This is a genomic window from Vibrio sp. F13, assembly GCF_020806305.2.
Lineage (GTDB): Bacteria > Pseudomonadota > Gammaproteobacteria > Enterobacterales > Vibrionaceae > Vibrio > Vibrio crassostreae_C.
Map to the genome: position 1 here is coordinate 2,533,875 of NZ_CP170175.1, position 461,373 is coordinate 2,995,247.

At 44.6% G+C, this 461,373-nt stretch carries 402 protein-coding genes, 9 tRNA genes, 2 pseudogenes, 2 riboswitches and 1 other annotated feature (2 of these 416 running past the window's edge); of the genes and pseudogenes, 235 read left to right on the forward strand and 178 right to left on the reverse strand.

Annotation, left to right across the window (positions count from 1 at the left end; all coding sequences use genetic code 11):
* From bamA to LMH68_RS11830, 13 genes are all read left to right on the forward strand, one after another.
* Nucleotides 1–300 carry the final stretch of an outer membrane protein assembly factor BamA gene (gene bamA / locus LMH68_RS11770; RefSeq protein ID WP_017060735.1) on the forward strand. 2,106 nt of this gene lie to the left of the window's left edge, so the window shows 300 of its 2,406 coding nt (coding positions 2,107–2,406); the start codon falls outside the window, past its left edge; the stop codon is at nucleotides 298–300.
* Between the two features lie 27 nt (nucleotides 301–327).
* Nucleotides 328–828, forward strand: coding sequence for an OmpH family outer membrane protein (locus LMH68_RS11775; protein WP_017063367.1), 501 nt, complete (start codon nucleotides 328–330; stop codon nucleotides 826–828).
* A gap of 5 nt (nucleotides 829–833) precedes the next feature.
* Nucleotides 834–1,865, forward strand: a complete 1,032-nt coding sequence (gene lpxD / locus LMH68_RS11780) for a UDP-3-O-(3-hydroxymyristoyl)glucosamine N-acyltransferase (protein ID WP_017066404.1) — start codon at nucleotides 834–836, stop codon at nucleotides 1,863–1,865.
* Between the two features lie 93 nt (nucleotides 1,866–1,958).
* Nucleotides 1,959–2,411 carry a 3-hydroxyacyl-ACP dehydratase FabZ gene (gene fabZ / locus LMH68_RS11785; RefSeq protein WP_009847408.1) on the forward strand — a complete coding sequence of 151 codons (453 nt, stop codon included), beginning with the start codon at nucleotides 1,959–1,961 and terminating at the stop codon, nucleotides 2,409–2,411.
* Nucleotide 2,412: 1 nt separating this feature from the next.
* The gene (gene lpxA, locus LMH68_RS11790) at nucleotides 2,413–3,201 is read left to right on the forward strand and encodes an acyl-ACP--UDP-N-acetylglucosamine O-acyltransferase (RefSeq protein WP_050644950.1); all 789 of its coding nucleotides are present in this window, start codon (nucleotides 2,413–2,415) and stop codon (nucleotides 3,199–3,201) included.
* Nucleotides 3,202–3,330: 129 nt separating this feature from the next.
* Nucleotides 3,331–4,527 carry a lipid-A-disaccharide synthase gene (gene lpxB, locus LMH68_RS11795; RefSeq protein ID WP_017066406.1) on the forward strand — a complete coding sequence of 399 codons (1,197 nt, stop codon included), beginning with the start codon at nucleotides 3,331–3,333 and terminating at the stop codon, nucleotides 4,525–4,527.
* Between the two features lie 33 nt (nucleotides 4,528–4,560).
* Nucleotides 4,561–5,181 carry a ribonuclease HII gene (gene rnhB / locus LMH68_RS11800; protein WP_017063371.1) on the forward strand — a complete coding sequence of 207 codons (621 nt, stop codon included), beginning with the start codon at nucleotides 4,561–4,563 and terminating at the stop codon, nucleotides 5,179–5,181.
* Between the two features lie 113 nt (nucleotides 5,182–5,294).
* Entirely contained in the window at nucleotides 5,295–8,774 is a 3,480-nt protein-coding gene (dnaE, locus tag LMH68_RS11805) for a DNA polymerase III subunit alpha (RefSeq protein WP_229647149.1), read from the forward strand.
* A gap of 45 nt (nucleotides 8,775–8,819) precedes the next feature.
* Nucleotides 8,820–9,779 (forward strand): acetyl-CoA carboxylase carboxyl transferase subunit alpha, encoded by a 960-nt coding sequence (gene accA / locus LMH68_RS11810; RefSeq protein ID WP_229647148.1) that lies wholly within the window; start codon nucleotides 8,820–8,822, stop codon nucleotides 9,777–9,779.
* A gap of 124 nt (nucleotides 9,780–9,903) precedes the next feature.
* Entirely contained in the window at nucleotides 9,904–11,238 is a 1,335-nt protein-coding gene (tilS, locus tag LMH68_RS11815; RefSeq protein WP_017060730.1) for a tRNA lysidine(34) synthetase TilS, read from the forward strand.
* A gap of 46 nt (nucleotides 11,239–11,284) precedes the next feature.
* Nucleotides 11,285–11,608, forward strand: a complete 324-nt coding sequence (locus LMH68_RS11820; protein WP_170791809.1) for a c-type cytochrome — start codon at nucleotides 11,285–11,287, stop codon at nucleotides 11,606–11,608.
* Nucleotides 11,609–11,738: 130 nt separating this feature from the next.
* Nucleotides 11,739–12,077, forward strand: a complete 339-nt coding sequence (glnB, locus tag LMH68_RS11825; protein ID WP_017063373.1) for a nitrogen regulatory protein P-II — start codon at nucleotides 11,739–11,741, stop codon at nucleotides 12,075–12,077.
* 61 nt (nucleotides 12,078–12,138) lie between these two features.
* Nucleotides 12,139–12,981: an endonuclease/exonuclease/phosphatase family protein gene (locus tag LMH68_RS11830; protein ID WP_017060728.1), complete on the forward strand. Its 843-nt coding sequence runs from the start codon at nucleotides 12,139–12,141 to the stop codon at nucleotides 12,979–12,981.
* 106 nt (nucleotides 12,982–13,087) lie between these two features.
* On the opposite strand, the gene LMH68_RS11835 is transcribed toward LMH68_RS11830, so the two are convergent.
* The 3 genes from LMH68_RS11835 to gloB form a co-directional block, all read right to left on the reverse strand.
* Nucleotides 13,088–13,774: a YIP1 family protein gene (locus LMH68_RS11835; protein WP_017060727.1), complete on the reverse strand. Its 687-nt coding sequence runs from the start codon at nucleotides 13,772–13,774 to the stop codon at nucleotides 13,088–13,090.
* The gene (locus tag LMH68_RS11840) at nucleotides 13,771–15,345 is read right to left on the reverse strand and encodes a LysM peptidoglycan-binding domain-containing protein (RefSeq protein ID WP_017063374.1); all 1,575 of its coding nucleotides are present in this window, start codon (nucleotides 15,343–15,345) and stop codon (nucleotides 13,771–13,773) included. Before LMH68_RS11840 ends, LMH68_RS11835 begins: the two co-directional genes overlap by 4 nt.
* A 70-nt stretch (nucleotides 15,346–15,415) precedes the next feature.
* Nucleotides 15,416–16,174 carry a hydroxyacylglutathione hydrolase gene (gene gloB / locus LMH68_RS11845; RefSeq protein WP_017060725.1) on the reverse strand — a complete coding sequence of 253 codons (759 nt, stop codon included), beginning with the start codon at nucleotides 16,172–16,174 and terminating at the stop codon, nucleotides 15,416–15,418.
* Between the two features lie 53 nt (nucleotides 16,175–16,227).
* On the opposite strand from gloB, the gene LMH68_RS11850 reads away from it, so the two are divergent.
* Nucleotides 16,228–17,010, forward strand: a complete 783-nt coding sequence (locus tag LMH68_RS11850; RefSeq protein ID WP_017060724.1) for a class I SAM-dependent methyltransferase — start codon at nucleotides 16,228–16,230, stop codon at nucleotides 17,008–17,010.
* Nucleotides 17,011–17,108: 98 nt separating this feature from the next.
* On the opposite strand, the gene rnhA is transcribed toward LMH68_RS11850, so the two are convergent.
* Nucleotides 17,109–17,573, reverse strand: a complete 465-nt coding sequence (rnhA, locus tag LMH68_RS11855; protein ID WP_017063376.1) for a ribonuclease HI — start codon at nucleotides 17,571–17,573, stop codon at nucleotides 17,109–17,111.
* 56 nt (nucleotides 17,574–17,629) lie between these two features.
* Between rnhA and dnaQ the strand changes: the two genes are divergently transcribed.
* On the forward strand, nucleotides 17,630–18,397 hold the full coding sequence (gene dnaQ, locus LMH68_RS11860; RefSeq protein WP_017060722.1) for a DNA polymerase III subunit epsilon: 768 nt from the start codon (nucleotides 17,630–17,632) through the stop codon (nucleotides 18,395–18,397).
* 9 nt (nucleotides 18,398–18,406) lie between these two features.
* Complete coding sequence (locus tag LMH68_RS11865) at nucleotides 18,407–19,654, forward strand: TIGR03503 family protein (RefSeq protein WP_065583988.1); 1,248 nt, start codon at nucleotides 18,407–18,409, stop codon at nucleotides 19,652–19,654.
* 128 nt (nucleotides 19,655–19,782) lie between these two features.
* On the opposite strand, the gene fadE is transcribed toward LMH68_RS11865, so the two are convergent.
* Complete coding sequence (fadE, locus tag LMH68_RS11870; RefSeq protein ID WP_029235127.1) at nucleotides 19,783–22,248, reverse strand: acyl-CoA dehydrogenase FadE; 2,466 nt, start codon at nucleotides 22,246–22,248, stop codon at nucleotides 19,783–19,785.
* A gap of 329 nt (nucleotides 22,249–22,577) precedes the next feature.
* Between fadE and lpcA the strand changes: the two genes are divergently transcribed.
* Both lpcA and LMH68_RS11880 read left to right on the forward strand, forming a co-directional pair.
* A complete protein-coding gene (lpcA, locus tag LMH68_RS11875) occupies nucleotides 22,578–23,153 on the forward strand; it encodes a D-sedoheptulose 7-phosphate isomerase (RefSeq protein WP_017063379.1) in 576 nt (191 codons plus the stop codon).
* Between the two features lie 67 nt (nucleotides 23,154–23,220).
* Nucleotides 23,221–24,066, forward strand: coding sequence for a class II glutamine amidotransferase (locus LMH68_RS11880; RefSeq protein ID WP_229647147.1), 846 nt, complete (start codon nucleotides 23,221–23,223; stop codon nucleotides 24,064–24,066).
* A gap of 160 nt (nucleotides 24,067–24,226) precedes the next feature.
* On the opposite strand, the gene purN is transcribed toward LMH68_RS11880, so the two are convergent.
* Together purN and purM are read right to left on the reverse strand one after the other, a co-directional pair.
* Nucleotides 24,227–24,913 carry a phosphoribosylglycinamide formyltransferase gene (gene purN / locus LMH68_RS11885; protein WP_102482471.1) on the reverse strand — a complete coding sequence of 229 codons (687 nt, stop codon included), beginning with the start codon at nucleotides 24,911–24,913 and terminating at the stop codon, nucleotides 24,227–24,229.
* Between the two features lie 120 nt (nucleotides 24,914–25,033).
* Nucleotides 25,034–26,074 carry a phosphoribosylformylglycinamidine cyclo-ligase gene (gene purM / locus LMH68_RS11890; protein ID WP_229647146.1) on the reverse strand — a complete coding sequence of 347 codons (1,041 nt, stop codon included), beginning with the start codon at nucleotides 26,072–26,074 and terminating at the stop codon, nucleotides 25,034–25,036.
* A gap of 169 nt (nucleotides 26,075–26,243) precedes the next feature.
* Here purM and upp point away from each other — a divergent pair, with 169 nt between their 5' ends.
* Entirely contained in the window at nucleotides 26,244–26,870 is a 627-nt protein-coding gene (upp, locus tag LMH68_RS11895) for a uracil phosphoribosyltransferase (protein ID WP_004734318.1), read from the forward strand.
* 149 nt (nucleotides 26,871–27,019) lie between these two features.
* Here the strand turns inward: upp and LMH68_RS11900 are convergent, their stop codons facing one another.
* On the reverse strand, nucleotides 27,020–28,258 hold the full coding sequence (locus LMH68_RS11900; RefSeq protein ID WP_229647145.1) for a uracil-xanthine permease family protein: 1,239 nt from the start codon (nucleotides 28,256–28,258) through the stop codon (nucleotides 27,020–27,022).
* 278 nt (nucleotides 28,259–28,536) lie between these two features.
* On the opposite strand from LMH68_RS11900, the gene LMH68_RS11905 reads away from it, so the two are divergent.
* Complete coding sequence (locus tag LMH68_RS11905) at nucleotides 28,537–29,802, forward strand: DUF2066 domain-containing protein (RefSeq protein ID WP_229647144.1); 1,266 nt, start codon at nucleotides 28,537–28,539, stop codon at nucleotides 29,800–29,802.
* Between the two features lie 119 nt (nucleotides 29,803–29,921).
* Here the strand turns inward: LMH68_RS11905 and LMH68_RS11910 are convergent, their stop codons facing one another.
* The 4 genes from LMH68_RS11910 to LMH68_RS11925 form a co-directional block, all read right to left on the reverse strand.
* On the reverse strand, nucleotides 29,922–30,359 hold the full coding sequence (locus LMH68_RS11910) for a DUF2069 domain-containing protein (protein ID WP_004734315.1): 438 nt from the start codon (nucleotides 30,357–30,359) through the stop codon (nucleotides 29,922–29,924).
* Nucleotides 30,356–30,949 (reverse strand): NAD(P)H:quinone oxidoreductase, encoded by a 594-nt coding sequence (wrbA, locus tag LMH68_RS11915; RefSeq protein ID WP_108110913.1) that lies wholly within the window; start codon nucleotides 30,947–30,949, stop codon nucleotides 30,356–30,358. Before wrbA ends, LMH68_RS11910 begins: the two co-directional genes overlap by 4 nt.
* Nucleotides 30,950–30,955: 6 nt before the next feature.
* Nucleotides 30,956–31,306, reverse strand: a complete 351-nt coding sequence (arsC, locus tag LMH68_RS11920; protein ID WP_017084132.1) for an arsenate reductase (glutaredoxin) — start codon at nucleotides 31,304–31,306, stop codon at nucleotides 30,956–30,958.
* Nucleotides 31,307–31,497: 191 nt separating this feature from the next.
* A complete protein-coding gene (locus tag LMH68_RS11925) occupies nucleotides 31,498–32,952 on the reverse strand; it encodes a tetratricopeptide repeat protein (RefSeq protein WP_229647143.1) in 1,455 nt (484 codons plus the stop codon).
* Between the two features lie 178 nt (nucleotides 32,953–33,130).
* Between LMH68_RS11925 and LMH68_RS11930 the strand changes: the two genes are divergently transcribed.
* Both LMH68_RS11930 and LMH68_RS11935 read left to right on the forward strand, forming a co-directional pair.
* Nucleotides 33,131–33,370, forward strand: coding sequence for a sulfurtransferase TusA family protein (locus LMH68_RS11930; protein ID WP_004734311.1), 240 nt, complete (start codon nucleotides 33,131–33,133; stop codon nucleotides 33,368–33,370).
* Nucleotides 33,363–34,439, forward strand: coding sequence for an AI-2E family transporter (locus LMH68_RS11935; protein ID WP_017084129.1), 1,077 nt, complete (start codon nucleotides 33,363–33,365; stop codon nucleotides 34,437–34,439). The genes LMH68_RS11930 and LMH68_RS11935 overlap by 8 nt, the downstream gene beginning before the upstream one ends.
* A gap of 138 nt (nucleotides 34,440–34,577) precedes the next feature.
* Here the strand turns inward: LMH68_RS11935 and bcp are convergent, their stop codons facing one another.
* Nucleotides 34,578–35,048: a thioredoxin-dependent thiol peroxidase gene (bcp, locus tag LMH68_RS11940; protein WP_017079430.1), complete on the reverse strand. Its 471-nt coding sequence runs from the start codon at nucleotides 35,046–35,048 to the stop codon at nucleotides 34,578–34,580.
* A gap of 12 nt (nucleotides 35,049–35,060) precedes the next feature.
* Entirely contained in the window at nucleotides 35,061–35,603 is a 543-nt protein-coding gene (locus LMH68_RS11945) for a glycine cleavage system protein R (protein WP_017079431.1), read from the reverse strand.
* A gap of 374 nt (nucleotides 35,604–35,977) precedes the next feature.
* Between LMH68_RS11945 and dapA the strand changes: the two genes are divergently transcribed.
* Together dapA and bamC are read left to right on the forward strand one after the other, a co-directional pair.
* Nucleotides 35,978–36,856: a 4-hydroxy-tetrahydrodipicolinate synthase gene (gene dapA / locus LMH68_RS11950; protein WP_017060704.1), complete on the forward strand. Its 879-nt coding sequence runs from the start codon at nucleotides 35,978–35,980 to the stop codon at nucleotides 36,854–36,856.
* A gap of 48 nt (nucleotides 36,857–36,904) precedes the next feature.
* Nucleotides 36,905–37,951, forward strand: coding sequence for an outer membrane protein assembly factor BamC (gene bamC, locus LMH68_RS11955; RefSeq protein WP_017060703.1), 1,047 nt, complete (start codon nucleotides 36,905–36,907; stop codon nucleotides 37,949–37,951).
* 161 nt (nucleotides 37,952–38,112) lie between these two features.
* Here the strand turns inward: bamC and LMH68_RS11960 are convergent, their stop codons facing one another.
* The 4 genes from LMH68_RS11960 to LMH68_RS11975 form a co-directional block, all read right to left on the reverse strand.
* Nucleotides 38,113–38,322 (reverse strand): DUF2897 family protein, encoded by a 210-nt coding sequence (locus LMH68_RS11960; RefSeq protein WP_017060702.1) that lies wholly within the window; start codon nucleotides 38,320–38,322, stop codon nucleotides 38,113–38,115.
* 8 nt (nucleotides 38,323–38,330) lie between these two features.
* On the reverse strand, nucleotides 38,331–39,005 hold the full coding sequence (locus LMH68_RS11965; protein ID WP_017063385.1) for a M15 family metallopeptidase: 675 nt from the start codon (nucleotides 39,003–39,005) through the stop codon (nucleotides 38,331–38,333).
* 45 nt (nucleotides 39,006–39,050) lie between these two features.
* The gene (gene dapE, locus LMH68_RS11970; RefSeq protein WP_229647142.1) at nucleotides 39,051–40,187 is read right to left on the reverse strand and encodes a succinyl-diaminopimelate desuccinylase; all 1,137 of its coding nucleotides are present in this window, start codon (nucleotides 40,185–40,187) and stop codon (nucleotides 39,051–39,053) included.
* 98 nt (nucleotides 40,188–40,285) lie between these two features.
* On the reverse strand, nucleotides 40,286–40,633 hold the full coding sequence (locus tag LMH68_RS11975; RefSeq protein ID WP_017060699.1) for an ArsC family reductase: 348 nt from the start codon (nucleotides 40,631–40,633) through the stop codon (nucleotides 40,286–40,288).
* A gap of 205 nt (nucleotides 40,634–40,838) precedes the next feature.
* On the opposite strand from LMH68_RS11975, the gene LMH68_RS11980 reads away from it, so the two are divergent.
* Complete coding sequence (locus LMH68_RS11980) at nucleotides 40,839–41,126, forward strand: winged helix-turn-helix domain-containing protein (RefSeq protein WP_004734273.1); 288 nt, start codon at nucleotides 40,839–40,841, stop codon at nucleotides 41,124–41,126.
* 91 nt (nucleotides 41,127–41,217) lie between these two features.
* Here the strand turns inward: LMH68_RS11980 and LMH68_RS11985 are convergent, their stop codons facing one another.
* Both LMH68_RS11985 and LMH68_RS11990 read right to left on the reverse strand, forming a co-directional pair.
* Nucleotides 41,218–41,550 carry a DUF4156 domain-containing protein gene (locus tag LMH68_RS11985; protein ID WP_065585044.1) on the reverse strand — a complete coding sequence of 111 codons (333 nt, stop codon included), beginning with the start codon at nucleotides 41,548–41,550 and terminating at the stop codon, nucleotides 41,218–41,220.
* A gap of 12 nt (nucleotides 41,551–41,562) precedes the next feature.
* Nucleotides 41,563–41,907, reverse strand: a complete 345-nt coding sequence (locus LMH68_RS11990) for a DUF2956 domain-containing protein (RefSeq protein WP_229647141.1) — start codon at nucleotides 41,905–41,907, stop codon at nucleotides 41,563–41,565.
* Between the two features lie 109 nt (nucleotides 41,908–42,016).
* On the opposite strand from LMH68_RS11990, the gene LMH68_RS11995 reads away from it, so the two are divergent.
* The 4 genes from LMH68_RS11995 (at nucleotide 42,017) to LMH68_RS12010 (ending at nucleotide 46,153) form a co-directional block, all read left to right on the forward strand.
* Nucleotides 42,017–42,478, forward strand: coding sequence for a DUF2919 domain-containing protein (locus tag LMH68_RS11995; protein ID WP_017060696.1), 462 nt, complete (start codon nucleotides 42,017–42,019; stop codon nucleotides 42,476–42,478).
* A gap of 65 nt (nucleotides 42,479–42,543) precedes the next feature.
* The gene (locus LMH68_RS12000; protein ID WP_229647140.1) at nucleotides 42,544–43,467 is read left to right on the forward strand and encodes a Dyp-type peroxidase; all 924 of its coding nucleotides are present in this window, start codon (nucleotides 42,544–42,546) and stop codon (nucleotides 43,465–43,467) included.
* A 121-nt stretch (nucleotides 43,468–43,588) separates the two neighbouring features.
* Nucleotides 43,589–44,722: a flagellin gene (locus LMH68_RS12005; protein WP_229647139.1), complete on the forward strand. Its 1,134-nt coding sequence runs from the start codon at nucleotides 43,589–43,591 to the stop codon at nucleotides 44,720–44,722.
* A 297-nt stretch (nucleotides 44,723–45,019) separates the two neighbouring features.
* Nucleotides 45,020–46,153, forward strand: coding sequence for a flagellin (locus LMH68_RS12010; protein ID WP_102300543.1), 1,134 nt, complete (start codon nucleotides 45,020–45,022; stop codon nucleotides 46,151–46,153).
* A 485-nt stretch (nucleotides 46,154–46,638) separates the two neighbouring features.
* On the opposite strand, the gene crr is transcribed toward LMH68_RS12010, so the two are convergent.
* From crr to cysZ, 5 genes are all read right to left on the reverse strand, one after another.
* Nucleotides 46,639–47,148, reverse strand: coding sequence for a PTS glucose transporter subunit IIA (crr, locus tag LMH68_RS12015; RefSeq protein WP_004737851.1), 510 nt, complete (start codon nucleotides 47,146–47,148; stop codon nucleotides 46,639–46,641).
* Nucleotides 47,149–47,254: 106 nt separating this feature from the next.
* On the reverse strand, nucleotides 47,255–48,979 hold the full coding sequence (gene ptsI / locus LMH68_RS12020; protein WP_229647138.1) for a phosphoenolpyruvate-protein phosphotransferase PtsI: 1,725 nt from the start codon (nucleotides 48,977–48,979) through the stop codon (nucleotides 47,255–47,257).
* A 136-nt stretch (nucleotides 48,980–49,115) separates the two neighbouring features.
* Nucleotides 49,116–49,373, reverse strand: a complete 258-nt coding sequence (locus LMH68_RS12025; RefSeq protein WP_004734263.1) for an HPr family phosphocarrier protein — start codon at nucleotides 49,371–49,373, stop codon at nucleotides 49,116–49,118.
* A 302-nt stretch (nucleotides 49,374–49,675) separates the two neighbouring features.
* Entirely contained in the window at nucleotides 49,676–50,644 is a 969-nt protein-coding gene (cysK, locus tag LMH68_RS12030; RefSeq protein WP_017061934.1) for a cysteine synthase A, read from the reverse strand.
* Between the two features lie 237 nt (nucleotides 50,645–50,881).
* The gene (gene cysZ, locus LMH68_RS12035; protein ID WP_029235129.1) at nucleotides 50,882–51,640 is read right to left on the reverse strand and encodes a sulfate transporter CysZ; all 759 of its coding nucleotides are present in this window, start codon (nucleotides 51,638–51,640) and stop codon (nucleotides 50,882–50,884) included.
* A 229-nt stretch (nucleotides 51,641–51,869) separates the two neighbouring features.
* On the opposite strand from cysZ, the gene zipA reads away from it, so the two are divergent.
* The 5 genes from zipA (at nucleotide 51,870) to cueR (ending at nucleotide 58,035) form a co-directional block, all read left to right on the forward strand.
* Nucleotides 51,870–52,913 (forward strand): cell division protein ZipA, encoded by a 1,044-nt coding sequence (gene zipA / locus LMH68_RS12040; RefSeq protein WP_017061932.1) that lies wholly within the window; start codon nucleotides 51,870–51,872, stop codon nucleotides 52,911–52,913.
* Between the two features lie 92 nt (nucleotides 52,914–53,005).
* Nucleotides 53,006–55,018 (forward strand): NAD-dependent DNA ligase LigA, encoded by a 2,013-nt coding sequence (gene ligA, locus LMH68_RS12045; protein WP_017063392.1) that lies wholly within the window; start codon nucleotides 53,006–53,008, stop codon nucleotides 55,016–55,018.
* Between the two features lie 525 nt (nucleotides 55,019–55,543).
* Nucleotides 55,544–56,644 carry a porin gene (locus LMH68_RS12050; RefSeq protein WP_102332550.1) on the forward strand — a complete coding sequence of 367 codons (1,101 nt, stop codon included), beginning with the start codon at nucleotides 55,544–55,546 and terminating at the stop codon, nucleotides 56,642–56,644.
* Nucleotides 56,645–56,742: 98 nt separating this feature from the next.
* A complete protein-coding gene (locus tag LMH68_RS12055; protein ID WP_229647137.1) occupies nucleotides 56,743–57,549 on the forward strand; it encodes a DUF2057 family protein in 807 nt (268 codons plus the stop codon).
* 93 nt (nucleotides 57,550–57,642) lie between these two features.
* On the forward strand, nucleotides 57,643–58,035 hold the full coding sequence (cueR, locus tag LMH68_RS12060; protein WP_017061928.1) for a Cu(I)-responsive transcriptional regulator: 393 nt from the start codon (nucleotides 57,643–57,645) through the stop codon (nucleotides 58,033–58,035).
* Between the two features lie 76 nt (nucleotides 58,036–58,111).
* Here the strand turns inward: cueR and LMH68_RS12065 are convergent, their stop codons facing one another.
* The 6 genes from LMH68_RS12065 to LMH68_RS12090 form a co-directional block, all read right to left on the reverse strand.
* Nucleotides 58,112–58,291 carry a hypothetical protein gene (locus LMH68_RS12065; protein WP_017061927.1) on the reverse strand — a complete coding sequence of 60 codons (180 nt, stop codon included), beginning with the start codon at nucleotides 58,289–58,291 and terminating at the stop codon, nucleotides 58,112–58,114.
* 319 nt (nucleotides 58,292–58,610) lie between these two features.
* Nucleotides 58,611–59,060 (reverse strand): NfeD family protein, encoded by a 450-nt coding sequence (locus tag LMH68_RS12070; protein WP_017061926.1) that lies wholly within the window; start codon nucleotides 59,058–59,060, stop codon nucleotides 58,611–58,613.
* A 3-nt stretch (nucleotides 59,061–59,063) separates the two neighbouring features.
* Nucleotides 59,064–59,993 carry an SPFH domain-containing protein gene (locus tag LMH68_RS12075; RefSeq protein WP_017063395.1) on the reverse strand — a complete coding sequence of 310 codons (930 nt, stop codon included), beginning with the start codon at nucleotides 59,991–59,993 and terminating at the stop codon, nucleotides 59,064–59,066.
* Between the two features lie 197 nt (nucleotides 59,994–60,190).
* The gene (locus LMH68_RS12080) at nucleotides 60,191–61,045 is read right to left on the reverse strand and encodes a co-chaperone YbbN (protein WP_229647136.1); all 855 of its coding nucleotides are present in this window, start codon (nucleotides 61,043–61,045) and stop codon (nucleotides 60,191–60,193) included.
* Between the two features lie 396 nt (nucleotides 61,046–61,441).
* Nucleotides 61,442–62,269 (reverse strand): SDR family oxidoreductase, encoded by an 828-nt coding sequence (locus tag LMH68_RS12085; RefSeq protein ID WP_017061923.1) that lies wholly within the window; start codon nucleotides 62,267–62,269, stop codon nucleotides 61,442–61,444.
* Between the two features lie 43 nt (nucleotides 62,270–62,312).
* Nucleotides 62,313–63,227 (reverse strand): TIGR01777 family oxidoreductase, encoded by a 915-nt coding sequence (locus tag LMH68_RS12090; protein WP_229647135.1) that lies wholly within the window; start codon nucleotides 63,225–63,227, stop codon nucleotides 62,313–62,315.
* 289 nt (nucleotides 63,228–63,516) lie between these two features.
* On the opposite strand from LMH68_RS12090, the gene LMH68_RS12095 reads away from it, so the two are divergent.
* From LMH68_RS12095 to yfcE, 5 genes are read left to right on the forward strand one after another with little or no spacing between them, the layout of a single operon-like run.
* The gene (locus tag LMH68_RS12095) at nucleotides 63,517–64,251 is read left to right on the forward strand and encodes a DUF1538 domain-containing protein (protein WP_017072437.1); all 735 of its coding nucleotides are present in this window, start codon (nucleotides 63,517–63,519) and stop codon (nucleotides 64,249–64,251) included.
* A complete protein-coding gene (locus tag LMH68_RS12100) occupies nucleotides 64,248–65,042 on the forward strand; it encodes a DUF1538 domain-containing protein (protein ID WP_017062208.1) in 795 nt (264 codons plus the stop codon). Before LMH68_RS12095 ends, LMH68_RS12100 begins: the two co-directional genes overlap by 4 nt.
* Nucleotides 65,032–65,382: a P-II family nitrogen regulator gene (locus LMH68_RS12105; RefSeq protein ID WP_229647134.1), complete on the forward strand. Its 351-nt coding sequence runs from the start codon at nucleotides 65,032–65,034 to the stop codon at nucleotides 65,380–65,382. Before LMH68_RS12100 ends, LMH68_RS12105 begins: the two co-directional genes overlap by 11 nt.
* A complete protein-coding gene (locus LMH68_RS12110; RefSeq protein WP_017062206.1) occupies nucleotides 65,379–65,786 on the forward strand; it encodes a CBS domain-containing protein in 408 nt (135 codons plus the stop codon). The genes LMH68_RS12105 and LMH68_RS12110 overlap by 4 nt, the downstream gene beginning before the upstream one ends.
* 47 nt (nucleotides 65,787–65,833) lie before the next feature.
* Entirely contained in the window at nucleotides 65,834–66,379 is a 546-nt protein-coding gene (gene yfcE, locus LMH68_RS12115; RefSeq protein WP_017068995.1) for a phosphodiesterase, read from the forward strand.
* Nucleotides 66,380–66,403: 24 nt separating this feature from the next.
* Here the strand turns inward: yfcE and LMH68_RS12120 are convergent, their stop codons facing one another.
* From LMH68_RS12120 to LMH68_RS12130, 3 genes are all read right to left on the reverse strand, one after another.
* Nucleotides 66,404–66,724, reverse strand: a complete 321-nt coding sequence (locus LMH68_RS12120; RefSeq protein WP_017062204.1) for a SelT/SelW/SelH family protein — start codon at nucleotides 66,722–66,724, stop codon at nucleotides 66,404–66,406.
* A gap of 135 nt (nucleotides 66,725–66,859) precedes the next feature.
* Entirely contained in the window at nucleotides 66,860–67,375 is a 516-nt protein-coding gene (locus LMH68_RS12125) for a regulatory protein ToxS (RefSeq protein WP_102332546.1), read from the reverse strand.
* A 1-nt stretch (nucleotide 67,376) separates the two neighbouring features.
* On the reverse strand, nucleotides 67,377–68,288 hold the full coding sequence (locus LMH68_RS12130; RefSeq protein ID WP_102332545.1) for a transcriptional regulator: 912 nt from the start codon (nucleotides 68,286–68,288) through the stop codon (nucleotides 67,377–67,379).
* A gap of 270 nt (nucleotides 68,289–68,558) precedes the next feature.
* On the opposite strand from LMH68_RS12130, the gene htpG reads away from it, so the two are divergent.
* The 3 genes from htpG to hemH all read left to right on the forward strand — a co-directional run bounded on the left by htpG (nucleotide 68,559) and on the right by hemH (nucleotide 72,737).
* Nucleotides 68,559–70,463 carry a molecular chaperone HtpG gene (htpG, locus tag LMH68_RS12135; protein WP_413755152.1) on the forward strand — a complete coding sequence of 635 codons (1,905 nt, stop codon included), beginning with the start codon at nucleotides 68,559–68,561 and terminating at the stop codon, nucleotides 70,461–70,463.
* Nucleotides 70,464–70,852: 389 nt separating this feature from the next.
* Nucleotides 70,853–71,497, forward strand: coding sequence for an adenylate kinase (adk, locus tag LMH68_RS12140; RefSeq protein ID WP_017062200.1), 645 nt, complete (start codon nucleotides 70,853–70,855; stop codon nucleotides 71,495–71,497).
* Between the two features lie 277 nt (nucleotides 71,498–71,774).
* Nucleotides 71,775–72,737 (forward strand): ferrochelatase, encoded by a 963-nt coding sequence (gene hemH, locus LMH68_RS12145; protein WP_017063404.1) that lies wholly within the window; start codon nucleotides 71,775–71,777, stop codon nucleotides 72,735–72,737.
* Between the two features lie 123 nt (nucleotides 72,738–72,860).
* Here hemH and LMH68_RS12150 read toward each other — a convergent pair whose 3' ends face one another.
* Nucleotides 72,861–74,258 carry a peptide MFS transporter gene (locus tag LMH68_RS12150; protein ID WP_017062198.1) on the reverse strand — a complete coding sequence of 466 codons (1,398 nt, stop codon included), beginning with the start codon at nucleotides 74,256–74,258 and terminating at the stop codon, nucleotides 72,861–72,863.
* A gap of 501 nt (nucleotides 74,259–74,759) precedes the next feature.
* Between LMH68_RS12150 and rfaH the strand changes: the two genes are divergently transcribed.
* Nucleotides 74,760–75,266: a transcription/translation regulatory transformer protein RfaH gene (gene rfaH / locus LMH68_RS12155; RefSeq protein WP_229647133.1), complete on the forward strand. Its 507-nt coding sequence runs from the start codon at nucleotides 74,760–74,762 to the stop codon at nucleotides 75,264–75,266.
* Between the two features lie 79 nt (nucleotides 75,267–75,345).
* Here the strand turns inward: rfaH and asnB are convergent, their stop codons facing one another.
* The 4 genes from asnB to nagA all read right to left on the reverse strand — a co-directional run bounded on the left by asnB (nucleotide 75,346) and on the right by nagA (nucleotide 81,275).
* On the reverse strand, nucleotides 75,346–77,016 hold the full coding sequence (gene asnB, locus LMH68_RS12160) for an asparagine synthase B (protein ID WP_017062196.1): 1,671 nt from the start codon (nucleotides 77,014–77,016) through the stop codon (nucleotides 75,346–75,348).
* A gap of 235 nt (nucleotides 77,017–77,251) precedes the next feature.
* On the reverse strand, nucleotides 77,252–78,838 hold the full coding sequence (locus tag LMH68_RS12165; RefSeq protein WP_017062195.1) for a cation:proton antiporter family protein: 1,587 nt from the start codon (nucleotides 78,836–78,838) through the stop codon (nucleotides 77,252–77,254).
* An 83-nt stretch (nucleotides 78,839–78,921) separates the two neighbouring features.
* Complete coding sequence (nagC, locus tag LMH68_RS12170; RefSeq protein WP_017062194.1) at nucleotides 78,922–80,136, reverse strand: DNA-binding transcriptional regulator NagC; 1,215 nt, start codon at nucleotides 80,134–80,136, stop codon at nucleotides 78,922–78,924.
* A 2-nt stretch (nucleotides 80,137–80,138) separates the two neighbouring features.
* Nucleotides 80,139–81,275: an N-acetylglucosamine-6-phosphate deacetylase gene (nagA, locus tag LMH68_RS12175; RefSeq protein WP_017062193.1), complete on the reverse strand. Its 1,137-nt coding sequence runs from the start codon at nucleotides 81,273–81,275 to the stop codon at nucleotides 80,139–80,141.
* 475 nt (nucleotides 81,276–81,750) lie between these two features.
* Between nagA and nagE the strand changes: the two genes are divergently transcribed.
* Complete coding sequence (gene nagE / locus LMH68_RS12180; protein ID WP_032545860.1) at nucleotides 81,751–83,301, forward strand: N-acetylglucosamine-specific PTS transporter subunit IIBC; 1,551 nt, start codon at nucleotides 81,751–81,753, stop codon at nucleotides 83,299–83,301.
* A gap of 299 nt (nucleotides 83,302–83,600) precedes the next feature.
* Nucleotides 83,601–85,268, forward strand: a complete 1,668-nt coding sequence (gene glnS, locus LMH68_RS12185) for a glutamine--tRNA ligase (RefSeq protein ID WP_229647132.1) — start codon at nucleotides 83,601–83,603, stop codon at nucleotides 85,266–85,268.
* Between the two features lie 132 nt (nucleotides 85,269–85,400).
* Here glnS and LMH68_RS12190 read toward each other — a convergent pair whose 3' ends face one another.
* Entirely contained in the window at nucleotides 85,401–86,018 is a 618-nt protein-coding gene (locus LMH68_RS12190; protein ID WP_229647131.1) for a prepilin-type N-terminal cleavage/methylation domain-containing protein, read from the reverse strand.
* 57 nt (nucleotides 86,019–86,075) lie between these two features.
* Complete coding sequence (gene fcrX, locus LMH68_RS12195; RefSeq protein WP_017061956.1) at nucleotides 86,076–86,522, reverse strand: ferric iron uptake transcriptional regulator FcrX; 447 nt, start codon at nucleotides 86,520–86,522, stop codon at nucleotides 86,076–86,078.
* A gap of 207 nt (nucleotides 86,523–86,729) precedes the next feature.
* Between fcrX and LMH68_RS12200 the strand changes: the two genes are divergently transcribed.
* Nucleotides 86,730–87,236 carry a DUF4442 domain-containing protein gene (locus LMH68_RS12200; protein WP_017061955.1) on the forward strand — a complete coding sequence of 169 codons (507 nt, stop codon included), beginning with the start codon at nucleotides 86,730–86,732 and terminating at the stop codon, nucleotides 87,234–87,236.
* 96 nt (nucleotides 87,237–87,332) lie between these two features.
* On the opposite strand, the gene fldA is transcribed toward LMH68_RS12200, so the two are convergent.
* From fldA to LMH68_RS12215, 3 genes are all read right to left on the reverse strand, one after another.
* On the reverse strand, nucleotides 87,333–87,866 hold the full coding sequence (fldA, locus tag LMH68_RS12205) for a flavodoxin FldA (RefSeq protein WP_010436745.1): 534 nt from the start codon (nucleotides 87,864–87,866) through the stop codon (nucleotides 87,333–87,335).
* Between the two features lie 58 nt (nucleotides 87,867–87,924).
* On the reverse strand, nucleotides 87,925–88,143 hold the full coding sequence (locus LMH68_RS12210; RefSeq protein ID WP_004737900.1) for a DUF2788 domain-containing protein: 219 nt from the start codon (nucleotides 88,141–88,143) through the stop codon (nucleotides 87,925–87,927).
* 107 nt (nucleotides 88,144–88,250) lie between these two features.
* Nucleotides 88,251–89,012, reverse strand: a complete 762-nt coding sequence (locus LMH68_RS12215; RefSeq protein WP_017061954.1) for an alpha/beta fold hydrolase — start codon at nucleotides 89,010–89,012, stop codon at nucleotides 88,251–88,253.
* Nucleotides 89,013–89,105: 93 nt separating this feature from the next.
* Between LMH68_RS12215 and seqA the strand changes: the two genes are divergently transcribed.
* Nucleotides 89,106–89,645: a replication initiation negative regulator SeqA gene (gene seqA / locus LMH68_RS12220; protein WP_017061953.1), complete on the forward strand. Its 540-nt coding sequence runs from the start codon at nucleotides 89,106–89,108 to the stop codon at nucleotides 89,643–89,645.
* A gap of 92 nt (nucleotides 89,646–89,737) precedes the next feature.
* Nucleotides 89,738–91,384, forward strand: a complete 1,647-nt coding sequence (gene pgm / locus LMH68_RS12225) for a phosphoglucomutase (alpha-D-glucose-1,6-bisphosphate-dependent) (protein WP_017061952.1) — start codon at nucleotides 89,738–89,740, stop codon at nucleotides 91,382–91,384.
* Between the two features lie 122 nt (nucleotides 91,385–91,506).
* Here pgm and LMH68_RS12230 read toward each other — a convergent pair whose 3' ends face one another.
* Nucleotides 91,507–92,265 carry a DUF1853 family protein gene (locus LMH68_RS12230; protein WP_017061951.1) on the reverse strand — a complete coding sequence of 253 codons (759 nt, stop codon included), beginning with the start codon at nucleotides 92,263–92,265 and terminating at the stop codon, nucleotides 91,507–91,509.
* A 90-nt stretch (nucleotides 92,266–92,355) separates the two neighbouring features.
* Here LMH68_RS12230 and LMH68_RS12235 point away from each other — a divergent pair, with 90 nt between their 5' ends.
* Nucleotides 92,356–93,114, forward strand: a complete 759-nt coding sequence (locus tag LMH68_RS12235; protein WP_229647130.1) for a Nif3-like dinuclear metal center hexameric protein — start codon at nucleotides 92,356–92,358, stop codon at nucleotides 93,112–93,114.
* A gap of 248 nt (nucleotides 93,115–93,362) precedes the next feature.
* On the opposite strand, the gene LMH68_RS12240 is transcribed toward LMH68_RS12235, so the two are convergent.
* Nucleotides 93,363–94,652 (reverse strand): citrate synthase, encoded by a 1,290-nt coding sequence (locus tag LMH68_RS12240; RefSeq protein ID WP_017061949.1) that lies wholly within the window; start codon nucleotides 94,650–94,652, stop codon nucleotides 93,363–93,365.
* A gap of 417 nt (nucleotides 94,653–95,069) precedes the next feature.
* Here LMH68_RS12240 and sdhC point away from each other — a divergent pair, with 417 nt between their 5' ends.
* The 8 genes from sdhC (at nucleotide 95,070) to sucD (ending at nucleotide 104,685) form a co-directional block, all read left to right on the forward strand.
* Nucleotides 95,070–95,462: a succinate dehydrogenase cytochrome b556 subunit gene (sdhC, locus tag LMH68_RS12245; RefSeq protein WP_017061948.1), complete on the forward strand. Its 393-nt coding sequence runs from the start codon at nucleotides 95,070–95,072 to the stop codon at nucleotides 95,460–95,462.
* Nucleotides 95,456–95,803: a succinate dehydrogenase, hydrophobic membrane anchor protein gene (gene sdhD / locus LMH68_RS12250; RefSeq protein WP_010436768.1), complete on the forward strand. Its 348-nt coding sequence runs from the start codon at nucleotides 95,456–95,458 to the stop codon at nucleotides 95,801–95,803. Before sdhC ends, sdhD begins: the two co-directional genes overlap by 7 nt.
* Nucleotides 95,804–97,570 carry a succinate dehydrogenase flavoprotein subunit gene (sdhA, locus tag LMH68_RS12255; protein ID WP_017061947.1) on the forward strand — a complete coding sequence of 589 codons (1,767 nt, stop codon included), beginning with the start codon at nucleotides 95,804–95,806 and terminating at the stop codon, nucleotides 97,568–97,570. It begins immediately after the preceding gene.
* Nucleotides 97,571–97,582: 12 nt separating this feature from the next.
* Nucleotides 97,583–98,296: a succinate dehydrogenase iron-sulfur subunit gene (locus LMH68_RS12260; RefSeq protein WP_010436773.1), complete on the forward strand. Its 714-nt coding sequence runs from the start codon at nucleotides 97,583–97,585 to the stop codon at nucleotides 98,294–98,296.
* 97 nt (nucleotides 98,297–98,393) lie between these two features.
* Nucleotides 98,394–101,210 (forward strand): 2-oxoglutarate dehydrogenase E1 component, encoded by a 2,817-nt coding sequence (sucA, locus tag LMH68_RS12265; RefSeq protein WP_017061946.1) that lies wholly within the window; start codon nucleotides 98,394–98,396, stop codon nucleotides 101,208–101,210.
* 21 nt (nucleotides 101,211–101,231) lie between these two features.
* Nucleotides 101,232–102,440, forward strand: coding sequence for a 2-oxoglutarate dehydrogenase complex dihydrolipoyllysine-residue succinyltransferase (odhB, locus tag LMH68_RS12270; protein WP_017056410.1), 1,209 nt, complete (start codon nucleotides 101,232–101,234; stop codon nucleotides 102,438–102,440).
* 206 nt (nucleotides 102,441–102,646) lie between these two features.
* Nucleotides 102,647–103,813 (forward strand): ADP-forming succinate--CoA ligase subunit beta, encoded by a 1,167-nt coding sequence (gene sucC, locus LMH68_RS12275; RefSeq protein WP_019820479.1) that lies wholly within the window; start codon nucleotides 102,647–102,649, stop codon nucleotides 103,811–103,813.
* The gene (sucD, locus tag LMH68_RS12280) at nucleotides 103,813–104,685 is read left to right on the forward strand and encodes a succinate--CoA ligase subunit alpha (RefSeq protein WP_017061945.1); all 873 of its coding nucleotides are present in this window, start codon (nucleotides 103,813–103,815) and stop codon (nucleotides 104,683–104,685) included. Before sucC ends, sucD begins: the two co-directional genes overlap by 1 nt.
* Nucleotides 104,686–104,799: 114 nt before the next feature.
* Here sucD and znuB read toward each other — a convergent pair whose 3' ends face one another.
* Together znuB and znuC are read right to left on the reverse strand one after the other, a co-directional pair.
* Nucleotides 104,800–105,585, reverse strand: a complete 786-nt coding sequence (znuB, locus tag LMH68_RS12285) for a zinc ABC transporter permease subunit ZnuB (RefSeq protein WP_017061944.1) — start codon at nucleotides 105,583–105,585, stop codon at nucleotides 104,800–104,802.
* Entirely contained in the window at nucleotides 105,585–106,364 is a 780-nt protein-coding gene (gene znuC, locus LMH68_RS12290) for a zinc ABC transporter ATP-binding protein ZnuC (RefSeq protein ID WP_017061943.1), read from the reverse strand. The genes znuB and znuC overlap by 1 nt, the downstream gene beginning before the upstream one ends.
* An 83-nt stretch (nucleotides 106,365–106,447) precedes the next feature.
* Between znuC and znuA the strand changes: the two genes are divergently transcribed.
* The 5 genes from znuA to LMH68_RS12315 all read left to right on the forward strand — a co-directional run bounded on the left by znuA (nucleotide 106,448) and on the right by LMH68_RS12315 (nucleotide 114,343).
* Nucleotides 106,448–107,338 (forward strand): zinc ABC transporter substrate-binding protein ZnuA, encoded by an 891-nt coding sequence (znuA, locus tag LMH68_RS12295; RefSeq protein WP_017067380.1) that lies wholly within the window; start codon nucleotides 106,448–106,450, stop codon nucleotides 107,336–107,338.
* Nucleotides 107,339–107,607: 269 nt separating this feature from the next.
* Nucleotides 107,608–110,970 (forward strand): helix-turn-helix domain-containing protein, encoded by a 3,363-nt coding sequence (locus LMH68_RS12300; protein ID WP_229647167.1) that lies wholly within the window; start codon nucleotides 107,608–107,610, stop codon nucleotides 110,968–110,970.
* Between the two features lie 650 nt (nucleotides 110,971–111,620).
* On the forward strand, nucleotides 111,621–111,842 hold the full coding sequence (locus LMH68_RS12305) for a FeoA family protein (protein WP_004734203.1): 222 nt from the start codon (nucleotides 111,621–111,623) through the stop codon (nucleotides 111,840–111,842).
* Nucleotides 111,843–114,116, forward strand: coding sequence for a Fe(2+) transporter permease subunit FeoB (gene feoB / locus LMH68_RS12310; protein ID WP_229647129.1), 2,274 nt, complete (start codon nucleotides 111,843–111,845; stop codon nucleotides 114,114–114,116).
* Complete coding sequence (locus LMH68_RS12315; protein WP_017061938.1) at nucleotides 114,113–114,343, forward strand: FeoC-like transcriptional regulator; 231 nt, start codon at nucleotides 114,113–114,115, stop codon at nucleotides 114,341–114,343. The genes feoB and LMH68_RS12315 overlap by 4 nt, the downstream gene beginning before the upstream one ends.
* A gap of 132 nt (nucleotides 114,344–114,475) precedes the next feature.
* Here the strand turns inward: LMH68_RS12315 and LMH68_RS12320 are convergent, their stop codons facing one another.
* Together LMH68_RS12320 and argS are read right to left on the reverse strand one after the other, a co-directional pair.
* A complete protein-coding gene (locus LMH68_RS12320) occupies nucleotides 114,476–114,904 on the reverse strand; it encodes an HIT family protein (RefSeq protein ID WP_017061937.1) in 429 nt (142 codons plus the stop codon).
* 468 nt (nucleotides 114,905–115,372) lie between these two features.
* Complete coding sequence (gene argS / locus LMH68_RS12325) at nucleotides 115,373–117,106, reverse strand: arginine--tRNA ligase (protein ID WP_017070297.1); 1,734 nt, start codon at nucleotides 117,104–117,106, stop codon at nucleotides 115,373–115,375.
* Nucleotides 117,107–117,453: 347 nt separating this feature from the next.
* On the opposite strand from argS, the gene LMH68_RS12330 reads away from it, so the two are divergent.
* Nucleotides 117,454–118,050 carry a VOC family protein gene (locus tag LMH68_RS12330; RefSeq protein ID WP_229647128.1) on the forward strand — a complete coding sequence of 199 codons (597 nt, stop codon included), beginning with the start codon at nucleotides 117,454–117,456 and terminating at the stop codon, nucleotides 118,048–118,050.
* 283 nt (nucleotides 118,051–118,333) lie between these two features.
* On the opposite strand, the gene purU is transcribed toward LMH68_RS12330, so the two are convergent.
* Entirely contained in the window at nucleotides 118,334–119,167 is an 834-nt protein-coding gene (gene purU, locus LMH68_RS12335) for a formyltetrahydrofolate deformylase (RefSeq protein WP_029235131.1), read from the reverse strand.
* A gap of 301 nt (nucleotides 119,168–119,468) precedes the next feature.
* On the opposite strand from purU, the gene LMH68_RS12340 reads away from it, so the two are divergent.
* From LMH68_RS12340 to rnd, 8 genes are all read left to right on the forward strand, one after another.
* Nucleotides 119,469–119,669 carry a hypothetical protein gene (locus tag LMH68_RS12340; protein ID WP_017062381.1) on the forward strand — a complete coding sequence of 67 codons (201 nt, stop codon included), beginning with the start codon at nucleotides 119,469–119,471 and terminating at the stop codon, nucleotides 119,667–119,669.
* A gap of 160 nt (nucleotides 119,670–119,829) precedes the next feature.
* The gene (locus tag LMH68_RS12345; RefSeq protein WP_017063417.1) at nucleotides 119,830–121,758 is read left to right on the forward strand and encodes an ATP-dependent DNA helicase; all 1,929 of its coding nucleotides are present in this window, start codon (nucleotides 119,830–119,832) and stop codon (nucleotides 121,756–121,758) included.
* Between the two features lie 59 nt (nucleotides 121,759–121,817).
* Complete coding sequence (gene tsaB / locus LMH68_RS12350) at nucleotides 121,818–122,519, forward strand: tRNA (adenosine(37)-N6)-threonylcarbamoyltransferase complex dimerization subunit type 1 TsaB (protein ID WP_229647127.1); 702 nt, start codon at nucleotides 121,818–121,820, stop codon at nucleotides 122,517–122,519.
* A 72-nt stretch (nucleotides 122,520–122,591) separates the two neighbouring features.
* A complete protein-coding gene (locus LMH68_RS12355; RefSeq protein ID WP_017062378.1) occupies nucleotides 122,592–122,897 on the forward strand; it encodes a hypothetical protein in 306 nt (101 codons plus the stop codon).
* 35 nt (nucleotides 122,898–122,932) lie between these two features.
* On the forward strand, nucleotides 122,933–123,493 hold the full coding sequence (locus LMH68_RS12360) for a Slp family lipoprotein (protein ID WP_017062377.1): 561 nt from the start codon (nucleotides 122,933–122,935) through the stop codon (nucleotides 123,491–123,493).
* Between the two features lie 48 nt (nucleotides 123,494–123,541).
* Nucleotides 123,542–124,468 (forward strand): alpha/beta hydrolase, encoded by a 927-nt coding sequence (locus LMH68_RS12365; protein ID WP_229647166.1) that lies wholly within the window; start codon nucleotides 123,542–123,544, stop codon nucleotides 124,466–124,468.
* 106 nt (nucleotides 124,469–124,574) lie between these two features.
* Nucleotides 124,575–126,269 (forward strand): long-chain-fatty-acid--CoA ligase FadD, encoded by a 1,695-nt coding sequence (gene fadD / locus LMH68_RS12370; RefSeq protein WP_017062375.1) that lies wholly within the window; start codon nucleotides 124,575–124,577, stop codon nucleotides 126,267–126,269.
* A 143-nt stretch (nucleotides 126,270–126,412) separates the two neighbouring features.
* On the forward strand, nucleotides 126,413–127,531 hold the full coding sequence (gene rnd / locus LMH68_RS12375) for a ribonuclease D (RefSeq protein ID WP_017067370.1): 1,119 nt from the start codon (nucleotides 126,413–126,415) through the stop codon (nucleotides 127,529–127,531).
* A gap of 129 nt (nucleotides 127,532–127,660) precedes the next feature.
* Here the strand turns inward: rnd and minE are convergent, their stop codons facing one another.
* From minE to minC, 3 genes are read right to left on the reverse strand one after another with little or no spacing between them, the layout of a single operon-like run.
* A complete protein-coding gene (minE, locus tag LMH68_RS12380; protein WP_010436847.1) occupies nucleotides 127,661–127,924 on the reverse strand; it encodes a cell division topological specificity factor MinE in 264 nt (87 codons plus the stop codon).
* Nucleotides 127,925–127,930: 6 nt separating this feature from the next.
* Nucleotides 127,931–128,743 carry a septum site-determining protein MinD gene (gene minD, locus LMH68_RS12385; RefSeq protein ID WP_009848498.1) on the reverse strand — a complete coding sequence of 271 codons (813 nt, stop codon included), beginning with the start codon at nucleotides 128,741–128,743 and terminating at the stop codon, nucleotides 127,931–127,933.
* A 21-nt stretch (nucleotides 128,744–128,764) separates the two neighbouring features.
* Nucleotides 128,765–129,427 carry a septum site-determining protein MinC gene (minC, locus tag LMH68_RS12390; protein ID WP_017063419.1) on the reverse strand — a complete coding sequence of 221 codons (663 nt, stop codon included), beginning with the start codon at nucleotides 129,425–129,427 and terminating at the stop codon, nucleotides 128,765–128,767.
* Nucleotides 129,428–129,646: 219 nt separating this feature from the next.
* On the opposite strand from minC, the gene LMH68_RS12395 reads away from it, so the two are divergent.
* From LMH68_RS12395 to LMH68_RS12415, 5 genes are all read left to right on the forward strand, one after another.
* Complete coding sequence (locus tag LMH68_RS12395) at nucleotides 129,647–129,937, forward strand: YcgL domain-containing protein (RefSeq protein ID WP_017062372.1); 291 nt, start codon at nucleotides 129,647–129,649, stop codon at nucleotides 129,935–129,937.
* Between the two features lie 30 nt (nucleotides 129,938–129,967).
* Entirely contained in the window at nucleotides 129,968–130,966 is a 999-nt protein-coding gene (locus LMH68_RS12400) for a lytic transglycosylase domain-containing protein (RefSeq protein WP_017062371.1), read from the forward strand.
* A gap of 135 nt (nucleotides 130,967–131,101) precedes the next feature.
* A complete protein-coding gene (locus LMH68_RS12405; protein ID WP_017063421.1) occupies nucleotides 131,102–132,022 on the forward strand; it encodes a LysR family transcriptional regulator in 921 nt (306 codons plus the stop codon).
* Between the two features lie 205 nt (nucleotides 132,023–132,227).
* On the forward strand, nucleotides 132,228–133,427 hold the full coding sequence (locus LMH68_RS12410) for a NupC/NupG family nucleoside CNT transporter (protein ID WP_017070302.1): 1,200 nt from the start codon (nucleotides 132,228–132,230) through the stop codon (nucleotides 133,425–133,427).
* Between the two features lie 164 nt (nucleotides 133,428–133,591).
* Nucleotides 133,592–135,406 (forward strand): cation:proton antiporter, encoded by a 1,815-nt coding sequence (locus tag LMH68_RS12415; RefSeq protein WP_229647126.1) that lies wholly within the window; start codon nucleotides 133,592–133,594, stop codon nucleotides 135,404–135,406.
* Between the two features lie 126 nt (nucleotides 135,407–135,532).
* Here LMH68_RS12415 and folD read toward each other — a convergent pair whose 3' ends face one another.
* Nucleotides 135,533–136,390: a bifunctional methylenetetrahydrofolate dehydrogenase/methenyltetrahydrofolate cyclohydrolase FolD gene (gene folD / locus LMH68_RS12420; RefSeq protein ID WP_017062367.1), complete on the reverse strand. Its 858-nt coding sequence runs from the start codon at nucleotides 136,388–136,390 to the stop codon at nucleotides 135,533–135,535.
* A gap of 211 nt (nucleotides 136,391–136,601) precedes the next feature.
* Between folD and LMH68_RS12425 the strand changes: the two genes are divergently transcribed.
* Nucleotides 136,602–136,678: transfer RNA gene (locus tag LMH68_RS12425), tRNA-Arg, on the forward strand.
* Between the two features lie 269 nt (nucleotides 136,679–136,947).
* Nucleotides 136,948–138,033, forward strand: coding sequence for a chorismate synthase (gene aroC / locus LMH68_RS12430; RefSeq protein ID WP_029235357.1), 1,086 nt, complete (start codon nucleotides 136,948–136,950; stop codon nucleotides 138,031–138,033).
* Nucleotides 138,034–138,184: 151 nt separating this feature from the next.
* Here aroC and LMH68_RS12435 read toward each other — a convergent pair whose 3' ends face one another.
* On the reverse strand, nucleotides 138,185–138,808 hold the full coding sequence (locus tag LMH68_RS12435) for a trimeric intracellular cation channel family protein (protein ID WP_017062358.1): 624 nt from the start codon (nucleotides 138,806–138,808) through the stop codon (nucleotides 138,185–138,187).
* A 298-nt stretch (nucleotides 138,809–139,106) separates the two neighbouring features.
* On the opposite strand from LMH68_RS12435, the gene LMH68_RS12440 reads away from it, so the two are divergent.
* The 3 genes from LMH68_RS12440 (at nucleotide 139,107) to LMH68_RS12450 (ending at nucleotide 140,608) form a co-directional block, all read left to right on the forward strand.
* Nucleotides 139,107–139,637 (forward strand): elongation factor P hydroxylase, encoded by a 531-nt coding sequence (locus LMH68_RS12440; RefSeq protein WP_017063424.1) that lies wholly within the window; start codon nucleotides 139,107–139,109, stop codon nucleotides 139,635–139,637.
* A 9-nt stretch (nucleotides 139,638–139,646) separates the two neighbouring features.
* Complete coding sequence (locus LMH68_RS12445) at nucleotides 139,647–139,910, forward strand: YfcL family protein (protein ID WP_017063425.1); 264 nt, start codon at nucleotides 139,647–139,649, stop codon at nucleotides 139,908–139,910.
* Nucleotides 139,911–140,086: 176 nt separating this feature from the next.
* Nucleotides 140,087–140,608: an NADPH-dependent FMN reductase gene (locus LMH68_RS12450; protein ID WP_017070306.1), complete on the forward strand. Its 522-nt coding sequence runs from the start codon at nucleotides 140,087–140,089 to the stop codon at nucleotides 140,606–140,608.
* A 150-nt stretch (nucleotides 140,609–140,758) separates the two neighbouring features.
* Here the strand turns inward: LMH68_RS12450 and mnmC are convergent, their stop codons facing one another.
* A complete protein-coding gene (gene mnmC / locus LMH68_RS12455; RefSeq protein WP_229647125.1) occupies nucleotides 140,759–142,909 on the reverse strand; it encodes a bifunctional tRNA (5-methylaminomethyl-2-thiouridine)(34)-methyltransferase MnmD/FAD-dependent 5-carboxymethylaminomethyl-2-thiouridine(34) oxidoreductase MnmC in 2,151 nt (716 codons plus the stop codon).
* A 56-nt stretch (nucleotides 142,910–142,965) separates the two neighbouring features.
* Here mnmC and fabB point away from each other — a divergent pair, with 56 nt between their 5' ends.
* The 10 genes from fabB to purF all read left to right on the forward strand — a co-directional run bounded on the left by fabB (nucleotide 142,966) and on the right by purF (nucleotide 157,952).
* Nucleotides 142,966–144,192 (forward strand): beta-ketoacyl-ACP synthase I, encoded by a 1,227-nt coding sequence (fabB, locus tag LMH68_RS12460; RefSeq protein WP_017070308.1) that lies wholly within the window; start codon nucleotides 142,966–142,968, stop codon nucleotides 144,190–144,192.
* A 485-nt stretch (nucleotides 144,193–144,677) separates the two neighbouring features.
* Complete coding sequence (locus tag LMH68_RS12465; protein WP_017062351.1) at nucleotides 144,678–145,811, forward strand: 4-phosphoerythronate dehydrogenase; 1,134 nt, start codon at nucleotides 144,678–144,680, stop codon at nucleotides 145,809–145,811.
* Between the two features lie 12 nt (nucleotides 145,812–145,823).
* A complete protein-coding gene (locus LMH68_RS12470) occupies nucleotides 145,824–146,837 on the forward strand; it encodes an aspartate-semialdehyde dehydrogenase (RefSeq protein WP_017062350.1) in 1,014 nt (337 codons plus the stop codon).
* A gap of 207 nt (nucleotides 146,838–147,044) precedes the next feature.
* Nucleotides 147,045–151,877, forward strand: a complete 4,833-nt coding sequence (locus tag LMH68_RS12475; RefSeq protein ID WP_229647124.1) for a FimV/HubP family polar landmark protein — start codon at nucleotides 147,045–147,047, stop codon at nucleotides 151,875–151,877.
* A gap of 194 nt (nucleotides 151,878–152,071) precedes the next feature.
* On the forward strand, nucleotides 152,072–152,866 hold the full coding sequence (gene truA / locus LMH68_RS12480) for a tRNA pseudouridine(38-40) synthase TruA (RefSeq protein WP_004734161.1): 795 nt from the start codon (nucleotides 152,072–152,074) through the stop codon (nucleotides 152,864–152,866).
* A 176-nt stretch (nucleotides 152,867–153,042) separates the two neighbouring features.
* Complete coding sequence (gene accD, locus LMH68_RS12485) at nucleotides 153,043–153,969, forward strand: acetyl-CoA carboxylase, carboxyltransferase subunit beta (RefSeq protein WP_017062348.1); 927 nt, start codon at nucleotides 153,043–153,045, stop codon at nucleotides 153,967–153,969.
* A 42-nt stretch (nucleotides 153,970–154,011) separates the two neighbouring features.
* The gene (gene folC, locus LMH68_RS12490; RefSeq protein ID WP_017062347.1) at nucleotides 154,012–155,274 is read left to right on the forward strand and encodes a bifunctional tetrahydrofolate synthase/dihydrofolate synthase; all 1,263 of its coding nucleotides are present in this window, start codon (nucleotides 154,012–154,014) and stop codon (nucleotides 155,272–155,274) included.
* Nucleotides 155,275–155,850 (forward strand): SPOR domain-containing protein, encoded by a 576-nt coding sequence (locus LMH68_RS12495; RefSeq protein ID WP_017063432.1) that lies wholly within the window; start codon nucleotides 155,275–155,277, stop codon nucleotides 155,848–155,850.
* A 61-nt stretch (nucleotides 155,851–155,911) separates the two neighbouring features.
* Nucleotides 155,912–156,403, forward strand: a complete 492-nt coding sequence (locus LMH68_RS12500) for a CvpA family protein (RefSeq protein ID WP_009848678.1) — start codon at nucleotides 155,912–155,914, stop codon at nucleotides 156,401–156,403.
* 34 nt (nucleotides 156,404–156,437) lie between these two features.
* Nucleotides 156,438–157,952: an amidophosphoribosyltransferase gene (gene purF / locus LMH68_RS12505; protein ID WP_017062345.1), complete on the forward strand. Its 1,515-nt coding sequence runs from the start codon at nucleotides 156,438–156,440 to the stop codon at nucleotides 157,950–157,952.
* 100 nt (nucleotides 157,953–158,052) lie between these two features.
* Here the strand turns inward: purF and LMH68_RS12510 are convergent, their stop codons facing one another.
* The gene (locus LMH68_RS12510; protein ID WP_017062344.1) at nucleotides 158,053–158,928 is read right to left on the reverse strand and encodes a LysR family transcriptional regulator; all 876 of its coding nucleotides are present in this window, start codon (nucleotides 158,926–158,928) and stop codon (nucleotides 158,053–158,055) included.
* Between the two features lie 228 nt (nucleotides 158,929–159,156).
* Between LMH68_RS12510 and LMH68_RS12515 the strand changes: the two genes are divergently transcribed.
* From LMH68_RS12515 to recR, 7 genes are all read left to right on the forward strand, one after another.
* Nucleotides 159,157–160,260: a response regulator gene (locus tag LMH68_RS12515; protein WP_102320049.1), complete on the forward strand. Its 1,104-nt coding sequence runs from the start codon at nucleotides 159,157–159,159 to the stop codon at nucleotides 160,258–160,260.
* 148 nt (nucleotides 160,261–160,408) lie between these two features.
* A complete protein-coding gene (locus tag LMH68_RS12520; protein WP_017067606.1) occupies nucleotides 160,409–160,546 on the forward strand; it encodes a hypothetical protein in 138 nt (45 codons plus the stop codon).
* 74 nt (nucleotides 160,547–160,620) lie between these two features.
* Nucleotides 160,621–160,992 (forward strand): YbaN family protein, encoded by a 372-nt coding sequence (locus LMH68_RS12525; protein WP_029225617.1) that lies wholly within the window; start codon nucleotides 160,621–160,623, stop codon nucleotides 160,990–160,992.
* Nucleotides 160,993–161,153: 161 nt separating this feature from the next.
* Nucleotides 161,154–161,699, forward strand: a complete 546-nt coding sequence (apt, locus tag LMH68_RS12530) for an adenine phosphoribosyltransferase (protein WP_017062340.1) — start codon at nucleotides 161,154–161,156, stop codon at nucleotides 161,697–161,699.
* Between the two features lie 18 nt (nucleotides 161,700–161,717).
* Nucleotides 161,718–163,946: a DNA polymerase III subunit gamma/tau gene (gene dnaX / locus LMH68_RS12535; protein ID WP_229647123.1), complete on the forward strand. Its 2,229-nt coding sequence runs from the start codon at nucleotides 161,718–161,720 to the stop codon at nucleotides 163,944–163,946.
* Nucleotides 163,947–164,098: 152 nt separating this feature from the next.
* Nucleotides 164,099–164,428: a YbaB/EbfC family nucleoid-associated protein gene (locus LMH68_RS12540; protein WP_017062338.1), complete on the forward strand. Its 330-nt coding sequence runs from the start codon at nucleotides 164,099–164,101 to the stop codon at nucleotides 164,426–164,428.
* A 78-nt stretch (nucleotides 164,429–164,506) separates the two neighbouring features.
* Nucleotides 164,507–165,106, forward strand: coding sequence for a recombination mediator RecR (recR, locus tag LMH68_RS12545; protein ID WP_019823189.1), 600 nt, complete (start codon nucleotides 164,507–164,509; stop codon nucleotides 165,104–165,106).
* Between the two features lie 66 nt (nucleotides 165,107–165,172).
* Here recR and aqpZ read toward each other — a convergent pair whose 3' ends face one another.
* Together aqpZ and LMH68_RS12555 are read right to left on the reverse strand one after the other, a co-directional pair.
* Nucleotides 165,173–165,862 carry an aquaporin Z gene (gene aqpZ / locus LMH68_RS12550; protein WP_229647122.1) on the reverse strand — a complete coding sequence of 230 codons (690 nt, stop codon included), beginning with the start codon at nucleotides 165,860–165,862 and terminating at the stop codon, nucleotides 165,173–165,175.
* A gap of 100 nt (nucleotides 165,863–165,962) precedes the next feature.
* On the reverse strand, nucleotides 165,963–166,211 hold the full coding sequence (locus LMH68_RS12555) for a YkgJ family cysteine cluster protein (RefSeq protein WP_017059389.1): 249 nt from the start codon (nucleotides 166,209–166,211) through the stop codon (nucleotides 165,963–165,965).
* 159 nt (nucleotides 166,212–166,370) lie between these two features.
* Here LMH68_RS12555 and LMH68_RS12560 point away from each other — a divergent pair, with 159 nt between their 5' ends.
* Entirely contained in the window at nucleotides 166,371–166,808 is a 438-nt protein-coding gene (locus LMH68_RS12560) for a YcgN family cysteine cluster protein (RefSeq protein ID WP_229647121.1), read from the forward strand.
* A gap of 105 nt (nucleotides 166,809–166,913) precedes the next feature.
* On the opposite strand, the gene LMH68_RS12565 is transcribed toward LMH68_RS12560, so the two are convergent.
* The 6 genes from LMH68_RS12565 to gap form a co-directional block, all read right to left on the reverse strand.
* Nucleotides 166,914–168,800 (reverse strand): BCCT family transporter, encoded by a 1,887-nt coding sequence (locus LMH68_RS12565; RefSeq protein ID WP_017063436.1) that lies wholly within the window; start codon nucleotides 168,798–168,800, stop codon nucleotides 166,914–166,916.
* 122 nt (nucleotides 168,801–168,922) lie between these two features.
* Nucleotides 168,923–169,276, reverse strand: coding sequence for a hypothetical protein (locus LMH68_RS12570; protein ID WP_017059386.1), 354 nt, complete (start codon nucleotides 169,274–169,276; stop codon nucleotides 168,923–168,925).
* Nucleotides 169,277–169,552: 276 nt separating this feature from the next.
* Nucleotides 169,553–170,506, reverse strand: coding sequence for a ChaN family lipoprotein (locus LMH68_RS12575; protein WP_017059385.1), 954 nt, complete (start codon nucleotides 170,504–170,506; stop codon nucleotides 169,553–169,555).
* A 75-nt stretch (nucleotides 170,507–170,581) separates the two neighbouring features.
* The gene (gene rlmA, locus LMH68_RS12580; protein WP_017067182.1) at nucleotides 170,582–171,397 is read right to left on the reverse strand and encodes a 23S rRNA (guanine(745)-N(1))-methyltransferase; all 816 of its coding nucleotides are present in this window, start codon (nucleotides 171,395–171,397) and stop codon (nucleotides 170,582–170,584) included.
* Nucleotides 171,398–171,508: 111 nt separating this feature from the next.
* On the reverse strand, nucleotides 171,509–172,393 hold the full coding sequence (locus tag LMH68_RS12585; protein WP_229647120.1) for a D-hexose-6-phosphate mutarotase: 885 nt from the start codon (nucleotides 172,391–172,393) through the stop codon (nucleotides 171,509–171,511).
* Nucleotides 172,394–172,635: 242 nt separating this feature from the next.
* Nucleotides 172,636–173,631, reverse strand: coding sequence for a type I glyceraldehyde-3-phosphate dehydrogenase (gene gap / locus LMH68_RS12590; protein ID WP_017059382.1), 996 nt, complete (start codon nucleotides 173,629–173,631; stop codon nucleotides 172,636–172,638).
* Nucleotides 173,632–173,950: 319 nt separating this feature from the next.
* Here gap and msrB point away from each other — a divergent pair, with 319 nt between their 5' ends.
* Nucleotides 173,951–174,388: a peptide-methionine (R)-S-oxide reductase MsrB gene (msrB, locus tag LMH68_RS12595; RefSeq protein WP_080582205.1), complete on the forward strand. Its 438-nt coding sequence runs from the start codon at nucleotides 173,951–173,953 to the stop codon at nucleotides 174,386–174,388.
* Nucleotides 174,389–174,563: 175 nt separating this feature from the next.
* On the opposite strand, the gene LMH68_RS12600 is transcribed toward msrB, so the two are convergent.
* Nucleotides 174,564–175,370 carry a DUF2989 domain-containing protein gene (locus tag LMH68_RS12600; protein WP_017059380.1) on the reverse strand — a complete coding sequence of 269 codons (807 nt, stop codon included), beginning with the start codon at nucleotides 175,368–175,370 and terminating at the stop codon, nucleotides 174,564–174,566.
* A gap of 113 nt (nucleotides 175,371–175,483) precedes the next feature.
* Between LMH68_RS12600 and LMH68_RS12605 the strand changes: the two genes are divergently transcribed.
* The gene (locus LMH68_RS12605; protein WP_010437067.1) at nucleotides 175,484–175,765 is read left to right on the forward strand and encodes a YeaC family protein; all 282 of its coding nucleotides are present in this window, start codon (nucleotides 175,484–175,486) and stop codon (nucleotides 175,763–175,765) included.
* Between the two features lie 143 nt (nucleotides 175,766–175,908).
* Here the strand turns inward: LMH68_RS12605 and ansA are convergent, their stop codons facing one another.
* Together ansA and sppA are read right to left on the reverse strand one after the other, a co-directional pair.
* Nucleotides 175,909–176,925 carry an asparaginase gene (ansA, locus tag LMH68_RS12610; RefSeq protein ID WP_019823767.1) on the reverse strand — a complete coding sequence of 339 codons (1,017 nt, stop codon included), beginning with the start codon at nucleotides 176,923–176,925 and terminating at the stop codon, nucleotides 175,909–175,911.
* Between the two features lie 118 nt (nucleotides 176,926–177,043).
* On the reverse strand, nucleotides 177,044–178,894 hold the full coding sequence (gene sppA / locus LMH68_RS12615) for a signal peptide peptidase SppA (protein ID WP_229647119.1): 1,851 nt from the start codon (nucleotides 178,892–178,894) through the stop codon (nucleotides 177,044–177,046).
* 279 nt (nucleotides 178,895–179,173) lie between these two features.
* Here sppA and LMH68_RS12620 point away from each other — a divergent pair, with 279 nt between their 5' ends.
* From LMH68_RS12620 to LMH68_RS12630, 3 genes are all read left to right on the forward strand, one after another.
* Nucleotides 179,174–181,183, forward strand: coding sequence for an NADPH-dependent 2,4-dienoyl-CoA reductase (locus LMH68_RS12620; protein WP_170967980.1), 2,010 nt, complete (start codon nucleotides 179,174–179,176; stop codon nucleotides 181,181–181,183).
* Nucleotides 181,184–181,390: 207 nt separating this feature from the next.
* A complete protein-coding gene (locus LMH68_RS12625) occupies nucleotides 181,391–181,939 on the forward strand; it encodes an NAD(P)H nitroreductase (protein WP_017059376.1) in 549 nt (182 codons plus the stop codon).
* 115 nt (nucleotides 181,940–182,054) lie between these two features.
* On the forward strand, nucleotides 182,055–184,049 hold the full coding sequence (locus LMH68_RS12630; protein ID WP_229647118.1) for a DNA topoisomerase III: 1,995 nt from the start codon (nucleotides 182,055–182,057) through the stop codon (nucleotides 184,047–184,049).
* An 18-nt stretch (nucleotides 184,050–184,067) separates the two neighbouring features.
* On the opposite strand, the gene LMH68_RS12635 is transcribed toward LMH68_RS12630, so the two are convergent.
* Both LMH68_RS12635 and LMH68_RS12640 read right to left on the reverse strand, forming a co-directional pair.
* Nucleotides 184,068–185,099 (reverse strand): DUF3080 domain-containing protein, encoded by a 1,032-nt coding sequence (locus LMH68_RS12635; RefSeq protein ID WP_229647117.1) that lies wholly within the window; start codon nucleotides 185,097–185,099, stop codon nucleotides 184,068–184,070.
* A complete protein-coding gene (locus tag LMH68_RS12640; protein ID WP_017063446.1) occupies nucleotides 185,077–185,763 on the reverse strand; it encodes an SDR family oxidoreductase in 687 nt (228 codons plus the stop codon). The genes LMH68_RS12635 and LMH68_RS12640 overlap by 23 nt, the downstream gene beginning before the upstream one ends.
* Nucleotides 185,764–186,025: 262 nt before the next feature.
* On the opposite strand from LMH68_RS12640, the gene LMH68_RS12645 reads away from it, so the two are divergent.
* The gene (locus tag LMH68_RS12645) at nucleotides 186,026–186,946 is read left to right on the forward strand and encodes a histone deacetylase (protein WP_136973525.1); all 921 of its coding nucleotides are present in this window, start codon (nucleotides 186,026–186,028) and stop codon (nucleotides 186,944–186,946) included.
* Between the two features lie 192 nt (nucleotides 186,947–187,138).
* On the forward strand, nucleotides 187,139–189,265 hold the full coding sequence (locus tag LMH68_RS12650) for a methyl-accepting chemotaxis protein (RefSeq protein ID WP_229647116.1): 2,127 nt from the start codon (nucleotides 187,139–187,141) through the stop codon (nucleotides 189,263–189,265).
* Nucleotides 189,266–189,340: 75 nt separating this feature from the next.
* On the opposite strand, the gene LMH68_RS12655 is transcribed toward LMH68_RS12650, so the two are convergent.
* The 4 genes from LMH68_RS12655 to LMH68_RS12670 all read right to left on the reverse strand — a co-directional run bounded on the left by LMH68_RS12655 (nucleotide 189,341) and on the right by LMH68_RS12670 (nucleotide 192,142).
* Nucleotides 189,341–189,431 (reverse strand) — tRNA-Ser (locus LMH68_RS12655).
* Between the two features lie 418 nt (nucleotides 189,432–189,849).
* Nucleotides 189,850–189,940: transfer RNA gene (locus LMH68_RS12660), tRNA-Ser, on the reverse strand.
* Nucleotides 189,941–190,077: 137 nt separating this feature from the next.
* Nucleotides 190,078–191,886: a DUF3413 domain-containing protein gene (locus tag LMH68_RS12665; protein ID WP_017065981.1), complete on the reverse strand. Its 1,809-nt coding sequence runs from the start codon at nucleotides 191,884–191,886 to the stop codon at nucleotides 190,078–190,080.
* Nucleotides 191,887–191,914: 28 nt separating this feature from the next.
* A complete protein-coding gene (locus LMH68_RS12670) occupies nucleotides 191,915–192,142 on the reverse strand; it encodes a YejL family protein (protein ID WP_004734063.1) in 228 nt (75 codons plus the stop codon).
* 84 nt (nucleotides 192,143–192,226) lie between these two features.
* On the opposite strand from LMH68_RS12670, the gene yejK reads away from it, so the two are divergent.
* The 3 genes from yejK (at nucleotide 192,227) to LMH68_RS12685 (ending at nucleotide 195,992) form a co-directional block, all read left to right on the forward strand.
* Nucleotides 192,227–193,231, forward strand: coding sequence for a nucleoid-associated protein YejK (gene yejK, locus LMH68_RS12675; RefSeq protein WP_017061190.1), 1,005 nt, complete (start codon nucleotides 192,227–192,229; stop codon nucleotides 193,229–193,231).
* A gap of 105 nt (nucleotides 193,232–193,336) precedes the next feature.
* The gene (locus LMH68_RS12680; protein WP_229647115.1) at nucleotides 193,337–194,737 is read left to right on the forward strand and encodes an Hpt domain-containing protein; all 1,401 of its coding nucleotides are present in this window, start codon (nucleotides 193,337–193,339) and stop codon (nucleotides 194,735–194,737) included.
* A gap of 76 nt (nucleotides 194,738–194,813) precedes the next feature.
* Nucleotides 194,814–195,992, forward strand: coding sequence for a chemotaxis protein (locus LMH68_RS12685; protein WP_229647114.1), 1,179 nt, complete (start codon nucleotides 194,814–194,816; stop codon nucleotides 195,990–195,992).
* Between the two features lie 104 nt (nucleotides 195,993–196,096).
* Here the strand turns inward: LMH68_RS12685 and nhaC are convergent, their stop codons facing one another.
* Nucleotides 196,097–197,533, reverse strand: coding sequence for a Na+/H+ antiporter NhaC (gene nhaC, locus LMH68_RS12690; protein ID WP_017063453.1), 1,437 nt, complete (start codon nucleotides 197,531–197,533; stop codon nucleotides 196,097–196,099).
* Between the two features lie 500 nt (nucleotides 197,534–198,033).
* Between nhaC and asd the strand changes: the two genes are divergently transcribed.
* Together asd and LMH68_RS12700 are read left to right on the forward strand one after the other, a co-directional pair.
* Nucleotides 198,034–199,152 carry an aspartate-semialdehyde dehydrogenase gene (gene asd, locus LMH68_RS12695; RefSeq protein WP_229647113.1) on the forward strand — a complete coding sequence of 373 codons (1,119 nt, stop codon included), beginning with the start codon at nucleotides 198,034–198,036 and terminating at the stop codon, nucleotides 199,150–199,152.
* Nucleotides 199,153–199,272: 120 nt separating this feature from the next.
* On the forward strand, nucleotides 199,273–199,794 hold the full coding sequence (locus LMH68_RS12700) for a prepilin-type N-terminal cleavage/methylation domain-containing protein (RefSeq protein ID WP_229647112.1): 522 nt from the start codon (nucleotides 199,273–199,275) through the stop codon (nucleotides 199,792–199,794).
* A 57-nt stretch (nucleotides 199,795–199,851) separates the two neighbouring features.
* Here LMH68_RS12700 and LMH68_RS12705 read toward each other — a convergent pair whose 3' ends face one another.
* On the reverse strand, nucleotides 199,852–200,697 hold the full coding sequence (locus tag LMH68_RS12705; protein ID WP_050651638.1) for an ion transporter: 846 nt from the start codon (nucleotides 200,695–200,697) through the stop codon (nucleotides 199,852–199,854).
* A 149-nt stretch (nucleotides 200,698–200,846) separates the two neighbouring features.
* Nucleotides 200,847–201,485 carry a YchE family NAAT transporter gene (locus LMH68_RS12710; RefSeq protein ID WP_004734056.1) on the reverse strand — a complete coding sequence of 213 codons (639 nt, stop codon included), beginning with the start codon at nucleotides 201,483–201,485 and terminating at the stop codon, nucleotides 200,847–200,849.
* 638 nt (nucleotides 201,486–202,123) lie between these two features.
* Here LMH68_RS12710 and adhE point away from each other — a divergent pair.
* Entirely contained in the window at nucleotides 202,124–204,829 is a 2,706-nt protein-coding gene (gene adhE, locus LMH68_RS12715) for a bifunctional acetaldehyde-CoA/alcohol dehydrogenase (protein WP_017061183.1), read from the forward strand.
* 186 nt (nucleotides 204,830–205,015) lie between these two features.
* Here adhE and LMH68_RS12720 read toward each other — a convergent pair whose 3' ends face one another.
* The 3 genes from LMH68_RS12720 to sodB all read right to left on the reverse strand — a co-directional run bounded on the left by LMH68_RS12720 (nucleotide 205,016) and on the right by sodB (nucleotide 207,313).
* Nucleotides 205,016–205,699 (reverse strand): SDR family oxidoreductase, encoded by a 684-nt coding sequence (locus LMH68_RS12720; RefSeq protein ID WP_229647111.1) that lies wholly within the window; start codon nucleotides 205,697–205,699, stop codon nucleotides 205,016–205,018.
* A 278-nt stretch (nucleotides 205,700–205,977) separates the two neighbouring features.
* Nucleotides 205,978–206,481 (reverse strand): VC2046/SO_2500 family protein, encoded by a 504-nt coding sequence (locus LMH68_RS12725; RefSeq protein ID WP_261881426.1) that lies wholly within the window; start codon nucleotides 206,479–206,481, stop codon nucleotides 205,978–205,980.
* Between the two features lie 247 nt (nucleotides 206,482–206,728).
* Nucleotides 206,729–207,313, reverse strand: a complete 585-nt coding sequence (sodB, locus tag LMH68_RS12730) for a superoxide dismutase [Fe] (protein WP_004734050.1) — start codon at nucleotides 207,311–207,313, stop codon at nucleotides 206,729–206,731.
* A gap of 269 nt (nucleotides 207,314–207,582) precedes the next feature.
* Between sodB and LMH68_RS12735 the strand changes: the two genes are divergently transcribed.
* Together LMH68_RS12735 and LMH68_RS12740 are read left to right on the forward strand one after the other, a co-directional pair.
* Nucleotides 207,583–207,921 carry a Grx4 family monothiol glutaredoxin gene (locus LMH68_RS12735; RefSeq protein WP_004741702.1) on the forward strand — a complete coding sequence of 113 codons (339 nt, stop codon included), beginning with the start codon at nucleotides 207,583–207,585 and terminating at the stop codon, nucleotides 207,919–207,921.
* Between the two features lie 98 nt (nucleotides 207,922–208,019).
* Nucleotides 208,020–208,649, forward strand: coding sequence for a DsbA family protein (locus LMH68_RS12740; RefSeq protein ID WP_102427881.1), 630 nt, complete (start codon nucleotides 208,020–208,022; stop codon nucleotides 208,647–208,649).
* A 191-nt stretch (nucleotides 208,650–208,840) separates the two neighbouring features.
* On the opposite strand, the gene LMH68_RS12745 is transcribed toward LMH68_RS12740, so the two are convergent.
* Nucleotides 208,841–210,166, reverse strand: coding sequence for a Na+/H+ antiporter family protein (locus tag LMH68_RS12745; RefSeq protein WP_029235135.1), 1,326 nt, complete (start codon nucleotides 210,164–210,166; stop codon nucleotides 208,841–208,843).
* Between the two features lie 64 nt (nucleotides 210,167–210,230).
* Entirely contained in the window at nucleotides 210,231–210,875 is a 645-nt protein-coding gene (gene rnt / locus LMH68_RS12750) for a ribonuclease T (protein ID WP_017061178.1), read from the reverse strand.
* Nucleotides 210,876–211,063: 188 nt separating this feature from the next.
* On the opposite strand from rnt, the gene motY reads away from it, so the two are divergent.
* Nucleotides 211,064–211,945, forward strand: coding sequence for a flagellar protein MotY (motY, locus tag LMH68_RS12755; RefSeq protein ID WP_017063457.1), 882 nt, complete (start codon nucleotides 211,064–211,066; stop codon nucleotides 211,943–211,945).
* Nucleotides 211,946–212,040: 95 nt separating this feature from the next.
* Here motY and LMH68_RS12760 read toward each other — a convergent pair whose 3' ends face one another.
* Nucleotides 212,041–212,475 carry a DUF2753 domain-containing protein gene (locus LMH68_RS12760; RefSeq protein WP_004734047.1) on the reverse strand — a complete coding sequence of 145 codons (435 nt, stop codon included), beginning with the start codon at nucleotides 212,473–212,475 and terminating at the stop codon, nucleotides 212,041–212,043.
* Between the two features lie 200 nt (nucleotides 212,476–212,675).
* A complete protein-coding gene (gene gloA, locus LMH68_RS12765; protein WP_004734046.1) occupies nucleotides 212,676–213,092 on the reverse strand; it encodes a lactoylglutathione lyase in 417 nt (138 codons plus the stop codon).
* Nucleotides 213,093–213,850: 758 nt separating this feature from the next.
* Here gloA and LMH68_RS12770 point away from each other — a divergent pair.
* Entirely contained in the window at nucleotides 213,851–216,604 is a 2,754-nt protein-coding gene (locus tag LMH68_RS12770; protein WP_102321073.1) for a cation-translocating P-type ATPase, read from the forward strand.
* A gap of 180 nt (nucleotides 216,605–216,784) precedes the next feature.
* On the opposite strand, the gene nth is transcribed toward LMH68_RS12770, so the two are convergent.
* The 8 genes from nth to LMH68_RS12810 all read right to left on the reverse strand — a co-directional run bounded on the left by nth (nucleotide 216,785) and on the right by LMH68_RS12810 (nucleotide 224,146).
* Nucleotides 216,785–217,420: an endonuclease III gene (gene nth, locus LMH68_RS12775; protein WP_017061172.1), complete on the reverse strand. Its 636-nt coding sequence runs from the start codon at nucleotides 217,418–217,420 to the stop codon at nucleotides 216,785–216,787.
* A gap of 164 nt (nucleotides 217,421–217,584) precedes the next feature.
* Entirely contained in the window at nucleotides 217,585–218,277 is a 693-nt protein-coding gene (locus tag LMH68_RS12780; protein ID WP_012603531.1) for an electron transport complex subunit E, read from the reverse strand.
* A complete protein-coding gene (gene rsxG, locus LMH68_RS12785; protein WP_017061171.1) occupies nucleotides 218,277–218,906 on the reverse strand; it encodes an electron transport complex subunit RsxG in 630 nt (209 codons plus the stop codon). Before rsxG ends, LMH68_RS12780 begins: the two co-directional genes overlap by 1 nt.
* A 13-nt stretch (nucleotides 218,907–218,919) precedes the next feature.
* Nucleotides 218,920–219,966 (reverse strand): electron transport complex subunit RsxD, encoded by a 1,047-nt coding sequence (gene rsxD, locus LMH68_RS12790; RefSeq protein WP_017063459.1) that lies wholly within the window; start codon nucleotides 219,964–219,966, stop codon nucleotides 218,920–218,922.
* Nucleotides 219,966–222,401, reverse strand: a complete 2,436-nt coding sequence (gene rsxC, locus LMH68_RS12795) for an electron transport complex subunit RsxC (protein ID WP_229647110.1) — start codon at nucleotides 222,399–222,401, stop codon at nucleotides 219,966–219,968. The genes rsxD and rsxC overlap by 1 nt, the downstream gene beginning before the upstream one ends.
* 7 nt (nucleotides 222,402–222,408) lie before the next feature.
* Nucleotides 222,409–223,002: an electron transport complex subunit RsxB gene (gene rsxB, locus LMH68_RS12800; RefSeq protein WP_004734040.1), complete on the reverse strand. Its 594-nt coding sequence runs from the start codon at nucleotides 223,000–223,002 to the stop codon at nucleotides 222,409–222,411.
* A gap of 2 nt (nucleotides 223,003–223,004) precedes the next feature.
* The gene (gene rsxA, locus LMH68_RS12805) at nucleotides 223,005–223,583 is read right to left on the reverse strand and encodes an electron transport complex subunit RsxA (RefSeq protein WP_004734039.1); all 579 of its coding nucleotides are present in this window, start codon (nucleotides 223,581–223,583) and stop codon (nucleotides 223,005–223,007) included.
* A 487-nt stretch (nucleotides 223,584–224,070) separates the two neighbouring features.
* Nucleotides 224,071–224,146 (reverse strand) — tRNA-Asn (locus tag LMH68_RS12810).
* A gap of 509 nt (nucleotides 224,147–224,655) precedes the next feature.
* Between LMH68_RS12810 and uvrB the strand changes: the two genes are divergently transcribed.
* The 3 genes from uvrB (at nucleotide 224,656) to luxU (ending at nucleotide 228,746) form a co-directional block, all read left to right on the forward strand.
* Entirely contained in the window at nucleotides 224,656–226,686 is a 2,031-nt protein-coding gene (gene uvrB, locus LMH68_RS12815; RefSeq protein WP_017062180.1) for an excinuclease ABC subunit UvrB, read from the forward strand.
* A 302-nt stretch (nucleotides 226,687–226,988) separates the two neighbouring features.
* On the forward strand, nucleotides 226,989–228,377 hold the full coding sequence (luxO, locus tag LMH68_RS12820) for a quorum-sensing sigma-54 dependent transcriptional regulator LuxO (RefSeq protein WP_004734031.1): 1,389 nt from the start codon (nucleotides 226,989–226,991) through the stop codon (nucleotides 228,375–228,377).
* Nucleotides 228,378–228,401: 24 nt separating this feature from the next.
* Nucleotides 228,402–228,746, forward strand: coding sequence for a quorum-sensing phosphorelay protein LuxU (gene luxU, locus LMH68_RS12825; protein ID WP_017062179.1), 345 nt, complete (start codon nucleotides 228,402–228,404; stop codon nucleotides 228,744–228,746).
* Nucleotides 228,747–228,820: 74 nt separating this feature from the next.
* On the opposite strand, the gene LMH68_RS12830 is transcribed toward luxU, so the two are convergent.
* The gene (locus tag LMH68_RS12830; protein WP_017062178.1) at nucleotides 228,821–229,708 is read right to left on the reverse strand and encodes a YvcK family protein; all 888 of its coding nucleotides are present in this window, start codon (nucleotides 229,706–229,708) and stop codon (nucleotides 228,821–228,823) included.
* A gap of 194 nt (nucleotides 229,709–229,902) precedes the next feature.
* Nucleotides 229,903–230,055, forward strand: a riboswitch (molybdenum cofactor riboswitch).
* On the opposite strand from LMH68_RS12830, the gene moaA reads away from it, so the two are divergent.
* The 11 genes from moaA (at nucleotide 230,044) to LMH68_RS12885 (ending at nucleotide 240,200) form a co-directional block, all read left to right on the forward strand.
* Entirely contained in the window at nucleotides 230,044–231,033 is a 990-nt protein-coding gene (gene moaA, locus LMH68_RS12835) for a GTP 3',8-cyclase MoaA (protein WP_009848642.1), read from the forward strand. Its footprint overlaps the riboswitch before it by 12 nt.
* 86 nt (nucleotides 231,034–231,119) lie before the next feature.
* Complete coding sequence (gene moaB / locus LMH68_RS12840; protein ID WP_004734027.1) at nucleotides 231,120–231,632, forward strand: molybdenum cofactor biosynthesis protein B; 513 nt, start codon at nucleotides 231,120–231,122, stop codon at nucleotides 231,630–231,632.
* A 12-nt stretch (nucleotides 231,633–231,644) separates the two neighbouring features.
* Nucleotides 231,645–232,124 carry a cyclic pyranopterin monophosphate synthase MoaC gene (gene moaC / locus LMH68_RS12845; RefSeq protein ID WP_004734026.1) on the forward strand — a complete coding sequence of 160 codons (480 nt, stop codon included), beginning with the start codon at nucleotides 231,645–231,647 and terminating at the stop codon, nucleotides 232,122–232,124.
* Nucleotides 232,121–232,366 (forward strand): molybdopterin synthase sulfur carrier subunit, encoded by a 246-nt coding sequence (moaD, locus tag LMH68_RS12850; RefSeq protein WP_004737346.1) that lies wholly within the window; start codon nucleotides 232,121–232,123, stop codon nucleotides 232,364–232,366. The genes moaC and moaD overlap by 4 nt, the downstream gene beginning before the upstream one ends.
* A 2-nt stretch (nucleotides 232,367–232,368) precedes the next feature.
* Nucleotides 232,369–232,824 carry a molybdopterin synthase catalytic subunit MoaE gene (gene moaE / locus LMH68_RS12855; protein ID WP_210445839.1) on the forward strand — a complete coding sequence of 152 codons (456 nt, stop codon included), beginning with the start codon at nucleotides 232,369–232,371 and terminating at the stop codon, nucleotides 232,822–232,824.
* A gap of 650 nt (nucleotides 232,825–233,474) precedes the next feature.
* Complete coding sequence (locus LMH68_RS12860) at nucleotides 233,475–235,106, forward strand: ABC transporter substrate-binding protein (protein ID WP_017062175.1); 1,632 nt, start codon at nucleotides 233,475–233,477, stop codon at nucleotides 235,104–235,106.
* A 114-nt stretch (nucleotides 235,107–235,220) separates the two neighbouring features.
* The gene (gene oppB / locus LMH68_RS12865) at nucleotides 235,221–236,141 is read left to right on the forward strand and encodes an oligopeptide ABC transporter permease OppB (RefSeq protein WP_017062174.1); all 921 of its coding nucleotides are present in this window, start codon (nucleotides 235,221–235,223) and stop codon (nucleotides 236,139–236,141) included.
* 15 nt (nucleotides 236,142–236,156) lie between these two features.
* Nucleotides 236,157–237,059: an oligopeptide ABC transporter permease OppC gene (oppC, locus tag LMH68_RS12870; protein WP_017062173.1), complete on the forward strand. Its 903-nt coding sequence runs from the start codon at nucleotides 236,157–236,159 to the stop codon at nucleotides 237,057–237,059.
* Between the two features lie 42 nt (nucleotides 237,060–237,101).
* The gene (locus LMH68_RS12875) at nucleotides 237,102–238,073 is read left to right on the forward strand and encodes an ABC transporter ATP-binding protein (protein WP_012603544.1); all 972 of its coding nucleotides are present in this window, start codon (nucleotides 237,102–237,104) and stop codon (nucleotides 238,071–238,073) included.
* Nucleotides 238,070–239,056, forward strand: coding sequence for a murein tripeptide/oligopeptide ABC transporter ATP binding protein OppF (oppF, locus tag LMH68_RS12880; RefSeq protein WP_009848634.1), 987 nt, complete (start codon nucleotides 238,070–238,072; stop codon nucleotides 239,054–239,056). Before LMH68_RS12875 ends, oppF begins: the two co-directional genes overlap by 4 nt.
* A gap of 205 nt (nucleotides 239,057–239,261) precedes the next feature.
* Nucleotides 239,262–240,200, forward strand: coding sequence for a glutathione S-transferase family protein (locus tag LMH68_RS12885; RefSeq protein ID WP_136978363.1), 939 nt, complete (start codon nucleotides 239,262–239,264; stop codon nucleotides 240,198–240,200).
* Nucleotides 240,201–240,282: 82 nt separating this feature from the next.
* Here the strand turns inward: LMH68_RS12885 and pta are convergent, their stop codons facing one another.
* Both pta and LMH68_RS12895 read right to left on the reverse strand, forming a co-directional pair.
* Entirely contained in the window at nucleotides 240,283–242,448 is a 2,166-nt protein-coding gene (gene pta / locus LMH68_RS12890) for a phosphate acetyltransferase (RefSeq protein ID WP_017069189.1), read from the reverse strand.
* A gap of 147 nt (nucleotides 242,449–242,595) precedes the next feature.
* The gene (locus LMH68_RS12895; protein ID WP_017062169.1) at nucleotides 242,596–243,792 is read right to left on the reverse strand and encodes an acetate kinase; all 1,197 of its coding nucleotides are present in this window, start codon (nucleotides 243,790–243,792) and stop codon (nucleotides 242,596–242,598) included.
* A gap of 341 nt (nucleotides 243,793–244,133) precedes the next feature.
* On the opposite strand from LMH68_RS12895, the gene yfbV reads away from it, so the two are divergent.
* The 3 genes from yfbV (at nucleotide 244,134) to LMH68_RS12910 (ending at nucleotide 247,572) form a co-directional block, all read left to right on the forward strand.
* Nucleotides 244,134–244,586 carry a terminus macrodomain insulation protein YfbV gene (gene yfbV / locus LMH68_RS12900; protein WP_017062168.1) on the forward strand — a complete coding sequence of 151 codons (453 nt, stop codon included), beginning with the start codon at nucleotides 244,134–244,136 and terminating at the stop codon, nucleotides 244,584–244,586.
* Nucleotides 244,587–244,888: 302 nt separating this feature from the next.
* Nucleotides 244,889–245,854 (forward strand): ABC transporter substrate-binding protein, encoded by a 966-nt coding sequence (locus LMH68_RS12905; protein WP_017062167.1) that lies wholly within the window; start codon nucleotides 244,889–244,891, stop codon nucleotides 245,852–245,854.
* A 251-nt stretch (nucleotides 245,855–246,105) separates the two neighbouring features.
* On the forward strand, nucleotides 246,106–247,572 hold the full coding sequence (locus LMH68_RS12910) for a GGDEF domain-containing protein (RefSeq protein WP_229647109.1): 1,467 nt from the start codon (nucleotides 246,106–246,108) through the stop codon (nucleotides 247,570–247,572).
* 144 nt (nucleotides 247,573–247,716) lie between these two features.
* Here the strand turns inward: LMH68_RS12910 and dusC are convergent, their stop codons facing one another.
* Nucleotides 247,717–248,673 carry a tRNA dihydrouridine(16) synthase DusC gene (dusC, locus tag LMH68_RS12915; protein ID WP_017069187.1) on the reverse strand — a complete coding sequence of 319 codons (957 nt, stop codon included), beginning with the start codon at nucleotides 248,671–248,673 and terminating at the stop codon, nucleotides 247,717–247,719.
* Nucleotides 248,674–248,848: 175 nt separating this feature from the next.
* Between dusC and LMH68_RS12920 the strand changes: the two genes are divergently transcribed.
* On the forward strand, nucleotides 248,849–249,469 hold the full coding sequence (locus LMH68_RS12920; protein WP_017062164.1) for a YecA family protein: 621 nt from the start codon (nucleotides 248,849–248,851) through the stop codon (nucleotides 249,467–249,469).
* Between the two features lie 121 nt (nucleotides 249,470–249,590).
* Here the strand turns inward: LMH68_RS12920 and dsbB are convergent, their stop codons facing one another.
* Nucleotides 249,591–250,106 carry a disulfide bond formation protein DsbB gene (dsbB, locus tag LMH68_RS12925; RefSeq protein ID WP_029235613.1) on the reverse strand — a complete coding sequence of 172 codons (516 nt, stop codon included), beginning with the start codon at nucleotides 250,104–250,106 and terminating at the stop codon, nucleotides 249,591–249,593.
* 147 nt (nucleotides 250,107–250,253) lie between these two features.
* Nucleotides 250,254–251,846 (reverse strand): Na(+)/H(+) antiporter NhaB, encoded by a 1,593-nt coding sequence (nhaB, locus tag LMH68_RS12930; protein ID WP_136973544.1) that lies wholly within the window; start codon nucleotides 251,844–251,846, stop codon nucleotides 250,254–250,256.
* 641 nt (nucleotides 251,847–252,487) lie between these two features.
* Between nhaB and fadR the strand changes: the two genes are divergently transcribed.
* The gene (gene fadR / locus LMH68_RS12935; RefSeq protein WP_017062161.1) at nucleotides 252,488–253,327 is read left to right on the forward strand and encodes a fatty acid metabolism transcriptional regulator FadR; all 840 of its coding nucleotides are present in this window, start codon (nucleotides 252,488–252,490) and stop codon (nucleotides 253,325–253,327) included.
* A 194-nt stretch (nucleotides 253,328–253,521) separates the two neighbouring features.
* Here the strand turns inward: fadR and LMH68_RS12940 are convergent, their stop codons facing one another.
* Together LMH68_RS12940 and metG are read right to left on the reverse strand one after the other, a co-directional pair.
* The gene (locus LMH68_RS12940; RefSeq protein ID WP_010437231.1) at nucleotides 253,522–254,001 is read right to left on the reverse strand and encodes a DUF1456 family protein; all 480 of its coding nucleotides are present in this window, start codon (nucleotides 253,999–254,001) and stop codon (nucleotides 253,522–253,524) included.
* Between the two features lie 221 nt (nucleotides 254,002–254,222).
* Nucleotides 254,223–256,283 carry a methionine--tRNA ligase gene (gene metG / locus LMH68_RS12945; RefSeq protein ID WP_017062160.1) on the reverse strand — a complete coding sequence of 687 codons (2,061 nt, stop codon included), beginning with the start codon at nucleotides 256,281–256,283 and terminating at the stop codon, nucleotides 254,223–254,225.
* Between the two features lie 157 nt (nucleotides 256,284–256,440).
* Here metG and apbC point away from each other — a divergent pair, with 157 nt between their 5' ends.
* The 3 genes from apbC (at nucleotide 256,441) to LMH68_RS12960 (ending at nucleotide 260,680) form a co-directional block, all read left to right on the forward strand.
* Nucleotides 256,441–257,517 carry an iron-sulfur cluster carrier protein ApbC gene (gene apbC, locus LMH68_RS12950; RefSeq protein WP_009848619.1) on the forward strand — a complete coding sequence of 359 codons (1,077 nt, stop codon included), beginning with the start codon at nucleotides 256,441–256,443 and terminating at the stop codon, nucleotides 257,515–257,517.
* Between the two features lie 276 nt (nucleotides 257,518–257,793).
* A complete protein-coding gene (gene udk, locus LMH68_RS12955) occupies nucleotides 257,794–258,435 on the forward strand; it encodes a uridine kinase (RefSeq protein ID WP_004734002.1) in 642 nt (213 codons plus the stop codon).
* Nucleotides 258,436–258,541: 106 nt separating this feature from the next.
* Entirely contained in the window at nucleotides 258,542–260,680 is a 2,139-nt protein-coding gene (locus LMH68_RS12960) for an AsmA family protein (RefSeq protein WP_102427874.1), read from the forward strand.
* 223 nt (nucleotides 260,681–260,903) lie between these two features.
* Here the strand turns inward: LMH68_RS12960 and cobO are convergent, their stop codons facing one another.
* Nucleotides 260,904–261,509, reverse strand: coding sequence for a cob(I)yrinic acid a,c-diamide adenosyltransferase (cobO, locus tag LMH68_RS12965; RefSeq protein ID WP_017062158.1), 606 nt, complete (start codon nucleotides 261,507–261,509; stop codon nucleotides 260,904–260,906).
* Nucleotides 261,510–261,593: 84 nt separating this feature from the next.
* Between cobO and LMH68_RS12970 the strand changes: the two genes are divergently transcribed.
* Nucleotides 261,594–262,043, forward strand: a complete 450-nt coding sequence (locus LMH68_RS12970) for a low molecular weight protein-tyrosine-phosphatase (RefSeq protein WP_017067202.1) — start codon at nucleotides 261,594–261,596, stop codon at nucleotides 262,041–262,043.
* 114 nt (nucleotides 262,044–262,157) lie between these two features.
* Here the strand turns inward: LMH68_RS12970 and LMH68_RS12975 are convergent, their stop codons facing one another.
* Together LMH68_RS12975 and rne are read right to left on the reverse strand one after the other, a co-directional pair.
* A complete protein-coding gene (locus LMH68_RS12975) occupies nucleotides 262,158–263,705 on the reverse strand; it encodes a SulP family inorganic anion transporter (protein ID WP_017063477.1) in 1,548 nt (515 codons plus the stop codon).
* Nucleotides 263,706–263,963: 258 nt separating this feature from the next.
* A complete protein-coding gene (gene rne, locus LMH68_RS12980) occupies nucleotides 263,964–267,032 on the reverse strand; it encodes a ribonuclease E (protein WP_229647108.1) in 3,069 nt (1,022 codons plus the stop codon).
* 618 nt (nucleotides 267,033–267,650) lie between these two features.
* On the opposite strand from rne, the gene rluC reads away from it, so the two are divergent.
* The gene (rluC, locus tag LMH68_RS12985; RefSeq protein ID WP_017054981.1) at nucleotides 267,651–268,595 is read left to right on the forward strand and encodes a 23S rRNA pseudouridine(955/2504/2580) synthase RluC; all 945 of its coding nucleotides are present in this window, start codon (nucleotides 267,651–267,653) and stop codon (nucleotides 268,593–268,595) included.
* 266 nt (nucleotides 268,596–268,861) lie between these two features.
* Here rluC and LMH68_RS12990 read toward each other — a convergent pair whose 3' ends face one another.
* Nucleotides 268,862–269,443 (reverse strand): Maf family protein, encoded by a 582-nt coding sequence (locus tag LMH68_RS12990; protein ID WP_102575575.1) that lies wholly within the window; start codon nucleotides 269,441–269,443, stop codon nucleotides 268,862–268,864.
* A gap of 149 nt (nucleotides 269,444–269,592) precedes the next feature.
* Here LMH68_RS12990 and yceD point away from each other — a divergent pair, with 149 nt between their 5' ends.
* The 15 genes from yceD (at nucleotide 269,593) to LMH68_RS13065 (ending at nucleotide 282,706) form a co-directional block, all read left to right on the forward strand.
* A complete protein-coding gene (yceD, locus tag LMH68_RS12995; protein ID WP_004733994.1) occupies nucleotides 269,593–270,120 on the forward strand; it encodes a 23S rRNA accumulation protein YceD in 528 nt (175 codons plus the stop codon).
* Between the two features lie 44 nt (nucleotides 270,121–270,164).
* Entirely contained in the window at nucleotides 270,165–270,335 is a 171-nt protein-coding gene (gene rpmF / locus LMH68_RS13000) for a 50S ribosomal protein L32 (RefSeq protein WP_004737376.1), read from the forward strand.
* A gap of 9 nt (nucleotides 270,336–270,344) precedes the next feature.
* The gene (plsX, locus tag LMH68_RS13005; RefSeq protein WP_017062152.1) at nucleotides 270,345–271,370 is read left to right on the forward strand and encodes a phosphate acyltransferase PlsX; all 1,026 of its coding nucleotides are present in this window, start codon (nucleotides 270,345–270,347) and stop codon (nucleotides 271,368–271,370) included.
* A gap of 5 nt (nucleotides 271,371–271,375) precedes the next feature.
* Nucleotides 271,376–272,326 carry a beta-ketoacyl-ACP synthase III gene (locus tag LMH68_RS13010; RefSeq protein ID WP_017054985.1) on the forward strand — a complete coding sequence of 317 codons (951 nt, stop codon included), beginning with the start codon at nucleotides 271,376–271,378 and terminating at the stop codon, nucleotides 272,324–272,326.
* An 80-nt stretch (nucleotides 272,327–272,406) separates the two neighbouring features.
* Nucleotides 272,407–273,330, forward strand: coding sequence for an ACP S-malonyltransferase (fabD, locus tag LMH68_RS13015; RefSeq protein WP_017063479.1), 924 nt, complete (start codon nucleotides 272,407–272,409; stop codon nucleotides 273,328–273,330).
* Nucleotides 273,331–273,355: 25 nt separating this feature from the next.
* The gene (gene fabG, locus LMH68_RS13020) at nucleotides 273,356–274,090 is read left to right on the forward strand and encodes a 3-oxoacyl-ACP reductase FabG (protein WP_029235138.1); all 735 of its coding nucleotides are present in this window, start codon (nucleotides 273,356–273,358) and stop codon (nucleotides 274,088–274,090) included.
* A gap of 166 nt (nucleotides 274,091–274,256) precedes the next feature.
* A complete protein-coding gene (gene acpP, locus LMH68_RS13025) occupies nucleotides 274,257–274,490 on the forward strand; it encodes an acyl carrier protein (protein WP_004737381.1) in 234 nt (77 codons plus the stop codon).
* A gap of 93 nt (nucleotides 274,491–274,583) precedes the next feature.
* Entirely contained in the window at nucleotides 274,584–275,828 is a 1,245-nt protein-coding gene (fabF, locus tag LMH68_RS13030) for a beta-ketoacyl-ACP synthase II (RefSeq protein ID WP_010437291.1), read from the forward strand.
* Between the two features lie 104 nt (nucleotides 275,829–275,932).
* Complete coding sequence (pabC, locus tag LMH68_RS13035; protein ID WP_017062150.1) at nucleotides 275,933–276,811, forward strand: aminodeoxychorismate lyase; 879 nt, start codon at nucleotides 275,933–275,935, stop codon at nucleotides 276,809–276,811.
* Nucleotides 276,808–277,824 (forward strand): endolytic transglycosylase MltG, encoded by a 1,017-nt coding sequence (gene mltG / locus LMH68_RS13040; protein WP_017062149.1) that lies wholly within the window; start codon nucleotides 276,808–276,810, stop codon nucleotides 277,822–277,824. The genes pabC and mltG overlap by 4 nt, the downstream gene beginning before the upstream one ends.
* A 10-nt stretch (nucleotides 277,825–277,834) precedes the next feature.
* Nucleotides 277,835–278,467 carry a dTMP kinase gene (gene tmk, locus LMH68_RS13045; RefSeq protein ID WP_017062148.1) on the forward strand — a complete coding sequence of 211 codons (633 nt, stop codon included), beginning with the start codon at nucleotides 277,835–277,837 and terminating at the stop codon, nucleotides 278,465–278,467.
* Nucleotides 278,468–278,473: 6 nt separating this feature from the next.
* Nucleotides 278,474–279,439, forward strand: coding sequence for a DNA polymerase III subunit delta' (locus LMH68_RS13050; RefSeq protein WP_017062147.1), 966 nt, complete (start codon nucleotides 278,474–278,476; stop codon nucleotides 279,437–279,439).
* A complete protein-coding gene (locus LMH68_RS13055; protein WP_017063483.1) occupies nucleotides 279,430–280,197 on the forward strand; it encodes a TatD family hydrolase in 768 nt (255 codons plus the stop codon). The genes LMH68_RS13050 and LMH68_RS13055 overlap by 10 nt, the downstream gene beginning before the upstream one ends.
* A 445-nt stretch (nucleotides 280,198–280,642) precedes the next feature.
* Nucleotides 280,643–282,073 (forward strand): PTS glucose transporter subunit IIBC, encoded by a 1,431-nt coding sequence (gene ptsG, locus LMH68_RS13060; protein ID WP_017062145.1) that lies wholly within the window; start codon nucleotides 280,643–280,645, stop codon nucleotides 282,071–282,073.
* Nucleotides 282,074–282,301: 228 nt separating this feature from the next.
* Entirely contained in the window at nucleotides 282,302–282,706 is a 405-nt protein-coding gene (locus tag LMH68_RS13065; RefSeq protein ID WP_017070535.1) for a hypothetical protein, read from the forward strand.
* Nucleotides 282,707–282,798: 92 nt separating this feature from the next.
* Here LMH68_RS13065 and LMH68_RS13070 read toward each other — a convergent pair whose 3' ends face one another.
* Nucleotides 282,799–283,392, reverse strand: coding sequence for an outer membrane beta-barrel protein (locus tag LMH68_RS13070; RefSeq protein ID WP_017067207.1), 594 nt, complete (start codon nucleotides 283,390–283,392; stop codon nucleotides 282,799–282,801).
* Between the two features lie 145 nt (nucleotides 283,393–283,537).
* Here LMH68_RS13070 and LMH68_RS13075 point away from each other — a divergent pair, with 145 nt between their 5' ends.
* Together LMH68_RS13075 and LMH68_RS13080 are read left to right on the forward strand one after the other, a co-directional pair.
* A complete protein-coding gene (locus LMH68_RS13075) occupies nucleotides 283,538–283,627 on the forward strand; it encodes a YnhF family membrane protein (protein WP_100214626.1) in 90 nt (29 codons plus the stop codon).
* A gap of 41 nt (nucleotides 283,628–283,668) precedes the next feature.
* Nucleotides 283,669–284,883: a patatin family protein gene (locus LMH68_RS13080; protein WP_017063485.1), complete on the forward strand. Its 1,215-nt coding sequence runs from the start codon at nucleotides 283,669–283,671 to the stop codon at nucleotides 284,881–284,883.
* A 159-nt stretch (nucleotides 284,884–285,042) separates the two neighbouring features.
* Here the strand turns inward: LMH68_RS13080 and pyk are convergent, their stop codons facing one another.
* Nucleotides 285,043–286,491, reverse strand: coding sequence for a pyruvate kinase (pyk, locus tag LMH68_RS13085; RefSeq protein ID WP_017062141.1), 1,449 nt, complete (start codon nucleotides 286,489–286,491; stop codon nucleotides 285,043–285,045).
* A 319-nt stretch (nucleotides 286,492–286,810) separates the two neighbouring features.
* On the opposite strand from pyk, the gene LMH68_RS13090 reads away from it, so the two are divergent.
* Both LMH68_RS13090 and LMH68_RS13095 read left to right on the forward strand, forming a co-directional pair.
* A complete protein-coding gene (locus tag LMH68_RS13090; protein WP_017062140.1) occupies nucleotides 286,811–288,028 on the forward strand; it encodes an ROK family protein in 1,218 nt (405 codons plus the stop codon).
* Between the two features lie 168 nt (nucleotides 288,029–288,196).
* Complete coding sequence (locus tag LMH68_RS13095; protein ID WP_017062139.1) at nucleotides 288,197–289,138, forward strand: chemotaxis protein CheV; 942 nt, start codon at nucleotides 288,197–288,199, stop codon at nucleotides 289,136–289,138.
* 333 nt (nucleotides 289,139–289,471) lie between these two features.
* Here the strand turns inward: LMH68_RS13095 and LMH68_RS13100 are convergent, their stop codons facing one another.
* The 4 genes and pseudogenes from LMH68_RS13100 to LMH68_RS13115 form a co-directional block, all read right to left on the reverse strand.
* Nucleotides 289,472–292,564, reverse strand: a complete 3,093-nt coding sequence (locus tag LMH68_RS13100) for an error-prone DNA polymerase (RefSeq protein WP_229647107.1) — start codon at nucleotides 292,562–292,564, stop codon at nucleotides 289,472–289,474.
* A gap of 73 nt (nucleotides 292,565–292,637) precedes the next feature.
* Nucleotides 292,638–294,107 (reverse strand): annotated as a pseudogene (locus tag LMH68_RS13105) (Y-family DNA polymerase).
* A 3-nt stretch (nucleotides 294,108–294,110) separates the two neighbouring features.
* Nucleotides 294,111–294,818 (reverse strand): translesion DNA synthesis-associated protein ImuA, encoded by a 708-nt coding sequence (gene imuA / locus LMH68_RS13110; RefSeq protein WP_017063488.1) that lies wholly within the window; start codon nucleotides 294,816–294,818, stop codon nucleotides 294,111–294,113.
* Between the two features lie 318 nt (nucleotides 294,819–295,136).
* The gene (locus LMH68_RS13115; protein ID WP_017062135.1) at nucleotides 295,137–295,877 is read right to left on the reverse strand and encodes a YciK family oxidoreductase; all 741 of its coding nucleotides are present in this window, start codon (nucleotides 295,875–295,877) and stop codon (nucleotides 295,137–295,139) included.
* A gap of 137 nt (nucleotides 295,878–296,014) precedes the next feature.
* Between LMH68_RS13115 and sohB the strand changes: the two genes are divergently transcribed.
* Nucleotides 296,015–297,082 (forward strand): protease SohB, encoded by a 1,068-nt coding sequence (gene sohB, locus LMH68_RS13120; RefSeq protein WP_065583981.1) that lies wholly within the window; start codon nucleotides 296,015–296,017, stop codon nucleotides 297,080–297,082.
* A gap of 144 nt (nucleotides 297,083–297,226) precedes the next feature.
* Here sohB and LMH68_RS13125 read toward each other — a convergent pair whose 3' ends face one another.
* The 3 genes from LMH68_RS13125 to LMH68_RS13135 all read right to left on the reverse strand — a co-directional run bounded on the left by LMH68_RS13125 (nucleotide 297,227) and on the right by LMH68_RS13135 (nucleotide 302,134).
* Nucleotides 297,227–298,789 (reverse strand): SpoVR family protein, encoded by a 1,563-nt coding sequence (locus LMH68_RS13125; protein WP_050634858.1) that lies wholly within the window; start codon nucleotides 298,787–298,789, stop codon nucleotides 297,227–297,229.
* A gap of 11 nt (nucleotides 298,790–298,800) precedes the next feature.
* Nucleotides 298,801–300,072 (reverse strand): YeaH/YhbH family protein, encoded by a 1,272-nt coding sequence (locus tag LMH68_RS13130; protein ID WP_017062133.1) that lies wholly within the window; start codon nucleotides 300,070–300,072, stop codon nucleotides 298,801–298,803.
* Between the two features lie 127 nt (nucleotides 300,073–300,199).
* Nucleotides 300,200–302,134: a PrkA family serine protein kinase gene (locus LMH68_RS13135; protein ID WP_017062132.1), complete on the reverse strand. Its 1,935-nt coding sequence runs from the start codon at nucleotides 302,132–302,134 to the stop codon at nucleotides 300,200–300,202.
* 379 nt (nucleotides 302,135–302,513) lie between these two features.
* Between LMH68_RS13135 and LMH68_RS13140 the strand changes: the two are divergent.
* Nucleotides 302,514–302,654 (forward strand): annotated as a pseudogene (locus tag LMH68_RS13140) (MipA/OmpV family protein); the annotation flags it as partial.
* Nucleotides 302,655–302,762: 108 nt separating this feature from the next.
* Here LMH68_RS13140 and LMH68_RS13145 read toward each other — a convergent pair.
* The 5 genes from LMH68_RS13145 to LMH68_RS13165 form a co-directional block, all read right to left on the reverse strand.
* Nucleotides 302,763–303,263 carry a YfbU family protein gene (locus tag LMH68_RS13145; RefSeq protein ID WP_017070032.1) on the reverse strand — a complete coding sequence of 167 codons (501 nt, stop codon included), beginning with the start codon at nucleotides 303,261–303,263 and terminating at the stop codon, nucleotides 302,763–302,765.
* Nucleotides 303,264–303,487: 224 nt separating this feature from the next.
* Nucleotides 303,488–304,228 (reverse strand): pyruvate formate lyase 1-activating protein, encoded by a 741-nt coding sequence (gene pflA, locus LMH68_RS13150; protein WP_010437353.1) that lies wholly within the window; start codon nucleotides 304,226–304,228, stop codon nucleotides 303,488–303,490.
* Nucleotides 304,229–304,392: 164 nt separating this feature from the next.
* Nucleotides 304,393–305,394, reverse strand: coding sequence for a lipid A deacylase LpxR family protein (locus tag LMH68_RS13155; RefSeq protein WP_017062129.1), 1,002 nt, complete (start codon nucleotides 305,392–305,394; stop codon nucleotides 304,393–304,395).
* Nucleotides 305,395–305,594: 200 nt separating this feature from the next.
* Nucleotides 305,595–307,871 (reverse strand): formate C-acetyltransferase, encoded by a 2,277-nt coding sequence (pflB, locus tag LMH68_RS13160; RefSeq protein ID WP_017063492.1) that lies wholly within the window; start codon nucleotides 307,869–307,871, stop codon nucleotides 305,595–305,597.
* A 307-nt stretch (nucleotides 307,872–308,178) separates the two neighbouring features.
* Nucleotides 308,179–309,720: a DUF3360 family protein gene (locus tag LMH68_RS13165; RefSeq protein ID WP_008220142.1), complete on the reverse strand. Its 1,542-nt coding sequence runs from the start codon at nucleotides 309,718–309,720 to the stop codon at nucleotides 308,179–308,181.
* An 800-nt stretch (nucleotides 309,721–310,520) separates the two neighbouring features.
* On the opposite strand from LMH68_RS13165, the gene LMH68_RS13170 reads away from it, so the two are divergent.
* The 4 genes from LMH68_RS13170 to LMH68_RS13185 all read left to right on the forward strand — a co-directional run bounded on the left by LMH68_RS13170 (nucleotide 310,521) and on the right by LMH68_RS13185 (nucleotide 313,698).
* Nucleotides 310,521–311,291, forward strand: a complete 771-nt coding sequence (locus LMH68_RS13170) for an ABC transporter ATP-binding protein (RefSeq protein WP_004736532.1) — start codon at nucleotides 310,521–310,523, stop codon at nucleotides 311,289–311,291.
* A 136-nt stretch (nucleotides 311,292–311,427) separates the two neighbouring features.
* The gene (locus LMH68_RS13175; protein ID WP_010437364.1) at nucleotides 311,428–312,198 is read left to right on the forward strand and encodes an ABC transporter substrate-binding protein; all 771 of its coding nucleotides are present in this window, start codon (nucleotides 311,428–311,430) and stop codon (nucleotides 312,196–312,198) included.
* Between the two features lie 79 nt (nucleotides 312,199–312,277).
* On the forward strand, nucleotides 312,278–313,018 hold the full coding sequence (locus tag LMH68_RS13180) for an ABC transporter permease (RefSeq protein WP_017062124.1): 741 nt from the start codon (nucleotides 312,278–312,280) through the stop codon (nucleotides 313,016–313,018).
* Between the two features lie 2 nt (nucleotides 313,019–313,020).
* Nucleotides 313,021–313,698, forward strand: a complete 678-nt coding sequence (locus tag LMH68_RS13185; protein WP_017062123.1) for an ABC transporter permease — start codon at nucleotides 313,021–313,023, stop codon at nucleotides 313,696–313,698.
* Nucleotides 313,699–313,775: 77 nt separating this feature from the next.
* On the opposite strand, the gene xthA is transcribed toward LMH68_RS13185, so the two are convergent.
* The 3 genes from xthA to emrD all read right to left on the reverse strand — a co-directional run bounded on the left by xthA (nucleotide 313,776) and on the right by emrD (nucleotide 318,396).
* Complete coding sequence (xthA, locus tag LMH68_RS13190; protein WP_229647106.1) at nucleotides 313,776–314,582, reverse strand: exodeoxyribonuclease III; 807 nt, start codon at nucleotides 314,580–314,582, stop codon at nucleotides 313,776–313,778.
* A gap of 169 nt (nucleotides 314,583–314,751) precedes the next feature.
* Nucleotides 314,752–316,842, reverse strand: a complete 2,091-nt coding sequence (locus LMH68_RS13195; RefSeq protein ID WP_229647165.1) for a S9 family peptidase — start codon at nucleotides 316,840–316,842, stop codon at nucleotides 314,752–314,754.
* A 348-nt stretch (nucleotides 316,843–317,190) separates the two neighbouring features.
* Nucleotides 317,191–318,396: a multidrug efflux MFS transporter EmrD gene (gene emrD / locus LMH68_RS13200; protein ID WP_017065927.1), complete on the reverse strand. Its 1,206-nt coding sequence runs from the start codon at nucleotides 318,394–318,396 to the stop codon at nucleotides 317,191–317,193.
* 499 nt (nucleotides 318,397–318,895) lie between these two features.
* On the opposite strand from emrD, the gene LMH68_RS13205 reads away from it, so the two are divergent.
* Nucleotides 318,896–321,013: a methyl-accepting chemotaxis protein gene (locus LMH68_RS13205; RefSeq protein ID WP_229647105.1), complete on the forward strand. Its 2,118-nt coding sequence runs from the start codon at nucleotides 318,896–318,898 to the stop codon at nucleotides 321,011–321,013.
* Between the two features lie 73 nt (nucleotides 321,014–321,086).
* Here the strand turns inward: LMH68_RS13205 and LMH68_RS13210 are convergent, their stop codons facing one another.
* The 5 genes from LMH68_RS13210 to dinG all read right to left on the reverse strand — a co-directional run bounded on the left by LMH68_RS13210 (nucleotide 321,087) and on the right by dinG (nucleotide 326,010).
* Nucleotides 321,087–322,259, reverse strand: coding sequence for a cupin domain-containing protein (locus LMH68_RS13210; protein WP_229647104.1), 1,173 nt, complete (start codon nucleotides 322,257–322,259; stop codon nucleotides 321,087–321,089).
* A 36-nt stretch (nucleotides 322,260–322,295) separates the two neighbouring features.
* Entirely contained in the window at nucleotides 322,296–322,466 is a 171-nt protein-coding gene (gene rsmS / locus LMH68_RS13215) for a pleiotropic regulatory protein RsmS (protein ID WP_017055021.1), read from the reverse strand.
* Entirely contained in the window at nucleotides 322,456–323,004 is a 549-nt protein-coding gene (locus tag LMH68_RS13220; protein ID WP_229647103.1) for a primosomal replication protein, read from the reverse strand. The genes rsmS and LMH68_RS13220 overlap by 11 nt, the downstream gene beginning before the upstream one ends.
* A gap of 22 nt (nucleotides 323,005–323,026) precedes the next feature.
* On the reverse strand, nucleotides 323,027–323,806 hold the full coding sequence (locus LMH68_RS13225; protein WP_017062114.1) for a sulfite exporter TauE/SafE family protein: 780 nt from the start codon (nucleotides 323,804–323,806) through the stop codon (nucleotides 323,027–323,029).
* A gap of 128 nt (nucleotides 323,807–323,934) precedes the next feature.
* Nucleotides 323,935–326,010 (reverse strand): ATP-dependent DNA helicase DinG, encoded by a 2,076-nt coding sequence (gene dinG, locus LMH68_RS13230; RefSeq protein WP_229647102.1) that lies wholly within the window; start codon nucleotides 326,008–326,010, stop codon nucleotides 323,935–323,937.
* Between the two features lie 514 nt (nucleotides 326,011–326,524).
* Here dinG and LMH68_RS13235 point away from each other — a divergent pair.
* On the forward strand, nucleotides 326,525–327,544 hold the full coding sequence (locus tag LMH68_RS13235; protein ID WP_102427856.1) for a porin: 1,020 nt from the start codon (nucleotides 326,525–326,527) through the stop codon (nucleotides 327,542–327,544).
* 74 nt (nucleotides 327,545–327,618) lie between these two features.
* A complete protein-coding gene (locus LMH68_RS13240) occupies nucleotides 327,619–328,266 on the forward strand; it encodes a DUF2057 family protein (protein WP_102427855.1) in 648 nt (215 codons plus the stop codon).
* A 58-nt stretch (nucleotides 328,267–328,324) separates the two neighbouring features.
* Here LMH68_RS13240 and LMH68_RS13245 read toward each other — a convergent pair whose 3' ends face one another.
* On the reverse strand, nucleotides 328,325–329,053 hold the full coding sequence (locus tag LMH68_RS13245) for a pseudouridine synthase (protein ID WP_102398104.1): 729 nt from the start codon (nucleotides 329,051–329,053) through the stop codon (nucleotides 328,325–328,327).
* Nucleotides 329,054–329,374: 321 nt separating this feature from the next.
* On the opposite strand from LMH68_RS13245, the gene LMH68_RS13250 reads away from it, so the two are divergent.
* The gene (locus tag LMH68_RS13250; RefSeq protein WP_017067848.1) at nucleotides 329,375–331,600 is read left to right on the forward strand and encodes an NADP-dependent isocitrate dehydrogenase; all 2,226 of its coding nucleotides are present in this window, start codon (nucleotides 329,375–329,377) and stop codon (nucleotides 331,598–331,600) included.
* 327 nt (nucleotides 331,601–331,927) lie between these two features.
* Here LMH68_RS13250 and cspD read toward each other — a convergent pair whose 3' ends face one another.
* Nucleotides 331,928–332,149 carry a cold shock domain-containing protein CspD gene (cspD, locus tag LMH68_RS13255; RefSeq protein WP_009846336.1) on the reverse strand — a complete coding sequence of 74 codons (222 nt, stop codon included), beginning with the start codon at nucleotides 332,147–332,149 and terminating at the stop codon, nucleotides 331,928–331,930.
* A gap of 585 nt (nucleotides 332,150–332,734) precedes the next feature.
* Between cspD and clpS the strand changes: the two genes are divergently transcribed.
* Both clpS and clpA read left to right on the forward strand, forming a co-directional pair.
* Nucleotides 332,735–333,055: an ATP-dependent Clp protease adapter ClpS gene (gene clpS, locus LMH68_RS13260; RefSeq protein WP_004737430.1), complete on the forward strand. Its 321-nt coding sequence runs from the start codon at nucleotides 332,735–332,737 to the stop codon at nucleotides 333,053–333,055.
* A gap of 39 nt (nucleotides 333,056–333,094) precedes the next feature.
* Nucleotides 333,095–335,368, forward strand: coding sequence for an ATP-dependent Clp protease ATP-binding subunit ClpA (clpA, locus tag LMH68_RS13265; protein WP_017062108.1), 2,274 nt, complete (start codon nucleotides 333,095–333,097; stop codon nucleotides 335,366–335,368).
* Between the two features lie 200 nt (nucleotides 335,369–335,568).
* On the opposite strand, the gene infA is transcribed toward clpA, so the two are convergent.
* The 3 genes from infA to aat all read right to left on the reverse strand — a co-directional run bounded on the left by infA (nucleotide 335,569) and on the right by aat (nucleotide 337,277).
* Nucleotides 335,569–335,787 (reverse strand): translation initiation factor IF-1, encoded by a 219-nt coding sequence (infA, locus tag LMH68_RS13270; protein WP_001040192.1) that lies wholly within the window; start codon nucleotides 335,785–335,787, stop codon nucleotides 335,569–335,571.
* Between the two features lie 81 nt (nucleotides 335,788–335,868).
* Nucleotides 335,869–336,567, reverse strand: coding sequence for an arginyltransferase (locus tag LMH68_RS13275; protein WP_017062107.1), 699 nt, complete (start codon nucleotides 336,565–336,567; stop codon nucleotides 335,869–335,871).
* Nucleotides 336,567–337,277, reverse strand: coding sequence for a leucyl/phenylalanyl-tRNA--protein transferase (gene aat, locus LMH68_RS13280; RefSeq protein WP_017063504.1), 711 nt, complete (start codon nucleotides 337,275–337,277; stop codon nucleotides 336,567–336,569). The genes LMH68_RS13275 and aat overlap by 1 nt, the downstream gene beginning before the upstream one ends.
* Before the next feature lie 53 nt (nucleotides 337,278–337,330).
* On the opposite strand from aat, the gene LMH68_RS13285 reads away from it, so the two are divergent.
* Nucleotides 337,331–337,786 (forward strand): glycine zipper 2TM domain-containing protein, encoded by a 456-nt coding sequence (locus LMH68_RS13285; protein ID WP_229647101.1) that lies wholly within the window; start codon nucleotides 337,331–337,333, stop codon nucleotides 337,784–337,786.
* A 162-nt stretch (nucleotides 337,787–337,948) separates the two neighbouring features.
* The gene (gene aroA / locus LMH68_RS13290; protein ID WP_017062105.1) at nucleotides 337,949–339,229 is read left to right on the forward strand and encodes a 3-phosphoshikimate 1-carboxyvinyltransferase; all 1,281 of its coding nucleotides are present in this window, start codon (nucleotides 337,949–337,951) and stop codon (nucleotides 339,227–339,229) included.
* A 61-nt stretch (nucleotides 339,230–339,290) separates the two neighbouring features.
* On the opposite strand, the gene LMH68_RS13295 is transcribed toward aroA, so the two are convergent.
* On the reverse strand, nucleotides 339,291–339,536 hold the full coding sequence (locus LMH68_RS13295; RefSeq protein WP_017062104.1) for a YciN family protein: 246 nt from the start codon (nucleotides 339,534–339,536) through the stop codon (nucleotides 339,291–339,293).
* Nucleotides 339,537–339,975: 439 nt separating this feature from the next.
* Between LMH68_RS13295 and topA the strand changes: the two genes are divergently transcribed.
* From topA to LMH68_RS13315, 4 genes are all read left to right on the forward strand, one after another.
* A complete protein-coding gene (topA, locus tag LMH68_RS13300) occupies nucleotides 339,976–342,606 on the forward strand; it encodes a type I DNA topoisomerase (RefSeq protein ID WP_229647100.1) in 2,631 nt (876 codons plus the stop codon).
* A 525-nt stretch (nucleotides 342,607–343,131) separates the two neighbouring features.
* Nucleotides 343,132–344,361: a glucose-1-phosphate adenylyltransferase gene (gene glgC / locus LMH68_RS13305; protein WP_080582251.1), complete on the forward strand. Its 1,230-nt coding sequence runs from the start codon at nucleotides 343,132–343,134 to the stop codon at nucleotides 344,359–344,361.
* Nucleotides 344,351–345,805 (forward strand): glycogen synthase GlgA, encoded by a 1,455-nt coding sequence (glgA, locus tag LMH68_RS13310; RefSeq protein ID WP_229647099.1) that lies wholly within the window; start codon nucleotides 344,351–344,353, stop codon nucleotides 345,803–345,805. The genes glgC and glgA overlap by 11 nt, the downstream gene beginning before the upstream one ends.
* Nucleotides 345,806–346,090: 285 nt before the next feature.
* Nucleotides 346,091–346,888 carry an alpha/beta fold hydrolase gene (locus LMH68_RS13315; RefSeq protein ID WP_017062100.1) on the forward strand — a complete coding sequence of 266 codons (798 nt, stop codon included), beginning with the start codon at nucleotides 346,091–346,093 and terminating at the stop codon, nucleotides 346,886–346,888.
* 131 nt (nucleotides 346,889–347,019) lie between these two features.
* Here the strand turns inward: LMH68_RS13315 and LMH68_RS13320 are convergent, their stop codons facing one another.
* The 5 genes from LMH68_RS13320 to torD form a co-directional block, all read right to left on the reverse strand.
* Nucleotides 347,020–347,337 (reverse strand): DUF2007 domain-containing protein, encoded by a 318-nt coding sequence (locus tag LMH68_RS13320; RefSeq protein ID WP_017062099.1) that lies wholly within the window; start codon nucleotides 347,335–347,337, stop codon nucleotides 347,020–347,022.
* A 64-nt stretch (nucleotides 347,338–347,401) separates the two neighbouring features.
* Nucleotides 347,402–348,082, reverse strand: coding sequence for a TVP38/TMEM64 family protein (locus LMH68_RS13325; protein WP_017072239.1), 681 nt, complete (start codon nucleotides 348,080–348,082; stop codon nucleotides 347,402–347,404).
* Between the two features lie 134 nt (nucleotides 348,083–348,216).
* Nucleotides 348,217–348,807, reverse strand: a complete 591-nt coding sequence (locus tag LMH68_RS13330) for a TfoX/Sxy family DNA transformation protein (protein ID WP_019820997.1) — start codon at nucleotides 348,805–348,807, stop codon at nucleotides 348,217–348,219.
* Nucleotides 348,808–348,934: 127 nt separating this feature from the next.
* Nucleotides 348,935–349,020: riboswitch (cyclic di-GMP riboswitch) on the reverse strand.
* A gap of 170 nt (nucleotides 349,021–349,190) precedes the next feature.
* A complete protein-coding gene (purR, locus tag LMH68_RS13335; RefSeq protein ID WP_017063507.1) occupies nucleotides 349,191–350,195 on the reverse strand; it encodes an HTH-type transcriptional repressor PurR in 1,005 nt (334 codons plus the stop codon).
* A 316-nt stretch (nucleotides 350,196–350,511) separates the two neighbouring features.
* The gene (torD, locus tag LMH68_RS13340; protein ID WP_017062095.1) at nucleotides 350,512–351,159 is read right to left on the reverse strand and encodes a molecular chaperone TorD; all 648 of its coding nucleotides are present in this window, start codon (nucleotides 351,157–351,159) and stop codon (nucleotides 350,512–350,514) included.
* A gap of 285 nt (nucleotides 351,160–351,444) precedes the next feature.
* On the opposite strand from torD, the gene torR reads away from it, so the two are divergent.
* Nucleotides 351,445–352,158 carry a two-component system response regulator TorR gene (gene torR, locus LMH68_RS13345; RefSeq protein WP_017067841.1) on the forward strand — a complete coding sequence of 238 codons (714 nt, stop codon included), beginning with the start codon at nucleotides 351,445–351,447 and terminating at the stop codon, nucleotides 352,156–352,158.
* A gap of 157 nt (nucleotides 352,159–352,315) precedes the next feature.
* Here the strand turns inward: torR and elyC are convergent, their stop codons facing one another.
* A complete protein-coding gene (elyC, locus tag LMH68_RS13350; protein WP_229647098.1) occupies nucleotides 352,316–353,176 on the reverse strand; it encodes an envelope biogenesis factor ElyC in 861 nt (286 codons plus the stop codon).
* Between the two features lie 115 nt (nucleotides 353,177–353,291).
* Here elyC and cmoM point away from each other — a divergent pair, with 115 nt between their 5' ends.
* The 5 genes from cmoM to fdhF all read left to right on the forward strand — a co-directional run bounded on the left by cmoM (nucleotide 353,292) and on the right by fdhF (nucleotide 365,388).
* Complete coding sequence (gene cmoM, locus LMH68_RS13355) at nucleotides 353,292–354,077, forward strand: tRNA uridine 5-oxyacetic acid(34) methyltransferase CmoM (RefSeq protein WP_229647097.1); 786 nt, start codon at nucleotides 353,292–353,294, stop codon at nucleotides 354,075–354,077.
* A 125-nt stretch (nucleotides 354,078–354,202) separates the two neighbouring features.
* A complete protein-coding gene (mukF, locus tag LMH68_RS13360; protein WP_017055049.1) occupies nucleotides 354,203–355,540 on the forward strand; it encodes a chromosome partition protein MukF in 1,338 nt (445 codons plus the stop codon).
* Complete coding sequence (gene mukE, locus LMH68_RS13365; RefSeq protein WP_102427849.1) at nucleotides 355,521–356,327, forward strand: chromosome partition protein MukE; 807 nt, start codon at nucleotides 355,521–355,523, stop codon at nucleotides 356,325–356,327. The genes mukF and mukE overlap by 20 nt, the downstream gene beginning before the upstream one ends.
* Nucleotides 356,324–360,784: a chromosome partition protein MukB gene (gene mukB, locus LMH68_RS13370; RefSeq protein WP_229647096.1), complete on the forward strand. Its 4,461-nt coding sequence runs from the start codon at nucleotides 356,324–356,326 to the stop codon at nucleotides 360,782–360,784. The genes mukE and mukB overlap by 4 nt, the downstream gene beginning before the upstream one ends.
* A 374-nt stretch (nucleotides 360,785–361,158) precedes the next feature.
* Nucleotides 361,159–365,388: a formate dehydrogenase subunit alpha gene (gene fdhF / locus LMH68_RS13375; RefSeq protein WP_229647095.1), complete on the forward strand. Its 4,230-nt coding sequence runs from the start codon at nucleotides 361,159–361,161 to the stop codon at nucleotides 365,386–365,388.
* Between the two features lie 109 nt (nucleotides 365,389–365,497).
* Here the strand turns inward: fdhF and LMH68_RS13380 are convergent, their stop codons facing one another.
* The 6 genes from LMH68_RS13380 to LMH68_RS13405 form a co-directional block, all read right to left on the reverse strand.
* A complete protein-coding gene (locus LMH68_RS13380; protein ID WP_026084277.1) occupies nucleotides 365,498–366,478 on the reverse strand; it encodes an alpha-L-glutamate ligase-like protein in 981 nt (326 codons plus the stop codon).
* 3 nt (nucleotides 366,479–366,481) lie between these two features.
* The gene (locus LMH68_RS13385; protein ID WP_229647094.1) at nucleotides 366,482–367,987 is read right to left on the reverse strand and encodes an inactive transglutaminase family protein; all 1,506 of its coding nucleotides are present in this window, start codon (nucleotides 367,985–367,987) and stop codon (nucleotides 366,482–366,484) included.
* A 17-nt stretch (nucleotides 367,988–368,004) separates the two neighbouring features.
* Nucleotides 368,005–368,745 carry an ATP-dependent zinc protease gene (locus tag LMH68_RS13390; protein WP_065585129.1) on the reverse strand — a complete coding sequence of 247 codons (741 nt, stop codon included), beginning with the start codon at nucleotides 368,743–368,745 and terminating at the stop codon, nucleotides 368,005–368,007.
* A gap of 288 nt (nucleotides 368,746–369,033) precedes the next feature.
* Complete coding sequence (gene cmoB, locus LMH68_RS13395; RefSeq protein WP_017062084.1) at nucleotides 369,034–370,005, reverse strand: tRNA 5-methoxyuridine(34)/uridine 5-oxyacetic acid(34) synthase CmoB; 972 nt, start codon at nucleotides 370,003–370,005, stop codon at nucleotides 369,034–369,036.
* Between the two features lie 186 nt (nucleotides 370,006–370,191).
* Entirely contained in the window at nucleotides 370,192–370,920 is a 729-nt protein-coding gene (gene cmoA / locus LMH68_RS13400) for a carboxy-S-adenosyl-L-methionine synthase CmoA (protein WP_017062083.1), read from the reverse strand.
* A 139-nt stretch (nucleotides 370,921–371,059) separates the two neighbouring features.
* On the reverse strand, nucleotides 371,060–371,965 hold the full coding sequence (locus tag LMH68_RS13405) for a DUF72 domain-containing protein (RefSeq protein ID WP_029235140.1): 906 nt from the start codon (nucleotides 371,963–371,965) through the stop codon (nucleotides 371,060–371,062).
* A 313-nt stretch (nucleotides 371,966–372,278) separates the two neighbouring features.
* Here LMH68_RS13405 and aspS point away from each other — a divergent pair, with 313 nt between their 5' ends.
* From aspS to LMH68_RS13495, 18 genes are all read left to right on the forward strand, one after another.
* Nucleotides 372,279–374,051, forward strand: coding sequence for an aspartate--tRNA ligase (gene aspS / locus LMH68_RS13410; RefSeq protein WP_017630636.1), 1,773 nt, complete (start codon nucleotides 372,279–372,281; stop codon nucleotides 374,049–374,051).
* Between the two features lie 159 nt (nucleotides 374,052–374,210).
* Nucleotides 374,211–374,732 carry a crossover junction endodeoxyribonuclease RuvC gene (gene ruvC, locus LMH68_RS13415; RefSeq protein WP_008219936.1) on the forward strand — a complete coding sequence of 174 codons (522 nt, stop codon included), beginning with the start codon at nucleotides 374,211–374,213 and terminating at the stop codon, nucleotides 374,730–374,732.
* Between the two features lie 214 nt (nucleotides 374,733–374,946).
* On the forward strand, nucleotides 374,947–376,407 hold the full coding sequence (locus tag LMH68_RS13420) for a methyl-accepting chemotaxis protein (protein WP_229647093.1): 1,461 nt from the start codon (nucleotides 374,947–374,949) through the stop codon (nucleotides 376,405–376,407).
* Nucleotides 376,408–376,499: 92 nt separating this feature from the next.
* Entirely contained in the window at nucleotides 376,500–377,111 is a 612-nt protein-coding gene (gene ruvA, locus LMH68_RS13425; RefSeq protein ID WP_017076435.1) for a Holliday junction branch migration protein RuvA, read from the forward strand.
* 103 nt (nucleotides 377,112–377,214) lie between these two features.
* The gene (gene ruvB, locus LMH68_RS13430; RefSeq protein ID WP_229647092.1) at nucleotides 377,215–378,231 is read left to right on the forward strand and encodes a Holliday junction branch migration DNA helicase RuvB; all 1,017 of its coding nucleotides are present in this window, start codon (nucleotides 377,215–377,217) and stop codon (nucleotides 378,229–378,231) included.
* 552 nt (nucleotides 378,232–378,783) lie between these two features.
* Entirely contained in the window at nucleotides 378,784–380,370 is a 1,587-nt protein-coding gene (gene cydA, locus LMH68_RS13435) for a cytochrome ubiquinol oxidase subunit I (RefSeq protein WP_004736475.1), read from the forward strand.
* 13 nt (nucleotides 380,371–380,383) lie between these two features.
* A complete protein-coding gene (cydB, locus tag LMH68_RS13440) occupies nucleotides 380,384–381,520 on the forward strand; it encodes a cytochrome d ubiquinol oxidase subunit II (protein ID WP_102383406.1) in 1,137 nt (378 codons plus the stop codon).
* 31 nt (nucleotides 381,521–381,551) lie between these two features.
* On the forward strand, nucleotides 381,552–381,659 hold the full coding sequence (cydX, locus tag LMH68_RS13445; RefSeq protein WP_000270284.1) for a cytochrome bd-I oxidase subunit CydX: 108 nt from the start codon (nucleotides 381,552–381,554) through the stop codon (nucleotides 381,657–381,659).
* Nucleotides 381,652–381,954, forward strand: a complete 303-nt coding sequence (gene ybgE / locus LMH68_RS13450) for a cyd operon protein YbgE (protein WP_017055065.1) — start codon at nucleotides 381,652–381,654, stop codon at nucleotides 381,952–381,954. The genes cydX and ybgE overlap by 8 nt, the downstream gene beginning before the upstream one ends.
* A 172-nt stretch (nucleotides 381,955–382,126) precedes the next feature.
* Nucleotides 382,127–382,564, forward strand: a complete 438-nt coding sequence (gene ybgC / locus LMH68_RS13455) for a tol-pal system-associated acyl-CoA thioesterase (protein ID WP_017078182.1) — start codon at nucleotides 382,127–382,129, stop codon at nucleotides 382,562–382,564.
* Nucleotides 382,554–383,237 carry a protein TolQ gene (gene tolQ, locus LMH68_RS13460; protein ID WP_004736480.1) on the forward strand — a complete coding sequence of 228 codons (684 nt, stop codon included), beginning with the start codon at nucleotides 382,554–382,556 and terminating at the stop codon, nucleotides 383,235–383,237. Before ybgC ends, tolQ begins: the two co-directional genes overlap by 11 nt.
* 3 nt (nucleotides 383,238–383,240) lie before the next feature.
* A complete protein-coding gene (gene tolR / locus LMH68_RS13465; RefSeq protein ID WP_004736481.1) occupies nucleotides 383,241–383,684 on the forward strand; it encodes a protein TolR in 444 nt (147 codons plus the stop codon).
* Between the two features lie 13 nt (nucleotides 383,685–383,697).
* Entirely contained in the window at nucleotides 383,698–384,765 is a 1,068-nt protein-coding gene (tolA, locus tag LMH68_RS13470) for a cell envelope integrity protein TolA (protein WP_017062071.1), read from the forward strand.
* A gap of 12 nt (nucleotides 384,766–384,777) precedes the next feature.
* Entirely contained in the window at nucleotides 384,778–386,130 is a 1,353-nt protein-coding gene (tolB, locus tag LMH68_RS13475; protein WP_017062070.1) for a Tol-Pal system beta propeller repeat protein TolB, read from the forward strand.
* Between the two features lie 113 nt (nucleotides 386,131–386,243).
* A complete protein-coding gene (gene pal, locus LMH68_RS13480; protein ID WP_017062069.1) occupies nucleotides 386,244–386,786 on the forward strand; it encodes a peptidoglycan-associated lipoprotein Pal in 543 nt (180 codons plus the stop codon).
* A gap of 33 nt (nucleotides 386,787–386,819) precedes the next feature.
* Nucleotides 386,820–387,602: a tol-pal system protein YbgF gene (gene ybgF / locus LMH68_RS13485; RefSeq protein ID WP_017062068.1), complete on the forward strand. Its 783-nt coding sequence runs from the start codon at nucleotides 386,820–386,822 to the stop codon at nucleotides 387,600–387,602.
* Nucleotides 387,603–387,811: 209 nt separating this feature from the next.
* Entirely contained in the window at nucleotides 387,812–388,873 is a 1,062-nt protein-coding gene (nadA, locus tag LMH68_RS13490; protein ID WP_017062067.1) for a quinolinate synthase NadA, read from the forward strand.
* 175 nt (nucleotides 388,874–389,048) lie between these two features.
* Nucleotides 389,049–390,080: a potassium channel protein gene (locus tag LMH68_RS13495; RefSeq protein ID WP_017063519.1), complete on the forward strand. Its 1,032-nt coding sequence runs from the start codon at nucleotides 389,049–389,051 to the stop codon at nucleotides 390,078–390,080.
* Nucleotides 390,081–390,155: 75 nt separating this feature from the next.
* Here LMH68_RS13495 and LMH68_RS13500 read toward each other — a convergent pair whose 3' ends face one another.
* On the reverse strand, nucleotides 390,156–390,725 hold the full coding sequence (locus LMH68_RS13500) for a UPF0149 family protein (protein ID WP_017062064.1): 570 nt from the start codon (nucleotides 390,723–390,725) through the stop codon (nucleotides 390,156–390,158).
* Between the two features lie 171 nt (nucleotides 390,726–390,896).
* Here LMH68_RS13500 and LMH68_RS13505 point away from each other — a divergent pair, with 171 nt between their 5' ends.
* The 6 genes from LMH68_RS13505 to LMH68_RS13530 all read left to right on the forward strand — a co-directional run bounded on the left by LMH68_RS13505 (nucleotide 390,897) and on the right by LMH68_RS13530 (nucleotide 398,446).
* Entirely contained in the window at nucleotides 390,897–393,350 is a 2,454-nt protein-coding gene (locus LMH68_RS13505; RefSeq protein ID WP_229647091.1) for a hybrid sensor histidine kinase/response regulator, read from the forward strand.
* Nucleotides 393,351–393,598: 248 nt separating this feature from the next.
* A complete protein-coding gene (locus LMH68_RS13510; protein WP_017062062.1) occupies nucleotides 393,599–394,048 on the forward strand; it encodes an L-alanine exporter AlaE in 450 nt (149 codons plus the stop codon).
* Nucleotides 394,049–394,228: 180 nt separating this feature from the next.
* A tRNA-Ser gene (locus LMH68_RS13515) sits at nucleotides 394,229–394,319 on the forward strand.
* Nucleotides 394,320–394,573: 254 nt separating this feature from the next.
* Entirely contained in the window at nucleotides 394,574–395,788 is a 1,215-nt protein-coding gene (gene gltS, locus LMH68_RS13520; RefSeq protein ID WP_229647090.1) for a sodium/glutamate symporter, read from the forward strand.
* 251 nt (nucleotides 395,789–396,039) lie between these two features.
* Entirely contained in the window at nucleotides 396,040–396,966 is a 927-nt protein-coding gene (locus tag LMH68_RS13525) for a LysR family transcriptional regulator (RefSeq protein ID WP_017062039.1), read from the forward strand.
* A 226-nt stretch (nucleotides 396,967–397,192) separates the two neighbouring features.
* Entirely contained in the window at nucleotides 397,193–398,446 is a 1,254-nt protein-coding gene (locus LMH68_RS13530; protein ID WP_229647089.1) for a D-amino acid dehydrogenase, read from the forward strand.
* Between the two features lie 75 nt (nucleotides 398,447–398,521).
* Here the strand turns inward: LMH68_RS13530 and LMH68_RS13535 are convergent, their stop codons facing one another.
* The 4 genes from LMH68_RS13535 to LMH68_RS13550 form a co-directional block, all read right to left on the reverse strand.
* Nucleotides 398,522–399,259, reverse strand: coding sequence for a dienelactone hydrolase family protein (locus tag LMH68_RS13535; RefSeq protein WP_050643811.1), 738 nt, complete (start codon nucleotides 399,257–399,259; stop codon nucleotides 398,522–398,524).
* Nucleotides 399,260–399,484: 225 nt separating this feature from the next.
* Nucleotides 399,485–400,420, reverse strand: a complete 936-nt coding sequence (locus LMH68_RS13540; protein WP_229647088.1) for a pyridoxal-phosphate dependent enzyme — start codon at nucleotides 400,418–400,420, stop codon at nucleotides 399,485–399,487.
* Nucleotides 400,421–400,512: 92 nt separating this feature from the next.
* The gene (locus LMH68_RS13545) at nucleotides 400,513–401,811 is read right to left on the reverse strand and encodes a sensor histidine kinase (protein WP_229647087.1); all 1,299 of its coding nucleotides are present in this window, start codon (nucleotides 401,809–401,811) and stop codon (nucleotides 400,513–400,515) included.
* Nucleotides 401,808–402,485 carry a response regulator transcription factor gene (locus tag LMH68_RS13550; protein WP_065585153.1) on the reverse strand — a complete coding sequence of 226 codons (678 nt, stop codon included), beginning with the start codon at nucleotides 402,483–402,485 and terminating at the stop codon, nucleotides 401,808–401,810. Before LMH68_RS13550 ends, LMH68_RS13545 begins: the two co-directional genes overlap by 4 nt.
* Before the next feature lie 125 nt (nucleotides 402,486–402,610).
* On the opposite strand from LMH68_RS13550, the gene LMH68_RS13555 reads away from it, so the two are divergent.
* From LMH68_RS13555 to LMH68_RS13565, 3 genes are read left to right on the forward strand one after another with little or no spacing between them, the layout of a single operon-like run.
* A complete protein-coding gene (locus tag LMH68_RS13555) occupies nucleotides 402,611–403,630 on the forward strand; it encodes a glycosyltransferase family 2 protein (protein WP_017063526.1) in 1,020 nt (339 codons plus the stop codon).
* Nucleotides 403,627–405,114: an ArnT family glycosyltransferase gene (locus LMH68_RS13560; protein WP_229647086.1), complete on the forward strand. Its 1,488-nt coding sequence runs from the start codon at nucleotides 403,627–403,629 to the stop codon at nucleotides 405,112–405,114. The genes LMH68_RS13555 and LMH68_RS13560 overlap by 4 nt, the downstream gene beginning before the upstream one ends.
* Complete coding sequence (locus LMH68_RS13565; protein ID WP_017062031.1) at nucleotides 405,101–405,565, forward strand: GtrA family protein; 465 nt, start codon at nucleotides 405,101–405,103, stop codon at nucleotides 405,563–405,565. Before LMH68_RS13560 ends, LMH68_RS13565 begins: the two co-directional genes overlap by 14 nt.
* An 85-nt stretch (nucleotides 405,566–405,650) precedes the next feature.
* Here the strand turns inward: LMH68_RS13565 and LMH68_RS13570 are convergent, their stop codons facing one another.
* Nucleotides 405,651–407,948: a YgiQ family radical SAM protein gene (locus LMH68_RS13570; RefSeq protein WP_017067347.1), complete on the reverse strand. Its 2,298-nt coding sequence runs from the start codon at nucleotides 407,946–407,948 to the stop codon at nucleotides 405,651–405,653.
* 330 nt (nucleotides 407,949–408,278) lie between these two features.
* On the opposite strand from LMH68_RS13570, the gene LMH68_RS13575 reads away from it, so the two are divergent.
* Entirely contained in the window at nucleotides 408,279–408,959 is a 681-nt protein-coding gene (locus LMH68_RS13575) for a hypothetical protein (RefSeq protein WP_229647085.1), read from the forward strand.
* Between the two features lie 115 nt (nucleotides 408,960–409,074).
* Nucleotides 409,075–409,275, forward strand: coding sequence for a DUF4250 domain-containing protein (locus tag LMH68_RS13580; RefSeq protein ID WP_010437991.1), 201 nt, complete (start codon nucleotides 409,075–409,077; stop codon nucleotides 409,273–409,275).
* Between the two features lie 138 nt (nucleotides 409,276–409,413).
* Here LMH68_RS13580 and LMH68_RS13585 read toward each other — a convergent pair whose 3' ends face one another.
* Nucleotides 409,414–410,325 carry a LysR substrate-binding domain-containing protein gene (locus tag LMH68_RS13585; protein WP_010437993.1) on the reverse strand — a complete coding sequence of 304 codons (912 nt, stop codon included), beginning with the start codon at nucleotides 410,323–410,325 and terminating at the stop codon, nucleotides 409,414–409,416.
* A gap of 281 nt (nucleotides 410,326–410,606) precedes the next feature.
* Here LMH68_RS13585 and metE point away from each other — a divergent pair, with 281 nt between their 5' ends.
* Nucleotides 410,607–412,961: a 5-methyltetrahydropteroyltriglutamate--homocysteine S-methyltransferase gene (metE, locus tag LMH68_RS13590; protein ID WP_016789268.1), complete on the forward strand. Its 2,355-nt coding sequence runs from the start codon at nucleotides 410,607–410,609 to the stop codon at nucleotides 412,959–412,961.
* A gap of 107 nt (nucleotides 412,962–413,068) precedes the next feature.
* Here the strand turns inward: metE and LMH68_RS13595 are convergent, their stop codons facing one another.
* The 6 genes from LMH68_RS13595 to LMH68_RS13620 all read right to left on the reverse strand — a co-directional run bounded on the left by LMH68_RS13595 (nucleotide 413,069) and on the right by LMH68_RS13620 (nucleotide 416,666).
* Nucleotides 413,069–413,464 carry a GspS/AspS pilotin family protein gene (locus LMH68_RS13595; RefSeq protein WP_010437997.1) on the reverse strand — a complete coding sequence of 132 codons (396 nt, stop codon included), beginning with the start codon at nucleotides 413,462–413,464 and terminating at the stop codon, nucleotides 413,069–413,071.
* A 1-nt stretch (nucleotide 413,465) separates the two neighbouring features.
* Complete coding sequence (locus tag LMH68_RS13600; protein ID WP_010437999.1) at nucleotides 413,466–413,762, reverse strand: YciI family protein; 297 nt, start codon at nucleotides 413,760–413,762, stop codon at nucleotides 413,466–413,468.
* A 195-nt stretch (nucleotides 413,763–413,957) separates the two neighbouring features.
* Complete coding sequence (gene yciA, locus LMH68_RS13605; protein ID WP_010438001.1) at nucleotides 413,958–414,356, reverse strand: acyl-CoA thioester hydrolase YciA; 399 nt, start codon at nucleotides 414,354–414,356, stop codon at nucleotides 413,958–413,960.
* 188 nt (nucleotides 414,357–414,544) lie between these two features.
* Nucleotides 414,545–415,111, reverse strand: a complete 567-nt coding sequence (locus LMH68_RS13610) for a septation protein A (RefSeq protein WP_017061509.1) — start codon at nucleotides 415,109–415,111, stop codon at nucleotides 414,545–414,547.
* Between the two features lie 133 nt (nucleotides 415,112–415,244).
* A complete protein-coding gene (locus tag LMH68_RS13615; RefSeq protein ID WP_017069991.1) occupies nucleotides 415,245–415,493 on the reverse strand; it encodes a hypothetical protein in 249 nt (82 codons plus the stop codon).
* A gap of 285 nt (nucleotides 415,494–415,778) precedes the next feature.
* Entirely contained in the window at nucleotides 415,779–416,666 is an 888-nt protein-coding gene (locus tag LMH68_RS13620; protein ID WP_017063534.1) for a LysR substrate-binding domain-containing protein, read from the reverse strand.
* Nucleotides 416,667–416,847: 181 nt separating this feature from the next.
* Here LMH68_RS13620 and hisC point away from each other — a divergent pair, with 181 nt between their 5' ends.
* The 5 genes from hisC to LMH68_RS13645 all read left to right on the forward strand — a co-directional run bounded on the left by hisC (nucleotide 416,848) and on the right by LMH68_RS13645 (nucleotide 422,211).
* Nucleotides 416,848–417,999, forward strand: coding sequence for a histidinol-phosphate transaminase (hisC, locus tag LMH68_RS13625; RefSeq protein WP_229647084.1), 1,152 nt, complete (start codon nucleotides 416,848–416,850; stop codon nucleotides 417,997–417,999).
* Between the two features lie 10 nt (nucleotides 418,000–418,009).
* Nucleotides 418,010–418,783 carry an ABC transporter substrate-binding protein gene (locus tag LMH68_RS13630; RefSeq protein WP_229647083.1) on the forward strand — a complete coding sequence of 258 codons (774 nt, stop codon included), beginning with the start codon at nucleotides 418,010–418,012 and terminating at the stop codon, nucleotides 418,781–418,783.
* 592 nt (nucleotides 418,784–419,375) lie between these two features.
* Nucleotides 419,376–420,335: a TRAP transporter substrate-binding protein gene (locus LMH68_RS13635; protein WP_017076380.1), complete on the forward strand. Its 960-nt coding sequence runs from the start codon at nucleotides 419,376–419,378 to the stop codon at nucleotides 420,333–420,335.
* 67 nt (nucleotides 420,336–420,402) lie between these two features.
* Nucleotides 420,403–420,882 carry a TRAP transporter small permease gene (locus LMH68_RS13640; RefSeq protein WP_004736522.1) on the forward strand — a complete coding sequence of 160 codons (480 nt, stop codon included), beginning with the start codon at nucleotides 420,403–420,405 and terminating at the stop codon, nucleotides 420,880–420,882.
* A 21-nt stretch (nucleotides 420,883–420,903) separates the two neighbouring features.
* The gene (locus LMH68_RS13645; protein ID WP_010438025.1) at nucleotides 420,904–422,211 is read left to right on the forward strand and encodes a TRAP transporter large permease; all 1,308 of its coding nucleotides are present in this window, start codon (nucleotides 420,904–420,906) and stop codon (nucleotides 422,209–422,211) included.
* A gap of 102 nt (nucleotides 422,212–422,313) precedes the next feature.
* Here the strand turns inward: LMH68_RS13645 and LMH68_RS13650 are convergent, their stop codons facing one another.
* From LMH68_RS13650 to LMH68_RS13685, 8 genes are all read right to left on the reverse strand, one after another.
* On the reverse strand, nucleotides 422,314–423,633 hold the full coding sequence (locus LMH68_RS13650; protein ID WP_321163247.1) for a dicarboxylate/amino acid:cation symporter: 1,320 nt from the start codon (nucleotides 423,631–423,633) through the stop codon (nucleotides 422,314–422,316).
* Between the two features lie 310 nt (nucleotides 423,634–423,943).
* The gene (gene trpA, locus LMH68_RS13655; RefSeq protein WP_229647082.1) at nucleotides 423,944–424,750 is read right to left on the reverse strand and encodes a tryptophan synthase subunit alpha; all 807 of its coding nucleotides are present in this window, start codon (nucleotides 424,748–424,750) and stop codon (nucleotides 423,944–423,946) included.
* Nucleotides 424,750–425,940, reverse strand: coding sequence for a tryptophan synthase subunit beta (gene trpB, locus LMH68_RS13660; RefSeq protein WP_017063541.1), 1,191 nt, complete (start codon nucleotides 425,938–425,940; stop codon nucleotides 424,750–424,752). Before trpB ends, trpA begins: the two co-directional genes overlap by 1 nt.
* 131 nt (nucleotides 425,941–426,071) lie before the next feature.
* Nucleotides 426,072–427,511 carry a bifunctional indole-3-glycerol-phosphate synthase TrpC/phosphoribosylanthranilate isomerase TrpF gene (trpCF, locus tag LMH68_RS13665; protein ID WP_136982011.1) on the reverse strand — a complete coding sequence of 480 codons (1,440 nt, stop codon included), beginning with the start codon at nucleotides 427,509–427,511 and terminating at the stop codon, nucleotides 426,072–426,074.
* Between the two features lie 25 nt (nucleotides 427,512–427,536).
* Nucleotides 427,537–428,532 (reverse strand): anthranilate phosphoribosyltransferase, encoded by a 996-nt coding sequence (trpD, locus tag LMH68_RS13670; RefSeq protein ID WP_229647081.1) that lies wholly within the window; start codon nucleotides 428,530–428,532, stop codon nucleotides 427,537–427,539.
* 9 nt (nucleotides 428,533–428,541) lie between these two features.
* A complete protein-coding gene (locus tag LMH68_RS13675) occupies nucleotides 428,542–429,150 on the reverse strand; it encodes an aminodeoxychorismate/anthranilate synthase component II (protein ID WP_017063544.1) in 609 nt (202 codons plus the stop codon).
* A 2-nt stretch (nucleotides 429,151–429,152) separates the two neighbouring features.
* Complete coding sequence (locus tag LMH68_RS13680) at nucleotides 429,153–430,742, reverse strand: anthranilate synthase component 1 (RefSeq protein WP_017063545.1); 1,590 nt, start codon at nucleotides 430,740–430,742, stop codon at nucleotides 429,153–429,155.
* 125 nt (nucleotides 430,743–430,867) lie between these two features.
* Nucleotides 430,868–430,982, reverse strand: a sequence feature (Trp leader region).
* Nucleotides 430,929–431,054, reverse strand: a complete 126-nt coding sequence (locus tag LMH68_RS13685; protein ID WP_413755236.1) for a Trp operon leader peptide — start codon at nucleotides 431,052–431,054, stop codon at nucleotides 430,929–430,931. Its footprint overlaps the feature before it by 54 nt.
* A 120-nt stretch (nucleotides 431,055–431,174) precedes the next feature.
* Here LMH68_RS13685 and rnm point away from each other — a divergent pair, with 120 nt between their 5' ends.
* The 3 genes from rnm to rluB all read left to right on the forward strand — a co-directional run bounded on the left by rnm (nucleotide 431,175) and on the right by rluB (nucleotide 433,906).
* On the forward strand, nucleotides 431,175–432,029 hold the full coding sequence (rnm, locus tag LMH68_RS13690; RefSeq protein WP_229647080.1) for an RNase RNM: 855 nt from the start codon (nucleotides 431,175–431,177) through the stop codon (nucleotides 432,027–432,029).
* Between the two features lie 62 nt (nucleotides 432,030–432,091).
* Nucleotides 432,092–432,712 (forward strand): L-threonylcarbamoyladenylate synthase, encoded by a 621-nt coding sequence (locus tag LMH68_RS13695; RefSeq protein ID WP_009848751.1) that lies wholly within the window; start codon nucleotides 432,092–432,094, stop codon nucleotides 432,710–432,712.
* 159 nt (nucleotides 432,713–432,871) lie between these two features.
* Complete coding sequence (rluB, locus tag LMH68_RS13700; protein WP_017055112.1) at nucleotides 432,872–433,906, forward strand: 23S rRNA pseudouridine(2605) synthase RluB; 1,035 nt, start codon at nucleotides 432,872–432,874, stop codon at nucleotides 433,904–433,906.
* Nucleotides 433,907–434,099: 193 nt separating this feature from the next.
* Here rluB and LMH68_RS13705 read toward each other — a convergent pair whose 3' ends face one another.
* From LMH68_RS13705 to yeiP, 3 genes are all read right to left on the reverse strand, one after another.
* A complete protein-coding gene (locus LMH68_RS13705) occupies nucleotides 434,100–434,582 on the reverse strand; it encodes an RNA methyltransferase (protein ID WP_017061495.1) in 483 nt (160 codons plus the stop codon).
* Between the two features lie 147 nt (nucleotides 434,583–434,729).
* Nucleotides 434,730–435,059 carry an HI1450 family dsDNA-mimic protein gene (locus LMH68_RS13710; protein WP_004741258.1) on the reverse strand — a complete coding sequence of 110 codons (330 nt, stop codon included), beginning with the start codon at nucleotides 435,057–435,059 and terminating at the stop codon, nucleotides 434,730–434,732.
* A 10-nt stretch (nucleotides 435,060–435,069) separates the two neighbouring features.
* Nucleotides 435,070–435,639 carry an elongation factor P-like protein YeiP gene (gene yeiP / locus LMH68_RS13715; RefSeq protein WP_017055115.1) on the reverse strand — a complete coding sequence of 190 codons (570 nt, stop codon included), beginning with the start codon at nucleotides 435,637–435,639 and terminating at the stop codon, nucleotides 435,070–435,072.
* A gap of 137 nt (nucleotides 435,640–435,776) precedes the next feature.
* On the opposite strand from yeiP, the gene LMH68_RS13720 reads away from it, so the two are divergent.
* Nucleotides 435,777–436,544, forward strand: coding sequence for a hypothetical protein (locus LMH68_RS13720; protein WP_017061494.1), 768 nt, complete (start codon nucleotides 435,777–435,779; stop codon nucleotides 436,542–436,544).
* A 93-nt stretch (nucleotides 436,545–436,637) separates the two neighbouring features.
* Here LMH68_RS13720 and LMH68_RS13725 read toward each other — a convergent pair whose 3' ends face one another.
* Nucleotides 436,638–439,001: a DNA polymerase II gene (locus tag LMH68_RS13725; protein ID WP_229647079.1), complete on the reverse strand. Its 2,364-nt coding sequence runs from the start codon at nucleotides 438,999–439,001 to the stop codon at nucleotides 436,638–436,640.
* A gap of 426 nt (nucleotides 439,002–439,427) precedes the next feature.
* Between LMH68_RS13725 and uvrY the strand changes: the two genes are divergently transcribed.
* From uvrY to nspC, 10 genes are all read left to right on the forward strand, one after another.
* A complete protein-coding gene (gene uvrY, locus LMH68_RS13730; RefSeq protein WP_004729778.1) occupies nucleotides 439,428–440,072 on the forward strand; it encodes a UvrY/SirA/GacA family response regulator transcription factor in 645 nt (214 codons plus the stop codon).
* 15 nt (nucleotides 440,073–440,087) lie between these two features.
* A complete protein-coding gene (gene uvrC, locus LMH68_RS13735; protein ID WP_029235668.1) occupies nucleotides 440,088–441,920 on the forward strand; it encodes an excinuclease ABC subunit UvrC in 1,833 nt (610 codons plus the stop codon).
* Nucleotides 441,921–441,966: 46 nt separating this feature from the next.
* Nucleotides 441,967–442,524 (forward strand): CDP-diacylglycerol--glycerol-3-phosphate 3-phosphatidyltransferase, encoded by a 558-nt coding sequence (gene pgsA / locus LMH68_RS13740; protein ID WP_019821134.1) that lies wholly within the window; start codon nucleotides 441,967–441,969, stop codon nucleotides 442,522–442,524.
* A gap of 266 nt (nucleotides 442,525–442,790) precedes the next feature.
* Nucleotides 442,791–442,864, forward strand: a tRNA-Cys gene (locus LMH68_RS13745).
* A 36-nt stretch (nucleotides 442,865–442,900) separates the two neighbouring features.
* Nucleotides 442,901–442,976 (forward strand) — tRNA-Gly (locus LMH68_RS13750).
* A gap of 80 nt (nucleotides 442,977–443,056) precedes the next feature.
* A tRNA-Leu gene (locus LMH68_RS13755) sits at nucleotides 443,057–443,143 on the forward strand.
* A gap of 32 nt (nucleotides 443,144–443,175) precedes the next feature.
* A tRNA-Gly gene (locus tag LMH68_RS13760) sits at nucleotides 443,176–443,251 on the forward strand.
* Between the two features lie 876 nt (nucleotides 443,252–444,127).
* Nucleotides 444,128–447,067: a pyridoxal phosphate-dependent class III aminotransferase gene (locus LMH68_RS13765; RefSeq protein WP_229647078.1), complete on the forward strand. Its 2,940-nt coding sequence runs from the start codon at nucleotides 444,128–444,130 to the stop codon at nucleotides 447,065–447,067.
* 8 nt (nucleotides 447,068–447,075) lie between these two features.
* Entirely contained in the window at nucleotides 447,076–448,329 is a 1,254-nt protein-coding gene (locus tag LMH68_RS13770) for a carboxynorspermidine synthase (RefSeq protein WP_017061002.1), read from the forward strand.
* 199 nt (nucleotides 448,330–448,528) lie between these two features.
* Nucleotides 448,529–449,668 (forward strand): carboxynorspermidine decarboxylase, encoded by a 1,140-nt coding sequence (gene nspC / locus LMH68_RS13775; protein WP_017063550.1) that lies wholly within the window; start codon nucleotides 448,529–448,531, stop codon nucleotides 449,666–449,668.
* 73 nt (nucleotides 449,669–449,741) lie between these two features.
* Here the strand turns inward: nspC and LMH68_RS13780 are convergent, their stop codons facing one another.
* On the reverse strand, nucleotides 449,742–450,254 hold the full coding sequence (locus tag LMH68_RS13780) for a glycine cleavage system protein R (protein ID WP_017061000.1): 513 nt from the start codon (nucleotides 450,252–450,254) through the stop codon (nucleotides 449,742–449,744).
* A 267-nt stretch (nucleotides 450,255–450,521) separates the two neighbouring features.
* On the reverse strand, nucleotides 450,522–451,430 hold the full coding sequence (locus LMH68_RS13785) for a DUF3943 domain-containing protein (protein ID WP_017069173.1): 909 nt from the start codon (nucleotides 451,428–451,430) through the stop codon (nucleotides 450,522–450,524).
* Between the two features lie 210 nt (nucleotides 451,431–451,640).
* Between LMH68_RS13785 and LMH68_RS13790 the strand changes: the two genes are divergently transcribed.
* Nucleotides 451,641–452,879 carry a CinA family nicotinamide mononucleotide deamidase-related protein gene (locus LMH68_RS13790; protein WP_017069172.1) on the forward strand — a complete coding sequence of 413 codons (1,239 nt, stop codon included), beginning with the start codon at nucleotides 451,641–451,643 and terminating at the stop codon, nucleotides 452,877–452,879.
* A 174-nt stretch (nucleotides 452,880–453,053) separates the two neighbouring features.
* On the opposite strand, the gene LMH68_RS13795 is transcribed toward LMH68_RS13790, so the two are convergent.
* Genes LMH68_RS13795 through LMH68_RS13805 form a run of 3 tightly spaced genes read right to left on the reverse strand, consistent with a single transcriptional unit; the run spans nucleotide 453,054 to nucleotide 456,971 of the window.
* Nucleotides 453,054–453,899, reverse strand: a complete 846-nt coding sequence (locus LMH68_RS13795) for a dimethyl sulfoxide reductase anchor subunit family protein (protein WP_017060997.1) — start codon at nucleotides 453,897–453,899, stop codon at nucleotides 453,054–453,056.
* Between the two features lies 1 nt (nucleotide 453,900).
* Entirely contained in the window at nucleotides 453,901–454,521 is a 621-nt protein-coding gene (locus LMH68_RS13800) for a DMSO/selenate family reductase complex B subunit (protein WP_004733360.1), read from the reverse strand.
* Nucleotides 454,522–454,532: 11 nt separating this feature from the next.
* The gene (locus tag LMH68_RS13805; RefSeq protein ID WP_229647077.1) at nucleotides 454,533–456,971 is read right to left on the reverse strand and encodes a DmsA/YnfE/YnfF family dimethyl sulfoxide reductase; all 2,439 of its coding nucleotides are present in this window, start codon (nucleotides 456,969–456,971) and stop codon (nucleotides 454,533–454,535) included.
* Nucleotides 456,972–457,169: 198 nt separating this feature from the next.
* Here LMH68_RS13805 and LMH68_RS13810 point away from each other — a divergent pair, with 198 nt between their 5' ends.
* Both LMH68_RS13810 and napF read left to right on the forward strand, forming a co-directional pair.
* Nucleotides 457,170–457,736: a molecular chaperone gene (locus LMH68_RS13810; RefSeq protein WP_017060995.1), complete on the forward strand. Its 567-nt coding sequence runs from the start codon at nucleotides 457,170–457,172 to the stop codon at nucleotides 457,734–457,736.
* Nucleotides 457,736–458,251, forward strand: coding sequence for a ferredoxin-type protein NapF (gene napF, locus LMH68_RS13815; RefSeq protein WP_065585169.1), 516 nt, complete (start codon nucleotides 457,736–457,738; stop codon nucleotides 458,249–458,251). The genes LMH68_RS13810 and napF overlap by 1 nt, the downstream gene beginning before the upstream one ends.
* 172 nt (nucleotides 458,252–458,423) lie before the next feature.
* On the opposite strand, the gene yfaE is transcribed toward napF, so the two are convergent.
* The 3 genes from yfaE to nrdA form a co-directional block, all read right to left on the reverse strand.
* Nucleotides 458,424–458,702 carry a class I ribonucleotide reductase maintenance protein YfaE gene (gene yfaE / locus LMH68_RS13820; RefSeq protein WP_010438115.1) on the reverse strand — a complete coding sequence of 93 codons (279 nt, stop codon included), beginning with the start codon at nucleotides 458,700–458,702 and terminating at the stop codon, nucleotides 458,424–458,426.
* Nucleotides 458,702–459,835 (reverse strand): class Ia ribonucleoside-diphosphate reductase subunit beta, encoded by a 1,134-nt coding sequence (nrdB, locus tag LMH68_RS13825; protein ID WP_017063554.1) that lies wholly within the window; start codon nucleotides 459,833–459,835, stop codon nucleotides 458,702–458,704. Before nrdB ends, yfaE begins: the two co-directional genes overlap by 1 nt.
* A 103-nt stretch (nucleotides 459,836–459,938) precedes the next feature.
* Nucleotides 459,939–461,373, reverse strand: partial view of a class 1a ribonucleoside-diphosphate reductase subunit alpha gene (gene nrdA / locus LMH68_RS13830; RefSeq protein ID WP_017060992.1) — the 3' portion only. It continues 848 nt past the right edge of the window; the window shows 1,435 of its 2,283 coding nt (coding positions 849–2,283); its start codon lies off the right edge, out of view — the gene reads right to left on this strand; its stop codon occupies nucleotides 459,939–459,941.

The following is a 461,373-nucleotide window of genomic DNA, read 5'->3' on the forward strand; positions in this document are numbered from 1 at the left end:
GAGTTAATTGTACCAACGCCGTTTGCTTCTGATGAAGCGCGCAGCCAGATTCGAACCAGTGTTTTCTTCGACATGGCAAGTGTATGGGACACAGAGTTCGTAGACCGCGGCGCACCAAATAGTGGCAGCCAGTACTACTACGATTACTCTGACCCAACAAATTACCGTTCATCTTATGGTGCCGCTCTTCAATGGATGTCACCAATGGGCCCACTGGTTTTCTCTCTAGCGAAACCAATTAAAGTTTACGAAGGTGATGATGAAGAGTTCTTCACATTTACCATTGGTAGAACTTTCTAATATTTAAAGGACAATATTTTGAAAAATATGATTAAAGCAGCAGGTTTAGGCCTTGTAGTTCTTAGCTCTTCTTTCTTTGCAACAGCTGCTGAAGCTGCGCAAAAAGTGGGTTATGTAAACACTGCACAAGTATTCCAGGCTCTACCTCAGCGTGAAGTTGTTCTTCAAAAAATGCAGGAAGAGTTCAAAGATAAAGCGGCTGAGCTACAGAGCATTCAAGCTGAAGCGAAAACCAAGATTGAAAAGCTTAAGCGTGATGGCGAGCTACTAGGTCCTGAAGAAGTTGAGAAGCTTCGTATCGAAGTTGGCCAACTAGACAGCAAGTACAAAATCAAAGCTCAAGCATTAGAAAAAGCAAGTCAACGTCGTGAAGCACAAGAGAAGCAGAAGCTGTTCAAAGTGATTCAAGATGCTGTAACTAAAGTTGCAGAGAAAGAAGGCTACGACATGATTGTTGATATTCAAGCTCTACAATACGGTAAGCCTGAATACAACATCTCTGAGCAAGTAATTAAATCACTGAAATAAGTTTTATGAAGAACCTGACTTTAGCCGAATTGGCAACGATTACTGGGGGAGAGCTACACGGAGACGGTACGATTACCGTCTCAGCAGTCGCTCCTATGGATAAAGCGCAAGAAGGTAACATTACGTTCCTTTCTAACGTGAAGTACAGCAAGCACCTAGGTGACTGTAAAGCGTCCGCTATTATGGTTAAAGAGAGTGAGCGCGAATTGTGTAAGACCAACGTTATTGTGGTTAGTGACCCTTACGTTGCTTTTGCTAAGGTTGCTCAAGCGCTTGATACTACTCCTGCACCCGCAGCGGCTATTGCTGATTCTGCTTCAATCTCTAGCGATGCAACTATTGGACAAAATGTGTCTATTGGTGCGAACGCTGTGATTGAGTCTGGTGTAGTACTTAGTGATGATGTGATCATCGGTGCTGGTTGCTTTATTGGTAAAAATGCAAAAATTGGCGCAGGCACTAAGCTGTGGGCTAACGTAAGTGTTTACCATGAAGTTGTGATTGGTGAAGCATGTCTGATCCAATCAAGTACTGTTATTGGCTCTGATGGCTTTGGTTATGCGAACGAGAAAGGCGAATGGGTTAAGATCCCGCAAGTCGGCTCTGTTCGCATTGGTAACCGCGTAGAAATTGGCGCGTGTACTACCATCGACCGCGGCGCATTAGATGACACAATCATCGAAGACAACGTTATCCTAGATAACCAACTCCAGATTGCTCACAATGTTCACATCGGATATGGTTCAGCTCTTGCTGGTGGTACTATCATTGCAGGCAGCACGACGATAGGTAAGTACTGTATTATTGGTGGTGGTTGTGTGATTAATGGTCACATTGAAATCGTTGACGGCGTTACAATCACCGGTATGGGGATGGTAATGCGCAGCATCACTGAGAAAGGCATGTACTCTTCGGGTATTCCTTTACAGCCAAATAAAGACTGGCGTAAAACAGCGACGCGAGTTCATCGTATTGATGAAATGAACAAGCGTTTGAAAACCGTTGAAAAACTTATTGAGAAGAGCGCGGAATCATAATTCCAGCATTTCTAATAAAAGGCTCGCGTACAGCGAGTCTTTTTCGTTTATAATCCTTCTAATTAAATAAAGAATATACATAGGAATACGACTTTGACTACTGAACAGACAACGATGAACATTACTGAAATTCAGGAACTACTACCTCATCGCTACCCATTCTTAATGGTTGATCGTGTGACTAGCTTTGAAAAAGAAAAAACACTGACCGCAATTAAGAATGTTTCTGTTAACGAACCTCAGTTCACAGGCCACTTCCCTCAGCTTCCTGTATTCCCAGGCGTGTTGATCTTAGAAGCAATGGCACAAGCAACAGGCCTTCTAGCATTCAAATCTTTCGGTGCGCCTTCTGGCAACGAGTTGTACTACTTTGCTAGCGTAGATAAAGCTAAATTCCGTAAGCCAGTAGTACCAGGTGACCAACTGGTTATCGAAGTTGAATTCTTAAAAGAACGTCGTGGCATCGCATCGTTTAATGGTGTTGCTAAGGTTGACGGCGTAGTTGTATGTTCAGCTGAACTTAAATGTGCTCGTAGAGAGTTTTAATATGATTCATGAAACAGCGAAAATTCACCCGGCAGCAGTAATCGAAGGTGATGTAACTATCGGTGCTAACGTGACGGTTGGGCCTTTCACTTACATTGCTGGTAATGTGACAATTGGTGACGACACTGAAGTGATGTCGCACGTTGTGATCAAAGGTCACACAACCATTGGTAAAGAAAATCGTATCTTCCCACACGCTGTTATCGGTGAAGAAAACCAAGATAAGAAATACGGCGGCGAAGACACAACAGTTGTAATCGGTGATCGCAACGTAATTCGTGAAGCGGTTCAAATCCATCGTGGTACGGTTCAAGACAAAGCAACCACAGTGATTGGTGATGACAACTTACTTTGTGTTAATGCTCACGTAGCGCACGATGTTATTGTTGGTAACCACACTCACATTGGTAACAACGCTATTCTTGGCGGTCATGTAACGGTTGGCGACTACGCTGGTGTTATGGCACTTTCTGCGATTCACCCATTCTGCTCAATTGGTGCTTACGCATACATTGGTGGTTGTTCTGCAGTTGTTCAAGATGTACTGCCGTACGTGCTTGCACAGGGTAACCACGCGGCTCCATTCGGTCTTAATCTAGTAGGTTTGAAGCGTAACGGATTTGAAAAACCTGAAATTCGTGCACTACAGAAGGCGTACAAAGAGCTATACCGTTCAGGTAAAACACTTGAAGAAGCGAAAGCGGCTTTAGTTGAAATGGCAAAAGAGTTTACTTCGGTAGCGCCTATGCTTGAAATGCTAGAGAACTCTGAGCGCGGTATTATTCGTTAATACTCGATATGGTTATGTACCAATCAATGTGAGTATGGCAATAACTACTTCATCAGAATGGTATAACAAAAAGATCGCTACTCGTTAGGCGGTCTTTTTTGTTTTAGGCAACAAGGGAATTGAAAAACTATGGCACAGCAAGAAGCAGCAACCAATAGCTCGGACTTCGTTTCGAATGAACCATTGCGCGTAGGCATTGTTGTCGGCGAACTGTCTGGCGATACGCTTGGTGAAGGCTTTATCAAAGCGATCAAATCACAATACCCGAATGCAGAGTTCGTTGGCATTGGCGGGCCGAAAATGAAAGCCCTAGGTTGTGAGTCTCTTTTCGAGATGGAAGAGCTGGCCGTTATGGGCTTAGTTGAAGTGCTTGGCCGTTTACCTCGCTTGTTAAAAGTAAAAGCAGAGCTGGTTAAGTATTTCACTCAAAATCCACCCGATGTCTTTGTCGGTATCGACGCGCCCGATTTCAACCTAAGGCTTGAGTTAGACCTTAAGAACGCTGGTATCAAAACGGTGCATTACGTGAGCCCTTCAGTGTGGGCTTGGCGTCCAAAGCGTATCTTTAAAATCGACAAAGCAACCGACTTAGTCTTGGCTTTCTTGCCGTTCGAAAAAGCGTTCTACGATAAATATAACGTTGCCTGTGAGTTTGTTGGTCACACGTTGGCAGACGCGATTCCTTTAGAGCCTAGTAAACAAGATGCTCGAGAGCTGTTAGGTCTTGATCAAGACAAGCAGTGGTTAGCCGTATTACCGGGTAGTCGTGGTGGTGAGATGGGTTTGATTGCTCAGCCATTTATCGAAACTTGCCAACGTATCAAGCAGAAGTATCCGGATATCAATTTTGTTGTTGCGCTCGTTAACGAGCAGCGTAAAAAGCAGTTTACTGAAATCTGGCAATCGACCGCACCTGAGCTTGAATTCACGTTAGTCGAAGATACGGCAACCAACGTGATTACCGCCGCTGATTCTGTGCTCTTGGCTTCAGGTACCGTGGCTCTTGAATGTATGTTGCTTAAACGCCCTATGGTGGTTGGTTACAAAGTAAATAAGCTGACGGGTTACATTGTTAAGAAGTTGGCGATCACTGAGTTTGTGTCACTGCCGAATATTTTGGCTGGTGAAGAGATCGTGAAAGAGCATATTCTTGAAGAGTGCCACCCAGACTTTTTGTTCCCGTCTGTCGATAAAATGCTATCAGCCGATAACAGTGCCTTGATCAAACGCTTTACCGAGATGCATCACTGGATCCGCAAAGACGCAGACAAACAAGCCGCTAACGCAGTATTGAAATTGATTGACCGACCTTTTGTTGAAGCATAAAGCGCTTATTTACAGAACATTAAGAGATTAGTTATGGCAGTAAAAGAAAAAAAAGAGCTTCCTCCATTTGAATACCCGCAAGGTTACCAGCTGTTTGCTGGCGTGGATGAAGTAGGGCGTGGCCCTTTGGTTGGCGACGTGGTGACCGCTGCGGTTATCCTTGATCCAAACAACCCAATCGAAGGCTTGAACGACTCAAAGAAATTGTCTGAGAAAAAGCGTCTTGCGTTACTTCCTGAAATCAAAGAGAAAGCTTTGGCGTGGTCTGTCGGTCGTTGTTCTCCACAAGAAATTGATGAGTTGAATATTCTGCAAGCGACGATGGTTGCTATGCAGCGAGCTATCGCGGGGTTGAGCGTTCAACCTGATATGGCGTTGATAGATGGAAACCGAGTCCCAGAATTGCCGATGGATGGTCTTGCGATTGTGAAGGGGGACTTGCGAGTGGCTGAAATCAGTGCGGCGTCTATTATCGCAAAAGTCGTTCGTGACCAAGAGATGGAAGATCTTGATAAACTTCATCCAGAGTTTGGTTTTGCTAAGCATAAAGGTTACCCGACCAAAGCGCATTTCGAAGCGATTGAAAAACATGGTGTAACCGAGCATTACCGCAAGAGCTTTAAGCCAGTAAAACGTATTCTTGGTATAGATTAGAGCTTTACGTTAACTAGAGCTTAGCATCGAATAAAGTTGCTAACTTGTATTAGAAAAAAATAGAATACACACAGTTGTAATCCTAGGCTCAAACCTAGAACTCAGGAAAAATAATGTCAGATCCAAAATTTGTTCACCTACGCGTACACAGTGACTTTTCGATGGTGGATGGCCTATCCAAGGTGCCACCATTAGTTAAAAAAGTCGCTGAAATGGGTATGCCTGCTCTAGCATTGACCGACTTTACCAACCTGTGTGGTTTAGTGAAGTTTTACGGTACTGCCCATGGGTGTGGGGTTAAACCTATTATTGGTGCTGACTTCTTGATGCAGTCTCCAGAATTCGGTGACGAGTTGACCAAGCTCACCGTTATCGCAACGAACAATAAAGGTTATAACAACCTAACGTTACTCATCTCAAAAGCTTACCTTCGTGGTCATGTTCAACATCAGCCTGTTATTGATAAAGAGTGGCTAATTGAGAATGCAGAAGGCCTGATCATTCTATCGGGCGCCAAAGAAGGTGAGATTGGTAAGGCGTTGCTGAAAGGCAATCGAGAGTTGGTTGCAAGCAGCGTTGAGTTTTACAAAACACATTTCGAAGACCGTTTTTATCTGGAGCTAATTCGTACTGGGCGCCCGGACGAAGAGTCTTATCTGCACTTTGCACTAGAGCTTGCTGAACAAGAAGACCTGCCTGTTGTCGCGACCAACGAAGTGGTTTTCATATCTGAAGACTTGTTTGACGCCCATGAAATCCGAGTGGCGATTCACGATGGCTTTACCATGGTTGATCCACGTCGACCGAAAAACTATAGTCCACAACAGTATCTGCGTAGCGAAGAAGAGATGTGTGAGCTTTTCTCAGACATTCCTGAAGCTCTGGAAAACAGCGTTGAGATCGCTAAGCGTTGTAATGTCACCGTTCGATTGGGCGAATACTTCTTGCCTAACTTCCCGACCGAAGGTTTGGCGATTGAAGACTTCCTGATTAAGAAATCAGAAGAAGGCCTTGAGCGTCGTTTAGCGTTTCTATTCCCTGATGAGAAAATTCGAGCTGAACGCAGGCCTGAATACGATGAGCGACTTAAGATTGAACTTGAAGTTGTCAACAACATGGGGTTCCCGGGTTACTTCTTGATCGTAATGGAGTTCATCCAGTGGTCAAAAGACAACGATGTGCCAGTAGGTCCTGGCCGTGGTTCTGGTGCCGGCTCTCTAGTCGCTTACGCCTTGGATATCACCGATCTCGATCCACTTGAATACGATCTACTTTTCGAACGTTTCTTGAACCCAGAACGTGTATCCATGCCCGATTTCGATATCGACTTCTGTATGGATAAGCGTGACCAAGTTATTGATCACGTGGCTGAAATGTACGGTCGTGATGCCGTTTCTCAGATCATCACCTTTGGTACCATGGCGGCAAAAGCGGTAATCCGCGATGTAGGCCGTGTATTGGGCCACCCGTTTGGTTTCGTCGATCGAATTTCAAAGCTTGTACCGCCAGACCCGGGTATGACGCTAGAGAAAGCATTCCTTGCTGAACCTGCATTGCCAGAGCTTTACGATGGCGATGAAGAAGTTCGTGAGCTGATTGATAAGTGTCGCATCCTTGAAGGTTGTACGCGAAATGCCGGTAAGCACGCAGGTGGTGTTGTTATCTCACCCACCACGATCACCGATTTTGCGCCAATCTATGCCGACGCAGAAGGTAACTTCCCAGTAACGCAGTTCGATAAGAATGACGTTGAAACGGCTGGCTTGGTTAAGTTCGACTTCTTGGGGCTGCGTACCCTGACCATCATCGACTGGGCGTTAGGCCTAGTGAATCCACGTTTGAAGAAAGAGGGGAAAGAACCGGTTCGTATCGAGTCGATTCCTCTTGATGACCAAGCGTCATTTAACCTATTACAAAATTCTGAAACCACCGCGGTATTCCAGCTGGAATCGCGTGGTATGAAAGACCTTATCAAACGTCTACAGCCCGACTGTTTTGAAGATATTATCGCATTGGTAGCCCTGTTCCGTCCGGGTCCTCTGCAATCAGGCATGGTAGATAACTTTATCGACCGTAAACACGGCCGTGAAGCGGTTTCTTACCCTGATGAAACGTGGCAACACGAATCGCTGAAAGAGACGCTAGAACCTACGTACGGCATCATCCTGTATCAAGAGCAGGTAATGCAAATCGCACAGATCCTTGCTGGCTATACGCTTGGTGGAGCGGATATGTTGCGTCGTGCGATGGGTAAGAAAAAGCCAGAAGAGATGGCAAAGCAGCGTGGTACCTTTAAAGAGGGTGCTGAAGCCAATGGTGTTGATGGCGAGCTGGCCATGAAGATCTTTGACTTGGTAGAGAAATTTGCGGGCTACGGCTTTAACAAATCTCACTCCGCAGCATATGCACTGGTTTCTTATCAAACGCTATGGCTGAAAACGCACTACCCAGCGGAATTTATGGCTGCGGTAATGACGGCAGATATGGATAACACCGAGAAGGTTATTGGCCTTGTTGATGAATGTTTCCGTATGAAGCTCAAGCTTTTACCACCAGATATCAACTCGGGTCTGTACCGCTTTAACGTGGATGAAGATGGCGCGATTGTTTATGGCATCGGTGCGATCAAAGGGGTCGGTGAAGGCCCTATTGAAGCGATTATTGAAGCGCGAAATAAAGGTGGTTACTTTAAAGACTTATTCGACTTCTGTGCACGTCTTGATCTGAAGAAGGTTAATAAACGTGTTATCGAAAAGTTGATTCTATCCGGAGCCTTAGATAGATTAGGTCCTCACCGAGCGGCGATGATGGCATCTTTGAAAGATGCGGTGAAGGCAGCGAGTCAACATCACCATGCCGAGTCTTTTGGTCAATCTGATATGTTTGGCGTGTTGACCGACGCTCCGGAAGAGGTTGAACACAAGTATACCCAAGTGCCTAAATGGCCTGAGAAGGTTTGGCTTGAAGGTGAACGTGAAACGCTTGGTTTGTATTTAACGGGTCACCCGGTTAACGCTTACATCAAAGAGTTAGCGAAATACACCAGCTGTCGTTTGAAAGATGCCACGCCAACGCGTCGTGACCAATCACTAACAATTGCCGGTTTGGTGATTGCTGCGAGAGTAATGACGACTAAGCGCGGTACGCGAATCGGTTTGATGACACTTGATGACCGATCGGGCCGAATGGAAGTGATGTTGTTCTCGGATGCGCTCGATCGCTACGCAGAATTGCTCGAAAAAGACAAAATTGTGGTCGTTTCCGGACAGGTCAGCTTTGATGATTTCAATGGCGGGCTTAAAATGTCCGCGCGCGAGGTCATGGACTTAGGAAGCGCCCGTGAGAAATATGCTCGTGGGGTGTCGATATCTATCGACCAATCCCAAATTAACGGTCAATTTTTTGAACGCTTTAGTCAAATCTTAGAACCTTATAGAGCCGGAACGGTCCCAGTCAATGTATACTACCAGCGTGCCGACGCTAGAGCGCGGTTAACATTGGGCACAGAATGGCGCGTGACGCCAAGTGATACATTACTAGACGAATTAAAACAGCTGCTTGGAAATAGCCAAGTAGAACTCGAATTTAACTAAAATTTAGCTTCGCGAATGCGGAGCTGAATCAACAAGGATTCATAGATGAGCCTGAACTTTCTAGAATTTGAAAAGCCTATCGCTGAACTTGAAGCAAAAATCGAAGCGCTACGTGACGTTTCGCGTCACGGTGGTGACACAGCGGTAGATCTAGACAAAGAAATCGAACAACTAGAGAAAAAAAGCTTAGAGCTTAAACAGAAAATCTTTAGTGACTTAGGTGCATGGCAGGTAGCTCAACTTGCTCGTCACCCTCAACGTCCTTACACGCTAGATTACCTAGAGAACGTATTCACTGAGTTTGAAGAGCTAGCGGGTGACCGTGCTTACGCTGACGACAAAGCGATCGTTGGTGGTATGGCTCGTCTAAACGGTCGTCCAGTTATGGTTATTGGTCACCAAAAAGGTCGTGAGACGAAAGAAAAAGTAATCCGTAACTTTGGTATGCCAAAGCCAGAAGGTTACCGTAAGGCGCTTCGCTTAATGGAAACGGCTGAGCGTTTCAACATGCCAATCATTACCTTCATCGATACTGCTGGTGCATACCCAGGTGTTGGTGCAGAAGAGCGTGGTCAATCTGAAGCGATCGCGAAGAACCTAAAGGTAATGGCGGGTCTAACGGTTCCTGTTATCTGTAACGTTGTTGGTGAAGGTGGTTCAGGCGGTGCTCTGGCTATCGGCGTTGGTGACTACGTGAACATGCTTCAGTACTCTACGTACTCAGTTATCTCTCCAGAAGGTTGTGCATCAATCCTATGGCGCGACTCAGACAAAGCTCCACAAGCTGCAGAAGCGATGGGTCTTATTGCTCCTCGCCTAAAAGAGCTTGAGCTGATTGATGAGATCATTCCTGAGCCACTAGGTGGTGCTCACCGGGATCCGATCCAAATGGCTGAGAACATGAAAGCGACACTCGTTAAACAACTAGAAGAGTTAGAGCAGTTTGATAACGAAACGCTGCTTGAGCGTCGTTACCAGCGTCTAATGAGCTACGGCTACTGCTGATAACTTGCCTTAGCGATAAGGCTAGCTATACGAACAAATGATGAAAGGGTTGGACTCAGTGCCAACCCTTTTTTATTATTAAAACATTATCCCTTAAAACACGATCTCTTGGTTTATTAGCCTCATGACACACTTAATTGATACCTTCACATCTGTACTTGATCAAAGCGCGCTTAAGCCTTGTCGGTTGATCGTCGCTTTCAGTGGTGGTGTCGATTCACGAGTGTTGTTGGAGTTGGCTGCCCAATTCGCTAAGTCCCATCACATCGATTGCTGTGCGGTACATGTTCACCACGGCTTAAGCAACAATGCTGATTATTGGGCAGAGCAGTGCAAAACATGGTGTGATGCTTTGTCGGTATCCTTGTTCATTGAACGAGTCTCGCTAGATATTAGCCGTGGAGAAAGCGTTGAAAAGCTGGCTCGAGACGCGCGATACCAAGCCCTTAAAAAGCATATTAGACAAGGTGATGTGTTAGTGACAGGCCAGCACATCGATGACCAAGTCGAGACCTTCTTGTTAGCTCTTAAGCGTGGCAGTGGTCCGAAAGGGCTCTCTTCAATGGCGAAAGTGATGCCATTTTCAGGTGCTCATATCGTTCGCCCACTGCTGTCGGTGACGAGAACGGATATTGAAGTGGCGGCGCGCGATATGGCTTTAACTTGGGTAGAAGATGAGAGTAATCAAGACGTTCGCTTTGACCGTAATTTTATTCGTCATCAAGTCACTCCGACACTGACCGAGCGTTGGCCTAGTTTTCGAGAATCGGTCAGTCGTAGTGCTCAGCTATGTGCAGAGCAAGAGTTACTGTTGGATGAGTTGTTAGAATCTCACTTACAACAAGCTTTGACTGAGAAGCACAGCTTAAGTATTGAGGTATTATCTCAGTACTCTGATTTACTGCGTGCACGCTTATTAAGAATGTGGCTGAGCCGCTGTAATCAACCGATGCCGAGCCAAAAGCAGCTCAAACTTATATGGGATGAGGTGGCATGTGCTCAGGCAGACGCCAACCCTAAGCTGGTGTTGAATGAGGTTGAGGTTAGACGTTTTAATCATCAGCTCCATGTCGTAAAAGAGACCAAAGACTTGTCGAACTGGCAAAGTGATATCTCGATGGAAGAGAGCTTAGTTTTGCCTGACGGTTTAGGGGAACTACACTTAACTTCAGCGGCGAGTGATGGTGTATCTAACCACTGTGATGCGCAACATTTTAGTCTCAACACAACGAGAGGAACACTGCGAGTGATATTTAACCCTGAGGGATTGTCAGCACACCCTGTTGGGCGCGGTCATAGCAGGAAGCTTAAGAAGTTGTTTCAAGAGTACCAAGTACCCAGTTGGTTAAGACGCAGAACGCCGATATTAATGGATGGCGATCGAGTGATCGCTGTTTTAGGCTTATTCGTAGATAAAAACTACGAAGGTCAAGATTGTGAAGCGCTTTGGAGCAAGTAGAAAAAGTTTATGTCACAATTCACCGTCACTTTAATAAAAATAATTAATGGAATATGCAATGAAGAAAATTACACTAGGATTAGTTCTTGGATTTGGACTATTGAGTGGTAACGCTCTGGCGGCTGATGTTGCTGCGGGTCAAGCTAAAGCAGCAATCTGTGCGGCATGTCATGGTGCAGACGGTATCGCAGTGATCCCTGGCTATCCAAACCTTAAAGGTCAAAACGAGCAATACATCGCTTCATCAATTAAGGCCTATAAGAATGGCCAGCGCACCGGCGGTTTGGCCGCTGTAATGCAGGCTCAAGCTTCAATGCTGAGTGATGAAGACATCGCGAATCTAGCCGCTTACTACGCAAGCCTTAAGTAAAACCTTCTCAAAGCGCTGATTAAACAAGATGATAAATTTCGAGCCAGAGCTTTAAAGCTCTGGCTTTTTTCATTGAATGTTTACTATAGCTAACCGATAATGAGCCATTCGCACAGTTTAAGGGATGAACATGAAAAAGATTGAAGCCATTATCAAGCCATTCAAACTTGATGATGTACGTGAAGCACTTGCAGAAGTGGGTATTACGGGTATGACAGTATCTGAAGTTAAAGGCTTTGGACGTCAAAAAGGTCATACTGAGCTATACCGCGGCGCAGAGTACATGGTCGACTTTTTACCTAAAGTGAAACTAGAAATCGTTGTGACCGACGAAGTGGCTGACCAATGTGTTGATACCATCATTGAGACGGCTCAAACAGGTAAAATTGGTGACGGTAAGATCTTCATTACTGAAGTTGAACGTGTGGTACGTATTCGTACTGGCGAAGAAGACGAAGACGCCGTATAAAAAAACTATTACCCTAAAAGGAGCGTTTATCGCTCCTTTTTCATCTCTGGTAGGGTGCTGTATGTTTAAGAAAACCATCATTGTTATCACGTTATTGATAACGCTTGCTGTCGTTAGTTTTCATTTTATCTTCGTGATCCCGAATAAACCCAACCTGATCATTTCCTCTCAAAGTACCAGTAACGACATCTACAGTTGCTACCAAAACTCTGCACCGAAAGCGATTGATGTGTCTGATGGCTTAGACATTACGGTGTGGAATATCTACAAGCAAAACCGAAATAATTGGCAGAGTGAGTTAAATAAGCTGTCGGCAGGTAGCGATTTAGTCTTGCTGCAAGAAGCTAGTATGACAGAAGGACTTCGCCAATGGGTAATGAGCGGACAGTGGGGAAGCACACGTGTTAATGCGTTTGAGGCCTTTGAGCAAAGTGCTGGGGTACTCAACCTAGCAACCCATTTACCGATTGAAGCGTGTGCTTATACTCATGAAGAACCTTGGCTTCAACTGCCTAAATCGGCGCTTTGGTCGCGTTACCAACTAAACAATGGCGAAGAGCTGGCTGTGATTAATATCCACGCTGTGAACTTTACCTTTGGTACGGAAGATTACGAGGCTCAGCTCAAGAGCTTAACTGACAATCTGCAAAAGTATCGTGGGCCGGTTATTTTTGCTGGGGACTTTAATAGCTGGAGTGAAGCTCGCTTTGCTGTATTGAAAGATGCGTTGGAGAAGGTTGGTTTGACGGAAGTTGCCTTTGAGCCAGATAACAGAACTCAGTTCATTACAGGACTGGTGCTCGACCATGTGTTCTATCGAGGGCTAGAGGTAGAAAAAGCAAAAGCGCCCATTACGGACGCTTCTGATCATAACCCTATGCGAGTGACCTTTAAGGCTAAATAGTGATTAGCTATTAGTCATTGGAACTTAACCATTCGCACGGTGGTTACCTTGGGAAATCTAACGGAACAATAGGCTAGAGAGTCTTCGCTAGCCTTATCTCTTCTACTTAAAAGATTAAAATGTAGAGCGCCCAGATTAGGTAGTAGCCAACCCATGGTAAGCCTGAAATCACAAGCGCTTGCCCGCGTTCAAACTCAGTCCACGTTAATACCGCAGCATAACCTAGCACGATGTACCATGGCAGAAGCAGTGGTAATGAGCTAGCAAACTGTGACCAATCATTAGTTAGCGGTAACTTGATCAAGCCATTTAAGCTGTTCAAGTCGGCAGCGTAGTTCATCACATGTCCATGCTTGAGTATCAGGCTTGCGTAGCTTGCTACATCACCTAAAACAGCTGGGAATATAACAACCGATGCCGCTGCAAACCATCGCCAAAAGCTGTGCTGATGTTGGCTTGGCTTGGTTGCTAGGTTAAACCAGAATGCCAATAGAACGATGGTTAATGTTCGGCCAAATACGTCGCTGATGATTTCACTTGCGAGTAAGGTATTGCTGTCAAGTAACGCCAATTGGTCAGGGTTCGTTTGAGCCAGTTGCTGCGAGAGCTCTGCACTTAACCATGCAAAATCTACATTCGAAAAATAAGCACCCCAAAACAAAAATGGGCTGAGCATTAATACGACGTAGGGTTGCCATCCCCAAGCACTTCGTTGATAAAGCGCTAAGAAACAAGCTGTTGGCGAACGGAATATATCCAACAGCATGACGAGTGGGTTACTTGACGGGTTCATACACTTACCTTAGTTACATCAACATACAGCTTCAGTTTTTGTCCTGGCTGTAGGTATTTTTTGTTCTGCAAAGTGTTCCATTTTACAACATCTGTACTTTTTACTTTGAACTTTGATGCAATACCGCTGACTGTGTCACCTGATCTTACGTTATAAAAGATCGTACGGATGATGGCGCCGTCTGAGCCGTTCTTCCAAATGACCAGTTCTTGACCAACTCTAAGCGTGTCGCGTGGTCCCATGCCATTCCACTTAGCCAGTGATTGATGAGAGACCTTATTTGCGCGTGCAATCGTCCATAGGCTGTCACCACTTCTTACAGTATGGCTGAGCTTATATTGACCACGACTCTTCGACTGTGTGCTTGCTAGGCGGTTTGAGGCGCTTAGGGCGTATGTCTTGTCGTCTTTGGTGGATGTTGGGATAAGTAAGTGCTGGCCAATACGAATATTGTTGTTGCTCAAACCGTTTGCAGAGCGGATCACTTTGCTGGTGGTGTTATATTTGCTTGCCAGTACGCTAATGCTGTCACCAGATTGAACCTTGTAACGCACCAACTTCATGCCTTTGCCTTTATTGGCAGCGACTTCTTTGTTGAATTTCTCAACTGAATCTAAAGGAAGTAATAGTTGTTGGTGTTTCTCTGGTGCCGTTGCCCATTGGTTGTAAGCCGGGTTGTAACCTTGAAGTTCTTTGACAGGAATGCCTGCGTAGTTCGCAGCAATGGCTAAATCAAGCTGTTCTTCAGGGTTAACCAGAGTCAGCACTGGCTTATTCGGGATCGCCGGAATATCGATGCCATACTTTTCTTGGTTGGCAATGACATCTGCTAGAGCAAGCAGTTTAGGTACATAGCTGCTGGTCTCTTTTGGTAAGTCCAAAGAGAAAAAGTCGATTGGCTTGCCAAGCTTCTTGTTCTTGCGGATTGCGCTGTTTACTCGACCACCACCACTGTTATAGGCAGCAATCGCATGATTCCAGTCGCCATCGAAACGTCGGTTAAGATCTGAGAGGAAGTCCAATGCGGCGTCGGTAGAGGCGGCAACATCGCGGCGGCCGTCATACCAAAAGTTCTGTTCAAGCCCGTAGTCTTTGCCAGTGCCTGAAATGAATTGCCATAGACCAGCAGCACTGCCATGAGAGTAGGCAAACGCATCGAAAGAGCTTTCTACAACGGGTAGTAGTGCCAATTCTAGTGGTAAGCCTTTTTCTTCAATCTTAGTCGTGATCAGATACAAGAAAGGTTCAGCACGCTTTGATACTGTTTTTAGATGACTCGGGTGCTTGAGATACCAAGTTCGGTAGTAGTCGACCTTCTTTTGGTCTGGCACTTCCATTTCAAGTTGCATCGCAATGCGTTTCCAAACATCTTCTTGTGTTTGTGGAGTAACGACAGGTGCTTCAACTTTTTGATCTTCTTTGGCTGTTGCTTCTGATGAAACGTTCGCTTGAGAAACTTCTTTAGTAGGAGATGTGTTGGTTTGCTCGGAAGCTTGGTCTGGATTCTCTGACTGAGTTAATTGGCAACCAGAAAGTAGTAATACCAAAGCCCAGCTGTACTTAACTCGCATGTTACAGCCTTTTTAATTAACGGCCGATGATAATACTTGCCACCCCCTATGAGTGACAAGTCTGTATTTGTTAAAATTCGTTCTTCCACGCACGTAAAGCGGTGAATACCGATAAAGGATCGGTCTGCTCGGTGCGATTAGACACTGATTTCACTACACTTGGCTCGGTATAGCGCAGGAAGGGGTTCACAAACTTCTCTTGTCTCAAATTTGTGGGGATGGTCGACTTATTTTGAGCGCGAAGTCGGTTCACTTGGTCGCGATATTGCTGCAAATGTTGGTTATCAGGCTCTACGGCTAATGCGAAAGCGATATTGGCTGCAGTGTACTCATGTGCACAATAAACTTCGGTTTCTTGAGGCAGAGCCGTGATCTTATTCAGTGCATCGAACATCTGTTGTGGTGTGCCTTCCATGATTCGGCCACAGCCCGCAGAGAACAACACATCACCACAAAACAGTTTGGCATCGCCCACATAACCAATATGACCCGCAGTATGGCCACTGAGCCCTAGGACGAGGAATACTTCGCCAAACAGTTCTAATTGATCACCATCATCGACCGGATGAGTTAAGGTAGGGATAGGTTCATTCCTTGGACCGACAACATCCACGCCGGGAAATTGTCTAACGAGTTCTGGAACACCACCAATGTGATCGTGGTGGTGGTGTGTAATCAAGATTGCATCTAAAGTTAGCTCATGGTGTGCCAAGTACTCTAATACTGGAGCCGCATCACCAGGGTCGACGACAGCACAACGGCGATCGCTATTTTGAATCAGCCAGATGTAATTGTCGTTAAATGCAGGTATGCTTTTGATATGTAACATTATTGGTTCTCCAGTCACTATTAGTGCGACAGAATAAGTGAGACAGATTATTGATGAAGCCAGCACGTAGCAGAAAGAAGTTTGAACGTCCTTACACTTGGGCGCAATTGCACAATGGGGACTGGTTGAGAGAATCTATTCAAACTCGACTCGATGAGTGGTGCCCAAAGCTATTTGGTTACCATATGCTCAAGCTCGGTGGCCTCAGTAGTGAGATTTCTAGCTGCACATGCAACATTCAACATCAAGTAAACCTAGATATCCAGAACCCATTACATAATGTGATAGCGGATGGCTATAATTTACCCTTTTTGGAGAAAAGCTTTGATGTTGTAGTACTGAGTCATCAGCTAGATTATAGCAATGACCCGCATCGCTTATTGAGAGAAGTCGATCGAGTGATGATGGACGATGGCTATATCATTATCACGGGCTTCAACCCAATCAGTGTCACTGGGCTTGCCAGTTTGATGCCTTGGCGAAAGAACAGCTTGCCTTGGAGTGGGCGTATGTACACGCCAAGTCGAATTAAAGACTGGTTAGGTGTACTTAACTATGAAGTAATTCATTGTGACACCTACGCGCTGTTTCCGATGAGTAAGTATCAAGCGATGTGGACGTGGTTGGAGAACAGCTTAGGTGGTTGTGCATCCTTCGCCGGAAGCCAATACTTTATTGTTGCTCGTAAGCGTACTTACCCGCTAAAACCCATCAAACCACATTGGCACCTTAAGCGACGTTTCTCGCCTGTTGGGGCAAGTTTTAGAACCAATACGCGCCGTACAATGGATTCAGCCAAAGCGTCATATCCGCTAAAAACAGAAAAAGCCGATTAGTTGTCGGCTTTTCATCTATCAATTCGATTGAGAAATTGTCAATTAGTTTAAGAAATTATAAATCGCTTTCTGAAATGTGCGTCTAATTAAAAAGACGATTAGCTTGGTTGATAGCCCGTATCTTCTAGAGTCGGATTCTCCGCTGCATTTCGCGCTAAATCATCACACATTTCGTTTTCTCTGTGTCCGGCGTGTCCTTTTACCCAGCGCCAATCAACGTTATGGCGAGCGGTTTCTTTATCGAGCCTTTGCCACAGATCGGCATTTTTAACCGGTTTCTTGTCGGCTGTTTTCCAGTCACGCTTTTTCCAGTTATGAATCCACTGTGTGATGCCTTGACGCACGTATTGGCTATCTGTGGTCAGAATCACAGAGCAAGGTTCTTTGAGGGTTTGCAGAGCAACGACAGCGGCGAGCATTTCCATACGGTTATTGGTTGTTAGCGTGAAACCTTCTGCTAGCGTCTTCTCGACTTTTTTGTAGCGAAGTACGATGCCATAGCCGCCGGGACCAGGGTTGCCTAAACAAGAACCATCAGTGAAAATTTCAACTTGTTTCGTCATGATTTGATACTATTACCTCAAGCACATTATCGGCATAGTCTGACACAGTTATCCTTATGAATACCAGTAGCACTCCAGAACAAAGCACGAACGAAAAAAACAGTTCGAACGAAAATAAGCGCATTGTTGTACTCGATACCGAAACCACCGGTATGAATACAGAAGGTGGCCCTCACTATATGGGTCACCGCATCGTTGAAATTGGTGCAGTAGAGATCATCAACCGTAGGCTGACCGGGCGTCATTTCCACGTCTACATCAAGCCCGATCGTGCGATTCAAGAAGAGGCGATTGGCGTTCACGGTATTACCGATGAATTCTTGATTGATAAGCCTGAATACCAAGACATTCATAAAGAGTTTCTCGACTTTATCAAAGGTGCGGAGCTGGTGGCTCATAACGCGCCCTTCGATACGGGCTTCATGGACTATGAGTTTGAGAAGCTCAACCCAGCGATAGGTAAAACGGATGACTACTGTAAAGTTACCGATACCTTGGCAATGGCGAAGAAGATATTCCCAGGTAAAAGAAACAACCTAGATATCTTATGTGACCGTTACGGTATCGATAACTCGCACCGCACTCTCCACGGCGCATTGCTCGATGCGGAGATCCTAGCCGACGTCTACTTATTGATGACGGGTGGTCAAACTTCGCTGCAATTTAACGCTGGTCAACAGGAAGGTGAAGCCGAAAGCATACGAAGAGTAGAAAGTGGTCGAAAATCCCTAAAGGTTTTACGAGCTACGGCCGATGAAGTAGAAGCGCATCAAAGTCGTTTAGATCTCGTCGAGAAAAGCGGAAGCTGCCTCTGGCGTCAGTAGGGAGAAAGTATGTTAAGGGTATTGGCTACCGGTTGCTTATTGCTGTTAAGTTTTGGCTTACATGCAGCAACAGAATCCGTTATGAGTTTATTGGACAACCGTTTTCGAGTTGATCCCAGTATTGAACAAGTCACCTTTGTGATTTATCGAGCCGATAACTCTAAACCTGTCGTTTTGGTTCGCCCTGATGGCAAGAAATACTACTCTTGGCGCAATGCTGATAATGTCCGTTGGTACGAAGAATCGTCCATGGACATTATCTCTATCGACAATCCGATGCCCGGCCCTTGGCAAGCGATAGGTAAAGTTTCCCCTAAGAACAATATCAAGCTGCTGTCTCATCTTGTTTTGGATGCTAATGAGTTCCCAGATAAGTTGTATCAAACAGAGCGCATCAAATTTACCGCTCGACTGACTTCTGATGGCAAGCCGCTGGTGCTGCGCGATTTTCTCGATCGCGTGAAGCTTAAGGTTACCTTTACTAAGTTTGTTGAAAACGAAGAGTCTTTGGTGAGAGAAGCGCGCCCGGTGCCGGTTGTGATGGGCGAGTTTGCCGATGATGGCGCTGATCTTGATGAAAAGGCCGGAGATGGTGTGTTCACTGTCTCTTTGCCAATTGATATCGAGCCCGGTAAATACCGAGCGCGTATTACCTCTGGTAATGGCGTGTTCCTGCGAGCGCAAGAGCAAGAAGTCTTGGTTTACCCAACACCGATCACTAGCACCTTCATTCAATCACGAAAAGAGGGTTTACCTCATACTATTGTGGTGTCTGGTGAACAGGGGATGATCGCACCGAGCTCGTTAGCGGTTCATGTTGAGCACAAGGCTTCTGATGAATATGTGATGTACAAGCAGGGGCAAGCTGAAGTCGACGCAATGAAAGTCGCTTTAGAGGTGCCTTATAATGGCGATTTAGGAATTTATAATTGGTCAGGGATGGTTTATGCCACTGATGCTTCAAGTCAGCGCCCGCTGATTTTTCCAATTACCGAGCAGTCGTACAGCGTTGTTGAAGATATCGACTTAGCAGAGTCACGACGTCTTCAAGAAGAAGCTCTTGCTGAACAGAAGCGTATCGCAACAGAGTTGATGATCCTTCAAAAACGTGAAGATGACAGACAGCGCAGTATGATCATTATTGCGGTGGGTAATGTGGTCGCTATTCTATTGGGCTTATTGATTTGGTTTGTGGTTCGTAAGGTCAAGGCGAAGAAAAAAGCGTTACCTGAGATGCAGCTCAAGGCGCCCAAGTAACTCGCTTAGATGATTAGATTGTCTAGAGAGAATAAGCTGCTAGATAAAGCATTGGAATTTGTGGCAACGAAATCATGAACAAAAAAACGGGACTCATAGTAGTCCCGTTTTTGTTTCTTTTTCTGGCCTTAAGCGACGTTATCAATCGATTGGTCTGGGTACTGAGATTTTGCTGCAAGCTCCTCTGGTGAGAAGTCATCCACGTTAATCGTGTACAGTCTATGTTCCTCAGCGCTAATCAGAAGATTTGCTTCGTCTTGCGTTAAGATACCTTTCTCAAGTCCCAACTGAGCAACAAGATCAAGTCGTAAGAAGGCACGTTTTTGATGTGTCTCTTTGCAGACTTTGTCGAACAGAGGTTCAGCTTGAAGAATCACTTCTAGCGCTTTTTCAATCTTACCTACTGGGTTGTATTCCGTCGCTTCTAGGTATTGGCCGCGACCTATACGAGAGCGTGTTTCGCTTGGTGTTTGTAGAATGTGCGCAACTTTGCTATCGAGCTTGTCGTTTGGAGCACGACGGATACGACCAAATGGCATTAGCACAACACGAAGCAGACGACCAATCACAGGGTTAGGGAAGTTCGCTAAGAATTCATCAATCGCCACTTCAGTCTGACGTAAGCTATCTTGCATCCCCCAATGTACTAACGGTAGATCTTCAGCGTGGCTGCCTTCACTTTCAAAGCGCTTCAACGTTGCTGAACCGAGGTAAAGTTGACTTAAGATATCACCCAGTCTTGCTGATAAACGTTCTCTACGCTTCAGTGATCCGCCTAGAACTGCCATTGAAATATCAGACAGTAGCGCTAGGTTTGCACTGTAGCGGTTTAGCTGTTGGTAGTAACGCTGTGTCTGTTTATCTGTTTTATTTGAAGGTGTTGGCGCATCAGAACCACGACCATCGGTTAAACCAAACCACAAGCTGCGGACTAGGTTGCTCATCGTAAAGCTAACGTGCCCTGCTAACGCTGAATCAAACTTATCAAGCGCATCGCTGCTTTCAGAATAAGCCGCTTCCATTTCGTTCAGTACGTAAGGGTGACAGCGAATCGCACCTTGACCATAGATGATCATTGAACGAGTCAGGATGTTTGCGCCTTCAACCGTAATCGCGATAGGCGAGCCTTGGTAGCCACGAGCTAGGAAGTTCGATGGGCCTAAACAAATGCCTTTACCACCGACGATATCCATCGCATCAATGATGCTGCGCTGGCCACGGTGAGTACAGTGGTACTTAACGATTGCAGAGATAACCGAAGGCTTTTCACCAAGGTCGATGCCCGCAACGGTTAGGTTACTTGCAGCGTCCATTACATAAGCGTTACCTGCAAGGCGTGCAAGTGGCTCTTCAACCCCTTCCATGCGGCCAATAGGCTGTTTGAACTGACGGCGGATACGAGCGTAAGCGCCAGTTGCAAGCGCGGCAGACTTGATGCCACCAGTTGAATTTGAAGGCAGTGTGATACCACGACCAACCGACAGGCACTCAACCAGCATACGCCAGCCTTGACCGGCCATTTTCTGACCGCCAATGATGAAATCGATAGGCACGAAGATATCGTCGCCTTGCGTCGGGCCATTTTGGAAAGGTACGTTTAGTGGGAAGTGGCGGTTGCCAATTTCTACGCCTTTTAAATCCGTTGGGATAAGCGCACAAGTGATACCAAGATCTTTTTGATCACCAAGCAGGCCATCCGGGTCACGAAGTTTAAAAGCTAAGCCTAATACCGTCGCGACAGGCGCGAGAGTGATGTAACGCTTGTTCCAAGTTAGGCGCATGCCGAGTACTTCTTCGCCTTGCCAGTCGCCTTTACAAACCACACCGTAATCTGGAATAGAGCCAGCGTCTGAGCCAGCTTCTGGGCTAGTTAGTGCGAAACAAGGGATCTCTTTACCTTCCGCTAGGCGAGGCAGGTAGTGGTTTCTTTGTTCTTCTGTACCGTAGTGTTGTAAAAGCTCACCAGGGCCTAATGAGTTAGGTACGCCAACCGTCGATGACAATACACTAGAAACGCCTGTTAGCTTCTGTAGAACCAAAGATTGAGCGTAAGCTGAGAACTCTAAGCCGCCGTATTTTTTCTTGATGATCATGGCGAAGAATTTATGGTCTTTCAGGTATTGCCATACTTCTGGTGGCAAATCAGCAAGCTCATGAGTGACTTGGTAATCATTGACCATTTCACACACGATATTTACTGGACCATCTAAAAACGCTTGCTCAGCTTCAGAGAGTTTCGGGTCAGCAATGTTCTGAAGTTTCTTCCATTCAGGTTTGCCTTTGAACAGCTCTGCTTCCCACCATACTGTGCCGGCTTCTAGTGCTTCTTTTTCTGTCTGAGACATCGCCGGTAGAACTTTCTTAAATAAAGAGAGTGCTTTTTGGCTGATCAGTGTCTGACGAATGGTCGGTACAGCAAAGATCGCAACGGCTAATAGATAGCAAAGCCAGCCGGTAACAGCCACGCCGCCAAGCAGTGTTAATGCTACCATTGCGCCGGTTAATACAACTAATGCACGTACCAGACTAACTCTATGGTAAAGACAGACGCCTAAGATGGCGGTCATGCCGAGTAGGGAGAGCAATATGTTCATGATCGATTTCCTTTTCAGAGATCACTTATTGTTATTAAGTTTTAGGTAAGAGGTCTAACCAGTCAAGTGTAAACAAAATATTAAATATTTGTAAAACTCCAAGGTGAGTAAAAAGTGATCTCAATAGAGTTAAAATTCTAATTGTGAGAGGTTGGTGGCGAATATTTGGACGGATTTACAACGACAAGTTAATTAAGGTGGCAATCTTTGGGCTTAAGTGTCGACACTATTTCATGTTTGTGGGTAAACTCAGGTAAAAGAGGGAAAAACCCTCAGCTCTCATTTCACGTACCTTAAGTTGCGTAAAAAAAATATAAGAGATAAGCCTTATGTACCAAGACCTAATCAAAAGTGAATTGAACGAAGCTGCTGACGTTCTTAACAAGTTCTTGAGTGATGATCACAACATTGCTCAAATTGAAGCGGCTGCAAAACTGATTGCTGACTCATTCAAACAAGAAGGCAAAGTGCTTTCTTGTGGTAACGGTGGCTCACACTGTGATGCGATGCACTTCGCGGAAGAGCTAACAGGCCGATACCGTGAAAATCGCCCGGGCTACGCTGGCATTGCGATTTCAGACCCTAGCCACTTATCTTGTGTGAGTAATGATTTTGGCTACGACCACGTGTTTTCTCGCTATGTAGAAGCGGTGGGTCGTAAAGGTGATGTGTTGTTCGGTCTGTCGACTTCAGGTAACTCTGCCAATATTCTAAAAGCGATTGAAGCTGCTCAAGCTAAAGGCATGAAGACGATTGCATTGACGGGTAAAGATGGCGGCAAAATGGCGGGTTGTGCTGATATCGAAATCCGAGTACCACACTTTGGTTACGCAGATCGTATCCAAGAGATTCACATTAAGATCATTCATATTGTGATTCAGCTTGTTGAAAAAGAGATGGAATAATAGTTTTACAGACATTTGGAACCCATGTTTGTGGCTCCATTGGTTTTAATAGGGAGTAGATTAAACCATGTGTGAATTGCTCGGTATGAGCGCGAATGTGCCAACTGATATTTGTTTTAGCTTTACTGGTCTTATGCAGCGTGGAGGCAATACTGGCCCGCATCGTGATGGCTGGGGTATTACCTTCTATGAGGGAAAGGGTTTTCGTACATTTAAAGATCCTAACCCTAGCTGTGAATCAAAGATTGCTGAGTTGGTTCAAAACTACCCAATTAAAAGCCAAGCCGTTGTCAGTCATATCCGTCAAGCGAACCGTGGTGGTGTTAATCTAGAGAATACACACCCTTTTACTCGTGAGCTTTGGGGGCGATACTGGACCTTTGCTCACAATGGTCAATTAACGGATTACGACGATCTGATTAGTGGTCGTTTCAGACCGGTTGGCGAGACAGACAGTGAGCTCTCCTTCTGTTGGCTACTCAAACAACTTGAAGAGCGTTTCCCTGAGCCACCTCAAGACATGGAAGGTATGTTTCGCTTTGTCGCTGAGTGTTGTGATCAGCTAAGAGAGAAAGGCGTCTTCAACATGTTACTCAGTGATGGCGAGTACGTGATGACCTACTGTACGAATCATTTGTACTGGATAACAAGACGCGCGCCTTTTGGTAATGCGAGCCTGATTGATGAAGATGTTGAGATAAACTTCCAAGAAGAGACCACGCCAAATGATGTGGTCACTGTGGTAGCAACTCAGCCTCTAACATGCAATGAAGAGTGGTTTAGAATGAAGCCGGGCGAATACGCGTTGTTTCATTTTGGTGAGCTGATCGGCAATAACCACAAAGCATTGGAAGATGTTGCTTATGCACCTAAAAAGGTTGCAAGCCAAGCACCAACTGAGCCATTGAGCTAAACGTTCCGAATAGTATCATTTTTGATCTGAACAAAAGAAAGGCCGCTTACTGAACTGATAAGTCAGTAAGCGGCCTTTTTGTTTTCTGATTTTTAAGGGCTGCTCTTCAGTGATTTACTTTTTATTCCGTGATTTACTATTGCGCGAACAGCTATACAAATTACTCTTCTGCGTAACCGTGATTGCCTAATACTTTACCGTCTAAGACAGCTTGCCCGTTTACCATCGATAAACGACCTTCGGCAAACCATTTACAGACCATAGGGTAAATGCAGTGTTCTTGAGTCAGCACTCGACTTGCTAACATGTCAGCATCATCATCTTCAAATACTGGCACCTTAGCCTGTAAGATCACAGGGCCACCATCGAGTTCTTCGGTAACAAAGTGAACGCTGGTGCCGTGTTCTTTGTCTTGCGCATCAATGGCACGCTGGTGGGTGTGTAGGCCTGGGTACTTAGGTAACAGAGAAGGGTGGATATTGATCATTTTACCCGCGTAATGACGAACAAACTCTGAACTCAGAATACGCATATAGCCCGCGAGTACAATCAGGTCGGGTTGGTAAGCATCGATCTGAACCATCAATTCATGATCAAACTCTTCACGGGAGTTAAATTCTTTTGGATTCACCGAGTGAGCGTCAACACCTGCTGATTTTGCACGCTCTAGACCAAAAGCATCCGCTTTATTTGAGAAAACGGCCTTAACAGAGGCGTCAATCGTGTGGCTGTCACAGGCATCCAAAATGGCTTGCAAGTTACTTCCGCTTCCTGAGACTAAAACGACGATGTTTTTCTTAGAGTGACTGTTATTCATAGAATGGCTGTTCTTCATAGAGTGGGTCATGCGATTGGTTAACTGAAGTATTTACAATGTACCTACATAAACTAAGGTTTTCTGCGGGCTAAATAGCAAAATGAGGACCATAAGGTCCTCATTGATTAACTAAGTAAGTGAGCGTATCACTTATTTGATTTCTACTTGCTCTTCGCCAGCTTCAGAGTTTGCGATCTCACCGATAACCCAAGCGTTTTCGCCTTCAGCTTTCAGTAGTTCAACAGCAGCGTCTGCTTGATCTTTAGGTAGAGCAACAACTAGGCCTACACCACAGTTGAAAGTGCGGTACATTTCAAATGTCTCCACGTTACCTTTCTCTTGTAGCCAGTTGAAGATAGCAGGCCATTCCCAGCTCTTGCCATCAATGACTGCTTTAGTACCTTCAGGAAGTACGCGTGGGATGTTTTCCCAGAAACCACCACCTGTGATGTGCGAGATAGCATGAATGTCATGCTCAGCAATCATCTTAAGTGCCGACTTGATGTAAATCTTAGTAGGTTCTAGTAGGTGCTCACCAATAGTACGACCTTCTAGCTCTTCACTTTTATCAGCACCAGAAACTTCTAGAACTTTACGAATTAAAGAGTAACCGTTTGAGTGTGGACCACTTGAACCAACAGCGATAAGTGCGTCGCCTGCAGCTACTTTAGTGCCATCGATGATGTCAGCTTTTTCTACGACACCAACACAGAAGCCAGCAACATCGTAGTCATCGCCTTCGTACATGCCAGGCATTTCAGCCGTTTCACCACCGATTAGTGCACAGCCAGCTTGAACACAACCTTCAGCGATACCAGAAACAACGTCTGAAGCTGTATCTACATCTAGCTTACCTGTTGCGTAGTAGTCTAGGAAGAATAACGGCTCACCACCTTGAACGATTAAGTCGTTCACACACATTGCCACTAGATCGATACCAATGGTGTCGTGTTTTTTCAGATCCAAAGCAAGGCGAAGTTTAGTACCAACACCATCAGTACCTGAAACAAGTACTGGCTCTTTGTATTTCGTTGGAAGTTCACATAGGGCGCCAAAGCCACCAATACCGCCCATTACTTCAGGGCGACGAGTGCGTTTAACAGCACCTTTGATACGGTCTACTAGTGCATTACCTGCGTCGATATCAACACCAGCGTCTTTGTAGCTTAGAGAAGAAGTATTACCACTCACGGGATAGTCCTCGAACTTAAGTTGGATGTGAAAACGGCGCTATTCTAACAGGGCTTGATTACCAAGAGCAAACGTTTGCGCGGTTTTTTTTATTAGAATAAAGATTCTGAAATAACCCCACAGTTCGTGTATAATCTACAGGTTTGTTTAAATATTGCCGGAGTTGGAAATGAAAGTTGTTGAAGTGAAACACCCGCTAGTAAAACATAAAATTGGCCTGATGCGTGAAGGTGACATTAGCACTAAGCGTTTTCGTGAGCTAGCGACAGAAGTGGGTAGCCTTCTAACATACGAAGCGACATCAGATTTTGAAACTGAGCGTGTGACGATTAACGGTTGGAACGGTCCAGTAGAAGTTGACCAAATTAAAGGTAAAAAAGTAACTGTAGTGCCAATCCTACGTGCTGGTCTAGGCATGATGGACGGCGTTCTTGAGCACATCCCAAGTGCACGTATCAGCGTTGTGGGTATCTACCGTGACGAAGAAACGCTTGAGCCAGTACCATACTTCAACAAGCTTGCATCTAACATCGACGAGCGTATTGCTCTAGTGGTAGATCCAATGCTTGCGACGGGTGGTTCTATGATCGCGACTATCGACCTTATGAAAGAGAAAGGTTGTAAGCACTTTAAGATTCTTGTGCTTGTAGCGGCTCCTGAAGGTATCGCTGCTCTAGAAAAAGCGCACCCAGATGTTGAGCTGTACACGGCTGCAATCGATGAGAAGCTAAACGACAAGGGCTACATTGTTCCTGGTCTTGGCGATGCTGGTGATAAGATCTTCGGTACTAAGTAATTCAGTTTTGGTTTAAGTTAATTTAAAGAGTTTTAAATTTAACTGAACCTGCTTAATTAGCCGTATAAATAAAAGGGAGAGCATTCGATGCTCTCCCTTTTTTGATCTTGTTAGGTTGTGATTCTTTTGAATCTAGCCTTACCGATAAATTAATCGATTTGAGCTTTGTCTACTACGGTGTTATCGCCTAATTCTTCTGGAAGGACTAGGTTAAGTAGGATTGCCACGATACCGCATAAGCTTACGCCCTGTAGGCTAAAGTCGCCGATGCCAAATGCCATGCCGCCAATGCCGAAGACTAACGTAATACCCACAATCACAAGGTTGCGTGATTTGTGTAGGTCTACTTTATTCTGAATTAGAGTATTCAAGCCTACCGTCGCGATAGAACCAAACAGTAGAATCATGATGCCGCCCATCACAGGAACTGGGATCGTTTGCAGAAGAGCACCTAGCTTACCTACTAGAGCCAGAACAATCGCTGTTACTGCTGCCCAAGTCATGATCACTGGGTTGAATGCTTTAGTCAGCATTACAGCACCCGTTACTTCACTGTAGGTTGTATTGGGTGGCGCGCCCAGCATAGAAGCGGCAATCGTTGCCACACCATCACCAGTAATAGTGCGGTGTAAGCCTGGCTTCTTAAGGTAGTCTTTACCGGTTACGTTCGAGATAGCAAGCATGTCGCCCACGTGCTCAACAGCAGGTGCAATTGCCACAAACACCATAAAGAAGATAGCGTTGATGTTGAACTCTGGTGCAGTGAAGTTTGGTAGTGCTAACCAAGCTGCTTGAGCTACGGGAGTAAAATCAACGACACCGTATACCAAGCTCGTTACGTAACCCGCAACAATGCCACCAAAGATAGGCAATAATTTAAGGAAGCCTTTCGAGAACACACTGATGACAATCGTCACTAGCAATGAAATAGACGAGATCCATAACGCGGCGTCTGCATCGATAAGTTGAACCGCACCATCGCCGGTTTTGCCTAGCGCCATGTTTACTGCAACAGGCGCAAGACCTAAGCCGATAACCATGATCACAGGGCCAACCACGACGGGTGGAAGCAGTTTATGGATGAAGGCTACGCCACGCACTTTAATCAACGCGCCCATTAAGACATACACAACACCAGCCGCCATTAGGCCGCCCGTGGTTGCACCGACACCCCAAGTTTGAATACCAAACATGATAGGCGCGATGAATGCAAAAGAAGACGCTAAGAAGATTGGCACTGAACGGCGTGTAATAAGTTGGAATAAAAGGGTGCCGATACCCGCGCCAAAGAGTGCAACGTTGGGATCGAGTCCAGTCAGTAGCGGCACTAATACAAGCGCACCAAAAGCTACAAACAGCATTTGTGCACCTTGCAGAGCATTCTTCATGTTATGTCCTTAAAAATGGTCGTTATATGAAAAGTGAAAAATAAAATTCGCGGGATTCTATCACTTAGCAATCGATTGCCACACCAAATAGATCAAATTTATTTATCTTAGTGATATTTTATATTCGTCAAAGCTCGAAAAATTCAGTTTATAAGTGAGCGATTTATCATGGCCAGGTGATATTTTGTGGTTATTAAACACAGTGGGCGCTATCGACCTTGCCCCTCAATCCATAGTTGCTTATCATCTAGGCACAAGATTTGAATATTAGGATCAGTATGCGCTACATAGCATTGTTGTTGATGGGACTATTAGCCTCTCCGAGTTATGCATTAACTCAAGTAGATATCTTTAGTGCTGAAGTTGCGATTAACGCTGAAAACAAACAGCCAGAACAAGTGGCAAGAAATACCGGCATGGAGCAGGTTTTGATACGTGCGACTGGCCAAACTGATGTCGCTTCGAATGAGACGATTCAAAAGGCGATGCGTAAGAGTTCGCAGTACATGTCTCAAATGAGTTTTGGTGAAAGCAATTACCAATCAACATTGCGCATGCGTTTTAACGGCGCTCAAATCCGTTCGCTACTGACTCAAGCGCAACTGCCGTACTGGCCTGATACTCGCTCAAATATCCTTGTTTGGCTGGTGGAAGAACAGAATTACGACAAGAATATTGTGTGGGAACACTCCAACTCACAATTAGCGGCAGGTTTACAAGCCAACGCAAAAGAGCGCGGTTTGCCTCTAACGCTACCAGTGGGTGATTTTGATGACATTACGGGTATTGCGACCTCTGATCTTTGGGGTAGCTTTGTTACACCGATCAGTAAAGCGAGTCAGCGTTACCCGGTTGATGCTGTTCTGGTGATAAAAGCTCAATCTTCAGGTCTACGTTGGACTCTATACGATCAAAAGCCAAACCAATTGACGAGCGCACCAAAATCGCCAGTCAGTGGTTCGCTATCGGGCAACAGCGCGACGACTTCTAAGAAACTTGTCGACCAAATCAGTAACTACTACGCAGGTAAAAGTGCGGTTACAGTAGCAAGTGAATCATCAGAGTCGATTTTAACGCAATTTATTAGCCTGAATAATGCACAAGACTTTTTCCAATTGGAGAATGCACTTAAGCGTTTAAACTCGGTGGCAAGCTTAGATATTCTGAAAATTCAGAATAACGAAGTAACTTTTCGAATTCACTTATTGTCGACTCAACAAGAGTTTGAGCAAGAAGTGGAAAGCATTCGCCAAGTCGCAAAGGTTGAAGAATCTTATATTGAACCTGAAGTGAGCCCTGAATTTGAAACGCAAGACAACACCATGTCTGTAGGCGATGATTCAGCAGCTGTTACTGATACGACCCTGGACGATGGCGCAGAAGCGACGGCTAACGAAGCTGACCCAAGTGTTCAAGTCATCAAAGGTAGTGAGTTATCAACTGAAGCGGATGCTGAGCTAACGAATACGTCTGGCTCGGAAGTGCTAACAGTTGTTGCGCCAGTACATGCTAAGCCAAGCCTAGTATACGAATGGGTTCGCTAGTGATTGTCTTCTGACATGACCGATTGAAATGAAAAAGCCCTGCAAGAGAAATCTCGCAGGGCTTTTTGTTTGTTGTCACTTTTTTCTATTGATACTAGATCAGGACAACCTAATCCAGGTTACTGCTCGAACTTAGCTTTCTCGGTCTTTTCTACTTCAGAAAGGCGCTTAAGTTTGATGCCTAATTCTTTGGCTCGAAAGCGAGTAAATAAGATATTGCCCGCGAAGCCTAGAGTCGTCAGAAGCAGTTCTACAGCCGCTAATAAGCGCTCGCCACCGTCTACATACAAAATAGTTAATGCGTGTAGGAAGTAGAGCATTAAGACAAAGTTCGCCCAAGCATGCGTATAAGGTTTACCTGCTAGAATGCCCGGTAATGGCAGTAACAGCGGTATAGCCCAAGCGATCGCAAGCGTTACATTACTCAGATGAGGGTGCGGCGAAAGTGTCATCTGCCAAGCAATCACCCAGAATAAAAGCGACAAGTTGCCCGCTAAAGCAAGGTAGCGGAATAGCTTGGTTGTGGGAGACATCGCCTTCTCTGGCATATACATCATTGAGAAATTCCCTTCTGGTTTATTGCGATGCGCGCTAGGCGTTTGCCTAGGTTTTGCGCCAACTCAATTTCATCTTTGCTTAATGAAGCGCTCTCTCCGGTACTACTCGCACCATAGGGTGTGCCACCAGTTTGAGTGGTGTGCAGCGCAGGTTCTGAGTAGGGGATACCCACCACTAACATGCCATGGTGAAGCAGTGGCAACATCATGCTTTGTTGTGTGGTCTCTTGCCCGCCATGCAGTGATGAAGAAGAGGTAAACACGCAACCTGGCTTATCGATCAGATCGCCATTAATCCACAGTGATGTTGTACTGTCCCAAAAGTGCTTCATAGGTCCAGCCATGTTGCCAAACCAAACCGGACTGCCTAGCGCTAAACCATTGCAAGAACGGAGCTCTTGCAGTGTCGCAATTGGATCGGTCGGCTGATAACGCGAATCAGGCTGCTCTTCTGCTGTGTATACGTCGTTCACTGTTCTTAACATGGCTTCGCAGTTCGGGATAGATTCAACCCCTCGTGCAATTTGCCTTGCTAGCGCTCGTGTGTTGCCGTGGCGGCTGTAGTAGAGAACAAGAATGTTGATGCTCATATCGGCTTACAGAATCTCTAGCACTTGCTCTGGTGGACGACCAATCTTTGCTTTGTTGTTCGCAACAACAACAGGGCGTTCAAACAGTTTTGGATTTGTCGCCATTGCTGAGAATAGATCTTCATCGGTAACCGATGCATCGCCAAGATTAGCCTCTTTGTAATCCGCTTCTTTGGTGCGCATCATTTCGCGAACACTGTCAAAACCAAGCTGCGTGAAAAGCACTTTAAGTTGCTCGATAGTTAAAGGCGTATCTAGGTATTTGATAACTTCTGGCTGTACGCCGTTTGTTTCAAGCAGTTCTAGAGTTTGACGGCTCTTTGAGCAGCGTGGGTTATGATAAATCACGACGGACATGGTTCTTCCTCATTATTATTTTTGATTTAATTGTTCAGTTGAAGCAATTGTTCAGTTGAAGCAATTGTTCAGTTGAAGCAATTGTTAAGTTGAAGCAATTGTTAAGTTGAAGCCACTTGAGTGGCTTCTTTAACTATGTAACGTTGAGCTTTCTTTTTCTTCTGACAACGAACCGCTGCCAATAAATACACTTACTGTAACGACAAGAAGCGTTCACGCTGAATCATTAGTTGATCAATTCGGGCGTCGTAACGTGCTTGTTTTAGGCTGCCGAGCTCTGCGATTTGACTAGCCTGCGTATAGTACTGAATCGCTTTGTTCCAGTTGGCTTGCAGTGCCAAGATCTCTGCACGAGCAGCCAGCTCTTCGTCGCTATTACCCAGGCTTGTATTTACTTTTGAAAGTAGGTGCCAGCCGTTGGTGTCGTTCGGGTTATCGTGCGTGTAACGTTGCAACACGCGAACGGCTTCCTGTAGGTCTTCATTTTCAATCAGCGCATTGGCGTAGTTAATGGTTAGAACAGGGTTGTTTGGTTGGCGAACCAGTGCTGATTCGAGTTCTTTAATCGCAATCTCAGGCTTTTTCTGTTCAATATGGAGGTCTGAAATGGCATCTAGATAAAACAGGTTGGTTGGATCGCTGTTGATGAGCTTGGTCAGAATCGGCTCAGCTTTATCTAATTTTTTAGAATCTAAGTAAACCAGTGCTTGGCCATACTCTAATGATGGAACCAAGGCTTTAGGTGCTTTCTTCAGCTTACGTTCAAACCAATCTAGAGCAGCATCATTATTAATGCCCGCATAGCGCGCGACAATGCGAGCTCTTGCTAGATGGTAGTCCAGTGATGGGGCCAGTTTTAGTGGCGGATAGCTGCGAGCGCGAACGCGTGAATCGGTGATTCGATCTTCTGGTAATGGGTGAGTCAGCAGCATTGGGGGGGGTGTGCTGGCATAACGGTATTCATCAGCCAAACGACCGAAGAAACGCGGCATCGCATTCACATCGAACCCTGCTTTCGCCAGTGTATTGATACCAAAGCGGTCAGCTTCTTTTTCATTACTACGGGTGTAGTTGATCTGGCTTTGCATGTTACCAGCGGTTGTGGCAGTTAGAGCTGCGATACCTGCTTCAGGTGCTGCAATGGCCAATAATACAGAGGCTGCTAGCGCTGCGATGGTTGCTGGAGAACGACGCGCTTGATCTTCCATACTACGCGCTAAGTGACGTTGGGTAACGTGCGCGATTTCGTGCGCCAATACTGAAGCCAACTCACTTTCAGATTGTGCATGCAGGAACAGACCTGAGTGCAAAGCAACATAACCACCAAAGAATGCAAAGGCGTTGATGTTGCGGTCTCGGATCATAAAGAACTGGAAAGGTGTCTTTACATCGTTCGCGCTTGCGACAAGACGATGGCCAAGCGTATCAATGTACTGGTTGAGAACCGGGTCGTTTACGATAGGCTGGCTGCTTCTGATGATGCGCATGTAGGCATCACCATAGATAAGTTCTTGGTCGATAGTGAGGGTGCCGCCAGCAGCGGTGCCGATATCGGGTAGCTCCAAACTGTTGGTATTCGCCAACGTTGGGGTACTTAATGTAGCTGCGATGCATAAGCAAGCAATTGAGCGAGCGCGTTTAAACATATTAGTCAGTAATACTCCGTTTCTTCTGACAGTAAGACAAGTGCAATGCAAATTGGTTCTTTATCTGATGTAACCTTTGCCGAGTGCGTGCGCTATCATGAAGGAAGATGAATGAATGATGGCGCGTTTTCAAAAACAGATTACAATACGACCCTTATAATAAGCATCGAGCTCAAGAATGACACCTAATATTCTAGATTTACGCCAAGAGCGCTGTCCAATGGCACTATTATTAGCCAAGCGTCACAGTGTAAAGTTAGAAGTAGGGCAATCATTGTCAATTTATGTCTCTGATAACAGCTCAATGAAAGATATTGTTACTTTTTTGTCTAAGCAAGCCTATGACGTCATCACTGAGGTTTGTTCTAATTACTATCATCTCCTCGTCACTAAAAAGGAATTGCAGTCAGATGCTTGAAATGGTCAATCGTTGGTATAAACGACGTTTCTCTGATCCCCATGCTGTCAGTTTGGTTGCCATCATTCTCTTCGGCTTTATTACGATCTACTTCTTTGGTCATCTCATCGCGCCATTGTTGGTGGCTATTGTATTGGCTTATTTACTTGAGTGGCCGGTTACCCAACTCCAAAGACTTGGTGTTCCAAGAACGCCATCGGTGATGCTGGTCATCATGATGTTCTTTAGCCTGATGTTGCTGGCGCTGTTTGGTTTAGTGCCGACCATTTGGGAGCAAGTGGGTAACCTCATCAATGATATTCCAAGTATGTATGGCGGCTTACAGAAGTTCATCGCGACCATTCCTGAGCGTTATCCTGAGTTAGCAAACTTGCAGATCGTTGAATCGATTGTGTCTAATGCGAAAAACAAAGCATTAGGCTTTGGTGAAAGTGTTGTTAAAGGTTCTTTGGCTTCTCTTGTGAGCTTGGCTACGCTTGCGGTTTATTTGATTCTTGTGCCGCTGCTTATCTTCTTCTTACTAAAAGATAAAGAAGAGATGATCAGCATGGCGAGTGGCGTGTTGCCTAAAAACCGTCGTCTAGCGACCAAGGTTTGGGTTGAGATGAACCAACAAATCTCGAACTATATTCGCGGCAAGGTACTTGAGATCTTGATCGTCGGTGGTGTCAGCTACGTGACCTTTGCTATTCTAGATTTACGTTATTCAGCTCTGCTGGCTGTCGCGGTTGGCTTCTCGGTACTGATTCCTTATATCGGTGCGGCAGCTGTGACCGTTCCAGTTGCGATTGTTGGCCTGTTCCAGTGGGGATTAGAGCCTCAGTTCTACTGGCTGTTATTGGCTTACGGTATTATCCAAGCGCTAGATGGCAACGTGCTCGTTCCTGTTCTGTTCTCTGAAGCCGTGAATCTGCACCCAGTCGCGATTATTGTTGCGGTGTTGGTGTTTGGCGGACTGTGGGGATTCTGGGGCGTGTTCTTTGCTATCCCGTTGGCGACGCTAGTTAAGGCGGTTTGGAATGCCTTACCGAGTCATGCTCTCGACGATGACCCTGAGCATCAATCATAATTGAAGATCAATACAGTTGAGTAAGTATTAAAAAGGCCGAATATCTATGATATTCGGCCTTTTTGTATTTGGCTTAGTCAATTGTGAACTTAGATCATCTAGGTATGAAACTAGGTCATCAACTCACTAGAAACAACATTAAGCTTCTGGATTGAAGTAGTCTAGAACCACTTCGTGGTGAGTCTTAGTCTTGAACTTGTTGAAGACGTGTTCAATCTGACCTTCTTCATCAATTAGGAAGCTAATACGGTGCAGACCGTCGTACACTTTGCCCATGAATTTCTTCTCGCCCCAAACGCCAAACTGCTCAGCAACGCTGTGGTCTTCATCTGATAGCAGTGTGAAGTTTAGAGATTTCTTCTCGACGAAATTTGGTAGGCGTTTTACTGGATCAACACTCACACCTAGAACAACCACATTTAGGTCATCAAGCTGTGCTTTGATATCACGCAGACCTTCAGCTTGCACAATACAACCTGGAGTCATTGCTTTTGGGTAAAAATAGAAAAGGACTTTTTTACCTTTGAAGTCACCAAGAGATACGATATTGCCATCTTGATCAGGAAGAGAAAAAGCAGGTGCTGGAACACCAGCCGTTAGCGTATTCATGATATTTCCTTTTTAAAAACTGTTTTTGATAAAGTTGAGCGAGCCTTGTACGGATAGGCTCTGACACAGCGCGTCAAATTCTTCTTGTAGCTGCATCAAATTACATTCTGATTGCACAGAAGCGGTAATAGAGATATGGAATTGGTCGTTATCGAGTTGAACCTTAGATTTATTGATGGTTCGTGCACTTAACGAATCGAGGCCGATGTTTCGGTCTGCGAAGAACTGGGTAAACTGCTCAGTAAGTCCGATTTTATCGTCTGACTCAACGAACACCTCTACTGTGTAAGAGTTCTCAATAACATCATGAGTTGAGGTTCGCTTCATAATCGTAATCAAGTCGTGCTCTTGTCCAAGCAAGGGCAAGGTGGTTTCAACGCGGGTAATGTTGTTTGCCTTTCCAGACAGCAGCATGATAAGCGTAAATTCTTCGCCAAACAGGGCGATACGGCTATCAATAATGTTACAGCCTGATTGGGTGACTAAATGAACCACTTGGTTGCATACACCTGGGCGATCAGTGCCCACAGCTGTGATTACTAGATGTTGAGTCATAAAATCACGTCTCTTTATATTCCATTGATTCATGCATGTTAGCACAGTTAGCTCGTGGAATAAGCGTGCGTGCGGGGCTTTTTATGTGCGACCTTGCTTCGAACATGCAACCAATGATAAGAATATCGAGCGCGTTAAAAAATGAGATAGAGCGATGAGAGCACAGCTTACTTGTTACTGACATCCAGTGATGTGCTATCCGCTAGATTGAGTGCAGGTTACCCAAATTCTAGGTAGAACGCCGTTAGAATTCGTTTTACCTCAAACATACGACAATATTTAATGCAGATGTTGCCGGTAAGCCACTTTAATGTCTTGTGTTTATTGATTGGCTTACAGTAACATGCAAAAAGAATAAATTAAGGGAGATAGACATGTTTTCAGGAAGTATCGTTGCGCTAGTTACGCCATTTAATACAGATGGTGAAGTGGATTTCGACAGCCTTAAAAAGTTAGTTGAGCACCATATTGCTGCAGGTAGTGATGGTCTGGTTGCGGTTGGCACAACAGGTGAGTCTTCAACGCTCACTATTGAAGAGCATGTCAAAGTCGTCAACAAGATCGTTGAATTTGCTGATGGTCGTATTCCCGTTATCGCTGGTACAGGTGCAAATGCAACTCATGAATCTGTTCTATTCAGCCGTTTGTTGAATGGTTCTGGTATTGCTGGTTGCCTGAGCGTAACGCCTTACTACAACAAACCGACTCAAGAAGGTTTGTACCAACACTACAAAGCGATTGCTGAAGTCAGTGACGTTCCACAAATTCTATACAATGTTCCAGGTCGTACTGCGGTAGACTTGTTGCCAGAAACGGTTGCTCGTCTTGCTGAGATCGAAAACATCGTTGCACTGAAAGATGCGACGGGTGATCTCGACAGAATTGCAATTCACCGTGAACTTTGTGGCGAAGACTTTATCTTACTAAGTGGTGATGACTTAACAGGCCTAGAATTTGTTAAGCGTGGTGGCGATGGCGTGATCTCTGTAACGAACAATGTTGCAGCCGCTGATATGGCAACCATGTTCAAGCTAGCAAAAGAAGGTAAGTTTGAAGAAGCGGAAGCGATCAATGAGCGTTTGATGCCTCTACATAAGAATTTGTTCGTTGAGTCTAACCCTATTCCCGTAAAATGGGCGGTTCATAAAATGGGTCTGATTGCTGAAGGTGGCTTACGTCTACCGCTGACTGAACTGTCAGAGCCAGCTCAACCTGTTGTTGCTCAAGCAATGACTGAAGCGTGCATTTACTAAAACGTATGAAGTGATGCCGAAGCGAACCTTCGGCATTTAGGAGTATAAATGAAGTATTCTCACCAGCTAGTGATTGGGTCACTGGCTGTTTTCGTTCTTACAGCATGTTCTGGCAACCCGACTCAACGTCGCCAAGCCAAAGATGATTTCGAATACTTAGAAACACCTGAGTTTTCACAATGGCAATTGCCTGTAGATGCTCAGCCTCAGTTCTACCCAAATTTTGACATCCCAAGCGGTGAATTCAGTGGTGGTACTGGTCGTGAAGTGGATATTCGTCCACCGCAACAGGTTCTTGAACTGATCCCGGGTGCTCGTGCTGAGCGTCAAAACGGTGAAGTGACACTATGGCTTCTTCGCGCAGAAGAGGCAGACCGCGTGTGGCAAACGGCTGTAGATATGCTGGCTCAACGTGGTATTGGTATTCGTGAGCAATCAGAGAATGAGATTGAGACCGATTGGGTAACTTGGGTTTCTGAAGATGAAGACGTAGAGATTGGTAGTCGTTACTCTATCTCTCGCTTCCAAGCAAACAACCGTCATGGCTTCAAGATTAATCTGATTGATTGGCGTGAAGGTACTGAAGAGAAAACAGTAACGGCAACCAATAAAGAGCGTTACAACGCGTTCCTGACCAACCTAGTTATGGCTAAGTACGATGAAAACCTTCGTGCTGAAGCGGCGCTGAAAGCGCAAGAGTTGGTGAAGCGTATTCCAATTTCAATGGGTGCTGACCGTAGTGGTTTCCCTGTGATTATTGCTCGTACGCCATACAATGTATTCTGGCAGCGTCTGCCTAACTTGTTGCCTGAAATGGGCTTTGAGCTTGAAGAACGCAATCAATCTCAGGGTACGGTGAAGGCGAAGTACGCAGCACCAGATGATGAGTTCTGGGAAGAAATTGGCCTACAGCCTATCGACTTAGCGCCAGGCACTTACAACTTCCTATTTGGTGACCTTGGCAACCGTACGTCAATCAACGTAACGGATGCATCAGGTAAGCCAGTAGAAGAAGAGCTGCTTAAGTCTATGGTTCCGGTATTAGCGCATATTGCTGACCAAACCAAAGATGACAAAGAAGCGAAAGCTGAGTAGTCATTCAAGCCGTCACAAGCTGAGTTAAATCAGCCTTGTGATTAGCAAAAGCAAATAAAAAAGAGGACACACTGTGTCCTCTTTTTTATTGTATTCGTTGTCATCAGGCTACATTGGTCAATCAAAATTGGTCAATCAAGCTGATTAGCCAAAGCAAAAGGCTATGCGTCTTTATTGTCTTTGGATTCTTCTTTTTCAGCTTTCTCTTGGTTAAGTTTATCCGAGCGATTGAGCTTATCTAAATCTCGCTCAGTTTTACCACGCCCCGTCAGATCCATATTGGCTGTCTGTTTGAGCGCTGCGATGTTACCCACAACAACGCTAACTACGATGATGATGATAACCCAAGGGTTTGTAAGCCACTCCAACATAAGCGCTCCTAATGACTGATATTCGCTACGAAGCGTGCATAGATCTCGTCTAGCTGCTCCATAATAATCTCATACCCTAATACTGGCTTAGATTGGAGTTGCTTGCCAAGTAAAGTCGGAGATAACTGTGATAAACACGACTCCGATACTTTGCGATGGCTGATATGCCATGGTTCGATCGCCACACCACCCAAATCTTGGCTGTAAGGAAAGAAGAAACCAAATTGTGCAGCATGAACTGATAGCCATTGGTAAAACGATTGCTGGTGGCCAGTAAGGTATTCCCATGGTTCTAATTGCAGATGTATGCCTTCAGGTAAGTGGTTACGAGCAAAGACATCGAAGTCACAACCCCAATGATGACGACTCGCGCCGGGAAGCGCAGACCATCTCAGGATAGCCGATAGCTTTTGTTGTTCGGTCAGTTTTGAAGCATCAAGAGGTTGGCTTTCTGAATCTAATATCGGAGCTTCGCCAGAAAACTTACGGTTCCAAATCAGAGATTGCCTTTCATAGTCGCGAAAGCCACTGGCAATCTCCATTTTAAAACCAGCGAGCTGAGCAGCTTCAATCAAATTATTCAGGTCATTCTTAACCTCACTGTGGACCAAGAAGGTCTTGGTGCCGATCAGGCTAGGCTCTAGATGAGAATCTGATTGTCCGGTAAGCTGCTCTGGTGTCATAACGAGTCTCTCAATAATTGGATGCTATGAATCGCTGATGAAAGACTATTTAGCGAATAGGTTCACTAATGTTCTTTCGTACATGTCAGTTAGCTTTTCTAAATCGGCTACCTTCACGCATTCGTTAACCTTGTGAATCGTTGCATTCACAGGGCCTAGTTCAACCACTTGTCCGCCCATACGTGCAATAAAGCGACCATCAGATGTACCGCCAGTCGTTAGCAGTGCTGGTTTCACATCATTGACGTGACCCACTGCATCAACAATAGCATCAAGCAGTGAACCTGCGTCTGTTAAGAACGGGTCGCCATTGAATGTCCATCTTAGGTCGTATTCGAAATCATACTTGTCGAGTGTCGTTGTGATGCGCTCAACGATGATGTCGTTGCTTAACTCTGTACTAAAGCGTAGGTTAAACTGAACATTAAACTCACCAGGGATCACGTTTGAAGCACCAGTACCCGCACTCACATTTGGAATTTGGAAACTGGTTGGCGGGAAGTAATCATTACCTTTATCCCACTCAGTTGTTGTTAGCTCATTAATAGCAAGCAGAGAGCTGTGTACTGGGTTGTTTGCTAGGTGAGGGTAGGCAACATGACCTTGTGTGCCTTTAATCGTTAGGTCGCCAGTGATAGAGCCACGACGGCCGTTCTTCACGACATCACCCACGAACTCAGTGCTCGATGGTTCACCAACGATACACATATCGATGTTTTCACCGCGCGCCATTAATGCTTCAACAACACGTACAGTACCGTTGATGAAAGGACCTTCCTCATCTGAAGTGATCAGGAAACCAATTGAGCCTGTGTGGTCTGGGTGTTTGGCAATGAACTGCTCGACGGCAACAATCATTGAAGCCAGAGAGCCTTTCATATCAGCAGCGCCACGGCCATGTAGGAAACCGTCTACGATAGTCGGTTCGAATGGCTTAGTGTTCCACTGTTCGATTGGGCCTGCAGGTACCACATCAGTGTGACCAGCAAAAGCAAACAGAGGCGCTTCAGTACCACGACGAGCCCAGAAGTTGGTCGTATCTTCAAATACCATCACTTCGATTTCAAAACCGAGTGCTTTTAAGCGTTCAATCATCAGGTCTTGGCAGCCTGCATCTTCTGGTGTTACCGATTGACGGCTGATTAGGTCTTTTGCCAGAGCCAAAGTTGGGCTATCTGTCATCCTTGAATTCCTTGTTTAAATAAAACGTCTAGTCATTAATTTTTAGGCGCTGATTCACTGATCAACGTCCTGTTGTCTGTCTATGTAAATACAACGATCTAAGCAAAAATAGCCGCGTATTGGTCGGCTTTAAATCCGATGTGAAGCTTACCCTCAACTTTTAAGATTGGGCGCTTGATCATTGCAGGTTGTTCAACAAGCAAAGTCACCGCTTTTTCTTCTGTTAGGGTGTCTTTCTGTTCTTGAGAAAGTTGGCGATAAGTCGTACCACGTTTGTTTAGCACAAGCTCCCAACCTAGCTCAGAGCAGAAGCTTGTTACTAGCTCTTCTGTGATGCCTTGTTTGCGATAATCGTGAAATTCGAACTCGATACCTTCAGCTTCGAGCCATTTCTTTGCTTTTTTAATGGTGTCGCAATTTGGGATACCAAACATGGTGATAGTCATTATTCTTCCTTTGAGTGATTTTATTTCATTGTTATGAGTTGAATCCTATCAGGAAGCAGCAACTCAGACAAAATAGAGTGATGAATATTTCATAGAGTGAAAAAAAAGCGTAAGAAAATGTCACTATTGGAGACTTATTGATCAGCCTCAACATGTTGTCAGCGAAAAAAGAAATAATTGAGCTGCACATATATAGGAGGTGTCAATGGAGTTGAGTCCTGTTTTTGCAAGGCGGCTATATTTAGCATTGTTAGTGGAAAGCCTTGATAGGCCAAATGTGCCTAAACTCATCGAAAAAACGGGGTGGCCTCGTCGTACTATTCAAGATGTACTCAAGGCGTTACCGGGGATCGGTATCGAACTTATGTTTGTTCAAGATGGGCGACGTCATAATGATGGCTATTACCAGTTATCCGACTGGGGGCCATTTGACAGTCAATGGGTTATCCAGCGTAAAGGCGATATAGCAACAAGCCTTGGATTTAGTGCATAAGCCAGCGAAAGCTGGCTTTCTTTTTTTAGAATAGAAATAGTAGGGAGCATCTCGCTAATATGAGTTGTGAGCTACCCCATTACGTTTCTATTTACTTACACAGATAGGCAGTTCCCAGCATAGTCACGGATGTGGAAAAATCTTGGGGAAGTGTGAATATCACGGTATCTGCGCCTAGCTCAATCGTATTCGACTTGAGTTGATTCATGGCGCCTTGAATCAATGTGTCATTTGGGTAAAACAGGTAGTTGTACCAATGGCCTTCGCTGCCTGTGACTTCCCCTTTATACTGACATTTATCGATATTAATCACGCCATGGTAATCCATTTGCACGTTGGCAGCTTCGCTATGAGGCGTTGATGTCGGTGTCGTGCAACCGAGTAACACGCTACTCATAGCCAAAGCGATTAATTCCTTTTTCATACGCTTATCCTGTTATTTCATCAAATAAATCGCGAAGCCTATCCAGCTAGCGAACAATAATAACCACGGCAATTTACTGGCGTGATTTGATGTTGTTTCATTATCCAAGTCGACATTCTGTTCTTGGTCTTGGTTCGCTTGTAGAGTCTGCTTCTCTTTCTGTACGCGCTTTTTAGCTTTATCGGCTTGGCGGCTGCGTTCTTTTTGCTGTTTCTTGTACAGTGCGATGCCTTTCTCGATACCCTGAGCAATCAGTTTAGTTTGTTCTTTGGTTTGAGCTGGCTTTTGAGTCGCTTTGGCTATCTTCAGTGCTTCCTGTTGAGATTCAACAGAGGGCGTATTAGTTTTGTTTTTCATACTGAGTTCGACAATTAAAACGGATTGGCTACTAAGATAACGCAAAGCTAGTTAAGTATGAATGATTTGCGTTAAAGTGTTGGTTTGAAAATAAGTGAAAGTGAGATTTGTGCGGTACTCCATAGAACAATACGACAAGCACGGCTTTTTGAAAGCTCCAATCTTGCTCTGGCTAGGTTGGTTGTTTCTTGCGAAAGCCTTGGTCGTTTTCATTGTTGCAGGCGCAAGCCGAGAATCGGGAACCGATATTCTTGAGATAATCTACCCAGACCATCAGATGTTTTATGTCGGGATCGCGTTGAGTGTGCCTAGTTTGCTGCTGATGTGGTTATTTGGGCTAAGATCGCCAGATAGAAAGCGCCTTAACAAAGTCGTGTCATGGGGACGTTGGGTTACCATGATGGCTATCTTGGCACAGGGCTCCCATACGATTTATTTAATCTATTTGGATAACGGATGGTTCCGTTGGTCAAATGGCATCACCCTATTGTTGCTGCTGTGGTTAGCGCTTTATCTAACCAATAGCCATGCTGCAAGGGATTGCTTTAAAGTGGTTGAGCTCGAAGACTGATTCTCATCAAAACATTTGTCCCATTCACAATTATACTTAGAAGCTAAAACTGGAAGGAATAATCTATGCTTAATGTTTCAAATGAGCAGCCTAACGTTCAAAGTGCTATTTTGCCTGAAGCTGGGCCTTTCGCGCTTTACGTTCAACTTAAAGTGAACGCTAATACTGCTAATGTACTAGCAGAAATTCAAAAGCTTCCGACTCTAATCGACGAACTAAACCAAACTCAGCCTGATGCGAACTTAACGGCATCGGTTGCGTTCTCAAAAGCTTTTTGGGATAGGTTCGAGCAAGCAGCGCCCGCTGATTTGATCGACTTCCCTGTGCTGGGTGAAGGTGATATCACAGCACCGAGCACACTGTCTGACGTTCTGATTCACTGTCATTCAAACCGACATGATCTGCACTTCTTTATCTTGCGTAAATTGCTATCTGAAGTTGCAGCTGATGTTGAAGTGGTTGATGAAACTTATGGTTATCGCTTCCTAGACTCTCGTGACATGACAGACTTTGTTGATGGCACTGAAAACCCGAAAGACGCACAACGTGCTGAAGTCGCTATTGTGCCTGAGGGTGAATTCGCTGGTGGTAGTTATGTAATGGTGCAGCGTTTTGTGCATAACCTGCCAGCTTGGAATCGTTTGAATGTATCGGCACAAGAGAAAGTGATTGGCCGAACTAAACCTGATTCAATTGAGTTAGATGATGTTCCTGCGGCGTCTCACGTTGGCCGTGTGGATATCAAAGAAGAAGGCAAGGGGCTTAAGATTGTTCGCCACAGTCTACCTTACGGTAATGCTACGGGCGACCACGGCTTATTGTTCATTGCTTACTGTAACGTTCGTCATAACTTCGATGCGATGTTAGAGAGCATGTACGGTACAACAGATGGCAAAACAGACCAACTGCTTCGCTTTACCAAAGCAGTGACTGGCGCTTACTACTTTGCACCTTCAACTGACATGTTGAGTGTATTAACGATTAAGTAAATCACCTCATCTGCAGCAAAGAAAGGGAGCCTCAGGGCTCCTTTTTTATTAAAGCTTTATATGAACTGGTCGATATAAGAGCAATCGTGAGTTTTATTCATCTTTTTGTAAGCGAAGGTCTATGGCTATAACTGTTAATACAAATGTCTCAGCGCTGGTGGCCCAGAGAAACCTCTCTAATGCTAACAACATGCTGAACCAATCTTTGGCGCGCTTAGCTTCAGGGAGCCGTATTAATAGTGCAAAAGACGATGCGGCTGGCTTACAGATCTCAAATCGATTAGAAGCACAGATGAGTGGCATTGATGTTGCTGTTCGAAATGCTAACGACGGTATCTCCATTATGCAGACTGCAGAAGGGGCGATGAATGAAACCACTAATATCATGCAGCGCATGCGAGACTTATCCCTACAAGCGAGTAACGGCTCGAATAGTTCATCGGAACGAATCGCTATTCAAGAAGAAGTCACCGCGTTAAATGACGAGCTGAATCGAATTGCCGAAACCACTTCATTCGGTGGTAAAAAACTCCTTAACGGCAGTTTTGGGCACACCTCGTTTCAAATCGGTGGCAGCTCTGGTGAGGCGGTGCAGATAGGTTTGAAAAACATGCGCACCGATGATATCAACATGGGCGGCTTTAGCTATGTTGCCAATGGCATGGCAAATGACTCGTGGGAAGTTAAATCCAACCAGACAGATATGACGATGGCGTTTACCGATCGTTTTGGTCAGCCTCAAGAGATCAACATTAATGCCAAGGCGGGCGATGACATTGAAGAGCTAGCGACTTATATCAATGGTCAAACGGATCTGGTTTCGGCTTCCGTCAATGATGAAGGGCAGCTTCAGATCTATATGTCAGGCGAAGACACGGCAGGCACGATCTCTTTCTCAGGCTCGTTAGCCAGTGAGCTTTCGATGTCAGCGGGCTATTACGAGTCAGTTAATGACATCAATGTAACGGATGTGGGTGGTGCTCAGCGCGCCGTCTCTATTTTGGATACGGCGATGAAGTATGTCGATAGCCATCGCTCTGAATTAGGGGCAATGCAAAACCGCTTTGATCATGCCATTAACAATCTTGAAAACGTTCATGAGAATTTGGCGACATCAAACAGTCGAATCAAAGATACCGACTACGCCAAAGAAACCACTCAAATGCTCAAGCAACAAATACTGCAGCAAGTGAGCACAACGATACTCGCTCAAGCCAAGCAAGCGCCGAATCTAGCTTTAACGTTATTAGGTTAATGAATTACCTACAATCTTATAAAAGCATTTCAGCTTGGCCGGTGCTTTTTGGCGAATAAAAATACAATTTCTCACTCGACTGACTTCCCGGCAACTTTAGCGATTTTCTCATCTTTTTTCGATAATTTTACGACCAGTCACGCTTTCTTCTGTTTTACCGCTATTTCTTTAAATTTGTTGTTTTTTTCCTAAAGGTTTCGCCAATCACGCCGTTATTAAAAGTAACTTAGAGATAACTACTTGGTTTTCCGAGACGTCGGAAACCGCTATACCGGAAAATCAATTGGAGAAGTCACCATGGCAGTGAATGTAAATACAAACGTTTCAGCGATGACAGCGCAACGTTACCTAAACAATGCAAACAGCGCACAACAAACATCAATGGAGCGTCTAGCTTCTGGCTCAAAAATCAACAGCGCAAAAGATGACGCTGCGGGTCTACAAATCTCGAACCGTTTGAACGTTCAAAGTCGTGGCCTTGATGTTGCTGTACGTAACGCGAACGACGGTATCTCAATTGCACAAACTGCTGAAGGTGCAATGAACGAGACGACTAACATCCTGCAACGTATGCGTGATTTGTCTCTACAATCTTCAAACGGCTCAAACTCAAAATCTGAGCGTGTAGCGATTCAAGAAGAAGTAACAGCACTGAACGACGAACTGAACCGTATCGCGGAAACGACGTCTTTTGGTGGTAACAAGCTGCTTAACGGTACTCACGGTACTAAATCATTCCAAATCGGTGCGGATAACGGTGAAGCTGTAATGCTTCAACTGAAAGACATGCGCTCTGATAACGCTCAGATGGGTGGTAAGAGCTACCAAACTGAGAACGCGAAAGACAAAGACTGGAACGTTCAAGCGGGCTCTAACGACCTAAAACTGTCGTTCACTGACAACTTCGGCCAAGCACAAGAAATCGACATCAGCGCAAAAGCGGGTGATGACATCGAAGAGCTAGCGACTTACATCAACGGTCAACAAGATTCTGTTAAAGCGTCTGTTACTGAAGACGGCAAGCTACAAATGTTCACAGGCAACAACAAAGTGAGCGGCGATGTGTCTTTCTCTGGCGGTCTTGCGGGCGAGCTAGGTATTCAAGCAGCTAAAGACGTAACGGTTGATACTATCGACGTAACATCTGTTGGCGGCGCACAAGAGTCTGTAGCAGTAATCGATGCGGCCCTTAAGTATGTAGACAGTCACCGTGCTGAGCTAGGTGCTTTCCAAAACCGTTTCGACCACGCTATCAGCAACTTAGACAACATTAACGAGAACGTTAACGCATCTAAGAGCCGTATTAAAGATACCGACTTCGCGAAAGAAACGACTCAGATGACTAAGTCTCAGATCCTTTCTCAAGCTTCAAGCTCGATTCTTGCTCAAGCGAAGCAAGCACCGAACTCGGCACTTAGCCTACTAGGTTAATCGATTGAAAAGCCACGTTGACCAATAGTGTTGACGTTAGGCTTCCACAAATTAGCTCGTGGTGAGAGATGAGCGCTAAACAGACCCAGCTTCGGCTGGGTTTTTTATTGCCTGAAATTTGGAGAAGAGAGGGGAGTTGTGGTGTTGGTAGTTGATTGGAAAGCGAGATTCCCTATCACGTTCGTGCCTCACTGTAGGGAATGACGGGAGTTGGGTATTGGTGACTCTATAGCTAACTGTATAGAAGAGGTCGGTTTGAGTAACAATCACTCAGGCTTAAACCATAGTGTTTAATCGTCATCCCAGAATCGAACCGAGCGAGATGTCAGGGATCTCTGTTCGTGAGAGGCCCAAAGAAGAAGGGGATTTGTAGTTGTTAGGTATAAGGCCAAAGCGGCTGGTAATCTGGCATTAGAACTATATAGCAGGCACAAAAAACGCCACCCTTAGGTAGCGTTTTAATTAAAGCAGATAAGTAATCGAGATTACTTAGTTACTTTAAGAACTGGAGTTTCGCCAACAGTTACAGAACCAGAAAGCTTGTTCAGCTCTTTGATTTCGTCCATGTTAGAGATAACAACTGGAGTAAGCGTAGATTTTGCTTTCTCTTCTAGAAGCGCTAGGTCGAAAGTGATGATAGTGTCACCAGCTTTAACAGATTGACCTTCTTCAGCTACACGAGTGAAGCCTTCGCCTTTAAGTTCAACAGTATCGATACCGAAGTGAACGAAAAGCTCAACACCGTCGTCAGACTCGATAGAGAATGCGTGGTTAGTTTCGAAGATCTTACCGATAGTACCGTTAACTGGAGCTACCATTTTGTCGCCAGCTGGTTTGATCGCGATGCCGTCACCAACGATTTTTTCAGCGAAAACTACATCTGGCACATCTTCGATGTTTACGATTTCACCAGAAAGAGGTGCGATGATTTCGATTGCACCAGCATCAGCGCTGTCATCAGATACAAGCTTTTTCAGTTTGTCAAACAGACCCATTGTGTCATGCTCCTAACGTTTAGTTTTATTCTGTAGAATATACTATACCAATCTAACAAATTAGACGACTATTTTTAGCCGTCTAACGTTATTAAGCGATTGGCGATTACTGAGTTTTCTCAGCGATGAACTTTTCTACGCAAGCTTCAATTTCAGCAGCTGTTGGTAGAGATAGTGCTTCGTCAGCCATAGCTTTAACTTCAGCGAAGTTAGAGTTACGGATTACTTTCTTAACTTTAGGGATAGAGATACCGCTCATAGAGAACTCATCTAGACCCATACCAAGTAGAAGTAGCGTTGCACGCTCATCACCAGCAAGCTCACCACACATACCAGTCCACTTACCTTCAGCGTGTGATGCGTCGATCACTTGCTTGATTACTGTAAGAACAGCAGGAGACAGTGGGTTGTATAGGTGAGAAATCATTTCGTTACCACGGTCTACCGCAAGAGTGTATTGCGTTAGGTCGTTAGTACCGATAGAGAAGAAAGAAACTTCTTTCGCGAGGTGGTGTGCGATTGCAGCAGCAGCTGGAGTCTCAACCATTACGCCGATTTCGATTTCTTCATCGAAAGCTAGGCCTTCAGCGCGAAGTTCAACTTTGTACTCTTCGATTGCTTTTTTCAGTTCACGGATCTCTTCAACAGAAATGATCATTGGGAACATGATACGTAGTTTACCGTGTGCAGACGCACGTAGGATGCCACGTAGTTGGTCACGTAGGATTTCACGACGATCCAAGCTGATACGTACTGCACGCCAGCCTAGGAAAGGGTTCATCTCTTGTGGAAGGTCCATGTATGGTAGGTCTTTGTCGCCACCGATATCCATAGTACGGATAATCACTGACTCGCCTTCCATTGCTTCTGCTACTTCTTTGTAAGCAACGTATTGCTCTTCTTCAGTAGGAAGCGCGTCACGGTCCATAAATAGGAATTCAGTACGGTACAGACCAACGCCTTCACCGCCGTTACGCAGGATACCGTCACAGTCTTTTACTGTACCGATGTTGCCGCAAACTTCTACACGGTGACCGTCTAGAGTTTCAGCATGCAAATCTTTTAGTTTTGCTAGTTCAGCCGCTTCTGCTTCAAAATCTGCTTTGATTTTCTTAGCTTCTGCTAATTCAACTTCAGAAGGGTTGATGATGATTTTGTTGTTCATCGCGTCTAGCACAAGCATGTCGCCGTTCTTAACTTGCTTAGTGATATCGTTAGTACCAACGATAGCTGGAAGCTCAAGAGAACGTGCCATGATTGAAGTATGAGATGTACGACCGCCGATGTCACAAGCGAAACCAAGAACGTAGTCTAGGTTGATTTGTGCAGTTTCAGATGGCGTTAGGTCGTAAGCTACTAGGATAACTTCTTCACTGATGTCTGATAGAGACACAATGTTGATGCCTAGAGCATTTTTAACGAAACGAGTACCGATATCGCGGATATCAGTTGCACGTTCTTTTAGGTACTCATCATCAAGAGATTCAAGCGCACAAGCTTGCTCTTCGATCACAGTGTGGATCGCGTTGTCTGCGTGCATTTTTTCTTTCTTGATGAGTGCTAAAATCTCTTCTTCTAGCTCTTCATCTTCAAGCAGCATGATGTGGCCTTCAAAGATTGCTTCTTTTTCTTCGCCAAAAGTTTCAAGTGCTTTTTGCTTAACAACTTCAAGCTGTTGAGAAGATTTGTTACGAGCGTCAAAGAAACGCTGTACTTCTGCTTCAACTTGGTCGTCAGAGATAGATTGAGTGTTTAGGACAATTTCATCTTCTTGAAGTAGTAGTGCTTTACCGAAAGCAATACCAGGAGATGCTAGGATGCCTGAAATCATAGCCTTACCTTAGTTGTTCAACTGTAAACGGGAGAGTGTGTGACTTTAAGTCGTCGACTAATGTCGCGCTTATTCCTATCTATTTCGAACAAAGCCACTTTGCTATGCAAAATGGCTTTGAAAGAAGGAGACCGTATTAGTGTAGTTGATCCATAAGAGCAACTAGGTGGTCTACTGCTTGCTGAGCTTGAGGACCTTCAGCTGAAATAGTAACGTTAGTACCTTTTACTAGGCCTAAAGTTTGTAGTTTGAACAGGCTTTTCGCGCTAGCGCTTTTGCCGTTAGAAGTCACTGTGATGTCAGCGTCGAAAGATTTTGCTTCTTTAACGAACTGTGCAGCTGGACGAGTGTGAAGACCGTTTTCTGCTGTGATTTCTACTTGCTTCTCGTACATTTTATATACCCCAATTAATTTATTTTTTGTAAGTTTGTAACCAGATTAGCTTAACTGCTTTAGCCCAAATGCGCTAGAGGCTAGTACGCCATGTTCGTGTTAGAACTTAGACTGGTTATAAATTTTTATCCAGCCATGGTCGTCTTTTGCTGAGTACTCATGACTTTCAGAATTTGTTTATTGCTTCTTTTATTTTGAAGCGAAAAATAAAACAGACCCGATATTACCAAAGGTGGGGCAGGGATCAACAAAAAAGCCCCTAAACGGGGCTTTTTTGGACGAAAAATTGATTTGACCACATATTATTGTTGGTTCTCTTTTTCCGTAAAGATGCCAGCAAATAGGGCTGTGCTTAGGTAACGCTCACCAGAGCTTGGTAGTACAGTAACGATAGTTTTTCCTGCAAATTCAGGTAGTTCGGCGATTCTGTTTGCTGCTACAACTGCCGCGCCAGATGAGATGCCTGCAAGAATACCTTCTTCTTTCATTAGGCGTTGAGCCATCTCAATCGCTTCTTCAGAAGTTACCGATTCAACACGGTCAATAATCTCTAGATCTAGGTTTCCAGGGATGAAACCTGCACCGATACCTTGAATTTTGTGTGGAGCTGGTTTGATTTCTTCACCTGCAAGTGCCTGTGCAATCACTGGAGACTCTGCTGGTTCAACCGCTACTGAAGTGATCGCTTTGCCTTTTTCACCTTTAATGTAACGACTTGTACCTGTGATAGTACCGCCCGTACCAACACCCGCTACAAACACGTCGATTTCGCCGTCTGTTGCTTCCCAAATTTCAGGACCAGTCGTTTGCTCGTGAATTTGTGGGTTGGCTGGGTTGTTGAACTGTTGAAGTAGTAGGTACTTGTCTGGGTCTGAAGCAACAATCTCTTCTGCTTTAGCAATCGCACCGTTCATACCTTTTGGTGCTTCAGTCAGCACTAGGTTTGCGCCAAGCGCTTTAAGCAGCTTACGACGTTCTAGGCTCATTGATTCAGGCATAGTTAGCGTTAGTTTGTAACCGCGTGCTGCTGCTACGAATGCAAGTGCAACACCTGTGTTACCACTGGTAGGTTCAACAAGCTCGATACCTGGCTTAAGCGTACCCGCTTTTTCTGCTTCCCAGATCATGTTTGAACCGATACGACATTTAACACTGAAGCTTGGGTTACGAGCTTCGATCTTAGCTAGGACGTTACCTTTGCTTACTTTGTTAAGGCGGACTAGAGGTGTGTTACCAATCGTTAGGGTGTTGTCTTCGTAGATCTTGCTCATGCGATATTCCTTCATTTAATGACAGAACTAAACGTAGTATATCAATCACTTTACCGTCTAGTGTCTTACGATGTTTATTCAGCTTGAATTTAGATTAAACAAGTTGAAAAAAAGGTAAAAGGATTAAAAAGTTATATCATATAGATATGTAGCAGAATTCACGCCTATCTTTATTGAAATCAGAACTTCAAAAAGATAGGCGAAACTAGGAAGTATAGGCGGGGTAATAGACGAGAATTATAGACGAGAACGCAGAGCTTGGTCTTTAAACTCAGCAACCCACATTGCCGTCGCGCCGCAAACGGCAACGGGCATTACGATCAGGTTTAGAATTGGAATTGTGGTGAACACAGAAACAAGCGCGCCAAAGCTGTAGCTCTTGCCTTGTTTTTGTTTCAAATTGTTTCTCATGTCATCAAATTTGATTTTATGGTTATCGAACGGGTAGTCGGCGTATTGAATCGCTAACATCCATGCTGTGAAAATGAACCATAAAAACGGAGCAACGGTTTGCCCTAGTGCTGGAATTAACAAAAGTAGGAATAAACCGATCGCTTTTGGCAGAATGTAGACAAGCTTGCGCCATTCTCTCGCTAATATACGTGGGGTATCTTTGAGGACATCAAGTAAACCATCGTCATTAACTTTTTTACCGCTCAACAACTCTTCAACTTTTTCCGCGAGTAAACCGTTGAACGGTGCGGCAATGAAGTTAGCGAGCGTGCTAAAGAAATACGAGAATGTGGCCAAGACGGTTAACACAAGTAATGGCCATAAAATGTATGACAACCACGACAAGAAACTTGGCAATGCACCAATCCAACCTTCAATCCAAGTGTTTAGGTTGGAGAAGATATAAAACAAGGCACCACCAACGAGTAACACGTTCGCGATAAGTGGCATTAGTACAAACTTACGAATGCTCGGTGATAAAGCGATTTTTATTCCGAAAATAAAATAGCCAAAGCCGGAGCGGGGAACAGATTCAATAGTCATATTTAAATTAGGTCACATGTGAATTTGGTTAAATAGCAAACATGTCTAGTGTACTCGACCGAAATTAAGAAAAAAAGCGTGGTGAAAATCACACCATGTAAGGAACTAATTGTATTAAGTTGTTCTAAAACAGTGGCTACTTTTGATAGAGTAGTGAGATTAGCCAAATTAACCCAACTTAGTGACAGCGTGTTTATAGCTAGTTGACTAAGAAAGCTGAGAGCGAAAAATGCAGGAATTGCGATTTGTACTCATTATTGTTGGCGCATTAGCTATCGCCGCATTATTGTTCCATGGTCTATGGACGAGTAAAAAAGAAGGGAAAGCAAAGTTTGGAGATAAGCCGCTCGGTAAGCTTGATAACGACAGCTTAGATGAAGCAGAAACTATTCCAAACCGTTCATTCGCCCCAGAAGATGATTTTGAGATAATCCGAAAAGAACGTAAAGAGCCGGATTTTGCTGTTTCACCCTCTGATACTGATCCGCTGATCGACTCAGATCCGCTAACAGCGCCACAAGCGAAAGAAGCTTACGAAGATGATATCGAATTAAATGATCTTCCTTCTTTCAGCGTAGAAGACCCAATTAAGGTTGAAAGTGAACCTGAAGTGATTGAGGAAGAGAAGGACGTTGAGCCTGAAGTTCCAAGCTTTGAGTTGACTGACGAGCAAAAAGAAAACCATGCCGGCTTTAAAGTGCAGTACGGTTCGTTTGAAGAGCCTTCTGAAACAGTTGATGAGCCAGTCGTTCCAAACGAAACGCTTACTCAAAGAGAGCCCGTTGTTGCGAAAGAAGTCGTGACTCCGCAAAGTGCGACTGTTGAAGAAGCAAAACCAGATGAAGAACTTGGTTTAGAAGTGATCGTTCTTAATGTTCACTGTGCTGGAGAGATCCCATTCGTTGGGACTGAACTTTTCCGCAGCATGGAGAACAACGGTTTAACTTATGGTGAGATGTCTATTTACCACTGCTTTGCACAATCTACAGATGCACCAAAGGTTATTTTCAGCGTTGCAAACATGATGCAGCCAGGAACGCTAGAACATGATGATCCTGCTGACTTCACGACTAAAGGTATTTCGTTCTTTATGACGTTGCCTTGTTATGGTCAAGCTGATCAAAACTTCAATGTGATGCTGAGTGCGGCGCAGAAAATTGCTGACGATATGGGCGGAAACGTGTTGGATGAGTCACGCAACTTAATGACACCAAACCGTTTATCTGACTACCGCAAGCAAATCAGAGACTTTATGACGGCATCGAATGCCTAGCCGTATTGTTTAGCCTTGTAAATAATCTATATTTATAGAAAAGGGCTCCTAAGGGAGCCCTTTTTGATATTTCAATCACGATAGAGAATGATATGAAAGAATCGATTCAAGTTACCTTAGAGCAGTTAAGAGAAACTCTGCATTATCACGCCGTTCGTTATTACGTAGAAGATAGCCCTGAGATCCCTGATGTCGAGTACGATCGATTAATGCAGCAATTGCTAAAGATCGAAGAAGAGAACCCGGAACTAGTGACGGTAGATTCTCCGAGCCAACGTGTTGGTGGTCAGCCTCTCGATGGTTTCACTCAAGTGACTCATGAGATCCCAATGCTTTCTCTGGACAATGCTTTCTCTGATGAAGATTTGGATGCGTTCAATAAGCGAATGTCTGATAGAGCGCCAACCGCTAACCTCAAGACTTTCTGTTGTGAACCTAAGCTTGATGGCCTTGCAGTTAGCCTACTCTATGTGAATGGTATTTTAGTTCAGGCTGCGACACGTGGTGACGGTGCGACGGGTGAAAACATCACTGAAAACGTGCGTACGATCAGCTCTATCCCACTTAAGTTACAAGGTGAAGGCTGGCCGCAGCGTATTGAAGTTCGTGGCGAAGTGTTTATGCCAAAAGCGGGTTTCGATAAGTTGAATGAGATGGCGTTGAAGAAAGGCGAGAAAGTATTTGTTAACCCACGTAATGCCGCCGCAGGTAGCCTGCGTCAGCTTGATTCTCGTATTACTGCGAAACGTCCGCTAGCTTTCTACGCATACAGTGTCGGTGTTGTACAAGGCGCTGAGCTATCAAATAGTCACTACCAACGCTTTTTACAGCTTAAAGGTTGGGGCTTACCTATGTGCCCCGAGACTAAGCAACTGAGCTCTCTCGAAGACGTGAAAGCCTATTACCAAGATATTATGACTCGTCGTGATGCTCTGGCTTACGAGATTGATGGCGTTGTTATCAAAGTCGACGATATCGCGGCTCAAGAAGTACTTGGCTTTGTTGCACGAGCGCCACGTTGGGCAATTGCTTATAAGTTCCCAGCTCAAGAAGAGATTACACTGCTCAATGACGTTGAATTTCAGGTGGGCCGTACTGGCGCTATTACGCCGGTTGCTAAACTTGAACCTATCTTCGTTGGTGGCGTGACGGTCAGCAATGCCACTTTACACAATGCCGATGAGATTGCGCGTTTAGGCGTGAAGGTAGGCGACAGCGTTATTATTCGCCGTGCAGGTGACGTTATTCCACAAATAGTGGCTGTTGTACTAGATCGTCGCCCTGAAACGGCTAGAGACATTGTTTTCCCTGATGCTTGCCCAGTATGTAGTTCTGCGGTTGAGCGTGTAGAAGGTGAAGCTGTAGCGCGTTGTACTGGCGGTTTAGTCTGTCAGGCGCAGCGTAAAGAAGCACTTAAACACTTTGTTTCTAGAAAGGCGCTAGACGTTGATGGACTGGGCGTGAAAGTTATTGAGCAGCTTGTGGACCGTGAAATGGTCGAAACACCTGCTGATTTATTTAAGCTAAGTGCTGGCGTGATTACTGTTCTTGACCGAATGGGGCCTAAATCGGCACAGAACGTCGTGAGTGCGTTGAATAAAGCTAAAGACACGACGTTAGCGCGTTTCCTCTATTCACTCGGTATTCGTGAAGTCGGTGAGGCGACAGCGATGAACTTAGCGCAACACTTTAAGACGTTGGAACTGGTTCAAGCAGCTACTCATGAACAATTAGTTGAAGTGTCAGATATTGGTGACATCGTTGCTAGCCATATCACCAGCTTCTTCTCACAAGAGAAAAACAGAGCGGTCGTCGATCAGCTGATAGAGCTAGGTGTGAATTGGCCAATCATCAAAGAAGCTGCCGATGACCAAGAGCTACCATTAGAAGGTAAAGTCGTTGTGTTAACAGGCTCATTGTCGCAATTAGGTCGAAGTGAAGCTAAAGCTGCGTTACAAGCATTAGGTGCGAAAGTGACGGGTAGCGTATCGAAGAAAACGGACATCTTGTTTGCCGGTGAAGCTGCGGGTTCTAAATTAACTAAAGCACAAGATTTAGGTATCGAAATAAGAACAGAAGAAGATCTAATAGCCCTTATTTCGTAAGTAAATACAGATAAAAAAAGCTCAAAGGCACTCCTTTCAAGGGAGTGCCTTTTTTGTTTCTGATATAAAAATGAGGGCTTTTTAATTGTTGAGAATTTTGTTCCTATACGAACTCTAAAATCAGGACAGTGACGCTGCTCAACATTAATGAAATACCATTGTAGTTGTATCAAAAATGCGAGTCATATCTATTTTTACAAAGTGATAATTACCTCAAGTTGTTGAATTTATTGGTATTGATTTTGTTTTGGTGAGGATTTTTCTATTTATCGATCTGGATCACTAAGTACCTATTAAATTTGCACCAACTCATATTTTTTTAGATGAAAATTAAGTTCTCATTGATCTTTTTGAGGGCGAAGTTAGTCTTAATGCCATGGATGCACATGATGTGTATAACCAGAAAGAAAATAGAGAATTCAGAGTTTAGGGTTCTCAAACAAGAAAAGGTATTTCTCTCTACGGCGGCCAACTTTAGGCGGGGAATATTCAAACAGCTATATCCATTTTTAGGAGTTTTATTCCATGGAAAACAAAATTTTCAAACGTACTCTACTAGGTGCATCCGTTGCACTTTTATCGACAGGCGTAATGGCGAAAGAAGTTGGTATCAACTCTGATTTCAACGTTGACGTATACGGTGTTGCAGCTATCTCTCTAGTTAACTACAACACAACTGACAACAACGACTCTAGTACTGGTTACGCTGTAGAGAATGAATCTCGTATCGGCTTCCGTGCTCATAAAGAGATGTTTGATGACGTATTAATCACAATGCAGATTGAATCTGGCTACGTAGATAGCACAGACTGGGGTCATGGCGGCGTTTCAGGCGGTGTGCTTGGTTTCCGTGATACGTTCGTTGGTGCTTCTGGCTCTTGGGGTAACCTGCGTGTGGGTCGTGTTCTTACTCCACTATACGAAATCGTCGACTGGCCATTCTCTAACCCTGGTCTAGGTTCTGTATTCGATTGGGGCGGCATCAACGGTCACTACGATCGTCAATCTAACCAAGTTCGTTACGATTCAGCTAAATTTGGCGGTTTCTCTTTTGCAGCTTCTGTTGGTCGTGACGATAACGACAACGGTGGTGGTGCAGCAACTCGTGACGCAAACTTTGTTGGCGCAAGTGCTAAGTACAGCTTCGAGAAAGTAACATTAATGGGTGCGGTTGAATCTGGTACTCGTGTCGTTGCCGCGTCTGGTGGTGATTGGTCTTTTGATGAAAACGGTAACCCAGAACAGGCTCCTGAAGTAGCTGGTTACGATGATGATACATTCGCATACATTGTTGGTTTCGAAGCTAGCCTACCAGCAGGTTTCGGTTTCGCTGCAGCATATAAAGGCGAAGAGCTAGATAACAGCATCCGCAAAGTAACTCAAGATTCTTACTCTATCATCGGTCAATACTGGAATGGTCCAATCGGTTTCAAACTAGGCTACGCAGCTAACCTTGAGTCTGAAACAAACGGTAAGAAAGACGCTAACTCAGACAGCAACACTATTTCTGGTCAGTTAATGGCTGTTCATAACGGTTTCGTACCTTACCTACGTGTAGCGGGTCGTACTGTTGGTGACGCTGATACAGATATCGTAACTCGCGTTGGTCTTGAATACGGTTTCTAAGCTAGAATCTTTAGCTTAAACAGTTAGATAAAAATTAAAACGCTGGTAAATTTTGTTTGCCAGCGTTTTTCCATAGTGAACATAAGGAATTAGTCATAATGAATAAAGTTAGTGTCGTTGTATTATCATTATTTTTGGGAGCTTGTAGTTCACTCGATTCACAAAGTAATTTTGCAGACTCAGTTGCTGATGTGCAGCCCAAAGGTGGTTACATTAAAGTAACCGGTCAATCTTACGTAGCAGAAAATAGAGCAAATGTAGGCGCAGACATTCTCAAGTCGTCGCTTTACTTTACATACAATAAAGAAGTAACACCAAATACTGCCCCAGAATCTTCAATTACTATGGACGTGAGTTACTTCCAAAGTTACAAAGAGTACGAAACGGTTAGTTTTTTTGGTAAAACGATAGAATTAGAAGATAGACAAGTACCAAGAGAAAGCTGCAGCGAGCACTGTACTAAGACTCAATATATTAAGTTTCCATTAAGTGACGCTGATATTCAGCAAGCAAGACAAAAGAATTTAGAATTTACGCTTGAAGGCCAAAACTCAGTCATGAGCACGACTTTTATCGTACCAAAGGCGTATATCGACACAATTTATAACGGTGCAAATAATCATACAGCTATCGCGGTTGCTCCAGTCGCGGCTGTTCCAGTAGCAGCAGTAGTTGCTGAAGAGCCAAAAGCATCACAAGCACAAGAGATGGTGAATTACTGGTATGGTCAAGCAACCAAAGAAGAGCAATCTGCAGTAACAGATTGGGCATTCAAGAACCGTAAGAACGCTACCCCAACATCACTAGAAGGCTCAAAAGAGATTGAAATGGTTTCATACTGGTTCAATAAGCTAGACAGTGAAGAAAAATCTCAAACTATGATTTGGTTGTTAGAACAAGAGTAAGTTTCTAACGTTACACCCTAGCTATGGTTTTCAGCCGCAGTATTGTATAACAGCAGTACTGCGGTTTTTCATTTTAGGCTTACAGGTAAGATTGTGAATATTGGTGAAGTAGCGAAGCGTGTTGGTACAACAGCGAAATCCATTCGTTTTTACGAAAGTAAAGGCATGATGAGCCCACCGCACCGATCAGAAAATGGTTACAGGCAATATGGCGAGATTCATATCGAACAGTTAGAGTTCGTTTTGAGAGCTAAAATGGTTGGTTTCACTCTCGATGAGTGTAAGTCACTGGTTGAGTTGGCAATGAATCCCAACAGACAAAGCTACGAAGTAAAGAAGAAGGCTACTCAGAAGTTAGATGAAATAGAGTTGAAGCTTGCGGAGTTAAACAAGATGAAGGTGCAGCTACAATCTTGGGTACATGACTGCCCTGGAGATACTTCAACGGAATGTCCTATCTTGAATAATCTATCTGGCCGCAGTTAGGTTATTCCAGTTCTAAATAATCGTCAGGCAGCAATTTCATTACTAGCCTGACTTTAATCACCTATCACAGCACCTATCACAGCACCTTTCCGCCGTAATGTTTACAGATCAACAGTGGTACATGAGTGACTGCGTTACCATCTGAACACTTAACGATAGGCCCCATGTTTCCGTTACCAGGAGACTGACTGCTCGCTAGAGCGCTTCCAAATGACAAGCTGAAAATAGCCGTTAGAATTATTAAAAAATGTCTCATACAAACTCCATTAGGTTTATCTCTAATTGAGATAATTGAAAGTATGGACAAGGAAAAGAAAATTTCAAAAATTGGACGGACTTAACATTTTTAATAATTATAAATAAGCGAGAGTAAGGTTAACTATTCATATATATATTGGGTAAGAAATCTGGCTTTCTTATACCTTTTTAGCTCAATCAAACTTTTTAGCTTTACGAAATAAGAACTTATTTTTTTTTCAATTCAATCTATCGCAATGATAATTCGAATATTATTAAGGTTCAAAAATAGAAAAAGCCTGCATTTATTGAAAATGCAGGCTTCATATAGCTCTTGTTTATAAAGGTTCTATTATTAGAACGATTCCGTCTAAAGCGACAATCTTAATTTCGGTTCCAGATGGAATATCTTGACTGGCCTTTGCTGACCAAGAAGAGTCACCGAACTTAATTCGACAGCTACCTTTCTTTACGTCTTCACTTAAAATAACGGTTTGACCTACCAATTGCTTTTCTCTTTGGTTTAATTCTCGCCCTGCATCCGATTGCTTGTCATTCGAGAGTTGTCTTCTCCACCACAACCAAGTGGTAATAAGAGAGAAGCTAGCAAAGGACAGCCATTGCATCTGCCAACCAATTGGTAATGCTCCTAATAGGGCACCGACCAGCATGGCAGATATGCCTATCCATAAAAAGTAACCAGCGGTTCCAATTAGCTCAAGCGCTAACAATGCTAGACCAAACGCTAACCAATGCCAGTGGTTTACTTGTTCTAGTAATTCGACCATAAGTTAGTCCTTACTACCTTTGTCATTCTTATGTGCAAACATCTCCGCGATACCCGCTACAGAACCCATAAGGCCAGTTGCTTCGAGTGGTAGCATGATGATCTTGCCGTTTTCAGCTTGGCCTATAGATTTCAATGCGTCGGTGTAACCTTGTGCAATGAAGTAATTGACCGCTTGCATGTCACCTTGAGCAATTGCCGTTGATACCATTTCTGTCGCTTTAGCTTCTGCTTCTGCGGCACGCTCACGGGCTTCTGCTTGCAATATTGCCGCTTGCTTCTCACCTTCTGCTTTCAGGATCTCTGATTGCTTGTGGCCTTCTGCTTTCAAGATCTCAGCTTGTCGTACACCTTCTGCTTCTAAGATATCAGCACGTTTATTACGCTCGGCTTTCATCTGGGCATTCATCGCAGCAGTAAGGTCTGCTGGTGGCTGTACGTCTTTAATTTCGATACGGGTGACTTTTACGCCCCAAGGGTTTGTCGCTTCATCAACGATGTTCAGTAGCTTGGTATTGATCATGTCACGCTGACTCAGCATCTCATCCAGTTCCATCGAGCCAAGCACAGTACGGATATTGGTGAGGGTTAAGTTACGGATCGCATGTTCAAGGTCATTCACTTCATAAGCTGCCTTAGGCGCGTCGATAACTTGAACAAAACAAACCGCATCGATAACCACATTTGCATTATCTTTGGAGATGACTTCTTGTGCTGGGATGTCGAGAACACGCTCCATCATGCTGATGCGCTGTCCAACTTTATCAATAAATGGAATGATTAAGTTAAGACCCGGTTTAAGGGTGTGTGTGTATCGCCCGAAGCGTTCAACGGTCCAGTTGTTGCCTTGTGGAACGGTTTTTACGCCAGCGAAGATAAATAACAGTGCGACGGCAGTAAAGACGCCGATAGTAATCAAGGTATCAATAGGCATACAAAATCCTTTGCAAGTTTGAGTTTTTGATAGTTCAGTATTGATACTGGCTCATATTTAAATTCTGAGCAAATTTATAAACGAGAAATGGGCCATAAAATATTGATTTTATGGCCCATTTTACATTCTATTATGCGATAAACTAATTGATTGAATTGTCAATTTTCGATGTTTAATCTACGGCTTTTTAGGTTTAACTAGTAAAGCAGAGAGTACAGTTGTCGACGGTACTTACTGGCAACTGGGTTACCTTGTCCAAGCGCACTCAAGATGTCCATGAACTCTTTCTTCATGTCACCATCGAGAGCATTAAGATCTTTGGCTAGGAAAGACCATAATAGATCCATAGCTTCTTCACTGCGGTTCACTTGGTGATATTGCAATGCTAATTCAGATGCTGTTTTAGCGTCGCTCGGATTTTGCTGAAGAGCTGCTTCTAATGCTTGTATTTCAGGGCTGTCTGCTGCTTGTTTATGAAGTTCAAGCTTTGCAACTAAGCCTTTGTAGTAGTTGTCTTGGTACTCAAGAGGGATAGTTGCTAGCTGAGTTTCAGCAAGGTCAAATTGTTGCGTTTCTAACAAACACTCTGCGATCGCCAGTTTTACTTCACCTTTATTCGTCAGCTCTGCTGGAAGTTGCTGCATTGCTGCTAGTGCCTGTGTGTGCTCGCCAGCTTGCATTTGCTCAAGAGCCTGACGCAAAGCAAGTTCATCTTGGCTAGGAAGGTGTTTGCTGAGCATATCGACAATAGCTTCTATGCTTTGAGGGCCACCGAGCCCATCGACTGGCTGACCATTAACAAACAGTGCAATAGTGGGCAGTGCTTGAACACCAAACTGGCTAGCAATAGCTTGCTCTTGTTCGCAATTGAGCAGGGCTAAGGTGAAGGCACCGTTGTATTGCTGAGTTAAAGTTTGCAGTTCAGGAATGACTTGGGCGCTCTCTTGGCTCATTGGTGCCCAAAAATGGATGAGTACAGGGGTCTGCATCGAATCTTCTAATACTTGACGAAAGTTCTGCTCATTAAGTTCAACAATATGCGGAGATTGCATTTACGTTCCTTGAGGTTTGTTTTGTGGATACGTTGCAAATATGGGGGGATTAGTCGGTAACTTCAAGATCTAACTCGGTTATCTCGGATAAAAAGAACCAAAAATAGAAAAACGCTATGCTTCGATGTTGATATAATTGTTATCTCAACATGGAAGGCATAGCGTTATCATCGAGGTAGTCAGTGAGGCGTTGCGTGAGATACTCAAAACAGAATAAACAACGTAATCGCCAGACCCACACCTACCCAATTAAGGCGGTTTAAAGTCATGAGATTTCCAGAGTAGAACCATCAATTGGGAATAACTGATGGGATAGGATAATCATGACATCTTATTGTTACGGAAAAATTACATCGTTACATTAAAGTTTGCGACTCTGCATTCAAAGTTAGTAATTTATGCAGCTTTTCTCAAAATAGGGTCTAGCAAGCGACTCGGTAGAATCCTTTTCAATACCGCGAACACTTTAGTCGGGGTCGTAACTCGGTATCTTAGCTTGGGTTTGTCGGCGGTGAGAGCATGGAATACCGGCTCAATACAACTTTCTGGAGGCAGGACAAAAGCGTTATTCGATGATTCTTTTTCGAGTCGATCTTTTTGTTGTTGGTAAGCGTCTTGGTGGGCGCTGCCAGAAATGTTGATCCATTTATTGAACGCTTTCAAGGCATTGGTTCTAAATTGAGTCTCAATTGGCCCTGGTTGCAGTAATGAGATCTGTATACCGCTGCCATGCAGTTCTAATCGTAAGGTATCTGTCCAACCCTCAATCGCGAATTTAGAAGCATTATAAGCACCACGATACTTCATGGCTGCAAAACCTAATACGGAACTGTTTTGTACGATTCGACCTTCGCCACGCTCGCGCATGTGCGGAAGGATCTGACAGACGAGATGATGCCAACCAAAGAAGTTGGTTTCGAATTGTTCTCTGAGTCCTTGGGTCGGTAAGTCTTCTAGCGCACCTGCTTGACCGTAAGCACCGTTATTGAATAATCCATACAATCCATTAGGTGCGAGATCAATAGCAAGCTTGGCGCCATGCTCAATACTTTCTTGGTTGGAAAGATCTAATTGAATACAGGTGAGGCCTTCATCTTGAAGGCGTTGAACATCTTGTGGATCACGACAAGATGCAATGACATGAAAACCACGCTTTTGAAGTGCATGAGCACATGTATAGCCAATACCTGTTGAGCAACCGGTAATCAGAATCGACTTGTTCACACTTAATCCTTTATTAGAGTCTCTATCGCTCTAGGGTAAAGAATTAGTCTTGATGTTGTAACAAGTTTTTTAGTGCTGGCTCGATTCTTGAGTAACTAAAGATGAATCCCATCTCAGTGAGTTTCTTCGGCTTGGAGCGAATGCTGTCAAATAGCAAACAAGATGATTCCCCCATGAGAATCGACATTGCCCATTTCGGCGTGAATAAGAAATGCGGTCGGCCTAATTGTTTCGCTAACGTGCTGCTGAACAGTTTGTTGGTCACAGGGTGAGGGGCACACATATTGAATTCCCCTTGAGCGTGGGGGAGTGACAACAGGTGATTGATGGCTCTCACCATATCGAGAATGTGAATCCATGGCATGTACTGCTCACCTGAACCTATTGGACCACCGACGCCGAGTTTATAAGGCAATAGCATCTTCTTGAGTGCGCCGCCATTCTCGCCAAGTACAACCCCTGTTCGCAGTAGTATCACGCGTGTGCTTTCTGATTGTGCTCTCTTGGCTATCTTTTCCCAGTGGGCACAGACTTTATGAGGAAAGCTTTCATCTTCTACTTGCAGTGACTCGTCAAACGGGTGCTGCTGTTGATCGCCATAGTAACCCACTGCTGAACCGCTAATAAAAGCGTGTGGCGGGTTGCTACTGGCATGAATTAATTCGACCAGCTTTTCAGTGATGTGCCAGCGGCTGTTACAGATCCTCTCTTTTTGTTCTGTACTCCAACGCTTATCGGCAATCGGCTCACCCGCGAGGTTGACCACCACATCAAAGTCATTGAGATCACTGAGCTCATCAAGGGATTGAATGTAATGAAGGTTGTTCTGGTTGAGGTGATTTAGGTTTTGCTTCGCATTTTCAGGACTCCGCGTCAGCAATGTCACGTCGTCAGTGTTCCAACTCTTGACCAATTCAGAGCCAATAAATCCAGTACCACCCGTTAACAATATCTTCATACCAATCTCCCTATTAAACATAATTATAGACATGGCTTGTTTTTAGTCGCCAATCAATACGAAAAAATCACTATAACGATCATAAGGTTTCAATCGTGTGATGCCCAAATTACGCCTTTTTCAATTTACAAAGGAGTGAAATTAAATTCATCAAGTCAGGATGTGTACCGTTATCACACTTATGCACTTTACTCGGATATGTTACCAACTGCGTAATATTTGTCACATAAGCAATGATAAGGATTTGCCATGATTATTATTAATTCATAATCAGCGACAAGGAATTGCGATGACGGCGGTGCTTGCTTTGTTTCGATCCATGTTAGGTAGCCTGAGGGATCTATTGCCAATCGTGGCGGTAATCGCTTTCTTCCAGCTTGCTGTCTTACAAGAGCCACTTCCTCATCTTTTATCTATTCTGACTGGCTTAGTGCTCGTCGTTTTTGGACTCACTTTCTTTATCTTTGGCCTTGAAATGGGGTTGTTTCCAATTGGCGAATCGATGGCTCAAGCATTTGCCAGAAAGGGGAGTGTGTTCTGGTTATTGATCTTCGCTTTTTGTTTGGGTTTTGGTACCACCATAGCCGAGCCAGCGTTAACCGCAGTCGCTGCCGAAGCCGCAGAAGTGGCAGCTGAGGGAGGTGTAATCCCCAATACGTTAGATGAAATGGAGCAGTATGCCAATGGCCTGCGCTTTACTGTGGCACTGTCAGTCGGTATCGCTATTTTACTCGGTGTGCTGAGAATCTTAAAAGGTTGGCCAATCCAGTACATGATCATCGGTGGATATATTGGAGTGGTCGTGCTCACTGCATTTGCTCCGGAAAACATCATTGGAATTGCGTATGACTCTGGTGGAGTAACGACATCGACGATCACCGTCCCATTAGTAACTGCGTTAGGGGTGGGTTTAGCCTCGGCAATTAAAGGGCGTAATCCGATGATAGATGGTTTTGGGTTGATCGCGTTTGCTTCGTTGCTGCCGATGATGTTTGTCATGGTGTACGGGATGGTGGTGACATGATCAGTGTTCAACAATTTATCGACACCTTTCTCGGCACTGTGATGGATGTGATCCCGATTGCGATCATCATCTTCGGTTTTCAGTTGGCGGTATTACGAAAGCCAGTCAATAACCTAGCCAAAGTGCTGATCGGTTTCTTCTACGTCATTCTTGGCTTATCACTCTTTTTGATGGGATTGGAACTCGCGTTATTCCCTCTAGGGGAGACGATGGCAATGCAACTCACCGAGCCAAGTTTTTTGACTGAGTTTAAGATCAGTTCTGGTCTTGCTTTGGCTTGGTTTGATTATTACTGGGTCTATCTTTTCGCGTTTTGTATTGGTTTCAGCACCACGATAGCCGAGCCCTCTTTGATTGCTGTAGCGATTAAGGCGAACCAAGTTTCCGGTGGCAGTATCAGCGTCAATGGGCTGAGGATCGCCGTGGCATTGGGCGTTGCTATCGGTATCTCACTGGGCAGCTACCGTATCGTTGCGGGTGACCCGATCCACTACTACATCATTTTTGGTTATGTCGTCGTGGTCATTCAAACCTTTTACGCCCCAAAACTCATTATTCCATTGGCCTACGATTCGGGTGGCGTCACTACATCAACGGTGACAGTCCCTTTAGTGACGGCGCTCGGGCTTGGACTCGCTTCAACCGTACCAGGAAGAAACCCTGTTATTGATGGCTTTGGGTTGATCGCCTTTGCCAGCTTATTTCCCATCATTTCAGTGATGGGCTATGCCCAAATAACACAATGGTTAAACCGTTTACACACCTCTAAGGAGAGCAAAGATGCGCTTTAAACTTATCTTAGCGTTTGTAGAAGAGAGCAAGACCGACAGTGTGCTCGATGCCGCGCGTGATGCGGGCGCGACTGGAGCAACGGTGATTAACAACGCCAGAGGGCAAGGCTTAAACCAAAAAACCACCTTCTTTGGCCTAACGCTAGAGGTACAAAAAGATGTGTTGCTGTTTGTGGTTGAGGAACACTTAGCGAGGCATATTCTTGAAACTATTGGCGAAGTCGGCGAGTTTGACCAGGAGTCAGGACAAGGTATAGCGGTGCAGATCGATATCGAAGACGCAGTCGGGGTTGCGCATCAAGTCGAGACGTTAACAAAGGTTGTGGAGGATGAGCTATGAGTACCAGTGAAAAGATCCGAGTAGGCGATGTCATGGCCAATACGTATGTGATTATCGATGGGCTAACCACGGTGTTAGAAGCGATAGAGATGGCTAAAAAGCACAAAGTGAAGGCAATCATTGTCGATAAACGCCACGAAGATGACGAATACGGTATCGTATTGATGAATGACATTGCCAAGAAAGTACTGGCTAAGAACCGATCTCCAAAGCGAACCAATGTTTATGAGATCATGACCAAGCCAGCGCTAAGCGTGTCTGCTGAGATGAACGTAAAGTATTGCGCTCGCCTGTTTGAACGCTTTGGTATCAGTCGTGCGCCAGTAGTTCGTGATAACAAGATAGTCGGTATGGTTAGTTACAATAATATCGTGATCAATGGTATGGCGAGAGATGACGTGTAGCATTTAGATACGTACAATAGGCTCATAAATTTTATGGAGAAGTACGTGTGAAATTATTTTTTGCTTCAGACCTACACGGTTCGCTGCCAGCAACAGAAAAGGTATTAGAACTCTACCAAGCATCTGGTGCGCAATATTTAGTTCTATTGGGTGACATTCTGAATCATGGACCAAGAAATCCGATTCCAGAAGGATACAACCCGCCGGCGGTTGCAGATAAGTTGAATGCGTTTTCTCAAGAGATCATTGCCGTTCGTGGTAACTGCGATAGCGAAGTGGATCAGATGTTGTTGTCTTTTCCAATGATGATGGATTACTCGTGGGTGCTATTAGAATCAGGCCAGCGTATCTTCCTAACGCATGGCCATTTGTACAACACCAATAAACGCCCTGCGTTGAAGGCGGGCGATATCATTGCACACGGTCATACCCATATTCCTGTCGCCGAATACCAAGATGACATCTTTATCTTTAACCCTAGCTCGGTGACATTCCCACGAGAGGGACACGCGGCAAGCTATGGCATCTATGAAAACAATACCTTCAAAGTCATTAGCCTTGAAGGTGATGTTCTCGTGAGTGGTCAGCTTTAAATCATTGGATCGGCTGTGAAAGGCTTATTTTGAGTCCACGTGGCCGAGATCTCTGTCTGGAGCAATGATGTTTCGTACTCTTTGCTTCAGAACTTTCGCCTCTGGAAAACCGTCATCTGCTTTTCTTTCCCAAATCTGCACACCATTACAAAAGATTTCGAACCTGCCTCCTGTGTCTGGGTGTAAGCTCACTTGTTCAATTTCTTCGCTGAAGGTATGCAGTAGCTCTTGGCATAACCAACTAGAGCGAAGCATCCAATTGCATTGACGGCAATAGTGTATCGCGATTGTGGCTTTTGTTGCTGTCTCTTTCGCTGGCGCCAGATTAGGTTGTTCCGTTTTCATGGTTAATCCTTAAAATGCTACATCCGTAATTTGATACCAACGGCTAACAAAAAAGGGGCTTCATGCCCCTTTTTTCTATTGGTTTACCGTTTCATGGTATTCAGCTATTCATAAACAGTAAATAGCGATCCAATCTTAGTTTGAAAACAATACGGTAGAACCATGATTTAAGCTAGTCAGTAGCAGTGCCTTCGGGTTAACAATATCTATGCGGCGGCTTTGCTCTGCGTCCATCTTAATGACTTGAGTGATCAGCTCTAGCTGTTCTTCTGAAAAGTCTTGGCGCTGAGCCGAGGTCACATCTTTAAACTCCGTTGGCGAAACCAGTAAGTAGTTATCGTTAATATCCCACTGACCTGTTTCTGATATGTTGATCACATTCGCAGGTGCAGTTTGAGTGCTGTACAGCCTAACCACTGACATTCTCAGGTACGTACCATTTGGTAGGTATTTCGCATTCGATGATAGTTCAACTCTACGCAGCGGGCCGATTGCATCAGCTTGCTTGTTGTCGCTAATCAGAGTCACCATTTTCGATTGCCACTCATGCTGAGTGAGCAAGCGCTCTACTTTTGCGTCGCTGCCCCAATATAACCAACCACTTAAGAATGCAGATAGAACCAGTAAAATAATCGATACTTTTAATTTCATGTTACTGACCACCGTTACAAATGTCGTTTACATCCGACTGGTTTGCGTAAATTCTTAGGGTTACATTTTCGCTAGAGTAATCTTGCGGGTGAATGTAGTTGAGGGCAAGGTTGTTGGTTTGTCCACCTGTTGCAATCACCTCAGTCGGTTTCAGCATGCCAGTGTGATTAGTGTTGTAGCGCAATACACACTTCTCTATCGCAGGGAGCCAACTACTGAGATCAGGATGATTGATTGGGGTTTGAATCTTTACACCATCCACTTCAGTCAATGTTCTGAACTCGGATTCTGCGGGGTTAGTAAACGTTAAAACCAGAATTGGCATGATGAAAGCCGCAAGCAATAACGAAAACGCTAACCACTTATTGGTGCCTTTAACCGGGGTAGCAGTTGGTGTTGTTGCTGGTTCCACTTCAACTTTGGTTTCTTGAAACTTTGTAATTGACTCGGGCTCGACAGCTTCAGTCATTGCTTCTTCGGTCATTGTAGGCGTTGCAAACGTTAAGATAGGTTCTACGTCATTTTCTGCAATTTCAGCCGCTGCTGGCTGATCATTTGATGAAAGTGGTGCAGAGCGTTCAACGGTTGCAATAAATTGGTAACCGCGCTTTGGTACTGTTTTTACGAATTCAGGAGATTTAGTCGAGTCTTTGAGCATCTTTCTCAGAGTCGATACGGCTTGCGTTAAGCTTGAGTCATCCACCTCAAAGCCTTGGTCTCGCCAAACATACTCATGCAATTCATTGCGAGTGATAACTTCATTGGGTCTTTCTGACAGCATCAGGAGAATGCGGCTTTCATTGCTACCAAGACGAACGACTTCACCGTCGCTCATTTGATCAACAAGTGAATTGCTGTTTGGGTCGAATACGAACCGCTGTGCGAGAATAAACTTTGTGCCGATATTGCTCATTGAATTCTTCTATTTTTGATTGTTTTGGGTGCGAAATAGACAAATCTCAGGTGAAGTTCCGTTAATTCTTCACCAAATCATGGCTTCTTTTATGTTCTTTTATATTTATCAGACTCAAGGATAATAAAAACAGATCAAAAAAACAGTGTTTTTATGATTTTTGACCTTGAATTTACATTTGTCATCCTCATGTTAATGAACAGAAGAGTGGCATCAAGTGTTACGCCCCTATGATTATTCAACATAAAGTATAGATGTTTTGGAGTAAAAATGAGCGAAACGGCAACGCAAAATAAAGAGACTCGTGGCTTTCAATCTGAAGTAAAACAACTACTTCATCTAATGATTCACTCACTGTATTCAAATAAAGAAATCTTTCTACGTGAGCTGATCTCTAACGCATCTGACGCGGCTGATAAGCTCCGTTTTCAAGCTCTATCGAACGGTGACCTTTACCAAGGTGATGCAGATCTAGGTGTAAAACTTTCTTTCAACGCGGAAGCAAACACGTTAACCATTTCTGATAACGGTATCGGTATGAGCCGCGACAACGTTATTGAGCATTTAGGTACGATTGCTAAGTCAGGCACTGCAGATTTTTTCTCAAAGCTGTCTGAAGACCAAAGCAAAGACTCTCAACTGATTGGTCAATTTGGTGTGGGTTTCTATTCTGCATTCATCGTCGCAGACGCGGTAACGGTTCGCACACGTGCAGCTGGCCTGCCGAACAATGAAGCTGTTCAGTGGCACTCTGCAGGTGAAGGCGATTACACAATCGAAGACATCACTAAAGAGTCTCGTGGTACTGACATCGTTCTGCACATGCGTGAAGACGGTAAAGAGTTCTTAAATGAGTGGCGTCTGCGTGAAGTGATTGGTAAATATTCTGACCACATCGGCATTCCTGTTTCTATCTTCACAGCAGTGAAAGATGACGAAGGTAAAGACACCGAAGAGAAACATTGGGAACAGATCAACAAGGCGCAAGCACTTTGGACTCGTAACAAGTCTGATATCGAGAAAGAAGAGTACCAAGAGTTTTACAAACACGTATCTCACGACTTTGCTGATCCACTAACCTGGAGCCACAACAAGGTTGAAGGTAAGAACGATTACACAAGCCTGCTTTACATCCCAGCGAAAGCACCTTGGGACATGATGAACCGTGACCACAAGAGTGGCTTGAAACTTTACGTGCAGCGTGTATTCATCATGGATGACGCAGAGCAGTTCATGCCATCTTACATGCGTTTCGTTCGTGGCTTGATTGACTCAAACGATCTGCCATTGAACGTGTCTCGTGAAATCCTGCAAGACAACAAGGTAACTCAGTCTCTTCGTGGCGCATGTACCAAGCGTGTACTGACTATGCTTGAGCGCATGGCGAAGAATGACAATGATAAGTACCTAGAGTTTTGGAAAGAGTTCGGCCTAGTATTGAAAGAAGGCCCGGCTGAAGATATGGCGAACAAAGAGAAGATCGCTGGTCTACTTCGTTTCTCGTCAACGGAAGTGGATTCTGCTGAACAAACCATCAGCCTAGAATCTTACGTTGAGCGCATGAAAGAAGGCCAAGATAAGATTTACTACCTGACAGCAGATAGCTACGCTGCCGCTAAGAACAGCCCACACTTGGAGCAGTTCAAAGCTAAAGGTATTGAAGTGGTTCTAATGTACGATCGTATTGATGAGTACGTAATGAACTACCTGACTGACTTCGACGGTAAACAGTTCCAATCGATCACTAAAGCAGGCTTAGACCTAAGCAAGTTTGAAGGTGAAGAAGAGAAAGAGAAGCAAAAAGAGACAGAAGAAGAGTTCAAATCTGTTGTAGAGCGCACTCAATCTTACCTAGGTGGTCGTGTTAAAGAAGTTCGTACGACCTTCAAGCTAGCAACAACACCTGCGGTTGTTGTGACTGACGACTTCGAAATGGGCACGCAAATGGCGAAGCTTCTTGAAGCTGCGGGTCAAGCGGCACCGGAAGTGAAGTACATCTTCGAGATTAACCCTGAGCACGCACTGGTTAAACAGATGGCTGACGAAGCAGACGAGCAAGCGTTTGGTCGTTGGGTTGAGTTGCTACTTGGTCAAGCGATGCTGGCTGAAAAGGGCTCAATGGAAAATCCGTCACAATTCTTGGGTGCAATCAACGAGCTACTAACAAAGCGTTAGTCTTTCGACTTTAGGTTAAGCCAACAATTACAATAAAAAGCTCGCAAATGCGGGCTTTTTTTTATGAACGTCGTTGAAAATTGACCTAACGTGGTCAACGTCACCGTTATCGTCACAACAAATGTTGTCGATGCATTCTTTAGTCGTAAATTCAGCCAAATTGAATATTAATGTGATAGAATGCTCGACCTAATCAGCTGGGGCTAAGAAGCGACTATCTCCAGTTGTATGATTTTTAAACGTTATACCGAAACTTACCGTTTTGCTTCTGTTCACAGTTTTGCTTAGCCTCAATGGTTACTTAACGCTTTCTGTTCATCCTAAAAATGAGCAAGAATGGAGGGATAGTGAGCTTCGGTATAAATCATAATTTTATAAGAGGATTAAACATGCGCATCATTCTTCTAGGTGCTCCTGGCGCGGGTAAAGGTACTCAAGCTAACTTCATCATGAACAAATTTGGTATCCCTCAAATTTCAACTGGTGACATGCTACGTGCTGCTATCAAAGCGGGTACTGAGCTTGGTAAGCAAGCAAAATCAGTAATCGACGCTGGTCAGCTAGTTTCTGATGAAATTATCCTTGGTCTTATCAAAGAGCGTATCGCTCAAGATGACTGTGAGAAAGGTTTCCTACTAGACGGTTTCCCACGCACAATCCCACAAGCTGATGGCCTAAAAGAAATGGGCATCGCTGTTGATTACGTTGTTGAATTTGACGTAGCTGACGATGTGATTGTTGAGCGTATGGCTGGTCGTCGTGCTCACCTTCCTTCTGGTCGTACATACCACACTGTGTACAATCCGCCTAAAGAAGAAGGTAAAGATGACGTAACGGGTGAAGACCTAGTGGTACGTGATGACGACAAAGAAGAAACAGTTCGTGCACGTCTAGGTGTATACCACGATCAAACAGCTCCGCTAATCTCTTACTACGGTAAAGAAGCTGAAGCAGGCAACACTCAGTACCTTAAGTTTGATGGTACTAAGCAAGTTGCTGAAGTTAGTGCAGAACTTGAGAAAGCACTAGCATAATTGGCTAACAGCCAGTTTTAGAATTTGATATATTGGAAGCGACCTTAAGGGTCGCTTTTTTTGTTTCAATTTTTAGTACGATACCAATCTAGATAATTTGATTGCACATGATTCAGAACGGTTCAGACCCGATGGCAGTGGCTAGCAATTGAGAGTGGATGTTGTGTATCTCATATGAAGAGTGATTATTCAGACTTTCATTGAGGCGCAATGATCTTAAACTTATGCAGATTAGTATATTACTTTCCAGAAAATCACATATTGGTCTCAGGTATCTATGGAAAATAATAAAAAGCAGGGTGTTTTACTGGTGAACTTAGGAACTCCAGATTCGGCGACCCCCGCTGGCGTTCGTCGATTTTTGAGTGAATTCTTACACGACAAGCGAGTTGTAAACCTAACGCGTTGGCTTTGGTGTCCTATATTACATGGGGTGATTTTACCGATTCGCTCGCCTAAAGTTGCTAAGCTGTATCAGTCTGTCTGGATGGATGAAGGCTCACCACTGCTTGTGTACTCTCAAAGACAAGCTGAAAAGCTCCAGAAGAAGCTAGAGATGCCTGTTGCACTGGGTATGACCTATGGCAACCCAAGCCTAAAGACTGGTGTTGAGCAACTGATGGAGCAGGGCGTTGAGGACATCATCGTACTGCCTTTATATCCGCAGTACTCTGGTACAACCACAGCGGCGGTTTCTGATGGTTTAACCAAAGCCTTTAAGCAGATGCCAGTTATCCCGAGCTATCGCTTTATTCGCGACTACTACGCGCACCCAAGCTATGCCAAAGCATTGGCTGAAAGCGTCCGCAGTCATTGGGATAAAAATGGCAGAGCCGATCATTTAGTGTGTTCTTTCCACGGTATTCCGAAGCGACTGGCTGATGAAGGCGATATCTACCCTCAGCATTGTGAAGCGACAACAAAGCTGCTTGCGGCAGAGTTAGGTTTGTCAGCGGACGATATCACAATGACATACCAATCGCGATTTGGTCGAGAAGAGTGGTTGAAGCCATACACTGACGAGACACTTGAATCACTGCCGAGTAAAGGCATCAAGAAGATCGACATTATGGCACCTGCCTTTTCGGTTGACTGTTTGGAAACGTTGGAAGAGATTTCAGACCAGTGTAAAGAGACTTTCATTGACGCTGGTGGTTCGGACTTTAGCTACATTATGTGTCTGAACGACAGAGATTCGCACATCGATATGATGGCAGAGTTAGTGGCGCTGTATCGCTAACAGATGCTGAGCCTTGATTATGACTTATCGTTAGCATTAAGGCGCATAATACAAATAACAAAAGGGCTGCTCATTGAGCAGCCCTTTTTGATCAGGATATTTCGTTTTGAAACAGCTTGAGAGTTAAGCCGCAGATGTCTCTGTTGCTTGCTTAGCTTTAGGCTCTGCTTCAAGCGTCATGTTGGTTTCTACGCCGTGCATCCATGACACAAGCTTACCAGCACAAAGCAGCAGTAATATGCCACTCACCGTTGCTGTGATAGCAATACCACTGAAGATTGACATAGCACCAAGCTCACCAACGTGAGAACCAACCAGGCCTGCCACGTAGTTTGCCACCGCATTGAAGCCAAACCATGCACCCATCATCAATGATGCTAGGCGAAGCGGAGCTAACTTAGTGACCAACGACAGGCCAATAGGAGATAGACAAAGCTCACCAAGGGTATGGAAGAAGAAAGCGCCGACTAGCCATAGCATTGATGTTTTCACTGTTAGGTCACCGCCTTGCTCCATTACCGCGCCCATCATGCACACAAAGCCCAGTGCTAAGAAGAACAATGCCATTGCAAACTTCACAGGAGAGTTGGGTTCACGCTTACCCAGTTTCACCCAGAACGCAGCAATGATTGGAGCAAGTGTAATGATGAAGAATGGGTTCAAAGATTGGAACCACGCAGCAGGAACTTCAAAGCCACCAATCATACGGTCAGTATATTGTTGAGTGTAGATGTTCATTAGGCCGCCAGCTTGTTCAAAGCCCGCCCAGAATACAATCACGAACAGACCCATGATAAGAATCACTTTTAGTCTGTCGAACTCTTCTTTGGTCAGTGGCGCTTTTTCTTTAGATTTGTTCAGTGCTTTCGCTCTTGCAGCAGCAGGTACAGAACCGATGTTGCCTAACCAAGACTGAGCCATTGTCACTTGCATGATCAAGCTAATAACCATACCAATACCAGCGGCTAGGAAACCTGCTTTCCAACCGAATGAATCGACAGCAGCACCTGAAATTAAGCCACCAAGCAGCGCACCTAAGTTGATGCCCATGTAGAAAATGGTGAAAGCACCGTCACGGCGGTTATCGCCTTCTTGGTACAGATCGCCAACCATGGTTGAGATGTTCGGCTTAAACATACCGTTACCACTGATTAGCAGTGCTAAACCAAGGTACAGAGCGTTCACTTGGTCTAAACCGATGAAGCCGTTAGGTAGAGCCAGTGTAAATTGGCCAAGTGCCATTAATACACCGCCAATCAGAATTGATTTACGCTGACCTAGGTAGTTATCGGCAATCCAGCCACCAATTAATGGTGTGATGTAGACTAAACCGGTGTAAATACCGTAGAGATCGAGTGCGTCTTTCGTTGACCAACCCAGTCCACCGTTGAGGGTAGTGTCAGTCAAAAATAAGACAAGGATGGCGCGCATCGCATAGTAAGAGAAACGTTCCCATAGCTCTGTGCTAAAAAGTAGAAATAGGCCTCTAGGGTGGCCAAAGATGTTGTGGTTGCTTGGCATAAGTTTTACTAATTTTAGGTATTAAAAGATTTTATGGTCATTCATGTATACACAGTGGGATAAAAGTCTGCAATAGACGTATTTTATGGTTACGACAACTTGGTTTAGCTAAGGTATTGATATTAATCATCTTTACTTTTAATGTTGCCCATTTTAAGTGTGCTGCAAACTAATTTTCCAGATTTGAGCTGGTTGGTTAATAACCTTTATTAAAGTCGTGTTGAATAAAAATCTTTAGATGCATTGCTCTGGTGTATCATTTTGAGTTTAAAGGGAGTGGTGTGCTCATTAGGTGGGGTATACATATGCTTACAACAATGAGTCTTTTGATCTCTAAATGATCTCTGTACAATGCTTAACCACTCCGACACCTATAACTTTTTGTTGATAAATTGGTCTGCTACGCATTATTTTTCGTTAGCAACGATTCATTTTATTAATGGCGATTCAACCGTTTTAGGCATGTGGTAAAATATCTAAAAATATAAAATGGCTAGTTAAATGAAACGTTGGTATTTGCTTTACTGTAAGCGTGGTGATCAAAAACGCGCTCAGCAGCACTTAGAGAATCAGGGGGTAGAGTGCTTTTACCCTCAAATAGAAGTCAAAAAGGTGGTGAGAGGGAAAGAAAAGCAGGTCAAAGAACCGCTGTTTCCGTCTTACATCTTTGTTCGCTTCGATTATGAGCAAGGTCCTAGCTTCACGACCGTTCGTTCAACACGTGGCGTTGTGGACTTTATTAAGTTCGGTTCACTGCCGCACGAGGTCCAAGGAGACTTGGTGTTTGAACTTAAAGAGTTTGAGAAGTGCTGCAGTAACGAAATGGAAGATTGTTGTGTTGAGTTTGAATCCGGGCAGGTAGTCAAGATTCAGAGTGGCCAGTTTGCCGGGGTTGAAGCTATTTTCGATCAGAAAGACGGTGAGGCTCGATCGATTATGCTGGTCAAAATGATCAGCCAAGTCGTTCCAATCAGTATTGAGAACGAAGCACTACAAGCTCGCGCATAACTGTAGTAATAAAAAATAGGCTTAAAACAAAAGGCGCATAATGCGCCTTTTTTAGTCTTTAGGATTTGTTCAAAACGCTCTAAGCGTTGTAAGCATCGTTGTGAACGGCTTGTACTGCACGGCCTGATGGGTCGACACAGTTTTTGAATGACTCATCCCACTCAATCGCTTTCGCTGATGAACAAGCAACTGAAGGACCACCAGGTACACACTCTGCCGCAGATTCTAGAGGGAATAGCTCCTCAAAGATTTCACGGTAAGCATAACCTTCTTTGGTTGTTGGCGTGTTGTAAGGGAAACGGAACTTAGCAGCTTCCATTTGTTGATCCGTTACTTTTGCTTCAGCCGTTGCTTTTAATGTATCAATCCAATCGTAGCCAACACCATCAGAGAACTGCTCTTTTTGACGCCATGCGATTGAATCTGGTAGGTAGTCTTCAAAACACTCACGCAAGATGTGCTTCTCCATCTTACCGTTACCACACATCTTGTCTTCAGGGTTTAGACGCATTGCGACATCGATGAACTCTTTATCCAAGAATGGTACACGGCCTTCAACACCCCATGCCGCTAGCGATTTGTTTGCACGAGCACAGTCGAACATGCTTAGAGCAAGTAGCTTACGTACTGTCTCTTCGTGGAACTCTTTCGCGTTTGGCGCTTTATGGAAGTACAGGTAACCACCAAAGATCTCATCAGCACCTTCGCCAGACAATACCATTTTGATACCCATTGCTTTGATCTTACGAGCAAGCAAGTACATTGGCGTTGATGCACGAATCGTCGTTACATCATAAGTCTCGATGTGGTAGATAACATCACGGATGGCATCTAAGCCTTCCTGAATGGTGTAAGTCATCTCGTGGTGCACAGTACCGATCTTGTCCGCAACTTCACGAGCAGCGATAAGGTCTGGTGCGCCTTCAAGGCCAACAGCGAATGAGTGCAGTTGTGGCCACCAAGCTTCAGATTGCTCATCATCTTCGATACGCATTGCAGCAAAGCGTTTTGCGACGGCTGAAGTAATTGATGAATCAAGGCCGCCAGATAGAAGTACACCGTAAGGAACGTCAGTCATTAGCTGACGTTTAACTGCTGCTTCTAGCGCTTCAGTCAGTTCTTCTTTGCTTGTGCTGTTGCCTTGTACCGCAGCGTACTCGTTCCAATCTCGGATGTAGTAGCGTTGAGGTTCAGCATCTTTCGAAGAGTAGAAGCTACCTGGAGGGAATTCACTGATCGTCTTACATACTTCAACCAATGCTTTCATCTCTGAAGCCACGTAGTAGTTGCCGTGCTCATCGTAACCTTGGTAAAGCGGGATGATACCAATATGGTCGCGGCCCACTAGGTACTCGTCTTTCTCTTCGTCGTATAAAACGAATGCGAAAATACCGTTAAGCTCTTCTAGAAGGTCTGCACCCATCTCTTGGTATAGCGCTAGGATAACTTCACAGTCAGAATCAGTCTGGAACTGGTACTTATCTTCATAGCGTGCACGAAGTTCTTTGTGGTTATAAATTTCACCGTTTACTGCAAGAATGTGCTTTTTGTCTTGACTGTATAGTGGTTGAGCACCACTGTTCAAGCCAACAATAGCAAGACGTTCATGAGCAAGGATTGCTTTTTCACCAGCATAGATACCAGACCAGTCTGGACCACGGTGACGAAGCTTCTTAGACATTTCTAAAGCAATAGGGCGAAGTGCTGCGGCATCACTTTTAATGTCGAGAATGCCAAATACTGAACACATAGAACTTCCTTTTAAATAATTTCCAAATCAACTGCATTCAATTTGCCATTCTGGCTAAAAAAAGCAACCGGATGTGAGCAAAAAAATAATATAAAGGGTGTTCTGTTAGAAATTATCTAATTTTTATGTGCTTTTGGTGTGTGATGTTTAATTGCGGTTGGTTTTTTAAACAAAAACCTCTCAAAATTGCGAAAAATAGGCAGTTTTGAGAGGTTTAGTTGAACACTGTCTAATACTAGATTTTATTGATATTTGGATTTAACTGTTCGCAAACGTGGCGAGCAAAACCACTACCAGCCTCGCTGTAAATGTTAAATGCCGCATCAACGCCATTCTCTTTCAGTGTTTCGAGTTGATCGGGATATTCAGCAATAGCCGCAATTTGGCCTTTAAAGTTACGTGACTTTAATTGTTCTAAAGCGGTTTGATTACCTTGGTGGTGAGGCATTGCCAAAATCACCAGCTTTACGTTTGCTGTATCTAGAATTCGCTCCCAGAAATCTGGGTCAGTCGCGTCGCCAGAAATCACGTTTCTGCCTTGGCTTCTGTGGTTGTGCGCGGCTTCTTCACGCACTTCTACACCTAGGCTGACCTTGCCATAGCGAGTACGTAATTCGTCATAAGCACCGGTACCAATTCGGCCCATACCTAGAATAAGCACTTGGGCACGACCAGGGTCAATTCGCTTATCACGTCGGTGAAGCTTTTCTGACGCATGCTCTTTTAGCCATTTACCTGACTGCTGATAAAGCTTATGACCAGCTCGGTTTAAAGGAGCAGCGATTAGAAAAGACAGTGAAACTGCAATGGCAACGGCAACTAAGATATCACCCGACATCCAACCCATCTTGAAGGCGAGACCACCAACGATGAGGCCAAACTCGCTATAGTTAAACAGTGATAGCGAGGCAAGTAGAGACGTTCGAACACGGAACTTGAAGCGGTTGAGTACCAAGAAGTAGAGAACACCTTTCACTGGCAGCATCAGCAAGAACAAGATTGCGAGCATAAAGCCTTGAATGGTTGGTTGCTCTGACAGACCAATATTCAAGAAGAAACAGACAAGGAAAAGTTCTTTAAGGTTAAACAGCGACTTTGATAATTCTGAGGCTTTTGGGTGACCAGCAAGTAACATACCTAGAACAAGAGCCCCCAAATCTGGTTTCACACCAACCAAATGGAATAAACCAGCACCGACGACTAATGCGAAGAAGATGCCGGAAAGAACCAGCATCTCACCGTGACCAACCCAATCGAGCACTTTGTAGAACAGTGGGCGTAATAAGGGTAGGGCAAACAGAGCAATTGCATACCACTCAGGTATTTTGCCCGTAGAAGCCGTTAAGAATACTACGGCGAAGATATCCTGCATGACCAAGATACCAATCGCTAACGTTCCGTAGGTCGCATTCATTTCGCCTTTCTCTTGCAGAGTCTTAACCGCAAATACAGTACTAGAGAATGAAAGAGCAAAACCGAGCAGAACGATCTGTTCTACCGACATGGCAGCTAGCGATGAAATACCTAAGAACTTAAAGCCAAACAGGGCGACGGCGAAAAACAGAGTGGATAAAAGGTTGTGGATTGTCGCGCCAGCCCAGATCTCTTTAGAGAGTAGGGTTTTGATATCGAGCTTTAAGCCGATAGTAAATAGAAGCAGCGTGACACCAAGGTCAGCTAAAGTAATGATGGTGTCATTGGTTTCAAAGCCAAAGGCAAAAAGCCCAAAGCCTGCAACCAAAAAACCAACTAATGGGGGAAGGTGACACTTTAAAGCAATAAATCCTGCGATAAACGCAGTGGATATTAATATAAGTTCCATAACTTGTTGTTGTAGTTCCCTAGCTTAAAAAAACGGGCCGTGTTTATACAAACACGGCCCGCGGAAAATCAGAATTGTTTTCTCTAGTCTTCGAGAAGCTTCTGCAGTAACACGCCGTTAAGCATGGCGCGCTTAATCATAGCAAAAGCTCCCATCGTAGGATGTTTATCGATCTGTGATGCTACAATAGGCAGGCCGCTATGGAAAGTCGTTAACGACTGATTCTCTACATTGCGCTTAATTGCAGGAAAAACAATCTCTTGTGCCTTGGTAATATCACCAGCAATGATAACTTTTTGAGGGTTAAATAAGTTAATCGTCATCGCGATAGCCTTACCTAACTGGTTTCCTACTCGAACTAAGCTTTGCTTGGCTAGCTCATCACCATTAATCGCGTGGTCACAAACGTCTTGAATCGTAATATGCTCAAGCTCTGTTAAAGAAGACTCATAGCCTTGTTTAATCAGCTTCTGCACGCGTTCAACGATAGCTGGGTTTGCCGCTACTGTTTCAAGACAGCCGAAGTTACCACATTGGCATTGCTCGCCTAGCGGATCAATTTGGATATGACCAATTTCACCCACATTACGGTTATGACCTAGGAAAACCTGACCATTAACGATAATACCTGCACCTGTACCACGGTGAACACTGACCAAAATAGAATCTTGGCTATCTTTACTTGCACCGAAGTAGTGCTCAGCAAGCGCCATTCCACGAACATCGTTACCAACAAAACAAGCAACATGGAATGTATCGCGAATAATGTCGCTTAATGCGAGGTTATCGATGTCGGTATTCGGCATGTACTCAACAACACCGGTCGTTGGGTTAACCAAGCCTGGAAGCGTGACACCAATAGCAATCAGTTGATCGATCTTTGGTTGATGCTCAGCAATGAAAGCTTTGAGGTTATTGACCAAGCCTTGGGTAAGGTCTGATTGGTCTGAATAATTCAGGTCTTGCTGTTGGAAAGCCAATTCACGACCACCAAGGTCATGCAGGCTTATTTGAATGTAGTCTCGACCCAAACGCACAGCAACAGAATGAAAAGGCTCTACTTCTGTGGTTAGGGAGATAGCGCGTCTACCGCCAGTAGACGCTTGCTGCGCAACCTCTTTAATTAGGCCGCGCTCTAAAAGTTGGCGGGTAATTTTTGTAACACTTGCCGGTGCGAGTTGGCTTACATCAGCCACTTGTATACGACTGATAGGTCCCTGTTGGTCTATAAGTCGGTATACCGCCGCACTGTTTAGTTGTTTAACTAAGTCTACGTTACCTATTTGTCCGCCATTCATACTTAATTGTGCTCGTATTGTCCGTTAACAACAGTCGCTTTAACGTTAAAGTCTCGGTCAAATACAGCTAGGTTTGCAACCATGCCTTTTTTGATTCGACCTAGCTTGCTTTCTACACCGATAGCCGTAGCTGGGTATAGCGTAGCCATGCGAAGAGCTTCGTCTAAAGCGATACCAGCGTGCTCAACTGTATTCTGAACTGCTTCAATCATAGTCAGAGCTGAGCCGCCCAGTGTGCCGTTTTCATCAACACACTTACCATCACGGTAATATACTTTCTTACCGACAAAAATAAAGTATTCCATGTCAGCACCTGCAGGAGCTGTGGCATCCGTCACTAATACCAACTTTTCTCCCTTGATTTTATGCGCAATTCTGATGTTTGCGTAATCAACGTGGAAGCCGTCGGCAATAATGCCAGCGTAAACCTCAGGAGTATCGTAAATCGCGCCAACAACGCCAGGCTCACGACCAACCATCGGCGTCATTGCATTGAACAGGTGAGTGGCGAACGTGATACCAGATTCGAAACCTTGACGCGCTTCTGCGTAAGTTGCGTTGGTGTGGCCGATAGAAACGACAACGCCGGCTTTGTGCAGGCGTTCGATGTGTTCAGGGTCGTTAAGCTCTGGAGCCAATGTTACTTTTGCAACAAGGTCACGGTTCTCACAGATAAGCTCAATCATTTCGTTGTCAGATTTACGAATGTGATCGACGCTATGGATGCCTTTTTTCGCAACGTTTAGGTAAGGGCCTTCAAGGTGCAGACCTAAAGATTGGTTTTGGTACTGGTTATGGTATTCACGAGCTGCCGTAATAACCGCACGCATATCTTCGTCTGAAGAGGTGATAAGCGTTGGTAGGAAGCTAGTACAGCCAGATTTCAGGTTTGCTTTGTGCATGATCTGCATGGTTTCTGCAGTGATCTCATCGTTAAGCATTACACCGCCACAACCATTCAGTTGTAGGTCAATGAAACCTGGGCTTAGGTTTGCTCCGTCTAGGTCGCGAAGCTCGATTCCTTCTGGCAATTCAGAGATAGGACAGACTTTTTTGATCAGTTCGTTTTCGATTACAACAGCATGATCGGTTAGAACATCACTACCAGTGTAAATTTTACAGTTACTTAGCGCGTACATAGTCAGCTAATCCTTATTTCGTGAGATCTTTTAAATTCGTTCGTTACCTAAATGCGGACTTAGTTTGCGAGCATCATTTACGTAACGATTTATCTTTTATGGGCAAACGGCTTCAAAATGATAAGCGATTTAAGTTGTTGAAAAACATATGAACAATTGATTTTTATTATACATTTAGGTTCATCAATAATGATTATTCACGGTGCTCTATAAGCCCGGAGTTACCATCTTTTTGCCTAATGATTAGATTTGGATTTTATCCATAAATGTTCATTTTTTTGAATGATAAAATAAGTTTTATGATCTCGCTAGCAAAAACCTCTGGATTTGGTAAAAACTGGTGATTAGGATCACAAATGGTAAGGTTTTAATTTGCGGAGCAAAATTAATTGAATACACTGAATAGGACTAAATTGAGCGACTAAAATAAGTTTCTCAAACGAATTCTAAAAAATCCTATAGGGGGAAACAACTGGTGAATATTCTAGGATATGCGCAGAAGCTTGGTAAGGCGTTAATGCTACCAATCGCAACGCTTCCGATTGCGGCATTGCTGCTACGTCTGGGTCAACCAGACTTACTCGATATCGCATTCATGGCATCTGCTGGTAACGCAATCTTCAGTCAACTACCATTATTGTTTGGTTTGGGTATAGCTATTGGTCTTTCTAAAGACGGTAACGGCGCAGCAGGTCTTGCTGGTGCAGTTGCTTACTTTGTTCTGACAGCAACCGCAACAAACATCGATGCTAGTGTAAATATGTCATTCTTCGGCGGTATCTTTGCAGGTATCATCGCAGGTCACTCTTACAATGCATTCCACGCGACTCGTCTTCCAGAGTGGCTAGCATTCTTCTCTGGCAAACGTCTAGTTCCTATTATGGCTGGTCTATTTGCTCTAGTTGCTGGCGCAATCTTTGGTGTTGTATGGCCTGCTGTTCAATCTGGTCTAGATGCACTTGCTCACGCAGTTTCAACGTCTGGCGCTATCGGTCAATTTGTTTACGGTACTCTTAACCGTGCACTTATCCCAGTAGGTCTACACCATGTACTGAACTCGTACTTCTGGTTCGGTATGGGCTCTTGTCAAGAGATTGTAGTTGCTGCAGAAGGCTTCTCTCAACTTTGTGTTGACCCTGCACTAGCTAAAACTTTAGTTGTTGGTCAAGAGTACACATTTGAATTTGCTAACTCAGTTAACCCAGAAATTGTTGCAACTGTTAAAGAAGTAACTGAAACAGTTAAATCTGGCGACCTACACCGTTTCTTCGGCGGCGATAAAGGCGCTGGCGTATTCATGAACGGTTTCTTCCCAGTAATGATGTTCGGTCTACCAGGTGCTGCACTTGCAATGTACCTAGCTGCTCCTGCTGAAAAACGTAGCCAAGTTGGTGGCGCACTATTCTCAGTTGCATTCTGTTCATTCCTAACAGGTATCACAGAGCCGCTAGAATTCATGTTCGTATTCCTAGCTCCTGCTCTATACGCAATGCACGCTGTATTTACAGGTTTGTCTCTAGTAGTTGCTAACATGTTTGGTACTCTGCACGGTTTCGGTTTCTCTGCTGGTCTTATCGACTTCGTATTGAACTGGGGTCTAGCAACTAAACCATTCGTACTACTACTAATCGGTCTTGGCTTCGGTGCTCTATACTTCTTCACTTTCTCTTTCGCAATCCGCGCTTTCAACTTGAAATCGCCAGGTCGTGAAGATGATGACGAAGCTGTTGCAGCTCCTGCTGGCGAAGCACCAAAGGGCGACCTTGCACGTCAATACCTTAAAGCTCTAGGTGGTCACGACAACCTAACTTCAATCGACGCTTGTATCACTCGTCTACGTCTAACTCTTAAAGACCGCTCTGTTGCAGATGAAGTTGTTCTTAAGAAACTTGGTGCTAAAGGTGTGGTTAAACTAGGTGAAAACAACCTACAGGTTATCCTAGGCCCACTAGCTGAAATCGTAGCTGGCGAAATGAAAGCTATTGGTGCAGGCGAAGACCTATCTGATGTAAAACTTCCACAGTAAGGGAAGTACTTAGTTAAGACGTAAAGTTACTCTTAAGTAAGTGTCAAATTGAAAGCCTCCCACATGGGAGGCTTTTTTGTGCCTGCAGTTTAAGACCAGCGAACACGGTTCGTTCTATTCTTCATCGAATAGCAGAAATAATCGCAATTAACGGACGGTTCTTATTGTGCAAAGGCTAAGAATTGTGGATGATTAGCAACAATGATCTTTCTATCTTTGACTGGCGCTATAAGCGACCGTTTTCTTGGGGACGAAAGATAACTTTCTCTGACAATACTAAATACATAGAGGTGCTATAGATGAGTGAAGCTGAGGCTCGTCCATCGAATTTCATTCGCCAAATTATTGATAAAGATTTAGCGGATGGTACACACAGTAGCGTGCATACTCGTTTCCCGCCGGAGCCAAATGGCTACCTGCACATTGGTCACGCTAAATCTATTTGCTTGAACTTTGGTATTGCTCAGGACTACCAGGGAAAATGTAATCTTCGTTTCGATGATACAAACCCTGAAAAAGAAGACGTTGAATACGTTGAGTCAATTAAGAATGATGTAAGCTGGTTAGGCTTCGAATGGTCTGGTGATATTTGTTACTCATCAAACTACTTCGATACGCTTTATGCTTATGCTGTGGAATTAATTAATAAAGGCTTAGCGTATGTTGACGAGCTAAGTCCTGATCAAATCCGTGAGTACCGTGGCACGCTAAAAGAGCCTGGTAAAGCGAGCCCATACCGTGACCGCAGCCCTGAAGAGAACCTAGCGTTGTTTGAAAAAATGCGTGAAGGTGGCTTTGAAGAAGGTAAAGCGTGTCTACGTGCTAAGATCGACATGAGCTCTTCGTTCATGGTTATGCGCGATCCTGTTATCTACCGTGTTCGTTTTGCTCACCACCATCAAACGGCTGACAAGTGGTGCATTTACCCAATGTACGACTTTACTCACTGTATCTCTGATGCGCTGGAAGGTATTACGCACTCTATCTGTACGCTTGAATTCCAAGATAACCGTCGTTTGTACGATTGGGTTCTAGATAACATCACGATTGACTGCCAACCTCGTCAGTACGAGTTTAGCCGCCTGAATCTTGAATATACAGTGATGTCTAAGCGTAAGCTGAACCAACTTGTGGTTGAAAACCTAGTTCAAGGTTGGGATGACCCACGCATGCCTACTATTTCTGGCCTACGTCGTCGTGGTTTTACTTCAAGCTCGATTCGTGAATTCTGTAAGCGTATTGGTGTAACTAAGCAAGAGAACATGATTGAGTTCGGTTCACTTGAATCTTGCATCCGTGATGATCTGAACGAAAATGCACCTCGTGCAATGGCTGTTCTGGATCCAGTTAAGATCGTTATCGAAAACTACGAAGCAGATACAGTAGAAACGCTAACGGTTGCAAACCACCCGAACAAGCCAGAAATGGGTACTCGTGAAGTTCCATTTACACGCGAAGTTTGGATCGAACGTGACGACTTCCGTGAAGAAGCAAACAAAAAGTACAAGCGTTTGGTTCTAGGTAAAGAAGTTCGCCTGCGTGGTGCTTACGTGATCAAAGCTGAACGTATCGAAAAAGATGCAGAAGGCAACATTACGACTATCTTCTGTTCTTACGACAATGAAACATTGGGTAAGAACCCTGCAGATGGCCGCAAAGTGAAAGGCGTTATCCACTGGGTATCGGCTGATAAAGCACTGCCTGCTGAGATTCGTTTGTACGATCGTCTATTCACAGTGCCAAACCCAGCCGCTGCTGATGACTTCGCTGCAACGCTAAACCCTGAATCACTTGTTACGCTAAATGGTTTTGTTGAACCTAGCTTAGCAGAAGGTGTGGCAGAGCAAGCGTACCAGTTTGAACGTACAGGTTACTTCTGTGTGGATTCGAAAGACTCTAAAGCAGATGCACTAGTCTTCAACCGCACGGTTGGTCTACGTGACACATGGGGTAAAACTGAAGCTTAATGCTTGAGTATTTAGTTTGTTAAAAACGACCCAATAAAAAACCGGCTTAGGGCCGGTTTTTTTGTGTCTTAAATTTGATTACCAAGGTGTTTCTAGTGACCAACTAGCGTTTTAAGCACTAGAGCCAGAGTTTTAGGGATTATTAGGGTCTTGTTGGGTTACTTCACCCGTGCGTGAGTTATACCAGAAAACATAACCTGCATTACCAGGATCGCTGTCGAAATCGACTCCAGTGTAGATGAAGTAGCAAAGCGCGAGTTTGTTTTGAGGACTACCGTCTTTGGCAACAAAACTATGGTTTTGACGGCGGGTAATAAAATCAAAATTGTTGGACTGGTTCGGGTCTGTAGTAGCGGTCAGGTCGGTTGTCATAATGGCATTCCATATTGACACACACCCTTGGTCACCTTGACCTATGTTGTAAGGCTGCCCCATAGGGTTGCCTTTATCGACGCCGAGTGGGTAGCCGACGTCATTTATGTCCAATTGAGCATTGCAGTCTCCGTCTTCCCCAAAACCTGGCATGTCATTCATTTCAGCGTTGCCGCCGCCGCTGACCAGCCATTTACTGTGAGCAAACGTGATCGCAGTTTGAAATTGAGATTGAGCAGCGTCAAACAGAGCGATACGGCCATCGGTTTGAATGTTAAGAAAACGGGGAAGGGCAACAATAGCAAGCACTGCAATAATCACTACAACAACCAACATCTCAATTAAAGTAAAAGCCTTAACTAGCGGGATTCTTTTCATGGATACTTTATGATGCCCTATATAAAAAACGCCGGCCTAAGCCAGCGTTCTGTATTACTACTTCGCTTTATGCGCGTCTGGATTGCCTTTGCAATCTCCGTTAATGCTTTTGCCGTACAAGTACAAACTGTGGTTTGTTAGTTGCACGTTGTAACGCTGAGCAATCTCTTTCTGTCTTTCTTCGATGATGTCATCAGAGAATTCGATCACTTCGCCACAATCTAAACATACAAGGTGGTCGTGGTGGTGCTGTGTAGAAAGTTCAAATACAGACTTGCCGCCTTCGAAGTGGTGACGAGTTACAATGCCAGCGTCATCGAATTGGTTAAGTACTCGATAAACGGTTGCAAGACCGATTTCTTCACCTAGGTCGATCAGCTTCTTATATAAATCTTCAGCACTAATATGTTGGCAGTCTGGCTGTTGTAATACTTCTAAAATTTTGAGCCGTGGAAGGGTCACTTTAAGACCTGCATCTTTTAGCGCTTGATTATTGTCTGACATATACTTTCCTGTTGATGATCTGCAGCAATTAACAGAATTCAATATTAATACCATTATAGTTTAGTCAGGCATAACAATAAACCACGAACTTCAACGGGTTACTTACTGACATCACAATCTGTTTTGTAAATTGGAAGTATCTCACTTATAGTGGAGGTACGACCAGTCAAGGTGACGGTGTTTCTGATATGAACATGGAATGTTGTTATGAATAAGCAACTCGCAAAAATATATAAACCCAACATTGTAAAATTTGCTCTTAATATTTGGCCTCCCTTTTGGGGAGCGGGTATTCGAATAGCCCACATTAGCACTGACTTTAGGGTTGTTAAGACAGTACTTAAGCTACGCTGGTGGAATAAGAACGCCAATCGTACTCAATATGGCGGCAGTATCTTTTCTCTTACCGATCCCGTTTACTCATTGATGTTAATGGGAATTTTAGGTGAACGATATTATGTTTGGGATAAAGAAGCGAGCATTAACTTCATCAAGCCGGGGCAATCGGACTTGTATGCAGATTTTGAGATAAGGCAAGGGCAGCTTGACGATATCTATCGTCAGACGCAACTCGGTGAAAAGTGTTTCCCCGAATTTATTATTCACGTGAAAGATAAGCAGGGTAATGTGGTTTCAGAAATTCAACGCACCCTCTATGTAAGAAAGAAGCCGCAATTTAGAGATGATGATGAAGCATTAGAGGCTGAGTGCTAATTAATAGATTTTAAATAGCAAAAAACCTCCTATAAGGAGGTTTTTTCATATCTACATAATGGTTATTAACTGTAACAATTAACAACCACTAGAGAATTAGTCTTCTAGCTCTGCTAGGCACATCTCTTCGTGGATTTGTTTAACCCAGTTAGATACGCGCTCATCAGTTAGCTCAGGTTGACGGTCTTCATCGATACATAGACCAACGAATTGGCTGTCATCGCCTTCAACTAAACCTTTCGATGCTTCGAATTCGTAGCCTTCAGTTGATGTGTGACCTAGGATAGTACCGCCTTTCGCTTCAACGATGTCACGGATAGTACCCATAGCATCACAGAAGTATTCTGCGTAATCTTCTTGGTCGCCACAACCAAAGATAGCAACAAGCTTAGTTGAGAAATCAATAGCTTCTAGCTCTGGGAAAAAGTCATCCCAATCACATTGTGCTTCGCCGTAGTACCACGTAGGGATACCAAGCAGCAGTAGATCGAAGTTATCGATATCTTCTTTGCTGCTTTTTGCAATGTCTTGAACGTGAACGAGCTGTTTGCTCAATTGCTTTTGAATCATCTTAGCAACAGCTTCAGTGTTACCTGTATCGCTACCAAAGAAGAGACCTACACTTGCCATAGAATCATTACCTTTCATTTTGTCTGTTGTCGGTGTAATAAAGTTCGGAAGAGAATCGTTAGATCCCAGTTCCTTCCCAGCTTAGTTGGATTATCCCTTTGGCGATAAAACCCGCACAGCCAAGGAAAAGTACTAACCATACGATGCGACGACCAAATGGAGGAACATTTCCCTGCTTGAGAACGTCCTTAATTGCCATACCGATTAAAAAGAAAATCGCGGCAAACAGGAGATCTAAACCAACAGATTCGATGATGTTCATGTAGTCGTAAAGCATGGGAACCTTATATACCAATTTTGCTTGGGGCACTATATCACTGTTGTGAGATAAAGTTAATCTGCAGTAATTACACAGCTCTCATTTATCTGCACGAAAAAGCGCAGTTAAGCGATGAATTTTCTAATTGCTCTAAGTACTTCTGCTGGTTTTTCAGCATGCAGCCAGTGACCTGTGTTGGCAATGACATGCGCTTTTGCGTTAGAAAATTGCTGCTGAACGGCTGCTTGATGTTCTGCGGTGAGGTAATCTGAATCCCCACCTTTAATGAGCAAGGTTTTGACCGAGGTTTTCTCGATCGGTTCCCAACCAATAATATGTGGGTAGTTGCTCAATAACGAAGCAACATTGAAGCGCCATTCCATGATGCCTTGCTCTGTTTTGAACAAAGATTTGGTTAAAAACTGGCGAACGCCATCGATCTCGATATGTTTTGCGAGAACCTTGAGTGCATCTGAGCGTGAAGTCGGCTCTTCTTCTATCACGGCTTGCAGGCCTGCGAATACGTTGTCGTGGCGACTCTGAGTGTACGCGACCGGAGCCATATCCAAGACAATCAATTTATGCAGCGCAAGATGTTGTGTCAGTGCCATCGCTACTTTGCCACCCATCGAGTGACCAATCACAGTGACGTCTTCTGACTTAAGATCATGCAGCAGTTGAGCCACGTCTTGTGCCATCGCTTGATAGTTATGAGTGTCACTATGGAAGGATTGACCGTGGTTGCGGAGATCGATACTAAGTACCTGATGATCGGCTTTTAGATCCCTAGCGAGCAAGCCAAGGTTGTCCAGATTACCGAATAATCCATGGATCAAAACAATGGTGTGACCCTCACCTTCAATTTTATAGTTGAGCTGTACTGACATTTTTATCTTATTCATGGTGGGTTTGACGTAGAGTATCCGCGCGGATCTCGCTATAATCCCCCAGAGTTTAAACATTGAGATTGTGAAAAGCGAATGAAAACAATTGAGGTTGATGAGGACCTATACCGTTTTATTGCGGGTCAGACAGAACGTATTGGCGAAAGCGCTTCAGATATTCTGCGCCGCTTGTTACAGGTTGATAGCCAAGGCATGGCTCCGATCGAAGAGATCGTTGAGCCAAAAGGTATCGTTGTTAGCAAAGAGGTAGGCTTTACTCCAGAGAAGTTCGATGGCGTTAAAGAAATGCGCTCACTACTAATATCAGATGAGTTTGCATCACTAAAGAAAGCCATTGATCGTTTCATGCTTGTGTTATCAACACTGCATAAAATCGACCCTTTAAGCTTTTCAGAAGCAACTCAAGTAAAAGGCCGTAAGCGCGTTTACTTTGCAGATAACGAAGCGACGTTGCTAGCAAACGGCAACACGACTAAGCCTAAAGCTATTCCACAAAGTCCTTTTTGGGTTATTACTAATAACAATACAAGCCGAAAAAGACAGATGGTTGAGCAGCTTATGAGCCGCATGAATTTCCAAGCAGAATTGATAGAAAAAGTAACAGGTTCAATTTAACGAAATCTGATTTAAACCTCATAATATCCATGGATAAGAAGATATTATGAGGTTTTTTTGTTTTAAAATTTTATATATAAGGATGTCGAAAAATGGCTATGCACCCTCGTGCTGGGCAGAAAGCTCAGCAGGAAGATCTTCATAATATCCCGGCTTTAGTTGCTAACTATTTCTTACAGCAACCGGATGCTACGAACCCAGATCATAAAGTACTTTTCGGTACTTCAGGTCACCGCGGTACAGCAGACAAATCAACATTTAACGAAAACCACATTCTAGCAATTGCACAAGCGGTTGCTGAAGTTCGTGCCGAGCAAGGTACAACTGGCCCTCTTTTCTTAGGTAAAGATACTCACGCTCTATCTGAGCCTGCGTTCTCTACGGTTATCGAAGTGCTTGTAGCGAACGGTGTTGAAGTTATTATTCAAGAAAACAACGGCTTTACTCCAACACCTGGTATCTCGCACGCGATTCTTACGCACAACCTAGTGAATGACAAAAAAGCCGACGGCATTGTTATCACGCCTTCACATAACCCACCTCAAGACGGCGGTATTAAATACAACCCGACACACGGTGGCCCAGCTGAAGCTGAACTGACTCAAGCGATTGAAGACCGTGCGAACGTGATCATTGCTGAGCAAATGCAAGGTGTTAAGCGTACGCCTATCGCACAGGCTAAACAGTCTGAGCTAGTAAAAGAAGTTGACCTAGTCGCGCCATACGTCGCTGATTTGGTTAACGTCGTGGATATGGAAGCGATCCAGAAAGCAAACATCAAGATTGGTGTTGATCCACTGGGTGGCAGCGGTATTGATTACTGGCGTCAAATTGGTAAAGCGTACAATCTAGATCTTACTCTGGTAAGTGAAGCGGTTGACCCTTCATTCCAATTCATGTCTCTAGATAAAGATGGCGTAGTTCGTATGGACTGTTCTTCTCCATACGCAATGGCAGGCTTACTGGCGCTTAAAGACGAGTACGCTCTAGCATTTGGTAACGACCCAGATTACGATCGCCACGGTATCGTGACACCTAAAGGTTTGATGAATCCAAACCACTTCTTAGCGGTTTGTATTGATTACCTATACCGTAACCGTGAAGGTTGGGGTAAAGACGTTGCTGTTGGTAAGACACTAGTATCAAGTGCATTAATCGATCGCGTAGTTTCTGACTTAGGTCGCGAACTTTGTGAAGTGCCAGTTGGTTTCAAATGGTTCGTTGATGGCTTATACAACGGCCAGTTTGGTTTTGGTGGCGAAGAGAGCGCAGGTGCTTCTTTCCTACGTAAAGACGGTACGCCTTGGTCAACAGATAAAGACGGCCTGATTCTTTGCTTGCTTGCGGCTGAGATCACAGCAGTGACAGGTAAGAACCCACAAGAATACTACGAAGAACTTGCCGCTAAACACGGTGAATCTAAGTACAACCGTATTCAAGCGGTAGCAAATGGTGCACAGAAAGACGTGCTGAAGAAACTATCTCCAGAGATGGTTTCTGCTGAGACGTTGGCTGGTGATGCAATTACTGCACGCTTAACACACGCTCCAGGTAACGGTGCTGCGATTGGTGGCTTGAAAGTGACAACTGAGAACGGCTGGTTTGCTGCGCGTCCATCAGGCACTGAAGACATCTACAAGATCTACTGTGAAAGCTTTAAGGGTGAAGAGCACCTGAAAGCAATCGAAGCAGAAGCTCAAGAGATTGTTAACCAAGTATTTGCAGCCGCTGGCCTATAATCGAATCTCGATTACTAGAGTTGCTAAGTAAATAGAAGAAGGGTTGATGTGAAAGCATCAACCCTTTTTGTTTGTGTTAGTTACGTATAAGCGGGAAAAGGTAACTGAGTTAGCTCAGACGACTAACCGTGTGGCCAACTTTGTGGCATCACAAACCAGAATTGCCCCGACTTTGTTTGCCCATGGACGAAGCGATCACCGAACTCGGTGATCGGCTGACTGCTGAAATCATCCGTCCCTGCTGCCCATTGCTCTTTGGTGAGTGGATACAGTGGTTCACTGATTAAATGAGCCTGATCTTGATAGCACCAAAAGCCGTTTACTTGGCTTGGGTTAATGTCATAGCCCAAGCATTTTGTCGGTATGTTTTGCTCTAAGAAAGGGTTGGTGTATAGACGGCCTTGCATCAGTAAGTGTTTTGAGTCGACATCGATTTCTGGATATTGCTCAACAAAGGCGGCAGAAGAGGACATTTCGAGTTGGTGGCTGAGCATCCTGTCGAGTTTCTTATCCAATTGGTCGTGAGAGTTGGGTCCAAACCATGTTTGTTCGTGGAGCAGATAAAACTTAATCGCCACTTCCCAATGTTCCAGCTTTTGGCTGCTCTCCTCTTTAAGAATAAAGTCGATTGCACCGAGAGTTCTGCCTTCCACATTGATCTGAATCTCGTCGTGCTTTATCGAGTAATTCGGTGAGGCAGCGATCACTTGCTCGCATAGATATTGGTAGAGGAAACCTAATCTAGGATTACCCTCATAAGTATGTGATGAGTCGATGGCATGGTTGCTAGAGAATGCACTGAGATCCGAAACCGGTGGCTTGATTTCTAGTAATGGCGGTGAGTCGATGACCCATTGGTAAAAACGTTGCAGTGCTGTCATCTCTTCCTCATAAACTCATCGTGGGGCTTTCGACATTCTACCCGTAAATTGATATAACGACGTTATTATAAAGGTAAGCTGGAAAGAAAAATGATTAACTTACAATTAGAAAAGCTACTTAACGAAAAACTGCAGCCACAGCAGATTAAAGATTACTGTCCTAATGGTCTTCAAGTTGAAGGCGCGACAGAAGTGAAGCGAATCGTTACTGGTGTAACAGCTTCTCAAGCCTTGATTGATAAAGCGGTAGAACTGAACGCAGACGCTTTGTTGGTTCATCACGGTTTCTTTTGGAAAGGTGAGTCAGAGGCAATTCGTGGCATGAAGGGCAAACGCATTCGCACTCTGATAAAGAATGACATTAACCTTTTGGGTTATCACTTACCTCTCGATATCCACCCTGAACTTGGTAACAACGCCAAACTCGCTGAACTGCTTGATATTGAAGTAGAAGGTGGCTTGGAAGGGCACCCACAATCGGTTGCTATGTTTGGTAGATTAAGAACACCAATGACAGGTACTGAATTCGCAGAAAAAATCGATCAAGCTCTAAATCGTAAACCACTGCATATCGCTCCAGAAAACCAAGACAAAATGATAACGACCGTCGGTTGGTGTACTGGTGGTGGTCAAGACTACATTGAGCTAGCGGCTTCTCAAGGCATTGATGCTTTTATTTCTGGTGAAATTTCTGAGCGCACTACTTACTCAGCACGCGAGCAAGACATTCATTATTTTGCTGCTGGCCACCACGCGACTGAGCGATACGGTGTAAAAGCGTTAGGTGAATGGTTAGCGGAAGAACATGGCTTGGATGTTGAGTTTATTGATATCGATAACCCAGTTTAAGAGCAGATGCGAGATAAGGGGTACGAGTCGAGTGTATGCGTCGTTCTCTAGAATTGAGCAGGTAACCTGTATAGTTTATCTGCTCGCTTAAGGAGATCCCCAACTCATTCGTCCCTCGTTCTTGGGGATGACGATATTATTTTATTCGTTCACTTCGCATTCTTGAGGATGACGGGGTTGAGAGCGTACAAAAGAAAAGGGGTTGATGTTCTCACATCAACCCCTTTTAACATTATGATTTATAGCAACTATTCACGTTCGTGAAGTGCTTTAAAGTCACGTTGTTCTTCACCAGTATATAGCTGACGAGGACGACCGATACGGTTCGTCGGATCGCTGTGCATTTCGTTCCAGTGAGCAATCCAACCGATGGTACGAGACATCGCGAAGATTACTGTAAACATAGATACTGGAATACCGATTGCTTTCAGAATGATACCTGAGTAGAAATCTACGTTCGGGTATAGCTTCTTAGAAACAAAGTACTCATCAGAAAGAGCGATACGCTCAAGTTCCATCGCTACGTCTAGTAGTGGATCTTGGATGTTTAGCTCTTTAAGCACTTCGTGACACGCTTCGCGCATTACTGTTGCACGTGGGTCGTAGTTCTTGTAAACACGGTGACCGAAGCCCATCAAACGGAATGGGTCATCTTTGTCTTTTGCTTTCGCAACGTATTCTTCAATGTTATCTACGCTACCGATCTCTTCAAGCATGCGCAGACAAGCTTCGTTTGCACCGCCGTGAGCTGGGCCCCAAAGTGATGCGATACCTGCTGCGATACACGCAAACGGGTTAGCACCAGATGAACCAGCAAGACGCACTGTAGACGTAGAAGCGTTCTGTTCGTGGTCAGCATGTAGAGTGAAAATCTTATCCATTGCACGAGCAACGATAGGGTTCACTTCATACTCTTCACATGGGTTTGCAAACATCATGTGTAAGAAGTTTTCTGCGTAGCCTAGGTCGTTACGTGGGTAGATAAACGGCTGACCGATTGAATATTTGTAACACATTGCAGCCAGTGTTGGCATTTTTGAAATCAGGCGGTATGCCGCAATTTCACGGTGTGTATCGTTGTTGACATCAAGTGAGTCGTGGTAGAACGCCGCTAGAGCGCCTACAACACCACACATTACAGCCATAGGGTGAGCGTCACGACGGAAGCCGTGGAAGAAACTAGCGATTTGCTCGTGCACCATAGTGTGACGTGTCACGGTAGTCTTGAACTTTTCGTACTCAGCTCGAGATGGGGCTTCACCGTAAAGAAGTATGTAACATACTTCTAAGTAATCAGCGTTATTGGCAAGTTGGTCGATTGGATAACCACGATGTAAAAGAATGCCTTTTCCACCGTCAATAAAAGTGATTTGAGACTCACAGGATGCAGTGGCAAGAAAACCAGGGTCAAAAGTGAAAAAACCATTAGAACCTAGTGTACGAACATCGATCACTGGAGTACCAAGTACACCTTCTGTAATCGGCAGCTCGATTGGCGCTTGACCTTCAATGTGAAGGGTAGCTTTCTTATCCGCCATAACAATCTCCTTTGTTTATTATTTAATCCGTCCAGGATGTTTATGTGCCATTTTTTTACTGGTCTTACGTGGGAAAGTCAATTTTTCTGAAGCTTTGTGTGCACTTGTTAGTGTTTTTTACATTAAATTCGTTAAAAATCTGGTCTGTGTAGCATTATTTGTTACATCAATTGTATTAGAATGTTGCCAGTCGTATAGTGACGCTGAAAAGTTTGGTTAAAACCTTATAAATGCAAGGCTAAGAAGAAATGTGAGGTGTCTTTCTTAATCGAGCAGTTAACAATTATTTTACAATTATCTAAGGCTCAACTTCAGTTATTTGTTAAGTTAATGTTAAATTTTGAAGGTTTACAATCAAATTTTGTCCATAACAATATCATAAGGTTATTTAATGACCATAATGCTCAATGGAGCTGAGTGAGCAAGCCCGTGAAAGAAAGAAAGACAAGACCTGTTAATTTAGATTTACAGACCATCCACTTTCCAATCACAGCAATAGCTTCCATCCTACACCGTGTGTCTGGGGTGATAACTTTTGTCGCGATTGGAATTTTGCTTTGGTTACTATCCATTTCCCTCTCATCCCCAGTAGGCTTTGCCGAAGCTAGCGACATTGTCGATGGTTTCTTCGTGAAGTTTATTCTGTGGGGCATTTTAACCGCTTTGGCTTACCACATTGCTGGTGGTATTCGTCACCTTCTTATGGACCTTGGTCACTTTGAAGAGCTGGAATCTGGCGCGAAGAGCGCTAAGGTTGCATTCGCAGCAACAGCGGTATTGTCTCTACTAGCGGGGATCTTAGTATGGTAAACAACGTTTCTACTTTTGGTCGTAATGGTGTCCACGATTATCTATTGATTCGTGCTACTGCCATCATTATGACGCTTTACACTATCTACCTAGTTAGCTTTTGTGCTTTCTCTGGTGATATCTCTTACGCATCTTGGACGCAATTCTTTGGTGGAACCTTCACTAAAGTCTTCACCATGTTAGCGCTTACTTCTGTTTTGGTTCACGCGTGGATCGGCCTATGGCAAGTACTAACTGACTACATCAAATGCGCAAAACTGCGTGTTGGTCTTCAAGTCGGTGTTGTTGCAGTTCTTCTTGGATATTTCTTCTCTGGTCTGTTTATTTTGTGGGGTGCGTAAGTGACTATTCCTGTTCGTGAGTTTGATGCCGTAGTGATCGGCGCTGGTGGTGCAGGTATGCGTGCCGCACTGCAAATTTCTGAGCAAGGCCTTTCTTGTGCATTGCTTTCTAAAGTTTTCCCTACTCGTTCTCATACGGTTTCAGCGCAAGGCGGCATCACTGTTGCTCTTGGTAACGCGCATGAAGACCATTGGGAACAACATATGTATGACACAGTAAAAGGTTCTGATTACATCGGTGACCAAGACGCTATCGAATACATGTGTAAAAACGGTCCTGAGTCGGTAATCGAACTCGAAAAAATGGGCCTGCCTTTCTCTCGTTTTGAGAACGGTACTATTTACCAGCGTCCTTTCGGTGGTCAATCTAAAAACTTTGGTGGTGAGCAAGCGGCTCGTACCGCAGCTGCAGCCGACCGTACTGGTCACGCACTGCTTCATACGCTTTACCAACAAAACATTAAACACAAAACGACGGTTTTCTCTGAGTGGTATGCACTGGATCTTGTTAAAAACGAAGATGGTGCAATTTTAGGTACTACCGCGCTTTGTATGGAAACGGGCGAGGTTTGCTACTTCAAAGCGAAGGCAACAATCCTTGCGACTGGTGGTGCTGGTCGTATCTACGCATCAACAACCAATGCACACATTAACACTGGTGACGGTGTTGGTATGGCGATTCGTGCTGGCGTTCCTATGCAAGACATCGAAATGTGGCAGTTCCACCCGACGGGTATCGCTGGTGCAGGTGTATTGGTAACGGAAGGTTGTCGTGGTGAAGGTGGTTACCTTCTCAATAAAGACGGCGAACGCTTCATGGAACGTTACGCACCAAACGCTAAAGACTTAGCGGGTCGTGATGTTGTTGCTCGTTCAATGATGGTTGAAATTCGTGAAGGTCGCGGTTGCGATGGCCCTTGGGGTCCACACATCAAGCTTAAGCTTGATCATCTAGGTAAAGAGACACTTGAATCTCGTCTTCCTGGTGTATGTGAACTTTCTCGTACCTTTGCTCACGTTGATCCAGTGAAAGAGCCAATCCCAGTAATCCCTACATGTCACTACATGATGGGTGGTGTTCCAACACAAGTTTCTGGTCAAGCTATTAAGCAAACCGAAGACGGCAACGATGTTGAAATCCAAGGTCTCTTTGCTTGTGGTGAAATCGCATCAGTATCAGTACATGGTGCCAACCGTCTAGGTGGTAACTCACTGCTTGATTTAGTGGTATTTGGTCGTGCGACAGGTCTACACCTAGGTGAGACACTGAAGAAGCAAGACGAAGCGAAACCTGCAACTGAAGCTGACATTGAGCGTTCACTAGAGCGTTACAACCGTTGGGAAAACAGCACAGACGGCGAAGATCCAGCGCAAATCCGTAAAGATCTTCAGCAATGTATGCAGAACAACTTCTCAGTATTCCGTGAAGGCAAAGCAATGGCTGAAGGCCTAGAAGAGCTAAAAGCGATTCGCGAGCGTCTGAAAAATGCACACCTATCTGATAAGTCTACAGAGTTCAACACTCAACGTATCGAGTGTCTAGAGCTTGAAAACTTGATGGAAACGGCATTCGCAACGGCTGTTGCTGCAAATTTCCGTACAGAGAGCCGTGGCGCACACGCTCGATTCGATTTCCCTGACCGTGATGATGAGCAATGGCTATGCCACTCACTTTACAACCCAGAGTCAGAGAGCATGACTAAGCGTGGTGTAAACATGGAACCTATCCATCGTGAAGCGTTCCCACCAAAAGCACGTACGTACTAAGGAGATATGACCATGAAACTGAATTTCTCTTTATATCGTTACAATCCAGATGTCGACCAGAAACCTTATATGAAGGAATACACTCTAGAAGTGGATGAAGGTTCAGACATGATGCTTTTGGATGCGCTTATTCTGTTGAAAGAGCAAGATCCAACAATCTCATTCCGTCGCTCATGCCGTGAAGGTGTATGTGGCTCGGATGGTTTGAACATGAACGGTAAAAATGGCCTAGCGTGTATCACGCCATTGTCTGCGCTTTCGGGCCAAGACAAGATTGTGATTCGCCCACTGCCTGGCTTACCCGTTGTTCGTGACCTGATTGTAGACATGACTCAGTTCTACGATAACTACGAAAAAGTGAAGCCATTCTTAGTGTCTGATGGCAATGTGCCACCGGCTCGTGAAAACTTACAAAGCCCTGATGAGCGTGCTCATTTAGATGGATTGTACGAATGTATCATGTGTGCATGTTGTACAACGTCATGCCCATCATTCTGGTGGAACCCTGACAAATTCATCGGACCAGCAGGCCTGCTTGCAGCGTACCGTTGGCTAATTGATAGCCGAGATACAGCGACAGACGAACGTTTGTCCGATCTTGATGATGCATTTAGCGTTTTTCGTTGCCATGGCATCATGAATTGTGTAAGTGTTTGTCCTAAGGGATTAAATCCGACGAAAGCGATTGGTCACATCAAGACCATGCTAGTGAATCGTTCGGTTTAAGTTATATAAAAATTGCCGCCCTAGAAGTTTTGGGGCGGCCTTTTAATAGCTCGGCATAGACCGCAGCAAACGTGAAAACTACTGGTTAAGGGAAAATATGCACAACGGCGTGATGAAGGCATGGCTCGAGTCTTCACACTTGGCTGGCGCCAATGCAACGTACGTAGAAGAACTCTATGAACTGTATCTAAGTGACCCAGATTCGGTAAGTGACGAATGGAGAAGTGTTTTTGAAGAACTGCCTGTGCAAGCTTCAGAGACAGTGGAACAACCACACTCTCGTGTTCGTGAATACTTCCGTCGACTCGCTCAAGAAACAAAGCATTACAGTGTCCAAGTTAGTGATCCAGATGTCGATGCGAAACAAGTAAAGGTTCTGCAACTTATTAATGCCTATCGATTCCGAGGGCATCAAGCAGCAAATCTAGACCCCCTAGGTTTATGGAAAAGAGCGACAGTTGATGAACTGGACCCTTCTTTCCACACTCTTACCGAAGATGACCTCAATGAGACGTTCAACGTCGGCTCTTACGCCATTGGCCAAGAGACGATGGTGCTTAAAGATCTCTACAAATCTCTAAAGCAAACGTATTGTGGCTCTATTGGTGCTGAATACATGCACATGACAAATACAGAGCAAAAGCGTTGGATCCAACAACGTTTAGAGTCTGTATCTGGTCAACCCTCTTTCAACAAAGAAGAAAAGCAAGCTTTCCTAGAAGAGCTAACTGCTGCTGAAGGTCTTGAGCGCTATCTTGGTGCGAAATTCCCAGGCGCAAAACGCTTCTCGTTGGAAGGTGGTGATGCTCTTATCCCAATGACGAAAGAAATTATTCGTCATGCTGGCGGACAAGGCATGCGTGAAGTTGTTGTTGGTATGGCTCACCGTGGTCGTCTAAACATGTTGGTCAACGTGCTTGGTAAAAAGCCACAAGACCTGTTTGACGAGTTTGCGGGCAAGCACGATGACACGTGGGGTACTGGTGATGTGAAATACCACCAAGGCTTCTCTGCGGACTTCGCAACGCCAGGCGGCAACGTTCACTTAGCACTAGCATTTAACCCATCTCACTTAGAAATCGTAAACCCGGTAGTTATCGGTTCAGTACGTGCACGTCAAGATCGCCTTGGTGATAATGATGGTAGCCGTGTACTTCCAATTACTATCCATGGTGACTCAGCTATCGCTGGTCAGGGTGTAGTACAAGAGACGTTTAACATGTCTCAAGCTCGTGGTTTCTGTGTAGGTGGTACGGTTCGTATCGTTGTAAACAACCAAGTTGGTTTTACAACGTCTAACCCTCGCGATACACGCTCTACGATGTACTGTACCGATATCGCGAAGATGGTTCAGGCTCCGATTTTCCACGTTAACTCTGATGATCCAGAAGCGGTTGCGTTTGTTGCGCGTCTTGCATTGGATTACCGTAATACGTTTAAGCGTGATGTTGTTATTGATTTGGTTTGTTACCGTCGCCACGGTCACAATGAAGCCGATGAGCCGAATGCAACACAGCCTTTGATGTACCAAAAAATCAAGAAGCACCCAACACCACGTAAGCTTTACGCTGACGTGCTAATGGAGCGCGGTGAGTTTGGTATTGATACAGCAACTCAGCTAGTTAACGAATATCGTGATGCACTTGATCACGGTGAAGTTGTGGTTAAAGAGTGGCGTCCAATGGCTCTTCACTCAGTAGACTGGTCTCCTTACCTAGGTCACGACTGGAACATCGAGTGGGATAACAAGATTGATATCGAGCGCCTGAAAGAGCTTGGTACCAAACTTTGTCAATACCCGGACAGCCACAAGCTGCAAAGCCGAGTAAATAAACTGTACAACGATCGTACTGCCATGGTGAATGGTGAGAAACAAGTCGATTGGGGTATGGCTGAAACTCTGGCATACGCAACACTTGTTGACGACGGTAAGCGTATTCGTATCTCAGGCCAAGATTCAGGTCGTGGTACGTTCTTCCACCGTCACTCAGTACTGCACAATCAATCAGATGCAAGCACGTATGTTCCTCTTGCGAACATTCATGATAAACAAGGGCCATTCCAAGTGTTTGACTCTGTGTTATCTGAAGAAGCGGTACTCGCATTTGAGTATGGTTACGCGACAGCAGAGCCAAGCGGTCTAACCCTTTGGGAAGCTCAATTTGGTGACTTCGCAAACGGTGCACAAGTTGTTATCGACCAATTCATTTCATCAGGTGAGCAAAAGTGGGCACGTCTATGTGGTCTAACTATGCTGCTTCCTCACGGTTATGAAGGCCAAGGCCCGGAGCACTCTTCTGCACGTCTTGAGCGTTACCTTCAGTTATGTGCTGAACAAAACATGCAGGTTGTTGTTCCTTCAACACCAGCTCAGGTTTACCACATGATTCGCCGTCAGGTTGTTCGACCAATGCGTCGTCCACTGATTGTAATGTCACCTAAGTCATTGCTTCGTCACCCTCTGTGTACTTCTTCTCTTGAAGATTTGGCAGAAGGCACGTTCCAACCAGCTATCGCAGAAATTGATGACCTGGCGCCTGAGAACGTAAAACGCGTCGTGTTCTGTTCAGGTAAGGTTTACTTTGACCTGCTTGACCAAAGACGTAAGAACGAGCAAGACGATGTCGCTATTGTACGTATTGAGCAACTTTACCCGTTCCCTTATGAGGATGTGAGAGCTGCCATCGCACAATACACAAATGTAGTCGATTACGTTTGGTGTCAAGAAGAGCCACAAAACCAAGGTGCTTGGTACAGTAGCCAACATAATTTCCGAGCTGCTATCCCAGTAGGTGCTGATATTCAATACGCAGGTCGTCCTGCATCAGCATCACCAGCTGTTGGCTATATGTCAGTACACTTGAAACAACAAAAAGCGTTAGTTGACGACGCTTTGACCCTACTTAAGAACTAGAAGTAAAAGGAAAATACGCACATGACAATTGAAATTCTGGTTCCAGATTTACCTGAATCTGTGGCTGATGCAACAGTTGCTACTTGGCACAAAAAACCGGGCGAAGCGGTTGCACGTGATGAAGTCATTGTAGATATCGAAACAGATAAAGTAGTTCTAGAAGTACCGGCTCCTGAAGCGGGTGTTCTGGAAGCTATCATCGAAGAAGAGGGTGCTACGGTACTTTCTAAGCAGCTTCTGGCTAAAATCAAGCCGGGTGCTGTCGCTGGTGAACCAACGAAAGACACCACTGAAGATACAGAAGCATCTCCTGATAAGCGCCATAAAGCTGCGCTAACAGAAGAGAACAACGACGCGCTAAGCCCAGCTGTTCGTCGCCTGCTTGCTGAGCACAACCTACAACCAGCTGACGTTAAAGGCACTGGTGTTGGTGGTCGTATTACTCGTGAAGACATCGACGCACACCTAGCAGCAGCGAAAGCGGCTCCGGCAGCAGCATCTGCACCAGCAGTTGAAGCGCCAGCAGCGGCTCGCAGCCAAAAACGCGTGCCTATGACTCGCCTGCGTAAGACAGTTGCAAACCGTCTTCTAGAAGCGAAAAACAGCACAGCAATGCTGACTACTTTCAACGAAGTGAACATGAAGCCAATCATGGACCTTCGTAAGCAGTACAAAGACCAATTCGAGAAACGTCACGATACGCGTCTTGGCTTCATGTCTTTCTACGTGAAAGCAGTAACAGAAGCACTGAAGCGTTTCCCAGAAGTGAACGCTTCTATTGATGGTACAGATATCGTTTACCACAACTACTTCGACATCAGCATGGCGGTATCTACGCCACGTGGTCTAGTGACTCCAGTACTCAAAGACTGTGACACACTAGGTTTCGCTGATATCGAAAAAGGCATCAAAGAGCTAGCAATCAAAGGTCGTGACGGCAAGCTAACGGTTGATGAACTGATGGGCGGCAACTTCACTATCACAAACGGTGGTGTATTTGGTTCTCTAATGTCTACGCCAATCATCAACCCGCCTCAAGCGGCAATTTTGGGTATGCACAAAATCCAAGACCGTCCAATGGCTGTTGATGGCAAGGTAGAGATTCTACCAATGATGTACCTAGCGCTTTCTTACGACCACCGTCTAATCGATGGCCGTGAATCAGTTGGCTTCCTAGTGACCATCAAAGAGCTTCTAGAAGATCCTGCCCGTCTGCTATTAGACGTTTAGTATCGCTAAAACGTCTAGTTAACCCCGTTAGCTAGACGTAAAAAGTTTCAAAGGCTAGGCTGCTCAACGTCTGGCCTTCAATTGAACTGTAAAGCCATTAGAAAATGGACAGCAGTTGTTTTGAGAAGACCCTACAGACGTAACACAGGAAACTGTGTCGTTATGGAAATAATAATCCCTTAAGGGAAAATAAACGGAATATCAAAATGAATTTGCATGAATACCAAGCCAAACAGCTGTTTGCAGAATTCGGTTTGCCTGTACCAGAAGGTTTCGCATGTGATACTGCACAAGAAGCTTTCGAAGCTGCAGGTCGTATCAGTACAGCCAAGAAAGTCGTTAAGTGTCAAGTACACGCTGGTGGCCGTGGTAAAGCGGGCGGCGTAGAGCTACATGACACCAAAGAAGGCGTTAAAGAGTTTGCACAAAAGTGGCTAGGTAAAAACCTAGTGACTTACCAAACAGACGCTAATGGTCAGCCTGTAACTAAGATCCTAGTTGAAGAAGCATCAAACATTGCTAACGAACTTTACCTAGGTGCTGTTGTTGACCGCGCAACGCGTAAAATTGTATTCATGGCGTCAACTGAAGGCGGTGTGGACATTGAGAAAATCGCTGAAGAAACTCCAGAGTTGATTCACCAATCAGCGATCGATCCTCTAGTAGGCCCTCAAGCTTACCAAGGCCGTGAACTGGCGTTCAAACTTGGTCTAGTTGGCGATCAAATCAAACAGTTCGTTAAGATCTTCATGGGTCTTGGCAAAATGTTCTCTCAGTACGACCTAGCTCTACTAGAAATCAACCCGCTTGTCATTACTGGCGAAGGCAACCTGCTTTGTCTAGACGGCAAGATCAACATCGACTCAAACGCGATGTACCGTCAGCCTAAACTACGTGAAATGCACGATCCATCTCAAGAAGATGAGCGCGAAGCACACGCAGCACAGTGGGAACTGAACTACGTAGCACTAGATGGTAACGTTGGCTGTATGGTTAACGGTGCAGGCCTTGCGATGGGTACGATGGATATCGTAAACCTACACGGCGGCAAGCCAGCAAACTTCCTTGATGTAGGCGGCGGCGCGACAAAAGAACGTGTAGCTGAAGCATTCAAGATCATCCTTTCTGATGACAATGTCAAAGCAGTACTCGTAAACATTTTCGGTGGCATCGTTCGTTGTGACATGATCGCTGAAGGTATTATCGGTGCAGTTAAAGAAGTCGGCGTAACAGTTCCTGTAGTTGTTCGTCTAGAAGGTACAAACGCAGACCTAGGTCGCGAAGTACTTGCTAATTCTGATGTTGATATCATTGCAGCTGAATCTCTAACAGATGCTGCTCAGAAAGTTGTTGCTGCTGCGGAGGCTAAATAATGTCTGTATTAATTAACAAAGACACTAAAGTAATCTGTCAGGGTTTCACTGGCGGTCAAGGTACATTCCACTCAGACCAAGCTATCGCATACGGTACGCAAATGGTTGGTGGTGTTTCACCTGGTAAAGGTGGTCAAACTCACCTAGGCCTTCCAGTATTCAACACAGTACGTGAAGCGGTAGAAGTAACTGGCGCAACAGCAACAGTTATCTACGTACCAGCTCCTTTCTGTAAAGATGCAATCCTAGAAGCGATTGATGCAGGTATCGAACTGATCGTAACGATCACTGAAGGTATCCCTACAACAGATATGATCGACGTTAAAGTGAAGCTAGAAGAAACTGGCGTTCGCATGATCGGTCCTAACTGTCCAGGTCTTATCACTCCAGACGAGTGTAAGATTGGTATCATGCCTGGTCACATCCACAAGAAGGGTAAAGTAGGTATCGTATCTCGCAGCGGTACTCTGACGTATGAAGCAGTTAAGCAAACAACAGATGAAGGCTTTGGTCAGTCTACATGTGTTGGTATCGGTGGTGACCCTATCCCAGGTTCAAACTTCATTGATATCTTGAAACTTTTCCAAGAAGACCCAGAAACTGAAGCAATCGTAATGATTGGTGAAATCGGTGGTACTGCGGAAGAAGAAGCGGCTGATTTCATCAAAGCAAACGTAACTAAGCCAGTTGTATCTTACATCGCTGGTGTTACTGCTCCTCCGGGCAAACGTATGGGCCACGCAGGCGCAATCATCTCTGGCGGTAAAGGTACTGCTGAAGATAAATTCGCAGCACTAGAAGCAGCAGGCGTTAAGACTGTTAAGTCTCTTGCTGACATCGGTAAAGGCCTACGTGAAATCACGGGTTGGTAATCAGCTGGCTTTTATCGATTGAGATAGAAGTTAATTGAAACGATATTAAAAAGGCTTGGTCACTGACCAAGCCTTTTTTTATGTTTTCGAGATACGAGATCGTACTGCTAAGTGCTAAGCTCGACTTCTAACCATTTGAGATAGCATAAACATTGCTGCCGCACTGATAACCACAGACGGGCCAGCAGGCGTATCATAGAACCAAGACAAGCTTAATCCACCGAATACAGCGATAGAGCCAATAATTGATGCAAGGAAGGCCATCTGCTCAGGTGTGCTCGAGAACTTCCTTGCCGTTGCTGCAGGAATAATCAGTAGCGATGTCATGATTAACGCACCAACAAACTTCATACCGACAGCAATCACGATACCGACCAATAGCATCAGAATCAGACGCATTAAATCAATGTTGATGCCATCAACCGCCGCGAGATCTTCGTTAACCGTCGTTGATAGTAGTGGTCGCCAAAAGATAGCAAGTACTAATCCAATCACAGCAGCACCCGCATAGATGAACACTAAATCCGTTGGAGATACTGCCAGCAAGTCACCAAATAGGTAGCTCATTAGGTCAACACGAACGTTATCTAAGAAACTGACAGCAACCAAACCAAGTGATAGCGCACTGTGCGCCAAAATACCGAGTAGGGTATCGGTCGCGACCAGCTTTTGTTTTTGTAAAGTCACTAGCAACACGGCCAGCATCAAACAACAAATCAGCAGCGCGAAATACAAGTTAATGTTGAACAGAAAGCCAAGTGCTAAGCCCATCAAAGAAGCGTGAGCAAGCGTGTCACCAAAGTAAGCCATCTTACGCCACACCACGAATGAACCTAGTGGGCCTGCAATTAGTGCAATACCCAAACCCGCCAAAATAGAGGGAAGAAGAAACTCAAGCATTAGTGGTGTCCGTGTTTATGGTTTGAACATTCATGCACGTCGCCTTCGACAGGCTGGCCTGCGAGATCATGATGGTGATGTTCGTGTTGGTGATGATAAAACGCTAGCGTCTCTTGGGTCGCGGTGCCAAAGAGCGCAATATACGAAGGATGGTGTTTGATGTCTGCAGGTGCGCCTGAGCAACAGATGTGGTGGTGTAAACAGATAACATCGTCTGTTTTTGCCATCACTAAATGCAGATCGTGTGAAACCATAAATACGGCACAACCAAAGCGGTGGCGAATGGTGTCAATCAAGTCATACAGGTCTATTTGCCCTTGAACGTCGACGCCTTGAGCCGGTTCATCGAGAACCAGTAGATCTGGTCTTCTTAGCAATGAACGAGCAATGAGCACACGTTGGTTTTCTCCGCCAGATAGCTGGTGCATGTTACTCTTCTGCAGATGTTCAGCACCAACAAGCTTCAATGCTTCAAGGATCTCTTGCTGACTGAAATTGCCAGTGAGTTTTAGAAAACGCTCTACGTTGAGCGGTAGGGAATCATTGAGCTTTAATTTTTGTGGTACATAGCCAATTTTCAGTTTTTTAGCTTTTGTTATTGTGCCTGAAAATTTGGTCTGTAAACCCAGTACCACTTTTACTAATGTCGACTTTCCTGCACCGTTTGGCCCAATCAGGGTGGTGATTCTGCCGCGCTCTAAATTTAGAGAGATGTTGTCTAGAACTTTTCGACCGTCAAATTCGACGCTCACAGAATCTAGTTGGATTAAGTTATCCATGAATAGAACTCATTTGCAATTCGCTAATGTTATAATGTAACATTTACCTCAAGCCTAAGCTACTTTTCTATTATCGAGGGATTATGTCACGTTCATCTTTTATACTTGCTACTTTGCTTTTAGCGCCAAGTGTCGCAAGTGCCAATACTATTCTAACAAGCTTTAAACCAATTCAAATGATTGTGACAGAATTAACGCAAGGCGTTAGTGAGCCGGATGTGTTGATGAACAGCAATGCTTCGCCGCATGATTATGCGCTTAAGCCATCGGATGTCAAAAAAGTTCATAGTGCCGATATGGTCATCTGGTTCGGCCCTGACCTAGAAGCCTTTCTGACTAAGGTGATTGGTTCAAAAGAAAATGTTATCAAGATCAGTGATATTCCCGGAATCAACTTGCGAGAGTTCGGACACGAAGAGCATGACCACGATGCACATGAAGGGCACCACCACGGTAGCCATGACCCGCATTTTTGGTTAGGTATCGAGCAAGTTGAAGTAGCTGCAAAATACATCTCAGCTAAGTTGATTGAATCTGATCCAGACAACGCAATGGCGTACCAAGAGAATCTCGATTCATTCCTGATTGCATTGAAAGAGAAGCAACAGTCTATTCGAGAGCAACTTGCACCCGTGAAAGACAAAGGTTACTACGTTTTTCATGACGCGTATGGTTACTTTGAGCAAGAGTTTGAGCTAAATAACTTAGGTCACTTTACGGTGAGCCCAGAGCGTAAGCCGGGTGCAAAAAGCCTGATCGCTATTAAGAAAACGATAGTACGTGAAAACGTTCAATGTGTGTTTTCTGAGCCTCAATTCACTCCTGCTGTGATTGAATCAGTGACGCGCGGAAGTAACGCAAAACAAGGTCAGCTTGACCCTATCGGTTCAACAGTTGAAGTGAAGAGTGGAAGCTATTTCGATTTTCTTCAGCAACTTACAGATAGCTATACAAGTTGCTTAGACGAGAAGTAAGTCATAAACGAGTATTCTTTACTCTACTTTGCTCTCGTTAATTTATGAATCATGCCGCTTTTTGCGGCATTTTCGTGACCGCTAAGATAAAACCTCCTAACAAATAACAAACCTCCTTTCTCCTTTTCTAATTTCCGCTAAAATGGAAAGATAATAATAAGCACAAAAAAACTCAGTTTTTGGTTTAGCAACGATAAGACGTTGTGGTACCCAAAATTTCATGTGTTGTTGCTGTTCAGGATTAAGAGTTGTATCGAATTATCTTCAAAATGTTCATGTTAATGAGCATTTCATTTAGCGTTCTAGCGGTAAATACCTCGCCCTCCGTTTTCTATCCTTTGCCCGCTCAAGCGCAAGGGAATTTCCTTGCGGCTAAAAACTTGTATTTAGGTGCCGGAGGTGGGCTCTGGGTTCATGATGTGCATGGAAAAGTACTCTTTTACGATGGTCGAACTCTATTCCCTCGCAAGGGAAGCTTACTGCAATTTTCTTCGGAAAGAGTCGCCTTTCTGAACGATGAGTTTTGGACATTTTTCGACAATGAGGTCTATCGACATAACCCTGGAATTGGCAACGAATTGGCGTTTAGCCTAAGTCCCGGCGCTGAAATAGCGAATATCGGTGCATCAGGCGATTATATTTGGGTTACTGACGGCAGTAATTTCTATACCTACAACACTCAATCTTTAGAATTCAACACCTACTCTCTACTTAAACTGTACCGATACAATAACAGCAGTGACATTGCGATTAACGACGCTGAGTGGGTACTATCAAAGTGGGTGCTAGCGACCAGTTCTGGCGTTTACCTTTCAGAGAATCAAGAGTTTACCCATGTCACCGCATCAGACAAAAACCATATTGAGACGGTTTATTTTTCGAATGCTCGACGTGAGTTAGTGATCGGTACTTTAAATGGTGCTGTGATTGTTGATCTCGCGAACCCAGACAAAGAGACCATCGTTAAAGGGTCGCATGTTCTCTCGTTGGCCGAAACTTCGGACCAGTATTGGATTGGTACAGAGCACGGCCTTATTAGCTACAACTTTATTACGGGACAAATTACTCGATTCGAACAAGCCGCTAGTCAAGACTTCTCGTTACCGGGTGAGAAAATATATTCGTTGATAAACGATCATGCTGGTGGTATGTGGGTTGCGACAAACAACGGTATCCGATACTTCTCACTGTTCAGCAAAACCTTCTCGAGAACACCCCTAACTGGAATGGGCATGCATTCGAGTAGTGTGGTGATCAATAAAGTACTGCCTGTCAGTGACCAGTTATCTTGGGTCGCGTCTTCAATGGGGCTCTACTTGGTTGATTCTGAAAGTGAAGAGAACCCAATTCGTGTTTACTCTAACCCTGTTAATGATTTTGAGATCTTTGGCTCTTCCATTTGGTTGGCGACCGAACAAGGTATCATCAGTCTAAATACGGAAACACTACAACCCGAAGCCCTTGATTTACCAAGGCCAATTGAGGGAGTGCGTGTTGAAAACCTTGCGCTTCAAGCCGATAACGTTCTTTGGATGACCTCTGGGCAAAACCTCTATTCGTTATCTATCGAAACCATGAAACTGACGAGTTATGGCACTGACTGGTTAGTCGACAAGTTCTTGCCTGCGAAGATCACCGCTCTCAATGTAGGCTTGCTAGGTCGCATCTATATAGGAACGGATCATGGCTTCTACTCGTTCATTGATAAACGAATTAGCTTTAGTCGTTCCAGCGAACGGTTTGGCAAAGTCGTCGATATTGAAAAAGCGAAGGATGGAGCGCAGTGGTTTGCGAGCAGTTATGGCGTGTATCGAATCCCGGATGACAGCTCTATTATTCAAGAAATCACTCTTGTTGAAGACAATATTAGCCCCAACTGCCTGATAAGCGATGACAATGGTGTTTGGTTAGGCTCTTCGAAAGGCATCAGTTATTACGGATTGGATGGGCAACTGCATAAACACATAGGTTCGCCATTTGGTTTGATCACCAATGAACTGGCGGCAGGAGCGTGTGCTCTTTTTTACAGTCAAGATAGCCAACCTTCGAGGCTTGTTTTCGGCTCAAAGTATGGTGTAGTCAGCGCGTTATCTAACGAGTTACTGGTATCAACTACACCTCATAGCCGTGCCTTGTTGAGTAAGATAAGTGTCGACCAACAAACGGTATCACTTGGCGGGAAAATGGCAGAGCTGGATGAGATTCCTTATGGTTCATCGATGGGGTTTAAGCTAGGTATCTTACCAGCAACGTTCGCACCTGCGATGGAATACCGACTGAGCGACGATGAACCTTGGAGTGAGTTTGAAGGGGGCTTGTTAACGCTCGATCATCTTCTTCCAGGGGATTACACACTTGAAGTGAAGCCGGTTAAAGACTCCCATTATCGCTTTGTGTCAACCAATCAAAGCTTCTCGATTGCGGAGCCTTGGTATCTGACCAATTGGGCTGCAGCAAGCTCTCTGATATTACTGATTGGCGTTGTGACTATCTTAGTCTTTTGGCGTTCGCGTTATGTCACTTTTGCCAACCGGCACTTAAAAGCGCAAGTTGCACTGAAGACAGACCAATTGAGGCACCAAAGCCGGATATTACTCGCCACTAATCAACAGCTTAAAAAGCAGCTATCCGTGAAGAATGCGCTTGTGTCTCACACTGCCAATGAACTCTCTTCTGAAGTGAATCATATTGCTGCGATGCTCCCGAATTGGAATGACGAGCTCGGGAAGTCGCCGATTCTAACCTTGAAAAATGGCTTAGCTCAATTGAGTAATACGCCTCAAGGAGAAGGGCAAGTTTGTTACGATATAATTTTAATCTTAGAGGTGGTACTCAAAGCTTGGCAGGATGACTTAACCAAAGCCGGTATTGAACTGGATATTAAAGTCGAAACAAAACAACGATATGTCTCGTTGCTGTATTTTAATCTCGATATTATCTTCAATAGCTTGGTTGCGAGCATCATCAAGAGAAACTTTAAGTCGCAGAGTATGGTGGTTCTGGTTGAAGAGGTTAAGGAGCATCTTGTTGTAACCATTCGAGATCATGGGATGCCTTTCCCTAAACTGGCATCAAGCATGGGTGACAATACCGGAAAGTCGACCGACCTTAACATCGAAAAGCTGCCGCTATTGATGAATCAGAGCGGTGGTGAGCTTAATGCCTTTGTTTCGGAGTCTCAAAATAAGGTTCAGCTTTCGTGGCCAATTGAGTATCAAGTACTCGACAATCTTGAAGCCAGCACAATTGAACAGATTGAAACCATTAAGCTTGCCGCCTCAACACCAGAGCAACAAAAACTGACAGCGGAACAAGAGTGGAAGAACAGAGTGTCGCAGCTTGTGAGTGAAAACTACGCTGATGCCGAGTTCAGTACTGCAACTGCCGCTAAGTATTTGTTTATGTCTGAGAGAAGCTTACAGAGACGCTTTAAATCGGCTTACAACAAGACCTTCAAAGAGCACTTGAATGAAGTACGTCTAGAGCATGCGTGTGAGCGCTTACTCGCTGGAGAGAAGATCTCTGATGTGGCGTTTGATTCGGGGTTCAATGACCCTTCCTATTTCAGTCAAAGGTTTAAGCACCACTTTGGCATGTCACCATCTAAGTTTGCTGAAAACAACGAAGAGTAGCACGCAGCGGATACTCAGCTAGAACATAAATAAAGATACTTTAGCCTCGACATTCGTGTTGGGGCTTTTTTATGCTTCTACGAGATACGAGATACGAGATACGAGATACGAGATACGAGATACGAGATACGAGATACGAGATACGAGATACGAGATACGAGATACGAGATAAATGGGGAGTTTAAAAAGGTTGTTGGGATAAAACAAAGGGAAGAAAAAAAATATCGTGGCATAGCCGGGGGGACTATACCACGGGTGCCAACGACACCTTCGCTTGCTGCCGGAGTGATATAGCAAAGCCATATCACCTCTGGAATAAAATTAAAGAGAAGTAGTTTCTCTTCGATGGAGTAACTATACGTCCAGCTACTTATTTTACTTATAAAATTAACGACAGATACCTATGAGAAAACCGACATTGTCTCAAGTGGTTGATAATTAATGATTTGTTTTTGTTTGGGAGGGTTTGTACTAGTGAGGTAGTTCTCGATAGTTGTTGAAAGTAACGTTTTTGACGTAAACGTTTTTAACGAAACTTACGAGTATGTATTTTCGAAAACATTGATTTCACACAATAGAATTGTGGGCATGTATGTGTATCATGGCGTTAATAACAATCTTTCTCATTATCAGTCACGAATTGGGTACTTATGAAACTCTCACAACTAGAGCAAGGAAAGGCGGCTTCTATTGTTGCACTAACAGGTTTAACACCAGACGTAAGGAAGAAACTTATGGTCATGGGTATGTTGCCAAAAACCGAGGTGACGCTTATCCGCCGTGCACCTATGGGTGATCCGCTTCAAGTTGAAGTGAGAGGTGTTTCTATCGCCATTCGTGAAAGCATTGCAGAACAAATCGAGGTTATCTAAATGGATTATCAAGTTCTTACCGTTGGTAACCCGAATAGTGGTAAAACAACACTGTTCAACGCACTGACTGGTGCTAAGCAGCACGTTGGTAACTGGGTTGGTGTCACTGTTGAAAAGAAGACGGGTTTATACTCGCACGCTGGTGATCAGTTTCAACTAACGGATTTACCGGGTATCTACGCACTAGACAGTGGTAATGATGCGAACAGCATCGATGAGTCTATCGCGTCTCGCGCTGTTTTAACTCACCCAGCAGATGTGATCATCAATGTTGTCGACGCTAGCTGTCTAGAACGAAGCTTATATATGACATTACAGCTGCGTGAGTTGGGTCGCCCAATGATCGTTGTGTTGAACAAAATGGATGTATTAAAGCGCGAACGTCAGGTGATTAACCTTAAAGCACTAGAGAAAGAGCTAGGTTGCCCAGTTCTAAGCTTGTCTGCAAACGATAAAGGTCAAGTGGTTCGCTTTAAAGAGCGTCTGCATAAACTGCTTGTTCAAGGTGTGAGCCTTGACCCTATCTCTATTGATTACGATGCCGCGTTAGAAGCTCTTATCCCTTCTGTTGAGTCACAATTTGATGATGCTGACGTATCTCACCGAGCGCTAGCGATTCGTGCTTTAGAAAATGATTACTTGGTATTGAATGGTTTAGCCCCACAAACTCGCACTCAAATTGATAGCGTGCGTCTTGGTGCCGATTTCGATATTGACCTTGCTGTTGCTGACGCTAAATACACTTTCTTACATGACCTTTGTAAACGTGTTCGTCGCAGCGAAGGCAAACTAAGCCGTAACTTTACAGAGAAAGCAGACCAATTCATTTTGAACAAATGGGTCGGTATTCCTTTCTTCTTCGTTATCATGTACCTAATGTTCATGTTCTCTATCAATATCGGTAGTGCGTTTATCGACTTCTTCGATATTGGTGTTGGAGCAATATTAGTTGATGGTGGACACCACTTATTAGATGACCATTTACCAGTTTGGTTAGTCACTGTACTTGCTGATGGTATTGGCGGCGGTATCCAAACGGTTGCGACCTTTATTCCTGTTATCGCAGCGCTTTACCTATTCTTAGCGGTACTAGAAAGCTCAGGCTACATGGCTCGTGCTGCATTTGTACTTGATAAAGTGATGCAGAAGATTGGTTTACCGGGTAAAGCATTTGTCCCACTTGTACTGGGCTTTGGTTGTAACGTGCCTTCAATCATGGCAACTCGTACTCTTGACCAAGAGCGCGAACGTAAACTAGCAGCATCAATGGCGCCGTTTATGTCATGTGGTGCTCGTTTACCGGTATACGCACTGTTCGCGGCGGCGTTCTTCCCAGGTGCAGGACAAAACGTAGTATTCGCTCTGTACATCATGGGTATCGTTGCTTCTGTATTTACGGGTTTGTTCCTGAAAAACACGATCTACCCAGGTAGCAGTGATAGCTTAGTGATGGAAATGCCAGATTACGAATTGCCGACAGTGCAAAACGTAATGTTGAAAACTTGGCAGAAGCTGAAGCGTTTCGTACTTGGTGCAGGTAAAACAATCGTGATGGTTGTGGCTATTCTTAGCTTCCTAAACTCTCTAGGTATGGACGGCAGCTTTGGTAACGAAGATAGCGAAAACTCAGTACTGTCTAGAGCAGCTCAAGTTGTAACACCTGTATTCCAACCAATTGGTATTACTGAAGAGAACTGGCCTGCAACGGTTGGTATCATCACAGGTATTTTCGCTAAAGAAGCCGTTGTTGGTACATTAAATAGCCTATATACAACGCCTTCTGATGAAGAAGCAGCTGAGTTTGACTTAGCAGTAAGCCTGCAAGAAGCGGTAATGACGATCCCTGAAAACCTAGCCGGATTGAGCTACTCAGATCCATTAGGTATTGAAGTTGGCGACTTGTCTGACTCTAATTCTGTAGCAGCTGACCAAGAAGTCGATACCTCTATCTTTGGTAACTTGAAAGACAAGTTTGTATCTGGTCATGCGGCATTCGCTTACTTGATTCTTATCCTGCTTTACACGCCTTGTGTGGCCGCGATGGGTGCTTATGTTCGTGAATTTGGTCAGACGTTTGCACGCTTCATCGCGGTTTGGACGATGGCTCTTGGTTACTTTGGTGCGACTTTCTACTACCAAGCGGCAAACTTTGCTGCGCATCCTGTGACAAGTGCAGTATGGATGGTGGCGATTGCTGGTGGTTTTGTGGTGACGTATCGCGTCTTCAAGAAAGTGGGCAGTAAGCAGAAAGCACTAGAGGTGCAAGTAGTATGATTTTAACTGAACTTCATCAATACATTGATAGCCACGGCGTTGCGGCTCGTAAAGAGCTCGCTGCAAAGTTTGGCATGAGTGAAGATGGCGTCGATGCGATGCTGAGTGTTTGGGTCAAGAAAGGGAAAGTTTCTCGCTTGGTCGATACGAATAAGCATGGTCATACAACGCGTATTCGCTACACCATCAGCAAACAAGATGGTTTGTCGCTTAACGTGATGATGTAGTTCGGTCTTCAGACTCTCGTTGAAAAAGGCGAGATTAGAAAATGACAAAGCCGCTTATCTAAGATGAGCGGCTTTTTGTTATGTGTCTTTTCTGAAGTGTTTTGCTTTAAAGCTCAATGAGATGAATTCGAATTATGCTTTCTTGAAGATAGAGCTCAGTGACAGAACGTTTTGGATACGAGTCAGGATAGCGGCTTGATCTTCTTCACTGCGCTGTTCGCCTTTTGTATTACCCCATACTGGGCCGGGCCAAGCAATGTCGTCTTTGAAGCGTGCAATATGGTGGATGTGCAGTTGTGGCACCATATTACCCAGCGCACCAAGGTTCAATTTGTCTGGTTGGAACGTTGCTTCTAATGCTTGGCTTACCGCCTGAGATTCATGTAGGAACTGCTGTTGCTCTTTCATTGGTAAGTGGTGCAACTCTTTTAGGTTGGCACGTTTTGGTACCAAGATAACCCAAGGCACTGCGTTATCTTTGTGTAGCAGGGCTAAGCTCAGTGGAAATTCGCCGATAAGTGTGGTGTCTTTCGCAAGTTGCGGGTGAAGTTCGAAGCTCATGATCTTTCCAATTAATTGTTTTACATGAGTATAAGGTCGGAGTTTGAATGTGGCTAGGGCTTACGTTCTCAATAAGCAGATTCCCTATCACGTTCGTCCCTCACTGTAGGGAATGATGGTGAGAAGAGGGATAACGATTTGGTGTGGTTTGATGGCGCATCATTGATGTTGTCTTGGATTCACTACACCTATTCTCGTCATCTCCTAGAGCGACGAATGAGCGTAATAGGAGATCTCTTGCTGTGTAGGTTAGCTAATCGCTTAAATAATCGAGTAAACAAACCTCCAGACAAAAAAAAGGTTGACGCTTTCACGTCAACCTTTCTAATTTTCTCGAATCTCGAATCTCGAATCTCGAATCTCGAATCTCGAATCTCGAATCTCGAATCTCGAATCTCGAATCTCGAATCTCGAATCTCGAATCTCGAATCTCGAATCTCGAATCTCGAATCTCGAATCTCGAATCGCTTACATGCGCTCTAGAGTGTCGATACCTAGAAGCGATAGACCTTGCTTGATCGTCTTCGCTGTTAGTGCAGCAAGCTTCAGACGGCTCTGCTTAACAGCTTTGTCTTCAGCAACTAGGATAGGGCAAGCTTCGTAGAAGCTAGAGAATTGACCAGCTAGTTCGAATAGGTAGCTACACATGATGTGTGGTTGACCTTCACGAGCAACAGACTGTACTGCTTCTTCAAACTGTAGAAGTTTCGCGATAAGCGCTTTCTCTTTCTCTTCAGTGATTTTGATTTCACCTTCAAGCGAGTCCATAGAAATGCCAGCTTTAGCAAATACAGAAGCAACACGAGTGTATGCGTACTGCATGTATGGTGCTGTGTTGCCTTCGAATGCAAGCATGTTGTCCCAATCGAACACGTAGTCAGTAGTGCGGTGCTTAGAAAGGTCTGCGTACTTAACCGCTGCCATAGCAACAGTGTTCGCGATCGCTTTCTTCTCGTCTTCTGCTAGTTCTGGGTTCTTAGATTCGATTAGCTGCGCTGCACGAACTTCGGCTTCATCAAGAAGATCAGCAAGACGAACAGTACCGCCTGCACGAGTCTTGAATGGTTTACCGTCTTTACCTAGCATCATGCCGAATGCGTGGTGCTCAAGAGAAACAGATTCTGGGATGTAACCTGCTTTACGAACGATAGTCCAAGCTTGCATTAGGTGCTGGTGTTGACGTGAGTCGATGAAGTAAAGAACGCGGTCTGCGCCTAGTTCTTCAAAACGGTATTTTGCACAAGCAATGTCGGTTGTTGTGTAAAGGAAGCCGCCGTCGCGTTTCTGGATGATAACGCCCATTGGGTCACCATCTTTGTTTTTGTATTCGTCTAGGAATACAACTTGTGCGCCGTCATCTTCTTTAGCAAGACCTTGCTCTTTCAGATCCGCAACAATAGTTGGAAGCATGTGGTTGTACATGCTTTCGCCCATTACGTCATCACGTGTTAGAGACACGTTTAGACGATCGTAGTTGCGTTGGTTTTGAATCATTGTTACGTCAACAAGCTTCTTCCACATCTCTGCGCAGAACTCGTCGCCGCTTTGCAGTTTAACAACGTAGCCACGTGCTTTAACTGCGAACTCTTCGTCTTCATCGTAGAGCTTTTTAGATTCACGGTAGAAGCCTTCAAGGTCAGCAAGTTCCATTGAAACTTCACCAGACTCAGCCTGAACGCGCTCAAGGTTTGCGATAAGCATACCGAATTGAGTACCCCAGTCACCGATGTGGTTAGCGCGGATAACGTTGTGGCCTAGAAATTCTAGAGTACGAACTACTGCATCACCGATGATAGTTGAACGTAGGTGACCAACGTGCATTTCTTTAGCAACGTTTGGCGCAGAGTAATCCGCAACAATTGTTTGTGTTTCTGCTACTGCAACACCAAGGCGAGAGTCAGCCAATGCTGCGTCTGCTTGTTTGGCTAGGAAAGCTTCATCTAGGAAGATGTTTAGGAAACCCGGACCTGCGATTTCAACTTTAGACGCGATACCGTCTAGGTTTAGAACGTCCAATACTTTTTGAGCAAATTCTCGTGGGTTAGTGCCTAGTCGTTTAGCAACGCCCATAACGCCGTTTGCTTGGTAGTCACCAAACTGTGGTTTTGCAGATTGACGAACAGCAGCAGGAGAGCCTGCAGGTGCGCCAGCGGCTTCTAGAGCCTGAGATACTTTGTCATTAATAAGTGCTTGGATATTCACACGCGTTTCCTTCAATTCAAGGATGATAAGAGTGGCCGTTAATTCTTGGTCATTAAATTGGTTAATTATGCTTCTAGTTAACGATTTAATGCCAAAATCAGCAGCAGACTCTGTTTAAGTTCACAGAAATGGCGGTAATCATACCAATTTTGTGCGGTTTCTTATAGGTCGAATTGATAGAAAATTAACATTTCCTGAGTGGTTTTTGACAATCGACTTTTAGCAAGACGCGTTTGCATGTTTAAGGAGCGAAAAGAACATAGTTATTGAGTGTTTTTTGTAAAAGCAACGCTTGTTGCAAAAGGCAAAACTGATAACATGCAGCCATTATTTGGAGAACACAGACAATGATGATGAGCCTGAAGCAAGCTGAACTAGAACCACAACAAATGATCGCCCGCCTTGATACTTTTATGGCAAAAATCGAGAGCCTAGGAAATACATTAGGTTTGGATTTAAGCTTTGCTCAAGCGGATCATATTGCGCTGCGAATCAATGACACTGAGCTAGCGAAATCTGCCCATCAAGCGTGGTCTGAGTACGGCTCTACGATTTCTGAGGCGATGATTAATGGTCGTCCAATTGTGGTGTTGGCTTTCGATGAACCCTTGCAAAGCCTTGGCTGGAAAATTGAATGTTTGGAGCTGCCATATCCAGCAGAAGGTAAGATTTACCCAAGCCAAGATTGGGAACATGTAGAGTTTGTGATTCCTTCTCATGCCCAAACAGCTGATGAGTATCTAGCGGATCTTAAAGAAACTTACCCGCAGTTCGCTGCTAACTTTGAAACGCTGGGTGAGCAAGGCGTTAAGATCAAACTCTCTAGCCCGAAAGGCGAGGGTGAACGTCTGAATAACCCAACGGTTGCATTCAAGCATCAAGGAATTTGCATCAAGCTGCACCCACACTCACTTAAGCGTATTGTCGAATCAGAACAGGCTTAAGAGTTGCTGACAATAGATTCCTGACCTCGCCTAGGCTCGTTGGAATGACGTACACGAGTTCGGGTTTGTGCTTCATAGCGGACTCGTGTGATTAACGTGTGTATAGCCATGACTTTAATCACCCACGAGAGCCGTCATTCCCGATAGCGACGAAGGAGCGTAGTCGGGAATCTCTCAAAGCGAGTCTGATCATCAGATACAAAAAAACGCGCGATGGGTTAACCCATCGCGCGTTTTTTATTGGGTTCTAACTGGAAGTCTTACCGGAAATCGAAGCTCCGACTTACAGAATCACAGTCTTATTGCCGTAAACAAACACATGATCATTGATCACTTTATTTAACGCCTTACTTAATACATTCTTCTCTACGTCACGACCGGCTTGCGCCATGTCTTTCGCGCTGAAGTTGTGATCCACCGGGATAACATCTTGCTTGATGATTGGGCCTTCATCCAAATCATTAGTCACAAAGTGTGCCGTTGCGCCAATGATCTTCACGCCGCGCTCATACGCTTGTTGGTATGGCTTCGCGCCAATAAATGCTGGCAAGAAGCTGTGGTGGATATTGATGATCTTGTGGTGGTATTTTTCAACAAAACCTGGTGTCAGCACTCGCATGTACTTAGCCAAAACAAGGTAATCCGCCTCGTACTGGTCAATCACTTCTAGCATCTTCTTCTCATGTTCTTCACGGTTTAGCCCTTCGTGAGAAACATGGTGGTAAGGGATGTCAAAACGCTCGGTTAGGCTTTGTAGAATGTCGTAGTTACCGACAACGGCCGCAATTTCAACGTCTAAGCTGCCATCGAAGTTCTTCATTAGAATGTCGCCAAGGCAGTGTGCTTCCTTGGTCACGAGTATCACAACACGCTTGCGAGACGAATCAACAAGCTTACGTTTCGTATTTGGTGGCAGGGCTTGATCTAAATCGGCAAGTAAGGTTTCGTCATTGAAATACCCTTCAAGCTCGGTGCGCATAAAGAAGTGGCCACTTGTGTTATCTACGAACTCATTGTTGTGAATAATATTGAGTTGGTGCTTATAACAAATATTGGTGATCTTAGAGATGAGGCCGGGGGCATCAGTACAATGTGTTAGTAAAGTTTTTCTTTCCATTTGCATCTTACTTCCATGAAATGTTGCACTTATTATATGAAATCGGGATTCTTCAAATTTAATGCAGGCCGTCGAACGGTGAACTGAGCCGCAATATCACCGTTATAATTAATCTATTATCAAGTTGGTTTCAACAAATTCTGCTGCTCATTTATCGCTTTGATAAATTGTTTGATATAGAAATATCAGTTTTTAGATAGAAAAACAGGCAGAAGCTTCATTTTTAAAAGTTTTGACCGTAGTACGCATTTGAACTTCAACCGAGGCATTTACGCCTTGGCCAAAAATAGAGGTGATACTTATGGATAAAGAGTTACTAGCCAAAAAACTGTACTGCAAGCGAGTGAATTCATTGGCGAGAGGTACCGAATTAGATGGTCATGTTCTAGATGAAATGTGGGAAAGTAAGACCTCACCAACCGATGCAGCGAAAGCCATACAGCCTGGTGATAACCATTTTGAAGGTGCTCCTTGGCTATCACGTTATCTCAGTCGAAAATAAAAACGATTCTCTAATTCCTACTTCTTCAATTCTTACCTTCAAGGTAACTTAAGCCACGTCAAGCCAAACCAAACACCTCCGGTGCGAAGTCATTCTTGATTCGCGCCGGCTCACTAAACCTGCCATAATTCTCCTTCTCTTTTTCTAAACTTCGTACTCTATGATATCTAAAACGTTTTCTGCTGATGGCGCTCTGGGCAAAGCTATCCCTGGGTTTCAACCAAGACAAGCTCAGTTAGACATGGCTGAAGCGGTTTCACAAGCTATTGAAAATCAAAGCCAGTTGGTTGTTGAGGCTGGAACAGGTACTGGTAAGACGTTTGCTTACCTAGTGCCTGCGCTGCTTAGTGGCAAGAAAACCATCATTAGTACGGGGTCTAAAAACCTTCAAGAACAGCTGTTTCACCGAGATTTACCCTTGATGGTCGATGCGCTTGGCTTTTATGGTCAAGTTGCGTTGCTCAAAGGACGTTCAAACTATTTGTGTTTGGACAGACTCAGCCGCCAAATGATCGAGAGTCATGGTGCTCATACCGATCCAACGCTGCTGGCTCAGTTAGTCAAAGTTCGTAGTTGGTCGTCATCCACTCAAACGGGTGATTTAGGCGATTGTGATGATATCGCTGAAGACAGCCCGGTTATTCCAACCATTACCTCGACCAATGATAATTGCTTGGGTAAAGAGTGCCCAAGCTATACCGATTGCTTTGTGCTTAAAGCGCGTAAAAAAGCGATGGATTCCGATGTGGTGGTCGTAAACCACCACCTTTTCCTAGCTGATTTGGCGATCAAAGAAACCGGATTTGGCGAATTGATACCTGAAGCTGACGTGTTTATTTTCGATGAAGCACATCAACTTCCTGACATCGCCAGCCAGTACTTCGGACAATCGGTTTCCAGTCGACAGATCCAAGAGTTAGCCAAAGACATTGAAATTGCTTACCGAACTGAAGCCAAAGACATGCGTCAGCTACAGAAAGTAGGGGATAGGCTCGTTCAATCGTCAGCCGATCTGCGTATTGTGCTTGGTGATACCGGCTTTCGTGGTAACTGGCGCGAAGCTTTGAAATCCGAGTCGATTGCACGCGAGTTAGTTCGTTTGCAAGATGCTCTGCAACTTGCTGTTGATGTATTGAAGTTAGCACTTGGGCGAAGCCAGCTGTTAGATACCGCTTTCGAACGCGCAAATATGATTAAGTCGCGTATCGAACGTGTGTGCGATGTGTCGATCACTGGCTATTCGTATTGGTATGACACTACACCGCGCCACTTTGCTCTGCATATCACACCGCTTTCTGTCGCCGATAAATTCCACGAACAGATTGAGCTGAAGCCGGGCGCATGGGTGTTTACCTCAGCAACCTTGGCGGTGTCGGATGATTTCGAACACTTTACTTCTCGATTAGGGTTAAAACCGTCGGCACAGTTTTCACTGCCGAGCCCGTTTGATTATCCGAATCAAGCGCGCTTGTGTGTGCCTCGTTATCTTCCAGAACCGAATAGCCCCGGTCTCGCGGATAAGCTAGTAAGAATGCTGACTCCTGTGATTGAGCAAAACCAAGGCCGCTGTTTCTTCTTGTGTACTTCACACAGCATGATGAAAGAGTTGGGGGAGCGATTCCGTGAAACCCTCTCGGTTCCCGTTCTATTGCAAGGTGAGACAAGTAAGCAAAAAACCTTAGCCGAATTCATGGAATTAGGTAACGCATTGCTGGTGGCTACAGGTGCTTTCTGGGAGGGGATAGATGTTAGGGGCGACGCATTAAGCTGTGTTATCATCGATAAATTGCCCTTTACAGCCCCTGATGACCCTTTACTTAAGGCTCGAATCGAGGACTGTAAGCTAAAAGGGGGTGATCCTTTTGCACAAGTACAGTTGCCAGACGCTGTGATTACCTTGAAACAAGGTGTCGGCCGATTGATACGTGACAAGCGCGATAATGGTGCTTTGATTATTTGCGATAACCGATTGGTGACTCGCGATTACGGTGGCATATTTTTGGCGAGTTTACCGCCTATCCCTCGTACACGTGACTTAGGGGTCATTAAAGAATTCTTAGCTAAAGACCATTCAACCGCTGCTGAGTAATTGGCATTGTTGAGTTTAGCCATTATTTTTAGATTAGATAACGAATATTTGAGACACAAATGAGCGCGAAAATTCTTGCAGTAGATACCGCAACTGAAAACTGTTCAGTTGCATTAGTAATTGGTGACCAGGTGTTCGCACGTAGCGAAGAGGCTCCTCGAGACCATACGAAGAAAATTCTACCTATGGTGGATGAAGTACTGAAAGAAGCGAATGTCGCTTTAACCGATATCGATGCTATCGCGTTTGGCCAAGGCCCAGGCAGTTTCACGGGTGTGCGTATTGGTATTGGTATTGCTCAGGGCTTGGCTTTTGGTGCGGATTTACCAATGATTGGTGTCTCTACACTGGCAGCGATGGCGCAAGGCAGCTACCGTAAATTTGGTGAAACTCATGTAGCAATAGCGATTGATGCGCGTATGAGCGAAGTGTACTGGGCTCGTTACAGCCGCGAACAAGATGGTCGTTGGACTGCGGTTGATGCCGAATGTGTAACGCCACCAAGTGAACTGGCTGCGCAGTTAGAAGCAGATTCTGAAATATGGGCGAAAGTCGGTACCGGCTGGGAAGCTTATGCCGAGCATATGGATACACTTGCGATCAACACCAAAGCGTGTGAAGTGCTATTCCCAGAAGCTCAAGATATGGCGTTCCTTGCTCAATTTGCTTACGCAGAAGGTAAAGCGGTTGCAGCAGAAGAATCTGAGCCAGTTTATCTTCGTGACAAAGTGACTTGGAAGAAACTGCCAGGTCGCGAATAATTTTTACAAGGTTCTGATGCAAATTAGGTCTAAATGCGTATTATTTAGATTTGAGAGGGCAGATATTTAGTCATGGTATCAATTAACAACTTACCTCCTTCTTCGATAGGCAGCACGTCTAAGCCGAATCGAATTAAAAAGAAGGAGCAGGCAAAAAAATCTGATGCTAGCACTGCGGTTGGGCAACCGACTAAGGTCGCTAATGCTGTTTCTCACTCTATTCGTCAAGTTAAAGAGTCTGAGCTACACAAGGCTCAAATCCAGTATGATCTTCCAGAAGGCCGAGGACGTAAGGCTATGGAAGAGTATATGGATGTAATGAATCAGGCGAAGAAAGAAGAACTTGCAAAGCTTATCGGTGTCGATATCTACATCTAGAGCTTCTTATTAATGCCTGTTTAAGGACCAGAACCATGTCAAATTATCTCTCTAAATTACGCTTAATAGCCTTTTCTCTTGGTGTCTTGGTACTTGCCGGGTGTTCATCACTTCCTAGCGAGCTTGAAGCAAAATCAGAGCCTGTAATTAGCGATTACCAACAGTGGGTCGACCAACTACCGGATGCGCAAAGTGTTCGATTAGGTGGCGTTATCTCTAAAGTGACCAACTTGAAAGATAAGACTCGAATCGAAGTCGCTAATATGCCGATTTCGAGTAGCGGTAAGCCAGATCTAGACGCAGAGCCAAGCGGACGTTTTGTTGGTTATATTGAAGGGTACGTTGAGCCTCTAAGCTTTGCAGAAGGTCGTCTGATTACTTTGGTTGGTCAGTCAATTGGAAGTGAAGATGGAAAAATAGGGGAATACCCTTACACCTTCCCTGTAATGAAAGTGGACAACCAACGACTGTGGAACATCACTGAGCGTGTTGTTGTTAACGATTTTGCACCAACCTACTACTCGTGCAGAAGTTTACATTGTCGCAGTTTTCAAACGATGCCAAGACAAGGTCGAGTGATACAGGACGTAGAGTAATTAACTTTTTAGACGTTGATTGCGCAAACAGATGGAACTAAGTGTTTGATGATTGAAAAGTCATACTCCCTCGCGAGCGGGACGCTTGCAACACAACAGATTGGCAACTCAAAAACGACCGCAACGACGGTCGTTTTTATTCATGGTTGGCTAGATAATTCTGCAAGTTTCACTCAGGTTATGCCGCAAATAGCCAAGCTTTCTCCAGATACTCACCTCGTTGCTATCGATCTCTTCGGACACGGTTTCTCGTCGCATAAACCGGGCAGTTATTACCCATTTCACGACTATATTGATGATTTGCATCAGTTGGTGACTAAATTATCGCCAAACAGACTGGTACTGGTAGGACATTCACTTGGTGCATTGATCGCAAGTTGCTATAGTGCCGCCTTTCCTGAAAAGGTGTCAGGATTAATTCAAATTGAAGGTCATGGACCTCTTTCAGAAGCTCCCCACGAAACAGTCTCTCGTTTGAGGGATGGGGTACTCAGTCGTCTTCGACAGCGAAGAAAGCCTTCACGTCCTCTGGCAAGTCTTGAGGATGCTATTAAGCTGAGAGCTCACGCCAATCAAATCAAAGCAGAACTCATTGCTCCTATTGTTGAACGAGGAATCGTTGAGCTAAGTAATGTTGATCGGACTGTTGTTACTCAAGCTGCTTTTGATCAAGCGACTGTAGATCAAGGTATTGCCGAGTTCGATAACTCTTGGCAATGGCGATGCGACCCTAACCTAAAATGTGACTCGTTATATCGAATGTCACAAGCGCATGCTGAAGCGATCATGGCGGCTATTGAATGCCCTCAATTAATAGTTTTAGGAAATGATGGATTCCGACATTTGCAGCATAATCGCTACAAATCAGCCCATAGTCCTCTAAATATAGAGACTGTTCCTGGTGGACATCATTGTCATTTAGAGAGCCCAGAGCTAGTTTCAGAGCTAATTCTTGGTGTAGTTAACAAAATTTAAACAAGTGTTTGAGCCTTTTAGTGCTCATGCACTAAAGCTGTGCTGTAATACCGCAATGATAAAAAGCGGCGAAGCAGTCGTCAGCTGATAAACGAGGAGTAACATCGTGGATAAACCTTGGCTTTCACGTTATCCAAGTGACGTACCAGAAACGATCAACCCAGATCAGTACCCATCTCTTGTAGAAATGTTTGAACAGTCGGTACAGAAGTACGCGGACCAACCTGCATTCGAGAACATGGGCTCGATTATGACATTCCGTAAGCTTGAAGAGCGCAGCCGTGCTTTTGCCGCTTACCTACAGAATGACTTGAAACTGAAGAAGGGCGATCGCGTCGCGCTAATGATGCCAAACCTACTGCAATACCCAATTGCACTATTTGGTGTATTGCGTGCAGGTATGATTGCAGTGAACGTCAACCCACTGTACACACCTCGTGAGCTTGAACATCAACTGAACGATTCTGGTGCAAAGGCGATTGTTATCGTATCTAACTTTGCGAGCACGCTAGAGAAAGTCGTTGATAACACGCCGGTTAAACACGTTGTTCTAACTAGCCTAGGGCAAATGCTGCCACGCGCGAAAGGGACAATTGTCGACTTTGTAGTGAAATACGTAAAAGGCATGGTGCCTAAGTATGATCTGCCGGGTGCTATCTCATTCAGAAAAGCGCTGCACAAAGGTCGTCGTCTTCAATATGTGAAACCGTTCATGGCGGGTGATGACATCGCGTTCCTACAGTACACTGGTGGTACAACAGGTGTAGCGAAGGGCGCAATCCTAACGCACCGCAATATGATTGCGAACGTACTTCAAGCGAAAGGGGCTTACGGTCCTGTTCTGCAAGAAGGCCGCGAGTTGGTGGTAACGGCATTACCGCTTTACCACGTATTTGCACTGACGGTGAACTGCTTACTGTTTGTTGAGATGGGTGGTCGTAACCTTCTAATTACTAACCCTCGTGACATTCCTGGCTTTATTAAAGAGCTGCAAAAGGTTCCGTTTACCGCAATTACCGGCGTAAACACCTTGTTTAATGCGCTAGTTAATAACGAAGATTTCCACGAGTTGGATTTCAGTAACCTACGCCTATCTGTTGGCGGCGGCATGGCGGTTCAACGCGCTGTTGCTGAGCAATGGAAGAAAGCGACAGGCATTCACCTATTGGAAGGCTATGGCTTAACTGAGTGTTCACCACTGGTAACGGGTAACCCATACGACCTGAAAGACTACACAGGTGCTATCGGCCTACCAGTACCATCGACAGAAGTTCGTATTGTTGATGATGAAGGTAAGGTTATTGCTAATGACCAAGTAGGCGAGCTACAAGTTCGTGGCCCTCAAGTGATGCAAGGTTACTGGCAGCGCCCTGAAGCGACCAAAGAAGTGATCGATCAAGACGGTTGGTTATCGACAGGTGACATCGTTAAGTTTGATGACGAAGGCTTGTTGTACATCGTTGACCGTAAGAAGGACATGATTCTTGTATCAGGCTTCAACGTCTACCCGAACGAGATTGAAGACGTTGTGGCTCTGCATGGTAAAGTGCTTGAAGTAGCAGCTATCGGTCAACCTCATGAAGTGTCTGGTGAATTGGTTAAGATCTACGTTGTGAAGCGTGACCCTAGCCTGACCAAAGAAGACATTATCGCGCACTGTCGTGAGCACTTAACGGGTTACAAAATCCCTAAATTAGTCGAGTTCAGAGATGATCTTCCAAAGACTAACGTAGGTAAGATCTTACGCCGCGTACTGCGTGAAGAAAACGATGCAGAACTTGCGAAACGCGCTAGCGAATAATTAGCCCGTTTGCGCGAAAGTACTGCACCAAAACCATTGAGGCGCTTAATCTAAGCGAGCGCTGAAAAATGGTGTTAGAATGCCGACAGTTAATGTCGGCATTTTTGTATCCGGCGATCAAATAGAAACCTGTGAGAGTTTTTGTGGATTATCAAATCATTACCCAATTGAAAGACCTTGAGCGAGTTTGCCAACAAGCACGTGAAGCCGATGTCGTTATGCTTGATACGGAGTTCGTTCGTACTAGAACCTATTACCCTCAATTAGGCTTGATTCAGTTATTTGATGGTGAAATGCTGTCACTGATTGACCCTATTGCTCTTGATGACATGACACCGTTCGTTACCTTGTTGAAAGACGCATCAGTATTGAAAGTGCTGCACGCGTGCGGTGAAGATTTGGAAGTGTTCCAGAACGCATTTGGCTGTACACCAACACCAATGGTTGATACACAGATCATGGCGGCTTTCTTAGGTCATGGTTTATCAACGGGCTTTGCTGCTCTGGTTTCAGAGTTTGTCGGTGTCGATCTCGATAAGAGTGAATCTCGCACAGACTGGCTAGCGCGTCCGCTTTCTCAAAAACAATTGGACTACGCAGCAGCAGACGTGCATTACCTAATGCCAATGTACAACAAGCTTCTAGAAAAAGTGATGGAAGCTGGCTGGTGGGAAGCGGCTCAGCAAGAGTCTGATTTACAAGTTGCCAAGCGCATTCGTAAAGTAAACCCAGATACAGCCTACCTTGATATTAAAGGGGCGTGGCAGCTTAAACCTAAGCAATTAGCGATCTTACGACCTCTAGCAACTTGGCGTCTAAAAGAAGCAATCAAGCGCGATTTAGCGCTGAACTTTGTCTTCAAAGAACAAGACCTATGGGCTGTGGCGCGTTTTGCGATGAAAGATCCCAAGCACATGGAGCAAGAGGGTTTTGATTACCGCTCTGTGCGTCGCCATGGTGCGAAGATCAGCTCAATCGTAAAGTTAGCGGAACATACACCAGAAGAAGAGTACCCAGCACCAGTAGAACGTCTAATGGACTTCCCTGGCTACAAGCAACTCTTCAAAGTGCTGAAAGATGAAGTGAAAACAGCATCACAACACAGTGGTTTGGCGACGGAATTCTTGGCATCGAAGAAGCAACTTAACCAAATGTTAAGCTGGGTGTGGAAGCACGATCGTAACCCAGAAAAGCTGCCTGATGTTATGCAAGGCTGGCGTTTAGATGTGGTTGGCGAAAAGCTGAGTAAAGCGATCAAATAACCGCTTGCTGCTTTAAAGCCTAACTTAGTTACAGTTATAAACTGCACATACAAAAAAGAGAGCCTAGGCTCTCTTTTTTATTCAATCAATACAAGCAAGTGTATTACCTGCCAATCTTGTTCAGAAAGATTATCGATCTTCTTCTGGAAGCTTAACATTCAACTCTAACACTGAGATGTCGTCATCTTTGTGTTCAAAAGTCAGATCAACCATTGATGGATCGACCTCAACGTACTTGGCAATACACTTCAAGATGTCTTCTTTTAGTTGCGGCAGGTAAGACGGCGCTGGGTCGTCATGGCTGCGTCGTTCGGCAACAATGATCTGCAAACGTTCTTTGGCTAGGTTTGCGGTTGTCTTTTTCTGTGGTCTAAAAAACTCTAATAATGACATTGTGCATTAGCCCCCGAACAGTCGTTTGAAGATGCCTTTCTTCTGTTCCGTTAAGAAGCGGAAGTCAACTTGGCTACCCAGTAGTCGCTCTACAGTATCATTGTAAGCCATACCTGCGTCGGTTGCTTCGTCAAAGATAACTGGAACACCCTTGTTCGATGCGTTCAGTACCGCTTGGCTCTCTGGAATTACACCCAGTAGAGAGATGTGCAGGATTTCTTCAACGTCTTCAACACTGAGCATCTCACCTTGAGTTACACGTGCTGGGTTGTAGCGAGTCAATAGAAGGTGTGTTTTCACTGGCTCTAAGCCGTCTTCAGAACGACGAGATTTAGAGTCAAGAATACCTAGAATACGGTCTGAATCGCGTACTGAAGAGACTTCTGGGTTGGTGGTTACAATCGCTTCATCAGCGAAGTACAACGCCATAAGAGCGCCTTGTTCGATACCCGCAGGAGAATCACAGATGATGAAATCAAAGCCCATTTCATCCAGTTCATCAAATACACGACGAACACCATCTTTTGTTAGTGCGTCTTTATCACGAGTTTGAGAAGCAGGAAGAATGAACAGGTTCTCTGTGCGCTTGTCTTTGATCATCGCTTGGTTCAGCGTCGCTTCACCATTGATAACATTAACGAAGTCGTACACAACACGACGCTCACAACCCATGATTAAATCTAGGTTACGCAGACCGATATCAAAGTCGATAACTGCGGTTTTCTTTCCTTTTAAAGCCAGACCCGAGGCAATAGCTGCACTGGAGGTCGTTTTGCCTACCCCGCCTTTACCTGACGTTACAACGATAATGCGTGCCATTCTGTTTTCCTTTTATTTCTCTTATATTGCGAGGACATCAACGTGTAATACATCGTTTGCCATACTGAACATGGTTTTCTTCTGCCAGTACTCGCTTTCAATTTGATCGCTGAGCCAGTAATTTCCAGCAATGGAAACCAGCTCGGCTTGTAAGTCATTACAAATTATTTTTGCTTCAGTTTGACCACTTGCACCTGCAATCGCACGGCCGCGTAAAGTGCCATGAATATGGATACTGCCATCGGCAATCACTTCCGCGCCTGCACTCACATGGCTGAGAATCAATAGATCGCCATCTTTCGCATAAACCTGCTGACCAGAACGAATAGGGGTTCTAATCACCTTGATTGGTGCCATCTTCGCTGGAGCTTGAGACGGCGACTTGCTTGCCGTCATCACTGCAAAACCGGCTTCTTTAGCGAGGTTTTGCATGCGCTTATCAGAACAGCCAGCCACACCAACCGGGATCATGCCCGCTTGAGATATACCATTTTTAAGTTGCACAAAATCGATATCGCCCGCGACTTTGCTGATGTTGATAACAACAGGTGCGGCAGCGAAAAACGTAGGTGCTTGGTCTACTTTCTCTTGAAGAAAAGAGACTGCATTTTCGACTTGATCATCGGATAAGTGCAAAACAGATAGCGTAAAGCTGCTACCTTTTAGATCTGGGTTACTAGACATCGAAAAACTACAGGACCTCAATAGCGGATTAGTACAATTTCTTTATCAATAAAATAAAGGGCATTGCCTGAAACTAGGTTTATCATGTTATATTCCCAAACCAAGCACAGCAAGTAATCTTGTTGTCAAATGGACGTTTTGTTCCCAATATTTCCCTAACATAAACTATTGATCTCGCAAGTGAGAGTTTTGTAGTCATAATCAATTAAAAGGTTTGTCATGCTGTGTTCTATATATAAAAGCTCAAAGAAAGAAGGAACATACCTTTATATCCCTAAGAAGGATGATTTTTCACAAGTTCCTGACGCATTGATGCAAATGTTTGGTAAACCTAGTTTTGTAATGGTAATTAAAATGGATGGCCGTAAACTGGCTCAAGTAAACATCGAAAAAGTGAAAGAATCACTGAATACCGATGGTTTCTTTTTACAGGTTCCGCCACCACCAGTTAACGAACTTGAGCTTCATAAAGAGCGTAAAGCTCAACAGAAATCTCAAGACGAAGAGTGATAGCCACCTCAATTCAAGGAGGAGTGATCGTTGAGTAAATTTTCGAAAACCATATTGGCTGTGTCGGCATTACTATTGGGTAATAGCCTGACCATAAGTTCAGTACAAGCTGAAGAACTGAGCTTCGAGCAATATGTAGAAAAACTAAAACAACAAGGCCGTGAAGAAGGCATCTCTGAAGCGATCATTGATGAAGCCTTTGATGGTGTAACGTTTAAGCCAAGAGCGGTAAAAGCCGACAAAAACCAACCTGAGAAAAAACTGACTCTGGATGAATACATTCCACGAGCGGTTCCAGATTGGAAAGTGAAGCAAGCAAGGTCACTCTACAAGGAGCATTACACCGCGTTAAAGCGTATTGGTGATGAATATGGTGTTCAACCAAGATTCATTGTCGCGCTATGGGGCGTTGAGAGTAATTTTGGTAAGTTCACGGGCAATTACAGCGTTATCGACGCCCTAACGACCATGGCTTATGAAGGACGCCGAGAAGCTTTCTTCCGTAGCGAAGCGATGGCGGCATTGAAGATTCTTGATCAAGGCCATATTGCACCAAAAGAGATGAAAGGCTCTTGGGCTGGTGCGATGGGTCAACCTCAGTTTATGCCAAGCTCATTCTTAGCTTACGCCGCTGATGGCAGTGGTGATGGCAAGAAAGACATTTGGGGCACTGAAGAAGACGTATTTGCTTCGGCGGCCAATTATCTCAGCCAATCAGGGTGGGATGACAAATATACTTGGGGTCGTCAGGTTCATGTTCCGTCAACTGTGTCGATCGATTTACAAGGTCGAGACGAAGACAAAGCGAAATACTTAAAAGAGTGGTCTGAACTCGGTATTAAACGCTATGACGATCGCCCACTGCCAACACTTGATGAAGACATTAAAGCTTGGTTAATCATGCCGGATGATGAAACCGGACGTTCGTACCTCATTTATAACAACTACAATGTGTTAATGAAGTGGAATCGTTCTTACTACTTTGCTTTGGCAGTAAGCCACCTAGCCGACAGAATTAAGTTTGATTAACAGACCTAAGTCGCTTTGAATAGCATTTGGCCTATCATAGGCAGAACGAACTAAAGGACTCTTCGGAGTCCTTTTTGATTTTATATTTCAGAGATTTAATAAGGTGATCTTGTGCTAACAGATAGAGCTGCACAGATGGTGATATTCCATGCGCTGATCAAGCACGAAGGCTTTACCAGTGCTGCAAAAAGCTTGAACGTTTCGGTGTCTCATATCAGTAAGCAAGTCGCTTTGCTTGAAGACTCAATCGGCATCAAGTTGGTACAACGAACCACACGAAGCCTCACGCTGACTGAAGCGGGAGACGTGTTCTATCAACATTGTGAGCAGCTGTTTAACACGGTGAAAGCAGCTCAGATGGATATGGATAGCCAGCGCGATGATATCTCTGGAATACTACGCGTCGGTTTGTCGCAGTCATTTGGCACACTCCATATCATTCCGGCGATTGATCAACTCAGACAGCTTTATCCTCAGTTGAGAATCGAGGTCCACTTGTTCGACTATAAGGTGGACATGATTGAAGAGCGCTTGGATCTCTGGATCACCAACAATGAAGATTTGCCTGAAGGTTACATTGCGCAGCGATTAGCCGACAGTCAGTTTGTGGTGGCTGCGTCACCGGATTATCTGATTAAGGCTGGGACGCCACATGTACCTTCCGATTTGATTGACCATAACTGTCTTATCTATCGCAGCCGTGAACGAGATTACACATCGTGGGCGTTTGACAACGGGCAAGAAAACCTCAGCGTCAAAGTCGCGGGCGATTACTCAGTCGATTTGGCTGAGGCAGTACGAGACGCGGCAGTATCAGGGTGGGGCGTTGCTTATTTGGCGACTTACTTAGTGAAAGAAGAGTTTAGAACGGGCAAGCTCATTCAAGTATTGCCAGAGTGGAGAGCCAGTCAGCTGATGCCATTCTATGCCGTTTACCCGAGCCGAAAGAATATGCCGAAGAAGCTTTCGGCAGTGATTGAGTTCATTAAAGATCATATCGGGTCGCCGACGTATTGGGACAAAAACCTCAAAACTTGCGTTGAACTGCATCGCTAACTGTTTCCTAATCTATAAATATAATTTCCATATGGAAAAAGTACGCTTTTTAATCAAAGTTAATTATTAAAATTCAATAACTTAATTATACTCATAGTTAAATCGTGATTACCCCAACATCACATTAACAACCTCAGCTTGCCGCAAACGATTTCCTCTATAGAATGCGTCGCCTTTCCTACCTACAACTTTTAGGTTGACGCACATGGCTTCCCTACTTGGAATTATCACTATTTTAGTTGCCGCTTGGTTACTATCTACGGACAGAAAAAATATTCCACTAAGAACAGTCTCTTTGGCTTTCTTATTACAAATCTCATTCGCGCTGTTGGTTCTGTATGTACCAATGGGTAAAGAAGCGTTGAATGCAGCCACAGGTGCGGTATCTAGCTTGATCAACTACGGTCAAGAGGGGATTAACTTCCTATTTGGTGGCCTAACGAATAACGGATTTGTTTTCGCGATTAACGTTCTAGGCATCATTATCTTTTTCTCTGCACTGATCTCTGGTTTGTACCACATCGGCTTTATGCCAAAGGTGATCAACCTTATCGGTGGCGCACTACAAAAGTTCTTGGGCACAGGTCGTGCGGAGTCACTGTCTGCGACTGCAAACATTTTCGTTGGCATGATTGAAGCTCCATTGGTGGTTAAGCCTTACTTGAAGCACATGACGGATTCACAACTGTTTGCTGTGATGGTGTGTGGTTTGGCTTCTGTCGCTGGTGGTACGCTAGTGGGTTACGCATCGCTTGGCGTTGATCTAAATTACCTGATCGCAGCTGCATTTATGTCTGCACCTGCTGGCCTATTGATGGCTAAGATCTTAGTACCAGGTAGCGCAGATGACGCTCAAGAAAATATTGAGTCTGACGTTGAAATTCCACGAGCAACAAACGTAGTTGAGGCAATGGCAGATGGGGCTATGTCTGGACTTCGTATTGCCGTTGCGGTGGGTGCGACACTACTTGCCTTTATCAGTGTGATTGCAATGCTGAATGGCTTGCTAGGTATTGTTGGCGGCTGGTTTGGCGTAAACCTAAGCTTCGAACTTATCCTAGGTTATGTGTTTGCACCCGTTGCATGGCTGATCGGTGTACCGTGGTCTGAGGCTGTGGTTGCGGGCTCATTGATCGGTAACAAGATTGTCGTGAACGAGTTCGTGGCTTTCATCCAACTAATGGATGCTAAAGAGGCACTAAGTGAGCACTCGCAAGCGATCGTAACTTTCGCTCTATGTGGCTTTGCTAACATCTCTACCATGGCGATTCTTATCGGTGGTTTGGGCAGCTTAGTTCCAGAGCGTCGTTCTTTCATCTCACAATATGGCTTCAAAGCAATTTGTGCAGGTGTGTTTGCTAACTTAATGAGTGCCGCTATTGCTGGTGTTGTACTTTCTCTATAGCTAACGGATCATGACTTTACTCCCCCTATAGTAAAGTGACTGATTAATCACAATAATATTCGGTTAGCGTGAAAAAGAGAGCCTATAGTGTAAGAACGTAGGCTTTCTTATTTCATTGAATAGTTTGTACCACAGGGTGTGGTGCAAACCTTTTAGGGGCACAAATGGATTTGTCGATTACTTCTTCTTTGGCGTTAATTGGACTCTTGTCTTTAGCTTGTCAGCTGCTCGGCTGGCGTTTACGTCTTCCCGCTATTCTTCCTCTCCTTATCGTTGGCCTGTTGTTAGGTCCCGGCATGAATATTCTAAATCCCGATGCCATTTTCGGTGATGTGCTGTTTCCTATGATTTCCTTAGGTGTTGCCATCATCTTGTTTGAAGGAGCATTGACCCTAAATTTCAAAGAAATCAGGGGCCATGGTCGGATGGTGACTCATCTCGTGAGCTTCGGCATGTTGATTACGTGGGCGTGCATTGTTGTTGGTGCTTACTACTTTGTTAACTTCAGTTGGCCACTAGCGGCGTTATTCGGTGCCTTGGTGGTGGTGACAGGGCCGACGGTGATTGTCCCTATGCTTCGCAGCATTCAACCTAAATCTTCTTTAGGCAGTATCTTGCGCTGGGAAGGTATAGTGATTGATCCGATTGGCGCTCTGTTTGCGGTTCTCGTTTACGAGTACATTGTTTCTTCTGCCGACCCTACTGGACACGTTCTGTCAGCTCTGGGCCTAACGCTAGTTATAGGTTTAGGCTTAGGGATCATCGGTGGCCATTTGATTGCCAAGATGCTGAAAGGGCATTGGGTACCGCACTATTTGCGTAATGTGGCTGTGCTGACGTTAATGTTGGCCGCGTTCTCGTTTTCTAATGATTTGAGTGAAGAATCGGGTTTATTAACCGTGACCATCATGGGGATCTGGCTTGCCAACGTGAAGGGCTTGGATATCGAAGACATCATCGAATTCAAAGAAACCCTAACCGTGTTGCTAATCTCAGCGTTGTTTATTCTGTTAGCGAGCAGGCTTGATTCAGGTACTTTTCTTTCGATAGGTTGGGGTGGCGTTGGTCTGTTAGCGGTAGTGATGCTGGTGGCGCGTCCTTTGAGCGTGTGGATCAGCGGGATCGGTACGGATCTTACCTCTGCGGATAAATGGTTTTTGAGCTGGATGGCACCGCGCGGGATCGTTGCAGCCGCTGTTTCTTCTCTGTTTGCAATCAAACTTCAAGAGAAGCAATTAATCGAAGGCGCGGATTTGCTGGTGCCAATGGTGTTCTTGGTCATCATCGGTACGGTTGTGATTCAGAGCCTTACCGCGAGTTGGTGGGCGAGAAGGCTAGGTGTGACTCAAGAGAAGGCACAAGGCGTTATCTTCTTTGGTGCGACTCAGTTTTCACGCCAGTTTGCCAAAGTGTTGGCGACACACAACATCAACAGTGTGCTTGCCGATACCAACTGGGAAAGCATTCGCTTAGCGCGCATGGAAAACTTGAATGTTTATTTTGGTAACCCAGCTTCGAGCCACGCTGAAAATAATCTGGGATTGGATGGAATAGGGCGTGCGATGATCGTGTCGCCTTATCGTCAAACCAACCCGTTAGTTAGCATGCACTATCAAGACGAGTTTGGTGAGAATAAGGTGTTTGAGCTTGAATCCTCAGAGAATAAACATGAAAGGCACCAAGTGAGCCGCGATGGCAATAGAAGTCTGTTTTCGGAAGGGATCACCTATTCTAAGCTTAACTCGTTGATGGCTCAGGGTAGCCAAATTAAAAGTACAGGTTTGACCGAGGCATTTGATTTAAAAGAGTTTAACGCTTTGTATCCTAAAGCCATTCCTCTTGGGGTGATTAATGGCGGTGATTTCCGTTTAATTACACAAGGATCTGAGTTGGAAAAACTCATATCAACGGAGTGTGAGCTTATTAGTTTATTACCGCCTTCTGAACAGACGGAAAAAGTCGAGACTCCAGATAAGTAGCAACGAGCACTTCATCAAAAGCGAGTCACCCCGTTGTAAAAACGAATAGCTAAGTACCAAAGCATCAAAAAAGCCGCAACGTTCATCACGTTGCGGCTTTCTAATTTTATTTATATGCGCTGCGGACTACTTCGAGTGAAATTGCTCGCAAGCGATCATGGTGTTCTCGATTAGGCTCGCAACCGTCATTGGGCCAACACCACCCGGCACAGGTGTGATGAAGCTTGCGCTTTCTTTCGCTACGTCGTATTCAACGTCGCCCACTAGTTTGCCAGATTCTAAACGGTTGATACCAACATCGACCACAACAGCGCCTTTCTTAATCCAAGCGCCAGGAATGAAGTTAGGCTTACCAACGGCAACTACAACAACGTCTGCTTGACGCACGTGACCTTCAAGGTCTTTGGTGAAGCGGTGACATGTTGTCGTTGTACAACCTGCTAGAAGAAGTTCTAGCGTCATTGGGCGACCTACAATGTTTGATGCGCCAACCACAACCGCGTGTTTACCACGTAAGTCGATGTTGTAACGGTCAAGCAGCGTGATGATGCCTTTTGGCGTACAAGAGCGAAGCTTAGGCATGCGCTGAGCCAAACGGCCGACATTGTATGGGTGGAAGCCGTCAACGTCTTTCTCTGGCGTGATACGCTCAAGAACGTGAGTGCTATCAATGCCAGCTGGTAGAGGCAGTTGAACAAGAATACCGTCGATCTCTGGATCGTCGTTCAGTTGGTCTACCAATGTTAACAATTCGTCTTCTGTCGCAGTGGCTGGCAAGTCGTAAGATTTAGATACGAAGCCAACTTCTTCACACGCTTTACGCTTACTTCCAACGTAAACCTGAGAAGCAGGGTCTTCACCCACTAAAACAACCGCTAGGCCCGGAGCGCGTAATCCAGCTTCAGTACGAGCTTTTACACGTGCAGCAACTTCGGAGCGAACCGTTTGAGAAATTAGCTTTCCATCAATATTTTGAGCAGTCATGAATTTCCTTAGTATTGATATTCAAGTTAGTGGCTGATGTTTTTGGCGCATTATTCCAGAAAATCTTTTTGATTACCATCAAGCAAACGTTTGCTTTGGTCTATTTTCCAACACTTATATGTTTGTTGGCCTTTTTTTACCCACTTAGATCAGAATGTTACATAAAGCCGTTGCTTTACTGATTCGAATTCGTATAATTCGTTCCTGTAGCGCGCCCTTAGCTCAGCTGGATAGAGCACCTCCCTTCTAAGGAGGTGGTCGAAGGTTCGAATCCTTCAGGGCGTGCCATTATTTAAAGAAACCCGATAACTCTCCGAGTTGTCGGGTTTTTTGCATTTTACATATCATAAAACACTTCTTTTCAAGCGCGACTCATTTTCTTCTGTTATTCGTTTCATTCGGCTTATGTAATAGAAAGTTAAAATTGTTCGTTTTTTGGGGTTTACATCATTTGGTAATAAAGCCACTATGAATTCACGAAGAATAGACAAGTAAAGCTATTAGCCAGTCGGTTTAGGAATCAAACCTTCTGATTGATGGCTGATTTAGAGGAAGCAATGGCAGGAAACAGTATCGGACAACACTTTCGAGTGACCACATTCGGAGAGAGTCACGGTATCGCACTAGGATGTATCGTAGACGGGTGCCCACCAGGATTAGAAATTACCGAAGAAGATCTGCAGAAAGATCTGGACCGTCGTCGTCCGGGCACTTCTCGCTATACAACGGCTCGTCGTGAAGCGGATGAAGTGAAAATCTTATCAGGTGTATTTGAAGGCCAAACTACGGGTACTTCTATTGGTCTATTGATTGAAAATACAGACCAACGCTCTAAAGACTATTCCGAAATTAAAGACAAGTTCCGCCCTGGCCACGCTGACTATACGTACCATCAAAAGTACGGTGTGCGTGATTACCGAGGTGGTGGTCGTTCTTCAGCTCGTGAAACTGCAATGCGTGTTGCTGCAGGTGCAATTGCGAAGAAATACCTAAAACAAGAATTTGGTGTTGAAATCCAAGCTTACCTTTCTCAAATGGGTGATATCTCAATTGATAAAGTGGATTGGAACGAGATTGAAAACAACGCTTTCTTCTGTCCAGATGCCGACAAAGTACCAGAATTTGATCAACTGATTCGTGACTTGCTAAAAGAAGGCAACTCGATCGGTGCGAAGATTCAAGTGGTTGCGACTAAAGTGCCAGTAGGCCTTGGTGAGCCAATCTTTGATCGTCTAGATGCTGACATCGCGCACGCTCTAATGAGCATTAACGCTGTGAAAGGTGTTGAGATTGGTGATGGCTTTGATGTGGTTAATCAACGCGGTAGTGAACACCGTGACCCATTAACTCCAGAAGGTTTCAGCAGCAATCATGCTGGCGGTATCTTAGGTGGTATCTCTACTGGTCAAGATATTGTGGCAAGCATTGCGCTTAAACCAACATCAAGCATCACTGTACCTGGTGACACAATCACGAAAGATGGTGAAGCAACGCAGCTAATCACGAAAGGTCGTCACGATCCATGTGTTGGCATCCGTGCGGTACCTATTGCAGAAGCAATGCTGGCTATCGTGCTGCTTGACCACTTGCTACGTCATCGTGGTCAAAACTTTGGTGTGACAACTGAAACACCACAAATCTAATTCTGCTTCTTTTTATTTAGAATAGAATTGGTAGAAACAAGAAAGGGTTGCTTCGTAATGAAGTAACCCTTTATTCACATTAGCAGGATTATTCGTCCGGTTAGCGACTATCGTCATTAAAGACAGCTAGCAGCTTAAGGCTCTTAATCCATTAATGCACTGAACTTTCAGGATCAAGCTGGAACGAAGGCAAACTCCATTTGAATCTTACAGCCGCCATGCGCAGCAAGTAACCAACTACAAGCGTCACAATTGTCGCCGTGACGTCGTTGATGCCAAGCTCAAGCAAACCTAGGTACAAACCTGAAGCGACAAGTGCGACAGAGGCATACAGCTCTTCATGTAACACCAATGGTGTTTGACGACAGATAAGGTCACGTAACAAACCACCAAAGACACCTGTCACTAATGCCGATACCATGCAAATCATCGGGTGCAGACCCATGGTCATCGCTACTTTGGTACCAATGATACTGAATACGATTAGGCCTAAGGCATCCAAGCGAATAAACAAACCTTTTAGCTTGATAACCCATTTCGCCAACCCGGTTGTAATAACACCTGCTATACAGGTGATGGCCAGATACTGAGGGTTTTCAACCCAACCTAAAGGGTAATGGCCAAGTAAGATATCGCGTACTGTACCGCCGCCAATTGCCGTTGCGCTCGCAACCAACATTACACCAAACCAATCCATTTTTTGTTTGCCTGCACTGAGAGCGCCGGTCATGGCTTCTGCCGTGATGCCAATGATATACAAAACACTTAGTAGCATTGCTGTAGCTCTATAATTTAGGTCTATAAACTCGAGTCTTATAGGCCTTAGGGATATAAAATGAAGCGCGAGTGTAGTAGTAAAAATGCTTGTTGACGAATGAATATTTGTACCGTGAATGGGCGTTTCAGATTAGCTAAATTAATCATTCACCTTAAAGTGGTGTAATCTGGGAATGGCAATCGATTGTCACTGCAAAGTATAATGGCGAACCCGATGTCATTACGCTTGATAGGGCTTTACCGAGCGCTGAAAAAAAAGCAAAATGCCCCAGTTATTTTTACTTAAATTTGATTTTATGACACACCAATACTCAGACATTATCGATATCTTCAATCAGACCTTTTTTGAAAGCTTTAATACCAAACTAGAGCTAGGGGCTGATGAGCCGATCTATTTGCCTGCTGATGATACTATCCCACACCATCGAATCGTGTTCGCACGTGGCTTTTACGCCTCTGCACTCCATGAGATCGCACACTGGTGCGTTGCTGGGCCTGAGCGTCGTTTACTGGAAGATTTTGGCTATTGGTATGAACCTGACGGTCGAACGGAATCGGTTCAAGCTGAGTTTGAAAAAGTAGAAATTCGCCCACAAGCGTATGAATGGATCATTGCGATGAGCGCAGGCTTTCCTTTTAATGTCAGCTGTGACAATCTACACGGCGATTTTGAGCCAGATCGTTTGGCCTTTATGAATAAAGTACATAGCGAAGTTATGGGTATCTTTGAAGTAGGCTTTCCGCCTCGCGTGAAAATGCTCTCTGAAGCATTACGCAGCTTCTACGATGTAGAACCTTTATGTGCTAGCCAATTTATTGTGAAATAAGAGAATATTATGATTATCGAATTTGAAGAAAAACTACTTGAAGTAATTGATGCTCGCATTGAAAACGCATCAGACGATGAACTGTTTGCTGGTGGTTACTTACGTGGTCATATTTCTCTTTCAGTGGCTTCATGTGAAGAAGAAGGCATTGAAGATGTGGCTGAAGTAAAAGCTCGTATTGAACAGAGCCTAGACGACGCTCGCTCTGAACTAACACCAGCAGACCGCACTATCGTTAATGACCTTTGGGTTGAGCTACAAAACCAAGCTTAATCTCGATGTATTAATACTATCCGCTCAGTCCCTTCCTTTCCCATTTTGCTGAGCGAACTGGTTTATTTGAGACTCGTTCGAAATTTTTGAATGAGTCCGTTCATTTCTTGTGATGGTTACATTTTCTTACTACGTTATTCTAATCCCACTTAACGGAATTACAGAAAGGTCACATCATGAAAGTTATCGCATTTGGCGCAAGCACAAGTTCTACCTCAATCAACAAAACACTAGCAACTTACGCAGCAAACTTGATTGAAGGTGCTGAAGTAAAAGTCCTAGACATCAACGATTACAATGTTCCTATGTTCAGTGAAGACACTGAAAAAGAGATTGGCCAAGCGGAAGGTGCTCAAGCATTCCTACGCGACCTAGCTGAAGCTGATGCGTTTGTTATCTCGTTCGCAGAACACAATGGTCACTACCCAGCTGCGTATAAAAACCTATTTGATTGGGCGACACGCATTGAGCGTTCAGTATTTGGCGAGAAGCCGGCGGTTTACCTAGCGACTTCACCAGGCCCTGGCGGCGCACAAACGGTACTTGGCGCAGCGACAGGTTCTGCACCTTACTTCGGTGGAAACGTGCAAGCGTCAGTTTCAGTACCAAGCTTCTACGATAACTTTGATTTTGAGTCGGGCTCTATCAGCAACGAAGAGATTGCTCTACAGATTAAAGACGCGGTTGCTAAGCTGTAAATACTGCTCCATTTAGAACATCAGTTTAGATCAACACGAATAACAAAAAACCCGAGCGACTTAACTTAGTCACGTAGGGCTTTTTAGCTTTTAACTTATTAGTTTCAGATATTCAGAAATTTCAGATGTTCAAAATAGCTGAACTAGAAACTACGGCTTTGATTTAGAATGCTTGTCAGCAACCCATCCAGCCGTTAATGCCTTACCTTTACGCAGTCTGCGTACCCACATTCGACTTGGGTGAATCGCCTCAAGCACATCAACAGGCAAGGGCAGCGGATCGCCACAGATCTGTGATGCTAATACTTCAGCCAATAATGGTGCAGAGCTCAAACCACGTGAACCCAGTCCGATAAAGCAATAAAGGTTAGGGAAGCTTGTTACCGTTTCTACATCCTCAACCGAGTCACGCTGCGGGTTGAAGTTGTGGAGATCTTGGTACTGCTCCTTAATGGCTTCAAAGTCACCAACGTTTCCGACAAACGAAAGGTGGTCACGGCTTACGCTTCGGATACCTTGGCGCGCTAAGTTGTCACTGGTATCGACATCTTTTGTCCATGCTTGGTCTGGTAGTGACCCATGTAGGCGCTCGCCATTGTGCTGCTGAACCTCAATATCAAATTCTTGGTCGATATTGGTTTTGTCGTAGTTCGCACCAATACAGTGATGACCATTGTTGGGGTTCTGTGGCGTCAAATAGCCATCAAAGCACAACACGGTTTTTAGCTGGCTGAGATTTTCCGTGGTCGGAATATGGCTCACTTGGCCTTTAACCGGAGTCAGTGGTACTGGCTGAGTTTGTTCAAACTGAGTGAACTTGTGTCCGTTTGCGACAACTACTTGGTCGTGCTTAGTTTGAATCTCACCTTGAGGTGCCTCAATCGTCAGTAACCATTGTTTTTCAGCTTCGAGCCACTCAAGTTGCGTTACTTGATGTTGATAGTGTGCGCTCACTTGGTTGCTCTCTTCTAGCTTGCCAATCAAGCCTTGAGTCAGTTGAAGAGGGCTTAACCAACCACCCAGCGGAAAGTAAACACTCTCTTTATCGACGGGTAAGCCAATCTTTTCGTTGGCTTGCTCTGGCGATAAACGCTGAATCAGGTCGGTGTGGAAGTTGCCTTCCAACATGCGGTTGAGCTTTTTAGTGGAGCCTTGATCCCACATCAAGATGTTCACGCCACACCAACTGTGATCAAATTGAATAGACTGAGCCGCTTGATTAATAAATTGACGAGCAAACAGTAATCCCGGGCCAAACACGCGAGACACGTTCGAGGTCGCTTCGCTTAATAGCGGGTAAATCGCACCTTGGTTGTTACCTGAGGCATTGCCCGCAGCTTGTGGATGTTCACAATAAAGGGTGATATTTTTGCCACGACGGCTTAGCGTTTTGGCTAATGCAGCACTGGCGACACCACCACCAATGATCGCAATGTCTTGGGATTCAGTGTGTTGAGCGAGGCCATACCAAGGTTTGATGTTGGTGTGAGCGTGCTTTTCGCCAAGTCGGCCGGCGATCATTTCTCGCTTAGTACCAAAGCCTTTGACCTTTTTCATTTCAAAGCCAGCTTCAATTAAGCCACGGCGAACAAAGCCAGCAGCGGTGAAGGTGGCGCAGCTACAATCTTGCTTAGCGAGCTTAGCCATGCCGTTGAATAGGTTTTGATTCCACATCTCTGGGTTCTTGCTCGGAGCAAAACCGTCTAAGAACCAAGCATCAACCAAACCTTCACGCGGGGTTGGTACGTTGGGCATGCAATCTTTAATATCGCCAAACCACAAATCAAGCGTGATTGCACCGTCGCCCAGCACAATGCGGTGACATTCAGGTAGAGCAATAGGGTAGTGTTCTTGGAGTTGCGTCGCATACTCGGCTAATTCTGGCCACGATTGGTGTGCTTTGATCAGATCCTCTTTATTTAAAGGATATTTTTCAAAACTGATGAAATGTAACTCTTTGGTCATCGCTTGTGGGTTATCTTTAAGAAAAGCATCGAACCATTGCCAAACTGCAAGAAAGTTCAAACCTGTGCCAAAGCCGGTTTCAGCAATCACAAAGCGGCGTTGTTCATGTTCAAGCCAACGCTCTGGAAGGTGGTTTTGCTTTAAAAAGACGTAGCGAGTTTCTTCTAAACCGTTAACATTGGAGAAGTAAACGTCGTCAAATTGGTCTGAAACTGGCGTGCCAGACTCATTCCATTCCAGTTCTGCATTAGTAATTGAAGTCATAAAATCTATCATTTTGTGATTTGAAGCGATATGTTGGTAGGGATTGTACGAATTTCTAGGAAAGCTGACCACTTTTGTTAGGCTTCTTAGTTATCATCTAGCTGAATTTAGAATTATAGGAATGTCACATGAAACGAGTCGTAATCACCGGTATGGGTATTGTTTCAAGTATCGGTAACAACGTCGAAGAAGTTTTAGCATCACTGAAAGAGGGTAAATCTGGTATTACCGCTTCAGAGCAGTTCAAGGAAAATGGCTTGCGCTCTCAAGTATGGGGTAACCTAAAAATGAACCCTGCTGACCATATCGATCGCAAAAAAATGCGCTTTATGGGTGATGCAGCGGCATTCGCTTATCTTTCAATGGAGCAAGCAATTGCTGATTCTGGCTTAACTGAAGATCAAGTATCTAATGACCGCACGGGTATCGTTGCGGGTTCAGGTGGTGCTTCATCTCTAAACCAAGTAAACGCGGTAGACATCATCCGTGAGAAAGGCGTGAAGCGCGTTGGTCCATACATGGTTCCACGTACAATGGCTTCTACGGTTTCTGCTTGTCTAGCAACTCCTTTCAAAATCCGTGGTGTGAACTACTCTATGAGCTCTGCATGTGCGACATCTGCACACTGTATTGGTCACGCAATGGAGCTTATCCAACTTGGTAAGCAAGACGTTGTATTCGCTGGTGGCGGTGAAGAACTGGATTGGTCTCTGACTATGATGTTCGACGCAATGGGCGCACTTTCTACTAAGTACAACGACACGCCAGAGCTGGCTTCTCGTACCTACGATGCAGACCGTGATGGTTTCGTTATCTCTGGTGGCGGCGGCATGTTAGTTATCGAAGAGCTTGAGCACGCTGTTGCTCGTGGCGCAAAAATCTACGGTGAAATCGTAGGCTACGGCGCAACTTCAGATGGCTACGACATGGTTGCTCCTTCTGGTGAAGGTGCGGTTCGTTGTATGAAGATGGCGATGCAAAACGTTGATGGCGTTGATTACGTGAACACTCACGGTACTTCAACTCCAGTTGGCGACGTTAAAGAGCTAGGCGCTATCCAAGAAGTTTTCTCTCAAGGCAATGGCGGTGGCAACAGCCCAGCAATTTCTGCAACTAAAGCGATGACAGGTCACGCTCTAGGTGCTGCTGGCGTACACGAAGCTATTTACTCAACGCTAATGCTAGATAACGGCTTTATCGCTCCAAGCATTAACGTTTCGAACCTAGACGAAGCTGCTGCTGGCCTAGACATCGTAACTGAAGCTCGTGATCAAGAGCTAACTACAGTTATGTCTAACAGTTTTGGTTTCGGCGGTACGAACGCAACGCTAGTAATCAAAAAGTACCAAGCTTAACTTAAGCTTGAGTTACAGAGACAAGGTTAATCGTTAAAGGGTTGCGCTAGTGCCGATTCAACACGCACAGGTCACCCAGTAATAATGACCATCAGAACAAAGTTTTTAGACGCAGGTTGGTAAACGTGTTTTTTGAACATAGTTTTTAAATCTGGGTTTAGAGATTGAAAGGTTTCCAGAGCTTGACCAGTACTGACTTTGGTTAGTACTGGTTGAACAGACGCAAGACTCTGTCTCCTGGAGAGCGAGATAGGATCCTTTTGTTCTGGATGTTTGCCCGATTGTTTATTCAATCGGGCATTTTTCGTTTTAGCCGTTTGATCTTGGGTGTTCACTCTGGTTTCGGTTCTTGTCTGCCAAGGTTAGGTGATTCAGTCCTTTATTTATAATGTATTCCAATTGCTACTCGACACCGTGTGTGGAATTTTGCACAATCATTTCAATTCACATTTAGGTCGATAGACCCCAACAAAAGTACTCGCCAAATGAAAATCTTAATCGACGAAAATATGCCTTACGCTGAAGCGCTTTTTAGCCAGCTAGGGGAAGTGACAATGAAGTCTGGTCGCACATTAACAGCTGACGACCTAGTTGACGTAGACGCATTGATGATTCGCTCTGTTACCAAGGTAAACGAGTCATTGATCAGCAAAGCCAATAAGCTGAAGTTTGTTGGTACTGCGACGGCTGGTATGGACCATGTTGACCAAGAATTGATGAAAGAGCGTGGCATTTTCTTTACTGCGGCGCCTGGCTGTAACAAGGTGGGTGTTGCTGAGTACGCATTCAGTGCGATGATGGTGCTTGCGCAACAGCAAGGCTTTTCTGTTTTTGATAAAACGGTTGGTATTATCGGCTGTGGTCAAGTGGGCAGTTACTTAGCGAAGTGCCTTGAAGGTATTGGTATCAAAGTTCTGCTGAACGACCCTCTAAAACAGCAAGAGGGTGATACTCGCGAATTTACTGAGTTAGAGACTTTGCTTGAACAATCAGACGTTATTACATTACACACGCCAATCACTAAGACGGGTGAGTATCCAACGCATCACTTGATCAGTGAGCAAGTGCTGAACAACTTACGTGCTGATCAAATCCTGATTAATGCAGCTCGCGGTCCTGTGGTTGATAACCAAGCGCTAAAAGCTCGCCTGCAAAAAGCCGATGGTTTCACTGCAGTGCTTGATGTGTTTGAGTTTGAACCTGAAGTCGACTTTGAGCTTCTTCCGTTACTCGCTTTTGCAACGCCTCACGTAGCGGGCTACGGTTTAGAAGGTAAAGCGCGTGGTACCACGATGATCTTCAACAGTTATTGTGAATTTTTAGGTACTGAACAGCGTGCGTATGCAAGCGACTTATTGCCGACAGCGCCTGTACCTCAAATGAAATTAGATAGAGCTTGGGATGAAGCAACACTGCACAATTTGACTCAGTTGATCTATGATGTGCGCAAAGACGACGCCTTATTCCGTCGCAATATCGTTACGCCGGGTTCTTTTGACAAGATGCGTAAAGAATATTGGGACCGCAGAGAGTACAGTGCAGTCGAGTTAACGGGCGATGAATCTTGTAATTTAACGCCGTTATCTAAACTCGGTTTTATGGTAAAGCCAACTTTATAAAAGAGAGAAACAATGAGCCAAGAATTTAATATTGCTATTTTAGGTGCGACTGGTGCGGTTGGTGAAACCATTCTTGAAGTACTTAAAGAGCGTAAATTCCCTGTCGGTGAAATGCACTTACTAGCAAGTGAACGTAGTGAAGGCAAAACTTCCCGTTTTAACGGCAAAACAATACAAGTACAAAACGTAGAAGACTTCGATTGGTCTCAAGTACATATTGCGTTTTTCTCTGCAGGTAGCGAGCTTTCAGAACGTTGGGCTCCAATTGCGGCTGATGAAGGTGTGGTTGTCATCGATAACACATCACGCTTCCGTTACGAATACGATGTTCCTCTGGTTGTTCCTGAAGTGAACCCTGAAGCGATTGCTGAGTTCCGTAACCGTAACATCATCGCGAACCCTAACTGCTCGACTATCCAAATGGTAGTAGCGCTAAAACCAATTCACGATGAAGTGGGCCTTGAGCGTATTAACGTTTCAACTTACCAATCTGTGTCTGGTGCAGGTAAGCCAGGTATCGATGAGCTAGCGGGTCAAACGGCTAAGCTTCTTAACGGTATGCCAGCTGAAAACTCAGCGTTCTCACAACAAATCGCTTTCAACTGTATTCCTCAAATCGATGAATTTACAGAGAATGGCTACACGCGTGAAGAGATGAAGATGGTTTGGGAAACTCAAAAAATCTTTGCTGACTCTTCAATCACAGTGAACCCGACTTGTGTCCGCGTACCAGTATTTTACGGTCACGCAGAATCTCTACACATTGAAACTCGCGCACCAATCGGTGCAGAGCAAGTGGTTCAGCTTCTAGAGAACACAGAAGGTGTTGAAGTATTCCAAGCGCTAGACTTCCCAACTCAAGTTCGTGATGCAGGTGGTAAAGACCACGTAATGGTTGGTCGTATTCGTAACGACATCAGCCATCACAGTGGCGTAAACATGTGGGTTGTCGCTGATAACGTTCGTAAAGGCGCAGCAACAAACGCAGTTCAAATCGCTGAAGTTCTGATTCGCGATTACTTCTAAGCTTTATTGCTTTGATAAAAAAGCCTCACTCTTTAGTGGGGCTTTTTTAATCGATTAAAAATATTGTTAGTCAAATTGTGTGAAATTGCTGCGAATATTGTTGCTGCAACACATTTTTTGTTTTCATCTCTATAGTTTTACGTCATTTATCCGATATATTTAATAGATCATCACTTTTCCGAATTTAAGCACCTAGCTGAGCCTTTTATGTTTCAAATTTTCAAGCCGTGGTTAATGCCTTTTGCCTTTATCATTGCGACTCAGATTTCCGTTGTTCGTGCAGATTCCATTCGAGTTGTAGGGCCTAATGGCCAGATACAATCAGCGCCTACGTTTTCAGAACCACTTCAAAGAGCGCAATCAAATAGCGCTGAGCCTTCACGTTTCTATGGTCCAACTCGCGGCTCAGAAACATTGTGGTCTATTGCCTCAAAGTTACGCCCTGATAACTCCGTTTCAGTCCAACAAACTCTGTTGGCTATTTATCGCTTAAACCCACAAGCGTTTGAAAACCAGAATATCCATAGCCTGCTGCCTGCGAGCAATCTACGCGTGCCTTCTTTAGAGCAAGCACGTGCAAGCTCGACGCAGCAAGCTATCAACATCATGAACTCACATCTTGCTAAGCTTGATGCTCCTGCAAGTAAGCCTGTCGCTTCAAAACCCAAAGCGCCGAGTTCTGATGCAAAAAATGTTACTCCTGCTAAGCAAGTAAGCACTACTGAAACTGCTAAAAAGCCATTGTCTCCAACTCAATCATCTCTAGCTCAATCTGCACCAACCCAAGAGATGAACAAGTTAGAGAAGCAGCTAGAGCTTTCAGAAACTGAACTGCTGTCACTTGAAGAGAAAAATCACCAACTTCGTTTGATGTTATCGAATGTTCAATCGGAAGTGGATGAGCTAAAAACAGAGCTCAGTGATGAAGACCGCATTCGTAGCGAAGTGGAAAAGCTGCTTGATGAAGAGCGCAGAAAGAACGCCGAAATTGAAAAGATGGCACCAAGTGTCATGGACGAACTGTTATCGAGTGGTTGGTTAGTGGCGGCTCTTGCGATTATTCCAGGTCTGCTCATTGGTTTGATCGTTGTGATGCTGTTAGGCCGTCGTTCTAAAAATGATGAGCAACAGCAGACGACTCAAGAACAACCGCTCCAGCCAGAACCAAGTACCGTTGCACCTATTACATTGGGCGACGAGATGGACGACCTTAACGAGCTGTCTTTAGATGATGACTTGTTTGGTACGGAAGATGACGCCAACAAGCTGTTTGACGATCAAGCGCTAGCCGAAGAGGATGATGTCTTTGCTGGTTTAGATGAATCTGATCTCGATTTCAATCTAGATGGTGAAGACGATGACCCATTTGCTAGCATTGGCGAAAACGGTGATTTAGACACCAACTTCGACGATCTAGATTTAGACAGCAGCAACGGCATTAGTGTTAATGGCGAAGAGAAAGCGCTTGGCCTTGAAGAGATGGAACGTGCGCTAGACAAAACAGCGGAAAGCGCCGTCGATACTGATGATGTCGACTTTGATCTTTCTGATGATAACGCAATGTCTGCTGATGACATTGAAGCTTTACTATCTCAAGAGTCTGAAACTGAAGATCTCGGTTCCAACGAGCTAGACCAATCTTTATTAGATGATCTGTTTGCTCTTGATGACGAAGATGACGACAGCTTCGATATTGATGCTCTGATTTCGGAAGAGCAAAGTGATTCGCCTTCTAGCACTGAAACACCAGCAAGCGATGATTTTGACATCGATGCGCTTATCTCTGAGCAACAAAGTGAGACTAAGCCTGTTGATTTGAGCAATGACGATTTTGATATTGATGCTCTAATCTCTGAACAACAGTCCCCTGAGCCAGCTTCACCGACAGCGAATGATGATATTGATGACATCTTTGCCCAAGTTGCTGCTCAGAACGATCAAGCGAATGACCCTTTCAACCTCGATAGCGACGATGAGATTGCCACTAACCTAAACAGTGGTTTGGCGTCTGATGATGATATCGAAAACATTCTGTCTCAGTTCGATAAGCCCATCGTAAATGAAGAACCTCAAGACAGCGTTGATCTGCTTGATGAGCAACTGGCAGGCGATGACGTAGACCTAAGTAACTCGACAGACCTTCTTGATGAGATGCTAGGGGACGATTCGGATGATGAGTCTGAAAGCGAACCTCTTGGCTTTGATTCTCTGTCTGAGCTTGAAGAGCTTTCTGGTTTATCGACCGATGATGACCTCAACATCGCAGAAGACAGCACGGAAACCTTGGATGAATTAATAGGTGACTCTGACGAGGATGATTTCGAACTCGACGCCGAAAGTACCGACTTATTGGATGATTTCCTTGATAGTGAATTGTCAGATGATGAGCTTTTAGCGGATGCATCAAAATCAGAATCTCTAGGCCCATTTGATGACTTACTGACAAGTGGCATTGAAGACGAGCTTGAATCTGAAGATAAGACGTTTGATAAAGAGTTAGACGCAGCCTTTGGTTTGGACAACGCCAATGAGGAGCCTGAAAAGGACTCAGACGTTGAGCTTACTCCGTTAACCTCTGAAGGTGAGCCTGAGCAAGATCCGGACATTAGTGAAACACCACAACCTGAAGTCGTTACTGATGAATCGTTAGATTCTGAAATGACTCAAGAAAGTTCTGACATTAAGCCAGAAAATGATGAAGCCTTTAATCGTGATGGTTTTATCGATGATTTGTTCGGTGTCGCACCGGCAACGGATGCTTTGCTTGATGACTCGCTAGAAACAACAGACGAAGCGTTGATTGATGAGTTAATGACTTCTGATGACAATGATTTGTTGCCAGCAATAGAAGAGCCTGTTGAACCATCAATTGACAATACGGTTGAACCAGAGCAAGCGTCTCTTTTAGACAGCGACGAAGTATCAGCGCAAGAAACCGCATCATCGGTTGAAGATGATGAACTGGATATCGACTCGCTGTTATCTGAGAATTCTGATTTTGACAAACCAGATTTTGAAGAGCGAGTTAAAGAAGAAACCGCACAACAAGAACCAGAGCCGAAAGAAGCCGACGTACAAGAGCAAGCTTCGCCATCGTCTTTGAACGATATCTCTGAAGATGAAGAAGAAACGGTTGAAGACTGGTTAGCTGAAGCCATCGACGATGTAGAGTCGCCAGCGAACATTGACTCTGATTTTGACTTTGAACCGAAAATCCAAGGTAGCGATCAGCTTGAAGATGTCGTTGAATCCTTGCCAGAGCCAGAGCCAGAGCCAGAGCCAGAGCCAGAGCCAGAGCCAGAGCCAGTTCGTGCTGCAAACATGCCAGAGATCATTCCAAATGAATTTGGTGTGCCAGAAGACGATGATTGGCTGATTGAAGATGAGGCGTCTGAACCAGAAGTATTAGCGGAAACTGACGTAACACCAGAGCTAGTGACACCTGTCGCTGAACCGAAAGTTGAAGCTACACCACAAGCGGAAGTAGCAGAACAAGCTGAAGTTCTAGGACAAGAAGGCGAAGAAGAATTCTCGTTTGATGACTTCGAATTGCCAGAGTTTAATGAAGAAGATGCACTAGCGGAAGCTGATGCTGAATCAACACCAGAACCAGTAACGCCAGCTATTGATGCTCAACCAAGTGTTGAGCCTCAAACTGAAGCCCAAGTTATAGCTCAGGCGCAAGACGACGAAGAGTTTTCGTTTGATGATTTCGACTTACCAGAGTTTAGTGAAGAAGACGCACTAGCGGAAGCTGATGCTGAATCAACAACAGAGCCAGCAACGCCTGCTATAGACTCTCAATCAAGTGTTGAATCGCAACCTACCGCTGAGCCTCAGTTAGATGCTGCACCACAAGTTGAAACTGCGAAACCAGAAAGCGAAGAAGAATTCTCGCTTGATGACTTCGAACTACCAGAGTTTGGTGAAGACGTTGCGTTAGCGGAAGTGGTGAGTGAACCAGATGAAGCACAGTTAGAGCAAGACTTAGCGCCTGACACAGAGAAGTTCGAGTTCGATGACCTTGATCTTCCGGAGTACGATGAAGAAAGCGCAAAAGCAGACTCTGTTTTAGATGATATTGAGCAAAGCAATGCCGAGCCGGTGGCGGAAGCCCAAGGCGTAGAGTTCGATGAGTTTGATTTACCGGAATATGGTGAAGATGAAGCCATCTCTGATGCGTTTGCTGAGAAGCCAACACCACTGACTTCTTTCAGCCCACAAGGCGAAGAGCAAGATGCGTTGCATGATCTGTTCTCAAATCCGCAGAGCTATAGTCAGGCTGATGATTTCTCGAATGCTGAAGACTCTGAACCGGCTGGTTTTGCACAGCCAGAACAATCACTGAGCGCGGCTTCAGAGCCAAACTCAACGCCTGCAGCGGTTCAAGACGAGCCACTAGAAGGCTTTGATGACTTTGATGAGACAGCATTAGCTGAGTTGCTTTCTGAAGATGTTCAAGACTCTGTCGACAACATGTTCGATAAGCCATTGGACGCAACTTCGATTGATAGCGCAGGGTTAGATATTGACGCCATGCTTGAAGTCGGCGGCGAAGACTGGAAAGGCTTTAACCTAGCGCCAGAACAACAATCGAGCATGCATAATGATGTGCCTGATGACCAACAAGAGATTTGGGCATCGGCTGAACAGCAAGCTGAACCGAAAATCAAAGAAGAGAATTGGGCTGAACAAGACAATCTAACCGAATCAGGCAACAGTCGTGATAAGCAGTACATGACGATTGATGAGCTAATGGCTCAAGTCGAGCAAGAAGGTGAAGAAGTCATTAATCCAGACGATGAAGAGCTTAAACTGGATGTGGGTCTTAACGAATTCCCTGATGTTATCGGTGATATTGGCAATTATGATGTCGACAGCAATGCAGAAGCTGCGGGTAAGCTTGATTTGGCCAAAATCTACATCGAGATGAGTGACTCGCAAGGGGCAATTAAGCTTCTAGAAGAGGCAATCGTTGACGGCAGCGATGATATTCGTCGAGAGGCAAAAAATCTTATCGATACGTTAAACGGTCGATAAATTTACAAATCAGAAAGGGTAGCGTTGGCTACCCTTTATTTTAAGGCGATACAGAGCGCTATCGTTTCATTTGGTTTTTCAACAGCATCGTCTCGGTCGATGCTGATTGTTTATTGAAGTTTTAGCCCCATCCTATTTGGGCTAGCACTGATTTCCGTATATACTTCTCGCCCATTTTCAAAGAGAACAAGAACATGAAAATTGCTTTAGGTATTGAATATAACGGTACCCACTACTTTGGTTGGCAGCGCCAACGAGACGTGAAAAGTGTCCAAGAAGAATTGGAAAAGGCTCTTTCAGTTGTCGCGAATCACCCTGTAGAAGTTATGTGCGCAGGTCGTACAGATGCCGGTGTTCACGGTACGGGACAAGTCGTTCACTTTGAAACTAATGTCGATCGTAAAATGGTGGCATGGACAATGGGCGCGAATGCCAACATGCCAAAAGATATTGCGGTTCGTTGGGCGACAGAAGTGAATGAGGATTTCCATGCTCGTTTCTCGGCTACTGCCCGCCGTTATCGCTACATTATCTTTAACCATGCACTACGCCCAGGCATTTTGAATTCAGGTGTGAGCCATTATCATGGTCATCTTGATGAGAAAAAAATGCATGAAGCGGGTCAGTACTTACTTGGTGAGAATGACTTCACTTCGTTCAGGGCAACACACTGTCAATCTCGTAGCCCATGGAGAAACATGATTCACTTGAACGTGACTCGTCATGGACACTACATTGTGATCGATATTAAAGCGAATGCGTTTGTTCACCACATGGTGAGGAATATTACGGGTAGCCTTATTGCCGTAGGTAAAGGTGAGCAGAAACCAGAGTGGATCCAGTGGCTTTTAGAAGCTAAAGATCGAAAAGTAGCCGGCGCAACTGCAAAAGCGGAAGGTTTGTATCTGGTGGATGTTGATTATCCTGAACATTTTGAGCTACCACGAGAGCCAATTGGTCCTCTATTTTTACCGGATAATTTGAACTAAATGTGAGACTTAGGTTCAAAAATTATTACGGTTTAGTGCGTAAGATAGTCCCAGAAAATAGGTACAACCAGTTTTTTATCTACAGTCGCTGTTTTATGTGCTTTAATTCCCACGCATAATTCCCAAATTTATTTCTTTCGCAATCAAGCGGAAGAATCGAAACAAAAAGGTCTTCCATGAGTTGGCTTGAAAAGATTTTAGAAAAAAGCAACATCGTAACATCTCGTAAAGCGTCTATCCCTGAGGGTGTTTGGACGAAATGTACTTCTTGTGAGCAGGTTCTGTACCATGCTGAACTAGAGCGTAACCTAGAAGTATGTCCAAAATGTGACCATCACATGCGCATGAAAGCACGTCGTCGTCTGGATACATTCCTAGACAAAGGTGAGCGTGTTGAACTAGGTGCTGATCTTGAGCCACAAGACAAGCTGAAGTTTAAAGACTCTAAGCGTTACAAAGAACGTATCTCTGCTGCTCAAAAGAACAGTGGTGAAACAGACGCATTAGTTGCAATGAAAGGCGAACTATTGGGTTTACCTATCGTAGCGTGTGCTTTTGAATTCTCATTCATGGGCGGCTCAATGGGTTCTGTTGTTGGTGCTCGTTTCGTGAAAGCGGTAGATGCTGCTATCGAGAACAACTGTGGTTTAGTGTGTTTCTCTGCAAGTGGTGGTGCTCGTATGCAAGAGGCATTGATGTCTCTAATGCAAATGGCGAAAACCAGTGCTGCGCTTGAGCGTTTATCTGCGAAAGGCCTACCGTTTGTTTCAGTTATGACTGATCCAACAATGGGTGGTGTTTCTGCAAGTTTGGCAATGCTTGGCGATATCAATATTGGTGAACCAAAAGCACTGATCGGTTTTGCTGGACGTCGTGTAATCGAACAAACGGTACGTGAAGACCTTCCTGAAGGTTTCCAACGCAGTGAGTTCCTACTAGACCACGGTGCTATCGACATGATTGTTGACCGTCGTGAGATGCGTCAGCGCGTTGCAAGCCTTGTTGCTAAAATGACCAACCAGCCTTCACCATTAGTAGTTTCTGTGAACGATTCACCGAATGAAGCTACTTATGAAGTACCAGAAGCGCCAGAAAAAGGGTAAAGTACCTTCTAACAAACCAACTTAATTATGGTTATGAGTTAGATGAGTCAACAACCTATTCCTCAAGCCACATCCTCTTTGGAGATGTGGCTTGATTATTTATCAAACATCCACACAAGCGCTATTGATCTTGGATTAGACCGAGTTCAGGCCGTCGCCTCTAAGGCAAACCTCACCAAACCTGCTCAACATGTTATTACTGTTGCCGGAACCAATGGCAAAGGCTCAACATGTGCACTGATGGAAGCGATTCTATTGGACGCTGGTTACTCAGTTGGTGTCTACAGCTCTCCTCACTTAATTCGCTATAACGAACGTGTTCGTATCAACGGCCAAGATCTATCTGATGAAAAGATGGTTCAGTCTTTCGATTTCATTGAGAAAGAGCGTGGCGAAATCAGCCTGAGTTTTTTCGAATATGGCACTTTAGCGGCGTTACGTGCATTTCAAACTGAAGCGGTTGATGTTGTGCTTTTAGAAGTGGGTTTAGGCGGGCGTTTAGACGCGACCAATATCGTTGAGCATGATGTTTCTGTGATTACTAGTTTGGCTGTCGACCATGTTGACTGGCTAGGTGATGACATCAATGTGATTGGTTTTGAGAAAGCGGGCATTTATCGTAGCGGTAAACCCGCTATCTGTGGTCAACCCAAGCCACCGGCTACGGTTGCAGCGCACGCTGATGACATTAAGGCTGAGTTCTACCAAGTCGGTATTCAATACACTTATGATGTTGACGGTGATACGTGGAACTGGCGCAGTGGTGCATTCCAACTAGAATCGCTACCTATTCCAAGCCTGCCGTTACCTAACGCTGCAACAGCGTTGATGGCATTGGGCACATCAGAGCTTAGTATTAGCGACGTGAACGTGGTTAACGGCATGAAGAATGCGCAGCTTCCTGGGCGTATGCAGCAAATTAGCGAACAACCGGTGATTGTGCTTGATGTAGCACACAACCCGCATTCTGCTGAGTACTTTGCGCAGCAAGTCGCGAAGAAGTATGCAGGCAAAAATTTACACGTTGTAGTCGCCATGCTTCATGACAAAGATATCCCCGCGACATTGGAAGTATTAGCTCCAATAACAACACATTGGTACCCAGCTTCGCTGAACGGCCCACGAGCCGCAACAGCCGCTGAATTGTGTCAAAGCTTACCTGAAGGTGTAGAGCGGTATTCAAACCCTGTTGTAGCGTTTGAAGCGGCTTTAGCTTCTGTTAAAGGTGACGATGTTGTGTTGGTTGTCGGTTCTTTCCATACAGTGGGTGAAGTGTTGGAGCATTGGCAGAAAAAAGGAAACTAAATGGCAAGTAAATTCCAAAGCCGGTTAGTCGGCACCATCATTTTAGTGGCCATTGGCGTGATTGTATTGCCCGATGTACTAGATGGTAAGAAGCTCCACTACAAAGAAGAGTTTGCAAGCATTCCAATTAAGCCTGAGCTTGATAGTAATGTTGAAGTGTTTGAAGTACTCGATCCCGTTGAAGATCAGATAGCGCTACCGGATTCTCCGGTTGAGCAAGTGGTTGAAAGTGGTCGTACTGATAATTCAAACACGCAAACCGCGTCTTCTTCTAATGATAAAGAAGCAGACAAAGTGGCAGTTGTGGTTAAGCCGGTACCTGAAAAAAATGAATACCAAGACAGTGCTTGGATTATTCAATTGATGGCTTTGAAGAATGCTGACAACGCAAAAAACGTTGTTAAGGATCTGCAAAAGCGCGGTTATCAGGCTCACACCAAGCAAGAAAAAACTTTTACGCGAGTAATTATTGGCCCGGATGTCTCTAAATCCAAACTTGAGCGACAAATTAAGGAATTAGAAAAAATTACGGGTTCAAAAGGCCAGTTGCTCAAATTTAAACCGTTAAATCCATAAGAAAACGTTTGCGTCAGCATTTTTTCTGTTAAAATGCGCGCCAACTTAAGATGAAGAATTCATGAATTGGTTAGATTTTGTCATTTTAGGCGTGATCGGCTTCTCTGCCGTGATCAGTTTAGTTCGTGGTTTCGCTAAAGAAGCCTTGTCACTCGTTATTTGGTTTGGAGCATTTTTTATTGCTAGCCAGTACTACGCTAAATTAGCGATGTACTTCACCAATATCGAAGATGAGATGTTTCGAAACGGAACTGCGATAGCAGCATTGTTTGTTGCAACGTTAGTTGTGGGTGCCTTAGTTAACTATGTCATCGGTCAGCTAGTTCAGAAAACAGGCCTGTCAGGTACAGATAGAATCCTCGGTGTCGTCTTTGGTGGCTTACGTGGTGTTTTGATTGTTTCTGCAGTGTTGTTTTTCATGGATGCGTTTACTGCATTCCCAAGTTCTGAGTGGTGGAAGAATTCGCAATTGGTTCCAGAATTTAGTCGAATCATTGCGCCGTTCTTCGAGCATTTACAAGCAACATCTAGTTTCTTATCTGGCGCGCTCTAGCGCCAGTTAATGTCGAAAAATCGAGGATTAGGACATGTGTGGTATTGTTGGAATCGTGGGTTCAACACCTGTAAACCAGTCTATTTATGACGCTTTAACGGTATTGCAGCATCGTGGCCAAGATGCCGCTGGTATTTGTACCATAGAAAGCAATCGTTTCCGTCTGCGTAAGGCGAACGGTTTAGTAAAAGATGTTTTTGAAGCAAAACACATGCAGCGCCTACAAGGTGAAGTTGGTATTGGCCATGTTCGTTATCCTACTGCGGGTAGTTCAAGTGCGTCTGAAGCTCAGCCTTTCTACGTAAACTCTCCTTTTGGCATTACGTTGGCGCACAACGGTAACCTGACGAACGCAAACGAAGTTCGTGAGAAGTTGTTCGAAAAAGACCGTCGTCATGTAAACACAACCTCTGACTCTGAAGTTCTACTGAACGTATTAGCTCATGAGATCGATACTGTTAAAGGTAACGTAACTTCAGATGACGTTTTCCGCGCTGTGGCAAATGTGCATCGTACAATTCGTGGTGCTTACGCCGTAACGGCGATGATCATCGGCCACGGTATGATCGCATTCCGTGACCCACATGGTATTCGTCCATTGTGTCTTGGTAAGCGTGAAGTTCAAGGTAAAACAGAGTACATGGTTGCGTCTGAATCGGTAGCACTCGATGCTGTTGGTTTCGACTTCATGCGCGACGTAGCACCAGGTGAAGCTATCTACGCAACGTTTGACGGTGAGCTTTTCACTAAGCAATGTGCAGACAACCCACAACTAAACCCATGTATCTTTGAGTTTGTATACTTTGCACGCCCAGATTCATTCATCGACAAAATCTCGGTTTACAGCGCACGCGTTGAGATGGGTGAGATGCTTGGTATGCGTATTAAAGAAGAGTACGCAGACTTAGACATTGATGTAGTTATTCCAATCCCTGAAACATCAAACGATATTGCGCTACGAATCGCTCAAGCGATCAATAAGCCATACCGTCAAGGTTTCGTGAAAAACCGCTATGTTGGCCGCACATTCATCATGCCAGGTCAGCAACAACGTAAGAAGTCGGTTCGCCGTAAGCTCAACGCAATTCGCTCTGAGTTTAAAGGTAAGAACGTTCTTCTGGTTGACGATTCTATCGTTCGCGGCACAACATCAGAGCAGATCATTGAGATGGCTCGTGATTCTGGCGCAAATAAGGTCTTCATGGTTTCAGCTGCTCCAGAGGTTCGCTTCCCTAACGTTTACGGCATTGATATGCCGAGCGCGACAGAGTTGATTGCTCATGGTCGTGATAACGAAACGATTTGTAAGCAGATTGGCGCAGACGCCTTGATTTTCCAAACGCTACCAGATCTGATTTCTGCAGTGGGCATGGGCAATCAAGACATCTCTCGTTTTGATACTTCTGTATTTAACGGCGAGTATGTAACGGGCGATATCGACCAAGTGTACCTAGATTTCCTAGACTCTTTGCGTAATGACGACTCAAAGGTTCAGCGTGAGATTCAACAAGATCTTGCTAACTTAGAGTTACACAACGAAGGCGCTTAACTAGCGTTTCGTTAGTCATACAGAGTTTCGCTAGCGATACAGAAAATAAAAAACCAGAGCATCGGCTCTGGTTTTTTGTTTATAGAGAAGGGGATTGACCTTAATGAATGTGGTATGCGATCACAAAATCAATAAACAATCTCACTTTCTCTGGTAGATGGTCTTTGTGGTTATAAAGCATGTAAATATCACGAGGGTTAGCGCTCCAGTCTTCTAAGACTTGCACTAAGCTGCCATCTTCAATGTATTCACGAATCATCACGTCAGGCATCAGGGTGATACCTAGGCCTTCTGAGCACGCTTGTCTTACGACATTAAGCGCATTGGCGTTGAAACGGCCTTTCTCGCTATTCACCACCGTCTCTTCATTCGAATTACTCAGCTGCCACTTAATCAGCGGGTAGCCTTTGAGTAGCGAATGGTTCGCTAGCTCTTCAGCATGGCTTGGAGCTGGGTTCTTCGCTAAGTACTCAGGGCTCGCGATAAGAATATCTTTGACTTCACTGATTTTTCGAGCGATTAGGCTTGAATCACGCTGAGGGCCGACTCGGAAAATTACGTCCCACTCCGTTGGATCCAGCTGATCCGCTTGGTTGTTCATCATCAGCTCAATATTGATATCAGGGTATTGAATCATGAATTCACTGAACATTGGCATCATCATGCGCTTGGTCAGGTTTGAGGGTGCCGTAATACGAATCTTACCGGAAGCGCCTTTGCACACGTCAGTTAACTCTTCTGCAGTAGAAGAGAGACGTTGCAACAGCGGAGAGCATTCATTGAAGAAACGTTCGCCTGCCTCTGTTAAAGAAAGTTTACGCGCGTGTCTATTGAGAAGCCTAAGGTTCAAAGAATCTTCTAAGGCTTGGATGCGTCGTGTGATGGTCGCAACCGGAATCATAGTCTTGCGCGATGTTGCGGTGTAGCTCCCATTTTCAACGACGAGTCGAAAGAGGTTTAAATCATCTAATTTCATAAATCCAGACACATTTGTTTACAATCTCATCTAATTTATACGTAACAGTGAGATCAATGTTTGCGTTACGTCAACTCGTTGCACTATTTACAAGTATTCCAACCCTCGTCACGAATTACCAGCAAAGAGTGCAAATTTGTGTATTTAGCATTTTATTACTAAGTTTTATATTAGTTCTTAGAACAGATAACAATAATAATTCGACTTAGTTTTGTGAGGTTATAGATTATGTACAAAACTCACAGTCAGCCAGTAATGACCTCGGCTCAGGAAGTAATTAACCAAAAATGCGTGATGTTGGTTGATGATGATCCTATTTTTCGCCGTATAACCAGCGCGTACCTAGACAAGGTCGGTTATAAAGTGGTTGAGGCTGAAAATGGACTGGACGCTTTGCAGAAACTTAGAGACTCAGCGCCAGATTTAATTGTGTGTGACTTATCAATGCCAATACTTGATGGCATAGAGCTTGTGGAAGAGATCAGTTTAGAGTACCCGTCACTGCCTATGATCGTTGTGTCTGGCACTGATGATATGTCTGACGTGGCGAAAGCCTTGCGATTTGGTATTAAAGACTTCTTGGCGAAGCCGTTAGAGGATCACCGTCACCTAGGAAGTGCGATTGCGAATACATTGACAGATTCGTTCGATAACATTTCAGACCAACGAGATTTTTCGAGCCAATGGTTCTGTGTGGATGATGGGGGAGAGATCCCTGAAGACCAAGAACTGCATTGGCACCTGAATTACCTTCAAGATAACCCAAGCGCAGCAAAAGACTTACTGCATGCGCTGCTTCCAGAGAAAGATACGCGACAAGGCTCATGGCGTTGCAGTTACCGGTTACTGCAATCAACAGAGATGATGCCACTTGTGTTTGACTATGCGTGGATGATGAACGGGCAGTTTGCTTTTTACCTCGTCGATTCATCGTCGTCTGATAATGGCGGCTCCGCGACAACATTGTTAGTGAGAGCGCTGTTCCACGATTACATAAGAAACAGAAAAGATTTTAATGTTGATCTCAAAGATATTGCTGAAATCTTAGAGAAGGGGATTCGTTGCTCTAAATGCTCCACCCCAGTGAATGCCTTGTTTGGTGTTGCTGACCTTGCCGAGGGAACCATCTCCATTTTGCCTGCGGGTCTAGACGGGCAATGGTCGAATGGTGAATTGAATCAATATATTGCAGCAGGTGAGCGCTTGGGTGAGAACTGCAAGAAGAACTTTATTACGCGGGACCTTCCGATCGAACAGGGCTGCCAACTGTCGTTGAGCCTACTTGGAGCGGCAAGTTTTAGTTTAGACATACACCAAGGGTCTACTGATTAACCCTATATTTCCTCGGTTTTTGTGAATAATTGATTAAGGTATAGTTGCGCAAATGGTGTGGCTATGCCTTTTTTGTTAAATGTCGATTTAGCAAAGCGGGTTTGGTTCGCCGGATACTTACCTTCACTAACAAAAACAAGAAGCAATCATGGCAGATAACAAAGACTTTCAAGACCCGTTTAATGTATTCTACTTTTTAGGATTTTTAGCCGCATTTTTAATGATTCCATTGCTACCAGCAACACTTACGTTGATCCGCGTATTCAATGGTTACGCAACATTCTAGTTAAGCTGTCGTCGCCGATTGGTGATAGCTAACTCAAGGAGGCCACAATTAGCGTTCGAGTTTTAAGCCTCAATATTGCTGGTGGCCTTTGTATATTTCTCGCAGTTCTAGGGATAGTTTTGCCCGTTCTGCCAACCACTCCTTTTCTCCTTCTTGCCAGCGCATGCTTCATGCGAAGCAATCCGAAAGTTCATAAATGGATGCATGAGCACAAAACGCTGGGTCCTTTGCTGAACAATTGGTATCAACACGGTGCCGTCACCAAACAAGTTAAAACGCGTGGCGTATTCTTTATCTTGTTGAGTTTTGCGTTATCCATCTACTTTGCCCCTATCATTTGGGTCAAGGCTTTCCTAATTTGTGTACTTGTTATTCTTCTCACATGGTTTATGCGACTTCCAACCCATGAGTTGGTTGCTGACAGCAAAGAAAATCACTACCATTAAGCCAGTGTGCCTGCTTGTATAGCGGGCGTTTATTATTTCAGCAATCAGAGTTATGACTCTCGTTGCAATGAATACCAATCGTACCTTTCCTTAATTCCGAGCGTTGATGTTTGATTCGTTAACGAGAGTTTGGAAAGCGGCCTAATGAAGTGCATAAGATTATGAACACAGAAAAAATCTCTCTGATCAAAGCAAGCATCAAAAGCATTCCTGATTACCCTAAAGCGGGTATTTTGTTCCGTGACGTAACAAGCTTGATGGAAGATCCAGTAGCTTACAAAGCGACTATCGACCTGCTAGCGGAAACATACAAGGACATGGGCTTTACTAAGATCGTTGGTACTGAAGCTCGTGGTTTCCTATTTGGTGCGCCTTTGGCACTTGAGCTAGGTGTTGGCTTCATTCCTGTTCGTAAGCCGGGCAAGCTGCCTCGTCAAACTGTGGCACAATCTTATGAGCTTGAGTACGGCACCGACACTCTAGAAATCCATACTGATGCTATCGTTGAAGGCGATAAAGTGTTGATGGTTGATGATTTGCTAGCAACGGGCGGTACGATTGAAGCAACAACAAAGTTGATTCGTCAGCTTGGTGGTGTGGTAGAACACGCTGCATTTGTTATTAACCTTCCAGAAATCGGTGGTGACAAGCGCTTACAAGGCTTAGGTCTAGAAGTGTTTAGCATCTGCGAATTCGACGGTCATTAATCCTTTTCGGAATTATTCATGAGCTATCTTGCGTTAGCGCGAAAATGGCGACCAACCAAATTCAAAGAAGTGGTTGGTCAAGCCCATGTTTTAACAGCATTAGAGAATGCCCTTAGCCAGAATAGGTTGCACCACGCATACCTGTTCAGCGGTACACGAGGTGTTGGTAAAACAACCATCGGTCGTTTGTTTGCTAAGGGACTCAACTGTGAAACAGGCATTACCTCAACACCTTGTGGTGAATGTGCAACCTGTAAAGAAATCGATGAAGGTCGCTTTGTTGACCTGCTCGAGATCGATGCGGCATCACGAACTAAGGTAGAAGATACCCGCGAGCTTCTGGACAATGTTCAGTACAAGCCTGCACGTGGTCGCTTCAAGGTTTACCTAATCGATGAAGTTCACATGCTTTCCAGGCACAGCTTTAACGCGCTTCTAAAGACCTTAGAAGAGCCGCCTGAGTATGTGAAATTCTTGCTCGCAACAACGGATCCACAGAAGCTTCCAGTAACGATCTTGTCGCGTTGTTTGCAGTTCCATCTTAAGCCGATCAGCGTTGATAATATTCACGAGCAGCTCGATCATATTCTTGAACAAGAAGATGTGACGTCTGAATCTCGTGCGCTTGGAATGATTGCTCATGCTGCTGATGGCAGTATGCGTGATGCGCTAAGCCTTACAGACCAAGCTATCGCATTGGGTAATGGCAATGTCGTAACAGATACTGTTGCTCACATGCTCGGAACACTGGATACCGACCAAGCTATCCACTTGCTTGAAGCGATTAGCAGTAAGCAGCTACAGCAAGCGATGGCGTGTATCCAAAGCCTTGCTGAGAACGGTGTCGAGTGGGATGGTTTGCTGAATCAGCTTGCGACTCAACTGCATCGTCTTGCGATGTTCCAAGCTTTGCCATCCACACTAGATAAGGCACAGCCTGACGCTGAGAAGCTTGAACTACTGAGCAAAGCGTTTAGCCCACAAGACATTCAACTCTACTACCAGATCGTGTTGAAAGGTCGTGAAGACTTACCATTGTCGCCAACCGCTCGCGTTGGTATTGAGATGGTGGTTTTACGCATGTTGGCATTTAGACCAGCTGAACAAGCGGTTGCTACGGCAATCTCGACTCAGTCGGCAAGCCCAGCGCCAGTTCCAGCAGCTCAAGCTCAGAACGTTGCTCAGTCAGTGAGTCAACCTGCGCCAATGGCAGCTCCGAGACAGCCTCAGATGCAACAACAGGCGCCTCAACAGCAAGCTATGCAGCAGCCACCCGTGCAACAGACTCCGCAGCAGAATGCAGCACAGTATTCAGATTCGCAAGGTTACGCTGAACATTCAGGCAACCAAGGTTATCCTGAGCAGGATTACCCGCATAGCCAGTATGACGCGCCTCCTGCTTATGATGAGCGTCCAAGCTACGGTGCAGAGCAGCCTCAGCAGCAGCAAACGAATTATCAAAACCAGAGTCCGGTTCAACAGCCAAGCGCTGCACCTTCTGCTCCGCAAGAGCAGCCAGCGCGTGCAACTTCGCCTGTGAGTGGTTTACGCCACCAATTACGTTCTCAACGTAGAGGCAGTTCGGCAACAGAAAACAAAGGCTCGGCGCCAAAAAAGGCTAAAGCGACACCAGCTAAAACTTCAGTTCTTGATCGAGTTGCTCAGCAACACGGTGGTTCTGAGCGGGTGTCGCCAGCTTCTTTATCATCCTCTTCGACAGAAAATGTGACCAACGATAATGAACCTTATCGCTGGAAACCGTCTAAACCTGTAGTGAAAGAGGTGAGCAAAGAGCTTACACCTACTCAGATCAAGCGTGCGTTGGAGCATATTAAGACACCAGAAATGGTCGATAAATTGCTTCAAGAGTCGATTGCTCAAGATGAATGGTCAGCCACGATTCAAAAGCTAGAGACAGCCAAGCTTGTTGAACAGTTAGCATTGAACTCAGTGTTTGCTAAAAACGACACATCAATCACTTTAACGTTAAGAGCGAGCCAAGCTCACTTGAATACCGACCGCGCGCAGAGTGAGTTATTGCAGTCTCTCAATACTGTGCTTGGAGAAGAGTGTCATTTGAGTGTTGAAATCGGTGATGGTGGAGAAACGCCGCTAGAATTACGAGAACGACTGTATCAAGGTAAGTTGAAAGACGCGTTTACCGCTTTAGAAAACGATGCCAACGTACAGTTCATTGAAAGACGTTTTGCCGCTGAACTCGACAGAGACAGCGTTCGTCCTATCTAGAACGTTTTCTTGTTTAGTGACCGGCATATCATCCCAGATAAGCAAATCTGAGAACTGAACATCGAGGGGTTGAATCACACTGTTTTAACCCCCATTTAAGCTCGTATAGCTTAATTAATTTTAATAAACCAATTAGACCAGAGAGTATTAACATGTTTGGTAAAGGCGGTATGGGCAACATGATGAAGCAAGCCCAGCAAATGCAAGAGCGCATGCAAAAGCTTCAAGAAGAAATCGCAAATATGGAAGTTACAGGTGAGTCAGGTGCTGGCCTTGTAAAAGTAACGATCACTGGTAGCCACAGCGTTCGCCGTGTTGATATCGATGAAAGCCTAATGGAAGACGATAAAGAGATGCTTGAAGATCTTATCGCTGCTGCTTTCAACGATGCGGCTCGTCGCGTTGAAGAAACTCAAAAAGAGAAAATGGCTAGCGTAACTGGTGGAATGCAACTTCCACCAGGTATGAAGATGCCTTTCTAAGTAACTTATTCTTAAAGGTTAATTCAGGTGGTGGTTTGTGTTGAACAGACTATTACTTGAACATTAGAACGGTTAAATATGCGTACCAGTCATATGCTGGAGCATTTGATGGAGGCCTTACGTTGTCTACCTGGGGTTGGCCCCAAGTCGGCGCAGCGTATGGCCTTTCATTTGTTACAGCGCGATAGAAAAGGCGGCCTACAATTGGCTGAAGCTCTTAGCCAAGCAATGACCGAAATTGGTCACTGTAATGAGTGCCGTACTTTTACTGAAGAAGATACTTGCCACATTTGTACCAATCCTAAACGTCAGGAAAATGGTCAAATCTGTGTAGTAGAGAGCCCTGCAGACATTGCAGCTATCGAAGCAACAGGCCAATATTCAGGTCGTTACTTTGTATTGATGGGTCACCTTTCACCACTTGATGGTATTGGTCCAAGTGACATCGGTCTCGATGTTTTGGACTACCGCCTGCGTCGTGGTGATATCTCGGAAGTAATCCTAGCGACTAACCCAACAGTTGAAGGGGAAGCGACAGCGCACTACATTGCTGAGCTATGTAATGCCCATGAAGTGAACGCTAGCCGTATCGCTCATGGTGTTCCCGTTGGTGGTGAGCTAGAGCTGGTGGATGGCACCACGCTTTCGCACTCCTTACTCGGTCGTCATAAGATCTAAAAAAGCCGCTTGGTGAAGCATCACTAAGCGGCTTTTTCTTTTATTGCTTTAGACGTTTTTCAGCGCTTAATCTGAACCTCTTACCGCTTTGTATATCATCGCGCCAATCACGGCACCAATAATCGGTGCAACCCAGAATAGCCACAATTGCGAAACGGCCCAATCACCGACAAATACAGCCACGGCAGTACTTCGAGCAGGGTTCACTGAGGTGTTGGTTACAGGAATACTGATAAGGTGAATCAAGGTCAAACAGAGACCAATTGCGATCGGTGCGAATCCAGCCGGTGCTTTCGAATCCGTCGCGCCCATAATCACGAATAGGAACACCATGGTCATGACCACTTCACAAACGAGAGCTGCTGTGAGCGAGTAGCCGCCCGGTGAGTGTTCACCATAACCATTTGAAGCAAAGCCAGATGCCGCAGCGTCAAAGCCTGCTTGGCCTGAAGCAATCACAAATAACACACCACCCGCGATAATACCGCCAATGACCTGGGCAATAATGTAAGGTGCGACGTCTTTGGCATCAAAGCGGCCACCGCTCCAAAGACCAATTGTAACAGCAGGGTTGAGATGACAGCCGGATATATGGCCAATAGCAAAAGCCATGGTGAGTACGGTTAAACCAAACGCGAGGGAAACCCCGAGTAAGCCGATACCTACATCGGGAAAAGCAGCGGCTAAGACGGCACTACCACAACCACCTAACACCAACCAAAATGTACCGAATATTTCTGCGATATACCTATTCATAACGATCCTTATTAATCTGTACCAGTATCAACAAGATAGTTTAGATTTCGAAGAATTGTGAAATCTTAGATATATAGGAGGAAGAAAAGGTCAGATAATCTTAGGTAATAGCTTCTAACTCGATCAGGTTATCAAGGGCTTCTTGGTCGGTTTTACCACAAATGACAGGGCAAGCTTTGAATTGGTGACATACCTTCGGGCGTGAAGGTTGACCAAATAATTTGCAGAGATCTTGCTCATTTAATTGGATGCAGCGTACCCCAGCAGGCTTACCATTAGGCATTCCAGGAATAGCAGATGTAATACTTGGAGCGATACAGCATGCTCCACAACCTAGGCGACATTCCATCAAATTAAACTCACTAAATAACAGGGTGCGCGATAGTAGCAAAAAATGATGAGAGTGACAGCTGTTGATTGAATCAAAGAATGAACAATTATTATCCTTGAACTTTTTATGGGCTAGCGGTATAACACGCACCCCAGTAAAAGAGTAAGAAGTAATCCTATGACGAATCCATTTTGGCAAGAAAAGACACTAGAACAGATGACCGAGAATGAGTGGGAATCACTTTGCGACGGTTGTGGTAAGTGCTGCCTACATAAACTAATGGATGAAGATAGCGATGAAGTTTACTACACCAATGTGGCGTGTAGCTGGTTAAACGACAAAACATGTTCGTGTAAAGATTACCCGAACCGCTTCACTTCAGGTGAAGAGTGTTTGAAGCTGACTCGTGACAAGATCGATGAGTTTCACTGGCTACCAGACACTTGTGCTTACCGCCTTTTATCAGAATCTAAGCCGATTCCTGAATGGCACCCGTTGATCACCGGATCAAAAACAGAGATGCATGCAGCAGGTGAAAGCGTTCGTAACAAAGTGGTATACGAAATCGATGTTGTCGATTGGGAAGAACACATCTTGAACCACCCGAACCGCTAGTTAACGAAGACTAGTCAATCACCCGAATAAAAAAAGGCTCACATTTCTGTGAGCCTTTGTCGTATTTAGGAGGGTCCAAATCAATGGACTGTGTCATGGCTAATGTCAAGCAAGCGGTAAGTCTGCAACCACCTGATTGAACGTGATACGAGCATTCTGAGCTTGCTCAGATAACTCGATCTTTTTCGCTTGTGCGGCACTAAGATTACTCTCGGCCTGCTCAAGTGCTTGTTGTAGGTTCTCTGGTAACTCGTGAGTTTCCATTTGTGAACCTTGTTCTAACACATAAGCGCGAATTTCTTTCTTCACTGCGGCAAGTTCTGTGTAAGCAACACGCTCAAGTTCTGCGGCTTCTTGTGCTGCATCTCTTTCTTTCTCAAACTGAGCCAACGCCATACCTTCAGCAGACCAAGGGTCCATGTCTGGCAGTTCTTCGATGTTGATCGTTGGCTCGATATACGCATCTTGATGGCGTAGGTCGAGGTTAGTCGCACGAACCGCTGAAATCATCAGCATCACAGAGATAGCAAGCAGTGGTAAGCCACCAACAATCGCCGCCGTTTGTAGCGTACTTAGACCGCCTAAGAACATTAGAATCGTTGGTAAGAACGACAGAGTAAATGCCCAGAACATACGGTTCCAGCGCATTGGCTCTTCGGTCACGTTATTTTGTACAACAGACGCTAGGATGTATGAGATAGAGTCAAATGTTGTTGCCGTGAAAATGATACACAGCATTGTAAATACAGCGATAACCAGCGTGCTCATTGGCAATTGTGCAAGCATCGAGAAGATAGCTTTGGTTGCGCCTTCCGCATTCAAAATGGCAACGACATCTAGCTCACCAGAAAGCTGCAGTGATAGGCCGTAGTTACCTAAGATCATGAAGAACAGGAAACAACCTAGAGAACCAAAGAAGATCGACCCTGACACCATTTGTTTGATGGTTCTGCCGCGAGAGATACGCGCAACAAACAGACCCATACTCGGTGCAAATACTAGCCACCATGCCCAGTAGAAAATCGTCCAGTCTTGTGGGAAGTGAGTGTTTTCGAATGTACCGTAACCACCAAATGGTTCAGCCCACGTTGCCATCACGAAGAAGTTAGACAGTAGACGACCAATTGAGTCTAAGCCTGTTTCTAACATGAAGATTGTTGGACCCGCGATCAGAACGAAAGCCAGTAGACCCATCGCACCCCAGAAGTTGATGTTACTTAGTATCTTGATGCCTTTTTCCAATCCAGCATAAGATGAGTAAGCAAAAATCGCAGTACACACTAAAAGCACCATCACTTGCGTTAGGTTATTTTTAGGTAGACCAAATAGATGATTTAGACCTTCAGTGATCAGAGGAGCGGCTAAACCTAATGTTGTTGCAGCGCCGCCTAATAGACCGAAAATGAATAGGATATCAACGATCTTTCCTGGTACGCCTTTACTACGGTGTTCACCAAGAACAGGCATTAATGCGCTTGAAATCTTTAGAACAGGTTGTTTACGTACGTAGAAGAAGTAAGCGATAGGAATTGCCGGGATTAGGTAGATAGACCATGCGATTGGTCCCCAGTGGAATAGGCCGTAGGTCGCAGCCCAGCGTACTGCTTCTTCACTGCCAGGTTCTAGTTGGAAAGGCGGTGATTGGTAGTAGTAAGCCCACTCAATACAGCCCCAATACAAGATACTTGCACCGATACCGCCACAAAATAGCATGGCAGCCCATGATGCAGTTTTAAACTCAGGCTCTTCATCAGCTTCGCCCAGTTTAATTTGTCCCATATCACTGAATACTACGTACACCATAAATGCACAGGCTGCGAGACCTAGAGCAAGATACAGGAATCCGAGTTGATCAGTCATGAATGTTTTCGCAACCGCAATCCAGTCTGCGCCCTGTGCAGGGAACAAAATGAGCGGGAAAACTATCGTGAGTAGGAGTGCTATAGCACCAAAAAAGGTTGGCTTATCGATAAGCTCAAAAGTGTTTTTCACGAGTATTATTCCATTAAAATGAGAGCGGAATTATGGAATGAACTCGTTTTTTAGACCTAATCGGGTCTATTGTCGTAACGATAAATCGCTTTTATTCTAGAGAATGCGATAGGTTGGCAAGGCTAAATGAGTGCGAGAAGAATACCGCCTACGGTTGCCGCTGCGGACAGGTATTGCCCCGCTGAATAAGAACCATCATCTTCTTCTTCAATCTTATCTGGGTGATCCATACCCAAGGCACCATGAGCGAATGACTCAACTTTATCGGTAACTGTCGCGTTTTCTGCTTCGACTTTCTTCGCTTCTTTATCAATTTCTTTTAGGGCAGATAAGAGTGCTTTGCCTTCATCAGAAAGCCTAACCGTATTTTGCTCAACCTTAAGCGGTGTAGGCTTTTCAGCTTCGTTAGCTGAACTCTTAGCGTTCATCTGCGAAGGCGAATACAGCTGAGTATTACTCGTTCCTACTGGCGTCATATAGCTCTCCTTACCTATCCTTAAATATAGTATCGGCAGAGGTGTGAAAAACTTGTGCAATTAATCATCGATAGTGATGTTTTTTTATTCGCACATTACATTTTCGTCTGCTTGGTTAAATCGTCTATTTACTAAGCAAGTCTTGTGCCGATAAGAATGTTTGATTTTAGATAGAGTTAGGATGAATGACGGGAACGTGATCAAGTTGTGACGATGGGCTAATTATCTAGGATTAGCCCATCGACTCTTTAGCTTAGAAGAGTGGATCAACAGATCCTACTCACACTCTAGGCTAGCGCTACGTTTTGACAGATGCTTGTATGCCTTCATTCGGTTCTCTTTCTTTACAAAGCGAGCCGGCGGCGAAAGCACTTCAAGCTGATAATCACCGCTATCCGATGAGATCGCTTCAACCGGGCTGATGATGGCGATTTTTAAATCAGGGTTACGACGTAGAATTGATGCCGCCGTCCCTAAACCACCCTCGGTGTGGAACTTGCCAGCCACGTGAATCACTTGTTTATCAGGGTTTGATGCTAGGTAATCCACAATCGACTCAGCCATGGTTTCGTCCCAGGTAACCTGAGCGGCAAACTGCTTTTCTGTTTGCTCTGGCGTACCGTGATGCATAGAAGCCATGAACTTTTCTTTGTAAGGGCTATCGCCAGTATCCACTTCGGCAGCAATCCATTGGCGTTGCTCGGTCGATAATTGGTCTAGGTAAGGCAATCCTTTACGGCCAATACACTGCACGAATGGCTTTGGTGCATTTGCCGCAATAACATCGACGTCGTTGGCTTTTGCGAACTCAACTAACGCGCGGTAATCACTTTCGTAATTTGGCCAAGCTGCCGCTTGAGACATGAGAATTTGTTCGCCAATTTCGCCGTTTAAGTATTGGTCAAGTGTGGCTTGGTGCTCTCGAGTGAACTGTTCCATTGAAAGCGCAATGTTTGATGTTGCGTTGCGGCGCGCTTTTAAGAAGTCGGTTTGGAAGCGGTGAATGGCAGAATGCGTGTGCCATTCGCCAATTAGAACCACATCAGCGTCAATCAGCTGCTCGGGTAATGCATCGAGAGAAAGTGTTTCGCCTTGTGGAGAAGCGAACTGGTAGTCATAGAATGTGGAAACGGATTCCGTTTGAGCCACTTTTTGAGAAGTGTCTTTTGCAGGTTGACTAGCACAAGCCGTGAGAAGAGTAGCTAATCCGATAAGAATAATACGTTGCATGAAATGCCTCCTTGAAGAACACGCATACTAAAGGAGGCAAGATAAGATTTCAATGCAAACGATAATCAATATCAATTAAATTTGTTTGCGGTACACTCGCAGCATAAAGTCAGCTTCACAGTTGAATTGCTCTGCCTCGGTGAGTTGTAGTTTAAACTCTTCACTCGCCTTCCAAGCAAACGGCGTCATCTGTAGCAGGTCGAATGCATCTGACCCCGATAGTTCCATCATATAGTTTAGTTGCTCTTGATGCTCAAGCGTAAAACCTTCGATCACTTCTGGATCTTCATCGTGCAAGCGAACGCCATCATAAATCGCATCGCGCAGCTGATACAGGTGTCGGCTGGCTGGTGTCACGGTGATCACGACGCCATTGTCTTTGATGGTGCGCTGTAACTCTTCAGCCTTACATGGCGCATAAATGCGCAGAATGCCATCTAAGCTATTTTCAGCAAAGGGTAGACGATGACTCGAAGCGACTGAGAAGTCGACCGCTGGGTAGCGTTTAGCGGCATATTTGATAGCAATCTTAGAGATATCTAGACCAAAAGTAGCGCCATTCTTTTCTTGAAGGTTTACCGCAATTTCATTGGTGTAATAACCTTCACCACAACCTATATCTAATAGGCTAGGGGCTGTTTCTGGCAGATAGCTAGCGCATAAACCAACAACGGCTTGGCGCATTGGATCGTAGTGGTTGCCTTCAAGGAAGCGGCGACGAGCCTGCATCATCTCTTTGTTGTCACCTGGATCTTTTGAGCGTTTGTGGTGTGCTGGCATCAAATTGACATAGCCTTCTTTTGCTAGGTCGAACTGATGGTTCTTTTCACATTTAAACGTACGATCGTTTTGAGATAAAGGTTGGTGACACAAAGGGCATTGGTAAGTCATGGAGACCTCTAAAGGAGAATAGACAGCGCAAGTGTAACGAGCTAAAACCAAAAAGTAAAAGAGCGACATAAAGCCGCTCAAAAATCGTTTTTTATAACTGTATTTATACGGTTATTGGGCACTAATCACAGTGAACAGTTGGTGGTTTTCACCCGGCCGGAGTGTTTTACCGGCTTCTAGGCTTGGCGCGTGCAGTGTTGATTCTACGCACATCATAGTTAGGTAACCATCGTCTTGCATGTCGCCCATACTTGCAGCGCCTTCTGCCCACGGGTTCCACAGTACTGCAGAGTTATGACCGTGGTTTTCAACCGTTAGAGTACGATCCAGCTTTTTATCAGCAACAAAGATTTGCGCTTCTGGCTGAGTGTAAACGCGATCAATAGTGTCGGTCAGTACCAGTTCAGATCCACCTTGGCAGATCTTGCCACCTTGCAGGCTATCAATGTACTCAGCACCCATACCAGTGGTGGTTGTGTTGTGGATATCGCCAACGTTTAGGTAAGTGTGTAGTGCACCAGAGAAAGTCCATGGCTGAGAATCAGTGTTCTTCACGTCCAGCGTTACTTTTAGTTGTTCGCCGATCTCAACATTCAAGCGAGCATCAAACTGATGAGGCCATACTGCTAGCGTCTCTTCGCTTGGCTTCAGACCTAAGCTAACAATCACGCCAGCTTCGCTTTCACGGTGTTCAACCAATTGCCATTCACTTGAACGGGCAAAACCATGTGCTGGTGCTGCAATGCGACCAAACCAAGGCCAACATACTGGAATACCACCACGCAGAGCCGTTTTACCATCGAACTTAGCTTGTTGGCTCATCCAAATTAGGTCTTCTTGACCTTGCGGTTGGAATGACACCACATGGCCGCCAAACAGTGAAATCGCTGCGTTTGCTTTATCGTGGATAACGCGAACCAGTTTTACACCTTCGTGTTCAACGATAGTGACGTTGTCAGAAAGTACCGCCAGTGCAGGTAGAGTAGATAAATCCATTACATGATCCTTCTAAGGAAATTGAATTCAAATGCTGACTAGAGTGATGCTTGTGTTTTCATGAGTAACAAGCAGAGTCAGTATTAGAATTGAATTTTGCGTTTGGGCTATCTTGATGAGCTTAGACAGACGCGGTTTAAAAGATAGCAGGCATTAAAAAGGCGACACTAAGGTCGCCTTTTTCAAAGTCTGCTCAAAACAGTCTTCGCTAATGCTTATCTAAAGCGATTTCTAAAAAGAAATTACTTAGAGATGTGAGCGATTAGGTCTAGAACTTTGTTTGAGTAACCGATTTCGTTGTCGTACCAAGATACAACTTTAACGAATTTGTCAGTTAGAGCAACACCAGCTTTAGCATCGAATACTGAAGTTTGAACTTCACCGATGAAATCTTGTGATACTACTTGGTCTTCAGTGTAACCAAGAACGCCAGCCATTTCGCCTTCAGAAGCTTCTTTCATTGCAGCACAAATTTCTTCGTAAGATGCAGCTTCTTTTAGGTTAACTGTTAGGTCAACTACAGATACGTTAGCAGTTGGTACACGGAAAGCCATACCAGTTAGAAGGCCGTTTAGTTCTGGAAGAACAACGCCTACAGCTTTAGCAGCACCAGTTGAAGATGGGATGATGTTTTGAGAAGCACCACGGCCACCGCGCCAGTCTTTAGCAGAAGGGCCATCTACAGTTTTTTGAGTTGCTGTAGTAGCGTGAACTGTAGTCATAAGACCAGACTCAATGCCCCACTTATCGTTAAGTACTTTAGCGATAGGTGCAAGACAGTTAGTAGTACAAGAAGCGTTAGAAACGATGTCTTGACCAGCGTAAGATGCTTGGTTAACGCCCATTACGAACATTGGAGTTGCATCTTTAGAAGGACCAGTAAGAACTACTTTCTTAGCGCCAGCAGTGATGTGCTTACGTGCAGTCTCGTCAGTTAGGAAAAGACCAGTTGCTTCAGCAACTACGTCTACGTCGATAGCATCCCACTTAAGGTCTTCTGGGTTACGCTCAGCTGTAACACGTACAGTTTTACCGTTAACGATTAGGTTACCGCCTTCAACTTCAACAGTACCGTTGAAACGGCCGTGAGTTGAGTCGTACTTAAGCATGTATGCCATGTACTCTACGTCGATTAGATCGTTAATACCTACTACTTCGATGTCTGCACGCTCTTGAGCTGCGCGGAATACGAAACGGCCGATACGGCCAAAACCGTTAATACCTACTTTGATAGTCATTGTAGTTGCTCCACAACTTAATTTCTGATTAAAGATAACTGGTAGTAAAATTACAGAATCCAGTATACATCTGCAATAGATAATCCGACTTAACTTGTTTAATGTCAAAAAAAAGCGACGCTTTTCTTAACAATTGGGTGTAAGTGGTTGAAAATTGACCATTGCAAGTGGCTCTGTACCCTTCCAGTTGGGTAAAATACCCCTAAATGATGATTCACTTATGAGTGTATATGTACAATGTTTCCTGGTGAGAAAGTATGTGCTACAAAACGACTCATATGCAAGCCTTTATAGAAAAAAGTAAATATAATAACTGAGAATGTGGAGAGATATTAACGTGATTCAAAAGGGAGGAAATATGATAAAGCCTGATGAATACTGGCGTGAGCGCCTAACGGACGACGAATTTTCAGTGTGTCGTGAGCGTGGTACTGAAGCCCCATATAGCGGCAAGTTACTGCACAACCATAAGACTGGCGTCTATAGCTGCACATGCTGTGAAAGCCCTTTGTTTCTGTCGGATAACAAATATGACTCTGGGTGTGGTTGGCCAAGCTTTGATGCCCCAGTGAATGATGAAGCAGTACGCTATATAGAAGATCTAAGTCACGGAATGAAGCGTGTAGAGATCCGTTGTACCGCCTGTGATAGCCATTTAGGTCACGTTTTTCCAGATGGCCCGAAGACCACAGGTGAACGGTTCTGTGTTAATTCAGTGTCGTTAATTTTCAACAAAAATGACGAAAGTACGAAATAACTTGTAACTATTGTCTAATCCTTACAGGTCGCATTTGTCGATTTAGGAATGCTGAAACGCCCAAGATTTCAGATTTAACTCTAGTACAAATAAAAACAGCTACTAAAAAGGTAGCTGTTTTTATTTGAAAGCAGGTGAATAACAAGCTTAAGTAAGAACACTATAAATGAAGCGATCAGTAACTCGGGACGATTGAAGGGCTGTAAATTCCATCCTCAATCGCTTCGACGATGTTATCTGCGTCTTTATTTAGCTTCTTATAGGTTGCCTTGTCGAAATGGTACAACACCGTGAGCTCGGCTTCAGAAGCAATCGGCACGTCAAAGTCTTTGGCAACCATTGCCCAAACGTACGCTTTTTCCATATGTCCCAGGCTGTGGTTGATACTGGCCATCGACTTGAAGATTTCAGTGTTGGCTACCGAGCCATTAGAAAGCGTTAGCGCATTATTGAGTAGCTTAAGTGTCTTTATATGATTGCGGGTGGTATAGAAGGTTGCCAAGGCATATTGCATCTCAGCTGTGTTTAACGCTTCAGAGCCTTCTAGTTGTAGGAAACTGCGTCTGGCATTGGTGTCCCCAGTTTGCGACCACAAGAAGTAAAGCGTTTCCGGTGTATCAGATTTCGATAGCTCATCAACAATGCGCTCAGACTCTTCGATACTGTGCATTAAAGAGGTAAAGCGACGCTCTTGCAGCTTAGATTGATCGATCGTTTCGATCTGTGCCGCGAGCTCTAGGCACTTTTTGTAGGCAGTGACTAATTCGAATTCTTTAATTTTGTTGATTTCGGTGGGTTGCTTCTGAACTTCAAATCGATGCCAGATGAGGTCGGTACGTGCGACACGACATTGCCCATCGTTCATGTTCAATTGTTCACACTGAAGACCCGGATTGCTTTGGCACAGTTGATCGGTATTTTTGTTCCCTTCAAGACACCCAACCAGAGTGAAAGGCAATAGGCTAATCGCCAACCATTTCATAATTTTCATATTCCTTCACTTGTGATCAGATGCACTTATTATTGGTCAGGTTCTTGACTCAATTCTGTTACGGGTTATTTTCTGGTGAAAATTGTTAAAACTAAGGCTTTACCATGGATGCAGAACAACTTCTTAGCGCAATGACACCCGAGGTCTACGAACGTTTAACCTACGCAGTTGAAACGGGTAAATGGCCAGAAGGTACGGCGCTCTCAAAAGAACAGCGCGACTCGTGTATGCAAGCGGTTATGTTATACCAATCTAAACATAACTCTGAAGCTCAACATATGACAATTGCAGCTGGTGGTGAGATTAGCTTTAAATCTAAGTCTGAACTAAAGAAACAGTTTAAGTCAGATCAAGAAGACATTGTTAGGGTTAACCCGAATCATTAAGCTTAAATTACAACAAAGGGGTGGCAATGTGCCACCCCTTTTAGTTTAACTCGTTTATTTATAAGCAATAAAACGATTTAGTTCACGTTAAGCCGCCGTTACTTTCATAGAATAACTGGCTTTAACGTGAATCCTTGAACAGGTTATAAGCTCATCTCACCGCGCAATACTTGTTGCATCTGAGCCTTCACTTCTTCGTAGCCTAGGTTTTGGCTTAATAGATAATGCAACTTCGCCAGTGCCGCTTCTGGTGTCATATCGTAACCACTCACCACGCCCGCTTCTGCTAGTGCACAACCTGTCGCGTAACCACCCATGTTGACTTTACCAGCCAAACATTGAGTTAGGTTCACCACAATAACGCCGCGCTCTGAGGCATCTTTCAGGTGCTGAAGCAGTTCTGGGTTTTGTGGTGCGTTACCCACACCGAAAGTAAGCAGAATCATCGCGTTAACAGGTTGTAATAGCGTGTTACGGATAACTTCGTGTGAGATGCCTGGGTACATTGTGATTACGCCGATAGGTTGCGGAGTAATGTTATGAACCTTGAAAGCACCTTCAGGTTGTTCGTTTACTTTTACATTATTGCTAAGTTGGATATTGATACCCGCTTCTAGCAAAGGATTCAGGTTTGGAGACGTAAACGCATTGAAGCCATCTGCGTGTGATTTTGTGCTGCGATTACCACGCATCAACTTGTTGTTGAAGAACAGTGTCACTTCGTTGATTGGGTAGTTTGCTGCAATGTGTAGCGCATTCAGCAGGTTTGCTTGTCCGTCTGAACGAAGCTCTGCTAGTGGGATTTGAGAGCCCGTAACAATCACAGGTTTGCCGAGGTTTTCAAGCATGAAAGACAGTGCAGAGGCAGTGTAAGCCATAGTGTCTGTGCCATGCAGGATAACGAAACCATCGTACTTATCGTAGTTCGCGCGAATGTCATCAGCGATAGTCTGCCAATCAAGTGGCGTCATATCTGAAGAGTCCATTAATGGAGAGTATTCGTGAATGGTGTACTCAGGCATCTCTGGGCGATGGAATTCAGGCATGCCAGCTAGCTGCTTATCCATGAAACCTGCGACAGGAACATAGCCGTGGTCAATAGACTTCTGCATGCCAATTGTGCCGCCGGTGTACGCGATATAGATGTGTTTTCTTTCCATGGCGATTAATACTTAGTGTGATGTAGGGAACAGGGGGGCGATTATAGCGAATTATCATGCAATAAAAAGAGGCACCTCACACAGAGGCACCCCTTAGTTATTGAGTTATTGGCTCAACTTATTGAACTTGGCAATTTAAGCAGAAAGCGTATCGGCCTTGTGGGTCGTTAAAGTTGCCTAACAGCTGGCTATCTTGAGCTAACTGCTGAGTAACAGGCTGTAAACTGCTTGGTATCATCGACTGAATATCAAGGCCTATCGATATCTGAACTTGGTTCATAAATTCTTGAATAAATTGTTCAGTGGCCGAAAGTGGCTCTTCTACCCAGTAGATGTTGTAACTTTCAAGCTCTGCAAGTGAAGCCGCAGCTGCAACCGCATCATCGAAATCACCAATCTCATCGACTAAGCCTTTCTGAATCGCATCTTGACCTGTCCAAACTCGACCTTGAGCAATCTTGTCGACAGAATCGACTTCCAGACCGCGATTTTCTCCAACTAGGCTGATGAATCGGCGATATCCGTTTTCAATGCCCATTTGGAACGCGTCTTTCGCGCCATCGCTAAGTCCAGTTGTAATACCAAGACCAGAGAAAGGTGAGGTGCCAACGCCATCCGTGTAAACACCAATATCATTCAGCCCTTTTTCGAAGGTCGTGATAACACTAAAGATACCAATCGAACCCGTTAGTGTGGTTGGTTGAGCTAGGATCTTATCCGCACCCATCGAGATCCAGTAACCACCCGAAGCAGCAAGGCTCGACATCGACACAACAACCGGTTTACCCGCTTGCTTGATCGCTTCTATTTCATTACGGATAACTTCAGAAGCAAAGGCACTGCCACCTGGGCTATCGACACGAAGTACAACCGCTTTCACTTTATCGTCGTTACGTGCTTGGCGCAGTAGGGCTGCTGTGGTATCGCCGCCAACGGTGCCACGTGGTTGCTTGCCATCCATAATTGCGCCGCTCGCTACAATCACGGCAACGTCGTGTGATTCACTAGTCATGTTTGGAAGCATGGTTGTACGGTATTCGTAGTAACCAAACGCGTTGTAGCTGTCTTGGCCGTCACTGCCGAAAACATCGGCAAGCTCTAGTCGAACTTGCTGGCGTGTCGCTAGCTCATCCACTAAGCCAAGTTTCTCGGCCAGTTTTGCAATGTCACCGTCCACAGACTCAAGTTCTTTCAAGAAGGTGTCCATGCTTGGGTTCAGTGTCTTAGCGTCTATTTGACGGTTGTTGCTGACGTCATCAACGTACGCACCCCATAGTTGGCTTAACCAACGAGAAGCGGACTCTTTCGCTGCGTCTGACATGTCATCACGAATGAAAGGTTCGATAGCTGACTTATAAGTGCCTACACGGAACACGTGCGTGTTGACGTCTAGTTTCTCTAACAACGTTTTGTAGTAAAGCGAGTAAGCGCTATAGCCTTTAAGAAGAACCCCACCATCTGGTGACAGGAATACCTTAGTTGCGTAGCTGGCTAGGTAGTATTGGCTTTGGTTGTAAAAGTCACCCACCGCATAAATCGGTTTGCCTGATGCTTTGAACTCATTCAATGCTTTAGCAATGTAGCGCAGCTTGGTCAGGTTGGTTTCTGGCAGCTCTTTGAGAGCTAAAACGATACCAGTAACCTTGTCATCGTCTTTTGCGTAGCGAATCGTTTCAACGATATCAAACAGGATGTTCTCTTTTGGAAGGTCTTTGCCAAGTAGTGAACCTGTGACCGAATCCATCGGATTGATATAGCGGCTTTGTTCCACAATAGGGCCAGACAGATTAAGCACTAAAGCCGAATCCTGAGGAACCGTCGGTTGAGCCGTATCTGAATGGAAGTACACAAAGTAGATGATGGCGATACTGAGTAAAAAGACTAGGTTAACCAGCGCAAGACGTACAAACGTAATGAGCTTCCAAATCCCTTTAAAGAACATGCCTATAAATTTGAATATTTTTTTCATTCTGTCTCCGCAGTGAGATCACGTCGCTTTAACAAGCCGTAGTACCATTAATCTCAATAATATGAACTGCTTAGTATCCTACGATAATTCCCAAGCTCAAACTACACCAAGAATTGTTAATCGATATATATTCTCATTAAGTGTAGTCAAATTAAGGGCTTCTGAACGATTAATACGTGCAGCATTATGATCGGTGTTACAAAAATGTAAACGGCTGTTTGAACTTTTGGTGATTGAACTATACTGTGGTCAGACCACAAGGATAAAATAATAGAAGTGATGTCTGCCATGTACCCACATTTACTTGAACCACTCGATCTTGGATTTACCCAGTTACGTAACCGTGTATTGATGGGATCAATGCATACAGGTTTAGAAGAAAATAAAGAAGGTCTCCACAAACTCGCCGCGTTTTATGAAGAGCGAGCAAAAGGAGGCGTTGGCCTTATTGTTACCGGTGGTTTCTCTCCTAATTTACGTGGCAGATTAACCCCATTTAGTGCTGAATTCAGTAAAGTAAAGCACGCTAAAGCGCACCAAGTTGTTACCGAAGCCGTCCACAAGCACGGCGGTAAAATTGCGCTTCAATTGTTGCATGCAGGTCGTTATGCGATGCACCCATTTGCGCAAAGTGCGTCTGGCATTAAAGCGCCTATCGCTAAGTTCGCTCCAAGTGAGATGAGCCCTCGTCAGATTAAAAAGACCATTGGTGCCTTTGCCAACAGTGCCGAACTCGCCCAAGTCGCGGGTTACGACGGCATTGAGATTATGGGATCTGAAGGTTACTTGATTAACCAATTCATCTGTAAACGTACCAATATGCGTTACGACGAATGGGGCGGTTCTTATGAGAAGCGCATGCGTTTCCCGCTGGAGATTGTTAAATCGATTCGCGAAGCAGTGGGTGACGACTTCATTATTATTTTCCGACTGTCGATGCTGGATTTGGTTGAGCAAGGCAGCACCTTTGAAGATGTTGTTCTATTGGCTCAAAAGCTGGAAGAAGCAGGCGTGACTATTATCAATACCGGCATCGGTTGGCATGAAGCGCGTGTTCCGACTATCGCGACACAAGTACCACGTGGTGCATTCTCTTGGGTGACGGAAAAAGTGAAACCATACGTGTCGATCCCAGTGGTGACATGTAACCGAATTAATACGCCAGAAGAGGCCGAACGTATTCTTAGCTCTGGGCAGGCTGATATGGTGTCTATGGCGCGTCCATTCTTGGCAGACCCGGATTTTGTTAATAAAGCAGCTCAAGACCAAGCTCAGTTCATCAATACCTGTATCGGTTGTAACCAAGCTTGCCTTGATAACGTGTTTAAAGGTAAACGTGCGAGCTGTTTGGTGAATCCACGCGCTTGTTACGAGACTGAAATTGTTGTTCAGCCAGCGCAAGCGACTAAGACCATTGCGGTTGTCGGCGCAGGCCCAGCCGGTTTAGCCTGTGCAACGACTTTAGCTCAGCGTGGGCATAAGGTTGACTTGATTGAGAAAAATGACCGTATCGGCGGTCAGTTTAGATTGGCAATGCAGATACCGGGCAAAGAAGAGTTCAGAGAAACGATTCGTTATTTTGCTAACCAAATCGATGCATCCGGCGTGAATCTGAAACTGGATACGGAAGCAACGTTTGAGATGTTGTTGAAGTACGATGAAGTGGTGATGGCTGCTGGCGTAGAGCCAAGAAAGCTCGATATTGAGGGCATTGACCAAGAAAACGTGGTCGATTACCAAACCTTGATTCGCGAAAAGACACCAGTAGGCGAAAAGGTCGCGATTGTTGGTGCTGGTGGTATCGGTGTCGATGTGGCAACCATGCTCACCGAGCCGGCGTCACACAGCCTAGATGATTGGCTGCATGAGTGGGGCATCGATAAGAACATGGAACACCCAGGTGGTTTGTATCCTTACCCGGATTCATTCAGCGATAAAACGGTGTGGGTGATGCAGCGTAAAGCGGGTCGTGTTGGTAAAGGTCCGGGCAAAACTACAGGCTGGATTCACAAACGCACACTAGAAAAACGCGGTGTTAATCTACTGGGTGGCGTGAGCTACAACAAGATTGATGACCAAGGTCTGCATATCAGCGTTGGTAAGAAAGAGCAGGTGCTGGATGCTGACTCGGTTATCGTATGTGCAGGTCAGGTGTCAGTTCGTCCATTCGAAGACATGTGGCAAGAGTTTGGTGGCAAACTGCATGTGATAGGCGGCGCCGATTACGCGGGTGAATTGGATGCAGTACGCGCAATTCGTCAAGGTGTTGAGCTAGCGATTAAGTTATAGAATCAGCTATCAAACTGTAATCTTATCAGTAGATATTGTTACTTAATTTGCTGAGTTAGATTTTGAACAAGGCTCCTAAGTCATAGATTTAGGAGCCTTTATTGTTTCTAATCTAGCCTAAATGGACAGCCGTTGAGATTTATTATCGTTTGTATTCTGTGCTAAAGTTCAAGTATACAAATAATAAAGAAATAGTAAGGACTTCAAATGGATGCTTTGGATCTATTGCTCAACAGACGCTCAATCGCAAAACTCTCTGATCCGGCACCTGAAGGTGTGGCGTTAGAAAACATCATCAAAGCAGGGCTGCGTGCTCCAGACCACGGTGCACTAACACCATGGCGCTTTGTTATCGCGCAAGGTTCAGGCCTACAAAAGCTTTCAGACATCTTGGTGCGCGCCGCTGAAGCGGATGACAGCGAAGAAGCGGTTATCGAGAAAGTAAAAAAAGCGCCGTTCCGAGCTCCGATGGTGATTACTGTGATTGCCAAAGTAACTGAGCACGAGAAAGTGCCTGCTATCGAACAACATCTGTCTGCGGGTTGTGCTGCACAGGCGATGCAAATGGCCGCAGTCGCACAAGGTTTCCAAGGCTTTTGGCGCTCAGGTAAATGGATGTTCCACCCAGAAGTACACCAAGCATTTGGCCTAGAAGGCGACGATGAAATTGTTGGCTTCCTATACCTAGGCACTCCAGGCTGTACACCAATGAAAGTGCCAGAGCGCGACTTCTCTAAGTTCGTTGAGTTTTTATAAAGAAAGCTGAAGCTTGAATAGTGGAATGCTAACTGTATAAACAACCAGTTTTTCTTGATTTATTAGAGCCACATTAGATAATGTGGCTCTAATTGTTTGTAGCATCTGGAAAAACATGTCTCGCCTTATTATTGCTGAAAAACCAAGCCTCGGCCGCGCGATCGCCGCTGCACTACCTAATCCACAAAAGAAAGACCAAGGGTTTATCAAATGTGGCAATGGGGATGTGGTGACTTGGTGTATTGGACACTTATTGGAGCAGGTTGAGCCAGATGCTTATGATGATCGTTATAAGAAGTGGAATTTAGCCGATCTTCCTATTCTGCCAGAGCAATGGCAACTAAGACCTCGTAAGACGTCAAGCAAACAGCTCACGGTGATCCGAAAGCTATTGAAGGACGCCACTCAAATTGTTCACGCCGGAGACCCGGATAGAGAAGGGCAGTTGCTGGTTGATGAAGTGATTGATTACTGCAAAGTCTCTAAGGCTAAGAAAGAGTCGATGGACAGGCTACTGATCAGCGACTTGAACTTACCTGCCGTAAAACGTGCACTTTCTCAAATGCGCAGCAACCGTGACTTTATTCCGCTTTCTATTTCCGCATTAGCGCGCTCTAGAGCCGATTGGCTGTATGGCATGAACATGACTCGTGCTTATACCTTACTCGGTCAAAAGGCTGGCTACCAAGGTGTGTTGTCGGTCGGGCGAGTACAAACGCCTGTACTTGGTTTGGTGGTAAGGCGCGATGAAGAGATCGAAAACTTTATTCCGAAAGATTACTTCACTTTGCACGCTTTGATCCCTTATCAAAATCACGGCCAGAGCTTTGATATTCGTGCGCGTTGGAAGCCAAGCGAAGCATGTAAACCATGGCAAGATGAAGAAGGGCGCGTGCTCAATCGAAAGCTGGTTGAGAATGTGGCTAACCGAATTGCGAATCAACCCGCGACGGTGACGGAATCAGAGCAAAAGCAAAGTAAACAAGCTGCGCCACTGCCTTACTCGCTGTCAGCTTTGCAGATTGATGCGTCTAAGCGTTTTGGTATGAGTGCTCAGCAGGTGTTAGACACGTGTCAGTCATTGTACGAGAAACACAAACTCATCACTTACCCACGTTCTGATAGCCGCTATTTGCCTAAAGAGCACTACTCACAGCGAGAGTCGATCGTAGACGCTATCGCTAACAATGCCAAAGAGCTGCAAAGTGGTGCTCAAGGTGCGGATCTTTCTCTTAAATCCAAAGCATGGAACGACAGTAAGGTCGATGCTCACCACGCAATAATTCCAACACCGAAGAAATCATCGGTGAACGGCCTGTCTGCCAACGAGATGAAAATCTATCAGCAAATCGCTCGCCAGTATCTAATGCAGTTCTACCCACCTGCCGTTTTTGCCGATGCTAAGCTGGTCTTTGATATAGCTGGTGGCGTGTTCATTGCGAAAGGACGTCAGCTTATCAACCCCGGCTGGAAGGTGTTGATGGGCAAAACAGACACCGAAGAGAAAGGCGATGGCACGGATACGGTTCCACCGTTGGAGAAAGGAACCGTGTTGACGTGTCGTGAAGGCGTGATTGGTGATAAGAAAACGGAACCACCAAAGCACTTCACGGAAGCGACGTTGCTTCAAGCGATGACAGGTATCGCGCGTTTTGTTGCTAACAAAGACCTCAAAGCCATTTTGAAAGAGACCGATGGCCTTGGTACTGAAGCAACCCGTGCAGGCATTCTAGATACCCTTTTCAAAAGACAACTGCTAACGCGCCAAGGTAAGAGTATTCATAGTAGCCCTGCGGGCAGAGGCTTGATTCATGCTTTACCTGAGGACTCTACCTTCCCAGACATGACGGCACACTGGGAGCACCAGCTGCAAGGCATGGCAGAACGAAATCAAGCTTATCAGCCTTTCATGCAAGCGTTAGAAAGCAAGATTGATGGTTTGATGGGCAAGGTAAAAACCGGCGAAGTTCCTGAGTCTCTACGTCATCTTCCTAAAGTCGAAAGACCAGCTTTTAAACGCCGTAAAGGCGGTGGTGCGAAGAAGTCTTATGCCAAGACAGGTACGTATGCTAAGAAAGGTACTTCCGCTAAGAAGGGCACTAAAAGCTAAGATTTATTGAGGTTAGGATTAACGTCCGACTTTACGGCCACAACGTTTAAACAGCTGCTGCCAATAGTCGACATGGCGACGAGTTGATGCTCGAAAAGCTTGATGTGCATCTTGAATGGGAAAGTAATAACTGTGCAGTTCAGGTTGCGCGTCAAACATTCCTAGTTGCGGGGCTAATTGCTGATAGTAGCCATCCAGCTGCGCCATGTAGGGCTGAACCTTGCCTATGTATTGTTGCTCGAATACATTGTTGAGATAACGAAACTTAGTGGTGTCTCGCTGCTTGCCGCAGATGATGTTGCCATCAAAAGTAGTGAGTTGCTTAGTAATGGTATCTAGCTCTGCCGAAGCACGAGCCAGCGAATAGTATAAATCTCCGAGCGTTGAACTCTTCTCTAGTACTTCTTGAACCTCAGTGGTTTTGCCGGAAACGAGCGATGTGTTTAACGCTTGATTGATGTGTTCTAACGCATCACTGGTTTGTCGTACCTGATCGCCTATATCAGCGCGTAACCACTGACTACCCCGCATTTGTGACTGCATAGCATCGCTGGCATAGATGAGATTCCATTGATGCAGTGGAAACTGTGCGAGTTTCTGTTGCTCAATTTCTCTTAGTAATTCTACGATCTCTGGGTCTAATTCATTACTGGATAAACATTTGCCCACGCCTTCAAGTAGCGCGACTTGATAATCGTAATTACGAAACTCATCCGCGACCTTGCCCAGAACCGAATTTCTTTCTGCAATCAGATTGAACAATCCACACTGACGAAGCTGGTAGCTGTCGATGAGGCCGATAGAGAGTGAGGGCACGTCAAGCAGCAGTTCTCGTTTTCTCGGTAGGCTTTCAAATTCCCATTCCTCTATTATCTCGTCAGCATCTTGTACTCTGGCTATCTTTGTTTGATAGTCGTCGAACAAGTCGCCGGGGCCATCACTGAAACAGCCAGCTAGCATCACTGTTAGACAAAACAGCGTTGAGTGCTTAACTAGGTTTGAGAGATGCCCTGCATTCATCTGTGGATTACCAGTCAATTTCGCTGCCATCGAAATTGAAGAAGTGACCACTCACTTCGGTATTCGCTGACTCGATGACTTCAATCAGGCCGGAAGCTGAAGTGTCGGTGTCGATCAGAGCATTAGGGCCACCCATTTCAGTCTGCACCCAACCTGGATGCAGTGCTAACACCGTAAAGCCATCATCGGTTAAGTCGTTGCTTAGGCTCTTCACCACGGAGTTTAGAGCGGCTTTAGAGGAGCGATAGATGTAACCGCCGCCTGAGGTGTTCTCTGACATACTGCCGACTCTAGAGGATAAACAAGCGACCTTTTTGATATCGCTGTCTTTGAGTAAAGGCAATAGCGTTTCGACAAGCTTTAGTGGAGCGATGGTGTTGACTTCGAATACACGACGCCACTCTTCAACATCGGTATTACCCAGCCCGTAGCCTTTAGGGCCATAGTAGCCAGCGTTGTTGATCAAGATATCAATCGACTTTATTTGCGAAGGGAGTTGGCTTACTGCTTGGTAATCGGTTATCTCTAATTGAATACAGGTAAGGTTGGTGTTGTGGTCTGCGAGTGAGAGCAGTTCTTTTGCTGAATTGTCATCACGATAAGTCGCGTACACCTTGTGATTACTTTCCAAGTATTGTCGAGTCAGGCTTAAGCCAATGCCGCGGTTCGCTCCAGTAATAAAAATAACGCTCATGGTGATTCCTTTTCAGTTCAATTAGTTAAGTTTGATGGCTTAACACGAGAAAATCAACGCTCCACCAACTGGCCATTAGCATTCCTACAAAAATCATTACTGCTGCCGCTGAGCCGCAGATCACCCCAAAGATGAGTATTACGTTTTTCATTATGGTCTCTACTTTATAATTAATAACAATGATAACCATTATCATTAATTAAGGTTGTCGCCAAGTTTGAGGCTGTTATGATTTTGAGAAAGATACGCAATTAGCCTGATTATGATTCCTTTAATTTACCACCCAATCTATTCACAGTTACCTTTACCAGAAGGTCATCGCTACCCAATCAACAAATATCAGTTGTTGCATAGTGCTGTTGAGGCGCTGATGAATAGCGAACCTCGATGGAAGTGCAAGTTTGAAGTGTGCCAACCAACGCCGGTTTCGGTTGAGCAAGTAAAACAGGTACATGATAGCGAATATGTTGATTTGCTCGTGTCTGGTAAGTTACCTGCAGCAAAGATGAGACGTATCGGTTTCCCGTGGAGCGAGCAACTTATCGAAAGAACACTCTACTCAAGTGGTGGAACCTGCTTGGCCGCTGAAATGGCAATAGAGACTGGTTTAGCGATTCATTTGAGTGGTGGTTATCATCATGCGCATCATGATTTTGGAAGTGGCTTTTGTTTGTTGAACGATTTGGTTTTAGCGGCAAAACACGCGCTGACCTTTGAACATATCGATAAAGTGCTGATCGTTGATAGCGACGTTCATCATGGTGATGGCACAGCAACTCTTTGCCAAGACAACGACGACATCATTACTCTGTCGTTCCACTGCGATAAAAACTTCCCTGCACGAAAGCCGCTATCCGATTTAGATGTGCCATTAAGTCGTGAAACAGAAGATGAAGAGTTCCTACGTTGTTTTGAACAAGTCACTAAGTTAGCGATTGCTCACCATCAACCTGATCTGATTATTTATGATGCGGGGATAGATATTCATCAAGACGATGAACTGGGTTATTTGAATGTCTCGACACAAGGGATATTTGAGCGCGACTGTTTCATGATTGAATTAGCGAAATCTGAGTCTATTCCGATGGCTTGCGTAGTCGGTGGCGGGTACCGCACTAAACACCAAGATCTGGTGCCGATTCACATGCAGCTGTTAAAAGCGGCCTATCATGTTCACGGTTAACCTCTCAAATTAGCGGCTGATAGTTCATTGAAATGATGGTGTGAAATAAGCGCCTTTTGCACCATAAAAGACACGCTTGCACCATTGTGACTCATATAAAGTACTTTTTTATTAATTAGTTACGTATTTGTGTGGTTAATTGTGGTCTGTAAATTGCTTGACCCATGTGTCTATAAAAACACAAGGGATAAAATGAACCTGACGGACAAGGAACGTAGTTGGCTTAATTGGTTTGGCGCAACAGGAAAACTGGCTATGCGCAGAGCTTGTTTCCTCAATCGAAGTAGGACGGAGGAGCTTGAACAAGCTTTTGAAAGTATTGCTCACACGCGAGTTCAACTTCTGCATAACTGGGTCAAGAATCAATGGGACTTTTTAGAAGACTCTGCTGTTTATTTGGCAAGTCGAACGGAAGAGCAAGCACAGGGGACGTTATCTAGCCTTCTTAAACGCAGTACGGATTTTTCTGAGTTGGCGATCGTCGATGCTAAGGGGATAGCACAAGCATCGAGTTATCAGGAGCATGTAGGGGTTAACCTTGGAGACAAGAAGGCTTTAGTTGAAGGGGCTTCAAAGCGTTATCTGCATGGGCCGTATATGGATCAGCGCACGTTGAACGTAGGGGCTTCGAGTTCATCGTTTCATGACCAAGTAACGCTGATGTTTTATGTCCCCTTTTCTCGGGATGAAGGGGCGCCGCAATTCCTATGTGGTCGTGTTCCAAATGATGTTATTGGTGACATTATTCAAAGAGAAGCGGGGCATATTTATAGCGAGTCGGGTGATAACTATATCTTTATGGTCGACTCCATTCATGATCCTCATACTCAGCCGGGTGTTGCGCTCTCTCGTTCTCGCTTTGAAGATAATACCTTTTCACACGGCGAGAACTTAAAGCAAGGGGTTCATACTGATTGGGGAACGGTTAAGATCCAGCACCACACCGAATTTGAGATTCGCTTTACAGACCCAGCCACTAATCAGCTTCACCCAGGCGTAAGAGAAACCATTAAAAATGGCAATAACTTGTTTATTGGTTATCCGGGGTATTCTGACTATCGCCACATACCCGTTATTGGCAAAGGTATCACTTTTCAATTGGATGGTTCACCAGATACCTTTGGCATGATGTGTGAGTCCGATTTAGAAGAGGTCTACAGAGACCGAAGTCTAAGTTATACCTTATCTAAGCACTTTATCAGCTGCATGCTACTGCCTCTATTTGTTCCATTACTGTTTGCCAACCTTTATACACTCACACCTTTTATGCAGAGTGGCATTATGTTCGCTTGCGCGTTGCTTTCATTGGGCTTATTCCGTTTAGTTAGCGCCAAACCACTAGCGAAGAAGATTCATGAAATGACCGGGGTAATGCAGACCTTAGCTGAAGGTGATGGCAACTTAAGTCGGAGACTTGATCCCACCACATTCAGTCATAATGAACTTGGCAACTTAGGGCGCTGGACTAACAGTTTTATCGACAATTTAGATAACACGGTGAGTGAGTTGATCCATGCGAGTCACGAAGTTAGAGAGGTTTCGGAATCGATGTTTCGTCGCAGTGTCGTGATGAAGCAAACCAGTGATGATGCATCACAAGCGTTAAGCAATATGCTTCAGTTGAGTCAGTATCAACAGAGCGAAATTACTCATGCGAGTGTCTCAGCAACGCAAATGGACACGGTGATGAAACAAGCCGTCCTGAGCGCAGAGAAGGAGTACAATCAGTCCGTCGAAGGCATGGAGATTGTTCGCAATATCGTAGAAAGCTCGGCGCATAGCGTGAATGAGGTGAATAATGAAATGACTAAGGTGTCTGACATTATAGATATCATTACTGACATTACCGCGCAGACTAACCTTTTGGCCTTGAATGCGGCCATTGAGTCGGCAAGAGCAGGTGAACACGGGAGAGGGTTCTCTGTCGTCGCTTCTGAAGTAAGAACTCTGGCTGACCGAACTTCACAAGCTGCTAACCATATTAGTGACCTAATGAAAGAGCTGCATAGTAAGTCTCGCAGTGCTGTTGAGTCCATGGAGCGAGGTGTCGAGAATGTGAGTAAAGGAAACTTAACAGTCGACTCAAATGCTCGCAGTGAGCAAATTCAATCAGCGGTGAGTGACCTCTTTACCACGATGTCTAACTTAGATGAAAACAGTCAGAAAAATGGACAAACGGCAGATAAAGCCCAACGTTCAATATCTGACTTACAACTGTCTACTAAGCAACTCGCACGTCGAGTGTCCTTGATGGGCAATGCATTGAGCCGTTTAGACCAATTGATTGGGCGTTTTGAAGTGAGCCGAAAGGTGGCGTAGTGGAAAATACGTAAGTTCTTTACGCAAACGCCAGATACAAAAAAGCCGCTGATTTCTCAGCGGCTTTCTTTAAAGTGGTGGAGGGATAGGGATTTGAACCCTAGAACCGCTATTAACGGTTGCCGGTTTTCAAGACCGGTGCTTTCGACCACTCAGCCATCCCTCCAGTGGCGCGTATAATATAAGGGTGGCTTTCGCTTGTAAATACCCTTATTAACTGACTGCTTTTTTTATGAACGCTTTTTGGTATTTTTGTTCTGAATGATTATTTATTGTTCGGTTTATTAAGAAGCCGACAAAATCTAATATTCAATAAGCCAAGTATTCCCAACTTTTGTTATACGTGAAGTGTTTCTGTGCTATTAAAAAAGAAAGTATCTAATTGGCTTGCAGGTAAAGTTATGAGGGGAGTGGCTTAGGCGCATGAACTTTTAGTTTAGAACGGTGAGATTGGAATTTAAAACTAGGTATAAAGTGAATGGGTTTGAAACTGGGACTGTAGAGAGTTTTGTTAGATGAGCTTTATATTTTAAAAAGCTTCAGATGCAAAAAAGCCGCTGATTTCTCAGCGGCTTTCTTTAAAGTGGTGGAGGGATAGGGATTTGAACCCTAGAACCGCTATTAACGGTTGCCGGTTTTCAAGACCGGTGCTTTCGACCACTCAGCCATCCCTCCAGTGGCGTGAATAATATAAGGGGTGGAGGATCTTGTAAACCCTTAATTTTCATAATTTTGTTTTGTTGCTTGTTTTCTAATCATTCACGGCAATAAAAAGGGAAGCCATTGGCTTCCCTTTGCTGTTTGCTGATTATTTAGTCATTTTTTGTGTAGAAACGCTGTAGCTCTGTCAGGCCTTGCATCAACACAGGTAAGCGAGGGCTTACGTTTTTCAGGCGCTTGTAATTTTGGTCGTACAATTTGTAGTTACCAAATTTATCCAACACCGTTGTTTGCTGGTCAGTAACAAGAGCAAGTTCACGAGAGTCGCCCGCGAGAATCCACTTTCTGTTACGTTCATTAAACAGGCTGCGACCACTACTGAAATCTGTTGGGTTCGAAGATACACCCAATAGCTCTTGCATCAGTGTTACTGACACGTCTAGATGACTAGAACGGTGGGTGTATTCAGAAGCAGACTTGCCAGGCCAGCTGATAAACAGTGGTACTTGTAACTGATAACGACTGTAGTTGGAGTTTGCACCCCAGCTGTTGGTTTTGGTTTCGTTAAACTCAGTACCGTGGTTAGAGGTAATGATAACCACCGTGTTATCGGCAAGCTCTAAGCGTTCCAGTTCAGCGTAGATAGTTGCTAGCTGAGCATCGGCCGCTGTCGCCGACTTTTGATAGTCTGCTGCAAAACGCTCTGCTGTCGTTAGCGTAGAGTCCGACTCTGAACTTGAATCGTAGCTGGCGAAGTTATCCAGTGTGGTTAATTCAATAAAGTTAAACCAAGGGCGTTTAGCTTGCGGTGATTGAATCCAGTTAGACCAAGCTTTTATGGCACTCTGGTCATCATAAGTTGCTTGCTCTGGCATCACATCACGGCCTCGGAAGATGATATCCGAGTACAGTGCATCACTAAAGTTGTCGCCACTGAAAGCAGCGAACTTGTAATCGTGATTCTCTAAAACATCGAGCAATACTGCGCTTGACCCCTGAGCTTCAATGCTGCTTGCGTAGCTGCTCGGTAGGCCGTAGAACAAGCCAAAAATACCAAACATATCGTTACTTGAACTGTAGTGGTTGGTGAAGTTGATCGACTGTTGTGCGTAGGCATAGCTGTTTGGCATCGCTGTCGCATTAAGAGCGTCAGAGCGAAGGTTGTTCACACTCACCATCAGGATATTAAGATCATCACTGCGGCGGTTGTATTGAATTTTTTCTAGCGGGTAGCTAACTAGGTTTACATTCTCTTTGTTCGCTTCTAAACGCTCAAGGTACTCTTCACGGTCTAATAGGCCATGTTTTTCCATAAAGCTTTTCGCTGTCATTGGGTAAGACAGTGGGAAGTTCGCTTTCTGGCTAGTAATTGGGTTATAGAAGTACGCATCAGCCCACATGTAGGTCAAGTGGCTGCTGATGAAACACAAGAAGAAGACGGCAGTAATCGGACGGCCAATGTGTTTATGAGACAGTTTACGCTGCTTACGCCAAACCCACTCAGATAGACCGAGTTGCAGCAAGAAGATAAGCGGCATAACAATGAAGAGGTGCTGCAAATCAGACGTGAATGCAGATTCCTCTCCACTGAATAAAACCTCCCACACGACAGGCGTCAGGTGGAGGTTTATATTTTGATACGTTTGGGTATCAATCAGTAGGACAGTTAAACCTATGGTCGCGAAGATAACGGCAACCAAACGTAATAACTTCCTCGACGGAAGAATAAAAGTGAGCGGGAACAGCACTAATAGATAGAGCGCGAACACTAAAAAGCCAAAATGACCAACCCACGATGCAGCCAAATAGAATTGGCCTAGCAAGGTTTCTGGCCAAGCAGATTGAGTAATATAACGAGTACCAATCAACATCGCAGCAATGATGTTGAAAAATGCAAACCAGTGACCCCAACCAACCAGTCGAGATACACGATCGCTATATGAGTTTGCGCTGTCTACCATTTATAATTCTTTTATCCGTCAATCAAATTTAGTGAGACTTTTTATCTTCAAGAGAAGAAATTAAAGCCTCGGCAAATTTTTCAGCAATTCCTTTGCGTTGTGAAGCAGCAACATTCTGATTTAAGACATTGGTTGCGATATTTCCAGCGATCATCAGTGAAAGTTCTGGCGAAGCTTTGTGCTTAGTTAGTACAGCACCTACTTCAGCTAGGATTTTTTCAACTTGATCATCTGTGTATTTAGATATAATCGGCATAAGGACTCTAATAATGATAGTAAAAGCGGCTTATGATAACCTACTATGCACGACAACTGAAACCTGAACGGTAATATTTTCACTATGAGCCTTCACCTTTCCAACGTAATTTTACACCAGCTGAGCAAGAACGATCAGGATGAGCTGATTGTTAACTATCGTGCTGAATCTCTAGAAAACGATGCTTCATCTGAAAGCCTAGTTGCTGAACTTCACCGTGTTTTTAATTCAAAAGCAGGCAAAGGGTTTGGTTCTTTCAAATCTGACAGCGAATTCCAGCAGTGGTTGCATCAACTTCGTGCTGGTGAGACAAACTTTTACGATTTTTCTCAAAAGAGTGCGCAACGTCTAAAAGACGAACTATCAAAGTACCCATTCGCTGACGAAGGTATCTTGGTAATGGCTGAATATCAGTCACTTGCAACAGATTACCTTTTCATTGGTTTATTGCCTTCAAACCAAAGCCTAAAGGTAACTGAAGGGCTTGATATTAGTGCGACTGACTACCTTGATATCTCAAAAATGGATATCGCGGCTCGTCTAGACCTTTCAACTTATGAGACTGATAAAGAGTCAAACCGTTACTTAACTTACATTAAAGGACGTGTTGGCCGTAAAGTCGCGGATTTCTTCTTAGATTTCTTACAAGCTGAAGTTGGTTTGGATGCGAAACAGCAGAACCAAGTACTGATGCAAGCGGTAGAAGACTTCGTTTCTGACTCTAAATTAGAGAAAGAAGAAGCGATCAGCTACAAAAAGCAGGTTGCGGATTACTGTAACGAGCAGCTTAAAGCGGGCGATGAAGTACAAGTTCGTGAACTTTCTGGTGAGTTGCCAGCAAGCACAGATGGCACAAGCTTCTTTGACTATACTAGTGAGCAAGGCTACGAGTTAGAAGACAGCTTCCCAGCCGATCGCGCAACTATGCGTAAACTAACAAAATTTGTTGGTGCTGGTGGCGGTTTGAATGTTAGTTTTGATAGTCTGCTTCTAGGCGAACGTATCTTTTACGATCCGGAGACAGACACGCTAACGATTAAAGGCACTCCACCGAACTTACGTGACCAACTGACTCGCAATAAGTCATAGTCCGAAGTTAACGGATAAAAGCGGCAGCAGGACGTTGTCGCTTATTTTGTGCTTAATCTTTTAGCTACGGTCATGGCTTCAAGTTAACACGCACAAGGAATATAGATGGAACAATCAGTAGCAAAGCCCAAACGCTTTAAAAAACCAGCCACCTTTTTGGTTGTGCTCTTGGCTCTGTGGTTACTTCCTTCATTGGCTCTTCTTAATCTAAGCCGTTCCTACACCAATTCTCTAGCTCAAATCGAAGAGCTCGGTATTCGAGTCAACGAATTGAGGCAATCGCTTTATTTCTCAGAACCGCTTCGAGTCTCTCGTATCAATGATCTCGCACTCGATGCTCAGTTGGTTTATTCGATCCGACTGCAGATTGAATCTGATTTCCAACACGCCTTGTTTCGTCCTGATGTCAACCAACTGTTGTACGTAGCTGATCAGTTCCTAGAAAAGTTCGATGAGTTCATTCCAATAGAAAGCCAAGTTCAAGACATCGTTGATAACATTAAGATCTTGCGTGCTGATAAAGAGCTTTCCCCTCAGCTAAAACCGCTCCTCAACGAATTCGGTGTTGTGGTATTTGAAGCCATGTATTCTGAAAATCAAAGTTCGTCAGCGACTTATCGCGCCTTTGATTCCATTCTAGAAAAATCTTATTCCTTAGAAAACGAAGAACAAGATGCACTCCAACAACTACTGGCTGATGCGTCAGCATTGTTGAGTGATTACGCTCAGCTTAACTATTTGGTTGATAAGATTAAGAAAAACTCAGTAAATGAACAGATCATAAAACTCGAAGCTGAGTTCCATGATCGTCAATTCAACCTATTGTTGGTGATGCTAGGCTTAAGCTTGGTGGCGATGAGCGGGATAGTGTTTTGGGGCGTTAGGTCCACAAAAACGATGAAAGAAGCAGACCAAGAACTCAGCTCTGAACTAGAAATTAATTCAAGTAAGGAAGACGCTTCTTATAGCGATGTTGTTTCCTCAGCAGTGAAACAAGCAGATAGTGACGCTTATGTATCCGAGAACAGGCCAACGCGCCAGTCTTCCGCCTCTCAACCTATGCAGAGCGTTAACGTTACAAGCCAACCCGTTGTACAAGACTCTATTCAGCAAGCCTCTGAGCAGGCACCAGTAGTCGAGAAACACGTTGCCAGTGTCACAGATTCAAAGCCTGCGATTGATATTGAAGACATGTTAGAAACGCTCGATGGTGACGCTGAGTCTGTCGAACTCTTGCTTGGTGTGTTTGTACAAGACCACGCAGGTGACTACGAGAAGTTTAAGTCTTTGCTGACCAAAGATGAAACCACCGCTGCTCGCATTGTACATAGCTTAAAAGGTGTGGCTGGCAGTATTAAAGCGTCTCGATTAGCCATCATTGCCGCAAGTATTGAAATGACAATGAAGCAGTCCAGAGCGATCAGTGAACATGATTTAGCTGAATTAGAGAAGGCCATAAAAGCCTCTGTGGATTCTGCTCATGAATATTTAGACAGTCAGCGTTAACTTTTACAGGATTTTTGACAATACTCTGACGAAGCGCTCATACAATCCGCGCCCTTAGTCTTTGTCAGAGGTTTATATGTTACGAGTTTCGAGTCGAAGTTGGATGGTGTTGGTGCTTAGCATTGTGCTAAGTGGTTGTTCTCTCTTAGAAGTTAAGTTAGATAGTCAAACGACGCCTCTCACTCAACAAGAGTTAAATGCTCGGATCATGACGCGTGAATACGCCAAGATGTTCTTTACACGAGTAGAAGACTCAGCCGATCTCATCGCGCAATCTTACCCTGCTGATGACACCTTACATCAATCTTATGTGTTGCTTTGGAAGATCCATGCAGAGCAGGGTTTACAACAAGCGGCTTACCAAACTTCCCCTATGTCTGCGTTAATTGATTCGTGGGTTTTCACTGCTCAAATGAATCAGTTTTATAGCCAAGGCGATGGCGCGGATCTGTTCGTGACGGATAATGCAGTAGAGACAGCTCGTTTTCTTGATCAAGAAGCCGAGAAGCTGGCAAAGGGTGTATTGAGCTCGAGTGATTTCAAAAACAGCAAAGCGTTCGTTGCGCAGTTTGCTGCTAGCCACCCATTTAAAGACCTCACATTCAGAAGCACACCTGCTTACCGTGAATGGCTAAGTTACCTTGGTAAAGACGAATCGCAAATCGTTCAGAGCTTAGGCACCATGCCAGAAGCCATGAGTGACGCATCTGATCGTTTAAGCCTTATGGCTGACCAGACACCGAAACTGATGTCGTGGAAGGCGGAGCTGGTTGCATTAAATAGCTCACTAACGGGTGAAGACCTATCGATGACGCTGGAAAGCCTTCGTCAAACATCAGAAAGCATGCAAGACTTCATTGAGAACAACCCGGAGTACATGCAAACACTGGCTTCTATTATGTCGACAGAAATGCAGCCTCTACTCAACGATCTTAGCGACAAGACAGACCAAAAATTAGCAATGCTCACTGAAGAGCGTGTGGCATTAGAAAAAATGGTGACACGTGAGAGAGAAGCTCTGGTAGAGATGATTGCGAAAGAGCGCATCGAGATTGCCGGCATTGTGACTTCAGAAAGAGAACTGTTCACGCAAGACCTTGATCGTGTCTCTCAAGAGGTGGTGGTACTGGCGATTGATAAACTGATGGAGTTAATCAAAGGTGTGATTATTTACTTCATCTTGTTTATCTTAGTGGTGTTCTTTGCACCGTTAGGCATCGGTTACTGGTTGGGTAAACGAACCGCCAAGAAATAGATAAATAAGTAAATCAGCAGATCAAAAAAGAGCGCTCTAGGGCGCTCTTTTTGCATTTATCCATTAACGTTTTGAGTTACGTTCGAAAGCGTTAGCTCCTGAACTTAAGCTTGTTGCTTGCTTAACTCGGTCGCTTCTTCAGCTTCAAACGCTGGTGCTGTTGGTTCACACTTATCAACGAACCAACCCATGTAAGATGTCACGATAGTCACGATGATACAGATGAAGCTTAACCACATGAAGGGTGCGTAAGACAGCGTCGCAACACCAAGAATACTCGCCATGTAGATACCGTTATCACTCCAGGGAACCATACCCGACGTTAGCGTGCCACCAAACTCAGCATTACGAGATAGGTTCTTACGCTTGTAGCCTAAACGGTCGTAGTTTTTCGCACAGATTTTTGGCGTAAGGATTAACGATACGTACATTGCAGAACCGAACACGTTACCCATGAAGGCCGTACCAATTGTGCTCGTCGCTAGTGAGCCTGCGCTGTTTACGCGGCGCTCAAACACCTTAGCGATTGTCTCTAGTACGCCCACTTTATCCAGTAAGCCACCGAAACCTAGACCAAATACGATAACCGCAACTGAACCTAGCATTGAAGACATGCCGCCACGGTTAAGAATCGAATCAATAAACTCTACGCCAGATGAGATTGAGAACGGTGCCCAAGCAGTGTTGAATGCCGTTAGGAAGTCGATATCTTGGATCATGACTGCCCAGATAATACCCAGCAGAGAACCAAAACTGATGACCGGGAATGAAGGCATACGGAAAGCCAACAGACCAAGCACGATAAGTACCGGAACGAATGAGTAAGGCGTGATGTAGAACTGAACTTCCATTGCTTTGATTACAGAGTCTACTTGGCTCATGTCAACGTTGCCCGCGTAGTGGAAACCAAACGCAGTAAACATGATGCCTGTAATCACGTAGCTGATTAACGCAACTGGAAGCATGCCCTTGATGTGTTCAACCACTTCAACACCAGACATTGAAGAAGCCAGAATCACTGAATCAGAAAGAGGAGACATCTTGTCACCGAAGTAACAGCCTGACAGCACGGCACCTGCAGTAATCGGTGCTGGAACACCTAGGCCTTGGCCGATACCCATCATCGCGATACCTGCTGTACCCGCAGCACCCCAAGAAGTACCGGTCGCCAATGCAGTTAGAGAACAGATGATCATGGTCGCTAAAAGGAAGATAGAAGGGTGGATAGCTTTCAGACCATAGTAAATGATAGTAGGTACGATCCCGCCTGAGATCCAAGTACCAACAAGAGCGCCAACGGCTAAAAGTATTAAAACCGCGCCTAAGCCATTGGATATTCCTTTGAGTGCTGCTTTTTCTAAGTCTTTGTATTGGTGTCCAAGACGAATACCAAGAACCATGATAATGAACCAGCCAATATACAAGGCAAGTTGAATTGGAAGGTCAAGCTTTGCAGTAAAGGAAAAAGCAAGGGATAGAAATAGTCCTAACGCGATGAATACCTGCAATAGGTTCGGTAGGCGAGTTTTACTCTGCTTCATAAAAGCCTCTTGTGATTTCGAGCATTTATAGTGCTTCGTTATAGTGTGTGGTGCAAAACGGACACTACAGTAATTAGTTTATTATATCGAAAAAATACGCCCAAGTTGTGATATTTGACTGTTAACTCAATCAATTGTGGTTTCATAATCTAAATTTTTGTTACATTCATGATTGTTACATGTTGAAATCTGTCGCACGTTGTTTTCGTTTTGTAAAATAAAACTCTGATTAACCTTGGTTTAAAAGAGGGATTTACTGTTTGTGATGAGCGTCGATTGAATCGACTTTGGCGATGTAAATGTTTGAATTTGACGATAATGGACGCTTAATCAATGAGGTGGAGATGGAATGTCGATACAGAGATAACTGCACGATTCATTACGTTCACTTAAAAGAAACGAAAAAGTTACACTTTTTGACAAAAAGCGCTTGAGTTCTGTTTCTGAAAAACTTATAGATGGGGGAGAGCAATTTTTAATTTATACATGGAGAGTGAGCGATGAGAGTAGGTCTAGTTGGTTGGCGCGGTATGGTTGGTTCTGTACTAATGCAACGTATGGTTGAAGAGAAAGACTTCGACTTGATTGAGCCTGTTTATTACAGCACATCTCAGATTGGTATTCCTGCCCCTGTTCTAGGTGGTAAAGATGCGGGTCCACTTCAAGACGCCTTTGATATTGATAGCCTAAAACAGCTTGATGCTGTGATTACCTGTCAAGGCGGCGATTACACATCAAAAGTATACCCAGCATTGCGTCAAGCAGGTTGGAAAGGTTACTGGATTGATGCGGCTTCTACCTTACGTATGGACGCTGATTCAATCATCACTCTTGATCCTGTTAACTTGGCTCAAATCCAGCAAGGCATTCACAACGGCACCAACACGTTCGTTGGTGGTAACTGTACTGTGAGCTTAATGCTTATGGCTTTGGGTGGCCTTTACGAGAAAGGTATGGTCGAGTGGATGAGTGCCATGACTTACCAAGCGGCTTCTGGTGCAGGTGCTAAGAACATGCGTGAGCTGATCTCACAAATGGGTGTGATCAACGATAGCGTAAGTTCAGAACTAGCAAACCCTTCAAGTTCCATCCTTGATATTGATAAAAAAGTCGCTGATACCATTCGTTCATCTTCATTCCCAACAGACCAATTTGGTGCTCCGCTTGCGGGCTCACTAATCCCTTGGATCGATGTGAAGCGTGAAAACGGTCAGAGTAAAGAAGAGTGGAAAGCAGGTGTTGAAGCGAACAAGATTCTTGGCCTAGATGGTCAGCCAATCCCGATTGATGGTACTTGTGTACGAATCGGTGCAATGCGTTGTCATGCTCAAGCACTAACAATCAAGCTTAAGCAAGACGTGCCAATGGACGAGATCGAAGAGATCATCGCGACGCACAATGATTGGGTTAAAGTGGTTCCTAATGACCGTGACATCACGGCACAGGAGCTAACACCAGCGAAAGTAACAGGCACTATGTCTGTACCAGTAGGACGTCTGCGTAAGATGTCTATGGGTAACGACTTCCTGAACGCGTTCACTGTCGGTGACCAATTACTTTGGGGTGCTGCAGAACCACTACGTCGTACTTTGCGCATTATCCTTGCTGAGAAAGCGTAACTGCCTCATTTTTGAGAATAATTAACGAAGAAGCGCCTTAGGGCGCTTTTTTTGTTTCTGATGACAGAAGCCTGACTTTAAAACCTTACCTTTCGTGCGTCTTAAAGTTGGAGCTAGAAAATGAAAGCAAACCTTAAAGGTTTTACTCTTATCGAGTTGATTGTTGTTATCGTCATTATTGGTGTTTTAGCGGTTGTCGCAGCACCTAGGTTTTTAAACATACAACATGATGCTAGGGCTTCGGTTATGGAAGGATTGGGAGCATCTGTCCATACTGCGGCTGATTTGGCGTTTGAAAAAGCCGCCGTGGAAGGTATGGAAGACCAAGAATCATATTTGATTCCTGAGTATGGGCGAGTGAAGTTTGGTTACCCCGCGGTTGAAAAAGGGGGAATGGAAAACTTTTTAGCGATTGATTCAGGGTTTCATGACCTGAGTACTGAGTGGACATGGGCAGCGCATAATAATGGCTCAGTGAGTGACCCAGACCTGTGGCTGATTACCCGGTCGGAATATTTGTCGGACGTTCTTCCTAATGACTTCAATACCGCTATCGAGAAGACCCAATGCTATGTGAAATACACGGCCGCAATGGAAGCAAATGATGACTACCAAGTGGAAGTTTTCACAGACGGCTGTTAGTTGCTTTAGTTAGATAGTTAAGAAAAAAAAGAGCTCTTAGGAGCTCTTTTTTTGTTTTTATTCTGTTTCGTCGGTGACGACACGCTTGTCTGGGTCTGCCAATTCACTCGCACAGTGTTTGCAATACATGGCATCCGAATCATGGCCTGCTCGGTTGCAGTTCGGGCATTTAACCAACTCTTTGTGTGAGTTCATTTCATTACTGAGTTCTGCGGTAATGATACCCGTTGGGACGGCTAGGATAGAGTAACCCAATAGCATGGTCAGTGATGCTATGGCTTTACCAAGCGCGGTCTGCGGCACCATGTCACCATAACCTACCGTAGTGATAGTCACGATGGCCCAATAGATACTGTGAGGAATACTGGTGAAGCCATTGTCAGGACCTTCAATAACAAAGATCAAGGCGCCAAAGATAACCACCAAGATGCCGACGGTGCTAAAGAAGATCAGTATCTTTCGTCGTGCCATTAATAGTGAGCGCAACAGAATATTGGAATCTTGCAGGTAGCGAACCAGCTTTAGAATTCGGAAGATACGCATCACACGCAGCAGTCTCACCACACCCATAAATGAAGCGCCTGGGAAGATGATTGCTAGGTAGGTCGGAAGAATCGCCAATAGGTCAACGACACCATAAAAACTGGTGGCGTAAGATTTTGGCTTTGGGGAGCAATAGAGCCTTAACAAATACTCAAGAGTGAAGAGTGCAGTGAAGGTGTATTCGATATAACGCAGCTGTTGTGACCATTCGGTCATCACATTAGGGATGGATTCTAAGATCAGAACCAACAGCGAAGCCAAGATTGCAACGATCAGAGTTATATCAAATGCACGTCCGGCTGGCGTGTGAGTACCAAAGATAATGACGTACAAATGATGCTTGAGTGGCTTGCGTGACATAAGGAGAGGTTCGTCTTCTGTTAAATGCATTAACAGTCATTATACAAGCTTCATAATAACGAGGCGAGTGAAAGCCCAATTGCTTTACTCGCCTCATCTATATTTCAATATTGTTGCCCTTTATAGAGCAACCGAAATGTTGTTAAACGTTATGCCAAGCCTGGGAACAGATTACGTAGGCCATTGGCGATGAACTCGATGCCCAATGCGCCAAGAATCAGACCCATGATACGAGTGATCACGTTGATACCCGTTTGACCTAAAAAGCGAACGATAACCGGCGCTGAACGGAACAAAAGCCAAGAGCACGTTGCGAATGCGATGATGCTAATGCCGATGCCGACCGTATCAATAGCAGCAGGGTAGCGAGAACCATAAACAATGGTCGAGCTGATTGCACCTGGGCCTGCCATTAGCGGCATAGCAAGTGGAACAACGCCGATCTGCTCTTTGCTGATGTATTCAGACTTCTCTTGTTTGTTCTGCTTATCTTCACCGAGCTTACCGCTCATCATCGAAAATGCGATGCTCAGTAATAGTAAACCACCTGCAACACGGAATGAGTCCAGCGAGATACTAAACATATCAAGCAGCATTTGCCCCGCAACAAGAGAGACAATGAGGATCACGGCAACAGCAATGTTTGCTTGTAAGGCTGTCCTGTTCCTCTCTTCTGGCGGCATATGAGCAGTAAGAGAAACAAAAACAGGCATGATGCCGATTGGGTTTACGGCAGCAACAAGCCCAAGGAAGAATTGCATAAAAATTGCGAGTTCTAAGCCTTGCATGAGAGCGATCTCCAGTTAGCGTACTTAAGGTTGAAGGGTTGATCTGTGAATAGTTTAGGCGCGTAATGTAAGGGACAAACTCGATTTACGCGAATGAAAAAAACTAACTTGAAATGGGTGATTCTTTTTAGAAAAACTAATTGAATCTCACTTTTGTTTTAAGCCTGTTGCAAGCTAGTTGGTAGTGTTTAATTTTGTAATTTGTTATTGAGTAACTGTTAACCGACGCACGAAATTAATAAAAATTATGTCAGAATCTAGCCCGTACAACGGTATGGATATACTCTCAGTAGCACGAATATAGCTGTATACATGTAATTTAACGGACTAAAAATGAAACTTTTTTACAGTTTATTACGCTATGTAGAAAAAAGTTGTCTGTTTGCTTGTTTTTTTCGCGAACGAAAAGTGTGAGTTTAATCTATATAAATCATGCTCTTAAGTTCATTTTTGCGATTGCCTTACTACTTTCTGGTTAATTCTTTTTGGGTAACTGATCTGGGTCAATTTTTTTCACACAGTGAAATAATATACTCAGCCCTGAAAGCAATTTACTAAGAACGTTGGTGTTTAAGGTTAACGGCAAGCAGCGAGTTTAATAAAAAGTTTTTAATATTTATTATTTTAGGAGATCCACCATGCCTGTAACTAACTTAGCGGAACTTGATGCTCTAGTAGCTCGCGTTAAAGCAGCACAAGAAGAGTTTGCAACATTCTCTCAAGAGAAAGTAGATGCAATCTTCCGCGCAGCTTCTCTTGCTGCTAACCACGCTCGTATTCCACTTGCTCAACAAGCAGTTGCTGAATCTGGAATGGGTATTGTTGAAGATAAGGTTATCAAAAACCACTTTGCATCTGAATTTATCTACAACAAATACAAAGACGAAAAAACATGTGGCATCTTAGAAGAAGATGACAACCTAGGCACAATGACTATCGCTGAGCCTGTAGGTATCATCTGTGGTATCGTTCCAACAACGAACCCAACTTCTACAGCAATCTTCAAATCTCTAATTTCTCTTAAGACACGTAACGGCATCATCTTCTCGCCACACCCACGTGCAAAGAACTCAACTAACGACGCAGCGAAACTAGTTCTAGACGCAGCTGTTGCAGCGGGTGCTCCACGAGACATCATCGGTTGGATTGACCAACCATCTGTAGAGCTTTCTAACGCGCTTATGAAGCACGACGGTATCGCACTTATCCTTGCTACTGGTGGTCCAGGCATGGTTAAAGCAGCATACTCTTCTGGTAAGCCTGCTATCGGTGTTGGTGCTGGTAACGTTCCTGTCGTTATCGATGAAACAGCTGACATCAAACGTGCTGTAGCATCTATCCTTATGTCTAAGACTTTCGATAACGGCGTAGTATGTGCTTCTGAGCAAGCTGCAATCGTAGTTAGCGAAGTATATGACGAAGTTAAAGAGCGTTTCGCTTCTCACAAAGCTCACGTTCTATCTAAAGCTGACGCTGATAAAGTACGTAAAGTTCTGCTTATCGACGGCAACCTAAACGCTAAAATCGTAGGTCAACCTGCTCCAGCAATCGCTGAAATGGCTGGTGTTAAAGTTCCTGCTGATACAAAAGTACTTGTAGGTGAAGGTCTTGGTAAAGTTTCTTACGATGACGAATTCGCTCACGAGAAACTATCTCCAACTCTAGGTCTATTCCGCGCAGATGACTTCGAAGACGCAGTTGCTCAAGCGGTAACTATGGTTGAAATCGGTGGTATCGGTCACACATCTGGTCTTTACACTAACCAAGATACTAACGCAGACCGCATCCGTTACTTCGGTGATAAGATGAAGACTGCTCGTATCCTAATCAACATCCCGACTACTCACGGTGGTATCGGTGACCTGTACAACTTCAACGTTGCACCTTCTCTAACTCTAGGTTGTGGTTCATGGGGTGGTAACTCTATCTCTGAGAACGTAGGTCCTAAGCACCTTATCAACAAGAAAACTGTAGCGAAGCGAGCTGAAAACATGTTGTGGCACAAACTACCTAAGTCTATCTACTTCCGTCGTGGTAGCCTTCCAATCGCAATGAGCGACCTAGAAGGTAAGAAACGCGCATTCCTAGTAACTGACCGTTTCCTATTCAACAACGGTTACGCAGATGACGTAGTTAGCTTGCTTAAAGCACAAGGCATCGAAGTTCAAACTTTCTTCGACGTAGAAGCGGATCCAACGCTATCTGTTGTTGAGAAAGGCGCTGAAGCAATGAAGAGCTTCCAACCTGACGTAATCCTTGCTCTAGGTGGCGGTTCTCCAATGGATGCTGCTAAGATCATGTGGGTTATGTACGAGCACCCAGAAACTCACTTCGAAGAACTAGCAATGCGCTTTATGGACATCCGTAAACGTATCTACAAGTTCCCTAAAATGGGTCAAAAAGCTGAGCTTGTATGTATCACTACAACTTCAGGTACAGGTTCAGAGGTTACTCCATTCGCTGTTGTTACTGACGACAAGACTGGTGCTAAATACCCACTAGCTGATTACGAAATCACGCCAAACATGGCTATCGTTGATGCGAACCTAGTAATGAACATGCCTAAGTCTCTAACAGCGTTCGGTGGTTACGATGCAGTAACTCACGCTCTTGAAGCTTACGTATCTGTTCTAGCGAACGAGTACTCAGACGGTCAAGCTCTTCAAGCTCTTAAGATGCTTAAAGAATACCTACCATCAAGCTACAAAAATGGTGCGGCTGACCCAATAGCTCGTGAGAAAGTACACAACGCAGCAACTATCGCTGGTGTAGCATTTGCGAACGCATTCCTAGGTGTGTGTCACTCAATGGCTCACAAAATTGGTGCTGAGTTCCACCTACCACACGGTCTTGCTAACGCACTACTTATCTCAAACGTTGTACGTTACAACGCGAACGATAACCCAACTAAGCAGACTGCATTCTCTCAGTACGACCGTCCACAAGCACGTCGTCGTTACGCTGAAGTTGCTGACCACCTAGGCCTAAGCCAAGCTGGTGACCGTACAGCTCAGAAGATTGAACGTCTACTGACTTGGTTAGAAGAGCTTAAAGTTGACCTAGACATCCCACTATCTATCCAAGCTGCGGGTGTTAACGAGTCTGACTTCATCGCTAAACTAGACGAGCTAGCTGTTGAAGCGTTCGATGACCAGTGTACAGGTGCTAACCCACGTTACCCTCTAATCACTGAGCTAAAAGAAGTTCTAACAACTTCTTACTTCGGCCAACCATACGTTGAAGGCGAAACTTTCGAAGGTACTACAGTTATCCTTAAGAAAGCAGACCAAAAGCCAGCTGAAGCGAAAGCGCCAAAAGCTAAAAAAGAAAAAGCTAACGCATAATAAGTAAGCATTAGTTTTGAGATAAGTTTTCGCTAGCACGATACTTATCTATCGGGAAAAGATGAAAGCCCCAGTCGAGAGACTGGGGCTTTTTTTATGTTTGGTTCGTTTGTAAAACGGATTGAGAGGCAATAGCTCTGCTACTTAATATGAGCTGAGCCAGTCATGTTCAATTGGAATAGGGAGTTAAACCTCTGCCGCGACAACTCGCCCACTGAAGTAGTCATTCGAGACAATGTATTCGGTTGTTCTGGTCAGCTCGTCTTGCAGCTGCGCCCAGTGACATCGGTTGAGCTTGCCATCGGAGTTATGAACGGCGGGAACAACGCCACCGACTCGAATGCCAAAGGGAGTCAGCTCTTTCGCCCAACTATGGGTAAAGCCAGTGATCATTGAGTTTGCGCTCTCTAAGCCAGACACATCGTAAAAGTCATCATGAGATATCACATTCACAATCACGCCTTCCTTATCTTCCTCTCGCAATCTCTCAGCACTGATTTGCCCAAATGCGAACAGGGTCGATGCCATCGATGAGAGATCATTAATAAAGCTGCTCACAGGCTGATCGCCAATTAGGCTAGGCATTGGGGAGCTTATCCAGTTATTGACCAGCACATCGGGTGTCGTGTTGAAGGTGGTTTGAATAAAATCATATACACTGAGAATCGCTTGGCTGTCATTGCCTTTGAGCGTGTAGTGGTAAACAGAGTCAGAAAACCGGGCACACTGTAGATACGTCGCTTTAAGTGCTTCCGTGTCTTTATCACAAAGGATGACGGTGGCTCCAAGGTTAACAAAGTGGTTCGCAATTGCCCCCCCCAGTCGCGAGCCGGCAGATGTCACCAATATGATTGAGCTTTTTATTTCCATCCCAGTACCTAAACAAATCGTCCATGTCGGATAAGGATGGGTTAAAATTTATACAACGGGTGTGAATTGGTTCAAACTAAGGTGTGCCAATTAATAAGTTTTTATGAACTTAGTGGCACGTCACATTTTGTAGTAACTTCAAGCGGTAACCGACATCAGGTGTTTTTAGGTTGCCTAAGGCTAGTGGTTCATATCATTCGTGTGAATACTTTGAAGTGTGCGAGTTAGTCGAAGAAGAGCTATGGATAGACAGCGAAAAAGGGAAAGGTAGGTGACCGCTATACTTGAGCTTGAATTTGATACTGACGTTGCGCGGTGGTTAGCTCATTGTAGAGCGTGGCATGTGGCAAATCAGGTAAATGCTTGTTTGCGAGTTTGCGTCGGTCATGACCAGAAAGGTTTTGGTAAACCTCTTCGGGTAAGTCGGCTGTATCTTCAGGCATGAAGGCAAGCGCTTCAGGTTTCAAGTAATGGCTGAGTTTGGCGCTGGCAAGGCTAGCTTGATGAAAATGATTAGATTGCTGAGCTGAAATCTCATATGAAGACTGGTTTGAACGCAGTTGTTGAGGTTCTGCTACGCCAAATTGTTTGCGCAGGCGATCTTCATTTGTCTCTGTGATTTCAATGGTGTCAATTGGCGTGCAATCACGGACATCATTAGAAAACATAGATAACAGCAACGCGAAATCTGCACGGCGACCTTGCTCAACCGCTTGGCTGATCCCGATGCCGAACTTCAGTTCGTTGATGATTCCTGCTTTGTCTAAAGTATGTATTTGCATGTCGCCTCTCATTGGATACACCTTTAACGGCATGGAGTCGGCAAACTTTAGTGTTTAATTACAGGCAAATAGAGAATTTATGTAGGGTTGGGAAGAAGGCTATCAATAGTTCGAGAAGTAAGCGCTATTGGCGGGTTTATTACGAAATGTTTAGATTTTGTGGAACACGACAGATACAAAAAAGCTCACGCCGAGGCATGAGCTTTCAATAGATAACTCGCTATAAATAGCGCAGCGTAAGCAATAATTACTTAGCTAGGTTCTCTTCTACGAAAGACCAGTTTACTAGGTTCCAGAATGCAGCCATGTAGTCAGGGCGAACATTGCGGAAATCGATGTAGTAAGCGTGTTCCCATAGGTCAACAGTTAGAAGTGGAGTAACACCTTCTTCTGTTAGAGGAGTAGCAGCGTTAGAAGTGTTAACGATGTCTAGAGAACCGTCAGCTTTCTTAACTAACCAAGTCCAAGAAGAACCGAAGTTGTTGATTGCTGAATCAGTGAATTTCGCTTTGAATTCTTCGAAAGAACCGAATGCAGCGTTGATAGCTTCTGCAACAGCGCCAGTTGGTTCGCCGCCCGCTTTAGGAGCAAGACAGTGCCAGTAGAACGTGTGGTTCCAGATTTGAGCAGCGTTATTGAAAACACCACCAGTAGAAGTCTTAACGATCTCTTCTAGTGTTTTGCCTTCAAACTCAGTACCTGGGATAAGGCCGTTTAGCTTAACAACGTAAGTGTTGTGGTGCTTACCGTGGTGGAAATCTAGCGTTTCTGCTGAGATGTGTGGTTCTAGCGCGTCTTTCGCGTAAGGAAGAGCCGGTAGTTCAAATGCCATTGCTCAATTCTCCATTGATATGAAAGAGTTAACTCTTTCGATTGCTTCCAGTGATATTATTATTCATGGCTCGCTATACTGCCAACCATGGTCAATTTGCTGACTTGCGATATAGTTTAGCAAGTTTTTACTTTATTAAAAGCTTATTTCATTACTTTTGTGTGAATTGTTAGCTTAGCTTGTTAACCGCTTTTTTTATATGGTTTTTATTCTTTTAGTTTGGGGTAGAATAAAGGCAATAAAAGCCGTAATCCATTAACGAGGAAGCAATGGAAACTATCGATAAAATCAAACAGCAAATTGAAGAAAACACTATTCTACTGTACATGAAAGGTTCTCCTAAGCTACCTAGCTGTGGTTTCTCTTCTCAAGCGTCTCAAGCTCTAATGGCATGTGGCGAAAAATTTGCTTACGTAGATATCCTACAAAACCCTGATATCCGTGCAGAGCTTCCTGCTTACGCACAGTGGCCAACTTTCCCACAACTTTGGGTTGAAGGTGAGCTAATCGGTGGTTGTGACATCATTCTTGAGATGTTCCAAAAAGGCGAACTTCAGCCAATCATCAAAGAAGCAGCGGCTAAAGTTGCTGGCGATGACGCTGAATAAGTTCTAGCCTTTGCGCTGAATAGTTAAAATGAGGGGCCTTAATCAGGCTCCTTTTTTGTTTGAATTGATCGAATCATTGACTCGATAAGGAATGAACAATGAACGTAAAACTTCATTATGTGCATGATCCAATGTGCAGCTGGTGTTGGGGTTACAAGCCAACACTTGAGTTATTGAAACAACAATTGCCTGCGAGCATTGAGTTTAACTATGTAGTGGGTGGTTTGGCCCCGGATTCTGATGAGCCAATGTCAGAAGAGATGAAAGGCAAGCTGCAAGCGATTTGGAAGCAGATCGAAGCTAAGTTGGGTACTGAGTTTAACCATGATTTTTGGACAAAGTGCCAACCTGTTCGCAGTACTTACCCTGCGTGCCGTGCCGTGATTGCTGCAGGTTTTCAAGACCACTACGAAGCGATGCTTGAAGCGATTCAACATGCTTACTACCTTCGTGCGATCTTGCCACATAGCCAAGACACACATTTGCAGTTGGCTGAAGAGCTAGGTATGAATGTTCAACAGTTTGAAAATGACCTTTCTAGCAAGTTATTGGAAAGTGAGTTAGATGACCAGCTAGGCTTTAAAGAAGCGATGGGTGTATTTTCTTACCCGACCTTAATGCTTGAAGTGAACGGCATCTTTAGTGAAGTTGAATTGGATTATCATTCAACGGAAGCGACGCTTAAGTCTATTCGCGAAATTTTAGTGAGTAATGCTCCCGCTGCGTAATTCAGCGAGAGTCATCTGTATTCGCAATGATTTCTAAGGCTTACTCATCAGAGTAAGCCTTTTTTGTTTGGTGTCGCTAGTTCAATGAGAGTGAGCGGAAGGAAGAGTAGAATGAATCTCAGAGACAAAAAAGACCGCACGAGGCGGTCTTTATAAAAGTGAGCGTAGGACTGTTTAACTACAGAACCTAATTACAGAACCATGGCTGCAATCCAACCGAATACGATCAGTGGGATGTTGTAGTGCAGGAACGTCGGTACTACGGTTTCCCATACGTGCTCGTGTTGACCATCAGCATTTAGACCAGACGTTGGACCTAATGTTGAGTCAGAAGCCGGAGAGCCCGCATCACCAAGTGCAGCAGCTGTACCTACTAGAGCGATTGTTGCCATTGGCGAGAAGCCAAATGCTGCTGCTAGTGGAACGTAGATAGTTGCAAGGATTGGAATCGTAGAGAACGAAGAACCAATGCCCATAGTAACCAATAGACCAACAATTAGCATAAGTAGTGCTGCTAGAGGCTTGTTGTCGCCGATGCTTGTTGAAAGTGCTTCAACCAGAGATTCAACGCCACCTGTTTGCTTCATAACTGCCGCGAAACCTGCTGCTGCAATCATGATGAAACCGATCATTGCCATCATGTGAACGCCCTTGGTGAAGACATCTTGTGTCTCTTTCCAAGCAATAACGCCACCGAAGGTAAATACCATGAAACCCGCTAGAGCACCGATGATCATAGAGCCAGTCGATAGTTGAACTGTTAGCGCTGCTACGATACCAGCTGCTGCTACTAGGATGTGCTTCTTGTTGATCTCTTTCACTTCTGTTGAAACAACAGTGTGAGAGGTTTCTTTGTATTGGCGAGGCTTACGGTAAGTAAAGAATACTGCAGTAAGGAGACCGAAGATCATGCCTGCTGCTGGTAACAACATTGCCATAGGTACTTGGCTTGCTACAACGTTTTCAAGACCATTGTCGTGAAGGTTTTTAAGCAGGATGTTGTTTAGGAAGATGCCACCAAAACCAATCGGTAACACCATGTAAGGTGTAATCAGACCAAAAGTCAGCACACACGCAACTAGACGACGGTCTAGGTTCATTTTTGCGAATACGCCTAGTAGAGGTGGGATTAAGATTGGGATGAAGGCGATATGTACTGGAATCACGTTTTGCGAAGACATGGTCACTAAGATCAACGACGCAAGCATGCCGTATTTAAGACCAGTCGATGCTGCACTGTTCTCTTTGCCGTGAATGCGTTTGATAACACTTTGAGCAAGGAGATCTGTGATACCAGAACGTGAGATAGCAACAGCGAATGTACCAAGCATAGCGTAGCTAAGTGCAATCGTTGCACCGCCGCCTAACCCACTTTCGAAAGCCGCGACTGCGTCGTTCAAGCTCATACCAGAGGCTACGCCACCGATAATTGCACTGAACGTCAGAGCAACGACTACGTTTACGCGCATCAAAGCTAAAACAAGCATGATGCAAACTGAAATTACAACAGGATTCATATTATTCTCGGGATGTTGTGTTTTTTATGAAGGCAATACGAAAAACGTTTACCGACTCTATTTTTTATTCTTCGTCAACAAGAGGCCAACCACCAAGGGCTTTCCATTTGTTTACAATGCCGCAAAATAACTCTGTGGTTTTTTGCGTATCATACAAAGCAGAGTGTGCTTCTTTGTTGTCAAATTCCATCCCTGCAGTGCGGCAAGCTTTAGCCAAAACGGTTTGACCGTAGGCAAGACCACTAAGAGCTGCAGTGTCAAAAGTAGCAAATGGATGGAAAGGGACGCGTTTAAGCTTACAGCGCTCACTTGCCGCATTAACGAAGTTCAAATCGAATGTAGCGTTGTGAGCAACCATGATTGCACGACTGCAATCTGAAGCTTTTTGTTCTTTTCTCACTAGCTTGTAGATTTCTTTAAGGGCTTCTTGTTCCGACACAGCACCACGTAATGGGCTAAATGGGTCTTTAATTCCGTTAAAGTCTAATGCTGCCTGCTCTATATTTGCGCCTTCAAAAGGCTCAATGTGAAAATGAAGCGTTGATGCAGGGTGCAGATCTCCGTTCTCATCCATTTTTAATGTAATGGCACAGATTTCTAATAATGCATCGGTTTCAGCGTTAAACCCTGCGGTTTCCACGTCGATGACCACTGGAAAATAGCCGCGAAAGCGTTTTTTTAGGGTCAGAGCTTCGTTTTCTACAGTCATGTTAGCCCAAATAAGTGTGATTAAGGCTGCATTATTGCAGATAATAGCAGTGATAAAAACTAGGGAAGGGCAATAAATCTTAAATTACCTAACCCATTGCGGCTTGATAATTGCATATTTAAACGTGAGAGAAAAATGCGGCAATTGGCTGCATTGTTAAACGAATTGCTTAAGAGATACTCCACTTTATGAAGAAACAACTCATAACAGGTTCAATGCTATTTTCGCTACTTGTGTCGTCATCGGTCATGGCACAAGAAAAGCGTTACGGAGCATCTCCTCAACAGTCGACATGGGAGATGGTAGCCAACACGCCACTTGAATGTCGCTTGGTCCACCCAATTCCAAACTTTGGTGATGCTGAGTTCTCATCTCGCGCGAGTAAAAAAATCATTTTGGACTTTGAGCTTAAAATGCGCCGTCCAATGGGTGCGACGCGCAATGTAAGCTTGATCTCTATGCCGCCACCTTGGCGTCCGGGTGAAAGTGCTGATCGTATGACAACCATTAAGTTCTTCCAGCAATTTGACGGCTATGTCGGCGGTCAAACAGCTTGGGGCATCTTGAGTGAGTTGGAGAAAGGGCGTTATCCGACATTCAGCTACCAAGAGTGGCAGAGCCGAGATCAACGTATCGAAGTGTCGTTGTCGTCGGTGTTGTTCCAAGAAAAATACAATGTGTTCAGTGACTGTGTTGCTAACCTGCTGCCTTACAGCTTTGAAGATATCTCTTTCACTATTTTGCATTACGACCGCAACAGCGACCAGCTGAACAAGTCGTCGCGCAAAAGGCTGAGCCAGATTGCCGATTACGTTCGCTATAACCAAGACATCGACCTTGTGCTGGTGGCAACGTACACCGACTCTGTCGACAGCAAAGGGATTAGCCAAAACCTTTCAGAGCGCAGAGCAGAATCGTTAAGAGAGTACTTCAAATCTCTAGGCCTGCCAGAAGATCGTATCCAAGTGCAAGGCTATGGCAAGCGTCGTCCGATTGCGGACAATAACTCGCCAATTGGTAAAGATAAGAACCGACGTGTTGTGATCTCTTTAGGTCGCACACAGGTTTAAGCTAAACAACAGCTTGTTTTGAAATGACAAAGCCCGTCTTGATGACGGGCTTTTTTATGTTTTAAATTTGGAGTCGTTGTTTTAACGGAACTTGTTTAATTCAAGCGGAAGCGGGCGATCATTTCACAGTTGGTCGCGGTATCGATCTTTTCCACCATAGAGGCAATTTTAGGGTTTGGGTGGCGTTTCATGAAATCGATCAGCGCTTTCTTACAGCAACCAATAGAATCGATAAAGCTTGAACATTGAGTATTAGGGCACTGAGGGATCAGTGTGAGTACCTTTTCGGAAGCCAGTTGAAGATACTTGAGCTCGTATTCAGTGTCGCCAGCCCAACGCCAGAATTGAGCAAGATTGTGGCAAGAAATCACCGAGATCAGTAAGCGTTCATCGGCTTGAATATCGGTGCGTTCTGTAATTTCTTCACTTAAGTTCAAAGCCTGCTGATAATGAAGAATACTTCGTACAGGATCGTCGAGCTGCAATGCAGTATCGGCAAGTAACGTGTGTTTTTCCCATTCGCTAATCATTGTATTACCTCACTAATCAATAGGTGGTTAATTTAAATGATAATCATTATCATGTAAAGTTTCATCAATGAGATTGTTAAGAATAATTGGTAAAGAATATCGATTATGGTGAGAGTGATAAAAAAGAAGCGAGCATAGTGCTCGCTTCGTTTTTCATTTCTTCAGGCGTTCAAACCCAACTTCTCAAAGAGGTTAAGGAATTAACCTTCTAGACCTGCGCTTGCTTGTTTGTTCTGAATCAGCTCAATCATGTAGCCGTCAGGGTCTTTTACGAATGCAATGTGAGTAGAACCGCCTTTTACAGGGCCGGCTTCACGAGTCACGTTACCGCCAGCGGCTTTAATCGCGTCACACGTAGTGTAGATATCATCAACACCGATCGCTACGTGACCGAAAGCTGAGCCTAGGTCGTATTCAGTTGTGCCCCAATTGTAAGTTAACTCAATAACAGCACCTTGAGATTCGTCACCAAAGCCAACAAAAGCCAGTGTGTATTCGTACTCTTTATTTTCGTTCTTACGTAATAGCTGCATGCCCATTACATTGGTGTAGAACTCGATAGACTTGTCTAGATCACCCACGCGTAGCATGGTGTGTAAAATACGACCGTTTGACATGATTTGCTCCTAGCTTGTTATTGGTTGTTTCTTTTATAGCACTATATATTAGCAAGCTCATAAGCAACACCAAAGAGATGATGAGTTTGGTCATATTTTCTTATTCTCATCATCTATCTTACTCTCCCCCTCTGCCTTTTTTCTTATTTGTATTACAAGAAATTAAAGAGCGACGGCCTTATTAATTTGTCAGTCACTAGCGCTTAATTCGCAGTTTTGCATAAATAGTAAGTTTGAGTGTTGGTCTTTTTTGTAATGGCCAAGAATGGCCTTGGTTGTTGAATTGTGACTTATATCTCCATCTTGTTGCTGATTTCCTTTCGTTTTTACAATTGGCATCTAACTTTCCATTTTATCAATTTATGATTACGCCAACATCTCCCTGTTTATAGAAAGGTTATTCCGATGTTTTACTTCGTTATTATGGAATTTTCGATAAAATACGCCGATAACCAATGGTTTTTACGAAAGTGCAAAGGGTGTCTATTTTTTGTGCTTATCTTTTTTAAACAATAGTTTGGGCTTGTATTGTTTGTTTGATGTTTGATGTGGTTGTGTTTTCAAAGTAGTTGTCAAGTGTGTATCAAGTGTATCTTTTGCGATCTTTGCTAAATAGACAATCCTTACTATATAGTTTTTCAAGCGCACCAAATCGACTAAATATTCACTTTTGATTTGTGCGATTTTTCTATCACATAAGAATAAGTATTATTTTATTACATTAGACTCGGCGTGAGGCATTGATGTGGAGTACTCAAATGACGAGTAAATGGTTTACACAACAAAGTTCAGATGTTTTAAACGAACTGAACGCAGATCAAACGACAGGTTTATCAACTTCTGAAGCGGATGCACGCTTAGAGAAGCACGGCACTAACGAACTGACTGCACAAGAGTCAGCTTCTGCGTGGGAACTGTATATTCATCAATATAAAAACCCACTGATTTTTATTCTAGCTGTTGGTGCAATCGTTTCTTGGTCTACTGGCCACGCGATTGATGCTATTGCTATTGCAGTGATTATCCTTATCAATACTGGTATCGCGTTCTGGCAAGAATTTAAAGCTCAGAAAGGGATGGAAGCGCTAAAAGAAATGGCAGCTCCAGAAGCCGAAGTGATGCGCGATGGTAAATGGATCAGTGTTCCAGCTAAAACCCTCGTTCCTGGTGACATCATCAAAATTAATACTGGCGATATTCTGCCTGCTGATGTTCGTATTCTTGAGTCAAACCGTCTGACGGTAGATGAGGCTGCACTGACCGGTGAATCTGAGCCAGTGAATAAGCAGTCTGAACGCCTTGAAGATGAGACCCTTGGTCTTGGCGATCAGAAGAACATGGGCTTCATGACAACAATCGTGACTACAGGTACAGGCCTTGCTGTGGTAACAAGCACAGGTATGCAAACTGAAGTTGGTCACATCGCTGATATGATGAACCAAACGGAAGAGACGAAAACACCAATGCAAGAGCGTATGGACACCATCGCACTCGCATTATTGGTTGTTGCTCTTGTGGTTGTTGCTATTGTTTGTGCTATCGGTGTTTACCACGGTATGCCATGGTTAGAAATCCTAACAACAGGTATCTCTTTATCGGTTGCCGCTATTCCTGAAGGTTTACCAACGGTGGTTACTATCGTATTAACGATGGGCTCGACTAAGATGGTTAAGAATAATGCTTTGGCTAAACAGCTAGCAGCAATCGAAACGCTTGGTTCTACAACCGTTATCTGTTCAGATAAAACCGGTACGCTAACACAAAACCAAATGCAGGTGATGAAAGCGTACGATGTGTCTGGTCGTTACTGGGATGTGTCAGGTAAAGGTTTTGATCCTAAGGGTGAATTCATTACCAAAGGTCACAATGTCGAAGCGACAAACAGCCCTGCAATGATGAAAGGTCTTGTTGTTGCAACGCTTTGTAACGATGCTGAATATGTAAATGCTGATGGTAAATGGACGGTTCGTGGCAACCCGACAGAAGGTGCACTAATTGTTGCAGCTGCAAAAGCCGGTCTTAAACAAGATGAAATGCTATCAACGGGTGGCTACTCAATCGTTAAGAAGTTCCCGTTCGATTCTGGTCGTAAGATGGCTTCTGTTATCGTTCGTGACCCACAAGGTAAGCACTTCCTAGCATTGAAAGGTGCGCCAGATGTTGTTCTTGGTAAATCAACCAGCTTCATGGTTGACGGTGGTTTCGTACCAACGGTTGGCTGTGAAGTTTCAGGCAACTTGGCTCTCGATACCGCACCGTCTCAAGAGCTTCATTTAAACTTTGAAGCGGCAATCCAAACCTTTGGTGGTGATGCTCTGCGTACACTTGCCGTTGGTTTCCGTGAATTAAAAGAAGAAGAGCTTGAGTTAGATTTCCCTGAGCTTGAAAAAGACGTCAGCATCCTGGGTATCTATGGCATCATGGATCCACCACGCCCAGAAGTACGCGATGCAGTAAATAGCTGTTATAGCGCTGGTGTTCGTACGGTAATGATTACCGGTGACCACGCAGTCACGGCAGCAGCGATTGCTCGTGAAATCGGAATCATCCGTAGCGAAGACGATCTAGTGGTAACGGGTGCTGAGCTTGACCAAATGGATGACGAGAAGCTGTTGTCTATCTGTTCTCAGGTTGCAGTATTTGCCCGTGTTACTCCAGAGCACAAGCTGCGTATCGTAAAAGCGCAGCAAGAGAACAATGAAGTTGCCTCTATGACCGGTGACGGCGTGAACGATGCGCCAGCACTGCGTCGTGCAGACATTGGTGTTGCGATGGGTATTACAGGTACGTCTGTTGCGAAAGACTCAGGTGACCTTATCCTGTTGGATGACAACTTCAGTACTATCGTGAAGGCGGTACGCCAGGGTCGTCAAATTTTCGATAACCTACGTAAGTTTATCCGCCAAGCACTTACAGCGAACGTGGGTGAGGTTTCGGTAATCCTATTTGCATTCCTACTCATGGGACCAGATGTAGTACTTCCGCTAACTCCACTAATGATTTTATGGGTTAACCTCGTTTCTGATGGTCTACCAGCACTCGCACTCGGTGTTGAGCCAGAAGAGAAAGATCTCATGGAGCGTAAGCCAGGCAAACGTGACCAAGGCTTCTTCTCTAATGGTCTAGGCGCTCGTATCCTAACTCGTGGTCTCGCATTAGGTGGTCTAAGCTTTGTGACATTCTCTTACGCACTCGACGGTGGTTACAGTGCTCAATACGCACAAACCGTTGCGTTTTTAACACTGATCTTTGCTCAACTTTGGAGCTTGTTCGATGCACGTACGTTTACAACGATTTATCGTAAGAATCCGTTCACTAACCACTACCTACTTGGTGCGGTGGCAGTATCGGCTATCTTGTCTTTAAGCGTTGTGTACACAAGCTTCGGTCAGTTGGTATTCAGCACAGAAGCGCTAGAGTTTAATCACTTAATATCGTTAATCTTCATTGCAGCAGTACCAACATTTGTTCTATCTGCTATCAAAGAAGTGACTAAAGTGGAGTTTATCTAAGACAGACTTCTTAGCTAAATAATTGAATCCCGCCATAAAAGGCGGGATTTTTTATGCCTGTTGTCTTGGGAGCGCAGAATTAGAAGTGAAAACTTATGTAGAGGCGGATTCTAGAGAGTGGCAATAAAAAAGCAGCGCTTTAAGCGCTGCCGTATTGATTAATCGTTGTGAACGGAAAGACTAATCTTCGCTCTTTTCTTTGAATTCACAGAGGTCTTCAATGATACAGCTGCCACAGCGTGGTTTACGTGCGACACAGGTGTAACGTCCATGAAGAATGAGCCAATGGTGGACATCCAGTTTGAATTCTTTTGGGATAACTTTAAGTAGTTTTGCTTCGACATCGTCGACGGTTTTACCCATCGCTAGCTTAGTGCGGTTTGATACACGATAGATGTGAGTATCAACGGCAATGGTTGGCCAACCGAATGCGGTATTTAACACTACGTTTGCTGTTTTACGACCGACACCTGGAAGGGCTTCTAATGCAGCGCGATCTTCCGGTACTTCACCATTATGTAGGTCAAGCAGCATACGACACGTTTTGATGGTGTTTTCTGCTTTTGAGTTAAATAGGCCGATGGTCTTGATATACTCTTTTAAGCCATCAACACCTAGGTCGAAAATTGCTTGCGGAGTGTTGGCTAAAGGGTACAGCTTATCCGTCGCCTTGTTCACGCTGACATCGGTTGCTTGTGCAGACAATAGAACGGCAATCAGCAGCTCGAATGGGCTGTTCCAGTTAAGCTCAGTCTCTGGCTTTGGATTGTTTTCTCTTAAACGCTCAAGTATTTCTACTCGTTTTACATTGTTCATAGCGACATTACTTTCAAATAGTTAGGGCATGAAGCTTGGATTGCTTCTGCTTTATCATCGGTTACGCGCTCTTATGAGCGTCATTATTATATGTACTGTTTAGATCTGATTTCCCCCGCTGAGTGGTTGAGCTAACTCAGCGAGGTTTAAGCTAATTTAACTTATTAGGCATTGGTAACGCGAGCGCGTTCAATGACTGGTTTTTCTTGTTTTGGTTGTCTAGATTTTGCTTGGTTATCGATGATATTTTTCAAAGCAATTAAGAAACCAACACCAATGAAGGCACCCGGTGGAAGCAGGGCTAACAAGAAGCTGTTATCAAATTGGAATATCTGGATTCGTAACACCGAAGCCCAGTCACCAAGCAGCAGGTCTGCGCCATCAAATAGGGTCCCGTTACCAATAATCTCACGCATCGCACCTAACACGACCAATACTGATGTCATGCCTAGACCCATCCAGAAACCATCTTGAGCCGCTGGTAGCACTTCATTTTTTGAAGCGAAGGCTTCCGCACGACCAATGATGATGCAGTTGGTTACGATCAGCGGGATGAAGATACCCAAAGAGAGGTAAAGCCCATAGGCGTAAGCGTTCATCAGCAATTGAACACAGGTTACTAGCGAGGCAATGATCATTACGAATACTGGGATACGTACTTCTTTTGGCACATGATTACGAACCAAAGAAACAGAAACGTTTGAGCCGACCAGTACAAGCAAGGTAGCAATGCCTAGCCCAAGTGCGTTAGTGACTGTTGACGATACAGCCAGCAGCGGACATAACCCAAGAAGTTGCACTAGGGCAGGGTTATTGGCCCACATGCCATTTTTGATCAATGTTTTATGGTCACTCATTATTCACCACCACAATTTAGAGGTTGAGCAAGCAATGCTTGGTTGTTTTGGTTAACGTACTGGACCGCTTGTTTGACTGACTTCACGACTGCTCTTGGCGTGATAGTAGCGCCAGTAAACTGGTCAAAATCACCACCGTCTTTACGAACCTTCCAACGGTCTAGATTAGAATCCGTCACTTGCTTACCTGCAAACGAAAGAATCCAATCACTCACACGCAGATCAATCTTATCACCCAAGCCCGGAGTCTCTTGGTGAGAAAGCACGCGAGTACCTAAAATAGTACCGTCAGTTTTCATTCCAACAATGACTTTAATCGCGCCATTGTAGCCGTCTGGTGCAATCGCTTCGATCGCAATCGCGCTTGGCTCACCATTAAGCTTAGCAATGTAAGCCGGCATCGCTTGCTCAGTACCAAGCTCTTCTGCTTGAACCAAAGTACAAGACGAAAACAGCTCGTTGTCGTGCTGATCGTGTGGGATCACTTGGTTAAGAACAGACAGTAACTGAGCCTGTTCTTGTTGTTTGATCTGATCTTTGGTCAGGTAGTGAGTTACCGCGACCAAACCCGTCGAAGCACACGCAAAAATCGCGAGTACAAGGCCGTTTTTCTTAATTGCATTTAGCATGGTATCCGCTCCCTTAGTGACCGTATGTGCGAGGTTTGGTGTAGTAGTCAATCAGTGGAACACACATGTTGGCTAACAATACAGCAAACGCCACGCCATCAGGGAAACCACCCCAACTGCGGATGATAAAGACTAAACCGCCGATCAGAGCGCCAAACACTAAGCGACCTTTGACTGTCGTGGATGCTGAAACTGGGTCGGTTGCAATAAAGAATGCACCAAGCATAGTCGCGCCAGACAGAAGGTGAATGGTTGGAGAAGCGGTTTCACCAGGAGTGAGCACTAAGAACACTAAGCTAAACAGAGTAAGACTGCCGATGAAAGCCACAGGGATATACCATTGAATAACACGTTGCTTAATCAGCACTAAACCGCCGATTAGGTAAGCAAGGTTTACCCACTCCCAGCCTACGCCAGCTAACCAACTAAATTGAGGTTGAGATAGTGCTTCTGAGGCAGTATTGCCTGCCGTTAATGCCGTTTTGAATGCATCAAGCGGCGTCGCCATTGTGGTGCCATCAATGCCAAGGCGTGCTTGTTGCAGAGACAAACCTTCGTTATTGAAGCCAGTAAAGATCATCAAGAATGAGTCAATAAAGCTTGTTGCTTCTGCTGTCAGGCTCGCGGGAGCATTCCAACTGGTCATTTGAACTGGGAATGAAATCAGCAAAACAACGTAAGCGACCATCGCAGGGTTAAATGGGTTCTGCCCTAGGCCGCCGTATAAGTGTTTCGCGATAATAATAGCGAAGAACATACCAATGACGAGGATCCACCACGGAGAGTGTGGGGGAATCGCGACACTCAGTAGCCAAGCGGTTACAACAGCACTGTAATCACGCAGTGCCATTACTGGCGGGCGTTTTCTCAATAGCATGACGGCTGCTTCAAAGGTAACAGCAAGTGCAATAGCAAATACTAACTGGATGAGGGTACCCCATCCAAAGAAGTAGGTTTGAGCTAGTAGACCTGGCAATGCACAAATAGCCACCCATTTCATTAGATCTGGGGTGCTTCTACGGCTATGCGCGTGCGGTGAGCTGGCGATAAAGAAGGCCACTACTCTTTCTCCTCATTGTTCTTTTTATCTAGCTCTTGCTGGGCTTTTTTCGCTTTAGCACGAGCGATAGCTGCAGCAACAGCAGCTTTCTTCGGATCGACCTGTTCAGATTGAGTATCAGTTTCTACTTCAACTACTGGTTCAGATGTTTCTGCTTGCTTAGCTTGCTGTGCTTTTTTTGCTTTAGCACGGGCTATAGCGGCAGCAACGGCGTCTTTCTTAGCATCGCCAGAACTTCCAGCTTCAGTTTCAACTGCAGGTTCAGGAGCTTCGGTTGTTTCTTGTGTCGCTTGCTGTGCTTTCTTAGCCTTAGCGCGAGCGATGGCCGCAGCAACAGCAGCTTTCTTAGGGTCGACTTGCTCCGATTGAGTCTCGGTTTCAACTTCAACCACTGGTTCAGATGTTTCTGCTTGCTTCGCTTGCTGGGCTTTTTTGGCTTTAGCACGAGCGATAGCGGCAGTAACAGCATCTTTCTTGGCATCGCCGGATTTTTCAGCAGGAGCTTCAGCAGCAGATTCAGCTTGTTGAGCTTTCTTGGCTTTAGCACGAGCAATGGCCGCAGCGACAGCATCTTTCTTAGCATCGCCAGAGCTTTCAACAGGAGCATCCGAAGCAGATTCCGCTTGCTGTGCTTTCTTCGCTTTAGCGCGAGCAATCGCAGCAGCAACGGCGTCTTTCTTCGTATCGCCTGAGCTTTCTGCAGGAGTATCGGCTGCTGCTTGTTGTGCCTTGCGCTCTCTCGCTTGACGCTTGCGCTCTTCACGCAGTTTAGACATTTCAGAGTTGTCTGGTTCAGCGCCTTCCGCTTTTTGAGCTGCAGCTTGTTTCGCTTTTGCCTTCGCAATAGCGGCAGCAACCGCAGGTTTCACTGCTGGTTCTTCATTCGGAGCCTGATCCGCAGCGGCTTTTTGTGCTTTAACACGAGCAATCGCAGCAGCAATAGCATCATCACCGCCGGATGTTTTCATATCTTTACGGCGGTTATCTGCGGCTTTTTTAAAGCGGTTTTCACGTTCGGCTTTATCACGCTCCATACGAGCGTTCTTCTCTTCAAAACGAATCTTGGCGCGTTCTGCAGCAGCGGCTTCATCTTTTCGAGTTTTGATTTCAGCTTTTGCTTGGCGATAGTACTGAACAAGAGGGATTTCGCTTGGGCAGACAAATGCACATGCACCACATTCAATACAGTCTTTAATATTTAGCTCTTCACACTTATCCAATTCGTTGGCTTTGGCGTGCCATTGCAGTTGTTGAGGAAGTAGAGACGCAGGGCAAGCTTCAGCACATGCGCTGCAACGGATACATTCCATCTCGTAAGTGCTTGGTGAGATCTCACGACGCGTTGGCGCCAAAATACAGCTCGACGTTTTGGTGATTGGCACATTGGCATGCGGCAAGGTAAAGCCCATCATCGGGCCGCCCAAAATTAAACGCGGCAGTTTTTTATCTGCTTTGTAGCCAAACTCTTCAAGTAACTCATGTACTGGTGTGCCTAATAGCGCCCAAACGTTACGAGGTTGCTTAAAGGTTTTACCGGTTAATGTCACAACGCGGTTAACCACAGGTTCGCCGTCAATTACCGCTCGCTTAATCGAGTAAAGAGAGCCGACGTTCTGAACCAAAACACCAATGTCTGCAGGAATGCCGCCAGCTGGAACCTCTTTGTTGGTGAGGATCTTGATAAGTTGCTTCTCACCACCAGAAGGGTATTTGGTTGGGATAACGCGAATGACGATATCTTTGTCTTTCGCTGCAATCTCAAGTGCTTTTATCGCATCTGGTTTGTTGTCTTCAATGCCGATAACCGTCAGCTTTGGTTGAAGAATGTGTTCAACCACTTCGATGCCTTTTAATACTTCGTCGGCATGTTCTTGAAGCAACTTGTCATCAGAGGTGATGTAAGGTTCACATTCCGCAGCGTTGACGATCAAAATGTCGGTACGACCTAAGCCTGATTGAAGCTTCTTAGCCGTAGGGAAACCTGCGCCGCCCATGCCTGAAATACCAGCTTGGCGAATCACATCAAGCAGTTCGTCAGAAGTCTTTGTCGAAAAATCTTCAACTGGATTTTTTTCAATCCAAGTGTCTAGGCCATCAGGTTTAATAACCACGCATATTTCGCTCAAGCCTGAAGGGTGAGCGGTAGTTCGCGGTTCGATAGCGGTAATCACACCCGATGTTGGTGCGTGTACTGGCAAAGTAAAACCTGTGTCTAAGGCCGTAAGTTGCTGACCTTTTAACACAGTGTCGCCAGCAGCAACCAATAGGTTCCCCGGCTTACCGATGTGCTGTTTCACAGGAAGAACGATTTCTTCTGGAAGCCTTGCATGGACGATATCAGTAGTATTCGACTGTTTCTTGTTTTCAGCAGGGTGCACGCCACCAGGGAAGTTCCAAATAGAGCCCGTGCGAATTTGTTCAATTAAAGAGATCATACTAACCCTATGCTTTAGGCTCTGACGCAGTCGCATCAGTCGCTTGGTTAGTGATATCAGTAACAGGGATGATGTTCATCTGCCATTTCCAATTTTCAGTCGTTGTTGCCACTGGAATCATTTCAATACAGTCAGTAGGGCACGGTGCGACACATAGATCACAACCTGTACATTCATCTTTAATTACTGTGTGCAGTGCCTTGGTGCCACCAACAATGGCGTCAACAGGGCAGGCTTGAATACACTTGGTACAGCCGATACACATATCTTCGTGAATGAAGGCAACGGTTTTTACTTTGTTATCTAAGTCATGAGCGGAGTCTTCAACTTCTACGCCCATTAAATCTGCTAGCTTCTCAATGGTTGCTTGGCCGCCCGGAGGACATTTGTTGATCTTGTCTCCGTTAGCGATCGCCTCTGCGTATGGGCGACAGCCAGGGTAGCCACACTGGCCACATTGAGTTTGCGGTAAAATGGTGTCGATTTGATCGACGATAGGATCAGCTTCAACTTTAAAACGGATAGAAGCAAAGCCCAAAATAGCGCCAAAAACAGCGGCTAAAACGGCTAGCGCAATGATCGCAATTAAAATGGTACTCATGTTTATTTCACCAACCCAGTAAAGCCCATGAATGCCAGAGACATTAGGCCTGCTGTGATCATCGCAATCGATGCGCCTTTGAATGGCATTGGAACATCAGCAACCGCAATACGTTCACGCATTGCAGCAAATAAGATCAATACAAGAGAGAAACCCACCGCTGCGCCGAAACCATAGATGATCGACTGAATGAAGTTGTGGTTTTCATTGATGTTCAGAAGTGCCACACCTAATACCGCACAGTTGGTGGTGATAAGAGGCAGAAAGATACCCAGCAGGCGATAAAGAGTCGGGCTGGTTTTGTGAACGACCATTTCCGTAAATTGAACAACCACCGCGATAACCAAGATGAAACTCATGGTACGCAGGTATTCAATACCCAGAGGGGTAAGGATGTAGGTTTCTACTAGGTATGCAGAGACCGACGCTAACGTTAGAACGAAAGTCGTCGCGAGGCCCATGCCAATCGCAGTCTCCAGTTTCTTGGAGACTCCCATAAATGGACATAGTCCTAAAAACTTCACTAGCACAAAGTTATTGACCAGCACTGTGCCAACCAACAACAAAAGGTATTCGGTCATAATGGATTAATTCTTGAGATTCCGATCCCGATATTATCCTGCTTTGCTCACCTAATAACAACCAAGGATCACTAGGGATTTAGACACTTGGTGAAAAAAACATCAGGTAATCGATTGATTATTAAAGTTACCGTAAGTATAGACGGCCAATTTTTACTTCGTGAGACAAGTTTGTAGGAGTAGTTGAATTGGATCTTTCATAAGATCATTCTTGAATTGAACTCGATTTGCTTCCTACGAATAGGGTCATATTTGTGGCTTTTTGTGCTCAGAACTATCAAAAAGAGGAGTGAAAGAGGCGAGTAAAATACGAGCCCAAAGCACTAAAACGCAAAAAGCCGCATCGAGTGATGCGGCTTCTTTAAATTTGGCCCCCTTGTCGAGACTTGAACGCGGGCGGCTAGGTTTGTGACATTAACTTGGAACAAGTTAGTCGCAGTTATATACGAAAAAAGCCCAATCTTTCGATTGAGCTTTTTTCTGAATTTGGCTCCCCTTGCAAGACTTGAACTTGCGACATACGGATTAACAGTCCGCCGTTCTACCAACTGAACTAAAGGGGAATTGCTTGTTAGCGACGCGAATTCTAATAATAGTCCGAATTTCTGTCAACAAAAAATAGCAGAAAAAAATAATATAAAAAACTTTACTTTCTTGGACGCCTTACCGGATTTAGCCTTTCTTTAGTTATCCACCAAAATTGTGGATAAGTGTGTGTGTGAAACTTTAACAACAATAATTGGGATAAATCTGAGAATATAAAAATCTAAGGTAAGGTAATGTATTTAAAAGATTTGTATCAAAATATCACTATTGTATAACTTTTGGCGATTATAAAACATACAGTAAAACAAGTGCTATTTTTAGATTTTTTGGGGAAAAGTAGTGGATGAAAAATTGAGTGATTTAGCTGAAGAGATCTTGCAAGGGCACGGATAATACCAAGTTCTAAAAGTAAAAGCTATCACTGATATCTAATCTTAAGATGCATTTCTCTAGATAATTGTTGCAACGACACTCCTCCTAGAGTGACAATGACCTGATTAAAAAAACAGTATGGAAATGGCGACCTATGAGTAAACTCTTTGACTTGGTATCGGACTACAGCCCGTCCGGTGATCAGCCGACAGCGATAACCAAATTACTAGACGGATTAGATTCTGGTTTGGCACATCAAACTCTACTAGGGGTAACGGGCTCAGGTAAAACCTTTACCCTTGCCAACGTCATTTCCCAATCTCAAAGACCTGCGATTCTGTTAGCGCCTAACAAGACATTGGCGGCTCAACTTTACGGTGAGATGAAATCTTTCTTTCCAAACAATGCCGTTGAGTATTTCGTTTCTTACTACGATTACTACCAACCTGAAGCCTACGTTCCAACCACGGACACGTTCATCGAGAAAGATGCGTCTGTGAACGCTCATATCGAACAAATGAGGCTTTCGGCAACCAAAGCCTTATTAGAACGAAAAGACGCCATCATTGTGGCTTCTGTGTCGGCTATCTACGGTCTGGGTGATCCTAAGTCTTATTTGAAGATGATGCTTCATTTGAGTCGTGGCGAGGTGATGGATCAGCGAGACATCCTGCGTCGATTGGCTGAGCTGCAATATTCAAGAAACGATGTCGCCTTTGAACGTGGTCAGTTCCGTGTTCGTGGTGAGGTGATTGATATCTTTCCGGCTGAATCTGACCAAGATGCGGTTCGAATTGAGATGTTCGATGACGAAGTGGACTGCATTAGTATTTTTGATCCTCTGACTGGTGCGGTGAAACAAAGAGACTTGCCGCGCTTTACGGTTTATCCAAAAACTCACTATGTAACGCCAAGAGAAAAAATCCTTGAGGCGATTGAGAACATCAAGGACGAACTGCGCGATCGTGCTCAATACTTAAAAGACAACAATAAGCTTTTGGAAGAGCAGCGTATCTCTCAAAGAACTCAGTTTGATATTGAGATGATGACTGAGCTTGGCTTCTGTTCCGGTATCGAAAACTATTCACGATACTTGAGCGGCCGTGCGGAAGGGGAAGCGCCGCCAACGTTATTTGACTACCTGCCTGATGATGGTTTGCTGATCATCGATGAGTCACACGTGACTGTGCCGCAAATTGGTGCGATGTATAAAGGTGACCGTTCTCGTAAAGAAACCTTGGTCGAGTTTGGTTTTAGACTGCCTTCTGCATTGGATAACCGTCCGATGAAATTTGAAGAGTTCGAATCGATCGCGCCACAAACCATTTTTGTGTCGGCCACGCCGGGTAATTATGAGATTGAGAAATCAGATGGTGAGATTGCTGATCAAGTGGTGCGTCCTACTGGTCTGTTAGACCCAATCATCGAAGTAAGACCTGTCGCGACTCAGGTGGATGACTTGCTGTCTGAAATCAGAATCCGTTCAGTGAAAGAAGAGCGCGTATTGGTCACTACGTTGACTAAACGAATGGCAGAAGACTTAACCGAATACCTTAGTGAGCATGGTGTTAAGGTTCGTTACTTGCACTCAGATATCGATACCGTTGAGCGTGTAGAGATCATTCGAGACCTACGTTTGGGCGAGTTCGACGTGTTAGTGGGTATTAACTTACTTCGTGAAGGTTTGGATATGCCGGAAGTATCGCTGGTGGCAATTCTTGATGCTGATAAAGAGGGTTTCTTACGTTCTGAGCGTTCTCTGATTCAAACCATTGGTCGTGCAGCTCGTAACTTGGAAGGTCGAGCTATCTTGTATGGTGACTCGATTACCAAATCAATGAGAAAAGCGATTGATGAAACCGATCGTCGTCGTGAGAAGCAGCAAGCCTACAATGAAGAGCAAGGCATCACGCCGCAAGCGTTGAAACGTAATATCAAAGACATTATGGAGCTGGGTGACCTGACTAAATCCAAACAACAGCGACAGTCTAAACAAGTTCCGTTATCTAAGGTTGCTGAACCTTCTGAAAGTTATGCAGTGCTTACACCACAGCAGCTTGATAAAGAGATCAGCAAGCTAGAAGCTGCGATGTATCAGCATGCTCAGAACCTAGAATTTGAATTGGCAGCACAGAAGCGTGATGAAATTGAGCAGCTAAGAAAGCAGTTTATTACCAACAGCTAATCTCACTTTTCATTCGAAGAATTGTTCCCCTCAATACAAGAATTGAGAGTGTTTCAGACAAAAAAACAGCCAGTAGTAAATGTTCTACTGGCTTACGTTTGTGAACACTCGGTCCACTAACAACGTCAGTTGGCTAGGTGACCCGAAGGTCATTTATACCTTTGCATCGTTCGTGCCAGATAGATAAAACATTGATTGTTTGAAGTAAGTAAAAAAACGCACTACAAATATTGTGGCTAATTTGCATAATGCAAAGCGGAATGCGACTATAATAAGAAATGCAAATTATAAATGGCTAGGATATGCAATCAAAAACGCTAGATAATAAATCGAAGTATTTGTTGATGGTCGAGGATACCGCTTCGGTAGCAGCTTTATATCGCTCGTATCTTACACCGCTCGAAATTGATATCAACATTGTCGGCACTGGCCGCGATGCAATCGAGAGTTTGAATCATCGAATCCCAGACCTTATTTTATTAGATCTACGTCTGCCTGACATGACGGGTATGGACGTGCTATTTGCTGTAAAACAAAAATACCCTGAAGTTCCGGTTATCTTCATGACGGCTCACGGTTCTATCGATACCGCCGTAGAAGCCATGCGTCATGGTTCTCAAGATTTCCTTATCAAGCCGTGTGAAGCCGACCGACTCCGTATTACGGTGAACAACGCGATCCGCAAAGCCACCAAACTTAAAAACAGCTCGGAACACCCGGGAAACCAAAATTACCAAGGTTTTATTGGTAGCAGCCAAACCATGCAGCAGGTTTACCGAACTATCGACTCTGCAGCATCGAGTAAGGCCAGTATTTTCATTACAGGTGAAAGTGGTACCGGTAAAGAGGTGTGTGCAGAAGCTATTCATGCGGCGAGTAAGCGTGGTGACAAGCCTTTCATCGCGATTAACTGTGCGGCTATCCCTAAAGATCTGATTGAAAGTGAGCTATTTGGCCACGTTAAAGGCGCCTTTACCGGTGCTGCAACCGATCGCCAAGGTGCCGCTGAACTCGCTGATGGCGGTACACTATTCCTTGATGAATTGTGCGAAATGGACTTAGAGCTACAAACTAAGCTGCTGCGCTTTATCCAAACCGGTACTTTCCAAAAAGTCGGCTCTTCGAAGATGAAGAGTGTCGACGTTCGTTTTGTGTGTGCGACCAACCGTGACCCTTGGAAAGAAGTACAAGAAGGTCGCTTTAGAGAAGATTTATACTATCGTTTATACGTGATTCCATTGCACTTGCCGCCATTGCGTGAGCGTGGTGAAGATGTCATCGAGATCGCGTATTCTCTGCTAGGCTATATGTCGGTCGAGGAGGGGAAGGCGTTTGTACGTTTTGCTCAGGAAGTACTTGATCGCTTTAATCAATATGAGTGGCCGGGTAACGTTCGTCAGCTACAAAACGTGTTGCGGAACGTGGTGGTTTTGAATAACGGCAAAGAGATTACTCTCAACATGCTTCCACCACCGTTGAACCAACCGATTGAAAACAGTCTGCGATTGAAAGAGAAGCAGAATGAAGACATCACGGTAAAAGATATTTTCCCATTGTGGATCACTGAGAAAACGGCTATCGAGCAGGCCATTAAAGCGTGTGATGGCAACATCCCTCGTGCGGCAGGTTTCTTAGATGTCAGTCCATCGACGATATACCGTAAGTTGCAAACGTGGAATGCGAAGCAGTAATCAACAAACAATAAGAAAATAATAATGACGAAAGTATTAAATCAGCAAAAAGTTGATGAGCTTGCCGGCGAAATAGGCCAAGAGAATGTCCCGGTTTTACTGGAAATCTTTTTAGGTGAGTTGAAAGGCTACTACGAACACCTAGAGATAAATAAAGAGTCGGATACCTCTAAGTACTTGGCTGATATCAGTCATGCGCTTAAGAGCAGCGCAGCAAGCTTTGGTGCGGATTCTTTGTGTAGTTTTGCGATTAGCTTAGACGCAAAAGTGAAGCAAGCGTTGCCTGTAACCGAGATTGATTTTCAAGATATGCAAGACCTCCTGTTATCGACGTACACTGAATATCAGCAGTTGATGACGGACCTTTAAAACAGCGAGTTATTACTGAGATTAAAAAAGGAGCAGCATGCTCCTTTTTTGTTGTTTGTCGCTTGAACCTATGGCTACGCCAACTGGGCTTCAATGGCTTGTTGAAGCTTCACGCGGTCGTGTCGCCAATCTCGGTTTGCCGATGCAAGATCTGTGGTCACACAATTCCATTGTACTTCTAGTTCCGGGTGAGGTTCATTGCCTAACACGATGTCTATTTTCCTTGCCTTACAGGTACGTTCACACCACTCCAATTGCTCTTGAAGCGTCATTTTCCCTGCGGGACCGTGCTCTGGTGAAAGGTTTTCAACGAAGATAACTTTTGCCTTGGTGTTCTCAGAGATTGCTTTGCCAATCTCTGGAAGGAGAAGAGGGGGCATTACACTGGTTAAAAAGCTTCCAGGGCCAAGGACAATGCAGTCTGCTTGCTCAACGGCAGCAACGGCTTCTTTGGTTGCTGGCACTTCTGGAGACAAGTCCATCATGCGCAGCTTTTCCGTCATGTCATCAACGTTGGTTTCGCCGGTAACCCAGCGGCCGTCCATTGATAGAGCCGTGAGGTCTGAAGGATGCTCAGTCATCGGCACGATATTGACATCGACCTTGAGCATATTTCGAATCAGGTTAATTGCTTCCAATGGGCGAACGGAAAGGTTGTCTAACGCCGTCAGCATTAGGTTACCCAAGTTATGACCGTCTAGCTCACCTTGACCACGAAAGCGGTATTCGAACATCATCGAACTGATTGAAGGCTCTGTGATTAATTGGTTGATACAGTTGCGTGTATCTCCCCATGCGATGCCACCTTGGCAATCTCTAATACGTCCGGTGGAACCGCCGTTATCTGTCGTTGCAACAATGCCAGTTGCGTTGTTACCAAAGTCTTTTAATGCAGCTAACATGCGACCTAAGCCATGGCCACCGCCGATTGCTACGACTTTCTTTGAAGAGTAAATATTCATTTATTGTTCTTGTTAGGTTATTACCAACTATAATTTAGGTTAAATGCTTCTCGCTATATACTCAACAAGAGTTATTTTGAGCGTTTGATACGTTTTTTTTGCCGATGTGACCCGTTTTTTACCATCAGAGCTAGATTCACGTACAAATATTAAGTATTTTATTAATCAGCTACTGCGCGTGTGAATATAACGCTCAGTTGCCATAACTCCGAGCTCTCGCATGCTAAGTCGCACAGTGGTATTTGCTGTACCGATACGCATCAAGAGCCAGTGACATGTTGTCACAAGGGCTTAATTGGAAATGATTATGCCTCCCGTGTTTGGAAAGGTGTTCCGTGGCGCAACAATTCGAAGATAGATTCCATCGCAAGTTTTATTACTTGCGCTTGTCGGTTACAGACGTCTGTAACTTTAAATGTACTTACTGCTTGCCAGATGGTTACAAACCGTCAGGGCAAAAAAACTCGTCTTTTTTAAGTGTTCCCGAGATCAAACGCGTTGTTAAAGCGTTTGCAGATTGTGGTACCTCAAAGATCCGCATTACAGGCGGAGAGCCGAGTCTGCGTAAAGACTTTCCTGAAATCATACATACCGTTGCTTCTACTCCAGGCATCGAAAAAGTGGCCACCACAACGAATGGCTACCGCATGGAGAAACAAGTAGGGCAATGGCGTGATGCTGGTTTAACCCATATAAACGTGAGCGTGGATAGTTTAGATTCGCGCATGTTCCATCAGATCACTGGTGAGAATAAGTTTACTGAGGTTATGCGAGGCATTGATAAAGCGTTTGAGGTTGGCTTTGAACAAGTCAAAGTCAACGTCGTATTAATGAAAGACCTCAATAGTCAGGAATTACCAGCCTTCCTTAATTGGATCAAAGACAAACCTATTCAATTACGTTTTATCGAGCTGATGAAAACCGGCGAGATGGACGAGTTGTTCGATAAACATCATGTGTCTGGCGTTGCGATTCGCAACCAGCTTATTGCTAATGGTTGGCTGTTAAAAGTCAAAGCCGTTAACGATGGCCCGGCGCAAGTGTTTGTCCACCCAGACTACAAGGGTGAAATCGGTTTGATCATGCCTTACGAGAAAGACTTTTGTGAGAGTTGTAACCGACTGCGCGTTTCTGCGACCGGTAAACTTCACTTATGTCTGTTTGGCGACCATGGTGTTGAACTGAGAGATCTGATTCAAGAAGATCAACAAGAGCAAGAACTCATTGATCGAATTCAGGCTCAGCTTCAAACCAAGTCCGTTAGCCACTTCTTACACGATGGCAACAGCGGCATGACTCCAAACTTGGCGTCAATCGGCGGTTAACCCGCTACACACTCTAAAGCATTTTATCGCTCAGCTTCTTCAGGCTGGGCGAATTAGTCTAATGAAAAATTTATATAGGTGAACAAATGGGTCACGCAGAAAGCAAATTCCAAGCAGCAAACATCGCAGTACTAACGGTTTCAGATACTCGTACAGAAGAAAACGACACTTCAGGCGGTTACCTAGCAGAGCATGCTAAAGAAGCGGGTCACAACGTGGTTGATAAGCAAATCGTTATTGATGACATGTACAAGATCCGTGCGATCGTATCTAAGTGGATCGCTGATGAAAGCGTACAAGCGATCATGATCACTGGCGGTACGGGCTTCACTTCTCGCGACAGCACGCCTGAAGCGCTTAAGCCACTATTCGACAAAGAAGTAGAAGGCTTTGGTGAGCTATTCCGTCAAGTATCTTACGAAGAGATCGGTACATCGACCATTCAATCTCGTGCGATTGCGGGCTTTGCTAACCACACAGTAATCTTTGCGATGCCAGGCTCTACAGGTGCTTGTCGTACTGGTTGGACTAAGATCATCAAGCAACAGATGGATGCTAGCCACCGTCCTTGCAACTTCATGCCACATCTTTCTGTATAAGGCGGTTTGAGTATGAGCCAATTTACACACATTAACGCGTCTGGCGAAGCAAACATGGTCGATGTATCGGCTAAAGCTGAGACAGTACGCGAAGCGAGAGCGGAAGCATTCGTTCAAATGTCTGCTGAAACGCTAGAGCTGATTGTTTCTGGTAGCCACCATAAAGGTGATGTTTTCGCAACGGCACGTATCGCAGGTATTCAAGCGGCTAAGAAGACGTGGGATCTGATTCCCCTGTGTCACCCTCTGCTATTAACTAAAGTAGAAGTGCAGCTTGAAGCTATCGAGTCTGAAAACAAGGTTCGCATCGAATCTGTTTGTAAGCTTGCGGGTAAGACGGGCGTAGAGATGGAAGCGCTAACGGCTGCTTCTGTGGCTGCGTTAACGATTTACGATATGTGTAAAGCTGTTCAGAAAGACATTGTTATCGAAAACGTGCGCCTGCTAGAGAAGACAGGTGGTAAATCTGGTCACTTTAAGGTGGAGTCATGATTACAGTACTTTTCTTTGCTCAAACTCGTGAACTTGTTGGTGTGGACAGCGTTGAAGTTGATGCACAATTTAAGACGATTGAAGCGATTCGTAGTCATCTTGTGACACAAGAAGGCAAATGGGATATCGCTTTGGAAGAGGGCAAGCTTCTGGCTGCGCTTAACCAATCTATCGTGCCTTTGACGACTGAAGTGAAAGACGGTGATGAAGTTGCTTTCTTCCCACCAGTGACTGGAGGCTAAGCATGGATTCAAGAGTATTAGTGACAGCTGAGGACTTCTCGGTAGGCGACGAATACGACTACTTGGCTCAAGGTACAGCTGCCGGAGCGATTGTGACGTTCGTTGGTAAAGTTCGCGACATGAACCTTGGCGACAATGTGATAGGTTTGTCTCTGGAGCACTACCCGGGTATGACAGAGAAATCACTGAGCGAGATCTGTGATCAAGCTGAGGCACGCTGGCCAATCCAAAAGATGCGAGTGATTCACCGCGTGGGTGACCTAGATATCGGTGACCAGATTGTTTACGTTGGTGTCTCCAGTGCGCATCGTGGCGCTGCCTTCGAAGCGTGTGAGTTTGTTATGGACTTTCTGAAAACCAAAGCGCCGTTTTGGAAAAAAGAACGTACCACTGAAACAACTCGCTGGGTTGATTCTCGCGATTCAGATACAAAAGCTGCGGAGCGTTGGGAGAAATAATTCTCGCAATATGATGTTGCTCCAAAAATTCGCTCTGTTGATTGAGACAGTAAAAAGCCGACGTTGAACGTCGGTTTTTTTGTGCGTGCTACAAAGTCATTTATAAATAAATGGTGTATTAATAAATGGTTAGTCATTCAAGTTGCATATAAATTCGGAGCGTGATTTTGTCTGTCTTGGTGCATTGCTAAATCTGTTTTGGTGCAGTGCTTTATGCTGTTTTGTATAAAGTGATAATCCTCACAAATAGTGGAGTCTATTTAGGGGATATGTGATGTGCAATTAGATTTCATGTGGCATTAATGTTAATTTGCCGTCTGTGTTCTAGCATAAGATGCTAAAAAAAAGTATCAATACAGATACATCAACACTAAAGGCTGTTTTTTAATTAATCCCTATGTGTAACTCACTATTCATTAGGTTTTTATTAGAGATTTACACTGTTACCTTGAGTAATTCGGAGAATTATCCGATTTTTTGCGACTTGTTTATGGCAAATTACTTCAATGGTTGATAGTGTGTGCCTCAATCTTTGTAAGGTTTTAGATTTTTATGCTTAAATTTTGAGCTAAATAAATCTAAATCACTGCCGTTCAGTGAACCAAGCAAAGAAGTCATGGATGCAATACATAAAACTTGGAGTTTATTAAATGTACAAGAATAAAATCACTCAGGCCCTTCTTCTAGGTGCTGGTTTGGCAGTGGCTGCCTCTTCTACTCTTTCTATCGCTGCTGAAGTTCCAGCAGGCACAGAACTGGCAAAAGTTCAGGAACTTGTTCGCGGTAACGGTACTGAAGTTGCAACTATCGACCCACACAAATCTCAAGGTGTACCAGAATCTCACGTAATTCGTGATCTTCTAGAAGGTCTAGTGAACCAAGACGGCGACGGCAACACTATCCCTGGTGTTGCGGAAAGCTGGGAAACGACAGACAACAAAACATTCACTTTCCACCTACGCAAAGACGCAAAATGGTCTAACGGCGATCCTGTAACAGCTCAAGATTTTGTATACAGCTGGCAACGTGCAGTTGATCCTGCAACGGCTTCTCCATACGCTTGGTACATGGAATACACCAAGATGGCGAATGCGAAAGATATCGTAGCGGGTAAGAAAGACAAGAGTGAACTAGGCGTTAAAGCAGTGGATGCAAACACTCTAGTTGTTGAATTAGAAACAGCGGTACCATACTTCGTAATGATGATGGGCCACACAACAATGAAGCCAGTACACCAGGCAACTGTTGAAAAATACGGTGACCAGTGGACTAAGCCAGAGCACTTTGTTGGCAACGGTGCATTCTCTGTTGATAAATGGGTTGTTAACGAGCGTCTAGTACTCAAGCGTAACGAACAGTACTGGGACAACGATAAAACAGTTCTTAACAAAGTAACGTTCCTACCAATCGAAAACCAAGTAGCGGAAATGAACCGTTTCCTATCTGGTGAAATCGATTTCACAAACGAACTTCCAACTGAGCACTTCAAGCGTCTTCAAAAAGAGTACGCAGAAGATGTATCTGTAGCGGGTAACCTATGTACTTACTACTACATCTTCAATACGAAGAAAGCACCATTTGATGATGTTCGTGTTCGTCAAGCAATCTCTTACGCGATCGACCGTGATATCGTAACAGGTGCTATCCTAGCGCAAGGTCAAAAACCTGCGTATTTCCTAACGCCTGAAATCACAGCTGGCTTCGATCCTGAGCTACCTGCTTACGGCAAGATGTCTCAGAAAGAGCGTAACGCAGAAGCGGAACGTCTTCTTGAAGAAGCGGGTTACGGTAAAGACAACCCACTTAAATTCAACCTGCTTTACAACACTTCAGAGAACCACAAGAAGATTGCTGTAGCGCTAGGTTCTATGTGGAAGAAAACACTGGGTCTTTCTGTAACACTTGAGAACCAAGAGTGGAAAACGTACCTATCTTCTAAAGATTCTGGTGACTTCGAAGTAGCACGTGCTGGTTGGTGTGGTGACTACAATGAAGCGTCTTCGTTCCTAACGCTAATGAAGAGTAACAACACTACCGGTGGTGTTCACTACGACAGCGCGGCTTACGACCAGATCATCGATAAAGCACTTAACTCAACTTCAGAAGAAGAGCGTAAAGCACTTTACCTAGAAGCTGAGGCGCTAATGGCAAACGACATGCCAATCGCTCCTATCTACCAATACGTTAAATCTCGTCTACTTAACCCGCATGTTGGTGGTTTCCCAATCAACAACGCGGAAGACAAGATCTTCTCGAAAGACCTATACATCAAAGCTCAATAATAAGCTTCGATTCTAAAAAGTTAATATAACTATAACGATACAGGCACTACATGCGCAGGGCGCGCATGTAGCGTCTTTCTAATTTTAATTGTCACAGACTGAAAGAGTGAGTTTATGCTTAAATTCATTATGAAACGGATATTTGAAGCGATTCCAACCATGTTGGTGTTGATCACTATATCTTTCTTTCTCATGCGTTTCGCACCGGGTAACCCGTTTTCAAGCGAGCGTCCATTACCGCCAGAAGTTATGGCTAACATCGAAGCTAAATACGGCTTAGATAAACCAGTGTTTGAACAATACACCACGTATTTGACAAATATCTTACAAGGTGACTTCGGTCCCTCTTTTAAATACCAAGATTACACAGTAAATGAGCTGATCGCGGTTGCACTTCCAGTATCTGCGAAGGTAGGTTTCGTTGCTTTTATCTTCACATTATTGATGGGGGTAACGGTCGGAACCATTGCCGCCTTGAAGCACAACACCTGGGTCGACTACACCATAATGTCGACCGCCATGCTCGGGGTGGTAATGCCATCTTTCGTGTTGGCACCGGCGCTTATTTACCTTTTCTCCCTGCACTGGAACATATTCCCAGCAGGTGGTTGGCATGGCGGTACATTCATGTACATCGTGCTGCCTGTTATCGCGATGTCTCTTCTTTACGTAGCAACCTTTGCTCGTATTACTCGTGGTAGCATGATTGAAACGCTAAACAGTAACTTTATCCGAACTGCACGTGCAAAAGGTCTAAGCTACCGTTATATCATTCTAAAACATGCACTTAAGCCAGCAATGCTACCTGTTGTTTCTTACATGGGACCTGCGTTCGTAGGTATCATCACAGGTTCAGTTGTTGTTGAAACCATCTTCGGCCTACCAGGTATCGGTAAGCTGTTTGTTAACGCCGCGTTTAACCGTGACTACTCGCTAGTAATGGGTGTAACCATCTTGATTGGTTTCCTATTCATCTTGTTCAACGCAATCGTTGATATTTTGCTAGCGCTTATTGACCCGAAAATTCGCTACTAACAGGGACGCATGGTTATGTTGAAGAAAAAAGAAAATTTAGAAGCGATCGAAAAGTTCTCTGAGAGCTTAGAGATTGAAGGTCGTAGTTTGTGGCAGGACGCGCGCATTCGTTTCATGCGAAACAAAGCTGCGATGGTGAGTCTGTTCATTCTTACGCTTATGGTACTGGCAGTTATCTTCTTACCAATGCTGGCTCAGTACACTTATGATGATACTGACTGGTACGCAATGCACGTTGGTCCGAATGCGGATCACTGGTTTGGTACCGATAGCTTAGGTCGTGATTTGTACGTTCGTACTCTTGTCGGTGGCCGCATCTCATTGATGGTTGGTGTGATGGGTGCCTTCGTAGCGGTACTGATTGGTACGCTTTACGGTGCAGCTTCAGGCTTCATCGGCGGTCGTACTGACCGAGTGATGATGCGTATCCTAGAGATCTTGTACGCAGTGCCATTCATGTTCCTAGTAATCGTACTGGTAACGTTCTTTGGTCGTAACATCGTCCTAATCTTCGTTGCTATTGGTGCGATTGCTTGGCTAGATATGGCGCGTATTGTACGTGGTCAAACGTTGAGCCTACGTAGTAAAGAGTTCATTGAAGCTGCACACGTATGTGGTGTAAGCAAATGGAAGATCATTACACGTCACATCGTACCGAACGTACTGGGTATCGTAGCGGTTTACTCTACGTTGCTTATTCCAAGCATGATCCTTACAGAATCATTCTTATCTTTCCTTGGTCTTGGTGTTCAAGAGCCTATGACAAGCTGGGGCGCATTGCTTCAAGAAGGTTCGCAAACAATGGAAGTTGCAATCTGGCAATTGACATTCCCTGCGGCATTCATGGTAGTTACGCTGTTCTGCTTTAACTACGTAGGTGATGGTCTGCGCGACGCGCTTGATCCAAAAGACAGATAACGAAATAGCAATTAAAAGCTATAAAAGATTAAGGAAGCAATAATGAGCTTATTAGATGTCAAAGATCTGCGCGTCGAATTTACCACACAAGATGGTATCGTAACCGCAGTAAACGACTTGAACTTCTCACTTAACCAAGGCGAAACGCTGGGTATTGTTGGTGAGTCGGGTTCAGGTAAATCACAAACGGTATTTGCACTGATGGGGCTGCTGGCTAAGAACGGCATCATCTCAGGCAGTGCAAAGTTTGAAGGCAATGAAATTCTCAACCTGCCTGAAAAAGCACTGAACAAGGTTCGCGCTGAACAGATCGCGATGATCTTCCAAGATCCAATGACCTCACTGAACCCTTACATGAAAGTAAGTGATCAGCTGATGGAAGTACTTATGCTGCATAAAGGCATGGGTAAAGCAGAAGCGTTTGAAGAATCAGTACGCATGCTTGAAGCGGTGAAAATCCCTGAAGCACGCAAGCGTATCACTATGTACCCGCACGAGTTTTCGGGCGGTATGCGTCAGCGTGTGATGATCGCAATGGCACTGCTGTGTCGTCCTAAATTGCTTATCGCTGATGAACCAACAACGGCACTGGATGTAACCATTCAAGCGCAAATCATGGAATTGCTGAACGAACTAAAAGATGAGTTCAATACAGCAATCATTATGATCACCCATGACTTGGGTGTTGTTGCTGGTTCTTGTGACAAAGTACTTGTGATGTACGCGGGTCGTACAATGGAGTACGGCACGGTTGATGAAATCTTCTACGAGCCAAGCCACCCATACGCGGAAGGCCTGCTTAAAGCGATTCCTCGTTTGGATACCGAAGGTGAAATTCTACCGACGATTCCAGGTAACCCACCTAACTTACTTCGCCTACCAACAGGTTGTCCTTACCAAGACCGTTGTCACCGTGTAATGGACCGTTGTAAGCAAGAAGCACCGATTTTGCAGCCATTTGCTAAAGACCGTCAGCGTGCTTGTTTTTCAGATTGGGAGACTTGGACAAAATGAGTAAAGAATTACTATTAGATATTAAAGACCTGAAAGTTCACTTTAGCATTGCAGCTAAGTCTGCTTGGCCTTGGGCAAAACCATCAAACCTTAAAGCGGTTGATGGGGTTGATGTTCACCTTTACGAAGGCGAAACGCTTGGTGTAGTAGGTGAGTCTGGTTGTGGTAAGTCGACTTTTGCCCGTGCGATTATCGGCTTGGTTGAAGCGACTGAAGGGCAAGTGATGTGGTTAGGTCAAGACCTAACTAAGATGCAGGAAGTGAAGCGTCGTGAGACTCGTAAAGAGATTCAGATGATCTTCCAAGACCCGCTAGCGTCGCTTAACCCACGTATGTCAGTAGGCGATATCATTGCTGAGCCTCTAGAGACTTTCTTCCCTGAACTTTCTAAACAAGAAGTGAAGGACAGAGTTAAAGAGATGATGGCAAAGGTTGGTCTACTACCAAACGTAATCAACCGTTACCCACATGAATTCTCTGGTGGTCAGTGTCAGCGTATTGGTATTGCACGTGCGCTTATCTTGAAACCTAAGATGATCATCTGTGATGAACCGGTTTCTGCACTCGATGTATCTATCCAAGCTCAAGTAGTTAACCTTCTGAAAGAGCTACAGAAAGAACTTGGTTTGTCTTTGGTATTCATCGCGCACGATTTGTCAGTGGTTAAACACATTTCTGACCGTGTCTTGGTGATGTACCTAGGTAACGCGGTAGAGCTTGGTGAATCAGATGCCTTATTCTCTGATCCAAAGCACCCGTACACCAAGGCGTTGATGTCTGCCGTTCCGATTCCAGACCCTCGTCTAGAGCGCAACAAAACGATTCAGATGTTGGAAGGTGATTTACCATCGCCAATCAATCCTCCATCAGGTTGTGTGTTCCGTACACGTTGCCCACAAGCAACAGAGGCGTGTGCGCAAACTAAGCCAACTATCCAAGGCGATGACGTACACGCAGTATCTTGCTTGCACGTGCAAGTCTAGAGCCAATTTAAAACGGTTCAGCCTGTGACAGGCTTAAGCGCGACTAGTTTTTAGAGTCGCGCTTTTTTTGTACTGCAGACCTAGTTCCTATATTTTGCTCAACAGCTTCATCAAATAATTCGAACAACTAAGCCAACTTTTTCTAGTTTTGAAAAAGTTGGCTTTTTTTATACTAGAGAAAAGTTAGCATCACAGAGGTTTGGATATGGGCAAATTAGTTGAAGGTGTTTGGCATGATGTGTGGTACGACACGAAAGAAAGCGGTGGTAAGTTTGTTCGTGAAGATGCGGGCTTTCGTCATTGGGTAGAGAACAAACCGGGCGCGCAGTTTGAGCCGGAAAGCGGCCGTTATCACTTATACGTATCGTTAGCTTGCCCTTGGGCGCACCGAACCCTTATCTTCCGCGAACTGAAAGACCTAACCGATCACATTGACGTGACGGTTGTTTGCCCAGACATGATGAGTGAAGGTTGGCAAATGGGGTTACCTGAACCTCTATTTGGCCATACCCGCATGCACCAAATCTACACTCAAGCCAAGCCTGACTACTCGGGTAGAGTAACGGTACCTGTGCTGTGGGATAAGAAAACCAACACCATTGTGAGTAACGAGTCGTCTGAAATCATTCGCATGTTTAACTCAGAGTTTAACGAGCTAACGGGTAACACCGATGATTACTACCCGTGGGAGTTGTCCAAGAAGATTGATGAGTGGAATGATTATATCTACCCAAACATCAACAACGGCGTATACCGAACCGGCTTTGCGACAACACAAGAAGCCTACGAAGAGGCGTATGAAGCGTTATTTGAAGCGTTAGATAAAGTGGATGCGCATCTTAGTGAGAAACGTTATTTAGCGGGAGAGCAGATTACTGAAGCGGATTGGCGGTTGTTCACGACCTTGGTTCGATTCGATGCTGTGTATGTGGGTCACTTCAAGTGTAACAAGCAACGAATTGCGGATTACAAACATATCCAAGGTTATCTAAAAGAGCTCTATCAAATAGAGGGTATTAAAGAGACGACCGATTTCTATCATATCAAGCGTCACTACTACTACAGCCACACTGGTATCAATCCGACTCAAGTTGTACCCAAAGGACCAGAGCTAGACTTAGAATCACCACATGGTCGAGGCTAGGCTTACCAAGTAGTTCCTTTACTCCAGACATAAAAAAACCCTAGATAAACATCTAGGGTTTTTGCTTTTTACAAAAGAAAAATTAGTTAATTACTTTTTCTTCAGCTTGTGCAGCTTGGTCTGCTTGGATAGCCGTTAGAGCTACTGTGTAAACGATATCGTCTACTAGAGCGCCACGAGACAAGTCATTTACTGGCTTGCGCATACCTTGAAGCATTGGACCGATAGATACTAGATCTGCTGAACGCTGTACAGCTTTGTAAGTCGTGTTACCCGTGTTTAAGTCTGGGAATACGAATACTGTCGCTTTACCTGCAACTGGAGAGTTAGGCGCTTTAGAAGCGGCTACGTTTTCCATGATTGCTGCATCGTACTGTAGAGGACCGTCGATCACTAGATCAGGACGCTTCTCTTGAGCAAGTTTCGTTGCTTCACGTACTTTATCTACGTCTGCACCCTTACCAGATTCACCAGTAGAGTAAGAGATCATAGCAACGCGTGGGTCGATACCGAATGCCGCAGCAGAATCTGCAGATTGGATAGCGATTTCAGCAAGCTGTTCAGCTGTTGGATCTGGGTTGATCGCACAGTCACCGTATACAAGAACTTGATCAGGCAGAAGCATGAAGAAGATCGAAGATACGATAGAAGCATCAGGAGCAGTCTTGATGATCTGGAACGGAGGAACGATAGTGTTCGCTGTAGTGTGAACAGCACCAGAAACTAGGCCGTCAACTTCGCCAGCTTCAAGCATCATAGTACCTAGGAATACTGAATCTTCTAGCTTCTCACGAGCAACAACTTCAGTCATACCTTTAGCGCCACGAAGTTCTACTAGACGAGCTACGTAGTTTTCGCGAACTGATGCAGAATCGATGATCTCAACGCCAGCGCCAAGCTCAACACCTTGCTGCGCTGCAACGCGACGGATTTCTTCAGGGTTACCTAGAAGTACACACGTTGCGATACCGCGCTCAGCACAGATAGCCGCAGCTTTAACTGTACGTGGCTCATCACCTTCAGGAAGAACGATGCGCTTAGCCGCTTTACGAGCAAATTCAGTTAGCTGGTAACGGAATGCTGGTGGGCTTAGACGACGGATGCCTTGAGTACCTTCAGATAGAGAATCAATCCAAGGGCCATCAATGTGGCTTGCAACGTGATCGTTAACGAACTCGATACGCTCTTTATCGTCTGCAGGAACTTCTAGGTTGAAGCTCTGTAGGTTTAGAGATGTCTGCCAAGTGTTACCTTGAGCCTTGAAGATCGGTAGACCTGAAGCGAATGCTGGTGCACAAAGGTTAGCAATGCTTTCTGGAATGTCGTAACCGCCAGTAAGCAGGATTGCGCCAATCTCAACACCGTTTTTCGCAGCAAGAGCCGCAGCAACGATAACGTCAGGACGGTCTGCAGAAGTTACTAGCAGTGAGCCTGGTTTGAAGTGCTCAATCATGTGAGGTAGAGAACGTGCACAGAAAGTGATGCTCTTAATACGACGAGTTGAGATTTCACCTTCGTTAACGATTTCAGCGTTAAGGTGCTTAGCCATATCAACCGCACGAGTTGCGATTAGATCGATGCTCCATGGCACGCAGCCAAGAACACGGATAGGGCTAGAGTTGAAGATTTGCATTACTTCAAGGTTCGCTTGCTGAGCGCTGTCTGCATCATCAAAGATTTCAGATAGGTCAGGGCGAGTACGGCCAGCCTCATCAACAGGAGCGTTAAGCTTGTTGATGATTACGCCTTTGATGTTTTTGTTCTTAGTACCGCCGAAGTTAGAACATGCTACTTCTATACGCTCTTTAAGCTGCGTAGGGTTGTCAGTACCAGGAGTCGCAACGAATACGATCTCCGCGCCAAGTGTTTTTGCGATTTCCGCGTTCACTTGGTTAGCAAATGGGTGCTTACGAGTAGGTACTAGACCTTCGATTAGCGTAACTTCTGCGTCTTTGTTGATCTTGTTGTATTGCTCAACAACAGACTCAAGAAGCTCGTCCATTTTTTCGCTACCGATCAAAGCTTCAGCTTTAGTCATTGCGATTGGCTCACCAATCTTAATGTCGCTGTTTGCGCTGATGATAGTAGACGTTAGATCTGGTTGGTTACCACCGCTGCGAGGCTGAGCGATTGGCTTGTAGAAAGAAACACTTACGCCCTTACGCTCCATAGCGCGAAGAACACCCATGCTAACACTAGTAAGACCAACACCAGCGCTTGTAGGGATAAGCATAATAGTACGTGACATTGACGAACACCTTTGACTATTGGAAATAAAAAAAGCTCAACTGCTATTCCCACCGATATTTAAATTGGGGTAGGAATAGAAGTTGAGCCCCATTTTCTTGATATGAAAAACTGACTAGCTTCGAATGAAGCTAGTCAGGAAAATCAATTAAAGACCTGCTAGTTTCGCAGTGTCTTCAGCAATTACTAGCTCTTCGTTAGTAGAGATAACCATTGCAGGGATACGGCTGTTAGCTGTAGTGATAGTACCTTCGCCGCCGAAACGAGCTTTAAGGTTAGCTTCACCGTCAACTTCGATACCGAAGATGCCTAGGCGGTTAAGAACCATTTCACGGATTGGGCCTGAGTTCTCGCCGATGCCGCCAGTGAAAGTGATTGCGTCTAGACGACCTTCTAGAGTTGCAGTGTAACCAGCTACGTACTTAGCTAGACGGTGACAGAACACGTCCATTGCACGAGTTGCTTCTTCTTTCTCACCGTAGTTGTCTTCAACGAAACGACAGTCAGAAGTCACTTCAGTTAGACCAGCAAGACCAGACTCTTTAGTTAGCATGTTGTTGATTTCTTCAACAGAGTAACCAAGTGCGTCGTGTAGGTGGAAGATGATTGCAGGGTCTAGGTCACCACAACGAGTACCCATTACAAGACCTTCAAGAGGAGTAAGACCCATAGAAGTGTCTACAGATTTACCGTTCTTGATTGCACATACAGAAGCGCCGTTACCTAGGTGACAGTTGATGATGTTAACTTCTTCAACTGGCTTGTTTAGTAGGCCTGCAACTTCACGAGTGATGAATAGGTGAGAAGTACCGTGCATGCCGTAACGACGGATGCCGTGCTCTTTGTACAGGTTGTACGGTAGAGCGTATAGGTAAGACTCAGAAGGCATTGTTTGGTGGAACGCAGTGTCAAAAACAGCAACGTTTTGTAGACCAGGGAAGTTCTGTTGAGCCGCTTCGATACCGATAAGGTGAGCAGGGTTGTGAAGAGGTGCGAAAGTCGCAGCGTCTTGAATACCCTTAAGAACTTCGTCAGTGATAAGTGCAGAAGAAGTGAACTGCTCGCCACCGTGTACGATACGGTGACCGATAGCGCCAAGGTTAGCTTTAAGCTCAGGCTTAGAAGCAAGAATAGTTTCTACCATGAAAGATAGTGCTTCTACGTGAGCTGCGCCCGCGCCTAGTTGTGCTTCATGCTTGCCATCAAGTTTCCACTTCATACGAGCTTCTGGAAGACCTAGACACTCAGCAAGACCAGTTAGGTGCTCTGCACCTGTTTCTGCATCAACAACAGCGAATTTAAGAGAAGAACTACCACAGTTTAAAACTAAAACTAGCTTAGACATTAATGACTACCTGTTTATTTTTCTGATTGAAATCAGTTAAGGATGAAAATTAATCTCAAGAATAGTCGAAGCACATAGGCTTGCGTACTAACCTTGGTCAAAAAAACGTTAATTTCCGTATAAAGTGAAAGCGCTCTTTATCAAAAAGAGGCTTGTGCATTCCTTGCAGAAGTCTTCTCAAAGTTGCTTAAATTGTAAATAAGGGCAACAATGAGATTGAGGTCTGCAAATAATAGCGATATTGTGCAAATATAACAAAAAAATTTGAAAGAATATTATTTTTCGTCAAATTTTTGTGTTTTTAGTTGATGATTTCAACTTTTTTTTAATGGGAGACTCATATGAGCAATAGAGTTGGTTTAGCTAGTAGTTTAAAAGATGGCCAAAAGTACATGGATCTCTGGCCCGTCCGAAAAGAGTTAAACGCGATCTTCCCAGAACAACGCATTATTAAAGCGACCCGTTTTGGCGTGAAAGTGATGCCTGCGATTGCCGCTATCAGTGTTCTTACACAAATGGTCTTTAATAATTACCAAGCGATGCCACAGGCTGTGGTTATGGCTTTGTTTGCGATCAGCTTGCCGCTACAAGGTATGTGGTGGTTGGGCAATCGCTCAAATACACAACTTCCGCCGGCGCTAGTATCGTGGTACCGCGAACTGCATGAAAAGATCACTGAAACGGGTTTTGCGTTAGAGCCTATGAAGCCGCGCCCTCGCTATAAAGAATTGGCAATCATTTTAAATCGTGCCTTTCGTCAGTTAGATAAATCCTCAATGGAGCGTTGGTTCTAAAGAATCCCAGCTCTCCCTCTTGTCTGAGAACAACTATTCATCTTCTATAGCTTGTTCTCAGATTTGCTCCTCTTTTTGTTACCTCGCTTACTTTCCGTTTAGCTTACCTGTCCTTATTCACTTGGTTTCTTACCTTCCTCCGAAGTCAATATAACCTTTCTCACATAACTCGAGCCTTGTTGTATTTTTGTTAAATATCACTTCAAGTTATCAATGGTTACTGGTAATAATGTCAATAGTGATTTTGATGTTGTTCTCTTTGAGCGAGTAATGACGGGTAGAGCTTGATTCAGGGAGCGATAATGAGTTCTGTAAGAAAGGTATTGGCAGCGGTTTTAAGTTGCTTGATGTTGCTATGGACTGGCAATGCAATGGCAAACGTTGCCAAAGTGTCGGTTTCACAAGTTGTTGACCATCCAGATCTGAATGCGACACGTTTAGGGCTTCTTGAAGGATTGAGAGCCAATGGTTATGAACCCGGTAAGAACTTAGAATTCTCCTATGAAATGGCGAATGGTAACCCGGCTCAGGCAGCCAAGATTGCCAGAGAGCTCGTCAGTGAAAATCCACATGTACTTGTTGGTATCGCGACACCGACTTCACAAGCCTTAGTGTCGGCGACTCGCTCGATTCCTATCGTGTTTACCGCGGTTACGGATCCTATCGGCGCTAGGCTCGTTAAACAATTAGAAAAGCCGGGGCGTAATGTCACGGGGCTTTCTGACTTATCTCCGATCACTCAGCATGTGTCATTAATCAAAGAACTGCTCCCTGAAGCTAATTCAATCGGTGTAGTTTACAACCCAGCAGAAGCAAATGCCGTTGCGTTAGTTGGGTTATTGAGAAAGGCAACTCGAGATTTCGGTTATACACTTCACACCGAAAAAGCGCTGACTGTTGACGATGTCGAAGCAAAAGCAGAATCCATTGCTAAGAAGTCCGATGTTATCTATGCCTTGACCGATAATACGGTTGCAAGCGGCATGGAGGGTCTTATCAAAGCGGCTAACCATGCAGATACGCCAGTCGTCGCAGGCGCCACATCTTATGTCGGAAAGGGAGCGATTGCTGGTTTAGGTCTAGATTATTATGATGTTGGGGTTCAGACCGCGGATTATGTCGCAGCCATTTTGGAAGGACAGAAGCCCGGGAAGTTGAGTGTCAAAACTGCGCAGAGCTCTCAGCTGGTGGTCAACCTAGATGCTGCTCGTGAGCTTGGCGTGACAGTGCCTCAATCTGTGATTGAGCGTGCGGTCATTAGCCGGTGAATTGAGTTTGGTGTTAGGTGAGCTAATAGGCCATAAGTCATATTATTAACAGCATTGAAATGGGCTCAGATAACAAACTCACCTGCTCTATATGTTGGCGCTTCTCTATTTTATTCATTTGTAAGCGGTTATTTGACCGTTAGGTGTGTCGTTAATATCAATTTACATTATTTTACGTCGAGCGAATTGCCGATTAATGTAATAATATTAATGGGGAAAATGAAAATAGCTGAACGCTAAGAGCACATTATATGAAAGTAAATAGGCACTTTAGCCTAACCTTTGTTTTCGGGTTTCCCGCTGTGATCGCCGCGATGCTACTTGGCCTAATAGGAAAGAATCATTTTGACGCGGTAGAAAAAGATATCAGTAGTGAGTTTCATCGTATTGAAGATGTGTTCAAAAGAACCACAAAAGTGGCGACAGCCCTAGACTACAGCTTCTCCAACTATTATAAATCAGGAAACCCTCTCTTTCTTGATCACAACAAACATGTTGTGGATGGTCTTTGCCAAATCTGGCCTATTGATGTATTGCTACTTGCCGACGGTAAAACCTCAGACATTCCCTCTGTCGATATCGACTATATGCTAATTGGTCAAGAGTCTCTTTGTTCTGAAAGCAGTGATAGTTATAAGAGCGCGTCAGAAAAAATAGCGTTAGCTCCTATTCTTTCATTTTTATCCCAGCTTGATGAATACCATGCCGGCGTGCACTTTATTGATACGAGCGGCTATGTGATCTCTTCACCTGAAGGTTTTGCCAAAGGGCTGAGCAAAGAGTTACTCTCGACCATAAAGAGTCGTCCTTATTGGCAGAAAACAGCCAACAACCCTGACCAACTCACCCTTTCAGGCCCTGGTTATCGTTTTGATTCCCTTGACCGTATAATCAGTATGACGATCCCTGTATTCCATAAAGGCGTTCACCAAGGGATGCTGTCGGTGGATATTAATGCTGACAAGCTGCTCGCAAACTCGAATGAGCATCTTGCAGGTCGGATCGATATCATTGATACCACTTTAGCGACTCCGGTAGATTCTGCGGCGTTTTATCACGAGATCAAACTGGATGGTGTCTCGTCTCACCATGCGATGTATTACAAATTAGACATCGCGAAAGAGGTTGAGCACTTTTTCGTCTACGAGAAAGACAGCCTTATTGTTGCCATCATTGTGTATCTGTTCTCAGTAACCATCTTCTTCTACGTCAATTCCAATATTGAACGTGGTTACTTCAAAGATCTCGCAGCCAAAGACCCTATGACAGGGTTATTGAATCGTCGTGGCTTAGAAGCGTTCTGGCGCAGTGTAGAGCACGATCAACTGTTTGCATTAACCGTCTTCGATATTGATGATTTTAAGTCAATTAACGACACCTACGGCCACGATAAGGGGGATGATGTGATTCGTTATATGTCGCGTCAGATCAGCAACAGTATTCGAAGCAGTGACGTTGCAGCACGGTTTGGCGGTGAAGAGTTTGTCGTTTATATGAAAGGCGAAGATCGTGAAACTTTGATGAGAACATTAGAGCGAGTGAAGAATGCGATTTGTTCCACTTCAGCCGACATTATTCCAAATGGATTTACGGTGTCTGGCGGTGTCTGCATTGTTGAAACTGAGCAAAGTAAACTTAACTTCGATGAGATATTTAAGTACGCCGATGAAAAGCTGTACGTGGCTAAGACGACGGGTAAAGACCGTCTTGAATTTTAACCACGTTATTGAATCGATGCTTTGTATGAAAATGAAAATGAAAATGAAAATGAAAGAGGGAAGAGCGAACGTGTCTACCAAGCAAAGCTTATTTGCACCGGTAAACACGTTTGTAGCGTTGGGTATTTAACCCTAAACATAATCTTAAACAGGTTGGCGGCGTTCTTCTTGATAACGCTGAAGGCGTTCTACAATCGGTGGCGCCTTTTTGAAAGTACGAATTTCTTTAAACAGTTCGTTCGCTTCAGGGTAGCCTTTACTTAGATAAACAAACCACTGCTTCACTCTATTGGGGTAGTACATGCCTTTGTCCCCTTTAATTTGAAACTCTGAATAGCGCAGCAAAAGTTCAATGACTTTATCCCACGGCATTTTCTGGTGGTTGTGCTTAACGACGTTACCAAGGTTTGGAATATTGAAAGCACCACGGCAGACCATTAATGAATCGACGCCTGTTGCTTCTATGCAATCTTGACCATCTTGATAGTTCCAGATCTCCCCATTAGCAATCAACGGCAGAGATGTTTTTTCTCTTATTTGATTGATGAAGTCCCATTTGATTTCGCTGGCTTTATAGCCGCCAACTTTGGTTCTTGCATGCACGGTGAGTTCGTCAGCTTTGGCTTGTTCGATGGCATCGACGATTTCAAAGCACTCTTCCGGATGCTCCCAACCTAATCGAATCTTTGCGGACACAGGAATGTGTGCCGGTACCGCTTCTCGACAGGCGTTCACCACTTGATAGATGAGCTCTGGCTCTTTTAGCAATGAAGCGCCACCATTACTTTTGTTGACCGCTTTTGCTGGGCAACCAAAATTAAGATCGATCCCTTTCGCGCCTAAGCTAGCAGCTTGAAAAGCATTCTCGGCCATCCAATTTGGGTGTTGCCCTAGAAGTTGGAGATGGATTGGCACACCAGCCATGGTCTGAGAGCCTTGATGTAGCTCAGGGCAAATACGGTGGAACACATGCGGGGGAAGAAGTTGATCTACGACGCGCACAAACTCTGTCACACAGAGATCGTAATCATTAATCTCTGTGAGAATTTCACGCATTAGGTGGTCTAGAACGCCCTCCATAGGGCCAAGTATTACGCGCATGTTGCTTTACCAAAACTGAATGAACCGAAAAATTCGAGGCGTGATTGTACGGTGTGCTTACAGAATTGTCACTATGAGTGTGGTGCATGTCTTAATGATGGTTTCGTCTCTTAATAGCGACATCTTTGGGAGGATGGCGTTATAATATCGAAAATGCCCAATATCCAGAGCTTTCATGACATATCAATTATTAAGCCTACCAGAATCAATCACTGACATTACTCCGCAGTTTATGGAAGGTGCAATCCTTGCCTCTAACTTAGCGACCAAACCACTCGATCCAGAAGAGTGGCTGGTTATCGTTGCGCCTGAAGCGGGTAAAGAGCTGGTAACAACGGTGACAGAACAGATTAATCGCCAGCACAACCTGATTCAGCGTAATGAATACCTATTAACAGACGTACTGGCTGAAGGTGACTTTAACGAACAGTTCGCTGATTTTTCTGAAGGCTTCATGATGGTTTGGCCAACAGTGGAAGAGCAGTGGCAGAGCGTGACAGTCGCGGATGGTACTCTGCGCATGTTGCAAGCGCTCTTAACCACCTTGATGCTTGCGATTGATGAAGAGCAAACTCAACAACAAATGATCGCTGCAGGGCTTACTAACCCACCATCGCTTGCCGATTTAGTGGGTCAAGTCGATCTGATGATCTCAGAAGTGGCAATGGCAGCGGATGAAGCTATGTTGGGCAATAAGTCCCAGAGCGTGAACCCGTTTAAAGACATTGGTCGAAACGACCTTTGCCCTTGTGAAAGCGGCAAGAAGTTTAAACAATGCTGCGGTAAAAGCAGCTAATCACGGCTTGTTGAGCAACTTAGTTTGTGTGAATAACAGACTCTCTTAATATGTTCAAAAGCTTAAGTAATAAAAAAGTCGACCTCGTGGTCGACTTTTTTGTTGTCCAAGTGTCAACGGCTTACTGCAAGTCCTTTTTCGACTTCACAAATTGAGAAATAACCACAATACCGAAAGCAACCAAGTTACCTGCAAAGATAATTACTAGCCACTGAGGCATAGAAAGATCGAAGAACTGCCACACAACCTTGCTGCAATCGCCGTAAGCCTCAAACATCCACGGAGCCCATTGGTTTAAAGGCGCCCAGCTAGGGAAGGTTACGAATAAGTCGCAGGTTGCGAAAGGGGACGGATTGAACTGGTAATCGACGTGCTCTAAAGCAAGCATCAAACCTTTGTATGCGCCAAATCCCCAGCTAGCAAGGCCTAACCAGCGTGATATTGGGTTATTCGGGGCAATCGCACCAATCATGGCGGCAACACCGATAGCGAGCATAGCAACGCGCTCATAGATACACATCACGCAAGGACCAAGCATCATCACGTGTTGGAAGAAGAGAGCGCACGCTTCAAAAAAGACAATAAAAGCCAGCAGTAAAAGCCAAGATAAACGTCCCTTAGAGAAGTCTTTGATCATTGCTAAAAAGTTCACGAATTGAATCCTGTCTATAAAATAAAAAAGCCCTGATTACTCAGAGCTTTTTATCTTGGATAAGTTTCCTAATCAACTAATATTTTTGATTAGTTAGTTATAGTTATTGTGGTTTGCGACACAGTGTTTAGCTTAGTGACCACCGGAGATAACTGGAGCAACGACTTCACCAGTGCGTTGAATGATCCAACCTGCATCATAGAACCATGCTGTCATTGGCTCTACGAAGAACACAATGCCTGCTAGGCCAACCAGTGCCAATACGATGGTGTATGGCAACGCCATGATAACCATGCGACCGTAAGACAATCTAATTAACGGAGCAAGTGCTGATGTTAATAGGAATAGGAATGCAGCCTGGCCGTTTGGCGTTGCAACAGAAGGTAGGTTAGTACCAGTGTTGATAGCAACAGCAAGTAGGTCGAACTGATCACGAGTGATGATGCCTTCAACCAGTGCAGTTTTCACTTCGTTAATGTAAACCGTACCGACGAACACGTTATCTGAAACCATCGATAAAATACCGTTGGCAATATAGAAGAGTGCGAGCTGTGCGCCTTTATCTTCAACGTGAAGTACTGCATCGATGACTGGCTTAAATAGAGCTTGGTCGATGATCACAGCAACAACAGCGAAGAAAACGGCAAGAAGTGCAGTAAATGGCAGCGCTTCTTCAAAGGCTTTACCCATAGAGTGTTCTTCAATAACACCCGTAAATGCTGTAGCTAAGATGATCACAGACAGGCCAATCAAACCTACTTCAGCAACGTGAAGTGCAAGGCCGACGATAAGCCAAACTGCGATTGCACTTTGAACCCATAGTTTTGCTACGTCTTGCTTTGTGCGGTTTGCACGTTCTTTGTTGTCAAACTCAACTAAGATTTGGCGAACATTCATTGGTAGTTGAGCACCGTAACCAAACACTTTGAATTTCTCGACAAGTGCACAAGTTAAAATACCGCAGAAGAAAACAGGTAGTGTTACTGGCAGCATACGGATGATAAATTCACCGAACTCCCAACCTGCTTGCTTAGCAATTACCAAGTTTTGTGGTTCTCCTACCATGGTCATTACACCACCCAGTGCTGTACCCACACCAGCGTGCATTAGCAGTGAACGTAGGAAAGCACGGTAGTTTTCTAGGTCATCACGAGTTAGCTCTGAGATCTCTTCATCATGAGTATGATCGTGCGAAGACGTTGTGCCCTTGCCTGATGCAACCTTGTGGTAGATAGAGTAGAAGCCGACCGCAACGCTAATAACTACGGCGATTACTGTTAGTGCATCTAGGAATGCTGATAAGAAAGCGGCAGCAACACAGAAGGCAACGGAGAGTAAAATTTTAGATTGGATGCCAAGCAAGATCTTCGTGAAAATGAACAAAAGCAGTTCTTTCATGAAGTAAATGCCAGCAACCATGAATACGAGCAAGAGTAATACAGGAAGGTTTGCTTGCAGCTCGTGATAAACCATTTCTGGTTTGGTCATGCCAATGGCGACTGCTTGAATAGCTAATAGACCACCCGGTTGAAGTGGGTAGCATTTGAGAGCCATAGCTAGAGTGAAAATAAACTCAACCACCAATAGCCAGCCCGCAACAAATGGGTCAACTAGGAAGAAAACAAACGGGTTGATGATTAAAAAGGAAATGATGGCAAGTTTATACCAATCAGGAGCTTTACCAAGGAAGTTCTTGATAAAAGCGTTTCCGAGAGACATCGGCATGTTAATACTCTTTTATGTTGATTATGAATAGACAAGCAATACAACATTTTGAGAATCGAGCTATAGAAATTGTTAAAAACTATGACTAACAGTGACTTAGAAAAACTACATTCCATGTAATGTTCTGTGGTCTTGCCAAGTCACTCCCTTAGAAACTCAAGCACTGCTTATTTTTGAGCGCAACTTTACTCTTAGATAACATTTAGTCAACAGGAAAAGCCCTGTAGCCCTAAAAATACCTCTTTTTTGTTGAGAAACGCGATCAAAGTAGCGCAAGCATACCACTTAAAATGTGATAAAAACCGACTAGAATCAATATTTCAGCGAAATGATTGAAAATTACAGAATAACGACGGCTTATATATGATTATTACAACTTAATATTGCAAATTAATAGCTTTAAAAATATGACCAATCCCATTGATTTTAAAGAAAAATTGCTGTGTTAACGGTTTGTTTAAATGGTGGTTTAGAGTCGCTTGCTTTACAAACCTGAGGTGCAAACGTGTGCTGAACTTTAGAGTTATAACTCTAACGGTGTTTAGGGGGAGTAAAATTTTTTGAGGGTGTTTCCGCTAGGTGTGAACTAGTGGTATGATGAGTAAATTAGAACAGAATAATTAAATTGGATTGAAGTGTAGATGGTCATTAAGGCGAAGAGCCCGGCAGGATTTGCAGAGAAGTATATCATTGAAAGTATTTGGAATGGCCGTTTCCCTCCAGGTTCTATCTTGCCCGCAGAGCGTGAGCTTTCTGAGCTGATTGGTGTTACACGTACTACGCTTCGTGAAGTACTACAACGTCTTGCTCGTGATGGTTGGTTGACAATCCAACATGGCAAACCAACTAAAGTTAACCAGTTTATGGAAACCTCAGGTCTTCATATCCTTGATACGCTAATGACGTTGGACGTTGATAACGCAAGCAAAATGGTAGAAGACCTGCTTGCTGCTCGTACTAATATCAGCCCGATCTTTATGCGTTATGCATTCAAAGCAAACAAAGAAGCTTCAGAGCGTACTATCAGTAACGTGATTGAATCTTGTGAAGCGCTACTTGCGGCACCAACTTGGGATGAGTTCCTAGAATCGTCGCCATACGCTGACAAGATCAAACAAGCGGTAAAAGAAGATTCAGAAAAAGATGAAGCGAAACGTCAGACGATCTTAATCGCGAAGACTTTCAACTTCTATGATTACATGCTTTTCCAACGTTTGGCATTCCACTCAGGCAACCAGATTTACGGCCTGATCTTTAACGGTGTGCGTAAACTTTATGACCGTATCGGTAGCTACTACTTCTCTAACCCAGAAGCACGACGTTTAGCGATGGACTTTTATAAAGAGTTGTTCATTATCTGTGAAAGTGGCGAGCGCGAAACTTTGCCATTAGTGATTCGTAACTACGGTATCGCAAGTGCACAAGTTTGGAATGAAATGAAAACGACATTGCCGACGAACTTCACTGAAGACGACAGCTAAGGCATAGGTTTACTATTGTTGTTCCTGTTTAGTCAGTGACGTAAAGAAAACGAAAAAGCGGCGAGATAATTCAATTATCTCGCCGCTTTTTATTTATCTGTCGTTACTAGAAAATTATCAGTGGGTCAGTTACTTACCTATGACGAGTAATTTATCTATGTGTAGCAACTTAAAATTTATCTAGGAGTAGTAACTTAACCCGCAAACTCTTCTGAGTCTGGACGGTTGGTAAATTGCACACCGTTTAGAAAATCGCAAAGTAGTTGGTCTTCACACACTTTGTAGTTTTTGTTTTCTGGCTTGCGGAAGTAAGCGCCGATTTCGTACTTGCTCAAGCTAATGCCAACCACTTCTAGTACGTCCAAAACATCTTCTGCTTTCATGTTTAATGCGATACGAAGCTTCATGAAGATCATGTTGTTCGTCAGTGCAACTTCAGGTTTAGGTTGCTCGCCTTCTTTTTTGCCACGCTTAAGGTTGATGAAACCATTTAGGAATACCGCCAACTCTTTATCTTTCATCTTAGAGCATGACTTGTCGTTGTCATCTTTTAGCCAGTTAATCACTTGGTCATGAGCAACAGTCACATCAGCTTGTTCGATAGCTTTGATGATTTGTGCATTTTTAAGGTTTAGTGCGTGTTGAATACGACGCAAGATTTCGTTGTTAGTCACTGGGGATTCCTAAAAAGGGTTTTAGAGTAAAGAGGTGTTGGTTTAGCCTATTTTTGTCGACGAACCAATTTCTACTCTACATAGCATAGTTGACGGCGACTCTAACAGAGAACGCTAATTTTCGGTAGATATAAAAAATCCCCAATGCTGATTAACTCTTTCAAGTCAAAAATGCATTAGGGATTTAGTGATGGGTGCTTGTTATCTGACTGGAGTCAGAATTACATTACACGCATACCAGGTTGAGCACCTTCGTGTGGCTCAAGGATCCATAGGTCGCTGCCGCCAGGGCCCGCTGCTAGGATCATGCCTTCAGACATACCAAACTTCATCTTACGAGGTTTTAGGTTTGCTACCATTACAGTTAGCTTGCCTTCTAGCTCTTCAGGTTTGTATGCTGATTTGATACCAGAGAATACTTGGCGAGTCTCACCACCGATGTCTAGTTGGAACTTCAGTAGTTTGTTCGCTTTTGGTACTTCTTCACAAGAGATGATACGAGCGATACGCATGTCTACTGCTGCAAAGGCATCGAACTCAATCTCGTCTGCGATTGGCTCTTTGTCTAGCTCAGTTTGGCTTGCTTGCTCTTTTTCAGCTTCTGCTTTTTCTTTCGCTGCTGCTTCAGCGGCTGCATCTTCTTTAGAAGACTCAACCATTGCTTCCACTTTCTTAGGGTCAATGCGGTTGAATAGCGCTTTGAACTTAGTGATCTCGTGATCAGTTAGCGGAGTAGCAATCGCTTCCCACGTTAGCTCTTCGTTTAGGAAAGCTTCAGTGCGAGCTGCAAGCTCTGGCATCACTGGTTTCAGGTAAGCCATCAGTACGCGGAATAGGTTAATACCTACAGAAGAAACTTGTTGAAGCTCAGCTTCTTTGCCTTCTTCTTTTGCAAGAACCCAAGGTGCTTTTTCGTCGATGTACTGGTTAGCTTTATCCGCTAGTGCAGTGATTTCACGGATAGCACGGCTGAATTCACGAGTTTCGTATAGCTCACCGATACGCTCAGCAGCAGCAACGAATTCGTTGTATAGCTCAGGCTCTGCAAATTCAGCAGCTAGCTTGCCTTCAAAACGCTTAGTAATGAAGCCAGCGTTACGAGAAGCTAGGTTAACAATCTTGTTTACTACGTCAGCGTTTACACGTTGAGTGAAGTCTTCAAGGTTAAGATCTAAGTCATCGATGCGGCTGTTTAGTTTCGCAGCGTAGTAGTAACGTAGACACTCAGGGTCTAGGTGGTTTAGGTACGTGCTTGCTTTGATGAATGTGCCTTTCGACTTAGACATCTTCGCACCGTTCACTGTTACGTAGCCGTGTACGAATACGTTGTTTGGCTTACGGAAACCTGCGCCGTCTAGCATTGCTGGCCAGAATAGGCTGTGGAAGTAAACAATGTCTTTACCGATGAAGTGGTAAAGCTCAGTTGTGCTGTCTTTCTTCCAGTATTCATCGAAGTTTAGATCGTCACGTTTGTCACATAGGTTCTTGAAAGAAGCCATGTAGCCAACAGGTGCGTCTAGCCATACGTAGAAGAACTTGTCTTTTTCGCCTGGGATTTCAAAGCCGAAGTAAGGTGCATCACGTGAGATATCCCACTGTTGCAGACCAGACTCAAACCATTCCTGCATTTTGTTTGCAGTTTCATTCTGTAGAGAGCCAGAACGAGTCCACTCTTTAAGCATGCTTTCGAACTGAGGTAGGTCGAAGAAGAAGTGCTCAGAGTCTTTCATTACTGGAGTTGCGCCAGAAACCGCTGATTTAGGGTTAATTAGCTCAGTTGGGCTGTATGTCTCACCACAGTTATCACAGTTATCACCATACTGGTCTTCTGACTTACACTTAGGGCAAGTACCTTTTACGAAGCGGTCTGGTAGGAACATCTCTTTCTCAGGATCGAAAAGCTGAGAAATAGTGCGGCTAGAAATGAAGCCGTTCTTTTTAAGTTCTAAGTAGATGTGAGAAGCCAGTTCACGGTTCTCTTCGCTGTGTGTGCTGTGGTAGTTATCAAAGCTGATATCAAAGCCAGCGAAGTCTTTTTGGTGCTCTTCACTAACAGCAGCGATCATCTCTTCTGGCGTGATACCCATCTGTTGAGCTTTAAGCATAATTGGCGTGCCGTGAGCATCGTCAGCACAGATGAAGTTTACAGTGTTGCCACGTAGACGCTGGTATCGAACCCAGATATCAGCTTGGATATGCTCAAGCATATGGCCAAGGTGAATAGAGCCGTTAGCGTACGGAAGCGCACAAGTTACCAAAAGTTGTCTTGGATCAGTTGCCATACTTAATAATTCGCTTTTTTGATAGGTATAAATTTGAGAGGTAATACTACTTTATAACGTGTGATACGCCAAGGTATCAGACTAAGGATTCCCCTAGTTTTTTAGGGGTTCAGTCTTCATCTCGTGGGTGATAGCATAAATAAAAAAAGGAGTCCCAATGCGTAACTTTACTTCTAAGCAAGATTTCTGTTCATGGTTGAATGAGTTCGAGTCACCAATCCTCATCCCAGAGTGGGCGCTACACCAAAATATTGTATCGGTTGATCCGCGTGGATCATTTGTTATCACCTTACCTTTTGCCGCTAATCAGCTTGCGGTTGAATTGGAACAGTGGATTCACTCTCAGATTGAACAACAGCTTGTTAGCGCTTTTCAGTTTGAAGTAAAAGTGAAACCGTCTGCGCTGGAAACCACAGTGGCGACGCCATTGAAGGGTGTTAAGAATATTATTGCCGTGACGTCGGCAAAGGGTGGGGTGGGTAAATCAACGACTTCAGTAAACCTTGCGCTCGCGCTATCTAAGTCAGGTTCAAAAGTGGGTTTGTTGGATGCGGATATCTACGGGCCATCAGTGCCTATGATGCTCGGCCAACTAGACGCGAAACCAGAAGTACAGAACAACAAATGGATGATGCCCATCGAGGCACATGGCATTTTCACCCACTCAATTGGCTATCTTGTTTCGAAAGATGATGCGGCAATCTGGCGTGGCCCTATGGCAGCCAAGGCTTTAGGTCAGCTTGTTAACGAAACCGTATGGCCAGAGTTGGATTATCTAGTTATTGATATGCCACCGGGCACGGGTGATATTCAGTTGACGTTGTCGCAACAGATCCCGGTGACGGGCGCAGTAGTGGTGACCACTCCTCAAGATTTGGCATTAGCGGATGCGCGTAAAGGTGTCGCAATGTTTGATAAGGTAAGCGTGCCAGTGGCAGGCTTAGTTGAAAACATGAGCTATCATATTTGTAGTCACTGCGGTGAGAAAGAGCATATCTTTGGTGCTGGTGGTGCCGAAGCTATGTCAGAAGAGTTTTACCTCGATATTTTGGCACAGATCCCTCTTCATATTGATGTGCGAGAAGATATCGATGCAGGTTGCCCGACGGTGATTCGTCGTCCAGATAGTGAACATACACGTCACTACTTAGAGCTTGCAGAGAATGTGGCTGCGAAGATGTTCTGGACCGGCAAGGCGAGACCAGAAGCGATTAACTTCTCTATGGTTGAATAACGAATCTATGGTTGAATAGCGCAAGTTAATCACAAAGTCGTTTAAATATAGTTTGGATTAGATAAACAGCGGTGGATTTAAGTCAATATCCATTGGGCTTGTGCAAATAGTTGTAGGCAAGTTATTTGAAAGCAAACGATTGCATTCATTAAATGCATTGATATCATCAATTTGACTGCAATTAGCTAAAATGGCGACTAGAATCTATGTGCTTTAGCCCCTATAATCAGGCGGTTTATCTCTTCCCACCACCAAACCATATCGGGTGCAAAATTAATGTCTGATAATAATCAATGTGTCATCGTAGGTATCGCTGGCGCTTCAGCTTCAGGAAAAAGTCTGATTGCTAGTACAATTTATAATGAATTGCGCGAAAAAGTAGGCGACCATCAAATTGGTGTTATCACGGAAGATTGCTATTACAGCGACCAAAGCCACTTGAGTATGGAAGAGCGTGTTAAAACTAACTACGATCACCCAAATGCACTAGATCATGATCTTTTATGTGAACATCTACAGCAGCTAATGAGTGGCAACGCCGTAGAAGTTCCTGAATACAGCTACACAGAGCACACACGTACTTCTGAAACGACTACACTTACTCCAAAGAAAGTGATCATTTTAGAGGGTATTCTGCTTCTAACAGACCCGCGTCTTCGTAAACTAATGCACGCAAGTGTGTTTATGGATACACCATTAGACATCTGTCTATTACGCCGTGTTAAGCGTGATGTAGAAGAGCGTGGTCGTACAATGGACACTGTACTTAAGCAATACCAAGAAACAGTACGTCCAATGTTCATGCAGTTTATCGAGCCTTCAAAACAACATGCAGACATCATCGTTCCTCGTGGTGGTAAAAACCGTATTGCGATTGATGTGCTAAAAGCGCACATTGCGAAGTTGTTGAAGTCTTAATCGAATAAAATTTTGCCTAAGTGACTCACTTAGCTTTATTTTTTACCGAATCAGTGGCACTTTTATAGTGCCACTTTCTTTTGGAATCTAAGCAAGGAATATGCGGATGAAGAAACTACTCATTTTCATAGCTGTACCAGTGTTTGTTGTCGTTGCAGCAATTCTGGCACTAGTGCTGTTAGTGAATCCCAACCAATTTAAGCCATTAATTGTCGAACAAGCCCAAAAACACACAGGCCTAGAGCTAGTGATCGAGGGTGATATCAGCTGGCAATTCTTCCCATCCATTGGCTTTGAACTTGGTCAAACTGAATTACGCAACCCTGAAGGTTTTACGCAACCTAACCTATTTAAGGTTGATACCGTTGGCGTTGACGTTTCGGTTACTCCGCTATTTAGCAACCAACTAGAGATCGGCAACATTACTCTAGATGGTGCAGAATTCTATTTAGAAACGCTTAAAGATGGTCGCAAGAACATTGATGCACTAACGCAAGCGTCAGCGCCTCAAGAATCTGAGCCTGCAGCAGGCACAAGTTCTGAATCAGCGCCTGCCCCTCAAGAGCAAACTACCACAGACGCATCGGGTTGGACGATCAACCTTGCAGGCGTAACTGTATCAAACGCATTGTTTGAAATGGACGACAAGCAAGCGGGTTCATTCACTAAGCTATACGATGTGTCTTTGAATCTTTCTGAGTTTGCCGTTGATACATGGACAACCGCGACATTTGCGGCTTCTGGTGAGAACAATCAACAGAAGTTCTCTGCACAAGGCAGTGCAGAATTCAAATTAGCTGAAGGCTTTGCAAGTTACGCACTTCGTAATATCGACTTAAACGCTAAGTTCAATGATCCAGCGACGTCGATTGAGTCAGCAAAAATTGGCTTGAATACGTTTGAGTTCGATAAGGTAAACCAACTGACTTACGCTGTAATCGGTAATGCAGCTGGCCTTGACCTTGATCTTAAAGGTGGCGGTGAACTTACTGTTGATAGCGCGATTTCAAAAGTAACGCTGAACAAGTTAACGTTAGACTCAACATTCAAAGGCGACACGCTTCCTCAGTCTCCAATGAAAGTCGACATGCTGTCTGACTTAAGCTTCGATCTTAACAAGAGCCACCTGAGCTTTGTGTTAGAGAAGCTACAAGCTAACGCTATTGCATTAGACGGTAAAGCAGACGTAATCCTATCTGAAATACCAAAGGTTCGTTTCTCTCTTCATAGCCCGAATATTGATTTAGATGAATTCTTAGGCTTAGGCAATACAACAGAAACAGCGAGCACAGCGCCTTCTGGTTCTGCTGGTGGTTCAACGTCAAGTTCTGGTAGTTCAGATCCAGCTAAAGAAGTGGAACCTGATCTGTCGGCTCTGAAAACGTTAGACGTGAAAGGTGACATCACGATTGATAAGTTCAAGGCGAACAACGCGAAGATGCAGAATGTTAAAACCGCATTTTCGGTTAACCGTGGTATCGCAGAGCTAACCTCATTCACCTCGAATCTTTACCAAGGTTCTATTTCTGCTACTGCAAAGTTAGACGCTCGTAAAACACCAGCGACTTACACGGCTAAGAAGAAAATCAAAGGCGTGAAAGTACAACCGTTACTGGTTGATGTTGCAGATAACGATATGCTGGAAGGTACCGGTAATATTGATGTCAACGTGAAAGGTAAGAGTCTAACTCCGACGGGTATCAAGAAAAACCTAGTCGGTACTATCGCGATTAACTTTGAAGATGGTGCAGTTAACGGCATCAACGTAGCTCAACTGATTCGAGAAAACTACGCTAAGATCAAGGGCGAGAAAGTTGAAAGCACAAATGAAGCTCAAAAAACGGACTTCAGTGCAATGAAAGCGACGCTGAAAGTGGATAAAGGTTGGGTTTCAACTAACGACTTATCAGCACAGTCGCCACTGTTACGTGTGACAGGTCAAGGTAAAGCAAACTTCATCAATGAAACGGTCGACTTCCTTGTACGTACATCAATTGTGGGTTCACTTGAAGGTCAGGGCGGTAAGAGCATCGACGACCTGAAAGATGTGACTATCCCAATTAAGGTAACAGGTCAGTGGGCAGCCCCGAAATTTGCACTTGTTTTTGATGATGTATTGAAACAGAAAGCACAGAAAGAAATTGATCGTGGTTTAGAAAAGTTAGACGAAAAGTACGGTGACAAGATCAAAGATGAGAAAACAAGAGACGCAGTAAACGGTCTACTAAAAGGTTTGTTTAACTAGTCTTCATCTCATTTAAAAATGAACAAAGCGCCACTCCTGTTGTAGGAATGGCGCTTTTTATTTTTGGCTCGATAATACTCAAGAGAGATTCCCTATGACACTCGTCCCTCGCTCTAGGGAATGACGATAGGCCGTCGTCCTTTGTTCAAGAGCGTAACGGCCTAGTGGTCGTCATCCTCGAGAGGGAAGAATGACCGAGTCGGGGATCTCTGGTTGAAGGTGATTACCAGTCAACGCCTTGTAGCGCTTTAACACCAGATTCAAAAGCGTGTTTCACATTGCGAACTTCAGATACTGTATCTGCTATCTCAGTAAGAGTACGGTGCGCGCCACGACCTGTAATGATGACAGACTGCATCTTCGGGCGGTTATTCAACGCCTCAACCACTTCATCGAGTTCGATGTAACCGTAGCTAACCATGTAAGTCAGTTCATCAAACAGAATCACATCGATCGACTCATCAGCCAGCATGCGTTGGCACTCTTTCCATACACGCTGCGCAGCTTCAATATCTTGCGCTTTGTTCTGAGTTTCCCAAGTAAAGCCTGTGCCCATGACTTGGAACTCGACATCAAGCTTTTGCAGAACGTTTTTTTCGCCGTTATCCCAGGTACCTTTAACAAACTGAGCAACGGCGCATTTCTTACCATGACCAACTGCACGTGTAATCGTACCAAAACCGGATGTTGATTTACCTTTACCGTTACCCGTGATGACCAGCAATAGGCCTTTTACTTCTTGTGCTGCAGCGACACGTGCATCGACTTGTTCTTTTACTTTCTGTTGTCTTGCTTTGTGGCGTTGTTCTTTGTTGTCTTCAGTCGACATAACAAATCCTTTTAAGTTGTGATTGCGTCTATCATAGCCTAACTTAACGATAGCAAAAACCATCGGAAGAACAGGTGATTAGGGATGAAAAAGATACTCGTAGTTTGTATGGGGAATATTTGCCGCTCGCCAACAGGTGAAGCGGTGCTAAGGAAGAAAGCGCAACAGCTGGATATTGATGTTGTGGTCGACTCTGCGGGGACGATTGGTTTTCATCAAGGCAACCCGCCAGACTCGCGATCCAAATCTGCAGGAGAGAAGCGAGGCTACAGCTTTAAGGGGATTACTTCTCGTAAAGTGGTTGATAATGACTTCGAAGAATTTGACCTGATACTCGCGGCAGATAGAGCCAATTTAGACGACTTAATGAGCCAGTGTCCAGTTCACCTCCAATACAAGCTCGCATTATTTTTGAGCTTTGGAGAGTCACAATATCAAGAGATCCCCGATCCGTATTATGGTGAGGGAAATGGTTTTGAATTGGTGTTGGATTTAATCGAAGAGTCTAGCGAAGCGATACTGCGTTCGATGTAGTGTAGGAACAATGTACGTCGTTTTGTTATCAGCGTAAGGGCTGACCGATAGGTATAAAAAAGGCCGACATTGAATGTCGGCCTCTCTAAATCTAACTTAAAGCTACAGCTAAGATTACTTAGACATTACTTTGTAGATTGGGTCTTCTGCAACGTTCGCTTCAACTAAGCTACCTGCTTTGTGCAGCATAGCAACACAGTCTTGGCTTAGGTGGCGAAGGTGAAGTGTTTTACCTAGCGCCGCGTAACGGTCAGCAATCGTGTCGATCGCTTCAATTGCAGAGTGGTCAGTCACGCGTGAGTTTGCGAAATCAACGATTACATCTTGTGGATCGTTGTATGCGTCAAACAACTCTAGGAAGTTAGCCGTTGAACCAAAGAAGATTGGGCCGTTAACTTTGTACTCTTTTGAGCCTTCAGCGTTTACTGATGTATCTGCGTAGATGTGTTTAGCATGTTGCCAAGCAAACATTAGCGCAGAAGCGACAACACCAACACCTACTGCCACAGCAAGATCAGTCAGTACTGTTACTACGGTAACAAGAACGATAACGAAGAAGTCTTGTTTAGGAACGCGACGCGCAAGCTTGAAGGTTGCCCATTCAAATGTGCCGATAACAACCATGAACATTACGCCCACAAGTGCTGCTAGAGGAATCATTTCAATCAGTGCAGAACCGAACAGGATGAACATCAGTAGTGCAACTGCGGCGACGATACCTGAAAGACGACCACGACCACCTGAGTTTACGTTGATCATCGATTGACCGATCATCGCACAACCACCCATCGCACCGAATACAGAACACGTTACGTTAGCCATACCTTGACCAACACATTCACGGTTAGATTGACCACGAGTGTTTGTCATTTCATCTAGTACTGTCAGTGTCAGTAGAGACTCGATCAGGCCGATAGCCGCAAGGATAATTGCGTACGGTAGGATGATCTGTAGTGTCTCAAAAGAAAACGGAACAGCAGGAATAGAGAACGTTGGTAGAGAACCCGCTAGCGTTGCAGCTTCGTCACCAGACATTGTACGTAGGAAGTCGACAACAGTGCGAGTTTCAAGGTCAAGACCGACAACCAAAGCCGTTACTGTAACAATAGCAACCAGTGAAGATGGTACCGCTGTTGTTAGCTTAGGTAGGAAGTGGATGATAGCCATTGTAAGGGCTACTAAACCCAGCATGAGTGTCATTTGACCGCTTGGTAGCCAAGTTAATGCACCTGTTACGTCTGGCGCTTTAAACTGACCAAGCTGAGCTAGGAAGATAACAATGGCCAAACCGTTCACGAAACCAATCATTACTGGGTGTGGAACGATACGGATAAATTTACCTAGTTTAAATACACCTGCTGCAATTTGCAGAAGGCCAGCCAGCATAACGGCTGCGAATAGGTATTGAACACCATGGGTTGCCACTAGGCTCACCATTACAACGGCCATTGCGCCGGTTGCGCCAGAAATCATACCTGGACGGCCGCCAAAGACAGAAGTGATTAAACCTACGATGAATGCTGCATAAAGACCAACCATTGGGTCAACGCCAGCAACAAAGGCGAATGCTACAGCTTCAGGTACCAGAGCCAGGGCTACTGTAAGACCTGAAAGCACGTCATTCTTTACAGAGTGCTTTGAAAATTGTGGGAATTCGAACATGTTTGCTCAGCTATGCTTAAGATGGATTTACCGACACGGGTGTATTGCGTAGCCAAACAGTGATGGAAAAGAGCGGCAATAGCGAAGTGTCGAAAAGATAAGTGCGCGAATGCTACCCAAAAATGTGATTAAGTTCAAGGTTGAACCTAACTTTGAGTAATATATCTGTTAATTTTTATTCGATTAGTAGATATGAAAAAGGCTGCTTTAATAAGCAGCCTTTGATTCTATTTACTCGCGATTACCTATCAGTAATCACTAGTAGTTTGGCTTAGTCATCGCCGCGCCAGCTTTGTTCGACGCTGCCTGACTGCCTGCACCTTTCGATACAAAACGTTCAGTGCGGAACGGAGCTGCAATCACTTCAATCTCTTTGATCTCTTGAGGACCAGGAGCTTTAGTCATTGGTGAACCGGCTTGCTTCTTAGCAACAGCTGCCTTTGGTGCCGCTTTAGGAGCTTCTGCTTTAACAACAGGTGCTTCTTCAACTTTTGCACTTTCAGCTTTAGGCGCTTCAGCTTCAACAACTGGTGCTTCTTCAACGACTGCAGGAGCTTCAACTGCAGCAGGAGTCTCAGCTACTTGAGCTTCAACAGCAGCATCTTCACGACGGATGATAACTTTACCCATTGCAAGCTCTGGACATGCGAAGCCGCCAGTCATTGCTACGTTGCTTTGTGGTGCCGTCTCTAGAGCAACATTCTGCTCTTGAACAGATGTTTGAGCTTCAGCTGCTACTTGAACTTCAGCCACTTCAGGCTTTGCCTGCTTGTGGTGAGGTTTTGGAATGAAGCGAGGCATCACTTTACCCATAGCCATCTCTGGAGAAGCTACACCACCTTTACGTAGGCGGAATGGGTTAGGGCGACGATCACGACCGCGACGACGACGTTGACCACTTGCACGTAGGTGACGTGGAGAACGACGGTTACGACGTTGTTTCGGCTCTTCCTGTTCAGTTTGCTCTGCATTCGCTTGAGTTGCTTCTACTTGTTCCGCAACTTTTTGCTCTTGAGCTACTGACTGTTCTTTTGAAACAGATAGTTCTTTAGCAGCAACCTGCTCTTTTGAAGCGTTATCTTCAGCTTGAGCTTGTTGGTCTTTAACACGAACTTGCTTGTTCAGTTTACGACGCTGACGACGCTCTTTAATCTTAGCTGCTTTCGCTTCAGGTTTAGCCTTAGGCGCTTCCGGTTTACCAGCTTGTGCTTCTGCTGCTAGCTGTAGACCTTCTTCTGCTAATTTAGATGGTGCTTGCTCTTCGCGTTGCTTCTGCTCATCACGTGGCTTGTTGCGACGGTCTTGCTTAGGCTTGCGAGGCTGACGAGTTTGCTGTGGAGCTGCTTCTTTTTGCTCTTCAGGCTTCTCATCACGAGCTGGCTTACGGCGGCGTTTGTTGTCACGGTTTTCGTTACGATTGTCACCACGTTCACCACGGTCGTTACGCTGTTCGCCACGCTCACCACGTTGGTTACGACGACGGTTATCGTTACGATCACGGCGTTGACGGTTGCCGTTGTTACGATTGTTTTTAGGTTTTTCTTCTTCTTTCTTCTCTTCTTCTTCTTTTTTCTCTTCTTGAGTTGAAGAGCCAAATAAGAAGCTACCGATAGCTTTGAAGAAACGACCAATTAGGCCTGGTTCTTGAGTCGCTGCTGGTTCAGCTTTCTTCTCTTCTACAGCTTTAGGTGCTGGAGCAGGAGTTGGTGCTGATTGAGCAGGAGCTGCGAAGCCTTTCAGAGCAGGTTCTTCAATCTTCTTAGGACGAATAGTCTGTTCAGCCGGCTCTTTGCTTTCCGCTTCTTTTAGAGCTTCTAGCTTGTTAGGCAGCAAGTAAGATAGTAGATCGAACTCTTCACCTTCACGAACACGGATAACCTCAAAATGCGGCGTTTCCATGTCTGAGTTAGGAACAACAGTGATCTTAACTTCTTGGTTCTTCTCGATGTGGTTTACTGAGCGACGTTTTTCGTTCAGAAGGTAAGAAGCGATTGGAACAGGCACAACAGCAAGTACTTGTGCTGTGTTGTCTTTTAGAGCTTCTTCTTCAATCAAACGTAGAACAGAAAGTGCTAGAGATTCGTTATCACGAACAACACCAGTACCTGTACAACGAGGACAAATGTGGTGGCTTGCTTCTGCTAGTGATGGGCTCAAACGTTGACGAGACATCTCTAGAAGACCAAAGCGAGAAATACGACCAATCTGAACACGTGCGCGATCTAAACGAACGGCATCACGTAGACGGCTTTCTACTTCGCGTTGGTGGCGAACCGGGGTCATATCGATAAAGTCGATTACAACAAGACCACCTAGGTCACGTAGACGTAATTGACGTGCAATTTCATCGGCAGCTTCTAGGTTAGTGTTAAGTGCTGTTTCTTCAATATCGCCGCCCTTTGTTGCACGAGCAGAGTTGATATCGATAGAAGTCAGTGCTTCTGTTGGGTCGATTACGATAGAACCACCAGATGGAAGACGAACTTCACGTTGGAAAGCAGATTCGATCTGGCTTTCAATCTGGTAATGGCTGAATAGTGGCACTTCACCATCGTATTTCTTAACGCGATTCATGAAATCTGGGCGTATTAATTGAATGTGCGCTTGTGCACGTTCAAAAATAGTATTGCTGTCGATTAGAATCTCGCCAATATCACGACGTAGATAGTCACGAATTGCGCGAACAATAACGTTACTCTCTTGGTGAATTAGGAAAGGAGCTGCATTTGAATCAGAAGCTTGCTTGATAGCGCCCCAATGGTTCAATAGAACATTCAGGTCCCACTCTAGCTCTTCTGCGCTTTTGCCAACACCCGCTGTACGCACGATTAAGCCCATACCTTGAGGAAGCTCAAGAGTGCTTAATGCTGCTTTCAGTTGAGTGCGTTCATCACCTTCGATACGACGAGAAATACCGCCAGCACGAGGGTTATTAGGCATAAGAACTAAGTAACTACCAGCCAAAGAGATGAAAGTTGTCAGTGCAGCACCTTTGCTACCACGTTCTTCTTTCTCTACTTGTACGATTACTTCTTGGCCTTCTTTTAGCACTTCTTTAATGCTAGGACGGCCTTGGTATGTATAACCTTCAGGGAAGTATTCGCGGGCAATTTCTTTAAGAGGGAGGAAACCGTGACGTTCTGCGCCGTAATCAACGAATGCCGCTTCTAGGCTTGGTTCAATACGGGTAATACGTCCTTTGTAGATATTCGCTTTCTTTGACTCGTGACCTGGACTTTCGATATCTAGATCGAACAGTCGTTGGCCATCAACCAAAGCGACACGCAACTCTTCTTTTTGAGTTGCGTTAATTAACATTCTTTTCATTTAGAAATTCTCATTGTCTTTTCTTATTTTCATCATTGTTCTTATCGCTTTATTTCGTTTCTCATGGTGCCAGATCCCATGGCTTTATCGGTGCAGCCTCCCGGCTGGAGAGGGATGCTCTGGGGCACGTCAGTCATCATAGGGAGTTAGCCTATGATCCGCGATGTGGCGGTGAATACTCAACATGAGTGTACGTGAGTAGAGCGATAAGGAACTCAGTTGACCGTGTCTTACGCCGATTGCAGCACTGTCTAATCTGAGTTATCTACTCATTTACTTGCTTATGAATGGTTAACTGTTTAAATAATAGTCAAACCACTGATAGCAGCTGTGAACTATAGCAGCGGTCGGTAAACACAGCAATCTGCTTTGTCGGAATGCTGTAAAAAAAACAGTTTTTGTTTGGGTTTTGATAGCTCTAACTCACTGTCTATAAATAATTTATCAATTGATATTTTAATTTGCAGGAATCTTGATGCTTTTTTGTTCGAAGAATCAAAGAAATATAGAACTTCAATGACCATTTTGGGATAGATCGGTAAGGATTAGGGATAAATAAGTTCGGAATAGGGCTAAGAAAATATCAATTATCAAAAGTGACAGTGATACAATAGCGCAATGAGCGAAATTAGAACCCAAGTCCAATTCGTCGACATTGACGAAGATATGGCTGGTCAGCGTATTGATAACTTCTTACGCAACCAATTAAAAAACATCCCGAAAAGCATGATTTACCGAATCGTGCGTAAAGGCGAAGTCCGCGTAAATAAAAAACGCATTAAGGCTGAGTACAAACTAAAAGCTGGCGATTTAGTTCGTATCCCTCCGGTTACTATTGAAGAGAAAACAGAAGAGAACGTGCCGAGCACGAAACTCAACAAGGTTTCAGAATTAGAACAGTGCATCATTTATGAAGATGATCACATGCTAATTCTTAACAAACCGTCTGGCACTGCTGTTCATGGTGGTAGCGGATTAAAATTTGGCGCGATTGAAGCATTACGTGCTCTTCGCCCTGATGCTCGTTTTCTTGAATTAGTGCACCGTATCGATAGAGATACGTCTGGCATTTTGCTTGTTGCTAAGAAGCGCTCGGCGCTAAGACACCTTCAAGCACAGTTCCGTGAAAAAACGGTTCAAAAATACTACTTCGCTTTAGTTATGGGCGAATGGAAGAACAGCTGCAAAGTCGTCAACGCACCTTTGTTGAAAAATGAAGTGAACAGCATTGTTCGAGTCAACCCGAATGGTAAAGCTTCTGAAACCCGTTTTAAGGTTTTAGAAAAATTCCAAGAGGCGACGTTGATTCAAGCAAGCCCAATTACAGGCCGAACACACCAAATTCGTGTGCACGCTCAGTATACTGGTCACCCAATTGCTTGGGATGATCGCTACGGTGATCGTCGTTTTGATGCTTACACGGGTAAGGTTGGTCTTGATCGTCTGTTCCTACATGCAGCAAACATCAAGTTCACACACCCAGGTAGTGAAGAGAAGATGGATATCTCGGCGCCAATGGAAAGAAGGCTAGAGAAAGCCCTAACTGGTTTACGTAAGCTTTAAGAAGATACGAGATACGAAGGTATAGAGTGCCTCTAAATTTGTTCTTCAGTATCCATAAATGAGAAAGGTTGACGAATATCGTCAACCTTTTTTGTTTTCATCTGTTGTAGAAGATCCCCAAGTCGCTCGTTCCTCGCTCTTGAGGATGACGACTTTTTAAAATACGCTCTATATCATTAGTTGGTTAGATAAAATTGCGTGTTCCGCCATTCCCTAGACTGACGAAGGAAGGAGTAGGGAATCTCTAACAAAAGAGAGGGTATCCGTTATAGTACGCTCATTCCTTGCGCTTCTAACATATCAACCAGATCGATCAGAGGTAAACCGATCAAGGTATTCGGGTCCTTACCTTCCATCTGTTTAAATAGCGCGATACCTAACCCTTCACACATAAAGCTGCCCGCGCAGTAATAAGGCTGTTCTTTCTCAACGTAAGAAATGATCTGCTGCTGTGTTAAATCACGGAAATGCACGATGAAGGTATCTAAGCGACTGTCGGCTTTATTGGTTTCACTATTCCATACGGTTATCCCAGTATAGAAAGTGATGCTTTTGCCGCTTTGGCGAGATAGCTGCTCAATCGCTTTTTCACGAGTGTGTGGTTTACCAATGATTTCTCCATCAATCACACACACTTGATCGGAACCAATCACTAGGCTTGGTTGTTCGATAGTACAAGACTTGGCTTTTGTCTCGGCAAGACGCATCACTAACTGTTGAGGTGTCTCTTCTGGAAGTGGTGTTTCATCGCAGTCAGGCTTCGCTGTGACAAAGTCTAACTGTAGTTTTTTGAGGATCTCTTGCCTAAATGGAGATGTAGAAGCTAAAACTAGTTGGTAATTTCTCATTTTAATTTACAATTCGTGTAAGCATTTAGTTCAGGATAACGTAACTTATCCTGCTATTCATAATGCTCTGAACAGGAAAGGTAGGAAAGTACATTTTTTTTGCCATTTCCTTTGACTAAACACGATTTGGAAGATAAGATTCGCGCCCTATGCAAAAGGAAAAAATACCGCGTACAGTTGATCCGGCAAGAACGGCTCAAAAACGACTCGATATGGATGGTATCATTCAAGTCAGTCTTTTAAAGCGTTTAACCGAAACAACTGAAGGCGTAAAACGTGACGCGCAAGTCTCAATGTCATTTGGGCTTGATGAACAACGATTAGTCGTTATCTCTGGTAAAGCTAACGTCGAAGTCGATTTAGAGTGTCAACGTTGTAATGAGGTTTTCGCACATGAGTGCGATGTCCAATTTACTTATACTCCTGTTTACAGCGAGAAAAGTGAAGAGGAAGCACCGGAAGAGTACGATTTGGTAGATCTGAACGAGTACGGTGAGTTAGACCTGATTCAATTAGTTGAAGACGAGTTCATCCTTGGATTGCCACAAATAGCAATGCACGACGATGCGAAATGTAGCGTTAACTCAAATAACTTGGTGTTTGGTGAACTTCCTGAAGAAATTGAGGAAGATAAAAAGCCGAATCCATTTGATGTTTTAAAAAACTTAAAGAAGTAACTTATTAGTAAGTATCTTTAAGAATTTACATAGGAGTAGGGTCAATGGCCGTACAAAAGAGCAAGAAATCACGTTCAATGCGTGGCATGCGTCGTTCACACGATGCGCTAACTACAGCTGCACTTTCTGTAGACGCAACTTCAGGTGAAACTCACCTACGTCACAACGTGACTGCCGAAGGTTTCTACCGCGGCAAAAAGGTTATCAACAAGTAAGGTTGACCTTTGCAAAATCTAACCGTTGCGCTTGATGCAATGGGCGGGGACTTCGGTCCTCGTGTAACAGTGCCTGCCGCCGTGCAGGCACTGTCGTATTTCCCAGAGCTAAAAGTCATTCTCATAGGTGATCGAAATGCGATCACATCTCAATTATCTTCATTAGGTCGAATGCCTGATTCTCGTTTGAGTATCCAGCATTGTGATCGAGTCATTTCCAATTCTGAAAAACCTTCACTAGCCTTACGTAATAGTCAGGGTAGTTCTATGCGTGCTGCTATCGATCTGGTTGCCGAATCACAGGCTGATGCTTGTGTGAGTGGTGGTAACACTGGCGCACTGATGGCGTTATCTCGTTTCAGACTCAAACTCCTTCCCGGTATTGATAGGCCTGCATTGGTTTCAGCTTTGCCTACTGCTTCTGGCAACCGTACATGGATGCTTGATTTAGGAGCGAACGTTTCTAGTGACGCAGATTCACTGTTTCAGTTTGCTGTAATGGGCAGTGCATTAGCAGAACAACATTTAGGTCGTGCTCCACGTGTCGCTATCTTGAATATCGGTGCAGAAGAAATCAAAGGCAATGACCTTGTGAAACGATGCGCGGAAATGTTGTCTAATACTCAGTCTGTGAACTTCATAGGCTATATTGAAGGTAATCAATTACTTCAAGATGCTGCTGATGTCGTCGTATGTGATGGTTTTGTGGGCAATGTCTGCTTAAAAACGTGCGAAGGTACGGCTCAGCTCTTTATTGATAAGCTAAAAACGCGCATGATGGCTTCAACAATAAAGGGTTGGATCGCCAGAATGTTGTTTTCTGAGCTATTTACTGAATTAAAAACCTTGAACCCCGACCAGTATAACGGCGCAAGTTTGTTAGGATTGCGCGGCATTGTCATTAAAAGTCATGGAAGTGCTGATGTGTCTGCAGTCGTCAACGCGATTGGTGAAGCAGTACACGAGGTCAAACGACAAGTCCCCAGCCGCATTAGCGATCGTTTGGAAGCGGTTTTACTCGAGAGGCATTATTAGTCTTCATGTATAGCAAAATTTTAGGTACTGGCAGCTACTTGCCATCTCAGGTGCGTACTAACGCAGACTTAGAGAAAATGGTAGAGACTAGCGATGAGTGGATCGTTGCTAGAACAGGTATTAAAGAGCGTCGTATTTCAGCGGAAAACGAAACCGTTGCGGATATGGCGTTTTACGCTGCTGAAAATGCCATTGAAATGGCAGGTATCGACAAAGAAGAGATTGATTTAATCATCGTTGCGACAACCAGCAGTAGCCACACATTCCCGTCTTCGGCATGTCAGGTACAAGGCAAGCTTGGTATCAAAGGCTGCCCTGCGTTTGATTTGGCTGCAGCGTGTTCTGGTTTTGTCTACGCACTGTCTGTTGCTGATCAACACATCAAGACTGGCATGTGTAAGAACGTTTTGGTAATTGGTGCGGATGCACTGTCAAAAACCTGTGATCCGACTGACCGCTCTACTATCATCCTATTTGGTGATGCAGCAGGCGCGGTGGTTGTAGGCGCAAGCGAAGAGCCAGGTATTTTGTCTACTCATATTTACTCTGACGGTAAATACGGTGAGCTTCTAAGCTTAGAAGTACCAGAGCGTGGCGGTGATGCAGACAAATGGCTGCACATGGCGGGCAACGAAGTATTTAAAGTGGCGGTAACTCAGCTTTCTAAGCTAGTTAAAGACACATTAGCGGCGAACAATATGGATAAGTCAGAGCTTGATTGGTTAGTTCCACACCAAGCGAATTACCGTATTATTTCGGCAACCGCTAAAAAGCTGACGATGTCGCTTGACCAAGTTGTGATTACTCTTGATAAGCATGGCAATACGTCGGCAGCTACCGTACCAACGGCCCTTGATGAGGCTGTTCGCGACGGGCGAATTAAACGTGGTCAAACGCTTCTACTTGAAGCATTTGGCGGCGGCTTCACTTGGGGTTCTGCGTTAGTTAAATTCTAACCCCAAGCGATAATCAACAAACAAGGCACATAACTTATGTGCCTTATTCAATTTTTTGCTTTGCTTAAAGGAAAATTACAATGAGCAAATTTGCTATCGTATTCCCAGGCCAAGGCTCTCAAGCTATCGGTATGCTTGCTGACCTAGGCGAACAGTATGATGTTGTTAAAAAGACATTTGCTGAAGCTTCAGAAGCACTTGGTTACGATCTATGGGCATTGGTTCAAGATGGTCCTGTAGAAAATCTAAATGAAACTTTTCGCACTCAACCGGCTCTATTAACAGCGTCTGTTGCAATTTGGCGTGTATGGCAAGAGCTTGGCCTAGAGCAACCTGTAAATCTAGCAGGTCACAGCCTAGGTGAATATTCTGCACTTGTATGTGCCGGCGTTATCGACTTTAAAGAAGCGATCAAGCTGGTTGAACTACGTGGTCAACTGATGCAAGAAGCGGTTCCTGCGGGTGTTGGTGCAATGTACGCAATCATCGGTCTAGACGATGAAGCGATTGCTAAAGCGTGTGAAGAAGCTGCGCAAGACGAAGTTGTGTCTCCAGTTAACTTTAACTCTCCTGGCCAAGTTGTTATCGCGGGTAACAAAGCGGCAGTAGAGCGTGCTGGTGCACTTTGTAAAGAAGCGGGCGCTAAGCGTGCACTTCCGCTACCTGTTTCTGTGCCGTCTCACTGTGCACTGATGAAGCCAGCAGCAGACAAGCTAGCGGTGGCTCTAGAAGCTCTAGAGTTCAACACGCCAGCATTGCCTGTTATCAATAACGTTGATGTTATCGCTGAAACAGATCCTGCAAAAATTAAAGACGCACTTGTTCGTCAGCTGTACAGCCCAGTTCGTTGGACTGAAGGCGTACAAGCGATGAATGAGCAAGGCGTTGAGAAGCTACTTGAATTAGGCCCTGGTAAAGTTCTTACTGGTCTAACAAAACGAATCGTAAAAACTATGACAGCTGCTGCAGTTAATGACACTGCATCACTAGAAGCTGCTAAGTAAATAACCACTTAATAGAGAAGTTATGATGAATTTAGAAGGCAAAGTTGCACTAGTTACAGGCGCAAGCCGTGGCATCGGTCGTGCAATCGCTGAACTTTTAGTTGAGCGTGGTGCTAAAGTTATCGGTACTGCGACATCTGAAGGCGGCGCAGCTGCAATCAGCGAGTACCTTGGTGAGAACGGTAAAGGTCTTGCTCTTAATGTAACGGATACTGACTCAATTGCTGCTACACTGAAAACCATCAACGATGAATTCGGTGCGATTGACATTCTAGTTAACAACGCAGGTATCACTCGTGATAACCTACTGATGCGTATGAAAGACGACGAATGGAATGACATCATCGATACTAACCTAACGCCTATTTTCCGCATGTCTAAAGCTGTATTGCGTGGCATGATGAAGAAACGTCAAGGCCGTATCGTAAACGTTGGTTCTGTAGTAGGTACTATGGGTAACGCTGGTCAAGCTAACTACGCAGCTGCAAAAGCAGGCGTAATTGGTTTTACTAAATCAATGGCTCGTGAAGTTGCGTCTCGTGGCGTTACAGTGAACACTGTAGCTCCTGGTTTCATCGAAACTGACATGACTAAAGCGCTAAATGATGACCAACGTGCAGCAACTTTGGCGAATGTACCAGCAGGTCGACTAGGTGACCCTCGCGAAATCGCTGAAGCTGTGGTATTTTTGGCGTCACCTGCGGCAGCTTATATCACAGGTGAAACACTTCACGTCAATGGCGGTATGTACATGGTGTAAATTATGTGCAACATTTGTGCATGATTTAAGTCAAGATCATACGTAATTTCGGTTAAAATCGTGAAAATTGTGGTTTGACCAGAAAAGTTGACCTTGCAACTTTCAATAGATTGAATAAACTACGGAAAACATCGCATAAAGCGAACTCTGTAAAGGAAAAGAAAAAATGAGCAACCTCGAAGAACGCGTAAAGAAAATCATTGTTGAACAGCTAGGTGTAGACGAAGCTGAAGTTAAAAACGAAGCTTCTTTCGTTGATGACCTAGGTGCAGATTCTCTAGACACAGTAGAGCTAGTAATGGCTCTAGAAGAAGAATTTGACACTGAAATCCCAGATGAAGAAGCTGAGAAAATTACTACTGTTCAAGCAGCTATCGATTACGTAACTAGCGCTCAGTAATAATCTCTCCCAGGCGGTCACCTCGACCGCCTGTGTTTTATCTAACTCATCTATCCTCATCTTAAATCACCTCAATCCCCGGAGTGTAAAATCGTGTCCAAGCGTCGTGTAGTTGTCACTGGCATGGGTATGTTGTCACCGGTAGGCAACACTGTAGAATCTTCTTGGAAAGCCCTGCTAGCTGGTCAAAGTGGTATCGTTAATATCGATCATTTTGATGCAACCAATTTCTCAACTCGTTTTGCAGGTCTAGTTAAAGACTTTAACTGCGAAGAGTATATGACTAAAAAAGATGCTCGTAAGATGGACTTGTTCATCCAGTACGGCGTCGCAGCAGGTATTCAAGCTTTAGATGATTCAGCCCTAACTATTACTGAAGAAAACGCTCCACGTGTGGGTGTTGCTATCGGTTCTGGTATTGGTGGTCTTGGTTTGATCGAAGCCGGTCACCAAGCTCTAACTGAAAAAGGCCCTCGTAAGATCAGCCCGTTCTTCGTACCGTCGACGATCGTGAATATGATTGCTGGTCACATGTCTATCATGCGTGGCCTACGCGGTCCAAACATCGCGATTTCTACTGCATGTACGACTGGCCTACATAACATTGGTCACGCGGCTCGTATGATTGCATACGGCGATGCAGACGCAATGCTAGCGGGTGGTGCTGAAAAAGCATCAACTCCACTAGGTATGGGCGGTTTTGGTGCGGCTAAAGCACTTTCTACTCGTAACGATGAGCCTCAAAAAGCTTCTCGTCCATGGGACAAAGGCCGTGATGGCTTCGTTCTTGGCGACGGTGCAGGCATGATGGTTCTTGAAGAGTACGAACATGCGAAAGCTCGTGGCGCTAAGATTTACTGTGAGCTAGTTGGCTTCGGTATGTCGGGTGACGCTTACCACATGACATCTCCAAGTGAAGATGGCTCAGGTGGCGCACTAGCAATGGAAGCGGCTATGCGTGATGCTGGCATTACTGGTGAACAAATCGGTTATGTAAACGCACACGGTACTTCGACTCCTGCTGGTGACGTAGCGGAAGTTAAGGGCATCAAGCGTGCTCTTGGCGAAGCAGGCAGCAAGCAAGTATTGGTTTCTTCTACGAAATCAATGACAGGCCACCTTCTAGGTGCTGCTGGTTCTGCTGAAGCTATCATCACGGCTATGTCTCTGGTTGACCAAATTGTTCCACCAACAATCAACCTAGATGATCCTGAAGAAGGCTTAGATATTGACTTAGTACCTCACACTGCGCGTGAAGTTAGCAACATGGAATATGCTGCATGTAACTCATTCGGTTTCGGTGGTACAAACGGCTGTTTGATCTTCAAAAAGATTTAATCATCTTATTAAAGACGTAAACACTCGTAGATAGTCACAATTAGACTTGTTTTTAAACGGCTTGATGCTTTAGCATTGAGCCGTTTCTTTTTATGGGGAAAAACATGTTTTGGGTTGATGGAGAAAGCCAGCAAACTATCGATATTTTGGATCGCTCGTTTCAGTACGGAGACGGCTGTTTTACGACAATGCTCGTGAGTGATGGTGAGATACAACATCTTCACGATCATCAGCACCGTGTCGACGAGTGCCTTAAAGCGCTACGCATTTCTGCTCTTGATTGGGATGTTGTTAGTCTTTGGCTCGATACTGCGCTTCAACACATCCAACATAACGCTCTTCATGGCACAAAGAGCCTTGATGGTTCAAAGAAGCTCCATAACGCCAACAAGCCTCATAATCAAAAAGCAGGGATCAAGCTGCACGTTAGTCGTGGAGCGGGTGGGCGTGGCTACAGTACCAAGAATATCGCCAAGCCGACAATCACCATCAGTACCTTTGATTACCCAAGCCATTATTCAGCGTGGCAAGACTCCGGTGTTGAACTCGGTATCTGCCATCAAGCGCTAGGTTTGAGCCCACTACTGGCTGGCCATAAGCACAATAATCGCCTTGAGCAGATTTTGATGAAAGATGAAATGGATCAAGCTAATGAAGTGGATGGCGTGGTTCTTGATATATCGGGCAATGTGATTGAAACCACCATGGCCAATCTGTTCTGGCGCAAAGGTCAGTCGATATACACACCTCAACTCACTCAAAGTGGTGTCGCGGGGGTTATGCGTAAGCAAGTGTTAACCGCGCTGAATCAGGCTGAACTTTCCGTTACAATTAGTGACTACTGCTTATCTCAACTCATGCAAGCTGATGAGGTTTTCATGACAAACTCCATTTTAGGGGTTGCCCCAGTTACCCGTATTAGTGATACCCAATTTAACATTGGAACCATTACTCGTAGCCTTCAAGGACAACTAAACTCGTGATCAAAAAGTTATTTATTTTTATTATCTTGTGCTTAATTGCAGCCGGTGCTGCTGGTTTTTATGTTTACAACCAAGCGCAAGATAACCTGAAACAAGTTATTCAATTAGAAAAACCACAAGTCGTGACTGTTGCTTCAGGTAGCAGCTTTAACCGCGTTCTAGCCCAGTTGATTAACGAGGGGCTGTTTGAGGCTTCTCCTTACGAGAAATTAATCCGTAAGTTACATCCTGAGCTTGTAGACGTAAAAGCGGGTACTTTCCTGCTTGAACCGGGTTTAACCTTAGAGCAAGCGCTACAGGTGCTTGTAGAAGGGAAAGAACACCAGTTTACTATTACCTTTGTTGAAGGCAGTCGTTTTGACGAATGGCTTGTTCAGCTAAAAGACAACGAATTCATTCAACAGACATTGGATGGCGTTTCTGAAAAAGAGATCGCTGAAAAGTTGGGTATTGAAAACGAAAAGCTAGAAGGTCTCTTCTTAGCAGAAACATACCACTACACCTACGGCACCACTGATTTAGATTTGTTGAAGCGCGCGCATCGAGACCTAATGAGCGTGGTGAATGAAGAGTGGGAAAATCGAGCGGATAAGCTGCCTCTTAAATCGCCATACGAAGCGTTAATTCTTGCATCTATCATTGAGAAAGAGACTGCTGTTGCGTCAGAACGTGAGCGTGTTTCTTCTGTGTTTGTTAACCGTCTAAACAAGCGTATGCGTTTGCAAACTGACCCAACGGTTATCTATGGCATGGGTGACAGCTACGATGGCAACATCCGTAAGAAAGACTTACGCACGCCAACGCCTTACAACACCTATACAATGAGTGGCTTGCCACCGACACCTATCGCTATGGCAGGCAAAGCGTCTATCAACGCGGCGTTGAATCCAGAGAAGAGCAACTACTTGTATTTCGTTGCGAGTGGAACAGGTGGTCACGTATTTTCAAAGAGTTTGACTGAGCATAACCGTGCAGTGCGAGCTTACTTAAAGCAATTAAGAAAAAACAGATAAAGAAATAATTATGAATCAGTCGAAATTTATCGTGGTTGAAGGCCTTGAAGGCGCTGGCAAAAGCACAGCAATCAATGCCATCGTTGAGACATTAAAAGCATCGGGTGTTGAAGATATTGTTAATACTCGCGAGCCGGGTGGTACTGTCTTAGCTGAAAAGATGCGTTCATTGGTTAAAGAAGAGCACGAAGGCGAGAAGCTTCAAGACATGACTGAATTGCTGTTGATGTATGCAGCACGTGTTCAATTAGTCGAGAACGTCATCAAGCCGGCACTCGCCAATGGTCAATGGGTATTGGGTGATCGTCATGATATGTCTTCACAGGCATACCAAGGTGGTGGTCGCCAGATCGCGCGCACGACTATGGAATCACTGAAAGCAACCACGCTAGGCGGCTTTAAACCCGATCTAACGCTATATTTGGACCTAGACCCTAGAGTAGGGCTAGAGCGTGCTAGAGGCCGTGGTGAGCTTGATAGAATTGAAAAGATGGACATCTCATTTTTCGACCGCACGCGTGAGCGCTATCTAGAAATTGCAGAACAAGATGATTCTGTACTTGTGATTAACGCGCAGCAAGAAATTGAGCAAGTAGCCGCTGATATTAAAGTCGCGCTAACTGCTTGGCTCGACAAACAGTAGGTAGTCATGGCTGAAGTGTATTCTTGGCTCACACCGGTATGGAGTGAGTGGAAAAAAAGTCTCGATGCGGAGCGTTTTCCTAACTCTGTGATTGTTAATGCACCGGAAGGGCTCGGCGTTGATGCTTTGATTAGCCAACTTACCGACGCATTGATGTGCACGAACTATGAAAGCGAGTCGTGCGGGTTTTGCCACAGCTGTGAGTTAATGAAGTCGGGCAGTCATCCTGATTTTCATGTGATCTCACCCGAGAAAGAAGGTAAGTCGATCACGGTTGATCAAGTGCGTGCCAGTAACCGCTGGGCTCAAGAGTCTTCTCAGTTAGGTGGTTTGCGCGTTATTTTGCTTAACCCTGCTGAAGCAATGAACGAATCGGCTTCCAACGCACTATTGAAAACTCTGGAAGAGCCATCAAGCAAGTGCATCTTCATTCTGTCTACTCGTAACAGTAATCGCTTAATGCCGACTATTATTAGCCGTTGTCAGCAATTCAATGTGGTTAGTCCGCAGTTAGAGACAGCATCAGCGTGGTTAGATGGTGAAGTGGGCAAAGCGGTACCGCAGTATATTTTAGCACTCAATGACAACGCGCCTTTAAAAGCAAAAGCGATGTTTGAGCAAGGTGGCGTTGAAGCTTCAACAAAAGCGCTCGATGGCTTTGTGAATGTGATAAAAGGCACTCAACCTGACATGCTAAAGTTCTCTACAGAGCTTAGCAAAGACCCTTTGATTCAACTTGGCTGGCTTTGGCATCTATTGTCAGATGTACAGAAGCTGCATTTTGGTTTGGCGAATCAGGCTTTCACTCCGAGTGCGAAAGCACTGTGTGAGGCGATGTCTTATCAAAGTGCTTATGCAGCATCGAATAAACTGCTGACATTGATTGAGCAGTTAAAGCAACACCCTGGGCTCAATACGGAGCTACTCATAATGAATTGGCTGATAGCCACTTGCGAGGAAACATGTTCGTAGATTCCCACTGTCATTTAGACAAACTGGATTACCAAGATTTACACACCAGCGTAGAAGATGTGGTTAACAAGGCGAAGGCTGCTAATGTAGACCAATTGCTTTCTGTCGGTGTGACACTCGATTCGTTTGAAAATATGCTCGAGATGATCTCGCCGTTTGATAACGTTAAAGCCTCTTGTGGCGTTCACCCTCTCGATGTTGAAAGTGATTTCAGCCTAGAGACAATGCGTGAATACGCGAGCAACCCTAAGGTTGTGGCGATTGGAGAGACAGGTTTAGATTATCACTACCAACCAGAGACGGCGGAGCTGCAACAGCTACGATTTAAGCAGCATGTTGAGTTAGCCGTTGAGCTGAATAAACCTTTGATCATTCACACTCGTAACGCACGTGAAGACACATTAGCTATTTTACGTGATGGCGGAGCTGAGAAGTGTGGCGGTGTGATTCACTGCTTTACCGAAGATCAAGCATTCGCAGAAGCAGCAATGGAACTAGGTTTCTATATCTCAATTTCAGGCATTGTGACCTTTAAGCAGGCTACAGAACTTAAAGAAGTTGTTAAAAACCTACCGCTAAACAGGTTGCTGATCGAGACGGATTCTCCATACTTGGCGCCCATTCCATATCGTGGAAAGCAGAATCAACCTGCATATGTCGTCGAAGTGGCGGCCTACATTGCGCAATTAAAAGGTGTGTCGATGAAAGAGGTTGCCGAACAAACGACCAAAAATTACCAAAAACTTTTTTTGCGATAAAAATCTAAGTAAACAAATAAAAGGGAGCAAAAGCTCCCTTTTTGTGTTTTTGATCACCAAAAATACGTTTTTTTTTAATGTTTACGAATTATGTTGAACTTGAGAGCGCTAATTATAACATTTGTAATTTTGTTACTAAAAATAACATTCGCTCCTATTTTATTTACCCAGTAAAATAATAGGGCTCTTGAAAAATACTTATATATTTCAATGCATTAAACACTTGTAAAGCATTGCATTTCTAGATTTGACATGTGATCCAAGACGTGTTTTGAAACTAAATTTCGTAAGTGACTAGAAAGTTAGTTCCCCATCAATATATATTTAGCGGCAGAAAATATAATGCAATACATGGTTACATTTTCGCAGGGTGCTAACATATAGGCTACGGGGGTGTGCCGTTAGAACCCAATATAATTATTTTATCTTTATCAGGAGCATAAACATGTTTAAGAACCTTTTTGCTAGCCTGCAGAAAGTTGGTAAGTCTCTGATGCTTCCAGTATCAGTTTTACCAGTTGCGGGTATTTTGCTAGGTGTCGGTGCAGCAGATCTTCCTTTCATTCCAGAAATCGTTTCAAACTTAATGGAACAAGCTGGTGGTTCAGTATTCGGTCAAATGGCACTACTGTTCGCAGTAGGTGTTGCACTTGGCTTTACTAACAACGATGGTGTAGCGGGTCTAGCTGCTATCGTTGGTTATGGCATCATGACTGCTACACTTGGCGTAATGGCTGGTGTAATGGGCGTTGATAAAATCGATACTGGTGTACTAGGTGGTATCCTAGTCGGTGGTGTTGCTGCTTGGGCATTCAACCGTTTCTTCCGTATTCAACTACCAGAGTACCTTGGCTTCTTCGCTGGTAAGCGTGCTGTGCCAATCATCACAGGTTTCTCTGCGATTGGTCTAGCAATCCTACTATCTGTAGTATGGCCACCAGTTGGCGGCGCTATCTCTGCGTTCTCTGATTGGGCTGCTCACCAAAACCCACAAGTGGCGTTTGGTATCTACGGTATCGTTGAGCGTTCTCTAATTCCATTTGGTCTTCACCACGTTTGGAACGTACCTTTCTTCTTTGAAGCTGGTACTTGTGTAAACGCTGCTGGCGAAACTCAAAACGGTGTTCTTACTTGTTACTTAGTTGCTGATGACGCATCTCGTGCAGCGGGCAATGGCTTCGGTCAGCTAGCTGGTGGTTACATGTTCAAGATGTTCGGTCTACCTGCTGCTGCAATCGCGATTGCACACTCAGCTAAGCCTGAAAACCGCGCTAAAGTAATGGGCATCATGGCTTCTGCTGCGTTGACTTCATTCCTAACGGGTATCACTGAACCAATCGAATTCTCTTTCCTATTCGTTGCTCCAGTACTGTACGCAATCCACGCTCTACTAGCTGGTTCTGCATACGTTCTTGCGAACACTCTAGGTTTTGTACACGGTACATCTTTCTCACACGGTCTAATCGACTTCCTAGTTCTATCTGGCAACGCGTCTAAGATGGGCCTAATGGTTGTATGTGGTATTGCTTACGCTGCAATTTACTACATCGTATTCCGCACTGTGATTAAAGCTCTAGACCTTAAAACTCCAGGCCGTGAAGACGAGACTGAAGAAGAGTCAGTTGCGACTGGTTCTGAACTTGCTGGTGAGCTAGTTGCTGCATTCGGTGGCAAAGCGAACATCACTGGTCTTGACGCTTGTATTACTCGTCTACGTGTTGCAGTAGCTGATACAGCTCTTGTTGACCAAGACAAGCTGAAGAAACTAGGCGCTGCAGGTGTTGTAGTAGTAGCGGGTGGCGTACAAGCTATCTTCGGTACTAAGTCTGACAACCTTAAGACAGACATGGATGAGTGGATCCGTAACAACGGTTAATTCTCTGATTCAATAAATTGAAAGGAGGCCGAAAGGCCTCCTTTTTTGTTTTCTGCTCTATGAAAGATCTATTGTGCTTAATCTCCATTAACTCAGATACTTATCATTCAACTCGATCAGTTGATGGTTGCTCTTAAATTTTTCGTGTCTTTTATCTTTTACCTAGCGATGACACCTTTCGTTATTATTCCAGTAAACTACCGCTTTTAAACACAGTCTGAGAATATTATGAAACATCGTTACTTGATCGGCCTTATGTGCTGCAGCGGAGCCTCGTTTGCTCACGCTTCTGAAGCTCCAGCTTTGGAAGTTGGACTTGCCATTGACCAAGACCTGAGTGTCGTTGTGGAATTTGATCAGAAATACCGTGCTACGATTGGCAATGACGGCGCTGCCTTTGATTACATTTTGAAGCGTGGTCAGTTCGAGACTGAAGCTCCGTTGAGCTGGTACGTCGGTGCTGGTGCTTGGGCTGAATGGAATGACGACTTTGGCTTACGCTTGCCGTTAGGCGTGAAAGTGAATTTCTACGAAGGTTGGAATGCTTACGCTCAAGTTCACCCTGAACTCGATATGTATAAAGGTGTTGAGTTGCAAGTGGGCGGCGCTTTAGGTGTTACCTATAAGTTCTAACCTGAACTAAAACCGTTTTAATAATGAAAAAACCAGCATTTAGCTGGTTTTTTAGTTTGGGCCGATCTTATATTTTTGCTTCATTGAGCCGCTTAGAAAGTAAAACTCAGTCCGACATTGGCTTGGAATTGGTTCATCCAGTCGGTATCAAAGCGAATGATGCACTCTTGCCCGTTATTTGGGATATTACAAACACCGGAGGTATCGTTGTCGACAACCGTGCCTAACCAACGTACTTGTGTGTTCAACGCTAGTCGGTCACTAAATTTGTACTCTAAGCCACCAAAGATAGAAGTTGAGAATCCATACTTATCTTTTGCCCAGTCTACATCGACGTAAGAAGCACCCAGGCCTAGCCCTAGATAACCCGACAACACAGGCGAAGCAGGGTAGTAGATGCTGCTTTGAAGGTGCAGGTATTGGATGGAGGAGCTTAGGTTAAGCGTTTCTAATTCCGAGCTCTGATTGGAGTAGAAGAAGCCGATGCGTCCTTTTTCAAGTGGCGTTTCAATGGCAAAGGTGTAATTTTCAGAGCCTTTCATGTCATAGGTTTTACCGTCCTGGTCTTCGACACTGCCACCGCCGGTATAACCTACCATAGGTGTAATGATGATCTCCGGCGAAGCATACGCGCTTGAAACGGAGAGAAGCGTAATCAGTGCCATCATATTTGCTTTGTTATTCATGAGTATATCCTTATCCATACACTTACTAATTGTGATGGTTACATCAATATTGTGCGACTAATTTCGACGATTCTTGAAGATACTTCACACACCTGATAGTACTTAAATAGAGACTCGACAAATTAATAATAAACCAGAGGTGTCTATGGACCATAATCTGAAAAATGCCCTACAAATTACCGTGTTTATCTACATGATCATTCTTTCATTTGGCTTTATTGCGATTGGTAGTTAATACCATCTATTGCGAGGCTGAGTTTTGATACTCAGGGAATAATGAATAGTGGGATTATAACCAATATTGATACAGCAATAGACTTGGATTATTACGCTAAGTTTATTGCTGGAAAAACAGCACTGGTCGCTCAAGGTGGCGGACAGAGAAGTATTTTTACTTCTGGAGTGCTGGATGCCTTTCTTCTCTCAAATTTTGACCCCTTCGACGAATTTTTTGGTACCTCAGCAGGTGCTCTCAACTTATGTGCTTATCTGTGCCGTGATAAAGGCCTTGGGCGTTCTTTTGTTCTCGACCTCACAACCTCACCAGAGTTCTTCAATCTCTTTTCCTATATACGACACAGAAAGAACCTAGGATTAGAATGGGCGCTAGAACAAATCATGGCTTACCCATATAAGCTCGATCTGGATTTAGGGCGACAAACGCTAGGCGATCGCCACTTCTATGCGGCTGTAACGGATTCCAAAGACTTACGAGACCACTACTTCCCATTATTGGGCGAAGATTGGTACAAGGTGATGATTGCGACCTGTGCTATTCCTCGCTTGTACAATGACGAAGTCTTTATTGGTGACAGTGCTTATGTGGACGGTGGTGTATCGGCGTGTATCCCAGTTCAGGAAGCGTGGCGAAGACAAGCTCGTTCTATTGTGGTGATTCGTACTGAGCCAGTGGTGGAGGAAGGTAATACCCATTTGGTTGAAGCACCAGTTAAGGGATCTTCAGTCAAAGCGCCTAAACCTATATCTGCAGAAGAACTGGAGTGGTTCCGCGAATCTTTCGACAGTGTTCAAGGCCATTGGCAACAGAAAGTGGAACAGTGGAAAACCGACTGGACCTCTTTCTTCCAACAACAAATTATGCGCTCAAAAGAGCAGAAGCGTGACCGTGGGCATTTAGACCTGCTGAACGGTGGTCGCTGGCTATTTGGTGCAGATGATATTTATCGCTTAAGTCATTTAATCGGAGATAAGTTTGATTCAGGGTTGGCTGACATGCTGATGGTGCATTATCAGACCTACTCATTGACTCAGGATTTTTTGAATTCGCCACCAGACGACGCGTTTGTGGTTCAGATAGCACCTAGTCAAACGCTTAAATCGAGCTCATTAATGAGTCATAAAGATGATTTACTGCATGATTACGAATTGGGTTTAGAAGCCGGTTACCGATTTGTGGAGACCTATACCTCAACGGAAAACGCTCGCAACTCGCATATGCCACAGTTAGCCACCATTGCTGCGGGTAACTAATTCCCGAAGTTGATGAGCTAGCATGCTGTGAGCTCGTTATGCTGTTTAAGCAGATTTTAGTGAGTCGTGTTCTGAAATGAAAAAGGGTTATTGAACTTGGTTCGATAACCCTTTTAAGTTTTTGAGATTAGGCGAATCGTTTCGCCTTAAGGTCAAATATTAGGTGACAGGCAAGATTCTCATACAGTTGGTTGACCCTGCTACATCCATAATGTCGCCTTGAGTGACGATCACTAGGTCACCAAACTTAAGGTGTCCTTTCTCTTTCAAGCAAGTGAGTGTAGATAGTGCAATGTCAAAGCTGTCTTCGGCTTCTGTCTCGAAGTAGATTGGTGTCACACCTCGGTATAAGGTACAGCGATTAAGCGTTCCTTCGTTACGAGACAGCGCGTAGATCGGCATGTCGGCACTCAGGCGAGACATCATCAGTGCGGTGCGGCCTGACTCGGTGAGAGTGACAACGCCTTTAATGCCTTCCATATGGTTTGCAGAGTAGATGGTCGCCATCGAAACGGTTTCTTCGGCAGTAACAAAGGTGCGGTCAATACGGTAATTGGATTGGTTATTAATGCCTGCCATTTTTTCCGCACCAATACAGACTTCAGCCATCGATTTTACGGTCTCGACTGGGTAGTCACCAGCTGCAGTTTCACCAGAAAGCATCACAGCATCGGTGCCATCGAGTACGGCGTTGGCAACATCCATAACTTCGGCACGGGTTGGCATTGGCGCAGAAATCATTGATTCCATCATCTGAGTTGCGGTGATGACAGTTCGGTTAAGCGCTCTGGCACGGCGTATAAGCTGTTTTTGTACTCCGACTAACTCAGGGTCGCCAATTTCCACTCCGAGGTCACCACGAGCCACCATGACCACATCTGAGGCCATTATGATGTCATCCATGTTCTCAACTGTAGCTACTGTCTCTGCTCGCTCCACTTTTGCGACGAGGTGAGCTTCTAAGCCGGCTTCTCGTGCAAGCTGACGAGCATAGTGCATGTCTTCACCATTACGAGGGAAAGACACCGCTAGGTAATCCACTTTGATTTGTGCGGCGGTGACGATGTCGCGCTTGTCTTTTTCTGTTAGCGCTTCTGCGGAAAGGCCACCCCCTTTTTTGTTGATGCCTTTGTTATTTGAGAGTGGGCCGCCAATGATGACTTCGGTATGAACGCGACAGCCTTCCACTTTGGTTACTTTGAGTTGAACACGACCATCGTCAAGCAACAGTATATCGCCGGCGGATACGTCGTTAGGCAGTTCTTTGTAATCAAGGCCAACGGCTTCTTGATTGCCTTCACCTAAACCTAGGCTGCTATCGAGAGTGAACAGGTCGCCTACGGCAAGTTGGATTTTGCCATCTTTGAATGTCGACACACGAATCTTGGGACCTTGTAAGTCTCCGAGAATGGCGATTTGAGTACCGTGTCTTTTTGCTATTGCTCTGACTTTTTCTGCGCGTTGTATATGGTCGTCGCTGGTGCCGTGAGAGAAGTTCATACGAACAATATTGGCACCGGCTTTGATGATCTCTTCAAGCACGTTACCTTTATCAGTAGAAGGGCCTAGCGTTGTGACGATTTTCGTTTTTCTTAATTCGGCTGTCATGAATACTCCTAGAGTGAGGCCAAGTAATCTTTTAAAAGACTGAATTAAGTATATGCATTAATTGATAATTTATTGGGAGCTAGGAGGATATTTCTTGATTTGCCTTTAATTATTGAATTCAGGGCTCAAATGCGATGTTTTATTCTGAAAATTAAGTCGCAAATTATCGATGTGGGTGTTAATTTTCCTCGAACTATTTGACTCGATACACAAAGATTCATGTATATACGTGATACTGGTCACGGCGATATACCAAGTGACTTCACAATTACTTCGCAAAGTAAAAAAATTACCTCGTTGATGATTTCTGGAGCGTAAAATGTACATGGCTCAACCGGGCCATATTGATCATATCAAACAGGTCAATGCTGGTCGTGTATATAAACTAATTGACCTTAAAGGTCCTATTTCTCGTATCGATCTGTCCAAGCAAAGTGAGTTGGCTCCGGCGAGTATTACTAAAATTACCCGTGAACTCATTGAAGCTCACCTTATTCACGAAACGACGGTTCAAGAAGCCACGACTCGTGGGCGTCCTGCTGTCGGTCTGCAAACCAATAACGAAGGTTGGCAATTTTTGTCGATGCGTCTTGGTCGCGGATACTTGACGATCGCGCTCCATGAATTGGGCGGCGACGTGCTTATCGATACCAAGATTGATATCCATGAACGTGATCAAGACGATGTGCTTGCGCGTCTTCTCCATGAAATCGATGAGTTCTTCCAAACCTATGCCGAGCAACTCGACAGGGTGACGAGTATCGCTATCACACTGCCAGGTCTGGTGAATTCAGAGCAAGGTATTGTGTTGCAGATGCCGCACTATAACGTTGAAAACTTAGCGTTGGGGCCGGAGATCTACAAAGAAACCGGTTTGCCAGTTTTTATTGCCAATGATACCCGAGCGTGGGCATTAGCAGAAAAGCTGTTTGGTAACTCACAAGACAACGACAACTCTGTTCTTATCTCGATTCACCACGGTTTAGGTGCCGGGATCATTCTTGATGGTCGCGTTCTGCAAGGACGTCACGGTAACATCGGTGAGTTGGGGCATATCCAGATCGACAAGGAAGGCAAGCTTTGCCACTGTGGTAATCGAGGCTGTTTAGAAACGGTGGCGAGTTCTCAGGCAATCCGTGAGCAAGTCAAAGAGCGATTGGTAAATGGTGAAGAATCAACGCTAACGGTGTTTGAAGACGTCACTATTGAACAGATCTGTGCTGCCGCTGCTAATGGGGATCCGCTGGCTGTCGAAGTGATTGAACAGTTAGGCCGTTATCTAGGTTCTGCGATTGCGATTGTGATTAACCTGTTCAACCCAGAGAAAATCTTGGTGGGTGGTGTTATCAATCAGGCGAAGAGCGTGTTATACCCGGCGATTCAAAAGTGTATCGAAGAGCAGAGTCTATCGGTTTACCATAAAGACTTAGAGCTGGTGGAATCTCGTTTTTATAAGCAGGCAACCATGCCAGGTGCTGCGCTCATCAAGCAGGCCTTATACGATGGCCAACTGTTAATGAAAGTTATTGAAGGTTAACCCCTTTTTCTCGTCTTGTAGCCTTACCTTGAACCTTTCCATGTACTTAAGCTTTGTATAACATCATTTGTTGTACTTAGTTTAAGCATTCTGTGCATTGGCGCTTTGCTTTAACCTATTGAAGTAGGCTATTGTAGCCACAGTTATTATTTGTCACTAAGGTGTTGTATGTCTGGCGTTTTAAATTCGGTTGATCAGAGAACCAAACTGGTCGGTGAAAACCGTCTGGAACTCTTGTTATTCAGCTTAAATAGTCGTCAACTATTTGCGATTAACGTATTTAAAGTGAAAGAAGTCCTCAAAGTGCCAGTACTCACTCGCTTACCGGGCTCTCATCATCATATTACGGGTGTTGCGTCTTTACGTGGTGAATCGGTGCCTGTTATCGATTTACGCAGTGCCATTGGCTTTCCGCCATCTCGTGCGGAGTCTCAAGAGAGCAACCTGATTATTACGGAATACAACCGAACCGTACAAGGTTTCTTGGTTGGGCAAGTTCGTAATATCGTGAACACGACATGGACAGAAATCCAGCCGCCGCCAAAGACAACAGGCCGTGCAAACTACCTAACCGCTATTACGCATATTCAAGAAGAAGAGCAGCACAAGATCGTCGAGATCATCGATGTTGAGAAAGTGTTGGCTGAGATCATTGATTACGATGTCTCGATCTCTGAAGGCGTTTTAGATGAACAATTAGCTCAGGAGATGATAGGACGCAATGTGCTTATCGTTGATGACTCTTCAACAGCGCGTAACCAAATTAAAGGCACCTTGTCGCAGCTGGGTTTGAACATTATTGAGTGTTGTGATGGCTTAGAAGCACTGACCTTACTTAAGGGCTGGTGTGATGAAGGCAAAGACATCAATCAAGAAATATTGTTGATGATCACCGATGCTGAAATGCCTGAAATGGACGGCTATAAACTGACACATGAAGTACGTACTGACCCAAGAATGCATGACCTATTCATCACGCTAAACACTTCATTAAGCGGAAGTTTTAATGAAGCTATGGTTGAGAAAGTAGGGTGTAACCGCTTTATTTCTAAGTTCCAGCCAGACCTCTTGGTTGAAGTGACTCAAGAGCGAATGCGTCAGATTTTATAATTAATGCTGCTGTACGGTTTGTTTTGAGTGACCTTATAGAAAACGCTTGCTAATATTCACGCAGCATATTTTTCTTAACGAAATATGCTCAACTACTAGCGTAATTTTTCACACACAATCTAAGGTAGTTCCTCTTAATGATATGGTTAACGTCTAAAGTCGTCATGACTTTGAGCTTATTACTGTATAGAGAATTTAAGAAAAGACGTACGGAAGCTGAAGTTGAGTCATAACTCAACAACTGGAATTGAAGGGAAGCGGATGCTTCCCTTTTTCGTTTTTCTTTCTCTCGTTTCTTTAGCCAATGATCGATTGAGAACAGTTGGTACTTCGCTAATGAAAATCCCGAGATTTGGTTTTCAAGCCAACAATTTCATCGGTAATATCGATAAGTTTTCCCGCGATAACATGCACGACTTCACCTTCTTTTTCTAATATCCCTTGTACTTTTAACGCCTTGGCTGTGAGATAAGCTTGCTGTTGAGCGCGTGCGGTTGCTCCCCATACCACGACATTAATATTGCCAGTGCTATCTTCCAGCGTAACAAAGGTGACACCTGCCGCGGTGCCGGGAGATTGTTTACCTGTGACTAATCCGACAACGGTGACCATAGATTTGTGTCTTTGCTGTATTAAATCTTTCATGTGTGTGAATCGACCTAATCGTCCTGCTTCTTCGAGCAAAGTGATGGGGTGCTTGTTCAATGAAATTCCGACACTGGTGAAGTCTTCGAGTAGATCTTGCATCTCATTGGGCTTGTGCAGTACATGTTCGTCATGTCCTGCCTCAGCATCGTCATAGGCTTGGCTAAACAGAGGTAAATCCGACGCCGAGTCCATGATCGCCCAGCGAGTCTGGAAGCGGTCTCCAGAAACGTTATGTAGCGCATTGGCCGATGCCAGTAGCTCGATATCTTTCTTATTCATCGATAACTGTTTCACCTGACTAGGGTGGCGATAACCGGATGGTGGACGATTGGCGAGCACGCTTTGAATTCCATGCTCGCTGAATCCTTTGATTTGTCGCAGCCCTAAGCGAATCGCTAGACCATTCTGATGAGGGGCAACCGTGTGGTCGTTTTGAGAAGCGTTCACACATACCGGAAGTATCACCACATTGTGTCGTTGTGCGTCTTGTACTAACTGTGAAGGGCTATAAAACCCCATCGGTTGGCTATTCAACAGAGAAGCGTAGAAGCACTCTGGGTAGTAGCATTTCAACCAAGCGGAGCAATACGCTAACACCGCAAACGAAGCGGAGTGGCTTTCAGGAAAACCGTACTCGCCAAAGCCGCATATCTGTTTAAAGATCTGCTCAGCAAACTCTGTCTCATAGCCGCGCTTTTGCATTCCTTCGATGAGTTTGTTTTTAAACTTAAAGACGTTGCCATTTTTCTTCCAAGCGGCCATTGCCCGTCTGAGTTGATCTGCTTCTCCGCCTGTGAACCCTGCAGCGACCATCGCGAGTTTGATCACTTGCTCTTGGAATATCGGTACACCTAAGGTGCGCGACAGTACTGATTCCACGTCTTTAGATGGATAACTGATTGGCTCAATGCCATCTCGACGCTTGAGAAACGGATGCACCATATCACCCTGAATAGGGCCTGGGCGTACGATAGCGATTTGAATCACCAAGTCGTAATAAGTCTTCGGTTTAAGCCTTGGCAGCATGCTCATTTGTGCGCGTGACTCAATTTGGAATATCCCGACTGTGTCTGCTCGCTGAATCATGCCGTAAACCTGAGGATCGTCCTTAAGGCGAGTGATCTCAGCAATGGTCAGTGATCGCCCGTGAATACGTTTGATCAGGTCGAAACATTTACGAATCGCAGAGAGCATACCCAACGCGAGCACATCAACTTTCAGCAAGCCTAAGGTTTCTAGATCATCCTTATCCCATTGGATAATGGTTCGATCGTGCATCGCTGCATTTTCGACGGGAACCAGCTCATACAAAGGCCCTGAGGATATGACAAAGCCACCGACATGTTGAGATAAGTGACGTGGGAAGCCGATAATCTCATTCACCAAGTGGATAAACTGCTGCCCCTTCAAAGAATCAGGTTGTAGCCCTAATTGAGTGAGCTGAGCCTGCCAACCTAAGCTTTTGTCCCTGCGATTGGTGTTCTTGATGAAGTAGTCGAGCTGAGTTTCTTGTAGCCCTAATGCTTTCCCCACATCTCTCACCGCACTTTTGAAGCGATAAGAGATGACTGTTGCAGCAAGTGCAGCCCGTTCTCTACCGTATTTTTTATAGATGTATTGGATGACTTCTTCACGACGTTCGTGTTCAAAATCGACATCAATATCAGGCGGCTCATCGCGCTCTTTACTGATGAAACGCTCAAACAGCACCGAGATCTGTCTTGGGTCGACAGAGGTGATTTCTAAGCAGTAACAGACCACGGAATTGGCCGCTGAACCTCGACCTTGGTAAAGAATGCCTTGGCTTTTGGCAAACATCACGATGTCATGAATGGTGAGAAAAAAGAAAGGGTAGTCAAGCTCGTCAATTAATCCCAATTCTTTATCTATGATTTGTTGGATGTCGTTAGGTACACCTTGTGGGAAGCGAGTCTGTTTTCCTTTTTCGACCAACATGCGCAGATAACTCATGGGCGTCTCACCTTGAGGAATCAGCTCACTGGGATATTCGTAGCGTAAGCTATCTAAATCAAACTCACACAGCTCAGCGATACGGTTGCTCTCTTCTAGCCACTCCGCTTTGAAGATATGAGAGAGCTTATTGATACTCCGTAAACAGCGCTCGGCATTAGCGAGTAAGTGACTGCCCACTTCGGTAATGGGCTTTTGGTACTTTATCGCAGTGAGTGAGTGCTGCAAGGGTAAGCGATTCGCATTGTGCATCAACACACCACCACAAGCTGTAATCGGCAGTTGGTGATGTTGTGACAGCTCAACGCAGTAATCTGTGTACTGCTGGTCGGTTTGCTTTAGGTGTCTTTGTAAGCCAATCCACAACCGACCTGAATGATGCTGGGAGAGCCATTGCCCCCAGTGTGCGTCTTCATTTTTCTGTTGAGGAAGCCAAAGAATAAAGCAGTGCTTAGCTGACATGATGTCCCACTCAGAGAGCTGATAATGTCCCTTGCTGCTACGACGTCTCGCGTTGGTAATAATACGGCACAGCTCGGCGTAGGCTTGTCTGTTTGGGCATATCAAGACCACTTGGCACTCTTCATTTAGCCAAAACATGCTCCCGACAATTTGCTTGAGCGACAGTTTATGTTGCTTGATCGCAGAGTGAACCTTAACGATGCCCGCGACTGAGCACTCATCAGTAACCGCGAGTGCTTTGTAACGCAAGAAATCGGCCTGTAAAACAAGCTCCTCTGCGTGTGAGGCTCCCTTAAGGAAGGAGTAATTGCTTTGGCAAAATAGCTCTGAGTATTGCTGAGACATAACGTAATCTCACTTAACCATTGCGAGTGAACATGATTGAAAAGGGACGCTGAAATTGAATCAGTAGAACAGACTAGCTAAATAAGCCGTGCAAAAACCACTGCTTATCTGGCGTTCTAAAGACCCATAACCACCGACCGTTTTCACTGTGAGCAATAAAGTAGTCACGAATGATCTTCTCTCCGTCCCACCAGCCAGACACAATACGTTCAGGGCCTTGAGACAAGGTGACGCTTTCGGTTAAGGCTTCGGGCTCTGGCAGTAAAATACTGGGCCGGAGTCGTTGTTGATCGACGCTAAGAGCTATGGTTTGTTGCTCGCTCTCTGGGGGCGTTTGCCTTTTTGCCACAGATTTACTCAGTGTTGGGAGCGAATACTGATTGGCCTTTTCTGGCCTTGGGTCGTGCTGTATTTTCGGTGTTTTAATACAGGCCTGCCCAAGCTTTGCTTGCAGTAATGAGAGCAAATCTAACGCGGCAAGTGTTCCGGTATTACCATCAAAAAGATCATGGTAGGCCATTTGGGGTTCTCCATGACGAACCAAGCTGAGGGTCAGCCCTTGAACCGGTGCTGTGAGCTTGAGTGACTCTAAGGTGAGATGAGTAAGGTTCGCCCATTTTTCTGCAAGGTAATCACCTTGTGCCGAATAAAAAGAGACCGGGTGATCGTCTTTATCTCTAAGGTGCAGAGTCAGTGTTAGCTAAAACGCGACTCTGTCACGTAGCTTCAAAAAACACTCGAGTTGATTCAGTAATTTCAGCAACGGCTTTTCGATAAATAGGATGTTTTCAATATCAAACAACAGCTCCAAATATTGCTGGAAATTCTCTGGTGGGTGATAGAAATCAATTGGGTGCTTGAACTGGCCGTTTAGGCGACCGACATAATTGACCAAGTCGATATCAAAGCGGCGTGCGACCTCTTGCAAAGGCAGCTTTAATAGATCTTCAACGATGTTGATACCGACACGGTTCAGGCGTTCAACTTGCTTGGTCGGTAGCTCACTGGAATTCAATGCTTGTTGATTGACCCAAGTTTTCATCTGCTCAATATTGTTTGTTGCTTGGTTGATCGCTTGCTTACCCAAAAGGATCGCAGAAAGCGGCGAATAACCCGTAGCGAAGCTGAACTGGATATTGAGCGTTTCTAAGTGGCTTTTGAGCTCATGCCAGTAGTTATCTAGCCCGTCGTAAAGTGACAGCATGTTAGAGGCTTTAATCAACAAACCATTAGGTGGCAATAACGCCATGTCGGAAGTGACCAAATACGCCCATTGAGCGATCTCTTTGAGCTTACTTTTCTCCAGTTCAATACTGTAAGGGTGGACGTGTAAGTTGTGACACAGCGCCGCCGCAGATCCTAAGCCCGTACCAAGTGAAATTCCCGATTGCAACGCAACTGGGTTTGCTTGCAGTACTCGGTGATCTTTTTCATCCACGATGATAATGGGTTGTTCGCGTGAGTCTTCGCTCGAACCCAATTCATTAGAGTTAAACAAGGTATCCAACTGCAGAGATGGAAAGTGCAGATAAAGCCACAACATACGTTAGCCTTGCTTCGCAATAGGAAAAGCCAGCACAGTGTTACCAGACAAAGCGCGGTCTGAATTGTCTTCATAAACGACTTTCTCTGTGAGTAACGGCCAGTAGTGTGTCATGTCTAGAATAAAGCTGCCATACGACCAGCTGCCTTTTCTCTTAGTCACTTCAACCTTTAATCCCTGCGCGTGAGAAGAGAGTTTCATGCTTAAGGAAACGGGCAGGGATAATTGATTATGGCTGGTGGCTTTAAAGTGAAACTGCAGGCACTTACCGGTTTCACTGGCTGCTTGTAGGCGCTTTGTTTGGTGTATTTCTAGATCGGCTCCCCATAGCAATACAGAGTGACAAGCGCCGCTTTTGAGGCACTGCTCAGCTGCCCACAACGCATCGAGATCGCGTTGAGGCTGGATAACGAGAATGTTTTCTAATTCAATGCCTTGGCTGTTAAAAAACTCAGCACAGATCTTCCCTGGCGGGTTAATGAATATGGCCAGTTTTTGCGAGTTTTGTTGAGATAAATAGGGCGTCAGTAGGCGAAGCTCGCCGATCCCTTGTTGTGATTCAACTTCAATAACGCCGTGCGTCGGGAAGCCGCCATCAAGCTGTTTATCCAGTTGAGGATAGCCTGTTGAAGTGGTGCTTCCTTGCGTTGTTGATTGTAACCCTTTCCAGATTAGCTGGCGGTCTTGTAAGTTTTTTATTAGTTCATGCATAATTAAATACCTGTATATTTATACAGTATATTTAACAATGGAAAAGATGCAAAGCAAAATGACGAAAATTAGGGGAATAATACCAATCACAGTAAGTAAGTGATCATAAATAGCGCAGGAAAAATGCTTGAGAACAAGGCAGAAATTTTCGATAAGTAGTTATTCTACAATCAAAATTTCTAACGCCGTTATCGAGTGTTTTAACAAGCTAGGATGACCAGTTATTTACTACGATTGGTATCAGTGTTAGTTGATTGATTTAGATACAAAAAAAGCCGCTATGGAAGCGACTTTTTACTATTGGTCAATGATATCAAGTTACTTAGGTTGAGCATCGATACATTGGCCATTAATGTCTGTCACACTTGGGTTCATTAAGTGTAGGTACAGTGGGATGATGTCGAGTGGCGTTTTTAGCTTATTCGCATCTTCTCCTGGGTACGCTTTTGCACGCATACGTGTTTGAGTGCCGCCTGGATTGATTGCGTTAACACGGATGTTCGTGTCTTCAAGCTCGTCCGCTAGGATCTGCATCATACCTTCGGTAGCAAACTTAGAAATTGCGTAAGTGCCCCAGAATGCACGGCCAGAGTGACCAACCGTTGAAGAGGTAAATACGATACGACCTGCTTCTGCTTTTTTAAGTGCAGGTAGCAGAGCTTGAGTCATCAAGAACTCAGACTTCACATTGATCTGCATAACATCATCAAAGGTTTCTTCATCAATCTGCTCAAACGGGCTCAGAGTGCCAAGAACGCCAGCATTATGAAGTAGGCCGTCTAAACGACCGAACTGTGATTGAATGGTTTCAGCCATATCAACGTAGTTCTGCTTTGTCGCACCTTTTAAATCCAATGGGATAATTGCAGGCTGCGGGTAACCAGCGCTTTCGATTTCATCGTAAATGAATTCTAGGTTTTTAACATTGCGGCCTAACAGAATGACAGTTGCGCCATGTTGAGCGAAGCTTAGTGCAGCTTGGCGACCAATGCCAGCACCGGCACCTGTAACCAAAATTACTTTATCTTTGAGGGCATCTGTAGAGATTGGGTAATCCACTGTGCTTATCCTTCTTTCTTTTATTATGTTCGTCATTCCATTGATGTTTAATCACACAGATAACCGCAGGAATGATGAGAAATTCTTGGTAATCGTGACAAGATGGTTACAATACACTAATTCATACAATAGGGGATATGACATTGGAATTTTTGTTGGACTACGGCTTGTTTTTAGCCAAGATTGCGACCGTTGTAATCGCCATCATTGCAATTTTAGTCATTGCTAAATCTGTGGGTGGAAAATCAAGCGCGATTAAAGGTGAGCTGGAAATCACGAACCTATCTGAACACCATAAACAGACGATTGAACAATTAGAGCACCATCTACATGATGATGCTTTCATCAAAGCCCGTGATAAAGCAGAAAAGAAAGCGGAAAAAGAGAAAGTAAAATCACGCGGTAAAGAAGTGAAGAAAGCAGCGAAAGAGGGTGAGCTTGATAGCAAGCGTGAACCACATCTATTCGTTCTTGATTTTAACGGCAGCATTGATGCGAAAGAAGTGGCTTCATTGCGTGAAGAGGTAACGGCGGTTCTGGCTGTGGCTCGTGAAGGCGATGAAGTCTTACTTAAGCTTGAATCTGGCGGTGGCATGGTTCATGGCTATGGTCTGGCGTCTTCTCAACTTGATCGTATCAAAGCGGCTGGCCTGCCTTTGATTATCTCGGTAGACAAAGTAGCAGCAAGCGGTGGTTACATGATGGCATGTATCGCAGACAAAATCGTATCAGCACCTTTTGCTATCGTTGGTTCTATTGGCGTGATTGCTCAACTACCAAACTTCAATAAACTGCTTAAAAAGCACGACATTGAGTTTGAACAGCTAACTGCGGGTGAGTACAAGCGCACACTGACTATGTTTGGTGAGAACAGCGATAAAGCACGTGAGAAGTTCAAAGAAGAGCTAGAAGAGACACACGGCTTATTCAAAGACTTCATTCGTGACCATCGTCCAGCGCTAGACCTTGATAAGGTTGCAACGGGTGAGCACTGGTTTGGTACACAAGCACATGAACTTGGGCTGGTGGATGAGATCCGTACTTCTGATGACTTAGTTGTTGAAGCATGCAAAGACAAGACGGTTCTAGCGATTCACTATGTACAGAAGAAAAAGCTGTCAGACAAGCTAGCTGGCGTGGCAGGTAAATCTGCAGACAGCGTGCTGATGAAGCTGATTGAACGCGGTCAAAAGCCGATTGTTTAAGCTTATTTAGTTCGAGCCTTAAAAAGAAAGCGCATAAGTCATCAGACTTATGCGCTTTTTTATTGCTCCACTTCCGAGCGGGTGACCACTATGTTGTAGGGGGAGCGGAGTTTTATACCCATAATCTACTTACTATGATGGGTATTAAATCTTGGCTCCATAGTCATTGCGTTTCGGACAAGTCGTCAGGATTTCTCGATGACCCGTGTCTTTGAGCTCTTCCAAAATCACATCAAAGCCCCACAAGCGATAGAGATGCTTCATCACTTCGTCGTAGCCTTTATCAAGCGGGATGCGGTCGTGAGGCACATATTGCAGTGTCATTGAGCGGTCACCACGAACATCGACATTAAACACCTGAATGTTTGGTTCAAGGTTACTTAGGTTGTATTGCGCCGCAAGCTTCTCACGAATCAGGCGATAGCCCGGATCATCATGAATAGCACTCACCTCAATGGTATTTTTACGGTCGTCGTCGAGTACAGAGAACAGCTTAAAGTCTCGAATGATTTTTGGAGAAAGGTATTGGCTGATGAAACTTTCATCTTTGAAGTTGTGCATCGCAAAGTGCACCGCTTCTAACCAATCACTTCCGGCTAACTCAGGGAACCACTCTCTATCTTCATCGGTTGGCTCTTCACAGATGCGTCGGATGTCTCTAAACATCGCAAAGCCAAGCGCATAAGGGTTTATACCGCTGAAATAAGGACTGTTGTAGGCAGGTTGTGCGACGACACTGGTATGGCTGTGTAGGAATTCTAAGATGAACTTATCACTCACCAAGCCTTCGTCGTAAAGGTGGTTAAGAATGGTGTAATGCCAGAAGGTTGCCCAGCCTTCGTTCATCACTTGAGTTTGTTTTTGAGGGTAGAAGTATTGGCTCACTTTGCGAACGATGCGAACACACTCTCGTTGCCAAGGTTCAAGCAGTGGTGCGTTCTTCTCGATAAAGTAGAGAATGTTTTCTTGAGGCTCGCTAGGAAAGCGGATCTTGGTCTCTTCTTCCTTACTTTTATTTTGAGGAACGGTTCGCCATAGCTCATTCACTTGAGATTGCAGATAAGCTTCGCGTTCTTCTTGTCTTGCTGTCTCTTCTGCAATGGAAATCTTCTCAGGGCGTTTGTATCGGTCTACGCCGTAATTCATCAGTGCGTGACAAGAATCAAGGAGCTGCTCGACTTCAGCAACACCATATTTCTCTTCACAACCACTGATGTACTTCTTAGCAAACAACAAGTAATCGATGATGGAACTGGCATCGGTCCATGTTTGGAACAGGTAGTTGCCTTTAAAGAAAGAGTTGTGGCCATAACAAGCGTGAGCCATTACCAGCGCCTGCATTGTGACCGTGTTCTCTTCCATCAGGTAAGCGATACACGGATCGGAGTTGATTACGATTTCGTATGCCAAGCCCATTTGGCCATGCTTGTAGTTTTGCTCGGTTTGAATGAATTTCTTACCAAAAGACCAGTGGTTGTAATTTATCGGCATACCAATGCTCGAGTAGGCATCCATCATCTGTTCTGAAGTAATCACTTCAATCTGGTTTGGGTAAGTGTCTAAACGGTAATGCTGCGCCACACGCTTAATTTCTACGTGGTATTTCTCCAAGAGGTTGAATGTCCAATCTGGACCATCAGGCAGCATCTTGTCGTTTTTCTTCTTTGCAGCTTTGTCTTTCTCTGCAACGTTTGATTTCGCTGTCATGGCAAACTCCCTTACGCTGTCTCTTTCTGGAACAGTTCTCTAAACACAGGAAAAATATCATCCACCGTTTTAATGTTTTTCATGGCGAAGTTGTCAAAGCTACTCTCGAGTTTTTCGTATTCGTGCCAAAGCGTTTGATGAGAGCGGCGTGTTATTTCGATGTAAGAGTAATATTGGCAAGTTGGCAGAAGCGTATTGACCAGTAACTCTTTACAACGAGGAGAGTCATCAGCCCAGTTATCGCCATCAGAGGCTTGTGCTGCATAGATGTTCCACTCATTAGCAGGGTAGCGGTCTGCGACAATTTCCTTCATCAGTTTCAGTGCGCTCGAAACAATGGTGCCACCCGTTTCTTGTGAGTAGAAAAACTCATGTTCGTCGACCTCTTTAGCCTGAGTATGGTGACGAATAAACACAACATCGACGTTTTCGTAGGTGCGATTTAAGAACAGATACAGAAGAACATAAAAGCGCTTCGCAATATCTTTTGTGGCCTGATCCATAGAGCCCGATACATCCATTAGACAGAACATCACGGCTTGGCTAGATGGAATAGGGCGCTTCTCGTAGTTTTTAAAACGTAAGTCGAAGGTGTCAATGAACGGCACGCTTTCAATCTTTTTACGTAACTCGGCAATCTCTTCTTTGAGGCGACCTTCCTCAAAAGGTTGTGCCGGCTCCGTCATTTTAACTTGGTCAAGCTGTTCCATCAGTAGGTTAAGCTCGCGCTTTTTACCTGCTGTCATCGCGGTTCTACGAGCCAGAGATTGCTGTAGTGAACGAACGATAGCGATGTTGGATGGAATCCCCGCGCTTTGGTAACCAGAGCGGTGAGTTTTCCATTCGGTGATTTTGTTGACCTGATTTTTCTCTAGATTAGGTAGAGCTAAATCTTCAAAGAGAATATCAAGATACTCATCTTTTGAAATTTGGAAGGTAAATTCATCTTGGCCTTCGCCGTCAGGGCTTGCGTCGCCTTGGCCTGAGCCACCACCTTGACCACCACCTTTAGGGCGTTCGATTTTATCGCCAGTGATGAACTGATCATTACCTGGGTGAACGCGCTCTCTTACGCCGCCTTGACCTTGGTGAAAGTTCGGCTCTTTGATGTCTTTATGGGGAATAGTGACGTCTTCACCTGTTTCTGTATTGGTGATTGAGCGTCGGTTAACTGCATCGGCCACAGATTCTTTGATTTGCTCTTTATGGCGTCGTAAGAAACGCTGTCTATTCACAGCACTCTTATTTTTGCCATTGAGCCTCCGATCGATAAATTGTGCCATAAGAACTCCCTCTCAGCTGATGTCGCGATCCTACTTTTTATTCGGGTATAAGAGTTATTGATTTACTAAGGTATAAAAGTTATTGGTTTATACGAGCTGCTCAGTTGAGCAGCTCAATACCGTTTAGTTATGAGGATTTACGAACTCTTAGGTACCACTCAGATAGCAGTCTCACTTGCTTCTCGGTGTAGCCTTTTTCCATCATACGAGCAACGAAGTCGTCATGTTTTTTCTGATCATCCGTTGAGGTCTTAGCATTGAACGAAATAACAGGAAGTAGCTCTTCTGTGTTAGAGAACATTTTCTTCTCAATCACAGTGCGCAGTTTCTCGTAGCTCGTCCACACTGGGTTTTGACCGTTATTGTTGGCTTTGGCACGAAGCACAAAGTTCACAATCTCATTTCGGAAGTCTTTAGGGTTACTGATACCGGCTGTCTTCTCGATTTTCTCTAGTTCGCCATTCAGAGAAGCACGGTCAAATAGTTGGCCTGTTTCTGGGTCGCGGTACTCTTGGTCTTGAATCCAGAAATCTGCGTAGGTGACATAGCGGTCGAAGATATTCTGACCGTACTCAGAGTAAGACTCTAGATAAGCGGTTTGAATTTCTTTACCGATGAACTCTACGTAGCGTGGCACTAGGTATCCTTTCAAGAACTCTAGGTACTTCTCGGCGGTCTCTTGAGGGAACTGCTCCCGTTCGATTTGCTGCTCAATAACGTAGAACAGGTGCACTGGGTTCGCGGCCACTTCGGCTTGGTCGAAGTTAAACACACGAGACAGGATCTTAAAGGCGAAACGCGTTGATAGCCCAGACATGCCTTCGTCAACGCCAGCATAATCTCGGTACTCTTGGTAGCTCTTCGCTTTTGGATCGGTGTCTTTTAGAGTCTCACCATCGTAAACACGCATCTTAGAGAATAGAGATGAGTTTTCAGGCTCTTTTAGTCTCGAAAGAATGCTGAATTGCGATAGCAGATCGAGTGTGCTTGGTGAGCAAGGCGCTTGGGATAGCTCACTGTGCTCAAGCAGTTTCTTGTAGATCTTAACTTCTTCAGACACACGCAGACAGTAAGGGACTTTTACAATGTACACACGGTCGAGGAATGCTTCGTTGTTTTTGTTGTTACGGAAGGTCTGCCACTCAGATTCGTTCGAGTGAGCGAGAATCATACCGTCAAATGGCAGTGCAGAAAGCCCTTCGGTACCGTTGAAGTTACCTTCTTGTGTTGCCGTAAGTAGAGGGTGTAATACTTTGATTGGCGCTTTGAACATCTCCACGAATTCCATCACACCTTGGTTGGCTTTACAAAGCGCACCAGAGTAGCTGTAGGCATCAGGATCATCTTGAGAGAAGTGTTCAAGTTTACGAATATCAACTTTACCAACCAGAGACGAGATATCTTGGTTGTTTTCATCACCTGGCTCCGTTTTCGCGATCGCAACTTGATCGAGAATAGAAGGGCGCAGTTTGATGACTTTGAATTTGGAAATATCACCGCCAAAATCGTGCAGACGTTTCGCTGCCCACGGAGACATAATTGAGCGAAGATAGCGTTTCTCAATGCCATATTCATTCTTCAATAAGTCGCCGTCTTCGTTAACGTCGAATAGACAGAATGGGTGATCGTTTACTGGGCTTCGTTCACCGTCAGCAGACAATACATAGATTGGTAGTTTCTGCATCAGGGCTTTGAGTTTTTCAGCGAGAGAAGATTTACCACCGCCCACAGGGCCAAGTAGGTAAAGGATTTGTTTACGTTCTTCTAAACCTTGCGCAGCATGTTTTAAGTAAGAAACAATCTGTTCAATCGCATCTTCCATACCGTAGAAATCTTTAAATTCGCTGTAGCGTGAGATGACACGGTTCGAGAAAATACGACTCAGTTGAGGGTCTTGAGCAGTGTCAATAACCTCTGGTTCGCCAATGGCTAGTAATAAGCGCTCGGCAGCATTAGCGTAAGCACTTTTATCGTCTTTACACAGCCCTAAGAACTCCTGCAATGTCAGCTCTTCTTCCTTGGCTGCTTCATAACGTGATTGATAGTGGTCAAAGATACTCATAGTCACATTCCCCTTGTTAACCAGTCAAAACTGACGAGCGATTGAAAAATAGGCTCTCCCTACATTTTAAGGTTAGACCCGCTTCCACAATTTTGCTTAACAATTATGTATTTATTTACAATTTTGCGTGTGAAAAACGTGGCGAACGCAATAGGTAACTTGAGGCGCGTAGAATCAAATTATTTTACATTCGAGGGGATCTGGCCGTTTGTTTTGAGATTTTAGGTCGCTTAACAATACTCACAATGGATTTATGTGCATTAGATGTATAACTGGGCTCTATTGATTTTTGGAATGGAGTACCATATAATGCGCTAAGTTATCAAAAATTGCTCAATAAATAGGTAGATGTAGTGAAGAATAATGGGTTCAAAATAGTGGCTATCTGCATGTTACGCCAAATGTTCGAGTAACTGGTGGCGTTCGTTATACCAACCTTGAAGGTGATATAGAGAATAGCCCAATACTTGAAAGTGGTATCAACATGGCCGCGAACGTTGGTGTTGCTTACGTTTTCTAGTTGCTTTGGTTTTTCTCTTTGTGTGCGAACATTAAAAAAAGGGTTACTCATGATGAGTAACCCTTTTTCTTGAAACTTTTTAAAAGTTATCGCTGATCTATTAACGAATTAAGCGCTAAAGATTTGAGATAGCTCTGTCGCACATAGGTGGTACTGACGAGGGCAGTTGCGCCATGTTGTTAGCATGCGACGGTACTTCTCTAGCATTGGCATCTGGCTATTGAAGTGGTGATCGGCTTTGTCGAATTGAGGGTAAAGACCTTCAGAATCAACAAGGAAACGCACGTAGTGTACGATCTGCGCTTCAGAAGCGATATCAAAACCTAAGAACTGCAGGCGACGTTGGTCTACTTCAGCACGCTCTTGTTCTGCAAGCATTTTGTTCGACTCTTGCATTGCATGGTACATCTCCATGATGTCGATAATTTCGCGACATTCTGCTTCAGTCAAACAACCAAACTCTTTGTTAAGTTCACGCATTTGGAGTTCGTAACCACGTTCTACAATCGTTTGTAGACGCTGGTATTTCGCCGAGTTCTCAGGGTTCATTTGAGACATTAGGTAGTATTGATTTGATAGAATTAGACGCTGAGCATTGGTCATTTCCATGGGATGAGCCTCACTAAAAAACTAAATGTTATATTCTTTTGTTGCAGTAAGAGTAACAGCATTCCTACGCGTGGAAACATGATCTCAACACGGATTTAATATGATTTTTTTAATTGATAAACAAAAGTTGTAAAGAAAAGTGAAAGGATAGTTAGCGCTAGAAAAGAAAACGCCCCAATCGAAATTGAGGCGTTTAAAATAGAGGTTGAGCATCGTCTGCAGTATTAGTATTTTACGTTTGAATGATACTGGCTAAGAACAGCAACAATCTCATCCATTTTCTCTTTGCTTGGCGGGTTTGTACCTTCAAGAGGGTAGTCAAAACCAAGTGCTTCCCACTTATGTGCACCAAGCTTATGGTATGGAAGCAGTTCTACTTTCTCGATGTTATCCATGTCTTTGATGAATTCGCCTAGCAGATGAGCATCTTCAGGTGTGTCCGTGTAGCCAGGGACAATCACATAACGAATCCACGTCTTCTTACCGATTTTGTGTAAGTAGCGTGCGAAATCCAGAGTACGTCTGTTTGATACACCAATGAAATCGTGGTGAATCTCATCTCGCATGTGCTTAAGATCCAACATAACTAGATCAGAGGCTTCTAGGACTTCATCAACCACTTCAGTGTGCTTACGAATGTAGCCATTAGTATCAAGACAAGTGTGGATGCCTTCAGCTTGAGCTGCGCGGAAAAAATCACGAACAAACTCAGGTTGTAGCATCGCTTCACCACCAGAACAGGTGATACCACCGCCCGATGCTTTCATGAAATGACGGTATGATTTTGCTTCGTTGATGATCTCTTCGACCGTTACTTCCTTTCCGTCATGAAGATCCCATGTATCACGGTTATGACAGTACATACAACGCATTAAGCAGCCTTGAAGAAACACAATAAAGCGGATACCAGGGCCATCGACAGTACCACAAGATTCGAATGAGTGAATGCGACCAGTTGTAGACATGAGCTATTCTCGTAGAGGAATTTATACCGTTTATTTTATTACAAAAACGGTACATAAAATAGGGTCAAATGGTAACGAGACCTTTAAAAATAAAGGCAACCACCTGTGAAGATGATTGCCTTTATTAAACTTGAAAAGTAAAGGACGAAAGCCCTTACTGGTGGCTAGAAGAAAGCAAACATTGTGATACCGCCAGTGGTGTACACTGACTCTTTCGCTTCTTCGTAATCCGGTGTTTTTGCGGTTAGCGCGAAAGAGGCACCAACGTATCGGTTATACCAAGCGACACCCAATACAGCAGTTGCTTGAATGTTCTCTAAAGTCACATCGTAGATCGCTGGATCTTCGTTGTTTTTATTAGCGTACTCATCAACACCTGAGCGATCGCCTTCGATAGTCAGGTCGTTGAATCGGTAGCGACCTTCGAGGCCGGCATAGGTAAACCAACCAGCGTTTGATGCGCCGATCATGCCAGGTTTGAATGGGTTTTCTGTGGTGATGTTAGCTGCACCAAAGTTACCGCCTAAGTCCGTACCCCAACGGAACATAAAACCAGTCGAGATATCACTTCTAAAGTTACCGACGTTGATTTCAGAAACGTTAGAGATTTCGTAGTCAGTATTCGCAAGAGCTTGATTACGCATTAGGTTGAAATGGCTTAGGTAACCAACGCTTCCCGCCCACTCATCATCAACTTGGTATTCCCAACCCATCGGCTCATCCGACTTAGTGATTGAGTGAACCAGCTTTTGAGCATCTTCAGACAGTGCACGTTCGCCCGTAGTACCAAACGTGATATTAAAACGCTGGGCTTGCTGTGGGTTTAAGCTGATGTAATTGAATTCAGTGTGAAGGTAACCTGCGTATGGGCGATCATTAGGCGATGGCGTTTCTAACTCAATGTCAGAAGGCGTATACATCTTGTGGCCAATGGTGATTTCCCACTTGTCTAGAGAGCTTGCGCCCCAGTAGGAAAGACTCAATGGTTTTACCCAGTTATATGGCGTAATACTTGATGATGTGTAACCCAGAAATAAGCCGTTGGTATAGTCTTGGTCGACACCAAAAATACCATCATTATCTAAAGCAAAAGTTAACGTAGAACGCTCAGAGGCTAAAGATGAGAAAGAGAGAAGAATCAGGGGTAAACAACGCAGGTATTTCATGGAGCAGTTACTCTTAAATTATGAACCGCGATATTACCGTAATTTGACAGAATTTGTGGAAAAAAAGTGAATGGCAGGGTGCTTTTTTGCTCAACCTAACATTTCGCGGGATAGGTGAGTGTAGTGCGATTTATTTCAGATATAAAAAAGCCCCGCACATTGGCGAGGCTAATATTATTTACTGTCTATTGAGCGTGAGCTTATAGAGACTCAGTAAATGTACGTGCGATTACGTCAGCTTGTTGCTCTGCAGTTAGAGAGTTAAAGCGAACAGCGTAACCAGATACACGGATTGTTAGCTGAGGGTATTTCTCAGGGTGCTTAACTGCGTCTTCAAGAGTTTCGCGGTTAAGAACGTTAACGTTAAGGTGTTGACCACCTTCAATGCCAGCTTCGTGGTGGAAGTAACCATCCATTAGGCCTGCAAGGTTAGCACGTTGGCTGTCTTGTTCTTTACCTAGTGCGTTTGGCACGATAGAGAACGTGTAAGAGATACCATCTTGTGCGTCAGCAAACGGTAGTTTACCTACAGACGTTAGTGATGCTACAGCACCTTTCTCATCACGACCGTGCATTGGGTTTGCACCAGGAGCGAAAGGAGCGCCAGCACGACGACCGTCTGGAGTGTTACCAGTTTTCTTACCGTATACAACGTTAGACGTGATAGTAAGAACTGACTGTGTAGGGATAGAGTTACGGTAAGTCTTAAGCTTACGGATCTTGTTCATGAACGTAGAAACTAGTTCACAAGCAATATCATCTACACGAGAGTCGTTGTTACCGTATTTAGGGTAATCGCCTTCGATTTCGAAGTCAGTTGCGATACCGTCTTCGTCACGGATTGGCTTCACTTTAGCAAACTTAATTGCAGACAGTGAGTCAGCTGCAACAGATAGACCAGCGATACCACAAGCCATAGTACGACGAACATCACGGTCATGAAGAGCCATTAGAGACGCTTCGTAGCTGTACTTGTCGTGCATGTAGTGAATGCTGTTTAGTGCAGTCACGTATTGCTTAGCTAACCAGTCCATGAATGTGTCTAGGCGACCCATTACGTCATCGTAGTTAAGAACTTCGTCAGTGATCTTGTCTGAAACAGGACCAACTTGCATCTTAAGTTTCTCGTCCACACCGCCGTTGATTGCGTAAAGCATTGTTTTCGCAAGGTTAGCACGAGCACCGAAGAACTGCATTTGCTTACCAACGATCATTGGAGATACACAACAAGCGATAGCGTAATCATCAGACTCTAGGTCAGGACGCATTAGGTCATCATTTTCGTACTGGATAGAAGAAGTATCGATAGATACCTTCGCACAGAAACGCTTGAAGCCGTCAGGTAGTTGCTCAGACCAAAGAACAGTGATGTTTGGCTCTGGAGAAGGACCCATAGTGTATAGAGAGTTTAGGAAACGGAAGTTCGAACGCGTTACTAGCGTACGACCGTCGATACCCATACCACCCATAGACTCTGTTGCCCAGATTGGGTCGCCAGAGAACAGCTCATCGTACTCAGGAGTACGTAGGAAACGAACCATACGCAGTTTCATTACGAAGTGGTCGATCATTTCTTGTGCTTGTTCTTCAGTGATCTTGCCAGCAGCGATATCACGCTCGATGTAGATGTCTAGGAAAGTCGAAGTACGACCTAGAGACATTGCAGCACCGTTTTGAGATTTAACAGCAGCTAGGTAGCCGAAGTAAGTCCACTGGATAGCTTCTTGAGCTGTTTGAGCTGGCTCAGAGATATCGAAACCGTATTTCTCAGCCATTTGCTTGATTTGACCTAGAGCACGATGTTGCTCAGAGATCTCTTCACGCAGTTGCATTGTTTCTGCTAGGTTTTCACCGTTTTCGAATTGCTCTTGAAGAGAAGCAAATTGAGCTTGCTTGTCTTTCATTAGGAAATCAATACCGTAAAGTGCAACACGACGGTAGTCACCAATGATACGACCACGGCCGTAAGCATCAGGAAGACCAGTCAGAACACCAGACTTACGACATTTTAGGATATCAGGAGTGTAGATATCGAAAACGCCAGCATTGTGTGTTTTGCGGTATTCTGAGTAGATTTTTGAAACCATTGGGTCAAGAGTTTCACCGTATGCTTTACAAGAACCTTCAACCATACGCACACCACCGTTAGGGATGATTGCACGTTTTAGTGGCTTCTCAGTTTGTAGACCAACGATAGTCTCAAGATCTTTCTCAATGTAACCTGCATCGTGAGCAGTAATGGTAGAGATAACAGAAGTATCGAAATCTACAGGTGCTTTAGTTGCGTTTTCCTGTTTGATACCTTCCATTACCGAAGACCAAAGCTTGTTAGTTGCTTCAGTACCCTCAGAAACTAGGAAAGACTCGTCGCCTTCATACGGCGTGTAGTTCTTTTGAATGAAATCACGAACGTTTACTTCGCTTTGCCACTCACCTGCAGCAAAATCTTCCCAAGCTTTAGCAAATTGCTCTGCCATGACATACCTACCTTTTTAGTAGAAAAAATACGTACATTAACACTGTTGAGCCAGCGCCCCTCGTAAGGGTAGTACACTCTTATTAATAACAATATATATGAGCATATAAGCGTCATATGGTTATATATATTGTCACTACCTTTTATATGTTGTCTTTACTCTATGAATTCAAGACTACGCTAAAAAATTTCTGTAAACCTTAAACTAAATCAATAAATGCCAAAAAAAGTTGAAAAAATTTGAGTGGCAGGGGTTGCCACCCAAACTTTTTTTTAATCCTAATACTACTTTTGTGTAGTAAGGACCATTATAGCCAAGCTTTTAGGCCATATTGACTTTCTAGCATACCAACTGCAAGCATTGCTACTAGACAGATAACTAAAACGCCAACTGGGATAACAATCTTATCTACAAATGATAGACGCTTCGCACGCTCTTTATCACCAATTAGACCGTTATTATCTAGAAGCATAGTCAGTGCCCATGCTAATACTGGGTTAACAACCGCTGAACCGAAGATACAGATACCAGCTGCTTGAGAGTCTTTTGAATCTTTAACCATCTGCATACCCGCTTCAAGTAGAGGTAGAGATACACCTACAAGTAGCGCAACACGCATCACTGGTGGCCATACTGCTACGTCCATTGGGAAGCCAAGAATCGCAACAATAATACATAGAGAGCCAAGCAAGATTGCGCCGCCAGGGATTGGACGTTTCGCGATTGCTGCTGGGATCATGTAAGTACCCCAAGATGAAGTGATGTTACCACCACCAACTGCTGTACCTACCATTTGACGAACTGAACACATAGTCATTGTGTCGTCTACGTCCATCAGTACTTTTTCAGACTTTTTAGGGTAGTTCAGTTCTTGGAAGATACGGTGACCTAGGAAGTCAGGTGACCACATTGCTACTGCTAGGATTGCAAATGGTAGAGAAGCGATGAAGTGCTCAACGTTTGGTAAACCAAGCATCCAACCTTCTTCAGTAGAACCCCACCAGTAGATTGGGTTTAGGTTTGGAATGCCTGTTTCAGTTACGAATTTGATATCGAAACCAGCACCAAGTACTAGAGCAATAGCTAGACCAGTGAAAGCACAAACAGGGATTGCTAACCAACGCTTGTTCACTTTAGCAAGGAATGCATATAGACCGATGGTAACGGCTAGAACAATCAAACCGATGTAACCCATGCTACCAGCAGCGACAGTGTCAGACTGAAGACCAACAGCCCAAGCTTGAATTGAGTTGATTTGGCTCATTGTACCGGTTAGACCCAAGAAGATGAGCAAGCCACCCGCCGTACCTTCAGAGGTAAGGTTAACAAGTTTAGACCCACCTTTTAGGAAGCTTAGGATAAGACCGAAGACACCGATAAGGATTGCCAATGCAAGAGGGTGAGCACCAGCAAGAGCGATGGTACCAATAAGAGGAATCATTGGGCCGTGGTTACCGGCAAGGTTAGCTTTAGGGTTAAAGAAACCAGAAGCAAGGATACAGAACAGCAGTGCAGGGATAAGCATTTCTACACGAGCGACTTCAATCGCAAAGTCTTTACCAAGGTTTACGTGATCCCAAGCTTGAGTTAGGCCTTCAGCCCAAGACATCATTACTGCAGAGTACATCGCGATGATACCAATGGTACCAGCCAGTGCAGGAACAAGGTCTTCTAGTTCAAAGCGGAAGTCACGGCCAGGAAGGTTTAGGCCAAAGCGGCGAGGCTTCATGATTTGAAGTTCGTGATCTAGATAATCTGAGCGGTTCTCAAATTCAGAAGCAGGGCGGTGTAGCTCTTTATAGCTTTTCTCTTCTACTTCAGAGTTCGCATTGTTCACAACGTCTGACATAGATTCCTCATATTTTATGTTAGTAATTCTAAAATTGAATTCTATAAGTTCGCGTAATTGCGTAATTGCGTTATTTCTTAGTTATAACTCATTAACATTATGTTGCACGGTTTTGCTGTGCTTTATGCAGCTAAGTTAAAAGAAATGTTTGGCATTTTTAATGCCTTATTCTTTGCTGAGGAGTCTAACAAGCTTACCCTTTAGGGTGATTGATCTCTGATCACTTTATGAGTATATGTGAAAGAAAGCTACAAAACGCAGCGATTCATTAACTTCCCATTGATGAATCGTGTAATTAGTTTTCACAAATTGACGTTTACCTATCTTCTTCGAGCCTTTGTCGTCATGGCTCGAGTTCAATACTCAATTCTTACTGAGTTATTTCACTATTACTTGCTTCCCAACTGTTCCGAGTGAAATGCTTACAATGTAATAACCTTAAAATAATTGTGCCTTACGGTGTGTATGTAGTGTTGAGCGTGCAGATTATATTTTGCAGATCTCGGCGTATCTAAGTTCACAAAACTTGTTTTTCTTGTGAGACATCAAGCTACGTGAATCTCATTTTGATTAACTTTATTTAAACAATGTAAGGGGTGTAATTGCAGCTTATTGATAGAACTCATTCATTAAATTGAGGCGAAAACGCTACCTTTTGCATAATAAGTCAGAGTGAATCGCTATTTATTCCAATTTATCAGGTTAATAATTTGTTGCATGTTGTTTCGTGTGGTGCTAGTTTGTATCGCATGAAAAGGTCGGAGTACCTTGCATTTTCACAAACTTGGGAGAGAAAGCGCATGAAAGATGTACCAGCGCTGGACATAAAGGATCTACACAAAACGTTTGGTCAAAATGAAGTTTTAAAGGGAATTTCACTTTCTGCGCATAAAGGCGATGTTGTATCGATTATCGGATCTTCAGGGTCGGGTAAAAGTACTTTCCTTAGATGTATCAACCTTTTAGAGACACCAACTGCAGGCGAGATTTGGGTTAATGGCGAATTAATTCAAATGAAAAACAACCGCCAAGGCGTATCTGTTCCTGCCAACGAAAAACAAGTACAGCGTATCCGTTCACGCTTAGCGATGGTTTTTCAAGGCTTCAATCTTTGGTCTCACCTGACCGTTCTCGAAAATGTTATCGAAGCACCCGTTCACGTATTAGGTGTACCTAAAGCTCAAGCGATTGAAAATGCAGAACTACTACTTAAAAAAGTAGGCTTGTATGAGCGCAAAGATTACTACCCAGGTCATTTATCCGGTGGACAACAACAACGAGCGGCAATTGCTCGAGCGTTAGCGGTTGATCCGGAAGTGATGCTGTTTGATGAGCCAACATCAGCACTTGACCCTGAGTTAGTAGGGGAAGTACTTGGTGTAATGCGAGATCTAGCAGAAGAAGGAAGAACCATGCTTGTGGTAACACATGAAATGGCTTTTGCTCGTGACGTATCAAACCATGTGATGTTCCTGCACCAAGGTCTAGTGGAAGAACAGGGCGATCCAGCTAAACTGTTTACGGAACCTGAATCTGAACGTTTACAACAATTTATCTCATCGATTTACTAATCAGAATTGAAACGCCGTTGCCAAGGTAAACAGCGACGGTGTGAACAATAAAACACAACAAGTAAGTTAATAAGCAACAACAAACACAATATTAAAACTAGCAAAACATAAAAACCTAAATCACAGGAGTAGGGATATGAAAAAGTGGTTATTAGTCGCGGCACTTGCTGCAACTGCTGCAACGGGCGTAGCTCAAGCAAAAGAATGGAAAACAGTACGCTTTGGTATTGAAGGTGCTTACCCTCCATTTAGCTGGACAGAAGCTGATGGTTCACTGAAAGGCTTCGATGTCGATATGGCTAACGCACTTTGTACTGAAATGCAGGTGCAGTGTAAGATCGTTGCACAAGACTGGGATGGTATCATTCCTTCTCTACTTGCTCGTAAATATGATGCGATCATTGCGGCAATGTCTATCACGGAAGAACGTAAGAAAAAAATCGACTTCACAGGTAAATACGCACTTATCCCAAACAAGTTCATCGCTAAGAAAGGTGCAGGCCTTAACTTTGATGATCTAAGCGGTCAAAAGATTGCCGTTCAACGTGCAACAACTCACGATAAATACCTAACAGACAACTACGGCGATACAGTAGAGATCGTTCGTTACGGTTCATTCGACGAAGCTTACCTTGATCTAGCAAACGGTCGTGTTGCTGCTGTACTAGGTGATGCATCTGCTCTAGAAGAAGGCGTGCTAAACAAAGCTGGTGGTGAAGACTACGAGTTCGTTGGTCCATCACTAACTGATCCTAAGTGGTTCGGCGAAGGTTTTGGTATTGCTCTACGTAAGCAAGACAAAGATCTGACTAAGCAATTAGATGCGGCAATCCTTTCACTACGTGAAAAAGGCATCTACCAAGATATCGCGGCTAAATACTTCAACTACGACGTATACGGTCAGTAATCTTTAGCGTCAATTCTTAAGGGAGAGGTTCTCCTCTCCCTGTCTTACCAACTTTTTCGCAGTTCTGTTGGAATCCATTATGTTTGATTTACAAGGATATGAAGCGTCGATCCTGAAAGGGGCGGTGCTCACAATCGAAGTTGCCTTGCTGTCGCTAATTTTAGCTATGGTTCTTGGTATGCTAGGTGCCTTAGCAAAACTCGCGCCTTATCGCTGGGCTCGTGCTATTGCAACCCTCTACACAACCGTCATTCGAGGCATTCCCGATCTCGTACTGATGATGCTGATTTTCTTTGGTGGACAAATCCTTTTAAACAACAGTTTGTATTCCATCAACGAGTGGCTCAACGAGTGGTTTGCATCCAGTGATCCTAACCACGAATGGACCGCTTACTTACCTGATTATATTGATGTCAGCCCATTTGTTGCTGGTGTCTTAACCATAGGCTTTATTTTCGGTGCCTATATGGCAGAAACGTTCCGTGGTGCCATCATGGCTGTCGACAGCGGTGAAATGGAAGCGGCAAAAGCTTATGGTATGAGCCCTGTAAAGGCGTTTCACCGCATACTGCTACCGCAGATGATTCGTCACGCATTACCGGGTTTTGGGAATAACTGGCTGGTATTACTTAAAACCACTGCGCTGGTTTCGATTATTGGCCTAGAAGACATGGTACGTGTTAGTGCACTGGCGGCGGGTTCAACCAAAATGCCATTCACTTTCTACATGACTGTGGCGATTATCTTCTTATTCTTCACCAGTGTTTCAACGGGCTTACTTAAGCTGGTTGAACGTAAATTCAGTATCCACGCGAGGTAGTTATGGACTTTTCATTGATAATTGAAAGCCTGCCGATTTACCTTGGTGGTTTATGGACAACGGCTTGGATGGTTTGCGTTGCTTTGATCATTGGCTTATTCGTCGCCATACCACTAGCTATCGCTCGTAACAGTCCAAATATGCTGATTAATGCTCCGGCTTGGTCATTCATCTATTTCTTCCGTGGTACGCCATTATTGGTGCAGTTGTACCTGATTTACTACGGAATGGATCAGTTCTTCCCTGTAAAAGATACACTATGGGAAAATGCATGGTTTTGTGCTTTGGTGGCATTCATCCTTAACACATCGGCATACACAGCTGAAATCATTCGCGGTGCGATTAACGGCTTACCAAAAGGTGAAGTTGAAGCAGCAAAAGCGTATGGCATGAGCACACCTAAGACATACCGACGTATCATTCTGCCAAGTGCATTACGTCGTGCATTACCGGCTTACAGTAACGAAGTTATCTTTATGCTTCACGGCTCTGCGGTAGCTGGTATCGTAACCATTATGGATCTAACCGGTGCAGCTCGTTTGGTTAACTCTCGTTACTATGCCCCATTCGAGTCTTTCCTAACGGCAGGTCTGTTCTACATGGCACTAACGTTCATCATCATCGCGATTTTCAAATTCGCAGAGAAGCGTTTCCTTGCTTATCTAAGACCCCTTAGCTAATTGCACGGTATTCACACAGTTAACAAAACGGCGCTCATTGAGCGCCGTTTTTTATGAGCAGATTCTGTTGCTGTTGATTACTTAAACGTTGACCAAATTGGCGCGTGGTCAGACGGCTTTTCGATGCCACGCAGTTCGTAATCGATGCCTGCTTCAGTACACTTATCAGCAAGCTTCTGAGTCGCAAGTACTACATCAATTCGTAGGCCGCGGTTGTCCACGAAACCTTTCGAGCGGTAGTCAAACCACGAGTATTGGTCGTTTACTTCAGGGTGCAGTAAGCGGAAGCTATCCACAAAACCCCAATCCATCAGTGTTTTCAACCATTCTCGCTCTTCTGGTTGGAAAGAGCACTTACCTGTTTTCAACCAACGTTTCGCATTAGGTTCACCGATGCCGATGTCTGCGTCGATAGGGCTGATATTAATGTCGCCCATCATAATGACTTGTTCGTCTTTGTTGTGGTAGTCATTTAGGTAAGTCATCAAGTCTTTGTAGAACTGGCGTTTGTACGGGTATTTTGTTTCATGCTTGATGTTATCCCCTTGAGGGAAGTAGCCATTTAGCACGGTAACCTTTTCACCATTTTCATCTTCAAACGTCGCCATGATCATGCGTTTTTGATGGTCTTCATTATCTGTTGGGAAACCCTTCTGCACAGAAATAGGCTCTTGCTTACACAACATTGCCACACCGTAGTGGGCTTTTTGACCGTGGAAGTAAACCTTATAGCCCATTGCTTCAACATCAGCAATTGGGAAGGCTTCATCGTGCACTTTTATCTCTTGCAGACCAATCACGTCGGGTTGGTGTTTGTCGATAATAGCTTGCAGTTGGTGAAGGCGGGCTCTAAGACCGTTGATGTTGAAGCTAATTACTTTCATTTGTTTTTATACCTCTCGTAAACCTTTGTCACTGCTTGTTTTTAAAGGTTTTTGATTTGGTGGATTTCATGGTTCATCGTATTTAACCATGCTTAATAATTTCTGTCGCCACTTTGTAGAGACAAAATGGCGACATTAAATGATGTGAATACTTACAGTTACGTAGAATCTATTGAGTCTTAAGTAAATCCAAAAAGAACGCGTATTCAAGTGCGTCTTCTTTTAATCGTTTAAATCGGCCAGAAGCGCCACCGTGACCGGCTTCCATATCGGTTTTGAACAGCAATACGTTGTTGTCTGTTTTCATTTCACGCAGCTTCGCAACCCATTTCATTGGCTCAAAGTACTGCACCTGTGAGTCATGCAGGCCTGTCGTTACCAACATGTTCGGGTAGTTTTGTACCTTAATGTTGTCGTACGGTGAGTACCCCAGCATGTAATCGTAGTAGGCTTTATCGTTCGGGTTACCCCATTCGTCATACTCATTGGTGGTTAGAGGGATCGATTCATCGAGCATGGTTGTCACAATGTCTACAAACGGAACATGTGCACCAATACCACGGTACAGTTCTGGTGCTTGGTTGATGATTGCTCCCATCAATAGACCGCCAGCAGACCCCCCAACGGCGAACACTTTATCTTTCGCGCCGTAGCCTTCTTCAACAAGCTCTTTGGTTACATCAATAAAGTCGTTGAACGTGTTTTGTTTGGTCAGTTTTTTGCCATCTTCATACCAAGGGCGACCAAGCATTTCTGAACCGCGGACATGTGCGATGGCATAAACAAAACCTCTATCCAGTAGGCTTAGGCGAGTTGAGCTGAAGGTAGGTTCAATCGTAGAGCCGTAAGACCCATAGCCGTATTGGTAGATTGGGTTAGTGCCGTCTTTCTTAAATAAGTCTTTACGATAAACCAAAGAGACAGGAACTTGCTTACCATCGCGAGCCGTAATCATGATTCGCTCTGATTGGTAGTTATCCGCTTCGAAACCACCTAATACGGGTGTTTGCTTCATGAGTTCGGATTCACCTGTACTTAGGTCGAAATCATAGTAAGTACCTGGCGTGGTTAAGCTGCTGTAATAGATACGAACTTTTGCGTTATCTAATTCATAGTTACGCGTTAGGTAAGCGGCAAATGCGGTGTCGTTAAATTCAAGTGGGAACTCGTTGCCTGTTGAGAGTTGGCGAACTTTCACTGTAGACAAGCCATCCGCGCGTTGTTCGTAAACAAGATGGTCATCAAACAACTCGAAATCTACAAGCTGAGTATTATCGTCTGCTGGGATGACATCGACCCATTTTGAGCGATCATGCATCTCTTCGGCGGTGACTTTCATTAAACGGAAGTTGACCGCTTGGTAGTTGGTGTAGATGTAATACCAATCACCTAGCTTAGCGATGCTGTACTCTATGCCGGTCTCTTTTGGGTAGAAAGCCTCAGCTGTAGCCTTTGGGTTGTTGGCATCGATGACTGAAACACCGCTGGTTTCTGTGCTCGAATGCCAAATGTAGACCTGTTCTCCATCTTTGCTTTTACTCAAAGAGGTGTAGTAAGCGCTATCGGCTTCTTCGTAGATTAACTGATCGCTTGCCTGAGCTGTGCCTAACACGTGGCGGTAAACTTGATAACCCAGCAATGTTTGTGGATTTTTTTTGATGTAGTAGAAGGCTTGGTTGTCGTTTTGCCACGCGATAGCACTTGAAGCGCCTTCAATTTCATCTTTTAGGTATTCACCTGTTGTGAGGTCTTTGATCTTGATGGTGTAAATGCGGCGGCTTAGCGTATCTTCGCCATAGGCCAACAAGTTTTCGTCTGGGCTGATCGTTAAGCCACCAATACTGAAGAATTCATGCTCTTTTGCTAGCTCGTTTACATCTAAGATGACTTGCTTGTCTGTGCCTAAAAAGTTTTTTTCACGCAGGTGAACTGGGTATTCGTTGTCGCCTGTCACCTTATTCGAGTAGTAGTAACTGCCTTTGCGAACCGGTACCGAATTGTCGTCTTTCGCGATTCGGCCTTTAATCTCTTCAAATAATTGTTTTTGTGCTGCTTCTGTATGTTTCAACACCGTATCTGCGTACTGATTCTCTTGCTCAAGCTGTTGCAAAATCTCTGGATCTTGGCGTGCATCATCGCGCATCCAATAGTAATCATCGATTCGGGTTTCACCATGAATCGTCATTGCGTGAGGGACTTTCTTAGCAACGGGTGCTTGGGTTTGCTGAGCGACGAGCTGTGATTGAGAGTAGTGGTTCATGGTTGAGATTCCTTGATTGCTGCATCCGGCGACAAGCGCTATTGATACGGCTAATGTGGTTAAAGCGATACGCATCTGTATATCCTTAGTGTGTACCTTACTCGTTTTAATGCCAGCATCCTTTGTTGTGAGAGTTCAGGTACGTTGGTGTTCTTCCAGTGATATTATTTATAATTGGATTCTGGATATGCACCTTCATCGTAAGTGTCTGTTATTGTTTTCAAAAAATCAAAGCAATGTTAAATGAAATTACTGATACGTGAGAGTGGAAGGAATAAATGTGCAACAAAAAGGGACACACTTTTCAGTATGTCCCTTTCCTTTGTTTAGCAAGATTCGAGTTTTACGTTAAATAGCCAATGGCATTTCGTTTGAGTGGTCAGGTTTACGATTAACCCAACGTAAACCAAGCATAGCGATGAATGACATAGCAATCATCAGGCAACCGAGTGGCAGTTGGTCTTGAGCTGGGAAGAACGATGCCAATAGTGTTGCGATGCCAGCACCTAGGTTTTGCATACCACCTAAAATCGCACCTCCAGTACCAGCGTGGTACGGGAATGGCGAAAGTGCCCCTGTTGTTGCTGCTGGGAATAATATGCCAGCACCCAAGAAGTAAATTGTGGCACCGCCAATCAAAGTTAATGCTGTTGTTTGACCAAACAGACCCGGTATCAATACCACTGTTGAGCCTACCAATATCGCAACCAGACCAACATTCAATGCACGGCGCTCAGAGCGACGTTGTGCGATGTAACTAGATAAGCCTGCACCGACTAAGTAACCTGGAATAGGCAAGACAAACAGCAAGCTTACTGTGGTTGCCGGTAAGCCAAGTACGCCACCAAGCAACACACCTGCCGCTGCTTCAAATACGGCTACACCAGCAAAGGTTGCGACTAATACCAATAAGAAACCTTGGAAACGTTTATCAGACAGAACGAACTTGTAGCTGTTGGCAACCGATTCATGCTTGCGTCGTTCTTTCGGCAGTGTTTCCATCATGCTCGTCATCATAGTGATCACAACAGCAATACCAAACAGCGCAAGGAATAAGTAGCTAGAACGCCAGCCGAAAACTTCTGTTAGGTAACCACCCAGTACAGGAGCCATCAATGGTGAGAAAATCACACACATGCTAATCAAGCTGTTTGCACGGTGCAGCTCTGCGCCTTCAAAACAGTCGCGAGTCAATGTACGAGACATCGCACCACCACAACCGATGCCCAAACCTTGGATAAAGCTGCCCGCTAAGAACCATTCATATTCGTGAGCGAACAATGCTACCAAAGTACCGATGATGTAGATGATCAAACCAATCACGATGATCGGTTTACGACCTAGGCGATCTGAAAGTGGGCCGTAAACAAATTGCGACAGACCATAAGGGATCAAGTAACACGCCATCACTGCCTGCAGTGAAGATGCCGAAACTAAGAACTCACCTGCCATATGACCGATAGAAGGCACGTACATCGTTTGAGTCATTTGACCTACGGCAGTCAGAATAGCGATTAAAAAGGTAAGTTTCGCTAATGGAAACGAGGCGGACATTTGCGTATCTCTCCAAAAATTAAGACGTAAAAAGCCTTAGCGCTCCATTAAAGGAGAGCCAAATGAATAAAGTGTTCAGGGAATCTAGGCGCGAGATATTAGATCTTGATTGCGGGCTTAGCAATCAAAAAGTGTGAAGTTGAGCAAGATAAAAATCTATAACTTGGATTATAAAAACTAATCCGAAGTTACTGCATTTTAAAGAGGGAGAGGGTGGAGTGGGCTTCCTTTAAATATCGATGTTCTGGCTATGTCCAAAGCGCTAAAACCTAAGCAACACAGCTAATGATTATATGAGTACATCATTTGAAATCACAGAAAAAAGGAAGAAAACACGCTCTATTAACATTTGTATAAACTTTCGTTTTATATGTAAGCAATTTGTGCTGTAATTATCCGCTAAGCTATTCGTCTAACTCATTTACATTGTGTACAGCAATTCGTTGTCGATGTGATAGTTATGGTTATGGAAGTCTTTTGGCTTAAATAAGGATATTAAATGCGCTCTCTATCGGTACAGTGGAAAATAACCCTCTTAGCAGGTTGTTGTTTAATCATTACGTCACTGTCTCTTATTGGTTTCTCGATCTACAACGCGACGAGCAATCAACAAGTCATCAAATCTCAAAGTTCAGAATCAGTTATCAATAAAACTCAGCAGTTGCTGGCGTCTGTTTCTCAGCTAAACGCTCAAGAAACTCAACGTTATGTAGACGAAGCTATTTACCGCGCAGAGATGCTTGCGGCCAGTGCTCAGTTTCTAAAAAACAATGCAGACGAAAACTTTACACCAAGTGAAGAGCTTCGTACCGCCTTGGATGAAATGGTTCGTCGCTCGGTTTTAAACTTCGACTCTATTCAAGGAGCGTATCTAGTTTTCAAGCCTGACTTGCTCGATAGTGAAGATGCGAATTATGTCGATGCTGATTATGTTGGTTCTAACGAAAAAGGTCGTTTTGCTCCTTACTGGAAGGTGGCAGATAACGGTGAAAATGTTCTAGCGAACGTTCTTTCAGAATCTATCTTGAATGATGACAGCAATAGCGAACGTTTTTACTGTCCTTTGTCTTCAGGGCAAACGTGTATTAGTACGCCGAGAGTCGTGAACAGTGGTGGTGTAGCACTACTTACGTCCTCTATTTCAGTCCCTATTTTGGTTGACGACGTTGCTATTGGTTTTCTTGGTATTGATCTAAGACTTGATGGTTTAACCAGTGTGATTACTCAATCTGACCAGAGCTTGTTTAACGGTGCGGGTAAAGCTTACGTGGTTAGTCTAGATGGTTCGGTCATCGCTTCTGATGATTCAAGCATTGCAGTCGGTTCAACTTTCCAAAGTGGCAATACAAACAGTGATTTAATGACCGACTTTATCTTTGGTGGTGAAGTGACAACGCAATGGAGCGAGAACGGTGAGTGGTTACTTGCCTTTGCACCTGTTGTTGCAGCTAACCAAACTTGGGGGGTGTTGTTTGAGATCCCAAGAGACAGTGTCGTCGCTGACGCAAATAAATTGGATTCCATCATTAGCACTAAGCTAAGTGAAGGCATCAAAACAGAAGTGATCGCCGGTACAGTGTTTATTATCTTTGGCTTAGCCATTATCGCATTTGCTTCCCTTTCAATTGTGAAGCCTATTCGACAAGTGGTTGAGCGACTTAATGATATTGCTTCTGGTGAAGGTGATTTGACCCAACGTTTGGAAGTGAAATCTCAAGACGAAATTGGTCAGCTATCCAAAGGGTTCAACTTATTCTTAGACAAGCTACAACACACGATCAAAGAAGTGATTCACACCACTGAGCAAGTGGCGAGCACGACAAGCCAGGCTAAAGCATCGGCATCAAGCACTCGAGAAAGCAGTGAATCTCAATTTAAAGAAGTGGATCTTGTGGCGACAGCGGCAGAAGAGATGACTCAAACTGCGGGCTTAGTGGTACAAAACGCAGAAGTGGCCGTTGATGCAGCGTGCGAAGCGAATCGTTCTGCTCAACAAGGGCAACAAGTCATCGAACTTTCAGCAGGTGAAATGAGAAAGCTGGTTGAGCGTATGTCGAGTGCTGTTCCTATTGTTGAAGAATTGGCAAAAAATAACGGAAACATCACCGAGATCTTAAGTGTGATTGAAGGGATCTCTGAGCAAACTAACTTACTGGCATTGAACGCGGCGATTGAAGCGGCTCGTGCTGGCGAACAAGGTCGAGGTTTTGCTGTTGTTGCGGATGAGGTAAGAAACCTCGCAAGTCGCACCCAGTCATCGGTTGGTGAGATCAGAGCGGTGATCGACAAGGTTCATGCTGGAACTCAAGATGTCGTTGAAGCAATACAAGAAGGCAATATCCTAGCTAACGATACAGCACTACACGTTCAGAAAGCAGTTGAAGATCTGGGGTCGATCTTTACTTCTATTGAGGCGATCAGTGATATGAACAGTCAGATCGTTCGAGCAGCCGAAGAGCAACAATCGGTTTCCGGTGAAGTAAATCAAAGCGTGGTTAATATTCGCGATTTGAGTGCGAAGATCTTGGAGCAAGCCGCGGCTTCTGAGCAAGTCGGCAATGAAATTGACCAACTGTCTCAACAACAAAAGAAGTTGGTCAATCAGTTCAAGGTATAAGCATTAAGCCTTAACCAGTTCTTGAATAGAAAAAGGGACAAATGAAGATTTCATTTGTCCCTTTTTTAATTGTTTATTTAGAGGCTAGGCAATAACCAGCGGTTGACGCTGCATACTCTTCGATAAACCAGTAGCCTTTGTTGACCAATTCAGTCACGACAGTTATGCCCGAAGGAGATAGGGCAGTAGCCGAGGTAATCATGGTCTCATCGCAAAGTATGTTGAGTAACGAAGAATCCGCTTCATCAACCTTAACCACTTCGCCATTGATGTAAGCAGTGTTGCTTTCATTTTCGTGGTAGAGCGCCTTTAAGCCTGATACTCGGTGAATCTCACCTTCAGACTCTAAGTGTTGAGCGATCTCTTCTTGAGTCCATAGTGGCTCTGGAGCAACGATATCAAGCTGGTGGCGTGATTGGCTTAGCAGACAACCCATGAATTCACTGATGGTTTCAGGTTGCTCTAGTGCAGATTTCAACATGTCTGTGAGATTGCTTAAATCCGATGAACGAATTTTTCCGTAGCCTTCTTGCATTTTGAATTCTGGATCGTGCAGGTGTACGTCACCCATATCATGAGCAAGCACAAAATCGGCAAAGTTGCTGATCAGTTCTTGTTCTTTAGGCGAGCGGTAGCCAATAGAGTAGCTCATTGACGGCTCTAACGTGCTCCCTTCATGTGGGAAACCTGGTGGGATATAAAGGATATCGCCCGGCTCTAAAGTTTCATCAATGATTGGGTCAAAACCTTCAATTTGACGAAGTGCAGACGCTTGAACAGTCTCTTTGTATTGGCCAACATCTTTAGCGCCAACCTTCCATTGACGTTTGCCTTGACCTTGAATGATGAAGACATCGTATTGATCAATATGTGGGCCTACGCCGCCTTCAGGTGCTGAGTAGCAGATCATGAGATCGTCGAATAACCAGTTTGGTAACGCTTGGAACGCCTCAGTCAGCTGATTTGCGCCTTGGTGCCAGTGGTTCGCTGCTTGAACGATCAGTTGCCAATGAGTTTCGGTTAATTCGCCAAACTTTTCTTCAGAGAATGGGCCGTGTTCTGCAGTCCACTGATTGTCGAGGTTAGAGACAAAGCGAGAATCCACTTCTTCTTCCATCGATAAACCAGCAAGTTCTTCCGGCGAAATTGGGTCGACGAAGTTTTGGAAGCCACCCTTTAAGATGGTTGGTTTTTTATGCCAGTAGTTTTCAAGAAACTCGGGCATAGAAAAGCTGAGTTGGTACATGTGAATCCTGTATATTTTTATGCTAGATGCTAGATGCTAGATGCTAGATGCTAGTTTGGCTTGTAAATCTTGCTGGACAATTTTGATTGCTTCTAACGCGACTTTTGGATCGATTTCGTTGCTTTCGAGCAGATAGATCAGGTCGACAGCTAACTTAACTTCTTCTGGTGCGTTATCCAGTGGTGATGGTGTGTTATCAGTGTTCATTTCGCTTAGGGTTCTCTAAGTTAATCAGTCTCTCAATATTTTTCATTGAGTCTTCACAGCGTTCTAATCGCTCTTTTGCTAACTGCCAAGCCTCTTCCGCTTTTTTCTTACTGTGGCGAGGCGCAGAATCAAACGTTAACTTTCGTACTCGTACTAAATCGACCAATCGCTTTTGCCAGTCTTGGTGCTGGGCGAGTTCGTTGTATAGGTCGTTAAGGTTTTTCCCTGACTTGCTTTTTCGGTCCAAGCGTAAATCGTGGTTGGCTAACTCTCTTTGGATTGCTGCAATCTGATTGGTCAGCTTTTCTGTCAGGTAGTTGGCTCTGGACGCGGTCAGTTGATTTGAGGTTTGTTCACGTACAATGGTGCGGTACGTTGCCTGAGTTTCAAGTGCATAGGGAAGCAAAACAGAGGCGCCGCATTTAAATAAGGCTCGGTCAAACAAGGCTTGATGATAAGCCCCTCGAGATTTGTCAACCTGCGAGCAATGGCCAATCAAGGTATCAATAACACTTTTTAGCTTTGAAAATTGATTCATTTCACTTCCCGTTGGCTACTGCCTATAAGTTCACAAACCAAGCTTCGTATGCCAGTTTAATTGCAAGTACGCTTACAACTGTAACAAACACAGGTCTTATAAATGTAGCACCGAACCGAATAGCAGAGTGAGCGCCAACAAATGCACCGGCCATCAAACAAAGGCCCATGGTTAAACCTAGAACCCAATCAATATGACCAAGAATCGCGAAGGTCACCAAAGAGGTAAAGTTACTGGTAAAGTTCATGGCTTTGGATAGACCAGAGGCAAGTAAGATGTTTAAGCGATAAAGCGCCATAGAGCTTACCGTCCAAAACGCGCCAGTTCCTGGGCCAGCAACCCCATCATAAAAGCCAAGAATGAATCCTTGGTACTTTTGTTTTCTCTTAAGCACAGGGCATGGCTTAGGAGACACATTATGGCTCACATCTGGAGTCTTATGAAAAATGGTATAGACCGCTGCGGCAAGAATGACTAACGGCAATACCTTCTCTAACCACTCGGTGCTAATGGCATCAACAGTGAGTGTGCCGATGGTCGCACCTATTAAAGTAGATATGAATGCATTGACCCAACACTCAGGCTTGAACAGCTTTTTACGGTAGTAAGTGAATGCAGCTGTAGATGAAGCAAACGTTGCGGCCAGCTTATTAGTTCCGAGTGCAATGTGTGGCGGCAGGCCAAGCGATAGCAAAGCTGGAACGGTTAACATCCCTCCGCCACCTGCGACAGCATCAATAAAGCCTGCTGCAAATGCAACCAGAGCAAGTATGACCAACATGGTTGGCTCAATCATTTCCATAAATAGCTAGTGTTCTCGTTATCGGCTGATAGGGCAGCCACATGAAAAATCTATGGATTAGTCATGTTGGGTTGTGAATGCAAGGGCCTAGCGATGAAGGCCCATAACTACCTCAAGGGCAGGGGATATTAGTATTTTATTGTTCTTTTAAAAGGCGGTAGTGAATCGAGTAGGGACTTTCCGTATCGCTTCGTTACTATGCGTCTATCAAGGATCGTGACTTTACCAGAATCTCTTTCTTTACGCAGTAACCGCCCGACAGATTGAATAAGCTTTTTACTCGCTTCTGGAACCGTAATTTGCATAAATGGGTTACCGCCTCGTGATTCAATATATTCAGAGTGTGCTTGCTCTACAGGAGAGGTAGGCACACCAAAAGGAATCTTTGTAATGACGAGATTTTCAAGAAGCTCTCCAGGCAAATCAAGCCCTTCAGAAAAGCTGCCCGTTCCAAAAAGGACGCTTGTTTTGCCTTGTTCTATTAGCTTTTTATGTTTTTTTAGAATTTCAGTGCGTGAACTGTCACCCTGAACTTGTAAAGCCCATGACTTTTTAACGAAACCTGTTGCTAAAGCTTCTGCAACTTTGTTCATTTGCCAGTAAGAAGAGAATAAAACGAGATTGGCTTTGTTGTCTTCTATTACCTTAGGCAAAATTTCAATAAGATATTCGGTAAACTGAGGTGCTTGAGGTTCGTATTTCATTGCAGGGACAATCAGCTCTGCTTGGTTTTGATAATCAAATGGTGATGCCAAAGCAAGGAATTGAACACCATCTTCAGCTTTTTGACTGATACCTGCTTGGTGACAGAAAAAGTTAAAGGAGTTAAGTGCTCGCATTGTCGCAGAAACTAATACGGCTCCAACACAGCGGCTCCAAATCTGCTGGTCAAGTTGCCAACCAACCTCTAGAGGTGAAACGTTGACAACGAAATCGCCTTCGTTCTCTTTGTTTAACTCAAGCCAACGTGCTAGTGGTGCGCCTTTTTCTCGCTTAGGTTCCGCCATTAGGCGCCAGACTTGAGCTAGATTCTCTGTCCTTTGTATATAGAAGCCTATTTCAGCGAGCGCTGGCTCGGCTAGTTTTGCGGAAAGCTCTCCGTCTTTGACTCGCTCAGCAATGAGGTCAGCGATTTTTGCTACAGATTGGCTTGTCTTTTGAGTTAGCTGTTTGAGATCTTTCGACTCACTTTCTAACCATTCAGGCAAGTCACCATGCTCAAAGCGATACAAGCCGTCTTCAAAGTGGCTTGCGTCAAACTGTTTGCTCATTTGAGTCAGAGTAGGGATCAGTTGTTGTACGGAGTCCTGCAATTCATTTCTAAATCGGTGCACACGCTTTTCGTCCGCTAAACCAGAAAGCTTAGTGATCGATTGATTTAAACGCTCTAACCAAGAAGCCGCACCTTTTAAACTGGCAGCTGCAGAGGAGTGATCTCGAGCGACATGAGGTAAATGGTGTGCCTCGTCGAATATATAGATGCTGTTTTCTGGCTCTGGAAGAATAACTCCGCCACCTAGGTCAGCGTCGGCCATTACCAAACTGTGATTAGCGATAATCACATCTGCTTTATCTAGCTCTGAACGCGCTTTCTGGAAAGGGCAATCTCTGTGAGTTGGCATACTGTTGTTGCAGCTGTGCTTATCACTTACGATCATTTGCCAAATGATATTGTCGATTGGTTTCGGCCATGAATCACGATCGCCATCCCATTTACCTTGAGCCAGACTACGATACATGGTTTGAAGTTGCTCGATATCCTTTTTCTTTGGTTTGGATTCGAACATAGCCATTTGTCCACCATCAACACCGCAAGCCGCTGCCAATTTCTCTGAGCAACAATAGCGTTGCCTGCCTTTCGCTAATATAAAAGAGAACTCTCTGTCGGTGAGTCTTCTATATAGAGGGAGATCTTTATTGACGAGCTGTTCTTGTAGCGCGACGGTTGCGGTCGAAATAATGATTTTCCGATTATTTAAAACCGCAACGGGAATAGTTGCCATTAAATAAGCCAGTGATTTACCGATTCCTGTTCCCGCCTCAGCAACAATCATGCGGCTGCTCTTGTGGTATTGACCGCAAAGTGTCTTCGCTATCTCAGCTACCAGGTAATTTTGTGCACGGCGAGGTACAAAGTTGTCCAACTGATCTTGGAGGTTTTGATAACTGGTGCGAATAGAATTTTGAATTTTAGTAGTTAGCATACTGTGACCTACGTAACGGAGCGAGGATAGTAGCACATATCACTAGCCGGTACATTTACTGCAAAATAGCTTGCTTTTGAATCAAAGGTAGATCTCGTTCACAAAAAAAAACTGAACCATCAGGAACTTAACGATTTTATTTATCTTGTGAAATATTAATATTAAAAAAGACTGACTTACAGGTGTTAAATTCTATTTTTAGGATGTATTAATGGTTGGTATTGGTTTTATGTGCTGTTTTGTTGGTTTTTATAGTTATTATATTTCCTAATAAAACTAAGGATAAGCTACTCGTAAAATGATGAAAAAAAAATGTAAGCGTTTGATTTTTAATTGTTTGTGTTTTTTTTAGGTCTATTTTTAGTTTATTTGACACGCAGGATAATCTTTTGCAATCTAGACCTCGAAATTTAGTGACGGTGATTAACCAACAAAGAGTGGTAATGACCAGTCATAAAAATAAAAGGGAACCGGGCAAGGATCTCCCATTCTTAGAAAAGGCAGTGGATTTATTATGAAAAAGACTCTATTAGCGCTAGCTATCGCAGCTACAGCAACTTCTGTAAACGCAGCAGAAATTTACTCTAACGACGATACTAAAGTTGGCCTAAAAGGCGAGGTAGATATCTACCTACAACAATCTGAAGTAGACGAGACTCTAACTAAAACAGTTAAAAACGAAGCTGACGTTTCTACTTGGGCTAAAATTCAACTAGACGCTGAGCAGAAGCTTAACGACCAGTTCACAGCATTCGCATCTTTCGAAATCGAAACTGACGGCAGCAACGCTAAGTTCGATGACGTTCTAGCTGGTTTTAAAACTGACACTTGGGGTATGGCTTTCGGTGAAACTGGCGACCTAGCAGAATCTGCTGACGCTATCCAGAAAGATGATATCACAAACGAAGGTAACTACATGGGCTCTACTGGTGGTCACCACCGCGAGTCTTCTGGCCACGGCGCTGTATTCAAAGGTCAATTCGTTGAAGGTTTCACAATCGTAGCTGACGTTAACACTGATTCTACTGAAGACGTTGACAACACTTACGGTATCTCTGCAGATTACGCATTCAGCAACTTCTCTATCGGTGCTTCTTACATCACTGGTGACGCTGCTAAAGACGTAGATTACTCTCTTGCTGGTGCTTCTGCTTCTGCTGAGTTTGGTGGCCTATACCTAGCTGTTACATACGCACAATTTGAAGGCAACCAAGGTTACGGTTACTGGGATCTAGCTGACATCGCTGCTGATTCTTACGGCAACGGTGAAACTATGGGTATCGCAGCTGCTTACCAAATCGACGCTGTTCGTCTATACACTACATACTCTGTAGCAACAACTGACGAAATCGCTACAGCAGCGGGTACTTCTAAGATCTCTGATATCGACTCTACTAACCTAGTTGTTGGTGTTGATTACGCATTCCGTGACAACATCCTATTCCTAGCTGAATACCAAACTGCTGATTTCGAATACGCATCACAAACTCTAGATGCTGATGGCGTTATTGCTGGTGTTTACTACACTTTCTAATTTGTAGTTAACTATGCTATATAAAAGCCAGCGTTAAGCTGGCTTTTTTACATTTATTGATTAAGGAATCGTACATGAACAAGTGGTATTTAAGTTTTATCTGTCTGCTCTCTGCACCATATGCAACAGCTTCTCTAGAGCTGGCTTCTGGTATCACTCTAAATACTTTGAACGGTGAGGTGATTGATAATGTGGAAGACGCTGTATTCACCTCAGGTGAAAACCAACTCGTTTTAGATTACACAGGGTATTTGAGCGATAAAGGCAAACGCGAGTTTATCAGTACAGTTCCTTACATTATGGTAGTTAATGTTCCCGAAAATGCTGATGTTGATATTGATCTTCTAAGTAGAAAGTACGCTAAAATCGAAAAAAATGTAGACAGAGAACTTCCTATATTCAGTATCTCTGTAAACGGTGATGATGCAGAAGTCGTGCAAGAAGTTTTGCCTCCATCTCAAGGTGCACTGCCTTACGGTGATATCCCCCAGCTAGTAAAAGACTACAATAAAGAAAGAGGCTTAGTGTTTGATTCAGGGAAGATTCGTTCGTTGAAAGAAGAGCTAGCGGCGGTACAAACTGGTGCAGTAGTTGGAGCGACGGTCGCTGCCGACAGTACTGTGCAAGAGTCTGAAAATACGCTTCAACTTAAGCTATGGTATTCAAGAGCAAATGAAGAAGAGCGTAAAGCATTCCAAAAATGGTTAATTGACCAAAAGTAATCAATCTTCACGTACAAAAAAGCGAGACGTAAATCTCGCTTTAATATATTGCTATGAGTTAAATCTCTTTCCACTCACCAGGCTGCAGCTGCCCCACATTCATATTACCCATTGAGTAACGGATAAGACGCAGGGTAGGGAAGCCGATATTGGCTGTCATTCGTCTTACCTGACGGTTACGCCCTTCAATGATAGTAATCGCTAACCATGTTGTCGGTATTGCGGCTCTGAAACGCACTGGAGGGGTTCTTTCCCACACAACAGGTTCAGACATCACCTCAACCTGAGCGGGCAGTGTCATGCCGTCTTTTAGTTCGACACCTTTTCTCAATTTATCTAAATCTTCCTCAGAAGGTGCGCCTTCAACCTGTACCCAGTAAGTCTTTGGGGATTTTGAGTTTGGTTGAGTTAGCTTAGCTTGAAAAATACCATCGTTGGTCAAGACCATTAACCCTTCGCTGTCGCGATCAAGGCGACCTGCAGCATAAACGTCTTTCACTGGAATAAAGTCCGCTAGCGTTTTTCTCCCTTCGCCATCTGTAAATTGGCTTAGAGTATCGAAAGGCTTGTTGAACAGAATTACTTTGCGATCTTCGAGCGCAACCTTAGGTTTTGCATTGGTAGGCTTGCCTTTATATCGGTGCTTGCTTGAGTGAGATTTGTTGTGCGAATTGCCAGTGTTATTCTTATCACTGCTTCGGCTTTGTCTATTACCGCTTTGTTTTAATGTTGCACCAGAACGAGCCGGTTTGTCTGAACGAGATGCGCTGCGTGAGCGAGTAGACATGTTAACTACCTTGCAAAAATGTAAACGAAGTGTGCTGAAAAGTTTTCACTGAAACGGAATTGAGCTATCATTTGCGCGCCTAAAAGACACAAAATAGAACAAGTTGATGGACTCTTAAGCCTGATTTGTTTAATTATACCTTCGTGTTTTATTATAACAACGCACTCACGGATTTGGTTCATGCTGTCATCAAGATTGTATGAAAAATAAGATAGAGTACGACTATCGAGTAAGCAGTTTTCACTCTTAGAGTGGCTTACTGGTCAATTTATAACACGCTCACTACTTTAAATGAGCTTGTAAGAACTATAGGGAAATTTCATGCCTACTGAAAAACCAACGATCATCTATACCATTACAGACGAAGCTCCGGCGCTAGCAACATACTCTCTGCTGCCTATCATTCAATCTTTTACAGCTTCTTCTGGTATTAACGTTGATACTCGCGACATTTCACTTGCAGGGCGTATTATTGCCAACTTCCCTGACTATTTGAACGAAGAGCAACGTATTGGTGATGCATTAGCAGAACTAGGTGAATTGGCTAAGACACCAGAAGCAAACATTATCAAGCTTCCAAACATCTCTGCATCTGTACCTCAGCTTCAAGCAACAATCAAAGAGCTACAGTCAAAAGGTTACGCACTTCCTAATTACCCAGAAGAAGCAAACACTGACGAAGAGAAAGCAGTAAAAGCGACTTACGACAAAATCAAAGGCAGTGCAGTAAATCCAGTATTGCGTGAAGGTAACTCGGATCGCCGCGCTCCACTTTCTGTTAAAAACTACGCGAAGAAGAACCCACACTCAATGGGTGCTTGGTCTGCAGATTCTAAGTCGCACGTTTCAAGTATGGACGACAAAGACTTCTTCGGTAGCGAAAAGTCAGTAACCATTGAAGGTGCTACAGAAGTTAGCATTGAATTCGTTGGCAAAGATGGTGCGAAGAAAACATTGAAGCCAGCTTTTGCACTGCAAGATAAAGAGATCATTGATGCGTCAGTGATGAATAAGGCCGCTTTGGTTGCATTCTTCGAAAAAGAAATCGCATCGGCTAAAGAGCAAGGTGTACTGCTTTCTCTTCACTTGAAAGCGACGATGATGAAAGTATCTGACCCAGTGATCTTTGGTCACGCGGTTAAGGTTTACTACAAAGACGTATTTGCTAAACACGGTCAGCTGTTTGAAGAGCTAGGCGTTGATGTAAATAACGGCATCGGTGATGTCTACGCGAAGATTGATGCGCTTCCTCAAGAGCAGAAAGAAGCAATCGAAGCTGACCTGCAAGCGGTATACGAGACTCAGCCACCACTAGCGATGGTTGATTCGGACCGTGGCATTACTAACCTACACGTACCAAGCGATATCATTGTGGATGCATCTATGCCTGCAATGCTGCGTTCTTCTGGTCAAATGTGGGATCCAGAAGGTAAGCAAAAAGATACCAAAGCAATGATCCCAGATCGTAGCTACGCGAGCATTTACCAAGCGGTTATTGATTTCTGTAAAGAGAACGGCGCGTTCGATCCAACAACGATGGGTAGCGTACCAAACGTTGGCTTGATGGCTCAAAAAGCGGAAGAGTACGGTTCTCATGATAAGACTTTCATCCTTGAAGCTGCTGGTCAGGTTCAAGTTGTTGACGCTTCAGGCGCTGTGCTTCTTGAGCAAGACGTAGAGGAAGGCGATATCTTCCGTATGTGTCAGGTTAAAGATGCACCAATCCAAGACTGGGTTAAGCTTGCGGTAACGCGTGCTCGTGCATCGGGTGTTCCAGCGGTATTTTGGCTAGATGCGTCACGCGCACATGATGCTCAGCTTATCAAGAAAGTTGAAGCATACCTTCCTGAATACGATACCGATGGTCTTGAAATTAAGATCCTTGCTCCACTTGAAGCGACTCAATACTCACTGGTTCGTATCAAAGAAGGCCTAGATACTATTTCGGTTACTGGTAACGTATTACGTGATTACCTAACGGATTTGTTCCCGATTTTAGAGCTTGGTACATCAGCTAAGATGCTATCGATTGTTCCACTAATGAACGGTGGTGGTCTGTTTGAAACAGGTGCTGGCGGCTCTGCTCCTAAACATGTTCAACAAGTAGAGAAAGAAAACCACCTGCGTTGGGATTCTCTAGGTGAATTCTTGGCACTAGCGGCATCTCTAGAGCACCTGAGCGTAGTAACAGGTAACGCTAAAGCACAAGTTCTAGCTGATGCGCTTGATAAAGCGACGGGTGAGTTCCTTGATAACAACAAGTCTCCTTCACGTCGAGTAGGTGAGCTTGATAACCGTGGTAGTCACTACTATCTAGCGGCATACTGGGCTAAGGCGCTTGCTGAGCAAACGGCTGACGCTGATCTTGCTGCTGAGTTTGCAGGTGTGGCAAGTCAACTGGCTGAAAGTGAAGAAGCGATCGTTGCAGAGCTGAACAACGCTCAAGGTGTGGCTGGCGACTTAGGTGGTTACTACCTACTTGACGATGCATTGGTTTCAACACTAATGCGCCCAAGCTCAACGCTAAACGCGTTTATTGATGCATAGTGATTGGACTCATCGTTAGTCACTCATGAACGTGATTTGCTAACGAGTTGCTTAGGCTGATAGCTAAGTTATAGATAAAGTCAACACGAAAGACGCTTTAACGATAATGTTAAAGCGTCTTTTTTCTGTCTAATACTTCTTAAGACCTAGCTTAAGGGGAGTAGCTCTTCGAGCTCATTGTCCAGTGAGCAACTTTAGAGCCCCCAAAACGAAAAAAACCGCTCACGTAATCCTGTGTTACAGGTATTAAATGAGCGGTTTCAATATTCTGTTTACCTGTCAGCCGTTAATGACGACTGATGGAGGTTAACATGAGTTTGCATTCGCCTATTTTACGGCGCTGCCTTCTACAGGAACAACGGAGCTAGCATGCGAGCCTTTAGGTCCACTTTCTACTTCATAGTCGACCTGCTGACCAGCCTTTAAGGTTCGATAACCTTCCATTTGTATTGTGGAGTAGTGCGCGAAAATATCGCCGTCTTCACCTTCTGGACAAATAAAGCCAAACCCTTTGGCATTGTTAAACCATTTTACTGTACCTGTAGCCATGCTATACATCCCTCATGCATTTTGTTACTAACGTTGTTATATCAATTGTTGTAAGTGCGATTGATATCATTCCTACCAGCTAAAGAATTTCAGCTAATAGCTTGAATCTCGTACATTGCTTACGGAAATTAACGCTACCCTGCGTAATTATTCCTTATTGTTAATTTTTGAAGCGTGTTACTGATTTTAATTCATGTTGCAAAAGTGTATTAAAAAACCTTTTAGCTCCAATGTAGCTAATGATTGAGCACAGTCAATAGTAAATTGGTATAAAAGTGATCAATTTTAATAACAAATCACATTCGAGATTAACCGCAAACTATTAACCAAATAGTAACTTACCGGTAATCTTATCGTTAGTATCAATAGTTATGGCGTCTTTTTAATCAATCACATATGTTAATCTTGTTAATCGAGATCTTTTATTTGCAGCGATGGAAATGGTGGATTAGGCTCAGTATAGAGGAATATTTTTTGGTACTGTTTCTAGGTGCAGTTTCTTAGTACACGGTAAAGCGTGAATGTGGTAAATTTGAGTTAGGTAAACACTCACGACTTCCGAAAAATAACCCTTAGCAAAGCGATATGAGCAGAAACTTTGAATGGGCATCTCCAGGCTCAGATTTACTGGAGAAAGAAGCAACAAAAGTAAAGCCACCGGCGATGTATAACGTTGTGTTGAATAACGATGACTACACGCCCATGGACTTTGTAATCGAGATCCTAGAGCGATTCTTCTCACTAGATATCGAAAAAGCAACGGAAGTGATGCTCAAGGTTCATTATGAAGGTAAAGCTATATGCGGCACATACAGTGCTGAAATAGCGGAAACAAAGGTAGCGCAGGTCACGATGTACTCAAAGGAAAATGAGCATCCGCTACTATGTACAATGGAGCAAGTATAAATTGCTCGAACAACACTGTTGTTCCCTTAGGAGGTACTTATGCTAAATAAAGAATTAGAGACGAGTTTAAATGGCGCATTTGCTCGTGCGCGAGACAAGCGACATGAATTCATGACTGTCGAACACCTCCTACTAGCATTATTAGAAAATGATGCGGCCAAGGAAGCGCTCCAAGCTTGTCAGGCTGATCTCGATGCTCTTCGCAATGAGCTCGATATTTTTATCGATCAAACGACCCCACTTATCCCTGAAAGCGACGAAACTCGCGAAACTCAGCCTACGTTGAGCTTCCAACGAGTACTTCAACGCGCTGTTTTTCATGTTCAATCTTCAGGTCGCAGCGAAGTAACAGGTGCTAACGTACTTGTGGCTATTTTTAGTGAGCAAGAATCTCACGCGGCATATCTTCTCAAGAAAAACGACATTAGTCGCTTAGATATTGTTAACTTCATCTCACACGGTATTACCAAAGCGAGCAACGAAGGCGACAGTCCTTCATCATCCGATTCATTTGGTGGTGCAGAAAATGCTGAAGAAGCTAACTCTGAAGACCGTTTAGAAAATTTTGCTACTAACCTTAACGAAGTCGCAAAGCAGGGCAATATTGACCCACTAATCGGTCGTGACAAAGAGCTAGAACGCACTATCCAAGTTCTGTGTCGTCGTCGTAAGAACAACCCTCTGTTAGTGGGTGAAGCGGGGGTAGGTAAAACTGCCATCGCGGAAGGTCTTGCATGGCGCATCGTTGAAGGACAAGTGCCTGAAATCATTCAGAGCAGCGTAATTTATTCTCTAGATATCGGTTCACTGTTAGCCGGAACCAAATATCGTGGTGACTTTGAGAAACGTTTTAAAGCGATTCTTAAGCAACTGGAGAAAGAAGAAGACGCGATTCTGTTCATCGATGAGATCCACACCATTATCGGTGCCGGGGCTGCATCGGGTGGTCAGGTTGATGCGGCAAACTTAATTAAACCACTACTAAGCAGTGGCAAATTACGTTGCATCGGTTCAACAACGTACCAAGAGTACAGCAGTATTTTTGAGAAGGAGCGTGCTTTAGCTCGTCGCTTCCAGAAAATAGATATTATTGAACCATCGCTAGACGATACGACCAAGATCCTGATTGGCTTGAAGCCAAAATACGAAGCTCACCACGAAGTGCGCTACACCAACAAAGCGTTGCGTGCCGCTGTGGAACTGTCAGCTAAATACATTAATGAACGCCACCTTCCTGATAAGGCCATTGACGTAATCGATGAAGCGGGCGCTCGTAGTCGTTTGGCACCTGCAAGCCGTCGTAAGAAAACGGTAAGCGTGGCTGATATTGAGTCAATGGTTGCGAAAATGGCGCGTATTCCTGAAAAGTCAGTATCGTCTTCAGACAAAGATACACTCCAGAAACTGGATGAGCGCATGAAAATGTTGGTATTCGGACAAGACCCTGCAATCGATGTATTGAGTGAAGCGATTAAGCTGACCCGTGCTGGATTGGGTGCAGACAATAAACCTGTTGGTTCATTCTTGTTTGCTGGTCCTACTGGTGTCGGTAAAACAGAGGTGACTGTTCAGCTGTCTAAGTTGATGGGTATTGAGCTTCTGCGCTTTGATATGTCTGAGTACGGTGAGCGACACTCAGTGAGCCGCTTGATTGGTGCGCCTCCTGGTTATGTTGGTTACGACCAAGGTGGTTTGCTAACGGATGCCGTAATCAAGAACCCGCACTCTGTTGTGTTACTGGATGAAATCGAGAAAGCTCACCCAGATATCTTTAACTTGCTACTGCAGGTAATGGATAACGGCACGCTAACTGACAACAATGGTCGCAAAGCGGACTTCCGTAATGTGATTCTAGTGATGACGACCAACGCAGGTGTGGCTGAAACCGAGAAGAAATCGATCGGCCTGATCCAACAAGATCATGCGCCAGATGCGATGGGTGAAATCAAGAAGGTATTTACTCCTGAGTTCCGTAACCGTCTTGATAATATCATTTGGTTCAACAGCCTTGATCCAAGTGTGATTAGCCAAGTAGTTGATAAATTCATTGTTGAGCTTCAGGTTCAACTGGACGCTCGTGGCGTGTCTTTAGAGGTTTCTGAGGATGCTCGTCACTGGTTGGCTGATAAAGGCTATGACAAGACCATGGGTGCTCGTCCAATGGGACGTGTGATTCAAGAGAAGCTTAAGAAGCCACTTGCTAACGAGTTACTGTTTGGTAGCTTGGTTGATGGCGGTACGGTTAAAGTATCCCTGAAAAAAGACGAATTGGATTTCATCTATGTTGGTGCTAAAGAAGAGGTTATGCACTAACGAAGTGAACGATAATTCAAGGGCTTAAACATAAAACGCATGACTTCGGTTGTGCGTTTTTTATGCTTGCGAGATGCGAGATGCGAGATGCGAGATGCGAGATGCGAGATGCGAGATTGATGTGCTTGTGTAGTAAAAAGCTCAGGCAATAAAAAACGGAGCCTTAAGCTCCGCTTCTTATTGTATTCGCTAATTAAAAATTAACGAGCACGGAAGACGATGCGGCCTTTAGAAAGGTCGTATGGAGTCATCTCAACAGTTACTTTATCACCAGTAAGAATACGGATGTAGTTCTTACGCATTTTACCAGAGATGTGTGCTGTCACTACGTGACCGTTTTCAAGCTCAACACGGAACATTGTGTTTGGTAGAGTATCAAGGACAGTGCCTTGCATCTCGATTACGTCTTCTTTAGCCATCTAATCCTCTTTCGAAATTTGGCGGTTTTCAACGGCTTGATTGTGCCGTTAAAATCAAAATATGTAAAGTTGTCGCGTATTCTACCCTTGCCACCGCTGATTTACTAGCCTTTGATGACGTTGAAATCGTACTTTATAGTTCATCGCAGGGCATTCATCGATTTGATAACCCAAATATAACCATTGTTTTTGTTCTTTCTGGGCATGTTGGATCTGAAATAGAACGCCAAGTGTTCCCATCGAAATGTCTATATCAGGAGCGAAGAAGGTATAAAACGCGCTCGTACAGTGAGCCATGATGTCGGTTACGGCGATACCAACCAACTTGTTCTCATCATAGATGTGCATGAACTTTGTAGTAAGCCACTCATTTTTAGAGAATTGTAGAAACTCTTCTTTCTTGGGTGGGTACATGGTTCCCGAACGGTGACGAGCGGTGATATAGCGACTGTATAAGTCAAACCAGTTGTCATCCATCTCATCTTTCAGTTCCCAACGTAGTGATTTTCCTTTGTTAAGGATCCGTCGTTGGCTTTTGGAAAGCTTAACCTCAGGAATTGAAAGCCGAATCGCTTGGCATGCTGAGCAATTATCGCAATGTGGCTTATAAATGGTTGAACCACTGCGGCGAAATCCATTCGCAAGCAGAACTTCATAGTTATCTGAGGTGTGCATGTGTTCGTCAAGCGTGACCGCCACTCTCTCTTCGAAGTGAGGTAAGTAGCTGCAAGCGTGATTGTCTGTTAATCCAATTCTGATTTGTTGTAAATCTGGATTCATTAAGGCATTTCCTTTAGCCATTGGGTTTTAAAGCATGCATCGTCAACGGAGAACTCTTTGAGTAATTGCAGAGAGCCTAGGAATTCATCCCTATCAACCTCGATAGCGCCCAAGGATTCCAAGTGAGGGTTCATGACTTGGCAATCAATCAGTTGTCCGCCGAATCGGGTAAAGTGTTTACAAAAGTACCACAGCGCAATTTTAGAGGCATTGGTCTTTAGGCTGAACATCGATTCACCGCAAAAGACTTGGCCTCTTTGTAAGCCGTAAAGTCCACCGATCAGTTCATCATCTTGCCAAACCTCAACCGAGTGGCAGAAACCTAATGAAGCGAGTTTGCGGTAGGCTGACTGCATGTCGCTGTTTAGCCAGGTTTCTTCTTCGGGTCTTAGTGAAGAGCAATAACCAATTACTCTGTCCGTCGCTTGGTTGATGCTGACTCGGTAATTGTGCTTTCTTTGAAACTTTTTAAGACTTTTTGACGGTTCGAATGTCTTAGGATTAAATACCGCTCGCGGTGCAGGGCTCCACCAAAGTATAGGCTCACCTGGGCCATACCATGGAAATATACCTTGGCTATAAGCGTTTAAAATTCGCATTGGTGATAAATCACCACCGAAGGCGAGCAGACCGTTGGGGTCATCAAGCGCGTCGAAAGGCGAAGGAAACTCTATACTAGTAGTATCAAGTTCGGTTAGGTATATAGTCATAAGTACCGCATTACAGATTAATCACTGACCAAGAGGTCTTTAGGAGTTTTACCATGAAGAAGTTGCTTTGGATTTTACTTGTTTTGCCCATGTTGGCAAATGCAGCTTACAACAGAAACCAAGCTCGACCAGTAAACGAGGTGGTTTATGGTGAGATTGATACGGTCAGATACATCACTCAGCAAGAGATCGTTGAGTCGAAAGCGAATGGTTGGGAAACCTTGTTAGGTGCGGCGATTGGTGGCTTGATTGGTAACCAGTTTGGCGGCGGCACTGGTAAAGAAGTGGCGACAGCTGTAGGTGCAGTAGCAGGTGCGGGTATTGCTCGTAACCGAGGTAACACACAATATAAAGTAGAGTACAAACTGGTCGAGTTATTGGTCAAAACCAAAGACGACAAGTTGGTCAACATTATCCAAAATGTCGATAACTCGATGCTGTTCAACCGAGGCGATGATGTACGAATTCTCTATTTTTCAGATGGTGTTCGAGTTGATATCGTGTACTAGTATATAAATACGATTGATTGGCTAATTAATCACCGGTTTGGGCCGGATTAGCTCTGGAGTTCGTTGGAAAAGTTCGTTAGTCTGCAAGTACGAAGAATTATTCATCACCCGAAAATAAATACGCGCCAGTGACTTCGGGTGGTACAAGGACTATAAGATTTAATGGAAAGCCTTACGTTACAACCAATTCAAAAAGTGAACGGGGAAGTTAACCTACCTGGTTCAAAAAGCGTTTCCAACCGTGCACTTCTTTTGGCTGCACTTTCTACGGGAACCACTCGCCTAACAAACTTGCTAGACAGTGATGATATTCGTCATATGTTGAATGCATTAACTCAGTTAGGTGTTGATTATCAGTTGTCTGCAGACAAAACCGTTTGTGAAGTGACAGGTGTTGGTGGTGCATTTTCAAGTGACAAAGCCCTAGAGCTTTTCTTAGGTAATGCGGGTACGGCGATGCGTCCGTTGGCGGCTGCACTATGTTTAGGTCGCGGTGAATACGTTCTTACTGGTGAGCCTCGTATGAAAGAGCGCCCAATTGGCCACTTGGTAACAGCACTGCGAGAAGCCGGTGCCGATGTTGAATACTTAGAGAACGAAAACTACCCACCATTGAAGATCACAGGTACAGGTCTGAAGAGCGGTACAGTTTCTATCGACGGTTCTATCTCTAGTCAATTCTTGACGGCATTTTTGATGGCTGCGCCCTTAGCTGAAGGTGAAGTGACCATTAAAATTGACGGTGAATTGGTTTCTAAACCTTACATCGATATTACGCTGCACATCATGAAGCAATTTGGTGTGGACGTGATCAATAATGATTACCAAGAGTTTGTGATTCCTACCGGGCAATCTTACTCGGCACCGGGTGATTTCTTGGTTGAAGGTGATGCATCATCTGCGTCATATTTCCTTGCAGCCGCTGCTATCAAAGGTGGTGAGATTAAGGTCACTGGTATTGGTAAAAACAGTATCCAAGGTGATATCCAATTCGCTGATGCGCTTGAGAAAATGGGTGCGGAAATCGAATGGGGTGACGACTACGTTATCTCTCGTTGTGGCGAGCTGAAAGGCATTGATATGGACTATAACCATATCCCAGATGCTGCGATGACTATTGCGACAACCGCATTGTTTGCAAAAGGCACAACGGCAATCCGTAATGTCTACAACTGGCGTGTGAAAGAGACAGACCGCTTGGCTGCAATGGCAACAGAGCTACGTAAAGTCGGCGCTGAAGTGGAAGAGGGTGAAGATTACATCATTGTTAACCCTGTGGCTGAACTGACTCACGCGGCGATTGATACTTACGATGATCACCGTATGGCGATGTGTTTCTCGCTGGTTGCCTTGAGCGATACGCCTGTGACGATTAATGATCCAGGTTGTACGTCAAAGACATTCCCTGATTACTTCGACAAGCTGAAAATGCTAAGTCTATAAAAATGCTTAGTATGTAAAGGTTTAGGAACAAAAAAGCTTGCCTAAGTGGCAAGCTTTTTAATTATTGCTGAATTGTAAATTCTTTCGAAAGGTGGTGCGCTAAGTATTTAAACATGTTAAATACCGCGGTTGTATTCTCGGTCGGCATTCCATTGCTGTCTAAGAAGTATTCACCTTTGAAGACGAGTACATCGTCTTTTTCTACTACGCTGTTTGCGCGCATGCCTTCAATGTAGTCATCATGTGATTGGATAATTTGGTTTGCGATAAGCAGTAAATCAAATTCTGCTATTACTTTCTTTGTCATGAGTTTATCTCTGATAACTGAATATAACGTTGAGTTTATGGTGTCGAACTAGAAATTCAATGATTTCACAACCGATTAAGAGAGTCTTTTCAAACATCCACAATTTATTTTGTGATTTACGGCAAAAATAATTGAATGGGGCTCGCGTTAGATTCGCGGACAAGCTTAGTATGAGCCCGTTTAGACGTAATGCCTGATGAATAGGCTCTTGCAAGTATTCTTAGTGAGTACTTTATAGCTTCTTTATATTGTGACCCTTTTATCTATGAGTCGTCGAATTGTCGAGCGATCAGATCCAATTTTGAAAAAAGCGGTTGATCTTCTAGTAATCTCGCACAATAGTAAAAAAAGAAGCAATGAATTTAGAATATCATGCGTAAAAGCCCACAAGCTAAATTGTTGGTGCTGAAGCATCGTGATTAAGGACGTTAGAGTCAATATGGGTAAATCGCTCGTTATAGTGGAGTCGCCAGCCAAGGCTAAAACTATCAATAAATATCTTGGCAAAGACTTTGTCGTTAAGTCGAGTGTAGGTCACGTACGTGATTTACCAACGGCGGGTCAAAGTACTGGTCAAAAGGCTGCTGCAGTTTCAACCAAGGGTATGAGCCCAGAAGATAAAGCTCGTATCAAGAAAGAAAAAGATCGCAAAGCTCTTATCAAAAAGATGGGTATCAACCCATATAAAGAGTGGGAAGCGAATTATCAAATTCTACCGGGTAAAGAAAAAGTTGTTGCTGAATTGCAAAAACTGGCTGAAAACGCAGACCATGTTTATCTCGCAACCGATTTGGACCGCGAAGGAGAAGCTATCGCATGGCACCTTCGTGAGATCATCGGCGGCGATGAAACGCGATACAAGCGAGTGGTTTTTAACGAAATCACTAAGAATGCTATTCAACAAGCCTTCGAAACTCCGGGTGAGCTAAACATTGACGGCGTAAACGCACAACAAGCACGACGTTTTATGGACCGTGTTGTTGGCTTTATGGTGTCACCTTTGCTTTGGAAAAAAGTAGCACGAGGCCTATCCGCTGGCCGTGTTCAATCAGTCGCTGTAAAACTACTGGTTGAGCGCGAGCGCGAGATCAACGCTTTTATCCCTGAAGAGTTTTGGGATGTGCATGCTGATACCAAAACAGCAGAGAAAACAGATTTCAGACTGCAAGTCGCTCAGAAAGACGGCGTTGCGTTTAAACCTGATAATGAAGCGCAAACACAAGCTGCAGTTAGCGTTTTAGAAAAAGCGCAATACGAAGTCTGTAAACGTGAAGACCGCCCAACTAAGAGTAAGCCGTCTGCACCTTACATCACGTCGACACTGCAACAAGCGGCGAGTACCCGTCTTGGTTATGGCGTAAAGAAAACCATGATGCTGGCTCAACGCCTGTATGAAGCGGGTTACATCACTTATATGCGTACTGACTCAACCAACTTGAGTTCAGAAGCTGTAGAAGCCGCTCGTGAATACATTGGTTCTGAGTACGGCGCGCAATACCTTCCACCTAAAGCACTTGTATACGGCAGCAAAGAGGGCGCTCAAGAGGCCCACGAAGCGATTCGTCCTTCAAGTGTAGATGTTAAGTCGGAAGACCTAAACGGCGTAGATGCAGACGCACACAAGCTTTATTCGCTAATTTGGAATCAATTCGTTGCGTGTCAAATGACACCAGCTCAATACGATTCAACGACAGTAAGCGTTAAAGCCGATGAGTACACGTTAAAAGCGAAAGGTCGTATCCTTAAATTTGATGGTTGGACTCGTGTTCAGCGTCCAATGGGTAAGAACGAAGATACGATCCTTCCAGCAGTTCAGATCGGCGATAAGCTTGACCTGATCGCGCTAGACCCTAAACAGCACTTCACTAAGCCACCGGCTCGTTTCACTGAAGCGGCGCTAGTTAAAGAGCTTGAGAAGCGTGGTATTGGTCGTCCTTCAACATACGCATCTATCATCTCGACGATTCAAGATCGTGGTTATGTAAAAGTTGAACAGCGTCGTTTCTATGCTGAGAAGATGGGTGAAATTGTTACTGACCGTCTAGACGGCAGCTTCAACGACCTAATGAACTACGACTTCACTGCTCGTATGGAGCAGAAGTTGGACCAAATCGCAGAAGGCGAAGCAAGCTGGAAAGGCGTGCTAGATAACTTCTTCGAAGACTTTACTGGCGATTTGGAAAAAGCAGATTTAGACGAAGACGCTGGTGGCATGAAGCCAAATCATATCGTGGAAACCGATATTGAGTGTCCGACTTGTAGTCGTAAAATGGGTATTCGTACTGCTTCGACAGGCGTATTCCTTGGTTGTTCTGGCTATGCACTTCCACCAAAAGAGCGTTGTAAGACAACAATCAACCTTGGTGATGAAGAAGGCATTATCAACGTGCTTGAAGAAGACGTTGAAACAGCAGCACTTCGAGCTAAAAAGCGTTGTCCTATTTGTGAAACGGCAATGGATGCTTATCTAATCGATGATAAGCGTAAGATGCACGTATGTGGTAACAACCCGAACTGTGAAGGTTATGTGGTTGAGCACGGCGAATTTAAAGTGAAAGGCTATGATGGTCCACTTGTTGAGTGTGACAAGTGTGGTTCTGACATGGTTCTGAAGAACGGTCGTTTTGGTAAATACATGGATTGTACCAATGACGATTGTAAGAACACTCGTAAGATTCTAAAAAATGGCGAAGTTGCGCCACCGAAAGAAGACCCGGTACATTTCCCTGAACTTCCATGTGAAAATTCAGACGCGTACTTTGTTCTTCGTGATGGTGCTTCTGGTCTATTTATGGCTGCGAGCAACTTCCCTAAATCACGTGAAACACGTGCACCATTAGTGGAAGAGTTGGTTCGTTTTAAAGACCGTATCTCACCTAAGTTCCAATACCTAGCATCAGCGCCAGTTGCTGACCCTGATGGTAAGCCGACAGTGGTTCGTTTTAGTCGTAAGACTAAAGAAAACTACGTTCGTACTGAAGTAGATGGAAAACCGTCCGGTTGGACTGCGTTGTACATCGACGGTAAGTGGGAAGTTACGGATAAGCGTAAAAAGCCTAAAGAGAAGTAACTGAACGTTATTGATGAAAAAGCAGCCTAATGGCTGCTTTTTTTTTGATCTCAATATGACTAATTATGCAACTTGTTGACCTGGTGTTTCGTCGGTGGGGATTTATTAAATTCACACCGCGAAATTAATGGCGGCAATTAATCATATCTTCTTATGCAACTTTAACGAAAATGTAACTTAATTAAAATATTGTAACTCACAGATCAGCGTTTAGTTGTATACCTGATGTGTGTCGGGTGTTAATGTAATGTTTCGTCTGGACGGTGTAGTGTGAGCTGCTTTAAGTCTTAGGAAAGCAATCAGCTTACGTACCACAGAATGGCGTATTAAAAATTGAATTCGGCCGAAAAGTCGATAACGTATATAAAACCAAGTGCAAAGAATAGTGCACACATAACAACGTTTGGCTTAGGATATTGTCACTGTATGTGAATGGATATTCGCTAAATACCGAAATAAGTGTTGGTGCTCATCCCCCAGAGGAAGATACCTCTACGAGTACTAACATCGACAAGCTATAGATATATGGAGAATAAAATGGCTGGTGTATTGGGAATGATTCTTGCTGGTGGTGAAGGCTCTCGCTTAAGACCTTTAACTGAATCTCGCAGCAAACCCTCGGTTCCTTTCGGTGGTAGTTACCGCTTAATTGATTTCGCTTTGAACAACTTCGTTAATGCTGATCTAATGAAGATCTACGTATTAACACAATTTAAGTCACAGTCACTGTTCCACCATATGAAAAAAGGCTGGAATATCAGTGGTATAACAGACCGTTTTATCGACCCAATTCCTGCGCAAATGCGTAAAGGAAAGCGTTGGTATGAAGGCACAGCAGATGCTATCTACCAAAACATGGGCTTTATGGAGTTGGAAGAACCTGATCAAGTATGTATTTTTGGTTCAGACCATATTTATAAGATGGACATCAAACAGATGCTTGATTTCCATAAAGAGAAGAAAGCGGCTCTAACAGTATCAGCATTGCGCATGCCGCTTGCTGAAGCATCAGAATTCGGTGTTATTGAGGTTGATGCTGACGGCCGTATGATTGGCTTTGAAGAGAAACCTGCAAATCCGAAGTCGATCCCGGGCGATCCAGAATCAGCGCTCGTTTCAATGGGCAACTACGTGTTCGAAGCGAAAGAGCTTTTTGCTGAACTAACGGAAGATGCTGATAGAGAAGGTTCGACACACGATTTCGGCAAAGATATTATTCCAAACATGTTCCCACGTGGTGACGTGTTTGTTTATGATTTCAGCACCAACCGTATTACTGGTGAGAAAGAAGAAGTTTACTGGCGCGATGTAGGTACGATTGACGCGTACTGGCAAGCGCACATGGACCTTCTTAAGAAAGATGCGCCATTCTCGCTATACAACCGTAAATGGCCTCTACACACTTATTACCCGCCACTACCACCAGCTACGTTTACTGATTCGGCAAATGGTCGAATTCAGATCATTGATAGCCTTGTGTGTAGCGGTAGTTATGTACGTGGTTCGCGTATTGAAAAGAGTGTATTGGGCTTCCGCAGCAATATCGCATCAGCGTGTGATATCAGCGAAAGTATCTTACTCGGTGATGTAAAAGTGGGTGAGGGTTGTATCTTGCGCCGCGTTATCATTGATAAAGATGCAGACATCGCACCGGGTACACAGATTGGTGTGAATCTGACAGAAGACAAAAAGCATTACCACGTATCTGACGATGGTGTTGTAGTGATTTCTAAAGGAGCACGAGTTGGTTACTAAGACTCTCTCGGTACTTTTTGTAGCGTCTGAAGTTGAAGGCTTGATTAAAAGTGGTGGCTTGGCTGATGTAGCCAAGGCACTGCCGAAAGCGTTGCAAACACTCGAACAGGACGTTCGAGTGACTATCCCCGCATATAGAAACATTCCAAACATTGATTCAGCAGAAGTTATTTTATCGACTGAACTCGATCATTGGCCTCATACGGCTTATCAAGTTAAAAAACTGAGCGTAGAAGGCGTTCCAGTTTTTGGTATTGAATGTGCCAAGTATTTCGACCGCCCGGAAATGTACGCAGAAAACAATCAAGCTTATGCTGATAACGGAGAGCGCTTCTCGTTCTTTAGTGCAGCCTGTCTTGATATGCTTCCTAAGCTTGGTTTTCAACCGGATATCATTCATGCAAATGACTGGCATACTGGTTTCGTTCCTTTCTTGCTTAAATCGCGTTATCAACAACACGATTTCTTTGAAAATACGCGCAGTGTTATCTCGATCCACAATGCGGTTTTCAAAGGTGTGTTCGCATACGATGAACTTCAATTCCTGCCAGAGATGCACCGTTACCATGCGCCTGAAGCTTCAGTGAGTGACACTCATGTCACTATGCTAAGAGCTGGAGTGATGTGTGCGGATAAAGTGAACGCAGTAAGTCCTACCTATGCAGAAGAGTTGAAAACGGAATTAGGTAGCCACGGTATGGCTGCAGAATTCCAACACAGATCTGCTGATCTGTTCGGCATTTTGAATGGGTGTGATTATGGGGCTTGGAATCCGGAAACTGATGCTTTCCTTCCTCGTAAATACAAAGCGACCAAGCACAGCATGGCTCGCGGAAAATCAGCTTGTAAGCAAAAACTGCAACAAGATGTAGGTTTACCCGTTGCCGATTGCGCGGTTTATGGCATGGTTTGTCGCTTGACGAATCAAAAAGGTGTTCATTACTTACTGCCTATCATCGAACAGTTTTTGAAAAATGATCTTCAGATCGTGATTGTCGGTACTGGCGATCCGGTTTTGGCGAGTCAATTGAAAGAGCTATCAGCGCTTCACTCAGATAAGTTCTCGTTCGTAGAAGCGTACAATAATGAACTTGCGCACTTGGTTGAAGCAGGCTCTGATTTCTTCTTGATGCCTTCGGAATTTGAACCGTGTGGCTTAAACCAAATCTACAGCATGGCTTACGGTACTTTGCCGATTGTTCGTTCTGTGGGAGGTTTAAAAGACAGCGTGAATGATTACGATGAAGATCCTGAAGTCGCGACTGGGTTTGCTTTTGAAGAGCCAACACCGCAAGCGTTATTGGCTGTGTTACATCGTTCATTACTGCTTTACGCACAAAACCCATCTGAAATTAAGCGTGTTCAGCTTTATGCGATGCAGCAAGATTTTAGTTGGGAAGATGCGGCTAAAGAATACCTAGCTATGTATCATTCAGCATTTTAACTTGTTGACTTAGCTTTAAAGTTAGCTGGCGAGCAACTGCCGCTCGTACTAAATGAAGGCGCTCTAATTGTAGAGTGCCTTTTGGTTTCCTGGTCAGAGCACATCACGTTTACGAAGACAAAGCTTGCAAACTCATTTTAGTCAGGTAGAAAAGGTGAGGTAGGTATTCACATGACTAATGATAGGTTTGACACTATTATCACTTAAAGTTCTTAATAGCGTGGTATCCTTAGTCATCGCCTCGTGATGAGGCATAGCTCCATTCCAATAATTAAAGCGATAGGTATGTCTGAGAGTTTACTATTTCATAAAACATTTACTCACCCTACGAGCGATGAGTGGGTTGTATTTGTGCATGGCGCAGGAGGCAGTTCCTCCATCTGGTTCAAGCAGATCAAAGCGTATAAACAGCATTTCAACTTACTTCTCATTGATCTGAGAGGGCACGGTAAATCAGACAATATACTTAAAGGGCTGATTTCGAATCGTTATACGTTCAAATCGGTGACGCTTGATATTCTTAAAGTGTTAGACCATCTTAAGATCCGTTCTGCACATTTCGTTGGCATGTCTTTGGGCACGATTATTGTGCGTAACGTTGCCGAACTGGCGGCTGGCCGTGTACGTTCAATGGTACTGGGTGGCGCTGTCACCAAGCTAAACACTCGCTCTCAAGTGTTAATCAAGTTGGGTAACCTCAGCAAGCACATCATTCCTTACATGTGGTTATACAGCCTTTTTGCTTATGTTGTGATGCCACAAAAAAGCCAAAAAGAGTCTCGTCACCTTTTTATCCGCGAAGCCAAAAAACTGTGCCAGAAAGAATTTAAACGCTGGTTTATCTTAACAGCTGATGTAAACCCCTTGATGAAATATTTTAAAGATAGAGAGCTACCAATACCGACTCTTTATTTGATGGGTGAACGTGACTACATGTTTATTAAGCCTGTAAAAGAAATGGTTGCAGCGCATGAATCGAGCGAGCTAGTAGAAATCCCGAATTGTGGACACGTGTGTAACGTGGAAAACCCTGAAGAGTTTAATCAGCGTTCGATTGCGTTTATTCAAAAACAAATTCAGTGATTTTCTAGGCGTGAAATCAAAGATGATGAGTTAATCGAATTGAAATAAAAACGGGAAGCTAACTTTAGCTTCCCGTTTTTAATTGGAGGAGGTATCTGACCGAATCGTTCTATCAGGTCACTGAAACCCTGCTATTCAGGTGAGGCAGCACCGCACTGCCAGCAAGAGCCGAATTGCGCTTCGTTGACTTCATGACACTCACCACAACGCCACTCTTCATAGATGATCGAATCTTGCTGCTTTTGGTAGTCATTGACGAGCATGCGAGCTTTACTGGCCAATTCTGGCTCATATAACCATACGTAAGGGTCAGTTTCTTCAGTGAATGGGATTTCCCCCTTTAATCCGAACAACCCCTCACCACGGACTTCACAGGCAATATTCTCGCTTTCTAACAATCCACAGATGATATGAGCTTCTGTCGGATTCGATGCACTGAAGATTTTCATTGAAATAGAACCTTATTCGGCTATCTGTGTTGTTTAGATATTATAAACTATTCTGCTATATACATTATTCAGCTACGGGTGCTGAGCGAAACTTACCCATCAACCATTTAGCCACTATTGGGAATATCCCCAATAATGCAAATGACAATAGTACTGAAGGGGAGACGATGCCCGAAAGTGAATCAATTTCTGCGAGCTGAGTACCAGCATTCAAGAAAACCGCCGTCCCCGGTAACATCCCGATTTGACTCGTAATGTAGTAACGACTCACTGACATCGGTGTTAGACCCATCAATAGGTTGATAAGGAAAAATGGGAATACAGGAATCAGACGCAGAGAAAACAGGTAAAATGCGCCGTCTTTTTCAACCCCCTTGTTAATCGTCGCCAATTTGTCACCAAACTTGGTTTGAATCCAGTCACGCAACAGGTAACGGCTACTTAAGAAAGCTAAGGTCGCACCGATCGCACTTGCGAAAGATACCAGTAGCAAGCTGTTCCAGAAGCCAAATAGCGCGGCCCCTAATAAGGTTACAACAGCGGCACCAGGAATGGAGAAAGCCGTAATCATGACATACGCGACAAAATAGATAGCGGCAGCCGCAATAAAGTTGCTGTCAATGTAGTCATTTAACACAGCTTGTTGGGCCTTAGCATTTTCAAGCGTTAAGTACTGGCCGAAATTGATGCCTAACAAGACGATGGTTACGACCAACACAATACCCAATATCATTTTCTTACTCATTGATACTTCCTCTAAATTTTCAATGCATACCGATAGTATAGATAGACAGGCAAAGCATAGATTAACTTTCACCAGATATAAAAAAAGCCGCAGTAAATGCGGCTTAGTTATGTATATAGATTGCACTGACAATGTTAATTGACGCGATTGATAAGCTCTTCGCGACGCTGCTGCGGTATAACAGACCAATGTGTACCATTAATCGCGCCTTCTAGCGCCCAAAGTAGTTCAATACTGACAGAAGACGCATGCGATTCTTTGATGGCGTTAAATGCGTTTACAGAGCCAGATTCATATAAACGTTCTACAGAATCGATCCCTGCCTTTTTCAACATACGCTCGGTAGCGAGTCGAAGATTAGGCAGATCTTTGAGTCGGGTCGGCTTAGCAGAAGACTGCTCAGCTTTTTCTTCTTTAGCAAAACCTAGAGACGTGGTTGCAAGCTGCAAGATTTTCTCTTGGTCTTGCCAGAGGCCTTCAGGTAAAGCGAAATATTTAGTAACGACAGGGAAACCACGTTTTTTGTAGACGTACGGTTGAAACCCTTGTTGTTCGAATTGTTTAGTTGTGCCTTTGTCTGCGCGTATGTGCAACTGGTCATTTACAACCAGAGCAAACATAGTGTCATCAGCAAAAAGACCGAAGCCACCAAACATTGAGCGTGATTTTATTTTTCCTAGGGACTCAAATAACTTCATCGAGTCCTTTAGTATCGGTTTATCCATGTTATTTATCTCGGTGTATTTGAACTACGCCACCAAATAAGCAGGTCCGAGAGATTAGCAAAATGTTGCAATTAAATTGTCAATAAGCCGTAAATTACTAAATTATTAGTAGTTACTGCATTTTGCCATCGGTAACCCCGCTACCATACCAACGAGTGGTTTAGGCCGGAAGCTTTGCGTCTCACTCTTTCGAGTGGTTTGCCCTGTGCGTGACTGATTGAATAGAATAAAGTTTTTGTTGAATGAAGCTCACACTTGATATTTCAAAATGTGATACTGCTTCAATTAATGATCTTTCATTTATGCATAAGGGTTCATTATAGTTGCTGATAAAAAAAGCGCACCTAAAGGTGCGCTTGATGAAATTAAACTCGAATTATCAATTAATTTAACGTCTTAACTGTACTTCGTTCAACAATTTCAGGGTGCATTTCGAAGACGCGTTTTTCGTGGTCTTTGTCTTTGATGCGCTCCAATAGAATTTCGAATGCATTCTTACCAACACGACGTTTTGGTTGGTGAACTGTCGTTAACGGCGGAGAGAAGTATTCAGCGAGTTCGATGTTGTCGTAACCGATCACTGAGATATCTTCAGGAATGCGGATGCCTTTTTCTTGCAGTCGGCTCATTAAGCCGAGTGCCATTGTGTCGTTAAAGCAGAATACCGCCGTTGGACGATCTTCCATCTCAACGATTTGTTCTGCAGCAAGAACAGCCGTATCACACTCGAAGTTGCCTTCGATGATCATATTGTCATCTGCAGAAATTTTAGCTTCGTTAAGTGCGCGCTTGTAACCGGCAATACGTTCAACACATGCTGCTTTGTCTAAGTGGCCACTTAAACATGCAATCTTAGAGTGACCGCGTTCAATAAGGTATTTGGTCGCTAGGTAGCCACCTTCTTCAGAGTTATCGATGATCTTATCAGCTTGAGAACTCTCTGGGCCCCAGTCCATAATAACTTTAGGGATGTCAGCGTGACGGTCTAACATCTCTCTTAGTTCTTCAGTTAGGTCAGAACACATAACTAAGATGCCATCTACACGTTTCTCTGCAAGCATTCGAATGTAGTCACGTTGCTTCTCATAGATACCGCCCGTATTACACAGGATCAAAGTGTAACCTTGACGGTAGCAGTAGCTCTCAACACCATCGATAACTTCAGAGAAGAATAGATTAGTTGATTGAGTCACTAGCATGCCGATGGTGCGTGTTGTATTACACTTCAAGCTACGAGCAACAGCACTTGGTGCATAGTTCAGTTCATCTACGGCTTTGTTTACTTTTTCTTGCGTTGCTTCTGCAACAAAGCGAGTTTTATTGATTACGTGAGAAACGGTTGTTGTTGATACGCCGGCTAAGCGAGCGACATCTTTTATAGTGGCCATGGTTTTATCCTATTAGAAGCTACTTTCCCAAAGTACGGAATAAAGTAGCCGTTAAGCTACCTAACTAAGAGCTTAAATTTGTAGGGCTCTTTGGGTACTAAAAGTGCTAAAAAACAAAAAACCGCTATTGAGCGGCTTGTCTTAACACCAAAATGCTCAAAACTATAATAAGCATAGCATTTCGTGAATGTTTCATATTTTATCGTTTGCGGTCACAATTTTAGACTGACTAGAAATTACTCGCAATAAAATTCACCCGGAAATCCGGGTGAATTGTCACATTCTTCTGAATTTATTTAACGAGTCATCCAATAAGCTATTCACCAGCTAAATATTGAGTGTCTAATTGACAGAATGCGAGTAGCAACGATGAGACGGAGGCGTAGAAACCGAATTCATCAACGTCATGACATTTCACGTTGAACTTTGGTAACCAAGTCAGCAGTTGTTGTTCGATAAACTGCTGTTGAGCGGCAAATGAATTCTCTAGTTCTTCTTCAATATTCGTTTCGTTTGAACGAATGATCAAGTTACCAAGGAAATCGAGTTCGATAGCAATGTGGTCTGCTGGCTCTTTTAGATCTTGGTTCACAACTAAGTTGTGCTTAGCCATGATCTCTTCCATATCTTTTGCTGGCTTATCATTCAAAAGGCCAGTTTCGCCGATATACATTGAAGCGTAAGGAAGAGCGCCGTGCTTATCTGTCTTTAAGAAAAGATCGCAAAAGTCTGCAGACAGTTCTAGCTGAGCATCTTCACGAGTTTGTAGGCGGTTCAGCGCATCCACTAACTTATCAATCGCTGGCTTTAGTGTCTCATTTTCGCCTAAACCAGTTAGGAAAGAACGAATTTCAACAGAGTGGTAGTGATCGAGTTCTTCTTGAGTGAGCTCTTTGGCAAATAAGCTTGATAGCCACCAGTATATTTCTGCTCTTTGCTCGTTGAACGCTTTCGTATCTTTCATTTGTTAGATCCTGACTTAGTCTTGTGATGTTGCTTATATGCATCTTGAAGTCACTTGGGCATAAGCACACCAAGGCTGAATAACAAGGTTATTTGCGAAACGCAAAGTTACTCGTTAGTAGTAATGCCTATATTGAATTGCGATGGACGATAAATAGCAAGGTTTAAGATTGTCTTGTATCAAAAAAAATCCATGTTTCTGGCTTTTATCTTCTGTACCACTAGAATTGTTACTAGTTATGAATAGAATAGTCACTGAAACTATTAAATAAGAAAAGTGGTGTAGATGAGCTATCACGTATTAGTCGTAGAAGATGATGTGGTAACCCGCAGTAAACTGGTTGGATACTTCCAGAACGAGGGTTACACAGTGAGCGAAGCAGAAAGCGGCGCTCAAATGAGAAACGTGTTAGAAGAAAACAACGTTGACCTCATTATGCTGGACATCAACTTACCAGGCGAAGATGGATTGATGCTAACTCGCGAATTACGCAGTCAATCAGACATTGGAATTATTTTAGTTACTGGACGCACGGATAGCATCGACAAGATCGTAGGCCTTGAAATGGGCGCTGACGATTACGTTACTAAACCCTTCGAACTTCGCGAGTTATTAGTTCGAGTTAAAAACCTACTTTGGCGTATCTCTGCTGCTCGTAAAACAGCAGCGGGCGCTGTAGAAGAAACATCAGATGAGTCTGTGGTTCGTTTTGGTGAGTGGACATTTGATATCCCTCGTCGTGCGTTAAGCAAAAACGGCGAACCGGTGAAATTGACCAAAGCAGAATACGAACTGCTAGTGGCATTGTCTTCTTACCCTAACCAAGTATTAAGCCGCGAACGTATTTTGAATATGATTAGCCACCGAGTGGACGCGCCTAATGACCGTACTATCGACGTATTGATTCGTCGTATGCGTGCAAAAATGGAGTTTGATCCTAAGAACCCACAAATTTTTGTGACGGTTCACGGTGAAGGTTACATGTTCGCTGGTGATTGATTTCCTTCGGAAGTGATTAATCAACAACGACATTTAAACGTAAAAAGCCGAGACACCATTGATGTCTCGGCTTTTTTATTGCTTAGCTTTCATTGTTAACGAACAGAGAACCTAAAAATACTTGCCGACTCAGTCTGCTCAGTATGAGTTTAAAGATTCAATTGGCTTCCTGAGGCTGAGCCGCAGAAACTTCACCGTCATCTTCAACTAAGCTGGAAGCTTCTGGAATCACCGGCTCTTCAACAATGTCATTGCTTGTATCAAGCCAATCACGTAAATCTTGCCAAACTAATCCCATGGTTTCGTGCCAGTAACGCTCAGTCTGCTCAAGGTAGAGAGCTTTTGGCATGTACTTATTCCAAGGCTCAACAACGCCTTCTTGTGCAAGGTAGTTGGTTGGTGCAGGCAGTGGTTTCATACCAGCTGCATGGAATTCATTGAGTGCACGAGTCATATGGCTCGCTGAAGTCACCAGAACCATTTTTTTATTCTTAACGAACGCAGCGGCTTGGCGAGCTTCTTCCCAGGTGTCTTTTGCGGTTTCAAGCAGAATGATGTCGGGCTTTGCTACGCCAAGTGCTAATGCAACTTTAGCCATCATTCTTGCGTTACTGACTTCAGTGCCTGCGCCATAGCCAGACAAAATGAGTTTTGCACCAGGGTAAAGGCGTAGAATACGAATCCCTTCACTTAAACGCATCAGGCCGGTGCGGCTAAGTTCTGATGTCGGTGGAATTTGGTCGTCTACGACGTGACCACTTCCGAGAACCATTACGTAATCGACGGTTTCATCGACAGGTAAAAAAGCGGTGTGTTGCCTTTCCATTGGCATTAAAAGTTGACTAGAAACTGGTTGGAAAGCGATTAGGAAAATACCACATAGGGCTGAAAGGGTGATTAAGCAACCCGTCTTCCTTTTGGTAGTAAACATCACTAGGGCTAAACCCAGAAAAGCGAGAATTAACATTGCTGGCAGTGGCATCAATAGCGAAGACACTACTTTTTTCAGCTCAAACATATCCGAATAGTCCGAAAAAACATCACTTAGTAGTAAAAAGAGACATCGCCTCTTTATTCCTGAAATTCCTGTGACAGAATAGCAGGCACGATAGGACATAATAACTCAAGTAGCCGTGACAGAAGACCGTAATTTCGACGATATTGCCCACAAATTTGCAAAAAACATTTACGGCTCTGACAAAGGAGAGATCCGTCAGATCATCGTATGGGAAGATTTAGAACAAGCTTTGAGCAAGTTTGAGCAATCAGCTTCGCCGCTGCATGTGCTTGATGCTGGAGGCGGACTTGCGCAGATGTCGCAAAAAATTGCCGCGCTTGGGCATAACGTTTCTCTTTGTGACCTCTCTTCTGAAATGTTGAAGCTCGCAGAAGAAAGTATCAGCGGAGCGGGTTTGCTAGAGCAATATCGATTTATTCATTCACCACTACAAAAAGTCGCAGAACATCTCGATGAGAAAGTCGATTTTGTGATGTTTCATGCCGTAATGGAATGGTTAGCCGATCCTAAAGAGGCACTTGATTTATTGCTTGAACAAGTTAAACCGGGTGGCGTCGCCTCGATAATGTTTTACAACCACCACGGATTAGTCCTGAAAAATGTGATTTGTGGCAACATTCCTCATGTATTGAATGGGATGCCACATCGAAAACGGTTTAAGCTGCAACCACAAAAAGGCTTGAAGCCGGAAGAGGTTTATCAATGGATAGAAGACGCTGGTCTAGAAATCTGTGGTAAATCAGGCATTCGCTCTTTCAGTGACTACATAGGTAATATGGAGTACATGGGCGATTACCAATTTGAAGATGTATTGGAACTGGAAAAACAGCTATGTCGCCAAGAGCCATATCTGTCACTAGGCCGTTATATTCACGTTTGGGCTCAAAAACCTGCGCAATAACAGCGGTGAATGTGGTAAAAGAAGCCACAACATGCGCTATGCAATCGTAAGAAGCCCGCGTCATAAAGAAATAGGCGTCATATCTAATACATTCGATATGACGAAGAACAGTAACAGGAACCACAATGAGTGAAATGACTCAAACTGCCGAAGAGCAGCCAATTGATGAGTTGGTGGGCTGGGTCAAGCAGCATGATTTTTCATTAAACTTGCCACCAGAGCGCTTAGCATTTTTGATTGCTATCGCAGTACTAAGCAATGAAAGGTTCGATGAAGAGTTGGGCGAGGGTGAACTGCACGATGCATTTACCATCGTCACTCGACTGTTTGAAGATACTGGCGAAGCGTCCGCGTTTCGTGCCAACAATGCCATCAACGAGTTAGTTAAACAGAAGTTGATTAGCCGCTTTACCAGCGAAATCACCGATGGTGCGAGTATTTATCGCTTATCACCATTGGCGATTGGTATTTCAGATTATTACTTACGCCACCGTCAGTTCTCTAAGTTAAAACTGTCTATCCAGCTTTCTATGGTTGCGGACGAGATGGCAAAAGCCATTGAAGCAGCACAAAAAGGCGGAACTCCAGGACATTGGAGAAAGAATGTTTACGGCGTGCTCAAGTATTCTGTTGGTGAAATTTTCGATCAGATTGATCTTAACCAACGTGTTATGGATGAGCAGCAGCAAACCGTTAAACAGCAAATTGCCGACCTTTTAAACAAGGATTGGCGAGAGGCGATTAACAACTGTGAAACCTTGCTTTCAGAAACCTCGTCCACACTAAAAGAATTGCAAGACACCTTGCAAGCGGCGGGGGATGAACTGCAAACACAGATCCTCGATATTCAAGAAATTGTTTACGGTGACGATGAACTCGAGTTCGTTGGCGAAACCCTGTTCGGCTTGCAGATGAAGCTAGACCGAATCACCAGTTGGGGCCAACAAGCCATCGATTTATGGATCGGCTACGACCGCCATGTTCACAAGTTCATCCGTACCGCGATTGATATGGATAAAAACCGCGCCTTTAGCCAGCGCTTGCGTCAGTCAGTCACTGACTACTTTGATGCGCCTTGGTTATTGACCTACGCCGATGCTGAGAAGCTGACGGATCTTCGTGATGAAGCGCTCGTGCTTCGTGATGACGAAGTGATGGGACAAGCACCAATCGACGTAGAGTACGAAGAATTTGAGCAAGTAAATGACCTGCTTTCAGATCGAATTGCAGAGATGTTAAAAGCTCACAAACAGCAAGGCGCGCCAATTGATCTTGGCCTTGTGTTACGCGATTACCTCGCTGCACACCCTCGCACACACCATTTTGATTTAGCCAGAATTGTTGTCGACCAAGCCGTGCGCTTAGGTTACTCAGAGTCTGACTATCAGGCTATTCAGCCAGATTGGCAGGCAATTAACGATTTCGGTGCAAAGGTACAAGCAAATGTCATTAACAAGTACTGATGATTACATGCCAGAGAAACTGGTAAAAGCGATAGCGAACCCACTGTTCCCTGCGCTAGATAGCATGCTGCGTTCAGGTAAGCATGTTTCAACAGAAGACCTAGATAACCACGCGTTGCTGTCTGATTTTGAAGTTGAGCTTCAGCATTTCTATCAACGCTACAATACGGAACTGGTAAAAGCGCCGGAAGGTTTCTATTACCTGCGTCCGCGTTCTACGTCTCTGATTGGTCGTAGTGTGTTGTCTGAGCTCGACATGTTGGTTGGCAAGGTGTTGTGTTTCTTATACCTAAGCCCAGAACGTCTGGCTCATGAAGGTATCTTCACCAATCAAGAACTGTTTGATGAATTGATGTCGTTAGCGGATGAGAAAAAACTCATGAAGCTAGCAACCAACCGTGCATCTGGTTCTGACTTAGATAAAGAAAAGCTGTTCGAAAAAGTACGTACTTCTCTGCGTCGTTTACGCCGTATCGGCATGCTGATTGCGATTGGTGAAACGGGCAAGTTCCGTATCAGCGAAGCGGTATTCCGCTTTGGCGCTGACGTTCGTGTTGGTGACGATATGAAAGAAGCGCAATTACGTCTTATCCGTGATGGTGAAGCTGTGGTGCATACCCAAGAGCCTAACCAAGGTAGCTTGTTGAATGAAGAACAAGCGGAAGCTGTATCAGAAGTAGTTGCAGACGTAAACGAAAACGGTCAACAAGACATTTTTAACGATCAAGCTGACTTTGACCTTGAGTCAAACGATGGCGAACAAACAAAAGTAGAAGGTGAAGCATGATTGAAAGAGGTAAGTATCAATCATTAACCATGGTCAACTGGAACGGCTTCTTTGCGCGTACTTTTGATATTGATGGATTGGTTACAACGCTTTCTGGCGGTAACGGTGCGGGTAAGTCGACCACAATGGCGGCATTCATCACAGCACTGATCCCTGACCAAAGCCTTCTGCATTTCCGTAACACAACGGAAGCGGGTAGCTCGCAGTCATCTCGTGATAAAGGCCTTTACGGTAAGCTTCAGCCAGGCGCATGTTATGCCGCGCTAGATGTTGTGAACTCTCGTAATCAACGTCTATTGTTTGCAGTAAAACTGCAGCAAGTTGCGGGTCGTGATAAGAAAGTCGACATCAAACCGTTCGTTATTCAAGGCCTTCCAAGCCATGTGAAACCAACGGATGTGTTGATTCAGAACGTTTCAGACAGCCACGCTCGCGTATGTCAGTTGAACGACGTGAAAGCGGCGGTTGCACAATACGAAGGCGCGCATTTTAAAGCCTTCTCTTCGATTGTTGATTACCACTCACAGATGTTTGAATACGGTGTGGTACCGAAGAAACTGCGTAACAGCAGCGACCGTTCTAAGTTCTACCGCTTAATTGAAGCATCACTTTACGGTGGTATCTCAAGTGCAATTACGCGCTCTCTGCGTGATTACCTTCTACCGCAAAACGGTGGTGTGAAGAAAGCATTCCAAGACATGGAATCAGCACTACGTGAAAACCGCATGACGCTAGAAGCGATCAAGACGACTCAGTCGGATCGTGACCTGTTCAAGCACTTGATCACTGAATCTACGAACTACGTGGCTGCAGATTACATGCGCCATGCAAACGATCGTCGTAACAAGTTAGATCAAACCATGAAGTTCCGTGGTGAACTGTTCGGTTCTCGTGAAACCTTGCTTGATCAAAACAATTTGTTGAATCGCGTTCAAGAAGAACTAGAACTACTTGTCGATCAAGAATCGGCACTAGAGCAAGATTACCAAGCGGCATCGGATCATCTTCAGTTGGTTCAAACTGCACTTCGTCAGCAAGAGAAAATTGCCCGCTACAGCGAAGATCTAGAAGAGCTTAACGAGCGTCTAGAAGAGCAAATGATGGTGGTTGAAGAAGCTCAAGAGCGAGTACTTCTCGCCGAAGAGCAGGCAACCATCACTGAAGAAGAAGTGGATAGCCTGAAAACTCAGCTTGCTGACTACCAACAAGCGTTGGATGTTCAGCAAACGCGTGCACTTCAATACCAGCAAGCGGTTCAAGCATTAGAGAAAACTAAGCAGTTGCTTGGTGATGAATCTATTACGGCAGAAAGCGCACTAACTCTGGTTTCAGAGCTAAAAGCACAAGAAGAATCAAGCACTCAAACGCTGCTGTCTACTAAACATAAACTAGACATGTCTTCTGCTGCTTCTGCGCAGTTCGACAAAGCGCTCGCTCTTGTTAAAAGTATTGTGGGTGACGTTGAGCGTAAAGAAGCGTCTCAAAGCGCTAAGCAAGCTTTAGAAAAAGGCCGTAACGCAAAACACGTTGTTGAAAATGAACAGCAGTGGCGTGCTCAGCACCGCGATATGGCTCGTGATGTGGCTCAGCAGCGTCAAGCAAAAGAGCTTGCGACTGAATACCAAAAGCAACACAACATCTCACTGACTGACGAAGCGGTTTTCGATGAAGAACGTGAACGTCATGCTATGCAGATCGAGTCTCTTGAGTACGCTCAAGAAGAGCTGCGTGAAGCGAAGAGTGAGCAACGTCGTGTACAACAAAACCACGATCAAGAGATTCAAAAACTTGAGTCTATTGCTCCAGCATGGATCACGGCAAACGATGCGCTTGAAGCATTAAGAGATCAAACCGACGCTGAGCTAGAAGATAGCCAAGCGGTGATGACTCAAATGCAACAAGTGCTTGAAGATGAGAAATCTCAAGCGGTAGCAAAAGATCAGTTGGCTACGCGCCGAGCTGAACTTGAGCACGAAATTGAGCGTTTAGCGTCTCCAGGTGGTTCTAACGATCCTCGCCTCAAAGGCCTAGCGGATACGCTTGGTGGCGTGCTGCTTTCTGAGATCTACGATGATATCACTATTGGTGATGCGCCGTACTTCAGTGCGATGTACGGCCCGGCTCGTCACGCAATTGTGGTTTCTGATCTTGATGGTATTAAAGAGAAGCTGGTGGATCTTGATGATTGTCCAGAAGACCTTTACATCCTAGAAGGCGATGTCGACGCGTTTGATGACAGTTCATTCAATGCCGATGAGCTTGAAGGCGCAGTGTGTGTTCAGCTGAACGATCGCCAAATGCGTTACTCTCGTTTCCCTGAGATCCCACTGTTTGGCCGTGCGGCTCGTGAACAACGTCTAGAGAAATTGCGCGAAGAGCGTGACGTTGTGGTTGAAAACCACGCGAAGGCAGCGTTTGACTCTCAAAAACTGAATCGCCTATACCAAGCATTCAACAGCTTTGTTGCGAAGCACCTGCACGTTGCGTTTAACGCAGACCCAGAGCAAGCACTTGCTGCGATTCGTGATAAGCGTAATCAAATTGTTCGTTCTCTGGCTGAGCTTAACTCTAAAGAGCAGCAGCAACGCAGTCAGCTTCTACAAAGCAAGCAGGCACTTGGTGCGCTAGATAAATTAGCACCAATGGTTCGTATTTTAGAAGACGAAACATTGGCTGAGCGTTTAGCTGAATTAGAAGCGCAACTAGAGCGTTTAAGTGAAGCGAAATCTTACTTGAATACGCACGGCAAGGCGCTTACTTCTCTAGAACAGTTCGTATCTGCACTAGACGCTGACCCAGAGCAATTCGAAGCTTTGGAAGCAGAGTACCGTCAAGCAGACAACGCGCTACAAACGCTAAAAGGCAAAGTGTTCGCACTGTCTGATCTGATTGAGCGTCGTCATTACTTTGCTTACGCGGATTCTGTTGATTTGCTTAATAAGAGCAGTGAACTGAGCGAGCAACTGAAAGCGAAGTTGGTTCAAGCTGAACAAGCAAGAACCAAAGGCCGCGATGGCTTGAAGCAAGCTCGCGAACAGATGAACCAATACAACCAAGTATTGGCGGCACTGAAGAGCTCACATCAAGCGAAGCAAGAAACGGTTCAAGAGTTCAAACAAGAGCTACAAGAGTTCGGCGTAAACGCTGACGAAGGCGCTGAAGAGCGTGCTGTACGTCGTCGTGACGAGCTTCAAGAGCGTCTGCACACATCTCGCAGCCGTAAGAGTGAATACGAGCGTACGATTACGTCAACTGAACTTGAGATGAAAGCACTGGCTAAGCGTCTTAAGAAAGTTCAAAAAGAGTACACCGAGCTTCGTACTTTCGTTGTTGCAGCGAAAGCGGGTTGGTGTTCAGTACTTCGTTTAGCGCGTGAGAATGATGTTGAACGTCGTCTGCATAAACGTGAACTGGCTTATCTAACGGCAGGCGAGCTTCGCTCTATGTCGGATAAATCACTGGGTGCGCTACGTCTGGCGGTAGCCGACAATGACGACCTGCGTGATTCGCTGCGTTTATCTGAAGACAACGCGCATCCAGAGCGTAAAGTTCTGTTCTACATTGCGGTTTACCAACACCTTCGTGAGCGTATTCGCCAAGATATTATTCACACGGATGATCCGGTTGAAGCAATCGAAGAGATGGAAGTGGAGCTAGCTCGACTAACAGAAGAGTTGACGCAGCGTGAAAATCGCCTGGCAATCAGCTCTGAGTCCGTAGCAAGCATCATCAAGAAAACGATTCAGCGCGAGCAGAACCGTATTCGAATGCTGAACCAAGGTTTGTCTAACATTTACTTTGGTCAGGTTAAAGGCGTACGTCTGAACGTTAAGATCCGTGAAAGCCACGAGATCTTGCTATCAGGGCTAGCAACTCAACAAGAGCAACACAAAGACTTGTTTGAATCAACGCGCTTTACCTTCTCAGAAGCGATGGCGAAGTTGTTCCAACGAGTGAACCCGCATATCGATATGGGTCAACGTTCTCCACAGGTTCTTGGTGAAGAGCTACTGGATTACCGTAACTACCTAGAGCTGAGTGTTGAAGTTAACCGTGGTTCAGATGGTTGGTTACAAGCTGAATCGGGCGCATTGTCTACGGGTGAGGCGATCGGTACGGGTCAGTCAATCCTATTGATGGTTATTCAGAGCTGGGAAGAGGAATCTCGTCGACTTCGCAGTAAAGACATCGTTCCATGTCGTTTGTTGTTCCTTGATGAAGCAGCACGTTTGGATTCTAAGTCGATCTCTACGCTGTTTGAACTGTGTGACCGTTTGGGTATGCAACTTCTGATTGCAGCACCTGAAAACATTAGCCCAGAGAAAGGTACAACCTACAAACTGGTTCGTAAGGTCTTCAAAGACCACGAACACGTACATGTTGTTGGCCTGCGCGGTTTTGCTCAAAACAAACCAGCATCTCCGGTGCAAGAGCTTATCGAAGAAACTGAGCAATAACTTTGATAGCCGAATTATAATCTTGATAGCCGAGCAATAACCTTGATAGCTTAGCTATAAGCTCGAAAGCGACTCAATGATATTTGTTCAAAGCCCCTAATCATTAGGGGCTTTTTTGTACCTTGAATCTAATTTCTTACTTCTTACTTCTTACTTCTACAGCAGAACCCCTCCCGCTTAATCCTTTCGTCGACACTGATAAGACCACTCATACATTATGGTTATTATCAATGGAACTTGTTTGAGGTCACACGCACAAAACCACAAATAATGTATGGTAATGACATAGATTTAATAATATTAATAATATTGTATTACTTAAATTTTAATTGTTGATAACTCGCGTGTGCGAAAGGTAAAGGTAGGACTTAGGTATGATTCAAATCGTTATTGATGGGAAATATCGAATCGTCGAGCAAGGACAAACCGTTCTTGAAGCGGCAAAAACATGTGGTTTGGAAATCCCATCTTTATGTGGTTTGAATAAAACAGCGGATAAAGTGCCGTGTGATTTGTGTGTTGTGGAAGTTGATGGCGTTGGTGTTACTCGCTCTTGTGAGCTTGAAGTGTCTAATGGGCTGAATATTACCACTCAGTCAAAACAGTTAACGAATCATCGACAAGAAGCGTTGAATCGCATCATGACCGATCACTACGCTGACTGTGAGGCGCCATGCCAAACAGCCTGTCCTGCTGGGGTCGACATCCAATCTTACCTGCACCATATTGCTCAAAATGATCACATTAAAGCGATTGAAGTGATCAAAAAGACATTGCCAATGCCGCTTTCAATTGGTCGTGTGTGTCCTGCTTTCTGTGAAACCGAATGTCGTCGTAACTTGGTCGATGAATCCATTGCGATTCGCCAACTCAAACGACACGCTGCCGATGCGGATCTAGCGGCTCAAGAGAGCTACATGCCAGCGAAGAAACCAAATAAAGGCAAGAGCATTGCTATTGTTGGTAGTGGCCCCGGTGGGCTTACGGCGGGTTATTACCTATCTAACGAAGGCTATGATGTCAGTGTCTATGAGTCGATGCCGCAAGCGGGTGGTTGGCTGCGTTACGGTATCCCTGAATATCGCTTACCTAAGTCGATTCTAGATAAAGAAATCGAGTTGATGTGTCGCAACGGAATGGTGGTTGAGTGCGGTAAAAAACTCGGTGTTGATTTTACACTGTCTGATTTAAGTAACGATTTTGATGCGGTTTGTTTAGCCGTTGGTGCATCGCAAGCGGTCGAGATGAATTACCCGGGTAGCGAACTCGGCGGTTGTTATTTGGGTGTCGATTATCTGAAAGATTACGTGACCGATCAGCAGTACGTCACTGGTAAAAAGGTTGCCGTGATCGGTGGCGGTAATACAGCGATTGACTGTGCTCGAACCGCAGTTCGTGATGGCGCGGATACTACGCTGATTTATCGTCGTACTCGAGATGAGATGCCAGCAGAAGATTACGAAATCGAAGAAGCTGAACATGAGGGTGTGAAGTTCCACTTCTTAACCAACCCTGCAGAAAACATAGCCGATGAAAATGGTCATGTATCAGAAATACGATTAGAACGAATGGCTTTGGGTCCTGCTGATGCTTCAGGCCGCCGCAGCCCTAAACCAACTGGCGAGTTCTTTGTTGAAGCGTTTGATACGGTTATTGCTGCCGTGTCGCAAAAGCCTGATCTGAGCTTTATGGACAATGAAGCGATTGATATTCCTCTTACTCGTTGGAATACCGCAGATGCTGATCCACAAACCATGCATACCGGAACCGGAAATATTTTCAGTATTGGTGATTTCCGACGCGGCCCTGCAACCGCAGTCGAAGCGGTGGGGGATGGGCGTATTGCTGCACAAGCGATCGATCGCTTCTTCCATGGTGATATGGACAATATTCCAGCCAAACCGTTTAACTCAAGAAAGCACAAACAGCTCAAAGCGGTGGATCCTGAGCAATACCAGTCGATACAACGCATGGCTCGTAAGATCATGCCAGAACTAACGCCCGAGCAGCGTGAACAAAGCTTTGATGAAGTAGAAACAGGGTTTGAGAATGCTGATGCAATAGCGGAAGCTGCAAGATGTCTAGAGTGTGGCTGCCAAGCCAATACCGATTGCGACCTACGAGACTACTCGACCGAATACAAAGCAACGCAAACGCATCCAGAGTACAAAATCGATGTGGCTTCGAATGAGAGTTGGCAGGCGATTCGTGCTGAAGAAGCGAAGGTCGGGTTAACAAGGCAAAAATTTTCGGTCGATGACAGTTCTGAGTTCATTATCTTTGACGCCAACCGCTGTATTAGTTGTGGCCAGTGTATCCAAGCCTGTCGAGAACAGAATGTTCATGGCGTTCTAAGCTTCATGAATCAATCGGATGGCAAACCTGCATCAAGACCTGAATGTCGCCCTAACTTTGGGGCAGATAAGACCTTAATGGGCGACTCAAACTGCGTTCAATGTGGATCGTGTATTCAGGTGTGTCCAACCGGTGCAATGGTGGATGCTCGCGACAGAAAGCAGGGAGACACAGACGTACTCAAGAAAGTCGATACCATCTGCACCTATTGCGGTGTCGGCTGCAAGCTAACCATGCATATCGATGAGCAGAAAAACAAAATCCGCTATATCGAAGGCGGAGACTCTCCGGTTAATGAAGGCATGTTGTGTGTTAAGGGACGATTTGGCTTCGATTTTGTGGGCAGCGATGCGCGTTTAACCACACCATTAATTCGTAAAGATGGCTGGTTGCAACCTGCAAGTTGGGATGAGGCAGTTAAGCTTATTGCCGAGAAGTTTACTGCGATTAAGCAAGGCTTTGGCAGTAACGCTTTAGCGGGGTTCTCGTCGGCGAAAACCACCAATGAAGATAACTATGCCTTCCAAAAATTCATACGTCGTGAACTCGGTACCAATAACGTCGATCACTGTGCGCGCCTTTGTCACGCATCTACTGTTACTGGTTTAGAGGCTTCGCTAGGTAGCGGGGCGATGACCAATGATATTCCAAGCATCAAGCACTCAGATGTGATCTTTATTATTGGCTCCGACACCACGTCAGCACACCCAATTATTGGCTCGCATATCAAGCAAGCTGTGAGACATGGTGGAGCGAGATTGATCGTTGCCGATCCAAAACGAATCGATATTGCTGACCATGCTGAACTTTATTTAGCGCACCGACCGGGTACTGATGTAATGTTGATCAATGGTGTGATGCAGCAAATCATCAAACACGGTTGGTACGACCAAGAGTATATCGAAGACCGTGTGGATGGCTTTGATACCTTGCTTCAAGAGGTAATGTCACCAAGTTATTCACTAGACAAAGTGGAGCTGGTAACTGGCGTTAAAGCGGAAGACATCTTCGCAATGGCGCGATTGATTGGTACTGCAGAGCGTACAGCGGTGTACTACTCGATGGGCATTACGCAACATACCACTGGTCACGATAACGTTCGATCAATCGCTAACCTACAGCTCTTGTGTGGCAATATCGGAATTGAAGGCGGCGGTATCAACCCATTACGTGGTCAATCCAATGTTCAGGGTGCGTGTGACATGGGCGCATTGCCAAATAACCTTCCGGGTTATCAGAAAGTGTACAACCCAATGGTTCGTCAAAAATTCGCGATGGAGTGGGGTGTTTCTGACCTACCGGCTGAAACAGGCTTAACGTTGACCGAAATTATTGATGGAGCGTGTCATCGAGATGTTCGTGGTCTGTACGTAATGGGCGAGAACCCAGTGCTGAGTGACCCGAACCAAGCGCATGTGATTGAAGGTCTTGAAGCGTTAGATTTCCTCGTGGTTCAAGATATTTTCTTAACCGAAACCGCTCAATATGCCGATGTGGTGCTACCGTCTTGCTCGTTTGCTGAGAAGTCTGGTCATTTTACTAATACCGAGCGTCGTGTTCAGCGTATTAACCCGGCGGTATTGCCTCCAGGTGAAGCGAAAGAAGATTGGGTGATTATCCAAATGTTGGCTAATGCGATGGGCGGCAATTGGGAATATGACTCGGTTGCTGATATCACCAATGAGATAGCGCGTGTCACGCCACAGTATGGTGGTTTACGTTGGGAGAACATTACGGTGAACGGCGTGCAATGGCCAAGTAATAAGAACAACCCTGATGGCACACGTATCATGCACCAGACCCAATTTACGCGTGGGCGTGGTCAAATGGAGGCGATTCCGTTTAGATACGCTGCTGAGCTACCGGATGCGGAATACCCGTTAGTATTAACGACAGGCCGTATTCTAGAACAGTTCCACACCGGAACCATGACACGTAAAACAAAAGGGTTGGATAACTTAGCAGGGCCGCGTGCCATGGTGAGTGTTCATGATGCTGAAGCGCTAGGTATCTCGAATGGTCAGATGCTTAAAGTCTCAACACGTCGTGGTGAAATTGAAATCGCGGCTTTTGTAACCAAGCGAATGCAGAAAGGTGTGGTGTTTATTCCCTTCCATTTCGTGGAGTCTCCTGTGAACCGTTTGACGACAACGGCGACCGATCCGCATGCCAAGATCCCTGAGTTTAAGGTTGCGGCAGTGCGCATTGATCCGATTCGTGAGCCTGAAATTGAAGCGACAGAGGCTTAGCCCAATTCGTTAACAAATGGCAGATACTAAAAAGCCGCGTAACTCTCAGAGTTATGCGGCTTATTTATTGAGCTCTATTAGGTATCAAGTGACCTAGTTAGCAAATAGCTCAGTTCGGAACAATCTCGTTACCGTGAACACCGAATTGCTTAGCTGCGTATGCCACGCGCTCTGCAGGTTTCGGGTATTCAGCCGGTGTACCAAGGTTCTCAATATGGTGCAATCGAGGAAGCAGACCAGCACCGTTCGCGATTTGGATAGCCAAACCTGGACGTGCGTTAAGCTCAAGTACCATTGGGCCTTCTTCTTGGTCTAGAACCATGTCGGTACCCATGTAGCCAAGCCCCGTCATTTCCCAAGCGCTTGATGCCAGTGTTAGCAGTTTTTCCCAATGCGGCACTTGAAGTAGCGCCAACTCTTTACCCGTATCTGGGTGGTGAGTGACTGGGTGGTCAAACTGAACCGCACGAACGGCTTTACCCGTCGCAATACAAATACCTACACCTACAGCCCCTTGGTGCAAGTTAGCCTTGCCGTCTGAAGCTGAAGTAGATAAGCGCATCATCGCCATAACAGGGTAGCCCTTGAATACGATGATTCGTACATCTGGCACACCTTCGTAACTGAAGCCATCGAAACACTCATCAAACTTAATGAGGTTTTCAACTACCGCTACATCGTTCTTACCACCAAGTGAGAAAAGGCCTGCAAGAGCGTTACTGATGTGACGCTCTACGTCTTCTTCATTGATAGTCGAACCTGATGGCTTGGTATAAACCCCATCCTTGTGAGATGTCACAACAAGGATGCCTTTACCACCACTACCTTGAGCTGGCTTGATTACGAAACCCGGCCACTCTTTTACCATCTTGTGGATTGTTTTTACTTCAGCTTGATGACCAATCACGCCAATCAGTTTTGGTACAGTAGCACCAGCCTGTTCAGCAATGATCTTCGTCTTAAGCTTGTCATCAACGAGTGGATACTTGGAACGATCATTGTAGCGACCAATATAACTATGGTTACGCTTGTTCATTCCCATTATGCCTTTGTCTTTCAACCTAAACGGTGAAGTAAACTGATCAAACATAACTTAGTCCTCCGCTAGCGGTTTAAAGCGACGAAGCTCGGTTAGACGGTATCCTGTGTAGTTACCTAGTAGCAAGATGGTCGCTAGAATAACAAGTTGTAAACCAATAAAGTTAAACGTTAAGTGCTGAATGAACGGGTTAGTCATGCCTAAGTAAACAAGAACCGCAGTAAATAGAGAACCACCACCTTGCAGCATTACTTCTTTCGCGCCTTCTTCTTCCCAGAGGATAGACATACGTTCGATAGTCCAAGATAGGATAATCATTGGGAAGAACGTAATGGATAGACCTTCAGTCAGACCCACTTTAAACGCGACCACAGTGAATACAGAAATAATCATGATTACCGTGATGATTACGGCGGATATCCTGGCGACCAGTAGTAAGTTGAGTTTGGACAAGTAACTTCGAATAATCAGACCCGTACCTACGATAAGTAGGAAACCGACAATACCCGTTACCAATTGTGTTTGCACAAAGGCTACCGCAATCAGTACTGGCATGAAGGTACCGGACGTTTTCAGACCTATGATGACACGAAGGAACACAACAATCAGAGCACCGATAGGAATCAGCATGATGGTTTTAAACATCGCTTGCTCTTCTAGCGGTAGGCTGTGAATCGATAGGTTCAATAGCTGGTCTGCAGAGACCTTACTGTTGGTTGCTTCCGTTGGTGAAACCTCTTGAGCAATCATAGAGAAGTGAACTTTACTGTTCTGACCGCCAACAACATCCAGTAGAGAAACGTTAGATTCGTCCCAGATGAGTAGGTTTGGTTGAACTTGTTGTTCGCTTGATTCCGGAGAGAACAGAATCCACTGGTCGTTATCCCAGATCTGAATCATGTTCTGAATTGATTGACGACGACGGCCGTCTTCTAGCTCGATAACACCAACGACTTTGTTGTGTATTTTCGCTGCTGAAAGTAGCTTGTGTGTCGCTTCCACTTTAGTCATGTTATTCAGAATCAGCGCAGAGTTTTGACTGTCTGGATCATTAAGTGTTTTGATGAGCTCACGAGTGAACGTTAGATTGTCTGCAGAACGCTTTGTTGCTCTGTCAATAAGAGCTAGAGACGCCGCTTCTTCCGGGCCGTCGAAGCTTGGTTGAACCACTTCACCTTCTGGTGGTGTGTCGTTCACTTTAGCTTGGTTGTCGACTAGGAATTGTGTCTTGTAGTAGATGGTTTGAGGGCCATCTGCGTAACGAATAGACCACTCTGCACGACGACCTGACTCAGTATTTAAGTAAGAAATACCGTAACCTGGTGATGAAGCCGATTCGCCGATAAGTGTGTAGTTAGACTGAGTATGAGGAGCCGCTAAGGAAACTTTTGCTTCTTTGCCTACTGCGTTGAACTCAATACGAGCTTCAACGTCCCAAACCTGCCTGGTTTCCCCTGGAGTCCAAGGTACACCGTAGGTCGTATGTCTGAACATACTCAGTGTTATGCCTGCCACGATAAGCAGGAATATAGAGATATAAAATGGAATTCTTGACGTCATAGCTTACCCTACTATTGTTATTTAACTTCCGTTTGTACGTACTTTTTACTTACATCTACTAGCGCTATGTCTTTGATAAATTCGCGCCCTAGTAATACAGGGTGACTCATTTGAGAGCGATCCGCCAATGTAAATTGCGCTTTTTCATGGATTTTTCCAACTTTAACCCATAATTCAATCACAGCTCGACGTTCTGTCTGATCATTCGTTGATTGGCGGATTTTCACATAACGTACAACAGGCGCTTCAATCCATTTTTGGTCTTCTGCCGCTTGTCCTTGGTCTTCTAGGTGGAACTTAACCCAGTTCTTACCATTTCGTTCGAATTCTTTAATATCGACGGCATTCAAAGAAGAGGTTGTTGCGCCGGTATCCACTCGCGCATCAAAGCTTTGTTTGATTGAGTCGATAGATACTTTTTCGATTCCGCCAAGGATAGTCGGTTGTGAGGTAGGAGCGATAGGAGCCGCTGCAACTGCCACGGGTTCTTCTTCCTCTAGCTCTTCAATGACTTTGTGTTCCATGCTTGTTAGATGAACATCTAACTGATTTGAAAGGGTGATGATTTCGTCTTCTAAGCTTTCAATGTAATCACTTTGATTACTGACTTGCAGTTCAAGATTTTGAACCTTATTTGCGATGTTTGTCTCTGAGCGGGCAATAGCATCGAGAGTTTCTTGGTGGTAGGCAGCACCGTTAGTAAGGGTACAACCAGAGAGCAAACCAACCGCCACAATAGGCGATAATCGCTTAAACATAAAAAAACCTTTGGAAATTAGAGAATAGTTCAGACTATTTAGAAGTTTAGCCCACAAAAAAGGATGCGTGAAGCATCCTATTGTAAGAGTCTGGTCATATTGAATCGCAATGTGAGCGCTACGCCAATTATTGTAATTTTAAATAGCTCACTTATTAAGCATAAGTCAATTTTTGTTCAATTTGCGCGCATTTTTGTGAAAGCTCACAGCGAAGCAAAAGGTGGCGCTGTAGCCACCAAAAAGCCATTACTCTGTTATCGGCTAAATAATGGCTTTCGGGCATCACATTTATGGCTTGGTCGCCACAAGAATGGCACGTCTTGGTGCTGGGTGACCTTCAACCGTTTTACTTGGATCATTCGGGTCTAAGTAATCTGGTAGAGAGTTGTGTGTCATCCATTCTGTCGTGCGTTGCTCGCCGATTGTCGTGACATTCTCATCCACGATGCGCACGTCTTCAAAGCCGACCTGTTCAAGCCAGCGTTTCAGAGCTCGAGCAGAGGGGAAGAAGTACACGTTTCTCATCTGCGCGTAACGGTCAACAGGAACCAGAACTGCATTTTCATCGCCTTCAATCACCAAGGTTTCAAGAACCAGTTCACCGCCAGACACCAATTGGTCTTTCAGTTGAATCAAGTGGTCCAGTGGTGAACGACGATGGTAAAGCACGCCCATGCTGAATACCGTGTCGTAGGCTTCTAACTTTGGGAGCTGCTCAATACCTAGAGGTAATAGGTGAGCTCGTTGGTCATCGCCCATCAACTTACGAATTGCTTCAAACTGAACCAAGAATAGGTGGGAAGGATCGATACCAACCGTTAAGCGAGCACCTTCACCCAGCATGCGCCACATGTGGTAACCATTGCCACAACCTACATCGAGAACCGAACGGTTTTTTAATGGAGATATATGTGGAAGCACACGATCCCATTTCCAGTCACTGCGCCACTCTGTATCGATATGGATGTCGTGAACCGTATAAGGACCTTTTCTCCACGGGTGGAAAGTCTTCAATAAGCTTTCTAGCTTTTTCAGTTCGCCTGTGTGGTATGGCGTAGAACTACCAATCGTCACTGAATTTTTCAGGTCAACTTGATCTGGCACGTCTTGTGGAATCTTGTTTAGTGCACGTAGCCAGCGGTCAAAGTCACCGTGCTCTGCATTTTGCCAATCGGTCAGTTGCTGTGGCAGGACATTTAGCCACGGCTGAAGGCGAGTATCTTGGGCAATAAGTTGATAAAAATTGGCAAAATTAAACATAGGTTTTCACTGAGTTGGTGGTGTAGAAATTAAATTTGTCACTCCATTAAGAGTGTGGACAAACATGCTAGGGAATCTCGTTTATCGTGTTTGATAAGAGATCCCCAATTCGTTTGTTCCTCGCTCTTGAGGATGACATTTTAGTACGTGCTAACGGTGTCGCGACGGTTACGTAATCTAAAATGTTTACTTTATCGCGAACATTGAACCAAAGTTGAAACATTGGAACCAGACTTCGCTGCTTGAGAAGCCAATCTTATCAAATCGCTCTCTGTGAACAGGGATCGAATCCGGGCGCATCACGTTTTCAATTGCGCTACGTTTCTGACTTACTTCTAGCTCGCTGTACCCGTTAGCACGTTTGAAATCATGGTGCAGGTCGATAAGCAGTTCATTTGAGCTTTCATCTTCGAATACGTATTTTTCTGACAGGATTAAGATCCCGCCTGGGCGCAAGCCAGCATGAATTTTCTCAAGCAGAGCGTATCGATCGTCTGGAGAAAGAAATTGCAGCGTAAAGTTAAGCACCACAACAGAAGCGTCTTTGATTTCCACTTCACGGATGTCGGCTTCAATCACTTCTACCGGTGTGTCACTGCGGTAAGCATTAACGTGCAATTTGCAGCGCTCAACCATGGCTTCTGAATTATCGATCGCGAAAATCGTGCAGCCTTCTTGCTGAATGTGACGACGCATAGAAAGTGTCGCAGCACCAAGCGAGCAGCCAAGGTCGTAAATATTTGAGTGTGGCTTTACAAAGCGCTCAGCCAGCATGCCGATTGCAGAGATGATATTGCTATAGCCAGGCACCGAACGTTGAATCATATCCGGAAATACTTCAGCAACCCTTGCATCAAAGGTGAAGTCTCCAATTTTATCAATAGGAGCGGAAAAGATATTGTCTGTGTTGCTCATAGCATTTTCTCTCGACAGTCAGCGTAATTGGCACAAAATTCGTACCAAATAAAAGGGGGCGTATTTTACGTAAAAAAAACGCCACTGTCACGAAAACTGAGATTTAGCTCAAGGTTCGAAGCTACTTACAAGTGAGAGGTTAAAACATCGAGATTTGGTGATTGCCTTTTTGAGCTGGAAACTGAGCCAGTTCGGGCAGTAATAATGATGTATTTTCAGAGACTTGCTTTTGTAGCCTCTTATAAATAGCAATCGCAAGTTCAGGTGCGTGGTTATTGTCTGGGGTGTGGATCATTAAATAGGGCTGCTTGCCTTCATTAAGCCAGTTTGGGATTTTGGCAAACCAAGGCTTAAAAAACTCAATATTAGGTTCTTGGTCTGGGTGACCAATAAATCGAATCATCGGGTTATTGGCGGTAGCAATTGCATGAACAGGAACACGCGGTTTTTTCTGATGCGCATCGATCACCGCTTCTGTGGTGGGTGGCGCAGAGAAAACGGGGCGGCTGTCCATAATGATGCGATTGATACCTTCCTCAACCAGCCATTGGTTGAAGCGTTTTTCCGCATCGCCCTTATCAAAGAAACCTAAGTGTCGAACTTCGACGCCAAGCTGCATATCTTTTGGGAATAAGGTGCAAAACTTTTGTAGGGCAGGCAGCATGCTGGGCTCAAAACTGTGCGGCAGCTGAATCGTCCATTGACCAATACGGTCATGCAGTGGCGACATCGTCATCAAGAACTCTTTGAGTTCGGCTTGGCAGTGTCTCAGTTGTTGCTGGTGGGTGATGAATTTGGGCAATTTGAAGGTGAACTTGAAATCATCGTGACTGGCGGCTTTCCAATTGTGAACGGTAGACATACTTGGCGTAGCGTAAAAGGTGGTGTTGCCCTCAACGGTATGGAAAACTTGGGTGTATTTTTCCAAGCGTTCGGCAGGCTTGGTGCCTTTACCGTAGAACTGACTTTGCCACTCAGAATGAGACCACATAGTTAATCCAAGTCTTAGAGGTAAAGTTTCTGTTGTTATTACACGATTATCCATCTATTACACCGTATCCATCACGCCATCAGTCATTACAAAAAGTTTTTGGGTTGAAACGAAAATCTACTTTACGAGAGTTTTGCTGATTAAGGTACTTTCGAGATATAATTATCGCAATTTTTTCGGTTTTGATGAATCTTTGCGCACTTGATGGGCTAAAAAGCAGCAAAGCCAGATAAAACACAATAAATTCGAATGTGGAAGGTCGATTTTAAGCGAGTTTCCGCGTATAAATGTTCCTTTGCTCTGTTGTGTGGAATGACCACTGACAGCTTGGAAATTAGTAAATAATTAAGAGATTGGGAAATTCATTATGCGTACCCATTACTGTGGTAACCTGAACAAGTCCCTGGCGGGACAAACTGTAGAATTGTGCGGCTGGGTAAACCGTCGCCGTGATTTAGGCGGTCTTATCTTTATTGATATGCGTGATCGTGAAGGCATCGTTCAGGTTGTTGTCGATCCAGATATGAAAGATATCTTCCCGATCGCTAACCAACTGCGTAATGAATTCTGTATCAAATTTACTGGTGAAGTACGTGTTCGTCCTGACAGCCAAGTAAATAAAGACATGGCTACTGGTGAAGTAGAGCTTTACGCGACGGGTCTAGAGATCATCAACCGTTCAGAAGCGCTTCCACTAGACTTCAACCAAACGAACTCTGAAGAGCAGCGTCTTAAGTACCGTTACATCGATCTTCGTCGTCCAGAAATGAGCGACCGTATCAAGCTTCGTGCACGCGCTTCTAGCTTCGTTCGTCGTTTCCTTGATGAGAACCTATTCCTAGACATCGAAACGCCAGTATTAACTAAAGCGACGCCAGAAGGTGCTCGTGACTACCTAGTACCAAGCCGTGTTCACAAAGGCAGCTTCTACGCGCTTCCTCAATCTCCTCAGCTGTTCAAACAACTGCTGATGATGTCTGGTTTTGATCGTTACTACCAAATCGTTAAATGTTTCCGTGATGAAGATTTACGTGCTGACCGTCAGCCTGAATTTACTCAGATCGATATCGAAACATCGTTCATGTCTTCTCAAGAAGTACGTAACATCACTGAAAAGCTAGTTCACGATATGTGGAAAGAGCTTCTAGATGTTGAACTAGGTCAATTCCCAGTAATGCCTTTCTCTGAAGCGATTCGTCGTTTCGGTTCTGATAAGCCAGATCTACGTAACCCACTAGAGCTAGTGGACGTTGCTGACTTAGTTAAAGACGTTGAGTTCAAAGTATTCTCTGGCCCAGCTAACGACGAAAAAGGTCGTGTAGCGGTTATCCGTGTACCAGGTGGTGCTAAGCTAACTCGTAAGCAAATCGACGGTTACGCAGAACACGTAAACATCTACGGCGCGAAAGGCCTAGCATGGATGAAGGTTAACGACCGTGCAGCAGGCATGGAAGGTATTCAATCTCCAGTTGCTAAATTCCTAAGCGAAGACGTAATCAACGGTATTCTAGATCGCACTCAAGCTGAATCTGGCGATATCATTCTGTTCGGCGCAGACAAAGCGGGCATCGTTGCTGAAGCAATGGGCGCACTTCGTCTTAAACTAGGTACTGATCTAGAGCTAACAGACACATCTGCATGGGCTCCACTGTGGGTTGTTGACTTCCCAATGTTCGAAGAAGACGGCGAAGGTAACCTACACGCAATGCACCACCCATTCACATCGCCACTAGGTGTGAACGCGGAAGAGCTAAAAGCGAACCCAGCAGCAGCAAACTCTGATGCATACGACATGGTAATCAACGGCTACGAAGTAGGCGGCGGTTCTGTACGTATTCACAACGCAGAAATGCAAACGGCTGTATTCGGTATCCTAGGTATCGAAGCACAAGAGCAACAAGAGAAGTTCGGCTTCCTACTAGATGCTCTTCAATACGGCACTCCACCGCACGCTGGTCTAGCATTCGGTCTTGACCGTCTAGCGATGCTACTTTGTGGTACAGAGAACATCCGTGACGTTATCGCATTCCCGAAAACAACAGCTGCAGCATGTCTACTAACAGACGCGCCAAGCCTAGCGAACCCAGCATCACTGGAAGAGCTAGCAATTGCAGTTAAACTAGCGAAGAAAGAAGACTAATCAAGCGATTAGCCTAACTTTCTACTGAAGCTTTGAGTTTTCGATAGAGCTAAATTTTGTAGTAGAACAATAAAATGCCCGTTAATTTGACGGGCATTTTTTTTTGCGTTCGATATACTAAGCTCATAAAGCATGTATAAATAATCAGTATTTGAAGTTATGTCTATTATCTTAGGGATTGACCCTGGCTCACGCATTACCGGTTACGGTGTTATTCGTCAAAATGGCCGCCACCTATATTACTTAGGGAGTGGTTGCATTCGCACCTCAGAAAAAGAGTTGCCGGGCCGACTCAAACAAATCTACGCCGGTGTGAGCGAAATTATTACTCAGTTCCAACCGGATGTGTTTGCGATAGAGCAGGTCTTCATGGCTAAGAATGCAGACTCAGCGCTTAAGCTTGGGCAAGCTAGGGGCAGCGCGATCGTAGCGGCTGTAAATGCGGATTTGCCTGTTCATGAATACGCGGCTCGTTTAATTAAGCAAGCGGTGACGGGTAATGGTGGTGCGGACAAGTCTATGGTTCAGAACATGGTGATGAGCATGCTTAAGTTACCCGCTAAACCACAGGCCGATGCTGCCGATGCTCTAGGCGTAGCGATCACTCACGCCAACACCAATAAAACTTTGATAGCGCTTGCGGGTAAAGCAACGGGTGCAAGAAAAGGGCGTTACCGTTAATTCTCATTCTCTTGTAAGCTCCTAACATACAGCCTTTAGACCTATTCCATCGATGAGCCTCACGCCCTGTTTGGCTCATATCAAAACACTACGCTGCTAAATCCTTGATGAAATGAGATCTTTCGAACAGAACCCAGATAATAACATTGCGTATCATTTAACATGTTATTAACATTGGTCGGAGGTCTAACAAGTTAATCAAGGATGATCACTGATGAACCCTATCAAGCTGTGGCGCGCGCTGTTTTTACCCAAAAGTAATGGGTGGAGTAACAACGAAGTCAGACAAGCCGATATCTTATTACTCTTTACCTTTATCGCCTTCTTTGTGGGTGTCTACAGCTTAATCAAATGGACCAAGCACGAAGAGCAACTTCTGATCGCCACATCTGTGTTCCTTATCGTGTTCGAACTGATCTCTGCACTGCTGTTGCGTGTTACCAGTAAGCCCAGTCTTGCTCTCAATTTTGGCTTTGTGGGGATGGCGGTACACGCCCTCAATATTATCTATCAAAGCGGTGGTGTGGTGGCGTCAACACAGGCTTATTGGGTGCCTTTGTTAGTGGTCGCTTTTTTCTTGTCAGGAACACGCATTGTCGCCTTGGTATGGAGTGGGTTAGTGATCGGGGTTTCATTGGTGATGACGTCGGCTCACCTTAATGGCTTTGAATTTCCGCAGTTAGTACTTACTCCTGAAGCGGTGGTGGTTGAAACCTGGTCTGGTGTGATCATGCCGTTGGTGGTGATTTGCATTGCTCAAGCGTTTACCGCGAAGCAAAAAGAGATCGCAATCGAAATAGCGGAAGAAGCGATTTCAGAAAGCCAGCAGGTTGCCAATCAAGCAACTCAAAGTGAAGCGCGCTTATCGGTTGTGCTAGACCAAGCCAATTCGAATTCAGAAAGCTTACAGGGTGTCTCTGTTCATCTAGAACAACAGTCACAAGACTTACATGGTCAAGTCGAGGTGTTGAACATAAATTGTGAATCCCAAGCGAGTGCGGCAGAACAGATGAGCCAACAACTGCATCAGATGACACAAGGCATCGAGGAATCTAATTCATTTGTGGGTGAACTAAAAGAGCGCAGCGAAGCCGTTGGCACCAAAGCTCAAAAAAGTTCTGAGTCACTTGAGGCCTCGACCAGTGCAATCAGCCAAATTATTCAAAGCAACCAAGAGATCATGAAGGTCGCGGATCTGATTACGTCGGTTGCTGAACAAACTAATTTGTTGGCATTAAATGCGGCCATAGAAGCGGCTCGCGCAGGAGAACAGGGAAGAGGATTTGCGGTAGTTGCCGACCAAGTGAGAGAGTTATCGGCGAAAAGCAGTCATTCCGCAATAGAAATTCGAACCCTGTTGGACCGCAGTAAAGACGAAGTGGAGCATGGACGAGCGATTATTGAGACGACTGCGAATGAGATGAACGGCATCATCTCCGAGGTTCAAACTATCTCGACTGACGTCAATCAGCTGACCAACATTATGGCGATGCAGATGAATTCCTTGAAAGAGCTCGATCTCGCGAGTTCAGAAGTGGCGCAAAGTGTCGCGGAAACTAAATCTGTTTCAGGGTTAGTGGCCAATTATGGTTCTGAACTCACAGGACATGTTACCTCTGTCAAAGAGCTGGTCGAAAGCCTAAATAACGTGGTTTCACAAGCCAAACAAGCGTAAATAAATCACCCGAATAAACACAAAGAACTGGATAAGGATCCAGTTCTTTTATATTCTGTCCCTCAAATTATATTCCACCAAGAGAGTGAATTGTGATCGGACGTCTACGCGGTACATTAATAGAAAAACAGCCACCAGAGTTATTAATTGAAGTGAGTGGCGTTGGCTATGAAGTTCAAATGCCAATGAGCTGTTTTTATGAATTACCAAACGTTGGCGAAGAGGCAATTATCTACACTCACTTTGTCGTACGTGAAGATGCGCAACTACTTTATGGTTTCAATACGGTAAAAGAGCGTGCTCTGTTCCGTGAAGTCATCAAAGCAAATGGTGTAGGTCCTAAGCTAGGCCTTGGCATACTTTCAGGCATGACCGCTAGCCAGTTTGTTCAGAGTGTTGAACGTGAAGATATCTCTACGCTGGTTAAACTTCCGGGTGTGGGTAAGAAAACCGCAGAGCGTCTTGTCGTTGAAATGAAAGACCGCTTGAAAGGGTGGGGCGCAGGTGATCTGTTTACGCCTGCAACGGATGCAGCGCCTATGGACTCAATGCCAACAGTCCACGATGCTGAAGAAGAAGCAGTAAGCGCACTACTTGCATTGGGTTATAAACCAACTCAAGCCTCTAAAGTTGTTGCTCAAGTGGCTAAAGATGGCATGACAAGTGAACAATTGATTCGCGAAGCACTAAAGTCGATGGTTTAATACCTCATATACTTGTTCTACAAAATAGACTCATTCACTTTGCCTTTACACAGAGTCAAGAAGCGCAGAGTCAGGAAGAGCAGAGTTAGGAATAACAGAATTTATGATTGAAGCCGATCGCCTGATTGCACCGGATAATCCGGTCTTTAAAGATGAAGATGTCATTGATCGCGCAATACGCCCTAAAGCACTTGCCGACTATCAAGGTCAGGACCACGTTCGTAACCAGATGGAGATTTTTATTCAAGCCGCTCAAATGCGAAATGAAGCTCTGGATCATCTGTTGATTTTCGGCCCTCCCGGTTTAGGTAAAACCACGTTGGCAAACATTGTTGCCAATGAAATGGATGTGAGCATCCGTACCACTTCAGGCCCTGTTCTTGAGAAAGCAGGTGACCTTGCGGCGCTACTGACTAACCTTGAAGAAAATGATGTGCTGTTCATTGATGAGATCCACCGTCTAAGCCCAGTGGTTGAAGAGGTGTTGTATCCAGCAATGGAAGATTACCAATTAGATATCATGATTGGTGAAGGCCCTGCGGCACGTTCTATCAAGATTGATCTTCCTCCTTTCACTTTGATTGGCGCAACCACTCGCGCTGGCTCACTGACGTCTCCGTTACGTGACCGTTTCGGCATTACCCAGCGTCTTGAGTACTACAAGGTTGAAGACCTTCAAAATATCGTTCAACGCAGCGCGGATTGCCTTGGCCTATCTCTGGAGTCTGAAGGTGCATTAGAAATTGCTCGCCGTGCGCGTGGTACACCACGTATTGCTAACCGCTTATTACGCCGTGTACGAGATTATGCGGAAGTGAAAGGCGACGGACATATTTGCCCAGACGTTGCAGATAAAGCACTCAACATGCTGGACGTTGACGCCAAAGGTTTTGACTACATGGATAGAAAGCTTCTGCTTGCGATAATGGAGAAGTTTGGCGGTGGTCCGGTTGGTATCGACAACATGGCAGCTGCGATTGGTGAAGAGAGAGACACCATTGAAGATGTGTTGGAGCCTTACTTGATTCAGCAAGGTTACTTACAAAGAACGCCAAGAGGTCGAATGGCGACCGACAGAGCGTATTTACACTTTGGAATAGATAAACCGTCTAATCGTTAAATTATTCATTTACAAAGATCCCAGTTGCATAAGCGCTGGGATTTTTTGCTTTTTATTGAATAACAACTCTTTGAGCGATTCGATAAAAAGGCTGAATAGCCTCTGTCAAAAATGAAAACTTTGATTGCAGGTTTGATTTAGCTAGCAAAAAATGAAATAAGTTGTCATATTTTTTGTTAATACTTTATAGGTAGTTGTAATTTGTATGTTGAAGTGGTGCTGAGCTTTTGTCACAGATATCATGCGCTGTTATTAACAGAGGCTAAATTGGTGTGATTTTAATCATGATTGTACAAAAATAACTCTAATTTGCTCGAATAAAATTGATACAAATCAACGCAAGGTTCTCCTATAAACCTTTTGAAACATACTGATTTTACCAGTAATATTAGCGCCAGCTATATTAGCTCATGCTTAACAATAATCTAACTATAACGGTACGTTTTTGCTACAAATTTCAATTTGTAATAACAATTACACAAATTGTTTTAACATGGATTTTTGCGGTGAATAATCACACAAGTGTCATTCAGCCGACACAAAGGAGTTACCATGATTGATGTTGTTGATCTGTCGCGATTGCAATTTGCATTTACAGCGATGTATCACTTCCTATTTGTTCCACTGACTTTAGGTATGGCATTTCTACTTGCCATTATGGAGTCAGTTTATGTAATGACTGGCAAGCAAATTTACAAGGACATGACTAAGTTCTGGGGTAAATTGTTTGGTATTAACTTTGCTCTTGGTGTAGCGACAGGCTTAACCATGGAGTTCCAGTTCGGTACTAACTGGTCTTACTATTCTCACTATGTTGGCGACATCTTTGGTGCTCCGCTGGCTATCGAAGCGCTTGTTGCATTCTTCCTAGAGTCTACTTTTGTTGGTCTTTTCTTCTTCGGTTGGGACAGATTGTCGAAGCGTCAGCACTTAGCGGTAACGTGGTTAGTAGCTCTTGGCTCTAACTTCTCAGCGCTTTGGATCTTGGTAGCGAACGGCTGGATGCAAAACCCAGTGGGTGCGGAATTTAACTTTGAAACCATGCGTATGGAAATGGTGAGCTTCGCTGAAGTTGTCCTAAATCCAGTAGCGCAGGTTAAATTCGTACACACAGTAGCGTCTGGTTACACTACGGGTGCAATGTTCATCCTTGGTATCAGCTCATACTACATTCTTAAAGGTCGTGACCTTGCCTTTGCTCGTCGTTCTTTTGCGATTGCAGCATCTTTCGGTATGGCGGCGATCTTGTCAGTAATCGTACTAGGCGATGAATCTGGTTACGAGCTTGGTGAAGTTCAAAAAGTGAAGCTCGCTGCGGTAGAAGCCGAGTGGCACACTGAAGAAGCACCAGCCGCATTTACTGTTTTTGGTATTCCAAACCAAGAAACAATGAATACTGACTACGCAATTAAAATCCCATACGTAATGGGCATCATCGCAACGCGTTCGCTTGATACTGAAGTAACGGGCCTACGTGACTTACGTGATGATCACGTTGATCGTATCCGTACTGGTATGTACGCATACGAGCTACTTGAAAAGCTACGTTCAGGCGATAAGTCTGAAGAAAACATCGCAGCGTTCGACGAAGTGAAAGGTGACCTAGGTTACGGTCTGCTTCTTAAGCGCTACACAGACGACGTTGTTGACGCAACAGAAGACCAAATCCAAATGGCTGCGGATGATTCTATCCCAACAGTTTGGCCTCTATTCTGGTCATTCCGTCTGATGGTTGCTTGTGGCTTCATCATGCTGTTTGTATTCGGTGCGGCGTTTGTTCAAACGTGTCGTCAGAAGATCGAACAAAAACCATGGGTACTTAAAGCGGCGCTATTCTCAATCCCACTTCCTTGGATTGCGATTGAAGCAGGTTGGTTCGTTGCTGAGTTTGGTCGTCAGCCATGGGCGGTTGGTGAAATCCTACCGGTTAACGTTGCAGCATCAGCACTGACTATTGAACAGCTTTGGACTTCTCTATTCGCGATTCTTGCACTGTACACAGTGTTCTTGATTGCTGAAGTTTACCTAATGCTGAAATTCGCACGTAAAGGTCCAAGTAGCTTAAAGACAGGCCGTTACCACTTCGAACAAAACGATAACTCTGTTGAAGACAAAGTTAGCCGTTCAGTCGAAGTATAAGTGAGGGAATATTATGTTTGATTACGAAAGCTTACGACTTATTTGGTGGGTATTGATCGGTGTTCTACTGGTTGGTTTCGCCGTAACTGATGGCTTCGATATGGGTGTTGCAGCTCTTTCACCTGTTATCGGTAAGAGCGACACTGAACGTCGTATTATGCTAAACACGATTGCCCCTCACTGGGATGGTAACCAAGTTTGGCTTATCACTGCGGGTGGTGCATTGTTTGCTGCATGGCCACTGGTTTACGCAACGTCGTTTTCTGGTTTCTATTTCGCAATGTACGCGACGTTAGCAGCGCTTTGGTTACGACCACTCGCTCTTGATTACCGCTCTAAGATTGAAGATCCAAAATGGCGTAAAACTTGGGACTACGCACTTTGCTTTAGTGGCACAGTACCACCAATCATTTTCGGTGTGGCATTTGGTAACCTACTACAAGGTGTTCCATTTGAACTGAACGAATTTATGATGTCTAAGTACCATGGTACGTTCTTCGCTCTGCTTAACCCATTTGCATTGCTTTGCGGTGTGTTGGCTCTGATGTTGTTCGTGATGCAAGGTGCAACATGGCTTCAAATGAAGACAACAGAAGAACTGCACAGTCGCGCTCGTAACGTTGCTCAGATCACTGGCCTAATTGCTATTGCTCTGTTCATTATTGGTGGCTTCTGGGTTCAGTCTATTGAAGGCTACGTAATCACTAGCACGATGGACACGTTTGCTGATTCAAACCCACTAAACAAAGAAGTATCACTTCAAGTTGGTGCTTGGATGACAAACTTCGAAACGTATCCAGCAATGTGGGCTGCGCCGATTCTTGGTGTAGCAATGCCACTGCTTGCTGTGATTGCATCTCGCTTTGAGCGTGGTGGTTTCGCATTCTTGTTCTCAAGCCTGTCTAACGCTGGTGTTATTTTAACGGCTGGTTTTGCAATGTTCCCATTCGTAATGCCATCAAGTCTGAACCCTAGCCATAGTTTGACTATGTGGGATTCAACAGCGAGTGAGCTAACGCTTGGTCTTATGACCGGAGTTGCGGCGGTAATGGTTCCTGTGATTCTTGGCTACACAACTTGGACATACTACAAAATGTTCGGTCGTCTAGATAAGAAACACATCGAAGATAACGACGTTTCAGCTTACTAAGCTAGAAGTTAAATAACTTAGGAGAAATTTTATGTGGTATTTCGCATGGATTTTGGGTGTACTTCTAGCATGTGCATTCGGCATCATCAATGCTCTATGGTTAGAGCATTCAGAAATGATGGATAAAGACAGTGAGTAATCTCGCGGAGCAAATCGCTAAACTGCATCAACCAATGGATAAGACTCTGTTAAGAGCTTTATCCCTCGTATTGGGTTTCATGCATGTTGGTTTAGTGATGTGGGATCCTGAAGCGTATGCGACAAGCATAGGTGGCTTTAACGCGATTATCGGGCCAATGTTCATTTGGGCAGTGTGCTCAAGCATGGTTTACGGTATCGGATTTAAGCCTAGAGCTTGGATGTGGCAGCTACTGTTTAGCCCATACGTTTCACTCACAATTTTGCTCTACCTAACGGTGTTGCGCCTTTTATAAAAGGCAGAAGATTTAGGTTCATAACGACGTGAACCTTTATACTTGTTGGGTTTTTAGCCAAAAAGAGGTCATCTTATACAGATGGCCTTTTTTTTCGTCTATTAAATCAAAAAATTCACAGCGATATACTATTAATGATAAGGAGTTAGGTTATAGTGAGATCTTTATCGTTTTGGATTGTGGTATCAAATTGCAGGGAATATCTAAGCCATTTACGTGGCCAGTGACAGTGTATTACGAAGACACCGATGCAGGTGGTGTTGTATACCATTCAAACTATCTTAAGTTTTTCGAACGCGCTCGAACTGAGATGTTGCGCTCAATTGGCGTCTCTCAGCAAGTCTTGTTAGAACAAAATATCGGTTTCGTAGTCCGACATATGGACATTGATTTTATTCAAGGTGCGCGACTTGATGATTCTTTACAAGTCATTACAAATATTTACGAGTTGAAGCGAGCTACCTTGGTCTTCTGTCAAGAGATCGTAAATCCTGATGGCAAGGCATTGTGTAAAGCAATGGTTAAGGTAGCATGTATCGATAATCAAAAAATGAAACCCAAAGCAATGCCAACATTTATTCTCACGGAGCTAACGAATAGTGACTGCTGAAATCTCAATCTTAGGCCTAATATTAGAAGCTAGCTTACTAGTTAAGATGGTCATGCTGATTCTTATGGGCATGTCTGTTGTTTCTTGGGCAATGATCATAAAAAGAAGTAAAGTATTATCTCAAGCTTCTAAACAAACTGACGTATTTGAAGATAAGTTCTGGTCAGGCGTTGATCTCGCAAAACTGTACCAAGAGAGCAATAAGCGCAAAGACGAGCTTTCTGGTACTGAAGAAATTTTCTACGCAGGCTTTACTGAGTTCGCTCGCCTTCGTAAATCGAATGCAACATCTCCTGACTTCATTATGGAAGGCACTGGCCGTGCAATGCGCGTAGCGGTTGCCCGTGAAGTAGACGAGCTAGAAACCAACTTACCTTTCCTAGCAACGGTCGGTTCTATTAGTCCATACATCGGCCTATTTGGTACGGTATGGGGCATCATGCACTCGTTCATCGCATTAGGTGAAGTGAAGCAAGCGACATTAGCAATGGTTGCTCCTGGTATTGCAGAGGCACTGATCGCGACAGCAATGGGCCTATTTGCAGCAATTCCTGCTGTTATGGCTTACAACCGCTTTAGCAGTCGAGTCGGTAAGCTAGAACACAACTATGCGACTTTCTCTGAAGAGTTCCACAGTATTCTTCACCGTCAAGCGATGGCTGGCAGGGAATAATAGATGGCCGGATACCAACCTAAAAAACGCAAAATGACAGCAGAGATTAACGTTGTACCTTACATCGACGTTATGCTTGTTTTGCTGATTATTTTTATGGTGACTTCGCCATTCGTTACTCAAGGCGTAGACGTTGAATTGCCTAAGGCTTCAACGGCTCAGTCTGCACAAGATCTATTGGGTGACGACAATGCGAGCTTTATTATCGTTGAAGTGAACAAAGACGGTGAGCTTGGTTTGAGTGTGAACAACGAAGAAGTACAGCGTGGTTTATCGATGGAAGACATTATCGTCCGAGTGAAAGCTGAGCTGTCCCTTAAGCCAAACTCTCCAGTGGCGGTTGGTGGTGATGCCGCAACGCCTTACGCTGAAGTGGTTTTATTACTTGATGAATTAAGCCGTGCAGGTGTGCCAAAGGTTGGCCTATTAACGGATATAAGGGAATAGCTCCGTAGCATTCATGAAAGCGAATAATAAGAAATCCAATAATTTTAGATCACCGCTTCTTATCTCTCTTGGGCTGCACGTCATCTTATTCGTTGCGCTTATTTGGGGGGCGGATTTCACGATGTCAGAGCCAAAGCCTACAGGGCAGATGGTTCAAGCAGTGGTGATTGATCCTCAGTTGGTTCGCCAGCAAGCTCAACAGATTCGTCAACAAAGAGAAGCGGCAAGCAAGAAAGAGCAAGAGCGTCTTGACAAACTCAGACGTGAAAGCGAACGACTTGAAAAGAATCGTAAAGCTGAAGAAGAAAATATTCGCAAGCTAAAAGAACAGCAAGCGAAAGAAGCTAAAGCAACTCGTGAAGCTGAAAAGCGTCGAGTTGAGAAAGAGAAACAACGCAAAGCTGAAGAAGCGCGTTTACAGCAAGAGCAAAAGAAAGCCGCTAAAGCCGAAGCTGACCGTAAGCTAAAAGAAGCTGCGTTAGTGAAAGCCGAGAACGAGCGTAAAGCCAAAGAAGCGGCAATCGCAAAAGCTGAACAAGAACGCGTGGCAAAAGAAAAAGCAGCGAAAGAGGCAGCAGACAAAGCTCGTAAAGAGAAAGAAGCCGCTGAACTCGCGGAAAAGCAACGCATAGCGAAAGAGAAAGAAGCGGCAGCCGCAGCAGAGAAAGCCCGTAAGGCAAAAGAAGCTGCAGCAAAAGCAGAAAAAGAGCGTAAACAACAAGAAGCCGCATTGAACGATATCTTTGCTGGGCTTGAAACGGAAGCGACTCAAAACTCTTCAGCAAGACAACAATTTATCACTGATGAAGCGCAACGTTACGGGGCTATCTATACCCAACTGATTCAACAGAACCTGTTGTTAGAAGACAGCTATCGAGGACGCTCATGTCGAGTGAACCTTAAGCTGATTCCAACGGGCTCTAACGCGATATTGGGTAGTTTGAGTATCTTAGATGGCGATAGCCGTTTATGTGCAGCAACCAAGCGTGCGGTGGCACAAGTACAATCTTACCCGTTGCCTAAAGACCCAGACATTGTGAACTCACTGAAAGACATTAACTTAACTGTATCACCAGAGTAAAAGGACGAACTTGTGTTAAAGAAACTATTACTGAGTTTTGTTTTCTTAATAGCTACAAGCAGCCAGTTTGCACATGCAGCGCTGGAGCTGGTTATTACAGACGGTATTAACTCTGCAAGACCTATAGCTATTGTACCTTTCCGTTGGGAAGGCTCAGAGCCATTGCCACACGATGTATCAGCGGTTATCGCTTCTGACTTACAGCGCAGTGGTAAATTCAGCCCAGTTGCGACAAGCAAAATGCCTCAAACGCCTTACAGCGAAACTGAGGTTAACTTTGATGCTTGGACTAACCTAGGTGTTGACTCATTGCTTACCGGTAGTATCACTAAAAATGCCGAAGGGCAGTATGTGGTGAATTACCAATTGATCGACATTGTTCGTGGTCAACTGACCAAAGGACAAAGTCGTGCGCTGAGTGATGAAGGCCAATTAGTGCTTTCTAAAGATCACGTTCTATTCAATAAGAAGGCTACGGTTCCTGGTAATCGCTTGAGAGAGTACGCACACCGTATCTCAGACCTAGTGTATGAAGAGCTAACTGGTGAGAAAGGCGCGTTCTTAACTCGTATCTCTTACGTGGTAGTGAACGATAAAGACAAGTACCCGTATCAACTTCGTGTTGCTGACTACGATGGCTTTAACGAGCGTTTAGTACTTCGTTCTAAGCAGCCTCTCATGTCTCCAGCATGGTCACCAGACGGCAAAAAGCTAGCTTATGTGAGCTTCCAGAATGGCCAAGCTGAAATATTCATCATGAATATTTACACGGGTGAACGTGAAAAAGTGACGTCATACCCTCGTCACAATGGTGCGCCAAGATTCTCGCCAGATGGTAAAACATTGGCATTGGTATTGTCGAAAACGGGCAGCCTTCAGGTGTACACACTTGACCTTGCTAGCCGTAAGCTGACTCAAATTACCCGCGGCCGTTCGAATAATACTGAACCATTCTGGCACCCAGATGGCAAGTCTCTTATTTTCACATCGGATCGTGGTGGTAAACCACAGATTTATAATGTAAATTTGTCCAATAATTCGACTTCTCGTATTACTTGGCAAGGTAGCCAAAACTTAGGTGGCCAGATCACTCCTGATGGTCGATTCATGATCATGGTGAATCGCAGCAACTCAGGTTTTAACTTGGCTAAGCAAGATTTGGAAACCGGTGCGGTTCAGGTACTAACAAAAACATTGTTAGATGAGTCTCCAAGTATTGCACCGAATGGAGGTATGGTTATCTATAGCTCTATTTACAACAAAACAAATGTACTATCGATGGTTTCTATCGATGGACGTTTTAAAGCTAGATTACCGGCAACTAACGGACGCGTAAGAGCGCCTGCATGGTCACCGTTCCTCTAGGGAAAATTACATATTCTTTTAGCTATTGATAGTGTTAACTATTGTGGCATTTAACTATCTATAGCACTCTTAGTCGCTGTAGAAACTAAGTTTGATAACGTAAGGAAAAAAAGATGCAACTTAACAAAGTTCTTAAAGGCTTGATGATTGCACTACCAGTGATGGCAGTAACGGCATGTAGCTCAACTGATGAAGCAACATCTGCAACATCTGGTACTGAAAGCAACCAAACAACTTCAGGTTCAGAAGGCAATGTAGACACAACTGTTGTAACGCCAATTGACGCTAACGGTCAACTGTCTGAGCAAGAGCTTAAAGAGCAAGCGCTACGTGAAACTCAAACAATCTACTTCGCATTCGATAACTCTACTATCGCTGGCGATTACGAAGAAATGCTAGCAGCTCACGCAGCATACCTAGTTAAGAACGTTGACATGAACGTTACTATCGAAGGTCACGCTGATGAGCGCGGTACTCCTGAGTACAACATCGCACTTGGCGAGCGTCGTGCACAAGCTGTAGCGAAATACCTACAAGCTCTAGGTGTTCAAGCTGACCAAATCTCTATCGTAAGCTACGGTGAAGAGAAGCCACTTCTTCTAGGTCAATCTGAAGATGTGTACGCTAAAAACCGTCGCGCAGTACTAGTTTACTAATTTTAGTAGACTATATAATTGAGGAATTGCCTCATGTTCAGTAACACAAAGCGAGTCATTTTGCTTTCGTTACTGGCAAGTGCAGCGAACACCGCGTTCGCTGCACCAGCTCCAGTATCCGATCTCAATAGCACCGCAACCAATTCATCATCTTCCTCTCGATCAGCATCTAACGAATCAGATATTGAGCGTTTAGAGCGCCTGCTTCAAAATCGCAATCTCGTTCAGCTTCAAATGCAACAGCAAATCGACGACATGGCACTGGAGATCAGTGAACTTCGTGGTGATCTGGAACGAAACAGCTACGATATGAAGCAAATGCTAGAGCGTCAGCGTGAACTGTTCATTGAACTGGATCGCGTAAGAGGCGAGGTGAAAGCAGCAGGAACAGCAACGGTAGCAGTGGCGGCGAGCGAAGGCTCTAAAGACGCTTCTGGTACGTTCAGTACTGATGTGGATGAGCAAACTGCTTATCAAAATGCTGTAGATATGATTCTAAAGCAACGAGACTACACGGGTGCTATCGCTGCATTCCAAAAGTTTCAAAAAGACTTCCCAGATTCTACCTTCACACCTAACTCACATTACTGGTTAGGTCAGCTTTATTTCGCTAAGAAGCAAGATAAAGAAGCCGTGAAGAGCTTCGCTGCTGTTGTGTCGTACAAAGACTCAAACAAGCGAGCAGATGCACTGGTTAAGCTTGGTGACATAGCAGCGCGCAACAACAACGCGACGCAAGCTAAGAAATATTACCAACAAGTCGTAACCGAGCACCCAAACAGTGCTTCGGCTAAAGTGGCCAAAACCCACTTATAACCAAAATAGGGGTGCTTAGGCGCCTCTTTTTTATACCTGTTCACTTCCGTTTAGTGTTTACTTCTCTTGCTAGTGATGACAACACATCGCCTTGTTTATGCGTTTTAAGCATTAGCTAGTCACCGCTTGCAACCAATCCTTTTTGATCCCAATCGCTGTCCTGTGTAGAATACTCGGATTCTCGGAAGAAGTTGCGTAGAGCAAGAGCAATGAGTCATATACTAGATAAAATCGATACAGTTTACCCGTTTCCGCCTAAGCCAGTTCCATTGAGCGACGCTCAGAAACAGGCCCACATCGCAAACATCAAAAAACTACTTCAAGAAAAAGATGCAGTTCTAATTGCACACTACTACACCGATCCTGAAATTCAGGCTCTGGCAGAAGAAACTGGTGGTTTCGTTGGCGATTCATTAGAGATGGCTAAGTTCGGTAACCGTCACTCAGCAAGCACTTTGATCATCGCTGGTGTTCGTTTCATGGGTGAGTCTGCAAAGATTCTTACTCCTGAAAAACGCATTTTAATGCCAACACTTGAAGCTGAATGTTCGCTTGATCTTGGCTGCCCAGCTGACAAATTTACAGAATTTTGTGATGCTCACCCTGACCACACTGTGGTTGTATACGCGAACACCTCTGCAGCTGTTAAAGCTCGTGCAGACTGGGTAGTTACGTCGAGCATCGCTTTAGAAATCGTTGAAAGCCTAGACGCTGAAGGCAAACCCATTATTTGGGGGCCAGACCGTCACCTAGGTTCTTACATCGCAAATCAAACTGGCGCTGACATGTTGCTTTGGCAAGGTGAGTGTATCGTTCATGATGAGTTCTCAGCTGATGCTTTGAAGAAAATGAAATCGGTATACCCAGAAGCGGCTATCTTGGTTCACCCAGAATCACCAGCAAGCGTGGTTGAACTGGCTGACGCTGTAGGCTCAACAAGCCAACTGATCAAGAAAGCAAAAGAGCTGCCTCATCCACAGATGATTGTTGCGACAGACAAAGGCATCTTCTTCAAGATGCAGCAATTGGTTCCTGAAAAAGAGCTGATTGAAGCGCCGACAGCGGGTGCTGGTGCAACGTGTCGTAGCTGCGCACACTGTCCTTGGATGGCAATGAACGGCCTTGAAGCGATTGAAAACGCGCTTGAGAATGGTGGTGAGCAACACGAAATCTTCGTTTCTGACGAATTACGCGTGAAGTCTCTTATTCCATTGAACCGCATGCTAGATTTTGCAGAGCAGTTAAATGTGCAGGTAAAAGGTAACGCGTAAGTCGTTCTTTTATCTAACCAATAAAAAAACCAGCCAATAGTGCTGGTTTTTTTGTATCTGCGTATAGGCCGCCAATATCAATCTTGTGGTCATGTATCTTTTTCTGATGATACATCTTGTTGATATCGCGTATTTTTTCTAGCATGTAAGTAAGAGGAAAAGATTAGAGGCTCGAATGATAATCTGGTTACAACTCAAACGCTGGATCAAAGCAAACATCTTTGTTTTGAATGGCAAAAACTTACTGTTCACTTTTCTTGGCTACATCGCTTTATCGTGGTCGATGCTGTATTTGGCGGGTGAAACAGATTTAACCAGTTCGGTTACCGTATTCGCTTACTACTTGGTGGTGACGGCTTCTACGGTTGGTTATGGTGATTTATCACCGACCACGGTAGCGGGGCAGTGGATCGTTATTCTATTTGTGATTCCAGGCGGGTTGAGCCTTTTTGCCGCGTTGCTCGGTAAAGTGGCGACAGAAGGTGTTGAATATTGGCGAGCGGGCTTGCTAGGAAAAAGGAGAGTTAGAGTGGACAACCACATTTTGATGTTGGGGTGGAATGAGCAAAGAACCATTCATCTCATCCGCATGCTACAACACGAAGAAACGGGTAAACGACCAATCGTGCTATGTACGCGTTCAGATATCGAGAACCCGTTACCCGGTGAAATCAATTTCGTCAAAGTAAACAGCTACACCGATGGCAAAGAGATGGAGAAAACGGGCATTGAGTCTGCAAGTTGCATCCTGATTGATAACCCAGAAGACGACATTACGTTATCTGCGGCGCTTTACTGTGCCAACCGAAACCCTAAAGCGCACCTTCTTGTTTACTTTAAAGATGAAGCGCTGAGCGATTTGTTACACAAGCATTGCCCTAACTCAGAATGTATTCCAGCGGTGGGTGCTGAGATGCTAGCAAAGGCTGCGGTAGACCCAGGTTCCAGTGCGCTTCACCAAGAATTATTGAGCTCAACAAGAGGCATGACACAGTATTCAACGTATTTCCCTGAAGACGCTGAGTCTGTCACCGTCGCGCCTATTTTCTCAGTGTTTAAAGAGAAGTATCAAGCAACTCTGATCGCCATTGATACGGGGAGCGGTATTGAACTCAACCCAGAGTTAGATCAAGTGGTCAGCAGTGGCACTAAGCTGTTTTATATTGCTGATGAGCGAATTGATGACTTCGATTGGAAAGGCTTCTAAAGCGACTATTTTATTTCGTCTGAAAACTAAAAAAGGCCTCATAATGAGGCCTTTTGGCTTGTATAAAGCTAACTGTTATTGAGCTTCAGCCAGTGCAATGCCACGCTGCGTTAGTCCGCAAAGCATCACAGGAACAGCGTTAAAGATCTCTTCGAACTGCTCTAGGCCTTCGATGCCTTGCTCTGCAAGCGTAGCAATTGACGTTTCTGGATCGTAAAGCATGCTCAGTGACAGCAGGACACCGCCAACGAGTGCGTTATCTTCGCTCTCTTCAGGCATTAGTGTTTCCCAATCGTCGCGAGCAATCTGCCAGCCTTGAAGCAAGCCTTCACAAAAATCACGAGCGGCAGTGTTCACCACTTCTTCGTCGTCTAATTGACAAGCTTCAGGCCAAACCCAAGTCCCTTCAATCAGTTCTGGGCGGGTTTTATTCCAAAGCTCGATGATAACTTCAATGTAGCTTTCTAGCTGTTCACCATCCGTAAAAGGTGCGACTTCTTCGCCACCCCATAAGAACGGTAGCCACTCATGCGGGGTTAACACATTCGGTGCCGCTGCCATTGCAGTAACAAAGCCCATTGTTTTGTGTTCTGTGATTAGCTTTCCTTCCAACTCTGGAAGCGCAAGAATATCTTGTAAAGTCAAAGTGAGGTACCGTAAAAGGGAACATATTTGCGCTTATAGTACCAATGAACTTGTGCCAATCAAGCTTCAATCTAAAAAGGCTTGATGTCATGGATGATAAACACTAGGTTTAACAGAAAAGAAAACAATAAAAGAATTATGCAGATACGGTCGTCTTTAAAGAAAAAAAGCATGGTAGCGCTTGGATTATACCTTGCGATGTTTATTGCCATTGTCGGTAGTGTGACGTATTACGTCGTAGAATCCCCTGTGCGCGTCAAATTACAACAAAACCTCGACTTGCGTACGCAACTGTTATCCGCATTGATTACAGAGCCACTCAGTAGTTCTCGAGGCTTCGTAGACAGTCTCGTTGGGTTTGCTCAAGCGCATCGTAACGGTGATGATGTTATTCCGCTCTTTAAGTCCATGTTGGCGGCGAGCGACGATACGATTGTCAGTGCCGGTATTTGGCCCGAACCTTATGCGCTTGATTCTAAAAAGCTTCTCAACAGTTACTTTTTTAATAAAGCCGACGATGGAATAATCGACCAGATATATTCTTACAACAACCCCCAAAATGCCCCTTATCAAGAAGAGTATTGGTACACCTCTGTCGTCAACCAAAAACAAGGCACGATCTCTTGGAGCGATGTGTATATCGATCCATACACACACGTTCGAATGATTACGGCGTCTTCCCCTTATTATTACGACGGTACTTTTGCCGGTGTTGCCACGGTGGATCTCTCGCTCGAAGAGCTGCTTGGTTTTATCAAGAACCACGCCGAAGAATACAACCTTGGCATTACGCTCAGAGATAAGCTTAACCAAGTGTTGGTTTCGCATAACTTTAATCTCGTTGAAGGCATTTACATCAGTAGCAATCAATTTGGTGATTTCGGCTGGCAAGTGGATGTGGTGAACTCCAAATCACGAGTAGAAGACGAAGTGTTTCGTCAGGTGATGAGCATTGAAGGCGGTATTGTTCCGCTATTGCTACTTTGTGTCATGGCGGGGTATTACTTATTGAACCGTTATTTGATTAGTCCAATCACAAGGATTGCAGCACAGGTTGATAGTTCGAAAGCCGGCGAAATCATTGATGTGGATTACTCGAGTGATGACGAAATCGGCCATTTGATTAAAACCTTCAACGAAAAGACCATTTATCTCGAAGCGGAAAAGGTTAAAGCTCAGGCATCCACCAATGCAAAAACCGCTTTCCTTGCGACCTTGTCACATGAAATTCGCACTCCGATGAATGGGGTATTGGGTACCGCTCAAATCCTATTAAAAACGCCTCTAAATTCTGAACAAGAGAAGCATCTTAAGAGCTTGTATGAGTCCGGCGATCATATGATGACTCTACTCAACGAGATCTTAGACTTCTCGAAGATCGAGCAGGGCAGGTTGGATCTTGATGAAACGCGTTTCCCGCTTGATTCGATCATCGGCAGTATTAACAGTGTTTACTACACATTGTCTTCCGAGAAAGGGCTTCAATTCAAAGTGTACTCTGAGGTGACTTCGGGTCGTTGGTACTTCTCAGATAAAGCTCGCCTTCGCCAAATTTTGTTTAATCTATTGAACAACGCGGTGAAGTTCACCTCCAGAGGCTTTGTTGAGGTGTACCTGAAAGAAGTTGTAGAGGGGAGTGACACCTATCTGAGCATTCGAGTTCGTGATACCGGAATTGGTATTTCTAAAGAAGCTCAGAAGCGTATTTTTAAACCGTTTGAACAAGCGGAGTCTTCGACCACAAGGCGTTTTGGCGGTACTGGCCTTGGCCTCGCGATTGTGAAGAAAATTGCCCAGTTGATGGATGGCAGTATTACCGTCACCAGTGAAGAAGGGATAGGCACGAGTTTTGATGTTCGCTTGAAGATTCAGCCATGTCAGCCAGGAGAAATCGAGAGTTTGCCACATAAGAAGTTGGACTACTCTGGCTTAAAGGTACTGATCGTCGAGGACAACCGAACTAACACGGTGATCATTGAAGCCTTCATGAGCAGTAAAGGCTTTACCTGTAAGAGCGTCGAAAACGGTGAACTTGCGATACAAGCCGTGGTTGCTGAGCGCTTTGATTTGGTGCTCATGGATAACCATATGCCTGTGATGGATGGCGTTGAATCAACCACTGCTATTCGTGCTTTGATAGGCGATGTGTCATCGGTATTGGTGTTTGGTTGTACGGCTGATGTCTTTAAAGAGACTCGTGAGCGTATGTTGGGGGCAGGTGTGGATTATATTATTGCTAAGCCGATTGACGAGCGTGAACTGGATGATGCCTTGTTCCGCTATTCAAATAAGCTTTATCAATACCATGAAGTAAAAGCGGATGAGCTCGAAAGCCAAGACGTAAAACCACACGATTCGAAAAGTAAAAGCGAGTCACTGCCTAAACCTGATCTTCGCAACAAAGATAACACTGAAGAGCTGTTAGTGACGTTGTATGTGGCGCTAGAAGACAACAACCTAGAACTGATTCAATTTGCACTAGAGAGCCTACGTGTCCACGTTGAAGCTATGAACAACGCGGAACTTACTGAACAAGTCGATAAAGCGTTAGAGCAGGTTGCTTTAGGATCACCACCTACACAAGATGTCATTAATATCATTACTGTAAATCTACCTATGGCTTAAATGTTGTTTAATTACGGTAAGTAAATGACGAACTGTCCAATATTTGACCTTGGTTGGATTTTTTGGTGAAAGTGACTGCTTTTAAAGTGGTTTTTGGTTGTTAATTTACAACTTGATTTTTAATTTGGAGTGTATGACTACTAATCTTGTGATTTAATAGCGACATTATCTGGTGAGGTGCAAATGTGCCTTGTTTATATGTTACTAAATCACTAATTAAGCAGTGATATATTTTAGGTTTGTCGTCAATGAAGTCTCGTGGTCCATTTTGTATTCGAAACGCAGCTGCGGATACATTTGCTATGGTCGTTTTCTGTTTTATTTCTGGCATGATCGTAGAAGTGTTTATTTCTGGTATGACGTTTGAGCAATCTCTTGCTTCTCGAACGTTATCTATTCCTGTAAATATTGCTATCGCTTGGCCTTATGGCGTTTTTCGTGATTGGTTCTTACGCAATGGTGCAAAACTTTCAGAAAGCTCATTGATGAAAAACTTGTCTGATTTGATGGCATACGTGTTATTCCAGTCTCCAGTGTATGCGGGTATTTTGTTGGCAGTGGGTGCTTCAGGCGACCAGATCGTTACGGCTGTCACCAGTAATGCAGTTATCTCGTGCGGTATGGGCGTACTTTACGGCTATTTCCTTGATATGTGTCGTAAATGGTTTCGAGTTCCTGGCTACTATCAACAAGCTTAAGAAAAGCAACAAGCGTAAGTGCAGCGAAAGAATGAAATTTGGTTTGTTTTTGATCTAATGAGTCAATTTGTAATCGAACAAACCGAAAAAGGCACTTTTTTTGAGAATGCCCCTTGACCAAAGCAAGCAGAATCAATAAAGTAGCGCCTCGTTGAGTGACATGCTCAACACACAATTTGTGGAAGGATGGCTGAGTGGCTTAAGGCGCTCGCCTGGAAAGCGAGTATACGTTTATAGCGTATCTGGGGTTCAAATCCCCATCCTTCCACCACTATTCAAAACCCTAGCAGAAATGCTGGGGTTTTCTCGTTTTAGAGCCTCTATATCCCACCTCATCTGTATACCTCCCTAATATCCGTTCCTTTAATCATTGCTTTATAGTTATAATCTCTATTAATACCGTCGCAGAATTAACCATATTAGGTGTTTTTATCATAGATAATCGCTTGATTTTTTGGCGTGAACCTAGATTATTAATAGTACGCAATATTATGAATAATCTAACTATTAGGAATCCATAACCTCATGACAGAAACCCTAGTTTCTCCAATGCTCTCTTTTACGATCGCGATTTCATTACTGTTTATCGGTAAAGGTTTGATCGAGCGATCTGAAGTATTAAGAAAGTATTCACTGCCAGAGCCTGTGATTGGTGGCTTTGTCTGCGCAGCGACCGTAGCGGCGCTTTACTATATTTTTGAAATCCAAATCACTTTTAGCCTAGATGTCAGAGACTTTTTGCTTCTCTACTTTTTTGCTGGCATCGGGCTCCAAGCGGATATTAAAACACTGATTAAAGGCGGGCGACCGTTGTTCATCCTACTGTGTCTTGCTGCCATTTTTATCGTGTTGCAAAACGTAGTCGGAATGGCAGTCGCTTCTGGCTTTGGAATGGATGCGAAAGCAGGCTTGCTATCTGGGTCTGTTAGCTTGATAGGCGGCGTAGGCACAACGTTAGCTTGGGCGCCAATGTTTGTGGAAGAGTTTGGTATTGCTAACGCGCTCGAACTTGGTGTCGCTTCAAACACGGTTGGTTTAATTGCAGCGTGTGTGATTGGTGGCCCGATTGCCAACTACCTGCTCAATAAACACAAAGTAAGCCCTTCTAATGAAGAAGAGGTTACGGTTGGTGCATTCCAAGAGAGTGAAACAAAAACAGAGCTAAGCCACTACGGCGTTCTGTGGGCATGGTTGATTCTTAACTTAACACTGATGCTGGGTTACAGCTTGAGTGAAGTTATCGACTCAATGGGTTTGAAACTGCCGTTATTCGTTAGCTGTTTGATCGCAGGTATCCTAATCGGAAACGTTGGTCGCGCACTGTTTAAGAAACGTCGTACACAAGAGAAAATCGCTCAAGGCCGCAAAGGCTTAGCGATGATCTCTGATATTTGTTTAGGCATGTTCTTGACCATGGCATTGATGGGGTTGCGTATCTGGGATCTCGATGGACTGTTTGGCTATATCTCTGTTGTCATGAGTATCCAGATCTTGCTTTCCCTGTTGTTTACTGTGTTTGTCGTTTATTACTTGATGGGAAGCAACTACGATTCTGTGGTGATATGTTCAGGCTTCGGTGGTATCACTCTAGGCTCGACCGCAACAGCAATTGTGAACATGACGGCAGTAACTCATCGATATGGCGCAAGCCCACAAGCATTCATTGTGGTGCCATTAGTGTGTGGTTTCTTTGTTGATTTGATTAATGCGCTAGTGATCAGTTTCTTTGTTGGTCTGTAGTGAAGTGACCGGTTATTGACTGCTTGAGGTTTACATCGGGATAATGACCACAAAGGCGATGACGAAAGTCGTCGCCTTTGTTTTATCGACAGCAAGCTAAAACACGTATATCAGCCTTTGATGTGATGTCTTGAAGTGACTCGGTGCACAAGTTAGTAAGAGCAATTACGATCTTGATAAATTGGGATATATGTTCGCAGCAAATTTGTGAGACGCTTGATTAAGTGTCAGTTGAATTACAAGGAAGTTGAATGCACCACTTTAATATCCGTGCTCTTGAGTATTTAAATGCGTTGTCAAAATATGGGTCGTTACGTAAGGCATCTAAGATGATGAACGTTGACCCTGCCGCGATGAGTCGGATGTTGACACAGTTAGAAGCGCAAGCGGAAATGAAAGTATGGGAGCGCAACAACCGCCAATCACTGTTAACCGAAGCGGGTAATGAACTGCTGAATTACTACCGTTCCATTGTTCGTGGAGAGGCCGCTGTACTTGCTCGACTAACTAAGCTTAAAAACCTCAAAGGAGGCAATGTCAGCATTGCTATCGGTGAAGGATTTATTACCAACTTGGTGTCAAAACCGATGCAAACCTTCATGACTCGTTATCCTGATATCAATCTTTCTATTGAGATCGCTGGGGCATTGGATGCAGTCAAGATGTTGGAAGATCAACAGATAGACTTTGCGATAACCTATGCGTCTGCACCGCACCCTAAACTGCACTCCCACGTTGAACGCAGCCATCCGCTCGAATTGATTGCTCCGAAGGGGCACTTCCTTACGATGAAAGAAGCACCAGTGGTAATGCAAGATATTCAAGACGCTTCTCTCGCCTTGATCGATAACTCGACCGGTATGGGGAGGCTAGTAAAGCAGGCTGAACAAATTTCCCATCTTACCTTGCAGCCAAAACTTCAAACTAACTCAGTCACGGCACTGACTAACTTCGTTTCAGCAGGGTTGGGCGTCACCTTTATGCCTAAGCTCACTGTGATCGATGAAATAAAGTCAGGGCAGATTGAAGTGGTTGCGACCGAGTTGGAGATGCTATCGAAGGCGACGGTTAAGGTTCAATCTTTGAAAGGCCGTGCACTTACGCTACAAGCCGAAACCTTGTTGGATTTCTTACTCGAGAACGCCACTTTCTTAAGCCATGACGCTTACAATATCTAGGCTTAGTTGATTTACTTAGCGACTCCTACCTAAGCTTTCAAATACCGCCAATATCACACTTTCAAACTGCCGAATTCGTTTTTAAGTCGAATTGAGTTTTTGTCAACGCTCTCTCTATTGTTAAGTCAACACGTGCGGAATAAGTTACAAACCATTAACGAAACGAGTTTTACACTGACAGTTGTGTTCGGCTGGTTTTGGCTTTGTCGGGCATTAGGGGAAGAGAATGGAAGTAATTGTAATTGGCAGCGGTGTGATTGGCTTGACCAGTGCTTGGTATCTGGCGAAAGAGGGCCACTCGGTGACGGTTATCGATCGTCAAGATAGCAGTGGCAAAGAAACCAGTTTTGCGAATGCCGGGCAAATTTCTTACGGTTATTCATCACCATGGGCGGCACCGGGCATCCCTTTGAAAGCGATGAAATGGCTTACCCAAGAACATGCGCCACTTAAAGTGAAGCCTTCTCTTTCTCCAGAGTTAATGTCTTGGGCGACTAAGATGCTCGCCAACTGTAATGAAGCCAAGTACGCACAGAATAAATCGCGGATGTTACGAGTCGCTAACTACAGCCGAGATTGCCTGACTCATCTAAGAATCAGTGAAGATTTGGCTTATGAGGGCCGGCAGAAAGGCACCTTGCAAGTATTCAGAAGCGAAAAACAATTGGACGCTATTCAGCAGGATATGAAGCTATTAACAGAGAGTGGAATCGAACACTCGCTGTTTGATGTTGAACAGTGTCTGTCAGTGGAGTCTGGTTTAGCAGACGTTAAAGACAAGCTGGTGGGCGGCCTGTATTTACCACACGATGAAACCGGTGATTGTCATCAGTTCTGTTTAACCTTGACCGAAAAAGCCAAGCAACTCGGCGTTCAGTTCGTGTTTAATACCGAAGTGGTTAGGCTCAATCATCAGAATCAAACCATTGAGAGTATTACAACGACTCAAGGCGAGTTCAAAGCGGATGCTTACGTGGTCGCTTCAGGAAGCTATTCTCGAGAACTGTTGAAGCAAGTCGATTTGTCGATCCCGGTTTATCCAGTGAAAGGCTATTCGCTAACACTGCCGATCGTGAATGCAGATAAGTCACCAACCTCGACTGTGATGGATGAAACTTACAAGGTAGCGATGACGCGATTTGATGATCGTATTCGTATCGCGGGTACGGCCGAGCTTGCGGGTTTTAATTACCTGATTCCAGAAAAACGCAAAGCCACGATTGATATGGTGATTAAAGATCTTTTCCCACAAGCGGGGGACTTTTCTAAAGCCGAATACTGGACTGGGTTAAGACCAATGACGCCAGATGGCACGCCTATCATAGGAAAGACGCCTATCAAGAACCTATTTACAAATACTGGACATGGGACATTAGGTTGGACAATGGCATGTGGCTCAGGAAAGATCTTGGCAAGCGTGGTCAGTGGCTCAGCTAGTGATATTAAAACTGATGACTTAAGTATCCACCGCTATTTGTAGTGAGATGATGCAGTGATAATTAAACAACCCCATTCTTAAGCCTTAGAATGGGGTTATGGGTTCTGAGGGAGAAGATTATCTGGTGGTGGTTTCTAGCACATGGGTAAATCTATCCCACGATTTTTGGTCAGCTTCTTGTTGATAGTTGTTTGAGCCGAATACAGTAAAGGCATGTGGCGCACCACTGTAGGTGATCATTTCATGCGGAACCTTGGTTGTTTCAAGTTGAGCGGCGAGGCTGCCAAAATCTTCCATTGAGATCATGGCGTCAGCTGTGCCATGGAACACGACAACAGGAGCTTTTGTCTCAGAGTAGTCTTGCCCTTTTGGTGTCGATAAACCGCCATGGAAGGTAACATAAGCTTTCGATGGGATACCCGCACGAGCGGCTTCTAAAACGGCTGCGCCACCAAAACAGTAACCCATCATCACGTTGTTATCTAAGTTACCACCAAGCCTTTTCGCTTCCATTGCTCCCGCGCTAAGTAGCGCACGCATTTTTTCTCTGTCTTTATACAGCTCGCCTGTGTGTTGCTTTTTATCTTTCACTTCGGTCGGGCGAATGCCTTTACCAAATAGATCGATGGCGAACACGTTGTAACCGAGTTCGTTGAGCATCTCAGAACGTTTCTTTTCGTAATCGGTTAAGCCATCCCAATCGTGTATTAGCAGTACCAAAGGCGCTTGGTCACTGGCTTCACTCCAATAACCTTCGTAATCCATCCCATCGACTTGATAAGTGACGTTTTCTCCTGAAATCGCAGAGAAGGGCAGTAAAACTGAAAACAGGCCGAGCGTAGTGAGTTTTCGCATGCGTAATTCCTTTCGATGACAATTGACGTTCCAATCGAAAGTATAGATAACGCGATGATTCTCGCCAGATTTATGTCTCTAACTTGAAATGTATGGCAGGGATAGCAGGTGGCGATTACTGATAAACAGCCATCGAAAGGGAGTGCGATGGCTGTTCATGATGTGCTGAGAAATTCTCAGGTCCGCAGAAACGCGGGGGGTATTAGAGTAGAAAAGAACGGATTACTACCAAGTAGCGTTATCAGCGGTGTGACTACTTCGAAGTTCTGGGTACTTACGTTGATAGCGCGGCAACATCGACTCATTACCTAAGATGCCGCCTTGGTGGATATAGATGACGGTTTTTGTTGGGTTCTCTTCTTGCCATTGCTCTAGGCATTGCCACATCAATGGGTCGTAGAGCAGGTCGAATTCAATATCCGTCTGTTCTTGCAGATCCAACCAAGTTTGATAGTCCTGCTGGTAAAGCTTACCAAAGTGGTGTTTGGCTTTAAGTGGTAATATCTGCGGGTGATCGGTTTCGCCGAGTTCATTGAACTGCTGTGTTAGGTAATCACTGCCGCCAACACAAGCGCAAGTTAACACTGGGATGTTGTGCATTTTTAAATGCTTATGCAGATACAGAGCTGTGCTGCCTGTGCCTGCTGGAAGTGCTACCACGAAATCGTGTTTGTTTTCGAAACGCGTCCAGCTGAGTATTTCAATCGCCAGTTGCTTCACGCCGTATTCAGAAAGCTGAGAGCGTCCACCTTCTGGTAACACAATGCATTGTGAGTCAGGTTGTCTTACTTGCTCAATATACTCTTGTGGATGAAGCTCAGAGCCTGTTTCTTTGACTGAAATAACCTTAGCCCCGAGATCGATAGCGCCACGGTAGTTGCCGAGTGGGCGTTCTTGTAGCCATTGAGGCAGGTGGTCGACGTAAAACTCAAGCGTCCAGCCTTTGATTTTCGCAAGTGCGGCGAGTGAGAACAAGGAGTTAGCCTGAGCGGAACCATAGCTTATTAGAGTGGTGGTGTTTGGGCTATCGTCTTCCAGTAGCTTCATGAACTTTCTGGCTTTGTTGCCGCAAAAGTGGGAGTGAAGCTGATCGTCACGCTTTAAGAAAAAGGTGTGCTCGTTGTATTGATGTTGAGTTACAGGGCTATTATTTAGTTTCATCGCACTTAGACAAAATGCTGACTCAAGAGCCAGCATTTTTAAATCAAATAGGACGGACGAGTATCTAGTAGCCAGAGGCGGCTGTAAACCAACTAAATCAAGTTTTCGTTCGATATTGACGCGGATGAATCGGCTTGAAAGGTGATCTTGGCTGTGCATCCACCACAGCTGCGATTGACCAATTCAAAGCCCCATTGGAAGCGTTGACATAAGTCCTCGACAATCAATAAACCTAACCCATGCCCATTCGGATTGTACTGTTCTTGTAGGCCTTCGCCTTGATCTTCAATCACAACACTCTCTTGGGACAGAGTGACCGTTACGGTGCCACTATTGGTCGCTGCAATGGCATTTCTCAACAAGTTTCCGACCAACATATTCATTATCGCGCTGGTGGCCTGAATTGTGGGTTCTGATTGAACGTACATGGAGATGTCGACGTCTTTCTCATCCGCCTGTGCTGAGTTTTTTGAGACGATAGTCTCTAACTCTTGTTGGCTAAACAATCGCAGTGGCGCATCGTCACTGTTTCTTTCGTAACGCACGAGGCCGAGTAGGGCATCGACCATCTCTGACATCTGAACAATGGCTTCATCAATGCGCTCAATCTGGCGAGATTGAAACTCGGTGGTTTCGCTTCTTAGCAGTAATTTATTTGCGCCACGAGCGACCGTTAACGGTGTTCTTAGTTCATGACTTGAGTAGCGAGCAAAGGCTTGTTCACGTTTGAGTAAGGAATTGATTTCTCTTCGGTACTGATTGAGTTGATCTGTGAGCTGACGAAACTCAACTGCGGCGTCGTCATTGACACTAAATTCTTCATTGAGGTTGAGCTTATTGGATTCCAATTGTTCGGAAATAGAATTGAAGGGTTCAATCAGTCGTTTAGATAATCGATAGAGCAGAGCACCAAAGCTAAAAATTAGAATAGAGAGTAATGTTAGTACAAAGGTGGTCGCATAAACCAGTTCGTAAATCTCAAACTCGACGCGGTCGATCTCGGAAAGCAGAACGATTGGGTGGGTTTGACCTTTATCAGAATACTCACCAACATACACCATGCGAGAGTTAGGTTCTTCACCTACCTCGCCAACAAAGCTTTCTTTGCCTTTAATGTATTTGAGGTATTCGGCAGGTATCAATGAAAGATCATTGTAGGCGATTGTCAGGTCATCAATTCTTAACGTACCGCTTTCCCCTGCTTGGAATAAACCAACCGCATAGTTACGGTCGATCAGGATGCGTCTTTCACCGACGCGATCTTCTGACATGTAGAGTGCGGCAACAAAGACTAAATAGACAAAGGCCGATACAATCACGGCCATTAACCCAAAGAAAACCGCTAAGCGGCCGGTTAGGGTTTTGGTGCTCGTGAGAACATTTAAAATCAATTCGATGACTCCAGACGGAATCCAACTTTAGGGACGGTAATCAACATCTGAGTATCAAACGGCTTGTCGAGTTGGTTACGTAATTGATAGATGTGACTGCGCAACACGTCATTGTTGGGTTCGTCTTCTTCCCAGAGTTTGTAGGAAATATCTTCGCGAGTAACCACTTCTGGTGCTTTTTGGCACAACATCTCAAGGATAGTGTAAGTGGTTGGGTTGAGTGCGAGTAACTTATCTTGACGGTACGCTTTACGCGTTTTTTGGTCGATGGTGAGTTCATCAAACTGCAATTTAGAAGAAGCCACTTTTCCTCGGTAACGACGAACAAGCGCTTTCATTCTGGCTTCCAAAATATCCAAATCAAAAGGTTTGGTTAGATAGTCATCGGCACCATGCTCAAACCCTTTTAACATATCATCGCGGCTATCTAACGCAGTCAACATCAAAATAGGTGTCGCGTTGCCTTGGTCTCGCAGTTTATTACAAACCGTGAGGCCGTCCATTCTTGGCAACATCAGATCCAATATGATGATATCAAATGAGTTTTCCAACGCGAGTTGCAGGCCGAGTTCGCCGTTGTCCGCATAATCGAGTTCCATGCCAATACACTCAAAATAATCAAACAAGACACCTGCGATTTCACGGTTATCTTCGACTAATAGAACTCGTTTCATTTTGATTCTCATACAGAAATAGACGGTAACATTATCCTGAGTGAGCGTGAAAAATATGTCAATAACATAACTTTCACTTATGAGGGGGTAGATTGGATTCAGATTAAAAAATAGAAGAACGTATTATGTCTGAACTTCATATTAGCCGACCTAAAGTCTCCACATCACGGATCAACCCTGCCGTTTCACTATCGATCATTGTGCCATTTTACGATGAACAAGAGGTGTTAGAAGAGTTTCATTCTCGCCTAACTAAGGTGCTGGATAGCTTACCCATCACCAGTGAAATCGTTTATGTCGATGATGGCAGCAAAGACAACAGCTTGAATTTGGTGAGTTCATTCACTTCAATCAATAGCTCAATTTCTGTGATCGGTTTAAGCCGTAACTTTGGTAAAGAGTCAGCGATGAGTGCTGGCCTCGAACATTGCCGAGGACAAGCCGTGATCTTGCTCGATGCCGATTTACAAGATCCGCCCGAGCTGATTCCTCAAATGATTGCCAAATGGCGCGAAGGTTATGACGTCGTCAATATGCAGCGTAGCCAACGTGACGGTGAAACGTGGTTTAAGAAGTTTTCAGCCGCAAGCTTTTACAAAGTCATGAACGTGGCGGCGAAGATCGATGTTCCAGAAAATGTGGGTGATTTCCGATTGTTAAGCCGAGAGGTTGTCGACCATATCAACCAACTGCCTGAACGTAACCGTTACATGAAAGGCATCTTTTCATGGCCAGGTTTTAGACAAGCAACGATTCAGTTTAAGCGCGATGCTCGCTTCTGTGGCGAGACGAAATGGAACTACCTGAAACTCATCGGATTGGCGATGGATGGCATCACATCATTTTCTATCCGCCCACTGCGTATTGCGACGGCCGTTGGTGGATTAGTGGCGCTTACCGCTTTTGTGTATGGCGTCTTCATCGTGTTCAAAACCATGATGTTTGGTGAGCCTATTACGGGCTACCCATCCATGATGGTGGTTCAACTTGCCCTTGGCGGCATTCAACTTCTGAGTATTGGTTTAATGGGGGAATACATAGGTCGTATTTTCATCGAAACCAAGAACCGTCCTTTGTATCTGATCCAATCGGTGGTCGATACCCCTGCATTAAAAACGCATTTTAAATTAGAGGAGTCAGCATGAGCCTGAACCGAACGCACCTATGGTATTTGTTGGCTTTTGCATTGGTTCTGAGGCTCTTATCTCTGGCGACATACCCTTTAATGGATACTACGGAAGCGCGCTACGGTGAAATGGCTCGCTTGATGGTAGAAACTGGCAATTGGTTAACCCCTCAATTTGATTACGGCATCCCTTTTTGGGGTAAACCACCGTTGTTCACATGGATGAGCGCAGCGGGGATTGAACTGTTTGGTTTAAGTGAGTTTGCCGTTCGCGCACCACATTGGTTAGCGGGTGTAGCAACGATTTTGTTGACCGCTTACATGGCGAAACGAACAGGGCAAAGTGCGTTGGTTGCCGCGGTAGTGTTGGCGACATGTGGTATTTTCTCTATTGCGGCAGGTGCTGTGATGACAGACATCGCGTTAACCTTAGCGATGACTATTGCCATGCTGGGTTTCTACCTATGTTGGCTAGGAGGAGAAGCGGGGAAGGGTGAAGGGAGTGCGAAGACTAATCGGTCTTGGGGTTATGTTGGTTTCATTGGTTTAGCATTAGGCTTGCTGGCAAAAGGGCCGGTAGCGATTGTCATCATGGGTATCGCAGTTTTCCCTTGGTTGGTATTACAACACGGCTTCTTTGGTGCTTTCAAAGCGCTTTGGCAACGTTTCCCATTGTTGTCTGGTTTAGGTGTGATGTTAGCGATTGCTCTACCTTGGTACATCATGGCTGAAATGGCAACGCCGGGCTTCATCGACTACTTTATTGTTGGCGAACACTTTAAGCGTTTTGTTGTGAGTGGTTGGGAAGGGGATCTTTATGGTTCAGCCCATGATGAAACAAGAGGAATGATTTGGGTTTTCTGGATTCAAGCAGCTGCGCCGTGGTCGATTGTGTTGCCTATTTTGACTTTTGCTCGTCGTAAGAAAATCGCAGAAGTTAACGCTGAACATAATGGGTTATTTTCATTCCTTGTGTGTTGGTTGGTCTCTCCTCTAATTCTTTTCACTATGGCGGGTAATATTCTTCCTGCCTATGTGTTGCCAGGCATTCCTGCCCTTGGCTTGTTGGTGGCAATGCTTGTAGTAGAAAAAGATAAGAAGTGGTTCTCGAGTGTGGCTTTAGTGCTACCTGTGTTGCTAATGATTGCAATGGTCTACCTCAACTTAGGCAAAGCGAATGAGAAAAGTGACCGTATTATCTTCGAACAGATTACGGATGAAGCGCCGAGCTTTTATGTCGGTAAACGACCGTTCTCCGGGCAGTTTTACAGTCATGGACAAGCGAAAAAGTTACTCGATGTTAAACAGTTAGATGGTATCGACAAGTTCTATCTGATTGGTAAAAGAGCGGAAGTGGAAACCAAGATTAAAGACAATGCGTTGACCTGTATTTTAGAGCCGACGGTGAAGATCAAGCGCGCTCTATTTAGTTGTCATAGCCAAAACATCAAACCAAATCTATCGTTGAGCCATATTCGAAGTGATGGCGATGTTCAATTTTAACTCGTCATCGAGACTGTTTAGCCACAAGTTCGACGTGCTAAACCAAAAACTACAACCTCATCATAAGATGATTAAATTCGCTATGGTGGGGTCGGGTGGCTTTGTTGTCGATTGTGCCGTGTTTGCGTTGCTGCATTACGTTATTGGGCTGCCGTTAATGAGTGCTCGAATTGGCTCTTTCATCGTTGCAGCAACGACAACCTGGTTTGGAAATCGAGTGTTGACCTTTGAATTCAAAGGGCAGGGGAATTGGTCCGAAAAGCTGATTCAATGGCAAAAGTTCATGTTCTCTGCATCAATATCGGCGATACCTAATTTGCTGTGCTTTAAGTTGATGACTGAATTGCTGCCTGCATTTACTGGGGCAGTGTTTATCGCAATGGCGGTTGGCATCTTGGTGGGCATGGTCAGTAACTATTTGCTTAGTCAGTATTGGGTGTTTGCTCGTTAGGCTATCTTGTAACAGACACAAAAAAGCGCAGCTAAATAGCTGCGCTTTGTGTTTTTACGATAGCGAAGTCAATCGGTTCGCGATATTAGCGTTGTGCTGCGCGCTGGCGGTTCTTGCCGTTACTTGCAGGTTTGCCACCTTGACCATTGCCCGCTTTGTTACGGTTTGGTTTGCCATTTCCGCCGCCATTACCTTGTGATTGCTGACCACCAGGACCTTTCTTAATGAAGCCAGTCGCTGGTTTACGAGCATTGCCATTACCGCCACCTTGGTTAGCATTACCTTGGCTACCGTTGCCGTTACCATTCGGCTTCTTGCCACCCGGTTTCTTACCAGAGTGGTTACGTGGGCTTTCGCCACCAAGACCTGGCTGAGATTTACTGTGCTTAGTCGCAAAGCGTTGTGAACCGTGACGACCAGACTTACGACGTTGTGCCGGTGTTTGTGCATCAAAGTCTTCTGCTGGTACTAGGCAGTTTGCTTTGTCACCAATTAGGTGCTGTTTACCCATGCTGATCAGTGCTTCACGGATGATTTTCCAGTTTTCAGGATCGTGGTAACGAAGCAGTGCTTTATGCAGACGACGTTGACGATCACCTTTCGGCACAGGAACATCTTCACGCTTCTTATATTTCACGCGTTTCAGAGGGTTAGTCTCTGAGTAGTACATCGACGTTGCATTACACATTGGCGATGGGTAGAAGTTCTGTACTTGGTCACACTCGTAGTTGTGCTTTTTCAGCCACATTGCTAGGTTAAGCATGTCTTCATCTTCTGTGCCCGGGTGAGCAGAGATAAAGTAAGGAATTAAGTACTGTTTCTTACCGGCTTCAGCGCTGTACTTCTCGAACATCTCTTTGAAACGATCGTAAGTGCCCATGCCCGGCTTCATCATCAGATCCAGTGGGCCTTTTTCAGTATGCTCTGGAGCAATCTTCAAGTAACCACCAACGTGGTGAGTCACAAGCTCACGAACGTATTCTGGAGATTCAATCGCTAAGTCGTAACGTACACCAGAAGCGATCATGATCTTCTTAACACCCGGTACTTTTCTCGCAGAGCGGTACAGGTCGATAGTGTGTTGATGGTCTGTGTTTAGCTTTTCACAGATTTTCGGGAACACACATGATGGACGACGACAGTTAATTTCAGCTTTTGGATCTGAACAACCTAAACGGTACATGTTCGCCGTTGGGCCGCCCAAGTCAGAAATAGTACCTGTGAAGCCCGGTACTTTATCTTTAATGTCTTCGATCTCATCCAAGATAGATTCTTTCGAACGGTTCTGAATGATGCGACCTTCGTGCTCTGTGATTGAACAGAAAGAACAACCACCAAAACAACCACGCATGATGTTAACCGAGGTTTTGATCATGTCGTATGCTGGGATTTTCGCTTTGCCGTACATCGGGTGCGGAACACGCTTGTACGCAAGGCCAAACACGTAGTCCATCTCTTCTGTGGTCAATGGAATAGGCGCTTGGTTAATCCAAAGCTCGCGATCACCGTGACGTTGAATCAGAGCACGACCTGAGTACGGGTTTGTCTCAAGGTGCAGAATACGACTAGCGTGAGCGTAAAGAATACGGTCATTGTTTAGCTTTTCGTAACCTGGGATACGAACCGCTGTAGTTTTTGCATCGTGACGAGAAGGGCGAATAGTAATAGGTTGCGCTTTTACTTCTTCTTTTTCGTCTTTCTTGGTATCACACTGAGTTTCAACTTCGTACGGGTTAACCGGAACATACGCTTTGTTCGGCTTTTCGATACGAGAAGAGTCAATGATCTTGAAGCCTTCAGGGGCCGCAGGAAGATTGATAGCAGTACCGCGGATATTGGTCAGCGTAGACATGTCTTCACCATCGGCAATGCGGTGTGCTACTTCAACCAATGCACGCTCAGCGTTACCAAAAAGAAGAATGTCAGCTTTTGCATCAAACAATACAGAGCGGCGAACTTTATCTGACCAGTAGTCGTAGTGAGCTACACGACGTAAGCTCGCTTCAATACCACCAAGCACGATTGGCGTGCCTTTGTAAGCTTCACGACAACGTTGAGAATAAACCAGAGTTGCACGATCAGGACGCTTGCCACCTTCATTGTTCGGAGTATAAGCATCATCGTGACGTAATTTGCGATCAGAGGTGTAGCGGTTGATCATGGAGTCCATGTTACCCGCTGTGATGCCGAAGAATAGGTTAGGTTTACCTAGCTTCATGAAGGCATCTTTATTGTCCCACTTTGGTTGAGCAATAATGCCCACGCGGAAACCTTGAGCTTCAAGCAGACGGCCGATGATAGCCATACCAAAGCTCGGGTGATCGACATAAGCGTCACCAGTTACAATAATAATGTCACAGCTATCCCATCCAAGAGCATCCATCTCCTTTCTACTGGTAGGCAAAAAGGGTGCAGTTCCGTAGCACTCGGCCCAGTATTTTTTGTGTTCGTGAATAGGAGTGATATCGCTGTACATATTTCAACCTCTGATTTTTGAGGCGGGAATTATAGCGGCATGAGCCTAGACTAGCCAGTAGAACATGCCCCTGTTAGTTCTGGTGTCTTTCGTCTTTTTACGGTAAATGGCGATAAAAGAGCCATACAACAGCATAGTTGAAGCCTTGAATAACGTCGCTAATTTGTGATTTTGATTAGTGTTCGCAGCAGTTTTTGATATTATTCGCGAAAATAAGTCTGAAGAAGTAGATCCACAATGGTCGAAACGTTATTAGTACAATTTGCTCCGATGCTTTTAGGAACCCAACTGATCTTAACCCTCATCTTGGTGAAAGGGGATATTTGTCCGGGGCAGCGTGGTCGGATCCACAAGATGTTACCGGCGATTGGCGTGCTGTGGCTTGCCGTCGCTTCAGTAAAAATTGAAGCCTTTCTGGTCGTGTTCGCGATCTTTTATTTCTATTCTCAAGTTCAAACCAAGAAGACTCGCGATTCTGGTCCTATCTGGGTGATGTACTTGGCCTGTGGTTTAGCGTTGTCATATGTTGCTATACAAGCGACTGAGCAAGCAACCGCTGTTGGTATCATTACTACTTTGCTGCTAGTGGTACTGTTAGGAGCAGCGTTTGGCCATCTACTACTGACGATTGCAAGGACACGGTTGCAGGCATTTCATCGAGTGCTTCCTGTTGTGGGCGTGCTAACCGGTATGTTGGTAGTACTGGCGACCGTCGTGAGTGTTTACTCTTTGTCTGAAGCTCAATTAGAACCTGTGATTTCCACTTTGCTATTTAGTTTTGCTTTGTTGATCTCCTCAATCGTGGTGTGGTGTTGGCATTTACTGTTCGCAAGAACGCCTGAAAAGCTTCAACTGAGTATTTCGTTGTTGATGTTATTGGTGGCCGTTGTGGGTTTAACGCCAGTTTCGGCGCTTTAATCACGCACTTTCATTAATTACGTATTCTTGTTAAGAAGTGTGATCTGTTTTTTAGCGTGACGTTGGTAAGCGTTCTAAACTTAACTCTAGTCAGTGTGTTCGTAAGGAGTACGAGATGGATTTAAGCAACGTCAAAGGTTTCGATAGCATTATTTTGCTAGGAATCGTTAATGAAAAACTTCGCCTAGAATGCGATAGCTTTGAAGAGCTGATCAGCATGTATGAAATGGATACAGAAAGTGTTGTGGGCAAGCTCGATATGCTTGGCTATCAATACGATCCATTGACTAACCAGTTTAAGTCTTACTCGAGATAAGCTAAAGATTAGCGCATCTTTTATCGAAAATGACATGCATCGCGTGTTGTGGGTGTTGAGAGAAAAAAAGTCACAGATTATCTGTGACTTTTTTGTTTCTGACGAATCGATCGAGCTTAACTTAGCCATAAATCATCTTTAAACGACCTCTATGCCATCTAAGTGACTCTTACTTTGCTGTCTTGCCGTGCTAAAGAAAGCTTGCAGGTAACGTTTATCTTTCTCAGAGTTTCTTACCGCTGCGAACAGTCTTCTTGATAGTCCTTTGCCTAATGGCTTGCTGGCAATCAGCCCTTGTCTTGAGAATTCACTGATCGCCCAGTTTGGTAGAGCCGCTACTCCCAAACCTGCTGATACCATTTGAACTAGCATTAACGTGTTGTCCGCTTGTTTCCACTTTTTAGGTTCTACACCCGCAGGCTGTAAAAAGTGCTTCACGACATCTAAACGCTGTTTTTGAACAGGGTAGGTGAGCATGGTGAGATCGCTAAGATCTTGCGGTTCAATGCTCGCTTTTTCTGCCAAAGGTGAGTTGATTGCGGTGATCAAACGCATCTCAAAATCAAAGAGTGGTTCGTAGTGAACCTCAGAGCGAGGCTGTATATCAGAGGTGATCACCAAATCTAGCTCGCCTGCCATTAGCGCGGGTAGCGGCTCAAACCCAAAGCCTGACGAGAAATCTAGCGTTACGCTTGGCCAAGCCACTTGATATTCCTTCAAAGCAGGCATTAACCATTGGAAGCATGAGTGACATTCAATCGCCATGTGCAAACGACCATTCACATCCTCTTTCAGGCTCGCGAGTTCGTTCTCCGCTTTAGCTATTCTTGGCTGTATCTCATCGGCAAGCCTAAGCAAAATCTCACCTTCAGAGGTGAACTTAACTGGTCTAGTTTTACGTAGGAAAAGCTGACCACCGATACGCGCCTCAAGGTCTTTCAGTTGGTGAGAAAGCGCCGACTGAGTCAAGTGAAGAGAAGTTGCCGTCGCTGTTAGCGAGCCGCTGTCTCTTAAGGTAGTCAATGTTCGAAGGTGTTTAAGCTCTATCATGAGTTTTCCTCATATTCCCTAAGCCAATTCAATATTTCTTAATAATCACCCTACGGGGTTTTCTTTCATTTGTAAACGTCTAGATGTCCAGATGGATTTAATTTTTTCAGCTTTAGATTATTCAAGATGAATATTTTTAATAAACAAGATGAATATTTGGACGTTGTTCATCGTTCAGATTAGGGAGATATTTTAGCCATCCAGACGCCTTATAAAGAACTTAAACCATAAGCTAGGCAGTTTGATCGAACACTAAAAATTATTGAATAAGGAACAGGTTCATGACTACGACAACGCATATTTTAGGCTACCCACGTATCGGCGAAAAACGCGAACTCAAATTCACTTTAGAAAAATACTGGCGCGGTGAGATTAGCCAATCAGATTTAAAGCAACTCGGTAGCGAACTAAGAAATCGTAACTGGAATGTACAAGCTGACGCGAATCTTAGCTTTGCAACTGCGGGTGACTTCGCATGGTACGACCATGTATTAACAACGACTTTACTTCTAGGCCACGTACCAAAGCGCCATACTGGTGGTTCTGAAGATGAAAAATCCTTCCCAGATTTAGATACTTTGTTCCGTGTGGGGCGTGGTCAATCTCAGGTTCAGTCGACTTGTTGCGGTGGTACGCATACGTCTAGTGACGGCACTAAAGATAGCTCTGCGGCTTCTGATATGACTAAGTGGTTCAACACCAACTACCATTACATTGTGCCTGAGTTCAGTAAAGACGATTCCTTTGAAGTGAGCTGGCCACAACTGTTTGACGAAGTGAGTGAAGCGATAAAATCCGGGCATAAGGTGAAGCCAGTTTTGTTAGGCCCGTTATCTTATTTATATCTTGGTAAAGAAGTGGAGGAGGGTTTTGATCGTTTATCTCTTCTTCCGCGCCTTCTTACCGCTTACCAAGCAATTTTGGCAAAACTCGCTAAGTTGGGGGTTGAGTGGGTTCAAATCGATGAACCAATTCTTTCGCTTGAGCTTGAGAGTCAATGGGCAGATTCATTCAAGTTGGCGTATCAAGTGATTCAAGGTGATGTAAAACTGCTGCTCACTACTTATTTTGATTCGGTGACTGATACCTTAGATAAGATAGTAGAGCTACCAGTTAATGGCCTACATATCGACTTAGCAGCAGCACCACAGCAACTTGATGAAGTAGTGGGTAAGTTACCTGAACACTGGGTACTTTCAGCAGGGGTGATTAATGGACGAAACGTTTGGCGAGCTGATTTAGCCGCTCAACTAGAGTTACTACAACCAGTGAAAGAGAAGCTAGGAGACAAACTTTGGGTAGCAAGTTCATGTTCACTTTTGCATAGTCCAGTCGACCTTGAGTTAGAAGATTCACTCAGCGATGAAGTGAAGAGTTGGTTTGCTTTCGCGAAACAGAAAGTGACCGAGGTGAGTATATTGGGTGCGGCACTAGACGGTAACCACAATGCTATCTTGGCGTGTGAAACCTACAGCCAGCCGATTGTTGCACGCAAGAGCGCGACTCATGTGAATAAGCCGCAGGTTCAAGCTCGTATTAACACCATTACCAAAACCCTAACCGAGCGAAGTGCTCCTTATGCCGAACGCGCTTCACATCAGTCTGAGGTGTTAGGTTTACCATTATTGCCAACCACAACAATTGGTTCATTTCCACAAACCGGAGAGATCCGTGTTCAGCGTAGTGCTTACCGCACTGGCAAACTGAGTGAAGCGGAATACAACACCGCGTTGAAAGGTCATATTGCGGATGCGGTGAAACGACAAGAAGCACTTGATTTGGATGTACTGGTTCATGGTGAAGCTGAACGTAATGATATGGTGGAGTACTTTGCTGAAAATCTAGCAGGCTTCCAAACTACCAAATTTGGTTGGGTACAAAGTTATGGCTCTCGTTGCGTGAAACCTGCGATTGTGGTTGCGGATATCGAGCGTGAAAAACCAATGACGGTGGAATGGTCGACCTATGCTCAATCTCTGACTTCAAAGCAGATGAAAGGCATGCTAACTGGGCCTGTTACTATCTTGTGTTGGACATTCCCACGTGAAGATATTTCACGCAAAGAGATAACCAATCAACTGGCGTTTGCGTTGCGAGATGAGGTGTCTGATTTGCAAGACGCAGGTATCAACATTATTCAAATTGATGAGCCTGCCATTCGTGAAGGTTTGCCATTGAAAAAGCGTGACCATGCAGAATACTTAGAGTGGGCAGTGGATGCCTTTAAGATTTCAGCTGCGAGTGCTAAACCAGAAACTCAGATTCACACCCACATGTGTTACAGCGAGTTCAACGAGATCATTGATTCAGTCGCTGCGCTAGACGCCGATGTGATTACCATAGAGACTTCTCGTTCGAACATGGAACTGCTGAAAGCGTTTGAAGAGTTCAACTACCCGAATGCGATTGGGCCTGGCGTTTATGACATCCACTCACCAAACATTCCTTCAGAAGAGTGGATTGTTGATTTACTTAAGAGAGCGGCAAAGAAAATCCCAGCAGAACGTTTGTGGGCAAACCCTGATTGTGGGCTGAAGACGCGTAACTGGGCAGAGACAGAAGCGGCACTGGCTAATTTAGTTTCAGCGACTAAAATGCTGCGTAAAGAGTGGGAGTCGGCAGAAGCATCAGCATAATTAAAGCTAGGGTGTTATCGTTCTAAAAACAAAAGTCTGAGAAAAGAAAGGCCTCGCATCTGCAAGGCCTTTCTTGTTTGTTACTAGCTTAACGTTAGAAATCAAATCTAGTTAATGCTCTGACATGTCTCTTTGCTGATTAGCTTTTCAACCATCAGTTGTCCGCGAGTGTTGCGAACCTTAATGTTGTAAGCCAAGCCCATGTCAAGGTTTGCTCTAACTTCAGAGTTGGTGCAGTAGCTGTTAACACTCATATCTACGACTTGGTTTAAAGGCTTAGCACCTTTAGCGTCTTGGTTGTAGATCATCATGATCTCGATAACGGTGTTTTTTGCCAGTACACGCATGACTGACAGTGGGCCATACTCAATCGGCAGGCCGGCAGATAAAACGCCAGCACGGTGTTGCGCCATCATTTCAAGCTGTCTTTGTTGGTCTTGCTCACTTGAAGCACAGCCTGCGAGCAGAGCTAAAGCCAGAGAGCCAATAATCCATTTTTTCACGTTAAAATACTTTCTTGAATGGTTTTACAATGACATTTTGGTAGACACCTGCCTCAATGTACGGATCTGCGTCTGCCCATACCTGTGCGTCCTCTAAAGAATTAAACTCAGCAATTACAGTAGAGCCAGTGAAGCCGGCTTCACCAGGGTTGTCTGAATCAATCGCAGGCATTGGGCCAGCAGTCAAAAGTCGGCCTTCATCGTGAAGTGTTTGCAGGCGTTCTAGATGTTGTGGGCGAACACTTAGGCGCTTTTCTAATGAATTTTCGACGTCTTGAGAAAAAATCACGTACCACATATTGGTATATCCTTATTTTACTTCACTGAATTGGGGGCGTTTAAATTCGCTATCTTGCTAATTTACGCGAACTAATTGGTATTGGAAGAGCTAATGATAAGAAATTGTGAAATGGTGCGAGAGAGAAGTATGGTCTTTAGCGATTTCATTCGTTGAAACTAAAGACCGTCTACATTAGCAGCTTGGTGAAAAGTACTATTTATTGATCGGGCGAGGCTTACCACCCTCATCAACCGCAACGTAGTTGAATGTCGCGCCACAAACCTTGTAGCGGTCGCCGATACCGTGATCAAGTACAGGCTTAACCCAGACTTCTAGGTCGATATTCATCGAGCTACGGCCAATCTTGGTGCAGTCACCATAAACACACACCACATCACCTACTGAAACCGGCTGTTTGAACTCGATACTCGATACTGAAACCGTGACTATCTTGCCGTTAGATATCTCTTTTGCCAGTATGCCGCCAGCAAGGTCAAGCTGTGACATTATCCAACCACCGAAAATCTGGCCTGCTGCATTTGTATCAGAAGGCATCGCTAATGTGCGAAGAAGTAAAGAACCAATCGGGTTCAAAGTTGATTGAATAGTCATTGTCGTACTCTTAATGGTATTGATTGTTTTATATAAAAATAGATGTGTTTACGAGACTCGTGGTGGTCTAATTTTTAACGTCTTCACCGAACACAAATAATCAGCGGCCAATGATCACGAGTATCATTGGCCAATCGCATATTGATAATAATTGTATCAAATAGGGTATGAGGACTCATCCCTAAGGGCTATTTCTCGTCGGTATTTTTATCCGTTAACTCTTTCTGCTGGTCTTTTGGTAGATGCTTATAGATATAAACACCAGTGAGCAAGGTGAAGAGCAAGGTCGCGATGAGTAGACCAAACACTTTGAAGTTGACCCAAACATCCAACGGTAGGCTGAAAGCAACGTAAACGTTGAGAACGGCACATAGGGTAAAGAACAGCGTCCATGCCCAGTTGATCTTGCCCCATACCGAATCAGGCAGTGTGATCTCTTTGCCTAACATACCTTTAATCGCTGATTTGCCCATGATGTGACTGACCGTCAGGCCAATCGCAAACAGTGCGTAAACGATGGTGACTTTCCATTTAATGAAGTTGTCGTCGTGCAAGAAGATGGTCATGCCACCAAATACGGCAACCATTAGAAAGGTGATGACCTGCATTTTTTCGACTTTCTTGTAGATGAAATAAGTCAAAATAATTTGAACTGCAGAGGCAACGATCAAAGCGCCGGTCGCGGTATAGATGTCGTACATCTTATAAAGCGCAAAGAAAATAATGAGAGGAATGAAATCAAGAATTTGTTTCATGAGACACTGACTATCCAGTTAGTTGAGTTGCTGACAGTCTAACGAAAACTGTCTCGATGCTAAATAGCTCGAGACAATTGGGTGCCAATTAATTCAATCTAACCACTCATCGTGTTTAAAGAGTTGAAGCAGGTTATCGCATTGACGAGGTTTGATAGCGAGGTATCAGCTTTTTGATATCTTCAAGGTAACCTTCGCTCTTTAAGCTGTCTAAGGTGTTTTCGAGCTCTTGCTCACTCATGGCAAAACATGTCGATTTACCGGTCGTTAAGTCGAGATACTCGTGATATTCACGCTCTGTGAAGTGGCCAATTCTGTCCATTAATAGGGTTTTAATTCCATGGTGAATCAAGCCGTAATACGTATGTCTTTGTAAGGTCATAGCCTATCCTCCGTGACAAGCTGCAGTGAAACTGGTGCAACCTGCTGTATATTGGTTGGGTTATCTATGACAAAGCAACTCGAATGCCATTTTCTCCAACGGAACAGAATAAATTCCCGGCTAAATAGAATTGAACTTCTTTTCAAATAGTTAAAGGAAGGTACGTTCTATTCTCTGACAATCAATACGAAACAGACATCAAATAGTTTCATTTTGAGAACGGAAAAATTCTCATTATGACGCTCTCCTGCCGCTTATAAAGAGGCCTACCAACAATGATTGCCGCTAATCGACGAGCCAATCAACAAGCGTAGATAAGGATGTATTTTGTCGATTCTTGGGTTGCAGTAAGAAGTAACCATTTCCTGAAAAGACACTGCCTTCACTCACTTTTACCAATCTACCTAAATCAATATCTTGCTTGGCCAGTGTGATGTCGCCTATGGCAATGCCAAACCCTTGAATGGCGGCGTTCATAGCTTGATCGAGTGTTGCGAATTGTTGGTTGTTCTTGCTTGAAAGGTCGTGGCTGCCTATGTGCTCTAACCAAAGTCGCCAATCACTTTGCTCATTGTTGGCGTGTAGCCAAGTGTATTGGGCAAGCTTGTGTGGCTTGATGATGGTCGATGCGTCGTCGACAAGATGGCTCTGTGTAATGCTTTGTGCTTGGCAAACGGGCGCTAGCTGCTCGTTAAACAATAATTGGCTGATAATCGATTGTTGGTTTGGCTTCTTACCATAGGTAATTACGGCGTCAAACGGATCAAAGCTTGGTTCGAAGACGTGCTTGATGGTCGACGTCAGTTCGACATCAATTTCAGGATAGGCTTGCTGAAAAGACATCAACTTAGGTAGTAGCCAAGAGGTAATACAGCTCGGTGCGTTGAGTTTGATCTTAGACGGAGAGCTAGCCACTTGATTTAGAGCCGATTGCAGCTGATGAATCGTTCCTTGTATCAGGGGAACCAGTTCTTCTCCTTTCGGCGTTAAAGACAATCCGCGAGCATGGCGATAGAAGAGATCACAGCCAAGGCTTTCTTCAAACGACAATACCTGACGACTCACTGCACCTTGCGTAACATTGAGCTCATGTGCCGCGCGTGTAAAGTTGAGGTGCCTTGCCGTAGACAAAAACGCGAGCAAGGTTTTGGTTGAAGGAAGTGTGCGATTCATATCTTTACCTATGACTTTTTATCATGGCTATTATGTGATTATTTCGATTCATTTATCAATAGTGTTCTGTTTGAATGTAAATACTTAATCATCATTTGTGATTCAATATGTGTATAAGTCACATTTTTTGAATATGAAGGCAATGATGAAGACATTGTGATTTTGTGAAAGGGATAGCTTCTTGACATCTTTTATTGATAGCTTAGTGCCTCAGGCTGTAAAAAAATTAATACCTTATCAATCGGCAAGAAGAATTGGTGGTGATGGACGTGTCTGGCTAAACGCCAATGAATTGGAAAGCTCGCTGTTTCAAGGAGAAGCAAGTCACAACCGATACCCAGACTTCTTACCACAAGATATTGCTAAGGCTTATCAAGATTACTGTAGTACCGATGCCGCGACTGTGGCTGTTCGTGGTGCAGATGAAGCGATTGATTTGCTGATCAGAACATTCTGTAAACCGGCGTGCGACAACATACTTATCTGCTCTCCAACGTATGCGATGTATGAGTTTTGCGCTGATGCATTGGCGATTAATACCTTGGACTCTCCATTGCAGGAAGACTTTAGCCTGAACGTCGCTGATATTGTGAATAAGGCAAAACTGGCGAATATCGTGTTTCTTTGCTCACCAAACAATCCAACGGGCAATGTGATTCCTAAATCGGATTTGATTCAGGTACTGGAAGGCACGACTGGAAAATCTCTAGTGGTCGTCGATGAAGCGTATATCGAATTTGAACCACAAACGTCAGCCGTTAGCCTTATTGAGCGTTATCCGCACTTGGTTGTGATTCGCACTTTGTCTAAGGCATTTGGACTGGCTGCAGTTCGTTGTGGTTTTATCTTAGCGAGTCAAAATGTGATGCAGTATGTCGCGAAGCTGATTCCACCTTATCCGATGCCAGATTGCTCATCTCAAATTGTATTAGACGCGTTGTCTGATGAACGAGTCTCAGTGATGCAAGATGCGACGCAGAATCTGGTTGAGCTGCGTAACTGGTTTGCTTGTGAGTTAACGCAGTTTGATTTCATCGAGTCGGTTTACCCTTCATCGACGAACTTTATTTTGCTGCGTCAAAAACCAGGGCATCAAGTGTTCAGTGTATTGGCGAAGGATGGCATTGTGACAAGGAATCAAAACCACGAACCTGCTTTGCGTAACTGTGTTCGAATCAGTATTGGTAGCCAAGAGAGCATGTTAGAAGTGATAACGTCACTAACACGCTACCAAACCGAGCTACAACAGACTCAACAAGATCAGCAAAAACGACAGCATCAACAAGATCAATATATAGAAACTCAATCTCAACTCGATAAAGATCATATCTAGGATGGCAATGATGAATAAGATAATACTAGGACTCGCTTGTGCGGCCGCTTTACTTGGTACAGCGGTACAGGCGAAAGAAATCCGTTTGGCGTCAGACTTTACGTATCCGCCATTTAACTACAAAAACAGTGATGGTGTGCCTGTCGGGTTTGATATTGAGATAGCTGATGCCTTGTGTGAGCAAGCCAAACTCGATTGTACTTGGGTTTCACAAAGTTGGGACTCGCTAATTCCAAGTTTGTTGGCAAGAAAGTCAGATGTGATTATGGCTTCAATGCGTATTACCGAAGAGCGTAAGCGTAAGATCTTGTTTACTGATAAGTACTACCAAACTCCAGCCGTGTTTGTTGCTGCTAAAAGCGCGGAATTCAGCGTCGATGAGGCAGGCTTAGCAGGTAAAACCATCGGTGTTCAGCAAGGTACGATTCACGATCGCTACGTAACCGACAAGTTTGGCGATGTGGCAAACATTAAGCGTTATACCGGCCAAGATGAAGTTTATCTGGATCTGCAAAACGGTCGTCTAGATCTAACCTTCGGCAACTCAGATCAACTGTCATTGGCTTTCTTAGACAAGAAAGAAGGCGAGGGCTTTGAATTCAAAGGCAAAGCAGTGACCGACAAAGCCTACATTGGCGAAGGTACGGCGTTAGCACTAAGAAAGCAGGATTCAAAACTGGCGAAACAATTCAATGCCGCGATTGAAGAGATCAGAGCAAACGGTACTTACGACAAGATCGCCGCTAAGTACTTTACGTTTGATATCTATGGCGCTGATTTGTAATTCGTCTAACGCCTAAAAATTAGAACACCAAAAACAAAAATCCGAGGGCTGTGAGGCTCTCGGATTTTTGTTACAAATAATTCGTCCTAGTAAGATTCCCACCATTGTCTTGATCCCTGCTTATCCACTCTTGTTCCATACGCTCAGCCTAAAACCTTACCTCGACCACCTCAGAAATCGCCGTTCACGACTCGCTTTTTCAATCGATGAGACCTTCTTTGTCCGTGCTTAATAACTTATTTTAAGATCTTAAAATAACACAAACTTGCGCGTAATTATTTGCTAATAGACTGTTCTAAAAGCAGTTGAAAGCGATCGGAATTCCCCAAAAATCCGAAGTTAGACTGCTTAATGGTCTAATTGGTCCCAAATATGATTGGTATCACAATCAATTCAGCTCTCTGGCAAATAGATGAACCTTAGCTCACAAAATATACACATAGTATTGTAATACAAAATATATGAAGGTAAGAATATTGTAATGAAACGTTACGGTCATGAGCAGTATGCAATAGAACGTTAGATTTCAAGCTCAGCTAGAACGTGTCATATAAAAACTGTACCTCTTACAAAATGGATTCTGGAGAAGAACATGAAAAAACACCTACTGACGATTGCAGCGGCATCAATTCTGATGGCATTTGGCGCTCAAGCAAAAACTTTGACCTTAGGGCATGCAATGTCATTAGAAAGCGCAGCTCACCAAGGCATGGTGATCATGGCTGATAAAGTTAAAGAAAAATCGAATGGTGACCTTACGATTAAGATCTTTCCAAACGGTCAATTAGGCTCTGAACGTGACCAAGCGGAGCAAGTTGTTACTGGCGCGATTGATATGGCCAAAATCAATGGTGGGTTAGCCGAATCTTTTGAACCAACGTTTAAGGTTAATGCACTGCCTTTCTTATTCCGTGACGTTCCACATATGAGAACCTTCATGCGAAGTGAAGCAGCACAAGAGATGTTGCTTTCAAGTGAAGGTAAAGGCTTCATCGGTCTTACGTTCTATGACTCAGGCACACGTAGCTTCTACGCTAAAAAAGCCATTAACTCACCGGCTGATCTCGCTGGCATGAAAGTTCGAGTTCCGGGTTCTCCAACCATGATGGAAATGGTTAACCTATTAGGTGGTAAAGCAACGCCTGTACCTTTCAATGAGGTATACACGGCGCTGCAACAAGGCGTAATTGACGGTGCTGAAAATAATATTTCTAGCTTAGTTGAAATGAAACACAGCGAAGTTGCCAAATTTTACTCTATGGATCAGCACATGATGACACCTGACGTGATCATCATTTCAGAATACAAATGGGGTTCATTAACGGCAGAAGAGCAAAAAATCTTAAAAGAAGCTGCTGCTGAGTCTCTTGAAGAGCAGATCAAAATCTGGGACGCAACAGATGACATGAACAAAGAGAAAGGAATGAAAGAAGGCGTAACGTTTGTTGAAGTTGATAAAGCCCCTTTCCGTGCAGCTGTTAAACCTATGATTGATGAGGCGAAAAAAGATCCAAAACTAGCTCCATTCATTGAAAAAATTGAAGCTCTTTAATCAGTCTTAGTGAAAATATAATTTTGCCTTGGCTTTGCTAAGGCAAAATTTTTTGAGGTATCACACCATGTTAGCAACTTTCAGAAACCTACTTGATAGGCTGATTCTTTTTGTCTCTTCTTTTGCACTAATGTTACTTGTCGTTACTGTCACTTGGCAGGTCTTTAGTCGTTATGTTTTGAATGATCCAAGTAACTGGACTGATGAACTTGCTCGTTATGCGATGGTATGGCTTGGCTTATTAGGAGCAAGCTACTTATTCGGTATCAAAGGACACTTAGCAATAACGTTATTGGATGGTTATCTTAAGGGTAAAGCACATATCGCATTACATGTACTCATCAATATCATTTCTGGCGCATTTGTATTTCTAGCAATGCTTCAAGGTGGCATCGCCCTAATGGGAAGAACCACACAACAACTCTCTCCAGCACTGCAATTACCGATGTCGACGGTGTATTCAATATTGCCGATTTCAGCCGTTATTATCCTCATTTATTTGGTCATGAATACGTTTGATCTTTTTTGTGAACCCAACAAAAAATAAGTTTTAAAAGGACTCTATATTATGGATTTGTCCATTGGTGTTTGGCTGCTAGGCCTATTCTTATTCATGATCGCGATAAGCATGCCGATTGCGATTGCAATTGCCATGTCATCTTTAACCATCATGTATTTCATCTTACCGTTTGAAGTCGCCAGTATTACTGCGGGTCAAAAAATCATTACCGGTATTGATAGTTTCAGTTTATTAGCCATCCCTTTCTTTATCCTCGCGGGGAATATAATGAATGTAGGTGGCATCGCGAGTCGACTCATCAACCTTGCAAAGCTCTTGGTTGGTTGGATCCCGGGCTCACTTTTTCACGTGAACATCTTCGCCAATATGATGTTTGGCGCCGTTTCAGGATCAGCCGTTGCAGCAGCAGCTGCGGTTGGTAAAACCTTAGGCCCAGAATTAGAAAAAGATGGTTATGATAAAAACTTAGCAACAGCAGTAAACGTTGCATCTTGCCCGGCAGGCTTATTAATACCGCCGAGTAATTCACTGATCGTATTTTCAGTGGTATCGGGTGGAACATCCGTTGCGGCGTTGTTTATCGCAGGGTATGTCCCAGGTATTCTAATGGGCTTAAGTTGTATGGTCGTCGCCTATTTCATCGCTAAAAAGAAGGGCTACAAAACAAGTGCGAATGACGGCTTCACAACGAAAGATGTGCTGAATATTGTTTGGCAAGCAACACCAAGCTTAGGGCTTATTGTTGTTGTTATTGGCGGTATTATTGGTGGTATATTCACTGCAACAGAAGGGGCATGTATAGCGGTTCTATACTCTTTTATACTGTCACTCTGTTACCGAACCCTCAAATGGGCACACTTTCCGATAATTTGTAGAGAAACGGTTCAGGTTACTGGCATTATGCTGTTCTTGATTGGTGCTTCTACCATTATGTCATGGGCAATGGCGTTTACCGGTCTACCAACCATGATCAGTGATTGGATGCTCTCTATTTCAGACAATCCAATTATCATCTTTATTCTGATGAACCTGATTCTACTGATTGTGGGTATGTTTATGGACCTTACGCCAGCCGTATTGATCTTTACCCCTATCTTTATGCCGATTGCTGAGCATTTAGGCATGCATCCAATTCACTTCGCGATGATGATTATCTTCAACTTATGTATTGGCATTGCAACGCCACCCGTTGGTACGGCGCTATTTGTGGGTTGTAGTGTCAGTGGCTCTAAGATTGAAAACGTTATAAGAAGTATCATGCCGTTTTGTGCCGTATTGATCGTCACACTGTTGGCCATTACTTTTATTCCTGAAATTAGTTTGGCTCTGCCTCGTGCGTTTGGACTCATCAATTAGCCTGACAAGGGTAAGATTTACCGAATCAATATCGATCATTACCTAATAAAAAAACCGCCTCATGAAGGCGGTTTTATTTATCAATCAAACTGAAGCTTAATATTACGCTTGCTGTTTTTGTAGCTCAGCTTCTTTCGCTTCGTCTTCGATTAGAGAATCAACGATGACTGCACATGCTGCATCACCAGTGATGTTTAGAGCAGTACGGATCATGTCGAAGATACGGTCTAGAGCGAACAACAGAGGTAGACCTTCAATAGGGATACCAGCTGCTAGAAGAACCGCAACCACTAGGAAAGAAGGACCTGGAACACCTGCTTGACCAACTGCGCCTAGAGTCGACGTTACGATGATAGCAACGTAAGCACCCATAGAAAGGTCGATGTTGAACAGCTGTGCGAAGAAGATAGCAACTAGGCCGTAGTAAATTGCGTTACCAGACATGTTGATCGTCGCACCAAGAGGCAGAACGAATGAAGCCGTAGAGTTACGAACGCCAAGTTCTTTCTCTACCGTTTCCATTGTTACTGGCAGTGTCGCCATTGAAGATGCTGTTGATAGTGCAACCGCTTGAGGCTTCTTCATCGCCACTAGGAACTTCTTCGCAGAAGTCTTAGTGAAGATTTGAATCATTAGCGGGTAAGCAACAAAGCCGAAGATTAGAATCGCAGCGATGTAAACAACGAACAGTTTGAACACAACCATAAGTGCGCCAAAACCGAATGTACCCACAGCTTCTGCCATTAGGCCGAATACGCCAAGTGGTGCAATGATCATAACCTTGTTGATCATCCAAACCATAGCGTCAACAATCGCGTTTACGCCATTGATGATAGGGTCACGTTTCTCTTTCGCTTGTTTAGAAATCGCAATACCGAAGAATAAGCAGAAGACTAGAATTTGCAGAATGTTTGCTTCATTCAGTGATTGGAAAACGTTGGTCGGGATCATACCCGTGATGGTTGCCCAGAACGTTGGAAGTTCGCCTTTCGCAGCGTATTCAGAAGAGAACATGCCTTCAACGCCAGAAACATCGATACCACGACCCGGTTCGAATATTTCACCCATTACTAGCGCTAGTGCTACAGCAAGTGCAGACGTTAGTGCAAAGTAACCTAGAGTGGTCACGCCCACTTTACCTGCTGATGAGCTGTTGCCTAGACCAGCAGCACCTGAAATTAGGGCAACCGCGACTAGAGGGATAACCAGCATCTTGATCAAATTGATGAAGATAGCACCCAGTGGAGCGAACATAGTTGCGCTGTCACCCATCATCGCACCGACTAGGGTACCGATGATCATTGCAATAACGACTTGAACGCCGATGTTGCTTAGTAAACTCTTTTCTTTTAACACTTCCATAACCTCTGTGCTACTAAATATAAAAATCCCAGAACTACTCACCAATGTACGATGTACCATTGGATTAATATTTCGCGAGAAGTTTTACACGTATCCTTTACATTTATCAATATGAGCAGAGATGAAAGAACACCAAAAAGCAGTAATCAAATGTCATTTGATGATTTTTTACGCTAAAGCAAACGATTGCTTTTTGATTTATCATTACCTTTATAAATGGTAGTGATATTTGGGTGGGGTATTATAGATGTGCTACAGGTTTGTATGAGGTGTTGTTTTTATCAGAAATTTAACAATTGAGAGGGTTTGGACGTGTTCTCGGAGAAAAACTCCCACAGCGCAAATTATCGCACTAGTGGGAGCCTATTTATTATTTTTGCGTTGCCGCTTTCATTGGTGTTACAAACTCAGCAAGTGCTTTAAGCATTGCTTCTGGTTGTTCAACGTTGTTTTCAATGATTTTCACAACTGCTGAGCCAGAGATAGCACCAGCAGCGCCAGCTACAATTGCTTCTTTCACTTGTTCAGGAGCCGAGATACCGAAACCAAGCAGTGCTGGTGGCGCATCAAACTTGTTCAAACGATCAAGTAGGGCAGTCACAGGCATGTTTGCTTTGGTTTCTGCACCCGTTACGCCAGCACGAGAAAGTAGGTAAGTGTAACCACCACCTAGCTCAGAAACCGATTGAAGCGTCTCATCACTTGCTGTTGGTGGAGCAATAAAGATTGGGTGAACGCCAAACTTCTTAGCTGCAGCAACAAACTCGCCACTCTCGTTGGTTGGTACATCAGCAATCAATACTGAATCGATACCTGCATTAGCACAACGCTCGTAGAAGTTCTCGATACCACGTGCGTACACCAAGTTTGCGTACATCAGTAGGCCGATTGGTAGCTCTGGGTATTTAGCACGAATTTGACCAATAAGATCAAAACACACATCTGGCGTGACTTTAGAATCTAACGCACGAATGTTTGCACCTTGGATTGTCGGGCCATCTGCAAGCGGATCTGAGAATGGAATACCAAGTTCAAGTGCATCAGCACCCGCTTCAACGAGTGTTTCCATGATCTTAAGAGACTGCTGAGGGTTAGGATCGCCAACCGTTACGAATGGTACAAATGCGCCCTGATTCTTTTCAGCTAAGCGAGTGAAGAGTGATTGATAGCGATCCATTATAATGCTCCTTTCTCTTTAAGAATGTCGTGTACAGAGAAGATGTCTTTATCACCACGACCAGATAGATTAACCACTAATAGCTGTTCTTTCTCTGGGTCATCGTGAGCCATTTTAACAGCATGAGCCAAAGCATGAGATGACTCTAGCGCTGCGATAATACCTTCTTTACGTGCAATCAATTGGAACGCTTCTAGCGCTTCGTCGTCGGTCACGTTGTCGTATTCAGCACGGCCAATAGCATTTAGGTGCGCGTGTTGAGGACCAACTGATGGGAAGTCTAGACCCGCAGATACAGAGTAAGACTCTTCTACTTGGCCGTTCTCATCTTGCATCAGTGGCGCTTTCATGCCGAAGAAGATACCGGTTTTACCGTGCTTAAGCGGCGCGCCGTGTTGGTCGGTATCAATACCTTTACCAGCCGGCTCTACACCGATTAGGCGAACAGTTTCTTCTTCAATGAAATCCGCAAACATACCGATAGCGTTCGAACCACCGCCGACACAAGCGATAACCGCATCAGGAAGGCGACCTTCACGAGCTAGAATTTGGTTCTTCGTTTCTTCACCAATCATGCGTTGGAAATCACGAACAATCGTTGGGAATGGGTGAGGGCCCGCTGCAGTACCCAATAGGTAGTGCGCGTCTTCATAAGTTGCCGACCAGTCACGTAGCGCTTCGTTACATGCATCTTTTAGCGTTGAAGAGCCAGAATGAACAGGGATAACCTCTGCGCCCATTAGCTTCATACGGAACACGTTCGGGCTTTGACGTTCAACGTCTTTTGCACCCATGTATACACGACACTTAAGACCTAGTAGAGCACACGCTAGAGCCGTTGCCACACCGTGTTGGCCTGCCCCAGTTTCAGCGATGATTTCCTGCTTACCCATACGTTTTGCTAGCAATGCCTGACCAAGAACTTGGTTTGTCTTGTGAGCACCGCCGTGAAGTAGATCTTCACGCTTTAGGTACAGTTTGGTTTTTGTACCTTTTGTTAGGTTGCGTGCTAGCGTTAGCGCCGTTGGACGACCAGCGTACTCTTGAAGAAGCGTCATGAATTCGCTGCGGAACTCAGGATCGGCTTGTGCATCGATAAATGCTTGTTCAAGTTGGTCTAGTGCTGGCACTAGGATCTGCGGTACGTATTGACCACCGTATTCACCAAAGTAGGCATCGAGTTTAGCCATTGTGTTATTCCTTCAATTCTACTGATGTGTATTCACACCAAGTCATTTAATCTTGTTTGAGCTTCGCAAAAGGCAAAGCTCACAAATATGTTTTTAGTTTCTGCTTTCTAATTTCTAGCGCCGAGTTTGGACTAGTAATTGCGAATCGCTGCAAAAGCACGTTGCAGTTTGTCTGCGTCTTTTTTTCCTGGAGCGGATTCAACGCCAGAGTTTAGGTCTAATCCTAAGCAACCCAACTTAGCGGCTTGGTTAGCATTTTCTGGGTTTAGGCCACCCGCCAACATGATTGTGCTTTGGTTGTTGATTAGGTTCCAATCGAACACTTGGCCTGTGCCACCAGTTTGAGAACCCACTTTAGTATCTAGCAGGTGACGAGTCACGTTGCTTTCCAGTAATTCTGGTAGCGAGCTCTCAGCATCGGGAGCAACACCGTAAGCTTTCCAAATCTCAACGCTTTCAGGTAGTGACTGTTTTAGCTCATCGACAAACGCTTGAGACTCATCACCGTGCAATTGCACAGCGAACAGGCCTAGCTCAGAAACCGTTTTCGCAACGTCAGTAACGCTGTGGTTTTGGAACACACCCACGTAGTTCAAAGGTGCGCCGCTCATAGTCAAACGAGCCGCTTCGATATCCACATGACGCTTAGATGCTTCAACGAATATCAGACCACCGAATACCGCACCAGCTTGATAAGCCTTTGCTGCATCGTCAGAGTGAGTTAAACCACACACCTTGTTTTCACCCAGTGTTACTTTGCGTACCGCAAGCTCGAGGTTCTTCTCTGCCATTAGAGAGCTACCGATTAGGAAGCCATCTGCAAACGTTGAAAGGTCACGAACTTGTTGATGTGTGTAGATGCCAGACTCTGAAATCACAACTGCGTTTGGAGCCAGTTCGCGAATCAGCGGCGCCAACTCTTTAGTACGGTTCAAATCAGTCGAAAGGTCACGAAGATTACGGTTGTTAATGCCGATCACCTTAGCGTTTAGAGCGACTGCACGGTGAAGCTCTTCTTCGTTGCTGACTTCGGTCAATACACCCATGTTGAGTGAGTGAGCGACTTCCGCCAGCGCTTTGTACTCTTCGTCATCTAATACCGATAGCATTAGCAAGATAGCATCAGCTGAGTAATGACGAGCTAGATACACTTGGTAGGTATCAACCATGAAGTCTTTACACAGGATAGGCTGCTTAGCAATGCTGCGAACTTTAGGTAAAAACTCAAAGTCACCTTGGAAGTACTTCTCGTCTGTCAGCACAGAAATCGCGTTTGCGTGGTTGTTGTAAACAGAAGCAATGTAGTCGAGGTCAAACTCGTCACGGATTAAACCTTTTGACGGAGAGGCCTTTTTACATTCAGTGATGAAAACCGTTTGTTCTCCGCTCAGAGCGTCATAAAAGCTGCGGTCTGTTGCAGTTAGTGACGCTTTAAACTCGTCTAATGGTTGAGTCTGCTTACGTGCTTCAACCCATTGGTATTTATCACGAACGATTTTTGCTAATACTTCCGCCATTTCAGCTTCTTTGACTGAAACGTGGGTCGACAGTTTATCGGTAGTCTGTGTCATGTTCTTTGTCTCGATTCGTCGTTCGTTAGGCGTGTGCAGCAAGCTTTTGTACAAGCTCGTATGCTTTGCCAGAGTTCATCGCGTCAATTGCTTGCTGTGCGTTGGCTTTTAGGTCTTCGTGACCAAACAGACGCATCAGTAGAGCAACGTTGACTGCCACTGCGCCAACTTGAGCATCAGTGCCTTTACCCGTCAGGATATCGGTTGTGATGGCTTTGTTCTCTTCTGGCTCGCCGCCCTTGATTGCTTCAAGAGGGTGAGTGTTCAAACCAAAGTCTGCTGGTGTCACTGTGTATTCGTGAATTGTGCCATCTTTGATTTCAGCAACCATGGTTTCGCCGTGAATCGCTACTTCATCAAGGCCGCTACCGTGAACAACCGCCGCGCGCTTCATGCCCATTTGCAGCATGGTTTCCGCGATAGGGCGTACAAGCTCTTTGCTGTAAACACCCATTAGCTCGATGTTAGGGCGAGCTGGGTTAATCAGTGGGCCAAGGATATTGAAGATAGTGCGCGTTTTCATGGTTTGACGAACAGGCATCGCGTGACGTACACCAACGTGATACTGCGGAGCAAATAGGAACGCTACGCCAAGTTCATCAACAGCCGTACGCGTGTCTTCTGCTGTCATCGCTAGGTTGATACCGAACGAATCCAATAGGTCAGAAGAACCTGATTTGCTCGATACGCTGCGGTTACCGTGCTTCGCGACTTTTAAGCCACACGCTGCGGCAACAAATGCAGAAGTCGTCGAAATATTAATGGTGTTGTGACCGTCGCCACCTGTACCAACGATGTCTGCGAAATCGTAATCAGGGCGAGGGAACGGGTTTGCATTCGCAAGCAGTGCTTTCGCCGCACCAGCGATCTCATCGGGCGTTTCGCCTTTGATTTTTAGTGCAGTCAGCGCAGAAGCCATCAAGATTGGGTCTAGTTCACCCTTGATGATCACATCAAATAACTGCTGGCTTTCTTCTTGAGTAAGAGACTGCTGTTCGTAAAGTTTATTAATCTGTTCCATGATCGTTTCCTATTTTCCAGTCTTTTCAAGGCGAAGAGGTTTCTCAAGAGCCCATTCGATAGCGTTTGCTAGAAGCGTTGCACCGTAGGTCGTCATAATTGATTCAGGGTGGAATTGGAATCCACACACCTTGTCTTGTTCTTGAACCACAGACATCACCAAATCATCTACTTCAGCGGTCACCGTTAGGCTATCAGATACATGCGTTGCCACTAAAGAGTGGTAGCGAGCGATAGCCAATGGCGAAGGTAAGCCTTGGTAAGTCGCATGGTTTTGGTGTTCCATCATCGACACCTTACCATGAATGATTTCGCCAGCGCCTGCAACGGTGCCGCCATAGGCTTCAACAATCGCTTGGTGGCCTAAGCAAATACCAATCATTGGCACTTTACCTTTTAGAAGCTGAATCAGCTCTGGCATACAGCCCGCATCTGCTGGAGCGCCAGGGCCTGGTGAAAGCAGTGCAACAGGGTTGTCTAGTTCGTTGATCGCCGCTTCAACTACTTTTGCAGGAATGTTGTTACGGTAAATTTTTACGCTGTGACCTAATGAACGAAATTGGTCTACAAGGTTGTAAGTGAACGAGTCGAAGTTATCGATGAATACAATATCAGCCATGATTACGACTCCTTCTTATTTGTTAGGTTCTTAGTATGAGCTGCTTGAATCGCTGAGATAACCGCTTGTGCCTTGCCGCGAGTTTCATCGGCTTCTGCTTGTGGGTCTGAGTCAAATACGACCCCAGCGCCTGCTTGTACTTGTGCCACGCCATCTTCAACGTAAGCAGAGCGAATTACGATACAAGTATCTAGAGTCCCTTCACCAGTTAGATAACCGACTGCACCACCGTAGCTACCACGACGCGTTTTTTCTACGTCTCGAATAAGCTGCATTGCGCGGATTTTTGGTGCGCCCGTTAGCGTGCCCATGTTCATACAAGCTTGGTAAGCGTGCAGAGCATCTAAGTCTTCACGGAGCTGACCAACAACACGAGAAACCAAGTGCATTACATGGCTGTAGCGGTCTACTTTCAGTAAGTCTGCTACGTGGCGAGTGCCAGCTTCGGCAATACGTGCCACATCGTTACGCGCTAGGTCAACTAGCATCATGTGCTCGGCGTTTTCTTTCTTGTCGGTACGCAGTTCAAGCTCGATACGGCTGTCTAGGTCGAAATCGATTTGACCGTCAGGGCGCTTACCACGACGACGAGTACCAGCAATCGGGTAGATCTCGATTTGGTTGGTTTCTGTCTCGTATTTCAGAGCACTTTCTGGAGAAGCTCCGAACAGAGTAAACAGCTCGTCTTGCATGTAGAACATGTAAGGGCTTGGGTTACTTTGTTTGAGTTCTTTATAAGCCGCCAGTGGGGCAGGGCAAGGTAGAGTGAAGCGGCGTGAAGGTACCACTTGGAATACATCGCCTTTAACTACGTACTCTTTTAAATCACGAACCGTTTGGCAGAAGTCTTCATCTGAAACGCTAGGTACAGCTTCAACGTTGTCTAACGGCGTTACTTCAGTGATGGCTTTCAGGGACTGACACTGAGTTTGAATGTCGGCTAGACGGTCAGTTAATTGCGCTTTGATGTTGTCATCTTGAGCAAATAAGCTCGCGTGAAGTAGGCCTTCGTTCTCTTGGTGATCGAAACGCAATAGTGTTTCAGCTACGTAGAATACAAAGTCAGGACAATTGTTGGTTGCTTCAGCATCACCTAGTGGCTCAAAGTTTGCCACGATGTCGTAAGCGAATAAGCCCGCCATGAATAATGCGTGTTTGTTATCCGCGTCTTGCTCAAAGCTGTGCTGAACCAAACGCAGTGCATCGAATGAAGAGGCTTCTCTTAAACGTGAGTCTTCGTCTAATTCGTTGCTTGGTTCGATAAAAGTCAGCGTCAAAACGTTATCAGTAAGGTCAGATTTAATTTCTGCTTTCACGTTTTGAGTGAGATGTTCGATAAGCGCTTGACCGTTTTCAGTCAATGCTTGAAAGGTTACTTCATGTCCGCGACATACGATGCGAACAGCAGAGTCGATAAGGAGTAGGCTTGTCAGGTTCTGTTTAGATTCAATCTCGGCAGATTCCAACAAAAGACTATCAGTTTTGTTTTCACACAAAGTATGAAAAACGCTGGTTGGATCTTGCGAGTAAGGAACTGAGGAATTGATGACCTCAATGGTTCCCAGCTTTTTGATTTCAATGGCCTTGTTCACAAGACCTCCTTTATGATTCTTTAAATTTCCTGCCGTACATAGTCGCATAAAGATACCTTTCACCCAATCTAGAATATGGTCAATTCGATGATTTGTTAGTCAGTTGAATGTGAGATGTTCGACAAATTAAAAAGCCCGCTATTAAAGCGGGCTTAGTGATAACTTTTTTATAAACAAACTGTTTAATTAGAAGTACACGTTAGCCCACCAAGAACTTGTCCAAGTGCGCCACCAATTAAGCTCTGAACTTTCTTCTACTGAAGAAAGTTCTAAAACTTTATCTTTATGGTTTTGGTTAAATTCTTGTAACATGGTGAACCTATCAAATGTGATACTTCGTATTTGTGTACTAGTTAACTAGTTTTCTGCTTGCGGGTCAAGTGTGTTGACACAAATATAACGATAAAAATTGAAAACAATGAAAAAGAATATATGAGAATTGATCTACATAGTCATACAACAGCCTCAGATGGCCGACTTACTCCACCTGAGCTAATTGACCGAGCGCTTGGCTTTAACATCGAAGCGCTAGCGATTACAGATCATGACACGACTGATGGGCTTGCTGAAGCACGCAGCTACATTGCGGATAACAACCTTCCTATTCAGTTGATAAACGGCATTGAGATTTCGACTGTTTGGCAAAACAAAGATATCCATATTGTTGGGTTAAACGTTGATCCTGAGTCACCAGAACTCAAAGCGCTCATTGAGCGACAGAAGCAACACCGTATTGGACGTGCAGAGATGATTGCTCAACGTCTTGAGAAAGCGACTCGTGAAGGGGTGCTAGAAGAAGTTAAATTGATTGCGGGTGATGCACCAATTACTCGAGCACACTTTGCGAAATGGTTAGTCGACAATGGCTACGCGAAAACCATGCAGCAGGTGTTTAAAAAGTTTCTTACTCGCAATAACCCAGGTTATGTGCCGCCAACGTGGTGTTCAATGAGTGATGCTGTCACGGCTATTCATGCCGCTGGTGGACAAGCCGTACTAGCTCACCCTGGACGATATGGACTTACAGCCAAGTGGGTTAAGCGCCTGCTAGCGGCATTTGTTGAAGCGAAAGGGGATGGGATGGAAGTTGCTCAACCTCAGCAAGCGCAACAAGAAAGACGCACACTCGCAGATTATGCTATACAATACAAACTATTAGCCTCCCAAGGCAGTGATTTCCATTACCCATCTCCGTGGATGGAACTTGGACGCAATCTCTGGCTACCTTCTGGGGTCGAAGAAGTATGGAAAGATTGGGAGTTTCAAACGGTTTCACCATCTGAATAGTCTTTAGGTGAGCCAGCTCCTTCTGATGATAGAGTCGAGAGATTCGATAACGAGGATCAACAATGAGCCAGTTTTTTTATGTACACCCAGATAACCCACAAGCACGCTTAATTACTCAAGCGGTTGCGATTATTCGCAATGGCGGCGTTGTGGTTTATCCAACAGATTCCGGTTATGCGCTGGGCTGTCAGCTTGAAAACAAACAAGCACTTGAACGTATCTGTAAAATTCGTCGCATCGATGACAAGCACAATTTCACCTTGTTATGTCGTGATCTTTCTGAATTATCACTGTATGCACGCGTCGATAACGTGGCTTTCCGTCTGCTGAAAGCACACACGCCAGGTGCTTACACGTTTATCTTTAAAGCAACTAAAGAAGTGCCAAAGCGTTTGATGAACGCCAAGCGTAAAACGATTGGTATTCGTGTCCCAGACAACAAGATTGCACTCGACCTGTTGGAAGCGATGGGCGAACCACTGATGTCGACGTCTCTGATTCTTCCGGGTAACGAGACTACAGAGTCGGATCCAGAAGAAATTCGTGACAGCCTAGAGCATGCGGTTGATGTCATTTTGAATGGCGGTTACTTAGGTGAGCAACCGACGACGGTTATTGACTTCAGTGACGATGATGCCGTGGTTCTACGTCGTGGTGCTGGCGATCCTGCGCCGTTTGAATAATCGCTTTACTGATTAACAGTCTGTAACGATACAGCAAACCTGCCACAGTAAATAACAAGTGCTTTTTGGCAGGTTATTTGCGATAATACGCGACCGCGATTTGGTCGCGAAAAATTCATTCGACGTCTGTGAAGACGACAATTAGGTAGAAAAGAGTAAATGAGCGAAAAATTACAGAAGGTTTTAGCGCGAGCTGGTCACGGTTCTCGTCGTGAACTAGAAGGTTTAATCAAATCTGGTCGTGTAAGTGTTAACGGTCAAGTTGCGAAACTGGGCGAGCGTCTTGAAGACGAGAACTCAGTGATCCGTATCGATGGCCATACTGTTTCAGGCAAGGCTTCTGAAGAAGTGGTTTGTCGTGTACTTGCTTACTACAAACCTGAAGGTGAGCTTTGTACTCGTCACGACCCTGAAGGCCGCCGTACTGTTTTCGATCGTCTACCTAAGATCCGTGGTTCTCGTTGGATTTCAGTTGGTCGTCTTGATGCAAACACATCAGGCCTTTTGCTTTTCACTACTGATGGTGAGCTTGCAAACCGTCTAATGCACCCAAGCCGTCAGGTTGAGCGTGAGTACCTAGTACGTGTATTCGGTGAAGTGACTGAGCAAAAAGTTAAAAACGTTACTCGTGGTGTACAACTAGAAGACGGCATGGCTCGTTTTGAAGATGTTGTTTACGCTGGTGGTGAAGGTATGAACCATACTTTCTACGTAGCGATTAACGAAGGTCGTAACCGTGAAGTTCGTCGTCTTTGGGAATCTCAAGAAACGACAGTAAGCCGCCTGAAACGTGTACGTTACGGTGATATCTACCTTGATAAGAAACTGCCTCGTGGCGGTTGGAAAGAGCTAGATCTTCAAGAAGTTAACTACCTGCGTGAGCTTGTTGAGCTTAAGCCTGAGAAAGAGACACTGTTGGATCTTGATCCTTCAAACACTTCTCGTAAGCGTGAGCGTTCTCGTAGCCAAAAAATTCGTCGTGCTGTTAAACGTCACGAAGAGCGTGCAAACGCACCAAAAGGCCGTAGCAACCAAACTAAGCGTAAGAAGCCTGCAACTCGCGGTACTACAACACCTGATTCAGGTCGTAGCGCTCCAGCTGCAAACAAAGGTAAACCTCAGGCTAACAAAAGTAAGCCTAAACTGAACAACGGTCGTCCGGCTAAACCAGCTAAGCCAAGAACACGTCAGTAATTACGTAATTTCTTACGCGTAAAGCTTCATTAGCTGAAAGCACTGAATACTAAAAAACCTGCTCATTGAGCAGGTTTTTTTACGTCTGGAGAAATAGCAGATGCGGGATGCGAGTAACCGAGTATCGAAAACATGCTGCCATAAGTGACAGTAAGCGAGCTTTTCGCATCTCTTATCTCGTATCTCGTTTCTTTTACTTATGATTCGAAAAGTTATCGCCTTTCGCCAGTCGGTCGTAAAGCACAACATTCACTGATGCCGCTAGATTCATACAGCCGTTGGTCGGAACGTAAATCGTCTCACGACAGAAATCTGTGATTTCTTTCTTTAGCGTGCCATCTTCTGGGCCAAAAATGTAAAACGCACGTGGTGGGTGCTTGTAATCAGGTAGAGGCTTAGCACCTTCAATCAGATCAACAGCAACCGGCACGCAGCCTACTGGAATAATATCTTTCAGCTCTTCAACACCAATCAAAGGCAGGGCTAAGTGCTTTTCTTTGGTATCGGTATGGAATTTTCGCGCATGGTCGTAGCGTGTGCCAGTGTAAAACACAGAGTTGGCGCCGTAGCAGCCAGCTGCTCGCATCACTGAGCCTACGTTTTCTGGCGTCTTTGGGTTAACTAGGCCAATGCAGGCATAGCCTTTTGATTGTGTGTCTGTTTTTGCTTTGGTCATAATCAGTGAATCTAACGTTGATGATGAAAGTGATGAATCACGATGGAAAATAGCGTGATAAAAATAGCCGAGCAATGGGCTCGGCTAACTTTTAACTCGCTTACATGAATACTTGTTTACTCATGCAGATGAGCGTCAACAGCGGTATTAGTCGCGTTTCCACAGCATGTGACAGAACTTATGTTCTGGATCACGGCTGATTAACATGCGAGCAAATACGTCGTCTAGAACGTCATCAGCTTCATTCACAAGACCAATGCGCACTTCAGCGTAGATCTCTTTGTCGACTTCAAAGCCAACATGTTCAACCCAATCATCGCCAGTTTCAACAAGCTCTGCTGCGCCACGATCTTCAAACTGAGCAGTGAAAAGAATCACGTCTGCAGGCTCTAGGTTGTCAGGTGCCATCTCTAGGAAGATGTCGTATGCAGTGTCAATTGCGTCGTCATAAGACATTAGGTCGTTAGCTTCGGTCATAATAAGTGTCTTAGCTTGCGCGGTTCATGTATTTACGTTCAGCAGTGTTTACTACTACTTTGTCGCCAGTCGCGATGTATTCAGGTACTTGAATAGTAAGACCTGTAGAAAGACGAGCAGGCTTAGTACGAGCAGACGCTGATGCACCTTTGATTGAAGGATCAGTCTCTTCGATAACTAGTTCAACAGATGTTGGTAGCTCAAGCGTTGCAGCGTTGCCGTCGATAAGGATCGCGTACATGCCTTGAGTTTCTTCGTTGATGAACAGTAGTTCGTCTTCGATAGTCTCACCGTTGAAGATGAATTGTGTGTAATCTTCGTTGTCCATGAAGATGTACTCGTTGCCATCAACGTAAGAGAACATTACTGCACGCTTAGTTACGTCAATAGTTTCAACAATTTCGTCAGCCTTGTGGCGAACTTCAGTTTTAACGCCAGTTGCTACATCGTTACCACGGAAGCGGTAAATCTTTTGGCCGCCACGGCCGCCTGGTGTTGTTACTTCGATATCTTTAACGATCACTGTTTTGCTTTCTACTGTGATAGCAAAACCTTTTTTAATTTCACTTGCTCTAGGCATTTTGTGTTTGTCCTTAGTGGGTCTATCCGCTGATTATATCTCGGAGATGCTATAAATAGGAATAGCTTGAATCATAAAGTCACCTAGGCGATCATAGAGTTATAGTTAAATCATTATTTTATTTACCGAAACGACCTATGCAGCTACCCGTTATTGACCCAACACAGCCTTTTCAACCTGAATTTCAACCTGTGGTTAACGATCTGATTACCTTTCTAAAAGGTGGGTTAGGATCTAATCTGCACAGTATTTATATTTATGGCAGTGTGGCTCGTAAGCAAGCCGTCTTCGGTCGCTCCAATCTAGATGTGGTTGTGGTGACCCATCGACCGTTTCCTGACCAACGAACCACTTTGTTGAACACCATCAAATGGCGTTTCCAAAAGAGCTTCCCGCAGGTAACTCAAGTGGCGATAAAAACTACCTTAGTGAGTGAGATAGTCGATTTCGACAATATCTTCACTTGGGGTTTTATGCTCAAGCATTTAGCCGTGTGTGTGCATGGTGAAGACTTATCAGACTGCTATGGTGATTTTGAAACAAGTTGGGAAATCGCTAAGCACTGGAATATGGATGCGGAAAACTGGTTGGCGGTGTATCGCAACAAGATCGCACGAGCGACAACGCCAGAACAACAAGTCGCTGCGCAGGTGATTATTGCCAAGAAGCTTCTACGGGCGAGTTACTCACTGGTGATGTACCGCGATAAATATTGGTACGATGATCCTGTTGAATGTGGTCAACAGTTCTTGAAGTATCACCCAGATCGAGAAGTCGAAATCCAAAGGTTGGGCATTTTACTTTCTGGTCGACCAATCCCTAAACGTTCGGTGATCGGTATTCTTGATGGCTTTGGTGAGTGGTTGATTAAGCAGTATCAGAAAACCGAGTTCAGAATCGGATAGAGATTTATAACCGATCCATTGATACTAAAAAGCAGAGTGTGCTGAAGAACATATCTCTGCTTTTTTCGTTTTAAGAGCATATTGAATATAGTGCTAGAACAAACCCAACTGCTGCCCACTAACTCTTTCAAAGTCTAAACCGATGAAGGGCAGTATTGCCTCTGCGACCGGTTTAATCTGCTTGTCGATATAGTGCTGATAATCGATACCACTCTTTAAATACTCCTTGGGCTCAGGGCCACTCAGAGTAATCAAATACTCAATGCGTCCTTTATTTTGGTATTGAAGAGGGCGCCCTAACTGAGCATTGATCTCATCGGCCATACGAGCTGCGCGAACCTGCGGCGGAATGTTCTTTTGGTATTCATGTAATTTGCGGCGTAAGCGCTTTTGATACACCAATAAATCATCATGTTTGCCAGCAGAGGTTTCATCAACAAACTGTCTGACGTAGTCGGTTGGATCTTGATCGTGAAACACCATCTCATACAAGGTTTGTTGGAATTGCTGTGCGAGAGGTGTCCAATCGGTGCGTGCACTCTCAAGCCCTTTAAATATGATCTTTTCTTTATCGCCTTGAGTGATTAATCCGGCATAACGTTTCTTCGAGCCGGTTTCTGAACCTCTAATGGTCGGCATTAGAAACTTGCGATAGTGAGTCTCGTATTCCAATTCGAGTATTGAGGTTAGGTTGTGGGTCTCTTTTAAGTGATTCGTCCACCAATCGTTGATGTAAGCGACCAGTGTGTTCCCGATCTCGTCTGCTTTTTGCTGATCATAACTGCCGTTCAGAGACACGAAGGTTGAATCGGTATCGCCGTAAATCACTTGATAGCCTTTGTCTTCGATCAGAACCTTGGTTTGCTTCATGATCTCATGTCCACGCATGGTAATCGAAGACGCTAACCGGGTATCGAAGAAACGACAACCAGACGAACCTAACACACCATAGAATGAGTTCATGATGATCTTAATCGCCTGAGAGAATGCTTTTTCATTGTTCTTCTTAGCCACATCACGTGCAGCCCAAAGGTTTTCGATCATCTCGGGCAAGAAGTGTTTAGAGCGGTGGAATTGCCCACCTCGAAAGCCATCAACGGCTTGGTTTTCTGCTGGGCCTAGTTCAAGCTTCAACCCTTCAATTAGTCCCATAGGGTCAATCAGAAACGAGCGAATGATCGATGGATACAGGCTCTTAAAATCGAGTACCAAAACCGAGTCGTACAGATTGGGAATTGAATCCATCACATAACCGCCGGGGCTCGCAATCCAATTCTCTGGCTCTAAGTTCGGTGCGACATAACCCGCTCTGTGGATTTGAGGCAGATATAAGTTAGTAAAGGCCGCAACAGAGCCACCAACGCGATCCAGCTCAACACCGGTTAATCGAGAGCGCTCAATCGCGAAGTCGAGTAGGTGAGTGTGCTCGAAGATGCTGTTTACCAGTACGCAGTCTTGAAGGTTGTACTTAGCGAGTGAGGGTTTATCGAACTTAAACATTCGGTTTATCTCATCCATACGGTCATGAACGTTATGGATGTCTTTGCCTTCCCCAAGCAGCTCTTGCGATACCGACTCAAGAGACCAAGAACGGAAGTGGTAGGTCGCTGTCTTGAGCATATCAATACCATCCAAGACAACGCGCCCCGGAATCGTGATAAAACCTTGCTGATTTTGAGCAGAACTGCGGAAAAAGCTCGGTTGGTTGTCTCTGCCGATGTTGAGCTTCACTTCGTTCCATTCTGAACGTTTGTGCAGCAGCCTAAAATCGAAGTCGATAACATTCCAGCCAATGATGATGTCAGGATCAAACTCCGAGAACCAAGCTATCATCGCTTCAAGCAGCACTTTTTCGTTGACAACCCATTGGATGTTGGTGTCTGCTTCTTGTGGTTCGCCGACCATGATGACTCGGCTGTCCATCGGGCTGTCTAAGCCAATGGAATAAAGCACGCCTTTTTCTGAGCATTCAATATCAAGTGACACTACTGACAAGTTAGGTAAGTAATCACCTGCTCGGCATTTTGCGTTTGAGACTCGACGATGCTGATTTTTTTGCACAGCAGATCCGGTGAACTCAATACTTCCTTTGATAAAGCGTTCCATCAGGTATCGATCGGCGAGTCGAATATCGCTTTCAAAGGTCTGAATTTCTTCGCTGTGAAAGGCTTGTGCTAAACCAAAGCTACTTCTCGACAGTGAGGTGTAACATGCGGCGAGAGGGGTTTGATCGAATGTGGCTAGTTCTAGGGACTTGAATTGGCAATCAATCGACTCTTTCGCTGCGATTGCCTGACATTCTTCAACATCAGATTGAGCGACGAAAAATACAGGTTTTTCATTTTGAATCGTCAGCAGAGTTGGGCCTTGAGGGGAGCTTAACCACAAATCAATTTGGGTACGCCCTGAAAAGTCTCTCGCTTGTCTTGTGAGTACAAAGCCTTGCTGAATATCCAATGTAGTAACCTATTGAAATGGGGAATCGAATACTACCATCTAGCAGCTCTCTGCGCACAACAGGCAACCAAAATACTAACTAAATTCTAGTTAACAGAGGCAAATAACGGGACTCCATAAGCAAATAAGTGAAATTGTCGCGAATGGCTATTCAATGGTATTGAAAATATCTTTATCTTGTGTAATTTTATTGGGTGTTGTTTTAACTGGTTGATTTTTAGAAAAAGCTTGTTGTTTTAGTTAGCTTATTTGTTAATAAGTACTTGCTAAAGTTCGTGTTTCAGCACATATTCAACAGAGCTTTTTTTTAGTAATTAAGTTAAGATGTACTCAATGCTGCGATCCACTGTTCCTTTGTTCAATTGTTTCAAACAGATGAAACGATACAGTGGTTGCAGAGCCAATTAATAGTGTGGAGATACAAGTTTGATAAATGTTTTCCTTGTAGATGATCACGAGCTGGTTCGCACAGGGATACGACGTATTATTGAAGACGTCCGTGGAATGAACGTAGCAGGGGAAGCTGAAAGCGGTGAAGATGCTGCAAAATGGTGTCGTACTAATAATACTGACGTTATTTTGATGGATATGAATATGCCTGGTATTGGTGGCTTAGAAGCAACCAAGAAAATCTTGCGTTTCAACCCTGATGTTAAAATCATCGTTTTAACTGTTCATACGGAAAATCCGTTTCCAACTAAAGTGATGCAAGCTGGAGCTGCTGGTTACCTTACTAAAGGGGCAGGTCCGGATGAAATGGTAAATGCAATTCGAGTGGTTAATAGTGGCCAACGATACATTTCACCAGAAATTGCGCAGCAGATGGCTTTGAGCCAATTCTCGCCTGCGTCTGAAAATCCATTCGCAGACTTATCTGAACGTGAACTTCAAATCATGATGATGATTACCAAAGGTCAGAAAGTGACGGATATTTCAGAACAACTCAATCTAAGTCCTAAAACAGTCAACAGTTACCGCTACCGCTTGTTCAGTAAGCTGGATATCAGTGGCGATGTAGAGCTGACGCATTTAGCGATTAGACATGGAATGTTAGACACTGAGACCCTTTAACACTGAGATCGTATAGTGACCAACTTGTTTGACTCAGTCTCATTCCTCAAGACAGTAACAGAGCAGCCCGGCGTTTATCGAATGTATAACGCCGAGGCTGCCGTTATTTACGTCGGTAAAGCTAAGAACCTCAAAAAACGCCTTTCCAGTTATTTCCGTAAAAAAGTCGACAGTGAAAAAACACGCGCTCTAGTTAGTAATATTGACAAGATCGATGTCACTGTAACGCACACGGAAACAGAAGCGCTCATTCTTGAGCACAACTACATCAAGCAGTACTTGCCTAAATACAACGTACTTTTGCGTGATGATAAGTCGTACCCTTATATTTTTATTAGCGGTCACAAGCATCCTCGTTTGTCGATGCACCGTGGTGCTAAGAAGAAAAAGGGCGAATACTTTGGTCCTTACCCTGATTCCGGCGCTGTGCGTGAGACGCTACACCTAATCCAAAAGATTTTCCCTGCCCGCCAGTGTGAAGATACGGTTTATGCCAATAGAACGCGCCCGTGTTTGATGTATCAGATTGGTCGTTGTGCTGCGCCATGTGTTAGCTCAATCATCTCTGATGAAGAGTACAGTGAACTTATCGACTACGTTCGTCTGTTCCTGCAAGGGAAAGACAAATTAGTCCTTGAGACGCTCATCGACAAAATGGACAAGGCAAGCCGTGAGCTTCGTTTTGAACAAGCTGCCGCTTTCCGTGATCAAATCCAAGCGATTCGACGTGTGCAAGAACAACAATACGTATCTGACGATTCAATGGAAGATATGGACGTGTTGGGATTTGCTCAAGAGAATGGCGTAGCGTGTATTCATATCTTGATGATTCGCCAAGGCAAGGTTTTAGGCAGTAGAAGCCATTTCCCTAAAATTCCCAACAATACGGTGCGAGAAGAGGTCTTTTCGAGCTTTTTAAGCCAATACTATCTTGCGCATAGTGAAGCGAGAACCATCCCAACCCGTTTGATTCTCAATGCCGATTTGATGGAAGATGTCACACCGATTCAAGAAGCCTTGTGTGAAGTAGCGGGTCGTAAGATTCACTTCAATACCAACCCTTCAGGTACTCGAGGTCGTTACCTTAAATTGTCTAATACCAATGCATTGACGGCTATTACCACCAAGATTAATCACAAGATGACGATTAATCAGCGCTTCAAAGAGCTCCAAGAAGTGCTGTCGATGGATGCTATCAAGCGCATGGAATGTTTTGATATCAGTCATACCATGGGTGAAAGCACGATTGCGTCGTGTGTGGTGTTCAATCAAGAAGGCCCGGTTAAACCAGAGTACCGTCGTTACAACATCACCGGCATTACAGGTGGCGATGATTATGCAGCGATGGCTCAGGCGCTTGAGAGACGTTATTCGAAGCAACTCGATGTCGACAAGATCCCAGACATCATCTTTATCGATGGTGGTAAAGGTCAGCTAAACCGCGCTCATGAGATCATTTCTCAATATTGGGGTGATTGGCCGTTTAGACCAAGAATGATGGGTATTGCGAAAGGCGTGACGCGTAAACCGGGTTTAGAAACTTTGGTAACCCTTGAAGGTGAAGAGTTTAATTTACCTAGCGATGCACCAGCGCTGCATCTTATCCAGCACATTCGTGATGAGAGCCATAATCATGCGATTGCAGGGCACAGGGCGAAACGTGGTAAAACGCGCAGAACCAGTGCTTTGGAAGGAATTGAAGGGGTAGGACCTAAACGTCGTCAAGCTTTGCTGAAATATATGGGTGGCTTACAAGAACTTAAGCGTGCAACTGTCGAAGAAATAGCCAAAGTGCCGGGCATTAGTCATTCTTTGGCAGAAAACATTTATCAAGCATTGAAACAATAGTAAAAATCCCGCACCATTAAAGCGCAATTAATAAGAGCCCAATAATATGCGTTTGAATATACCTAATATTTTGTCATTACTGAGACTATTTTTGATCCCAGTATTCGTTGTCGTTTTCTATCTACCTTATCAATGGGCTCCTTTTGCTGCAGCGATGGTGTTTTGGGTAGCAGGTTTCACTGATTGGCTAGATGGCATGCTAGCTCGTAAGTTAGGGCAAACGTCTCGCTTCGGTGCCTTCATTGATCCGGTGGCTGACAAAGTGTTGGTTGCTACGGCTCTTATCCTGATTACTGAGCATTACCACTCGATTTGGGTGACTATCCCAGCAGTGACCATGATAGCTCGTGAGATCATCATTTCAGCGCTTCGTGAATGGATGGCTGAAATCGGTAAACGTGCAAGTGTTGCAGTATCTTGGGTCGGTAAGGTTAAAACGGTTTCTCAGATGTTCGCGTTGTGGGTGCTTATTTGGCGTTATGACGATTGGATGGTTTGGGTTGGTTACATCGCGCTCTACGTTGCAACGATTCTAACCTACTGGTCGATGGCGCAATACTTGATGGCCGCCAAAGACGACTTGTTAGACGAAAAACATCATTGATGAAGAAGCGAGCTGAGGCTCGCTTTTTTGATCTTTAACCTAACGTTAAGTTATCAATAGTGGATATCTAATGTGATATAGATCTCCTTTGAATAACCTGCTCACAGTGTGTTTTGAACATAAAGTCAGCTATTTGGCCTGTTTCGTATGAAATCTATTCAAACGAATTAAAAATACAAAAATAATATTGACTCAATCGTCTGAATCCGTAGAATGCATCCCGTACCCAAGAGGATGGCAATGAGCAATTCGATTGGAGTTACTAAGGCGCCTTGGCAGAGTGGCTATGCAGCGGATTGCAAATCCGTGGACCTCGGTTCGACTCCGGGAGGCGCCTCCATTCTCTCTTTCTCCTAGAAAGAATACGAATGAAAATGCGATACTAGCTCAGTTGGTAGAGCGCAACCTTGCCAAGGTTGAGGTCATCGGTTCGAACCCGATGTATCGCTCCAAATTTTGTAATGTTGATTGGCGTCAGCATTAAGATGGTGTTTTACTTTTCAGTAATCGGCATCGCAATAAAGAATTGCGTGCCCTGGTGGTGGAATTGGTAGACACAAGGGATTTAAAATCCCTCGGCGTTCGCGCTGTGCCGGTTCAAGTCCGGCCCGGGGCACCATCTATTAAAGTCTTTATCTCGATAAAGCAAATGCGATACTAGCTCAGTTGGTAGAGCGCAACCTTGCCAAGGTTGAGGTCATCGGTTCGAACCCGATGTATCGCTCCAAATTAAAAAGCCCGAACAGAAATGTTCGGGCTTTTTGGTTTCTGTGGTTTAGCTTTTGCGTGTAAGTACTTTGCTTGCTCGAGCCCTCACTTAGAATTCATCTCTATCTCTATCTCAAAATTTCGCAATCAAGTTCGTTTAGATAAGTTAGTTTTTAAAAGCGAGATTCCCTATGAACTCGTTCCTCGTACTAGGGAGTGACGAAAAGATGCCACAGCCTCGAAGCTATCACTAACGCCGCCTGTATACCTGCCTCGTCAGCCTTGGGCTCGAGGAACGAATGAACAGGGGAGCTCTTTCTTAAACGATAGTGTTGACGATATTTACAGCAATTGCTTAGCCACCACTGCTATTTATCAAGCTATTACTAAAAACTATTGATCGTTCATTTCACTTTATGTTACTTTCCCGCGCAATCTCGGAATGAAAATGTTCAAGAAGAGCAACGATTGCTTCTGGGGGATACGCGTAGTGACCATTCTTGCTGATTGGGACATTACGTAGGGTAGGTATTGGCTAGTCCTTTAGCTGATAGACGGGATACTTATGGCGCAGTTCGTCATGTTAATGGGAAACCCAACATTGAACACACTAATTACAACATTGCTAATCAGCTCTGCATTTCCAAAGGGACCAGCTCCTCATAGCTGCCCGATCCTGCAAAAATGTCCAATTCTTCAAAACAGTAGCATTACTGAACCTTGAGCTCACGCTAACAATTTATCGCTGTCTTAAGACGGCTTAATTTCGTATTCGTCATTTGACTTATGCGAGCGTACAGCTATATCTCATTTCTAGACAATACGTGTACTTCACTATGAACTCTCTCCAAATTTAACGAGAGTTGGTGGGTAATTGCGTCTGATGGAGGTGAGTATGAACACATTCAAGGGGACTTTTATGACTACCGCCTTTGAAGTCGATATCAATACTATCGCAAATTCATTTTCAACTATGGTTCCTATCTTAGAGGGAACGTACGACCTAACACCTGACGCTATTTTGCTAGAGCAAGAACAGCATGAGTCGGATGTTCGCTCTTACCCAAGACGCCTGCCTATTGCTATTAAACGAGCATGTGGCGCTTTAGTTGAAGATACTCGTGGCCAACTCTTTCTCGATTGCTTAGCCGGTGCAGGTACACTTTCTCTGGGTTACAACCACCCTGAGATTAACCAAGCACTTAAAGACCAACTCGATTCTGGTTTGCCATACCAAACACTTGATATCACGACTCAAGCAAAAGAGACGTTTATCAAGCGAGTTAAAGCTTTTCTTCCTCAAGACTTTTCAAATAACTCGGTTCTTCAATTCTGTGGCCCATCTGGCGCTGACGCTGTGGAAGCGGCGATCAAGCTCGCCAAGCAAACCACAGGTCGCAACACCATGTTTGCTTTCCGTGGTGCTTACCATGGTATGACGAACGGCACCATGGGTATGATGGGTAACCTCGGCACTAAAGAGCGTCGTAGCGGCTTGATGTCTGATGTGCACTTCATGCCTTTCCCATACAACCTACGCTGCCCGTTTGGTATTGGTGGTGAAGCGGGTGCTAACGCGAGCATTCGTTACATCGAACGTATGTTGAATGATGACGAGTCTGGCATCATGAAACCGGCGGCGATGATCGTTGAGCCTGTGCAAGGTGAGGGCGGTGTGATTCCTGCTCCAGCATCTTGGTTACAAGGCCTACGTCGCATCTGTGATGAGCACGGCATCCTACTGATTTTTGATGAGATTCAGTGTGGTGTGGGCAAAACTGGCCATCGATTTGCGTTTGAAGAGTCTGGTGTTAATCCAGATATCTTATGTTTATCTAAAGCGATTGGTGGCGGACTGCCTATGTCGCTGCTTGTGTTCGATAAGAGCATTGATACATGGAAAGCGGGTGAGCACACCGGTACATTCCGTGGTAACCAATTAGCAATGGTCTCTGGCGCTAAGGCGTTGGAGATCATCGAACGAGATGGCTTAGTTGAGCACGCGAACATCGCAGGCCAATATTTACGTCACGGGCTTGAGAAGATTCAATCACGCGTTAGCTGTATTGCTGAAGTTCGTGGTAAAGGCCTGATGCTCGGTGCTGAGATCAAACAACCAAATGGTGAGCTTAACAAGTTTGGCGAACCACAATCAGACGGCGAACTAACCCTAGCGATTCAACGAGCAGCGTTAGAGCGTGGCTTGATGGTTGAAAAGGGTGGTCGTGATGGCTCGGTAATTCGTTTCCTTCCGCCAATGATTATCTCTTTTGAGCAGATTGACTTTGCACTCCGCGTAATGGAAGAAGCGATCATCGCAGCTGGTGGTGGCTTACAACAAGACCCAACTTCAAGCGAACAAGCAAACCAAGAATGGAACAAGCATTTCATCCATACAGGTTTAGGCGGTAGCGACGAATTTGCTAACGTGATGAACCAAACCACTCAAGCGATGAAAGCGGTTTTTGAACAGGTTGAAACCCCTTATTCGGGTTTAGATCCAAAAGTGCTAGAAGCAGCTATCAATGCTGTCGACCTTGATAACAATCAACACGCTTTGGTTGATGTTGTAGATAGTACTGCAGACCTTGTCGCTGCAAACTCCATCTTCGTGCAACACCCAGATTGCATTGCACACCTTCACACTCCTCCTCTTATGGCTTCGGTAGCAGCGGAATCGATTATCGCGGCGTTGAATCAATCAATGGATTCATGGGACCAAGCATCGGCTGCGACTTATGTTGAGCAGCGCGTTGTGGATTGGATGTGTGACAAATACCAACTTGGCGCACAAGCTGACGGTGTTTTCACTAGCGGAGGCACGCAAAGTAACCTAATGGGTTTATTGCTTGCGAGAGACTGGGTTGCGGATAAGCACAATGGTCATTCTATCCAAAAGCTTGGCTTACCAGAATACGCGAGCAAGCTGCGTATCTTATGTTCAAAGAAATCTCACTTCACGGTTCAAAAGTCAGCCTCTCTACTAGGGCTAGGCGAAGCGGCAGTGTGCTGTGTTGATACCAATGCAAACGGCACTATCAAGCCTGACTTGCTAGACGCAGAAGTGAAAGCACTGAAAGCACAAGGTCTGATTCCTTTTGCTGTGATTGGTACTGCGGGCACAACCGATCATGGTGCTATCGATGACCTTGATGCGATTGCAGAAATCGCAAGTCAGCAAGGCCTTTGGTTCCATGTCGACAGTGCATACGGTGGCGCGCTTATCTTGAGTAGCCACAAGGCTCGCTTACAAGGCATCGAAAAAGCGGACTCTGTGAGTGTCGATTTCCACAAATTGTTCTATCAAACAATCAGCTGCGGCGCGGTATTGTTGAAAGACAAAGCGAACTTTAAGTACCTTCTACATCACGCAGATTACCTAAACCGCGAACACGATGAACTGCCAAATCTAGTCGATAAGTCTATTGCGACCACCAAGCGTTTCGATGCATTGAAAGTCTTCATGACGATGCAAAGCGTTGGACCAAAGCAGTTGGGTGATATGTACGACCATCTTCTTGAGCAAACGCTAGAAGTGGCAGACCTGATTCAAAACCAAGCTGACTTAGAGCTACTCGCAGAGCCGTCACTATCAACAGTGCTGTTCCGATCTAAGCCGTCAGCAAACGGCGAGCTAGATTTAGACAAATTGAATCAAACGCTAAGACTGGAAGCGCTGACTCGTGGTGTTGCAGTACTCGGTGAAACGGTCGTGGATGGTAAGAGTGCGCTTAAATTCACTATCTTGAATCCGTGCCTAAAGACATCAGATTTCAAATCTCTAATTAACAAAATTCAAACTCTAGCCACTGAGCTAGCAGAACAACAAGGGTAATTAATACTATGGCTATTCTACAAATTGGTGCAGGCGGCGTTGGTTGGGTTGTTGCACACAAAGCAGCACAAAATAACGAAGTACTGGGTGATATCACAATCGCTTCTCGCACAATCGCGAAGTGTGAAAAAATCATCGAATCTATCAAGGGCAAAAACAACCTTAAAGATTCAACTAAGAAACTAGAAGCACGTTCAGTAGACGCTGATGATGTTGATGCGCTTGTTGCTTTGATTAAAGAAGTTCAGCCGGATCTAGTGATCAACGCTGGTCCTCCTTGGGTAAACATGGCAATCATGGAAGCATGTTACCAATCTAAAGTTTCTTATTTAGATACATCGGTAGCGGTTGACCTATGTTCTGAAGGCCAACAAGTACCACAAGCTTACGATTGGCAGTGGGGCTACCGTGAGAAGTTCGCTGAAGCAGGCATCACAGGTATTCTTGGTGCTGGTTTCGATCCAGGTGTGGTATCAATCTTTGCTGCATACGCGGTTAAGCACTTGTTCGATGAGATTGACTCAATTGATGTAATGGATGTGAATGCTGGTGACCACGGCAAGAAGTTTGCGACAAACTTTGACCCAGAAACCAACATGCTTGAGATCCAAGGCGATTCTTTCTACTGGGAAAATGAAGAGTGGAAACAAGTACCTTGTCACTCTCGTATGCTTGAGTTTGAATTCCCGAACTGTGGTTCTCACAAAGTTTACTCAATGGCGCACGATGAAGTTCGTTCAATGAAAGAGTTCATCCCAGCTAAGCGTATCGAATTTTGGATGGGCTTTGGTGATGCATACTTGAACTACTTCAACTGCATGCGTGATATCGGTCTTCTTAGCCCAGATCCGCTAACACTGCACGATGGTACTGTGGTTCAGCCTCTGCATGTTCTTAAAGCACTACTACCGGATCCAACATCTCTAGCTCCGGGTTACACTGGTTTAACGTGTATCGGTACTTGGGTTCAAGGTAAGAAAGATGGTAAAGAGCGTAGCGTATTCATCTACAATAACGCAGACCACGAAGTGGCTTACGAAGACGTAGAGCACCAAGCGATCTCTTACACAACTGGTGTTCCAGCGATTACCGCTGCACTTCAGTTCTTCCGTGGCGAATGGGCTGATAAAGGCGTGTTCAACATGGAACAGCTAAATCCAGATCCGTTCCTAGCAACTATGCCGGAAATTGGTCTAGATTGGCATGTTCAAGAGCTTGAAGCAGGCCAAGGTCTTCCAGTGATTCATGAGCTGAAAAAATAAGAACTGATTTCTTGTTTTGATTGCTAATTAAAGGGGACATGGATTGTTCCCTTTTCGATGATGATAGCCTTGAAGCTTTGGTATCATTTATTTTGATTTTGTAACTCACTGTGCTCGGACAGGACAAAATCAAAATAAATCACACCAAAATTGTTAATTTACCTTTCCATCTATAGATGCTGCTTGAGTGTTTACAAAAATGACGTTTAAGAAAGAAGAACTAAAAACCCCATATTTCATGATCAACGAAGACAAGTTGATTGCGAACTTAGAAAAAGCCAAGCAACTGAAAGAGATTTCAGGTGTGAAATTGGTACTTGCGCTTAAGTGCTTCTCGACTTGGGGCGTGTTTGACATCATCAAACCGTACCTAGACGGTACTACTAGTTCTGGCCCTTATGAAGTGAAATTAGGTCACGAAACTTTTGGCGGTGAAACTCATGCTTACAGTGTGGGCTACAGTGAAGATGACGTGAGAGAGGTTGCTGACATCTGCGACAAGATGATCTTCAACTCTCAAAGCCAACTTGCTGCTTACCGTCATATTGTTGAAGGTAAAGCTTCACTGGGTTTACGTTTAAATCCGGGCGTGAGCTACGCAGGGCAAGACTTGGCGAATCCAGCACGTCAATTCTCGCGTTTGGGCGTGCAAGCTGACCACATCAAACCAGAAATTTTCGATGAGATTAATGGTGTGATGTTCCACATGAACTGTGAGAACAAAGACGTCGATGCGTTTATCGGCCTGCTTGATTCAATCTCAGAACAGTTTGGTGAGCACTTAGATAAGTTGGACTGGGTGAGCATGGGCGGAGGTGTGTTCTTCACATGGCCTGGCTATGACATCGAAAAACTCGGTCTTGCGCTGAAAGCCTTCTCTGAAAAGCACGGTGTGCAGATGTATCTTGAGCCGGGTGAAGCGATCATCACTAAAACAACCGACCTAGTTGTGACAGTGGTCGATATTGTTGAGAACGTGAAGAAAACAGCGATTGTGGATTCAGCGACTGAGGCGCACCGCCTTGACACGCTTATCTACAATGAGCCCGCATCAGTATTGGAAGCATCAGAAACAGGCAGCCATGACTACGTGATTGGTTCGTGTTCATGTCTTGCGGGCGATCAGTTCTGCGAAGCGAGCTTTGATGAGCCACTTAAGATTGGTCAAAAGCTGCATCTGTTAGACAGCGCGGGTTACACAATGGTGAAATTGAACTGGTTCAATGGCCTTAAAATGCCTTCAATCTACTGTGAACGTAGCAGTGGTGAAGTTCAGAAGCTAAATGAATTCGGCTATGAAGACTTCAAACGCTCATTATCACAATGGTCAGTTAAGTAACTGAATCACAAGTTCAGAGCAATACAAAGAGCAGCTAATGAGCTGCTCTTTTTTGTTCTTTAATTTTGTTTATTTAGCTTTCAATCATCACACGAGTATCTTCACTGAGCGTTTCGAGTTCATTAACTACGTCGTCGATCTGTACTTCGATTGGCAGCTTAACGGCGATTTTTGATGTGAATAGACTTGAGCTAACACCGCCGCCACCAGCGATAAAGACGCGGTGACAATCCATATCGAGAATACTGATTCCTTGTCTATCCAATACATGAGTCACTTCGTTGACGATACCTGCTCGGTCGTTAGAGTCGAGTCTCAAGTGATGGACCGTGTCTTGAACATTGTGTGTATGATCGGAATCGACAAACTGCACGATGAGATCTGGATTGGCGCTGAACGCTTCTTTTACAATCGATTCGTTGATGGCTGGAAGTTGAACCTTTAGTACGCCTGCGACTTGGTCTTCAATAAAGTTCACTTTACTGATGAGCCATTTGCCGTCGTTTTCGTGAGTAACCGCAGCAAGCTGTTTGATTGTTGCTGGTGATGCTTTTCCGATAAAGTTTACGATAAATGTACTGTTCATATCAGCCCCCAAGGTTTCAATTATTCTTTGCTAATTAAATGTTTGATATCACGCGATAAAGTTCTTTAATTTCAGTGTAGAAGGTTACATCGAACAATGTTTGACCTAGGTCAATTTTTGAAACTAAGCTTCGATGCAAAAAAAGAGAATGAAGAGTAGGGCACAAAAAAAGCGGCTAGAGAGCCGCTTTTTAGAAGAGTTGTCACTGTGATTGATGATTCAGCAACTTATATTCAATAACTTATATTGAGTAGTACTAGAGACGAATTAGAACGTTACTTTGAAGTTCATACCAACAAACTGAGAGTCGTATGGTGCGCCAGCATCGTAAGCAAAACGTGCAGCGTCTTGGTTATCCCACCAAGGGTTAGTATTCAGGTTAACTTCTGCATCACCGCCCCATGCGTCACTTACCCAGTAGTGAATGTGTCCAACAGGGTTAAGGAAGAATAGCGACACATCACCCATGGTTTGAGAGCCCATCACTTCGCCACCTGAAGCAATGATATCCTGCTCTGCTTCTAGCATCATTTCACCGACAACCGCACCGAAGAAAGGTGTGATGAAGAGATCTTGCCATGAAGGTACTTCTGCAAACGCTTCTACGCCGTATTCCCAGAAGAACGTCGACATAGTCCAAGAGTATAAGAATGACTCAAACTCGTCGTAACCTGCGTGTCGAGCTGCGGTGTAGTAAACACCACCGAAATATGGGTGCATTACGTAGTTTAGGAAGTGTTCGTCACGGTCCCATGTTGGACCAGCAGAAACGTTATCTTTCCACTTTTTACCTAATGAGCTGATATCACGTTGGTCATCATCCCACTTAGTAATACTTTCAGGGAGCAGAGTCATTAGACCCACTGTCGCGACACTCAAGCCAAGAATGGTGTAGGTTTGACCCATTAGGTAATCCCAATCTTTCTCCTGACTCACCAACATGTGTTTTGGTTGTTGGATTGAGAAGTCGTACTCATCACTCGATTCGCTCAGTGCGTAATTGGTACTAGGCTTGTAGGTGTACAAGTTGTCATTAAAACAGTAATCTTGAGCACATTCATCCGAGTAAGAAAGGTTGATTGGCTGGTCGAAGTCGTATTGGCTTGCAACCGAGTTAACTGACATTAGCATTGAAAATGCGGCAGTAACCTTTGCTAGTAACGGTGATTTGGCCACAAGGGTCTCCATGAGAAAGTTTGGAATTGATCAGGGTCACAATTATCTATTAAATGCCTGATTTAGGGAACTAATAATTTATAGCTTTTCCTAAGAAAACCTTAGGTTTAACATTATTAATATTAATGAAAAGGCGAATTGCTCCAAATTCAACCATAGACCAGTTTGTAAATAATGCAGTGTCTTTTTATGACAACAAGGGATAGAAATATGACGAAAATCGCAATGTTAAGCACAGGTGAAGAAGTTCTTCATGGAGACATTGTAGATACAAACGCAGCTTGGATGTCTGCTGAGTTTTATCAGCATGGTTTTGCGCTTGCTAAGCGCTCAACTGTGGGTGATCAAATGAATGCTCTTGTTGAAGAACTGCTGATGCTGAGCTTTAACTATGATGTGGTTATCGTTAATGGTGGTTTAGGCCCGACAACCGATGATATGAGTGCTGCCGCCGCTGCAGCTGCTTCCGAGCAGAAACTCGTCATGTTCCCTGAATGGCTTGCTCGTATGGAAGAGATGTTCTCTGGACGTGGCATGCCAATGCCAGACAGCAACCTTAAACAAGCTTTGTTACCTGCGAGTTCAGAGATTGTCGATAACCCTGTGGGGACGGCTTGTGGCTTCAAACTGAAAATTAACGATGCGACTTTCTATTTCACGCCGGGTGTACCAAGTGAATTCAAGCGCATGGTGACGTTTGAGATTCTTCCTGACTTGTCGTGTACCTACCCTCAAGTGGTTGCCTCTGAATGCAGTCGACTGTTTACGTTTGGTTTGTCTGAGTCCGGTATCTCTGATGTTTTGGATCAACTAAAGCTGCCAGAAGGTTATGAACTTGGTTATCGCTCTTATCTGCCGTTCATTGAGGTCAAACTGTTTGGTCCTAAGGCAGACTTAGAAACTCGCGTTAAGCTTCTGCAGATGGTTTACAAGCTGCTAGAGAGTAATGTCGTTAGTGTTGATGAGCCGATGATTGACCATATTGGACACATCATGGCGGAAAAAAAGAAGACGTTATCTGTGTCTGAAGTGTCGACCAAAGGTTCACTGTCAGCGTGGCTGCAATTGAATGAGCAGATAGAAGATTGCTTCGGACACTCATGGGTGATGGCTGAGCCAAAAGAGAGCGAACTTGAAAAGAGCGATCCATTAGCCGCGACCTTTGCGCTGGCTGGAGCAACAAGAGATAAGTGCGGAACTGAATTGGCTTTGGTGACTGGTAAGCTGGAAGGCAACACATTCAGCGTTGCATTGTCGACTGAAGCAGGCGAGTGGGGGCAGGTACTTGAGTTTTATCGTCAGTACTCGCGTGAAGACCAACGCAACGTGATTAAGACCGTTGCCGCCGATATGCTGAGAAGGCATTTAGATAACAAACCGATGTTTGGTACTTATTCTTCGGTTAAGCGATTAAAAGACATGTTTATTCCAGCGGCTATCATTAAGTAGCTATGTAAGCTAACGATGTAAGCGAACTCGCTAAGTCTGTATTAAAAACGCTAGAAAAAACGAAATAAAAAGGCCCAACATCTAAATAGGTGTTGGGCCTTTTGTTTATCTAGCCTTCTAGATAACCAAACAAGCAGCGATGTTTACACGCAACTCATGTCTGTAAGAACTCGATTACAAACCGCTTGTCATATGTAGGCTGTAGAACAAACCACGGCCGATTAACTCTGAAGCCAAGAACAATACTAGTGCTAAGCCAAGGTTAACTGGGTTCACTTTTGCTTTGTTCAGCATAGGTAGAATCCAAATCAACAAGCTTGCCATTAGCAGTGCCACTTGAAGAATCACATAGCTACCTAAACCATCGACTAACTCAGACGCTTTTGCCGCTGAAGTTTGGATGTCTCCGATTAGGTTCAGTTTTCCTACTGTCACAAGCAAGCTGATAGCAACAGCGATAACAGCCAACATGGTGATGTTACGGTCAACCGTAAAGCGGCTGTCGTTTGCGAATACAATCACGAACTGAGATAACAGCAAGCCACCCACAACCATCGTCATGATGAAGCTCAGTGGTGTGTAGATGTTGTCCCACGTCGGTACTGTGTTGATCATGTATACGTTGATCATCGCGTACATGAAGATAACACCCAGTACCATCGCGCCAACCATCAGTGCTTTCTGGATAGCAACGCCACCTTTCTTGACTACCGACAGTAACCATTGCAGGCCACCGACAGCGAAGAATGCCGCACCGAAGAACACTTCGTTAGACAACCAAGCCGAACCTAGCTGATTAAAAGCGTTAAACGCGCGCAGTGGAGAGCCAAGGTGCGTTGTCGAGAACATGAAGCCAAGACCCATCAGTACCCATAGGATAAACATTGGAACCTTGTAGCTGTTCAGCTTCTCTTCGTCATGACCAAGTACCAGTGCACGTGCGCCAATCAGTAAGTAACCACCAACCGCAGTTTGCGCCAGCACCGTAAAGAAGATTAAAGACCACTCATGAAAAATCATCTTACACCTCCTTCGGGTTTGCTAGGTGACCGCTGGTATCGCCAGTCGGCTTCGCGTTTTTGTTCAGCTTAATCACGATGTTTGGTAGCGTTTCTGTTGAAGATGGCAGTGGAGCCACATCCGCACCAGAGCCGTACTTCTCGCGAAGTGTATTGATTTCACCAAACTCCAATGCACGAAGTGGGCAAGACTCAACACAGATAGGCTGTTTGCCTTCAGAAACACGTTGGTAACAACCATCGCATTTCGTCATATGACCTTTCTTAGCATTGTATTGTGGTGCGCCGTAAGGACACGCATTGCTACAGTGCTGACAACCAATACATACGCTCTCATCAACCACAACCAAACCGTCTTCATCACGTTTGTGCATTGCGCCCGAAGGACACACTTTCACACACGCTGGGTTAGTACAGTGGTTACAAGCGATAGATAGGTAGTAAGAAAAGACATCTTTCTGAACCCAGGTATCACCATCTTGAGTGAAGCCACCACCGGCATATTCGTATACGCGACGGTAGTTCGTTTTGATGTCTAGATCGTTATAATCTTTACAAGCAAGCTGACAGGTTTTACAACCCGTGCATTTACTTGAATCAATGTAAAAGCCGTATTGTTTCATTCCAACCTACCTTATGCTTTCTTTAGCGCTTTGATTTGAACTAGGTTTGTATGCTGAGGGTTACCCTTAGCAAGTGGGCTCGGGCGCTGAGTCGTCAGCACGTTGATAGAGCCTGCATGGTCGATCTTCTGACCATCTGGTGCGTACCATGCACCTTCGCCTAGTGCGACAACTCGAGGAAGAATCCTAGGTGTCACTTTCGCTGGAATATGTACTTCGCCACGGTCGTTGAAAATACTCACCATGTCGCCGCTATCAATACCACGTTCTTTTGCATCGATTGGGTTGATCCACAACTCTTGCGGTGCTGCTGCTTTGATTTCTGCAACGTTGCCGTAAGTCGAGTGAGTACGAGCCTTGTAGTGGAAACCGGTTAGCTGAAGTGGGTACTTCTCTGCTAGTGGGTCGTTATGACCTTCGAAAGAGTCCGCGTAAATCGGAAGTGGGTGAATCACTTCGTCTTCTTTCAGCTTCCAAGTCTTCGCGATATCAGCCAGTTGCTCTGAGTAGATCTCGATCTTGCCACTTGGTGTGGTCAGTGGGTTCGCTTCAGGATCTTTACGGAAATCTTCATAAGCGATGTAGTGGTGGTCGTAGCTACGTTTGTAGATACCCAGCTCTTTCATCTCTTCGAAGGTTGGCAGTGTTGGATCGTTCTTACGAGTTTCTGCGTAAAGGTGCTCAATCCATTGCTCTTGAGTACGGCCTTCGGTGAACTCTTTTTCTACGCCCATTCGTTTCGCAAGCTGAGTACACATCTCGTAGATAGATTTTGCTTCAAACTGAGGCTCAATCGCTTTCTGCGCGTAGATGAAGTAAGGCATGTTCGCCGCTTTACCGTCCATACACCAGTCGTCTTGCTCAGACGTTGTTAAGTCTGGCAGGATGATATCGGCGTACTTCGCTGAAGACGTCATATGGTTATCAACCACGACAATCATTTCACACGCACTTTCATCTTGAAGAATCGCGTGAGTCTTGTTGATGTCTGAGTGTTGGTTAATGATGCAGTTACCTGCGTAGTTCCAGATCATCTTGATTGGGTTCTTAAGGCGCTCTGCACCGCGAACACCATCAGTGATGTCGGTCATTTCATGGTGACGGTAAATCGCGTCTGTCCACATGAACATTGAAATAGACGTTTCAACTGGGTTTGGCACAGTAGGGAAGCGCACAAATGGAATGTTGATGTCGCTTTCACGAGCGCCTGTTGAACCGCCTGATACGCCCACAGAACCAGTGAGCAGTGACAGCATCGCGATTGCACGACACGCTAGTTCACCGTTCGCAGTGCGTTGTAAGCCCCAACCTTGGTGAATCGCACATGGTTTCGCTGTGCCCATTTCACGGCCAAGCTTAACGATGGTGTCAACTGGAATCCCCGTGATCTTAGAAGCCCATTCTGGTGTCTTCTCTACGCCATCTTCACCTAAACCTAGGATGTAAGATTTGTAGTCGCTGTTTGTAGGCGCTGATGCAGGAAGGGTCTTCTCATCGTAACCGATACAGTATTTGTCTAGGAACGGTTGGTCGACAAGGTCTTCAGTGATCATCACGTGTGCAAGACCCGCTACCAATGCCGCATCTGTAGAAGGACGAATTGGGATCCATTGATCTTCACGGCCACCGGCAGTATCGGTGTAGCGAGGGTCGATGATGATCGTTCTTGCGTTTGATTTGTTTTTGCTTTCAACGTAGTGGTGGATCTGGCCGCCACCAGACATACGCGTCTCAGCAGGGTTGTTACCAAACTGAATGTTAAGTTTAGTGTTCTCTAAATCAGAGAAAGAGTTGTTGTTTGCCCAACCGCCGTAGGTGTAGCTCAAGCCTTTCGTGATTTGCGCTGTTGAGTAGTCACCGTAATGGTTTAAGTAACCACCACTTAGGTTCATTAGACGAGCAATCAGCGTTTGAGCTGGTGGCCAAGATTTAGTAACCGTGCCGCCCAGCGTACCTGTACCGTAGTTTAGGTAGATAGTGTCGTTACCGTAGTCTTTGATAAGGCGTTGCATGGTGCCAGCGACTTCATCATAAGCCTCTTCCCAGCTAATACGCTTAAACTTACCTTCACCACGTTTACCCACACGTTTCATTGGGTACTTTAGGCGATCTGGGTTATAAACACGGCGGCGCATCGAGCGACCACGTAGACACGCACGAACTTGGTGATGACCGTATTCGTCAGTGCCTGTGTTGTCTGTTTCTACGTATTTGATTTCACCGTTTTGTACATGCATACGCAGTGGGCAGCGAGAGCCACAGTTTACTGTACATGCACTCCACACGATTTTCTCATCCACATTCTCAGCAACCGCAGCCGCTACTGGTTTGGATTTGAAAGGTAAAGCGATACCGCCCGCAAGTGCAGCTGCACTACCTACTGCAGAGGAAGCTTTCATGAAGCCTCTTCGAGTAAGATTCATTACCCCAGATTCTTTCTTATTCGTCATTCTAAGATGCCTTTTACTATTGATAGCTAGCACTTTATAGGTAGTTTGTTCTTTATGTATTTATTTCGAATTATTGATTGATTGGCATCAAATAAGTGTGGAATTTAAAGTTTATGAATTGAATGTATAAAATAGATCAAAGAATGAAATGAGTTAATTAATATAATTATCTTTAAACCTATAACGGTATAAATAATAATGATTATCGATACGCATAAATTATTGGGTTCGCTATTTTATCAAGCGACAAGTAAAGAACAGTTAATCACCATTGTCGAAGCTTTGGTTGAGAGCGAAGTACTCTCTGAAGAATGCTTGCAGGCATTAAGAAGCGAAGACGAAGATGCGCTCGCAGCAGAGTTCAGCCGCCTGTTTGAAGGCGTTGGAGACATGCCAGCTCCGCCTTGGGGTTCTGTGTACCTAGATAAAGACCGCGTTGTGTTTGGTGCTTCTACGGTTGAGTATCGCCAGTTTTTAGAATTGAATCAGATTGAATTAGACACTGGGTTAAGAGAGCCGGAAGATCAATTTGGTTTAATGTTATTCGCTCATGCGTATTTGTTAGAAAATAATAATATTAATTCAGCTGGTGAATTACTTGAGGGTCACTTATTAACTTGGTCTTCTGTTTATTTAGAAAAACTAAATAAAGCATCAGAGTTATCTTTTTATAAAAAGCTATCGGTTGATGTAATAGATTGGTTTAAGTACTTAATATCTGAATATAATTTAAACGTTGCTACTAAAAAGTTATATATCGACTAATGTCTGAACAAATAAATTCAAATAGACGCGGTTTCTTAACTCGACTTTCTAAACCGGTTAAAGCAGCCGCGAATTATGAAGAGATATCACAGCGCTTGCATGCAAGACCGCCAAGAGCGGTCGATGAGGTGCTGTTTGAGCGTCTTTGCGACGGTTGTGGATTGTGTGAACAATCGTGTCCAAATAGCGTTATTGAGATGCTAGAGGGCAGTGCGCTGCTGAATTTGGATTACAACAGTTGTTCTATGTGTAACAAATGCACTGAAGTGTGTCGGACCGGCGCACTTCATCCAACGGCCACGCCTTATATCGACCTCAAGCCGAGCTTTGCGGATAGCTGCAATAATTACATGCAAATGGACTGTTCAGCATGCCAAACGGCGTGTTCAGCTGGTGCAATACACATCGAAGTAGGAGAGTTGCCTACAGTGGACAAAGATAAGTGTAACGGCTGTGGAGAGTGCCGAAGCGCTTGTTATATTGGCTCTGTGACTCTTAACCTGACTCAGCAATAAACGTTTGGCTTTGTATGACACAAGCCAACAGGAATATTTGGTTGAGTGATAGACGAGTCGCTTTAGATACCTAAAGACATAAATAGAAAAGGGTCCGCATTCCTAAAGGAAGCGGACCCTTTTTTGATTCTTATTGACGATATTCGAACAAAGTGACCTAAAGCCAGCTGGCTTATGCGCGTTTTTGCTTGTTTCTATGAATAACGTTACTCAGCGATAGCTCAGTCTTTGCTTTACAGATACAAGGCAATATCTCATTACCTTGCGTGTAAGCCATAGCAAAACCAACGTACTCGACCTCACCAGAATCCAACGTGCAGCGGCAAGCGCCACAGTGACCATCTCGGCAGTTGTATTCTGGCTCTAACCCAGCTTGTTCCATTGTTTCCAACAGAGTGTTTGAAGGGTTAGATTCAATTGAAGTCAGTTTGTTGATTTTGATTGTTGGCATTACAGCTCAAATCCTTCAAAGTCGTCAGCTTTTACTTCGTTGTCGATTTGGCCAACTAGGTAAGAACTGATTTCTGCTTCTTGTGGAGCAACTTGAACGTTATCTGAAGACAACCAAGCGTTGATCCATGGAATTGGGTTCGACGTTGCTGCTGGGTAAGCCGTACCTAGGCCAACAGCCTGCATACGGATGTTGGTAATGTACTCAACGTATTGGCAAAGAATGTCTTTGTTCAGACCAATCATAGAGCCATCTTTGAATAGGTATTCTGCCCACTCTTTCTCTTGCTCAGCCGCTTCTTTGAATAGGTCGAAACACTCTTGCTTACACTCTTCAGCGATCTGCATGAATTCAAAATCATCTTGACCATTGCGTAGCAAGTTGATCATGTGCTGTGTACCAGTAAGGTGAAGGGCTTCATCACGAGCGATTAGCTTGATGATCTTCGCGTTACCTTCCATTAGCTCACGCTCAGCGAATGCAAATGAACATGCGAAACTTACGTAGAAACGAATCGCTTCTAGTGCGTTTACAGACATTAGACATAGGTAAAGTTTCTTCTTCAGGTCGTGAAGTGAAATCTTAACGTCTTCGCCGTTGATGCTGTGGTTGCCTTCACCGTAGCGGTGGTAGTCAGCCGTTAGCTTGATTAGGTCGTCGTAGTAGAAAGCGATGTCTTTAGCACGCTTCAGAATCTCTTCATTTTCAACGATGTCGTCGAATACTACGCCTGGATCATTCACGATGTTACGGATGATGTGCGTGTAAGAACGAGAGTGAATCGTTTCAGAGAAAGACCAAGTTTCAATCCAAGTTTCAACTTCTGGTAGAGATACCAATGGAAGTAGGGCAACGTTAGGGCTGCGGCCTTGGATTGAATCTAGAAGCGTTTGGTACTTCAAGTTAGAGATGAAGATGTGCTTTTCATGCTCAGGAAGCTTGTTGTAGTCGATACGGTCGCTAGACACGTCTACTTCTTCTGGACGCCAGAAGAAAGAAAGCTGCTTCTCGATAAGCTTTTCGAAGATTTCGAATTTTTGTTGGTCGTAACGTGCAACGTTTACCGACTGACCCAAGAACATTGGTTCTTTTAGTTGGTCATTTTTTTGCTGAGAAAAAGTACTGTAAGCCATAAATGCCTCAAATCCTTTAAAGACCCGTAATAAAACGGACCCTGTTAATGCTTTAAACCCAGAGAAGATAACTCTTCTCTGGGGTCTTAATGTTTATTGCGGTTTAGATCTTACAACCGCCGCCTTCACAATCTTCTTCCGGCACTTGAACTGCATCGCCTTGGTCGTCTTTAGCACCATCACGAGTGTTATGGTAGTAAAGCGTCTTAACACCGTACTTGTACGCTGTTAGTAGGTCTTGAAGCAGCTTCTTCATTGGTACTTTACCGCTGTCGTAAACACTTGGGTCATAGTTAGTGTTTGCAGAGATAGCTTGGTCAACGAATTTTTGCATGATACCCACTAGGTGTAGGTAACCGTCGTTAGAACCAATGTTCCAAAGTAGCTCGTAGTTCTCTTTAAGATTTAGGAAATCTGGAACCACTTGCTTAAGGATGCCGTCTTTCGATGCTTTCACTGATACGTAACCACGTGGTGGCTCGATACCGTTAGTCGCGTTCGAGATTTGAGACGATGTCTCAGAAGGCATAAGCGCTGTTAGCGTAGAGTTACGCAGACCGTGCTCCATGATCTCTTCACGTAGAGAATCCCAATCGTAGTGCAGTGGCTCTTCACATACTAAGTCGATATCTTTTTTGTAAGTATCGATTGGCAGTAGGCCTTTCGCGTAGTTGGTCTCGTGGAAAGATGGGCAACGGCCTTGCTCTTTCGCTAGTTCAACAGATGCTTTTAGTAAGTGGTATTGAATTGCTTCAAAAGTACGGTGAGTCAGGCCATTCGCGCTGCCATCAGAGTACTTAACACCATTCTTCGCTAGGTAGTATGCGTAGTTGATTACACCTACACCTAAAGTACGACGGTTCATTGTCGACTTGTATGCAGCTGGAAGCGGGTAGTCTTGGTAATCAAGCAGTGCATCTAGAGCACGAACAACCAGCTCAGAAAGCTCTGCTAGGTCGTCCAGTTCATTGATTGCGCCAAGGTTGAATGCTGAAAGCGTACATAGTGCAATTTCGCCTTCGTCATCTTCTACGTTAGAAAGTGGCTTAGTAGGAAGCGCGATTTCTAGACATAGGTTCGATTGACGAACAGGTGCTACTTCAGAATCAAACGGGCTGTGTGTATTACAGTGGTCAACGTTCTGAATGTAGATACGACCAGTAGAAGCACGCTCTTGCATTAGCAGAGAGAAAAGCTCAACGGCTTTAACCGTTTCACGCTTCACTGAAGGATCGTTTTCGTACTTAACGTATAGCTCTTCAAAACGGTCTTGGTTTTCGAAGAACGCATCGTAAAGGCCAGGTACGTCTGAAGGTGAGAACAGGCTGATGTTGCCACCCTGAACTAGGCGAGAGTACATAAGCTTGTTCAGCTGTACGCCGTAATCCATGTGACGAACTCGGTTCTCTTCAACGCCGCGGTTGTTTTTCAGTACTAATAGAGACTGAACTTCACCGTGCCATAGTGGGTAGAATACCGTTGCTGCACCGCCACGAACACCACCTTGAGAACAACATTTTACTGCTGTTTGGAAGTAT

What these genes read in the sequence shown, in the direction of transcription:
- nhaB (WP_136973544.1), bottom strand. Translation starts at nt 251,846, where the DNA reads ATGCCGATGTCTCTCGGAAACGCTTTTATCAAGAACTTCCTTGGTAAA.
- LMH68_RS13080 (WP_017063485.1), top strand. Translation starts at nt 283,669, where the DNA reads ATGAATAGTGGGATTATAACCAATATTGATACAGCAATAGACTTGGAT.
- rsmS (WP_017055021.1), bottom strand. Translation starts at nt 322,466, where the DNA reads ATGAACACTGATAACACACCATCACCACTGGATAACGCACCAGAAGAA.
- minE (WP_010436847.1), bottom strand. Translation starts at nt 127,924, where the DNA reads ATGTCATTATTAGAGTTTTTTAGACCACAGAAAAAGACAACCGCAAAC.
- LMH68_RS11850 (WP_017060724.1), top strand. Translation starts at nt 16,228, where the DNA reads ATGAAGCCAGCACGTAGCAGAAAGAAGTTTGAACGTCCTTACACTTGG.
- LMH68_RS13195 (WP_229647165.1), bottom strand. Translation starts at nt 316,842, where the DNA reads ATGAACCACTACTCTCAATCACAGCTCGTCGCTCAGCAAACCCAAGCA.
- oppF (WP_009848634.1), top strand. Translation starts at nt 238,070, where the DNA reads ATGAGTAAAGAATTACTATTAGATATTAAAGACCTGAAAGTTCACTTT.
- xthA (WP_229647106.1), bottom strand. Translation starts at nt 314,582, where the DNA reads ATGAAAGTAATTAGCTTCAACATCAACGGTCTTAGAGCCCGCCTTCAC.
- pflB (WP_017063492.1), bottom strand. Translation starts at nt 307,871, where the DNA reads ATGGCAGAGCAATTTGCTAAAGCTTGGGAAGATTTTGCTGCAGGTGAG.
- LMH68_RS11930 (WP_004734311.1), top strand. Translation starts at nt 33,131, where the DNA reads ATGACACCTAATATTCTAGATTTACGCCAAGAGCGCTGTCCAATGGCA.
- LMH68_RS12450 (WP_017070306.1), top strand. Translation starts at nt 140,087, where the DNA reads ATGAAAGTTATCGCATTTGGCGCAAGCACAAGTTCTACCTCAATCAAC.
- uvrB (WP_017062180.1), top strand. Translation starts at nt 224,656, where the DNA reads ATGAGTAAACTCTTTGACTTGGTATCGGACTACAGCCCGTCCGGTGAT.
- apbC (WP_009848619.1), top strand. Translation starts at nt 256,441, where the DNA reads ATGCGTAACTTTACTTCTAAGCAAGATTTCTGTTCATGGTTGAATGAG.
- glnS (WP_229647132.1), top strand. Translation starts at nt 83,601, where the DNA reads ATGAGTGAAGCTGAGGCTCGTCCATCGAATTTCATTCGCCAAATTATT.
- ruvB (WP_229647092.1), top strand. Translation starts at nt 377,215, where the DNA reads ATGATTGAAGCCGATCGCCTGATTGCACCGGATAATCCGGTCTTTAAA.
- LMH68_RS13315 (WP_017062100.1), top strand. Translation starts at nt 346,091, where the DNA reads ATGTCTGAGAGTTTACTATTTCATAAAACATTTACTCACCCTACGAGC.
- LMH68_RS12895 (WP_017062169.1), bottom strand. Translation starts at nt 243,792, where the DNA reads ATGTCTAAGCTAGTTTTAGTTTTAAACTGTGGTAGTTCTTCTCTTAAA.
- zipA (WP_017061932.1), top strand. Translation starts at nt 51,870, where the DNA reads ATGCAGGAATTGCGATTTGTACTCATTATTGTTGGCGCATTAGCTATC.
- cydX (WP_000270284.1), top strand. Translation starts at nt 381,552, where the DNA reads ATGTGGTATTTCGCATGGATTTTGGGTGTACTTCTAGCATGTGCATTC.
- LMH68_RS12235 (WP_229647130.1), top strand. Translation starts at nt 92,356, where the DNA reads ATGATTAACTTACAATTAGAAAAGCTACTTAACGAAAAACTGCAGCCA.
- LMH68_RS12910 (WP_229647109.1), top strand. Translation starts at nt 246,106, where the DNA reads ATGAAAGTAAATAGGCACTTTAGCCTAACCTTTGTTTTCGGGTTTCCC.
- LMH68_RS12605 (WP_010437067.1), top strand. Translation starts at nt 175,484, where the DNA reads ATGGATGCAGAACAACTTCTTAGCGCAATGACACCCGAGGTCTACGAA.
- fdhF (WP_229647095.1), top strand. Translation starts at nt 361,159, where the DNA reads ATGATTCAAATCGTTATTGATGGGAAATATCGAATCGTCGAGCAAGGA.
- LMH68_RS13495 (WP_017063519.1), top strand. Translation starts at nt 389,049, where the DNA reads ATGATAATCTGGTTACAACTCAAACGCTGGATCAAAGCAAACATCTTT.
- glnB (WP_017063373.1), top strand. Translation starts at nt 11,739, where the DNA reads ATGAAAAAGATTGAAGCCATTATCAAGCCATTCAAACTTGATGATGTA.
- yfaE (WP_010438115.1), bottom strand. Translation starts at nt 458,702, where the DNA reads ATGCCAACAATCAAAATCAACAAACTGACTTCAATTGAATCTAACCCT.
- LMH68_RS13615 (WP_017069991.1), bottom strand. Translation starts at nt 415,493, where the DNA reads ATGACCTTACAAAGACATACGTATTACGGCTTGATTCACCATGGAATT.
- pgm (WP_017061952.1), top strand. Translation starts at nt 89,738, where the DNA reads ATGGCTATGCACCCTCGTGCTGGGCAGAAAGCTCAGCAGGAAGATCTT.
- LMH68_RS13295 (WP_017062104.1), bottom strand. Translation starts at nt 339,536, where the DNA reads ATGACAAAGAAAGTAATAGCAGAATTTGATTTACTGCTTATCGCAAAC.
- LMH68_RS13710 (WP_004741258.1), bottom strand. Translation starts at nt 435,059, where the DNA reads ATGACCGAAGCTAACGACCTAATGTCTTATGACGACGCAATTGACACT.
- LMH68_RS13330 (WP_019820997.1), bottom strand. Translation starts at nt 348,807, where the DNA reads ATGGATAAACCGATACTAAAGGACTCGATGAAGTTATTTGAGTCCCTA.
- LMH68_RS12465 (WP_017062351.1), top strand. Translation starts at nt 144,678, where the DNA reads ATGAAAATCTTAATCGACGAAAATATGCCTTACGCTGAAGCGCTTTTT.
- LMH68_RS12555 (WP_017059389.1), bottom strand. Translation starts at nt 166,211, where the DNA reads ATGGAATGTCGCCTAGGTTGTGGAGCATGCTGTATCGCTCCAAGTATT.
- mukF (WP_017055049.1), top strand. Translation starts at nt 354,203, where the DNA reads ATGAGTGAAATGACTCAAACTGCCGAAGAGCAGCCAATTGATGAGTTG.
- LMH68_RS11960 (WP_017060702.1), bottom strand. Translation starts at nt 38,322, where the DNA reads ATGTTGGAGTGGCTTACAAACCCTTGGGTTATCATCATCATCGTAGTT.
- nadA (WP_017062067.1), top strand. Translation starts at nt 387,812, where the DNA reads ATGAGTCATATACTAGATAAAATCGATACAGTTTACCCGTTTCCGCCT.
- yeiP (WP_017055115.1), bottom strand. Translation starts at nt 435,639, where the DNA reads ATGCCTAGAGCAAGTGAAATTAAAAAAGGTTTTGCTATCACAGTAGAA.
- acpP (WP_004737381.1), top strand. Translation starts at nt 274,257, where the DNA reads ATGAGCAACCTCGAAGAACGCGTAAAGAAAATCATTGTTGAACAGCTA.
- LMH68_RS13100 (WP_229647107.1), bottom strand. Translation starts at nt 292,564, where the DNA reads ATGTCTCAGCAATACTCAGAGCTATTTTGCCAAAGCAATTACTCCTTC.
- cobO (WP_017062158.1), bottom strand. Translation starts at nt 261,509, where the DNA reads ATGTCGACTGAAGACAACAAAGAACAACGCCACAAAGCAAGACAACAG.
- LMH68_RS13800 (WP_004733360.1), bottom strand. Translation starts at nt 454,521, where the DNA reads ATGAAACAATACGGCTTTTACATTGATTCAAGTAAATGCACGGGTTGT.
- yejK (WP_017061190.1), top strand. Translation starts at nt 192,227, where the DNA reads ATGAGCCTTCACCTTTCCAACGTAATTTTACACCAGCTGAGCAAGAAC.
- LMH68_RS12105 (WP_229647134.1), top strand. Translation starts at nt 65,032, where the DNA reads ATGCGCTTTAAACTTATCTTAGCGTTTGTAGAAGAGAGCAAGACCGAC.
- LMH68_RS12920 (WP_017062164.1), top strand. Translation starts at nt 248,849, where the DNA reads ATGACATATCAATTATTAAGCCTACCAGAATCAATCACTGACATTACT.
- mukB (WP_229647096.1), top strand. Translation starts at nt 356,324, where the DNA reads ATGATTGAAAGAGGTAAGTATCAATCATTAACCATGGTCAACTGGAAC.
- LMH68_RS12635 (WP_229647117.1), bottom strand. Translation starts at nt 185,099, where the DNA reads ATGGCAGCGAAATTGACTGGTAATCCACAGATGAATGCAGGGCATCTC.
- rnm (WP_229647080.1), top strand. Translation starts at nt 431,175, where the DNA reads ATGAGAATTGATCTACATAGTCATACAACAGCCTCAGATGGCCGACTT.
- imuA (WP_017063488.1), bottom strand. Translation starts at nt 294,818, where the DNA reads ATGCATGAACTAATAAAAAACTTACAAGACCGCCAGCTAATCTGGAAA.
- LMH68_RS12070 (WP_017061926.1), bottom strand. Translation starts at nt 59,060, where the DNA reads ATGGTCGAATTACTAGAACAAGTAAACCACTGGCATTGGTTAGCGTTT.
- LMH68_RS12320 (WP_017061937.1), bottom strand. Translation starts at nt 114,904, where the DNA reads ATGAGCTTCGAACTTCACCCGCAACTTGCGAAAGACACCACACTTATC.
- LMH68_RS12625 (WP_017059376.1), top strand. Translation starts at nt 181,391, where the DNA reads ATGGATGCTTTGGATCTATTGCTCAACAGACGCTCAATCGCAAAACTC.
- napF (WP_065585169.1), top strand. Translation starts at nt 457,736, where the DNA reads ATGTCTGAACAAATAAATTCAAATAGACGCGGTTTCTTAACTCGACTT.
- luxO (WP_004734031.1), top strand. Translation starts at nt 226,989, where the DNA reads ATGCAATCAAAAACGCTAGATAATAAATCGAAGTATTTGTTGATGGTC.
- LMH68_RS12700 (WP_229647112.1), top strand. Translation starts at nt 199,273, where the DNA reads ATGAAAGCAAACCTTAAAGGTTTTACTCTTATCGAGTTGATTGTTGTT.
- bcp (WP_017079430.1), bottom strand. Translation starts at nt 35,048, where the DNA reads ATGAATACGCTAACGGCTGGTGTTCCAGCACCTGCTTTTTCTCTTCCT.
- sucC (WP_019820479.1), top strand. Translation starts at nt 102,647, where the DNA reads ATGAATTTGCATGAATACCAAGCCAAACAGCTGTTTGCAGAATTCGGT.
- dapE (WP_229647142.1), bottom strand. Translation starts at nt 40,187, where the DNA reads ATGACAGATAGCCCAACTTTGGCTCTGGCAAAAGACCTAATCAGCCGT.
- LMH68_RS12510 (WP_017062344.1), bottom strand. Translation starts at nt 158,928, where the DNA reads ATGAAATTAGATGATTTAAACCTCTTTCGACTCGTCGTTGAAAATGGG.
- torD (WP_017062095.1), bottom strand. Translation starts at nt 351,159, where the DNA reads ATGAAAGATACGAAAGCGTTCAACGAGCAAAGAGCAGAAATATACTGG.
- LMH68_RS13170 (WP_004736532.1), top strand. Translation starts at nt 310,521, where the DNA reads ATGAAAGATGTACCAGCGCTGGACATAAAGGATCTACACAAAACGTTT.
- LMH68_RS12130 (WP_102332545.1), bottom strand. Translation starts at nt 68,288, where the DNA reads ATGAGCAATATCGGCACAAAGTTTATTCTCGCACAGCGGTTCGTATTC.
- LMH68_RS12495 (WP_017063432.1), top strand. Translation starts at nt 155,275, where the DNA reads ATGGCAAGTAAATTCCAAAGCCGGTTAGTCGGCACCATCATTTTAGTG.
- LMH68_RS12685 (WP_229647114.1), top strand. Translation starts at nt 194,814, where the DNA reads ATGTTACGAGTTTCGAGTCGAAGTTGGATGGTGTTGGTGCTTAGCATT.
- LMH68_RS12305 (WP_004734203.1), top strand. Translation starts at nt 111,621, where the DNA reads ATGAAACTCTCACAACTAGAGCAAGGAAAGGCGGCTTCTATTGTTGCA.
- LMH68_RS13245 (WP_102398104.1), bottom strand. Translation starts at nt 329,053, where the DNA reads ATGTCTACTCGCTCACGCAGCGCATCTCGTTCAGACAAACCGGCTCGT.
- LMH68_RS11990 (WP_229647141.1), bottom strand. Translation starts at nt 41,907, where the DNA reads ATGAAAAACAAAACTAATACGCCCTCTGTTGAATCTCAACAGGAAGCA.
- ligA (WP_017063392.1), top strand. Translation starts at nt 53,006, where the DNA reads ATGAAAGAATCGATTCAAGTTACCTTAGAGCAGTTAAGAGAAACTCTG.
- LMH68_RS11900 (WP_229647145.1), bottom strand. Translation starts at nt 28,258, where the DNA reads ATGAAGAATGCTCTGCAAGGTGCACAAATGCTGTTTGTAGCTTTTGGT.
- LMH68_RS13175 (WP_010437364.1), top strand. Translation starts at nt 311,428, where the DNA reads ATGAAAAAGTGGTTATTAGTCGCGGCACTTGCTGCAACTGCTGCAACG.
- tmk (WP_017062148.1), top strand. Translation starts at nt 277,835, where the DNA reads ATGAATCAGTCGAAATTTATCGTGGTTGAAGGCCTTGAAGGCGCTGGC.
- moaC (WP_004734026.1), top strand. Translation starts at nt 231,645, where the DNA reads ATGAGCCAATTTACACACATTAACGCGTCTGGCGAAGCAAACATGGTC.
- apt (WP_017062340.1), top strand. Translation starts at nt 161,154, where the DNA reads ATGAACACAGAAAAAATCTCTCTGATCAAAGCAAGCATCAAAAGCATT.
- LMH68_RS12780 (WP_012603531.1), bottom strand. Translation starts at nt 218,277, where the DNA reads ATGAGTGACCATAAAACATTGATCAAAAATGGCATGTGGGCCAATAAC.
- trpB (WP_017063541.1), bottom strand. Translation starts at nt 425,940, where the DNA reads ATGGCTAAACTCGATGCCTACTTTGGTGAATACGGTGGTCAATACGTA.
- pal (WP_017062069.1), top strand. Translation starts at nt 386,244, where the DNA reads ATGCAACTTAACAAAGTTCTTAAAGGCTTGATGATTGCACTACCAGTG.
- LMH68_RS13385 (WP_229647094.1), bottom strand. Translation starts at nt 367,987, where the DNA reads ATGACGTCAAGAATTCCATTTTATATCTCTATATTCCTGCTTATCGTG.
- LMH68_RS11975 (WP_017060699.1), bottom strand. Translation starts at nt 40,633, where the DNA reads ATGACTATCACCATGTTTGGTATCCCAAATTGCGACACCATTAAAAAA.
- LMH68_RS13780 (WP_017061000.1), bottom strand. Translation starts at nt 450,254, where the DNA reads ATGAACAGTACATTTATCGTAAACTTTATCGGAAAAGCATCACCAGCA.
- LMH68_RS12000 (WP_229647140.1), top strand. Translation starts at nt 42,544, where the DNA reads ATGCTTAATGTTTCAAATGAGCAGCCTAACGTTCAAAGTGCTATTTTG.
- bamC (WP_017060703.1), top strand. Translation starts at nt 36,905, where the DNA reads ATGAAGTATTCTCACCAGCTAGTGATTGGGTCACTGGCTGTTTTCGTT.
- rlmA (WP_017067182.1), bottom strand. Translation starts at nt 171,397, where the DNA reads ATGACTTACCAATGCCCTTTGTGTCACCAACCTTTATCTCAAAACGAT.
- LMH68_RS11865 (WP_065583988.1), top strand. Translation starts at nt 18,407, where the DNA reads ATGTTAAGGGTATTGGCTACCGGTTGCTTATTGCTGTTAAGTTTTGGC.
- LMH68_RS12095 (WP_017072437.1), top strand. Translation starts at nt 63,517, where the DNA reads ATGACGGCGGTGCTTGCTTTGTTTCGATCCATGTTAGGTAGCCTGAGG.
- LMH68_RS13525 (WP_017062039.1), top strand. Translation starts at nt 396,040, where the DNA reads ATGCACCACTTTAATATCCGTGCTCTTGAGTATTTAAATGCGTTGTCA.
- LMH68_RS12975 (WP_017063477.1), bottom strand. Translation starts at nt 263,705, where the DNA reads ATGTTCGAATTCCCACAATTTTCAAAGCACTCTGTAAAGAATGACGTG.
- LMH68_RS12650 (WP_229647116.1), top strand. Translation starts at nt 187,139, where the DNA reads ATGAACCTGACGGACAAGGAACGTAGTTGGCTTAATTGGTTTGGCGCA.
- accA (WP_229647148.1), top strand. Translation starts at nt 8,820, where the DNA reads ATGAGCCTGAACTTTCTAGAATTTGAAAAGCCTATCGCTGAACTTGAA.
- LMH68_RS12340 (WP_017062381.1), top strand. Translation starts at nt 119,469, where the DNA reads ATGGATAAAGAGTTACTAGCCAAAAAACTGTACTGCAAGCGAGTGAAT.
- metE (WP_016789268.1), top strand. Translation starts at nt 410,607, where the DNA reads ATGACTACGACAACGCATATTTTAGGCTACCCACGTATCGGCGAAAAA.
- ansA (WP_019823767.1), bottom strand. Translation starts at nt 176,925, where the DNA reads ATGGAAAGAAAACACATCTATATCGCGTACACCGGCGGCACAATTGGC.
- aroA (WP_017062105.1), top strand. Translation starts at nt 337,949, where the DNA reads ATGGAAAGCCTTACGTTACAACCAATTCAAAAAGTGAACGGGGAAGTT.
- moaE (WP_210445839.1), top strand. Translation starts at nt 232,369, where the DNA reads ATGGATTCAAGAGTATTAGTGACAGCTGAGGACTTCTCGGTAGGCGAC.
- fldA (WP_010436745.1), bottom strand. Translation starts at nt 87,866, where the DNA reads ATGGCAAGTGTAGGTCTCTTCTTTGGTAGCGATACAGGTAACACTGAA.
- minD (WP_009848498.1), bottom strand. Translation starts at nt 128,743, where the DNA reads ATGGCACGCATTATCGTTGTAACGTCAGGTAAAGGCGGGGTAGGCAAA.
- rfaH (WP_229647133.1), top strand. Translation starts at nt 74,760, where the DNA reads ATGAAACGTTGGTATTTGCTTTACTGTAAGCGTGGTGATCAAAAACGC.
- LMH68_RS12345 (WP_017063417.1), top strand. Translation starts at nt 119,830, where the DNA reads ATGATATCTAAAACGTTTTCTGCTGATGGCGCTCTGGGCAAAGCTATC.
- yciA (WP_010438001.1), bottom strand. Translation starts at nt 414,356, where the DNA reads ATGACTATTCAATCAACTTTGAACCCGATTGGTTCTTTACTTCTTCGC.
- LMH68_RS12475 (WP_229647124.1), top strand. Translation starts at nt 147,045, where the DNA reads ATGTTTCAAATTTTCAAGCCGTGGTTAATGCCTTTTGCCTTTATCATT.
- cspD (WP_009846336.1), bottom strand. Translation starts at nt 332,149, where the DNA reads ATGGCTACAGGTACAGTAAAATGGTTTAACAATGCCAAAGGGTTTGGC.
- LMH68_RS12670 (WP_004734063.1), bottom strand. Translation starts at nt 192,142, where the DNA reads ATGCCGATTATATCTAAATACACAGATGATCAAGTTGAAAAAATCCTA.
- LMH68_RS13770 (WP_017061002.1), top strand. Translation starts at nt 447,076, where the DNA reads ATGGCTATTCTACAAATTGGTGCAGGCGGCGTTGGTTGGGTTGTTGCA.
- LMH68_RS13075 (WP_100214626.1), top strand. Translation starts at nt 283,538, where the DNA reads ATGGACCATAATCTGAAAAATGCCCTACAAATTACCGTGTTTATCTAC.
- pta (WP_017069189.1), bottom strand. Translation starts at nt 242,448, where the DNA reads ATGTCACGTACTATTATGCTTATCCCTACAAGCGCTGGTGTTGGTCTT.
- oppC (WP_017062173.1), top strand. Translation starts at nt 236,157, where the DNA reads ATGTTGAAGAAAAAAGAAAATTTAGAAGCGATCGAAAAGTTCTCTGAG.
- LMH68_RS11820 (WP_170791809.1), top strand. Translation starts at nt 11,285, where the DNA reads ATGGAATATGCAATGAAGAAAATTACACTAGGATTAGTTCTTGGATTT.
- fadR (WP_017062161.1), top strand. Translation starts at nt 252,488, where the DNA reads ATGGTCATTAAGGCGAAGAGCCCGGCAGGATTTGCAGAGAAGTATATC.
- wrbA (WP_108110913.1), bottom strand. Translation starts at nt 30,949, where the DNA reads ATGAGCATCAACATTCTTGTTCTCTACTACAGCCGCCACGGCAACACA.
- LMH68_RS13220 (WP_229647103.1), bottom strand. Translation starts at nt 323,004, where the DNA reads ATGAATCAATTTTCAAAGCTAAAAAGTGTTATTGATACCTTGATTGGC.
- LMH68_RS12875 (WP_012603544.1), top strand. Translation starts at nt 237,102, where the DNA reads ATGAGCTTATTAGATGTCAAAGATCTGCGCGTCGAATTTACCACACAA.
- LMH68_RS12125 (WP_102332546.1), bottom strand. Translation starts at nt 67,375, where the DNA reads ATGAAATTAAAAGTATCGATTATTTTACTGGTTCTATCTGCATTCTTA.
- LMH68_RS11840 (WP_017063374.1), bottom strand. Translation starts at nt 15,345, where the DNA reads ATGCGAGTTAAGTACAGCTGGGCTTTGGTATTACTACTTTCTGGTTGC.
- LMH68_RS13510 (WP_017062062.1), top strand. Translation starts at nt 393,599, where the DNA reads ATGAAGTCTCGTGGTCCATTTTGTATTCGAAACGCAGCTGCGGATACA.
- rluC (WP_017054981.1), top strand. Translation starts at nt 267,651, where the DNA reads ATGAGCGAAATTAGAACCCAAGTCCAATTCGTCGACATTGACGAAGAT.
- LMH68_RS13610 (WP_017061509.1), bottom strand. Translation starts at nt 415,111, where the DNA reads ATGAAACAAATTCTTGATTTCATTCCTCTCATTATTTTCTTTGCGCTT.
- tilS (WP_017060730.1), top strand. Translation starts at nt 9,904, where the DNA reads ATGACACACTTAATTGATACCTTCACATCTGTACTTGATCAAAGCGCG.
- moaD (WP_004737346.1), top strand. Translation starts at nt 232,121, where the DNA reads ATGATTACAGTACTTTTCTTTGCTCAAACTCGTGAACTTGTTGGTGTG.
- tolA (WP_017062071.1), top strand. Translation starts at nt 383,698, where the DNA reads ATGAAAGCGAATAATAAGAAATCCAATAATTTTAGATCACCGCTTCTT.
- dnaE (WP_229647149.1), top strand. Translation starts at nt 5,295, where the DNA reads ATGTCAGATCCAAAATTTGTTCACCTACGCGTACACAGTGACTTTTCG.
- metG (WP_017062160.1), bottom strand. Translation starts at nt 256,283, where the DNA reads ATGGCAACTGATCCAAGACAACTTTTGGTAACTTGTGCGCTTCCGTAC.
- cysZ (WP_029235129.1), bottom strand. Translation starts at nt 51,640, where the DNA reads ATGACTATTGAATCTGTTCCCCGCTCCGGCTTTGGCTATTTTATTTTC.
- lpcA (WP_017063379.1), top strand. Translation starts at nt 22,578, where the DNA reads ATGTACCAAGACCTAATCAAAAGTGAATTGAACGAAGCTGCTGACGTT.
- LMH68_RS13210 (WP_229647104.1), bottom strand. Translation starts at nt 322,259, where the DNA reads ATGTACCAACTCAGCTTTTCTATGCCCGAGTTTCTTGAAAACTACTGG.
- luxU (WP_017062179.1), top strand. Translation starts at nt 228,402, where the DNA reads ATGACGAAAGTATTAAATCAGCAAAAAGTTGATGAGCTTGCCGGCGAA.
- LMH68_RS13145 (WP_017070032.1), bottom strand. Translation starts at nt 303,263, where the DNA reads ATGGAAATGACCAATGCTCAGCGTCTAATTCTATCAAATCAATACTAC.
- LMH68_RS12745 (WP_029235135.1), bottom strand. Translation starts at nt 210,166, where the DNA reads ATGAATCCTGTTGTAATTTCAGTTTGCATCATGCTTGTTTTAGCTTTG.
- LMH68_RS12665 (WP_017065981.1), bottom strand. Translation starts at nt 191,886, where the DNA reads ATGGTAGACAGCGCAAACTCATATAGCGATCGTGTATCTCGACTGGTT.
- LMH68_RS12405 (WP_017063421.1), top strand. Translation starts at nt 131,102, where the DNA reads ATGGTGATATTCCATGCGCTGATCAAGCACGAAGGCTTTACCAGTGCT.
- nagC (WP_017062194.1), bottom strand. Translation starts at nt 80,136, where the DNA reads ATGAATGGCGGACAAATAGGTAACGTAGACTTAGTTAAACAACTAAAC.
- LMH68_RS12415 (WP_229647126.1), top strand. Translation starts at nt 133,592, where the DNA reads ATGGATTTGTCGATTACTTCTTCTTTGGCGTTAATTGGACTCTTGTCT.
- LMH68_RS12025 (WP_004734263.1), bottom strand. Translation starts at nt 49,373, where the DNA reads ATGTACGAGAAGCAAGTAGAAATCACAGCAGAAAACGGTCTTCACACT.
- htpG (WP_413755152.1), top strand. Translation starts at nt 68,559, where the DNA reads ATGAGCGAAACGGCAACGCAAAATAAAGAGACTCGTGGCTTTCAATCT.
- LMH68_RS12440 (WP_017063424.1), top strand. Translation starts at nt 139,107, where the DNA reads ATGACACACCAATACTCAGACATTATCGATATCTTCAATCAGACCTTT.
- LMH68_RS12990 (WP_102575575.1), bottom strand. Translation starts at nt 269,443, where the DNA reads ATGAGAAATTACCAACTAGTTTTAGCTTCTACATCTCCATTTAGGCAA.
- LMH68_RS12100 (WP_017062208.1), top strand. Translation starts at nt 64,248, where the DNA reads ATGATCAGTGTTCAACAATTTATCGACACCTTTCTCGGCACTGTGATG.
- recR (WP_019823189.1), top strand. Translation starts at nt 164,507, where the DNA reads ATGCGTACCAGTCATATGCTGGAGCATTTGATGGAGGCCTTACGTTGT.
- cmoB (WP_017062084.1), bottom strand. Translation starts at nt 370,005, where the DNA reads ATGTTTAATTTTGCCAATTTTTATCAACTTATTGCCCAAGATACTCGC.
- LMH68_RS13650 (WP_321163247.1), bottom strand. Translation starts at nt 423,633, where the DNA reads ATGGTACATCGTACATTGGTGAGTAGTTCTGGGATTTTTATATTTAGT.
- LMH68_RS12720 (WP_229647111.1), bottom strand. Translation starts at nt 205,699, where the DNA reads ATGGAAATAAAAAGCTCAATCATATTGGTGACATCTGCCGGCTCGCGA.
- lpxA (WP_050644950.1), top strand. Translation starts at nt 2,413, where the DNA reads ATGATTCATGAAACAGCGAAAATTCACCCGGCAGCAGTAATCGAAGGT.
- clpA (WP_017062108.1), top strand. Translation starts at nt 333,095, where the DNA reads ATGCTAAATAAAGAATTAGAGACGAGTTTAAATGGCGCATTTGCTCGT.
- trpD (WP_229647081.1), bottom strand. Translation starts at nt 428,532, where the DNA reads ATGGAACAGATTAATAAACTTTACGAACAGCAGTCTCTTACTCAAGAA.
- LMH68_RS12725 (WP_261881426.1), bottom strand. Translation starts at nt 206,481, where the DNA reads ATGCAAATACATACTTTAGACAAAGCAGGAATCATCAACGAACTGAAG.
- trpCF (WP_136982011.1), bottom strand. Translation starts at nt 427,511, where the DNA reads ATGACACAGACTACCGATAAACTGTCGACCCACGTTTCAGTCAAAGAA.
- dinG (WP_229647102.1), bottom strand. Translation starts at nt 326,010, where the DNA reads ATGCTAACTACTAAAATTCAAAATTCTATTCGCACCAGTTATCAAAAC.
- LMH68_RS12435 (WP_017062358.1), bottom strand. Translation starts at nt 138,808, where the DNA reads ATGCTACTAAGTGTTTTGTATATCATTGGCATCACGGCAGAAGCCATG.
- dnaQ (WP_017060722.1), top strand. Translation starts at nt 17,630, where the DNA reads ATGAATACCAGTAGCACTCCAGAACAAAGCACGAACGAAAAAAACAGT.
- folC (WP_017062347.1), top strand. Translation starts at nt 154,012, where the DNA reads ATGAGTCAACAACCTATTCCTCAAGCCACATCCTCTTTGGAGATGTGG.
- feoB (WP_229647129.1), top strand. Translation starts at nt 111,843, where the DNA reads ATGGATTATCAAGTTCTTACCGTTGGTAACCCGAATAGTGGTAAAACA.
- LMH68_RS13250 (WP_017067848.1), top strand. Translation starts at nt 329,375, where the DNA reads ATGCCTACTGAAAAACCAACGATCATCTATACCATTACAGACGAAGCT.
- topA (WP_229647100.1), top strand. Translation starts at nt 339,976, where the DNA reads ATGGGTAAATCGCTCGTTATAGTGGAGTCGCCAGCCAAGGCTAAAACT.
- LMH68_RS13550 (WP_065585153.1), bottom strand. Translation starts at nt 402,485, where the DNA reads ATGAAACGAGTTCTATTAGTCGAAGATAACCGTGAAATCGCAGGTGTC.
- LMH68_RS13720 (WP_017061494.1), top strand. Translation starts at nt 435,777, where the DNA reads ATGCAGCTACCCGTTATTGACCCAACACAGCCTTTTCAACCTGAATTT.
- LMH68_RS13185 (WP_017062123.1), top strand. Translation starts at nt 313,021, where the DNA reads ATGGACTTTTCATTGATAATTGAAAGCCTGCCGATTTACCTTGGTGGT.
- crr (WP_004737851.1), bottom strand. Translation starts at nt 47,148, where the DNA reads ATGGGTCTGTTTGACAAACTGAAAAAGCTTGTATCTGATGACAGCGCT.
- cydB (WP_102383406.1), top strand. Translation starts at nt 380,384, where the DNA reads ATGTTTGATTACGAAAGCTTACGACTTATTTGGTGGGTATTGATCGGT.
- LMH68_RS13600 (WP_010437999.1), bottom strand. Translation starts at nt 413,762, where the DNA reads ATGTGGTACGTGATTTTTTCTCAAGACGTCGAAAATTCATTAGAAAAG.
- asd (WP_229647113.1), top strand. Translation starts at nt 198,034, where the DNA reads ATGAGAGTAGGTCTAGTTGGTTGGCGCGGTATGGTTGGTTCTGTACTA.
- minC (WP_017063419.1), bottom strand. Translation starts at nt 129,427, where the DNA reads ATGTCTAGTAACCCAGATCTAAAAGGTAGCAGCTTTACGCTATCTGTT.
- LMH68_RS13795 (WP_017060997.1), bottom strand. Translation starts at nt 453,899, where the DNA reads ATGATTTTTCATGAGTGGTCTTTAATCTTCTTTACGGTGCTGGCGCAA.
- LMH68_RS13205 (WP_229647105.1), top strand. Translation starts at nt 318,896, where the DNA reads ATGCGCTCTCTATCGGTACAGTGGAAAATAACCCTCTTAGCAGGTTGT.
- LMH68_RS12645 (WP_136973525.1), top strand. Translation starts at nt 186,026, where the DNA reads ATGATTCCTTTAATTTACCACCCAATCTATTCACAGTTACCTTTACCA.
- LMH68_RS13095 (WP_017062139.1), top strand. Translation starts at nt 288,197, where the DNA reads ATGTCTGGCGTTTTAAATTCGGTTGATCAGAGAACCAAACTGGTCGGT.
- ptsI (WP_229647138.1), bottom strand. Translation starts at nt 48,979, where the DNA reads ATGATTTCAGGCATCCTAGCATCTCCTGGTATTGCTTTCGGTAAAGCA.
- LMH68_RS12640 (WP_017063446.1), bottom strand. Translation starts at nt 185,763, where the DNA reads ATGAGCGTTATTTTTATTACTGGAGCGAACCGCGGCATTGGCTTAAGC.
- LMH68_RS12705 (WP_050651638.1), bottom strand. Translation starts at nt 200,697, where the DNA reads ATGTCACGCAAGCCACTCAAGCATCATTTGTACGTCATTATCTTTGGT.
- LMH68_RS13420 (WP_229647093.1), top strand. Translation starts at nt 374,947, where the DNA reads ATGAACCCTATCAAGCTGTGGCGCGCGCTGTTTTTACCCAAAAGTAAT.
- LMH68_RS12445 (WP_017063425.1), top strand. Translation starts at nt 139,647, where the DNA reads ATGATTATCGAATTTGAAGAAAAACTACTTGAAGTAATTGATGCTCGC.
- accD (WP_017062348.1), top strand. Translation starts at nt 153,043, where the DNA reads ATGAGTTGGCTTGAAAAGATTTTAGAAAAAAGCAACATCGTAACATCT.
- LMH68_RS12260 (WP_010436773.1), top strand. Translation starts at nt 97,583, where the DNA reads ATGAAACTGAATTTCTCTTTATATCGTTACAATCCAGATGTCGACCAG.
- LMH68_RS13555 (WP_017063526.1), top strand. Translation starts at nt 402,611, where the DNA reads ATGTCTGAACTTCATATTAGCCGACCTAAAGTCTCCACATCACGGATC.
- LMH68_RS13240 (WP_102427855.1), top strand. Translation starts at nt 327,619, where the DNA reads ATGAACAAGTGGTATTTAAGTTTTATCTGTCTGCTCTCTGCACCATAT.
- LMH68_RS13810 (WP_017060995.1), top strand. Translation starts at nt 457,170, where the DNA reads ATGATTATCGATACGCATAAATTATTGGGTTCGCTATTTTATCAAGCG.
- LMH68_RS13165 (WP_008220142.1), bottom strand. Translation starts at nt 309,720, where the DNA reads ATGTCAGACGTTGTGAACAATGCGAACTCTGAAGTAGAAGAGAAAAGC.
- dsbB (WP_029235613.1), bottom strand. Translation starts at nt 250,106, where the DNA reads ATGATCAAAGACTTCTCTAAGGGACGTTTATCTTGGCTTTTACTGCTG.
- LMH68_RS12190 (WP_229647131.1), bottom strand. Translation starts at nt 86,018, where the DNA reads ATGAAAAGAATCCCGCTAGTTAAGGCTTTTACTTTAATTGAGATGTTG.
- LMH68_RS12395 (WP_017062372.1), top strand. Translation starts at nt 129,647, where the DNA reads ATGCTGTGTTCTATATATAAAAGCTCAAAGAAAGAAGGAACATACCTT.
- gloA (WP_004734046.1), bottom strand. Translation starts at nt 213,092, where the DNA reads ATGTCAAACGGTCGTATTTTACACACCATGCTACGCGTGGGTGATCTA.
- oppB (WP_017062174.1), top strand. Translation starts at nt 235,221, where the DNA reads ATGCTTAAATTCATTATGAAACGGATATTTGAAGCGATTCCAACCATG.
- folD (WP_017062367.1), bottom strand. Translation starts at nt 136,390, where the DNA reads ATGACTGCTCAAAATATTGATGGAAAGCTAATTTCTCAAACGGTTCGC.
- LMH68_RS12330 (WP_229647128.1), top strand. Translation starts at nt 117,454, where the DNA reads ATGATGATGAGCCTGAAGCAAGCTGAACTAGAACCACAACAAATGATC.
- LMH68_RS13070 (WP_017067207.1), bottom strand. Translation starts at nt 283,392, where the DNA reads ATGAATAACAAAGCAAATATGATGGCACTGATTACGCTTCTCTCCGTT.
- LMH68_RS12585 (WP_229647120.1), bottom strand. Translation starts at nt 172,393, where the DNA reads ATGGATTTATCTACTCTACCTGCACTGGCGGTACTTTCTGACAACGTC.
- aspS (WP_017630636.1), top strand. Translation starts at nt 372,279, where the DNA reads ATGCGTACCCATTACTGTGGTAACCTGAACAAGTCCCTGGCGGGACAA.
- LMH68_RS12010 (WP_102300543.1), top strand. Translation starts at nt 45,020, where the DNA reads ATGGCAGTGAATGTAAATACAAACGTTTCAGCGATGACAGCGCAACGT.
- rpmF (WP_004737376.1), top strand. Translation starts at nt 270,165, where the DNA reads ATGGCCGTACAAAAGAGCAAGAAATCACGTTCAATGCGTGGCATGCGT.
- asnB (WP_017062196.1), bottom strand. Translation starts at nt 77,016, where the DNA reads ATGTGTTCAGTATTTGGCATTCTCGACATTAAAAGTGATGCCGCAGCA.
- LMH68_RS13325 (WP_017072239.1), bottom strand. Translation starts at nt 348,082, where the DNA reads ATGAGTAAGAAAATGATATTGGGTATTGTGTTGGTCGTAACCATCGTC.
- LMH68_RS12355 (WP_017062378.1), top strand. Translation starts at nt 122,592, where the DNA reads ATGGTATCAATTAACAACTTACCTCCTTCTTCGATAGGCAGCACGTCT.
- ptsG (WP_017062145.1), top strand. Translation starts at nt 280,643, where the DNA reads ATGTTTAAGAACCTTTTTGCTAGCCTGCAGAAAGTTGGTAAGTCTCTG.
- dapA (WP_017060704.1), top strand. Translation starts at nt 35,978, where the DNA reads ATGTTTTCAGGAAGTATCGTTGCGCTAGTTACGCCATTTAATACAGAT.
- rnhB (WP_017063371.1), top strand. Translation starts at nt 4,561, where the DNA reads ATGGCAGTAAAAGAAAAAAAAGAGCTTCCTCCATTTGAATACCCGCAA.
- LMH68_RS13135 (WP_017062132.1), bottom strand. Translation starts at nt 302,134, where the DNA reads ATGAGTATCTTTGACCACTATCAATCACGTTATGAAGCAGCCAAGGAA.
- rsxB (WP_004734040.1), bottom strand. Translation starts at nt 223,002, where the DNA reads ATGAGTACCATTTTAATTGCGATCATTGCGCTAGCCGTTTTAGCCGCT.
- LMH68_RS13630 (WP_229647083.1), top strand. Translation starts at nt 418,010, where the DNA reads ATGAATAAGATAATACTAGGACTCGCTTGTGCGGCCGCTTTACTTGGT.
- LMH68_RS12110 (WP_017062206.1), top strand. Translation starts at nt 65,379, where the DNA reads ATGAGTACCAGTGAAAAGATCCGAGTAGGCGATGTCATGGCCAATACG.
- LMH68_RS12710 (WP_004734056.1), bottom strand. Translation starts at nt 201,485, where the DNA reads ATGCAAGGCTTAGAACTCGCAATTTTTATGCAATTCTTCCTTGGGCTT.
- aroC (WP_029235357.1), top strand. Translation starts at nt 136,948, where the DNA reads ATGGCAGGAAACAGTATCGGACAACACTTTCGAGTGACCACATTCGGA.
- LMH68_RS12905 (WP_017062167.1), top strand. Translation starts at nt 244,889, where the DNA reads ATGAGTTCTGTAAGAAAGGTATTGGCAGCGGTTTTAAGTTGCTTGATG.
- LMH68_RS11905 (WP_229647144.1), top strand. Translation starts at nt 28,537, where the DNA reads ATGCGCTACATAGCATTGTTGTTGATGGGACTATTAGCCTCTCCGAGT.
- yfbV (WP_017062168.1), top strand. Translation starts at nt 244,134, where the DNA reads ATGAGCAATAGAGTTGGTTTAGCTAGTAGTTTAAAAGATGGCCAAAAG.
- LMH68_RS12970 (WP_017067202.1), top strand. Translation starts at nt 261,594, where the DNA reads ATGAAAAAGATACTCGTAGTTTGTATGGGGAATATTTGCCGCTCGCCA.
- dnaX (WP_229647123.1), top strand. Translation starts at nt 161,718, where the DNA reads ATGAGCTATCTTGCGTTAGCGCGAAAATGGCGACCAACCAAATTCAAA.
- LMH68_RS13585 (WP_010437993.1), bottom strand. Translation starts at nt 410,325, where the DNA reads ATGATAGAGCTTAAACACCTTCGAACATTGACTACCTTAAGAGACAGC.
- adk (WP_017062200.1), top strand. Translation starts at nt 70,853, where the DNA reads ATGCGCATCATTCTTCTAGGTGCTCCTGGCGCGGGTAAAGGTACTCAA.
- LMH68_RS13320 (WP_017062099.1), bottom strand. Translation starts at nt 347,337, where the DNA reads ATGAAAATCTTCAGTGCATCGAATCCGACAGAAGCTCATATCATCTGT.
- LMH68_RS11945 (WP_017079431.1), bottom strand. Translation starts at nt 35,603, where the DNA reads ATGACTCAACATCTAGTAATCACAGCTGTGGGCACTGATCGCCCAGGT.
- LMH68_RS12165 (WP_017062195.1), bottom strand. Translation starts at nt 78,838, where the DNA reads ATGGAACTTATATTAATATCCACTGCGTTTATCGCAGGATTTATTGCT.
- motY (WP_017063457.1), top strand. Translation starts at nt 211,064, where the DNA reads ATGAAGAAACAACTCATAACAGGTTCAATGCTATTTTCGCTACTTGTG.
- LMH68_RS13765 (WP_229647078.1), top strand. Translation starts at nt 444,128, where the DNA reads ATGAACACATTCAAGGGGACTTTTATGACTACCGCCTTTGAAGTCGAT.
- LMH68_RS13065 (WP_017070535.1), top strand. Translation starts at nt 282,302, where the DNA reads ATGAAACATCGTTACTTGATCGGCCTTATGTGCTGCAGCGGAGCCTCG.
- aqpZ (WP_229647122.1), bottom strand. Translation starts at nt 165,862, where the DNA reads ATGAATAGGTATATCGCAGAAATATTCGGTACATTTTGGTTGGTGTTA.
- LMH68_RS12740 (WP_102427881.1), top strand. Translation starts at nt 208,020, where the DNA reads ATGAACGTAAAACTTCATTATGTGCATGATCCAATGTGCAGCTGGTGT.
- LMH68_RS11775 (WP_017063367.1), top strand. Translation starts at nt 328, where the DNA reads ATGATTAAAGCAGCAGGTTTAGGCCTTGTAGTTCTTAGCTCTTCTTTC.
- LMH68_RS13575 (WP_229647085.1), top strand. Translation starts at nt 408,279, where the DNA reads ATGGTCGAAACGTTATTAGTACAATTTGCTCCGATGCTTTTAGGAACC.
- LMH68_RS12050 (WP_102332550.1), top strand. Translation starts at nt 55,544, where the DNA reads ATGGAAAACAAAATTTTCAAACGTACTCTACTAGGTGCATCCGTTGCA.
- LMH68_RS12240 (WP_017061949.1), bottom strand. Translation starts at nt 94,652, where the DNA reads ATGGCGGATAAGAAAGCTACCCTTCACATTGAAGGTCAAGCGCCAATC.
- LMH68_RS12215 (WP_017061954.1), bottom strand. Translation starts at nt 89,012, where the DNA reads ATGTCAGTACAGCTCAACTATAAAATTGAAGGTGAGGGTCACACCATT.
- nth (WP_017061172.1), bottom strand. Translation starts at nt 217,420, where the DNA reads ATGAACAATGTAAAACGAGTAGAAATACTTGAGCGTTTAAGAGAAAAC.
- trpA (WP_229647082.1), bottom strand. Translation starts at nt 424,750, where the DNA reads ATGGATCGCTATCAATCACTCTTCACTCGCTTAGCTGAAAAGAATCAG.
- LMH68_RS13090 (WP_017062140.1), top strand. Translation starts at nt 286,811, where the DNA reads ATGTACATGGCTCAACCGGGCCATATTGATCATATCAAACAGGTCAAT.
- odhB (WP_017056410.1), top strand. Translation starts at nt 101,232, where the DNA reads ATGACAATTGAAATTCTGGTTCCAGATTTACCTGAATCTGTGGCTGAT.
- LMH68_RS13235 (WP_102427856.1), top strand. Translation starts at nt 326,525, where the DNA reads ATGAAAAAGACTCTATTAGCGCTAGCTATCGCAGCTACAGCAACTTCT.
- LMH68_RS13580 (WP_010437991.1), top strand. Translation starts at nt 409,075, where the DNA reads ATGGATTTAAGCAACGTCAAAGGTTTCGATAGCATTATTTTGCTAGGA.
- sdhD (WP_010436768.1), top strand. Translation starts at nt 95,456, where the DNA reads ATGGTAAACAACGTTTCTACTTTTGGTCGTAATGGTGTCCACGATTAT.
- LMH68_RS12300 (WP_229647167.1), top strand. Translation starts at nt 107,608, where the DNA reads ATGTTCATGTTAATGAGCATTTCATTTAGCGTTCTAGCGGTAAATACC.
- LMH68_RS13225 (WP_017062114.1), bottom strand. Translation starts at nt 323,806, where the DNA reads ATGGAAATGATTGAGCCAACCATGTTGGTCATACTTGCTCTGGTTGCA.
- rne (WP_229647108.1), bottom strand. Translation starts at nt 267,032, where the DNA reads ATGAAAAGAATGTTAATTAACGCAACTCAAAAAGAAGAGTTGCGTGTC.
- truA (WP_004734161.1), top strand. Translation starts at nt 152,072, where the DNA reads ATGAAAATTGCTTTAGGTATTGAATATAACGGTACCCACTACTTTGGT.
- LMH68_RS11910 (WP_004734315.1), bottom strand. Translation starts at nt 30,359, where the DNA reads ATGATGTATATGCCAGAGAAGGCGATGTCTCCCACAACCAAGCTATTC.
- glgC (WP_080582251.1), top strand. Translation starts at nt 343,132, where the DNA reads ATGGAGAATAAAATGGCTGGTGTATTGGGAATGATTCTTGCTGGTGGT.
- LMH68_RS13790 (WP_017069172.1), top strand. Translation starts at nt 451,641, where the DNA reads ATGACGAAAATCGCAATGTTAAGCACAGGTGAAGAAGTTCTTCATGGA.
- znuC (WP_017061943.1), bottom strand. Translation starts at nt 106,364, where the DNA reads ATGGATAACTTAATCCAACTAGATTCTGTGAGCGTCGAATTTGACGGT.
- torR (WP_017067841.1), top strand. Translation starts at nt 351,445, where the DNA reads ATGAGCTATCACGTATTAGTCGTAGAAGATGATGTGGTAACCCGCAGT.
- gap (WP_017059382.1), bottom strand. Translation starts at nt 173,631, where the DNA reads ATGACTATCAAAGTAGGTATTAACGGTTTTGGCCGTATCGGCCGTTTC.
- LMH68_RS12960 (WP_102427874.1), top strand. Translation starts at nt 258,542, where the DNA reads ATGAAGAAACTACTCATTTTCATAGCTGTACCAGTGTTTGTTGTCGTT.
- hemH (WP_017063404.1), top strand. Translation starts at nt 71,775, where the DNA reads ATGGAAAATAATAAAAAGCAGGGTGTTTTACTGGTGAACTTAGGAACT.
- LMH68_RS11835 (WP_017060727.1), bottom strand. Translation starts at nt 13,774, where the DNA reads ATGAACCCGTCAAGTAACCCACTCGTCATGCTGTTGGATATATTCCGT.
- seqA (WP_017061953.1), top strand. Translation starts at nt 89,106, where the DNA reads ATGAAAACAATTGAGGTTGATGAGGACCTATACCGTTTTATTGCGGGT.
- LMH68_RS13155 (WP_017062129.1), bottom strand. Translation starts at nt 305,394, where the DNA reads ATGAAATACCTGCGTTGTTTACCCCTGATTCTTCTCTCTTTCTCATCT.
- ybgF (WP_017062068.1), top strand. Translation starts at nt 386,820, where the DNA reads ATGTTCAGTAACACAAAGCGAGTCATTTTGCTTTCGTTACTGGCAAGT.
- LMH68_RS13535 (WP_050643811.1), bottom strand. Translation starts at nt 399,259, where the DNA reads ATGCGAAAACTCACTACGCTCGGCCTGTTTTCAGTTTTACTGCCCTTC.
- infA (WP_001040192.1), bottom strand. Translation starts at nt 335,787, where the DNA reads ATGGCTAAAGAAGACGTAATCGAGATGCAAGGCACTGTCCTTGATACT.
- LMH68_RS13390 (WP_065585129.1), bottom strand. Translation starts at nt 368,745, where the DNA reads ATGTTTAAGCGATTATCGCCTATTGTGGCGGTTGGTTTGCTCTCTGGT.
- nrdB (WP_017063554.1), bottom strand. Translation starts at nt 459,835, where the DNA reads ATGGCTTACAGTACTTTTTCTCAGCAAAAAAATGACCAACTAAAAGAA.
- arsC (WP_017084132.1), bottom strand. Translation starts at nt 31,306, where the DNA reads ATGTCCGTCGTGATTTATCATAACCCACGCTGCTCAAAGAGCCGTCAA.
- LMH68_RS12470 (WP_017062350.1), top strand. Translation starts at nt 145,824, where the DNA reads ATGAGCCAAGAATTTAATATTGCTATTTTAGGTGCGACTGGTGCGGTT.
- rnt (WP_017061178.1), bottom strand. Translation starts at nt 210,875, where the DNA reads ATGACTGTAGAAAACGAAGCTCTGACCCTAAAAAAACGCTTTCGCGGC.
- elyC (WP_229647098.1), bottom strand. Translation starts at nt 353,176, where the DNA reads ATGTTTGAGCTGAAAAAAGTAGTGTCTTCGCTATTGATGCCACTGCCA.
- LMH68_RS13695 (WP_009848751.1), top strand. Translation starts at nt 432,092, where the DNA reads ATGAGCCAGTTTTTTTATGTACACCCAGATAACCCACAAGCACGCTTA.
- LMH68_RS12055 (WP_229647137.1), top strand. Translation starts at nt 56,743, where the DNA reads ATGAATAAAGTTAGTGTCGTTGTATTATCATTATTTTTGGGAGCTTGT.
- LMH68_RS13675 (WP_017063544.1), bottom strand. Translation starts at nt 429,150, where the DNA reads ATGGCTGATATTGTATTCATCGATAACTTCGACTCGTTCACTTACAAC.
- LMH68_RS13050 (WP_017062147.1), top strand. Translation starts at nt 278,474, where the DNA reads ATGGCTGAAGTGTATTCTTGGCTCACACCGGTATGGAGTGAGTGGAAA.
- LMH68_RS13285 (WP_229647101.1), top strand. Translation starts at nt 337,331, where the DNA reads ATGAAGAAGTTGCTTTGGATTTTACTTGTTTTGCCCATGTTGGCAAAT.
- LMH68_RS11925 (WP_229647143.1), bottom strand. Translation starts at nt 32,952, where the DNA reads ATGTTTAAACGCGCTCGCTCAATTGCTTGCTTATGCATCGCAGCTACA.
- LMH68_RS12210 (WP_004737900.1), bottom strand. Translation starts at nt 88,143, where the DNA reads ATGCTTTACGACTACATGAACATCATCGAATCTGTTGGTTTAGATCTC.
- fadE (WP_029235127.1), bottom strand. Translation starts at nt 22,248, where the DNA reads ATGAACATATTGCTCTCCCTACTCGGCATGACCGCCATCTTAGGCGTC.
- LMH68_RS12560 (WP_229647121.1), top strand. Translation starts at nt 166,371, where the DNA reads ATGACGAATCCATTTTGGCAAGAAAAGACACTAGAACAGATGACCGAG.
- LMH68_RS13530 (WP_229647089.1), top strand. Translation starts at nt 397,193, where the DNA reads ATGGAAGTAATTGTAATTGGCAGCGGTGTGATTGGCTTGACCAGTGCT.
- emrD (WP_017065927.1), bottom strand. Translation starts at nt 318,396, where the DNA reads ATGTCCGCCTCGTTTCCATTAGCGAAACTTACCTTTTTAATCGCTATT.
- pyk (WP_017062141.1), bottom strand. Translation starts at nt 286,491, where the DNA reads ATGACAGCCGAATTAAGAAAAACGAAAATCGTCACAACGCTAGGCCCT.
- LMH68_RS12315 (WP_017061938.1), top strand. Translation starts at nt 114,113, where the DNA reads ATGATTTTAACTGAACTTCATCAATACATTGATAGCCACGGCGTTGCG.
- LMH68_RS12360 (WP_017062377.1), top strand. Translation starts at nt 122,933, where the DNA reads ATGTCAAATTATCTCTCTAAATTACGCTTAATAGCCTTTTCTCTTGGT.
- LMH68_RS12520 (WP_017067606.1), top strand. Translation starts at nt 160,409, where the DNA reads ATGGCAGATAACAAAGACTTTCAAGACCCGTTTAATGTATTCTACTTT.
- pflA (WP_010437353.1), bottom strand. Translation starts at nt 304,228, where the DNA reads ATGTCTACAACTGGTCGCATTCACTCATTCGAATCTTGTGGTACTGTC.
- sohB (WP_065583981.1), top strand. Translation starts at nt 296,015, where the DNA reads ATGACATTGGAATTTTTGTTGGACTACGGCTTGTTTTTAGCCAAGATT.
- LMH68_RS12075 (WP_017063395.1), bottom strand. Translation starts at nt 59,993, where the DNA reads ATGCCTATTGATACCTTGATTACTATCGGCGTCTTTACTGCCGTCGCA.
- lpxB (WP_017066406.1), top strand. Translation starts at nt 3,331, where the DNA reads ATGGCACAGCAAGAAGCAGCAACCAATAGCTCGGACTTCGTTTCGAAT.
- sppA (WP_229647119.1), bottom strand. Translation starts at nt 178,894, where the DNA reads ATGAAAAAAATATTCAAATTTATAGGCATGTTCTTTAAAGGGATTTGG.
- sucD (WP_017061945.1), top strand. Translation starts at nt 103,813, where the DNA reads ATGTCTGTATTAATTAACAAAGACACTAAAGTAATCTGTCAGGGTTTC.
- LMH68_RS13405 (WP_029235140.1), bottom strand. Translation starts at nt 371,965, where the DNA reads ATGGATAATCGTGTAATAACAACAGAAACTTTACCTCTAAGACTTGGA.
- msrB (WP_080582205.1), top strand. Translation starts at nt 173,951, where the DNA reads ATGTGGAGAGATATTAACGTGATTCAAAAGGGAGGAAATATGATAAAG.
- moaB (WP_004734027.1), top strand. Translation starts at nt 231,120, where the DNA reads ATGGGTCACGCAGAAAGCAAATTCCAAGCAGCAAACATCGCAGTACTA.
- LMH68_RS11830 (WP_017060728.1), top strand. Translation starts at nt 12,139, where the DNA reads ATGTTTAAGAAAACCATCATTGTTATCACGTTATTGATAACGCTTGCT.
- LMH68_RS12830 (WP_017062178.1), bottom strand. Translation starts at nt 229,708, where the DNA reads ATGAATATTTACTCTTCAAAGAAAGTCGTAGCAATCGGCGGTGGCCAT.
- fabB (WP_017070308.1), top strand. Translation starts at nt 142,966, where the DNA reads ATGAAACGAGTCGTAATCACCGGTATGGGTATTGTTTCAAGTATCGGT.
- LMH68_RS12230 (WP_017061951.1), bottom strand. Translation starts at nt 92,265, where the DNA reads ATGACAGCACTGCAACGTTTTTACCAATGGGTCATCGACTCACCGCCA.
- udk (WP_004734002.1), top strand. Translation starts at nt 257,794, where the DNA reads ATGTCTGATAATAATCAATGTGTCATCGTAGGTATCGCTGGCGCTTCA.
- LMH68_RS12680 (WP_229647115.1), top strand. Translation starts at nt 193,337, where the DNA reads ATGGAACAATCAGTAGCAAAGCCCAAACGCTTTAAAAAACCAGCCACC.
- LMH68_RS12365 (WP_229647166.1), top strand. Translation starts at nt 123,542, where the DNA reads ATGATTGAAAAGTCATACTCCCTCGCGAGCGGGACGCTTGCAACACAA.
- LMH68_RS11980 (WP_004734273.1), top strand. Translation starts at nt 40,839, where the DNA reads ATGGAGTTGAGTCCTGTTTTTGCAAGGCGGCTATATTTAGCATTGTTA.
- LMH68_RS13570 (WP_017067347.1), bottom strand. Translation starts at nt 407,948, where the DNA reads ATGGATGCTCTTGGATGGGATAGCTGTGACATTATTATTGTAACTGGT.
- LMH68_RS13645 (WP_010438025.1), top strand. Translation starts at nt 420,904, where the DNA reads ATGGATTTGTCCATTGGTGTTTGGCTGCTAGGCCTATTCTTATTCATG.
- rsxA (WP_004734039.1), bottom strand. Translation starts at nt 223,583, where the DNA reads ATGACCGAATACCTTTTGTTGTTGGTTGGCACAGTGCTGGTCAATAAC.
- LMH68_RS11985 (WP_065585044.1), bottom strand. Translation starts at nt 41,550, where the DNA reads ATGAAAAAGGAATTAATCGCTTTGGCTATGAGTAGCGTGTTACTCGGT.
- nspC (WP_017063550.1), top strand. Translation starts at nt 448,529, where the DNA reads ATGACGTTTAAGAAAGAAGAACTAAAAACCCCATATTTCATGATCAAC.
- purF (WP_017062345.1), top strand. Translation starts at nt 156,438, where the DNA reads ATGTGTGGTATTGTTGGAATCGTGGGTTCAACACCTGTAAACCAGTCT.
- LMH68_RS12600 (WP_017059380.1), bottom strand. Translation starts at nt 175,370, where the DNA reads ATGAAATGGTTGGCGATTAGCCTATTGCCTTTCACTCTGGTTGGGTGT.
- LMH68_RS13705 (WP_017061495.1), bottom strand. Translation starts at nt 434,582, where the DNA reads ATGACCAAAGCAAAAACAGACACACAATCAAAAGGCTATGCCTGCATT.
- LMH68_RS12885 (WP_136978363.1), top strand. Translation starts at nt 239,262, where the DNA reads ATGGGCAAATTAGTTGAAGGTGTTTGGCATGATGTGTGGTACGACACG.
- upp (WP_004734318.1), top strand. Translation starts at nt 26,244, where the DNA reads ATGAAAGTTGTTGAAGTGAAACACCCGCTAGTAAAACATAAAATTGGC.
- LMH68_RS12500 (WP_009848678.1), top strand. Translation starts at nt 155,912, where the DNA reads ATGAATTGGTTAGATTTTGTCATTTTAGGCGTGATCGGCTTCTCTGCC.
- LMH68_RS11880 (WP_229647147.1), top strand. Translation starts at nt 23,221, where the DNA reads ATGTGTGAATTGCTCGGTATGAGCGCGAATGTGCCAACTGATATTTGT.
- cysK (WP_017061934.1), bottom strand. Translation starts at nt 50,644, where the DNA reads ATGAGCAAGATCTACGAAGACAACACCCTAACGATTGGTAACACACCT.
- LMH68_RS13275 (WP_017062107.1), bottom strand. Translation starts at nt 336,567, where the DNA reads ATGAATCCAGATTTACAACAAATCAGAATTGGATTAACAGACAATCAC.
- cydA (WP_004736475.1), top strand. Translation starts at nt 378,784, where the DNA reads ATGATTGATGTTGTTGATCTGTCGCGATTGCAATTTGCATTTACAGCG.
- LMH68_RS12860 (WP_017062175.1), top strand. Translation starts at nt 233,475, where the DNA reads ATGTACAAGAATAAAATCACTCAGGCCCTTCTTCTAGGTGCTGGTTTG.
- purU (WP_029235131.1), bottom strand. Translation starts at nt 119,167, where the DNA reads ATGGAAAGAAAAACTTTACTAACACATTGTACTGATGCCCCCGGCCTC.
- adhE (WP_017061183.1), top strand. Translation starts at nt 202,124, where the DNA reads ATGCCTGTAACTAACTTAGCGGAACTTGATGCTCTAGTAGCTCGCGTT.
- rluB (WP_017055112.1), top strand. Translation starts at nt 432,872, where the DNA reads ATGAGCGAAAAATTACAGAAGGTTTTAGCGCGAGCTGGTCACGGTTCT.
- sodB (WP_004734050.1), bottom strand. Translation starts at nt 207,313, where the DNA reads ATGGCATTTGAACTACCGGCTCTTCCTTACGCGAAAGACGCGCTAGAA.
- LMH68_RS12005 (WP_229647139.1), top strand. Translation starts at nt 43,589, where the DNA reads ATGGCTATAACTGTTAATACAAATGTCTCAGCGCTGGTGGCCCAGAGA.
- ruvC (WP_008219936.1), top strand. Translation starts at nt 374,211, where the DNA reads ATGTCTATTATCTTAGGGATTGACCCTGGCTCACGCATTACCGGTTAC.
- purR (WP_017063507.1), bottom strand. Translation starts at nt 350,195, where the DNA reads ATGGCCACTATAAAAGATGTCGCTCGCTTAGCCGGCGTATCAACAACA.
- gloB (WP_017060725.1), bottom strand. Translation starts at nt 16,174, where the DNA reads ATGTTACATATCAAAAGCATACCTGCATTTAACGACAATTACATCTGG.
- LMH68_RS12410 (WP_017070302.1), top strand. Translation starts at nt 132,228, where the DNA reads ATGGCTTCCCTACTTGGAATTATCACTATTTTAGTTGCCGCTTGGTTA.
- LMH68_RS12760 (WP_004734047.1), bottom strand. Translation starts at nt 212,475, where the DNA reads ATGATTAGCGAATGGGAAAAACACACGTTACTTGCCGATACTGCATTG.
- LMH68_RS13125 (WP_050634858.1), bottom strand. Translation starts at nt 298,789, where the DNA reads ATGACAGCGAAATCAAACGTTGCAGAGAAAGACAAAGCTGCAAAGAAG.
- aat (WP_017063504.1), bottom strand. Translation starts at nt 337,277, where the DNA reads ATGACTATATACCTAACCGAACTTGATACTACTAGTATAGAGTTTCCT.
- LMH68_RS12630 (WP_229647118.1), top strand. Translation starts at nt 182,055, where the DNA reads ATGTCTCGCCTTATTATTGCTGAAAAACCAAGCCTCGGCCGCGCGATC.
- fabD (WP_017063479.1), top strand. Translation starts at nt 272,407, where the DNA reads ATGAGCAAATTTGCTATCGTATTCCCAGGCCAAGGCTCTCAAGCTATC.
- tsaB (WP_229647127.1), top strand. Translation starts at nt 121,818, where the DNA reads ATGAGCGCGAAAATTCTTGCAGTAGATACCGCAACTGAAAACTGTTCA.
- LMH68_RS12150 (WP_017062198.1), bottom strand. Translation starts at nt 74,258, where the DNA reads ATGCCAAGCAACCACAACATCTTTGGCCACCCTAGAGGCCTATTTCTA.
- LMH68_RS12540 (WP_017062338.1), top strand. Translation starts at nt 164,099, where the DNA reads ATGTTTGGTAAAGGCGGTATGGGCAACATGATGAAGCAAGCCCAGCAA.
- LMH68_RS13055 (WP_017063483.1), top strand. Translation starts at nt 279,430, where the DNA reads ATGTTCGTAGATTCCCACTGTCATTTAGACAAACTGGATTACCAAGAT.
- LMH68_RS13130 (WP_017062133.1), bottom strand. Translation starts at nt 300,072, where the DNA reads ATGGCACAATTTATCGATCGGAGGCTCAATGGCAAAAATAAGAGTGCT.
- LMH68_RS13620 (WP_017063534.1), bottom strand. Translation starts at nt 416,666, where the DNA reads ATGAATCGCACACTTCCTTCAACCAAAACCTTGCTCGCGTTTTTGTCT.
- dusC (WP_017069187.1), bottom strand. Translation starts at nt 248,673, where the DNA reads ATGCGCGTAATACTTGGCCCTATGGAGGGCGTTCTAGACCACCTAATG.
- pabC (WP_017062150.1), top strand. Translation starts at nt 275,933, where the DNA reads ATGTTTTGGGTTGATGGAGAAAGCCAGCAAACTATCGATATTTTGGAT.
- LMH68_RS12120 (WP_017062204.1), bottom strand. Translation starts at nt 66,724, where the DNA reads ATGAAAACGGAACAACCTAATCTGGCGCCAGCGAAAGAGACAGCAACA.
- lpxD (WP_017066404.1), top strand. Translation starts at nt 834, where the DNA reads ATGAAGAACCTGACTTTAGCCGAATTGGCAACGATTACTGGGGGAGAG.
- tolR (WP_004736481.1), top strand. Translation starts at nt 383,241, where the DNA reads ATGGCCGGATACCAACCTAAAAAACGCAAAATGACAGCAGAGATTAAC.
- LMH68_RS13010 (WP_017054985.1), top strand. Translation starts at nt 271,376, where the DNA reads ATGTATAGCAAAATTTTAGGTACTGGCAGCTACTTGCCATCTCAGGTG.
- LMH68_RS13505 (WP_229647091.1), top strand. Translation starts at nt 390,897, where the DNA reads ATGGTAGCGCTTGGATTATACCTTGCGATGTTTATTGCCATTGTCGGT.
- LMH68_RS13560 (WP_229647086.1), top strand. Translation starts at nt 403,627, where the DNA reads ATGAGCCTGAACCGAACGCACCTATGGTATTTGTTGGCTTTTGCATTG.
- mukE (WP_102427849.1), top strand. Translation starts at nt 355,521, where the DNA reads ATGTCATTAACAAGTACTGATGATTACATGCCAGAGAAACTGGTAAAA.
- LMH68_RS13685 (WP_413755236.1), bottom strand. Translation starts at nt 431,054, where the DNA reads ATGTTACAAGAATTTAACCAAAACCATAAAGATAAAGTTTTAGAACTT.
- nagA (WP_017062193.1), bottom strand. Translation starts at nt 81,275, where the DNA reads ATGTACGCGCTAAGTAACTGTAAAATTTACACTGGTAGTGATGTTCTA.
- znuA (WP_017067380.1), top strand. Translation starts at nt 106,448, where the DNA reads ATGTCACGTTCATCTTTTATACTTGCTACTTTGCTTTTAGCGCCAAGT.
- LMH68_RS12515 (WP_102320049.1), top strand. Translation starts at nt 159,157, where the DNA reads ATGTACAAAACTCACAGTCAGCCAGTAATGACCTCGGCTCAGGAAGTA.
- LMH68_RS13380 (WP_026084277.1), bottom strand. Translation starts at nt 366,478, where the DNA reads ATGTTTGATCAGTTTACTTCACCGTTTAGGTTGAAAGACAAAGGCATA.
- LMH68_RS12575 (WP_017059385.1), bottom strand. Translation starts at nt 170,506, where the DNA reads ATGCAACGTATTATTCTTATCGGATTAGCTACTCTTCTCACGGCTTGT.
- purN (WP_102482471.1), bottom strand. Translation starts at nt 24,913, where the DNA reads ATGACCCACTCTATGAAGAACAGCCATTCTATGAATAACAGTCACTCT.
- LMH68_RS13540 (WP_229647088.1), bottom strand. Translation starts at nt 400,420, where the DNA reads ATGAAACTAAATAATAGCCCTGTAACTCAACATCAATACAACGAGCAC.
- rsxG (WP_017061171.1), bottom strand. Translation starts at nt 218,906, where the DNA reads ATGCTAAATGCAATTAAGAAAAACGGCCTTGTACTCGCGATTTTTGCG.
- LMH68_RS12200 (WP_017061955.1), top strand. Translation starts at nt 86,730, where the DNA reads ATGAATAAGCAACTCGCAAAAATATATAAACCCAACATTGTAAAATTT.
- yceD (WP_004733994.1), top strand. Translation starts at nt 269,593, where the DNA reads ATGCAAAAGGAAAAAATACCGCGTACAGTTGATCCGGCAAGAACGGCT.
- rsxC (WP_229647110.1), bottom strand. Translation starts at nt 222,401, where the DNA reads ATGATCTCTTTAATTGAACAAATTCGCACGGGCTCTATTTGGAACTTC.
- cmoA (WP_017062083.1), bottom strand. Translation starts at nt 370,920, where the DNA reads ATGAGCAACACAGACAATATCTTTTCCGCTCCTATTGATAAAATTGGA.
- znuB (WP_017061944.1), bottom strand. Translation starts at nt 105,585, where the DNA reads ATGCTTGAGTTTCTTCTTCCCTCTATTTTGGCGGGTTTGGGTATTGCA.
- LMH68_RS12735 (WP_004741702.1), top strand. Translation starts at nt 207,583, where the DNA reads ATGGAAACTATCGATAAAATCAAACAGCAAATTGAAGAAAACACTATT.
- rnhA (WP_017063376.1), bottom strand. Translation starts at nt 17,573, where the DNA reads ATGACGAAACAAGTTGAAATTTTCACTGATGGTTCTTGTTTAGGCAAC.
- sucA (WP_017061946.1), top strand. Translation starts at nt 98,394, where the DNA reads ATGCACAACGGCGTGATGAAGGCATGGCTCGAGTCTTCACACTTGGCT.
- gltS (WP_229647090.1), top strand. Translation starts at nt 394,574, where the DNA reads ATGACAGAAACCCTAGTTTCTCCAATGCTCTCTTTTACGATCGCGATT.
- LMH68_RS13180 (WP_017062124.1), top strand. Translation starts at nt 312,278, where the DNA reads ATGTTTGATTTACAAGGATATGAAGCGTCGATCCTGAAAGGGGCGGTG.
- LMH68_RS12770 (WP_102321073.1), top strand. Translation starts at nt 213,851, where the DNA reads ATGACGAGTAAATGGTTTACACAACAAAGTTCAGATGTTTTAAACGAA.
- LMH68_RS11935 (WP_017084129.1), top strand. Translation starts at nt 33,363, where the DNA reads ATGCTTGAAATGGTCAATCGTTGGTATAAACGACGTTTCTCTGATCCC.
- fabG (WP_029235138.1), top strand. Translation starts at nt 273,356, where the DNA reads ATGAATTTAGAAGGCAAAGTTGCACTAGTTACAGGCGCAAGCCGTGGC.
- LMH68_RS12570 (WP_017059386.1), bottom strand. Translation starts at nt 169,276, where the DNA reads ATGACGCCAGTAGGAACGAGTAATACTCAGCTGTATTCGCCTTCGCAG.
- clpS (WP_004737430.1), top strand. Translation starts at nt 332,735, where the DNA reads ATGAGCAGAAACTTTGAATGGGCATCTCCAGGCTCAGATTTACTGGAG.
- LMH68_RS11965 (WP_017063385.1), bottom strand. Translation starts at nt 39,005, where the DNA reads ATGACACCAGAGCAGCTTACCGGACAATCAGATTCTCATCTAGAGCCT.
- LMH68_RS13635 (WP_017076380.1), top strand. Translation starts at nt 419,376, where the DNA reads ATGAAAAAACACCTACTGACGATTGCAGCGGCATCAATTCTGATGGCA.
- LMH68_RS12620 (WP_170967980.1), top strand. Translation starts at nt 179,174, where the DNA reads ATGTCTGCCATGTACCCACATTTACTTGAACCACTCGATCTTGGATTT.
- LMH68_RS13640 (WP_004736522.1), top strand. Translation starts at nt 420,403, where the DNA reads ATGTTAGCAACTTTCAGAAACCTACTTGATAGGCTGATTCTTTTTGTC.
- LMH68_RS13565 (WP_017062031.1), top strand. Translation starts at nt 405,101, where the DNA reads ATGTTCAATTTTAACTCGTCATCGAGACTGTTTAGCCACAAGTTCGAC.
- LMH68_RS12090 (WP_229647135.1), bottom strand. Translation starts at nt 63,227, where the DNA reads ATGAAGATATTGTTAACGGGTGGTACTGGATTTATTGGCTCTGAATTG.
- pgsA (WP_019821134.1), top strand. Translation starts at nt 441,967, where the DNA reads ATGCGTTTGAATATACCTAATATTTTGTCATTACTGAGACTATTTTTG.
- LMH68_RS12080 (WP_229647136.1), bottom strand. Translation starts at nt 61,045, where the DNA reads ATGCAATCTCCGCATATTGTTGAACTTAATGAGCAGAACTTTCGTCAA.
- fcrX (WP_017061956.1), bottom strand. Translation starts at nt 86,522, where the DNA reads ATGTCAGACAATAATCAAGCGCTAAAAGATGCAGGTCTTAAAGTGACC.
- nhaC (WP_017063453.1), bottom strand. Translation starts at nt 197,533, where the DNA reads ATGAAGCAGAGTAAAACTCGCCTACCGAACCTATTGCAGGTATTCATC.
- LMH68_RS13805 (WP_229647077.1), bottom strand. Translation starts at nt 456,971, where the DNA reads ATGACGAATAAGAAAGAATCTGGGGTAATGAATCTTACTCGAAGAGGC.
- LMH68_RS12065 (WP_017061927.1), bottom strand. Translation starts at nt 58,291, where the DNA reads ATGAGACATTTTTTAATAATTCTAACGGCTATTTTCAGCTTGTCATTT.